Here is a 461,373-nt window from a genome sequence, read left to right as displayed (position 1 = left end):
TCTTGAATATCTGGAAAGACGATCTCGTTGGTTTGGTTGATAAAATTTCTGGTAAAGAGGAGTGTTGTGTACCTTGTGAACCTTGTATTGAAGAAAATGCTCAAAATGAAGAGATCGATGGCAATGATATTTCTCAGGCAATCGCAGTTGATACCAGTCAGCTAGAGGCACAGATGGATGGAGATGGACATATTTCATATTATAAACATCCACAAACAGGTAACCGCTACAATATTGATGAAAGTGGTAACATAGTTAGTGGCTGTTTCACAATAGGAAATACAGGTAAGACAGCTAAATGGACAACAGATCGTCCCATAGATCCTTCAAAACCAACAAAAATTATTATTCATGGCTACCGGGATACAGGTAACGACCGATGGGTTAGGGATATGGCTGATGCTTACCGCCAAAAGAATCCAGGTGATAATGTCGTCAGAATTGACTGGGGAGAAGTTTCCAATGATGGGCTTAATCGAATCCTACCATTAAATTATGGAGGCCCAGCTAAAGCCACTCAAGATGTTGGACTTGGAGTTACCCAAATTCTTAGTGAGATGGGTATTAACTTAGACAAAACGACTCTCATTGGCCATAGTCTTGGCGCTCAAGTTGCTGGTTATGTAGCGGAAAATCTCAAAGACACCTGGGACGGAAGTTTAAAAATTATTGCCCTCGATCCGGCAGGGCCAATGTTTGAAAGAGAACGTATATTGTGGGGGTCTCGTCCATCTGCTGAAAACCGACTCGATCCCAATGATGGGGATATCACGGTGATTCGTACTACCAACTTTTTAGGAGTTGGCAATACTAATAACTTGTTAGGACAGGGGAATCCTGAAGTTGGCGATCGGAATTTTTATTTACCAGATTCGGTTATGTCTCAATATCGGAAACTTAGTCACTCCTTGATTAATATTTTGGGAGGTGCTGGTAATCACCAAGTGGCTTATCGTTTCTGGATCGATCAAGTTAACAATAAAACTGATAACTTGTACAATAGTTTGCCAGATGGCTCTTACGATCTAAGTCCTTGAAATTATCAATCCCTCCTCAGCATTGAGTGCTGTAATGAAGTACATTGGAAAGATCCCCCCTAGCCCCCCTTAAGAAGGGGGGAATAAGAAAGTCCCCCTTTTTAAGGGGGATTTAGGGGGATCGATCTGCACTTCATCAAATCCAAAACTGCTGTATCATGACCCTCACACCCAACAACTTCCACCTGCCATACAACCCAAAACTCACACCCATTGCCAAACAAATGCGGCAAAATCCAACGATCGCAGAACGGCAACTATGGACATTTCTGCGAAACTTCCCCCAACGAGTTTTAAGACAGCGCCCCATTGGAAATTTTATTGTTGATTTTTATTGCGCGTCTTTAAAACTTGTCATTGAAGTTGATGGCGAAAGTCATTACACCGAACAAGGTAAAGCTTACGATGAAGAACGGACTCAAATTCTACAAGGATATGGTTTAACCGTTATCCGATTTACGAATGAACAAGTGTTGACGAACTTTGAAGGAGTCTGCACCCAGTTACTCAGTTTTGTATCCAAATCTCCCCCCTTTCCAAGGGGGGCAGGGGGGGATCTCACCGCTAACAACGAAGCGAGAATTCTTCAATAATGTCTCTAAGAAAATGCTTTGAACAGAGAAGATATTGGTGAGTTTTCTAGCGTTTGATCCCCCCAACCCCCCTTAATAAGGGGGGCTATAAACCCAAGGGTTTTGATGTCGAGTAAATGGAGCGTTAGCTACCAAGTGGAAGTTATCGACAAACCGGACTCGACTCCCCAATCTGTCCCCGAACCGAGTGCTGTGGGAACACTGGCGTTACTCGGTGTTTGGGGATTAAAAGGAATAGGTTCGCGCAAGGGGTGAGAAACCGGGTTTCTGGGTTGGTTTGGGGGGCGATAATGCCACCCATCCCTGGGGCGATCGCCTCTACCATAATCCAGACCTCGGCGATCGCCAATTCTTCATTCAATCGGTAGTATAATGCTATCTTACGAAAAACTCACTTTCCCTCAATAAAGCAAAACATCAGTGACTAACTTTAGTCGGCTAACCCCCGGTGGAGGTCTTGTTGTCCATGAAACAGCAGGAGGCCATACATTAGCCAGGCATGTTGGTATAACTGAAGCAGAGCTGGCTAACCGCTTGGCTACTCAGACGACTCTTCCTAGGGCCTCATCATTCTTTAATCGAGAAATTGCAGAACAAACTATTTCCGATGCGATGGATGCGAACCACACCCAAATTACTCATTGGCTGGCAATGGCAACAGCCCGACTATCAATCTACCATAGAGCTAACCAGGCGATCGGTATTAGTCTAGCTCAAAACGATCCTCATCCGGCCATGGCCCAAAACTTACGCATCATTCTGAGACGAGATTCCACTGTGCCACTAGGATACTATATTTTAACCGCTTACCCAGAACCATGAATATCGATCGCTTTCCTGCACTAGCTCAATTTTGTAGCTGTTACTTTCATCAAGATTGGAATTTAGATACTCCTGATGCATTAGGTGTTATCCACAACTATCTTCAAGATGAACCCATTACCCAAGTACAACAAACTATTGAAGATATAGAACAGTTAGTGACTCAGAACTTTGAAGCCAATCAATTAAAAGAAATTATGGTCTTTGAACTCAGTTGCTACTACGATCCAACCATTTATGGAATTTCCTATGCAGATTGGTTGCTTTGGGTACAAATCTCCTTAAAACAAGGCATTGCCTCGAAGCTGGCTCTTTCTATCTAGAGGGCGATCGCCGGTTTCTGGGTTGGGGGACGATCGCTCTTATTTAACAAATTTATGCTTTATTGTCAACCGTAGTGATGCGGAGTTTGGGTTGCTGTTGATCGGTTTGTCATCCAAGTTGGGTATCTTAAACCCATTGGAACACAGTTGAATCAACGGATATGCCCTTTATGAGTACCGTATTTGTATTTGAGGATAGTCGCAGCCAAAGAGCGGCGATCGTAAAATTACTGCGATCGGTTGGTTTCGATATTCTAGAAGCAGGCGATGGACAGGAAGCTTTAAGCCAAATCCAGCACCATTTACCCGATCTAGTGATTGCTGATATTGTTTCTCCCAACTTGAATGGCTATCAACTCTGCTTGGCTCTGAAACGAGACCCCAAAACTTGCCATATTCCCGTTATTTTTTGCACGGTTAAAAATCATGAGCAGGATCGAGTGCGAGGACTCACTATTGCCGATGGCTATATCGCCAAACCCTTTCAACCTCCGGAGTTAGTAGAAACCCTGATCGGAAAACTCTTGAGTCAGGGCAAATCCTGTTTTCATCCGACTCCAGCCGATGATTGGACAGAAGTAGGTTTAATGTGGTTGCAGGATTTTGAGAATCAGGAATGGGCACTGCAAGCCTTTGAACAAGCTTTAACATGGGAACCCAACCACGATTTAGCCGCCAAACTCAAGGCTTTTGCCCTAGGAGAAGCGGAAAAATCCCGCCCTTGTGAAGCTTGTCGCTTCTACTATGGCGGGAGTCCGGGGGGCAATTTATTGGTTTGTGCTATTCACCCTCATGGCCCTGAATCTGATGGTTGTCGAGATTGGGAATCGAAGTACCACAGTTCGAGTCAAGTGGCTTAGGCGGAACCGGAAATGTTGTCCATTACTCCTAACAGAGCTGGGGCTTTAGCCGCAGGCACGTTGGGAATATAGAAGTTTCCGGAGTAGAGGCGAGAGCGCTCTTGGGCAACCACGGTGAGGACTTGGCGAGTAGTTTCGGCGATCGCCGTGGTTTTGATATCGTAGGTTTGGGTGGCGATTTTAGGATAGAGACCGATACCGATGATGGGGAGCAGGAGGCAAAGGGCGATCGCCACTTCGCGAGGTTTGGCATCCATCCAGCCATCAACAACCACACCCGTTTCTTCACCGTAGAAGATATCGCGCATCATGGAGAGCAGATAAATTGGAGTCAGAATTAAACCGACAGCCGCTAAACCGATGACCACAGCTTTGAAGCCAGAGGAATAAACATCGCTGGTGGTGACTCCTAAGAAAACGCTCAGTTCTCCCACAAATCCACTCATACCCGGCAGAGCTAAGGAAGCCATAGATGCGGCAGTAAAGAGGGCGAAGAGTTTGGGCATGGTTTGAGCTAGTCCGCTCATTTTCGCTAGTGCTAAAGTATGGGTGCGCTCGTAGGTGGCTCCAGCCAGGAAGAACAGAGCAGCCGCAATCAGTCCATGGGAGAGCATTTGCAGCATTGCGCCGTTTAAGCCCAGTTCATTAAAGGAAGCAATACCGATGAGGACAAAGCCCATGTGAGAGATGGAGGAACAAGCGAGGCGGCGTTTGAGATCGCCTTGGGCAAAGGCGTTTAATGCTCCATAGACGATGTTAACGATGCCGAGGATAACGAGGACGGGAGCAAAGTAAGCGTGGGCATGGGGGAGAGCTTCCAGGTTCAGACGGATGATGCCGTAACCGCCCATTTTTAGCAGGACTCCCGCGAGAATCATGGAGACGGGAGCGGAGGCTTGGGAGTGGGCATCGGGAAGCCAAGTGTGGAGGGGGAAGATGGGGAGTTTAACGCCAAAGCCGATGATGAAGGCTGCGTAGGCGAGTAGCTCGAAGGCTCTGGGATAGTGTTTGTTCGCCAGTTCAGTCATGTCAAAGGTTACGGTGTCGCCGTAGAATGCCATGGCGAGGGCTGCAACCAAGATGAAGATAGAAGCTAATGCGGTATAGAGAATAAATTTAGTGGCAGCATAGAGGCGTTTTTGTCCACCCCAGATGGAGATGAGCAGGTAGACGGGGACGAGTTCTAGCTCCCAAGTGAGGAAGAATAGGAGTAAGTCTTGGGCTGCAAATACCGCGATCTGGGCACTGTACATGATCAGCATGAGGCTGAAGAACAGTTTGGGGCGGTGGTTGACGTTCCAGGATGCGGCGATCGCCAAAGTGGTGACTAGGGCACTCAGGGCGATCAGGGGCATGGATAGGCCATCTACAGCTAAAGACCAATTGAGTCCCAGTTGCGGTATCCAGGGATAGGATTCAGTCAGTTGAATCGTGGATTGTTGGAAGTTGTAGTGAGAGCCGAAAGCGTAGAGGGTCATTACTAGGTCTACGAGACCTACGCCGAGAGCATACCAACGGATGATCTTAGTGTGGCGATCGCCAATCAGAGGGATAGCTAGAGCCGCCACAAGGGGAAATAGAATGATTGCACTTAACCAAGGAAATGAATTGCCAAACATGATTGAGAATATATACTCATTACCTACTCCTACATTGTATGTACTTTAGTTAATATTTGTAAACAACGAATTGTTGAGGATTTTCTGGGTATATCCATAGATAAAAATCTATATATAGGGGATGACGCTGACCTAGACCTGGGAGGATTCCTCTACCTCTAGAGGGCTGTATTCCACAGAGAATCAATGTTATGACTATTACAGTTAATATAAGTTAATCTTCTTGTAGAGTTCAATTACACTGAATGAGAAGATTCAGGGAATTGGCCTTATAATTTACTTAAGTGATCGCGGACTTAATCTGAAGTTATCGGCAATCATTTAAATAAATAATCTAAGCCTAGACTAGGTATGGTGCTGTTATCCTGGATCATCTCCCTTGACAAGTCTCTACCCAAGAGCCACTCTCAAGAGCCACGATCGCCATAAGATTTCGTTCGATTTTTAAGCAAAATTACTTTAGTAATTTGTAATTTTATAAACTCAAATCCCCATAGGAGAAGTAAATGCAAATCGCAACGATCAATCAATCCTTTCAAAAGGAAACTCTTAATATCATTTTGGCTTCCACTCGTTTTACCCAAACCTGTGTCAAAGAATTTATCGATCAACAAGACTGCCATACCTATATTTGCCGCAATACTCAAGAGCTGTTACATAGTGTGCGAGAGAGATCGTCAGATTTGTTGATTTTAGACATCCTTTTTCTACAACATCAAACCCAACGATTTTGCTGGCGGCTACAAGATATTTATCCACAATTGAGGATTATAGTATTGGGAAAAACTGAAGCGGAGCTTTCGGGTTGCAATTGGGTGTATGAATATCCTAATGTTTCCAAAGCAAGCCTTTCTATAAATACCTCTAAAGTAAGCCAGTCTCCAATGACTACTGATTCTCAGCCTACACCCTCTGAGTCCCCCGATCTGTCTAAGCAAGACCTCTATTTAGGTTCGGTAGTCGGTGCAGCAGTGTTTGACTTGAGTGGTTTACCCCGTGAATATTTAGTCACAGACGAGGTAGATAATGTCAGTTGGGTACAAACGGTGTTTCAGGCTTTGGGACTGCGATCGCTGTTAATGTCTTCCTTACAGCTCGATGGCTTTCATTACGCCAGCACCTGTGCCAATGGATATCGAGCAGTTATCGTCAAACAAAAAGATCAATACCTAGCTCTATTGCTCAAACCAGACAGCGCCCATTCCGTCACCCAAAACCTGCTCAACTGGGCAAAAACCTTTGATCCAGATGAACTAAAACTTTATCCTCAATTCCGATTAGCTTAGTGGCTGTCCAGACATCCCTCAAATGGGTGGAAGAATATTTAAGCTATCTGATGAATCAATCATAAATCAGGGTTAAGCCAGTACCGATCGAGATTCGCGTTTACTTAACCCGATTTGTTGATTTATATCATGAAATTTATCTGAACAGATTTTAACTTTCTCCTCGATCCTCTTTAGGGGAAGATTCGGGAGAAGAATTATACAAAGCATCTAGCTTTTCACGGGCATCTTCTACAGTAATTGATCGCATCACCAATAAAGGTTCTTTGATCACCATTCCGGTTTCATCCAAAAACTCAGGATGAGGAACCTGATTAGAGGAGATCCGATGGGGATCTACTGGAATATCCTTTAACTTGGGGGGATAGTTGCGAGTGCTTTCAGAACCGAGGATCATCAAGTTGCGGATTAAGTTGCCAACAGCGATAAAGGCTAAGGCGGTGAAAGCAAAGACGTAAATTAGATGTAGCATTATTACAGATCTCCAAATTGAGTTTTAATCAAAAGGGGTATTGATAGGGAGAGGTTAGGGGCTAGGGAACCCATCAGATGATTGATCTAGTATGTCAAGGATAATCTCTATCATAAGCTTAACGTAAGTTACGTTTCTTTACATTCAGAAATTTAAGCTTAACTTAAGATCGATCACCCATCAGGGGGAGATGGGGAGATGGGGAGAAAACGGTTGTATCGATTCCAGAAGGGTAATTTTCTCGTAAAATAGAGGCGAATTGCCCTCAACAGCACCGAAACCCGGTATAATTCAATGGTTATCCCCTTGAGCATCAGCCCCACAGAATTGATCTAGACTCAATTAAGAGTGTCCCTTATTTGCGATCGCACGACCCATGCCTCCAGAAGACTCGAAACAACCCCAACCTATGGACAAAGAAGCGCCTCAAATCCATCTGCCTCGCACCAGTGAATCGGAGACGTTGAAAAAAATCCGCCATACCACCTCCCACATTATGGCCATGGCGGTACAGAAACTCTTTCCTAAAGCTAGAGTGACGATTGGCCCTTGGATTGAAAATGGATATTACTATGATTTTGATTGTCCGGAACCCTTTACGGAACAAGACTTAAAGGCGATCAAAAAAGAGATGATTAAGATCATCAACCGCAAACTCCCCGTACTGCGAGAAGAAGTGAGTCGGGAAGAAGCCAAAAAGCGGATCGAACAACTGCAAGAACCCTATAAACTGGAAATCCTGGACGATATTAAAACAGAGCCAATCACAATCTATCATTTGGGGGATCAATGGTGGGATTTGTGCGCTGGGCCCCATGTAGAGAGTACAGCCGATATTAACCCGAAGGCGATCGCCCTGGAAAGTGTGGCCGGAGCCTATTGGCGCGGAGATGCCAACAAAGCCCAACTTCAGCGCATCTATGGCACAGCTTGGGAAACCCCCGAACAACTAGCTGAATATCAACGACGCAAAGAAGAAGCGCTTAAACGAGACCACCGCAAACTCGGTAAAGAACTGGGATTATTCATTTTCTCCGATCAAGTGGGCCCTGGACTCCCTCTCTGGACCCATAAAGGCGCAACCATTCGCAGTTTACTAGAAGACTTCCTCAAACGAGAGCAACTCAAACGGGGTTATCAACAAGTGGTTACCCCCCACATTGGCCGGGTGGAGTTGTTCAAAACTTCCGGCCATTGGCAAAAATACAAAGATGACCTGTTCCCGATGATGGGAGAATCGGAAGCAGAAGGGTTTGTGCTAAAAGCCATGAACTGCCCCTTCCATATCCAGATCTATAAAAGTGAACTCCATTCCTACCGAGATCTTCCTATTCGGTTGGCAGAATTTGGCACAGTTTACCGCTACGAACAATCGGGAGAACTGGGCGGACTGACGAGGGTGCGGGGATTTACGCAAGATGACTCGCATTTATTTGTGACTCCAGAACAGTTGGATCAGGAATTCTTAAATGTGGTGGATTTAACTCTGAGCGTGTTTAAGACGTTGCGCTTAAGTAATTTCAGAGCCAGATTAAGTTTTCGCGACCCCAGTTTAGATAAATATATTGGTTCCGATGAAGCTTGGGAAAAATCCCAAAATGCTATCCGTCGGGCTGTAGAAACTTTGGGCATGGATCATTTTGAGGGCATCGGGGAAGCTGCCTTTTATGGGCCAAAACTCGACTTTATTTTCCGAGATGCCCTAGACCGGGAATGGCAATTGGGAACGGTGCAAGTAGATTATAATTTGCCAGAGCGCTTCGATCTGACCTATGTTTCTGAGCAAGGAGTTCGCGAACGTCCGGTGATGATTCACCGCGCTCCGTTTGGTTCTTTGGAGCGGTTAGTGGGGATTTTAATTGAGGAATATGCGGGAGATTTTCCCCTGTGGTTAGCTCCGGTGCAGATTCGGTTATTACCGGTGAGCGAAACTCAATTGCCCTTTGCTCAAAAGGTGGCCGAGCAAATGCTGAGTTACAATATCCGCGTGGAAGTGGATCGAAGCGGGGAGCGCTTGGCTAAACAGATTCGCAATGCGGAGAAAGAGAAGGTTCCCATTATGAGTGTGATTGGTGCGAAGGAAATGGAGGCAGAGAGCCTGAATATTCGCACCCGCGCTAAGGGAGAATTGGGAGAAATGCCGGTAAAAGAAGTGACTCAGAGGATGGTGGAGGCGATCGCGGGCAAAGAGGATTTCTAGGAAGCTTGGCACAGTTCAACCAGAGACTTTCTGTAATATCTCTTCCATTTCTGTTAATTCGATCGCCCCGGAAAAGCTCTCTCCCTTACCCTGGGGTTCTCCTGGGGCGAACAGGACGAAAAATGGAGTCCCGGAGAGTCCTAATTGAGTAGCGAGTTCTCCGTCTCCTGCAATGGCTGAGGGGGCGATCGCCAAATCTTGCTGAAATTGTGCTAAATCTAACTCTAAATCTTGGGCTAATTGCTCATACAGTCCATCGTCTAATCGATCCTGTTGGGCAAATAGGGCATCATGATAGGGCCAAAATTTACCCTGTTGACCAGCAGCCCAAGCAGCATAAGCAGCTTTTGCGGCTTGGGGATGAAGTGCAGTCAGGGGAAAGTGTTTATACACCAGTTGTACTTGCTTCTGATGCTTGTCCATGAATTGGGCAACGGTATCATGGGCACGGGCACAAAAGGGACATTGAAAGTCCGAAAATTCGATCAGGAAAACTTGGGGATTTTCTGCACCCATGGTAGGAGAATTGCCGATAAGGGTTTCCGGTTCCCGGTTCAGGGTGTCGAGAAAGGCTAGACGGTTTTGTTGTAGAGATTGTTGTTGCTGCTGTTGATAGGTTTGCACAGATTCGAGAATGACTTCCGGATGGTTGCGGATGATCTCTAGCACTTGTTGTTCGAGTTTAGCGTTAGCCGCTTGTGCAGGTAAAGTTACACCGCAGAGGGTGAGGAAGGAGAGGATCAGGGCGATAATCGCACCTTTGAAGAGGCGATAATGCAACGCATCGCTGGCGCGATCGCCAATTTTGTAGCAGTTAACCATGATTTCCCTTTCGTCAATTCAAGGTAGAGCAGTCATCCGATCTTTTGCCTAATTTTACCCGTCTCGGCAAAACTGTAATGATTTTTAATATAGGGCTGGGTTTGCCCTCTCCCTCAATCCCTCTCCCACGGGAGAGGGACTTTTCCTTCCTTCTCCCATAGCAGAAGAGCTTACTCCCCTTCTCCTGTGGGAGAAGGGGCTGGGGGATGAGGGTATTTTTGTCTATTAAACCGATTTTTATAAAAATTAGATATAAAAATTATTAAAAACTAGATTTTAGAGCTTCATCAGGAATTGGAAGCGATAGAGACCTAATAAACTCAGATAGTGCTTAAAAACGAGGGATTAAACCTGAAGTCATTCCGATCGCCCCTTGGATTTCCCCGGAACTTCGTTAATAATGCGATCAAGACAGAGCCAAGCAAGCCATTAGGAGAGAGCGATCGCTATGAAACTATCAGTCTATGGAAAAGGCGGTATCGGCAAATCCACCACAAGCTGCAACATCTCCGTTGCACTCGCCAGACGGGGTAAAAAAGTCCTACAAATCGGCTGCGACCCCAAACACGACAGTACCTTTACCCTCACCGGATTTCTGATTCCCACCATCATTGATACCTTGCAAGCCAAAGATTACCACTATGAAGACGTTTGGCCTGAAGATGTCATATTCAAAGGCTATGGTGGCGTAGACTGTGTAGAAGCGGGCGGCCCTCCCGCCGGTGCTGGATGTGGCGGTTATGTCGTTGGCGAAACCGTAAAACTACTTAAAGAACTTAACGCCTTTGACGAATACGATATCATTCTCTTCGATGTACTCGGTGATGTCGTCTGCGGTGGCTTTGCTGCCCCCCTCAACTACTCCGACTACTGCATGATTGTCACCGACAACGGCTTTGATGCCCTCTTTGCCGCCAACCGCATCGCCGCTTCCGTGCGCGAAAAAGCCAGAACCCACCCCCTACGGTTAGCCGGACTCATTGGTAACCGCACCTCCAAGCGCGACCTAATCGACAAATACGTTGAATCCGTTCCCATGCCAGTGCTAGAGATTCTCCCCTTAATCGAAGATATCCGCATCTCCCGCGTTAAAGGCAAAACCATCTTTGAAATGGCCGAAACCGACCCCACCCTAGAACCCGTGGCCAACTATTATCTCAACATCGCCGACCAAGTTCTGGCCCGTCCTGAAGGAGTCGTTCCCAAAGATGCCGCAGACCGCGACTTATTCTCCCTGCTCTCTGACTTCTATCTCAATCCTCCCAAGGAAGCAGTGAAGACGGAAGAAGAAGAACTCGCACTGATGATGGTTTAAGCGCTTGCCCCTCATCCCCTAACCCCTTCTCCCGCAGGAGAAGGGGAACAAAGAAGTCCCTCTCCCGTGGGAGAGGGATTTAGGGAGAGGGCAAAATCCCCAGTTCGGCCGGAAAAACAGTATCATGGCTCAACGATACCCTTGCTATTGGATTGACTGCTGTGAGTATGGCTTTTTTCGATAACTTTACCGCTTCCATTCGCCAAAAATGGCTGGACTATTTTCAAGCCAATAAAGCCTGGCTACTTCTGCAAATGGAAGTGAAGTCTAACAAAACGCCGGATGGGGGGCGTAGACCCGCTTCTTCCCTGATTTTAGGGGTGGTGAATGCCCTAGAGCCAAAATTGGGCAATTTGATGGTTCCCTTCTTCAAGCTCAATGCTGATGAAGATGCCTTAGTCGATGTATTGGGGTTAAATTTTGACCCGGAGCGGGAGTTAAACCCCAACGGAGAATCTCCCGCCATTTCTTCTCCCGGACAACCCACGGGCGTGTCTCGTTTGTTACCGGATGGAGAGGACGATCTATAACGTTAACTGATTGAAATCTAGGTTTATATCTTATGACTGTTGCACAACCGGAAACCAGTGCCCTCAATTTTGAGTGTGAAACTGGCAATTATCATACGTTTTGTCCGATTAGCTGTGTGGCTTGGTTATACCAGAAGATTGAAGATAGTTTCTTTCTGGTGATTGGCACGAAAACCTGTGGCTATTTCCTGCAAAATGCCATGGGGGTGATGATTTTCGCTGAACCTCGCTATGCGATGGCGGAGTTGGAGGAAGGCGATATTTCGGCTAAGTTGAACGATTATGAGGAATTGAAGCGGTTGTGCTTGCAGATTAAGCGCGATCGCAACCCTTCTGTTATAGTTTGGATCGGGACTTGTACCACCGAAATCATTAAAATGGACTTAGAAGGTCTCGCGCCGAAACTCGAAGCGGAAATCGGCATTCCCATCGTCGTTGCTCGCGCTAATGGTTTAGACTACGCCTTCACCCAAGGAGAAGATACCGTCCTCGCTGCCATGGCTGCTCGCTGTCCTCAAGGGGTGGAAAAATCGGAAGAGAAAGAAGAGCGCAACGCCATCCAACGCCTACTTACCTTTGGCAAGAAAAAGGAAGATGTGGCTAAAGAAGAATCGGAATATGTAGACCATCCTCCTCTAGTCTTATTCGGTTCTGTTCCTGACCCCATTGTGACCCAATTGACCCTAGAATTAAAGCGCCATGGCATCAAAGTTTCCGGATGGTTACCCGCGAAACGCTATACCGAATTACCGGTTGTAGAAGAAGGCTATTATGTCTCTGGGGTGAACCCCTTTTTATCCCGCACTGCCACCACTTTAATGCGTCGGCGCAAGTGTAAGTTAATTAGCGCACCCTTCCCCATCGGGCCGGATGGGACTAGAGCTTGGATTGAAAAGATTTGTTCCGTCTTTAATATCGAACCCAAAGGATTAGCTGAACGGGAACAGCAAATCTGGGACAGTGTGGAAGATTACGTCCAATTAATTCGCGGCAAATCGGTCTTTTTCATGGGCGATAACCTCTTAGAAATCTCTCAAGCGCGGTTCCTAATTCGCTGCGGTATGATTGTCCATGAAATCGGCATTCCCTACATGGATAAACGCTACCAAGGAGCGGAGTTAGCCCTATTGGAAAAAACCTGTCAAGAGATGGGAGCGCCGTTGCCCAATATTGTCGAAAAACCAGACAATTACAATCAAATTCAACGCATTTACGACCTGAAACCGGATTTAGTGATTACGGGAATGGCCCATGCAAACCCGATGGAAGCACGGGGTATTACGACCAAGTGGTCAGTGGAGTTTACGTTTGCCCAAATCCACGGCTTTACGAATACCCGCGACATCCTAGAATTGGTCACCCGTCCCCTGCGCCGGAATAACAATCTGAAGGATTTGGGTTGGGAGAAGTTAGTAAAGGAAGAAGCCAAGGTTTAGTTGATAACCCAGAAGCCGGGTTTCTTGAAGAAACCCGGCTTCTAGCAGCAATACCCTTGCTATTTTCTCGTAGGTTGGGTTTCGTTCCTCAACCCAACCTACTAATCAAGACTGCCCTCAAAATACAAGGTATCCATGTAGCAATAATCAATTTTATCATTGCTGGAGAGACATTTGGATTCAAAGGTGTAAATATATGCCTAATAAATAGCAATACAAATGTAGGGATTAGAGCGATCGTTATAGCTTGGCAATTACTAGCCTAGTAGCAATTCGGTTAAACCGTAACAATCGCCACTATCTCACCTGCGAGGGAGCGATCGCCTATACTAGAAGCAGCGAATGACGTGCGATTAAGGAAAATTTTTGTAAATATCTTTTCTGTGCTGTACCCTCACCAAGGAAACAACACCATCATCAAGCTTAAATCCTACTCGATAATCTCCCACTCTGACTCGATAATAACTTTCCGCATCTTTAAGTTTTGTCACATGACTAATTTCACTTAAGGCTTCAGCTTCTTCAATCGCTACAATAAGCGATTCAATTCTTTCATACAACTTGGAGTCACGAATTTTCAGCAAATCTTTCTTAAAGGTCTTTCTAAACTCAACGTCCACATCTACCCCTTCAGAATTTTAAATATTTCATCGCGACTGACGACTTCACTGTTCTCTCCTTCCTTAATGGCCTTTTCCATGGCAATATCTTCTAGCGCTTCTACCAGCAGTTCAGAAAACATCTCTCTTTCTTCTTGGATTAATTCCCGAATGGTGGCTTTCAGGAGTTGCTTGAATTCCGGTTTGTCTAAGGTAAGTTCAGTCATTGGTTTGTACAATGGATTACTTCTACTATAGCATTGTATTGTGTGGAAGGGTGTGCAAACTACAATATCGATTCAGAGCGTTCTGCCAGATCGGGTTCCGCTTCAATACAACCAATAAAACCAATTTCACTAAACTTTTGCAAATGGTTATTAGAAGCACTCAAAACTTGTTTGTAGTAAATATCTAGTGCCGATTCCAAGATTTGATCTAGGTTTTGTCGCGTTTCTTGCTGAATAAAAGCAATTTTTTGTTTTTGTTGTTCCGTGAGTTCAGTAGCAATTTCCATGGTATAATTGGGAATTAAGGAGTATAATCTGTCTTTTTCAGGATAGCACTACACTCACTCCGTGACTAGCGATAATGCGACCCATCGCTGACGAGATCGCCTATACTAGAAGCAGTGAATGACGTGAGATCGCCCAAAATTTCACGATCGCACCAGCCGAACTTCAACATTGAGATTTAGATGACTCCATTGGCGATCGCTCGTCAGAACCGGTTATGGTATTAGACCGTGACTTTGCGAAGTTCGACCTGACCGCCCTCAAAAACCTGTACCGTTAGCTGATAGCCTTCCATCAGCGACATTCCAACGAGCGGTTCTGCATCAGCTTCATCTACTGGAATTTTAAGCAGGGTATTATCCCAGACTACAACTGCTTCGTAAATGTCGAACACGCACTCGCTACCGCCTCCAAGCATTGCCCGACCTCGCCTTTTCCATTTCAGGTTCAGTTGAGCGATCGCATCAGGAGGCAATGAAAGCCAACCATTGAAGCCAGTATCTACGATCGCATCTTGCGTGAAGACTTGGCCATCAGCGCGACGAATCGAAAGTGGAATAATGGGGTCAAACTCGGCATTAACCAATCCCGTAATCATCGAGTTCTCCGGGCCCGTCCCCCAAATCGGCGAACGTGGCGAGAACCAATGCGAACGATCCAAATTTGGGCATCCGGACAACGAATTTCCAGGCGATCGCAAGCCGCCGTTTCGCTGCGATCGACTTCAAAATCTCCAGTTTCGATGTCTATCGCTACAATCTTGCCGTAGTTACCTTCCTCAACTTGTTGGCGCACCTGAGACTCATATATCTCATCACCTCGTCGGGCGAACTCTTCTTTACTGTAGCGAGGTTGTGCGATCGTCATCAGCTATGCTTGAGCTTCTACCCTTTAATTTTATCGCCTTCTACGGTTTATGTTCCACAAAATCAATTTTTATGTAGAGGGGAGAGTATCTCTGTAGAGTTTGCGAGGGAGCGATCGCCCAAAGGTTCACGATCGCACCAGCCGAACATCAACATTGAGATTTAGATGACTCCATTGGCGAGCGCGCCAGCGATGCGGAGCATTATCGCCTCTGTCTGAGTTGCAAGGAAGCGATCGCTATGATTCTGCTGTAGAATGAGCAACATTAAGATTCTTGGTTGATTCCAAAGAAACCAACTCCTTACCGCTACTCTCCTGTCTCTTCTGCCAGTCAGCAAAGATAGCATTAAAATCATAGTTGAACGCTTTAGAATGTTCTTCTCGAATTTTGTACAATTCTTCTAAAACTTCATCTTCCCACATAATTCTACTCTGCCATTAACTCATAGGGTGTACAAACTACAGGTAGCTGATATCCAAAATCGCTACAAATTTCCGCCAGTTTTCTCTGAATCTGGGCATTTGCAATGTGTTTACAATTCCAGGTTAGCATATAATCCAATTGGTGAACCGTAGCCACTGCAATATGTATAGCATCATCAGATGCTTTAGCTGGTAAATTACTTCTCGTTAAAAATTGTATCCCTAATTCCCGCGCTGTTTCAGTAATGTTCAGTAATGGAATATCTTGGATAATTTCCAGTCTCTTTTTTACCATTTCACTATCCCCTTGACTCGCTTCATCCCAAACCACTTGGGAAATATAAAGGCTAAAGTTCTCTCGACGTTCTTCCCACCACTTTCGGGTAATTTCCATATTTGCCATAACAATCAGATTATTGCTGGGTCTGACTGTTAGATAACCCACACAACTGGTTTCAATATATACCGTTTGAGTCATATCAATCTAAAGGCATTAGTTCGACTATAGCATTGTATTATGTGGAGAAGGCGCGATCGCCCAAAAATTCACGATCGCACCAGCCGAACTTCAATATTACTTAAGTAAATCTCATTGCTCTCTACTTCCTTAAACTCCATAAAGTATCCTAGTGAATGAATATCTCCCTATACACACTTAAATCATGAAAGGAATCTGGCTCGAAAATCAACACCTGCAACTGCGAACCGATTTACCAACTCCCACCCCTCCAGAGGGAGAAGCCTTAATTAAGGTTTTGCGTGCCGGAATTTGTAATACAGACTTGGAGCTACTCCGAGGATACTATCCCTATACGGGTATTCTTGGCCATGAGTTTGTGGGAGTAGTCACGGAAGGCCCGGAGAATCTAGTCAATAAACGGGTTGTGGGCGAAATTAATGCCAGTTGTGGAGAGTGTCTGTTTTGTCAGCGTGGAGAAGCCACCCATTGCCCAAATCGGACGGTATTAGGCATTGTCAATCGTAATGGTGCTTTTGCGGATTATCTGACCTTACCCATCAAGAATTTACACCCAGTTCCAGATACAGTAGAAACCCATGCAGCACCGTTTACTGAACCGTTGGCCGCCGCGTTGGAAATTCAAGAACAGGTATCCATTACGCCAGAAGATCGAGTTTTGGTGGTCGGTGATGGTAAATTGGGGCAATTGGTGGCTCAAACCTTGGCACTGACCGGATGTAACCTGTTGGTCATTGGTCGTCATCGGCAGAAATTAGAGAATTTAGAAGCCTTGGGGATTACAGTAGGATTTGCGGAGGAGATCCAAGAGGGCACATTCGATCGCACAGTTGAATGTACAGGCAATCCAGAAGGATTTGCGATCGCCGTTCGCGCCCTGCGTCCACGGGGAACCCTAGTCCTCAAAAGCACCTATGCCGGCCAACTCACCCTCGATGCTTCCCTGCTAGTCGTCAACGAAATCACCTTAATTGGCTCGCGCTGCGGCCCCTTTGACAAAGCCTTAGATCTGCTGGCGAACCATCAAATTGATATTAACCGTCTCATTGAGGCTGAATATCCCCTGAGCGAAGGTCTAGAAGGATTTCAATTGGCTCAACAAAAAGGAGTCTTGAAAGTATTACTGAATATGGAACCTCTATCTTGATAAACTCTGGTTTGCCACAGACTTTTTTAACTCTCCCATGAGGAATGCTCATCATCCCTCATTTTTTTGTGTTCCAATATACCAAAAGTAACCCAATAAAGATTTTTTCAAAAGCTTAAACTTATGTAAAATATCTCTGGAGTGATGTAAAGTTGTGCTTTCACAGGTTTTTCACATTCACCTTCTATCATGATTGACATGAGGAACAGAAAACATTGTATAAGATTTGTAGGAGCTGATATGTCTATTACTTTACCGTCTATCATCCAAGAAAAATTAATAACCAGCTTCAAATACTGGGATAATGGCGTTCAGGATGCCATGTCCTACCAAAATGAAATGTATACTTATGCTCGTTCTTACACTGAAGAGAAACGATTACAAGCTTATGGTTATGCCTGTGACATGGCTGAACGCAATATCAGAAGCTGCATAACCTATTCAAAAGACGGATACAAAGTGTGGGTGAATCTCAAGAGCCTAGCCAATCAGCAAGCCGATGGCGATCGCAACCTGAACTTCAGCCCAGCTTTTTCCTAGTCCTCATCTAGGAGGGTTCAAACAGTAATCTGGCAGCTCCTTGAATCCGAACCAAAGGTTGAACCGATCGCGGCAAGGGCGGAAGATAAATCACCGTTTGCTCAGGATCGACATCCAAAGGGTTCTTCGTCTCACTACCATAATTCCAAACCACATAGTTTTGACTCACCTCTAGTTCTCGTAAAGACACACTCAAGCGATTATGCTCGGCTAAAATAGCGGGTTGATTTTGAACCACACCAATAAACTCAGTATGTTGAGGATCTTTTAGTTTTTTCTGGGCTGTAACGACCCGTTTTCTCAGAGTGCGGAGTTCGCCCATAAACTCGGTACGTCCGAGAACATCTTGATATTTAATCCACAATTTGAACACCCAGGCTAACCAATCTGCTAACGCTGTGGGCATTTCTAGAAATCTCAGTAAATGCCCAGTGGGAGCAGTATCGAGGATGATTAAATCTTGCTCTTGACTTTCCAAAAGTTCCATCACTGCTAAGAGAGCCAAAATTTCATCAATCCCAGGGAAGGACAGGGAAACCAGTTTCCGCCAAGCTTCTGGGCCATAGAGCAATTTTAGGTTGTCTTGGTTTGGAGAGTCACCACTAATCATTTCAGCCAGTTCCCAAAGATAGGCTTCGCGAAACTGATTGAGGAGGACTTGAGAATCGATTTCAGCGGCCGTCAGGTTCGGGAGATCGATCGCCTGGGGATCGTGTTTTAAAGGCTGTCCAAAGGCATCTCCCAAGGAATGGGCCGGATCGATAGAAATCACCCGCACTTGTCTTTCGGGATAGGTTTGCGCCATTCCCCAGGCAATCGCCGCCGCCACAGTCGTTTTACCGACTCCACCTTTCCCCCCAATAATAATTAAGCGACGCTCTTGGGCCATAAAGTCGGGTAAACCCGGTGGAATGCGATCGGGCCAGATGACCTGAGCAAAAGTCATTTCCCCATCCTGGATCGCAACGGGCGACATCTGCGCGATCGCCCCATCTAAGGCAGCACTTCCCAAGGGGGGAGTGGCACATTGGCTAATCCCCAACAGGGGTAAACTTCCAGCCACCTGCTGAAATTGCGGTAGAATCTGCTGCTGCTCTGCATAGCGGTCTTGCTCTGCGGGGGATAACTCTGTCGATCCATCCACCAACCGGTTCACCCAAACCCCACCCAAGGGAATCTGTAACCCTTGCAAAGAAGTGACAAACCGTCGAGTTTCCTCCAAACTCATCGCTTCAGCAATACCCACCACGACGCAACGGGTACGTTCTCGATCTTGCAATAAAGCTCTTCCCGTTTGTAGATCGGCTTTCATCTCTTGTAAAAATTCATCTCCCCGATCGCCCTGATAGCGGCCGGTAAAGGCTTGACTAATAGCCCGGTGCTTTTCCTGGAAGAGATCCAGCGCTTCCAGGAACTGATCGAGAAAATCCATTAATCCTAATAAATTCAGTGCATGGCCGCTAGGGGCCATATCCACCACCACCCGGTCTACTTCTTGTTCCCGTAACAAGCGCTGAATCTCTAGAATTCCCATTAATTCATCGAGTCCCGGCCAACTTAAATCCCAGACGGGGGTTAAATCTTCGGCTGAGGCAAAACTGCCCCGTTCCACGAGCAGTTGTAGGACTTCACCGTAGCGCTGTTTAAACTCTTGGAGTAAAGCGGCTGCATCAAGGGCTTGCACTTCTAGATTAGGCAGATCGGGCAGAGACAGGCGATCGCCGGTTACTAAACATTGCAACACATCTCCCAGGGAATGGGCTGGATCAGTGGAGAGCAGTAAAATTTTCTCTTCGGGAAACCGTTGTGCCCAATAGCGGGCGAAACCGCAGGAGAGCGTGGTTTTACCCACTCCCCCTTTACCACTCAAGAGCAATAGTTCTAGGCGATCGTATGAATTCATATCAGTTATTTGCGTCCTAACTCCCTATGGTACAACCAGAAGGGTAATCCAGTTCCACTTTTCAAGATTAAGCGATCCATCCCTTAACTTCGCTATCGAGCAAAGGTTTTTCCAGTTTTACATATTCACTTTTCGCCGCTTGCAAGATATGTTTCATCTGCACAGGTTCATTATCTTCTGCTGCTAAAAATGCAGAATTCAGGGCAATATTGCGGATATTTCCTCCAGAAATACTCAGTTTTCCTAATTTATTCATATCTAGATCTTGAGTCGGCGTTTCTGGGGGAAAAATTCTGCGCCAAATTTCTACCCGTTGTTTAATATCGGGAAAATTAAAGGGAACAATAAACCGGATGCGTCGCATGAAAGCATTATCTAAGGCTCCTTTCAGGTTAGTGGTAAGAATGGCTAAACCTTGATAAGCTTCCATCCGTTGCAACAGATAGCTCACTTCAATATTTGCATGGCGGTCATGGGAGTCTTTGACTTCTGAACGTTTTCCAAACAGAGCATCGGCTTCATCAAATAATAGAATTGTTCCCCCACTTTCGGCGGCATCAAACACGCGGCGCAGGTTTTTTTCCGTTTCCCCAATGTATTTACTGACTACAGAACTAAGATCGATTTTATATAAGTCCAGTTCTAGAGTATTCGCCAGCACTTCGGCGGCTGTGGTTTTCCCCGTGCCACTGGGGCCAGAAAAGAGGGCGCTGATGCCTAAACCTCGTCCACTTTTGCGCCGAAAGCCCCAATTTTCATAGACTTTTGCCCGTTGGCGCAGGTGAGCCGCCATGGTTTGCAACGTTTGCATTTGGGTATCCGGAAGCACGAGATCTTCCCAGGTGGCTTTGACTTCGATCCGTTGGGCTAGATCGTCCATGCGGGGGCGGGCTTGGTGGCGACAGGCGCTCCAAAGTTCAGTAGTAATAATTTCTGGAGGTTGATTGCGGTATTTATTGAGGGTATGAGCGCAGATGGTTTGAATTTGCGTACTGGTGAGGTTGAATTGGGAGATAAGGGTTTGCACTTGGCCGTTAAGTTCGATACCCCAGGAATCGAGGTGAGTTTGCCAATATTGGGATTGTTGGCTGAGGGTGGGTTTGTGGACTTCGAGGTTGAGGATGGAGCGGTTGGGGATGGAGAGGCGATCGCCACTGGTGAGAATCACCGGCGTGCTAATCTCTTGAATGAGCTTGATTAGGGCTAGGTTTTGGTTCAGGGGAGTGGAAAGGTAATCGCAGTTAATCAACAGCGCATACCCTTTGAGAAAGGCTTCCCGATGCCATAACCTCAGCAGTTGATGCACATCATGGGGACTAGAGGGAAGTTGAGCAGGATCGAGATGATGAAGCGTTAAATTCAGGCTAGAAAATGCAGTAGCGGCGATCGCCTGTTTACTCTGACTATCTTCCCCACACAATTGTACCAACGGAAACTCCTTCCCATGAGCCGCACTTACCCAAGTATCCACCAACGTTTGAATCAATTCATGGTCATGTTCCATCAACGATACCGAAATATCCACCGGTTGGATCAACGCTTCGAGTGGCAACGGTTGAGTTCTCACCCCCGCCAAATAATGCAAAATACTCTCATCAATACGCAGGGGACTGAGCGTAAATGAAGGGCCAGATCCCAGTTCAATTAAGCGCCAATAACGTAAGGGAGATTCCGGAGTTAACGCGCTCCAATGGGGACGATCCAAAACTTTCAGCGCTAACCCAAATGTGGGGTAAAACTTCTGAGCTGTTCCTGGTAATTGACTTAACCATTGTAAAAACTGCTCGTCTAACTCTAGCCCCGCACATAAGAGTAAAATATCTCTCTCAAAACTAGACAGATTAAATGTACTGCACAACCGATCCAGGGCAAATTCAGACTCTTCTAGATCGGTGATCGATTCTCCTTGCTCGGTGACGACTTCCCCCGGATCAGATTCTCCACTCATTTTTTCATTAATCCGAGCTTGCAGTTTCACCAACGCTTGGATTAAATTCTGTTGATTGGCATTTTGCCAGGTGGTGTTGAATAAATCAGTCATAGTAAATTTTAATTTATTTTTACAAAAATTATTTTTACAGAGCTACTCATTATTTCTATATTTTATGGTATTCTAGACTCAGTTGCGACCTTTTGAATTCAATGCTAAAAGGAGATTAATGAGCCATGCCAAATTATGCAGATCGAGATAAACAAGGAACCATTTGTAACTATGTCCTGTTATGGAAACGTCCGGATCTAGACTTAAAAACATTTGATGCTTATTGGGGTAATGTTCATGGCCCCGTTTGTGCCCGTCTTCCTGCACTCCATCAATTCTGGCAAATTCGCACCTGGCATAACCTGGGCACGATATGGACTCCCATTGAGGGAGTGAGAACGACATCCACCGCAGAAGAAAATTTTGATGCGATCGCTGAATTAACTTTTACCAGCCCAGACGTATTGCCGACATACTACAAACCAGGATTAGAGTATTTAGGAGGAGATGAAGTTAACTTTACCACCAAACTAATACCTAATATGAATACTCCAATTACTTACTATGATGAAATTGAGAATCCTACTCCAAGTTGGGAAGTAGAGTATGATAAGTTTCACATCATGATTGGCAAAAGTGATGGAGTTAGTCGGGAACAATTGCATGATTGGTTACAAAACACATTTGCCCCTCAGTTAGCTAATAGTGATTGTGTGATTAAGCTACGACTGCATTTGTTTTTTGAACCAGAACAGCAGGGGGCAAATATCCCAGAGCTAAATATTCATTCTGCCCTAGAAATTGGCTTCAAAAACCGTTTGGCCTTAAGAACTTACCTGGCTTCTGATGAGTATAAGAAAGCTACTAAGGGCATGGCTAAGTATGTTAAATCATTTCAACCTTATCCAGAGCGAGCCAGATCGACGGTTGTTTATAATGGCGAAGCCACTTTAGTTGGTCAATGGGGATTAGCTGGGGCAAAAGCGATTGAACAGGTCGGAGCCATTAACCAACTGAGAGAACAGACCAGAAATTTGATGTTAGGAAAAAATTGATTTTTTCTAATTGTAATATCGCTGTTGATTGCTGTACCATTTCTCTATGACGAAGTATATAGAACTGGAGAGCATTGAAAAAGTCTACTCGAGGAACTTAGTACAAAATCAAAGAGAAATGGTACGGTAGCATTCTAGTCAAAGTAGATCAAAAAATATCGTCTATCATCGTACTTAACCTAGATCAATAGTTATTCCAACGTGAGAATCGGGCCAATATATTGTTCATAAGTAGGACTATTGGGATCGAGATCCACATCTAATAAGCTCTCTGCACCGTCAACTTGAATGCGAACAAAATAGTCACCCGGTCGCACATTACTGATGGGAATTATGGGAGTGCGGGTGTTTTCGCGAATGGGGCTACTATTGAAGAGATAGGCGATCGCACTTTCGCTAGAATACTCATTCAGCATCAACACCACGCGCTGCCCTGCACCGATGGTGAGATTAGTACGAATAATGATTTTACCCAAGCGACGGTCTTCTTCCGTTCCTTCCATATCCACCAGTTCATAACCCAGAAAACTCGGACGTACCACAAACGGAAAAACATTAGATTCTACCTTTTGAATGGGTTCCGTGCTAGTGCTACGACGGGGAGAACGGCGACCATTTTGAGCAGGAAGAGAGGGCAGTTGCGGATGAATCACTTGTAGAGATTGCACTCCAGCCCGCAGATGGGTATTGGGAACCAGACGCAGGGGAAGACTTAATTCTGTATCATTGATGATTTGGGGAGTGACTTCTGCTTGATTAATCCGCACTTGAGTGACGGAATTCGAGAGAAAGCGACCGCGAATGCGGAGGGTACTGTTGGCTAAAATGGGCATATATTTACCCGTAGCATTGATCACTTGATCGATCACCGGTTGTTTGGGGAAGGGGCCGCCAATCATGCGGCGATCGCGCACCGGTAGTGCAGATTGGGCTGATACATCACTTTCTATCAGAATCACACTGACTTTATAGACCACAGACAAAGCATGGGGAGTCTGAAAAAAAACCGACCAAATTTTCGAGAGTTCATCCGTAGAAACCGAAACAAATTCTGCCCGAATTTGTTCAACTTGGTCTGCTAAATCTGACCCTTCTAAGTAGTCAAATGTGGGATCGTTAATCGTTTCCCGAATCATCTCCGGTGTAAACACCAATTGATCTTCTAAGGCACGAGCCACACACCCTAAAAGTCGCTGCGGTTCTAATTCCGCATCATTGCCGTAACAGGAAATCACATAAAATAAATCTAGGGCCGCTTGTCTGCGCTTGACCATCTCTCCCCGTCGTTGAAAGTTGGGGGTATCTTGGTTCGTTAACGCAGGATTGCGTTTGATGTGGTAAAGGTATAGATTCACCCCAGTTTCTGGGATACCTCCCCCTGCACCATCCGGGCGCACCGTAGTTACCCTAGAACCATCCACATCTGTTTGTATCGCTTGTTGAATAATGCGCTGCATCGTCGCTGTAGCCGTGGCGATCGCTAAATAATTACCCATTCAATTCACTCACTCGCTTCAGTTCTATTGCCAGTTCTAAGTTCAGAATTACCTCGATCCCGCTCAAGAATAGCGCATGGGGCCTTAGCCGCTATCTTAGCTTAGGATTAGCCTTCCATCTAGGGATTAATTTTTGTACTTTTTTATGGACATTTTTTGCTGAATTATTATCAATTATAAAGATACATTAAAATATGTAAACCTTCAAAAAAATCCTTTAAAAAAACTAGCCATTCAAAACCCATCTATTGTATGGTTGCACTATCGTGGTCAAGAGTTATTTAGGAAAAATATATCCCTATTCTTTGATTTTGATATCCATCTTGGATAAAGTCATCTCTTAACCGGAAATCTCCACAGTAACTTGGTATTCGGAAGGAACCCATTATGGCGAGACTTGATTATTACGCTCCCGGTGTTTACATCGAAGAAGTCAATCGCGGCAGTCGTCCCATTGAAGGGGTTCCGACTGCTGTAGGGGGCTTCGTCGGTTTTACCGAAGACATCCGAGGAGGCGCAGAACCCTTTAAACCCATGTTGGTCACCACTTGGGATCAATATCTACAATATTTTGGCCGACCCAACTCCGATGGGTTTACCGACTTTGGCGCTTATCTGCCCTTAAGTGTCTACGGATGGTTCCTCAATGGTGGTGGCCGTTGCTGGATCGTCAGCATTGGCACGCGCTTACCCGGTTCCCCAGAACCTGAAGCCACAGAAACCGGAACCAGCATCATGAACCGGGGAAATCGACCCAGCCTCAAATTCTCCATCCGTCCGGGTTCCGACCTCACGACTACTGGCCAGAATATCTCTAGTCTTATCCCTATAGATCACTCCGTTCGAGTGCAAATCATGGACGGAGAACCCAAAACTCCCCCAGGAGATAGTCCTTCCGAAGTAACCCTTACCGCTAATACCGGTGAATTTTTCACCGTAGTCATCGCCCAAGGAGATGAAGAGCTAGAACGGTTTGAAAACCTAACCATGAATTCCCAAATTGATTCCTCTGTGGCAACCTACGTGGTGACAGCCTTAGAAGAATCGGAATATATTGCGGCTATAGACCTATCCATTAGCGGTTCGCCCCTAGCCCGCAGACCCAGTAATGGAGTGTATGAAATCAGTCCTCCCCTGGTGATGCCTCCCCCCGATCGCTTCTCTCAACATATTGAAGGGGTAAGAGATGACCGCACCGGAGTTAGGGGACTCTTCGAGATTGACGAAGTAACAATCATGGCTTGTCCCGATCTGATGAAAGTCTATGAAGCGGGACTCATCAATATTGACCAACTCCACGGCATCATGGATGTCATGGTCAGTCTCTGTGAAGGAGCAGCAGATGGCGATATTCCCAATGCTCCCAACCGGATGGTGATCCTCGATCCTCCTCCAGACCGAGTAAAACCCCAAGAAGTCAATCGTTGGCTGCGGGAAGAATTTAACCGTCGTTCCCAGTTTGCTGCTCTGTATTATCCCTGGATTCGGGTTCCCAATCCCAGAAATGCGGGTCGCCCGGTAGCGATTCCTCCGAGTGGCTATATGGCCGGGGTTTGGTCTCGCATTGATGAAACCAGAGGAGTTTATAAAGCACCTGCCAATGAAGTCCCCAGAGGTGTGCTGGGCTTAACCTATGACTGTAATTTCCGGGAACAGGAACTGCTCAACCCCATAGGGATTAACTGTATTCGTCCCTTCCCCAGCCGAGGTATTCGGGTTTGGGGCGCTCGGACTCTGGTTGAGCCGGATAATATCCAATGGCGCTATATTAATGTGCGCCGTTTGATGAGCTACATCGAAAAATCCATTGAGAATGGGATGCAATGGGTGGTGTTTGAACCCAATGATGAGGACTTGTGGCAACGGGTGAAACGCACGATTACCAGCTTCTTAACCGATTTGTGGCGATCGGGTGCTTTGATGGGCGGATCTCCCAACGAAGCCTTCTATGTCAAATGTGATGCCGATATCAATACGCCCCAGAGTATGATGCTCGGTCGATTGTATGTCGAAGTCGGAATTGCTCCGGTGCGACCGGCTGAATTTGTGATCTTCCGCATCAGTCAGTGGACGGCTGAAGGCGAAGGTTGATCCCCCCCAACCCTCCCTTTTGTAAGGGGGGGCATTAGAAGTCCCCCTTTTCAAGGGGGATTTAGGGGGATCGGCAATGTCCCACATAAAGCGCGAAAACTGCTGTAAATTCTTACCCATTACCCATTACCCATTACCGATCAGTAAAAGGACAGTGACACCATGCCTCCCGTTTATACAACTACAGCCAACCGATTTTATTTGAACTTTGAAGGCTTAGAAGAATTAGAAGTCAAAAGTATGGCCGCTCTCACCTATGAAGGTAAAGTAACCGGTGGAGATAAACCCATTCACAGTGGTAAAAAAGGTGGAGCTAGACACACCACGATCGCCGGTTATGAAACCAACCCTTCCATGACCATCGAAGTTTATGTCAATGATGATACCCAAGGCGCAGCGCGGCGATTATTTGACTGGTTCTTAGAAGTGATGCCCAAAGAAGAAGGAGGCGGTGGCAATTGGGCCAATAGTCGTAAATCCGGTTCATTGGTGGTTTACGATCCCAGTAATAAAGAGGTTTTGCGGTGGAATTTAGACCGAGCTTGGATTAAAAAATATTCAGTCTCTGATGTGGATGCCACTTCTGGAGAATTAGTGATGGAAACTTATGAGTTTGTAGCGGAGAGAATTACTAAAGTTGTCGCTATGTCAAACGCAGCCTAGAACCTTAACCTCTGTACCTTTTTCCAGCTCATTATAACGATCTAAAGAGGATATTTAACTATGGAGTATTTAACCCAAGCCCGGTTTTATTTTGAATTGAAAGGCATCACCACTCTACAATTACAAAAAGTTAGTGGTATTTCCATGAGCATTGAACCCGCAGCCGAAGGACAAGCTATTTTTTCGGGTAAAAATGTGGCCGCTGGAACTCAAATTACCCCTTCTCATGTGAGTTATGAGAATATGACCTTAGAATTTGTGACTACAGTAGAAAATGATGCTCTGATTAATTGGTATACTCGTTCTCATCCATCAGCCATGACTGGGGGAACAACGACTGCTGTGGCAGATGCTGGAGATGCTTCTTTAGTGATCTATAAGCAGGATGGAACGGAAGGAGCAAGGTACAATATAATACAAGCTGTGCCCGCAAAATATACGACAACTCAGGCGGGCGCAGACAGCACAGATTTATTCAAGGAAACCATAGAAATTAGCCATACGGGGATTAGAAAAGTCCCAACCCAAGGAACCCGCATAGCAGCAGTGCCCACCGTATAATTCAAGAAGATAATGAAATACAGGGTAGGGGCGGGTTTGAAACCCGCCCCTACCAGTAAATTTAATCTTATTATGCCTATGTTTTCTCGTTTTCCCAATCTGAATCGATCCCAACGCCAACCGAGTAGACAACACTCTAATATCTCTTCTCGATTTTCGAGTCGAGGCAAAGATGCCTTTGCAATTCAACGGGATTTAGGGGAAATTTTGACGGCTTGTCGGTTTTATGTGGAGTTATATTTAGATGGCTCTAAGGATGGGGTAGATGGGTTATTTATGGAGTGTAAAGGATTTAAGGTTGCTCAAGAAGTCGTAGAGTTTACGGAAGTTTTCCCGGAACCTTGGGGCAAAGCCAAGCGGGGAATGCTCTATACTTCTAAACTTCCTGGTGCTAAAACAACCATTGATAATATTAGTCTTAGACGAGGGTTAAGTGGTTCGGAAACCCTCTGGAATTGGTTGAATGCGGTGCAAGAGGGCAATTGGGAACAACAGCGTCGCAATGGCTCGATCGCCGTTTATCGTCAAAATGGTGATATTGGCGCTCTGTTTCAGTTTGAAAATGCTTGGCCGATTAGCTATAGTGTCACGGATAATACGGCTTCGAGTTCTGACCTTGCTTGCGAAGAGTTAGAGATGGCTTGTGAGGTGTTTAAGCGGATTTCGCCGCCGTAGGGAATTAAAAATTAAAAATTAAAAATTAAAAATGATATGTTGCAAACTGAGTTTGATTTTACTTTGCCGAAAGGCTATTTAGACTCCGATGGAAATCTGCACCGTCAGGGACGGATGCGCTTATCTCGCGCTATGGATGAAATTATCCCCATGCGCGATCCAAGGGTGATGGATAATCCGGCTTATGCAACGGTGATTATTTTGGCGCGGGTGATTATTCAATTGGGAACATTACAGGAAATTTCCCCTGCTGTGGTAGAAAATATGTTTGCTGTAGATTTAGGTTATCTTCAGGATTTTTATCGTCAGATTAATGAGTTGGAACCGGTAGAGCATGACTGAAGAAAGGGATGATTTAATCGGGTTTAGCTTTGTGTTACCCAAGGGGTTGGTGGATGAGGAAGGAAGGGTGCATCAAGAAGGAGCGATCCGTTTAGCAACAGGAAAGGATGAGATAATTGGCGATCGCCACCCGAACCTCTCCGACTACCCCAATTATCGCGCTCTCGTCATGCTCTCACGCACGATTTTCCAACTCGGAACACTGCCCTCCATCACTCCAGAAGCCCTAGAAAACCTATTTCTCGTCGATTTAGACTACTTACTCAATCTCTACAACAGCATTAACCCTACGGAGGCAGAATTAGTCCTATCGGGGGAGTAACCGGCTACCCCCTACCCCAGTTGTATCGGGAGGTAGCCTTTATCGCCTTTCATTTTCACTGGTCTAGGGACGAAATTCTCGCCCTAGATCATCAGGAGCGTCAGCAATGGGTGGTGGAAATTGCGGGGATGTTAAATCCTGAGTAGTCTGATGGTGTTGATTTAGGCTAAGACATTATGGAATTGGGCAATTATCCCCTGTGGAAACAAGTGTTGGAGGTAGCGCGAGTCAGTACCCAAGAAGTGGGGGAAGAACTCCTCAAACAGTTTGGCCGGGTTCAGGGAGAGGAAAAGACAGATGGTTCCTTGGTAACTCAGTCCGATCGATGGGCCGATCGCCAGCTACAAGATCAGATTTTAGCCCAGTTTCCCGACCATGGAGTGTTAACGGAGGAAACGGCTAAACAGTTTCCCGATACCCCTTGGTGTTGGATTGTCGATCCCATTGACGGAACCACTAATTTTACTCGCGGGATTCCCCTGTGGGGCATTTCCATCGCCCTACTTTACCAAGGCACTCCTGTATTTGGCTATGTCCATTTTCCTCCCATTCGCCAGTCCTTTTATGGCTTTTGGAATGCTCCCTCGGCACTCAACGGCCATCCAGTCGGTGCTTTTTTGCAGGATCGAGGGATTACCCCCACATCCGATCGCCCCAGTGGAAATCATTTCTTTAATCTTTGCGCTCGCAGTATCTCTATATTGCAGAGCGATCGCGGCCCTTTTCCCTGTAAAATTCGCCTGTTGGGGGTAGCGACCTACAATATGCTCACTGTTGCGGCCGGAATTGCCATCGGTGGGGTAGAAGCGACCCCGAAAATCTGGGATATTGCCGCCGTTTGGGCGATCGCCCATGCTGCGGGTGCAGTCTGGGTTCCTCTCACCACTTCCGCACCCTTTCCCCTGATCGCGGGTGCAGATTATCATCGTTCTCCCTATCCCACCCTAATCGTCAGTCACTCCCAATGGATAGAGATGTTCCAACCCTGGCTAGTGACTCTTACTCAATAGGCAGATTTAAGGCAATTCTCTTATTAAGACTTTAATGCAACAAACTTTAAGTTATTGTTAAGAAGCTTTACGGCGATCGCCATAACGTTCTTGAGTTTTCTGGGCGATCGCATGAATATCCACCGGCGCTTGCTGCTCAACTATCGCTTCTTCCACCACTTGATGGGCATGTTCCCAACAGCGGCCACAACTACTGGAGACTTTCAGGCGATCGCACACCATATCCACAGAACACGCTCCCTGAGCCACCGCCTTGCGAATATCGCGGTCTGTAACGGCATGACAGATACAAACGTACATCCCGGTTCACTGCCTCCACTAAATTTAGAAATCTTCTCTTCACTTAATTCCAAGTTAATGAAAAGTATTCTCAAGTAACAACCCCATTATGCATTGACAGCCCCTAGGAAGTCAAGTAGGATCGGCAAAGACAGCTTGAAATCCAGAGCCGTTCTAAACCTAGACTCTAGAAGCCCTCTAATCAATCAGTTAGGAGAACACGAATGCAGGGTGATCCCAATGTCAAAGCCCAATTGAATGCTGCCCTTAAACTTCAATTGACAGCAATTAACCAGTTTTTTCTCCATGCCAGAATCTGCAAAAACTGGGGACTTCATCAACTCAACGACAAAGTATATAAAGCATCGATTGAAGCGATGAAACAGGCTGATAAGCTGATTGAGCGAGTTTTGTTCCTGGAAGGTTTACCCAACTTGCAAGATTTAGGTAAACTCCTTATTGGTGAAGATGTGCCGGAAGTCTTGCAAAATGATTTAACCATGTATCAAGAGATCCGGGCTAACTTGCAAGAGGCAATTCAACTGTGCGAATCCCTTCAAGATTATATCAGTCGGGATATGCTAGAAGGAATTCTAGAGGAGACAGAAGAATCCATTGATTGGCTAGAATCCCAACAATGGCTAATCCAAAACTCAGGATTAGAAAACTACTTACAATCAATGATGTAACCATGGGCCATCCAGAGGTCAAGTATCAACTATACCAGTTAAACGAGAATTGAAACATGAAAGGGAACGATCGCGTCATTGCCCAACTGCAAAAACTGCTCAGAAGTGAACTTGCAGCTAGGGATCAGTATTTTACCCACTCTCGCATGTATGCTGATTGGGGATTAAACAAGCTCTACGAGCGAATCAACCATGAAATGGAAGAAGAAACCCAACATGCAGATGCCATTATTGGGCGGTTATTATTTTTAGAAACCACCCCCGATTTATCCCAACAGGACGGGTTAAACATTGGCTCCACTGTACCAGAAATGCTCAAAAGCGACCTAGATTTAGAGTATAGGGTTGTTGGAGACCTGAAAGAGGCGATCGCCGTTTGCGAAACCGAGCAAGACTATCAAACCCGTGAAATCCTCAAAGTGATTTTAGCAGACACAGAAGAAGATCACGCCTATTGGTTGGAAAAGCAATTGGGATTAATTGAGAAAATTGGCTTACCCAACTATCTACAATCCCAGATGTAAGCCACCCTCATCATTTTTAGTCGGGGTTTTACAGCCCCCCTTTTTTAACAGGGGGGTTAGGGGGATCGAAATGTATCGCATAGAGTAAGAAAACTGCTGTATTCATCCTCTAAAGATTGCAGTTATCAACCTACCCTTCTTTAAGGTTACTCTTAATCGGCAGTCCAATCATAAAAGCCGTTTCTCCACCGGGCAAACACTCACAGGTTAAACTGCCTCCATGTTGCTCCACAATAATTTGATGGCTAATAGACAACCCCAATCCTTGAGCTTTACGCTCCATTTTAGTCGTAAAAAACGGATTAAAGATCTGCGAGCGTAGCGCTTCTGAAATTTCTCCCCCATTATTTTTAATCACAACTTGTATCCAGTTTTCCTCTGTAACCTTAGTTTCTATCCCAATCGTAGGTTTAAGAGTTCCTGGACTGTCTTCTAGGGCTTCAATTCCATTATTAAATATATTTAAAAAAGCCTGATTTAAATCCCTAGGACAACCCATAATTTTAGGGAGATTCCCATAGTTTTTAATCCAATTAATAGATGAGTTACTTTTATCCACTTCTAGGCGGTATTGAATCAAAGTTAGGGTACTTTCCAGCTCTTGATTAATTGACAACAATTTAACATCCGCTTCATCCAGATGGGAAAACTTTTGCAGGGTTAAAACAATAGAGCGAATGCGATCGGCTCCATGATACATCGATTTCATTAAATCCATTAAGTCAGATTTCAGGAACTCAAAATCTAACTCGTTTACAGGATTATCCTCTCTCTGCCAAGATTCTGGATAATGTTTTTCATAAAAATGAATCGTTCTAATTAAATCATTAATATATTCCTTGGCTGGCTCTAAATTACCATAAATAAAACTAATTGGATTATTAATTTGATGGGCGACTCCAGCAACCAATTCCGCCAAACTCGACATTTTCTCTTTTTGGATTAATTGCACTTGAGTCATCTTTAATTCAGCCAAAGTATCCTCTAACTCTTGATTGCGATCGCGCAAATCACGAGTCAGCCTTTGTAACTCTAATTGATGAGTGATTCGGGCTAAAACTTCTTCCACAGCAAAGGGTTTAGTCACATAATCTACTCCCCCCACTTGAAAAGCCTTAATTTTATCTGTCGGTTCATCTAAAGCACTAATAAAAATCACAGGAATTTGCCGAGTTTTCTCTGACTGCTTCAACTGTTGGCAAACCTGATACCCATTCATTTCTGGCATATTAATATCCAATAAAATCAGATTAGGGAGTTTATTTTCTGTTGCCCGCAATGCCATTTTACCATTCAGGGCTTTGCGGACATTATAATCGCGCTCTTCTAGCATATCCGAGAGCAGACGAAGATTGACGGGTGTATCATCAACAATCAAGATATCAATTGGATCGGATGCAGTTGCCAATAAAGTCATAGTGAGTATTTACCATTTTTAGGGTTTTTATTAAATGAGTAGAACCCGATCTTCTATCGATCCAGTTGCTCGATTAAGTGCAGGATCAGATCGAATCGAAAATCAATTGCCATGATGGTTAGATCGGAAGTCAGTAAAGCTTGCTCATCTGGAATATCTTCTGTTAATTCTAGTATGATTTTATCACTTCCTTGAGCTGCCGCATCATATAAGGATTGAACCCAATCTGGAGGCATTTTCTTTAGGGCAAGTTTCATCTCTTCTAATTCCGGGTCATCATTAGAATATGAAGCCGATGCATCTACTGTTCCAGAGGCTTCTTGCTCATATTCATAAACCACACCTAAATGTTTAGCGACAATCTCTAATAAATCTTGTTCTTGGAAAGGTTTCCGCACAAAATCATGAAATCCAGCATCAATAACATTCTGGCGGGTTTCTTCAAAAGCACTAGCACTAATTGCGATAACAGGAATGATATCGAGTTGAGGGTTTTCTTGCTGTTTCTTTTTAAGGGTTTTCAGAGCTTCATAGCCATCCATTTGTGGCATTTGTAAATCCATAAAAATCAGGTCAGGAGGATTGGATTCCCAGGCAGCAATCCCTTCAAGTCCATTATTGGCAGTAGTAACCCTAAAACCAACGCGCTCTAGGAGTTCTGATAGCAGTAAGCGATTAGCCGAATTATCTTCAATGACGAGAATTTGATAGGTAGGTTGATGAGGCGCTAATGCTACAACCCGCCCTAATTTTTCTACCTGGGATGATTGGTTTTCAAAAGCCACAGGAGTTACAGGAATGATAAAGCTAAATTGAGAGCCTTCACCTAAAGAACTTTCAACCCTAATTTCACCTCCCATTAATTTTACAAATTGTTGGCTGATAGGTAATCCGAGTCCAGTTCCTTCTTCTGAAGCTAGTCCGGTTTGAGTTTGCTCGAAGGCTTGAAAGATTTTAGGTTGTTCTTCCGGGGCAATTCCCGGGCCGGTATCTTCTACTGCAAAGGAGAGACTGAAAGAGTCTGGGTTCTGGACTGGCTCAACCCGTAATATGACTGAACCAGTTTGAGTAAACTTGATGGCATTTCCCAATAAGTTAATGAGGACTTGCCGCAGTTTACTCTCATCGGTATGAATGGTTTGGGGCATATCTGGGGCGATATTAAATTGTAAATTGAGGTTTTTGCCTTCGGCTTTTAACCCCAACATCTCCTGAAGATTGTTGAGCAATTGATATAAGTTAAAATCATTTTCTCGCAGTACGGTACGCCCAGCTTCAATTTTAGACATTTCTAAAATATCATTAATTAGGGCTAACAGGTGTTCTCCAGAGCGATTAATAATTTCGATGTATTGATGACATTTTTGGGGGAGGGCAGGATTGGCAGTCATGAGTTGACTAAAGCCCAAAATGGCATTGAGGGGGGTGCGTAACTCATGACTCATGTTGGCGAGAAATTGACTCTTGGCACGGTTAGCGCTATCGGCGAGTTCTTTGGCTTGGGCGAGTTCTTTGGCTTGTTGTTGGGTTTGCTCGAAGAGTTCAGCTTGCTGGACGGCAATACCCAATTGATTGCTAATTTTGGAGAAGATGGTGATTTCTGGGGTTTGCCATTGTCGGGGAGTAGAGTTTTGGTAGGCAGCGAGTAATCCCCAAAGTTTATTGTGAGCAAAAATGGGGACGATGAGATAGGCTCTGGCTTCCATTTTTCGCAGAAGTTGTAAGTAGCATTCACTAAAGCCTGCGGTTTCGATGTCGGGGACACTACTACAGGCAATTTTTTCATAGAAGCGCCCGCCTTGGGTTTCTTGGAGATAGGTATCTTCGATGAAGGGTTCTGAGGTACTCAGTCGGCATTCTTCGTTATCCGTGGTTTGATGGAGTTCGGGTAGGGTTTCCCATTCGGGGGAGAGTAGGGGTATCCAACCTTGGGTGACGGATTCGGCGACGATTTCGCCGCTCCAGTCGGGATCAAAACGATAGACGACAAGGCGATCGCACTCCAGAGCTAAACGAAGTTCTTCGGTGGTAGACTGGAAAATCACCCTGATATCGAGGGTGCGGCGCATTTGCTCCAGAATGTGGGTGATGCTTTGCTCCCGTTCCACCACCTGTTGCAGAATCGTATTGGCTTGTTCTAAGTCGGTGGTGCGTTCAACAACGCGCTGTTCGAGTTCAGCTTTGGCTTGGGTGAGGGCTTGGGTGGCTTCTTGCCGTTGCAGTTCGGCGGCAGCGCGAGCAGCGAAGACTTGCAGGAGTCCTTCGGTGCGATCGTCTTTGGGTAGGGGTTTGCAGTCTATAATGCAGAGGTTGCCGATGATCTGTTGTTGTTCATCGACTAGGGGTACACCTAAATAACTGACGGCATTTATGGGTTCAAGTAGGGGAGCGTCTGGAAAGAGAGCCTGTAGATTATCGCCATACCAAAAAGGTTGACCGCGATCGATGACCTGTTGGCAGGGGGTTCCAGCTAGGGGATATTCGATGTTGTTTTGCAGTTTACCATCTATGCAAATGGCCAGGGTTTGCAGCTTTCGATCGACTTTTTGGGCGATCGCCACATACTCAACCTGGAGGGCAGCCGCTAAATGATGGACGAGGGCGGGAAAAAATTGCTCTCCAGTAACAGCAGCCGTTCCCGTGACAATGCTGCTTAAAATCTCTTCTGTGCGCTGGCGTTGCACAATTTCTGCTTGCAGCTCTCGATTGATGTTTTCCAGCTCTTCTGGGGTTTTTAGGGCTAGGAATTGGGGCAATAGAACCACCATTTGAGCGGCTGTCCAACAGGAAACTAGGGCAGTAATCGCCCGTTCTATGCCAGAGAGCCAATAGGCGGGATGCCAGAGCGTCCAAATATCGAGCAGATGTCCGATGCCGCAGCAAATGATAAAGGCTCCAAACAGGTAAAATATACCCATGAAGGGCATACGGCGTTTGTGGACGAAGTAAATGAGGAGGGCGGGAATGGAAAAATAGGCGATCGCAATCAACGCATCACTGGTGACATGCAGCCAAATCAGGGGAGTTTGCCACAAATAACACGAACCATGGGGCATATATTGACTGGGAGAGAAAATATTTTGTAAAAAGTTCCACATAGACAGAGTTAATATGAGCGATGAAGCAGAAAAAGCCCCTAATCCACTCATTCTATCGAAAATCATCTATTCTTACTAGAGTTAAATTATCCTATTGTCCTTCCTTCATAATCCTCTAAGTTCCCAATTCTTCAATTCATAATTATCATGTCCCCAACTTCTGAAAAATACCTCATCCTTGGGGCAGGTTTTATCGGACTCGGTATCGCCGCAGCCCTTAAATCCGCCCAAATTCCCTACGATCAAGTTGATGCCAGCGATGATATAGGCGGAAATTGGTATCACGGCGTTTATGAAACTGCCCATATCATCTCCTCTCGCCAAGTCACCGAATTTCCCCATTTCCCTATGCCTAGGGACTATCCAGACTTTCCCAGTGCTGCCCAAATGTTAGCCTATCTGCGTAATTTTGCAGAGCATTTTCACTTGCGGGAAAACATCGAACTCAACCGCAAAGTCACCGCCATTCATCCCATCCAAAATAACCTTTGGCGCGTCATCTTTGACCATCAAGAAGAAAGGATTTACAAAGGAATATTAATCTGCAATGGCCATCACTGGTGTAAGCGCTTTCCAGAATTTCAGGGAGAGTTTGCAGGCACAATTATTCATTCTAAAGATTACAAACATCCTGACCAACTACGGGGTAAACGAGTCCTCGTTATTGGCGGCGGTAACTCCGGTTGCGATATTGCTGCCGAAGCTGCACGAGTCGCAGAAAAATCCTTTCTGAGCTTGCGTGAGTCGGTTTGGTTTATTCCCAAAACCTTTGCCGGAATTCCAGTTGTTAATCTGGTGCAATGGTGGATGCCTGAATGGGTACAGCGAGCCATGGCTCATACCATTATTCGTCTCACATTTGGCCCCCATAAATGCTATGATTTACCCAAACCCAACCATCGCCTATTTACCAAACATCCTACGATTAATAATGAAGTCCCTTACTATATTAAACAAGGAAAAATTATTCCTAAGCCGGGTATTGACCAGTTAGATGATTTTAGGGTGGAATTTGTAGATGGTAGCTCTGAAAAAGTCGATCTGATCATTTGTGCAACTGGCTATCATCTTGCCTATCCTTTTTTACCCGATGAACTGCAACGGATTAAAGGGGCAACGGTTCAATGTTATGCCGGTACTTTTCTAGATGATTATCAAGGTCTTTACTATATTGGCTGGGGACAAGCACGAGGTGGAGTCGGTTCAATTATTGGCCCTTACAGCCAGTTTTTAGTCAACTGTTTGCGCCTACAAGAAGAAATCAAAATTCCCATCGGCTTAGTGTTCAAAAAACTGGGTCAAGAATTACCCAAGACCCATTTATCCGACCCGCAAGCAGTTTTGAGACAACTTAAAGTAGCTCGTTTAACTTTTCCTTTGATTCGCAAATTTGCCCATTATCTGGATTCCCAGTATCCTAAGTTTGAAAATCAAAGTTTGCCTTAAAAAATGAGACTTTCTTACTCATTACTCATTACTCATTTAATTGGTTTCCGGATAAACAATTGCGCCCTGATTATCCGTTCGGTATACCCAACTGCGCCGGGAATTTTTGACAACGACTCGCCATCCTTCTAGCTCTTGTGCCTGACACTCGCTATTCCAAAATTGTAGCCCTAAACAGTGATTAGACCAAATTTGAGGAGTAGCTTCTACGACTTCTAGGGTACGCATGGGTAGTCGTCGGCGACGAGCCAAATCTTTGAAGACAGCTTGCCTGACGGATTCCGGTAATGCTTGAATGCCAGAAGTTTCAGTAGAAGGTTGATTCATTACTTGCCGGATAATGGAGCCATTGCGATTGGTGCGATAGTTCCAAGTTTTACCCAGAGTATCGCTAATTACCGTAATTTGCCAACCGGGAACGGCGATCGCCGTGCAATTATTTCCTCCTAAGCCTAAACAAGTATCGGGCCAATTTTGGGGCATCGCTTGTTGAAACGCCAAAGAATCGATAGGTTGTTGGGAATCTGTCGCCACTGCTTTTAAGACAATTTCCCGTAAAAATAGGGGAAAAGCAATCTCTTCGGGGGTAGCTTCGAGTCGTCTGAGTTGTCCCTGAACATCCGTGCGATAAGCCCAACGACGAGACCCATCAGATAGAATAATGCGCCATCCGGGAATAATTTGCTGACCGCAGAATTCCCCAGGATTAGCCAATCCTAAACAGGTATCTGGCCATTCTTGGCGACTGGCTTGAACAAAGGAAAGGCGATCGGGATGTACGCCTAATTCAATACTCAGATCCCAACGAACGGCATCAACTAAAAATTGAGGAACCGTTTGCACTTCACTAGAATTAATGGGGATATCCTGAGCCAGTACAGGAAAAGAAAATGCTGAGTTAGTTAACAGGGGATCAACTCCTATTAAACTCGCAAATACTATCCCCCATACATCAATTTTGAACTGAGACATAGATCTTAAGCGCTTCACGCTGGTAATTGGTAATCGGCGGTCTCCCCATTCCCTCATATCCCCACAGCCCTTATTAAGGATTAATTGTTAATTGACTTCACGACTCTTAAGCGTTGGGTAATCATGGTAATACCATCCCCGCGAATTAATACGGCTGAAATCCACCTTGGTTCGGGAATAACAGGAGCAGTTCCTAATTTAAATAAACCGCCAGCCGAGAGTAACTCCAAGTCGATAGATTCAGATTCCAGATAATTCTCTACATTGATCGGCTCTTCTAGAAGAGCGCCTAAAAGAACATCATTACCTAAAGGCTCTTGAACGATCGCATCTACACTAAACCTTTGACCAATTAAAACTTCTTCCGGCAGTTGAAAATTAACCGTAGGAGGATTGTCTCCAGAGGTTAAAATAGTGCGTTCTGAAAGGATTTCTTGTTGCACTAACTTTTGATTTTCTAACCGTTGTCGCGATCGAATCTGCGATCGCATATCCATCGATCGCCCCATCATCATTTTTTTACCCTCTATTTGGGTCACCGTTTCCGCGATCCAAGCATTACCCTCTTGCTTCCAAGACTCAACTTCAGTGCTGTAGCGAATCTGACTATAATCCTGCCAAAATCCCGCTAACACTTCTGCCAAACTAGAGCGAGTTAAGCCATCCTCACTTTTAAATTGCCGATCATAAAAGGCTAAAACCCCTTCTAAGTTCTTTTGACTAGCATTCGTGTCGATTTGCTCAATCACTTGTTTTAACTCATTGGGTATGGTTTCAGCCGCTTGTACCCCCACCCCAGTAGTGGCGATGGAGACACTCAACAGCAAGGTAGCCCAAAGGCGACGAACGGGTAGCCTTGCCCATCGTTTCTGGTAACTGGAAATAGAATTTATCATATTCTCGTTCATGGATTGACCTATCTCAAATAATGTCTCAACCGTTGCCCTCATCCCCCAACCCCTTCTCCCACAGGAGAAGGGGGGAAAGTAAGGAGAAGGTAAAACGGTTTATGGGAAAATAACGGATTAGCAGAAACTGCCCGCAAAACCCTATTACTATACTCTAGAGTACCTGATTCACACCCGATAGCTCCCTCATGTCGAACTCACCCTTGAAACTCTTAATTGCCGCTAGTGGAACTGGTGGGCATTTATTTCCCGCTCTGGCTGTTGCTAGACAACTTGAGAACTGCCAGATTGAATGGTTGGGGGTTCCCAACCGACTAGAAACCGAGTTAGTCCCTAGTCAATATCCCCTACATACGATCGCCGTAGAAGGCTTTCAGGGAGGCTTGAGTCTCAAGAGCCTAAGAGTCTTGCAAGGGCTGGTAAGTTCCATTGGAGTCTGTCGTCGGCTATTGAAAACGGGTGGGTTTCAAGGGGTATTTACCACCGGAGGGTATATTGCTGCTCCTGTAATTATTGCCGCGCGATCGCTCAATTTACCAGTTCTCCTCCATGAGTCAAACGCCTTACCCGGTAAAGTCACGCGCCTTTTGGCTCCCTGGTGTACTCAGGTAGCTGTCGGGTTTGAAGCTGCCAAAAATTATCTCAAGGGAGCCAATGTCGTGACGATGGGAACTCCCGTACGTGCTGAATTCCTTCATCCCCAACCCCTCACCCTAGATATTCCCGAAGATGCCCCTTTAATTGTAGTGGTCGGGGGATCTCAAGGAGCAGTTGCCGTGAATAAATTGGTGCGCGAAGCAGTGCAAGACTGGTTAGAGCGGGGTGTCGTTGTGGTTCATTTAACCGGAAATAACGATCCTGAGCGGCAAGAGGTTCAGCATCCGCACTATTTAACCCTGCCTTTTTACGACAATATGGGCGCTTTACTCCATCGAGCGAGTTTAGCCATCAGTCGCGCTGGAGCTGGAACATTAACGGAATTGGCGATCGCCAAAACCCCAGCTATACTTATTCCCTATCCCTATGCTGCCGACGATCATCAAACCTATAACGCCCAGATCTTCGTCCAAGCCGGTGCAGCACAACTCTTTGAGCAAAACCAACTCACGGCTGAAACCTTAAAGCAAACCGTCTCTCAACTGCTCGAAGCCCCAGAAACCCTAGAGAAAATGTCACAAGCCATGGCTTCCCTCGCTGTACCCAACAGTGCCCAGCAGTTAGCCCAACTAATCGTTAGCATGATTCGCCCGTTGACTTAGTTAGTCACTGCCACTAAAAACTGTTCGCGAGCCTCCTGCTTCACCTGTCCATTCATGATCGCAAACTGTAATTGCATAAATGCCCGGAAATCTTCGACATCATACTTGTGGCTGAGGTTAGTGCGTAATTGGTTCTCAGCTTCTACACTGAGATAGCCAACGGTTAGACTTTGGTTTACGATATCTCGAATTAACATAAGACACTTGACTCCTTCGATGGTAGACGACCTGATGACTAGGGGTTTCCTTGGCAAATGCTCAGTCAGCTCCTCGGCTGACTTGACATTAAGGTATTCGCTTTAGGTTTTATTAAGATTTGAACATCATAACCACAAATTTACAAAATTTGCTAGTTTTCCCTAAAGGTTTTGGACTTTTTTTGATTCCACACTTGCATGGGTGTACTTATTCTTGACTGTCAACTACAGCCTGAGAATTCTAGATTCCGCAAACCCACGGAGATTTTAACAAAACTTCATGAAGATAGGTTAAATTCTCTGGCTGCTACTGACCTAATCCCATCCAAACCCAGCCCATAGGCCCGCAAAATTCCAGAGAACAGGCCGACCCAGGCCAGATTGTGTCAAAATAGTCAAACAGTAAAGAATGACCCCGCAGGAGTTTAATTCGTGGAATCTCGCTATAATCCAGTTGAAATCGAGGAAAAATGGCAACAAACCTGGGCGGAACAAGGAGTAGACACCACACTGACCGACCCAGAGAAACCCAAATTCTACGCCCTTTCCATGTTTCCCTACCCTTCAGGAAACCTGCATATGGGTCACGTCAGAAACTATACAATAACTGATGTGATCGCCAGGGTCTATCGGATGCGCGGCTATCGCGTCCTGCACCCCATGGGATGGGATGCCTTTGGACTACCAGCAGAAAATGCGGCCATTGAGCGGGGTATCCATCCGGCCAAATGGACGTACCAAAATATTGCCCAAATGAAGGCAGAACTCAAGCGCTTAGGACTCTCCTACGACTGGAATCGCGAAGTCGCCACCTGTTCCCCTGACTACTACCGATGGACGCAATGGATTTTCTTGCAATTCTTCCAAGCGGGTTTAGCCTATCAGAAAGAAGCAGCCGTCAATTGGGACCCCGTAGACCAAACCGTACTCGCTAACGAACAGGTAGACAGCGAGGGTTATTCCTGGCGCTCCGGAGCCAAAGTCGAGCGCAAACTCTTAAAACAATGGTTTTTCAAGATTACCGACTACGCCGAAGAACTCTTGCAAGACTTAGATAAACTCTCCGGATGGCCGGAGCGGGTGAAACTCATGCAAGCCAACTGGATTGGGAAATCCGTGGGGGCTTATCTAGAATTTCCCATTGTCGGACTCGATGAAAAAATTGCCGTCTTTACCACCCGTCCCGATACCGTGTATGGGGTGACCTATGTAGTCTTAGCACCCGAACACCCCTTAACCCTGAAAGTAACTACCCCAGACCGACAGCAGGCAGTCACTGAGTTTATCACATCCCTTGAGGGGGAAAGTGATATGGAACGCACGGCCGAAGATAAACCTAAACGGGGGATACCCACCGGGGGACGGGCGGTTAATCCGTTTACGGGGGAAGAGATTCCCATCTGGATTGCCGATTATGTGTTGTACGAGTATGGAACCGGTGCAGTGATGGGGGTTCCCGCCCATGATGTGCGCGATTTCCAGTTCGCGACGCGGCAAGAGTTACCGATTAAGATCGTGATTTCACCGACTCAAGGACAAGTGCCGGAAAGCTTGAGGGAAGCCTATACGGAACCCGGTTATATGGTAAATTCGGGGATTTTTAACGGCGCTCCTTCCACCCAAGGCAAACAGGCAATCATTGATTATGCCCAAAGTAAGGGGTATGGGAAGGCACGGGTTCAGTATCGCTTGCGGGATTGGTTGATTTCTCGGCAACGGTATTGGGGGGTTCCCATTCCTGTTATCCATTGTCCCAACTGTGGGGCGGTTCCGGTTCCCGACGAGCAGCTTCCGGTACGGTTGCCGGAGGATGTGGCGTTTACGGGTAAGGGTGCGTCTCCCTTGGCGCAGTTAGAAGATTGGGTGAATGTAGATTGCCCCACTTGCGGCACTGGGGCGAAACGGGAAACGGATACGATGGATACCTTTATTGATTCGTCTTGGTATTTCTTGCGCTATCCGGATGCTCAGAATGATGGAGCAGTGTTTGATACTGAAAAAACCAATGATTGGATGCCGGTGGATCAGTATGTGGGGGGGATTGAACATGCGATTCTCCACTTATTGTACTCTCGGTTTTTTACTAAGGTGCTGCGCGATCGCGGTTTGCTCAATTTCGACGAACCCTTCCAACGGTTGCTCACTCAAGGTATGGTACAGGCGATCGCCTACAAAAATCCCCATACCGGTAAATATATTCGCACCGATGAAATAGCAGATTTGAGCCAACCCACCGATCCCAATACCGGCGATGCTCTGGTCACCTGCTATGAGAAAATGTCCAAATCCAAATACAACGGCATTGCTCCCTTAACCGTCTTGGGTAAATACGGCGCAGACACCGCACGGATGTTTATCCTCTTCAAAGCGCCCCCCGAAAAAGACCTCGAATGGGATGATGCTGATGTTGAAGGACAATTTCGCTTTCTCAACCGAGTTTGGCGCTTAGTCATGGAGTTTGCCCAAGGGAATTCCCAACAGGAAAGCGCCCATACCAAAGCTGAAAAAGATCTCCGTCGCGCCATCCATACCGCCATTAAAGAAATCACCGATGATTTAGAAGGAGAGTATCAGTTTAATACTGCCGTTTCCGAGATGATGAAACTCAGTAACGCCCTCAATGATGCCTCTTGCAAATCCTCCCCGGTTTACGCAGAAGGCATTCAAACCTTATTGCTTCTGCTTGCGCCTTTTGCTCCCCATTTAGCCGAAGAATTATGGCAAAATTTGGGTTATCAGGACTCCATTCACCGTCAATCTTGGCCGGTTTTTGATGAGAGCGCCCTAGTTGTCGATGAGATTACCCTGGTGATTCAAATTATGGGTAAAACACGGGGCACAATTGAAGTCCCTGCCACTGAAGATCAAGCGCTGTTAGAACAATATGCCCGTGATTCCGAAGTTGCCCAACGCTATATTGAGGGTAAGGAAGTGAAGAAGGTGATTGTGGTTCCTAAGCGCAAATTGGTTAATTTTGTGGTGTCTGGTTAAGAGAGATTATGCCCTCATCCCCCAAAAAGTCCCTCTCCCATGGGAGAGGGATTGAGGGAGAGGGCTTTCTAAGGGAGGATAAAATGATGATCATAGCTCCAGAAATTGCCCATTTCAGCCTTGAAGAATATCATCAAATGATCGAGAGCGGTATATTCAAGGAACGCAGGGTAGAATTGATTAATGGACTGATTATAGAAATGTCTCCTCAAGGCACGGAACACGCTTATTTTGAAGAAAATTTAGCGAAAAAATTGGAACGGCTAATCGCAGGACGAGCCTATGTCCGAGAAGCTAAACCGATTACCTTATCGACATCGGAACCAGAACCCGATATTGTGGTCGCAAAGTTGCCGCGATCGCAATATATCGACCATCACCCTTTTTCCCAGGATATCGAGCTAGTTGTTGAAGTATCCAAGGCAACTCGAAGTTACGATATGTCTGTAAAAAAAGAACTCTATGCCCAAGAAAATATCCCAGAATATTGGATTGCGGATATTAACTCTAGAATAGTAATAGTTTATCGCTTTCCTCAAGGAAATGACTATCGAGACAGGCAGGATTTTTCAGTCACAGAAGAAGTCACCCCCTTGGCATTTTCCGATCTTTTAATTCCTGTATCCGATATTTTTGTCACCTGAAAATGATCAAATTTCACAAAGGTAAATTCTTACAGCAGTTTTCGCTGCTATGCGGTACATTTCGATCCCCCCAACCCCCCTTAAAAAAGGGGGCAGTCAAAGTCCCCCTTTTTAAGGGGGATTTAGGGAGATCTTTTCCGACTGTACCTCATTACCGCGCGAAGCGCTGTATTTAAATCGGAAGCTTTACTTGAGGAGTTTATCTGGCTGCATCTCTCTCAACTTCTAGATTTAAATCCGGTCGCTAAACAATATTTCATTGATGAAAAAAATAGATCGGACATTTTAGCCATTGATGCACAAAACCGGTTAGCAATTATCGAACTGAAAAATAGCGGCGGTAAAGCCAGTCTAGATCAGTTAATGCGCTATAAAAAAGCCTTAATGCGCCATCCTCCCGACGGTGAAGAATTTTCCCAAGTGGACTGGAAACAAGAGTTTTCTTTAATTTCAATTGCTGCTGATTTTTCGACTCCCGCTAAAGAGTATGCCGCTCGTCATCTGCCGAATAGTTTACTGTTACACTATGAAATCGATCGCACGAAAGACAACCGTTATTGTTTGATTTTGCGAGACTTGGAGGGAAAAGTCTATCGCAAACAAGATATTGAAGTGGTTGAAGATTCCCTATTTGATTCTTTACCACCCTTTCTTCAAGCCTATTTACTGACACAGCCAGAGATTAAGGATAGAATCCTGGAGATCATTCAGAAGATTCTGGATTATCATCCCAGCATCCAATTTGAGAGTGAGGTAAATCGCTCCTCTCATAGCAAGGATCTGAGCTTTGGCAAGTTTAACAAGCAAGGAAAAATGATAGAAAAGAAAACTTGTGCCCATTTTAGTTATTATTGTGGCCAAAAATATCAAGAAAAAAGATTATCTCTTGTTGTTCACTTGCCAACTATGTGGATTATTCCAAAACGAGCTAATTTGAGAAATAAAAAATTTCAAAGGGGTAGAATACTTGGTGGAGTTAGCATCCAGACGGATGACTTTTATCATGTGAACAAGCTAACTGATTCTAATATGTGGATGAGTGATGTATGCAATATCGAATTAAGATATCCGTTTAACGACGAGCAAATCTATGACACACTTGAAGACTATTATATCAATTATCGCAAACAGATGAAATCTCGTCAGAAGCTTAGACCCCTAACTCATGATGATTTTAAGTCAGTTGATAGTGTAATTGAAATGGCGTTAGAGGATTGGTCAGTGCGATAGCAAATATTGCAAGGAGAAAATACAATGCCTTTTACTGGCTATAAAAACCTGGCAATGGTTATTCAATCTTTTGAGTTAACTTACCAAGAGCATAATTTTATTTTACCTTCTGAATTCACCTTAAACGATTACTTCAAGCAACGGTTTGAAACTGTTTTAAGAGAAGGTATTATTGATAATTCAGAAGCTGCGATTTGCGAAAACTTAATCGCACCAATTTTAACTGAAGTTTGGTTTGCTTATAAACAAAACTGGTTACTGTGGAGCCATCAAAGCCTAATCTATGATGAAGATTTATCCGGAGTCCCAAATTACATATTAGCACATAAATCTCCTCTAGGCAAGATTGTTTTTGAGCAACCTTTTTTTGTAGTGATAGAAGCAAAGAAAGATGATTTTACTGGCGGTTGGGGACAATGTGGAGCGGAAATGGTGGCTTGTCAAAAAATTAATGGGATTCAAGAGCAAACGATTTTTGGCATAGTTTCTAATGGTAAAGTGTGGGAGTTTGGGAGATTGCGCGATCGCGCCTTCACCAAAAACATTAAATCTTACACGATTTACGATTTAGATCAATTATTCAACGCCGTTAATTACGTTTTTGAGCAATGTCAATTACAAGTTAATCCGTAAGCAAAAAATTAATTGTCATTGCGTCGAATCAAGTAACGGACTTCTTCCAGGAGAATATTAAAACGCTCGTCATTTTCTGCTTGACGTTGTTTCATTTCCGCTTGCTGTTTTTCCATTTCCGCTTGACGTTTTTCCATTTCCGCTTGACGTTCTTCCATCTGTTCCATATGGCGTTGATGTTGAGCTGCAACTTGCAAGAGTGCCTGTGAGGTGATTCTCAATCCCTCTACACTATCTTTGACCTCGCTAATGCTTTCCCGTAACTCACGAACACTTGAAGAGAGTTCGTCCAGCATTTCATCTGTCCATCGCACGACTGCCATTTGTTTGCTCCTTTTTGTTTGAGGCTGGTTTCTATTCTAATACAAATGTTGAGATTACTGGGGCGATCGCCCACATGAAATGCTCCAGAAAATAGGGAAAGTACGATGCACTTATCCCCCATTGCTAAAGACATTTTTCAAAGGGACTCCTAACCATCCTTCAAAGTTTTTCACTTGTAAGGATGAAGGGTTGGGTAAGGGACTCAGGTAATAGGATGTAGGCTTAGGTGTAGCTAAGGTAATGCTTAAGGTTTTGAGTCGATCTTCATGGAAGAGAGTTAGGGTAATAGAATCTCCTGGATTATAGTCTTTTAAGCGTTGATTGAGGTCGTCTGCATGGACACGCCAACCCTCTAAGGCTAACAGTTCATCCCCAGCATCAATACCCATGTCATAGGCAGGAGAATGAAGTTCTACATATTTAACAACTGTCATGCCATGCTCAGATTTGACGGTGATGCCTAAGTGGGGAATATCGGGGGATTTAATCTCAGCTTTGAGTTGCAACCCAAAGGGTTTGAGATAGGTGTTTAACTCTAGATCTTGAGTGGTTTCTAGGGCTTTATAGAAAAATTCTTCTAGAGGGATATGGGCAATAGATTCGATGGTAGTTTGCAGTTGCTCTGGAGTATAACCCGTTTCGGTTTTGCCGAATTTTTCCCACATTTGTATCATGACATCATCGAGGGATCGCCGGTTTTCATGGTGGGCACGAATCATGAGATCGAGTATCAGAGATACTAACTCGCCTTTGAGGTAGTAGGAGATTTGATTATTACGACTATTAGCATCGGAGCGATAGAGCTTAATCCAAGCGTCAAAACTCGATTCATGCAAGGGTTGAATCCAGCGCCCAGGGGTATTTTGATAGCGGGTAATTTCTTTGCTTAGTTCATTCAAGAAATGGCGAGCATCATAAATTCCAGCTCGCAGGGGAATCACTAGATCATAATAGGAGGTTGTGCCTTCACAGAACCACAGAGATGAGGTATAATTCTCTTGGGCATAATCATAGGTTTCTAGTTCGATAGGTCGCAACCGTTTAACGTTCCAGAGGTGAAAAAATTCATGGGCGACTAATTGCATGAAAGAGGTGTATTTTTCCCGATCGCGAAAACTGAAGCGGTCAAAAATTAAGGAACAGGAGTCTCTATGTTCCAGTCCACCGCGACTGCGAGCCAGGTGGAGGATGAACAGATAGCGATCGTAGGGGAGTCCGCCAAAGAGTTCTGATTCCACTTTAATGATTTTTTCTATATCATTAATAGCTCTTTCGGCGACTAGATTACTTTGTCCCCAAATGGCTAATTCATGGTTTTTGTTGAGAGTTTGGAAGTGATAAATAGCGTGAGTGCCAATTTCAAAGGGACTATCAACAAGGTGATCGAAATTATTGGCTTGGAATGTGGCAAATTCTCCGGCTACTTTGGGGAGGGCAGTGCTAATATTCCAAGTGGGATCGGGAACGATGATTTTTACTTTGATGGGGGTTTGTTCCATACCCAGAACTTGGAAAAATAGGCAAGTGCCATTAAAGTAGGCATGGGAGATATCTAAATGGCTGGTACGAACGGTGAGTTCATTGGCATAGATGCGATAGGAAACGAGAATTTCTGAAGTATTTTTTGTATTTATTTGCCAATAATTTTTACTTTTTTTGTGATAGATTAAAGCATTTTGTTCTAAATTATGAACTTGAAATTCCTGTAAATTTTTAGCATATTCCCGGATGAGATAAGAGCCAGGACTCCAAACGGGAAATAACAAGTCAAGTTGATCAGCTTGCCAAGCAGAAATGTGTAGACTCACTTCATAGAAGTGATTACTCGGTTGAGGCATAGCGACTTGATAGGCGATCGCCACTTGATCCCGATCGCTGAGGACAGGTTGAGGTATAGAGACTTGAGTCATGATCGTTAAGATGAAATAGAAATAGACATCATAAAGATGAGTTTAACCCATTCCAGCTAAATGCTTGAGTTGCTTTTTGTTAATTAAACAGAGTCGGTTTTCTTCAAGATCGATCGCAATCCATTTTTTTTCTTGCAGCTTTTCCATAATTTTCTGAGTTTCTTGTAAGCCGATATCAGAGACATCCGCCAAATCTTGAAAGTCCGCATTAAAAATGACTACCCCTTGTTGCGTATCCGTGCCATAGTCTTCGGCTAACCGCACCAAGGTATTGGCCAGTTTAACGGCTGGCGGCTGGTTTCGCAGTTGAAAACGGACATTATTTTGCCGCAGACGGCGAACCATTAATTGCAACATGCGATGATGGAGCTGGGAATCATTAAACAGAGCTTGAATAAAACGCTGGGCTGATACACTCACTAAGTTAACCGGACACAGGGCAATCACATCAGTCGATCGCGGAGATTCATCTAAAATCGCCATTTCGCCAAAAAAATTACCCGGGCCGAGAATGGCGATCGTCATATCATTCTTATCAGACAGACGGCGGACTTTGACCCAACCGGATACAATGAAAAAAACCGCATTTCCCCAAGCATCTTCCATTAAAACCGCTCGTTGGGCGGGATATTCATGTTCTTGGGCAATGGATAATAGGCGATCGAGAGTCTCCGGATTGGCGGTATTGAATAAGGGAAATCGTTCACTAAATTCTTCAGTAGTCAACATGAAAGGTGTTGGCATTACGCTTAACAGAAGGGGTTAGAGGTAGACCTAGGGTTGGGGAAGGATCGGACAGAGAAGACTTCGGATGAGCTGAGTTTGACTAGAGCTACTCCGAGAAGTAATCGTTCTATCCTACGTCAATTCTATCGGCTGGTGGGCAGGAGCAAGCGACGGAATCAAGGAGAAGGAGCCGCCCAAATGAAGTAAAAATGTATAGGAATGTTGCAAAACTTCAAATTTGCGCTAGGATAATGCTTGAAGCCACCGTCAAAGGCCGAGGACGACCCATTGAGTGGATCAAACGGCACGAAAGCGGTGCATTTCAAACGGGTTAGGGACTAGGGCAAAGCTATCCTAGCTTTCCCAACTGAGTCTATATCCTGTGATCCACTGATTGAAAAACTCCATGGGCAATAAGCCAACCATTGCGATCGCCCACTTGGGCTGTGAAAAAAACCGAATCGACACCGAACACATGCTCGGTTTGCTTGTTGAAGCAGGCTACGGTGTCGATTCAAACGAAGAGTTAGCCGATTATGTCATTGTTAACACCTGTAGTTTTATCCAACAGTCTCGGCAAGAATCGGTTCAAACCCTCGTCGAACTAGCAGAGGCAGATAAAAAAATCGTGATTACGGGCTGTATGGCCCAACATTATCAACAAGACCTACTCGATGCCCTACCGGAAGCGGTAGCGGTGGTGGGGACAGGAGATTATCACAAAATTGTGGAGGTGATGGAAAAGGTGCAAGAGGGCGATCGCCCGATCGCCGTTTCCTCTAATCCCACCTACATCGCCGATCACCAAACCCCCCGTTATCGGACAACCACAGAAGGCGTTGCCTATCTGAGAATTGCCGAAGGATGCGATTACAAATGCGCGTTTTGCATCATTCCCCACCTGCGCGGGAAGCAGCGATCGCGCCCCATCGAATCCATCGTTGCTGAAGCCCAAAGGTTAGCGGATGAAGGGGTTCAAGAGCTGGTCTTGATTTCCCAAATTACCACCAATTATGGAGCTGACCTCTATGGAGAGCCAGCCTTGGCTCAACTACTTAGGGCCCTTGGACAGGTTGATGTTCCTTGGATTCGGATGCACTATGCCTATCCCACTGGCTTTACCCCAGAGGTGATTGCCGCCATCCAAGAAACCTCCAATATTCTCCCCTATCTCGATTTACCTCTGCAACACTCCCATCCAGATATTCTTCGGGCCATGAATCGCCCTTGGCAAGGTCAGGTCAACGATCAAATCATCGAAAACCTCAAACAAGCGATCCCCAATGGAGTCTTCCGAACCACCTTTATTGTCGGTTTTCCGGGTGAAACCCAAACCCACTTCGATCACTTGTGTGACTTTGTAGAACGCCATCAATTCGATCATGTAGGCGTATTTGCCTTCTCTCCCGAAGAAGAAGCCCCCGCTTCTCGCTTGGCTAACCCGGTTCCGGAACCGCTCAAAGAAGAGCGCCGTAATCAACTCATGGAGCAACAACAACCCATTTCCCTAAGCCGAAATCAGGCAGAAATTGGCAAAACCGTCCAGGTGCTAGTGGAAGGAGTTTTCCCAGACACCCAAGATTTAATCGGTCGCTCTGCCCGATTTGCTCCAGAAGTCGATGGTCTCGTCTATGTCAGACCTCAAGACCATTCGGAACCCCTAGGAAAAATGATTTGGGTCAAAATTACAGATGCGGATGCCTATGACCTCTATGGCGATTGGGTCTAGAGCAATACATCGATGAGTAACCCTCGCCTTCCTGCGTTAACTCACGTTGACATTGGACTTAAAATTTCCATTCATACTAAGGAGTATTAATGACTGTTTCATTTCAAGACCTCGGAATTTCTGAAAATCGTGCCCAATACCTAGAAAGCATCGGGTTTGTTGAACCCACAGAAATTCAAATCAAAGCCATTCCCTATTTACTTCAGAATCAAGATGTGGTTGGCCAAGCGCAAACCGGAACCGGTAAAACCGCAACCTTTGCGCTGCCGATTTTAGAGAACCTCGATCTTGAGGCACACAACCCCCAAGCCCTGGTTCTGACTCCAACAAGAGAATTAGCCGAACAAGTCCGCAAAGCCATTCGTGATTTAACCGGAGATAAACGCATCCGGGTGAGTGCTATCTATGGTGGGCAGTCCATTGAGCGCCAGATCCAACGGCTCAGAAGTGGAGTGCATATCGTGGTCGGAACCCCAGGACGAGTGATTGATTTACTCGACCGCAAGGAATTAACCCTTAAAGACCTCTCTTGGGTGGTCTTAGATGAAGCCGATGAAATGCTGAATATGGGCTTTATCCAAGATGTGGAGAAAATTTTATCCCAAGTGCCCACAGAGAGACAAACGGCTTGTTTCTCTGCTACCATGCCCCCCTCCATTCGCTCCTTAGTGCAACGGTTCCTGAAATCCCCCGTTACGGTGACGGTTGAACAACCCAAAGCTGCACCGGTTCATATTGAGCAAATTGCTTATATGATTCCCCGTGGATGGACGAAACAACGGGCCCTACAACCGATTCTGGAAATGGAAAGCCCAGACTCAGCCATTATCTTTGTCCGTACCCGTCGCCAAGCGGCTGAATTAACCAGTCAGTTGCAATCGGCTGGCTATAGTGTAGATGAGTATCATGGGGATTTGAGTCAATCCCAACGGGAGCGCTTAATGGCTCGCTTCCGCCATCGCCAGGTGCGTTGGGTCGTCGCTACTGATATTGCAGCGCGAGGATTGCATGTGGACGATCTCTCCCATGTGATTAACTATGATTTACCGGATAACTTGGAAAATTATGTCCACCGGATTGGCCGGACAGGACGCGCGGGTAAGGAAGGTACGGCGATTTGTTTGGTACAACCCTTTGAGCGCCGTAAACTGACCCAAATTGAACGCTATGTACGTCAACGGTTAACGGTTAATCCCATTCCCACTCGCGCTCAGATTGAAGCGCGGCATATTGACCGCCTGCAAGATCAGGTGGGTAGTGCCGTGACTGGCGAGAGAATGGCTTCCTTCTTGCCTTTGGTGGCCAAATTGAGTGAAGAAGGCTATGAACCCCATGCGATCGCTGCTGCTGCTCTGCAAATGGCCTACGATAGCACTCGTCCTGCTTGGACGCAAGCCGATTACGATGCCACGGAAGATGATGTTACATACAGCACTCCTAAGCCTAAGCTGATTAAACGGGGTAAAAATGCATCTTCCCTACGGGACAAGCGCGAAGAGAGAGTTGGAGCAAGTGAGAAATCCTAAAACTACGGTGAAGTAGTTACAGTATAATCAGGGAGGTCTTAGTTGAAAATGATTCAGAAACTGCCCTGGCCTTCCCTGGCTATTTTGCTCATTGCCTATACCAGTTTTGCAGCGGCCCTGCCGCCCCTGAATTGGTTAGACGAGCCTCCGTCTTTTTCGGCGGAGGTTCGTCTTTGGATTTTGGCAACCCTGTTAGCCCTCAGTTTTACCGCTTTGCTGACAGCTCCTTTACGACAACTGAAGCAGGGGGTGGTGAAGGGATTTCAAAGCGATTTAGGGTTGTTGTTAGGGGTGGTCACCCTGGGCTTTTTCTCAGTGTTAATTTTATCCCGAATTCATGTGTTTTATCGGGGATTTGTATTGCTCTGTGCTGGTGCGTTAGCTCGCCTAGATTTACAAACCTTGGGGTTTAATGAGTGGCACGCCTTTTTTATTTTAGCCATCACCTCAGCTTTCGGCTTAATCGTGGGTGGGGTGATGGCCTATTTGAGTTGATCTAGAGGATGCGAAAGATAAAGGGATAGCGATAGCTGGTTTCCGGTTGACTCAGACAATGAGCGATCGCCAAAACCGGTAAGATCACACTCATGATTTGCAACAGTGCCAACAGAGGCCAACCAATTAAAACCAGGGTTAATACGCCAAAAATGATTTCGTATAACCAGACATTCAAGTGGAAATTGAGGGACTCTTTCGCATTCTCCTTAACCACTGGATCGTCAGAGATCACGGAAATGGCGATCGGCACTCCTACGGATACCCAAAATAAACTAAAGAAAATAGAGCCTTGACACAAGGCTGAGAGTAACTTGCGCTTATCTGGATCGTACATTATCTTCTCCAGTCAGAACTTCTATACTTATGGTAATCAATGGTATTGAAAATATTCTATACGGATTACCGTCTGCTGATGGAAAGGCGATCGCCACAGAGCCACAGAGAAAGGATAGAGCATACAGGCAACTAAACCCAAATCGTAAACTGTCCCGGTACAGTCCGGAAATTCGCCGCCGTCCACTGAGTTGAATTAACCCCCTCAACAATAGCCAAAAAATCCCCCGTTTGCATATCCTTAATAATCGTTTGATTGCCCACTCCCGGCGAAATTTCCAAATCCTCAAACCGCAAACGATTCGCTAAACCGATGACATCTTCTCCCAAACGAAAATCGACAAACACATCCGCATCTTCCAAGCGAAGGCCTCCCGTAGTGCGAGCATTCGGTGCAGTAGACGCACCAATCACAAAAATATCATTGCCTACACCACCAGCTACCGTATCGCTGCCATTATCACCATAGAGAATATCATCGCCAAAATCGCCCCATAATTGGTCATGTCCTTGGCCTCCTTGGAGGATATCATTTCCCTGGCCCCCATAAATCTGATCTTCATCCCGGTTGCCATTGATCTGATCGTCGCCTCGGTTGCCAAAGATGCGATCGTTATTTTGCCCCCCAAAAATCACATCATTCCCTTGGCCACCAAACACCACATCATCGCCTCGGTTCGCTAAAATCAGGTCTACCCCTTGATGGCCATAGATTTGATCGTTATCATCAACACCATAGAGGCTATCATTACCCTCCAAGCCTAAAATTAGATCGGAAAAGGGCGTTCCACCGAGAAAATCATTGAAAGGGGTTCCCGTAATCGTTGCCATAGAGATCTTTCCTCACCACCAAAAATAAGCGCCAACCGCTCTTGCATGATCGCAATTCTAGGGGCAATTTGTCCAGAAAAACGAAGAAAGTTTAATCTTTCACTTCTCTATTCCCTATTCCCTAACTTTACGTCCAGAAACTCACTCAGGGTTTGATAGACCGATTCATGGGTATATTCGTCCTCTGGATGAGGAGGTTGGCCCGGTTGCTGAAAATAGGGTTTCTCTTGATAGAGTTGACCCCACTTAAAATCCACTTGCTTGACCAATTCATACAGTAACTGTTGATTCTCTAAAATGGAGATAACGATCTCCTCAAGAGCGCGTAATGGTTCGTCTAAATATTGACTCACTTTCGCTTCATCCAGGGTGACCCAAGTTTGTAAAACCGATTGTAAACAGCCGGATGAATCGGGTAAGTGATTGACAATAAAGCGGTTAATTTCAGTCCTAGCTTGGGCGAGTTTAGGAATCGGGGATTCCCCTTTCAAGAAATTTCCCCCTTCTCGACCGATGAGTTCGGCCAAGGAAAACTCGCGTCCAGCACGAGCATCTTGTTCAATTCGATCGTCTTGTTCCGATGGATTAGCAGAAGTCATGGATTAGAGTCCTTAGCTAAAATCAACACCTTGATCGAATAAACCGGTGAGGCGATCGACCTCACTTTGGGCAATATACATGGGATTGCCCGCTAAAATACCGGTCACATTGCGGAAGGGTTTACCGATATGCATTCCGTCTCCATCGATGGAAAACTCGCGAATATCTTTATCATGCATGGAACCCCGCATTTTTAAGACCGTCAGTCCCCGCCGCATTTCTCCATACATTTCCACATATCTGAGTAAAATAATGGAATCCGTAATGGTAGAAATATGGGCTTCAGTGATCGATGTTCCCCCAACCAAGGTTGGTGTCGTCGAGGTAAATAACCCAGCTACTTCTTGTTGTTTAATAAAGGAGGTCAATCCAATAATAAATTCCCGAAATCCTTTTAAGTTAGAGACTCGCTCTAGGGCAGAAAGACTATCAACGGCAACACGATTAGGTTTAAAGTCTTCAATGGTTTCTTTCATCTGAATGAGATGATTGTCTAAACCCGTGGTTTCTGGATAGCGACAGACGACTCTTAAAAGGCCTTCTTGCTCCATTTTTTGGAAGTCTACCCCCCATCCGATCGCGTTGCGATAGAGTTGTTCTCGACTCTCTTCAAAGGCAAATAGCAGACAACGCTCGTTATTTTTAAACCCCCCCACCATAAATTCCGTCACCATTAAGGTTTTACCGGTTCCGGTGGCTCCAGAAACGAGGATAATGGAATCGCGGAAGAACCCACCTCCACACATGCGATCGAGTTCTAAGCTTCCTGAGCTAATGCGAATATTAGATGAGCGTTGTTCGAGTTCGATCGCCGATAGAGGTATAATCGTAATGCCTTGTCTGGGAATGATCGTAAATGGAAATTCCCCATTCTGGTGTTCTGTACCTCGATATTTGAGGATCTCGATGGTGCGGCGACGCTTCTCTTCAGAGAGGACATTGCGTAAAATCACCACATTATCAGCGACGAATTCTTCCACACCATAGCGACTAATTTCACCATATTCTGATGTACGCTCGGCCGTTAGAATAGACGTAACTTCTAACTCTCGCAGGACAGAGGCAATTTTAAACAAGTCATTGCGAACTTGGGCATTATCACTCAAGTGGGAAAAGATCGCCCCCAAAGAGTCCATTGATACTCTTTTTGCATTGTATTTACGGATAGCAAACTCAATCCGGGCTAACAATGCACCGAGATCGTATTCGCCACTGACAATCGGTTTATCTCCGGGTTGGGGAGAAGCATCAACAAAGGCCCATTGACGGTTTTCTTCCCATTGCTGAATTTTCCAACCAAACCCGCACATATTCTTACGGATGGCTTTTGGGGGTTCTTCAAACGTGATAAATATACCATTGTCTCCCCGTTTAATTCCTTCAGTCAGAAATTGGGTTGCAAATACAGTTTTTGCACTCCCTGCTGTGCCGACCACTAAGGTGGCCCGGTGTTTGGGTAGGCCTCCTTGGGAGAGAAAGTCAAATCCGGGAATACCGGTTTCAAGCTTCTCAATTGCGCCTGAGTCTGGATACTTGTCTAGAGTCATCAACAGTGGTTTGATTGCTTAAGGATAGAATAGATCGGAATCTTAAGATTCTTGTCTTTCATTGTCCCTCTTCTCTGGAATCAAATCTAGTCCCAAGAGTAGCTTATCTGCATTGGATAGGTCTCCAATAATCCTCTGAATGGGTTGAGGGAGTTGCTTAATCAGGGTGGGGGTGACTAAGATTCGTTCCGTCTCGGCTAATTCTGGTTCTTCTAAAACGTCAATGATTTTCAGTTCATATTGATCTTCAAGTTCGGCATTACAAATCTCTATAAGATTGGCGATCGCTCGTTGGGATTTAGGCGTATTCCCAGTAATATAGAGTTTGAGTAAATAGTAGTGCATTACGGTTTCAGGTTTTGGTAATTTTTGGTGACGTTTAGTTTACTTAAGCCAATAAAATATTTACGATAGTAAGAGGCTAAGTAGCCCATTAATTCTAAAACCATTAATCGCCCCTCAGAAACATAAGCTTGGGCTTTGATCGGATTACTTTTTTGGGTTTTATCTTTCAAAACTTCAGTATGAATGTCAACTACATCTCTAGGAGAGGCTTTTAAGAAACCAAGTTGTTCCCCCATGTTCCTGAGCTGTTCAGAAATGTTGTGTTCGACTTTATAAGCTCTTTGTTCCATAGATAAGTCCATTAACTCTCCATATTGTTGCACGATTTCTTGAAAAATTTCGGGAGAAGATTCTCGTAATAGGGATAATCCAAACAGTTTAGCGGTGATCTGGGTTTTGGCTGTATCCGCAATGTGCTTAAGTCCGAGAATTTCTTGTTCTTGTAGTCGTTTTAATTGATTTTGTTGTAAAACCTCTAGTTCGCGTTTTTGCTCGATCGCCAATCGTAGGGAGTACACTAACAGCTTACTATCGATTTGATCTTTGACTAGATATCCCTGTGCCCCTAATTGTAGACATTGAACCCGCAGGGTTTCATCCTTACTATCCGTTAATACTACAATCGGAAGGTACGGAAACTGCTGTTGGAAGCTCTGTAAGGTTTCCATGGCTTGACTATCTGGGGCATTGAGAGAGAGTAACAAGGCATCAAAGTGCTTGGCACAGAGTTGAGCGATTGCTTCTTCTAAGTTATGACCATAGTCAATTTGAAACTCTAGATCGGCTGTCGCTGAACTGGGAACCTCATTTAAGAACCGCTCGATTTGAGTGTAATCTTGGGTATCTTTAGTGATAAATAAAACATAATAAACAATCATAACTTAACCTTCCATACCCAAAGGTATGGGTTGGGTAAGATTAAGCGGATGAATTAAAGTATAATTTAGTCGTGTCAAGATTTCCTCCCTGGATACGGCTCATCTCCTATTAATGTAAACAATTTTTTCAAATTATATCAATGAACTTAGCTTATACTAAAATTCAGCTTTTATACAATAGAATGACCATTCTTCATTGAATTCATTGGTGCGATCGCCTTGAAAGACGGTTGTAGCGATCGCTTTCAAACTTGCCCCTACAATACACCGATAACAACTCCCCCAGATCGGAAACTCCCCATCCCCCCACCCAATTCAACCCAATCTACCCAACTATGCCAGTTTGCGGTACAACTAGAAGTATGAGAAATTGATAAATAACTTTACTGAATCTGGAGGATAAATCATGGATTGGCGCGTAGTGGTCGTTTTATTACCCATAGCTGTAGCTGGAGGATGGGCTGTTTTCAATATTGGTGCAGCCGCTTTAAACCAGATTCAAACCTTCTTAAACAATAGAGAAGCTTAGAGTTCCACACCAGGTCAATCCTTTGTGGGTTAAGGGGCTAGAATTTTCTAGCCCCTTATAGACTTGGCCCTGTTATGAGGGACGATTAGGCTATTTTTGAAGATAGCCAGAATAGCTCAAAGTCTTACTAAGTCGGCTGTTCATTCCCCCATTCCCCCATTTCCCTTGACTCTCCACCCCACTGGAGACTTTAAGCTCTAGGGAATGGATTCGAGGGGGAAATATGATGCAACAACAAACGCTACAACTAGAGGGAATGTCATGTGCTGGTTGTGCCCAACGGGTAGAAAGTGCCATTCAAGAAGTATCTGGAGTAACCGAGTGTGCCGTTAATTTTGCCCTTCGAGAAGCAACCGTTAAATACGATCCTCGTGCAGTATCCCTAGAGCGGATTCAAAAAGCAGTCTCCGATGTAGGATATCGAGCCAATATTCCTGCCTCAACTGAAATAGAAGAGGAAGAGTCCGATCCAGAGCTACAAAAGTTAGAGAAAAAACTCTGGCTTGGGGGAGCCGCTTCAGTTCTCTTAGTGGTGGGATCTTTCCCCATGATGACGGGACTTTCGATACCAGGTTGGCCCCATTGGCTCCATAACCCTTGGTTGCAATGGCTGGTCTCAACTCCGGTACTGTTTTGGTGTGGTCGCTCGTTTTTTGTGGGTGCTTGGAAAGCCCTGAAACACAAGAGCGCAGACATGAATAGCTTGGTGGCTTTGGGGACGGGTTCGGCCTATTTTTATTCTTTGTTTCCGACTCTGTTTCCTGGTTTTTTTGTGGGCGCAGGCTTGAGTGCCGATGTGTATTATGAGGCAGCAGTGGTGATTATTACCCTGATTTTGTGGGGGAGAATGCTGGAACATCAAGCCAGATCCAAAACTTCATCGGCAATTCGCGCTCTAATGGGCTTGCAACCGAAAACCGCACGGGTAATTCGAGATGGGGAAGAGCAGGATATTCCCTTAACTCAGGTGCAGGTGGGCGATCGCCTCTTGGTGCGTCCTGGAGAAAAAATTCCCGTCGATGGTAAAGTCGTGAAAGGCTCCTCAACCGTTGATGAATCCATGGTTACCGGGGAAAGTGTGGCAGTCGATAAACAACCGGGTGATGAAGTCATTGGCGCAACGATCAATCAAACCGGGAGTTTTCAGATGGAAGCTATGCGGGTGGGCAAAGATACGGTTTTAGCCCAGATTATCCAGTTGGTGAAAGATGCCCAAAGTTCTAAAGCGCCTATTCAAAAATTAGCCGATCGCGTCACATCCTGGTTTGTACCTGCGGTATTAGTCATCGCCATCATCACCTTTCTCACCTGGATACTGTTGACGGGAAACCTTACCCTAGCCATGGTAACCACCATCAGCGTTTTAGTCATTGCTTGTCCCTGCGCTTTGGGGTTAGCGACTCCCACTTCGGTAATGGTGGGAACTGGAAAAGGGGCGCAACAGGGGATTTTAATCAAAGGAGCGGAAAGTTTGCAACTTGCCCATCAGGTGCAAACCATTGTCTTAGATAAAACCGGAACTCTGACGGAAGGCAAACCCACGGTTACCGACTATATCACCCGGTTGGGAACAGCCCAAGGGAATGAGTTGAAACTGTTAGAGCTTGCAGCCAGTCTAGAAAAATCCTCTGAGCATCCCCTAGGAAAGGCTGTAGTAGACTATAGCAAGCGTCAGGGGGTGAAAAAACCTTTCAGCGATCCAGAGCAGTTTAAGTCCATTCCTGGCTGTGGGGTACAGGGTTATAGTTCTGACCACCTGATCCAGTTGGGAACTCGGCGATGGATGGAGGAGTTGGGGGTTAATCTGGAGGTGAAAACTTCTCAGGATGTGCTATTGAGCGAGTATCAGGATCGGTGGGAGAGTGCGGGAAAAACGGTGATTTGGATGGCAGTAGATGGAGAAGTGGAGGCAATTTTGGCGATCGCCGATGCGCTGAAACCCTCCTCGGAAGCCGTGGTTAAGCGACTCGGGCGCATGGGGTTAGAGGTGGTGATGCTCACGGGAGATAATCAGCATACCGCAGAGGCGATCGCCGCCCAAGTGGGAATTACCCAGATTTTCGCCCAAGTGCGTCCCGAAAACAAAGCCGATAAAGTGAGGGAATTGCAACAGCAAGGTAAATTAGTGGCGATGGTGGGTGATGGGATTAATGATGCCCCAGCTTTAGCGCAAGCGGATGTGGGGATAGCCATTGGTACAGGAACCGATGTGGCGATCGCTGCCAGCGATATCACCTTAATTTCTGGCGACTTACAAGGCATTATTACCGCCATTCAACTCAGTCATGCCACCCTAAATAATATCCGCCAAAACCTATTTTTCGCCTTCGTTTATAACACCGCCTCCATCCCCATTGCTGCTGGTATTTTATATCCGGTTTTTGGTTGGTTACTCAATCCCATGATTGCCGGAGGAGCCATGGCGTTAAGTTCCGTTTCTGTCGTCACCAACGCCTTAAGATTACAAAACTTTAAACCCCATTGATTCCCTTGCTTTATGAGGTAGAGCTGAAAGATCCTCCTAAATCCCCCTTAAAAAGGGGGAATTTTTCTGCCCCCCTTTTTAAGGGGGGTTGGGGGGATCAAAACCTACCACATAAAGCCAGTGCTTAATATTGCTCCCATCCTGATATACTCATGGGTGGGGTTTATGGCGATCGTGACGGTAACATCCGGTCATCCCCCACTTAATCTTACATCCCCTTGGAGAACACTATGGAAGAGGTAGAGACTCGTTTTGAGGTGCGTTTGATTCAACTCGCGGAACAGGTGGATCGGTTAACGAAAGAACAAGCGCATCTCAAAGCGCAGGTTGCAGAGATGCAAGCATCCTGTTTATCCGATACGACACCCACGCCACCGGCTCCCCCTGCTGACGCTCAACCCTCACAGTCAGAGACTCAACCCGATGCACCCTCAGATGACATTCCTTTACAATCTTCTTCTGGACAAGATTATGCCCGATTAAAATATCTTCTAAAATGTGGACGTTGGCAAGAAGCAGACGAAGAAACAGCCTTTCAATTACAAACTGTCACTGGATATACAAGTTGTGAGCATATTACTCAACAAGACATAGAAAGAACTCCTGCTGAAGATTTACAAATTATGGATTACCTTTGGAACAAATACAGCTATGGTAAATTTGGTTTTAGTATTCAAAGTCAAATTTATCGAGACATGGGAGGAACTGAAGAATCTAGAGAAATCGTTTTAAACGACTTTGGTAAGATTCTAGGTTGGTACACAGATGATAGTTGGATTACTGATGCTGATTTAATTGTTGATCTTGAGCAAGCACCCATAGGTCACCTTCCGTATGTACCTGAACTGAATCTAAATGTCTATAAAATCCTCCTGTGTCGTGAAGAATGGTCGGAATTTCCACCCGATCCAGAAATTGAAGCACACCTGGAAAAGGTTGCCGAAAAAGAACGGATCAGATCCTCTAACTTGTACCAAGAAGAACTCGCCAGGGAACTAGAAGAAGAGCGAGCTACTCTCATCGATGCCTTTTTAAAGGACAAATTTACCGAAGTTGATGAAGAACTGTTAGCCATCAAAGAGAAAATGCTCGCCCTTCCCAAAGACGAGTTTGCCAACGCACTGCTAAAACTGGGCCAATGGTCTCGCGAACAACTTCTAGAATACTTACAAACCTGATGAGCAACCGGGTTTGTGGCTAACTTTGTCGCTCTTATCCCAGGTTCTGGTACAAACCCGGTTTTTTTAGCCCCATTCCGGAATGGGGACTGAGGAGACTGTTACTACGCTGGACTAATTTAAGAAATCTTTCTCTACCTCCCAGCGCAACGGGTGAAGACTTGCGTAGATTTCATTACTTTTTGGACAGAGAAATAAAGCCGAGCCTTAAAAATACGGGTGTTTAGGGCGATCGCCTCCTTCCCCTTCCAATGCTTCACCCGTCTTTCAGGTGAACTACCCCATTCTTTATCCATCCTTCATTTTAAACACCACCTAAATTCAGCAACTCTCCTGATGGCACAGTTGAAGAACTGGCATATGCTGAATATAGGGTGAAAACAGAGCCATCCAAAAGTCGTTAGGTTTGCGTGCATCCATCGTTATTACTTGATTAACCTTGAAGACGGCTCTTGGATCGACAACTCAACAGAGAACACAAGGAGCAAACTTCATGAAACTTAATTCTATTCAAACTCTTATCGGTACTGCTGCCACCACCGCTTGTTTACTCAGCATGACCGGAGTTGCCCAAGCCGGAACCTTCGTCAACGGTTGGAACTATGCTCGCGACTACTTTAATGATGGAACCGGAGGATATACCAACGGAGTATCTGTCTACGAAATCTATGGTATGGCAGTTCACCAAGATGGAGACACCATCACGGTTGGGATAAACACAAACCTAGGGCTACAGGGAACATCTCATAGCGGCGCAAAAGATGGGAATATTGGTTGGAGTGACTTCCTCTTCAGTGTAGGTGGCGAGCAGTATGGTATTCACTTCGCCCAAACCAACGACTCCTTCGGACGGGGACTCAACAGCGCAGCCCTTGATGCGGCACAAGGAACCAACGCTCTAGGTCTGTACAAAGATATCACCACCAAAAACGTCACTGCCAATAACGATGGTTGGTCTACAATTAAACAACATTACGACTACACCAAAAACCGCGCTCAGAACGTCGCAGACCGCAATGCTGGTGTTAAATCCTTGGGTGATTTAGAATCTTCTGAAACCTCTTTCTACACGACTAGCCGTGGCGCTCCCACCTCTATCAAGTCTGGAACTAAGGTAGAAAACGACAATTTCCAATTGCTCAATTCAACTCAACTGAGCAGCTTGGGTTTGAACTTCTCCAACGCTTTTGGAGTAGAAAACAATAAACTGGGAACTCAAACCTTTGGTTTTAGCTTCACCAAAACGCCAGAAATGCTTGGTGAGTTCGTCTCTTATTTGTTCGCTGAATGCACCAACGATGGTATCGCTCTGAAAGGAACGTTTGAAGAAGTAGAAGTACCTAGTATTCCGGTTCCCGAACCCACCGCAGTAGCTGGTTTAGCCTTAGTTGGTTTGATGCTGGCTGGTAGCAAACTGCGTCAACACAGTTAATACAGTCAATACAATCAATGGTAATTAAGTAGGGGCGGGTTTGAAACCCGCCCCTACTTCTTGGAAGTGAGGAAAGGGTTATAGATTTTGGGTCTCAATTAAGTTTTGGCAGGATTCCCAAGGGGTTTTAACTGCGCCGATGGATGCGATAACGTCTTGGGATTCGGGTTGGTGACAAACCAGAAAGACGCGATAAAGCGTGCCTCCCATTTCAATAAATTCCCCCATTACGGGAATGCGACTGACTTCGATGAAGGTGGAGAGGGGCTGACTTTGGGGGGAGTCTTTAAGATACAGGGCAATTTGAGTGGTCAGGTGTAAGGATCTCGATTCGTTCGACAGGATGGGGGGAGTTGAGTTAGAGGATGTGGCCATAGCTGGGTTTAAAGATAACAGTCAGAATGGATAATTATTTAGGTAAAGCCTCAATACTTGAGACCCTGTATTCGAGTTTCAGTGAGATAAGTTTACACTTCTTGGGTGTTAAACAACACATTTAACCGAGAAATTTGGGGAAAATCAGGATTAGGGGACTGAACCAGATATAATGGTTAAGAATTATAAACCCCTGATGAATGCTAACGGTTATGCTCTGTGATTCTAAGGCAAAACCGGAGGCCCATCGACTCATTCCCCTAAATCTTGACGGTTATCCTGCCCTTGGAGGTTTTAATGCTGCGACTAGAGCATATCAGCAAAATCTATTCAACTGGCCAAGTGCTAAATGATATTAACTGGGAAGTGAAACCCGGCGATCGCGTGGGTTTGGTGGGGGTGAATGGGGCAGGAAAATCGACCCAGCTCAAGATTATTGCGGGGGAAATTGAGCCGACTTCTGGGGAGGTGATCCGGCCAGGGAATTTACAAATCGCCTATTTGACCCAGGAATTTGATGTTGAACCGGGGGATACGGTGCGGGAAGAGTTCTGGAAGGTGTTCCATAAGGCTAATGCGGTTCATCATGCGATCGCCGAAATTCAGCATCAGATGCAAACCGCTACCCCAGACGAGCTGGAGATCCTCATCCATAAACTGGATAAAGAGCAACGGCACTTTGAGGCGCTAAATGGCTATGGGTTAGACGCGCAGATCGAGAAGATGTTACCGGAAATGGGATTTGCACCGGATGATGGCGATCGCCTGGTCAGTGCCTTTTCTGGAGGCTGGCAAATGCGAATTCAATTGGGAAAAATTCTCCTACAATCGCCCGATCTGCTCCTCCTCGATGAGCCAACCAACCATTTAGATTTAGAAACCATTGAATGGTTAGAAAATTATCTCAAAAACTCGACTCTTCCTATGGTGATTGTCTCCCATGACCGGGAATTTCTCGATCGCCTCTGTACCCAAATTGTGGAAACAGAGCGGGGAGTCTCGACAACTTATCTCGGCAACTATTCCGCCTATCTCCAACAAAAAGCTGAACAAAAAGCCGCTCAACAGAGTGCTTACGAACATCAACAAAAGGAACTGGAAAAACAACAAGCCTATATCGAACGCTTTCGGGCGAGTGCCACCCGCAGTACCCAAGCCAAAAGCCGGGAGAAACAGCTTGATAAAATTGAACGCATCGAAGCCCCGATTAGTGACCTCAAAACCCTACATTTTCGCTTTCCTCCTTCCCCCCGCAGTGGTCGAGATGTGGTGAATATCAAGGATTTAACCTACTTGTATGATGAGAAAATTTTGTTTCTGGGGGCATCCCTAGCCATTGAACGGGGCGATCGCATCGCCATTTTAGGCCCCAATGGTTGCGGAAAATCCACCCTACTGCGATTACTGATGGGGTGGGAAAAACCCATAGAAGGCAGCATCAGCCTAGGTAAACATAACGTGATCCCCGGTTATTTTGAACAAAACCAAGCAGAAGCTTTAGACCTAGATAAAACCGTCATGGATACCATTCATGATGAAGTCCCTGATTGGAAAAATGAGGAAGTGCGAACCCTGTTAGGCCGCTTCCTCTTTAGTGGGGATACGGTTTATAAAAAAGTCGAAGCCCTCAGTGGAGGAGAAAAAGCCCGGTTAGCCCTAGCGAAAATGCTGTTACAACCGGCTAATTTATTAATCTTAGATGAGCCGACCAACCATTTAGATATTCCGGCTAAAGAAATGTTGGAAGAAGCTCTACAACATTATGATGGCACAGCCATTATTGTCTCCCATGACCGTTATTTTATCTCCCAAGTGGCTAATAAAATCGTAGAGATTCGGGACGGTGAGTTTCACATTTACCTGGGCAACTACCATTATTATCTCGATAAAATTGCTGAAGAAAAAGACCAGGAAAAATTAGCGGCCATTGCTAAAGCCAAAGCGGAAAAAACGACTGCTAAACGGGAGAAACAAAAAGCAAAACAAAAGGCGAAAAAGCAAGCTAAAGCGAATTAATAGGAATTCTTGATTATGTGGCAGTTACAGCGCTTTGCGCTAGGCAAAAAGGAAGAGGCAACAGGCAATAGCTTGCCGTATTTAGGTTTAGGAAGTCATGAAAGTCCCCCTTTTCAAAGAGAATTAAAGGGTATCTTGATTGCTGCTTTGTATCTAATTTTGCCATTGCTATCAACTCCGGCCAGCTTTGCCCAAACCCCCACAGATGAGCCGTCTTTCATCCCCTTACGACCCAATCCAGAGCAACTTTGTCCCCAAGAACCGGCCATAGACCGTTTTATTTATCACACCATCGCTCCTGGAGAAACCTTAGCCCAGATTGCCGCAAAATATCAATTAATGCCTGCAACTTTAATGGGTCTGAATCGTTCTTTACGCGACGGGGAACCTCCTGTAGGCACACAAATTGTTATTCCTCCCTATGATGGAGTATTAGTGCGGATTCCTGCGGGTAAAAATTGGCGCGATGTGGCTGAAGCTTACCGAGTTCCGGCCGATGCCCTCTTTGAGGTGAATGGATGTCAACAAAACCCAGAAATGGTGTTTGTTCCAGGGGTAAATTGGTCTCCCGGTCGGCCCTCTAGGGAAGTTCAAACCCAGCTCTCGGCCTATCCCCTTCCGGAGATTTCCCCCTTGCTCAAAGGGTATGGTTGGTATTTAAATCCACAGACCTCTAAGCGAGAATTTAGTAGCGGGGTCGATATCCGTGCCCCTATTGGGACTCCCGTTTCGGCTGTGGGAGATGGTATAGTCGCTTATGCAGGCGATCGCGACTCCTATGGTCAACTGGTGGTGATCAACCATCCTGGGGGACGACAAACCCGTTACGCTCATCTGCAAACCATTGAAGTTACCCCCGGTCAAACCATCCGTCAAGGGGACTTATTGGGAACCGTAGGAGCTACGGGTAATCCCCAGTTTTCCATTCCCCATCTTCATTTTGAGATGCGCTATCAGTCTACCGTGGGTTGGGTTGCTGAAGATCCGGGGTTGTATATTCCCACCTTGGGCCGGAATTTGCGCTACTGATTCTACTCCCTATTACGATTAATAAAAATGATAAATAATCAACCTATTTCTATTTCCTTATTTACCGGAGCCTATGGACTAGATTTGGGTCTAGAGCAGGCCGGTTTTATCACTGTAAGTGTAGTGGAGAAAGATATTCATGCGATCGAGACTATTGCTCGGAATAGACCTTTTCTTGAGCAGAGTGCTATTCCTAGAGAAATAGAACAAGTGACAGCACAAGAATTACTGGAAGAAGGAGGGAAAGCTTTAGGTTTAGGTCGTCCTTTACAACCGGGTGAAGTAGATTTAATCACTGGTGGCCCGCCTTGTCAACCCTTCAGTACCGCCGGAAAAAGAGGTTCTGTTCTAGATCCTCGTGGTAGTTTATTCATGGATTTTATTCGGATTGTTAAAGAAGTACAACCTCGTTTTTTTTTAATGGAAAATGTTAAGGGTTTACTTTCTGCTCCTCTACGCCACCGACCAATTAATCAACGTGGAAAAGGTTATCCTTCTTTAAGAAAGGATGAAATAAAAGGTGCGGCTTTGGAGGTGGTAATATCAGAAATGAAGAACATAGACTATCAGGTAATTTACAATGTCTTAGAAGCAGCAGATTATGGTGTCCCGCAAACCAGAGAGCGTGTCATATTTATGGGTTCCAGAGATTCTGAATCTGTCACCTTTCCTCTGCCAAAATATTCCAAATATGGTAAAAACTTACCTAAATGGCGGACTTTAAAAGACGGTTTAAAAGGGTTGGTAGATTCAGAACCAGAGTTTATACCCTATTCAGAAAATCGCCTCAAGTATTTAAAATTATTGAAAGCTGGGCAAAATTGGAAAAATCTACCAGAAGACTTAAAACAAGAAGCTATGGGAGGTGCTTATCATTCAGGAGGAGGAAAAGTCGGTTTTTATAGAAGATTATCTTGGGATAAGCCTTCTCCCACCATAACAGCCAGTCCAAATCAAAAAGCTACAGATATGTGTCATCCCGTCGAACTTCGTTGTTTAACGGTTCGTGAATCTGCAAAAATTCAAACTTTCCCTGATGACTGGATTTTCTATGGTTCTACTCTTTCTAAATATAAACAGATTGGCAATGCTGTACCTGTTTTACTCTCGAAAGAAATCGGTGTTTATCTTTTTAACTTAATTCAAGGAAATCAAGAAAAAGGTCAACAAATTGCCGAACAACTTTCTCTATTTTCTTGATCTTGTTACCAATAGACATATAGCTACCTATTGAGCCGCAAGTTTCGCAAAAGCACGATCAATTCTTTGTAACATATGTTTTACTCGTCCCTCTAGTATATCATAATTTATGTAAATGATATCCCAAAAATCTTTGCCCGCAAGACGAGAGATTTTGGGATCGTTAAACGTCCATTCTCCTAAATCAAAAGCTGATATGAAAAGTGGATGTTCATGAATCGCTAATTCTTTTTTAGCTCTACTTCGTTGGGAACCCGTCAATGTTCCTTTTAAGGTCTTAATTTGTGCAAACACAATTTTATCTTGTGATAAGATAAGCATATCGATTCCCTTGATTTTAATGCCAAATTGAATTTCAGGAATAATTATAGCGCTTCGCCCTCGTCTAGTTACAAGTTAGAATAGAGAATGTACAACTTTCGAGAAGGTCTACTCGCGATGGCAAGCGCTTATAGTCAAAAAATCCGAATACGGGCCTTGGAGCTGATAGGAAATGGTGTACCAATCAGCCAAGTGAGTCGGGCACTGAAAATTAGCCGCCCAACCCTTTATAGATGGAAAGAAACCAAAGAAAAAACCGGTTCGACAGTTCCTAAAAAAGGCAGACCTCCAGCTCAACCTTGTGGGATTAAAGACTGGGAAAAGTTCAAAGAATTTGTCGATGCTAACCCTGACAAAACTCAAAAAGAATTAGCCAAATTATGGGGTGATGTCAGTCATCATACAATTAGTAGAGGGTTAAAAAAAATGGGTTACACTCGTAAAAAAAAACTTATGGTTATCAGGAAAGATGTGAGGAGGAACGGTCTGAGTTTAGGCGTAAACTAGCTCAATATAGATCAAAAAAGGTAATCTACATGGACGAAAGCGGGATAAATAATAATGAAAGCTATCCTTATGGATGGAGTCAAAAAGGGGAAAGATTATATAGTATGCGACCCGGAAAACGCCAAGATAGATTAAGTATTATCGGCGCTTTATGTGACGGAAAAATCTTGGCTCCGATGGTATATCAAGGATATTGCACAGCCAAGGTGATCGAGACTTGGTTGGAAAAATGTTTATTACCAGAGGTGGAAAAAGGTCAGGTAATTATTATGGATAATGCTCCTTTCCATAACTCCCGTAAAATTAGAGAACTAATTGAAAAAGCGGGATGTGAATTGCTGTTTTTGCCTCCCTACTCTCCTGACTTAAACCCAATTGAACATTGGTGGCAAAAAGTAAAGACAGCAATTAGAAAAGAGTTGCCTCTTCATGACTATAATATTCATAAAGCAGCAGACGCAGCATTCCAGTATTTGTAAATAGACCAGCGCGAAGCGCTATATATAAGGACTAATGTCAGCTATATCTTCCCAAAGACTACCCATTTTTGTACTTAGACTTCTGGTGACTGAGTTACTGGTCATGAGTAATTTTGCTCCACATAACTCAAAAAGATTTTTAGGTTTAGGATGGGATTCCAAGAGGAGGTTTTGGTTTTGAAAATTGGCTTTTAGCCACGCAATAAAATTATCGGTAAATTGGTCAGTTTTGCTAGAAATTAACTGATACTGTTTATCCAATTCTAAAATGTTTCCATTTTGCTGATTCTGTGCAAGTTGATATTCAAAGTAACCCGGTGCTATTGAGGAAATGATTTTTCCATATTGGTAGGGCTTATGTAAATCTTCATCAGTAATATGGATCACCTTAATCAATGAAGCATGATGCAAAATGAGTGATTTCCTTTCTTCAACAGAAAGCGATATTAACGTCTCAGCAGATAATGGACTAAGCATGATTAAACCAGTGGAAGCATTTTAAGTTAAATCCAGACTTTGGGCAATTTTCCACGCTTTGAAGAGCCGACCTTGCATAGCCCAAGAAACGGCTTGTAAGACTTGCAGTTCTGGCTCATCTGGTTTGAGCTGTAGGGCAGTTTCGAGAACTTTTTGCGCTTTTTGAGGTTTCCAGTCATAGAGATAGACTACGGCTAAATAGGCATAGGGATAGGGGCTGTTTGGCTCTAGGGTGGTCAGGGGATTTAAGGCAGCGATCGCCCCCGGCACATCTTGACGCAATACCCGCGATAGCACCAAGCCATACAGCCAATCTACCCGGTTCGGATCTTGCTGTAGTCGATAACTCAGGGTGCGATCGATTTGCAATAAATAATCTTGCGTCGGATCGTATTGATTAATACGGCCGACTTCCTTAAAAATATGCTCTAGGGCAGTTGGCCCCTGGGATAAAGTCGCTGCAAACTGGCGAAATTGAGTCGATAAATCTAACTCTAAAGCGGGTTGGATGGGAGCCTCGAAAGATAACAGGATGCGAATGGGGGGAATAGGGATATCTTGTGCAGGAGTATCTAAGTTTCGATTGGGCAAATATTGCACCTTTAACAAATAACTTCCCGGTTCCATATTTGCAGGGGGTAACATCGAGGTTAACTCGCTCACTTGCACCCCTTGCTCTGGATCGAGGTTTTCCGGAGCGTAGAGGTTTCCCATCCCGAACCCATGATCATGTATCCAGGCAATTTGACCGTCTCTTTCCCGAATCCAAGTAATTAGAACTAATCCCGATTTTAGATCTTTCCAGGGGCCCCGCCATTGGTAGGTGACAGGAACGGGACTTCCGGGAGGAACAGGACTAGAGACAAACAGGTTATAGAGTTGCACTTGAGACAGGGTTTGATCCAGGGGAACCACCTGTACGGGGGGAGTATGCTGATGATAGAGATTCAGTTGCGTGCCATCACTGAGGGGCCAGGATCGATGAAGGTTAAATAAGCGACCGGTTTCAATGAACTGGGTTAACTGTTGTCGTTCGGCACTCGGTGACGATCCTTGTTGACCGGTTTTGGTGATAAACCAATGGAGCGATCGCCCATCTTGTAGAATATGTTCAGGATTGGTTCCCACTTGCCGACCATAGACCTGGCCTCGCAATTGCCCATAGTAGTTCACATTATGCTGATTTAGGGTTGGTGTAGAGGGCAAAACCCCAACATTCGAGCGCAGATAGGGTTCAGTTTTAATAATTTCATCGATGACTTGGGGATGGGGAGCAGGTAACCCCAATTCTGGATAATGCATCCCTCCGGGACTCAACGCTTGAATAAAAAATTGCCCTCCCAAAGGATAGAGGTTTAAGAACATCAATAAACCCGCTAATCCTACGGTTCCCCAACGGATTTTGGGCCCCCATTTGCGACTAAGTTTATCCCACTGATTTAAACCGCAAGCCAGCAGGAGGGAGAGAACCGGAAGAAAGGGGAGAATGTAGCGAGTATCTTTGTTGACATTTAAGGAACAGAGGAAATAAGATCCGACTAGAAAGAGGAGTATCCAAAGGATTTTGGGGTGCTGTTTTAAGTTTAGCCGTTGTTCGGATTTATAGAAGTGAATCCCTAGACCGATCAGACCAACGAGGGGAACCAGTAATAGGGGCCAAGAGACCAACTCTGGCAGGTCTTTCCAGTAATAGAGCCAAGCATCTAGGGTATGGAGGGGGGGGTCACCTTCGGCGATCGCCGCGTCTACGGTGGCTCGTTCTCCAGAGGTCAGTATCAGTAACCAGTTGGTACGCACCCAAGGATAGAGTAGGGTGATGGCGATCGCACCCCCTAAAAGCCATTGGCTGAAGCGTTCCCACTGTCGCTGATAGAGGGTGCTGATTCCAGAAACGGCGATCGGGGTAAGCAAAAAAAACAGTGCTGTTTGTTTCGTTAGCAATGCTAATCCTACGGAAATTCCCATCAGTGCAGCCATTCCCCACTGTTGCAGTCTCGCAGATTTCCGGGAAAACCACCATAAAGTCAGACAAAAAAAGCTCCATGTCACCATCGCTGTTAAGGGATAATCCAGGAGAAAATCCAGGCGATAGCGATAAAGTCCGGGTAGCAATATACACAAGAGAGCCGCCCACAGTCCCAGATACCCGTTGAACAGGAGGCGACCTAAGCCATAAACTGAACCCAGGAGAATAGCGCTATAGAGCAGCATCACCAGGGTTGAGGAATCGGGACTTGCGCCAAAAATCTGCACAAAGGGAACCGTAGTCACATAAACCAGGGGCGGAATTTTGGGAGAAAGGAGCCAAAATTGATGCCACCAGTCGCCAGAAAAAAGTTGGGCAGTTTGCAGGATGCGCTGATATTCTAAGACCCAGTTGAGATAGTCGGCCTGATCCCAAGCCGGAACCCGGCGATCGATCGCCAACCAAAGGCGATCGCCCACTATAATCAGAAACATCATCAATCCCAGCGCTAAAACTGGATCGGTTCCCGTATTCTTCTCAGACCAACGGTGCTGAGTTTTTTCCAATGATTCCTTAGTCATTAGTCACACTATGTTATCACTAATTATTCGGACTTCATTTAAATATACCGAGAAATATCCTCCTGACAATCATCCGCCAGATAAGACAAAGCGCGGAAACGCAACCCCACCAACTGTTCATACAAGGGATTTAACTTACACATCGGAGGAATATGGACAATTTTATGGCCAAACAGCTTAATATCCCGTTCAAATGGGCATTGGGGCGGAATCATTTTACAGAGAAACCTAGCCATATAAGGCGTATTAATATCCAAACCATCTAACCACTGGCGCACCGGATGTAAAACATCTCCTTGAGGAAAAGTAGCTTGCAACTTCTCCATCAATGCTTGGCGTTTTTGTTCCGGCAGAGTTTCTGAAGTAATCAACAAAAACTTCAGTACATCTAACACCTCACTCGAAGGTTCTAGAGCCGCACAATACTCTTGTAAAACTCGATCTTCATCCTCAGAATAAGTTCCATTAGCCAACGCCATAATCACCCCAGTCCGCAGAAAATTCTCCGCCACTGAAGTTTCTCTCCCTAAAATAGCGGCCAATTCTTCGCCCGTAATCGGTTTTAGGGAACCCAAATTAATATTACTCCCCAACTCATCTTTAATTAATTCAGCAATTAATTCTTTTTCCTCTGGATTATATTCACCATCTGCCCAAGCAATAGTCAGTAAACCTCTTAGCCAGGCAGTAATATGATGGTTCAGAGTACGCACTCTTTCGCACAACATGCGAATAATATTTAGTCCCAATTCCGGATATTTTTCGATCGCCTCATAGAGATTTTTTTGGGATAAAACTAAACATTTACATTCTTCTATAGCCGTCACAGAAGCAGAATGGGACTGGGAATCTAAAACCGACATTTCCCCAAAATAATCCCCTGGCTTCAGATGGGCCAGCCTCAGCCCTCCGATATGAACTTCCACTTCTCCGGACACCAGAATATAGAGATAGGAACCAGTCTCATCCTGGCGAAAAATAGTGTGGCCCGCAGGAAATTCGATTTCTCCTAATTGGTGAGCAATTTCCGTTAAAAACTCATTTTTTTTGGCTTCAATATTGCTAAAGATAGGAATATCTTGAATCAGTTCCAGAGACTGCGTAGAAATCATCATAAAATTTGCTGTTGTACCTGGTGATAAAAGAGGTCTTCAGAGGCTCCAAACAGGCGATTAAGTTTACGCACCCGTTGGCAAAGAACATTAATCATTTTTATCGCTACTTTGGGCCGTTCTTTAATAGCTTGATAAACTTGTTCTTGGGTTAAAACCAGACATTGAGAGGGGTCTAGGGTTGTGACGGAAGCTGATCGCGGCCGAGATTCAAAGATGGCCATTTCCCCAAAATACGATCCGGGGCCGAGTTCGGCCAGTTGCACGTCATCAAAATGGACTTTGACGCGACCAGAAAAGAGAATATAGAGTAAGTCGCCGCGATCGCCTTGAGTAAAAATGGTATGGTCTGGGGGAAACTGCACCTCTTCTAAATGAGTGGCTAACTGTTCTAGAAACTCCGTTTGAGCGAGATCTTGGAAGATGACCAGCTCGGTTAAAAATTTGAGTCGGTCAGCTACACTGAGCGTAAGGGTTGTGCGATCGCCTGTATCAGTCACCATAGGCTTTTGAGGAATTGAAACGGCCTGCTTCTAAGCTACCATGTCATTTGGCTTCCGTCAGCAGGAGAGCCAGATAACCCAGAAGAGCGATCTTTGTCTCTTTAAAAATCCGATCCGGTTTAGAATGTCTCTAAAAACTGGTCAATGACAGTGACAGGTTCACTCGCACACTGTGCTTGGTCATAAATGTGGATCAGATCGATACCTGGAAGGCGTTCCAAATCACTTAATTCTGGAAGATCTAACTCTTTTAACTGCACAATGAGTAAGCCTGATTTATAGCGCTTCGCCCTCGTCTAGTTACAAGTTAGAATAGAGAATGTACAACTTTCGAGAAGGTCTACTCGCGATGGCAAGCGCTTATAGTCAAAAAATCCGAATACGGGCCTTGGAGCTGATAGGAAATGGTGTACCAATCAGCCAAGTGAGTCGGGCACTGAAAATTAGCCGCCCAACCCTTTATAGATGGAAAGAAACCAAAGAAAAAACCGGTTCGACAGTTCCTAAAAAAGGCAGACCTCCAGCTCAACCTTGTGGGATTAAAGACTGGGAAAAGTTCAAAGAATTTGTCGATGCTAACCCTGACAAAACTCAAAAAGAATTAGCCAAATTATGGGGTGATGTCAGTCATCATACAATTAGTAGAGGGTTAAAAAAAATGGGTTACACTCGTAAAAAAAAACTTATGGTTATCAGGAAAGATGTGAGGAGGAACGGTCTGAGTTTAGGCGTAAACTAGCTCAATATAGATCAAAACAGGTAATCTACATGGACGAAAGCGGTATAAACAATAATGAAAGCTATCCTTATGGATGGAGTCAAAAAGGGGAAAGATTATATAGTATGCGACCTGGAAAACGCCAAGATAGATTAAGTATTATCGGCGCTTTATGTGACGGAAAAATCTTGGCTCCGATGGTATATCAAGGATATTGCACAGCCAAGGTGATCGAGACTTGGTTGGAAAAATGTTTATTACCAGAGGTAGAAAAAGGTCAGGTAATTATTATGGATAATGCCCCTTTCCATAACTCCCGTAAAATTAGAGAACTAATTGAAAAAGCGGGATGTGAATTGCTGTTTTTGCCTACCTACTCTCCTGACTTAAACCCAATTGAACATTGGTGGCAAAAAGTAAAGACAGCAATTAGAAAAGAGTTGCCTCTTCATGACTATAATATTCATAAAGCAGCAGACGCAGCATTCCAGTATTTGTAAATAGACCAGCGCGAAGCGCTATATCTTGATGCTGCACCAGGAGATCGAAAACATAACTTTGGCGGCTATTTGCGATCGTCAGACGGAATTGGGGACTGACCAGAAAATTGATATTGCGAGCCTCAAGAATTTCTGCAAGTGTGGCGACAATGGAGCAATGACAGGTTAAATTTGCCAGCGAAGAATGGCATCTTGGGAATAGGTCAAAGAATGGGTATCCGAGGAAGAATCTGTAACCGCAGGTTCAATTAAATTAGCAACTAAACGAGAACCCGCTAAATTCGCTCCACTGAGATCCGCACCACTCAAGTTAACCTCAATCACCAAATTGCGCTGAATATTCACTTTGTGACGGTGGAGATAACGACGCAGAACCGCTTTCAGATTATCTTTTTTAACCCGCTCCCCTAACTCCTGAGAGATCCGCTTCCACAGTTTAGCGCCCACATCCTTGATATAATCGGGATCGTAGCCCGCATCCTGGGCAATTTTACTGTAAGATTTGCCTTCCCAAGATTGCCGAAAGACAAGTTCTTGGACTTGAGTTAAAGCTTCATAGTCCAAAATGGTTTCCACCCAAGTCAAGGCTTCATCAACGGTCATTGGGGGATACTAGCAAGCCATTCTGTTAAGTCCTGCTGTTGTTGGAAGTTAGGCATCGCTTCCATTAACCCTTGGAGTTGGGTGAACGACAGATTATAAATTTTCTCTTCCGTCTCTGCTGCGATCTTCCCAAGTTTGTGGCGTAACATCATCAAGACCGCTTCCTGGCGGCCTTCCTGAAGACCTTCTTGGCGACCTTTTTGCAGGATAAATTGATAAAAAGAAGAGTCTTCCAGCAAGTCTTCGCGGAAGAGGTCTTGAATAATTTCCGGGTTGTGAATCAGTCCAGACATAATAGCAGTACAGGCGATGATTTCTTTGCGTTGATTAGGGTCAGGAATTTTGCGCGTGGCCTCTGCTACCTGTTGTAGCAGATCTCGCGGCGCATTGCTACGGGTTAGAGGGGCTAAAGGGAGAAGAGCAGCATCATTGAGGAAAGGAGCAGGATCTTGTTCCCACAAACGGAGGACGCGATATGTGTGAAGGGTATTTTGGACTTGGAAGCGATCGACATACACTTCAGGTGAGTTGGTCTGTTTCAGAAAAATGACCACTTGCTCAATGGTACAGTGATATTTCCGATAAAGCCTTAACCAATAGTCGATCATCCGCTCTGGTAAGGGGGGGTTAGGTTTGGGAACGCGCTCAAATTCCAGATGCAGGATAGTATCGGCTGCTTTGAGTAAGATTAAGGAGTCAGCACGAACCGGTTCAGTAGAGAGTTCAGTTTTAATCACTTGCACATTGCTGGCATTGACTTGGGGAAGCAGCAAACGGACAAAACTGATTGGGTTTTGGGTTGCCAGGAATTTACAGGTGTTGTCAAAAGCCACAATCTACAAGAGACCCAAAAGTGAAGTTCCTCCATCATTCTACCTCACATGGGGGTAGCACCTGACATTTACCTTACTTTTTCATGACTTTTTGCTACTGACACAGTGAGCATAAATAATTATCCTTCTAGAGGAGAGTATATAACCATACAAAAAAGACTTCAATTTCAACATTCTAATGTCCTTCTTGACTCAGGAGGCTTGCTACCTTGAATATCTTGATCAAATTGATTACACCAGGCCCTTTTGCTCTGCCTTCAGGCTTTGGTCTTCGCGTTGTCAGTAGCTGGTTTGTTTCTCACTTTATTTTGACATTTGTAATTGCTTTTTTCGCTATAGTTTCAGGTGATCTAAAAGATCCAGATTTCGGTTATCTAGCTTACAATGGAAGCCTATTTGGAGCCGCGCTGTGTTTTTATGGGTTACTGGGAATAGCTATAGATTATATGCGAGGAAACCGACCTTATTATCCGGGATGGTATTGGTATTTATACCCTTGGATTTCAGCATTTTATGTGGTGATATTATTGCTGATCTTTCTACTATCCCTTTTGGGGGTGAGCTTACCTGAACAAAAAACTAGGAGGCTAACTAGAGATCAGTTACATCAAGCTCTTGAACAATCCTCTCTCCAAGATTTATTAGAGAATTATGGTAATGCATTTGAAGAACTAAAAAAAAGAGAGCAAGCAGGAAAGCTCGATCCGGCTCAAGCAGAGGTGGTCAGAAAGTTGAGAACTTTTGATCGCTCGAAGTATGATAGAAAGATCACCTCGCTGTTGAGTCAAGAAGAATTTGAAAGACTGTTTATCCTGATGTTGATTGTAATGTTGATAGAGGAATAACCATGGGATTTCAACTGTTTAAAATGAATGTACCGCGCAATAGCCCTATTTTAAAATATCTCAGTATTCAGCCGGGCAAGTATATATTGAAATGGGACAACGTTAATGGTGATTTAATATTTTTGTCTCCAAGAGGTACGGAAAAGCTGACGTTGAAAATGTCTCCTGAAGAATTCCAAATCATGCGATTAATGGTTGACAACAACACGGATAAGTACACCTTTGATGAAGAGAGTATAAAAGAATCTGTTAAACGTTTAAAACGTTTTTCATCAAAGGTAGAAGGTTATGTTGTACATCATATAATTCCTCTACACTTATTCAAAACTAGCAAGTTACTCTTGGCAGTACATCCAGACAATAAAAAGGGTCACCCAAGGCATGTTAATTTTTATGAGAATCACCCTGCTAATCTTCTTCATTTACCAGCTACTTTTCATAAGGGCCCTCATATTTGGTATAGTAACTTAGCTGAAGACTGCCTAGAAGGTGAATGGTCTGATATTGTTAAGTTTGGGTTGGAAAACGATAGGTCTCAAATTGTAGAGAGAATACATGACATCATTATTTTCCTGAAAGATAAGATCCGGGAAATGCGAGAAAAGGGATTAGTTTCAATTAATGATATTTAGGGGGAAATGTCCCCAAGTCATGGCTTAAGCTTCTACATCAACAGTATATTCTTTCAGCAATTCTAAGGAAATCACCGCTAAGGTGTTGAGATGGGTAGCGGATAGGACGACAGGTGGTAGATAAAAACCAGCGATCGCACTCAAACCGCTATCCTGATAAATACCAAGTTTTCCTAAAGCCACTCAGGGACAAGCAATGACCGATTATGACTCCCCCTGGAAAGAAGCCATCTCCCTCTATTTTCCAGAATTTATGCGCTTCTTCTTCCCCAACATTGCCACAGACATCAATTGGAGTCGAGGATTTCAATTCCTCGACACCGAACTCCAGAAAATCAAGCGGGAAACCGAAACTGGGCGACGAGAGGCCGATAAACTCGTCCAAGTTTGGCAACATAATGGACAAGAAACCTGGGTTTTACTCCACATCGAAGTTCAATCTCAGCCCCAATCCGAATTTGCCGAACGCATGTATATTTACAACTCTAGGCTCTTCGACACCTATCGTCGGCAAGTCGTCAGTTTAGCTGTCTTAGCCGACGAACGCCCCTCCTGGCGACCCCATCGCTACAAACGAAAACTGTGGGGATGCAAATCGAGCTTAAACTTTCCCATCGTTAAGCTTCTGGACTACAATACGAGTGAATTAGACAGCAACCGAAACCCCTTTGCCGCCATAGTTCAAGCCCATAGAGCAGCTCAAGCGATGGGAAAGAACCCAGAAAATGGCTATCAGAACAAACTCAGGTTAGTCAAAAGTCTCTATGAACGGGGATTATCCCGCAAGGATATAGTAGAGCTATTTCGGCTGATCGACTGGCTGATGGAACTTCCAGAACCAGAAGAGCGGCGATTATGGACAGAACTGGAAACCTTAGAGAAGGAGAAAGTCATGCCTTATATTACCAGTGTTGAACGCTTTGGCATTGAGAAAGGACGTGCTGAGGAACGACAAGAATCTATCCTTCGGATCTTGGAAGTTCGTTTTGTGGAGGTTCCAGACGAGTTAAAAGAGCAAGTGAGGAAAATCGCCAGCTTGGAAGTGCTGGCAGAACTGTTGACTCAAGCTGTAACAGTCGAGTCTTTGCCGTCTTTCCAAACAGTAATTGATGAAGTGGCTACGTCAGTACAAGAGCCAGATCGCCGAGAAGAGTGATGTTTCTGTCTTCAACAATCTGACGATCGATGGTTTTCAATCAACCGCATACTCTTTCAGCAATTCTAAGGGGATCGTGGCTAAGGTATTGAAATGAGTAGCCGATAGAACCACGGGAGGCGCAACCCCAGCTTCGAGGGCTTCTTTCCAACGGGAGGCACATAAACACCAGCGATCGCCACTTTTAAGCCCCGGAAACCCATAGATCGGTACAGGGGTACTGAGGTCATTGCCCTGCTTGCGGGTATAATCCAGAAATTCATCGGTCACTTGGGCACACACCGTATGCAGCCCGAAATCTCCCGGCCCAGTTTCACAATATCCGGTGCGATAATATCCCGTCATGGGGTTAGTGCAACAGGGTTGTAAGGGTTCACCGAATACATTTTTGGCTTCAGATTGGGTTTCAGACATAGGGGATAAGAATCTGTTTTCTACTTATTTTAATCCATAGGAGAGCTGTTGCATTGCCCCCATTCCGCTACAATTTGAAAGATTGTGCCGTCAGAATAGTTGATGAAAATTGCCACTTGGAATGTTAACTCAATTCGTACCCGACTCGATATTGTTGTGAATTGGCTGCGAGAGAACCCGGTTGATGTGTTGGGGTTGCAGGAAACAAAGGTGACTGACGATCGGTTTCCGCGATCGCCCTTTGAAGAGGCAGGATATCACGTTTATATTTCTGGTCAAAAGTCCTATAATAGTGTCGCCCTAATTACGCGATCGCCCCTATCCGATGTCAGTACCGGTTTTACCCCCATTCTAGGTGCGGATCGGGTAGGAGAGTTTGACGAGCAAAAGCGTTTAATTACCGGAGTCTTAGATAATATCCGCATTATCACGGTTTATGTGCCCAACGGCGGCGACTTTGAAAGCGATAAATATTCCTATAAACTAGAGTGGCTCTCACTTCTGCAAGATTATCTCGATATCCTCCTCCAACGCCATCCCCAAGGCTTATGTATTTGTGGCGATTTTAACATTGCTCCAGAAGATAAGGATGTCCATTTTCAAGTCTCTCCCAATAGCCAAAAAACTGGTACTACAGCCAAGGAACGAGAAGCCTTGCAACGAATTCTCAAATTGGGATTAGCCGATGCCTTCCGTAAATTCAACTCAGAAGAAGGTCAATATACTTGGTGGGATTATCGCCAAAACTCCTTTAAGCGTCAGCGAGGGTGGCGGATCGATCATCATTATCTATCAGCTCCATTAGGCGATCGAACTTCAGAATGTATCATTGATATCGAACCGCGAAAATTACCCCAACCCAGCGATCATACCCCTGTAATTGTGGAGTTTTAATCCCTATTTTTTCATGATTAGAGTATTATTAGTAGACGATCAAAGCTTAGTCCGAGAAGGATTATGTAGCCTCCTGCAAACCAAACCCGATCTCGAAGTGATAGGAACGGCTGAAAATGGCAAAATGGGTGTTGAACGAGCCATATCTTTACAACCTGATGTCGTATTAATGGATGTGCGGATGCCTGTTATGGACGGTGTTGCTGCTACAAAAATGCTGCAAGAACAGTGTCCCCAGATCAAAGTTTTGGTCTTAACCACCTTTGACGATGATGAGTATGTCACCCAAGCCGTGCGCTATGGCGCGAAAGGTTATTTATTAAAGGATACGCCTTCAGAAGATTTAGCCGCAGCTATTCGAGCAGTTCATAAAGGCTATACCCATTTGGGGCCAGGATTATTAGAAAAAATGCTCTCTAGTCAACCCGAACCAGAGGCGAATTCAGCGCCACCAGAATTGCAACTTTTAACTCCAAGGGAACAGGAAGTATTAAAACTGATTGGTGCGGGTTATAGCAATCGGGAAATTGCCAAAACTTTGTATATTTCCGAGCGCACGGTGAAAAATCATGTCGCTAATATTTTAAGCCGTTTAAATGTGCGCGATCGCACTCAAGCGGCTATCCTAATCAATACCAAGTTTTCCTAGTAAAAGGCGGTATCCGTTACTTTAACTTCTGATCCCAAACTCCCACATAAATACGGCCATCACTTTCCCGTTCAATTACGCCCCTAAAGTTCTCATGGGAAAACTCATAATATTGGGCTTGACCTTGGCGCACCCGCTCAAATTCATCAATCACATCTACAGGGGCATTGCTACCTAACATGCCATTAACCATAACCCGACTGATAAATCGATCGATGTTTGGGTCAAAAGAGGCTTCAGTTTGGCGAATTTGACGACTACTGGGGTCAAGTAAATAGCCCAATTTAATCGTGCCTAAATCATAACTGATTGCGTCCGTTCCCCAGAGTCCGGAAGTGGTTTGGCTCGGTTCTCCAAGAGCCTCTAGCACTTGAGATTCTGAGGCTCCAGGGGGAAATCCTCTAGGGACAGGAGGGGGCGCGGGTTCTGTAGGTTCAGGTGTAGGAATGGGCACGGGAGCCGGGGTAGGTGTGGGTACAGGCATGGGAGCCGGTGCAGGTACGGGAGCGGGAGTTGGTGCAGGTACGGGAGCGGGAGTCGGCGTAGGTGTAGGCAGGGGAGAGGGTGCGGGTTCAGGAGTTGGAGAGGGGGAGGGGGAAGGCTCAGGGGTTGGGGTTGGGGTTGGTAAGGGTTGGGGACTGGGGGAAGCAATGGGGTCAGAGGGAGAGTTAGCCAATTGTAGAGTAGCGGTTACGCCTCCAATTAAAGCAGCGATCGCCACTAAAACCAGTAGGGGCAGCCAAAGTAAGCGCTGAGGTTCAGTCGTGGTTTGGGGGGGCGCAGTGCCAACCGCAGGTTGGCGGTGTGGGGGGGGAACCAGGGCAATAGTTGCCGCTTGGCTGGTGGATGAAAGGGCGGGAGTTTGAGGCGTTGTCGGAATGGCAATTTGTGAGGTTTGGGGTAATAAATTAAGCCATTCTCCAATAGTTTGGGGTCGGTCTTCAGCATTGAGAGCCATTCCCCGCAGCACCGCTTGGTTAACCGCAGGACTTAGATGGGGTTGTAGGTCTCTGGGGCTGGGCATTTGGTGGCGATCGCGTAAAATAGAAGCCACAGGTATTCTGGCTGTTAGTACCGTATAGAGGGTCGCTGCGAGTCCATAAACATCTGTAGCAGCACTGCGACGCTGCGATCGCATATACTGCTCAATAGGCGCATAACCCTCCGAGACTAAGCTAGTATGGGTTTGAGTTAAATTCTGCTCGTATTCCCTGGCAATCCCAAAATCAATCAGCACCACTTCTTGGGTTCCTTCCCGCAAGAGAATATTTTGGGGCTTAATATCCCGATGTAACAAGCCCTTCTGATGCACCACCTCTAGCGCTGCTCCCATTTGGCGGATATAATGGATAGCTACAGCCTCATTTAACGGGCGATCGGGATACACCAACTCTGCCAATGTCGGCCCTGGAATATAATCCATCACCATATAGGGCATCCCATCTTCCGTAAAAAAATCACTCACCCGCACAATATTCGGATGCACGCACAGGGCCAACCGGCGAGCCTCATCCTGAAACTTCTGCACAAACTCCTGAAAATTCGGCTGTTTGCGGATAGACTGATTCAGAGTTTTAATCACCACAACCTGATGTAAATAATGATGAGTCGCCTTAAACGTTAATCCAAACCCACCTTGACCCAGTTCTTCATCAAGGGTATATTTTCCTTCCTGTAAGGTTTTAACCATATTTCACAATACAATTACCCATTACCAATAACCCAACATTCAGTACATAGCACAGGATATACCAAAGCTTAACCTGAAGATTACCTATTCGTGAACGTAATGTCCTAGACTGACAAGCGAGCTGATATTCACAACACGACCTCAACTTTGGCATGGTTTCTTCATTTCTGCCTACCCCTAATCCTGAAATCCAGTTTCGTCAACTACTCGAAGACCTCTATCAAGGTCGGAGCCTAGTAGACTTTGCTGGTGGGCAAATGATTCCTCTCCATTCTAATGATCTTTGGGTCATCTGTCGGGGAGTGGTCAGTTTAAGTGCAATTCAGACCAATGGAGAAGAATCTTTATTAGGCTTTGCCGTTCCTTCCATGCCCTTCGGCCTACCGTTAACCATGATTGATGGTTATCAAGCCGTGGCCCTCTCCCCTATCAGCTTAATGCGCTTTAGCCTCACTGAGGTAGAAAAATCTCCCCTTCTCTCCAAGAGTTTATGGCATGAATTAAGCCGTCGTCTACGGCAAACCGAATCTATTCTCGCTTTAGTCAGTCATCGGCGCGTCAGAGAACGCTTAGAACAATTATTACTATTATTAGCCCAAGAAATGGGCCAACCCACCGCAGATAACCAAGGCATACGCCTACCCGTTAAATTAACCCATCAGAATTTAGCCAATACCATTGGTACAACACGAGTAACCGTCACTCGGTTAATGAAAGAATTGCGTCAAGATGAATGGCTAACCCTAGACTCCCAGCGTTATATTACTCTAAACAAAGGGTAATCTGGCTCTACTGCTCTCTAGCCGCTCTATCAAAGAGTGGCCTTATCAAACCCTCCCAGAAGGCTGATAATCAAATAACCACTTAAACTGTAAATCTCCTAACCAAGTAGGGGTTAAGCGGTAAATCCAGTTTCGCAAGTGACAACTTAGAGGATTTTCTAATTGACCCAAAGAACCAATTTGGCGCGAAGTAGCAAACACTTGGGTAACTCGTGGGGTACGGCGTTGCTCGAATTCCCGTAAAACTTGGGCAAGTTGGGATAAATCTGCACCCATTTTAATCGAGTACACTAGCTCATAGGCATCTTCAATCGCCATGCATCCCCCTTGACCAAGATTGGGTTGCACCGGATGAGCAGCATCTCCAATTAATGTGACTCGATGATGACCCCAAACTGAAGATAAAGGTGGACGGTCATAAATATGATCTTCATAAATATCGGTTTCTTCAAGAGCCTCAATAATCTCAGGAACCGGCGAGCTATAGTGTTGGAAGATTTGGCGCAACAGAGCTTTGCGGGTTCCTCGTTTACTCCCAGGAGTCTCTAGGGGCACATTATCAAAAGCATAAAAGGAGCATTGACCGTCGCCGATGGTAAAATAGCCGAAGCGATCGCCTATTCCCCAGTATTCCATCCAACTATATTCTCGATTCAACTCAATTCCTTCTGGGTTAAAACATCCCCGCCAACAGCGCATCCCACTATACATAGGCTGCTCCAGCACCGAGTCTGAATTCAAAGAGGCCCGCACTTGAGAATAAAGTCCATCTGCACCCACCAAAACATCGCCCCAAGTTGAAGTCCCATCCTCAAAAGCAACCTCTATTTTTTCATCCTTTTCCCTAAAATTGACAAACTTCTTTGCCGTTTGTACAAGGTCTGATGGTAGCGCATCATATAACAGTTTCTGTAACACAGGACGACTCAGACAAACCCCTAAATCCGAGCAATTAACAAACTCAGGAGCGTTAATATATAACGGCTTTCCCTGATAATTGCTAAATCCTCCCTTCTTGATTTTTCCTCCTTTTTCATAAAGAGATGGAGACAATCCCAATTCGTCATACACAGTCATGGCATTGCGTTGGATAAAAATACCTCCAGCACCGGATATCATCCCTTCCCATGTGCGTTTTTCATAGACTTCTACCTCCAATCCTGCTTGTAAAGCAGCAATGGCACAAGTTAATCCACCAATACCACCACCAATAATAATTACTTTTGGGGTCATGACTGATACCCTATAAATAAAGACTAAAATAATTTTAAGTCAAAACCCAAATCTTCGTCTAAATCCCATGACTCCAATCTCCTTACCTCCCATCTGTGGCTCTGAAGCAGAAATCACCGCCCTTGTCCAAGAGCAAACCCCCATCTATGGCTCTACCCCCTGGAATCTCAACCAGATAAGTGCCGCCTTTGCCTGTGCCCTACATATGCACCAACCCACCATTCCCGCAGGCGAAAATGGTGCATTAATCAGCAATTTACAATATATGTTTGACCACCCCCAAGAAGGAGATAATCATAATGCAGCTCCCTTTGCTTGGTGTTATCAACGGATGGGAGAATTTATCCCCGAATTAGTCAATCAAGGCTGTCATCCGCGCATCATGTTAGATTATTCGGGTAACCTCCTGTGGGGATTACAACAAATGGGGCGTGAGGATATTCTAGAGTCCTTAAAAACCTTGACAAAATCCCCTCATTCTGATTGTGTAGAATGGTTGGGGACAATGTGGAGTCATGCGGTTGTTCCCTCTACACCCATTCCCGATATTAAACTGCATATCTTGGCTTGGCAGCATCAATTTAGGGCGATTTTTGGTACAGATGCCCTCAAACGAGTCAAGGGATTTTCTCCGCCAGAAATGCATCTTCCTAACCATCCCGATACCCTTTATGAGTATATTAAAGCCTTGAAAGAATGTGGCTATCGCTGGTTATTGGTGCAGGAGCATTCAGTAGAGCGATTAGATGGGAGTTCCCTACATCAGGATGATAAATATGTGCCTAACTCTTTAATTGCTCGCAATTCTCAAGGACAAGAAATCTGGATTACTGCTTTAATTAAAACCCAAGGTTCAGATACAAAATTAGTGGCGCAAATGCAACCCTATCATGAAGCAAAAACGCGCTCTAGAAAAGCTTTAGGCAATGGAGAGATCCCCAGTTGTGTCACCCAAATTGCTGATGGCGAGAATGGGGGTGTGATGATGAATGAATATCCCCGCGATTTTATTCCGGTATGGGAGGAAATTAAAGGGAATGGTCAGGAGAAAAAAGGAGTTGTGGGGTTGAATGGTACAGAATATTTAGAGTTGCTCGAACAGGGGGGAGTCAAGCCAGAGAATTATCCCGTTTGTCAGGCAGTACAGCAGCATAAAATATGGCAAAATGTGGGAGATCTTATCACACCAGAGAAGGTGCAAATGGTATTAACAGAACTACGAAAAACCGATCCTCAATTTCATCTCGATGGAGCATCTTGGACGAACGATCTTAGTTGGGTGAAAGGATATGAAAATGTGCTAGAACCAATGCATCAGTTAAGCGCTTTATTTCATGCTAAATATGATGGTTTAGTGGCGCAAGATCCAACCGTAACGCAACAGGAAGATTATCAAGAGTCCCTCCTTTATGTCTTACTGCTAGAAACCAGTTGCTTTCGATATTGGGGACAGGGAACTTGGACAGATTATGCGCGAGTGTTGTACGAGCGGGGGAAAGAAAGGATGAAGAAGGGGGAATAGGGAAAATCGAAATTTCACCCTATTTCCCACTTCACTTTGACCCATTTGTAATGGATAATTAGCTGGTTTCGATAAGTGAGTTTTCTTGGCGTAAATAGGCTTCGATAAAGTCCATAATCTCACCATTCATGACATCGGTAATGGCGGTGGTTTCTACGTTAGTGCGTAGATCTTTGACCATTTGATAGGGATGGAAAACATAGTTTCGGATTTGATTTCCCCAGGCGGCTTCAACAATATCACCTCGAATATCGGCAATTTCTCTAGCTCGTTGTTCTTGGGCAATCACCAGTAGTTTGGCTTTGAGCAGAGCGAGGGCTTTTTCTTTGTTTTGTAATTGCGATCGCTCTTGAGTACAGCGTACCGCTAAACCGGTGGGTAAGTGGGTTATCCGAACGGCTGTTTCTACCTTATTGACGTTTTGGCCACCTTTTCCACCAGAACGAGAGGTGGTTATTTCCAGGTCTTTTTCTGGGATGTCCAGCTTTACCTCTTCATTCAAAATTGGCATCACTTCCACCCCAGCAAAACTGGTTTGCCGTTTGCCATTGGCATTAAAGGGGGAAATTCTCACTAACCGATGGGTTCCTTTTTCCGCTTTCAGATAACCGTAGGCATAGCGCCCATCAATTTCTAGGGTGGCAGATTTGATTCCCGCTTCGTCCCCTTCAGAAATATCAGCTAGATGGACTTTATAGCCCTGGGCATTTCCCCAGCGCTCATACATCCGCAGTAGCATTTCTGCCCAGTCTTGAGCATCGGTTCCCCCTGCTCCCGCATTGATGGTTAGCACTGCTCCACTTTTATCGTAGGTTCCCGATAACAATTGTTGCAGTTCCCATTGATCGAGATCGTGGCTTAAATGGGAAAGATGAGATTGGGCCTCTTGGAGTAGTGATTCATCGACTTCTAACTCTAACAACTCCAAGATGGCCCTCGTCTCTTCTAATGTACCTTGCCACTGCTGAAACTGTTGCAGGGAGGATTTCAGGTCATTTAGCTCTTGCAGGGTTCTACCTGCTTGGGTTTGGTCATCCCAGAAATCGGCTTGAGAAGCGAGTTGTTCTAAATCTTGGATTTTGGCATTGAGGATGGGTAGCTCAAAGATAGTCCTGGGTTTTACCCAGGCGATCGCACAACAAGTCTACTTCACGTTTGAGCGTTAGTGTATCCATAAGGTTTTGATTGAGTCTAAATTCTTTGCCCGTTTATTTATATATCATAAACTGTAACTAGCCCATCTCTAGAATAGGAGAGGTCATGGTACAAACTCCCCCCCAACCCGAAACCGAAACCCTGTTACTGGAGTTACCCAGAACTCTGAAGCTCTATGTCACTCAAGAACAGTTTGAAGCTCTAGCTGCGAGCAATCGAGACTTACAACTGGAAAGAACCGCCCAAGGAGAGTTAATTGTGAATCCACCGACAGGTTGGGAAAGTGGAAAACGGAATAGTAGGATTTCTGGCGAGTTGTATATATGGTGGCGCAATGTGGGTGAAGTAGGAGAGGTTTTTGATTCTTCGACTGCTTTTATCTTATCCAATGGTGCAAATCGCGCCCCGGATGCTTCTTGGGTAAGTCAAGAGCGTTGGGATGCACTGACTGATGAACAAAAGGGAACGTTTGCCAATATTTGCCCGGATTTTGTGGTGGAATTGCGCTCAAGTTCGGATACGCTGAAGTCTCTGCAAGAGAAGATGCAGGAGTATATGGATAATGGGGCAAGACTAGGTTGGTTGATCGATCCTAAAAATCGAACGGTGGCCGTTTATCGCGTGGGTTTAGAAGTCGAAGTTTTATCTAATCCCACTGAGTTATCCGGTGAGGATATTTTACCCAATTTTGTGTTGAATTTGCGCCGATTTTGGGGTGCGATCGGTTAAAATTTAATCAGCCAATTTCTTCGATCCTAGAGGTTAACATGGTACAGACACCCCCCAAACCGGAAACCCTGTTACTGGAGTTACCCAGAAGCCTAAAACTTTCTGTCACTCAAGAACAGTTTGAAGCTCTAGCTGCGAGTAATCGAGACTTACAACTAGAAAGAACCGCCCAAGGAGAGTTAATTGTGAATCCACCGACAGGTTGGGAAAGTGGAAAACGAAATAGTAGGATTACCGGACAATTGGATCGTTGGGACGAAGAACATGAAAACTTGGGACAGGCTTTTGATTCTTCGACTGCTTTTATCTTACCCAATGGTGCAAACCGCGCCCCGGATGCTTCTTGGGTGAGTCAAGAGCGTTGGGATGCACTGACTGATGAACAAAAGGGAACGTTTGCCAATATTTGCCCGGATTTTGTGGTGGAATTGCGCTCAAGTTCGGATACGCTGAAGTCTCTGCAAGAGAAGATGCAGGAGTATATGGATAATGGGGCAAGACTAGGTTGGTTGATCGATCCTAAAAATCGAACGGTGGCCGTTTATCGGGTGGGTTTAGAAGTCGAAGTTTTATCTAATCCGACTGAATTATCCGGTGAGGATATTTTACCCAATTTTGTGTTGAATTTGCGTCGGGTTTGGGGTGCGATCAATTAAAAATAAAAAATGGGTCTGGGTTGTTGATTCAATTAAGATTGATACAATCATGATTGGTCTATTGTAGGGGCGGGTTCACCAATCTTTAGGAGACAAACGATCGATTTTCAAAACCCGCCCCTACCCCATCGATAACTGGACTCGATCTTGACTCATTGTTAAGCTATAGTTCTAAGATATCAGGATTAGCATATTGACGGGTGGTGAATTCTGATAGTAAGGTCTTGATGACCGTCCGATATTGCTCTAGCTCATCCATGATATGATTACCTCCTGCTCTGAGTTGAAAACAAGTAACTGAAATCGACGATTTTCTAAGAGAACTTGACCGATTGACATTGAGTCTTCAAATAGATCGCTAAATACAACATCTCGGATGGCTAAGAAAAGTTTTCTTTCTGGTTCAATTCTAGCCAGTAAGTCTTGGTAAAGGATAAATTGACCTAGAGCATTTTTCAGATCTTGAATATCGGATAATCCCACAAAGCTTTTAACTTCAATAGCGTAAGGAGGGTTGGCTACAGTGTTCTAATATCAATTCGGCGGTTTTTTGCGGTTGCTCTAAATGGGGAGTATGGCCAGACTGCTCGATCCAAATCAGTTTAGAATGGGGGATGGCCTGCTGGAATTTGGCCGCATCAGCAGTACCGAGAATGCGATCGCCTTCTCCCCATAAAATCAGAGTGGAATGAGTCACTTTCTCTACCTTGTCCGCCATATTATTGTAGCCGCCACTGAGGGTAAAACTAACCATGGCTTCTGTCCAATAGGGCATCTTTAAATGCAGTGCCCCACAGAGTCGGGCATCCACAGAAGCCCATTTGCGGTCATAATAAGCTTGCACAGCGACAGATTGCCTCACCCAAGATTGACGTAAAAAATTAGCTGCACCATAGACGAGAGGTTTTAACCATTTTGCGGTGATGGCTTGACCGTTGGCAAATCCGGCACTATCAATTAAGACTAACTGTTCTACGGCTTCGGGATAGCTCAGGCTAAAGTCGATCGCCGTTCCCCCTCCCATGGAAACCCCCACTAAAATTACCGGTTTTTGAATCAGGGTTTGCCAAACCGAGTGTAAATGAGTTTTGATCGCTTCTGGACTAACGGGTAAATCAGGCCGTCGTTCGGTGAAGCCAAACCCAAATAAATCGATCGCCCAAGTCTCTTGATATTGGGCTAATAGAGGAAGTAAGCGCCGAAACTCTAATAGGGAACTATCAAACCCCGGCAATAAGATAATCGGAGTCCCTCCATTGCCCTGATGAACATAGGAAGTGATAATCGGTTCAGGACTTAAGGGAGTGGCGATCGCCTGCTCTTGGATCGCTTGGATCATGCCGATAGAAGTCTCTTCTGTAAAGGTGTTCAGCTCAGAAGCAAAAATAGGATTCATGGACATCATAGCGCTTCGTTCTAGGTAATAGGCAATAGGGTTTGATGTAGGGGCGGGTTTGAAACCCGCCCCTACATCAAATTAGTTGATTAAAGGGAAAGTCCCGAATCGGGGTATAATAACTTAAGCTAACCTAAAATGGCTCTTCCAGAACTGGTTCTGAATTGTTTATCTGATTCCTTATGAGTACCCCGATTACGATTACTGACTCTCAATTTGAATCTGAAGTCCTCAAAGCCTCTAAACCTGTCCTGGTATACTTTTGGGCAGCTTGGTGTGGCCCCTGTCGCTTAGTGAGTCCTTCGATCGATCAAATTGCGAGGGAATATGGCGATCGCCTAAAAGTAGTAAAAATGGAAGTAGACCCCAATCCAGAATCCGTGAAAAAATACGCTGTAGAAGGAGTTCCCGGATTGCGCCTGTTTAAATCCGGAGAACTAACCGCTTCTGGAGAAGGGGCACTCACCAAACCCAAATTAGTCGAACTGATCGAACCCCACCTATAACCCATCTCCCCATTTCCTGTCCCATGATTCGTTTTGCCGATCGCCTCAAATCCTTTGAACATAATGTCTTTGCTGACATGGATCGCGGCAAAGGCAAAGCCAGAGCTGCTGGTTTAGAAGTAATCGATTTATCCTTGGGATCGTCCGATCAACCCACTGCTCCCCACATTATAGAGGTGATCGCCCAAACCCTCCCCGATACCCGCACCCATGGCTATCAGCTCTTTAACAGTACCCTCCCCTTCCGCCAAGCCTGCGCTAAATGGTACACCGATAAATACAATATTCCCGTCGATCCAGAAACTGAAGTCCTCACCCTTATTGGCTCCCAAGAAGGAACCGCTCATCTCCCCCTAGCACTCCTCAATCCTGGCGATATCGCCATTTTGCTCGATCCCGGCTATCCCTCCCACTATGGCGGGGTTTGCTTTGCTGGAGGCGAACTCTACACCCTGCCCTTGCGCCAAGAAAACGGATTTTTACCCGACTTTAGGGATATTCCCCCCTCCGTCTTAGACCAAGCGCGGATGATGGTTCTCAACTATCCCCATAATCCTACCTCCGCCACTGCTCCCCTCTCCTTCTTCAAAGAAGCCGTCGATCTCTGCTTGCGCCACAACATCGCCCTGATTCATGATGCCCCCTATGCCGAATTCGTCTTTGATGGTAAACCCCCGTCCCCTTCCGTGCTGCAAGCTGACCCCGATAAAGCCATCTCCATCGAATTCTTTTCTCTGTCCAAAACCTACAGTATGGGCGGGTTTCGCGTCGGTTATGCCATTGGAAATCCTGAACTGATCGCCGGACTGCGGCAAGTCAAGGCAGTGGTAGACTTTAATCAATATCAAGGCATCTTTAATGGGGCGATCGCCGCCCTCCAAGGCTCCCAAACCCATATCCAGACCACGATTAACCGCTTTCAACAGCGTCGAGATACCTTTATCTATGCCATGGACGACATCGGCTGGGCCATTGCTCCCTCCGCCGCCACCATGTTCCTCTGGGCAAAACTACCGAAAAAATGGGAAAAACACTCAGTTGAATTCTGTACTAAACTCGTGGAAACTACGGGGGTTGCTGCCTCCCCAGGAGCCGGTTTTGGCCCCAATGGTGAGGGTTTCGTCCGTTTTGCCCTCGTTCATGACCCCCACATTCTCCAACAGGCAGCCACTCGGATCGGTGAGTTTCTGCGATCGTAGAAATACGGAGAATACCCTCTAAATTTCCTTTCAAACTTTAAGAAAACTTGTTGCAATCTTCATGGTAACTTCACCACAGGGCAAGGGTTTCAGGCTATGATAGGAACAAGTTGACAGGAAACAACTTTCCTCAACTCAGCCAGCAAAAGCTGTAGGAAAAGAAGAGTTTCGGCAAAGAATAACAATCACCTTGCTCTCGTGAACTCGGTCACATCCCTTCCCCAAATAGCAGCTTAAGATGGTATTCAGTTGAGAGAAGGACAACTTCCCGACAACCTGAACCATTACTCAGACAGCCAACACGCTCAAAAGTTCTAGGAGATTGAGATTATGTTTAACACTATGAAAAAAATTGCTATGGGTGCTTCCGTCGTCGCTGGTGTCAGCATCCTCGGCGCTCCCGCATTCGCTGGTACACTCACTGGAGTTAGCACAACTGGCGATGTTCGCGTATTTGAACAAATTAATGCAACCCAGCTCCAACTCGCAGGCAGCAACAGCAACACTACCGCCCTTGCTGCGCTTTTATCTCAAGGTAACGTTGAGCTAGATGACAATATCGACTCCGGTTGGGCAAACGCTACCCCCTCAACCTTAACCGCTAACTTTAATGATGGTCGTAGCATCATGTTTGGTTCCGTGGGTAAAGGAGACTGGGATGGTGGCTTGGCAGCTGCATGGACAAACAAAGCCTACACGACCTACGCCAACATCTTTAACCAATTTAACCTCACCTCCGGCAGCGCTGTATTAGGTGCTATAAACACCACCTTTGCCTCCAAAAACATCTTCCAACGCCTCAGTGACCCCAACATCGCCTATGTTACAGGAGATAGCGGAGAATTTACCTTCGGATTAGCCGGTCACAACACCCTAGCAAGTGGTCTGAAAATGACAGCACCCGTGCGGTCAAGTTATCCTAGCGGTTTCACAGGTACTTTGGCTTATAACGCAGCTTTGGCTCAATACAATGCTTTTAATTCCATGGTTGCCAGTGAAGTCGTCAAGTACAGCCTTGATGGTGGAGTTAACTGGAATTTTGCCTACAGCTTCGGCGAAAACTCTTACCTCTCTGGAGTGGTTGACAAAGGAGATGGTTTCTCCCACACCCGCAACTTTGAATTTACCGTCGGTACTCGCGAAGTAGCTGATGTTCCCGAACCCTCCACTCTTCTTGGTTTAGCTGCCATCGGTGGTCTGGTTGTTGCTGCCAAGCGCCGCAAAAATGCTTAGGTCAAGTGCTGGTGAAGCTGGTATGCGTTGGGTAAAAGAGTCAGATTTCCTCCGAATTGAACTATAGAACAAGAAAGGGAGCCATATGGCTCCCTTTTTCTGTTCTGTTTCAAAATCAAGCTAGACATTTGAATAGCTCTCTGCTATGATAAGAGATTGTGATGCCTATGCGGATGTGGCGGAATTGGTAGACGCGCTAGATTTAGGTTCTAGTTCAGCAATGAGTGAAGGTTCAAGTCCTTTCATCCGCATTACTAATCTATCCTAATCTATTTGAAATCCTCTTCTACCTGGGCTTCCCTCAAGGAGGGAGATTCCCCTCAACATTAAAGAGATTTCCTCTTTCTACGAGTTCCCCTACTTGAATTAGTTTGGGACTTCCCAAAATTAATCTCATGCTGCTAGAATGGATGACAGGAATAGAAATTGGTGAAATCGTTTGAATATTAAGAACATTTTCCCCAAATCCTAATTCTTTGATGTTTGCCTTGATTGTAGGAAAGTCTCGATGTCAATTTATGTAGGTAACCTTTCTTTCCAGGTTACGCAAGAAGATATACAAGAAGTCTTCAAGGATTATGGAACCGTTAAACAGATTACTCTACCTACAGACCGAGAAACCGGTAGGGCGAGAGGGTTTGGTTTTGTAGAGATGTCTACTGCGGCAGAAGAAGACAGTGCAATTTCTGCACTTCATGGTGCTGAGTGGATGGGGCGTACACTGACGGTGAATAAAGCTCGACCCCGTGAGGATAGAGGTAACAAGAGAAGATTTTAAGATTTAGATTAGGATCTGAATTGGCAAAACAGGCGAGTGAAGTTTAGATTTTCAATGCCTGATTAAAGTCTGTCTAGTTGGAGTGCTGGGATTTAAATAAATTCCAGTCTTCCTGTTTCTGCATCTAAGCACACCGCAGCGCCAACGGGTAAGGCTCCATTTTCGCCATCATGGCCAAAGGGTAGCTCGGAAATGATGGGAATCCCTAAATCTGAAAGGCGATCGCCTAAAACTTCTTTTAGGGTTAAACTCGGTCGTCCTTCCGGGGGTTCACATTGGCTAAACCGACCTAATGCTATGCCTTGCACTTGGCTTAACAGACCGCTCATCCGCCACTGGGTGAGCATCCGATCGACTCGATAGGGCATTTCCGCCACATCTTCCCAGGCTAAAATGACTCCCTTTACAGGGGGTTGTAAGGGTGTGCCCAGCAGATGGGTGGCGACCGTTAAATTCCCTGGCAGTAAAATTCCTTGCTTGCGTCCGCCTCCCCATCCTTGACCTTGTAGAGGGGCTAAGGGTTCTCCTCGTACAGCACTCCATAAGCGCTCCCGCGACCAGAGGGGTTCTTGAGCCAGAGTGGTTAGTAAGGGAGCATGAATACCTCCGCCCACTCCTTGGTAAAATTGGCTCCAAAATAGTCCAGTAATATCAGAAAAGCCGATGAGCCATTTGGGGTGTTGTTGCCAAGGTAAATCCTTAATCCAGGGTTCTAAGAGTCGGCTGGTTCCGTAACCGCCCCGAACGCATAAAATGCCCCGACAGTCGGGATCGTGGAGTGCATCGAGTAACTGAGCGCGGCGATCGCCATCTTTTCCCGCTAGATATCCCCATTGGTCATAAATTCTTTCATCTATCTTGAGCTGATATCCCTGTTGTTGCCAGAGTTCGAGACCGGCTTGAAAACGCTGCTTTTCTTGCAAAGGGCCACTAGGCGCAATAACGGTTAATCGATCTCCGACTTGCAGGGGAGGAGGAAGCGCTAAAGCCAGGGCCATAATTTCAAAGATAGGGGAATTGAGATCTACCCTGTCTAGGATACCTTGGTTTTTGGGCAGTATGAAGGGAAAGCTTAAAGAAAGTAATCCCCCAGTTGTCCCCAACTGGAGGAGTTCATCAGGGTGCATCTACCATTGCTGTATCCTCTCTGATTTCGATGCTATCCGGAAGGAGATCAAACCCCTCATCATATAAGTTGACCCCTTGAGGTATGATGTCTAATGTTTATCTACACCGAGTTATATGACTAGCTCTGATGCTGTACCTTTGAGCGATCGCCGAGAACAGTGGTATACCCAATTCTGGGAGCAAGAGGCAGGGTTTAATTCTGAGCGTCTGGCCTTTTTGGACTGGGGAATTGATCGCTCACCCTATGGGAATCAGATTCTGGAGTATGGCGATCGCCTCAAACAAGTACCTCAGTTAGGCTCTACCCATGATCAGGAGTATCCCCCAGTGGGTGAGCGACCGAACCTCATTGACGAACAAGCTCTAGATTTCCTTCATCCCGATATTAAAAATGCTTGTATTGCGGTCGGGGGATGGCATGAGGGATCATTTAAAACGAGATGGTTAGGTAGAAATGCTCTAGAAAAGGTGCAGTTTTGGAGCGCCACCAAAATTTTTCCCGCGATTAATACCCTAACCCAACTGAGGAGAACTTTAGAGGGATTGAAAATTGGCGATCGCGTCAGCGATGCGGAGCATGATCGCCACCAATACTATCCTTTCCAGGGAATTTTAGAGGATCTGGTCACCTATCAAGCTCAATATGCCAGTTCCAATGCGATCGCCGCTACCTTAAAACGCTTCCAAACCTATGCAGCATTAGAACAGTGGGTGAAAGACCTCACTGGACAGACCGATTTAAACTTCCAAGGACGCTATGGAGAACCCCCCTTTATCCCCACCCCAGAAATCATTGACTCTTATCAAGTCAGACTTTCAGCCGTTGAAGAACCCAACCCTGCGGGAGAAAACCTCATTCCTGCCTATGCTCTGACTCGGATCTTGTCTATGGTAGGTTGGCATTATCATCTCCCTGAAGGGAGCCAAATTCCTGGATTAGATTCGGAAAAACTCCAGTTATTGACTTCTTGTTTAGGTAAAGATACGGCTCGGTTTGTCGATCTGGCGATCGCCACCTTAGCTGTAGAGATCCGAAACCCTATTATCCTCTCTAAAATGGGCTTTGGTTACAGTTCATCCCGCAGACGGACGGAAATGACCTACACCAGTTTTATCCAATTTGAAGATCAAAATCAACTCAAATCCTTAACCTTAACTCTACGAGGGGCAAAAGCTTTAAATAACCCCGATCAAAGGGAGCGAGAAAACCAAGAAGCCAGAGAAATTGATGCTCGCATGACCACAGAAATCACGGAAATTTTGCGCCGATTTATGCTCAATTATCTCTGAATCGGGAAAAACGGGTAAACTATAGCTGTCGATCTCTGTCTCTATTTCTATGTCCCCTGAACTCATGAAAACCACCCTCAAGGGTTACTTCACCCAAATGAGTGCCATGAACCCTGAAGGGTGGGTTGAACTCTTTACCCCCGATGCCAAAATTGCCGATCCTGTCGGCAAACCCCCAGCGATTGCCCATGAAAAAGCGACCGCCTTTTTCCAATTCCTCGCTCAATTTTATGACCGCCTAGACATTACTCCCGAAACTCCTTTTATTTCGGGTACAGGTGCAGCCGTCAAATGGCAGATGAAGGTGGTCGCTAAAACGGGAAAAACCGCCCAAACCGAAGGGATTAGCGTATTTGAATTTAATGAAGCGGGTAAAATAATAGCCTTATCCTCCTATTGGGATGAAACCCAACTCATTGCCCAACTGAAAGGGGGTTAATAGAATTTAAGAATTTCTTTCTTGACTAGGCTTGATTCTTGTGATAATAAACAGAATGTTCCCTCATTCTGAAGTCAAATCATTTATGCTTGGCAACATCAAAAATCAAGCTCAACAAAAAGCGGCCGAAGTTGCTGGTGCAGCCCAGGAAAAAATCGAAAAAGTTATTGATGAATTTAACAAATTCCTACCTCTAGCTGAAGACCTGGGTTTAAGCCTTGAGAGCTTTAATATTGAAGCCGGAATTTTACCGGAAATCAAGGCCACTCTCATTGGCTCAGTCGATAATATCGATAATGCTACTGTTGAGCGCATCATTACCGAAAATGAGAACAATAAACTCTTAGTTGCTGCCCTAAAAGCAGTTTTGATGGCTAAGGGATTTCATGAAAAACTTGAAGGCGTATATATTGCCATTCTCCAAGATTTAGTTATTGATATTAAACTCGGAATTCCTCCTAGTATTTCGTGTAAATTCCAAAAATCGGGTCAAGAGGTAAAAAAAGATAAATAAACGGTCTGCCTAGAATCAGACCCCCAGTTTCTTAAATCCTCATTGAAGGTTTTACCCAACTTTGTGTCCCATCTGCCCAACATTCATGTTTCCAGATGGGTGCATCCTCCTTGAGCGCATCAATGGCATACTGACAAGCAGCAAAGGCTTCTGCCCGGTGGGGACTGCCAACGGCAATAATCACACTCACTTCACCAATTTCCAAATAGCCTAACCGATGGTGAATCACCACTCGATTAACGGTAGGATAGAGTTGTGCAATCCGGTTAGCAATCTGCTTAAAGATTTCTAGAGCCATGGGTTCATAGGCTTGATAATCTAGGGCAATTACCGGTTTACCTTCGGTTTGATTGCGAACCATACCACTCATCAAGGCGATCGCCCCATTGCCAGGATCTTCAGCCAAATGATACACTTCCTCTAAAGAGAGGCGATCGTAAGTAATTTTAAACTGCTCTAACATCACACCATAGCAATCATCGACCCTTTAACTATACTAAACATGAACGCCCCTGCCCTCCTCCAAGGTCATCTCAAAACCGTCCATCATATCGCCCTCAACGTCAAAAATATGGACGCTTCCCGACACTTCTATGGCCAAATTCTAGGCTTAGAAGAACTTACCGGCAATCGCGTGCCTGAAACCCTAATTAACCTCGTTGCTGCTGGAAAAGTTGCCAACTTTCGCACCCCCGATGGCATCATTATAGATCTCTTCTGGGAACCCGAATTATCCCCGCCAGATCCTAATCCCAAAACCCAATTTACCCGCGCCAACCATCTCGCCTTTGACATCGCCCCCGAACATTTCGATCGCGCCCTTTCCGTCCTCGACCATCATCAAGTTCCCATCGATCACGGCCCCGTCACTCGCCCCACAGGACGGGGCATTTACTTCTACGATCCAGATGGTTTCCTCGTCGAAATTCGCTGCGATCCTGATTAATTACCCAATCCAAATTTACTTTTCAAAATGGCAAGAACTTCCACCTTATCTTTACCCAAAATGGGATGCGGAACCTGGGCATGGGGTAATCGGTTACTCTGGCAATATGACCCCAGTATGGATCGAGAATTACAAAATGTCTTTAATCTTTGCGTGGGCAACGGTATTACCCTATTCGATACTGGAGATTCCTACGGAACTGGCAAACTCAATGGACAAAGTGAAAAACTCCTCGGACAATTTGCCCAAGGTTGCATAGCGACCAATAGAGATAGTCTTTGCATCGCCACCAAACTCGCCCCTTATCCTTGGCGCTTAACCCGAAATGCCATGTTTAAAGCAGCAGAAGCATCCGCTCAACGCTTACAACGGCCCATTGATTTAGTGCAAATGCATTGGTCTACTGCTAATTATGCTCCTTGGCAAGAATGGGCGCTTTTAGATGGATTAGGGGATTTATATGAACAGGGAAAAGTTAAAGCAGTGGGTTTATCCAATTATGGGCCGAAACGATTACAGAAAGTAGTCAAGCACTTACAGAAAAGAGGTGTTCCCATTCTGACGCTACAGGTACAATATTCTCTCTTATCTACTGCTCCCATTACCCAACTCAATTTGAAAGCTGTTTGTGATGATTTGGGTATCCAAATGATTGCCTATAGTCCCTTAGCATTAGGGCTATTAACGGGAAAATATACGGAATCTGGTCAATTACCCCAAGGGCTGCGTAAGGGGTTATTTCGGGAATTATTACCCCAAGTGAAACCGGTTGTAGAAGGTTTGCAAGCAATAGGCAAGTTTCGCCAAAAAACACCGTCGCAAGTTGCCTTAAATTGGTGTATGGCTAAAGGAACTATTCCCATTCCTGGAGCTAAAAATATTAGACAAGCCCAAGAAAATATCGGCGCGTTAGGTTGGTCTTTAAATCCTGGGGAAATAGATGAACTCGATCGAGGGGCTGCGGGTTTGAAAAAGGGAATGGTCAAGAATATTTTTCAGACGGGTTAAAGGAGTAATGAATAAACGAGGCAGCGCAACAAAATATTATTGACTTTCCCGATACAATTGCTCGTCTCCAGCAAACCACGTTTTTTGCGTCTGACCAATTAATTCAGTCCCTTTTAAAGCCTTATCAATAAAGTTACAGCGCTTCGCGCTAGGGAATAGGGAATAGGCAAAAGGCAATTTCCCCGTGTCTCCGCGTCCCCCAATCCCCCCCCCCATTCCCCCATTCCCCCAATTACCGTCCAGCAACGCGAGATTGGGACATAGCCAATAGAATCACACTGGGGTCAACCCATTGACCAGCATATTTCAAGCCCCAATGCAAATGGGGGCCGCTGGTGCGTCCGGTCATACCGACTCTAGCAATGCGATCGCCAGCACTCACCATCTGACCTTCCCAAAGAACAATCCCCCCTCCCTGATCCATCAAATAGGGGCGGCCTTGATGGGTTCCCACCCGTCCCTGTACATGGCAATAAATATGCTCCCAATATCCCGACTCAATCACAATTCCCGTACCGCAGCGATTATCTTCCCACACTTCCACCACCTTACCAGTCCACCAATTGCGAATATAACTCCCATAGGGAGCAGCCAAATCTAAACCGTAGTGATACCCTCCAGAGCGGGGCCCAAACCGGGAGGTATACTCGACGAAATTTTCCACCGGAAATGAGGCACTCTCCCAACCGCCCATCGTGGCCATGGGCACTGATTGTATCACCTGGCCTCGATCGATCTCTACACTTTGAACCGGCAACCCGGTTGTATTCAGCCCCAAAGTCAGGCCTAAACCTAAAAACGCTTTCCAGAAACCTAATCCATGTTTATGTGCTACCATGATTCCCCTCTGCGATCGCTCTAGATAGTTTACTTAAAAACTCATGTTTAGACTATTCTCATCGCTGTTGTCCCGATCCGGATACCCCATATTATGGCTTCACAGAGTCTAGATTTTATAAAAAAATCTAAAATCCAGACTGCCATAATTCATTCAATGCGATACCTTAAAGGATTGTTGTACGCAGACTACCTGATTATCAATGGAACCTGATTCATTACCCACAGAGATTATTGTCACCCATCCCCGTCAGAACCTCGGCAAAGTTCAACTGGATTGGACTCCACAACCGGGAAACTATCTCCATGTTGGAGGCAAAACCTATACCGTTCTAGAGCGTCGTCATCGCTATACCCTCAAATCGGGTCAATACCGTTTACAGAAAATTGCCCTCTATGTTCAATCTTCCTCCCCTCCCAGTGAGCAAAGCTTAGTCAATGGACGGTGGATTATTGGTGATAGCAGTTGTCGCTTTAATGCCTTATCTGAATTGATTCGTTGTGCCGTCTATCCAGAAGGCCCCTGTTCTAGCTGTCGATTCTATGAAAAACGAAGTCCTCATACTTAAATAACCTTCAATATAGCCCTAATGATCTTCCGGATCATGATATTTATGCCAATGACGGGCAATATCTACCCGACGACAAATCCAAACCTGCTCTCGTTGTTGCACATAATCTAAAAACCGAGCTAAAGCTGCTGCTCTTCCAGGTCTTCCTGCTAATCGGCAATGCAGACCAATACTGAGCATTTTAGGATGCTCTTCACCTTCTGCGTATAACAAGTCAAAGGCATCTCGCAAATAAGTAAAAAATTGATCCCCACTATTAAACCCTTGGTAGGTGGCAAACCGCATATCATTGGTATCTAGAGTATAAGGAATCACCAGATGGGGCGCACCATACTCCATGATCCAGTAGGGCAAATCATCGGCATAACTATCAGCATCGTACAAAAATCCTCCAGCTTCTATCACCAATTTGCGCGTATGGGGACTCACTCGACCGGTATACCATCCCAAAGGACGAGATCCGGTCACTTGAGTATGAATATCTATGGCTTTCTGGATATGTTCCCGTTCTACTTCCTCGCTGATATGCTGATAGTCAATCCAACGATAACCATGGGAGGCAATTTCCCACTCTGCTTGTTTCATTGCCGCAACAGCTTCCCGGTTGCGCTCTAAGGCCATGGCGACCCCATAGACGGTCACGGGGATGTGGCGCTGGGTAAACAGGCGATGGAGTCGCCAGAATCCTGCTCTGCTGCCATATTCATAGATCGATTCCATGTTCATATTGCGAACTCCATATAATGGAGTTGCGCCAATGGTTTCTGATAGAAATGATTCAGAATGGGAATCTCCATGAAGAATGCAGTTTTCTCCACCTTCTTCATAATTAATGACAAACTGAACGGCAAGTCTGGCTTGGTTGGGCCATTTGGGATCGGGAGGATTTTGGCCATAACCGACAAATTCACGATGGGATTGAGGGAGCATAACCAAAGTCTAAAATATTTTATTCGATTTCTAAGGTTAAGGAAGGCATTAACCGTTGTAAATTTTTCAGAGATTTACCTTGCCAAGGGATACTCTTTGATCCTTTGACGACCATATTAATCTCTTTTTTCTGGCGAATTTTAATCACAAATTTAGAGAGCATACTAATCCCTGAGCTATTGAGGAATTCTAATTCCAGTAAATTTAAGGTGATCGCCGGAGGATTTTGTTTAGCAATAGTTTCCAAAATTTCCACAATTGGGGCATATTCTTCTATGCCGCTCAAACGAAGAGAACCTTGAAAGCTAATGGTGTTTGTTCCCTCATCATAGTCTACTCTGTATTCTTCTGTTTTGATACTGTGAATGGGTTCAGTAGTCATTCATTTATTCTCCTTGATTGTCTATGAATTATCCTTGATTGCTTTCCGTTAACCTCAAACCAGATTCAGGATTCTATGGCATTATATGGGCAGTTGAACCATAGTAGTGACTTTAACGACACCCGGATGGTCGGAAACGTTTTCAAATTTCCATCCTAACTTGGCTAGGTAGTCATTAAGCATGGTTAATAGTCCTAATCCTGAATTCGAGTGAGTCTCTTCTTTGACACTATTTTCCAGTTGTTCAAGGTACAGGGTTTGTGCATCAACTTGCTCTATTTTTCGCAAGAAGTTTTGGAATTTAATCACATCTTTAGGGGGAATACTATTAGAGGTGACAAATATAATTTTGTCCTCCCGAACCTGAAGACGAATACTAATTGGAAATTCTGAAGTTTCGTCATTAAATTTCATAGCATTTTCTAATAATTCATTAGCAATGTAGCTGACCGCACTCTTTACTTCTGCTTGTTGTTGTTCGGTAACATCATCTTTAGCAGGGAAAAAGGTGGTTAGATAGTCAGCCAGAAAGTCTGCTGACAAGCCATTATTTCGCCAACGCTGCTTTAAGGGAACAGAGCTGGGGGAAAATCCAATAATTAAGTATTCTGGACTCTCTGGTAAGTTATCGATATAATCACCAAAAAATTCTGCCATTTTTGAGTTCACCTTTGACCATTTGGATTGCTCTACTGAATCAACTTCTATATATGTATAGTATTTTCACATGAAAGAACAGCTTGAGATAAGCTGGCTTTCCCTAAATGCCTCTTCTGTGCGTGCCAGGGTAGGGGTCAGGGGATGAGGGCCAGATCTAGCTGCTTTAGATTCATGTCCGGTTATGCAAATCAATTGAAAACACTATAGGGTTACGCTCTTTCTCCTTAAATTGGGATAGATGAGATGACACTTGTTCATTGTACTATGGATGTTTATTTTAGGATCGGAGAAGCTAATGAGCAAGGATAACGCGATCTCGTCCTTGATTTTTGGCTTGATACAAAGCCAGATCGGCTGCTTTCATCAATTCGGTAGGGGTTGGCCCGTGGACGGGATAACAAGCTACTCCTAGGGAAATGGTTACAGAGGCTAAGAGTTTTTCTTGATGATGAACCTCAATATTTTTAACTGCTTGACGAATATGTTCCGCCAATCGAGCCGTTTGCTCAAGATTATGATGGGGTAACACTAAAGTTAATTCTTCTCCTCCATAGCGAAAAGCTACTCCTTTTTCTCTAACTTGTTCTTGTAAACATCGGCTAACCATTTGTAAGACTTTATCACCAGCATCATGGCCGAAAGTGTCATTAAATACCTTAAAGTAATCGATATCAATCATCACTAAACCTAAGCTAGAGTGATAATGATCGGCGCGATCGAGTTCTCGATCGAGAACTTCTTGCAAATATTGACGGTTATACAAGTGAGTCAAGGCATCATGAAGACTTTGTTGATGGGTTTGCTCTTCAATAAAATCCCCATGTTCAGTAATAGTCTCTAGAATAATTTCTAAATCTTCTTTATCCCTAGAGACAATTTCTAGAAGACGCTGAAGTTCGGTTTTCGAGCGTTGGAGTTCTTTTTCTATTTGCTTACGCTCTAAAATTTCTACCCGCAGTTTCCGATTAGATTCATGGAGCAGTGCTTCTATGGTATCAGAATGGTCAACGGTATTTTCTAGCAGAATTTCTAAATCATATTTTTCTTGCTTAAGCAGAGTAATTTCTTCCTGTAACCTCTCAATTTCTTTCTGGTATTGATACACAGACTCAGAATGGATATCCATAGCTGTAAATGTTCCGGAATAAAAAAGAGCCGATTTAGAGCAAATTTCAGCAGTCATAGGCTTTAGGATTGAGTCATCAAGAGCTATCGTTTTTTTAAGACTAATAAGGTAATATCGTCGTAGATTTTCTGTTGACCAATATGACGTAATATATCTTCAATCACATCTTGCCGAATTTGTTCGGCGGACTTTCGCCAGCTTTGACTGAGAAGTTCACACAGACGATTTACTCCATAGTGTACCCCATCTGAATTTTCGGCTTCCGTGACACCATCTGTATAAAGAACAACAATATCTCCTGAAGTTAAAAGAATATTTTCTTCAGCAATAAAGGGGGAAATCTCGCTATCTAAACCAATGGGAAACCCTAGATCTACGGTATCTATGCGTTCAATTATGCCTCCGGCACGGACAACAATAATTTCTTCATGCTGACCACTGAGCTTAAGGATACCTTCGTAGTAATCTAGGATCATGAAGGTTAAATGTTTATCTATTTTCATCCGCTCAAGGTTATTATAAATGGTGCGATTGAGGGCATCTAAAAATTTAACGGGATTAGTTTCATGATTGGCGAGGAGGGCGCGGACGGCGGATTGTACCATAATCATGACTACGCCACTTTCTAAGCCATGACCGGTAACATCACCAATCCCAATTTTTATGTGCCCATCTTGTTCGAGAACATCGTAATAATCACCACCGACTTCGGCTGCGGGTTCCATATATCCAGCGATTTCTAAGCCGAGAACTTGGCTTAATTCTTCGGGTTTAGGTAATATCATTTGCTGAAGTTTGCGCGTTACTTCTAATTCTGCTCCCATCCGTAAATTTTCTTCTTGTAGGCGCTGGTTGAGGGCGGTAATGGCTTGATTGGCTTGAGCGAGTTGGGCGGTGCGTTGGGCAACTGTGGCTTCAAGGGTTTTAAATGAGGTTTTGAGTTGGCGACTCATGTGGTTGAAGGTTTCGGCGAGGATGCCGACTTCATCTTGACTGCGAACTTCAACTAGGGTGTCCCTTTCGCCTTGGGCAAGGCGTTCTACGGCTTCTAAGAGGTCAGCAATGGGGGCGGTGAGATGGCGAGCTAGGAGCCATCCGAGGAGTAGGGCGAGGGGAAGACTGGTCAAAAAGGTGATGGAGGCGATCGCCCGCGCTCGTTTTGCGCTCTCCCTGACTGGTGTAGCATCGAGTTCAATGGCTAAGATCCCATCGAGGTGACCAATGGAGTTGACAATGGGGGCATAGCCATAAACGACCAATTCTCCTTTGGCATTGGTGAAAAACTGGCTCTCTACCTTCGGTTCCTGAATGTTCTCTAACCCGTTGGCTAAGAGGGGAGTGACAAGAGTTAAGAGCGTACCTACACTACGGATAGAGGCAGGAGGGGGCGCGTAATCTACAATCACCCTGATTTGTCCTTCTTTAGTTTCCCGCAGGGTATAGATATGCTTAATGGAGTTACTCATGGCTTGAATGTCTTTCAGGCGCTGTTGAGTAATCTGATAATAGGAGCTGATGCGATCGCTAGGCGTAACAATCAGGGCATGAAAATCACTATCAATCTGGGGAACCGATAGGGCAATAATATCGCGCAAACGCTCCTTAATCCCTTGCCGTTGGGCCCTTTGAAATTGGAGATACAAACTGAGTGTCAGTGAACCGGCCACCAGAGTAATTAACAGAGAATAAGTAGCCGTTAACTTAGCACTTAAACTCCAGTTTTGAATCCCCTTATACCATCGACTGATAAAAACCAACGAAATTATCCCTCCTCTATGAAACCCCCCAAGGTTATTTAACCCCAATACTGGCTCGATAGGCATTTCCTTGGGCATCTCGCCCCACTTCATTGGTAATTTTTTCCCAGCCTTGTTCGATTTGTTTCATCGCTTCTTCTGTAGTAATTTCATCCCTAAGATAAGCGGCTAGTACCCGATCTAAAACTTCCTGTTGATAGCGATTATTGTAAGGAATCCGCAAATCCAAGACCACATTGGCACTACTTAAACTTAATCCAATGGCTCCTAGATATTTCTGGGCTGCTTCGACGCTCATTCCCGCATCAATCCACAATTTCTGCCGAGAATATTGGGAAAAACGATAGGGATTAAATCCCGTTGCACCAATGGTCACATCCACATTCGCTTGTGCCGGTTGACTCATATAGGATAAAAAAGCATAGGCTGCATTCTTGCGGCTTTCCTCGCTGGCCGCATTGACTGCACCTGACCATCCCCCAAAAGCAGCATAGGGAGCATGATTAATGCCATTAATGGCATAGGGACAAGTAATCTTATCACAGGGGACTAATTGTCCGGTTTCTCGGTCTAGAATTTCCCGCGAACCGGGAGTAATATCTGCACCGACTTTATCAATCACTTGGGAAATTTCTGGGTTAATCATAATTGTGCCAGTATCTCCCCAATCTAAGGTGAGGGCACAACGCCCCGCAGCAAATAAATCACGAACATCATGAATGGTCAGTTCCGCTTCATTGGGGGGGGCGTATTGAGTGGTTTTTTTATAAATTTCTAAGGCTTTGGCAAAGGCTTCATTTTTGACCAAGGGTTTCATCGTTTCTGGATTGAAAAATACACCTTGACGAGTGCCTTGATTTTGAACCAAGGGGCTGAGAATAGAGCCAAACATCCAATAGGCATGGGAGTTCGGTTTTTTGGCAATGCAGGAGCCATAGTCAGGTTCACCGTTGCCGTTGAGGTCTTTTCCATGGAAGGTTTGAGCGATTGCTAGATAGTCATCCCAGGTTTTCGGGGGGTTGAGTCCTGCTTGTGCGAGGAGGTCGGAGCGATAGTAGACCATTTGAAAATCGCCATCGAGGGGTATGGTGTAGGTTTTGCTGTTATAGGTAGTGCTAAACTCACGGAAAAAGGGGGCGATGTCGTTCCATTCTAGGGGGGGGTCGTTGGCGATGCGCTCATCTAATGCTTCTAAGTATCCGGGAGCGGCAAAATCGACCATCCATTGGGGCGCAAATACGATGAGATCGTATTGTTTTTTCCCTTGGCTTAAGTCGTCCAAAATAGTTTGATAGAGTTGGCCAAAGGGGACGGTAATGATGTTAATCTTAACTCCCGTCAGTTTTTCAAAGTCGGGCGCTCGACGTTTGAGGGGTTCGGAGATGGTGGGGCCAACTTCGGTTAATACGGTAAGGGTTATGCCTTCAAAGTTGGCTACTGGAGTGCTGGAGGGGCTAGGAGTGGGAGTTTCGGTGATGGGAGGAGGCGGAGTATTACAAGCAGATAGGGCTAATGTAAGGCTGAGGGGGAGGATGGATTTTTTGAGGCGATCGAGGGAAATGTGCATAGTTTATAGGAGTTGGATCTTAACCAGTGATTGGAAGTAGTTTACCGAAAAGTGTTGACTGATTTATGAGGTCTAAACGGGTGAATTTTTGACATCCTCACCGGGCTGAAGCCACGGTGATTCCTAAGCCTCACGATTTAGGTTTCTGTTTCTTCGCAGTTGCCTTCACAGATTTGCTCTGCTCTGGTCTTACACTCGCTCCACAGACTGACACCGCAAGTCCTGCGGCCAAGATATTACAACTGGCATTTATATCGCGATCTAAATGTATGCCACACTTAGGACATTCCCATTGCCGAATATTTAACGGCATTTTTTCAACGATATGCCCACAATTGCTACAACGCTTAGAACTAGGAAACCACCTATCTATCTCAATATAGTTTCTGCCATACCATCGGCATTTGTATTCCAATTGTCGGGCGAACTCTCCCCAACTTGCATCAGATATTCCTTGTGCCAGCTTTCTATTTTTGACCATATTCTTAACAGCTAAGTCCTCAACCACTATCGTTTGGTTTTCGCGCACCAGTTGAGTGGTTAGCTTATGTAAATGGTCAGTGCGGGTATCGACTATTTTCTGGTGAACTCTAGCCAGTTTTACTCTGGCTTTGTATCTATTGTGAGAGCCTTTCTGTTTTCTTGATAAGCTTTTTTGAAGTCTCCTTTTCATGTCCGCTTGCGGAAACTTACGGTAATGTTTCTTTAAGGGTTTGGGGTTAGCTACCTTGTTTCCATCACTGGTTGTTAACAGGCTGCTAATTCCTAAGTCAATACCTACTGCTTTATCGTTAGCAGGTAAAGGTTTAATGATGGGGTCATCAAATCTAATGGAAATATGCCAACGTCCTGACGGATGGAGTTTTACGGTTACAGAACTTGGGAGACAACCGGATGGGATCTGACGAGACCAACGAATGGCTAATGGTTCTTTACATTTGGCTAAATAGATTTTACCTTCTTTGAACTTGAATGCTGATTTAGTAAATTCCGCACTACCTCCTTGGTGTTTTTTCTTGAAATTGGGATACTTAGCACGCTTGGCAAAAAAGTTGGTAAATGCGGTTTGTAGGTGTCTTAATCCTTGTTGTAAGGGGACACAACTTACCTCGTTTAAGAAATCTAACTCTTCTTGCTTTTTCCAAGCAGTCAACATTGAAGAGGTTTGAGGGTAAGTTACTCTTTCTTGTCGTTCATACCAAGCCCCCGTTCTTTCATGAAGAGCTTTATTGTAAACCAATCTTACACAACCCAAAGTCCGCCGCAATAGGGACTCTTGCTCTGAAGTTGGGTAAAATCGAAACTTAAATGCTCTTTCCATGGGTGAGTCAAAGGGCTTCTCACATTGTAGAACCTAAGATGTAATTGTGGTAGCCTATGGTTTAGTAAAGCCGCCCTGAAAGGGCGGGGTTTCAGACCCAATTTTTCTGATGACGGGTATCCCGAAGTTAACTTACGATCGCGGTACGCTGATTTTACATCCTCCACCGAGAGGAAAAACTTGGGTAGATTATGCTACTTGGGATGACCGGATTGAAAAGTTTAGAATTTTGGCTATCCATTATCGCCGGTTAATGGAAACGTTATGGTCGGAAGAGGCAGTATTTGAGGATCGGGCAAAGGAATTTTATCCAGTGGAGTTCATTCCGGCTTTAGAAATGACTCCCTATCCCCACCAGGTGGAGGCCCTGCAAGCGTGGCGAGATGCCCAACGTCAGGGGGTGGTGGTGTTGCCGACGGCTGCGGGGAAGACGTATTTGGCACAGTTGGCGATGCAGATTACGCCTAGGACGACGTTGATTGTTGTGCCGACGTTAGATTTGATGCATCAATGGTATGCCCATCTGAAGGCGGCTTTTCCGGATGTGGAGGTGGGTTTGTTGGGGGGAGGATCGCGCGATCGCTCTCCGGTTCTGATTGCCACCTATGATAGTGCCGCAATTCATGCAGAGGCTCTGGGATCTCGCTATGGGTTGTTAATCTGCGATGAGTGTCATCATTTACCGACAGAGTTTAGTCGGGTGATTGCTGAATATGCGATCGCCCCCTATCGGTTGGGGTTAACAGCGACATTAGAGCGAGGGGATGGACGACATCGAGATTTAGCGTTTTTGTTGGGGGAGACGGTGTATCAGAAAACGGCGCAAGAGTTATCGGGTAAGGCTTTGGCTCACCATGAGGTGGTGCAAATTAAGGTGAAGTTGTCCCAGCAGGAGAAGCAGCGATATGAGGCATTAATTGAAGAGCGGAATCAATTTCTGCGATCGTCTAATATTTTCCTCGGTTCAGTGAAAGGCTGGCAACTCTTTGTCCGCGCTAGTTGTCGCTCTCCAGAGGGTCGTAGAGCGATGTTAGCCCATCGGGAAGCGAAGGCGATCGCCCTTTCTACTAACAGTAAACTTCGCGTGCTTCAAGACCTCCTCAGCCAACATTATGCTGAAAAAATTCTCATTTTTACGGCTGATAATGCCACCGTTTATCAGATTTCTGAAACTCTTCTCATTCCCGCCATTACCCACCAAACCCCGATTAAAGAACGCCATGATATTCTGACCCGCTTTCGTCAAGGAGAATATAAAACTTTAGTGGCTTCCCATGTTTTAAATGAGGGGGTTGATGTTCCCGATGCTCGCATTGCCATCATTTTATCCGGAACGGCATCGAAGCGCGAATATATTCAACGGTTAGGGCGAGTTTTGCGGAAAGGTTCCCAAAAGAATAAACAAGCTATTCTCTATGAAGTTATTGCTGAAGATACTGCGGAAGAGCGCACCTCAGAACGTCGTCGGGAAGAACCGCAAAAATCGCTTACTCCCTTGCGTCTCATTTATGGTAAAGGAGAGGCTCAAACCCAGCGAGCAGCAGAGAAATCTTCTTCCTATACTACAGAACCGGAAGAGAAAAAGGGAGACACTTAAAAAGTGAAATCATTTTGAGATTGTAAATCAGCAGTTGTGCGAAATCCTCGTTGAGAATTCCATTGAACGGCTCCATCTCTTTCGGTTAAAAATACGGTGGTATTTGTCGCTCTCAATGCGGATAAAATGTCCTCATCAAGAGCATCAGAAAGGGCGATCGCCACCTTTGGCTGTATTTTTTTGATGATCTCCACTGTCAACTCTCGACCTGATCCAATCAATACTGTCTCGCCACCATCAGAATTACACCAGGTCTGAGTTTGACAAAATTTCCCCGTAAAACCCTTACCTTCTAACATTAACCAACGTTTATTATCTAACTTAAAACTCAAAACCTGCGGATCTAAACTCAAGCCTTCAACGCTCAAAGTTTTCCAGTTTAAACCCTGATTCACCTGTAAAACTTGATAGGTTTTTACCCGCTCCTCAATCTTCTGCTCTGGCTGAGTTCCAGGGTTGTCAATCTGATAAAATCGCCGTATGGGTAAGGTGTCCAAAATTCTTAACCATCCCTCCATAGTGGGTTCTCTTCCTGTCAGCATCACCCCAGCATCCAATTGATTCACTCCTTGAGATTGGAAAAACGGAATTAGGGTATACTGAGCGACTCCAAAATTAGGAGTATTCATCAATACGACTTTACCCCGGTCTTGAATCGTAGCCACTGGGGTACGAGTGGCAAATACGGTCACCTGAGATTTATGTACTTGACTATACCATACAGGAATGACGATGACGGCGATCGCCAAACCCACTGCTATATTCAGTACCCTTTTAGACTTAAGCTCAATTCTCCCCTTCACCCAAAACAAGAGAATTACACCATACAACACCAGCAACTGAAGCGCCGAAATTTTACCAACTGCTACGGAATTTCCGGGTAGCTGAGTAAACCGATCAATGATCGATAAAAATCCGACTGTGGGATAATATAAAACACTAGAAGCCCAACCCCCCAACAAGGGGGAAATGACCGCCACACAAGAGACCACCATACCCCCCAGAGTGAGCAGCACCACGAAGGGCAGAGTTGCTAAATTGACCAAAATACCATAAGGAGGCAATACGCCAAAATGATACAACTGTAGGGGAAATGTCCAAAGAAAAGCACTGACAGGAACAGCGAAAGCAGAGGTGATCGTCGGTGGCACATAATCCCACATTTCCATCAACACGGGAACCGTTACCACTAACCCCAAGGTCGCCAAAAAACTTAACTGAAATCCTACATCTTGAATCCACAATGGGTTAATCAAAAGTAATATCGTTGCCGTCAATAAGAGCGACCCTAAAGTATTCACTCGACGGTCTAATAACGACGCTAAAACTGCCCCAAACCCCATTAACGACGCTCGTAATACCGAAGGTGCAAACCCAGTTAATCCGCTATAGAGAATCAGGGTCATCATGCCCACTCGAAACTGGGTTTGCTTGGAAAATTGGCGAGTTAAAGTTAACACAAACCCCAACAATAACGACACATGAAAACCAGAGGCTGCCAAAACATGGGCGAGTCCCACCTGAATAAAATTATCCCGAATATCAAAGGGTAAATCCACGGCCCGACGGCCCAAAACCATAGAACCAATGACCACACCTTCCGGCACATCCAATCCCTGCACCAGGGAACGCACAATGCGCTGACGCACCCACCACCAGCCCCAGGAACCCTGATTAACGTCAAATTTGACGGTTTTGGCACTCAGCCCCATAAATATGCCCTGGCGGGCTAAATACTGCTGGAAATCAAACCCTCCGGGGATTTTTGAGGGTTGTGGCTCATACAGTCGTCCTGTAAGTTCTATCTGGTAACCTGGATGTAATCCTGTGGCTTGCAGTAGCGGAACAGTAGTGTAGAATTTTCCCTGAACTGGCTGGTCGTCAATCTGACTGGCCTTAAGCGTAAACCGGATACGTTGCGATCGCGTCAACTGAGGTTCATCGAGTACCTTTCCCTGCACCGTCACCGGTTCACCCATCCAGTTACTCAGGTTTATTACTGGAGGTTGGGGAGTGCGAAAATGAAAATAAAAACCAGCTAGAAAACCCAGAATTGCCGCCAGCAGCCACATCCCAGACTTGGGCCCCATGGGCCAATATCGGGGGAGGATAAATGCGGCGATCGCCCCCAAAACCAGTATCCCATAATTTCCCCCAGGAACTGGAACCAGCAGCAACCCCATGATATACGCCAGACATAACAACACACCGCTTGTCCGGGACATGGCTAACTGTTAAGATAGAATAGACACCAAAAAGATTAATCTCTACATTGTATACCCCTTCAGTAGAAATTACTAGGTTTTGAACTCAATCCAACCTTGCCAAAAAACATAAATGGCCAGTAGTGCTAAGAGGAGACGAAAGGAAAAAGTGATGGTGCGATCCTCTAATTTCGGCAAAAATCGGGTACTCACCTGCGCTCCAATGAGTCCCCCAGTTCCGAGTAAAATTCCGGCTAGGGGAACGACATTGTTTTGCAGAGTATGACCGATACAAGCGGAGAGGGCTGTTAATACAATTACACCTAAACTGGTGCGGACGGCATCTTTAATCGTTTCTCTGAGCCATAGAATCTGTAGGGGAACCATGATTACGCCTCCCCCTACCCCTAAAAATCCGGCCATCAATCCGGCGATCGATCCGGTAATGATTCTTGCCACAGTGGGATTCAATTGGGGTTCCTGGAGAGTCGCTTCAGTTTCGGTGATTGTTTTGCGGACTTGGACTAAGTAGAGGTTGAGCAATAAGAGTAATCCGAAGGAGAATAGGAGAAGATAGGAGGGAATGCGATCGGCGAAAATACTGCCAACTTGAGCGGTAATAATGGCGGGGAATCCTAACAGTAGGACTTGGGATAATTTTAAATATCCCATGCGCCAGTTTTGCACTGTTCCTGAACTAGCCGTGATTAAAATCGAGAGGCTACTGGTAGCAACAGATTCGACTGGGGAATAGCCTAATGTGGTTAAGAGGGGAACTAATACCGTTCCGCCACCAATGCCTAAAAAACCGGCTAGAATTCCGGCGAAAAGTCCTCCACTGGCTAATAAAATGATTTGGGTTAGGGTCATAATCAATTAAAAATTAAAAATTAAAAATTAAAAATTTTTATGTCGGCAACAGCCGAAAAAATTAAACGTTAAACATTTTCAGAATGGAAAACCTTGGGGAAGCATCTTTAGGGGAAACAGGCCATGAACCCCTTTTTGGGGCTGGTTCACCACTTGGGTAATCCGAAAAGAAGCGGCTAAACTACAGAGAACATAGGCTTCTTCTGGGGTGAGACCCGCGCAGTATACTAGCACCTGGATCATCTGTTCTAAGGCTTGTTCTAAGGCTTCGTCCAAGGTGGGAGCAAATCCCATGGTAATCAGGTCGGTTGGCGTTTGGGCTAGGGGGACGGGAAGGGGAAAGTTTTGATGGAGAATAACTTGAATTGTGCCATTCATGGAGGTTTCGATCGCCGTGACATTGACTTCCCCATCCCCTTGGGCCCCATGACCATCACCAACCGAGAGGAGGGCCCCAGGCACTTGCACGGGGAGAAAGAGCCGAGATCCAGCTTGTAATTCTCGGTTGTCCATGTTGCCACCAAATGTACCCGGAGGGACGGAAGAATGAGGTTCTGAGGGGGGCGCAACGGCTAAAATGCCAAAAAAGGGCTGAAGGGGGATTTTAATCTCTGGATGACCGGGAAAGTGGGCGATTTGCTGGTCGAGGTCGAGGGGAATAAAGCGCAGTGCGGGATGGGGGAACTTTTGGGGTAAGGCTCCCCAACCCGCACGAATGGCGTTAAAACCAACGGGTAGACTGGGGGTAATGCGCTCTAGACGAATTTCGAGGATGTCCCCTGGTTGGGCGTTTTGGATGTGGATGGGGCCGGTGAGCAGGTGGGGGCCGGGGCCGATTTTGCGCTCAGGGGGCAGATGGTGACAGATGTTGAGCAGTTCTGGAGGAAAGAAGGCTTGGGGGGCGCGATAATGCTCCGCATCGCTGGCGCGATCATGCTCCTGAATCAGGTAAAATCCGGTATAGGTCTCGATCTGGATGCGATCGCCTGACTCGACCGTAAGCGCTGGCGGAATTTGCTCCGAAAAGCCCCCTACATGCACCGTCTCGCAGGTTGCCTTTAAAATATGTTCTTTCATCATTATTTTAAATGAGTATTTTCAATGAGTTCTCAACGATTGCCCCCATCCCCCACTACAGCACATGCTATATCTGTTCAATAATTTCTGACCACAATCTCCTGAATCACCCCCCGTTTCTTGCCCTTACTATTAATCATCCGATTAGCCGATACCCTCTCAATTGTAAACCCATCATACAACCGTTCAAAAAAATCGTCGCTTCGGTCTTCATTTTTAGGATCGGAGTTACTCAACATCATTTTTACCCCATAACTTCGATCTAACCGGCGGAAAAATTGCGCTAATTCTTGTTGCTGCCAATCTCCAAACTCTGATTGAGCATAAGCCGTAAAATTCGCGGTTCGACTCAGGGGACGATAGGGCGGATCGAAATAAATAAATGAATCCTCCGTAATCACCGATTCACAACTCTGAAAATCTCCGCCAATAATTTCTGCCTTTTGCAAGACTTCAGAAACTGCTCGCAAGTTATCTGCATCCAAAATTTTCGGATTTTTATATTTACCCGGAGGCACATTAAACTCCCCTTTACTATTGAGGCGAAATAAACCATTAAAGCAAGTGCGATTGAGAAAAATTAACCAACTCGCCCTTACTATCGAGTCTGGAGAATAGGTTTCATAGTTAAATCCTAATCTTTGGCTATTATAGTTTTCCCGAATCAAGAAATAGAAATCTTTGCGCTCAAAATGGAGCAAACGATGATACTTATTTTCCAGTTTCTCTAATTCCGCAATCAAATCGTCTCGATAGTGCTTCACCACCTGATACACTAACACCAATTCCGGATTCACATCATAGAGAAAAGCGCAAGCAAAATCATAGGTTTGCGCTAAGTCAAAAAATACTGCTCCACCTCCTAAAAACGGCTCAATATATCGCTCGATTTTTCCCTGTTTTAACTCAGGGGGATAGTGTGATTCAAATTGAGAGAGCAGTTGAGATTTTCCCCCCGCCCATTTTAAGAAGGGTTTAGCGCGTTCATGTTTTGATGTCATATTAATCTCCCCTCATCCCCCTACCCCCTTCTCCCACAGGAGAAGGGGGAAAGTCAAGAATACCATGGGAGAAGGCATTTCTAATTTTGTCTATAAAACCAAGGTTAATCCTAACCGATGGAGAAGATTAAATCAACGCCTAATTTACAGTAACTTTTTCTCCTATGAATGCCGATTTTTCGGCAGCGCAAGCGACTTTAAGGGCATATAAGCTGGCTTGGGGACTAACATAAAGTTCTCTACCTTCAGTTAAGTAATCTAACACTTGTTGAGTATCTTGGGCAAAGAGTCCCCTGCGACTACCTACGGGTATTTCTGTTCTTTTGTCAAGTTGAATTAAGGAACCTTTATCCCCTTCAAATATTAGGGTTCCTTGGTGTCCATGGGCTTCTAATTTGCGTTCAGGTTGCCAAAAAATATCCCCTTTACCATAAATAATATCGGCAATTGTACCGCTTTTAAATTGCAGTTGGGCAGTGCAGAAACAGCCCTGGTAATAGTCGGCATCTTCTGGCCAATAGCGATTTTGGGCGTAAACTGTTTCCACAGTGCCTAATGCATCCGTAAAACGGTGGATACAAGAAAGGGAGGCAACTAAGGGAAAGCCAAAAAGATCTTGCTGATAATTCCAGCGTTGGGGTGCGGGATGAATGGGGGCAATTTTGCTATAGCGTAGATAGCTAATTTCTCCGAGTTGGGGTAGGGTTTGTTTGAAGGTTTGATGGAGTCCGCCTAGGATTTCGATATGCTCAATATGGAGGAGTTTGTGTTGGGTTTGGGAGAGTGTCCACAGGCTTTGAGCTTCCTCGAAGTCAAGCGCTAGGGGATATTCAACGACCACATGCTTTTGAGCGGTTAAAGCGGCTTTGGCGATCGCCCCATGGTCTCGATTGATGGTACTAATCATCACCAGATCCAAGGCCTCAAGCTGCACCAATTCTTGCCAAGACTCTAGCACCCGCGCCCCATATTTTTCGGCAAACTCAACCGTTTTATCCGGATTATAACCCACCACCGCCACTAGACGACTGCGGGGGTCACTCTGTAAAGTTTCTGCCCTCAAGCGAGCTGCAAATCCCGTGCCTACGAGACCCACATTCAAAGAATTCTGCAAGGGTTTCTCCCATCAATTCATACTATCCACATAGCCTAAAAAGGCCTTAACGACCTCATTCGGTGGGTTTTTATAGACATAATATAAGGTGCGGGTATAGGGATAACCGGAGAATCCTGGTAATACTCCATCAATAGCTACCGCTCTCACCGTTTGCTGATTGACAATTTGATCGGCTGTAGCGTAACCGATACCATCCTCACCTAATGCTTGTAACATGGGAGTTGTAGCATCTCGGTCTAGGGTCGTAATATTAGGGCCTGTGCCAAAATTCGCCCCTTGTAGTACCAATTCTTGGAAGGCCTGACGGGTTCCACTCACCACTGGTCGATTAATGACGCGAATGGGAAGATTAGATCCCCCAACTTCTGACCAATTGGTAATTTTACCTTGAAAGATATCTTTCACTTGTTGCATAGTTAACCCACCAGATAAGGAATTACTGTTGCTAACGGCGATCGCAATTTGATCGCTAGAGACCGGAAACGCCATCAACCCCTCCTGCATCTCTTGCGACGACAAGGGACGAGACACTGCTGCTAAATCCAACTGTCCCATCAACACCCCTTGAATCCCCTTATCTGAACCATTGGCCTGAGTTGCTACCGTAGTATTGGAAAATTGATCTTCAAACCCCTTTTTCAAAGTTTGATTCAGCGTCACCATACTGGTACTGCCATCAATGCGAACCACCATACCTCCAGCAACCGATGTCGGTTTAGGAAATTGAGCGGTTGCGGCAGTGGGGGGAGTTTGTCCCGCAGTGGGGGGAGTTTGTCCCGCAGAGGTAGGTTCTTGATTGGGTGCGTTAACTATTTCCGCCGGTTGCTCAGGAGAAGGTTGGCGCAAGAAAAACCAATAGCCTCCTCCCGCGCCCAAGATCAAAAACAGGCCAAGAAACAGAAACGCAGATGGATCGTTATTTTGAGCCATAATCTCAGTTAGCTCGGTACTTGAGCTAAGGTAGCAATACTCTCTAAGGCTAACCCCGGACAGGTCCGTTTGACCAGTCCTGTCAACACATTACCGGGGCCAATTTCCATCACTTTTTCAATGCCTTCATCCACCAGTTTTAAGCAGGTTTCTCGCCAGCGTACTGAACCGGTCATTTGCTCTAGTAGACGGGTTTTCAGGGTGTTGGCATCCGTTATCGGAGAAGGATCGACATTGGAGAGAACCGGAACTTCTGCATCAGCAAAAGATACGGTTTCTAGAATGGCTTTAAACTTTTGCGAGGCCTCCTCCATAAAGGGAGAATGGAAGGCTCCAGAAACGGGTAGAGCAATGGCTTTTTTCACTTTAATTTGGGCCATAACCTGCTCAACGGCTTCGGGTTTGCCCGAAATTACTACTTGCATGGCACTATTATCATTGGCTAAAACCACATCTGGCGTTTTTTCTAGCACTTCTTGGAGTTCGTCAGGGTTAAAGCCAATCAAGGCAGCCATTTTGCCCCCGGAAGCATTTTCCATCAGTTCTGCACGGCACTTAACTAATTCTAGTCCTGTAGCAAAATCAAAGACTCCGGCAGCATAAAGGGCGACATATTCACCGAGACTATGACCGGCGACTAGATCGGGGGAATGTCCTTTTTCTCGTAAGAGGTCAATCAGAATCGTTTCGATTACATACAGACAAGGTTGGGTATAAAGGGTGCGGGATAAGATCTCTGGTTCACTTTGACAGAGGTCTAGAACTGACCATCCTAAAATTTGTTCAGCTTGAGCCAACCGATCTTGAGCGATTTGGGTATCGTTAAGGTCGATACCCATACCTGTTTTTTGCGATCCTTGTCCAGGAAATAACCAGGCTGTTTTTGTCATAAGGTTTATTGGGTAATGGGTAATGGGTAATAGGTAATGGGGAATCAAAGCCTATCTCTATTCCCCATTCCCTATTCCCTAGTGTTAGCGTCCCCAGCGAAAGATGGCCGATCCCCAGGTTAATCCTGCGCCAAATCCAGAAGCGGCGATCAGATCGCCGGGTTTAATTTTTCCAGAGCGGACGAATTCATCAAGTACCAGGGGAATGGAGGCAGCAGAGGTATTGCCATAGTTGGCTAAGTTACTCAAGACCTTTTCATCGGGAATATTGAGCCGTTTAGCCACAGCATCAAGAATCCGTTGATTGGCTTGATGGAGGATGAGCCAATCGACTTGATCGGTGCTAATTTGAGCATGAAAGAGGGCTTTTTCAATAACTTCAGGGACTTTTTGCACGGCAAAGCGATAGACTTCTTTGCCGTTCATGCTGATGAATTGATAGGTTCCTTGGCCGACGCTAAGGTTGGGAAGGATTTCCTCATATTGGGGCTGGTAGGCTAGTTGGAGACAGTGGTTTTGAGTGCCATCACTTTTGAGTTCAAAACCGAGAAGGCGATCTTCTGGATTAGCTTCCATGACTACAGCGCCTGCACCATCTCCAAATAAAACACAAGTGGTGCGATCGCTCCAATTGACCCACCGAGAGAGTAAATCTGCTCCAATCACCAATACTTTTTGGTATGCTCCCGTGCGGATATATTGGGCCGCCGTCACCAAAGCAAAGAGGAACCCAGAGCAAGCAGCCGTTAAATCAAAAGCGACGGCTTGATGGGCCCCTAATGCGGCTTGGATTTGACTGGCATTGCCAAATAAATCATCGGGAGTTGAGGTAGCCAGCAGGATTAAATCTAGATCGGCAGGGATAATTCCTGCTTGCTCTATGGCTTTGAGTCCTGCTTGGGTGGCGATCGCCGTTAATGACTCCCCCTCTCCAGCCAAGTAGCGATTTTTAATTCCCGTCCGAGTAGTAATCCACTCATCTGAGGTTTCCACTCGCTCCGATAGTCCCTGATTGGTCAGTTTCGCCCCAGGGGTAGCCGAACCACTACCGGTTATTGCAATGCCCATATGTTTCATATATTTTGTTTATTTGCTTAAGGGAATTCTTCCGGCTTCAATACCCAAGTTATCCCTCACTCTCCTGGTCTCCTGAAACTCCTCCTGAACCGGCCACCGTTTTTTGGTATTGTCCTCGGAGTCGGTCTAAGACCCGATTATCTACAGCCTCTTTGCCTAAACGAATAGCATTAAAAATGGTTGGCGCTTGGGCAGAGCCATGACTAATAATACAGACCCCCGCCACTCCTAAAAGAAGTGCCCCACCATGTTCGGCATGATCTAAACGTTGTTTAATTCGTCGCAGATTGGGCTTTAAAATCGCCGTTCCCACTTGACCATGGAGGCCTTGGGGCAGTTCTTCCCGCACAATCTGTAACATGACGCTCCCTACTGCTTCTGCAAATTTGAGCAACACATTACCGACAAATCCATCACAAACGATCACATCATAGTCACCCGAAAGGACATCCCGACCTTCAGCATTGCCGGTGAAGGGAATTAGGGGATTTTCATCTAATAACTGGTGAGTACGGATGGCTAAGTCATTTCCTTTACAGGATTCTTCACCAATGTTTAATAGTCCCACTTTGGGCTGGTCAATTCCCAAGACATACCGACTATAAACCGTACCCATTAGGGCAAACTGTTCTAAAAATTGGGGGCGACAATCGACATTAGCCCCCACATCTAAAATGAGAACGGATTTATCAGCCATCAGGGTAGGAAATACTGCCCCAATCGCCGGACGGTCAATCCCTGGTAAGCGACCTAAACGCAGCAGAGCTGCTGCCATCGCTGCTCCAGAATGACCTGCCGATACCACGGCATCCGCTCGATTTTCCTTAACTAAATTCATCGCCACACTGATGGAGGCGTTTTTCTTGCGTCTGAGGGCAACCAGAGGCTCCTCATCCATGGAAATCACGCCTTCGGAAGGCACGATTTCCAGTTGGTGGGATTGGGTATGCTTACCCATTGATTCTTCAATCCGATCTGGATCGCCCACCAGCAGGATATGGACATCGAGTTCCTCTTTTGCCCTTAGCGCTCCTGCGACAATTTCATCGGGGGCGAAATCCCCACCCATTGCATCTATTGCGATTCTTGCCGGAGTTGATCCCATTGCTCGCCAGTCATAAAAGCCTTACAAATTCTACCAAATCGTTTCACCCCAGAGATCGTCTTCTGAAGGCGATCGCCAATTTTTCTGGGGTTATTCCTCCGCACCCGCTTCCAGAATCCGTTGAAATAAATACCCCGTACCCCTAGCGGTAAGGATTAATTCCGGATTACTGGGATCTTCTTCTAACTTGGCTCGTAGCCTGGAGATATGGACATCCACGACACGGGTATCCACATGACGTTCTGGGGTATAGCCCCAAACCTCTTGTAAAATCTCCGAACGAGAAAAGGGTTCTCCAGAACGACTCACCAGTAGTTCCAGAAGACTAAACTCCATCCCCGTCAGGCGAATGCGTTCATCTCCTTTATAGACTTGTCTTTTATTAGTATCGATGCGGATATTGCTCACCTGGATTACGCCGGAGCTAGGAATACCAGAGGTACTGGTTTTATCCACCCGACGCAGAACTGAACGAATGCGAGCTTCGAGTTCTTTCGGAGAAAAGGGTTTGACGACATAATCATCGGCTCCCAATTCTAGACCGGTAATGCGATCGGCCACATCTCCCAGGGCAGTTAACATAATGATGGGCACATCCGATTCTTTACGGAGTTCTTGGCAGACTCCATAACCATCGAGCTTGGGCATCATCACATCCAAAACCACCAAATCCGGTAGGATATGGCGAAAGGTTTCTAGGGCTTCTTCTCCGTCACCAGCCGTGACGACATCGTAGCCGATCATCGATAATCGGGTTTCTAGGATGCGTCGGATACTGGCTTCGTCGTCAACAACCAGAATTTTTTCTTTGTCCAAGTGCCGTAACTCTCCTTGACCGCTGAATTCTGCTGCAAAAGTTTACTTAACTACTCTTAACACTACGATATTATGTTATTGGGCGTTTGAGCAATTCTGAATCGATTTTGGGCGAGTTTTGCCAAGGGTTAGGGCGATCTCCCCTTCCCAAAAACCCCTTTAAACCCAAATCGGATCTCCCCTAACACAGCGCAGGAGAGATCCCAAGAGATCGAGATTTTCTTAAAATACTTAGAAGTATTGCCTTAATTTTAACACTTTTATCGCCTCTCGACGCACCCGCTCATATAACGGCAGGGTTCCCACAGGAATCTCTGCATAGAATTCACCATTGATCAACTCTTTCCCGTTTGAATTATCCACCGTTGCGGTTAAAACCACTTGTTTAGTGGTTTGAGAAGGATCGGGTTGTGCCACTGGTTCCATATCCCTCAGTTCTATCGTTTGTGGTTTATAACCCGGTTGCCTGGGTTTTAATTTCACTTCTGCCGATTTTGCATCAAACAAGGGTTGAAGTAAATCAAGATCCGCTTGATCGACAAAAATTCTTGCCTCCAGTGGATCGATTTTGACAACTTTCATAATCTGATCGTGGCGCTCTAACCATTTACCCTTATTTTCTGACAAATTTTCCGCAAAAACAGTCCCCTCATGCTCGGCTTTAAGAGTTTTATTTTTATCCTGTTGAGCTTGCAGATTCTCAATCGTTTGTTGACGCATTCGCACTATCTCCTCTTGAGCTAATTTTTCTGCCTCCGCAGACTCCAATTCCTGACGCACTGTCGCCAAACGCTCTTCTTCCATTCTCAACTCATCTTGAACTTTCTCCAAGGAACGCTCTAGATTTTGATCGATCGCCTCAATTTCTGCTTCTTTAGATAATTTTTGGTTCATCAATTCTTTAATTGTGGATTTAGGAATAACAGCCTCTTGTTGTAACCGTTTCAGTTCCCTTTCTTGATTCGCTCGATAAGTTCTAGAAATAGCACCGCTGTCAATTGCTCCTGAATCTTCAAGTTCCTTGATTTCTTCTTGCTTGCTATTTATCTGATCGTTAAGATAGACAATTTCATTTCTCAAGTCTATGATTTTGCCCTCCATGGCTGAAATTTGATAGTTAATGCGCTCAATTTCTGGAGGAGGAGAACTGCTGGATAATCGATTGACATCTTCCTGGGCATCATCTACTTGACGCTGCATCGCTCTCACCCGTTGCTCTGCCTCACTTTCTTGGGATCTTAAAATCCAAATCTTTTGCTCGGCAGAAGTTAACTTGGCTTGTTCTTCTTGCAGTTGAAATTTTTCGTCTACAATCTCATCTTTCAAATCTTCGTTTTGCACTTCGGCTAAAGTGTCTCCTTTTTTGACTTCATCTTCATGTTCAACCAGGAAATTAACAATTCTTCCTGGTTCTTCCAAATAAACAGAGTGGGTATTTTCTTTTAAAGGGGTGAAGTTTCCTTCTCCCCGCACTGAAACAGGAACTTCCAGTTGAGACAGCCAAAAGCCACCACCCAAAACAGCACAAAGAAAGACAATTCGGCCCCAGTTGATGCCAGATTCTTCGGGAACGGGCATAGATTCTTGGGCGGGCATTTCTCGTGATTTGGGTGCTGATTGGGTTGAGGATTTGATCTGATTAGGGGGAACGGCTTTTAAGGCAGGGGGTTGTTTTTCAGGGATGCTAGTCATGGTAGATACAAAGAATAAAATAACAGCAAAAGGAATTAGTCTCTAGGACAGAAATAGTAAACAGCCCAAATGGCGAGTAAGAACAAGACTGTAATGGGCATTTGAGTCCAACTCCAGGTGAATATTTGCCAAAAGAGAAAGCCAAATACAAACCAGATATAGAGCAAACTAAAAGGAGCGTAAAGGGCTAAAATCCAGAGGTCTTTTTGGGGTTCGCGGATGGGTTTACCGGTGAAAAAGTTGATGTATAATCCAAAGGCACGACCTCTTAAGTTGTTAATGCCGGTGGCAGCAATGGCGAGATAATAGCCGTCAAATTTGGCGACGGGGTTGAGGTTGAGGGCGAGGGTAAATAGGGAGGCTGCCATAAGCAAAAAACTGCTGGTATGTAACCAGATGCCGTCGGTGGAAAAATGCCAGATCCAAAATCCGATCGCCGCTAAAATGATTTGCACTAAGATCCCCGCTCCGACGACGAGTACCCGTTGCCAGCGCGGTAAACAGTAACTATCGCTGGTGTTGGTATAAGCTGCGGGGATCAGCATCATGAATAAGAGACCGATTTCGGGCACGATTCCCTGATAATGTTTGAGGGTGAAGGCATGACCGAATTCATGGAGGGTGACGACAAAGGCGCTAGAGAGAATGAAGGGTAATGTCAGTGATGCTCCGTAGTGTTGGAGCAGTTGTTGCCCTTGATACACAATGATGTCCCGGTTGTAGACTCCGAAGGCAGCCGAAAAACTGAGAAAGCCTAGGAGCAGAACAAAGGCAGGTTGGGAGAAGAGCCAGCGTATTTTGTCGATATGGGCGTTGAGGAAGCGATCGGGGTTGAAAAGGGGAATTCGGAAAAAGAGCAGTTGTAGGGGCGTAAATTTGCCTCTACGGGGCTTGGCGGGTTCGGTTCCCACTAACATGCCGGTAGCTGCCAGCATTTGCAGCAAGCCTTTGAGATGGTGGGGGGGAATGCAAAATTCTTGGATAATGGCTTGGGGCGATCGCACCCCAATCTGTTCGATAATCACTTTATCTTGGTCGCATACTTGCAGAAAAGTGATGTTTTCTGGGTTTCGCAATACCCAATAGTCCTGGTGTTCAATCCATTCTAGACAGGGTTTGAGTTGGGAACCTCCAGAACTAGAAGGTTTAGGCGTTTCCGTGGCTTCGACTTCATCAAAGGTCAAAATTCCCAAACCGATCAGTTTTTCCAGCAGTTGCTCTGCAAAGCTCGGATCTAGGGTATCTTCAAACTCATCTTGACAAGCCTTTTGGATACTTTCTAGGCTAAATTGCCCGGTAAAGTAGCGCAAAGCATAGCCTTCTGCGGGTGAAAATAGGAACTGCTTTCCGGGTGCTTTGAGAATAATTTGGTCGGAGTCTTTGAGTTTACCGAGTTTCCAATATTGTCCCAAGTTGGGACAAATCAGGGTATGAGGTTCTGAAAGCGGGGGGGATGATTCGGAGTTCATCTTCTTGGATAGACGCAATAGATATGAAGAAAGAAGGAGAAAGGGATTCTCCTTCGAGAGGATAGCGGTAGGATTGAGTCGTTCACTCCCTCCTATAGGGTTCTCAGTTTTTTGAGGCGGTTTTTATGCGAAATCTTGAAAACTGTAATATTTCTTTACAATGCCCTCCCCCCCACTCCCTAGGGAGAAGGGGTTGGGGGATGAGGGCCAAGAGGGTTATGATTGCTAAAGTTTTGGTGAACTAGAATCCAATATGCTCAAGAATGATAAGTGGATTGCCGACAGAGCCTTGAAGGGGATGATCGACCCGTTTGAACCTGCGTTAATTCGGGAGATTGAAGGCGATCGCGGATTAGTCAGAAAAGTGTTAAGTTATGGAGCTTCTTCCTACGGTTATGATATCAGATGTGCGACTCGTTCCTGTTAAATGAGCATTATTGCTCAGGGACACAGGGCATTGTGTTAATAAATATTAAGGATGTAACCAATCTTTACATTGTTTATTACACGATGACAACTTAGTATCCATAGAGGTGAGTCTATTAAAGACAACCCCTCTCGCCAAGGTACATGGTTGAAAACACTTCCCCAACTAAGGCGACTGGTCATCAACTTGGTTGAAGCGGGAAGGAATGTTGGTAACTTCAAACCCGATGAAGAACCCCAGCTAGTAGGTTAGCCATGAGTAGGAGACGAACTTCCGTGTAACCCATCGTCACGTAGAAGTAGCCAAATGGGTTGATAGGCTGCGAGACAAAAGTCAACAGAGTAAAAACGATGAAGTAGTGTCGGATTACTTCATTTGTACCCAAAATAACTCTCGGTGGAAAGGAAGGCTCTAAAGCTAACAAAAAATGGATACTAGGAACGAGGTAATCACTTATGTTTCTCTCAACCAAGGTCGAAAGTTGAGCAGTAACCAGCGCAAGGACATAAGTGACAGGATTGAGTCAAAAGCGAAAGCCTCTCTGTAATGGAGATGGATAAGCTGACAGACTCACGAAAACTTGGAAGATAAAGTCACAAGTAGCAGTGTATATGTTATGAACCCAGTCAATCTGAGGTATAAATGGAACGACATCCCCTGGAGACAAATCGAGAGGATGGTGTTCAAGCTGCAAAAGAGAATTTATCAAGCTAAAAGTAGTGGAAACGTCAGATTAGTTCGCCGACTCCAAAAACTGCTAAGTAAGTCCTGGTCAGCTAAGTTGTTGGCAACGAGGAAAGTCACCCAAGATAATAGGGGCAAAAAGACGGCAGGGATAGACGGAATTAAATCTGTTGACCCTCGCAAAAGGCTTGAACTCGCCAATAACATTAAGTTAGATGGAAAGGCTAAATCGGTAAGAAGAATCGAGATTCCCAAACCTGGAAAAACAGAAAAAAGACCACTAGGGATTCCTACTATTGAAGATAGGATAAAACAAACCCTGGTCAAACTCACCCTGGAACCAGAATGGGAAGCGGTCTTTGAACCCAATAGCTATGGATTTAGACCAGGTAGAGGTGTCCATGATGCTATAGAAGCAATTTTTAACACCATCAGGTTCAAACCAAAATATGTGTTGGATGCAGATATAGCCAAATGTTTTGACAAAATAAACCATGATAAGCTGATAGAAAAGATTGATACCTACCCTTCTCTAAGAAGACAGATAAGGTCTTGGCTAAAAGCAGGTTTCATGTCCCAAAAAGAATGGTTCCCTACGGATGAAGGAACCCCTCAAGGAGGAGCGATATCCCCTCTCCTGGCAAACATCGCCTTGCACGGCATGGAAAACAGGATTAAGGAATTCGCAACAACTTTGAAGGGAACAAAAAATCTGAACCTGAAAGAACTCCAATTAGTCAGATATGCAGATGATTTTGTGGTTTTTCACAAGGAATTGGAAGTAATCCAAGAGTGTAAAACAATCATTTCGGAATGGTTAACGGAGATAGGACTAGAACTCAAACCCGAAAAGACGAGTATCACTCACACCTTGGTAGAACACGAAGGTAAAGTAGGATTTGATTTTCTAGGTTTCAATGTCAAACAATATAAACATGGCGTACACTCCAGTGGTAAAAATACCCAGGGAATACCCAAGGGATTTAAAACCATTGTAAAACCCTCTAAAGAAAGCATCAAGAAGGTATATAGAACCCTAGCCAAGGAAATTGAGAAACATAGAGCCGCCAAACAGGAGATTCTAATTAAGAGAGTCAACCCGATAATAAGAGGATGGTGTAACTATTACTCGACGACCTGCGCTAATGAGGCTTTTTCTTTAATACAATACTTACTGTTTTGGAAGTTGAAAAGATGGGGATTCTACAGACATCCCAATAAAACCTCACAATGGATTAATGACAAATATTGGTTCCAAAGAGGGGGTAAAAAATGGACGTTTGGAGTTAAAGACATCTGTGAACTAATCGACCCTAGAGATACAGAGATTAAACGGCATACAAAGGTTAGAGGTAATGCCTCCCCTTTTAATGGAGAAGACACTTACTGGGCATCCAGATTAGGTAGACACCCCCAAATGCCAACAAGAACCTCAACGCTTCTTAAAAAGCAAAAAGGAAAATGTAGTATCTGTGGGTTAACATTTAAGGACGGTGACGTGATGGAAGTTGACCATATCATTCCAAAATCCAGAGAAGGAAAGAATGATTACAAAAACCTCCAACTAATACACGGTCATTGTCACAACAAAAAGACATCACTAGATTTTAGTGCTAATGACAATAGCCAAGTTTTTGAGGAGCCGGATGAGGTGAAAGTCTCATGTCCGGTTTTGAAGACGAGTTAGAAGGGTGACCTTCTAGCTTAGTTTAACTAAGCCCTAAAGAATTTCTCATTTTTAAGCACATTCCTGGCACAGTTGTCGATCCCAAAAACTTTAATCCTGACAACCTCGAATCCGTTCCCCTACACCAGGATGAACAGGGAGACTTTTTTATCATTCCCGCCCATAGCTACGGCTTAGGGGTTGCCCTAGAGCGTCTAGAGGTTCCCCCCAATATCACCGTCATTTGTTTGGGTAAATCCACATATGCGCGATGCTCGATTATCCTCAATACTACCCCCGCAGAAGCCTGTTGGCGCGGTCATCTTACCTTAGAATTATCCAATTCTTCGAGTGCTGACTGTCGGGTTTATGCCAATGAAGGGATTGCCCAATTGTTATTTTTTGAGGGCGAACCCTGTAATGTCACGTATCAGGATCGGTTAGGTAAGTATCAGGATCAAACTCACCAAGTGGTTTTACCGAAAGTGTAAGTTTAAGATTGTGCCTTCATCCCCCTGCTCCCACAGCAGGGGGGCATACCTTGCAGGACAGGATAGAAACATGAATCGAATGCCATACGAACAAGACTTTTATGGTTGGACACAACAGCAAGCTCAATGGTTAAAAAATCAGGAGGAAAAGTTTATCGACTGGCGCAATTTAGCAGAAGCTATTGAAGATATGGGGCGTTTGGAAAAGCGGCAACTAGAGAGTCGATTAGAAGTCTTGATTATGCACTTGCTGAAATGGGAATTTCAGCCTAATTTTCGCTCTCGCAGTTGGCAACTGACCATTAAAGAAAAACGCTTGCGCTTAGAGAAGTTATTATCGGAAAATCCCAGTTTAAGACCCAAACTGGGTGAGATCTTAGAAACCGTCTATCCTTTGGCAATGGTGAGTGCAGAAAAAGAGACGGGTTTATCTATTTTTCCTGACACTTGTCCCTATGAGTTAACTGATATTTTTTGCTCTGATTTTTTACCGAAATAATGAGCGTTATGGACTAGCCTATTTTCCCAATTTCGGGAGTGCGAGCATCTTGCTCACTTTTGACCGCGAGCGAGATGTTTGCACTACTGTTTTATACTCTCTTTGCCTGATTTTAGTCAGGGTTTGACAACGATCGCCAAAATCACAAAGTTCCGACAAATTGGCTTAACCGCTCCATACCTTTTTCGATAGAGGTCATATCTGTGGCATAGGAGAGGCGAATGTGGTCATCTGCACCAAAGGCAACACCGGGAATAGTGGCTACATAGTAGTTTTCTAGGAACCGATCGCAAAAATCAGCCGATTTCAGACCCAGTTGACCAATGCTGACGTAGACATAAAACGCACCTTTGGGTTCAGCGACCGATAGTTTGGGAATGGCTTGAATACGCTCTACAATCACTTTGCGTCGTTCATCAAAGGCTAGGCGCATTTTTTCTACACAGTCCTGGGAAGATTCCAAAGCGGCGATCGCCCCATATTGGGCAAAGGTACATACATTAGAGGTACTATGACCTTGAATGGTGTTGCAGGCCTTAATCAGCTCTACAGGAGCAGCCAGATAGCCCACCCGCCAACCGGTCATGGCATAGGCTTTAGCAAACCCGTTACTAATGATGGTACGCTCAAAAGCTTCTGGACTGGCTGCACCAATACTCAGATGCACTGAACCATCATAGAGAATTTTTTCATAAATTTCGTCGGAGACCACCCACAGGTTATTTTTGACAACCACTTCGGCTAAAGCCTTGATTTCCTCTGGACTGTAAACCATCCCTGTAGGGTTCGAGGGGGAGTTGAGAACAAACAGTTTGGTATTGGGGGTAATGGCGTTTTGCAGTTGTTCTGGGGTAATTTTATAGCCAGTGGCGGCATCCGTTTCAACTAAAACCGATTTTCCTCCCGCTAAAGCCACCATTTCCGGATAGCTAACCCAATAGGGAACCGGGATAATCACTTCATCTCCCGCTTCGATCAAGGCCATCATTAAGTTGTAGAGGGAGTGTTTGCCCCCATTGGTGACAATGATATTTTCGGGTTGGTAGTTAAGAGCGTTATCTTTCTTTAACTTTTCGGCGATCGCCTCTTTCAGTTTTGGCTCTCCTGATGCTGGGCCATATTTAGTTTTTCCGTCACTAAGGGCTTTTTGTGCAGCCGCTTTGATGTGATCCGGGGTATCAAAGTCCGGTTCTCCCGCACTAAAGCTACACACATCTAACCCCGATCCTTTCATTTTCTTAGCTTTAGCCGTGATGGCTAAGGTTAATGAAGGGGTTACTTGTGCCACACGAGATGCTAACTTCATGGTTCCTCCAGATCCTGGTTTGAGGTTAATTAAAGGCGATACTCCTGCCCAGTCGCTTGGCGATCGCCAACTGTCTATTCTGGCAGAGAATTCCGGGTTTCTGGTAGAGGTTCAACTTTTTTTAGCCTTTGAGTTTGTAACATAGCCCTTACATTCGGTAATCGAAGTTACTAATCCTTGTGTGAAGTTAATTTAAATAAAAACTGGAAACGCAATGTTTTTTGAACTGATGTGTGGAAAGTCCCTGAACTGACCCAATTTGCTGCAAACTATTGTTTATTTCTCGACAGGAGTTGTCGTTATGCGTCACTTACATCACTGTTATGAGATTCTAGAAGTGGCCCCTAACGCTAGTTTTGAGGAAATTCACCAAAGCTACAAGGATTTAGTTATGGTCTGGCATCCTGACCGCTTTGTACATCATCCCCGCCTCTATAACAAAGCTCAAGAAAAAATTAAACAGCTTAATGGAGCCTATGAGCAATTAAAGTTAAAACAAAATTTGATGATGCCATCCGTACCTGGGGGCGATCGCCCTTGGAGAAGGGCAACCCCCCCTGAACCGCAGGCTTATCAGTCCTCTGGCTTTTCCCAAGCCACAAAAGAGGATTATAACCGGGTGCTAGATGACTATATTCGTCAGCATAGCCGGGATATGCAAAACTGGTTGGATTAGTGGAGTTCTTTACAGTGCAATGATTTCTGAACTCTGGGTGACGATCGCAACAGAAAACTTAGAACAGCTCAAGGCTTTTTATAGTAGCTTGCTCCAGATCCAAGGACAGGGAGAAATTCCAGGGGTGTACATAGAGTTTGTCGTTGGGGGGTTGCGCTTGGGCTTATTTCAGCCCCGCGATCGCCAGGAATTTCGCTCCTCTACCCCAGGAGGAATAAGTTTGTGTGTAGAAGTTAACGATATTCAGGAGGCGATCGCCCACCTCAATCATTTAGGTTATCCTCCTGCTGGAGAAATTCAAACCGCTTCCCATGGTCAGGAAATTTATATCTACGATCCCGATGGTAATCGGTTGATCCTCCATCAAAATCTGTAATTTTCCTTAAGACATTGATAGCCAACCACTTTTACAATAAATAAAAGCCCTAAATCTATCTCTCTCTCAATTAAAATGGTCAATTCCCCAGCAAGCTCTTACCAAATTCTCAGCGATCGCAGCCAATATAAACCTTGTCGGATTAACGTACCAGACTTAGATCGTGCCATTGCTGCCATTCGATTCAACGAACGCTACTATAGTCTATTTCAGGTATTTACAGACAGCCAACGTGCCGAAACCATCGCCCAACGCCTCAGTAAACGGGGAGATCAAGTCATTATTACTCCCACTCCCAAAGGAAGCGCTGTTTGGATCGAAGAAGCCCAAGGATCTCCCGTTTCCCGTTCCGAAAAAAAATCACAGAAAGCTCAAACCCCTGCCAATCCACCTGAACCTCCCTATAAAATTCTTAGTTCTTCAGAAGCCTATCAACTCGGATATATTAAAGTTCCCGACTTAAACGATAGCCTAGAAGGACTCCAATTTAACAACCAATATTACAGCCTGTTTAAAAGCTTTTCTGATATTCATCAGGCCTCAGAAATCGCCCTACGTCTCACCCAAAAGGGAGATAAAATTATCATTATCCCCAATTCTCCAGACTATACCCTCTGGATTTTAGAACCCGATGCTCAGTGGTTGTCTTCCCGATAGACACTCCCCTAGAAGATCCCAAACCTAACTCTCCTCTAAAATTCCGGGTAACACTTCCCCTACCTGGGCATTTAGCACCTCCATATCCTCTTGATCTTTAACACTAAAACTGGTCTTAAATTGTTCTGGAGCTTGGGGCCAAGTGCTGGGATCGTAGGCAGGAAACTGTCCTGATTTACGCTTATTCACCAACTGGGTGACTCCCAAGGGTTGCCCATCTTTGGACAAGACTGGCATACAGAGCAAACTAGAGGTTCTATAGCCCGTCTTCTTATCCGTTTGTTGGGCAATTTCCGATCCCGGATAATCATACAAATCAAAAGGAATATTTAAGGGTTGTCCTGTGAGGGCAACACGACCAGCAAATCCCTCTCCCATAGGAATACGGATATCAATTAAAGAGCCATCACTTTGAGGCAGTTTCGTCCATAACTGGTTATTGGTTCTATCAATTAACCAAAGGGTAGAGCGGTCAGCATCGGTTAAAGTTTTAGCCGCTTGCATCACATTACGAATGATTTCTTCTTCAGAACTACTACTGCTTTTAATCAGATTCAGAGCATGAGTTAATGGATCAACCATCAGACCCGATTTTTTCAGGGTAGGAATTTCAGTATAGAAGGATTGGAAGCCTTGGAGAATAGGCGTAATTAACTGGGTATACTCTCCCAGGCGATCGGCATCACTACGGTTAAATCCTTTGGGATCGAGACGACCTTCAGTTTGTTTATTAAATAACCGCACCACTCCCACTAATTCCTTCTGCTCACTCATGAGGGGAAAGAGAAATAACTGACTATAACTAGCAATTTTTCCAGCTCCTTGAACCACTAAGGGATCGGCTAAATTTCCCAATTTGTTGGTTCCCTTAAAGTCTTGGGTACTGACTATAGTCTTTGCTAACCCTTGCTCTGTGGAAACCGTAATCAATTTAGGGTTTCTGTCAGCATCGAAAACCACAGACCAGAGTTGATGGCGGTGAGAATCAAGAACAAATAAAGTGGCTTTAGCTACCCCGATCGCCTGTTCGATAGAACGATGTAAGGGTTGAAGAAAATGCCCTAAAGAATGATAAGCAGCCTCCTGATTTGAGATTCGATCCAGCTCCATTTGACTCAGCAAAATTAAGCTTTGTTGGGTCACCTCAATCGGATTAATTTGGGCTTGTTTTTTCAACGTTTCATGGCTTCTAATGAACTGGAGCAATACCGCTACCCGTTCATTAAATAACTGCATGGTTTGTTGATCGTTGCGGTCAAAACTCGCTTTCAAATAATCCGGAACTGCCGGCCAATCGTCTTTATTATATTCCGGATGATTACCCGGTTTGCGCTTATTGACCAATTGGGTAACACCGAGCAATTCCCCTTCCGGACTTTCTATGGGCATACAGAGTAAACTACAAGTCCGATAGCGGGTTTGGGCATCAGTGCGTTTGGCATTTTCCGCATTAGGATCGTTGTAGAGGTCAAAGGGAATATTGAGAGTGTGTTTGGTTTGGGCAACTTCACCGACAAATCCCACCCCAATCGGGCATCGAACTTTACCTTTTCCGGGTAACTCTGTCCATAAATCCCCGGCTTGGGGATCGTATAACCACAGGGTGGAGCGGTCAGCATTCATCAGTTTTTTCGCCGTATTCATCACCCGATGTAACACGGTTTGGGTATCTAGGTTAATCTGATCGAGCGATCGCGTCGCTTCCGTCAGTGCCGCAGTCGCTCGTAATTTTTTAGTCGCTTTATAGGACGATTGGCAGGCTTGCAAAATCTGACGAATGGGAAGCACGCATTTAACCAAGCGCTCTAAGTCTTTGCGGGTAAAGCCTTGCACTTGGCTCGATTGAGGACTGGCCGATTTGGACTGAATTTTATTGAGCAATTGAATAACCGCTACCACATTCTTTTGCTCATCTAAAATGGGAAAAGCTAAAATATTACGAGTGCGATAATTATACTTTTGATCGTATTCTTTCACCAACTTACATCGGGGGTCTTCATAGACATTATTGGGAATATTAATCACCCGTTTCAGTTGGGCTACTCCTCCGGCAATCCCTTCCCCCACTCGAACGTGAATATCCAAAAATTCACCCTGTTCATTTTGAGCGACTAAAGACCATAACTCGGTTTTCTCCTCATTGAGCAAAAAGATAGTGGTGCGCTCGGCCCGGAGCAACTGTCCTACCGTAGAAGTTACATCTCGCAGCACTTCATAGAGGGCTTGGGCTGATTGATGGCCTTCTTCCGGGGTTTGGGCATCAGAGAGAAAATCGACTTGAGAAACGAGTAATTTGCGCTCTAGCTGGGTAAAGGTTTTCAGGAATTCCGTTTCATCTACTTCTAACTCGGTTTCAATGGTTTCGATCGCCTTCTCAACCCATTGAGCATTAAAAATACCGGCATAAATACGGTTATGAATTAATAACCGCCCTTCTTCTCGCATCACTAACCCCATCGTCCGTAACTCTCGCTGTTCCGGACTTTCGTTAGCCAGTATTGCCTTTTCTATCAATACTTTTTTATACAATTTAAGCAGATTTAAGGTGGCCGGTTGCGGCTGTAAGAGGCGATCGCGAATACTGCGTAAATGCTTTAATTCTTCATGGTTTTCCCAATTCTGAATTAATTCCCTTTGCACTAAGTTAGAAATCCATTCTTCTTCGCGACCAATGATAGGCGCATCTTCAGCATCTGCAATCACCTGGCATACCTTAATCGTCAGCAAGGGATGGGCAGAAGTCCAGAAAAACACCGTAGAAATCAGGGTGCGATAATTCCGGGTTTTGGCTTTCATTCCCCTGGCCAAATCGAGACCAGTAGAGTATTTAGAAGAAGGAGTCAGGGGGTGGCTCTCATTGGCGATCATATCGTGCAACCTGAATCTGAACGGATTTAGCTATGCAATCAATCTCAATGATACCCTGATTGTACAAGGCCTTCTTTTGGCGAGAGATTAAACCCATGCAAGAGATTCAAGGAACCACCCGTTTACTGGGAATTATTGGCGATCCGATTAAACATTCGCGATCGCCTATTATGCAAAATGCGGCCCTTTCCCATCTAGGGGCTGATTATGTCTATATCCCCTTTCCAGTCAAACAAGAGCAATTGGGCGTTGTTCTAGAGGGATTTCAAGCCGTTGGGGTGGTTGGCTTTAATGTTACCATTCCCCATAAACAGGCAATTATGCCTTATCTATCCCAGATTTCCCCACTAGCCCAAGCCATGGGTGCAGTGAATACGGTTTGGCGCACCGAGCGGGGATGGGAGGGAACCAATACGGATGTGCTGGGATTTATTGCTCCTTTGAAAGAAGAGCGTCAGAAGTGGTCAGAATCACAAGTGGTCATTTTGGGCAATGGGGGATCAGCCCGAGCCGTTGTTGCGGGTTGTTTGGAGTTAGGGGTTAAGCAGGTGCATGTGGTGGGACGGAATCTGGAGCGCTTGCAAGCCTTTCAAAAGAGTTGGTCTAGTCCTGTGAGCGTCCATCCATGGCATGAGTTACCGGATCTGCTCTCTGAGACGACCTTGTTGGTGAATACCACCCCCATCGGCATGTCTCCTCATGTTAATGATACGCCCATGGAGCAGGAACTGTTGGCTCAGTTGCCCAAGGGAGCGATATTATACGACTTGATTTATAATCCTCGTCCAACTCAGTTGTTGAAATTGGGGCGATCGCTCGATCTCCTCACCATTGATGGCACAGAAATGCTCGTTCAGCAAGGAGCCGCCGCCCTCCAGATCTGGCTCGATGAACCGGTTCCCGTTGGGGTGATGCGTCGGGCGCTCCTGGATGCGCTGTAAGTGGGGGTTGAAAAGAGCAAGGTCTGTCAACAGACTAATCCTTGATTCAGGATTACCTTTGATGGACAACTTTACTTTTGTGTAAGTAATTATTCCCGATCCAATCGGCTACAATCGCTTGAATAACCGGTACACTTACGGTATTACCCAACTGCTTATAAGCTGCACTATCATCTGGATGAATCCTGTAACTGTCTGGGAATCCTTGTAATTTTGCACATTCACGAGGAGTTATACGTCTAGGTCTACCATTGTGGACTATACCTAACTTATGAGCATCAGATGAAGTCAGAGTGATAGAAATACTCTCTGGATCGAGAAATTTAAACACCTCAAAGGACATATTCCCACTCACGGGATTATACTTACCTTCAACTTCTTTTAAATATTTCTTTTGAATAAGGGAATCGATAATCTTGTCCATGTTATCTCGATGGAAAAAAGTCCTGATTTGCTCTAAGGTTAAACTTTTTCCATCTTGGTGAACTCCAAATTTTTTATGCCTTCTGTGGGCTATCAAGGCATTCATAAAGTCTTTTTCATCTTCGCTACATTGACCTTTAATTCCTAAATCCCAGGAATGAAGAGAATTTCCGCCGCGAAAATCAATTAAACGAACTCCATGGAGCTTTTCCCATTGACCCTGAACAGCATTACATAGCTGATGTTCAAATTGTGGCGACAAAAAATATTTTCCTGATACTTTTGTCTCTAAAATATCTTTGACTTTAACTAGATATTTACCTGGATTAAAAAGATTAATTTGATAACACTGTTTCTTAAAAGTATGGGAATCCACCGCACCTCGATCAGAATTAAGTGTGAGTATAGGTTTTGCTCCTAATTGCCCTATAATATAAATACGAATACGATTTTGAGGTGCGCCAAAATTGCTACTATTTAACAATAAATAACTGACTTCATAGCCTAATTTTTCGAGACGATGAATAATGGTTTTAAATGTTCTACCTTTATCGTGACTGGTCAGACCTCTAACATTTTCTAAAAGAAACCCTTTAGGTTGATAAGACTTCAGTAGTCTTTCGATTTCAAAAAATAGTGTTCCCCTAGTATCACCAAACCCTTTTTGCTTGCCAGCATACGAAAAGGGTTGACAGGGAAAACCAGCCAGCAGAAAATCAAAGTTAGGGACAAGATCAATTTTCTGAATATCTCCATAAGGTTCCTGCCCAAAATTGAGTTTATAAGTTTCAATTGCCTTTTGATCTATTTCCGAACTCAGAACACATTCACAGTCCACTCCAAAATCCTTACAGGCTTGCTCAAAACCCAGTCTCATTCCCCCAATACCAGCAAAAATATCAATAAAACGGATCATAGTAAAGTCTCACGCAAAAAATCAACCAACACATCAAACTCTTGATCGGAATAAGCCACTGTACAATCACTATTCTTACAAAGGTTAGAAATAGCGGCGGAGCGCTGAAAATTCCCTGCTCCATCAATAATATAGGCGATTTTATGTCCAACTTCATTGATCGCTGTTTTTCTGGTTACCGCCTGACCAGCTTTACGCTCTATGGTGCTATTTGTCGTGACTTGAAAACTGACTTCAATACCAACCTTTTTGTTTAGATTGCTGACCACTATATCAAAAGGTATTGTCTCCTGGTGATGTCGAGTTTCTATTTCGATTGAACCATTGCTGATAATATTTAACTGATTCCCCAGTTTTTGCTTTAAATATTGAACAACATAATTTTGGGCTAATTGTCCCATAGAATTTGCATTCGCTCCACCTGTGATACGACTAACAACGATATATCTTTGTCGGATATAATTCTGTAATGTAACTTCATCCCCAAGTAAAGAACCAATCAGACAATTATCTAAACCCGCTCGATCTGATACATTAGAAGTGCTGGCATGTAGCAATACCATAATCATATCACGTTTAAGTCCATCTAAAGGTTTATTTTTTTGTAATCCACGACCATCAATATGAAGTTTTGCATTACTCAAACTTTTAACAGGCATTGACTCAAAAAGATACTGATAACTGTTGCCTCGCCACATATAATCCATAACTCGCTTTCCTGTGTAATCAGTTTTGGTAAAAATATTGGTAAAGCTTTTTCCTAGACGTTGCATAGGTTCTCCACCATAGTCAGAAAGAATACATAAATGCTTAAGAAATAAATTGGGAGGAAAATTGGCTGCTTTAATTAAATTAAAAATTTGTGTAGGACTACTTTTATTAAGTTGTAACAGGGCAATAAAATCATCCTGTGTTTCTAGTAATCTGGGTAAAATACTGATGGCTGTATTTTGTTTTTTTAGAGTGTCAGGCCACCAGAGGGTTGCCTGAGATTGTAAGGTCGCGATATCTCTAGTGTAGTTGTCCATGATCGTGAAAAAATAGTGTAATTAAAATACTAGCAAGAATGGCGATCGCCTGCCCCTAGGTTTTCTCTCCTTTTGTTATTTTTGCCCTGTGAAGTTATTTAGACCTATTTGAGGGCGATACACCACTAAGACAGGGAGGGACAGAGAGAGGGTGAATTTTAAGGATTACTTTTGAGTTGACTCGGTAGGGTGAGTTGCCGGGGATGAACCAGTTTACCATCGAAGTTGAGGGCTTTGTCTTGGAAGGTGCGGGCATTGGCGAGATCTTGGCGCAGTTGGGCCCTCTCTAGGGTGTCGGGGGTGTCGTTGATTAGGTGGATGAGCAGACGGGTGGCTAGATCCCGGCCGGAGACTTGGATGCGCTTTTTGGTGGGGTTGAAAAGGATACCGTACCAGAGAGATTCGGGGTGATCGATATGACTGAATCCACCTTGAGTGTCGTAGGTGGAGAGTTGGGTGAAGATGCGGTCTAGGGTGAGATGGTGCTGGTAAATGAGGATACCGATCGCCCGAATGAGGGCGATTTGACCAACAGGACGGAAGAGCATGTGACCCTGGCCGTCGGTGCTTTCAAAGCTGAAGCGGCGCAGGTCGGTACACAAAGCTCCGGTTTCTAGGCTCTGGTAGCTGGGGAGGTTGGCCAGGTGGTCGAAGAGGGTGGAAAAGATGGCGATCGCCTCATCGAGTTCCTCGTCTTCCGGGCGCAGGGGAATCAGTCCTTTTTCCGTGGGTTTCCAGTGGGGGTAGGGATGCTGGAGATAGGCTTGGGCCATGTCTTTGAGGGCGGGAAGAGTAGTCAGAACGGTGGATTTGGTGGAGACAGTGGCGCTGTCAAAGTTGACTCTAGGGTGGCGATCGCTCTCTGCCTTCAGTAGAGGATGATTAACCGCGAGACGACGGGCGACAATAGAGAAGCCGTCATCTTCATTCAGAAGCGCCAGTTGACCGGCACTCAGGCGCACCGCCATCAGGTTGACATGGACAAAAATCGAGCGAATGCGCCCCCTGGCTTGGTCGCGGGTTTCCCCAGCCAGAACGGCGGGCATAATTTCGAGACCGATGGTTTCTTGGGCTAGGTTTTGCAGTTGGCTGGGGGTGATGGGGTAGTGCTGATAGAGGTCTTCGGCGGTGATGCTGGAGCCGGTGGGCTTTCTGTTTTTCTTGTATTTGGGTAGGGAACCGGTGCGGATGAGTTCCATGAGTCCTTGGATACCCATGAGCCGATGTTGGCCATCGAGGGCAAAAAGGGAGATACTGCGATCGAGGTCGAGCAGTCCCAGGGTTTGGTCGCGGTTGAGGGGGGTAAATGGGGCGGCCGACTCCGTAGCCCGATCTTCTCTGTCCCATTCGGGGGCATGGGGTGCATCGACCCAGGGCGGACTGACGACGGCGAGGATGGGGGGGAATTTGTGGTTGCGACGGACAGCTAGATATTGGGCGAGGGGGGCTTGGCGCGACCAGTCAAGGGGGCGCTGTTGTAGGTGTTCGATGGTTTCAGCATCCCGGATGGGGTTGTGGGTTTGGGGGTCGAATTTGTGTTGAAAGAGGGGGAGTTGGTGGGCAAACCGGACATGGTTAGAGAGCCATTCGAGGGTGACGGAGGCGAGGTAGGCTTGGCTTTGTCCCATTTGGGTTTTTTGAACGAGGAGTTGGTGGGGTGGGAGTGGGTCGAGAATGGTCATGGGGGAATTAAAAATTAAAAATTACAAATTAAAAATTAAAAATTGGGGTTAAGGTTGATTATCTCATTGATGTTGGTTGGTTTGCCCTCTTCCCCCTGCCCCCTTCTCCCACGGGAGAAGGGGGTTTTAAGTCCCTCTCCCTGGGGAGAGGGATAGAGGGGCAATAAGTTTTCTAAAACTGACTCAACTTTTTAAAAAGTGTGTCATACTGGGGGAGTCGCGGGGGGAAAGGGTGATGTTGACGGCGTTTGAGTATGTGCTACCAGTGGTTCGGGGGATTCAGGGGGGAGATGAGTATTATACATCGATGTGTCCTCTGCGGTTTTTACCGAAGCTATTCCCGGTGGGGATGGGGGAGAGCGATCCGGTGTTGCGGGTGGGGCGATCGCCTTCTCGGTCTCGGATCAGGAGTTTATGCCGTTATATTTTAGACAATTTAGACAGCTATATTTTACCGGCGCTGATGGTGGCTATTGATGGGGATACGCGGTTTGAACCGGTGAGTGAGGAAGGGGAAGATTGGAAGATGGGGCGCTTGTATGTGCCCATGGATGCCACATTAACTATTAATGATGGGTGGCATCGTCGGATGGCGCTGGAATGGGCATTACAGGAGCATCCAGAGCTGGGATATGAGACGATCGCGGTGTGTTTCTTTTTGGCGATGGGATTGGAGCGATCGCAGCAAATGTTTTACGATCTCAATTGCCATAGCATAGCTCTCGATCCGGGGTTGGGGTGGTTGTATAACCATCGGCAATGGGGCAACCGTTGGGTATTAGAAGTTGTTCGCAATGTGCGAAATTTACGGGAGTTAACTGATTTGGAACGGAGCCGCTTAGGGGCGAAGTCAGGTAAGCTGTTTACCCTGTCGATGGTGTATCCGGCAATACAGCATATGCTCGATCGGGGGGTGACTGTGGCGCAAGCGGTGTTATTTTGGCGGGGGATAGGGGAGGTGATACCAGTTTGGCGATCGGTGTTGACGGGGGAGTTGAGGGCGTGGGAAGTTAGAGGAGATTCTGTTTGTTGTCAGGCGATCGCCTTTTGGGGGTTGGCAGAGGTAGGGGTTACCCTGTTGTCTCTGTATCCGGAGTCCTGGGAAATTTACTTACAGGGTTTGGCGGCGGTGGATTGGTCGGTGGCTAACCCGGTTTGGCAAGATTCGATTATGATTAAGGGACGCTTTCCGGTTTCTACTGCTGCTAGGGTTTGGATGCGGGAGTATTTGATGGGGTTTTTGGAAACATGAGTCAGGTTAGGAGGTTAACCTAACTCATGACATAAAATCAGAATGAAGATTTAGAGCAGTTTAGAACAGTGAAGCAGTATCAAGCCACCCTAGTTCTTGTTTAACTCGATTAACGGCTGGTGTCATATTATTCCTACCCGATAAAATTTTATATCGTTTGTTAGGATCTCTAGAATTTGGGTTGGGTCTAACTAAATTATCTACCCATAAGTTACTACCTATTGACCAATCTAGTTGACAAAGTTCCCGCACTTTGTGAGAATCAAAAGTGTTTTGATGGGAATCATACGTCATATAGAATAATTTCCCTAGAATTTGTAAACCAGCACTTGTACTCAAAATACACTTATTTTGGAATCTGACCACATCTTCCCAAGTTAAGGTATCAACCTCAGTTTCAAAAATATATTTGGTGTCACTACAGTTTTGGAAAAATTCGTTGCAACAGTTCACCAAAGCATTGGATGAAGCCTCAACATCATAATCTTTTAGTTCAGCGTCGGGATTATTACTGAAAGCACAACCAACCAATTGAACAATATAATTAATCTTATAAATTAGCTTATATTCTCTTCGTGTGGCTGCTGTAACTTCAGATTGTTCAGTTTTATTGAAAAACATTGGGACAGCTTCAATCAAATTTTTAGCTATACCAATACGCCCTTCAAATTCCCCATATGATAAAAGTAGCGATTTATCCAAAGGTCTAGTCTGTGCCATATCACGAAAATCAGTTTGACATTGTTTTAGATCGGATTCTAAAATCAAAGTGATAGGAAAATATTGATTTCCAATGATTTGGATTTCTGAACCTCTAGTTAATTCATCTATTGCACGGATTCTATGCTGCCCATCAGTAATATCTAACTTCACATTACCTGGAATCACCACTAAACCCATACCTCGCCCTAGTTCAATAAGCTTAATTTGGGAATCATCAACATTAGCTGTAATTGTGCCTAATACCCATGGCCTATTTTTGTGAACCCTTTCTCGAATATAATTTTTAATTTCTTCAGCATGTTGCTGTACCACGGGGCGGTTTTTTCCCGAATCAGGATTATTCTTAGTAGAAGGTTTAGCTTGTAAAAGATTCGATAGATCATATGCAGGAACATTGATTTGCAACATCTTCCGGCCTCCCTGATGAAAAATCAAGGCAGGATAGCACCTATCTTGGTAGTATTGAGCAAAGTAGGGGCTTAAAACTTGCTCAAGTGCTAATGGCTGTTGAGTGTTTGCGTCACTATGTGTAGACATGCTTAAGAATGTAGTAAAAAGTTGTAATTACCTGATATTTTAATATAGTAACAAAAAAATATAACATTACCAACCTCAAAAATACTTATTTTTCGTCATGACAGCAACTAAGCCTTCACTCTTGCCACCGCGTACCGTCAATGAGTTTATCATTTCCATTGAGAAACTCATTGAGGAAATTCAGGATCTTTACTGTCTCGATGAAATTCCTTGGGTGATAGGATACAGTGGTGGTAAGGATTCAACCGTAATTTTACAGCTTATCTGGAATGCCTTATCCAGACTGCCGATAGAGCGCAGAACTAAAACGGTTCATGTTATCACCACAGATACCCTAGTTGAAAATCCGATTGTTGCTACTTGGGTAAAAGAATCGATCAGAAATATTAGAAAGTCGGCAAAAGAGCAGCAAATGCCGATTGAGCCTCACTTACTCTATCCAAATTTCAAAGATAGTTTCTGGGTTTGTTTGCTTGGGAAAGGATATCCTGCGCCTCGCCCAGGTTTTCGGTGGTGTACGGAAAGAATGAAAATTCAGCCAGTTAACTTCTTTATCCGGGAAGTCATTAGAACTTATGGAGAAACTATTATTGTTTTAGGAGTTCGTAAAGCTGAAAGCTTAGTACGTGCAGTACGGATACAAAAGTATGAAGCTAAAAGACTGCGTGAACGCTTAAGCCCTAATCCCTGCTTACCAAATTCATTAGTATACAGTCCAATTGAAGATTGGCGAACGGATGAAGTTTGGATGTACCTCATGCAATGGGAAAATCCTTGGGGAATCAATAACAAAGACCTCTTTTCCATGTATCGGGGGGCAACTGCTGATAACGAATGTCCCCTAGTCGTCGATACCTCAACCCCTAGTTGTGGCAGTTCTCGCTTTGGGTGCTGGGTTTGTACCTTAGTTGATAAGGATAAATCCATGGAAGCCATGATCCAAAATGATGAAGAAAAGGAATGGTTGCAACCGCTTTTAGATCTTCGCAATGAACTCGATCCAAAAAGCGATCGCGATAAACGAGATTTTCGGCGCATTTATGGAAAAGTAGAACTGTTTGAACGCAAAGTTGAAACCGAGGAAAAACAACCCGCTCATGAAAAAGATCCTTCAACTAAACTAGAACCAATTCCCGGCCCCTATAAAAAAGAATGGCGGGAATACTTACTCAGACGACTGCTCGAAGCACAGGTACAAATTCGCCAAACCGCACCGCCAGAAATGGGAGAAATAACCTTGATTACTCCGGAAGAATTAAGCGAAATTCGCCGCATTTGGCTAGAAGAAAAACATGAATTTGAAGATAGCTTACCCCGAATTTATCAAGAAGTTATGGGAGAAGAATTTATCGATCGCCGTCCAGAAGGCGATCGCACACTCCTTGGTATAGACGAATGGAGCGTTCTCGAAGAAGTCACCGATAAGGATTCCATGGAATTCGAGCTACTCGCCAAACTCCTGAATACCGAGCGCCAATATCAAAACAAAAGCAGTCGCTCCGGCATTTATGAGGCTCTGAGCAAATGCTTTGAAAGCAGTTCTCGCGAACGAGAAAAAGCCATTCAACAGGCCCATTTTAAACATAAAATAAAAACCGCCGCTTTAGCCGGGGACGCGGAAAAAGTTGAAGACTTCATTAAACACCCCGAAAAAACCGATCCCAACCATCCCGACAACCAACCCAAATCCGAACCCCCACCCGCAACCGAACAACTCAGTTTAGGTTGGGGAGAGTTTAAGTTTGGTTCCTCTGCTCAGAAGGGTTAGCCCTCATCCCCCTTCTCCCCCAGGCGCTGCCCTGAGCGAAGTCGAAGGGAGAAGGGAGTAAAAGTCCCTCTCCCTGGGGAGAGGGATACAGGGAGAGGGCAATAATTATTCATTGTTAATTATTCATTGTTAATTGTTAATTGATTTATGATCTTCCTCGAACTCGTATTAGAAAACTTTGGCCCCTATAGTGGTAGACAAGTCCTCAACCTGCGCCCCAACGAGGGTAAACCCATCCTCCTCTTAGGGGGAATGAATGGGGGCGGAAAAACGACCCTCATGGATGCCATTCGCTTAGTCCTCTATGGTCATCGAGCCGAATGTTCCACGCGAGGAAATCTCAGTTATAGTAACTTTCTCAAACAATGCATTAATCGCCATACTCCAGACTCAGAAAAAACCCGATTAGAACTTTTGGTGCAGATTATTTCTGGGGATAGCAGCAAAATTGCCAAAACCGACACCCTAAACCCCGATGACCCAGAATCTCAATTCCATACGCAACTGCGAATTATCCGCTATTGGACAAAGCAAGATAGTAAGGATACCTTGGGAATTTTGAATGGTGAATTTCCAGAAAATACCCTTAGAGATACTTGGGATGATTATATCGAAAACCTGTTACCTTTGGGTATTTCCAATCTGTTTTTATTTGATGGGGAACAGGTGAAAGAATTGGCCGATCTTGATGCTCCCCCTCCCTTAGTAGTGCAAGCGATTCAGTCTTTATTGGGGTTAGAATTAGCCGATCGCCTAGACACCGACTTAGACATCCTCTCCCGTCGTCAGCAAAAGAAAATCGCCGATAAGCAGGAATTGGGCAATTTAGAAGAAATTGACCGCAAACTCAAGGGATATGACGGGGAAAAGGAGCGCATAAGCCAAGAGATCAAAAATACGGAAAAAATGCTCAAACGAGCGATAAGCAAGGCTAAAGAAGCCGAAAATCAGTTTGTTTCCGAGGGGGGAAAAATCGCGGCTGAACGCCATCAGCTTGATTTACAGAAAAAGAGTGAGGAAGGGAAAATTAAGCAGACTCGCGATGTACTGGTGAATTTAGCTGCTACTTCCTTACCCCTGAGTCTGATTGAACCTTTAATCAATCAGGCGATCGCCCAAGGAAAAGCGGAACAGGAGTCCTTAAAAGCGCAAATTTCCCGCGATCGCATTCAAGAGCGCGATCGCCGTTTGCTCGACTATCTGCAAACCCTCGAACTTTCCCACACCCAAACCACCGATATAGAATCCTTCTTACAGCAAGATTACCATCATTTAGAACAGGAAATCTTACCCCCTGAAAAAACTTGGCTGCAAGCCACATCCGCAGAAGTTGAAACCCTAGAAAAACTAATCGCCTACGATATTCCCAGCCAACGAGAAAAAGCCAAAGTTGAATCCGCAGCGCTAGAAAAATTAGAACGGCAACTGATGGATATCGAGCGCAAACTCACCGTTGCTGCTTCGCCTGAAATCTATCAAGACTTAAGGGACAAAAAAGAACAAGCGAACGACAAAAAGACTAAACTCGAAATCGATTTAGAATACAAAAATCGGCAACTGCGAGACCTTGAGCTACGCATTAATGAAGCCAAAAAAGAACTCCAAGACTACAGCGAGAAATTTCTGGAACGGGAAAACGCCACCCACATCGTCAACTCCATTGTTAGGGTTAAAAATATACTGAAAAAATACCGAGAGAAACTGACGCTAAAAAAAATTAACAAGCTCGAAAACCAGGTCACTGAATGCTTCCGCTATCTGCTGCACAAATTTGATCTCGTTCACCGCGTCATTATTAATACTAAGGATTTCAGTCTCTCCCTGTATGATTGTGAAGGGCAACCCCTGCCCAAACACCGCTTATCTGCCGGAGAAAAGCAACTGTTGGCGATCGCCTTTTTATGGGGTCTCGCCAGAGTCTCCGGCCGCCAACTCCCTGTAGCCATTGATACCCCTCTCGGTCGTCTCGACTCCTCCCACCGCCAAAACCTAATCGAGCGCTACTTTCCCAGCGCCTCCCACCAGGTGATCCTCCTCTCTACTGATACAGAAATCGCCCAAACGGAAGTCGAAAATCTACGCAATCAAGAAGCCATTACCCGCGAATACCTGCTCAAATACGACCCCACCACCAGCCAAACCACGATTAAAGAGGGTTATTTTTGGTAATTTGCCCTCATCTCCCAGGGGAGAAGGGGAGTAAAAAAACTCTCCCTGGGCAGAAGGATTTAGGGAGAGGGCACACTAAGCTGCCTAACGGGAATCTCAATGATAAACGTTGTTCCCTGACCCACAACGGACTCACAACGTAACTGCCCGCGATGTTTTTCTACAATAATCCCATAACTAATAGACAACCCCAAACCCGTGCCATTACCCACCTCTTTAGTCGTAAAAAACGCATCAAAAATCTTAGACTGAATCGCTTCCGGAATTCCCGGCCCATTATCACTAATGGCAATAGAAGCCCAATGGGGCTGTTTAATCTCAGTCGTAATCGTAATCTGGTTAGGACATTGGACAACCTCCTCCCAAGAGCGGTGTTTATTCTGTTCCTCAAAAATATCAATTGCATTCACCAAAATATTCATGAATACCTGATTAAGCTGTCCTGGATAGCATTCAATGAGGGGTAATTGTCCATAGTTGCGAATCAGTTCAATCCCTGGATTATTGCCCGTTTTATTGAATCGATTCCCCAAAATCATCAAAGCACCTTCAAGTCCATCATGGATATCGACAACCTTAAAATCCGATTCATCCAACCGGGAAAACATGCGTAAAGATAGAACAATTTGCCGGATGCGATTGGTTCCCACCTGCATAGAATGTAAGAGCTTCGGCAAATCATCTTGAATAAACCAAAACTCTAATTCATCTTCTAGTTCGACGATCTTCTGACTCGGTTGTTTGCATTCCTGTTGGTAAGCATCGAGCAGTTTTAATAAATCATCCACATAATTGACGGCATGGGTAAGATTGCCATGGATAAAATTCACGGGATTATTAATTTCATGGGCAATTCCAGCTACCAATTGACCCAAACTTGACATTTTTTCCGTTTGTACCAATTGAGTTTGGGTGCGTTTGAGTTGCTGTAAAGTGTCTGATAATTCTGCCGTTCTTTCTGCTACCCGTTGCTCTAACTGATGGGTTAAATCTTGCAGCAGCTCATGGGTGCGTTCCCGTTCTTGAATTTCTATTTGTAGTTGTAAATTTTGCTTGTCTAACTCATCTTCGGCTAATTCTTGGCTTTCTTCAGTTAAGACAAACCACCAAGCCCCCATTGCACATAAGACCAAGAGCAAGGAATAGATCTCTAAAAATAGGGTAGAAATTAAGCGGACATCCTCCACCGGAAACTGGGCAGATTTCCAGACTCCAAAAAAGAACACCAAGCCTAAAACCGCTCCACTGGTTCCAGCTAAGAGGAAAAAGCCTCCTAAAAACCGGATCGCCCGTTTGAGAAATTGGGGAGAAAAATGTTCTTGAAGAGTGGATAACCAGCCTGGGGAAGGTAAGGATAATTGATTCTCTGAAGTATGCTTACAAGAGTCATGACAATGGGCTTCTAGAGTACAACACAGAGAACAAATATAACCCTGATAAACGGGACAATAGGCACTATCAGCCGGTTCATAGTGCTGTTCGCAAATGGAGCATTGAATGAGGGAGGGACTAAGGTTGACAAGATCCCGCAGTTCATTTTTACGGGCGATGTAATATTTTCCCTGAGTTATCCAAGCCAAAAGGGGCGATAAAATCAGGGCAATACCCAAAGCCAAAAAGGAGGAATAGGCTTGCAGATAGGGGCCCAAGAGTCCCAGAAAGGCGATAATGGCAATGAGGGAGGCGATCGCCATAGAACCAAAGCCTACAGGATTGATATTGTAGAGATAGGCCCGCTTAAACTCAATATAGGAAGGGCTGAGTTTCAGGGGTTTATTAATGACTAAATCAGCCACTAGCGCCCCGATCCAGGCGATCGCCACATTGGAGTATAGCCCCAAAACTGCCTCCAGAGTCTCAAACACCCCCAACTCCATCAGCAAGAGGGCGATCGTCACATTAAATACCAACCACACGACCCGCCCCGGATGGGAATGGGTGAGACGGGAGAAAAAATTAGACCAAGCCAACGATCCCCCATAGGCATTGGTAACATTAATTTTAACTTGAGAAATAATCACAAACAGGGTAGCCACAGGCAACACCACCCCCGGATCGTCAAACATATCGGCAAACCCACCCAGATACATTTGAATCGGTTGTTTCGCCTCACTTTCCGCCAATCCATGGGCGATCGCCAAAGACGCTAAAAAAGACCCCCCTAACTGTTTCCCTATCCCCAAAATCACCCAACCTGGGCCAGCAAATATAACGGCTAACCACCATTTCCAAGCATTGGCGGCGGTTTTTTCCGGCAAAAACCGCAAATAATCCACCTGTTCCCCCAACTGGGCAATCAGAGAAAAAGATACCGTTGCTGCCGATCCAAACAACAGAGTATTTAAACCCGCACCACTAGCCGAATGACCGGCAAAATTCACCCAATTTTGAAAGGATTGTGGCTCCTTATACAGCACAAAAATATAGGGCGAAATCATTAAAAATAACCAAATCGGCTGCGTCCACAGTTGCAACTGATTAATCAACGTCACCCCATAAAAAACCAAGGGAATAATCACCACCGAACAGACCAAATATCCCCAAGCTAAAGGCAGATCAAAATATAACTCCAAGGCTTGAGCCATAATGGCTGCTTCTAAGGCAAAGAAAATAAATGTAAACGAAGCATAAACCAAAGACGTAATAGTTGAACCGATATAGCCAAACCCCGCGCCCCTGGTCAACAAATCCATATCAATACTGTATTTGGCGGCATAATAGGTAATCGGCACACCTGCCAGAAAAATAATCAAGCCCGAAAATAAAATGGCCCAAAACGCATTAGCAAATCCATAACTGATTAATAAAGAAGCCCCGATCGCCTCCAAGGCTAGAAATGAGATCCCTCCCAAAGCTGTATTTGCCACCAAAAATTCCGACCATTTACGGAATGATTTGGGGGCATAGCGCAAAGAATAATCCTCTAAGGTTTCATTCGCCACCCAAGTATTATAATCTCGTCGCTCCTTAACGATGCCTTTCACTAGATTCTTCATCAACAACGTCATACAACTTGTGCCTCAATCACCAACATTAGAGAGTAACCCTTATTTTTCGATCTATAGTTTGGTACAATTTTCTCTAGGGCGATAGAATATTCTACCCGCTCATCTAAGGGTTTTTCGTCCAGGATAGATGCTTCAATGATAAAAAAGATCTTAAATCTAACCCGATTTCAGTTACAGTGTCTCACGCTACTATAGCGCTACGCCCCGTTCTCGATCCGTTTAAGTTGGTTTCAGTTTGGTGAGACCCTATTCTTCATCCAAGGATTTGGCTAGGGACGATTTTTTTTACCCCCACTTTATGGGCCATCACCATAGGTTTTAATCCCCTTAAATCTCCCTTAAAAAAGGGGACTTTTTGTGTTCACTCTGGGTACAGAGGGTATGGACGACAAGTTGGCTACCGAGGGGACTGAGGTGGATATGATCTCGATAAAGGCTCTCTGGATTCTCATGGGCATTAAAAATGGGTAAAAAGTCAATATAGGGGATTTGTGACTCTTCTGTGAGCGCTAACAGTCGCGCTCTGGCTTGGAGTTCATAGTCTTTGGGGCCCGGTTCTCCGACTTCGCGCTTGAGGGGAGTCATGGCTAGGAGGACTTGGGCTTGATGGTCTTGACTGTAGCTCTGAATGTCCTGAATGGCTTGTAAATTAAAGCCTACCCGATCGCCTTTTTCTCCTCGAACTGCGGCCATTTCTGGGGGCGCTTCATAGGGCAACACAAAGCGAGTAAAGGCTTCCACGATAGCGAGGGGAGGATATTGACTGGGATAAAAACGATCGCGCCCTACGGGAATTGAAGTCGGTGCAGTACCAAACAGATCGTCCGTATTAATCAACAGAATAATCAGCTCTGCCCCAAATGTGCCATATTTGCGTAAGTAGGCAATTTCATTACGCGGACACCAGGAATTTGCCGAAATATTTAGCACTTCTACGGGTTTCCCGCTCTCTTCCTGGCGTTGATTGCCGATCAGGGTTGAGAGAATCTGCTCCTGATCCGTCCACCATCCCCCATTGGCGATAGAATCTCCAAGGAGTAATATTCGTTGGGTTCCCGGTTCTGGTTTGTCGCTAATCTCAGCATTCCGCATGGAATATCGGTTAATGGTAATCCGATTACCAAACCGGCGGGTGGTTTGGGAGGGAGCGAGTAAATAACCAATCTCTGGATCGGCTTTGTAAATTAAGGGTTTCCCCAAACCGAAGAACCCACGCAGAGCAAGTTCAAAGAAAGTAAAAAGACTTAGGGCGATCGCCCCAATCAGTAATAGAATTTTAATCTGACCCATAGATTCGGAGTATCTGCCTGATTTGACCCTTCCTATCCTACTCGATCGCCCAATTGGGTGATGGAAGCTCAAGCCAGGAACCGTTACCCTAGGGCTAGGTCTCACTTATCAAGATTTATATTTGTTCTCATGGAGGCTAATCGCCATGTCTGACTTAAATCGCGGCATCATGAAATTCAAAGGAGCAGATAGCCCGGCGGCGATCGCCATCTCGTCTATCATCGTTTTAGGGGGTATTGCCGTTCTCATCTGGTGGGGTTTACAATCAGCCTACGCCTTGGGCTAATTTAACACAACCATAGAATCAGTATCCCGGAACCCGCCGCGATCGTTCTTGATAAGAGCATAGAGGCGGGTTTAGTTTATAGTTTTTGAAATTCTCTTTATGTCGTACAGCAACTTTAGCCTCAATTCTGTTATCAAACAATTCCACTTAACCCTAAAAGACAAGCAAAATCTATTTACCGACACTTCCGACATTACACCCAGTGAGTATCTGACAACCACGCTCAACTACAATCTTCCCTTAGCCAGTGAAATTAACACCGAAAAATCGCGCTCAGAAATGATTATTGCTCCCATCTTATTAGAAGTGCGGCGATTAGTTGCCGATCGAATTAGCCTATTTTCTGGACGAGAATTTAATGTAGAACCAGAACAAGGCTTGAATGGAGCTTGTGATTTTCTCCTCAGTCTTTCTGAATCTCAATTAATCATTGACGCTCCAGTTTTCATTATTGTTGAAGCCAAAAAAGAAGATATCATTGGTGGATTAGGGCAATGTATCGCCACTCTGGTTGCTGCTCAGAAATTTAATCAACAAGAACAAAAAAATATTGAAACCATTTACGGCGCGGTCACATCAGGAACGGCTTGGCGATTCATTAAACTCGAAGGGAATATCGCTTATGTTGATAGTGTTGAATACTACATTAACCAACGGGAAAAAATTCTTGGTATTTTAGTTAGTATGATTACTTCCTTGCTATCCCAGGAGGAAAGGAAAAATGGGTTACAGTGACTTCAAAATCAGCCAACTCATTAAACAATTTGACTTGAAACTTCATGAAAATCTCAATCTCTTTGCAGAAATACCAGAATTGGAACCGAGTCAAATGCTGACCACTTTTCTGCAAGAAAATATCCCCTTAGCGCTGGGAATCAATACGGAAAAAGCGCGATCGGAGATGATTATCACCCCGATTTTACTGGAATTAAGACGCAGAAAAGACTATCAAATCAGTCTCTTTTCGGGTTCAGACTTTAATGTAGATAGTGCCCAAGGGTTGAATGGAGTCTGTGACTTCTTAATCAGTCTCTCTCCAGAAAATTTGTTTATTACCTCGCCAGTTGTTACTCTAGTGGAAGCCAAAAAAGAAGACATAAAATCTGGTTTGGGTCAATGTTTAGCGGAAATGTTAGCGGCTCAAGTGTTTAATGCACAAGAAGGAAATCAAATTCCCGTGATTTATGGAGTGGTCACATCTGGCAATATCTGGAAATTCCTGAAACTGGAAGAGAAAATGGTTTATATTGATTCAGTCGAATATTATATTAACCAAATCGCTAAAATCCTGGGAATTCTAATCTATGCCGTCAGCTAGGAAAGGAGCGCCTAATGTTTATTCGAGAGTTGTAATTCTTGAATTTTACTTTCTTGGGCGTTAATTTTCTGGTTTAACTCCCGAATGCGTCGGGAGAGCAAGCGAATAATATTAACGGCAATGCCTGGGGTTTCATCAATGGCATCATAGAGTTGTTGCTGAGTTAAAACTAAACAGTCGCAAGTTTCGATCGCCGTCACCGAAGCCGATCGCGGTTCGGCATCAAACAGGGACATTTCCCCAAATGTCGTTCCCTTATCTAAGTAAGCCAAATCCCGATCGCCAATATGCACCCGTACCCGTCCAGACACCACAATATACAGAGAGCGTCCCTCTTGTCCTTGGGTAAAAATCGTTTGTCCAGCCGGAAAAGACAGCTCATCCATAATCGAAGCGAGGCGCACCAAAAAATCATCTCGTAACTCTTTAAAGATGGGCACACCTCGTACAAATAGCAAGCGGTCAACGCTACTTAACATAACTTCTCCGGATCGGGGTTAGGGGGATGGGGGAATGGGAGGATAGGGGAATGGGGAAATAGGAAACTCCGAAGAAACCTCACCGAAGATTGAGGTTGAGGACACCTCGGTATGGGAGAGTCCAAACTCTTCAATTAAAGCTTGAACTTGGGCAGCGACTAGGCGATCGGGATCATTTTTGAGCATAGGCAACAATTGACTCAAGGTTGAAGGGCTTGCTACTTTAAGATAATTCAAGACGGCTTCCCGGACAAATCCCCTAGGATGGCGCAGTCCAGCAAGAATATGTTCGGGGGTGGTACTCCAACGGAAGGCTTGAGCCACATGGAAACAGCAGGCTAAAGGCCAATCTGAGAGAAAATGCCGTAAGTCGAGAAGATGGCGCAGGCGATCGCTCGAACTCAGGGGTTGGTATAGGACTAAATCTTCTAGATAGGTCAGTTTTTCGGCGATCGCATACTGATCGAGAACCGTTAACAGGGCTTTTTTATGGGGAATATCGACAATATTATCTAAAATTTCCAATCCCTTAGCCTGACTGCTCATAGAATTAGACTGGAGATTAAAGTAAGCCGCTTGTACGCTCTGGATGGGATACAAGCACTTCATTAATAAGAAACAGCGCTCAATGGAGTCCGTTTCTAGATCGATGAGCGATCGCAACAATAACTGAGCTTCCCGACCCGAAACCCGATCCTCGGCCAGATCTAAACGTCCTGCATAGAGTTGGCCGATGAACATCAGTTCTTGGTCAATCAATAATTCAATCCCCGATCGCCCCATGACTGCCTGTACTTTTTCAATCCCCAGATCGTCGGGTAATTTAATCAAGATTTTGAGGATATTGCGGCGGGTACTTCCCCAAGAGGTTACCAAGTTTTGGGTTAATACATGCAAGGCTTCTGGGGTTCTAATATCCCCAATGGTCATCCAAGCATACATGCGAACCAGATCGGGTTTATAGATATCGCGGGCTAAATCTAACAACAGAGGAATCGACTCATGGCCTAAACGTACCAGCGCTTTACAAGCCGCTTCGCGGGTAGATTGGTAATACAGACCCCGCAGTAGGGAGGGATAATATTCTTCTAAACGGGTAGCGGCGATCGCCTCTAGCAGGGCACAGCGCACCCGCAGGGAATCATCCTGAAGTAAATTAGGCACATAGAGGCGCAGCGCTTGCATATACACCGCTTCCCCCAGAGCGCGACATCCCATCACCCGTTCCCGTTCCTGCTCGCTCGTGACCATGCGCCGTAGGGTATTGGTGGCTTCTGCTTTTGCTTTGGCATTACCCCGTCGTAACATTAAGGCTGCGGCCGTTGACCGCACCACCGGATCGACGGCCGGTTGCAGATAGCTGCGTAACTGACGAATATCCGGTTCAGCTTCTGTGAGCCAAATGTAGCGCAGGGCTAGAGCTAACACATCCGGCAGTAACGCCGTTTGGGTGAGGGCGCGAATGGCTTCTACATCCTTGGTTTGGGGATGTTCTAGCAGCACTTCTAAGCTTTGCCGTTGCAGAGCGGGAGACAGGGAAGGCAAGAGGGGAACCAGTACCTCATTGATATTTTGGGGGTCAAAGCGGTTGAGCAGTTCAATACAAGAGCGTTTATCTTCCTCCGCTCCCGGCTGTTTTAGGGTTTCGGCCACATTCCGTTGTAGCGATCGCAAATCCACATCCGAGACCCCTAAGCGGCCGCTTTTGGCACTCGATACCAACAGTTGCACATAGCCAGAGCGCAGGAAGAAAATCGCCAATAACCAGCACAGGGAAATGACGATGGTTTGGAATAGAAAGATATCTGACTGTCTAGGTTGCAGTTGAGGAACGATTTGGCTACAAAACCAAATTGTTCCCAACAGCAACAAACCCGTTACCCCAGTTGAGATCGGTTCGGCGATCGCCCGCCAAGCCTGAATGCCATTACGGATGCTTTCTGGAAGCGGTTGAAACAGAGCCGGTCCCAACCCTAACACCACCGTATAGCGCAACAAATCATCAAAAAACTTCAGGGTAATCAAACACCAAAATAGATCCGCCACATGGCCCAAGGAAATCAAACTAATAATTCCCATCAGTCCCGGTAGCAGGGAAGCCGCCACAAATACCCCTAAGCGCTCAATTAAGCGGGAAGAGACAAACCATTGTAGAACCAGTTCAAACAAGCCCAAAACCCCATTAAAGAATCCCAGGAAACTAGCCACTTCCCCCGAATTCAGGTTTTTTTCCAGTTGGTCAAAGAACTGGAACTCGACAAATTGCAAAGAGCCTTGGGCGACAAAAAAGAAGAGAATTAAGGGAATCACATAGCGCCACACCGGGCGACCCAAGCGCCTCTGGGTAAAGTCTGAGGCTTCTTCTTGGGATACCCGGTTAGTGGTGTCTGGGAAAAATTGTTGATAATTTTGGGTGAGGTAAAAGGCGATCGCCCCCCCCACAAACATCAATACACTGGCACAGATCAGGATATTTTCCACCCGCAGGAAGGTCAAGATGACCGGTAGGGAAAATCCACTCACCACATCCGCCATCAAAATCCCACTAGAAATTAAGGGATAGGTTCGTTTAATTTCCCGAATATTAAACAGTTGATTGGCACAAATACTGGTATTCAGTTCATTGAGGATAAAGATTGCTTCACACCACAGACGCAGCAAAAAAATTAAGATGGGTGCGATAATGATTAGATCTAACCCTAAGCGGAGTAAAAATAAGGGAATAGCCATGAGGATGGCCGTCAGCACAATCACCTTACGCAAAGGAATGATGGTTTGTAACCAGTCGTACAAAAACCCTAATCCTGAACCCATCACCGCACTGGCAATATAAATCCAGGGTAAAGATTCTGCCCCAAACCGTTGCAAGAACAAATCGGCGGTACTCGCTTCTGTCCAACTGAGGCCCACACAACTTGCCGTATAAAACGCCAGCATTAAAACGGTGCGTTCACTTTCGTCTGGCCGAAGGTTAAACCATTGGAAAAATCTTTGTCCCCACTTGTTTAAGCTGCGTCCCTGATAGTTGAGTTCCATATCTTGGTAATTTACATGGGTCATACTCTCCCTAGGTTCAAGATTTCTGTCTCTTCTCTAGGGAGAGTATGACTTATGACTCTTTTTTCGGGGAAAGGAGCATCATCATATTGCGCCCTTCCCGTTTCGGTTCTTGCTGCACTTCAGCTTCCTCTTCTAGATCCTTCGCCAAGCGCTTGAGCAAATCTTCTGCTAAATTGCTGTGCTGAATCTCTCTTCCTCGAAAGCTAATCGTTGCTTTAACTTTATCACCTTTCTTGAGGAATTTCTTGGCATGATTGAGGCGAACATTATAATCATGTTCCTCAATTTTATAACGCATTTTCACTTCTTTAACATCGGCTGTGTGCTGCTTTTTCTTGGCTTCGCGGGCTTTCTTTTCTTGCTCAAATTTATATTTTCCGTAATCTTGAATTCGACAGACAGGGGGATCGGCTTTATCGCTGACCAGAACTAAGTCTTGTTCTTTTTCTTGAGCGAGTTGGAGAGCTTCTCCAGGGGACATGATGCCCAGTTGAGTGCCATCACCATCGATGACTCGGACTTTGGGATATTTAATCCGTTCGTTAATTTGGGGAAGATCGCGATTTGATTTTTTGTCAACCACAGGCGTTTTGAATGATAAATAGGGGATAGAACAACAGTCAGATCTGGAATCTGATGATTTCAGAAGAACTCAATTGGGTCTGATTTTAGGAATGTAGACCGTTTGAGTCTCCAATAGCTTGGTTTGAACAATGAGATCTTTGCTCTCTACCCAGAGAATCCCTTTGGGTCGGGTATGGGGGCAAAGTTGAGTGGGTTTCTGCCATTGTAACTGACAGGTTTTGAGTTGCTCTACATTTTTTAACTTGTTTTTGCCTCTAGGGGAGGATTTGGGGAGTTTTGGAGTCTCTGAGAGCAGGAACAGGGAGAGTTGCCCCCAGATTAATCTTAAGAAAGGATTATAGGGAGGCGATCGCCTAGCCAAAGCTCATATTATAGTTGAGTCTATGATGTATAGTGTAAGATTTAAACCTAAACTCAGAACCTGATAGTATCACTCGTAGGCGGATGAGGCAACTATGAAACACACCCTTTCTGTACTGGTAGAAGACGAAGCTGGAGTCTTAAGTCGCATTTCTGGTTTATTTGCTCGTCGCGGCTTTAACATTGAAAGTCTAGCCGTCGGCCCGGCCGAACAACTCGGAGTCTCCCGGATTACTATGGTTGTACCTGGAGATGACAAGATTATTGAACAAATCACCAAACAGCTCTACAAGCAAATTAATGTCCTGAAGGTGCAAGACTTAACAGACAGTCCTTGTGTAGAACGAGAATTAATGTTACTGAAAGTCAATGCTCCGGCTCAAAGTCGCTCAGAAATTATTGAGTTAGCGAACATTTTCCGCTCCCGCGTGGTGGATGTGGCTGAAGATTCCCTCACCCTGGAAGTCGTGGGAGACCCTGGTAAAATGGTGGCCATTGTCCAAGTGCTGCAAAAATTTGGCATTCGGGAAATTGCTCGCACCGGTAAAATCGCCCTCACCCGTGAATCTGGGGTGAATACGGAGTTGCTCAAATCTTTAGAGGCGAAATTAGCTTAAAGCTGAAGCAGCGCGATCGCATTTCTCCCCTACAATAGGAAAATCACCTAAACCCCCCAAAGGAGAATCATTGTGCCTGAAGCTGTTGGTGTTATCCAAACCCTAGGATTTCCTTCCATTCTCGCTGCTGCTGATGCTATGGTGAAAGCAGCACGAGTCACCCTCGTTTACTTCGATCGCGCTGAAAGTGGTAACTTTGTCGTTGCTATTCGGGGAGGAACTTCAGAAGTTGTACCCGCAGTTGAGGCAGGCATTCGGGAAGCGGAAAAAGTCTTTGGGGGTCAAGTGATGATGCACTACATTGTCCCCAATCCCCCCGAAAATGTGCAAGCAGTGCTTCCCATTGACTACACGGAAGTGAGTGAACCTTTTCGCTAGATGGTGAGCGGCAAGAACCCATTCCCTATTCCCCATTCCCCATTTTCTTCATTCAACTGACCCCCTAAACCCCTACAATAAAGTCTTGCATAGAGATGGTTATTGATTAACATTAGGAGCAACAATTATGGGACAGCAAGCTGTTGGATCGATTGAGACCAAGGGTTTTCCAGGGATTTTAGCTGCTGCTGACGCAATGGTAAAAGCAGGACGGATTACCTTAGTCGGCTATATTCGCGTTGGAAGCGCCCGCTTTACGGTCAATATCCGGGGAGATGTTTCTGAGGTCAAAACGGCAATGGACGCAGGAATACATGCCGTAGAGAAGGCTTATGGAGCGACCCTAGAATCCTGGGTGATTATTCCTCGTCCCCATGAGAACGTTGTTGCTGTCCTCCCCATTGATTACAACGATAATGTAGAACCCTATCGTTTAGCGGTTGAAGGGGGAACTCCACGACCCTCATTAATTTAGGTGAGTAAGGGGTAATATCAAGTCTAGTTAAACACCATACAGGGCTTTGCGCCCTCTGTGGGGGAATGGGGGAATGGGGGAGTGATTTCCCCATCGCCCCTTAACCAAGGTTAAGACACGGTTAGGTATAGGCACAACCGGTCTAGAACACCCGTATCTGTAGGGGCGGGTTTCAAACCCGCCCCTACAGAAAGGTCTCACGGTTATTTGAATTGACTATATGACTAGGGAGCCAGACGCTCCCACTCCTGAAATCCCCTTACATTACTCAATCTCTGCTTCTCCACCAACCACCACATTACTGATGCGTAAGGAGGGGCCGCCACAACCGACGGCTAACCCATTCTGTCCCCCTTTGCCACAACCACCGGACTCATCCCAGTAAAAATCATCACCGATCGCCTCAATATCCGCTAAGGTACTGAACACATTGCCGGAAAGGGTCACATCTCGCACCGGTTCAGCCAGTTCTCCATGGCGAATCATCCAAGCTTCTCCGGCACTAAAGGTAAACATTTCCCCATTGGTCATGCCTCCGCGCCAGTTTTTAGCATAAACCCCTTCTTTGATCCCGCTAAAGAGATCCCTGACCGGGGTTTTGCCGCGCTCAATCCAGGTATTGGTCATCCGTACCAAGGGGGGATAATGATAATTCAGGCAACGGGCATTTCCGGTGGGTTCTTCTCCCAGTTTGCCTGCGGTTTCCCGCGAATGGAGACGGCCCACTAAGACCCCATCTTTAATCAGTTGGGTGGTGGTTGCTGGAGTGCCTTCATCATCATAAAAATAACTGCCTCGGTGACCTTGGGGCGCTGCTCCATCGAGAATTTGCAGGGTTTCTGGGCCAAATTTGCGCCCTAGGGTCATCACTTCCAGGATATCGGGGTTTTCATAGGCCATATCGGCTTCGGAAAGGTGGCCGAAGGCTTCATGGACAAATAATCCGGTTAAAATGGGATCGATAACGACGGTGTAGGTGTTGCCTTTAATGGGGGGATGGGATAGGGCGTTAACGGCACGCTGGGCAGCCGATCGCACTTGGTCATCAAGTTGGGTTAAATCTTCATATCCATTGCGCGATCCGGTGGTTTCTCGTCCGGTTTGTACGGTGGAACCTTGGCGAGCAGTGGCGGCAAATCGCATCTCTAAGTCTACCCAAGATTGCTCAATGAGGGTTCCTTCTGAGGTGATCAGGATCATCCGTTGACAGGAGTCCCCATAGCGCACGGAGGTAGTAGCAATTTGGGAATGGGTGCTGTGGAGAATGTCTGCGTAGCGATCGCATAATTCTTTCTTCTGGATGAGGGGAATTTCCCTGGGATGGGTTCCCCCTAGGGGCAAAACCCGGCTATCTTGAATGATGGGAATGGGGGCTAAGATGGTTTCTTCTTGTCCCACTAACCGCGCTGAGGCGATCGCCTCTTCTATCCGTTCCGATAACCCCCCCAGTTGGTTAAAGCTGCTCATTCCCCAACCCCCTTTGTAACAAGCTCGTACTTGTCCCCCTAGGGCAATACCTTCACTGAGAGTTTCCACCTTATCCCCCCGCAGCAAGATATCGGTCGCTTCTGCTTCTTCCAGACGAATCGCTAGAAAATCGACTTGAGAGCGATAGCGCTTGATTAAATCCGAGAGCAGGTTTTGCAGATCTGTATTCATAACACTTAACCTGATTAAGACTATTGAGGCTTGACGATTACTTCTGTAAAGAACTCTTACCTGTTGGCTTCGCTCTCTCGATCTCAATGCTCCAAGAACGAGACCCCTAGTAACTGTATACCATGGATTCCTCTGGTTGTTCTCAATTGATCAGCCAGAAGCTCATGGCGATCCATCCCTCCACCTTTCCATTTTCCCCACAAGGCGATAAAATTAAAGGCTGGCATAAAATAAAGACGAATCAGCAAGGAGAATCCTGATTATGGCCCGGATGTACTATGACGCGGACGCTAACTTAGATTTACTCAACGGTAAAACCGTTGCCATTATTGGCTATGGTTCCCAAGGACATGCCCATGCTCTGAACTTAAAGGATAGTGGAGTAAATGTGATTGTGGGGTTGTATGAGGGGAGTAAGTCAAGAGCTAAAGCAGAAGCTGCCGGGTTAGTGGTTAAACCTGTTGCGGATGCGGCCCAACTAGCAAACCTGATTATGATTTTACTGCCGGATGAGGCGCAAAAGACTATTTATCTTAATGAAATTGCGCCTAATCTGAGTGAAGGTAATACCTTAGCTTTTGCCCATGGTTTTAATATCCACTTTGGTCAAGTGGTTCCCCCAGAGAATGTGGATGTGATTATGGTAGCGCCAAAAGGGCCGGGACATTTGGTAAGGCGAACCTATGAACAAGGGGAAGGGGTTCCCTGTTTGTTTGCGGTGTATCAAGATGCAACGGGACAAGCCCGCGATCGCGCCATGGCCTATGCTAAAGGAGTCGGTGGTACTCGTGCGGGTATCCTGGAAACCACCTTCCGTGAAGAAACTGAAACTGACCTTTTTGGCGAGCAAGTTGTTCTCTGCGGTGGCTTAAGTGCCCTGATTAAGAGTGGCTTTGAAACCCTGGTAGCCGCAGGATATCAACCGGAATTAGCCTATTTTGAATGTCTCCACGAAGTCAAGTTAATTGTAGATTTAGTGGTAGAAGGTGGACTAGCCAAAATGCGTGATAGTATCTCCAATACGGCTGAATATGGGGATTATACTCGCGGCCCTCGCATTGTCACTGACGAAACCCGCGCTGAAATGAAGAAAATCCTCAAAGAAATTCAAAGCGGCCAATTTGCCCGTGAATTTGTGTTAGAAAATCAATCGGGTAAAGCTGGATTTACAGCTATGCGTCGCCAAGAAGCTGAACATCCGATTGAAGAGGTGGGCAAAGATTTGCGAGCTATGTTTAGCTGGCTGAAGAAAGCCTAGTTTTTGACTTCCCGAAGCGATTGGGTTGTAGGGGTGGGTTTCAAACCCACCCCTACAATACACCAAGCCTAGAGAAAGTCCAGCTATTTCAAGAAGCTTTAGCGCCCTGCTTGGGGAAGAATTTGCGTTTAATCCCCACACCCAAAACTGCCACTCCAAGGGCTAACACACCCACCACCGAAGACGCTTCAGGTATGGAAGTTGCGGGGGAACAATCGGCTAAATCGCAAATCCCTAACTCTGATCCTAACTCTGAATAAGTAACATCCCCGACTTGATAACCCTCCTCTAGAATCGATGCAAAAGCTAAGGGATCGACTGTCGGATCGTATTCATCTAGACTGGCACTCAAAAACTCTAGATTGGTGAAGTAATCGGTTTCAGTTTTGGGCACAATGAGATAGTAAAAATCTTCTGTGCCATAGGTACTGGTTAATTCATACTTGATAAACCGCAAATCATTCACATAATCAGGAGCAGGAGGTTCAGAAGCAGTTAGCTCGCCATTCCACCAGTGAAACCAAGGATTGTAGTAGTAACTCCAGTTAGAAAACCACCAGAGAAAGGGTAGCTCTATGGTTTCGCTGCCAGGGTTGGTAGTATTTTGAATTTGCAAATAGCCACTATTTTGTTGAAAGAATTCATGATTTCCAGTGGCAGTATAGTCAGTTTCTTCGATCCAGAAAGAGTAAGGCATGATTGATCTCCTAAGTCGTGATTTTATCAGCTAAAAATTCCACTAATGGTAGGGGTGAATGGCTCTTCGCCTCTACAGGGTTTGGGTTTATATCCTAAAGTGGAATTTTTGGTTTTTGTCCATGGTTTTGACGAGTGTGTAAAGGAATTCGTTGAACGTTGATTACCTAGGTATAGCCCCTAAAATTTAGAGATTAGATGGCGTATTTCCCTTGAGGGTAATGGTTGCACCGGTTACCGGGTTATTCTTGCCGTCGGTAACGGAAGTGTCAATGGTGACGGTTTCGATATAACCGGTGGCGGGATTAAAGTGCAGATCCTGGAGGATAGCGTTGACATCCTGCGCGGTTCCGGTGACGGTGAGAGTGCCGTTGGTAAAGCTGGTTTTGGCGCTGTTGCTGGTATTGCTGGTTAGGGTTCCGGCGTTGGTATCCGAGAGCGCGAGGATGACGGTTAGGGTTTCGTTGGTATCTTCATCGTTGATAGTGATGGTATTGAGTGCAACTGGGGTATCTTCTTGATAGGTTTGGGTGTGGTTGTATTTGGCTAAGAGGAGATCTTGAGAACCAGCGTAGGGTTGCTCATCAATGGAACCATAAACGCGACCAACACTGTAAAAATCGCCTTCAGCATTGGAGACAATGGGGCCTAAACCATCCCAACCGGGGAACCCAAACTGCTGACTCCAGGCCTGATTTCCCTGACTATCAAAACCGGCGACAAAGGCATCAAATGTACCCGCATGAGAGTTACCAGCAAAAGCACCACTGACTTCTCCGGCAACATAGACTTGTCCTCCTGCACCAAAGCTAATGCCATTAATCCAGTCTTGACCGGCAGTTCCGATTTGTTGTGTCCATAATAGGTTGCCTGTTGCATCCATTTTGGCCAGGAAAGCATCGTTACTGCCTTGATGTTCTTGGCCATCTAATGCTGCTTGAACAGAACCCCCTAGATAAATATTGCCTTCACTATCCAAGTTGACGACATTACCGACATCGGAGGCTGATGTGCCCAGTTGACGATTCCATAGGCGATCGCCTTCACTGTTATAACGAGCAACAAAGATATCATAATCACCATTGCTGGTTTCCCCTTCCAAGCTGCCATTGATATTCCCAGTGATAATAATGTTATCGCTGACTGGATCGTAGGCAAGGGAGCGACCGAAGGAGGTGCTTGGCTCTGGTGTAGTGAGTTGGCGCGTCCAGATTTGATTACCTGCTTCATCCCATTTGGTAATCAGTGCATCATAGCCGGGATGGGTGCTGTTACCGTCGAGCAATCCTTCCGTTGCGCCTAGGGTGTAGAGGTTTCCTTTACCATCACTGACAATACCCCAGGCGATATCATTGCTGCTGGTTCCCAGTTGGCGCGACCAGATTAAGTCTCCTTCTGGGCTATATTTAGCAGTGAAGACATCGGTGAGACCCGCATTGGTTTGTCCCTCTAGGGCTTTTTCGGTTTGTCCGGTGACATAAATAAAGCCATCACTGCCAACTGTGACTCCCTGAATACCATCATCACCGGATGTGCCCAAGGTGCGAGTCCAGAGTTTTTCGCCCTCGGCATTATGTTTGGTGAGAACACCATCTCCCAGGTATCCGGTTTCATTGCCCAGATAGGGTTGACCATCGAGTTCTCCGGTTACTGAGCCAACGGAGTAGAGATTTCCATCTGAGTCAATGGCGGTGGAAATACCGCCATCAAAATTAGGCGATCCCCATTGCCGCGCCCATTGCTGGGTAGGTTCAACTTGTATGGTGGGATCGTCATTTTTCGGTAGTCCCGTTAACTGGATGGTTCCGGTTAAAACGAGACCCGACTGGACGATAATCTCCGTGGCAATGGTGACGCTTTCGGAAGAATTAGCGGTGGGTTTAAATTCTAAATCGGCTAAGAGTTGATTCAAGTCGCTGACTGCACCTTCTGCTGTCCAAACGCCGGTTTCCGGGTCGTAAGTGGAGGTGACTGTGCCAGAAGTTGCGGTAGAAAGTTTTCCGGCATCGGTTTCAGAAAGGGTTAATTTAACCGTAGCTTCTCCGTCGGGGTCGGTAACAATAATATTACTCAAATCTAGAGGGGTATCCTCGTGATAAGCCAGATGCAGGGTTTGATTGGGAGGGGTAGAAGTCTTCAGGAGAACGTCAGGTTTAAGGTCGCCAATGACTAAATCATCGAGTCCAATGCGTTCAGTCCCTCCAGGTCGAGTTAAGGTGACTTTGGTAAAGGGAGAATCAATATCCGTGATGCCGTAGAAGAAAGCAGAACCGGAATTTGCTGGCCAAACGGCTTGAGCGGGAATATTTAACTCGCTGGTTGTGCCATCTTCATGATGGAGGATAAGTGTGAAAGGATTTCCTTCAGCGTCGGTTGCTGTGAATCCAAAGGCAGATTGAGGACTGTCAAATTCTAGGGTTAATTGGGTATCATCAGAACTTTGCAAGAATTGGTCGCCAGAGGTGGGGAACATGCCACCATCGGTTGCGGTGGGTACGTCGCGAACGATTGAATAACCGGTGACGGTTGCTTTGGTAGAGCCAAAGTCTAGAACGGTTGGTTTATCGCCTTGATTAAAGGTCTCGAAATCAATGGTTTCAATGTTATCGAGATTGGCTAAAAAGTCGGCTTTGGCAGCATCGGTATTGGGGGTGGACTCTAGGCGAGTGTTATTGTCTCCGTTGTGTAAGTCTTCGCCGAAATATGTCCACGTCCAGTTATAACCGGCTTTGGGAACTTGATTTTTAGACACCCAGAAATCTTTACCGCCAGCATTTTCGGCGGCTAAATTGCCTTCTGTGTAGCCAGTAAGATAGAAGTTGCCACTGCGGTCAATGGCGATATCTTGAGCGGTGTCGTTATTCACTGTTCCCAGGGTTTGGGTTTCTAAATGTTGACCTTCTTTATCAACGAGCATCAGAAAAGCATCTTGACCCCCGGTTACAGTTTCACCATTTAAGGTATTGGTAGTAAATCCAGCCAGATGAATGACATCATTTTGATCGATCGCCAGACGGGAAGCTGAATCTTCAGAAATTGAGCCAAATTGCTGCTTCCAGAGTTCATCGCCTTGGGGATTGAGCTTGGTGATAAAGATATCCTGCAAGCCTTGATTTTCCCCACCTAGGGAACCTTGAGTATTGCCGGTGATGTAGACATTATCTTCGCTATCAATGGCCAGGCTATGACCTTCTTCGTACTGTGCTGTGCCAAGCTGTTTTTGCCATTCTTTAACGCCTTGAGCATTGTATTTAATGATAAAGGCATCTTGACTACCGGCATTTTCGCCACCGATCTCGCCATAGGTATGGCCAATGAGGTAAGTGTTTCCTAAGCTGTCAATAGCAAGATCGATCGCTCCTTCATGGCTGGATGTGGCAAACTGATCGCTCCAGATCGGTTCTCCATTGGCATCATATTTAGCCACCCAAGGATCGTAACCTCCGGCGTTATTTCCTTGGAGATTTCCGCCGGTAAATCCTGACAGATAGATATTTCCGGTTTCGTCTACGGTAATGCTCGTGGCATAATCATCGCTGCTGCTGCCGATTTGTTTTTGCAGCAATTCTTGACCCTCGGCATCTAATTTGAGGATAAAGACATCACTGAGTCCTTGGTTTTCGCTTCCTAAATCGCCAAAAGTGTGTCCGGTAATATAAACTTTTCCAGTTTGATCAACGGTAATGCCACGAGTTTCATCAATGGCGACAGTTCCCAGTTGTTTCTTCCACAAGAGATTACCATCGACATCATATTTGGCAACAAAAGCATCCTCTTGTCCGGCATTCTCACCGTCTAAATTGCCGTCCGTAGTACCAACGATGTAGACGTTACCGAAATCATCGACAGTGACTCCGGAAGTGCGATCGCTTCCTTCGGTTCCCAACTGACGTATCCAAGCATTATCGGGGATAGGTTCAGGAGTACCCGGAATTTCGACAATGCCTTCGAGACTCCAATGATTTGCTATGAGATCGTTCCACTGTCCAAACTCAGTAAACCCTGTGGGAGAACTCGGATCGGGAACACGGAAATTAGTATGAACAAAATCTTCACCTTCTGGAGAGAAGAGTACATTATTTGGTGCGTCAGGAAACCAATTAGTATAAGTTGATGAATCGCCATTCACCCACTGAAATTCACCTTCTTGAGTGCCATAAATTGGACTATCCGTATAACCGAGCCAGCGCATGGTTCCGCCAAACGTATCGAATAACCATTGATTTTCCGAGGCGCTGTTAACAGAAACTAAATTACCACCAGCAGCTTTGGCTTGTTCCTGTGCGCCTAACCAGGTATCGGGTGTGGTCAAGAAATATTGACTCCCCGTCACGGGATTGGTGTAAATTGTGGGTTCCGAAGGTACGGGAGTCGCGGGGAATTTCGCCAGCCAAATGTCTCTGTTTCCGGCATTTTCACCGCCAAAATCACCCAAGGTATAGCCGGTGGTATAGACATTGCCATTAGCGTCAACTTCGATATCGTAGGTTATATCTTCCGCATCGCTGGTTCCGTAGATGGTTGTCCACAGGTTCTTACCTTCGCTGTCAAATTTAGCCAGGAATGGTGTATTTTTGCCTAAACCAGGCTGACCATTGATGGAGCTGTTTGTCCAACCGTTGAGATAGAAGTTACCATCGGGATCTACTTTAATGCCAGTGGTGCGATCGCTGCCTGCACCTCCGAATTGTTGCGTCCAGACGGTATTGCCTTCTTCATCTAATTTGAACAGAAGCGCATCCATTGAACCCTCACTTTCATGTCCTTCTAGCGTCCCCTGGCTTTCTGCGGCAATATAGAGCTTGCCAGAGTCGTCAATATCGACGCTCACATTGCGATATGCGCCGTATGTTCCCGGACTCTCAGCCTTTTCTGTACCCAGTTGTTTTGTCCAGATTTGATTACCGTCAGCGTCGTATTTAGTGACGAAAACATCAGATTCTCCGGCATTCTCGCCACCAAGATTCCCTTCCGTAATGCCGACAGCGTAGATGTTACCAGCACTATCAATCGCTACATCCCGGCCGCGATCGTGTTCGTCAGTTCCATTCTGTTGAATCCAAATTTCATTACCATCGGTGTCGTATTTGGCAATAAAGTAATCCGCTCCTCCCTGATTACTTCCGCCGAAGTTTCCTTGAGTCCAACCGGAGATTACAGGATTGCCATCAGGGTCGAGTTTTAACCCACTAGACCACTCATGGTTGGGAGTGCCAATGTATTTATCCCAAAGTAGGTTGCCTTCGCTATCCCATTTGACAAATTTATGATCGCCTCCTCCTTGAGTTCCAACCCCATCTGCATAACCAATGGCAAAGATATTTCCATTGTCGTCAACGGCAACTTCCGTATAGTAGTCCCATCCGGTTGTACCGAGTTGTTTCGTCCAGAGTTTATTGCCGCTATCATCGTACTTGGTAATAAAGGGATCTGGCCAGAATCTGATGCCACTATGAGCATTAGTATTTCCATCTAGGTCTCCGTGGGTAGAACCAACGACATAGATATTACCAGCAGCATCAGAAGTCAGAGCCGTAGCGCGATCGTCTCCAGGCGTTCCCCATTGACGGACAAATTCTGGTTGAAAAGGTTTGTGATTGTCCTTAATTTTCACTTCACCCGTGCCATGGGTTCCAATCGCATAATTATCGTTAGAAGTAAGCTTAATAATCGCCTTTTCTTCTCCTTCTTGGAACACGCCATCATACAGCGCCAGAATCGGCAGCGTCACCAAAGACTCACCCGCAGGAATCGTAATTTCACCGCTCAACTTGGTAATATCAACGCCATTTCTAGCATCACCCGCAACAGAGTAGTTAACCGTCAATTCCTCCGTCAAATCTCCCACGCGAGTAATCACAATTTGCCCCGCATTGCCATCTTCCCCAGCTTGATCATCGGTGACCATGACATTAACAATGGGTTTCTCTAGGGTAGTGGGGTCAATTTCGATAATGCCAACCGGATTTTGCCAATTTCCTCCTAAGACAGAAGGCAAATTATGAGGCATATCATTCCAACCACCCGGTTCCATGAAATTCGTTTCATAGAAATCTTCACCTTCTGCTGTACGCTGGACATTATCCTTGCCAAAACGATTCGGGGTAAAGGTTAATTGATCGCCATTCACCCATCGATGATTACCTTCTGTATTGCCGTAAATTTCACTATCATTCAAGCCAATCCATTTACGACCCCGACCAAAGGTTTCATACAACCAATTATTCTCGGCTTGGCTATTAATACTAACTAAATTACCTCCCAAAGCCTGCGCTTGTTCCTGAGCGCCTAACCAAGTATCCGGTTGAGACAGAATATATTGATGACCATTTTGAGGATTGACATACACAAACGGGCCATAGCGAGATGTGGTTTTACTATCAGCAATAGTTGCCGTTGCAGTAACCACACCATCTAATTGATATCCCGAAGCTGCTTGTAATTCAATCTCAACAGTTTCTGTCCCTTCCAAAGCATAATCATACAAAGGAACTACAGGAATGGTTGCAGTTTCTCTACCCGCAGGAATCGTCACCGTTCCCGTTAATGTCTGATAATCTTCCCCATTTTTAGCACTCCCGCGCAACGTATAATTCACCGTCAACGGTTCATCCGTATCTCCTGTGCGAGTGACGATAAATTGCGCCGCATTCCCATCTTCCGTCGCTTCTTTATCCAGGGAACTAATCGTTACTTTGGGTTTAGGAACCGCGTTAGGATTCGTGCCATGTAAACGCAACGTCCAATCAGTAAATACATTCCATTGAGAGGGATCTCCTTCCTTATGTATCGAGCTTGGGCTATAGAATTTATCAATTACTTTCAACGTCCAAGTTCCTTCAGAAGATTCCCCCCAATGACGAGCGCTGCTAAACAACCAATAATACTGATTATTTTCTGCACTATTGGGGTCGTACTTAATATTCCACTCCTCATTCCTATGCTGCTCGGCTAAAATGGAGGAAGTGGTTACCTTTTCCCCTTGTGCATTAATGTATTCATGCTCCAACACAATCTCTAAATCGCCATGATAACGATGATTGCCACTAAATTCTACTTCTACCCATTCCAGCGTTAAGTCTTTTTCGGGGTTAGATTCGATGGTAATGCTATCAGTCAGAGGTTCTGTGACTAACTGTTTAGAGCCATTGGTTAGAACTTCTTTAGCATCAGGAATTCTTCTCCCCAGATAAGAGTATTCCTCGATGGTTTCTAGCTCTGCGACGGGTTGCCAAGTCTTCGCCATTGCCACTGCTGCATCAGGATTCACCGCGCCAAAACCATACTGATGATTGACATGATATCCTGCGCCGTTGTTCACCCAACCTTCATGAGTGGGATCGTTTTTATCAGCAGTTTTCGCTAAAATATGCTGCACATCTCGCAGGGTTAAATCGGGATTTGCTTCTAACATTAAAGCCACAACCCCAGAAACAAATGGCGCGGCTGCTGAAGTCCCGCCAAAATTATTGATGTAGTAATCTTTTTCCGGGTTGCCTTCAGGATAAAAGCCTGTAGTGACGATATTTTTTCCGGGAGCGACGCTAGAATAGGCAGAGACTAAAAGAGAAGCACCTGGTTCTGAATAAGTGGCGTGTTTTCCTTCACTGCCAATGGCAGCAACAGCAATAGCATAGGGAGAGTTAGCAAAGCTATTGTAGTTTACATTTCCACCTGCTTGTGCGCCATTTCCAGCCGCAAAAACAGGAATACTACCATCACCCTCTCGCCCTAATAAAGCGCTTTGTTCCATGGCATATTCACCATTGGGTAAAGTATTAAAGAACCCAATCCCCCAACTGTTATTGTAAATATCAATTTCTTGCCGATTATGAGACAAAGCAGCAGCAACTTCTATGTCAGTTGTGCCATCTGCTCCCATGCGTAATCCTGCCCATTCGGCTTCAGGAGCAACCCCACTACCGCCAAACTGATTATCGCCACTTGCCGCAGCTATGCCAGCAACAGCAGTGCCATGTAGGTGATTGGTTACAAAGTCTAAAGACCAATTTTTTAGCACTCCAGATTCTGCCGGATTTTTACTGATAATTTCTAATTTCCACTCTCCTTGGGCGCTGTAATTTTGCAATTCTGGAAGAGAGAGGGAATAGGATTGAAGCTGAAGGTTGGGTAAGGGCACTCTCATCCCTTGAGGACTGACTAAGAATGCTTCTAAATTGCTGACATTGGGATGGCGAATATCGAGGTTAATCGCGAGACTGTTGATGATGCCGTCATTAACAGAACGAAGTTTAAATTCATGTTTAATGGGAGTGCCAATGGGGTTAACAATTGGTTTAGATAGGTTGGTTTCTAGCTCATAATCAACCTGCCGAGAGGGATAGGCATCTTGCTCGTCAAAGTCATAACTTAGATCTGGGTTATAGTTAGGTAATAAGTCAGGATGACCTTGTAGGTTTCTAGTGGGATCATCAATTTCAAAGCCACTGTCAACGACACCAATCACGACACCGCTACCCTGAATATTTTGGTTGTTCCAAACTTCTGGTAATCCCGATTGAGTTAAGTGCCATTGATCGCCATTTTTGACTAAAGGTTCATTGCTGGGAGAATTCCAGTTCACTTGATATTCGACTAAAGGATAGGCAAACTCAATTTTGTACTCTGAGCCAAGTTTTTCGGCGACTTCTTGGGCGGTTAGTTCTTGAGGAAATTCCCAAATATAGGTATGGGGAATATGGCCGGTTTCTCCGAGGTTAGTTGCACCTAATTGACTGGCTAGTTCGGGAGATCCTTCGCCATTTTGCACGCTGACAATCCACTGTTGAACGCCTGCAATTTGGTCGGGTTCATAACTGCCGAGGTTGGTGGCTTTTTCGATGGCAAATTTAACGCGATCACTCAATTCTTCCCCTTTACCTACCGACAACACGGTAAACTGCTCTACGGTAGGCTCAGAAACCTTGCCTGCACTGTCTTGAGCCACAATTTGCAGTTGATAGTGACCGGGTTCTAAGCCTTCTTTCTGGTAGCTAATCTTCTGATAGTCTGAAGTCGTTTTTATCTCTACTTCTTCAGTCACATCAATCCATTCTCCCCCATCTTTTTGTAAGAAGATTTCTACTTTTCCAATCTGATTGATTCCATCGGGATCGGTGATTTTTCCTTGGATAATCACGGGTTCAGTAGGATTGTACAATCGATCAGCGCTGCCTAATTGGGTTTCCGGTTGACCATAATCGAGAATGGCTTGACCTAAAGGTGTGTCTTGCCAAACTTTTTCCGAGTCAATAACATCATCTATATGCTCGGCTTTACCGGTTGCCCCTTTGACTCGGAAAATGAGATCGTTGTAATCCTTATCCGAATTCTTCTCAACATCTAAATCTTCCCAAGCAAAGGTCTGTCCTTCTCCAGTCGCGTCGGCTAATTGTTGAGAACCTAGAGAGAACATGAGGGGTTTATTGGGATTCTCTAAGGCTTGTTCAATGTTACCTTTAGGGGCGAGGACAACGCCGAATTTTTCTCCCGGTGTCATCTGCACTGTTTTGGGGCCAGCATAGTCCCCAGAGTTGCGGTCAATTTCGCCTAATTCGCCGGTAAATTTCGCGCCTTCTGTACGGTCGGAAATGACGATTTGACCTAAATCTGAGTCATCGGTAATGCGCTGCAAGACTTCGGCTCTAAATTCTGCGGAGTTGGGGTCTAAATCTTCTAATCCTTCTAAGCTAAAGATGGCGACTTCACCTTTATATCCGCCTCCATCAAAGAGGAAATCAACGGTAACTTCTCCGGTTTCGCCAACGATAAATTCACCGGGTTTGAGGTTTTCGCCCCTACGGTTATCGGTAATGGCAATATCTTCAATAACTGTCTCAATATTAGTGACATCCTCTAAATCATCAATCTCTGCAACCGCAGTATCATCCCCCGTCACATATTCAACTAACTCCCGTCCTAAATCCGAGTCGCGCCACTCTTTAGCGGTATCAATCACATCATCTAACTGGGCTGCTTTGCCGGTTGCACCTCTGATTTGAAAAATCAGATCGTTATAATCTCCATCGGATTTGCCATCCACACGCAAATCTTCAAAGACAAAGGTATTACCTTCTCCAGTGACATCAGTAATTTGTCCCATATGAAAGCTATCTTCTGGGTTAGCGGTAGCAAGGGAGAAAAGGGGACGCGCAGCACCGCCAATTCCAGGATTATCCACCACTCGTTGTATACTTCCCTTGGGAACAAGCATCATGCCGAATGTGTCCCCAGATCGCATGTTGAAGGTTTTTATACCTTGATATTCGCCGGAATTTTGGTCAGCTTCTCCGAGTTCTCCACTAAAGCGTGCCCCTTCCGTGCGGTCTGAGATGATAATATGACCGAGTTCTGAATTAGAGTTGGATCTTCTAGCCGCTTCTGCAATAAAATCCTCTGTATCCGGGTCATACTTATCCATTCCGTCTAGACTAAAGATCCCCAATTCTCCCTGATACTTCCCACCATCAAAGAGATAGTCAACCTCTATCTCTCCCGTTTCTCCCACCACGAAGTAACCGGAGTCAAACTTCGGTTGTGCAACCTCCTCCTCTGTAATTTCTAAAACCAATAAGTCATCTAATGATGGTTCATCACCTTCTGTATCGGTTGTCAATTCAGCTCTTTCCTCAGTAATTTCTCCATCCCCTTCAACCTCTGCTACAGCCAAGGTAGGATAATTTTCTGGTTTGACATCTGCTTTGATATCTGTTTTTACAGAGTCTACGAGTTCCTGCGTAATTTCCCCATCCAGTTCGGTTTCTGAATCCAAAATTAAGGCCGGATTCTGCTCTGTACTGGTAGGCTCTAAAGATTCCTCCTGAGTCTCTGCGCCTGTTTCTTCTCCTAATGCATAAATAAATGGAACTTCCTCTAAATCTTCATCCGGGATTTCCGGTAAAATATCACTCTCTTCTGGGGTATTTACTGATGAGTTTTCAATGGGCTGGTTATCTAACTCTGATTCCGTATTTTCTACAGGATTTTCTTGGTCATCCCCATCAAAATCTGGCCCATCATCCAGAGAATCAATGATGCCGGAAGGAGTAAGGATGGGTTCCAATATGAACGTTTTATGAGTTTTCGAGGCGGAATTACTGGAAAACACGGGTTTAAAGAGAAAATCAAACCAGCTCATAGCACATCTAGAGGAGTAGGAGAACGATTAGATTTAAAAGTATCACTGTTTTTCTCTCATGAATATCAAGATTAGATAAAGTTCTCCATGATTTTCATGAAGATCATGTAAAGTTTTTATCTCCTATTTTTCGACCTAGATCTCAGAAATTTCAGGTCATTTTTATGCCAAAACCCGAAAATTGTCATAAATCTTAACTTGAGCCGAAAACCGATCCAGGTCATCCACCCCTTTTCCTGTAAAATGATTTCTCTATTCATATCTTCGAGAAGATGACTGTTAGCTGATTGGGTAAACGAATGTCTGAAGTCTCCAAACCGACTGGATCGCTCGTGATTATTGGGGGGGCGCTCCGGTATAATAATCATGAAGTCTGGAAGCGAATTGTGGAATTATCAGGAGGAAAAGGCGCTAGGATTGCTGTTTTTCCGACAGCAAGTCGGAATCCTCAAAAAACAAATTATACTGTAGATGCGTTAAGGGGGCAGGGCGCGGAGGCGATCGCCATTCCCGTAGCGGTAAAAAATCGCGATATCGATTACCGAGAAGCAGTGTATGACCCCCAACTTTTAGCCCAAGTTCGAGAGTGTAATGGGGTATTTTTTACCGGTGGAGATCAATCCTATATTACCCAAGCCTTGTATACAGAATCAGGGGAAAATACCCCCATGCTCAATGTAATTTGGGACATTTATCGTCGTGGTGGAGTCGTTGCCGGAACCAGTGCAGGGGCAGCCATCATGAGTACCACTATGTTTCGCAATCCTCCTGAGATTTTAGATGTGATGAAATTCGGGGTTCACTGGGGAAGAGAAATTAACCGAGGTTTAGGCTTTATTGGCCCGGATTTTTTTGTCGATCAACATTTTTTAGTCCGGGGAAGGTTGGGGCGATCGCTCGTAATCATGCAAACCATTGGTTATAAACTGGGATTTGGCATTGATGAAAATACGGCTCTAGTGGTGCAAAACGATCGAGTAGAAGTCGTTGGCGATCAAGGGGTGTTAGTGATGGATTTATCCGATGCCTATCAAGACCTCAAAATCCCTGAATTTAACCTCGATGGTATTCGACTTAGTTATTTAGGGAAAGGCGATCGCTACCACCTGCAAACCAAGGAAGTAACCTTAAGTGAACTGAAATTAAAAGGTGATAAAATTGACCCAAACGATCCCGATTTTCAGCCCTACATGAGCGGCGATCGCTTCTACCCCGATCTCTTAGCCCATAGCGTTCTCGACGATCTCCTCGCTCATCTCATTGATAGCAAACAACAGGAAGTTACTGCCCTAGCTTTTAACCCCTTATCCTCAGATCGCAAAGCCCGTCTCGGTTTTAAGTTTACATTTTGGAAAGGACAAGATAGCCTAGGATATTACACGGGAGCCTTGGGGGTAACGAGCTACACAGTTTTAAACATCTATGCTGCGGTAAAACCTATACAGATGAAACCCGTTTTATATGACGAACTGAAGTAACCTTAGATGTCAGAAACCATTCTAGAAGTCGGTCGAGTTGCCCAACAAAAAAAGCGTCGCCGCAACCTGTGGATTGAATTGGGATTAGCGATCGCCATTTGCCTAATCTTGATCGTCCTCATGCCGTTTGTTCTTTCACCCTTTCGGTTAAATCTCTTGGGTAGATTTTTAGCCTTAGCCATTATTGCCCTCGGTATTGATGTCATTTGGGGCTTTACCGGCTTGTTGAGTTTGGGTCATGGTGTATTTTTTGCCCTAGGGGGTTACGCGATCGCCATGCATATGAAACTGCAAATTTCCCCCGACTCCAGTATTCAACTGCCCGAATTTATGACCCTCTATGGAGTCACCGAACTTCCCTGGTTTTGGCAACCCTTTGGCCCCTTCCCCATCGCTGCCTTAGCCGTTATCCTGGTTCCCGCTTTATTAGGGGGATTTTTAGGCTATTTAGTCTTCCGAAATCGCATTCGCGGCGTTTACTTTTCCATCCTCACCCAAGCCTCAACCATTGTCTTTTTCAACTTCTTCAATGGACAACAAAAACTGATTAATGGAACCAATGGTCTCACCGACTTTAAAACGCTCCTCGGCTTTACCGTCAACGATCCCAAAACTCAAGTCGGATTTTATATCATTACCGTCCTCTTTTTAGCCCTCACTTATGGCCTCTGTCGCTGGCTGACTAGCGGTCGCTTTGGTCGCCTCCTAATTGCCATTCGAGATGATGAAAGTCGCGTCCGTTTTTCCGGTTATAATCCTACCGGTTACAAAGTTCTGGTATTTGCCATTTCTGCCGGATTAGCCGGATTAGCTGGGGCATTATTTACCCTACAAACCGGGATTATTTCCCCAAAAGCCATGGATATTGCCTTTTCAATTGAAATGGTCATCTGGGTAGCGGTGGGTGGACGATCCAGTTTAGTCGGTGCAATTTTAGGGGCACTTTTAGTTAACTTTGCTCGGAGTGGATTAAGCGAAAAGTTTCCTGAAATTTGGCTATTTTTCCAAGGAGCATTATTTTTAGTTGTGGTGATGGTATTGCCCAATGGGGTTGTGGGATGGTTGAGAACCGATGGCTGGAGTTGGTTACAGGCAAGGCTGGGAACGACAACTCTGGTTACTTATCCCAGTTTAGAAAAAGACCCGGAAGTCCAAAAAGAGCGGGAACAACTTGAAGAAAAATCATGAACGAAGTCATTCTAGAAATTAAAAACTTAACCGTTGATTTTGATGGGTTTAGGGCGCTAAATCAACTTAACTTTAGTATGGAACCAGGGGAACTACGGGTAATTATTGGCCCGAATGGAGCCGGAAAAACAACTTTTTTAGACGTAATTACGGGCAAAACCCAACCCACACAAGGAGAAGTTTTTTTCAAAGGTCGTAATACTCGCCGTTTGGCGGAACATCAAATCGCTCGTTTGGGAATTGGTCGTAAGTTTCAAACGCCACGGGTTTATCTAAATCTTACCCCTAGGGAAAACCTGGAACTGAGCTGTAATCAGAATAAGAATGTATTTTCAACCCTCTTGAGTCGCCCTCCAAAGAGCGATCGCCAGCGAGTAAATCACCTTTTGGAAATTACTGGACTTTCCCTGAAGGGCGATATTCAAGCTGCTCTCCTATCCCATGGAGAAAAACAACGGTTAGAAATTGGCATGTTAGTCGCTCAATCTCCCGATCTTTTATTAGTCGATGAACCCGTTGCTGGATTAACCGATGAAGAAACGGAACAAACCGGAAATTTACTCCTCAGTTTAGCCGAAAGTCATTCCATTATTGTCATCGAGCATGACATGGAATTCGTGCGCCAAATTGCCCGTAAAGTCACCGTTTTACACCAAGGTTCCGTACTCTGTGAAGGTTCCATCGAAGAAGTGCAAAACGATCCACGGGTGATTGAAGTCTACCTGGGAGAATCAGAAGCAGACGACCATGAGTAAATGAATTAGCTATACTGAGAGTAATCGAGAATGAGGAAAGATCATGCAGTTAGAAGACTATTTTGATTTTTTATCCCCAGATGATATTCGGCTTAAAGGCACTAGAGTCGGGATTGAAACCATTTTGTATGAATACATTTATCAGCGCAAAACCGCCGAAGATATTCACAAACTTTACTCCCACTTACCCTTAGAAAACATTTATGCTACAATTCTGTACTTTTTGCATAATCCTGAAGATGTAACTCAATATATGAGCGATTGGTTGAATTATTGTCGAGAATCTGAACGGCAGCAACTTGAGAATCCCCCTGATTATGTGATTCGCCTTCTTGGCCTTAAGGAAAAGCAGAAAACAACAAATATTACACTCTAAATTTAGACAGTTTACCTATTACCCATTACCCATTACCAGCGCGAAGCGCTATAATCATGAACCAAGAAGTATCTTCTCAACCCATTTTAAAAGTATCGCAATTAAATGTTTACTATGGAGAAAGCCATATTCTGCGGAATGTGGACTTGGGGGTAAGACCCGGACAAATGGTCTGTTTAATTGGCCGTAATGGGGTGGGGAAAACGACCTTGCTAAAAACAATTATGGGGGTGTTAAAACCGCGCAGTGGTAATATTGTTTTGCAAGGGGAAAGTATTGTCGGTCTTTCTCCCGATCGCCGTGCTAAACTCGGTATTGGCTATGTCCCCCAAGGTCGGGAAATCATCCCTAGAGTCACCGTGAAAGAGAACCTACTCCTGGGTTTGGAGTCCGGACGCGCAGGCAAAAAGAAGGAGATCCCCCCCTATATTTACGAGCTATTCCCCGTCCTGGAGACCATGTTATGGCGCATGGGAGGGGACTTGAGCGGAGGACAACAGCAACAATTGGCGATCGCCCGCGCTCTCATGGGCCGTCCCCAACTCCTGGTTCTCGATGAACCCACCGAAGGTATTCAACCCTCGATTATCCTGGAAATTGAAGCAGCCGTGCGTAAAATTATTGAAACGACTGGTATATCCGTACTCCTGGTTGAACAGCATCTGCACTTTGTCCGTCAAGCCGACTGGTATTACGCCATGCAAAAAGGGGGTATTGTAGCCTCCGGGCCAACCGCAGAACTGAGTAAAGATGTGATTCAGGAATTCTTAGCCGTCTAGAGAAACGACCACACCAAAATCGCCACCGTTACCGTAAAGGCAATATGATTAATCCAATCATCCGCATTCCAATTTTTAAACATAATCGGTCTTGAATTGCAGTCTATAGCCTACGGCGTTGATTATAACGCTCCGTGGTAAACTGAGGAGATTAAGAGAAAAATAGGGTTTTTCCTATTCCCTATTCCCTATTCCCCATTACCAACGCTACACATGGCCATTGAAATTGAACGGAAATTTCTAATAAACGGAGAAAGCTGGCGAGGGTTAGGCAAAGCGACTCACTACCGGCAAGGCTATATTCGCACTGAAAATCATGCAACTGTGCGCGTCCGAATTGCTGGCGATTGCGGCTACTTAACCCTGAAAACCTTAGCCAGTGGGTCTTCTGGTATTCATCGCCTAGAATATGAATATCCCATTCCCCTAGAGGATGCCCAGGAAATGTTAGAGTATTTGTGCGATCGCCCCCAAATCGATAAAATTCGCCATACCCTAACCTGGGGCGGTATGGTTTGGGAAATCGATGAATTTGCTGGAGACAATCAAGGGTTAATCTTAGCAGAAGTAGAACTCACCGATGCCAATCAAGAAATCGAATTACCGGAATGGGTAGGTCAAGAAGTTTCCGAAGATTACCGGTATTTTAATTCTTATTTAGCCAGTCATCCCTATAGTCAATGGACATAGTTAAACCGTAATTATTCGTTCTTTTAATGTTAACCAGTCTACAGAATCCTTGGGTGAAAAACCTGCGAAAGTTGCACCAAGCTAAAGGGCGCAAACAAGCCCAATTATGTTTATTAGAAGGAACCCATTTGGTGGAAGCCGCTTGTCAAGTGAATGCAGCTTTAGACAGTGTAGCGTATACGCCAGAATGGTTGCAAAAAAATCCCCGGTTAGGGGAAAAACTGCAAGAGTGCTGTCAACGGGTGGAGCAGGTGAGCTATGAGGTTTTGAAGGCGATCGCCACTACGGTGAATCCCGATGGCGTAATTGCTACCCTAAAACGGGAATCCCCCAAACCCCTCTCTCCCCGACTGAACCGACTAGGACTAATCCTAGAAACCCTACAAGATCCGGGGAATTTAGGCACGATTGTTCGCACCAGTGCCGGTGTTGGATTAGAGGCGATCGCCCTCAGCCAAGATAGTGTCGATTTAGACCATCCCAAAGTCCTGCGAGCTTCTGCGGGCGCTTGGTTTCAGGTTCCCATGGCGATGCAACCGAATTTACTGGAGTTTATCACCCAATGTCGCGAACAGCAGATGCAGATTATCGCCACCACTGCGGATGCCACCCAAACCTACTGGGAGATTAATTGGAGACAACCCACTTGGGTATTATTGGGTAATGAAGGGGCGGGGTTGTCCTCAGAACTGCTAGAGTTAGCCGATCGCCAGGTGAGCATCCCCATTGCCGAGGGGGTAGAATCTTTGAATGTGGCGATCGTTGCTGCCCTCATTCTCTACGAAAGTCAAAGACAATGGATGCAACAGGATAGATGATTTCCTCAGATTCCATCTTTTGATAAAGTCAAGAATAAATCCAACTAGCTCAGGGTTAATGGAGGCTCAGGCATTTTGGCAAACCACTGGTGGGAAATTCAAATACTCTGCGATCCAGCCTTAGAAGATCTAATCTTCTGGCGTTTGGATCAATTTGGCTGTCAAGGAACCAGCAGCGAAGCCAAAGGTAACTCTCGGTTAGTACAAGCCTATTTACCCCAAGAACAAGCCCAACTCCTCGATTTAGCTGCCTTATCCATTGGTTTTCGCCAAGATGCGCTCACAGTTTCCCTACCGGTTCCTGGGGTTCACTGGCACTTAATTGAGGAAGAAGATTGGTCAATTACCTGGAAAAAATATTGGCAACCAGAATCCATTGGCGATCGCTTCATTATCTGTCCGGCTTGGTTGTCTCCCCCTGAAGCCCCAGATCGCCATGTTTTATACCTCGATCCGGGACTCGCCTTTGGCACAGGAAGCCATGCGACCACCCAATTGTGCCTAGAATCCCTAGAAATGCGTCTAGGAATAGACCCCCAAGAACAACAAGATATAGTTTTAGCTGATATTGGTTGTGGTTCAGGGATTTTATCCATTGGGGCCCTATTATTGGGCGCTCATGCCGTCTACGCCGTTGATACCGATCCCCAAGCCATTCAGGCGACCCTCTGTAATGGCAAAATCAACCATTTCGGAGGCGATCGCCTAATTACCTCCGAAGGCAGTATCAACGAACTCATCGAAACCCTTTCCCGCCCCGTAGATGGCATTTTGTGCAATATCTTAGCTGAAGTCGTAATTGACCTAATTCCCAAATTTGAGGTCATCTCCAAACCCACGACTTGGGGAGTGATCAGTGGTATCCTCTTAGACCAAGCTAAACCCGTTGCCGATACTTTAGAACAACATGGTTGGATGGTAGCCACCCTTTGGCGGCGAAAAGAATGGTGTTGTTTTAATATCCGCCGAGAATTGGATGATTAATAGGGAATGGGGGAATGGGGAATGGGGGAATGGGGGAATGGGGGAATGGGGAATGGGGGAATGGGGGAATGGGGGAATGGGGGAATGGGGGAATGGGTAATAAGCGAGCAAGATGCTCGCACTCCCTATCTCCCCATCTCCCCATCTCATCCTTGTAAAAATTAAATTTCCGCCACTGCCCGTTCAATCAAACGATGGGCTAGGGTTTGAATTCCGGTATGTTCATAATAATTGGTACTCATATCCAGAAATGCGCCCAAATAGTCTAATTTATCATCACTAAATTCTACAAAACTTTGCAGATGATTAGCGACACTCGTCGGGGTAATACCGCGACTGTTCACAAAATCTCCCATCCAACCCGAAACCGAACGAAAAGACTCCCCAATAAAGCCTAACTTATTGGCTGAATTATCCCCAGGAATCACTGATTTCAACTGCTTGAATTGATCGTTTTCTTCTAAATCACCTGGAGACAGATTACTAATCCAATCCGAAACCACCCCTAAGAAATCTGGCCCCAAAGGAATCAAACCATCAAAACAAACCAAAGCCGCCATCCGCATTAAAGACTCGCCACCATAATCACCCAAAGCACCGACAAAATCCCCAATACTATCACCTGGAATACCATTAATGGAGCAAAACCCAACCAATTCTCCCACTACTTTTAAGGATAAATCAATACTTTGAGCTTTCACCGGTTTAGGAGTCAGGCTGGTTAATAAACCCCCAACCAAAGGAATTTTATCCCCCACCATATTAGCTAAGGTAGCCGCACCGAGAGCGCGACCCGTTCCACTAACCGTTTGATAGATCCAGAGCGCCCGTTGATATCCTTCATTTCTATCATTGAAGAGTTCAATGGCGCGATCGCGGATTGCCTGAATCATCTCCCGATCTTCCTCTCCGGTAACAGTGCGGATGGTATTCTCAAACCCCACCAAGTTATTCCACTCTCCCGGAATCACAAAATCTAGGGCACGCAAAGCGTTAATTGTCATATTATCCGTGGGCAGTTCATCGACTAATTCATAAATTGGTTTACTCATTTTTTTTCCTCAATTACTTCTGAAACTTAAAACAGTTTACTGATTACTCCTGTCAAACCGTGCCCCAACCTGGAGGAGGCAGCGCCACTTGATCGTCGAGTTTAGAATGGGAAACAGCCGACATAGAAGCCGATAACCATAGGAACATTTCCACAAAATTAAGTCCTTTTAACTTTACGGGAGTCCGCACCACAATCTCGCTTAACTGGGCTAAATCCGCATTTTCCACCCCCACCGCAAAAAACGCCACCTGCTTATTCTTTTCCGCTTGTTGAATGCGTTGGGCTGCTTTCTGGATCACCTCTTCCGGTTCCCCTTGGGGCGCTCCATCGGTGATTAAGAATACCCAAGGTCGGTAATACGCAATTCCATTAGCGCGATATTCAGATTTTCGCGCCTCAATTAAATCTAAGCCTGTATTAATTGCACTGCCCATATAGGTCATCCCTGATGCTCTAAGTTTCGGGGTTTCAAATTGATCGGCGGTTACAAAGTCGAGTTCCACCTTAATTTCATTATTAAAACTGACAATGGCTACTTCCACTCGCCGAGCAGCTAAAGTATCTTTATTGAGATCGGTGCGAAAGGTTTCTAAGCCCAGATGCAAAGCGTCAAGAGCTTCTCCTTGCATGGAACCAGAGGTATCAAGCAAGAGGACACAGGGACAACGGGGTTCTGGGTTCTCCGCAAATTCAACGGCTTCATCGAGTCTTAAGGGTTCTGGCATGGTGATTCGGCTAATCTCTACTCCGGTTCTATGCTAATCAAAAGTATATAAGGGAATGGGGAATAGGGAATAGGGAAAACTGCCAATCCCTTAAATGGTCGCATACTCTGTATATTGCCGCATGTTAGGGTCTTGGAAGCCTAGTACAATTTGGTCTTTGGCTACCCCTCGGTTCACCAACTCTTGAGCAATTCTCATTTCAGTCATGTTGTGCTGCACCCAGATCTTGCCGTTGATGATATCGAGGTGCAGCACACAGCCATAGACGCGGCGATCGCCATCCCATCCAATATTCACCACTTGATAATGGTCTTGTTGGGTATCAAAAACGGTGTAGCAATCAATCTCCCCGTTGGCGATGGGGATGGCGGCATACTCGGTTAATATGGACTGAATAATCTGGCGATACTGTTCTAGGATATCCATCGTACAATCACCTCTTTTTCTGGATCGTAAATGATTTGTTTGATCTGATATCTTTCTAAAGATATTTGTGTGAATTCTCGCTGGAAAAATCCTTTATAGGTTCTGGTGGGTATGGCTAAATATAACCTTCTTGTCGGATCGTTAATTTCCAAAGCGAGTTGGTAATTTAAAAACTGTCCTAATGCTCCATGGTAATCGGTTAGGGGGGAATCGCTCAAAAATGTCTTGATTTCAACGGCAATTTTTTCTTCCCCTCGCTCTGCGGCTAACAATTGCTCCGCGCCTAAATCAATTTCAAACTTGGTTCCAGCAACTTCAAGTCGCAAGGGATCATCTGTAATGTTCCACTGCTCCTTTTCTAGGGCAATTCTAACCGCAGAATGATATTTATCTCTAGCTGCCATAAGGTTTTGGGTTCTACAACAAATGACTGCCCGATCGCCAAAGCTTTCAGAGGCTATTGTATGATATTTTGAAGAGTTCGTGAAAATGTACGAAATTGGACTGTGTTGCTATAAAGTTGCTGGATATGGGTTTAGCATTAGGAATTGATTTTGGCACATCGGGAGCTAGGGCGATAATGCTCCGCATCGCTGACGCGATCGCCATTAACCCAGATCGGGATATCCTTGCACAAGCTACCTGCACTTATAATCGCCAAGCTCCTGAAGTTTGGAAAATGAGCCTGTTTTCTTTATTGGCGCAACTACCGTTAGACTGTCGGCAACAGATTAAGCGAATTTTGATTAATGGTACATCGGCAACGGTTTTGTTTTGCGATGAGCAGGGAGAGGCGATCGCCCCCCCACTGATGTACAATGACGACCGAGGAAAAGCTGTAATTCCCCACCTACAAAGGTTTGCACCTGCGGATCATTGGGTTTTGAGCGCCACATCGAGCTTGGCTAAACTCTTTTGGGGATTAGAAAACCTATCCTTGGATCGCCCGATTTATTTCCTCCATCAAGCAGATTGGTTAGCTTCTTTACTTCATCGAGAGTTAGGCATTAGTGATTATCATAATGCTCTTAAACTGGGCTATGATGTCCAGAATCTCTGCTATCCGGATTGGTTTCCAGAACTTCCCCCTACTCTGAAATTACCAAAAATTTATACACCAGGAGAGGCGATCGCCCCCATTTTGCCCGAAATTGCCCAACAATTTTCCATTCCCTCTGATTGTCTCATTTGTGCCGGAACCACCGACAGTATCGCCGCCTTTATCGCCAGTGGGGCATCCATTCCCGGCGATGGGGTAACCTCCCTCGGTTCCACCCTAGTCTTAAAATTGCTCAGTGAAACCCCCGTCAATGATAGCCGTTACGGGATTTATAGCCATCGGTTCGGCGATCGCTGGTTAGTGGGTGGTGCTTCTAATACCGGTGGTGCAGTGCTGCGACATTTTTTTACTGACGTAGAATTAGAGACCCTATCAAGTCAAATTAATCCCCACCAAGAAAGTAGCTTAGATTACTATCCCTTACTGAAAAAAGGCGATCGCTTCCCCATCAACGATCCCAACCTCCCCCCTCGTCTTCATCCCCGTCCAGAAGATCCGGTAGAATTTCTCCATGGACTCCTACAAGGTATCGCCCGCATTGAAGCCCTTGGATATCAACGACTTTCCGAACTCGGAGCCACTCCCCTCCAACGCTTGTATACAGCAGGAGGTGGTGCGAAAAGTAATACTTGGTCACAACTGCGGCAAACCTATTTATCCGTTCCATTTCTCCCTCCCATCAGTCCTCTAGCCGCTTATGGAAGTGCCCGTTTAGCCCAACAATTGCCTTAATTCTCGCGAGAATAAGTATAGTATACAACTCAGTAAAAATATAACGAGTCTTTAAGGGAATGGGAGATCCAAGAAAACTTGATATAATGGGTGGATTATTCAGCCCTAGTGAGTAATAACCGGTTGTCTATGGGGTTTCCGAGATCTAAAAAACTCGACTATAAAACTACCGATCAACGGTCAACTCCCAACCCCTCATTATACATCGATTGACTTACGGTTTTGGTGTGAACTATGAAGAAAAAAAAGAGAGGATCATCGGAAAAAACCGATGAACTCTTCCCATCAGAAAACCTTAACCGGGGCGCATCAACTCAGTCTTCAAAAGCTTGCTGGTCGATTGTAGCGATCGATCGAGATCCAGGAATCTATAAGCTTTTGACAGATCAATTCCATGACTTTGTATTTCAAGGCAAACCCTTAAATTTGCAATGGATAGAGAACAGAGAACAAGCGCAAAATTACCTTGCAGACTCTCCAAATTTAAGCCTGGTTTTCATCGATCTCGATCTAGAAAAAACCAGGGGAGGATTAGAGCTGGTTCAATTCATTCGAGAAGATCTAGGCAACCGATCCTATCGTATTATTCTCTGTGCAAATGAACTAGATCGAGCCTTGGAATTTTCTATTTTGCACAATTATGACATTAATGATTATCAGCATAAAGAAGAATTCAATCAACAAACTTTAGGGATCTGTTTATTAAAAAACTTACGCTCCTTCCAGGAAATCCAAACCCTAGAAGAGCATCGCCAAGAACTCACTTCCCTTTCTACCCAACTCAAACACTTAAATCAAACCCTAGAAGCCCAAGTGCAATCGAGAACGCAAGAGTTGGAAACCAAAACGAAGCAACTCGAACAAGAAATCAGCGATCGCACCCTTGCCGAAACCGATAAACAAGCCTCAGAAGACAAATTTTCCATCGTCTTTCAATGTACCCCCCACCCCATCACCATCACCTCCATGAAAGATGGGCGACATCTGGAAGTCAATGATGCCTTCCTAAAAACCACAGGCTATACTAACGAGGAAGTCATTGGACGCACCGCCGTAGAATTGCAATTATGGACAAAAATGGAACAGAGGGTCAACCTCTTTGAAATGCTGGTTAATCAAGGCTTTATCAGGGATTATGAATTTGAATTTTGTACCAAATCCGGAGAGCGTCGGATTACCTTACTCTCGGCGGAGATTATTAAACTGAGGGGAGAAGATTGTTTACTCTCGGTCACCAACGATATTACCCAACGCAAACAAGCAGAAGAAGCTCTAGCCAAAGCGAAAGAAGCAGCCGAACATGCTAATAAAGCCAAAAGTGAATTTTTGGCCAACATGAGTCATGAGCTACGCACCCCCTTAAATGCCATCCTCGGCTTTACCCAAATTATGAGTCGAGACCCCTCGCTTAAACGAGAACACCAAGAAAATTTAGACATTATTGGGCGATCGGGCGAACATCTCCTAGAGTTAATTAATGATATTTTGGAGATGTCCAAAATAGAAGCGGGTCGAGTGACTCTTAATCCCAGTAACTTCGATCTCTATCGCCTGCTCAAAAGCATTGAAGAAATGCTTCAGCTTAAAGCCACGTCGCGAGGAATACACCTACTCTTTGAATGGGATGCAGATGTTCCCCAATTTATTGCTGGAGATGAAGGAAAACTGCGCCAAGTTTTAATTAATTTACTCGGAAACGCCATTAAATTTACCCAAGATGGGGGGGTGGCCTTGCGAGTCCATAGAAAAACCCCAGGAACTGTGCAAGAAGCGATCGCGATCGAGTTTCAGGTTGAGGATACTGGCCCAGGAATTGCCCCAGAAGAATTGGAACACCTGTTTGAACCCTTTACCCAAACTGAAACCGGACGAAAATCTCAACAGGGAACAGGATTGGGATTACCTATTAGTCGCCAGTTTGTGCAGTTAATGGGGGGAGATATAACCGTCACTTCCCAAGTCGATCGCGGTTCAACCTTTAAATTTTCTATCCAGGCCAAACAGGTAGACCCCAGTGAAATTGAGTCCTCTATTCCTACTCGTAAGGTGAAGGGATTAGCTCCCGGACAAGAGTGTAAGCGAATTTTAGCTGTAGACGATCGCCAAGAAAGTCGGATGCTATTGCTACAACTGTTAGGGAGTTTAGGCTTTGAAGTCGAAGTCGCTTCTAATGGCCAAGAGGCGATCGCCATCTGGAAAAAATGGTATCCCCATTTAATTCTCATGGATATGCAAATGCCCGTCATGGATGGTTACGAAGCCACCCGACAAATTAAAAGCACCACGAAAGGTCGCAGTACCCTCATTTTTGCCCTCACTGCCAGTGCCTTTGAAGAAGAACGCAATCTAGTCCTCAGTGCTGGATGTGATGAATTTTTACGCAAACCCTTCCGAGAAAATGTCCTTTTAGAAAAAATTGCCCAACATTTAGGAATTGAGTATCTGTATCAAGAGAGTGAGCCTTCCCCCTCTCCAGCCGAACAACTTCCAGTACGTCCCTTAGAAGACTATCTTGCAGAAATGAAACCTGAGTGGATTGAGGAACTCTATCAAACTGCCATTAAAGGATTTGACGATGAAATGGTTCTACTCATTGATGAAATCCCCGACTCTTTAAGTCCCCTTTCCCAGCAATTGTCAGAATGGGCCCATAATTTTCGCTTTGACTGTGTGGTGTCGTTAATTGAAAAGGTAAGACCATGACCGCAGAAACAGAATTGGAACTCAGGGGAGGCAATATCTTAATTGTGGACGATCTGCCCGATAACCTGCGTCTGCTCTCCCAAATGCTCACCCAGCAGGGGTATAAAGTGCGAAAAGCCATCAATGGAGAAATGGCGATCGCCTCTTGCACTGCTCAACCTCCCGATTTAATCCTCCTCGATATTAATATGCCCGGCATGAATGGCTATCAAGTCTGTGATGTCCTCAAAGCTTCCCCTCTAACTGCCGAAATTCCCGTTATTTTCTTGAGTGCCTTAGATGAAGCCAACCATAAATTACAGGCCTTTAAATCTGGAGGACTCGACTACATTACTAAACCCTTCCAAGTGGAAGAAGTCCTAGCCAGAGTCCAACACCAACTCATTCTCTGTTGCCAACAGAAACAACTCAAACAAGAACTACAAAAACTCAAACAAGAGGTCAGCCAACAGCAGCAAACACAACAAAACTTAGAACGGCTAGTTACCCTAGATGAACTTACCCAACTCAGTAATCGCCGCCATTTTAATGATTATCTTCAGCAGGAATGGAAACGCTTATTTTCCTTACCTTCTTATTCGAGAGGATATCCCCAAGCCCTATCTTTAATTTTAGCAGATGTTGATTATTTCAAACTTTATAATGATACCTATGGCCACCTACAAGGGGATCAATGTTTACAACAGGTTGCTCAAGCCATGAAACGAGTCGTTACCCACTCTGGCTCTTTAGTTGCCCGTTATGGTGGAGAAGAATTTGCCATTATTTTACCCAATGCTTCCTCCGACTACGCCCTACAAGTAGCGGAACTGATTCGCTTGGAAGTTGAAGCCCTCCAAATTTCCCATAGTCAATCTAAAGTGAGTTCCTATGTTACCGTTAGTTTGGGTGTCGCTTGTCGGTTTCCCGATTCGGATTTATCCCCTGAAGACTTAATTGCTAGTGCAGATCAATCCCTCTATTATGCCAAACAGAAAGGCAGAAACTCTGTCTATCGATAACTCTTTAACGGGAGCCAAACTATTAATGTTTATCTTATTATACTTGTTCTTATGGTGAATAATAACAATACGGATTCAAAAAGTCTTCTAATTGTCGATGATACCCCAGATAATATTCGCTTACTTTCCACGATGTTAGCCGAACAAGGCTATAAAGTGCGTAAAGCCCTCAATGGAGAAATGGCCTTAAATTCTTGTCAAGCCGATCCTCCAGATTTAGTGATTCTGGATATTAAAATGCCTGATTTAGATGGCTATACGGTTTGCGAACGCTTAAAAGATAATCCAGAGACGGCTGAGATTCCAGTTGTTTTTATTAGTGCTTTAGATGATGTCATTGATAAGGTTAAAGCTTTTCAAGTTGGCGGCGTAGATTATATTAGTAAGCCCTTTCAGTGTGAAGAAGTTTTAGCCAGGGTCAAAAATCAATTAACGATTCGGGAATTAACCTTTAAGTTAGAACAAAAAGTTGAAGCCCGCACGGCTGCTTTATTGGGCGCTTTTGAAAGTTTACAAAATACTCAAATTCAGTTGGTTCAAAGTGAAAAAATGGCCACTTTAGGACAACTGGTGGCTGGGATTGCCCATGAAATTAATAATCCCTTGGGATTTATTACAAATAATCTAGAATTTGCCCAAGAAGGAGTCCAAAGTTTAATGGAGCATTTGCAACTCTATCAGCAGGAATATCCCCAACCTACAGAAGCTATTGTTGAACACTCAGAAACCATTGATTTAGAGTATTTGTTAGAGGATTTGCCCAGTCTTCTGAATTCCATTAAAATTGGTAGCGATCGCATCCAAAAGTTAAGTATTTCTTTGCGTAAATTTTCCCGAAAAAATAGTGATAAACCCGTAGAATCCGATCTTCATGATGGACTCGAAAGTACCCTAATGATTCTCAAACATCGTCTGAAAAGTAATAGTAATCGAAGAGAGATTGAAGTCATAAAACACTATCAAGAGCTGCCCCTTATCCTCTGTTATCCCGAACAACTTAATCAAGTGTTTATGAATTTGCTGGCAAACAGTATTGATGCGTTAGATGAACGCTGCGAAAAACAAACAGACTCCTCACAACAGGCTTGTCAGATTACGATTGAAACTGCATTTATCGGCGATCGCTCCCTTATCCAAATTCGCATTATCGATAACGGACTTGGTATCCCTGAAGAGATTAAAGATAAAATTTTTGACTATCAATTCACCACCAAACCCTCCGGAAAAGGCACAGGATTAGGTTTAGCGATCGCCCACCAAATCATTCAACATCATAACGGTCTCCTCGAATGTCACTCCATTTCCCAACAAGGAAGCACCTTTACCATCAGCCTACCCATTAAAAATAACATCGACAACTCATGAATTAAAAATCGAAAGATCCCCAGAATAGACAATAGGGGCAAGTGTTATCACTTACCCCTACCAGGGAGAAGCTCAAAACTAAAAGTTACAGATTCTTCTCACTCAGATCGCGAGCCATATGGTCAAACGGTTGATCCACAAAACGGGTGTCAGCAATACCCGCTTCTGCTACTTGTGCTTTGACAATCTCCTTCATAATTTGAATTCCTCGAACCGTTGGCCCGATGGGAACATCCAGAGAATTATAGGTTTCGCGTAATCCTTGTAGCACTCGCTCATCTAGAACATCTGTATTACCAGAAACTAGAGCATAGCTGGCATAGCGGAGATAATAATCCATATCTCTCAGACAAGCCGCATAGCGACGAGTCGTATAGGCATTACCACCAGGACGGATTAACTCAGGCAGTTCCTCAAATAATTGGGAACCGGCTTGTTTGACAATACTGGCAGCATTACCCGTAATCACATTAGCCGCCTGAATCCGAGCCAGACCACTCTCAAAATAGGATTTGATTTGGTCTAGGGCATTCCGGTCTAGATACTGACCTGTAATATCGTAATTTGAAATTAAGCTTGTGACTGCATCCCGCATTTTTATTACTCTCCCAACACAGCGTATTCGTTATTAAAGGGGATTAATGCATAATATCCAATTTGGAGTTTACTATAAAACGCATCCCCATTTCAGCTTTCATGGCCAGGAAACACTCCGAACCTGCCCAGTTAAGGCCCAGATGCAGAGCTGAGACTCCCAAACCCTGACAATTGTTAAGACATTGCTAAAAAAAACCCCATAGCTCGTGAAATATTTTAGTAATGGTCAATACAAAACTGGCTCACGCCTATCCCTAGGATGGATCAGCTAGAAAATCGGGACGGCGATCGCCAAGGCAGAGGATGGATATAACCAACATCTGGTCAGTCACCGTTCCAGACCTAACTGGTTGTCAACTTTCCTCTTCAGGTAGCGGAAAACGCAGGTCTCAACCTTAAGGAACCTCGCGCTCTGAACCTCAAGACTGACTCAATACCAACTCATAAGGAGTAATTTAAGGAGTAATCCATGTTCCAAAACGCAGCAGAATTCTTGAAATATGTTCAAGATAACAAGATCCAGATGATCGACTTAAAATTTGTCGATATGCCTGGGATCTGGCAGCATTTAACCCTGTATCAAGATCAAATCGACGAAACCAGCTTTACCGATGGTGTCGCCTTCGATGGTTCCAGCATTCGGGGTTGGAAAGCCATTAACGAGTCTGACATGACCATGGTTCTCGATCCGACTACCGCTTGGATTGACCCGTTTATGGCTGAACCGACATTAAGCGTCATCTGTAGCATTAAAGAGCCTCGCACCGGAGAATGGTATAGCCGCGACCCCCGTACCATTGCCCAAAAAGCCGTTGATTATCTCCAAGCCACTGGGATTGGCGATACCGTATATGTTGGGCCAGAAGCAGAATTCTTTGTCTTTGATGATGTCCGCTTCGACCAAACCCAGAGTTCTGGGTACTATTATGTCGATTCCATTGAAGGCCGCTGGAACTCTGGACGGGAAGAACCCGGTGGCAACCTGGCTTACAAACCCCGCTACAAAGAAGGCTATTTCCCCGTTCCGCCTACTGATACCATGCAGGATATGCGGACAGAGATGTTGCTGACTATGATGAAATGTGGGGTTCCCATTGAAAAACATCACCACGAAGTCGCAACTGGAGGTCAAAATGAACTCGGTTTCAAATTTGGGAAATTGATTAAAGCGGCTGACGATTTGATGACCTATAAATATGTGATCAAAAACGTCGCTAAACGCTACGGTAAAACCGTGACCTTTATGCCCAAACCCGTCTTTAATGATAATGGTTCTGGGATGCATACCCACCAGTCCATCTGGAAAGATGGTAAGCCTCTGTTCTGGGGAGATGGTTATGCCAATCTGAGCGAGATGGCTCTCCATTATATTGGCGGTATCCTCAAGCACGCTCCCGCTCTGTTGGCGTTAACGAATCCTTCGACTAATTCCTACAAGCGCTTGGTTCCTGGATTTGAGGCTCCGGTGAACTTGGCTTACTCTCAAGGCAACCGTTCCGCTTCTATCCGCATTCCGCTCACGGGAACCAATCCAAAAGCCAAGCGCTTAGAGTTCCGGTGTCCTGATGCTACTTGTAATCCTTATTTGGCCTTTGCCGCGATGCTCTGTGCTGGGATTGATGGTATTAAAAACAAAATCGATCCCGGTGAACCCTTGGATGTGGATATCTATGACCTCTCCCCTGAAGAGTTGGCGAAGGTTCCTTCGACTCCTGGTTCTTTGCTCGATGCCCTCAAAGCTCTCGAAGCTGATCATGAATTCTTAACGGTTGGGGGTGTGTTTACGGAAGATTTCATTACCAATTGGATTGAGTACAAGCTTGATAATGAGGTCAACCCCATGCGTTTGCGTCCTCATCCCTATGAGTTTGCGCTGTACTACGATGTCTAGAAGAGAAAATGGATTCTCCTCTGAGAGTGTTTTAGTCCATTAAGCGTTATCCTCCCATAGAATAGCCACCTCTCTCTAGGTGGCTATTTTAATGAAAAAAATACTATTTAGAGTTAAACTAATGCAAGTAAAGTGAGTTTCTAACGCCTAACATTAATGGTCAATCCGTTAGCTGAACTGGCCTATCAAGGCTGGCAACAAACCAAGAATCTGTTGAGTTTGACTCATAAGAGTCTGTCCTATCAATTATCTACTTTATTGATCGATCGGGCTGAGACTTCTACTCCTGCGATTGATGCCCAAGTATTAAGCATTATTCAACAACGGTTAAATGCTTTGTTAAAAGTCGATTGGAAAGAGGCAACGTTAGGGGTTTATCCCATGGCGTTGTTATTTGAGGAAGATTGGCCATACTTATTATCGACTTATCCCCTGCTTTGGTTCGATTTACCTGATACTTGGAGGCGGAAGAATCATAAGGAGTATCAAGTCTTTTCGTCCGATCTCGATCGCTCGGCTTATCCTCGATATTATCTGCAAAATTTCCATCATCAGACCGATGGCTACTTGAGCGATCGCTCCGCCGAGTTGTACGATCTACAAGTCGATATCCTCTTCAATGGAGCCGCCGATGCCATGCGCCGCAGGATTTTAGCACCCCTGAAGCAGGCAATCTCTGAATGGCCAAATCCTCCCCAATCAGCTAAAATTCTCGATGTTGCCTGTGGTACAGGACGCACCCTGAAATTTATCCGCCATACCTGTCCTCAAGCCTCTCTATACGGTATCGATTTATCACCCTATTATCTCCGCAAAGCCAATCAATTGCTCTCGAAAATACCTGGAGAACTTCCCCAACTCCTCCAAGGAAATGGTGAAGAGCTGCCCTATATAGATAACTATTTTCATGGAATCACCAGCGTCTTTTTATTCCATGAATTGCCCCCTTCAGCCCGTCAACAGGTGATCAATGAGTGCTTTCGAGTCCTGAAACCGGGCGGAACCTTAGTCATTTGTGACTCGATCCAGAAAGACGATAGCCCGGAAATTACCCCCCTATTAAATTGGTTTTCTCAAACTTTTCATGAACCCTATTATCCACATTACCTCACGGATGATTTAGGCGATCGTCTGCAAAAAGCTGGATTTATAGATGTGAGAATTCAGACCCACTATCTAAGTAAGTATTGGGTGGCACGTAAACCATAAATAATGAAAATAGATGAAAAATTACCATCCATAATTCATTTTTCATGGTACAATAAGCAGCCGAATCTATTCTTGTGTTCATTGTCAGGTGTGTATACTATGATCGAATCTATCATCCGATTTGGATATTCACTGAAAATACTGAAAATACGGAAATACTGGCTCTCCCTATTCTCTCTTGTTCTGGTTATTATTTTGCAAACCTCAGTGCTGGGAATGCCAAGCATTGGAAATCCTCTAGAACCGGCTGATACATCAAGTCCCCAAGCCACCATGAGGAGCTTAATTGATAATGTAAATGCTTCCCATAAGGTGTTGATGGAAGCCTATCAAGAATATCTAGATGATCCAGGACTATTTCAATCTGAATCTGTTCGCCAGAAAGTTAATGAAGCTCAATTTTTTTTCGATCGAGCAACAGAATGTCTAGATTTGAGTCAAGTGGGTGATTCATTTAAAAGTAATACGAAGAAAGAAGCAACATTACAACTCAAAGAAATTTTTGATCGCATTGATATCCCCTATTATAGTAACATTCCTGATCAACAACAAATCTTAGATCTCAAAGAAAAAGACATCGAAATTAACAACTGGATTATCCCAGAAACCCAGATTGAGATCGCTAAAGTCGAAGAAGGAGTTCGAGCAGGCGAATATTTATTTTCCCCCGAAACAGTTGCTCGGACTCCTGAATTTTATCAGAAAGTCAAAACCCTACCCTATAAGCCAGGTGCAACAGAAAATTTTTATAACTTTTATATCTCAACTCCAGGTCAGTTATTACCCCCCAAATGGTTTCTTTTATTCCCCAACGCCTTAAATGCTGTTTACTTCGATCAAACCCTATGGCAATGGTTGGGAATGTTTATTACTTTGATCCTTAACGCTGTCATTATTGTTTCCCTTTTCAAATGGAATCTTAAAAGAACTAAAAACTTCCATCCCATTCATAAAAGTTTTGCTAGGGCAACGCCCGCTCTTATCAGTTTGTTCATTCTGTGGTTTTCCTGTGATTTTATCGATAACCAACTGAATCTCACCGGAAGCGTTCTTTTTGCTACTCTAAGCGCTTTGTATTTTCTGCTGTGGAATATGGGTGGTTTTGTTGCTTTCTTTATCAACCAAGGTATTGGAGAAGTCATCGTAGCTTATCTGGAGCGAAAACAAGAGAAAGTCGAGAGTAATTTGATCCGAGTTTTGGTCGATCTGGTCAGTTTTCTCGCTGGTGGTGCTGTTGTTCTATTTGGGCTTCTAACTTTAGGTGTTAATCTACTTCCCCTAGTGGCTGGATTAGGCGTTGGGGGTTTAGCTATAGCTCTAGGGGCACAATCTACTCTAGAAAATGTCATTGCTGGATTGGCTTTATTTTTTGATAAGCCCATTGTGGCAGGCGAGTACTGTATTTTTGGCGATCAAGAAGGAATTGTTGAATCAATTGGTTTACGGTCTATCCGTCTACAAGGAGTTGATGGCAGCTTAATTTCTATGCCTAATTCGCAATTTTCTCAGTTGTTATTGATCAATAAAAGTCGATCTGAGAAACTTTTATTCAAGCATACAATACATCTTTCCTATGAAACCACATCTGAACAACTCAAATTAGTGCTAGAAAATTTCCGTAAACTCCTGGTTGAACATGAGGATCTTCTTGAAGAAGGTCTTCATGTTCGATGTGTGGGATATAGTGAGTATTCTATTGTTATAGAACTCCAGGCATATATCAATACAGATAATTATGAAAAATTTCTCTTGATTCAGGAAAGATTGTTAATTGGGATAAAAGATATTATTGAGCAAGCTGGAACGGAGTTTGCCCTCGGAGTTTGATTCACAGAATTTAACCCTTGAATAAAAAGCAAAACTCTGAAACCCATCGAGAAGAATGTGAAGAAAATGATTAGGTGCTTTATGATTTTAAACGGTTTTATATTCAGGGACTTATTGAAAGTAAAATACTATGGTCTTGCGCTAGTTTCCCTATTATTTGTCTTGTTTTTGCAGACTGCAATTATAGCACTACCCACCATTAATAATCCTCTAAAACCGCCTGATACTTCCAGTCCTCAAGCAACGATGAAGAGCTTCATCAATAATCTCAATGCTTCCTATGAAGTATTAATGGAAGCTCATGATGAATATCTGAAGGAACCCAATCTTTTTCCATCTGCATCAGTTCAGGAAAAAGCTGATACAGCCCAGATTTTCTTTGATCGAGCTTCAGAGTGTCTCGACCTCAGCCAGATTGGGGATAGCCTAAAAAGTAATGTGAAGACAGAAGTCACCTTATTACTTAAAGAAACTTTAGATCGCATTGATTTTCCCTATTATACTGAGATTCCAGATGAGCAAACGATCTTAGATTTGCAAGAAAAAGAGATAGAATTAAACAAGTGGAATGTTCCCAAAACTAAAATTCAAATTACTAAGGTACAAAAAGGAGAAAGAGCTGGAGAATATCTCTTCTCACCAGAGACAGTTGCTCGTGCTGCTGAATTTTATCAGAAGGTAAAGGGACTCCCCTATAATCCAGATGCGACCGAGGGATTTTATGAATTCTATAGCTCTACCCCTGGTCAATTATTGCCGCCAAAATGGTTTAAATTATTGCCCAAAAGTTTACATGCTGTTTTTTGGGATCAAACCTTATGGCAGTGGTTGGGGATGCTAATTATATTACTAATTACTGGCTTGATTATTCTGTTCATTTTCCAATTGAATCAACGCCAGACCGCAAAACTGAATCTTACCCAAAAATATCTATTTAGAACTATTTCTCCTGCGATTTCTCTAGTAATATTATGGATTGCTGGCGACTTAATAAATTATCAACTCAATATCACGGGATATGTCCTAATGGTCATTCTTAATCTTATATATTTTTCTCGGTGGGCGATGGTCGCCTTAATCTTCTTTTTGTTATCTCAAGCAGTAGGAGAAGTTGTGATTGGTTACTTTGAGAAAAATGAAAATAAAGTAGACACAACTTTGATAAGGACTTTTGCGGATTTAATCAGTTTAGGTATTGGTGGGTTGGTACTTTTGTTTGGGGTTCAAAGACTTGGGGTTAACTTATTTCCTCTATTTGCTGGGTTAGGCGTTGGAGGTTTAGCTATAGCTCTAGGGGCACAATCTACTCTAGAAAATGTGATTGCAGGATTAGCTTTATTTTTTGATCGCCCAGTAGTTGCTGGTGAAGATTGTATATTTGGCGATTATGAAGGCACTGTTCAATCAATTGGTCTACGTTCTATACGTCTCCAAGGGCCTGACGGAAGTTTGATGTCTATGCCTAATTCAGAATTCGCTCAGTTGCAATTAACGAATACAAGCCGAGCAAAAAAAAGTTTGTTTAAGCATAAAATCCATTGTCAGTATCAAACCACATCGGAGCAACTTAAATTAGTCTTAGCTGAGTTCTATAATCTTTTAGTCAATCATGAAAATACTCTTGAAGAAGGGTTGTATGTTCGCTTGGTAGGATATAATCAGTATGCTATAGTTATCGAAATGCAAGCTTATATTGATACAGGTGATAATGAAGAATTTCTCGTGATTCAGGAGAGCTTGTTACTGAGGATAAAAGAAATTATGGAGGAAGTAAAAATCCAGGTCTCCCTTGGGATTTGATCGCAGGAATTAGTATACTAACTCCTAGTTGAATAGAGTCGGTCTCCAGTAGAACCTCTAAACAACTTCAGTGGAGATCAACCAGATGGCGTGGATTGCTGATGAGTAACGATAAATTACTCGATCCTCCTCTGCATGGTAATAATGGGTAAGTATAGGAATCTCTGAGAGCAGAGCCTTTTTGTAAGATCGGTGATGGTAAAATTAGGATGATGAGTGATTCAGTGGTAGAAAATGCAATGACAGAGGAGCTAGAACTGGCTGCTCCCAATTACACCCATGAGATCGAAGGGGTCATCAGCACGATGATTCCTGAAGGTCAGACGGTGCAAGCGGGCCACGATCCCCAGCAAGGGTATTTATGGAAATTCCAATATGGTTCAGTTCAGGTGTATGTACAACTGACGGGCCAAACGGATGAGGATACCTTAACAGTCTGGTCTTATGTTCTCTCTTTACCCGCTAAAGAGGAACCTAAGTTGATGCGTAAGTTGTTAGAAATGAATTGGCTGACCACGTTTGAGGCCCATTTTGCCATTGTCGATAACCGGGTGGTGGTAGTGGCCACGCGCACGGTGGCGGAATTATCCCCTGGGGAAATTGCGCGAGCGATTACGTTGGTAGCGAATATTGCTGACGATCATGATGAAGCTTTGATAGCTGAGTTTGGACAGTAGGGTTGGTTGCGCTTTGGCGGTTTATTCCCTTAATTGAGGAGTCTGGACGATCGCAAATGGCGATCGATCGCTGGCTCTGGAAACAGCATCAGCAGGGCCATCAGCCACCTAGCTTGCGGTTTTATACCTGGAATCCCGTGACGATTTCTTTAGGATATCACCAGAAGCGCTGGCCTGAGTCTTGGCAAGCTTTGCAGTGGCAAGGAAAACCAGTAGAGCAGGTGAGGCGACCTACGGGGGGGCGTGGGGTTCTCCATCAGGGTGATTTAACTTATGCGCTGGTGTGTTCGGGTCGGTTTGCGAATCGGGTAGCCGCCTATGAACAGATTTGTGAGTTTCTGATCCGAGGATGGCGATCGCTCGGTTTTGAATTACACTATGGTTCAGCCGGTCGCGGCTATGCCCAAGTTCCTAACTGTTTTGCCACCGCTACAGGAGCCGATTTAGTCTTAGATTCAGGCTATAAACTCATTGGTAGCGCCCAAGTTTGGCAGGGTTCCACCGTTCTCCAACATGGCTCTATGCGGCTTAATCCCGATCGCCAACTCTGGCATCAAGTCTTTTCTGAATCGATCCCAGAAGCCCCACCCAGTTTAGCCGATCTCAGTCTTGACGATCTCATCAATACCTTTACCCAAGCAGCCGGTCAGACCTTCGAGATGGAGCTTGAGCTACAACCCTTATCAGAACAAGAATGGGCAGAGATTAGAGCGCAACCGAGCCTAAAATAGTCATTGATATCTGTAGGGGCGAACGGCCGCTCGCCCCTACTTGCGTAGGAGATTAAATCGCGCCCGTACCACTGAGTCCCAGGATTACCCCAGCACCAAGGATATGACCTAAGCTGGTGGTCGCCAGTAATTCAGCCATTCCCATGCCACCAAAGAAGGGGCCAGCAGGCAGGCCAGGGCCAACACCTTTTTGTTGAATGGTGAATTTACCAATGGCGATCGCTAGAATATTGCAAGCAATCATAATCAGTCCAATATTAAGAGACCATTCTGAGGTCATGGGTCTTTCGCTCCTTAATCCCGGTAAAAAGTCCTCACTATTATAAGAACCCTGCTGACAAAAATTTATTTTTGTGTCATTCCTTAAAGTTTATTAAAATTTTGATACAAAATTTCCCAAACCCGGAGCCAATATGCGCGTTAAAATCTGCGGCATTACCCAAGCCCAACAAGCCGTGGCGATCGCCGAGTTAGGAGCCACAGCCCTAGGATTCATCTGTGTTTCCAGCTCTCCCCGCTACATCGAACCCCAACAAATCCAACAGATCTCTAACCAACTGCCCCCATCAGTAGACCGCATCGGTGTATTTGTCAACGCCACCCTAGAGCAGATCTACCACACAGCCACTTTAGGCCATCTCACCGGAATTCAACTCCATGGTGACGAAGACCCCTCATTTTGCCAAACCCTGAGCCAACATTTACCCCAAATTGAACTGATCAAAGCCTTTCGAGTCCGCACCCCTGAAACCTTAAATACCATTCATGCCTATCAAAACTCTGTCCATACCCTGCTCTTAGATGCCTATCATCCCCACCAATTCGGCGGAACCGGCCAAACCCTAAATTGGCAAAACTTAATCAGCTTCAGCCCCCCCTTACCCTGGTTTCTCGCCGGAGGATTAACCCCTGATAATATTCAACAAGCCTTAGAGCAGATCTCTCCCCAAGGCATTGATTTATCCAGTGGAGTTGAGCGACAACCGGGGGACAAAGATCTAGAGAAAGTGAGCCGCTTATTTCAAAGACTGGAAAGACTGGGTAGATGCACATCCAATCTCAACCTCTGAGTACCCGCAGAATCAGAGGAAAATCCAGAATCCCTTTAATCTTCTATCTTATTGGGGGGTTCAAATTTATAACCCACACCGCGCACCGTTTTAATAAACTGGTGTAGCCCATCCCCTTCCAGCTTTTTACGAATTTGGCCAATATGCACATCCACAACCCGTTGATCCCCTTGGTGTTCATAGTCCCAGACTTGGCTAATTAACTCTGAACGCCGCAAAACCTTTGTGGGGTTACTGGCCAGCACATGAAGCAAATCAAACTCTAAAGCCGTTAGCAGCACGGACTCCCCTTGTAAAACTACCTCCCGACGTTCGGGATCGATAGACAACTGACCATGGGTAATCAGTTGACGCTCAGGAGTCGTCACCGTGCGCTGACGCTTGAGCAGAGCTTCTACCCGATATTTCAGTTCTTCCACACTAAAAGGCTTAGTGAGGTAATCATCCGCCCCCTTTTCAAAGCCAATAATTTTATCCGATGTATCCGTGCGGCTCGTGAGCATCAACACAAAAACATCCGTTAAGCTTTGCATCTCTTGGCAAAGATTGTAACCTAGTGCATCCGGTAAATTAACATCTAAAATCACTAGATCCGGGCGAAACTGCTTGAACTTTTCCATGCCGGTTTTCCCGTCAGGAGCATCTTCGAGTTCATAGCCATGTTTACCCAAATAGCGAAAGACTAGATTACGAATTGCAGGATCATCATCTACGACAAGAATCTTGGCTGAAGCCATATTAATAACCTTGTTCTATAAACTTGCGAGTTGACAAACAGACCCAAGACTGGCAGTTTCGTCATCAAGTGTATCTGGCCATGGTGGCTCTGTGGTACAGGTTTTCCGTTAGACTAACGGCAGCCTAAGCCTCACGGCGGGTCATTCCTCAGTTAATCAACATGGGGCGATCCGCCGCCGATCAGCTTAGATTCCTTAATTATCGACCGTGATTGCTTGCGTAGCCAACTCTATTAAGAATTATGTTAAAGTGGCACTAATAAAATAGTGCAAAAACTTTAGGCTAACATGGCAAGCACTGCTAATGGGGTCAACTCTTGAGTCGAGAAACCAGGCTTGTGTAACCTGGAAGTCTATGCTCCTACGACTCCTCGATCAGAGCGCTGAATGATTGTGAGGGAATTAAAAAGAAGATGAGTGACAAAAGTCCTTATGAAACCTTGGGGTTAACGGAAGATGCCTCGTTTGACGAAATTCAACAGGCCCGTCAGAGCCTCACGGATCGACACAGTGGCGATCGCCGACAAGTGGAAGCCATTGAGACTGCCTATGATGCCGTTCTCATGGATCGTCTCCGACTACGGCAACAGGGCAAACTAAAAGTTCCCGATCAAATTCGGTTCCCCGAAAAAACAACGGTAACCGAACCCAAGCCTGCTATAGCTCCCCCAAATTCGATGCCCAACTGGTTGCAGTCCTATCTGGATACTCCCAGTCAGGCCGATATTCTTTTGCCTATGGGAGTCTATTTAGTATTAATGACCTGTGTTGCCCTCCTGCGCCCTACCCAGGATAGCCAGTCGCCTCTCCAAGTTACGCTTCTGGCAGGCGTAGTTGCCAGCATCTACTTTCTCAACCGCAAAGAACGAAAATTTGCCCGCTCAGTTTTACTGACAGTGGGTGGACTGATCTCCGGTTTGCTTCTTGGGGGCATCTTAGGGGCAGGTTTAGCCAATGTCAGTCAAGTCAACAGCGATCAGTTTGCTGCTGTCGTTGCCTTCTTTGTTTTGTGGTTAGTCAGTAGTTTCTTGCGTTAACGGCATCATTGAAAATAATATGGCGAAAACAACGAGCCGCGCCCTCTCCAGGGCGGCTTATTATTTTCATGCTTAAAATTCATGCTGTATCAATCGGAGTTAGATCTTGCCTTCCTCTCGTATTTTGATCCAACAAGATCCCAAACGCTATCTAGTCCCCGAAGAACTCACCTCATTACTAGAAATATTAACCGGCCTCTTAGATTAGTTTCAAAAACTGTATTAAACTAAAAAACTACTCCTAATCCGATCCGTAACTGCATGTCTGAACTATTGCAATCTTTCCTAGATTCCGAAAAACCCAAACATAAAACCTTTGAACTTCCCGGTTCCTATCCCCACTACACCCCCGATCGCCCCGGACAAGTCGAACATATTTTCCTAGATTTAGTCCTAGACATTCCCCAGTCTCGATATAGCGGTTCCTGTACCCTCCATCTCAAACCCATTCGTAACGGTATTCAAACCCTCACCCTAGATGCAGTAGATCTAACCATAGAGAGTGTCAAAATCAACCACAAAACCCAAAATTTTGACTACAATGGTCAACAGCTCCACATCCATCTAGACCCCCCCACCCAAATTGAACAAACCCTAGAAATCCAGATTACTTATCGCGTCGAACATCCCCAAAGAGGACTCTATTTCATTCATCCTGATAGTCACTATCGAGACAAACCCACCCAAGTCTGGACTCAGGGAGAAGATGAAGATTCCCGCTACTGGTTCCCCTGTCTAGACTATCCCGGACAACTCTCAACTTCAGAAATTCGCGTCCAAGTCCCTGCTAAATTTACAGCCATTTCCAATGGGGAACTCATCGACACCAAAACCGAAGGCGATACTAAAATTTATCATTGGTTTCAAAAAGAAGTTCATCCCACCTATTTAATCACTCTAGCAGTGGGTGAATTCGTAGAAATCAAAGATCAATGGCAAGATAAACCTGTGACTTATTACGTGGAGAAAAGTCGCAAAGAAGATGCCCAAAGAAGTATGGGAAAAACTCCCCGAATGATCAACTTTTTTAGCAATATCTTTGATTATCCCTATCCCTATCCCAAATATGCCCAAGTTTGTGTGGCTGATTTTATCTTTGGGGGCATGGAAAATACCTCAACAACCCTGTTAACCGATCGCTGTTTACTCGATAAACGCTCCTTACTCGATCATCCCTTCACCGAAAGTTTAGTCGCCCATGAACTCGCTCACCAATGGTTTGGCGACTTAGTAGTGATTAAACATTGGTCTCATGCTTGGATCAAAGAAGGGATGGCTTCCTATTGTGAGGTGCTGTGGACAGAACATGAATATGGCTCAGAAGATGCCGCTTATTATTACCTCAGAGAAGCCCGCAGCTATATACAAGAAGATAAAACTCGTTATCGTCGCCCCATCGTCACCCATGTCTATCGGGAGCCGATTGAACTCTATGACCGCCATCTGTACGAAAAAGGAGCCTGTGTCTATCATATGATGCGGGCAGAATTGGGGGATGATTTATTTTTGAAGGCGATGCAAACCTTTGTTCGCAATCATGCCCATGGTACGGTAGAAACAGTGGATTTATTGCGAGCGATTGAACAAGCGACAGGACGCAATCTCCTGTTTTTATTCGATCAATATGTCTATCGTGGAGGTCATCCCGATTTTAAGGTCAGTTACAGTTGGGATCATGACCATAAGCTGGCGAAGGTGACGGTGGTACAAACCCAAGCTAAGGGGGATGAAAAAGCTTTATTTGATTTGAATATTTCCATAGGCTTTAGCTCTGTTGTGCCTTCAGAAAAAGAGGGTCAAAAGCCAGAAATTCTGCTAACCTCCCATACCGTTAGGATTCATCAACTGGAAGAGAGCTTTTATTTTCCCTTTGAAGAGAAGCCCAGTTTTATTAGTTTTGATATCGATAATTGCTATCTAAAAACGGTGGCTTTAGATTATCCTGTGGCGGAGTTAAAGGCTCAGTTATCTTACGATCCTGACCCCATTTCTCGGATTTATGCTATTAGTGCTTTGGTGAAGAAGGGAACTTTGCCGGTGGTTCAAGCTTTGGCTGAAGCGCTGAAAACGGAACCCTTTTGGGGGGTACGGGTGGAAATTGCTAAGGGTTTGGGCAAAATTCGCCTGGATCAGGTGTTTGAGTCTCTGTTACCGGGTTTGAAAGATTCAGATGCGAGGGTTCGCCAGGCGGTGGTTGAGGCTTTAGGGAGTATGAAAACGAAGGCGAGTTATAAGGTGCTGAAGTCGGTTGTGGTTAATGGCGATCCGTCTTATCAGGTGGAAGCGGCGGCGGCGAAGGCTGTGGGGGCGATCGCCGCTATTAAGGATGAGGATCTGCCTAAACCCCGTAAGGCGATCAAGTTGCTTAAGAAGGTTTTGGAGACTAAAGCGGGTTGGAATGAGGTGGTTCGTGGTGGGGCGATCGCCGGATTAAGTCAAATGAATCGGTCGAAAGCAGCTTTAGAGCTGATTCTAGACTATACCCAAGCCGGTATTTCCCAACCTCTACGGTTAAGCGCCATTCGTGCCTTGGGTACGGTATCCTCCGGTCAAGAGGAAGCTCAGATCGAACAGGTATTAGGGCGGTTAGAGGCTCTATCGGCTGAGTCGTTTTTCCTCACACAGATGGCAGCGATCCAAGCTTTGGGAGGGATGAAAACTTCAAAAGCGATGGAGATTTTGCAAAATATCGCCGCTTCAACCTCAGATGGTCGGGTGCAGCGTCGTGCAGAAGAAGCGGTGCAAAAGGTGCAGAAGGCGATCGGCTCTGATAGCGCTCTGGAAACCCTACGGCAAGAAGTCGAGCAGTTGAAGAAAACCAACCAAACCTTAAAAAGTCGAGTTGAAGCATTAGAAGCTAAAGGATCGTAGCTCTTAATTAGGGTGGCCAATGAACAACAGCAAGCAGGGATAACTTCCAAAATTCCCTGTTTTGCCCTGTTTTTGTCCCGATGATCACTGATCCCCAAGGACTTTAGATTAACTTTATATTTCTTAACTTAATGTTAATTTAAATCACACCCAAACTTCACCCGGAAATGTCATGATGGATACAGAAATAAAAAAACGATTTCAAAACTGCTTCATTCATTTAAAACTCAGAAAAGGAAAAAACGATGAAACTCTCTTATCGTGGTATAGAATACGACCATAAAAATCTCCCAATCGAAGGACAAGAAGAAGATATCATTGCCAAATACCGGGGTCGTACTTATCGGGTCAATCGCTATCCCAGACACCTTCCTGTGCCTCAAGCCCCCATGGATCTGAAATATCGCGGACTTGAGTATAAAACTCATCAATGTGAAGAGCCGACCTATCCGAGTTTACAGCGTCAGTCCCGTCAAGTCCGGTCAGAAAGAGCAGAATTGCCGGTTGAACTGGCCGCGACCCATTGTCAGAATATCCTCAAAAGTTTGGAACACCGTCTGCAAGTGGCTAAAGAAAAAGGCGATCGCACCCTAGTTTCCCAATTGGAACGGGAACGCAATGAACTCTACAATGGCGAGTTTTGCACATTGAGCTTTCAATAACTTGCCCCCATTTTAATCCCCTACAATCCCTTGGTAAAGCAACCAGGGGATTTTCGGTTTTAGAGTATTAATTCACAATGATGAGATTAGCCTAGTCCCCATCCTGACAAACTGTAGGCCAATAAAAGGGTAAATATCGCCCCCAATGCCGTATTGATGATGTTTACCCGCTCATTGGTTAGCCAACTGATTTCGCTCTGTAAAGTGGCTCCGATCAAACTTTCGATGTTTGTGGCTAAAAATGCTGCCACTAGGCAATAGAGGACACCCAGGAGGCTAATCAGACCCACTAACCAACCCACTAAGGCAAGGGCGATCGCCCCCACTATTCCGGCTAGGGTTCCCTCTAGGCTAACTGCACCCTCGGTTCCCCGCGCGACCGGTTGCAAGGTAGTAATCAAAAAGGTGCGTTTTCCATAAGCTTTACCCACCTCAGAAGCGCAAGTATCGGAGAGTTTGGTGCTAAAACTGGCCACATAGGCTAAACCTAACCAGGGAATGAGTTCCTCTGGCCCCCCTTGAACCTGAATCAACAATACTCCCACAGCACAGACTGCACCCACCAAAGCAGACCCCCAAACATTTTCCGGCCCCCTCGCACCAGAGCGTTTTTCGGCAATTCCTTCAGCTTCTTTTTGGGCTAAACCGATGCGAGTGACTCCCGAACCGACGAGGAAATAAAACCCGACCACCGCATAACCGGGCCATCCCAGGGTTCCCCAGACGAGTACCCCCAAAATCCAAGCATGAATCACTCCTGCCAGGGTTAACAATTTTTTCGGTGCTAATGCCACAATGGTTAATAAGACCGTATTTAGAATTACGGCAATCATCCAGGGATTGGAGAAGATGGTTAAATCAGTCATTGAGGATAAGGCTTAGAGTATGGACAGCGTGTTATTTCATCTGGCGTTTCCCGTGCAAAATCTGGAAGAGACCAAAGCCTTTTATGTGGAGGGTTTGGGCTGCCGAATGGGTCGAGAATCGCGCCATGCTCTTATTTTAAGCTTGTATGGCCATCAGTTGGTGGCCCATGTCACGGATGAACCCTTAGCCCCACAAACGGGTATTTATCCCCGTCATTTTGGCTTAGTGTTTCCCCAAAAGCCGGATTGGGATGAGCTGTTGCAGCGATCGCAGGATCGGAATTTACGCTTCTTTCAACCACCTAAACAACGGTTTCCAGGGCAATTAACGGAGCATTTTACCTTTTTCTTAGCCGATCCCTTTGAGAATTATCTAGAATTCAAGCATTACTGCCACCCAGAAGCCATTTTTGGAGCGCGGGAAATGACTGCTGTGGGCGATCGCACTTAATGATCTTCACTGACCATCTGCTGTTCTCAAAACTTCAATCTTAGGAAAATCATACAAATTTTGTAGGGGCGAAGGGCCCTTCGCCCCTACAAGGGTTTAAGAAGGCAACAATTAACCCACTAACGCCTTCACCTTATCCATAATGCCAACGGGGTCAATACCTTGATAGGGAAACTGTTCCCACAGTCCGCCACATCCTTCCTTATGCACACCCAAGTAAGCAAACTTAGGCGTTAATCCCCGCTCCAATAACCAGGAACCAAACCGGCTACCTAAACCGGTTTTGCGGTTAAAGGATTCAACCACCAAGACAAAGGGAGAATTACCGACCTTAGTCATCATCTCTTCATCAATCACATTGAGCGTCGATTTATTAATTAAACCGACATCAATTCCTTCTTGCTTCAACCGCTCAACCGCATCCAGAGCGCGATAGAGACCATCGCCAAAACTGACAATATAACCGGCAGTTCCTTCACGAATGACTTCATCTTTACCAGGGGTAAAGGTATAGCCATTGCTATAGAGTTCTTTACCTTCGCTATCCAGTAAGAAGGGAACTTTGGAGCGAGTCGAGAAAATAAACCGCAGTCCGGGTTGATGGAAAACCGCTTCCACACAAGCCTTCATTTGTCCAGCATCGGCGGGGAAATAAACCCTGGTTTCATAGCCATCATCTAACCCATTATCAGCAAATAGATTATTGATGCCGAAGTGACAAGTATTATCTGCCATATCATCAATTCCCGCATGGGAGAAATGACAGAGGAGGTTGGAATAGTTGAGGCGAGCCATGGTGATTTCGGAGATGCACATCTCCAGGAAGGCGCTAAAGGTAGCAAAAATGCCTTGCTTGCCTTTCTCCATGCCAAAGCCAGCCGCCGCAGAGAGGTTCCCCCGCTCCATGATGCCGCCACTGACAAAGATTTCGGGGTGAGCTTCATGGATTTTGTTTAAGCCACAGGAGCCTTCTAGGTCACTATCGACACAGAGGACATTTTGTTTGCGCTCGTCTTCGCTCATGCGTCCGAGGATGGAAACAACCGCGTCACCGAAGACGTTGCGGTTTGAGCCAAGTTTGTCGCTAGAACCGAGGAAAGTGTAGGTTTGTTTGGGTTGTTCAATCGCCTTGAGGTATTCAACGGCGGCGGTATGACCCCGTTGTTCTAGGTATTGGAGAGCCAGTTTTAAGGAAATGACATCATGACCATGATTTGAGCCTTCGAGTCCTTCAATACCGGGACACATGGGGCGCTTGTTGATGACGGCTACGGGGCCGGGGGTGTTGATGGCTTCGCAGAGACGACTATAGAGGTCATCAATGTCTTCTCCGTTGCCTTCGAGAATTTTTACGCCATGGCCGGCGAGGGTTTGGGCAACGCTAAATCCGGGTAAATACTTGGAAGGATTACCCGCAATGGTGACATCGTTATCATCAATGATCAGTTTGACATTGATGTATTGGGCGACGGCTAACCGGGCGGCTTCTGCGTCGTTTCCTTCTTGTTGGGAACCATCGGAGCCGAGACAGAAGACGGTTTTGCCAGGGTTGGCGAGGGCGACTCCGTTAACGTAGGGCCACATATGACCTAAGCGCCCGGAACTAAATTTTACACCAGGGGTGAGACCGAGTTCGGGGTGTCCGGGGAGATGATGATGGGCTTCGCGATAGTGGAGGAGTTTTTCGGCTGGCATGTCGCCGTTAAGGACGGACATGAGGTACTGAGTGCCGACGCGGTGTCCGGCTTCATCGAAGAAGATGGGGACAAATTTATCGGGCGCTCCTCGAAAGAAGGCATCAAGGATCATGACTTCGGGTACGGTGTCGTAGGGGCCGCCAGTGTGTCCACCGACACCTCTAGCTGCACCAGTGGCGGTGAAGAAGATGAGGGTGTCCCGACAGAGTTGGATGTTGTATTTGAGCGCTTCCCGTTGTTCGTCAGTGAGGGTGGGTTGGCTGGGGTCGAGGGTGAGGGGTTTGTAGCTATTGATATCAATAGCGAAGTTATCGGCAATAATGGTCATAAGGTTTTGTTTAGTTGGATTGATTAAAGGCCAGTCGGCCACTAGAGTACCAGGAAACGGGATAGGGGGATAGGGGGATAGGGGGATGGGGAGATGGGGAGATGGGGGGATGGGGGGATGGGGGGATGGGGAGATTGCTTAGGGGCGCGGGGGGTGACAGAATAGGGGAATAATGTTTAGCGATGTTGTTAGGGTTGAGTTATGAAGTTGGAGTTTAAAGTGCCGTCGATGGTGTGTGAGGGTTGTGTGGATACGGTGAAGAAGGCGATCGCCAAAACTGATAGCGCTGCCCAAGTTGAGGTTGTCCTGGAAACTAAGGCAGTGATGGTGGACACTAGCTCGTCTATGGAGGAGATCCAGCAGGCGATCGCCGGTGTGGGTCATACGGTAGCTTAAGTTATGACTTCTCTTAAGTCGGGATGGTTGTCTAGGGTGATGGGGCGATCGCCGAATTTGTCGATGCGGTTAATGGCGATCGGCATTGTCATTACCCTATTTTTCCTGATTGTTGCCTTATTTACACCGGTTTTCCAGGCTTGGGGATGGTTGCAAGACCCCACAGAAGCGCTGATGAACCCCCCTCAAGCGCCCCCATCTGCCCAATATTGGTTTGGTACAACCCGGTTGGGCTATGATGTGTTTTCTCGGACTCTGTTTGGAGCGCAGGCAGCTTGGAAGGTGGTGATTTTAGCTACGCTCTTGAGTATGCTGGTGGGGGTTCCCTTAGGGTTGGTGAGTGGCTATAAGGGGGGGAAGTTCGATCGCCTGGTCTTATTCGCTATGGATACTCTTTATACTCTACCGGGCCTATTATTGTCGATTACGTTAGCGTTTGTGGTGGGTAGAGGAATTTTCAATGCGGCGATCGCCCTGAGTATTGCCTATGTGCCCCAATATTATCGTGTCGTTCGTAACCACACTATCAGTGTTAAGACGGAACTATATGTCGAAGCGGCACAAGCCATGGGAGCTTCAACTTGGCGTATTCTCACCCGCTATTTATTTCTGAATGTGATTCAAAGTGTGCCCGTCCTATTTACTCTCAATGGAGCTGATGCGATCATGACTCTAGGGGGGTTAGGTTTTCTCGGTTTGGGGTTACCGGAAGAAGTCCCGGAATGGGGACATGATCTGAGATTAGCGCTAGAAGTTCTGCCTACAGGGATTTGGTGGACTGCGTTTTTTCCTGGTATGGCGATGACGTTGATGGTGGTGGGGTTATCTTTGCTCGGTGAAGGGTTGAATGAGTGGGTGAACCCGAAGTTACGCCGTCAGACGTGAGATCAATGAACAATGAACAATTAACAATTATAGCGCTTCGCCCTCGTCTAGTTACAAGTTAGAATAGAGAATGTACAACTTTCGAGAAGGTCTACTCGCGATGGCAAGCGCTTATAGTCAAAAAATCCGAATACGGGCCTTGGAGCTGATATAGCAGTGAAAGGGAGAGTTAGGACATAATATAAAGATGAAGTTAGCGATCGTGAGATGATGCCATCAGCTTATAGTATAGACCTAAGACATAAAGCCGTAGGGGCCTATGATAGAGGAGAGCGTAAGAGCGATGTGTGTAAAACATTTGACATCAGTCGCAACACCTTAGACCTGTGGCTTAAACGTCGGGAGGAAAGGGGGAACGTGGCTCCTGTGACCTACCGTAGAGGGCCAAAACCGAAAATCAATGACCTGAAAGAGTTTGAAGGGTTTGCCAAAGAAAATGGACATCTAACTCAACAAGAAATGGCCCAGAAGTGGTCAAGTCGAGTAAGTAGAGTGCTGATAGGACAAGCACTTAAGAAAATTGAGTTTACGCGAAAAAAAAACATACCTGTACCAAGAGAGGAAGGAAAAAGACAGAGCAGAGTTTATAGAGAAGCTCAAAGGGTATGCCCAAGAGAGATTAGTATATGTGGATGAAGCGGGTATAGATGATACCATAGATTATCCTTACGGTTACTCTCATAAATCCCAAAGATATGTAGCAGAGAAATTAGGACATCGGCAGAAGAGAATTAGTGTGGTTAGTGGGTGGAGACAAGGAGAGATTATCGCCCCAATGATGTTCGAGGGTTACTGCAACAGCCAAGTGATCTGTAAATGGGTAAAAGAGTTCTTAGTACCTGAATTAATACCGGGGCAGATGGTAGTGATAGATAATGCCAGTTTCCATCCTCAAGCAAAAATCAAGGAATTAGTGAGTCAGGCCAGATGTGAGGTGATATTTCTACCCACTTATTCCCCGGATTTGAATAAAATTGAACACTTTTGGGAGCGCTTGAAGAAAGAGGTTGGAAAACTTAAGCACAAGTGTGAGTCTCTTTATGATGCGATCATAGAAGCTTTTAAGATTCTGTCCTAACTATCCCTTTCTTTGCTATACATCCAGTCCCTCACCCACCCCAACCCCAACTCCCTCAGTCAATATTGTGGTGGAAGTGGCTGGAGCGTTTCAAGGCACTAATGGTAATGATATCTTCTCTGGTACAGCCTCTAGTAATGTCATCTTTGGCTTAGATGGCAACGACCAAATCAATGCTGATGCAGGAAATGATACCACTAATGGTAATCGCGGTGATGATACGGTCAATGGCAGCACAGGCAACGATACCTGTAATGGCGGTCAAGGGGATGACCAAGTGAACGGCGGCGATGGCAACGATCGCGGAGATGGCGATCGCGGCAATGATATGGTTAATGGAGATGCTGGAGAAGACCAACTCACCGGCGGTGAAGACAATGACACCCTCGATGGCGGTGCTGATAACGATCGACTCTTCGGCGGTCAAGGTAATGACTTGATCAATGGTGGCGCAGGTAATGATGTGATTAGCGGTGACTTCGGTACAGATACTCTTATCGGTGGTGCAGGTAATGATGTGTTTGTCCTCCGCACCAGCACCGCAGCAGCAACAGCCGCCGCAGCAGATATCATTTTAGATTATCGTCCCGGCGATACCATTGGTCTAACCGGTGGTATTACCCCCAATAACCTCACGCTTACTGTGGAAAATGGCAACACCATTATCCAAGTCACCAATAATGGCGTAACCTCTGTTTTGGGTATAGTCAATGGTGTGGCTCCAGCACAGTTGACCTTCAGCACTGCCAATATTCAGGTCAATATGACTGGGAATGTTTCGGTAACCAGTAGTCTGTTTGTCGGGGGCAGTATTTCCGGTCAAGAGTTTGCAGTTGGTGCAACTGCATTCGCCAGCGTTGACTTTACCAACTCGTTGACCTTGGTCTAGTTTGGGGTTTGGGGATAGGGAATAGGGAACAGGGAGTTCCCCCCATTCCCCCATCTCCCCATCCCCTCAAGCATCAACCGTGCGCCCTTTTTGCGGGAAAATGCCCGCCGGACGGATTTGCAAAAAGGCAATAATGAAAGCAAACACCATCACCTTCGCCATGCTCGTGGTGGCGAAAAAAGTAAAGAAATCAGCAATGGGTTGAATCGGAGTGGCGACTAAGGCCAGAGTGCCCGAACCGATGAGATAATTTAATGTACCAATAAACAGGGCAGCGACTAGACTACCGACTAATTTACCCACACCGCCCACGACAACCACCATAAAGGCATCGACAATATAATTTTGTCCCGTATTCGGCCCCACAGAACCGAGTAAACTAATGGCACATCCGGCAACTCCCGCTAACCCCGAACCCAGGGCAAAGGTGAGTGCGTCTACTTGGTTGGTGGGAATGCCTAAGCAGGCACTCATGGTGCGGTTTTGAGTGACGGAGCGGATGCGTAAGCCCCAGGGCGATCGCTGTAAAAACACATAAATTCCCACCACACAGATCACCGTCAAGCCCATAATAAAGAGCCGAGCGTAGGGGAGTTGGAAGTTGATAATGGGAATACCTCCCCGTAACCAAGAGGGGGCAGTAACATCCACATTTTGCGCTCCAAACCAGGGTTGAGTGACTGTGAGCTTGAAGATATTGCCGAGAATTATCCCTGTGGTAATGGCGATACCCGCAGATAGGGGTAAGAGGATGGCGATCGCCCATTTGCGGATCTGCTCAAAATTGGCACGACGAGAGATGAGCCACCAACCCCCAAAAAATAAGATACAAAATACCCCCAGTCCAGCCACCATTTGCCCACTCACACTGCGGACAAACTGTTGTAAAATTAGGCTCACGCCCCAGGTTGCTAACAGGGTTTCTAGGGGGCGGCCATATAAGAACCGAATTACGCCCCGCTCTAAGATAATTCCCATCACTGCGGCCACTACAAACGCCGCAGGCAAGGCAAAAAAGATATAAACTTCAAAAAATTGATCGCCCATAGCCTTAAAGCCATTTTGCACCACAAACGTGGTATAGGCTCCCAGCATCATCAACTCGCCGTGAGCCATATTAATCACACCCATTAAGCCGAAAATAATCGCTAGACCTAGGGCAGCAATGAGTAAAACTGAGCCAATACTAATCCCGTTAAAAATTCCTTCGAGTAATAGTTGCACTGTTTTCTCCCATCTAATGAATAATTAATAATGAACAATGAACATAGGGTGCGTTACGCTGTCGCTAACACACCCTACGGGATTTGTCTGTTCCGCTAACAATTATTAATTGTTAATTCTAAATCTTGTACTTGCCTCCTTTCGCTTTATCTGACCAGTCACAAGCAAAGCCTTTAGTTTCAGCGACAAACTGGTTCCAAGGAAGGGGAGCAACCGCACTATCGGTCGCATTAACAATTTCAAACAAACCATCATCGCGCACTTCTCCGATGCGTACCCACTTGGATAAATGATGGCTATTATTCATCATTACTGGCCCTTCTGGAGCATCAAAGGTTTGACCATAGGCAGCTTCACGAACTGCATTCAAATCATCCGCCGTTCCCGCAACTTCTACGGCCTGTTTCCAGATATGTACGCCAATATAAGCCGCTTCCATGGGGTCATTGGTGACCCGATCGGCTCCATATTTCGCCTTAAAGTCAGCCACAAATTTCTCATTGGCTGGGTTTTCTACGGTCATGAAATAATTCCAAGCCGCATATTGCCCCTTGAGATATTCCACACCGATCGCCTTAACTTCCTCTTCTGCAATACTCACCGACATCACCGGATACTTATCTGGAGTCAGTCCAGCCCCTTGCATTTGCTTAAAGAAGGCCACATTACTATCCCCATTCAGGGTATTGTAAATTACACCACCATCCGGGAGTGCTTGGCGAATTTTAGTAATAATGGGGGTCACTTCCGTATTCCCCAAGGGTAGATAATCTTCTCCTACCGTGGTTCCTCCTTTAGCGGCCAGTTGCTCTTTAATGATGGTATTAGCGGTACGAGGGAATACATAGTCAGAACCGACTAAGAAGAATTCTGTCCCTTTTTCTGCTAATAACCAATCCACAGAAGGTTCAATTTGTTGGTTCGGCGCAGCACCGGTATAGAAAATATTCTTGGAGCATTCCTGCCCTTCATACTGCACAGGATACCAAAGCATATGGTCTTTTTCTTCAAAGACGGGTAACACTGCCTTGCGACTGGCGGAAGTCCAACAGCCAAAAATAGCTACTACTTGGTCTTGATCGATCAATTTTCGGGCTTTTTCAGCAAAGGTGGGCCAGTCAGACGCACCATCTTCGACAATTGCCTCGATTTGCTTACCTAATACCCCACCCATGCTATTGATATGCTCGATCGCCAGTTGAGTGGATTCGACCACACTTTTTTCACTAATGGCCATGGTTCCACTCAGGGAGTGCAAAATACCGACTTTAATCGTATCCCCCGCAGTTGGGGCAGGACTGTTACTTTCCTCGACTGGGAAAGCCTCATCTGTAGTTTCCTCAGTTGTTTCTGGGGGACTGCCACAAGCTTTGAGTAAAAAACTCGTACCTACGGCCGCAGAACCGTAGACGAGAAACTTACGCCGACCAATACGATGTGCCATACGGTTACACTCCTCTTACCTGAGTTAAGAAAACGTTAAGTAATCTGCCAAAGAATTAATTCTAATCGAATTCGATCGTTTTTGTGTGGTTTAGACTACAAAACTTTTCTGGTTCTTATGAATCCTGTTTTAGCCCAACTCCAGGGTTGTCCCTTTCCGATCGAGCATCAGGGATAAGGTGTCCACATGGAAGCCATGGGTTTTCCAGGTTTCTACCATGGCGATCCCCACATCGGCCGCTCGATCTCCCTGGACTAAAGCGATTAAGGTGGGGCCAGCGCCACTAATGGCTAACCCTAGAGCGCCTGCATCTAGGGCCGCTTCCTTAACCTCATCGTAACCGGGAATTAAACTTTTACGATAGGGTTGGTGAATGCGGTCTTCTAGGGCCCGTTTTAACCATTCTGGGTTACCGGTTTCTAGGGCCCGCACCAATAAACCCACATGACTCATATTAAAAATGGCATCTTGGCGATCATACCCAGTGGGTAAAATCTTGCGTGCGTCTGCGGTGGATAACTCAAAATTGGGAATGGCAACTACAGGAATAAGACTCTCATGCCAGGGAATATCGCAGATCACCCAACCGCTTTCCCCGGTAGTGGCTAGACAACATCCTCCTAAGAGAGCTGGAACCACATTATCGGGGTGTCCCTCTAGGGCGATCGCCAATTCCATCACTTCCGTTTGCTTTAAGGGACTGCCTGCCCAATGATTCGCTGCCACAAATCCGGCGACAATGGCGGTGGCTGAACTGCCTAATCCCCGCGCTAAAGGGACTTCCATATCAATCTCAATCTTTACCCCTGGGGTTTTCTTCCCTAAGTGGTCATAAAACCGCTTAAAGGCTTGATAGACCAAGTTATCAGCCTCGGTTGTCAGGTGCATGACATCAATTCCCTGGATATCGATTTCTAGGGAACCCTGACCCGGAAGGGGGGAGAAGCGAAACTCGTTATACAATGTTAGCGCTGCCCCCATACAATCAAAGCCTGGGCCTAAATTGGCTGTGGTTGCCGGAGTTCTTACGGTCACTGCCTCCACCATAATTTTATGATTACTCCTCTTGAGATCATTAGATAGTCCATCCTCCATTAAAGCAAAGGATTCGGGAATGGGGGGATAGGGAGGGGGAGATGGGGCAGAAAGAGGGTTTTTCGTTTTTGATTTTTAATCCCATGATATTAATGATTAGCCTGAGTATATCGGCCATAATTTGGGTGATTTTACTCTGTTTTTGGGGAGGATTTTGGCGGGCGAATCAACGGTTGGAGGGTTCGGTTCAGGGCGATCCTGAGCAGCAGGGGGGGGAATATCCCCAGGTGGGAATTATTATTCCCGCTCGGAATGAAGCTGAGGCGATCGCCCGAAGTTTGCGATCGCTGGTTAATCAGGAGTATGCTGGGTGCTATTCTATTCTGGTCATCGATGACCACAGCACCGATGATACCGCTATCCAAGCTCAAGCCTTTGATGGGGTGACGGTGATTTCTGCCCAACCTTTACCCTCTGGATGGACGGGGAAACTCTGGGCGATGGCACAGGGGGTAAATTCCTATCAAGCTCAAAGTTCTCTGCCAGATTATTATCTATTCACCGATGCCGATATTGAACATTCTCCAGGGCATTTAAGCCAATTGGTTCGCAAAGCCCAAGGGGAGGATCTAGAGTTAGTCTCAGTGATGGTTAAATTACACTGTGAAAGCATTTGGGAACATCTGCTGATTCCTGCTTTTGTGTTCTTTTTCCAGAAACTCTATCCTTTTGCTTGGGTGAATAATCCTGGTAAATCTACGGCTGCGGCGGCTGGTGGTTGTATTTTAATTACTCCTGAAGCTCTAACCCGGATTGGAGGCTTGCAGAGCTTGCGCGATGCTCTGATTGATGACTGTACCCTGGCTCAAGCCGTTAAGTCTACGGGTTCCGGGCGCATCTGGTTGGGTTTAAGCGAGACAACTTACAGCTTGCGGGCTTATTCTAGTTTAAGGCCGATCTGGGATATGGTGGCTCGGACGGCTTTTACCCAACTGAATTATTCTCCTTGGTTTTTGCTGGGAACGCTGTTGGGGATGGGGCTGGTGTATCTGTTGCCCGTGGTGGGTTGGGTATGGGGTGTGGGGGCTGGTGTGCCGGTTTTAACAGCGATTGGCGGCTTGACTTGGGGCTTGATGGCGATCGCCTATTTCCCCACTGCCAAGCTCTATCACCAATTTCCCTTAACCGGTTTGGCGCTACCGGCGATCGCCTCCTTTTATCTGCTCATGACTCTAGACTCAGCTTTGCGTCATTGGCAAGGACGGGGTGGGGGTTGGAAAGGACGAGTCTATTAAATGGTTTTAGGAATTAAAACGTGATCGCCAAAAAACGGGCAACTCCGAAGCTGGTAAAGGACGACTCATAAAATAGCCCTGAATTGCATCACAATCATAGGAGCGCAAAAACTCCTGCTCCCCTTCCGTTTCCACCCCTTCAGCAATCACCTCGAACTTCAATCGGTGAGCCATTTGGATAATCGCCATTGTAATCGTCGCATTCTTCGGATTGCTATCAATGCCAGACACAAAACACCGGTCAATTTTGAGCGTATCAAAAGGGAAATTCTGGAGATAGCCCAAAGAAGCATAACCTGTGCCAAAATCATCAATCGCAATTTGAATGCCCATGCCTCGGAGTTGGCGAAAGGTATCTAGGGTTTGTTCCACATTTTTAACTAGCAAACTTTCTGTTAACTCCAACTTCAACTCTTCGGGTTTCACCCCAGTTGCTGCTAAAATTTCAATCACTTTATCCGTAAACTTAGGTTTAGTCAAATGACGACCCGAAATATTGACCGACATTTGCCAAGGGGGTAACCCCTGCTGTTGCCATAAAACTTTTTGGCGGCAAGCCGTTTCTAAAGCCCATTCTTCCAAATCAATAATAAAATCTGTCGATTCTGCTAAGGGGATAAACTCAGCCGGAGATATCATCCCTCGTTCTGGAGACTGCCAACGCATTAAAGCTTCTACTCCAATAATTTTCCCAGTTTTTAAACTGATTTGGGGCTGATAATAGAGACAAAATTCTTGATTCTTCAGCGCTTTTCTTAATTCTAGGCGTTGATCTTGTAAATATTGGGTTTGAGCGAGTTCTAATTGATTGACGCGATGGTGGAGAATTTCTAAAATCCCGTAAATTTCAATCGGATCGAGAACTTGAGATAAGCTGCTTTGGGTGACTAATCCTAATAATTCTCCCTCTTCCCCTGTAATCACTAATCGTCTCACCCGCAATTCTTGCATTTTTAGATGGGCTTTGGCAAGGGAATCTTCAGGGGACATGCAAAATAAGGGACTACTCATTACTTGAGCTGCCTGAAGTTGATTTAAGTCTAAATCAATGGACTGAAATTGAACAATATCGCGCTCGGTAATGATGCCTTTAGGAATGAGTTTTCCGGCTTCTTTTTCGGCAATCACCACACAGCTAATTCGATGCTGATTCATTAAGGAAGCCAGATGTAAAATCGAGTCTGATGGAGCAGCAAAAATAATGTTATAACTCATGACTTCCGATATTTTACGGAAGCGTAAAAAATAGCTCAGATTGAGGGCGCGACGGAGACTATTAACGGTGATAATCCCGATGGGATATCCATCAGAGTTGATAATGGGTAAATGGCGGATATGATAGCGACGCATGAGGCTATAGGCGACGAATAAATCCGTAAATTCTGACTCTTTGAGCGTCACCACATGGGTAGTCATCACATCCTTAATGCGTTGATGATTGATGCGATCGCCCGTTACGGCCAATTTGACCAGATCTCGCTCCGTGAGAATACCCACAAGCTGGTTATTCTCAAGTACCAGAACACAACTGGCAGGTTCCTGACTTAACAAGCTGGAGTCATAAATCATACTCACTGGGCAAGTATTTCCATAGGCTTGACTCATTTGCAAGATCGCCTCCGGTAGGGGAGTTTCCGGCCCAGTGACGATCGGTTCTATAATCGCTTTTTGAATATCAATACAGTTATAACTATCGAAGGCAAACATCCCTGTAACCGCTTGCACTTGCTCCTGCTCTAGCATTGCTGTACCACACCAATAATGACTAATTTGCCATAAAGTTTAGTTCGCTCTCCATAGAGATCAATTGCTATCAGCTTACCATCACTACACCTACCCTTACCCTGATAGATTAACCGCTTGTGATCGCCCTGAAAACACTCTTGAATCTGATAAAACACAGAGCGCTTACCCTCCACTGCCACTAAATCTAGAAACGACTCTAAACCCACCAATTCCCCAAACCGATAGCCAAATAACTGGGCTAACTGACGATTGGCATACAAAAATTTTCCCTGCTCCGTAAGAATATATAACCCTAACTGAGTTAAGGAATCTTCTGCGCCCGATGCTTCTTCTGAAGCCATTTCTGGCAGAGGAGGGGGTTCAACTTTTTGATACTCTACATACAGCCGCACATTATCCAACACCACCCCTATTTGTTCGGCTGTTTTCTCCATTAAACTCGCCACTTCTTCCGTAAAATATCCCGGTTGAGGATGCATCAAGGTTAAAATCCCTAAAAGGGTTTGACCGCGAAAAATAGGCACACCTAATGCTGAACGCACCAGATAAGGTTCATTGGGAAGGGTTAACCAGCGATCGTCAGTTTTGGTATCGTTAATTAAGCCAATTGTTCGATTATAATTCACCCAACCCGCTAATCCTTTATCTAAAACTTTGCCAATAATCGCTTGTTTTTCATCCCGAATGGTTGCCCCTCGCGCTAAGACACTGGCAACCACTGCTCCCTTTTGATCTAAGAAAAACAAGCTCCCTGCTTCTGCTTGGGTAAATTGAATGGCAATTTTCAAGGTTTGCTGTAATACCGATCGCAGCATTAATGAACCGGTTGAAGTCCGCATTAAAGTCGTAAAGGTGCGGAGCAGTTCGTTCTGAGCTTCAAAAGCTTGGCGATCCTGTTTCAGATCCCGAATCTCTTGATGCAAACGATGGAGTTGTGCGGTTAAGTTATCATTTGGGCGATCGCTCATTTTTCCTCAGTCCTAAAGTTAAGGCGTTTTTGCTGGCGCTGGAGTTGACAAGGTTTCCGGCGACCTATTAATAAAGGGTAGCGCACCTTGGCCCCCCATAACGGTTGGAAAGCGACCATCCCATTTTTCAATCGCTAGTTTTTGCAACAAAATCGGCGTTAGTTTTTTTCGTTTCAGTCTAAGAGATTTCATGATGGGTAAGGGGATTAAATGGGGAGTTCTGGGATACTTTCTAGAGAAGGTAGAATCCATAATTTAGAATCAACTGTACCTTCTGAGGCTTGATCGGCAGAAAGGCGATCGCAGCGTCGAGCAAAGGGACATTGGTTGCATTCACCGGATGTGACTGCAACTTGAGGAAAATCAACTCCCTGGATATAGTCCCTTAATCCTTGTCTGAGTTGGTGTAACAGTTGATTTAACTCCGTTTGAGTCTGTTGATGTTGCTGATTATTATACTTAAATTTTAGGGAGGTTGCTTGATTGTTTAATGAATTTTTACCTTTAACAAACCAGTAAGTCATCGATATCTGTTCGGGGGTATAATCACTGGTTTCGGCTAAGACAAAGGGATAAAGACGGGTTTGCCAATTTTGTTGGAGGCGATCGCTATTTTGGGGTTGTACATAGGTTTTCCAATCCATAATTTGGGCATCCTGCGATCGGCAAATCAATAAATCATAAATCACGGTCAGCCAATAGCCCTCAAACTCCAGAGTCCTTTGATGTTCGCTCTCCCGAAATCCTTCCCCATCAGCAAATAAGGCGGGAGCAGCAGCCATCAAGCTGTCTAAACTCTCTTTAAACTGGCGATCGCGCTCTAAAATGCCCTCAATGGGTAAGCCTAATTCTCGCTGTTGCATCAACACATGAAACTGGCTTCCCCAGTCCGATTTTTCCTGCTGCTCCACAGAAACTACATAAGGAATTTGTTCTAAAAAGATATACTGAAATTTCCGCCCACAGGCACTCAATATATTTAAATGTCCCTGAGACAGACGCAAGTTCAACTGTTCCATTTTATAACCTCATCTAATTGACATTCTCCCCCATTCCCCCATCTCCCCATCCCCCCATCCCCCCATCCTCTAACACCGAGCCAGCACAAATACACTCTCCTTATTGCCCCGATTAATTCGTAAATCTCGATCCAAATAAGTAATATCTAACCAACCTTTTTGGTTTTCTTCACTAATGGAAAAATCCACCGGCCAAAACTTTGCCCCCCCTTGTATTTTCTCGATCAGTTGTGAGGGATTTTCATAGCCTAAAAACCGTTGCAGTCCCCAAATTCCTCGATTAAAACGCACATTCACTCGGCGCTCATTGACTATGGAAAAACTGGCCCGCACGCTCACCAGTCCGTCTAAATAGGGCAAGCCATCGAGTTCACCAATATTGTAAACTGCCTGTTCATCCGCCCGAATACATTGATAAATCTGGCCCAGCTTATAGAAAGGAATGCGGTCAATATTCAATAACTCCTCACTGGTGGTATACAGCAAGCGCCAGTCCCCACTGAGCAGTTCGGGAACCTCCGTAGGACGAGGGTTGGGGTTGCGCTCTTCCAACTGCACTACAGAGGACAAAATGGCCTGTTTTTGCGTGGCTGAAGCTAGGATACCGCGATTCGTACCGGCGATCGCCTCTAACAAACGGTCTTTACCAATCATAATTTTCCCTAGGTCAAAAACCTCTTTAAGGAGTAACTCTGCTTATGCTAACAACTCTTTTCCCAGAATCCTGATAAACTCAAAAGAGATCAATATTACTCCTTTAATTTTCCCATTCTCTCGGCCATGTCTTCTAAATTTGTACCGATCAAAAACCCTTCCCTACGAGAAACCCCTCGCTCTCAACTGGCTCCCATTCTCCCCTCTCCTCCCACCGAGTCCCTGGTGGACTGGTTGGAACAAACGGGACGCATGTCTGCCCGCGATATCCAAGATCAGGATTTTTTAGATGATGATGTGGATATCTCCGAACTGATGGAAGGAGGAGATGATAGCTATGAGGAGGAGGATGATGCCATCGATGATGATGAGTAGGCCATAACTCATCGATTGAGTTATTTTGTCAGTGTGAGTGTGAGGAATAACCGTGGACGCGAAACTTAGCTTTGGGGGTTTCTCCTTTTCCTGGGGAACCCGCCTATTTTTAATCTTAGCTGTGGCTCTGGGGTTGACGGCTTTGACTCTAGATTTCCAGATGAATCAATTTTCTCAAGGGTGGTTTTGTCTGAGTCTGCCCTTCTTTACGGGTTTAATTGTAACTATCCTGGTGGGTGCTTGGGCTGTGCCTACTTTGAGAAAGATTAAAGCGGGGCAAATTATCCGCGAAGATGGGCCGCAAGATCATTTGAAGAAAGCGGGAACTCCGACTATGGGGGGGATCTTTTTTGTGCCGGTGGCGGTGTTGGTGGCGCTGATGGCTTCGGGTGGCGATCGCAGTGTTCTTGCGGTTTCTCTGGTTATTTTAGGTTATGGGGCGATCGGTTGGATTGATGATTGGCAAATTCTCCGCCGTCGCTCGAATAAGGGCATTTCTCCCCGGATGAAGCTGATTTTGCAAACCCTGTTAGCGGTGAGCTTTACTCTGTGGATGGCTCTGACGCAACCGGGAGATCTGACTACAGTCGCCCTATTTGGAGCCGTTAGCCTGCCTCTCGGTTTGCTCTTTTGGCCCATTGCTGCTTTTGCCTTGGTTTCTGAAAGTAATGCAGTGAACCTGACTGATGGTTTAGATGGGTTAGCGGGGGGAACCTGCGCGATTGCCTTTTTAGCCTTCGGCGTTCTGCTTGCCCCTACTTCTCCCAGTTTAATGATCCTCGCTTGCGCCCTCAGTGGCAGTTGTGTGGGCTTTCTCGCCTATAATCGGAATCCGGCTCAAGTGTTCATGGGAGATACCGGTTCCATGGCTCTTGGGGGCGGTTTAGCGGCGATCGCCCTTATCAGTGGTAACATCTGGAGTTTAATTATCCTCAGTGGTCTGTTCATCATCGAAACCCTCTCGGTTATCCTGCAAGTGAGCTACTATAAAGCCACTAAAGGCCCCGACGGTATCGGTAAGCGCATCCTGAAAATGGCTCCCCTCCACCACCATCTGGAACTCTCTGGATGGTCAGAAATTCAAGTGGTGGGAGTCTTTTATGGTGTTGTTGGTATCCTTGCCATTCTCAGTTATCTTTAGTCTATGCCGTAGGGTGGGTTAGGGAAGCGCGTAACCCACCGAATCAGAACAAAATTGGGCGATCGCACTGTAGAGCCATTTGATTGATATATACTTGAGTATAATTTTTACAGAATAGACAAAACAACACATAAGATGAATATTACTATCAAGCCAGAACAAGAGCAATTTATTCAATCCCAAATTGAACGGGGAATTTTTGCCAATGCAGAACAGGCGATAGAGGTAGCCTTACGCTTGTTAGAAGAACAAAGTAGAGGTTACGAAGAATGGGTAGAAGAAACTCGTGAAAAAATAGATGTAGGAGTGGCACAATTGGAACGAGGTGAAAAGTTTCCGATTGAAGTTGCGTTTGAAAGATTAGATCGAAAGATTACTAAATTACCTGAGAGTCAACAGTGAGTCAAAATTTTATTTCTTCAGAAGCACTAGCTGATCTAGATCAAATCTTCGATTATTTTGCCGCTAGGAGTGTAGAAGCTGGAGAAAAGTTTACTAGTGAATTCAAAAAAAAGTGTCAATATTTAACTCAATTTCCGAATCTTGGACGCAGCTATGCTGAATTCAAACCTAATTTACGGGGAATTCCAGTTATGGGATATATTATTTTTTACCAAGTTTGCGAAGAAGGAGTAGAAATTGTTCGGGTAGTGAGTGCTTATAGAGATTTAGAGTCTGTGTTTTTGGATGAATAAGAAACTCTAGAAATTTTTGTGTTATTCATAACTGCGATCGCAGCTTACCCCGCGATAACTTTATTACGATACCAAATCCTAGGGTAGGGGCGAAGCATTTGGGCGACAATTTATCACCTCAAACCCTAGATTTTTTGTCCAAATGCTTCGCCCCTCCATGCCTTGTCCCTACAAACACGATGTCAGGAACGTTTACGATGATACGGAACGTGAAATAAAATAAAATTATCCTCCACTGAAACCCCATCATGGTTATCCCAGAACTTGAACAACAACTCTTACAGCTTTCGCTCAATGATAAACTGTATATCATCCAACTGCTCGCCCAAAGCCTTACCGTACCTAATCAGAAAACCCCCCCTGACAAACCCAGTAAACTCTCAGAGTTTTTCCGTCAATCTCCTCTAACTGAATTTAGCGAAGAGCTGGACTTTAGCCGCGATCGCAGCTTACCCCGCGATAACTTTACCCCATGACTTACCTTCTTGATACCTGCCTGATTTCTGAAGTTGTTGCCAAACACCCGAATCAAAAGGTTTTAGATTGGCTAGATTCCCAAGTGCCAGAAACACTATATAATTATCTTATGACTAAAGTAGAAGAGGAATGACTTTAACTAACTACGACTTTAATGGTTTTACAATTAATTTATATGTTGATGAACAAGGAGATTGGCTGGCACATTTTCAAGAAATGCCTAATATTTCAGCCTTTGGTGATACTCCTCCAGAAGCTTTGGAGCAATTAAAATTGGCTTGGGAATTGGTTAAAGAAGATTATCAAGAAAAGGGTAAAGATCTGCCGATTAGCGATCGCCCTTCTGCCCACAAAACAGCGATCGCTATTAATCGGCGATCGCACTAAAACGTAGGGTGGGTTAGCGATAGCGTAACCCACCGAGTTTAATAATAGGAATGGTGCGTTACATTTCATTAACGCACCCTACAATATCTGACGATCGCACTTTTAGGTGATGAACCAGAAACTTAAATTGTGATCGCACTTTTCCCAGAAAAAAGCGATCGCAGCCTACCCCGCGATAACTCGGTTAAGGGTAGGGGCGAAGCATTTGGACGACAATTTATCACCTCAAACCCTAGATTTTTTGTCCAAATGCTTCGCCCCTCCATGCTATGGGTGCGTTACTTCGTTAACACACCCTACAAGATTCGGCGATCGCACTGAGGTAATTCTTTATTCCTGCGTCGCACGTATATAAACAGGTGGACCAAACCGATATGTTCCAGATGAATAGTATAGACTTACCCCATAGTCACCCATAGTCCTGGATATACATTGTTCCTTTTCGTTAGCCTCTAAAACTTCTTGTCTTACGTCTGATGGGTCTAATTCGCCGTCGTCGATGGTATACATTAAATCTAATGTAGCCCATGATGGCTCTACATTATATTTAGTAGTTGTGTAAAAGCAAAGCGTTATATTTCTCCCCGTGTCTCTTGGAACAAAGTCGACTCTCTCTTGAGGACCGAGAATCTGCTGTACTAATACGATCGTTTCTTCTGCTAAGGCTTCTTCTGCTAAGGCTGTACCGGCTAATCTAAAACAGATGCCAATAGCAGCCATTAAAACGGCTGGTAGTTTTTTGACAATACTCATAGGACAATACCTCGTTTGTTGAAATTTACGTTGATTGGTGGTTTTTTCTTCCCACACCTTATTATTAGACGTTTCCCAACCCCAATTTGGGACTTTTTCGAGTTACAAAAAATTTTTCTCCCCCAAAAAATCCACCCTCAAACCCTAAAACCCTTCCTCCCCTTACCCTTCAACCGCCGCAAACTCTTCTCAACTTCCCCACGCGCTGGATACAATAACTGCTGACTCAATGCACTTTCATAAGCCTGTATCGCCCCCAACTTATCCCCCAACCCCAACAAAGCTCTCCCTAACCAGTAATCAGCTATAGCCGGGTTAAACGCCCTCAATTTCTGGCATCCCTGACAAGCCACTTTCCACCATCGCTGACTAGCCCGAACATCCCCCATTACCCGATAACTCTCCCCCAACCACACCGCCCCAGGTACGGATTGCAGATAAGCCCCGGCTGGTAACAACTCCCATCCTATTTTCAACGCCTCCACTGCTTCCCGATGTTTCAGCGCCAAAGCTAACACCCGCCCATGACAAAACCAAGCATCAGCTAACTGAGGCTGTAGTTTTATACTCTGCTCCGAAACCCTACACCCTCGTTCAAACTCTTTAAAATATTCCACCAACACCCGCCCCGCAGTCGCCCAAACACTCCAGCGTTGAGGAAATCGTTTCAGCATCTCCTCGACTATATCTCCCAGAGATCCCCCTAAATCCCCCTTAAAAAGGGGGACTTTGATTGAATTCTCCTCCCCCTTTTTAAGGGGGAATTTGATTGAATTCTCCCCCTGTTTTTTAAGGGGGAATTTGATTGAATTCTCCCCCTGTTTTTTAAGGGGGAATTTGATTGAATTCTCCCCCCTTTTTAAGGGGGGCTGGGGGGGATCAAAAGATAAAATCTCACATAACCCCTGATAAATTGCACCATCATCGGCATACAGTTGATAAGCTTTCACCATCATCTGTGCTGCCTGTTGATATTTTCCGGTGTCGAACAAGCACCGCCCATAGTAATACCAACCATAAGGATAATGGGGATGTTCGGCGGTAAATTTGGCTAACACTTCCACCCCTTGCGCCCAATCTCCCCGCAGAATGTGATAATATGCCAGCGATTTGTGAGCCTCAGCGCCATGGGGAATTTGTCGCAGTAAAGCAGTAATCAGACTTTTCGTTTGTTTCCCTTCTTTACCAGAAACCAACCTCATCTGACAACGCTGCTCAATTTGTCGTTGCAGTACCCGAAAATCATTGGGGGCTAGAGCTATAGCCTTGCTCAACAGCCCTCTAAGGTCTGTTTTCAAACTCAGAGATCCCCCTAAATCCCCCTTAAAAAGGGGGACTTTGACTGAATTCTCCCCCCTTCTTAAGGGGGGCTGGGGGGGATCTGAATCTGGCGGCGAAGTTTGAAAACACGCCCTAGCTGCTGAAATATTCCCCACTGCCAGCAGTGCATCATAACTGTAAATCAACGCCACAATATCATCGGGGCTAATTGACAAAACCTGCTTCAAGGCATTTAACACACCCAGAGGATTTTCTAGCTGCTGATGCACCTGTGCCAAAGCCAGCCAGTGAACCACTTTTTCAGGCTCTAAACTCGCCGCTAAATTAAAAGCAGTAATTGCCGTCTCACTCTCACCCTGACAAACAGCAATCAATCCCTGAATATGATGCTGAGTCGCTGCATTTTTGGCATAAGACAAGGCATTTTCATAGACTTCTATAGCCTCTTTTTCTTGCCTCATGATCTGCAATATTTTCCCCAGTTGCAGCCGTACGCCCAGTAAATAAGGTTGTCGCTCAATCACTTGGCGATATTCGGTAACGGCTTTTTGCCAGTTTCCCATCTCGTAAAGCAAGTTAGCCAGTTCTAACCTTTTTTTCCAGCCTTGGGGATATTTCTGGACATACTTGCTTAAAGTTTTCAATTTCTGCTCTTGTCTAGTTGGCTTTTCTTCTAAGAAAAGGTGAACATTCATCTCTAGTTCAGAAGATTCCCCCAACTGTAGCAATGATGGGGCAATGTGTTTAGACATAATTGAGACTGTCGAATTAGGAGGAGCTTAACCCCCTCTCACTCCCCCTTAGTCAGGGGGAGGACTAGAGTTTCCCCCTTTTAGAGAAGAACAAGAGATCTCAGGCGAAAAACAGGATTTTTACCTGAATTATCCACCTATCTTTTCCGCAATTGCTTCCATGAGAGCGCTCATCTCTTCACTGTCTGCTTCCGAAAGTTGACCACTGGTAAGTTGATCGATTGCCCAGTCCATCAGAAAACTAAGACAAATACTAGCTTCTATATTGTCTGGAGGAGTGTTGCAGTAATCCAATAATTTTTGGCTCCTGTCTGCTGGATTTTTCCAGATCTCATCAGCGTCAGATAAAAGTTTATCTGCGCCCGGTTGTCCTATGAGATTATCCCTAAACGGGCCAGCCATTAACTGGGCATCTGGTGTCCGATTTAACGGACTAGGGGTGAGGCTTTCAGCAGAAACTTTAATGGCGACTGACTGATCCTCTCCAGATTTCATAGGGGTTGCAGCAAAGCTGACGACTGCTGTAAATGACCACAGGAGAAGGGTACTGAGTGCGATTTGGATTTTGGGCGATGGATTCATTTTTCGTTAAAGAAGATGTAATTAACGCATACGCTCTAAGCGGTTTTCTCTAACCACTCTTTCATTTAGACGTTTCCCAACCCCATTTTAGGAATTTTTCAAGTTACGGGCAAATTTTCTGGGCAAAAAAGTTTTTTTTACCCATACCTCCTTCATCTCCAGCCCCAAGGACTGACGGAATTGTACCAGTGATGGGGTAAGCTCTCTTGACAAAGCAAGGTGACTGGATAGCTAATGTCTTCATCCTGGCTAATTGTGAGCATCAGTGATTCCCCATTGAAAGAGGGTGACAGGGCATCTAGGGGCGCATCATCTTCCCCAGCAATATATTTGACTAAACGCTGTTGCAGGATTTTGCAGGCTTTTCTAACGCATTTGCGAACATTGTCTTCAGAGCAGGCGAGTTGCTTGGCAATATCTCGATAGGATTTATCTTGACAGTAGTACAATAGAAAAGGCACACGAAGTCTGGCAGGCAAGGATTCAATTTGATGGCGGAGATATAACTGCATCTCTCGCTCTAGAATATTGCATTCTGGAAATTCTCCCTGAGCAGGTAATCCTGGGCAATCTTCAAATTTAATCTCTTCAATTTTTTCAATTATTAGTGCTTCTCGTTTATTTTTTCGATGCATGTCCATGCAGACATTGTAGATAATTCGAGTGAACCAAGCTTTAGGATATTTAATTTTACCTTCGGCTTTTTGCCATTCCCTCCAGGCTTTGAACATTGCCTGACTCATAATATCTTCCAGATCGGTTGAGTTATATCTCATCCATCTAAGACAGCATTGGTAAAGATGCTTTTGATGGATTTGCCATTGCTGCCAAAACGCGGATTTTTTATATTTAGGTGGAGTAACTGATGGAGAAAACGATCGCGTTTTCTGACTTTTAGGATTAGGGTTTGCCATCGATGCACTGGGTTGTATTCGCAATGACGGATTCTAAGGTGATTTCTCTTACTATACTTCCTTAGATTGCCGAGTGCTATAGGTATGGACTTCAACTTGCAGCAAACTCAGTAAATTTCCGTTTATATGGGGCTTTAAAAGCTAAAACGATATCTTGTTAATGAGTAATTTCAGTTGGTATTCACCAATTATTCTTTGAATAAACCCGATCCTCCCTTTCCCTGAGTCAAAGGGAAAAGGGAAGATCGACAAACATTAGAGGATTAAATTGGCTTACGCTTCATCTAACGCAGCAATACCGGGGAGTTCTCTACCTTCGAGCAATTCCAAGCTTGCGCCACCACCGGTAGAAATGTGGCTCATTTGGTCAGCAACGCCGACTTTTTCCACTGCTGCCACGGAATCGCCCCCACCGATAATGGTAGAAGCACCGGTTTTAGTTAAAGCAGCTAAGGAGCGGGCGATCGCCTCTGTACCGACTGCAAACTTATCAAACTCGAACACACCCATGGGCCCGTTCCAGATCACTGTCTTACAATCAGCTAACGCATCCTCAAAAGTTTTCACCGAATCCGGGCCAATATCGAGTCCCATCCAACCATCAGGAATATTATCGACGCTCACGGTTTGGGAATTAGCATCAGCCGCAAAATTATCCGCTACCACCACATCAGTAGGTAACAACAGAGCTACCCCCCGTTCTTTAGCCTTCGCTTCCAAAGATTTCGCCAATTCTAGCTTATCTTCTTCCACCAAAGACTTACCGACATTCATCCCCCGCGCCTTATAGAACGTGAAGATCATGCCCCCACCAATCAGGAGCTTATCGCATTTTTCTAACAGGGTTTCGATCACGCCAATTTTGCTCGATACCTTCGATCCGCCAATAATAGCCGCCAAAGGCCGTTGGGGACTTTCGATCGCCGCTTGCAGATACTGGAGTTCCTTCTCAATCAAAAATCCAGCCACCGAAGGACTCAGATACTTAGTCACCCCTTCCGTAGAAGCATGGGCCCGGTGAGCGGTTCCAAAGGCATCATTGACATAGAGATCGGCAACCGAAGCCAACTTTTGAGCAAACTCTGGATCGTTGGCTTCTTCCTCAGCATAGAAGCGCACATTTTCCAGCAGCAGCACATCCCCATCCTCCATGTTAGCGACCGCAGCGGCCACCTCATCACCAATACAATCATTGGTTTTCTTGACCTCTTTACCCAGCAGTTCAGACAACCTTGCAGCCACCGGAGTCAAGCGCATGGATTCATTCACTTTTCCCTTGGGTCGGCCGAAGTGAGAGGTTAAAATAACCTTAGCACCCTTGCCCGTCAACTCTTGAATCGTAGGCAGAGCAGCACGAATGCGAGTATCATCAGTGATAGACCCATTATCCAGGGGAACATTAAAATCCGCTCGCACTAATACTTTTTTGCCAGAAAGATCAGATGCTGACAAGTTTGCTACCGTTTTCTTGGGCACAGGATAAACCTCCTTCAAAAAAAATCTTCGTTATGTTTTTGATTACGCCATCGTCCACATTGTATAGGAGTCCGTGTCTCGGAGGTAAGACCCATGTTTAAGACTGTTCTCTTTCCCATTAACAAAAGTCAAGAAACCCTAGCCGCCACAGAGGTGGTGATGGATATCGTCAAAACCTATGGCTCTAATCTGATTCTGCTCTCTGTGCTAGAGAACGAGATCACTGAAGAGGATGCGTCCAGAGACCCCATGATCTCCCATGACCAAATTGCTGAACTGCTCGGTAAGGTCAAAAGCGGCTTTGCTAAGAGTGGTATTGAGGCTAAAACCGTCGAACGGGAAGGGAAACCGGCCTTTACCATTTGTGATGTTGCTGATGAAATGGAGGTGAATCTGATTATCATGGGAAGTCGGGGGGTTGGTCTGACGGAAGATGGATCGAAGGATAGTATTACCAATCAGGTGATTAATCTTTCTCCTTGCCCCGTTTTGATTGTCCCTTAATGTTTCTGATACGCTCACTTTAATTATGATTCAATGGTATCCCGGACATATTGCTAAGGCAGAACGTTCTTTAGCTGAACAACTCAAGCGAGTTGATGTGGTCTTAGATGTTCGGGATATTCGTATTCCGCTCACGACGCAACACCCAAAGCTGAAGGAGTGGGTAGGAAGTCGGGAGCGCGTTCTGGTGCTAAACCGGATGGATATGATTGTGCCGGAAATGCAGGATTTATGGTTACAGTGGTTTACGGATCGGGGAGAGCAGCCCTATTTTACCAATGCTAAATTGGGTAAGGGTATTGCCCAAGTGACTCAAGCGGCGATCGCTGCTGGTACAGCGATGAATGAAAGGCGACGCAGCCGGGGAATGCTTCCCCGTCCCGTGCGAGCAGTGGTAGTAGGGTTTCCCAATGTGGGTAAATCTGCCTTAATTAATCGCCTCTTAAATCGTAAAGTTGTCGAGAGTGCAGCCCGTCCGGGGGTGACGCGGCAACTGCGGTGGATTAAGATTTCCTCAGATATTGAGTTATTGGATGCTCCTGGAGTAATTCCCGCGCAGTTAGAGAATCAACTCGATGCGGTGAAGTTAGCGATTTGTGATGATATTGGTGAAGCCAGTTATGATAATCAACGGGTGGCGATCGCCCTGCTGGACTTATTTTACCAACTCAATGCCCATGTCAGTACCTTAGAAAAACTGCGATCGCGCTATGAAGTCGATCCAGAGAACCTCTCTAGCGAAGACTATTTACATAACCTAGCCAAAAGCAAATACCTGGGAGACTTAGAGCGCACTGCCCGCCAACTCCTCAATGATTTTCGCAAAGGCAACTTAGGGTTATTTTCCCTCGAATTACCCCCTACATTCTAACTTCAGGGCCAGCACTCAGTACAATGAAGCTTTAAGTCTTCTCAAGCTCGCCTTAAGAGCAATGTAGGCTTTGCCCCATCTACCGCAGGGAGCCAATTCTCATGGCCGATCGGTTTTCCCATCCCCCCAAAACCATTCCTTTATCCATCTATATCCTTGTACCTGTCGTATTGCCCATCTTGTTTGCGATGACGTTCACCGGATGGCTCTCTTTGCGGCAAAATCATCAATTAGTCAAACAATTATCCCTGCAATGGATGCAGGAAGTGGCTAATCGTTTGGAAACCAGACTCAGCCAAGATCTCGGTTTTCCTCAAGAAATCCTCAACTCCTATGAAACCTTACCCCTAGACGAGGCGATCGCCTTATCCAATCAAAATTGTTTTTGGCCCCTCCTCAATAGTTTTCCCACCCTTCAAGGCATTTCCATCGGATTACAAGCCACTGGAGAACTATTAGCCATCCATCGCACTCAAACCGGTGACCTTATTTGCACTCAAGTTAACCGCGAAACAGACAATCGTTTATTTGCCTATCCCTTGAACGATCGAGGTGATATTCAAGAACCAGTTCAAACCTCTTTTAACTCCTATGATGTTCGCCAAGAATTTTGGTACAAAAATAGCCTCATTGAAGATCGACCAACCCTAAAAATAACACAACTTCCCTCCCGCTCCAATCCCTCAGTTAATCTACAAATCACCCAACCCTTATACAATCAAAAACAACAATTGTCGGGAGTAGGAAAAATTGATTTTAACCTAAACTATTTTGCTGATTATATTCAAAAAAAATCCCTAGAACTCTCCGCAGATATCCTAATTTTAGATGAACAAATAAAGCCTCTGATCTATTCAAAATCAACTCCCCAAAAACAAGAATTAATGGATTCCCATTTACTGCCTGCCCTTCAAAAGCATCTCCCCAGTAAATCCACTGAACCCTTACAAATTATTAGCCACAACCAACAAAACTATTGGAGTTTCAGTTTTGCTTATCCTTTACCAGGTGAAACCCAATGGTGGATTAGTATCATTGTGCCTGAAAAAAAAATCTTTCAAGCCGTAGAAATCAAGTGGCGTAATTACCTTTTGATTAATTTCTGTGCTTTATTAGTAGCGATCTCTTTGGGAAGTTTATTAATCAATAATGTCAGCCGTATTCTCGATCGGTTAAGTGAAAATGTAGAACTGGCAATCCAGGGAATTTTAACGCTTAAAATCCCCAAATCATCCATGGTCGATCCTCTTCAGCGCTTAATTAACAGTGCCCAAAAATTAGTAGATTATGGTTTTTGCATGATGGGGTTAATCACCGAGGAAAATCAACAGCTATTAAACAAAGTAGAATCGGGCACAAATTTATTAATAGAAGCGGTGGAAAAAGCAGATAAAGCCAACTTGAAGCTGCAACAATCACAATCCCTACTAGAAAGTATTATCAATAGTTCTATGGATGGGATTATGGCATTTCAAGCCCTCCGCGATCGGCGAGGTAGAATTATTGACTTTGAGTGGATTGTTAGTAATCAAGTCTGTGTCTACTTCTTCAATCTGAATACCGTTCATTTGGTAGGAAAATCTTGGCTTCAAGAAATCAATAGTCCTAACCTGAGAAGCTTATTCGATCATTATGTTAGTGTCGTCGAAACAGGGCAAACTCTAGAATTAGAATTTCCCTACGATCATGAAAATGAGCGGGCTTGGTTTCATGTCATTGCTGTCAAACTCGGCGATGGATTATCGGTTAACTTTCGAGATATCACCGATCGGAAAAAATCGGTATTTGAATTGCGAAAAATGCTTGATGAAGTCCACAAACTCGCCAATACCGATGGTTTAACTAAAGTAGCTAACCGTCGTCAATTTGATGAATGCCTCTATCAAGAGTGGTTGCGGTTAAAACGCGATCGCCTGCCCCTATCTCTGATTTTATGCGATGTCGATTACTTTAAGCTCTATAATGATACCTATGGACACCAAGCTGGGGATGAGTGTCTGATTCAAGTGGCCAGAGCCATTCAACATTCAGTCCGACGCGCTAGTGATATGGTTGCTCGCTATGGAGGAGAAGAATTTGTTGTCCTGCTTCCGAATACCTCAGAAGAAGGCGCAAAAGTAGTCGCCCAGTTAATTCAGTCTAAAATAGAAGACTTGCAAATTCCCCATAAAACCTCTAAAGTCGCTTCTACGGTTACCATGAGTTTAGGGATCTCTACATTGGTTCCAAGCGCAGAAGTCTCGAAAGAAAGCTTGATTGCTCTAGCGGATGAAGCGTTATACGAAGCCAAAAAGAACGGACGGAACCAATTTGTGGTCAAATCTTAAATGTCGATCCCGTAATGTAACAAGATGTTGCAAGTCTTTTAAAACTATTGAGAAATGGGCCAAAATCTCCTGGGGACTTTACCCTAGTTCATTAAATAATGTTAATCTTTCCCCATTAAACGATGAACAATCAAACCTATCGCCTCCATTGCACCCTCTCCTTTGGAGATATCTATGGACAAATCATTGTCTGGTTAATTGTAATTTTCCTGAGTTTAGCGGCAGCTCTAGCCCTGATGGGCGCGGGTAGTCCGGTTTATGCCTTAGCGACAGTGGGATTAATTCTCGTTCTTTCCCTACCCTTCCTGCTGTTTAGCTTTGTGACCACCTTACTCAACCATATTGAATTTATACCAGTTGAAGAGATAGCTCAAAAACGGCCCTCTCGTACAGGAACTGCCCAAAAGCCTGCCCAAGCTGCTGGCTAATTGATGCCTATTTGATTGCTGTAGGGGCTACTGGCCCCTCCCATGCCTGTTTCTTAACCCAGTTGGAGAAGATCGACTAAACCATGTTAGACCATGATGTAATCATTGTTGGCGGTGGACTGGCCGGCTGTCGTGCGGCCGTGGAAATTGCTCGCATTGATCCGAGCCTTAATGTTGCCGTTGTTGCCAAAACCCACCCAATTCGATCGCACTCGGTGGCCGCTCAAGGGGGGATGGCTGCTACCTTGAAGAATGTGGATTCTGAGGATAGCTGGGAAGCTCATGCCTTTGATACGGTCAAGGGTTCCGACTATTTGGCGGATCAGGATGCGGTAGAAATTTTAGCCCAAGAAGCCCCGGATGTGGTGATCGATTTAGAGCATTTGGGGGTTCTCTTTTCCCGTTTGCCCGATGGCCGCATTGCTCAACGGGCCTTTGGCGGCCATTCCTATCGCCGGACTTGCTACGCTGCGGATAAAACTGGCCATGCGATCCTGCATGAGTTGGTGAATAATCTGCGACGCTATGGGGTGCAGGTGTATCAGGAATGGTATGTGATGCGCTTGATCCTGGAAGAGGGAGAAGCGAAGGGCTTAGTCATGTACCATATGCTCGATGGCCGCTTGAAGGTGGTGCGAGCGAAAGCAGTAATGTTGGCCACTGGGGGCTATGGGCGGGTGTTTAACACCACTTCCAATGATTTTGCCTCTACTGGGGATGGGTTGGCGATGGTGGCTCAAGCGGGTCTACCTCTTCAGGATATGGAGTTTGTCCAGTTCCATCCGACGGGATTATATCCGGTGGGCGTGTTGATTTCTGAGGCAGTACGGGGTGAAGGAGCCTATTTACGCAACAGTGAGGGCGATCGCTTCATGGAAAATTATGCCCCTAGCAAAATGGAGTTAGCCCCCAGGGATATTACCTCTAGAGCCATTACCCTAGAAATTCGTGCCGGTCGCGGTATTCATACCGATGGCAGCGCGGGCGGCCCCTTTGTCCATCTCGATCTGCGCCACATGGGGCGGGAAAAAATTATGAGCCGCATTCCCTTTTGCTGGGAAGAAGCCCATCGCCTGGTGGGTGTGGATGCAGTGGAGGAACCGATGCCGGTGCGTCCCACGGCCCATTATTCGATGGGGGGTATTCCAGTGGATACGGATGGCCGGGTACGCAGTGGGGTAGAAGGGTTTGTAGAAGCCCTATTTGCGGCGGGAGAATGCGCCTGTGTGTCGGTGCATGGGGCGAATCGTTTGGGGAGTAATTCCTTGTTGGAATGCGTGGTCTATGGACGGCGGACGGGGGCGGCGATCGCCCAATATGTGCAGTCTCGTAAGTTACCGGACTTAGAGGAAGCACCCTATCTGCAAGAGGCGAAAGAACAACTGCAAGCCTTGTTAGAGCAACAGGGAGAACAGCGCATAAATCCCCTACGCCAAGCTTTTCAAGATGCCATGAGTCAATATTGTGGGGTATTCCGCGACCAAGAATCCATGGAACAAGGATTAGAAATTACCCAAAACTTGCAACAGCAATATGGCAATATTTATCTGGATGACCGGGGGTCTTTGTGGAATACGGAAATCATTGAGGCTTTGGAACTGAAAAATCTGATGGTGGTAGGACGGATGATCCTCACTTCTGCTCTCAATCGTAAGGAGAGTCGGGGGGCCCATTCCCGCGAAGATTATCCCCAACGGGACGATCCCAATTTTCTCAAGCATTCTCTGGTGTTTTATTCGGCCGCAGGGATTGATATTCAATATCGACCGGTGACTCTGACTCGGTTTGAACCGCAGGAGCGAAAGTATTAATTAGATTATCTGTAGGGGCGGGTTCACCCATATGTTCGTCCTCCCACCCAGATTTTCCTGAACCCGCCCCTTGTATCAGAAGAGAGTCGGCGATCGCTGATGGGGTGGGGCGGGTTTACGGAATTAATTTGTCGGTATCCTAGATTTGGGTATAACCCGCCCCCTACTTGAACTGACTAGGTTCATACATAATCTCAGGTGAGATTATCCGGATCGAGACCCAGTTGTTGCAGGCGTTCTCTTAATTGTTGAATCTTCTGATTTTGTTCCTCAACAACAGTTTCGGCTAGGTTTGCCCTCTCCCGTTCACGCTCGCGATCGGACTCAGCCTGATTTGCTCTCTCTTGCTCGCGCTTGGCTCTCTCTTGTTCGCGTTCGGCTCTCTCTTGTTCGCGTTCGGCTCTCTCTTGTTCGCGTTCGGCTCTCTCCCGTTCGCGTTCGGCTCTCTCCCGTTCGCGCTCGGCCCTTTCTTGCTCTAACAGAGCCACTTCTTCGGGTAACAAGATCAAATTGCCCTCTGAATCGTAAAAACGCAACCAGGGGGCATTTTCTTTCATCAATTCCCCTTGCCAAGTGCCCAACCATAATCCCAAACTTGCACACCATAACCACCCTTGGTCATTCGGGCTAATTTCCTCATACTTGCGGTTAGTACCTAAACGCCATCCCTGTAATGAGTTAGAGTCAAAGGGATTGTAGACAAAATAATCGCTGGTTCTAAAGGTTTGTTCGTATAACTTTTTCTTTTCATTGAGATCCTGTTGGGCGGTTGAGGGCGACATCAATTCAACAATGACATCAGGATAGCGTCCTTTCTCTTCCCACACGATCCAACTGCGGCGTTCTAGGGTTCCATCTACATTTAAGACAACAAAAAAATCCGGCCCGCGAAAGTCTTTGTTTCTGACTTGTGCGCTACTGTAATAGACGAACATATTGCCACTACTATAGTAATCATTGCGTCCTTGATAAGCCTGGTGCAAGGAGGCAATCAAGACATTCATGCCGATGCGATGGCGATTGCTTTCCAAGGGTTCTCCGTCGTCATAAGGTAAATCGGTGGGCGGAAGGGGAATGACTTCTTCTTTAAGGGTTTCGGTTTGAGGTTGTTGTTCATCTATCAATTGAACCGACATTGTTTTTTTCCTCAATACTGAACTTATCGTAGTATAGCACTATGCCTGGAGATCGCCCTTTTCCCCGCCTCGAATTTTTGCTAGGGTATAGGGAAGGCGGCTGAGGACTATACAGCGCTTCACGCGGTAATTGGGTAATGGGAAAACCATAAGAGGTAAGCGCAGATGGCTGTTCCGAATCTGAAACTGATGGAAGCGGTGGAAAATCTGGGCTACCGGGTAACGGTAGGTGATGTTGCCGCTAGTACGGGGTTGAATGTGGAGGAAACGCAACAAGGACTCTTGGCTCTGGCTGCGGATGTGGGGGGACATCTCCAGGTGGCTGAGTCGGGGGATATTGCCTATCAGTTTCCGAAGAATTTTCGCATGATTCTACAGAGTAAGTTTTGGCGCTTGCGTTGGCAAAAGACGATGCAGCAGATTGGGCGAATTTTGTTTTATCTGGTGCGGATTTCTTTTGGGATTTTGCTGGTTTTGTCTTTGGTCTTGATTTTGGTGGCGATCGCCGTCATTGTTATTAGCGTGCAATCTGCCCAAGACGGAGATTCTGATAGTAGCAGCGATCGCGGGCCATCGGTGCGTTTCTTTTGGTTTCCCCTAGATTTAGCCGATTGGTTTTGGTTCTTTTCTCCGGATTATTCGAGTAAGCAGCCTCGCCAATCCTCCGATTCAGAAATGAACTTTTTAGAGGCGATTTTTTCCTTTTTATTTGGAGAGGGTAACCCCAATGCCGATTTAGAACAACGCCGTTGGCGAGCGATCGCCGCAACGATCCGTTCTCGTCATGGCGCTGTGGTGGCTGAACAACTTGCTCCCTATTTGGATGATTTAGGTAAGGGCTATGATTTGGAATATGAGAATTATCTATTACCGGTTTTAGTGCGTTTTAATGGTCGTCCAGAAGTAACCCCAGAAGGGGGCATTGTTTACCAGTTTCCCGATTTACAAATTACCGCAACGGAGGAAGACGAGGACAAAAAACAGGATTCTTATCTCAAAGAGAAGAAATGGCGCTTTAGTTCGGCTAGTTCCAGTCAAATTATGTGGGCAATTGGCTTAGGAGCAGCGAATTTGATTGGCGCATTAGTGTTAGGCAGCTTATTATCCGATGGCACAGTTGCTGCTCAAGTGGGGGGAGTTGTGGCTTTTGTTGAGTCGATTTACGGAATTTTATTAGCCTATGGTGTGGGATTTTTAGCAATCCCCCTGGGTCGCTATTTGTGGATCGGACAGGCGAATCAGAAGATAGAACAACGCAATCAAATGCGCCGCGATCGCCGTTCTCTGCTCCGTCATCCTAACGCAGAAGTGCAGCAGAAACTCGACTATGCCAAAGGTTTGGCTAAAAAAGAGGCGATCGCCCCCGATCATCTCGCCTATACCACCGAAACCGATATCCTGGAGCAAGACATTGACCGACTCGGAGACGGCGATCGGGTATAAAGTTTGAAGATTTATGACAATTTTGGCGATCGTGCATAAAATAGCCTTCATTTTTCTGAGATCCCTATAGAGGCACTTATTAATGAGGTGAATGTTATGAGTCAAGAATTTATTAACCGAGTTGTAGAGTTAACCAATCTTCAGCGCAGTCAATTCGGTTTAGCTCCTTTGGTTCTGAATGCACAGTTAACCCAAGCTGCTCAAGTCCATACTCAAAATATGGCCTTTCAGGACTTTTTTAGTCATACGGGTTTAGATGGTAGTTCTGTTGGCGATCGTATCAACGCTACTGGATATCAAGCCTCTACCTGGGCAGAAAATATCGGTACTGGATATCAAACTCCAGAACAAGTGGTTGATGGTTGGATGAATAGTCCCGGACATCGAGCCAATATTCTCAATGCCAATGTACGAGAAATCGGAGTGGGTTACTTTTTCTTAGCTAATGATACGGGTAATGTTAACTACAATTACTATTGGACGCAAGTTTTTGGGAATCCTCTCAGTGGTGTTGTAACCCCTACCCCTACCCCTACCCCAGTTAATCCCGCTAGTCCCTTTAACCTGGGAACTGATGCCAATGACCAAATCACGGGAACGGCAGGTAATGATACTATTTTAACCCTAGGGGGAGATGATATCGCCACGGGTAATAGTGGTAACGATTATGTCAATGGGAATCTAGGAAATGACCAGGTTGCCGGAGATGCCGGTAATGATTCTGTGCGTGGGGGACAGGGCAATGATTTTGTCACTGGGGGAGAGGGGAATGATTTTGTGTTTGGCGATCGCCAAAACGATCAAGTCTTCGGCGATAATGGCGATGATATCCTCTATGGTGGCCAAAACGAAGATTATCTCGATGGTGGAGCAGGTAACGATATCCTCTATGGAGATCTGGGTTCAGATGTGATGATTGGAGGCGCAGGAAATGATATGTTTGTTCTGCGTACCGGTGCTACCGATTTAATCTTTTACGACGATGCTGAAGATTATATTGGCTTAAGCGCAGGGTTATCATTTAATAGTTTAACCTTCAATTCTGGCAGTGGAGAATCAGCCAACGCCACCCTAATTTACCTCGCTGGAACTACCGATATTTTAGCCATTCTCCCCAATATTGCACCCAATCAACTCGATCCGGGAGATTTTGTTGCCGTCTGATCGAATTGGCTTAAGAGAAACTGGGGTTCTCTAAAAACCTTGGTTTCTCAATTACAGCCGTTGTACTGGGGAAATGGCAGCTTCTGGAGAGTCTACACGATAGAGGAGATCGGGAGAAAAAAAGTGAGCTAAAGTTGGCGATCGCCCAATCGCTTCAAAAAAGATTGTCGAGCAGCTAAAATATCGGGAATCTGCATACACTCTGCTAGTACCGACAAATCGAGATCGGGTAAAAATTGACTCTCTTGGGCGCGATCGTATCCGCTCAAATCCGATCGCAGCAGGTAGAGCGACAGGCGATCGTTTTGCCAAAACCAAACCTCTGGGATACGAAATCTCCGATACTTCTCTAGCTTACAGCAATTTTCGCTGCTATGCGGTACATCTAGATCCCCCTGAATCCCCCTTAAAAAGGGGGACTTTCCTATTCCCCCCTTTTTAAGGGGGGCAAGGGGGGATCTTTTTTTGCTGTACCTCATTACCCCGCAAAACGCTGTATCAATACCACCACTGGTGAAGACGACTTCAATGGCTAAATCCGGATAGGGTTTATCCTCTCCAAAACAATAGGATTCATCGGGACTAAATGAAGCACCTCGTTCTTCGGCTTCGCAGGTGGCATTCCCGACGGGGAAAAAAGGAATCCCCATCTCAAAGAAATAGACTTCTAATAAAATCGCAATTAATTTCTTAATCCGTTCGTGTTGTCGGCTGGTGGTCATAAACTGAATATAGCCATCGACATAACTAACCTTTAAACCAGGGATCTCTTCTACCCAGATTTGCAGGGTTTTGAACTGCTGCCAACTGTGACATCCAGGAAGGATAAGCTGTTGTTCGCCAGTTGTCTCTACAATAGATGACATCATGACCTGTGTCCTGAGATAAACTTTGTTCTCGATCCAATCATAATGTGGATCGCCAAGATATTGCCCTCTCCCTTTTATGCCCGCAGGAAAATCCCTCTCCCACAGGAGAAGCGCCACCCTGAGCGGAGCCGAAGGGGGGTTGGGGGATGAGGGTAACTTTTGAAAATGCTATATTTCCCACAATCATGAATGCACCTTTTTTTCCCCAGGTTTCGGTTATTGTGCCGGTGTATAACGGTGAGGAGGATTTACCGGAGTTGTTGCAGGGATTTCGGCAGCAGACTTATCCGAGCGATCGCCTAGAATACTTAATTGTAGATAACGGTAGCCGCGATCGCACCTGGGAAATCCTCCAAGCTGCTGACTTGCCCAACCTTAAACCCCTCAGTCAAACCCAGATCCAAAGTTCCTATGCAGCGCGAAACCTCGGCATCAAAACCGCTCAGTATGACATTCTTGCCTTTACCGATGCCGACTGTCGCCCCCAACCGCAATGGTTAGAAAACCTGGTTCAACCCTTTGCCAAGCCAGAAATTGGTTTATCTGTCGGCGAAATTATTGCTCTTGCTGGTAACACTCTACTGGAACAACACGCCGATCGCCAAGAAACCCTCTCCCAAAAACATACCCTCGCTAACGCCTTCTGTCCCTATGGACAAACCGCTAATTTAGCCGTGCGTCGCTCTATCTTCGAGCAAGTCGGATTATTCCGTCCCCATTTAACCACGGGAGGAGATGCGGATATCTGCTGGCGTATTTTGCGCGAAACCGACTGGAAACATGAATTTGTCCCCGATGCAACCGTCAAACATCGCCACCGTCGCACCCTCAAAGAACTGCAAAAACAATGGTATCGCTACGGGGAATCTAACCGCTATCTACATCAACTCCATGGGGTAGACTTGATGCGTCCCCTGACTCTCAAAGAAACCCTCTATCGGATGATGCGCTGGATGCTCAAAGAAGTCCCCCTCACCAGCGCCAAAATGCTCTTAGGGAGGGCTGATATTGTAGACTTAGTGAATACTCCTTTGGGGTTGTATATGTTCCAAGCCAGAACCCAAGGGCAAAGGTTCTCTGATCTGCCGGAAAATGCCCGCTATATTGAACCCCTCTCCCCCAACTCGTAAACCATGCGTTCATATACCCTGTTAGCCTGCGCGAAAATTAATTTATATCTGGAGATTGTCGGCGATCGCGCCGATGGCTATCATGAATTGGCTATGATCATGCAAAGTGTGGATTTGTGCGATCGCATTCATATCGAACCCTCCGGTACAGATAGCATTCGCGTCACCTGCAACCATCCTGATGTTCCCTGCGACTCCAGCAACTTAGCCTATCGTGCGGCAGAATTAATGCGCTCCGAGTTTCCCAAATACTTTGCTCGGTATGGGGGGGTAAATCTTCGTATTGATAAACACATTCCTGTGGCTGCTGGGTTAGCCGGAGGATCGAGTAATGCGGCGGCTGTATTGGTGGGGATGGATTTATTATGGAATTTGGGCTTAACCCAGGGAGAATGCGAGGGGTTAGGGGCCCTTTTGGGGTCAGATGTGCCTTTTTGTATCCGAGGGGGAACGGCTTTAGCTACGGGAAGGGGGGAAAAGTTATCTCCTCTGCCGGATCTGGATCAACTCTATGTGGTGTTGGCAAAATATGAAAGTGTAAAAATCTCCACTGCTTGGGCGTATCAAACCTATCGTGCTACCTATGAGCAGTCCTATATTCGCGACCCGGAACATATTGAGTCCTATGGTCAAAAAGTCCATTCTGGGACGATGGTAAGGGCGATCGCCAGTAAGAATCATCCTATCATTACCGAAGAATTGCGGAATGATTTTGAAAAAATTGTTTTACCCGAATATCCCCAACTGGTGACGCTCAAACACCGGTTTATGGAAGCGGGAGCCATGGGTACACTGATGTCTGGCTCCGGGTCTACCGTATTTGCTCTTACGGAGTCTAGATCGGAAGCCGAGCGAATTAAAACTTACATTGAACAAGAATTGCATCATCCCGATCTCAAGTTGTGGGTGGCTCAATTTTCCCCTACAGGCATTAAAGTGAGTGAATAGTAACCATGACTGAAAACCAGAAACCCCCGATTTCCAGCAATGTTACCCCAGTGCGCTGTTTAACCGGCGCTCTCATGAGTGGGGCGATCGCCTCCTTTCTCTATTTCCTCTCCCTATCCATTATCCAGACTTTTGCCAATAAGCCCCTCGCAACCAAGAATGCGATCGCCCTCAACATCGGCGCAGCCGTCCGTACTCTTGTCATGGGAATGGGATTATTAGCGACTGGCGTATTTGCCTTAACTACAGTAGGATTAATAGCCCTAGCCATTCAGCTCACCTTTCGCAAAACCAGTGCCCATTAACTCAATCCTTCTTGCTGTTCTCTGCGGCTCTGTGGTAAACATCCTTACTTCTTATTCCAGTTTTGCCGCAATTTCCTCTAAAGACAACTCTTGAGGTCGAGGAATTTTACAGGTAGAACTGTTGCCATAGGTATACTCAGGATCGTGAATCATCGCCAGGGTTTGATAAATATGGGAACGATTAATCTCATCGGGTAAAGTTAAACCAAACTCTTTCAAACAATCCGCTAATTTGAATTGATAGAAAAAGATTCTTTCCCCTTGCGGTCGCTCAAAAAATCCCCAATTGAGTGCCATTCCTACTGCGGCTCGATAGGGATCATTTTTCAATTCACCCAGATTCTGGGGCAAATCTTCAGGATTAATCTGATTCCCAGGAGTTCCCAGATAGGTATAATTATTGGCTTGCATGGCTGACCAAAAATCCGGTTTATGCCGCCAATCTTGGATAATTTCAATATTTACCTGAATGTTCGGATCGCCCTGATAATAGTTCCAAATTGCACTCATGGTATGGTGAGAATCGACCATATAAAATTGATTGCCTGGCCCTAAAACAACCGGTACTTTTTCATCCTTTACATAATCTTCAACACTGGCATATTCAGTAGATTCTCCAAGCTCAATTACCTTTAAAGAAGCGACTTGATATTGCACTTGATACTCACCTACAACGGGTTGTGTGGGATGTAAATCAGCGATCGCAATCTGGCATTCTAGAGGGCTTCTCAGTTGAGGGGGACGGGAGGGACAAGGAGAAATTTTAGCATCTGCGGAAGGAGGGATCAGAAGGGATAAACCGATTACGGTTAGGGTAAGGCACAAAAGCCAAATCTTTTTCACAGTCAAACTCGCCAAGTTATGGACATTTTTACAGGGTAACGGTGATGCTCCCATCCGTCAAATTACAGCGCTTTGCGCTGTGATGGGGGGATAGGGGAGATAGGGAGATAGGGGGAAAATAAAAGAAACTCATGGCTTAAATTTCGCTGGCTCCCTCTGCATTTTCCTCTACATTTAAGGTGTCTTGATAGGGTATTTCTTCCCAAAGAACACGATAAACTTGTAGGGGATCTTTTTTGCCTTTGACTTGTACAAGAGGTAAACACTCTACAGGGATTTTCTTGGACTTGAGTTGGGCTAGAGTGCTGGCAGAAATGAGGATTTCATTGGCTTTCGCTTCACTACAAATGCGACTAGCTACATTCATCGTATCACCAATATGGGCATATTGAATGAGCCGTTCTGTACCAATATTTCCAGAAGCGACTCGTCCTGTATTTAAGCCGATGTGAATATGAATGGGATGATGATTACGGCGTTGACGCTGGATATTCAGCCGTCTGACTGCCCATTGCATGGCAATCGCCGCTTTAACGGCTCGTTCTGCATCATCCTCTCGTTGGTAAGGTGATCCCCAAACCGCCACTAAGGCATCTCCAATATACTTTTCTAGGGTTCCTTCGTAGGGAAATACAATTTCTTCCACCATCATGCCGAAATATTCATTGAGCATTTCAATGACTGCGCGGGGAGACATGAGGGAAGACATCTGAGTAAACTGACTGACATCGGAAAATAAGGCGGTAACTTCTGTATCGACAATTTTATTGAGGTTGCCTTCTTCCCGCAGTTTACGGCTGACAGCTTTGGGGAAAAACCGCTCTAGTTTGTCCCGCAAGACGGCTTCAGATTCCATTTTTTGATACAGTTGACTATGATCGATGGCGATCGCCGCCTGATTCGTCAAAGCTGTTAAAAATTCTACATCCTCATCGGAATAAACATTGGCTAAGGACAAATTATCCACATATAACACCCCAATTACTGTATCGCGGGGTTTGAGAGGGGCACAAATGGAAGCATGAATACATTGACTAATAACCGAATCCGAATCACTAAACCGACGATCGATTTGGGCATCTGCTGTCATAATGGTTTGTTGCTTTTCACGGACAAAATCAGTAATTTTTTTACTATAAAACTGATAATCTGCGTGAATACCAGGTCGAGAATTAACCGCTTTAACTTGCAGTTTTTGAGTTTGGGGATTAATCAATAAAATTGCCGCTCGATCGATCTGCATTAAATCTAACAGAATTTCTAAGATTTTCTTGAGTAATTTATCTAATCTTTCTGGATAAGAAAGCTGTTTACCCACTTCTAACAAAACTTTAAGCTTATCTTCTTTGCGCTTTTGTTGATCTTGCTCTCGCAATTTCAGTAAGGATAAAGATCGTTCATTATCCGATAATAATTCAGGCATTCCCCCAGGGTTTTGATTGACCGAGAATTCTTTAATAATGGTGCGATTTTCTCCTGGTTCTAAACCTGTTTCTTCTTCCACCACTTCCAGTTGCTCTCGATATTGAAATCCCACTTTTCCGCAACGAATAATATCCTTATCTTTGAGCCATTTTTTTTCAATTCTACTTTCATTAATAAAGGTATGATTACTACTCTGGAGATCGCAAATCTCTACACCACTAGGTGTCCAGTTAATTTCTGCATGATGGCGAGAAATACTAGCATGACTAATCACGATCGTATTATCGAGCGATCGCCCTAGGGTATTGGTTCCCCAACGTAATTCATAGAGTTTTTCATCCTGACTATGGGGAGCGTAGATTAAGTACGGCATAGTGTTCTTAAGCGGGATGATAAGGGGTGGAGTAAAACCATTGAATTAATTTCAATTAAAGTTGCAGGGAAATTTATTCCCAAGTATATGCGATCTAAATAGCTTTGGCAAATAGGGTATACTGACGTATGGGTTGGCTATATCGTTGACTGATGTTCAAGGATGAATTGCCCTCATACATCAGAGCATGAATTACCGATTTATAGCCTAATTTTTGGGCAATTTGATGACATTGAAAAATCAGCAAACTTCCGAGTCCCGCATAGTCTCTTTGGGGTAATATAGCCACTGTCTTAAGAATGAGGGTATCTATGGGTAGCTTCCGTTGTCTTAAGCAAAAATCCGGAAGAGCAAATAAAAAACCAACAATTTTTTTTCTCTGTTCAGCTAATAATACTAATTCTGGGTTAATATAGGCACGGACAGGGTTATATTGGGCCATGAATTCGGACTCAGAAAGGGGGGTATATAAGAAATTTTGCTTAAATGCAACCCTAGACACTTGATAAATTTGATGCAATTCTTGCTCCCAATTTTCTAAATTAAGGGGGCGAATCTTGATATCGAGTTTTTTCAGGCGATCGCCCACTCGCTCTAAGCGGCGATCGCCCTGATTTAAATCGGTGACTAGGGCAGAATAATAGCAAGCTAAGGGCGTAAATCCAGCTTGTAAAATCTGTTCCACATAGTTATTAGGATTATCGGGTTCCAGAAAGAAAGGGGGATGCTCTCCTCGCTCTGTAATCCAGCGATAAGTGCGCCAGGTATTGCCATCCATGGGCGCAACAGCTAAGGTACAATTTTGTTGGGCTAAAATCTCTAGGCTATGACTCCATAAAGCTTGAGCGCTTCGATCGTCTTGAGCAGAATAATGACCGATTAATCCCAAGGTTTCTTGGTTGTATGTTGGCGCATTTTTCCACCAGAGTGAACAGCGAGCCACTAATATTTGATCCTGCAAAACTGCCAGATGGAGATCGGGTTGATGTTGGCTAAAAAGGCTTGAACTTAAAGCAGTAATTCCATCGAGACTGGCTAAGGTTTCTAGCTCAGAGGCTTTCTGGATTAAACGATATTCGTACATAGAAAAATACCTATTACCTATTACCCATTACCAAAATGCTTAAACTAATCGCCGATCCCAAGGCAACGATCGCTGATCGCCCGATCCACATCCAAGTTTCATCCAGATCTCGGTAATTGGCTTGTAGGGTAGCAAAGGCAATGGCAATCAATCCCAGGGTAACGAATCCTTCTCCAGCGTAGGCGATCGCCTCACCTGCCCACCCTTCAATCCAGAGAAAGGGTACAAAAATTAACCCCCAGCCCTTCACGACAGAACGCCCGATAAACGCTCCATTGGGCAATTGAAGATGAGTTTCGGGTGTGGCAATATCAATGATGGCTAGATGAGCCGCAAATGCCAGGGTATAGGGATAAAAATACAGGGGTTCACCCATGATTTTACCCACCAATAACCATAAAATTCCTGTCGAGCCAATACTCAATACAGCACGCATATCATGGCGACGTTCCCGGTATTGTGCAGTCCAGGGACAGAGCAAACAATAGGCTAGAAACAAAATAACCGGGGGAATAAACCAGCGCCAATCGGCTAATATCCAGGTTAAATATCCAAACCAAGCACTCCCTAAAACGGCGCTATCATTGAGGGTGGTTCGATGTCGCCAACTCAGGGTTAAGATCCCCACAATCAGGGTGAGCATGAGTCGAAAACTGAGATCGGGGATATTCATTGGCAGAAATAATTGTAACATGATCAATCCGCCGACAGGAATAAATAGATTATCCAACCCTTCCCAGGCGATCGCCTCTAATACCATCACCTGCAAGCCTAAAATTACGCCAATTAATAAGCTCTCAGCGCGTCCTGTATTCGTGAGCAATAGTAAGGGAATATGGGTGCTTAAAAAAGCGACGGTGAAAAAGGCGATCGAACCTTCCGCGCTTTTACGTCCTTCTGAGGTACTATAGGTGTGTAATCCATAGCTAACCCCAATGAGGGCTGCGACTGCATCTCCGAGGGTAAGCAGGAGCATTGGAATCAGATAGTAGACGAGATTACCTTGGGACAAGGTAAAAACGATGGCAACCGATAAGGGAAAATAGACTTCCCCCCAGGAGCTACGACCCACTCCATCAGTGACACTACCCAACTGTTGATGAAAGTAAGGGATAAACTTAATACTGCATAAAAAGGCGATCGCCCCCATAGCCAAACCGATCACCGGCAACGGAGAATCAAATAACCAGGGAAAGCTCAAGGTAACCAACCCCATCCCCACATGAAGCAATTTACGCACCCATTCCGGATGGGGAGATCTCCAACGCTGATAACTTCGCAACAGCATCATCAATCCCCCCAGAATGGATAAGACTAAAAGTACGCTAACCCAAGCTGGAAACATGGCTCATTCACAGCTTTTTACAAAAAATACCGATTTTTCTGCAAAATCCCTAATTTTAGATCCTGAACTGACAAAAATTTGGCTTCAAATAAGGCTAACATATCTTTTGCTTGAGGATTACCACGGGATTCACCTCTCATCCCCATGGCAATAATTAAACCACAATAGCCTTGAGTTTTACGACACTGAGCTTCCCAATTTTCTCGGTTTTTCTGGTGTGCAGAAGTGATTTCAAATTCATCAAATAAGTATAAATCTCCATCTCCAGTTTGGAGAATCCCCAGATCTAATGTAGTTTCTGTATAGGGATCTTCTCCTAAATTAAATCCAATGCCATACAAGCCATCAAACAGTTCTAAATCCTGAATTAAAATCTTGGCATTCTGTTTACTGGTTTGAATAATAACTATAGGTAATCCTTGTCCCACACCTCGAATTTCTTCTGGTGCAGCAGGATGAAACTCAATTTTTTTATGAATAATTTCCCAAGTTTCCCAAGACAGAATATCCAGACGACAGAGGGCATTTTCCGGAATCAAATCATCTTGTACTAGGGGGAAATTGACCTCTTTATCTTCTTCATTCGCTTCTGAAGATTTCATCATGGCATCGAGTTCTAGGGCAACTTCGGGCAGGGTTTCCACTTTAACCAATAAGGAAGATTTTTGATCTTCATCGGTTTTGGGGGGAGAAATGCGATAGCGTTGCTCGACAGATGTAAAATTCTCTAGATCCAGGGAATTCCGAGTGGATTTGAAGAATCGATGTAAGGCTTCTAGGGCAACCATTATGGCTACCGGTTCTCGATCATATAAGGTAGTGCGTAAGCCTTCGAGGGGATGAATTACGCCAAAAGAGGGTTCAATTTCTGACCAAGAGAGCAGATCTAGAATACATTCTTCTTCAGCTAAATCGGCGAAGGGAGACTCGTCTTTTAGGTCGAAGGTGACAAAAAAACAGTCTTGATGAAACAGAGCTGTTTCTATGTCTTCCATGGTGTTATGGTCAATTACTGCTTGACGAAATTGTTTGAGAGAGTCGAGGGAACGGTAGAGCAAAATTCCGTATTCTTCACCGAGCATTCCCAGGATCGACACATAAAAGTTTTCAATGTCCCATTGATTCAGTTGTACAGAGAGAATTTGATGTTCGGCTAGGGTTTGCCAGGGTTGAATTTGCCAAATTTTTTTGGCGCTTTTGGATAGCGAAGTTAGATATTCTGGAGCGATTTGGGGGGGATGTTGGGCCACTTCTTGGGCCATCTGTTCAAAGAGATGATCGATGAGGGGGAGTTGGGGCCGATATTCAATGACAATATCGAGGTTTTGCAATACGCCTCGGAGATAAAATTGGATTTCGCGATCGCAGACTACAATTTTTTGGGGCCGGCTGGGTTGACTAGGAGCTGAGGGTGCTTCCATTGCTTTGATCAATGCTCGGACAATTGCCTCTGGGCCAACTTGAGAATTTACCATTTCCATTGATCTGACTGCCCCTTCTGAGCCATCCACCCATAAAATGCATTCAGGAGGAGACCCACTCGGGCCCGATCCTGGCCGTAGTGAAATCGGTAGAGCGCGGCGTTCTCCTTCCCAAATACTCTCTCCTGGTTGAGGTAGCTGTTGAAGACGGCGACAGGTGGAGGGGGTTAGGGTGATCATAGGGTTGTGTCTAGGAATGGCCAATAAATATCTAGGGTTGATATCAACTCTAGATCCTGATTTTAATGGCGATCGTGTGGCTCCTGACAATTCTCCCAGTTTTGCCCCTTGCCCAGATGGTTCCTAGATACTACCCTATTATGCTGATAACCGTCTCTTGATAGGGGATTTTGGCTCTCACCCATCCCTTGGTCTAGGGGACTAATCTAGGGAAATGACATCTACATCAACGGTATTTTGGGGTTCAGTTCCTTCCCCCGAAGAGGCAGCAGTGGAGGATGCTTTGGCTTTCACTCGGTCTAAAATCAGTTGGGAGACCTCGGAGAGCAAAATGACCATAACGGCTACATCGTCAATTTGACCGGCGATCGGAAATACATCGGGGGAGATGTCTAGGGGACTGAAAATATAAACCAATGTCCCTAGAATAATCCACCAGCGATATTGGGGATTCCGAATCATGTTTCGATACCAGGTATACAGGGATTGAATGGGATTACTCATAAGATCTCTTTCTCTCATTGACTCTATTGTGGCAAACTCTTATCCTAAATGCGGGTAAGGATTTCCTCACCTGCTTCAATGGCCCATAAAAACCCAATCATCAACTCCGAAGACCCTAAAATGTAAGACAATCGAAGAACACTCAATCCATTACCCAGCGTTTAGGCACAGAGAATCAGGCAACCATGACGATCGCAGAAATTTTAGAGAAAGGGGGGTTAACCATTGGCCCATTACTGTTCTTATCCGTACTTGCCCTTAGCACGATTATTGAACGGTTATGGTTTTGGTGGACAGTCTTAACCAAGGAAAAAGAGCTGATTGGACAAATCCTCGAAGCGGCAAGGGAAGACTGGAGAACGGCCCCGGAAATTGCCCGACGCGCCAGCGATCAACCCGCAGGCAGGTTCCTCTATGCTCCTTTACGTCTAAGAAATGCCGATCCGGAGGCGTTTCGGTTGGCTTTAGAAGCAGCCGCCGATGATGAATTGGCGGCTATGCGCCGGGGGGATAAAATCCTAGAGGCGGTGATTTCCCTTTCCCCCATGTTGGGACTCTTGGGAACAGTATTGGGATTGATTAATTCCCTCGGCTCCATTAGTATTGCCGATTTAGCCACATCTTCTACTCGTGGGGTAACTTTGGGCATCAGCGAAGCCTTAATTAGTACCGCCGTGGGTTTGGTGATTGCGATTACTTCTGTGGCCTTTTATCGCTTATTTCAAGGCTTTATTTTTACGCAGGTTAAGTTATTTCGCCGCGCTGGAAGTGAATTGGAGCTATTGTATCGTCAATATTGGTCAGATCAGGAAAGCGATTATTTGGAAAAAACGCCCCGCACTTTGGGTAAAGGTTCTGTGAAAGCCGATGGTTCTGATGCTCCTTAAGGACATGAAGGGGCGATCGCTCCCCTTTATGAGAACTTAGAAAGGCATCAAAGATTCATTGAATGATAAGGAGTTTATGCCCCTTGCAAAATGCCCAACAAACTCTTGAGCAAGGGGTCTAAATCATCAGGAACCTTAAATAAATTCAGATCCTGAGTCACTTGTTTTAGATCCCGATCCAATTGACCAAAACGCCACACATCCCCCATCGTCACCGCTCCATACAATACAGCTTGTTCCTCAATATGCGACAGGGCAATTAATTCCACAGCTAATTGAGTAAATCCTCTGGTCAGGTCATCATTTTTCGCTTCAACCACCAGTAAATTATGAGTCGATCGCAACAGATAATCAAAACTGCCCTTGAGCCAATTATTAACAGTTAAAGGATATTCAATCCGCATCTGACAATGGCAATAGCGGATCGTTTCTAGCAAGACTGGGGAAACTAGGGTTTCTCGTCTTGCCGTCTCATTACTCAAGCTAATAAAGGGTAAAGTCTCTTCAATGCGTTGCTTGAGTTCTGGTACACGGTCTAGGGGTTGAGTGGTTTGGGGTAGAGAGAGACGCGATTTAACCAGAGTATAGTCAAACTCGGCTAAAATATCATCGGCTTCATAGGGCAACTCAAAATAAGACCGAAAGGTGTAGGATTGCCCTTCCTGGAGAATTTTCAGTTTAGCCATAGCAACACTGACTCCTGCCAATACAATATCCCATCATCCTAGGGTCGGCAGGAGAAGAAGTGGTATCATTCAACTTCTACAAGCATATCCTGCCCACCCTACTCGATGCTTTAATCGATTATCTAGACTTGAGATTATTTGTGACAATTACACCCCTCATGACCACAACCTGAACCATCAGGATGACCATTGGCGCAAGCTTCACAGCAATAAACCTGGCCGTTTTTCTTTACTCCAGTCGCTTCGTCAACCATACAGCTACAAGACTCACAAGCACATTTGATTTGGGTTACAGTTGCCATACTCTTGTCTCCTTGACTTACATCTGAACAGATATTCATAGGTTATCATAAAATAATTGAACAGTTGTTCAGATATTGTTAAATTTAAATAAGTAGCACAAGAACGGTGTATTCACTCACCCATTAATTCTTACTTCCCCTATGTCACAACCTCCCCTCTCCCAGCCCATAGACTCTCCCCACTGCTCCCCCCACTGTCCCCCCGAAGACTTAGACACCGAACACCGCAAAGATCTAGAATCCCATCTTCTACATCCTCGGAGAGCCACAAAAATGGCAGAATTCTTTAGTATCCTCGGAGACCCCAATCGCTTAAGAATCCTATCCCTATTAGCCACAGAGGAATTGTGCGTGTGTGATTTAGCCAGCACCCTCGAACTCACCGAATCCGCCGTTTCCCATCAACTGCGAACCCTCCGCGCTCACCGGCTTGTCCGTTACCAAAAACGAGGCCGAAAAGTCTATTATTATCTAGACGATCGCCATATCCTCGATCTCTATCAGACTGTTGCCGAACACCTAGACGAAAGCGAATAAACCTGAAAACCGAGAAGCAACCACACTATGAAAATTAACTGGGATAATCCAACAGAAGAGGTACGGATCGAAGTTATCCCCCTCATTGATGTTATTTTCTGCATTTTGACCTTTTTTATCCTAGCGGCGGTGGGGTTGACGCGCCAGCAAGCGATTACGGTAGATTTGCCCCGTGCTGCTACAGGAACCACCCAAATGCAGGATATGCTCATCATCAGTGTGGATACTGTAGGGCAAACCTATATCGAACAGGAATTAGTGCCTAGGGATCAATTGCGGCAACGGCTACTCGCTTATCAGATTCAAGCTCCCCAGGGCTTAATGGTGCTGTATGCCTCGAAAACCGCCCTTTATGAAGATGTTGTCCAAATCTTGGATTTAATGCGCTCTGTGGGGGGCGATCGCGTCGCTTTGGCAACCCTGCCTACAGGGGTGAGTGCCCCAGAAGTTCAACCCCCCGCAGCACCGAATCTGGATTTAGGAATTCCCGGTTTAACGCCCTTACCCACTCCAGTTCCAGCGCCTGAACCCACAGCCACTGTACCCCCAGCACCAGCGACTCCAGAGGCTCAGGAGTAATCATTGGGGAAGCTGCCCCCAGTGTTGAAGGAATGGGAGCAGTTTTTGCGGTTACAAAAGATTCAGGAAGAACCTCGCTACAGCGTCTATCATGCCTCGTTTAGCGACTTTCTCAACGAGCAAGCCAAAGATTCAGGAGTTGACCTAGAAGAGATTAACCGCCGTATGGGTGACAATTTAGCCGATGGAGCGCCCCTATGACCACAAAATTAGGAGATTGGATTCAGCAACAGTTACCAGAAGACCGCCTGCACCTGCTCCGACATCAACCCAGTTATTTTGCCAAGGGGGGACAGGTACAGCGGTTGGTAGCTTGGCTCACAGATTTTGGCTTTTTGGAGCAAAAGTTAGAGGCTGTGGGGATAAACCCGTTAATTGATGATTATGATTTGGCGTTACCCTTGGTGTCGGAAACGGAACAACAGACGTTAAAGCTGATTCAAGGGGCGTTGCGGCTATCGGCACATATTTTAGATCGGGATAAGACAAAACTGGCGGAGCAAATGCTGGGGCGGTTATTGTCGTTTTCTCAGCCTGAAATTGTCGCGTTACTGGAACAGGCAAAACAATGGCGCGGAAACACCTGGTTTCGTCCCCTCACCGCTAACCTTACCCCTCCCGGCGGGCCACTGATTCGCACCCTCACCGGGCATAATGACTCGGTAAATGCAGTCGCCCTCTCCGCCGATGGCAAAATCGCCGTTTCTGGTTCACGGTTCTCACGGTTCTATCCCCTGAAAGTTTGGGACATGGCACAGGGAAGGGAATTGCACACCCCGCCCGGGCATAATGGCTGGGTACTAGCAGTCGCCCTCAGCGCCGATGGCAAAATCGCCGTTTTTGGTTCAGAGGATAGTACCCTGAAAGTGTGGGACTTGGCACAGGGAAGGGAATTGCACACCCTCACCGGGCCTAGTCACTACTCGGTAAATGCAGTCGCCCTCACCCCCGATGGCAAAATTGCCGTTTCTGGTTTAGGGGATAGTACCCTGAAAGTGTGGGACTTGGCACGGGGACAGGAATTGCACACCCTCACCGGGCATAATGGCCCGGTACTAGCAGTCGCCCTCACCGCCGATGGCAAAATTGCCGTTTCTGGTTCAGCGGATGAAACCCTGAAACTGTGGGACTTGGCACAGGGAAGGGAATTGCACACCCTCAGAGGGCATAATGGCCCGGTACTAGCAGTCGCCCTCACCCCCGATGGCAAAATTGCCGTTTCTGGTTTAGGGGATAGTACCCTGAAAGTTTGGGACTTGGCACGGGGACAGGAATTGCACACCCTCAGAGGGCATAATGGCCCGGTACTAGCAGTCGCCATCACCGCCGATGGCAAAATCGCCGTTTCTGGTTCAGAGGATAGTACCCTGAAAGTTTGGGACATGGCACAGGGAAGGGAATTGCACACCCTCAGAGGGCATAATGACTGGGTAGGAGCAGTCGCCATCACCGCCGATGGCAAAATTGCCGTTTCTGGTTCAGCGGATGAAACCCTGAAACTGTGGGACTTGGCACAGGGAAGGGAATTGCACACCCCGCCCGGGCATAATAACTCGGTAAATGCAGTCGCCCTCAGCGCCGATGGCAAAATTGCCGTTTCTGGTTCAGGGGATAGAACCCTGAAACTGTGGGACTTGGCACGGGGACAGGAATTGCACACCCTCACCGGGCATAATCTCTCGGTATTAGCAGTAGCCATCACCCCCGATGGCAAAATCGCCGTTTCTGGTTCAGCGGATGAAACCCTGAAACTGTGGGACTTGGTAGGGGGACTGGAATTGCACACCCTCAGAGGGTATGATAACTTAGTAAATGCAGTCGCCATCACCGCCGATGGCAAAATCGCCGTTTCTGGTTCAGGAGATATATTCAGTTCAGGGGATAGTACCCTGAAAGTTTGGGAAATGGCACAGGGAAGGGAATTGCACACCCTCACCGGGCATAATCACTCGGTAAATGCAGTCGCCCTCACCGCCGATGGCAAAATTGCCGTTTCTGGTTCAATGGATAACACCCTGAAAGTGTGGGACATGGCACAGGGAAGGGAATTGCACACCCTCACCGGGCATAATCACTCGGTAAATGCAGTCGCCCTCACCGCCGATGGCAAATTCGCCGTTTCTGGTTCAGTGGATAGTACCCTGAAAGTGTGGGAAATGGCACGGGGACAGGAATTGCACACCCTCACCGGGCATGATAACTCGGTAAGAGCAGTCGCCATCACCGCCGATGGCAAATTCGCCGTTTCTGGTTCAGAGGATAACACCCTGAAAGTGTGGGATTTATTAACGGGAAATGAGGTGGCGACGTTTAGTGGCGAGTTTGGGTTTCTGGGTTGTGCTGTTGCTGCTGATGGGGTGACGGTGGTGGCGGGGGATGCTGGGGGGCGGGTGCATTTTCTGCGGTTGGAGGGGGTGTGAGGGAGTGTGGGGGAGCAGGGGGGCAGGGGGGGTTCTGGCGGAAACTTGCGATAAAATCATAACTGTCCCACTTAACCCCCTGTCCAAATCACTCCTTTTTCAATTTATGATGACACTTACAGAACTACTCCCAGCCATTAAACAACTTTCACCCCTTGACAAAATTAAACTGATTCGTTTGTTGGCTGAAGAAATGGAATCACGAGAAAAAATTGCCCCTTTAGAACCCGGTAAAGCCTATAATTTACCAACTCCTTACAATAGTTTTGGTGCGGGGGCGATTCTGATGCAGGTCATAGAGTCCAGTGATGAGGCTTAATGACCATGGGATTTCGTTACTCTACCACTGATTCATCTCAAAATGAATTTGATAGCCTGCCGCGAATCCCCATGATTATTCGGCGAGAGGGTCATACGGTTGAAGCCATTGGATTAGTTGATAGTGGTGCAACGGTAAACGTTATGCCATTAGATATGGGACAACAATTAGGGGCTGTCTGGGAAGACAACAAGGCAATCATTCAACTGACTGGTAATTTAGGAAAGCAACCCGCGATACCTTTTTCGGCAGTGGTTCAAATTGGCGATATTCCACCGATTCAGTTAGTGTTTGCTTGGACAAAAAACCTCGATACATCTCTGATTCTAGGACAGACAAACTTTTTTATGGAATTTGATGTGTGTTTTTACCGTTCCCGGATGGAATTTGAGGTTAAACCTAAGTCTCTGTAAACGGTAGGGCGTGCATAATTCATGTCTGAAACCGGAAGGTAAACTATGACTAAACAAGTTCCCGAACCCAATGCGGAGTTACTATCCGTTGATGATATTCATCAAGATGTGATGACCCTAACAACGGTTTTAGAACAAAGCCATGCTGAACGCAAAGCCTATCAGATTTTATCCCGAGCTGTAATTGTTAATTGTTAATTGTTAATTGTTGTACATCTTGGCGACAGGTTTCCAGATAGCCAAGCTCTGCATCCCTTACTTCTGCAATGCGGTGCATACCTTGTGGCTTAAACTGGATGTTGTGAGTGTCTGGACTAGAGGCGATCGCCACCGGTTCTAAAGCCATTTGATAAGGATGGAGAGTGCGATCGTAGCTATCAATCACCGTCATCGCTAAGTGATTCGGAGCCACCTGTCCATAGAAACAATCAAAGGAGGAATGGGGGAGATACAAGGCTCCTAAAAGCTTGTGCTGACGGGCTTCAAACACCATATAGCCCTGGCCGAGCTGATCGGGTTGAGGAGATTCTCCATAAAAATAAACCCCATCTGGGAAATGGGCAACACTTTCAGACTCGGCAGAGGCTTGGCCAGAGTTGGAAACCCTTTGGGCTAGGGAGGGAGAACCATTGAAGGAGACCATCAGAGCCACCATCAGAGGCGTTAGCAAGGTTGAAGAGTGAGCTAACGTTGAGGTTAAGCGTTGCATCTGAGATGAGAAAAATTGAAACACCCTAGTCTCCTCCTTTAAGAATAGATATCAATCAGTGGGATCGGTTGACTTCCTCAGAAGCACCCATAAGGTTTCTTTGAGTTCAAGCTGGGTGCTTCTGAGGGTTTTGGCAAAATACCACAGACCATTAGCTGGCTAAATACTCGCGCACCAGACCCCGATGGCGGCGCAAGTAGGTTAAAGCTTGTCTTTCCAGTTGACGGACGCGCTCGCGACTTAAACTCATGCGTTGACCGACTTGAGAAAGGGATAACTCATGGCCATCGGTGAGTCCAAACCTTAAGTTCAATACCTCTCGTTGTTGAGGGGTAAGGTCGGCGATCAGATGGTGCAGATCTTGGCGTAGCAGTTCTTGAGTGGCATAGTGTTCTGGAGAAATTCCGTCATCTTCCAAGAGTTCTTGGAGTTCCGTATCTTGGTTATCCCCCACCCGTAGGTCTAGGGAAACTGGTTGACGGGAGAGGGTGAGGTATTCACGGATTTGAGCCGGTTTGAGATCTAAAGCCTCAGCAATTTCCGTGGGAGTAGCACTGCGGCCGAGTTGTTGGGAGAGTTCCCGTTGAATTTTCTTGATTTTGTTGAGTTTCTCCGTAATGTGGATCGGTAGGCGAATGGTTCGACCTTGTTGGGCGATCGCCCGCGTAATGGCTTGGCGAATCCACCAATAGGCATAGGTCGAGAATTTATAACCCCTCATGGGGTCAAATTTCTCCACTCCTCGCTCTAGACCGAGGGTTCCTTCTTGGATTAAATCCAGAAACTCCATATTTCGTTTCTGGTATTTTTTGGCGATCGCTACCACCAGACGCAAATTAGCTTCAATCATTTTTTGTTTAGCTCGTTGACCTTGCTTAACAATCCGATCCAACTCTTGAGGATCTAACTGCACGAGATCTGCCCATTCTTGGTCACTGATCGAGCGATCGAGTTGGGCTTCTTGTTTCTCCTTAACTTCAATCAACTGCATCATATGCTGAACCTGTTTACCCAAGACAATCTCTTGCTCATGGCTTAACAGGGGAATACGACCGATTTCATGCAGGTATGTCCGTACCATATCTGCTGTATAGGTGGGAGCCTTGGTTTGCGTCTTAGTCTGTGTCTTGGTCATGGTTTTAGGCATAGGATTAGCGGGGTTAATGCTGAAAACTTGAGAGCCAAAAACCGTCTACTCTATGTCGTAGACGCTTCCCGGACATCTATATTGGGGGTATCTATTCCTAGGGTTCCCGATCCGTTGCCAAAACTTGACAACTCGGACTGGAGTAATCAGTTCATCCACCTTTTAGCTCCTGGTTCCGTTGGGACATTCCCTAACTTGAACTTCTCTTTCAAAGATGGGGTGAATTTCCGGCTGTTATCTAACTTGCTTTGTTTCTAAGATAAGTTAAACTTCTACTTCAATACCTCCTCCTTTCAGGTGAATTTGAAGTTTTATTTTCTTACGCCAATTAGACTAAGTTGTTTTACTTATTTGACTTACAGAAACTCATTTTTCTTTTCCATCTCTAGGATCGAATATTTTCCAGGATCTGTCAGTTCGGTTCATCATCGAGATTGCCGAACCTTTGCCGATGGGTTGGAATGACGAATTTTTTCCCTTTGAGTTCCTCAAACCCCAATGGGAAAGCTCTCAAGCCTTCCTAGACTTCATTTGTAGTATAGCGTAACTTGTCGATTAAATCAACCCCCCATCTCCCCATCTCCCCCTTTCCAAAGAAGGCAACTGAACCCGGAAGGTTGTACCGACTCCCACCTGACTCGAAACCTCAATGGTTCCTTGATGACATTCCACAGCTTGCTTAACAATATACAAGCCGATCCCTGTACCCTTAATTCTGCCCACATTAGTAGCTCGTTCAAAGGGACTATAGAGGTTTTCTAGATCTTCGGCGGGAATTCCAATCCCCCGATCCCTGACTTCTAAGAGAACCCCATCTGGTTGAGTCGTTAGAGTCAAGCGAACCTCTCCTCCTTCTGGAGAATATTTAATGGCATTAGAGAGTAAGTTATTTAAAATATGCTGAAGGATATCTTCATCAAGATATTGACACAAGCTTTGGCGATCGTAGTCAAACTTCAACTCACATTTATTATCGGCAATAATCTCAAAAAAATCCAATCGCTCTTGGCAAAATTTAACGATATCAATCGCCACAGGATTTAAGGGCAATTTCCCGGACTCTACCTGATCGATAGTCAGCATTTCCTCCAGTTGTAGAGTCATATTTCTAATGGCGATTTGCATTCGGTCGAACTGCTTACTCTTTTGAGATAAATTCAACTCATCGCCATATTGCCGCAGAATTTCTAGGGATACCAAAATATGAGTTAAAGGGGCACGCAAATCATGAGAAATCATCGAGACAAAACGAGATTTTAGCTCATTCAGCTTTTTCTGCTCATTCCACAAGCATTTCATGCTTTGGTCTTTTTGGTGTTTGGCTAGAGACAGGGCAATCGTCGATTTAATATCCTCTAGCTTTGCAGGTTTATTCAGGTATCCATAGGCCAAGGTTTCCGTGGCATCTTCCAAGGTTTTGGTGTCACTAAAAGCCGTTAAATAAATAATGGGAATATCATAGTCCTGAAGGGCGCGGGCAGCTTCAATTCCACTCATACTCCCTTGAAGCTTAATATCCATTAAGATCAAGTTTGGAGGATTATTTATTACCTGATTAATCGCTGCTTCTCCCGTCTTGACAATTCCAGAAACTTCATACCCCAATTCTTTGATATTATCAGCTAAGTTATGAGCAACTATTAATTCATCTTCGACAATTAAAATTTTTTTAACTAAATCAATCATGGTTTAATAACTCGATCAAGAACATTGTTTGAACCTTAAGTGAAAACCGGTTCCGTTCTCGGTTTCCACTTGAAGATCGGCATCTAACTGATCCGCTAGAATAGACACTAAACGCATTCCTAGGGAAGGGGGCTGTTGCCAACTTATTCCAGAAGATAAGCCTACTCCATTATCAATAATCTTTAAATCCAGTTGTCCATGGTCAATTTCACGGAATTTAATCCAAACGGTTCCCTCTCGATCGCCTGGAAAGGCATGTTTTAAAGCATTGGTGACTAATTCGTTGATGATTAAACCGGTAGGAATGGCGGTTTCGATGTTGAGTTGTACGGGATCGGCTTCAATCTCTAACTGAATTGGATTGGATTGCGTCCGATAGGAAGCAGAAATACTCATAACCAAGCTATGGATATATTCAGCAAAATCGATACGAGAGAGACTCTTGGAGCAATAGAGCTTCTCATGAATTAAAGCCATGGTTTTGAGGCGCTTCTGGCTATCGAGTAACAGCGCATTGAGGCTCGGATCGCTGACTTGCCGAGATTGCATATCCAGTAAACTATAGATGATGTTGAGATTATTTTTGACTCGGTGATGGATTTCCCGTAACAAAACTTCCTTTTCGGCTAAGGAAGCTTTGAGTTGTGCTTCCGCGAATTTGCGATCGCTCACATCAAAGATCGCACCATCGAGATAAAGCAGCTCCTCCTGCTCATTCCAGACTCCTTGACCTTTCTCATAAACCCAGCGAATCGTCCCATCACGGGCGATCATACGGTACTCTAGCTCAAAGGGAGATTGTTGGGCTAGAGCTAATTCCACCTGCTCCTGTACCCTAGGTAAATCTTCGGGATGAAGCAAGTCTGCTATCCCTGGTACAATCCGAGACATCATTTCATCTGCGCTATAACCGATGATCTCTTTAACGGCATCACTCATAAATTCCACTGTCCAATCTTCATTGGGTAAACAGCGATAAATCATCCCTGGAATGTGAGAAACCAAGGTACGGTAGCGCCTTTCGTTGTCTTTGAGAGCAAGTTCTACCTGTTTCCGAGTGGTAATATCTTGAATCAATCCAAAGAGTTTAATCACCTCTCCCCGGTCGTTAAAAATGGGTTGTCCTTGGGCCCAAACCGTGCGGATTTCACCGGATGCGCGAGTAATTCGTAATTCAACATCGTATTCTTGCCCCTCGGAAATGGCTTGCTCAACCAGGTATTGAAATTGGCTCCGATCGTCGGGATGATATTGTCGCATATGTTGGGCATAGGTTGGGGGTTGATCCCAGGTGGGATCTTGGCCAAAAATGCGAAAGACTTCATCTGACCAAAAAATTTCTTGGGTGAGCAGATCAAATTCCCAACTGCCTAACCCAGCGACTTTCTGAGAAGCTGCGAGCAATTGTTGGCTTTTTTCTAGGGCAGCTTCGGCTTTTTGGCGATCGCGCAGATCGCGGGCGATCGCACAGCTATACTCTAATCCTCGATACTGAAAGAAATTGAGATTAATTTCTACAGGAATTTCTATACCCGATTGGCTCTGATAGATAGAATCAACTCGCATGAATCCAGCAGATTTGACCTGATTCCAAAACTTTGTCCAAATGTAAGTGCCACTAGAGCGATCGATTTCCCTAATATTCATCTGCAACAATCGATTGCGGGAATATTCCAAGGTCTGACAAGCGCGATCGTTGACGTAAATCAGTTGACCTCGATCGTCAAGGAGCAAGACAGAATCCATCACCCGATTAAGGGTAAATTGGATTAACTTTAGAGTTTCGTCCGCCTGTTTTTCCTTAGTGATATTCTCGACAATGACGATCCCATGGGTGGGACGGATTGGCGAAGATTTCACCAAAGAATCAGGGGTGGAAATCACTGAAGCAATCAACTTTACCCACAAAAATTCTTGGCTCTTATGAATACAGCGTTGTTTAACTTGAAAAGAGGGAATTTCCCCTTTCATTAATCGATTCAGCAATGTGTGACTCAACTGGCGATCGTCAGGGTGGAGTAAATCAACTAAGGTTAGGGATTTCAAGTCTACGGTAGAGTAGCCTAACATGCGGCACAAAGAGAGATTAAACCGTTCTAAACCATACTCAGGATTGAGGATAGCAATCCCTAAAGGACTATCTTCAAAAATGTGACGAAATCGCACTTCACTTTGGCGCAGGGCATTTTCAATCTGGTGTCGTTCAAGAATTTCCGCTTGGAGTTGATCGTTAACTTTTTGTAGTTCTTGGGTACGCTGTTCTATGGATAATTCCATCTGTTCATGGAGATATTCTAGTCTTAGTTCTACCTGTTGTCGCTTTAAGGTATTGGCCAGTAATTCACTAGCCCATTTGAGTTGGCTAATCTGATCTTTTTCCCAAGTTTTAGGCTGTCGAACTGTGGAAAATCCCAGATATCCCCTTAAATAATTGCTCTCGATCAGGGGAAGGAGTAACAATGATTGAGTTTGCATAGCAGAGGCGATCGCATGTTCAGCTTTGGCTTCTGGGGGAAAATCCTGTAAAGAATGAATGGGGATGACTTGTTCTTGCTGGAGATGTTTCATCCACCAAGGGGTAAATTCTACGGGAATTTGATGCCAGAGGGGGGGTAAGGGGCTAATATCAGGATGATGCCATTGATAGCAGAGTTGGGCTATCTGGCGATCGCTCACTAAGTCAAACAAGTAAGCGCGATCGCACTGATAATGTTGAGCTAAACGACCGATCCCTGCTTCTAGGGCCTGATCGAGTTCCCTAGAGTCTAAACGCATAAATTGAGTACAGAGGCTACTGATTAAATGCTCAAACTCGATACGCTCTTTAAGCTTCAATTCTTGTTCTTTTTGGTCAGTAATATCGCGGCTATAGACTACAATACCTTGAACACTCGGATGATAGAGTAAATTTGCGCCGGTAGATTGAAGATAGCGCCAGGAGCCATTTTTATGACGAAAGCGGTATTCTACCCGATGGGAAATGTAGGGTTGGTGGGCAAGTTCAGCAAAGGCCGCCATTACGGAGGCTCGATCTTCGGGATGAACAAAATCAAAGCCGAGTTTACCGATTAATTCTTGGGGCGCATATCCTAAAATTCGCTCCACTGCCGGATTAATATCGAGAATCCGATCTTGAGAATCTTCAATACAGATTATATCAGCACTTTCTTGTCCTAATACTTGCCAACAATCGGTTGTTTTGAGCTTTTTTTGTTGGTGATAAAGGCTTAAGCAATGGCTTTGAAATTCAGCTCCTTTTTCCAGTAAGGGAGGCCAATTTTCGGGATGCAAATCCCGTTGAAGAAACTGAGAGAGACTCTGATGATGCCAGTAAGATAGGGTAGATAAGGGAATTTGGGTGGCGATCGCCTCTTGTACCCATTCTCCAATGCCAGGGGACAACTGTCCCTCTTGAAGATACTCCTGAAGGAAAATAGTATAATTGTCTATCCAATCCTCTGGCGCTCCCGACATTCTTGATTTGCTATCTCCAGCCTAATTGATGGGTTATTCTCCCATCGATCCCGTTTTTCTATTGTGCTATATAACTGGCAATTTTGCTGTAGGGATCAAAACCCCAGATCGCTCATCGCAGCTTCTTCTGCTGCAAAAATATCTTCATCAGCGATATCTTCCCAAGCAGTTTCACCGACTTCAGTATAGAATTTTTGATCGTAGGGGCGAGTCTGTACCACTACTGGCATAGGTACGGCATGACCTAAAACCAAAGCTTGTTGTTTAGAATCGAGTTTAGAGAGAACCGATCGCAAATTTCCGGCTCCAGAAACTCCAGTAAAAATTGCTTCAATATCCTTATCATCATTCAGTAAAGCAGTCACACGGGTTCCCATTTGGGACATCACTTCTTTATCGATGCCAGAGGGACGCTGATCGACGACTAAAAGCGTGACAAAATACTTCCGCATTTCTCTGGCGATCGTACCAAAAATAGTTTGACTACTGATACTTGGATCGAGAAAACGGTGAGCCTCTTCGATAGTAATTACCAGGGGAAGGGGGCGATCGCCTGATTTTTTTGTCTGTAAAAAATGTTCAGCCTTTTTCACATAGGATTGGTGAATGCGGCGGGTAATCATATTGGTCGCTAACATATAGGAGAGTAAATTAGCTTGGGAACCAAACTCAATCACCACATGCTTACCCGCAGCTAAGGTATCTAGAATTTGCCCAAAAGGATTTTGGCGCGTCACTCCCCTTAAATATTTCAGTTGCGTCAAACGATTGAGTTTTCGTTGCAGTGCTGTAACCGACGACTTGCTACCATTATTATCGAGACAAAAATCTTGGATCTGTTCATTACTCATATTGAGCAGTTCTAAGATCCAATTTTTGCCCAACTGATTTTTTAGCAACAGAGCGCTATCTAAACTCGCCTCCGATAGATTTAACTCCTGCTGCACCAGAGCTAGATCTTCAACCTCAATTTGTTCAAAACTTAAATATAATTCTTGGGCATCCCGAATGCCTCGCCGTTGGGCAGATTCTGGATCGAGGGTATACACTTGCACTTGGGAAGGGAACAGTTGTCTTAACCCTTTAGCTGTATTCGCCGTTTTTCCTTCACAAACCGCTTCCCAACCATATTCAGAATGCATATCAAAAATGAGATTCACGCCCACTCGCTGTTTAATAATCCCAGAGAGCAGTAAACGAGCTAAAAAGGATTTACCGGTTCCAGATTTGCCGAAAATTCCGTTACTTCGTTCCACAAATCGGTCTAAATCAATGCAAATCGGAACCTCCATATCCACGGGTTGACCGATGGAAAAATTATGACGATGGGGATCATCTTCCCAACCAAACACCGTGCGAAAGTCTAATTCTTGCGCTTCATAGACTTGGCTAAAGTGACTGGGAATGGTTTTAACGGGTTTGAGGGTAAAATCAACGGCGGTTTGGGCTGAAAATGAGGCTAAATTGGATTGAGCTTCTGAACGAGAGGGTGGAATTTCCTGCTCTTGCGGGGTAATCATCAGCATGGGAGTCACTTCTAGGGTTCCGTAGGTGCTACTGCCTGCTAACACTTCTTGTAAAAAGAAGTTATTGGGATCGGGGGGATTGGCTAGAATGCGCGGGGTTGCCGTTCCTAATGTTACATCAGTTAACAGGCAAAAAAACCGCGATCGCCTGCCCTGAATCACCAAAAATTTTCCCACTCGCATTTCTTCCACAGAGACATCAGGATGCAAGCGGACTTCTAATCCTTTAGAGAGGGAACCTTGAACAACGGAACCTAGAGGAGTCATGATCGATTAAAAATTAAAAGTTAGAACTTAAAAATTATGATTCTTCAGTATATCACTGAGTTCATATAGAGATATTCTGTCGGGAGGTTTTATGAGTATAATTTACTTAAGGTATGATCAGCCGTTACCGATCTGCTCATCTTCCTCCATCCTTTATCATGACTCTATTCGATACTATGCAATCGATTCTTGCCCAACTCCCTTTGCAAGCGCGTCAATGGACAGAGGGGTTATCTTGGCAACAGAGAAGATATGTATTATCCCTATGTCATCTGCTGTTGTCTGCCCCGTCAGATTTGCAAGCTGAATTTTTGGATGAATATACGGCCGATGGTATTGTGGCTAAATTAGTCCAAGATCAGAGAACAAAGGAAAAGGTGGAATATTATTTACAGTTGTTTCAGATTTCTACGGTTTTGGATGAACAACAATTAAGACTTTATATCCGCCAGTTTTATATTCATTCTGCCCATGATTTGCGATGTAAGCCCCAAAAGTTTTTAGAATCTGTGCTACAACTGGTGGTTAATCCAGAAGAAAAAAATAATGTTTTTACTTATACCCTTGGCTTTGAGCTGTTGTTAATGATGTTTGGTATGAGTTGGTTACAGCATGAACGGCTTTATCTCATGCAAATTAACCAAGAGTTTTTTCTCAATAGTTATATTAAGCCGATTCAACATACCCATAAAATTAATCATATTATTAACCCGAAAGATGAGCGCTTGTTTTTTGCTAAACGGAGCTTTTTTGTCCAAAAGCCCCAAGTTTCAGATAAGAAAGCTAGAGAATTGGTTATGGCAACATTTACCACAGACACAGTAACTAACTTGGGATTTTCTGTGATTCGCCATGAAAATGCTTTTGTTTTTGACTATGATTATATTGTCAGTGAAGAAGATGAAGAAAGTCCCTTAATCTAGGAAAAATCAGGGCATTTTCTGTTCCCTGTTTTGAATCAAAAAAAACGCCTTTGGTAAAAAATCCAAAGGCGTAATAGTTTAATTCAATCTTTCCTTCCCAACACAGCAAATTGCTAGGTGAGTATTGCCTAAACTTACATCGGATGGAAAAGTAAGTCAGGGTAAAAACGGTTAAACTCAATTAAAATGCCAGCCGTGACTGTTAGTAATAACATAATCAAAACTGGAGCGGTGGACAGATACTTAAGTAAACCTTCCATGTGAAGACTCCAAAACAAAACACAGACTTGAACAGGATATTAACGGGGCGAAACCGTAATTTCGCTATCTTTAGCGAACATTTCTCCGCTCATCATGTCTTTGGCTGCGACCAGGGGCCAAGCAAAGCCGGTGAGCATCATTTTGATCGCTAGAGGTACATCGATAACCACTTCTTTTTCTTCCGCGTTTTTCTCACCCCGGATAGCGATTAGGTAAGCACGACCTACCCAACCAATCCAACCGGCAATGTACAGGAAGAGTAAGCTGGGGATGATGAAATCTCCAGCATGACTCAGACGACCATCAACCACTAGGTGGGGGAGGCCATCTTCGCCACAGAGGGCTTCAGAATACCGTTCAAATCGTTTGGCCCCAGATTGGGGATCATCGGTGGTGGCGCGAGCTGCTTTAGCCCGTTGCAGAAAAGCGGGTGATTCACTACAGGGAACCAAGTTGGCTAAATCAGCAGAAGCGGGGGGAACAAAGCCCAGCCACAAACAACACATCAAAACCAGAACAAGCAATCGTCGCATGGAAGTGTTTCCTTTTGTTACGAAGTGCAAATTTTATGTTACAAAGAAACCGAAGGCTCTTATGAAAGCCAATCATACTGGACTTAAGAGACTCAGTAAAGATTAAGCTTAAAAAAGTCTCTAAAATCGGCTTTTCTGACCTGTCCACAAGGGAGTGGTGTTCAGAAAAGATTTTTCCCTTACAACAAGGTAGCAGGCAATGGTAACGGTTCTAGCAATTGAAACAAGTTGTGACGAAACTTCTGTGGCAATTGTAAAAAATTGTAACGTTCTGAGTAATTTTGTCGCTTCACAAATGGCCGAGCATGGTCAATATGGGGGGGTTGTACCGGAAGTGGCCTCTCGCTGTCATCTGGAAATGGTGAATGGGGCGATCGCCACTGCCCTAGAAGAAGCGAATCTCTCTTGGTCAGAGATTGATGCGATCGCCGCTACCTGTGCCCCTGGTTTAGTGGGAGCCTTACTGGTGGGCATGACGGCGGCGAAAACCCTGGCTCTCTTGCACGATAAACCCTTTATTGGCGTTCACCACCTGGAAGGCCATATCTATGCTTCCTATCTCACCAATCCCGACTTAAAACCCCCTTTCTTGTGTCTGCTGGTCTCTGGAGGTCATACGAGCCTGATCCAGGTTCACCAATGCGGCAACTATACAACTCTGGGGAGAACTCGCGATGATGCGGCTGGGGAAGCCTTTGATAAGGTGGCTCGTTTGCTGGGACTGGGCTATCCGGGAGGCCCCATGATTGACCAATTGGCTCAAACGGGTAATCCTCAAGCTTTTTCCCTACCCGAAGGGCGCATTTCCTTACCGAAAGGGGGATATCATCCCTATGACTGTAGTTTCAGTGGCTTAAAAACGGCGGTGATGCGACTGGTGAATCAATTGAAGGCTTCTGACCCGGATTTACCCATCGCTGACCTAGCGGCGAGTTTTCAAGACACGGTGGCTAAGTCCTTAACTAAACGGGCTATCCGAGCGGCTCTTGACCACAATTTATCGGCGATCGCCATTGGAGGAGGAGTAGCGGCGAATCGGGGACTACGGCAACACCTGAAAGTGGCGGGAGAGGAGCATCATCTAGAGGTGCTATTTCCACCCATGAAATACTGTACGGATAATGCGGCAATGATTGCTTGTGCGGCAGCCGCTCATTGGGAAAAAGGCGATCGCTCTTCTTTAACCCTAGGGGTACAATCGCGGATGGATTTATCTAAACTGGAGATGCTTTATCGCGCTTCGTCCTAGGGAATAGGTAATCTCCCCATCCCCCCATCCCTTAACTCGCCAGGCGATCGCCTATTTCCTGAGATTGAATCAGGCGATCGATCTGCTCGGCTACCCGATTGGTTGCTTCCAACATCGAGAAATGGCCGCAACTAGGAACTTCCAACACATTGTCATATCCAGAGCGAAACAACGGATGAAAACTGGCCAAATGTCTCACATAGCGAGGCTCCATCACCTTATCCTCAGCCCCCGCAATAAAATAAACCGGCTGTTGCAGATGGGCCACCAATTGGGGTAAGCGGTGAACCTGCTCCTCCGTAGTCGAATCCAATAAAGACCCTAATGCCGCCTCATACTGGGCGCTGACAAAATCAATTAACCGTTGTTTGCCCCAAACTCTCGATAGGGGTTGATAGACCTGAGAGCGAGTAAAGAGCCAATCGAGCAAAGGTATATCCACCAACCACCGAGGCCGCCGTTTGACCAACTGAGCGCCAGCAGAACGAAAGCGCTCGAACTCTTCTTTTAAGTAAATGCCGCCCCCAGAATTGAGGCCAATCACCCCTTCAATGCGATCGCCCAATTGAGCAGCCGCCCATAGGGACACACTGCCCCCCAGGGAATGGCCCACCAGCCAAGCTTTCTCAATTTGTAATTGATCGAGGAGAATACCCAAATCCTTAGCATAATCGCTGGGAGTATATCCCAAAACTAGCCCACCTTCATGATCTGGTAAACCCGATCTGGCATGGGACTCACCAAAGCCACGCAAATCATAGGCTAAACATTGATAGTGCGATCGCAGTTGTTCAAGCAAAGGCCGCCAATAGGCCCGGCTCAACAACCAACCATGAACAAACACCAACGTCGGATTAGCCGTTTTTGGTTCAGTTAATTCGTATGTATGGGAAACGCCCAGGATATCGATTTTTGCCATCCTTCTATCCTATCCTGAACCGTGTCTTAGTCCGATCCCATGAGAAATTTCGATCGCGATTGAGGGCTAATTGAGATCCCCCAATAACCTCTGCTTCACACTTTCGGCAATCTTCTGACCCAAATATTCGGGAATCAAGCTCTCATTGGGCCCAAGCAAGTAGAGAATCAAGCGAGTGCGTCCCCTCCAAACCAACAGATTGGCATTCACCACCAATAAATCTTCTTGCCAAATGGCATACATCACCTTGTAGAACAAGCCGGGTTGATTATCTGCTTCAATGAGCAAGGCGGGTAAATGGAACACTGGATCGACATAAAACTCTGTATCAACTTGCTCTAAACCCGCATCCAGGTTAAACTCGACTGCCAGCATTTCCTCCACCTCAAAGTGGCCGGCTAATGCTTCCTGAATCGCTCGACAGACATTTTCGGCGGTTTTCTCCATCAGGGTTTTGCCTCCCCTAGAAACCACTAGCTTAATAAATACCAGCATGGGCGGATGGATTTGACCATAGAGACTCAGACTATGAATCGTTAATCCATAGGCAGCCAGAACCCCAAAGATATCACTCAATAGGAAGGATTGATTGCGATAAGCAAAGTGGAGAGCGCTTTTCGAGCCTTCAGCCCGAACTTCGATGATCGCTTTCTGGGTTTTGTAGAGTTGATAGGCCAGCTTCAGGTTTTGTAATTGGATGTCAGAACTGACAAACTGTTCATAGAATTGGGGAAACGCCCGGTTAAAGCGTTTGAGCAGTTCTAAGGTAGAGGATTTTAAACCCTGAGCCATAATAGAAGGAAAAGATTGTGGGAGATATACTAAGCTAATATTGTTTATTTAACTTTGACTACTTCAATTACACCTGCATGGGTTTTTGGAAAAGCTTGTTTAGCAGCTCGGATGCTCCGATAACACCAAGTCCAGTGAAAGCACTGGAAGACTTTGCCAGTTTGGATCTTAAGAGCGATTCGGGCAAAATCTCACGTATTGTGTTTAGCACCAATCGGGACATTGACCTATACGAACTCGAAGAGCTATGTGATGCGGTAGGTTGGTCTCGCCGTCCTTTACGGAAAGTCAAAAAAGCGATCGAACATAGCTTCCTCGTGATTTCGATGTGGGATTTACGAGGTAATCATCGTCGGTTGATTGGCTTTGCCAGGGCAACCTCAGACCATGCTTTTAATGCGACGCTCTGGGATGTGGTGGTTCATCCAGCATTCCAGGGGAAGGGTTTGGGCAAAGCCCTGATGAAACATACGATTAAGAAACTTCGTAGTGAAGATATTAGCAACATTACCTTGTTTGCCGATCCCCATGTGGTTGAATTTTACCGCAGTCTGGGTTTTCTCCAAGATCCAGAAGGGATTAAGGGGATGTTTTGGTATCCTAACTAGGAGAGATCGAGATTGATTGACTGCTGGCGATCAGGATTCATCTTCCGTGAATGAAAGGGCGATCTTCCGTTATTCCTCTTTGGGTGTGTCGCTGAGATTTTTACCTATCTGTAAGGTCTATCGCCTTGAATGACTCATCTTTTGTTGAGATTGTCTCTAGCCAAAGTTGACTTGAATAGGTTATACTGTAATGAGATTCATCCGGGATGTAGCGCAGCTTGGTAGCGCGCCTGCTTTGGGAGCAGGATGTCGCAGGTTCAAATCCTGTCATCCCGATTTTGTTGGCTATCAGCAATAGCAAGGTTCTCTCCTGAAACTTTCTCCTTGCGAGGAAGTAGAGATCTTTACAGATACCAGAATTCATCATTTCTTGCCCTCCTCACCCGACAATGATTGCCTGGTGTGAGAGCAAGAACGATCTGTAAACTACCTGTATACTTCTCCTATTCCCTTGCGGTTAAGAATCTAATTCTAACAATTCAGCGATCGCCTGTTGCTCCTCTGGTGGCACAGGGGGCGGCACGGCACGGGTATCGGTAATTAACCAATCCAAAGCAGCCGATCGCACATCAATGGATGCACCGGTTTTATCGACACAATAGCGTCCAAACACCAGTTTATCGACCAATCGCACATCTGCACCTAGGCGGGAATACTCGAAAATCACACTATTTTCTACGGTTGCCCCGCTACAAATATGACAATTTGGCCCAATCATCGCCGGCCCCACAATCTTAGCCCCATCTTCAATTTTGGTCATCCCGCCAATATAAACCGGCCCTGTAATATCTACCTTATCCCAATTAATAGATACATTCAGACCCGTATAAATATTAGGGGCAACTTCCTGTCCTGGAATCGACACATTCTTAATTTCTCCGAGTAGCACCCCACGCACCGCTCGCCAATAGTCGGGAACTTTGCCAATATCCACCCATTGGAAATCCATGGAAATGCCATAAAAAGGCGCACCCATTTCCACCAACTTGGGAAACAGTTCGCCCCCAATATCATACTCTTGACCGGAGGGAATATAATTTAGCACTTCTGGCTCAAAGATATAAATCCCGGTATTAATATCCGTACTAATGGCTTCTTCAACGGGGGGTTTTTCTTGGAAGGCTTTCACCCGTCCGTCTTCATCAGTGACAATTACCCCATAGCTTGATACTTGCTCTTTGGGGACAGATTTCATAATTACCGTGGCGATCGCTCCTTTTTCCTTATGCCACTTCACGGCCTTCGTTAAATCCAAATCAATCAGGGCATCCCCACACAAAACCACAAAGGTATCATCAAAAAACGGATTATAATCTTGAATGCGGCGCATTCCTCCCGCCGAGCCTAAAGCATCGCCGACTAAGGTTCCATCGGGTTCAATTCGTCCTTCAAAAGAATAACCAATTTGCACCCCAAACCGTTGTCCGTCCCGAAAATAACTTTCGATTTCATTGGCCAGGTGGCTCACATTGACCATCACCTGGTCAAAACCATGCTGGCGCAATAGTTCTAGGAGAAACTCCATTACCGGTTTTTGTAGGATGGGAATCATCGGCTTGGGAATGGTATAAGTAATGGGCCGGACACGAGTTCCCTTACCAGCCGCCAGAATCATGGCTTTCATAATTGTCTATTCCTCAACCACAGGTCTTTCTTCACTACGGGTGTTCCAATACGCTAATCAGACTAGACCGATCAGGTTCTGGAGTTCGATAACAACCTGATCCATATGTGTATAGGTTATCAGTGATTTTACTCCTTAATCTCTGAATCTGTCGATTTTTGGGCAAAAAATCCTTAAGCCGGACTTAGTTCGCCCAGGACGCGGATTTTTAGGTCTTGATAGAATTCTTCTTGCTTTAATTCGACTTTAGATTGGGCTGAGAGCAAGAGCAGACCCCAGAATGTGCCCACGCGATCGCATTGGGGATGGGAAACCAGCAGTTGTTCGAGTTCCAGCCATTCCGGTTGCTCCTCCTCAGTGGTTCCATATTGACTGAGAAACTTCTCCAATTTTTCTGCCACCTCTGATAAATTCTCTTCATGGGCTAATTGGCGGATAGCCTTGGCCGTTTGGGCGCGGGAGAGGGCGCGACGACGGGGCGATCGCCCTGATCGATCTGCCAGGGTTTGACTCATGGTTTGCAGCTGATCGATCAGCTCTTGTAGAGTAACGCGCCGTTGTTTCACCGGTCGCGCAATGGCTCGGCGACGCAGTTGGTTTTCTAAGCGAAAGGGGACACGAGGACGAGAACCATCCGCCGGATCTTCGTAGTTCTCCATTTCATCAGCGAAGTCTTCTGGGGAAAGCTCATTACTCTCTTCTTCTAGACTTTCGGCTTTTAAGAGAACCAGCATGGAGGCATAAAGAAACACTTGACCGGACTCCGATAAGTCCGCCCGATTAACCGCAGACTCTTCCCCACTCAGGGCAGCGCGGGCGCTCAATTGCTCTAAAACGCGATCGATCACATCAATGACTTGTACATCCCAAGGATCGATTTCTCCCCGTTGGGCCATTTCGATCAGTAATGAAATACCGATATCCTGGGGGGAAGAGGTTGACTGCCAGGGTTGGGATTGACTCAATTCTAGGGGAGACAAAGACGCAGAAGATGAATCCATCAAGCATTAACTCCAGATCGCGCTAGACTTCTGTTCTACCATAGCGAATTGGCGATCGCACGGGTAAAGCGATCTCCACCCACCCCGTTTCTTCCCCCTCACCAAGGGGATCGCGAAGTGATGCGTACCCTCGACTTAGAATCCCTCAACTCAACGATCGCTTAACCAAAACTGAGGTTACTTTAGGGGTAAGGTAATTGTAAAGACGGAGCCGCTCGCCAACTCCGTTTCCCTGGTGCGAACAGTCAGGGAATGGCAACTCAGTTTACCCCCATGTTTTTCTTCTACAATTTGCCGACTAATCGATAGCCCTAAACCCGTCCCCTGTCCAGAGGCTTTAGTGGTATAAAGATGATCGAAGATTTTATCCTGAATCTCTTCGGGAATCCCCTTACCATTATCCTCAATACTAATTATCACTTCCGTTTGCGAAGGGGACAATTGGGTTTTAATTCTAATTTGGTTGGGATTAGCTTCAATCTCTTGGAAGGTGCGACCCTGATTGGACTCATCTAAAGCATCAATGGCATTAGCCAGCAAATTCATAAACACCTGGTTCAGTTGACCCGGATAGCAGGGAATTTCTGCTACTTCTCCATACTCTTTAATAATGGCGATCGCTGGCCGTTCATCCGTGGCTTTTAAGCGATGTTTGAGAATCATCAGAGTGCTATCAATGCCCTCATGAATATTACTGATTACCTTACTCGTCGTATCCGATCGCGAAAAGGTTCTCAAGGATTGACTAATATTGCGAATCCGATCCGTCCCTTCATGCATTGAGGCAATTAAATCTGGCAAATCTGTCAATAAATAATCTAATTCAATCTCTTCATAATGATCTTGAATTTCTGCAACCGGTTCGGGATAATGATTTTGATATAAACTCAAATGTTCAATAATATCTTCAATATACTCCTGAGCATGACTTAAATTCCCCAAAATAAAACCCACCGGATTATTAATTTCATGGGCAACTCCCGCCACCAATTGACCCAAGGTAGACATTTTTTCACTCTGCACTAACTGCACCTGGGCATCTTGTAAATCTTTAATTGCCTTTTGTAGTTCGGCAGTTCTGGCTTTGACTCTTTCTTCTAATTCCTCAGTTAAGGCTTGTAATGCTGCTTCGGCTCGATCTTTTTCCTCAATTTCTTGTTTGAGCATTTGATTTTGTTCAGCCAATTCTTTCGCCATTGATCTCAACCTTAAATGTAGCCTAACCCTAGCTAATACCTCTTCTTGCGAAAAAGGCTTAGTAATATAGTCAACTGCCCCTAATTCTAAACCCTTAACCTTGTCTACCGTATCGGATAAAGCAGTCATGAAAATTACGGGAATAGGTTCTGTATCTGGATTCACCTTTAATTGTCTACAGGCTTCAAATCCATCAATTCCCGGCATCATTACATCTAATAAGATTAAATCGGGAGGGGCATAATTGACTTTTTCTAAAGCACTTTCTCCGTCTCTAGCTACCCTAACCTCAAATCCAGATTCATCGAGAAAATCCGATAAAACAGCTAAATTATTGGGATTGTCATCCACAATTAAAATAATATTGGATTCCGGATCGTTATAACTCATGGTTTTCTCCTCTGAGGCTCTGATAATGAGTTTCAATTAATTCGAGTAGTTCTTTTTCTTTAAAACTTTTAGCTAGGCGAATCACTTGATCGCAGAAGGGGCTGAGATCGGGATCGGCTTCAGCAATTAAAGTCACTTTCTTTTGGATTTTCTTTAGATTCCCTTCCAGGGCCAAGCGATATAATTCGGCTAGTTTATCTCGATCGGGGATTGACAGCTCATCTGAGGCATCTGGGGCAATGGGAACAGCCAGAGTTTCGGGATTTATTTCTGTTGATGAGGATTCGGTAATCCATTCGATCTTTAACCAAGTTTGAATCTGCTCCAGAAGTCCATGGGTATCTAGAGGTTTGGGTAAAAAGGCATTCGCACCTACTTCTAGAGCGCGATGGCGATCGGCTTCAAAGACACGGCCAGAGGATACAATGATGGGTAAATTTTGCCAATCTTGGTGCGATCGCACTGCTTTAATTAACTCAATTCCATCCATAATCGGCATTTCTAAATCGGTAATCATCAAATTAGGGTCAAACATGGGCAGTCGTTCAAGAGCCTCTTGACCATTATTAGCTTGAGTGATACTAAATCCCATTGGCTCTAGAAGATTACTAATAATAGATGGATTTTCCCAATGATTATCAACGACCATAATCTTCGCATTTTCAAGTCCTTCAAAGCCGACAATTTTTTTCGGAGAAAGGGTATTGCTCTCTTCTTTATATGCTAACACTTCAGGTAACTCTAAATCGAAAAAAAATAAACTTCCTTTGCCGAGTTCACTTTCCACCTGGATCTTACTGCCCATCATAGCGACAATTTTTTCACTAATGGCTAATCCTAGTCCTGTCCCGGCAGCTTGTTTAGAGACATCTCCTACTTGTTCAAAGGGCAAAAAAATAGCCTCTAATTTTTCCGAAGCAATGCCAATTCCACTATCTTGAATTTGGAAGCGAATTTTATGGATAGTCTGTTCTTCTTGCTGGATTTTCTCTAAACTCTTGATCTCAAAGGACACTTTTCCGACATCCGTAAACTTAATGGCGTTCCCTAATAAATTAATTAAAACTTGACGAATTCGTTTTTCATCTCCATGGATGCTATTCGGTAAATTTGGATCGGGTAAATAGTTAAAGCCAATTCCTTTTTGATCGGCGCGAATCCGACAAATTTCTGCCACTCCTTCTAGGAATGTTCTAAAATTAAGATCGGATGAATGAATTTCTAGTTTTCTGGCTTCAATTTTAGAGAGATCGAGAATATCATTAATTAGGGTCAGTAAGTGAGTGGCGCATTGATGAATAATTTCAATTCCATCTTGTTCTTTTGCGGGAATATTTTGGGAACGTTTTAAGATTTGGGTATATCCGAGAATGCCATTAAGAGGCGTTCGTAATTCATGACTCATGTTCGCCAGAAACTCACTTTTAGCAGAATTGGCAGCGTCGGCAGCTTCTTTGGCTTCTTTTAATTCAAATGTTCGCAATTGGACTCGGATTTCTAGTTCTTCGTAGGACTGACGAAATCGAGCCGACATTTGGTTAAACGACCGAGATAAAATTTCCAATTCATGGATTTTTGGCAAGCGTGATTGATGGATGTTTAAGGTTTGATCTAGGTTGCCTGCGGAAATTGATTCCAAGGCTTTAATTAAGTTTAGAATAGGTTCGGAAATCCAACGGGCAGTCATTAATCCTAGGCTTGCCGCTACCATTAATGCCACAAAACAGAGCAAAATGGTATTGCGGATGTTTTCATAAATTACTCCCATAAAGTCTGAATCGGGGATAATAACGACAATGAGCCAATCGAGGCCCTGATTGTTTTCGATGGGAGTGACTTGTACAAATTGCCGTTGATGTTTAAATAAAAAACTGAGTTGACTGGAGGATTGAATCTCGTCAATATTTCCCAATTCATTTTGGATCTGTTTTGTGGTTAAGCGAATAAGAGCATTAGGGCTATTTTCTGCCGTTTTGGGGAAGGATGTTTGGGGTTGAGGATTGGCGGATTTTTCGGGTAAGGAGCTGGCAATTAAATAGCCTTGACTATCCATAATAAAGGTTTGACCCGATCGCCCAATCTGTAGTCCTTGTAAAAAATCCTTGATTTGAGACAGGCTGAGACTGGTTTTGAGAACTCCAGATATTTCCTGTTCTTCATTGTACCAAATTTGACTTACATTTAAAATTAATTCTGAATCTCGATCCGGAGGGAATTTTTTCTGCTGTGTCCAGGCTAAACCTTGATTTGCGATCGCACTTTGATACCATTCTTCTTGGTGAGGATCGCCAGAGTTCCAGGAAATTGCTGGTTTTGCAGGATTCCCTTGGTTGTCTAGGGGATAAATATTTAAAGCATTTAAGTTATTTTTATTGCTGATAATCCACTGAAAGGAGGGAGAAGAAAAATCGCGGTTAACGGCGCGAAAATAACCACTGGGGGTCAAAAGTCCAATTTGGGCAATATGGGGAAAGAGTTGAATTTGTTGCCATAAGTGAGTGCGAAGGGCAGAATCATGATTCAGGTCTAATTCGCCACTGGCGATCGCCTGGGCATTAATCTGATTAACTAACAGAGGAGTCTGTAGATAGGTGTCCAGATGCTGCTCAATGCGAGCGGTGAGTTCATTTCGCAGTTGAGTCGTTACCTGTTCAACCGCAGTTTGACCATTACGCAGAGAAAACCAACCGGTTAAGCCCACTGCGGCAAAAATCTGAATCAGAAAAGGAACAATCAGAACCCAACCAAGCGGTACTTGTTTAGATTCTGGAAACAAAGGGTTTTTTACTTTCCCTGCCATGAGCGGGTTTGAAGGGGAGAAAACAAAAGGATGGGTTAATAATATACGAACTAGCTAACCGTCAAGATTACCATAAGGTAAAAAGGGGAGAATAGAGTGTTCGAGGTGAACAGTCTGCCATCAAGATCCCCTTTCTTACATCCTAACCCCATGACTCTGACTAGGAGTTAACCTGATTCCTTGCTTTCCAAGCCAATTCCAATAATTTATGCCAGCGCTTTTGTAATTGCTTGGGAGTGCAGCCGATGGTGGTAGCAATTTGCGCTTCATCAACTCCCGCTTGCTTGAGTTGGAACAGTTGTTGTTGCTCAGGAGCCAATTGATGAAAGAACTCTTGCCATTGGGAAGGGGACAACCCTAGATTTTGATCGAGATCCGCACCCAGCCATTGGTGAACCAAATGCCAGTTATGAATGCGGGAGAATTTTTCCACATGATACTTAAACCGTTGTTGTAAATAATCCCGTTGGCGAGGGGTTAAACTTAGGGTTTCATCAATTTCGGTGGCGGAGAAATCTTGCAGCTTGAGGTTGAGGTAATCGATACAATCAAATTGTTCCTGAGATTGAAGATACTCGGTTAATTCGCGAATGACGCGATCGCGCAGTACCGACTCGGAAGGATCGATCGCACCAGCGACCATTTTCTCACGAATTTGATGCAAGGCAGGATCGCGGCTGTACAGTTGCGCCTCTTCCGTCTTACCCGATTCTACTGCCATTTCCATATCCACGGAAATTTCTTGGGGTTGACGGCGAGAAAATCCTTGCGCTCTAAGAACAATCAATCTTTGGGAAATACCACCGGGTAAACTAATGCGTCGTTTAGCGTATTGTTCCGTAAAAGCCATATATTCAGCCAATTCTAAGCGGGTGCGAGGGCTATAGTTTTCCGCCACTTCATTTTCCCGACGGAAGGCTTTGAGGGTTTCCACATAAAAACCTTGCATGAAGTCTTCAATTAAACCATAGCGCGCCCTAAACCCTAAGCGAGCGCTAGTTTTAGCCACATGGCGATAGACCATGACACTCAGATTGCTGTGTAGTTCACTCCGACCTTGACGGGAGCCAAGTTTGTAATATTGTAAGCATTTTTCAATCCGGTTATGGGCTAATGTCCGTTGCCAAGATTCAATGATTCCCGATTTTTGAATACGATCGCTCTTTTGACAAATGCGATCGACTTCCCGTGCCATCCGTTCAGCCACCCCCCGAATAGAGCGACAATTAATCTGCATCGCACTGCCAAGTTCGCCACTCATTAACTCTACTAGAGCCTCTACATCCATGACCTTTGCAGAAGACTCCGGAATTTCGGCGCTCACCGTTGCACAAGAGTTAAGAGCTGTGAAAGAGGAATTAGAGTTAGGGGAATCGAGGTTAGAGAGGGTAGCAGAAGGGCTGGACTTAGTATTCATGAGTTCAATCTCCTTTAGGTTAAATGCACTCGGCGTAATGACATCGTTTTGGGTTGAATCCCTGGCGCTGTCTATACTCTGACTGTAGGTGTCCCTCAGAAAATAAAGGGGTGCTGCTGTGGCACTCTTTGATCAGGTAGATCAACCCCACAACAAGAGCGCAGGGGAAGACTTGGCGATCGCACCTTGATGGGCGATCGTCCAAACCTTTGTCAACGCTAGACTTTAAGCCATTTTTAATTCCCTAATTGGGGGTCAGAGCAGCAAACCCCCTAGAGAAGTCATGAGTAGACAATTGCAGGAGTGGCTAAAAAAACTGGTGTGGGGTAGATGCCTTTTTTGAGTTCCCTGACTCCTAATCTCTAGAAAGATCATCTACCCTACGTTAGAAGATCCTCTAGACTTGCCTTGCTTCGGACACCCAATCCGATGCTGCTTCCCATCCCAGACCTTCACGCACTACTTTTGGTTCCATCTGAGTTAAATCCAAAACGGTAGAAACTTCAGACTGGACGGGTAAACCATCATCGATAATGATATCCACCAGTTTATCGAGGCGGTCAAAGAGTTCTGCGGTAGAAGTATATTCAGGAGCGCTGGGAGTGGCGGACATTTCCTCATCTCCCACCAAATGCGCGGAGGTGGAGATAATGGGATTTTCTAACGCCTCCAACAGACCTAAGCAAATGGGATTATCGGGTACTCGAATTCCAGTCGTTCGCCGTTTGGGAGACATCACCAACCGGGGAACCTCCTTGGTTGCAGGCAGTAAAAAGGTATAAGGGCCAGGAATTAAACGCTTCATAATTCGATAAGCTACATCACTGACAGTGGCATAGCTGGCTACATTAGAGAGGGAGGAACAGAGGAAGGTTAAGGGTTTATCATTAGAGAGTTGTTTAATCCGTCTGACGCGCTCGATGCCTGATTTAGCATTAAGATCGCAACCGATCGCATACACAGTATCGGTGGGATATAACATCACCGCTCCATCTTGAAGAGCATCTTTGATCTCTTGGAGGATTCGCTGTTGCGGTGTTTTTGGATGTAGGGTATACAGGATGGCCATAGGTTGGGGGTAGCTGACAGTGAGCGTAAAAATTGGACATTTATCAACATTTTGAGACAAAAGGTCTGTCTAGTTTTACAATATTATCAATCGACCTTTGTTAGTCGGGTTGCCGTCAGAGGATGAAACCACTGGTCAAAGAACCAGCCCTTAAGGTGCTACGTGCGTGGAACAGGCTCCATAGACAGTGAGAAGTTAGAAGCCTCACAAGACAATTGAGAAATTGCTTCTCAATACATATACACCAGCAGTTTGCTGGGGTGAGCCTGTGGAGCGCTAGAGAAACGCAATGCTACGGCAAAGCGGGTGCTGTGAAGCAGGAAGTAAACAGCCATCTGTTGAAGAAACAGGAGTTGGCAGCTTTTGTCCAACTTTGTATAAGTTTTACAGAACGGTAGATGAATGAATAAAATCGGGTATCTCGATTGTCCCACTGGTTTAGCGGGTGATATGTGTTTGGGTGCTTTGGTAGATGCTGGAGTTCCTCTAGAATACCTGCAAGAGAGCTTGAAATCCTTACAAATAGAGGATGAGTACCAGTTACGCCAGGAAAAAGTGACCCATCACGGCCAAGCAGGCATTAAAGTTCATGTCGATCTCAAGCATTCCCCTGATCATCACCATCGAGATCATCACCACGGCAGCCGTCATTTACCGGAAATTGTGGAGATGATTAAGAATGCTCAACTGCCCCCACGGGTGGAAGAGCGCAGTTTAGCCATTTTCCACCGGTTGGCGTTGGCGGAAGCGGCGGTTCATGGCATTGAACCGGAGCGGGTACATTTCCATGAGGTGGGGGCAACGGATGCTCTGGTGGATATTGTCGGGACTTGTTTGGGGTTGGAGTGGCTAGGAATCGATCGCCTGTTTTGTTCGGCTCTACCCACGGGAGGGGGTACAGTCAAGGCAGCCCATGGGATTTTACCGGTTCCCGCCCCGGCTGTGCTGAAGTTGTGGCAAATGGCACAGGTTCCCGTTTACAGTAATGGGATTGAGCGGGAGTTGGTGACTCCCACGGGGGCGGCGATCGCCACTACTCTAGCTACAGGTTTCGGTTCCGTTCCCTCCATGCGCTTAGAACAGGTCGGTTTAGGAGCCGGTTCAGCCCAGTTACCCCTACCCAATTTAGTGCGCTTGTGGGTAGGTTCTCCAGCAGAACCGCAGGGTTTAGAACAGGTAGCGGTATTAGAGACTCAAATTGATGACCTCAGTCCCCAGGCGATCGCCTACTGTTTAGATCAACTCTTAGCTGCCGGAGCCTTAGATGTATTTACCCAACCCATCACCATGAAAAAATCTCGCCTCGGTATACTCTTAACCGTCATTTGTCCCCCCGCTCAAATCACCGCCTGTGAAACCCTATTATTCCAGGAAACCACCACATTAGGCATTCGCCGCACCCTCCAAGACCGTTCCATTTTGCGTCGAGAACTTCGCACCCTCGAAACCCCCTATGGCTCCGTTCAGATTAAACTCGCTTGGCAAGGCGATCAACTCTCCAATCTACAACCCGAATATGAAGACTGCGCCCGACTCGCCCGCCAACAGCATCTCCCCTGGCGACAAGTTTATCAAACCGCCCTCGAATTAGCCCGATCCACTTTTAAGCATTAGGATTTACCCTTAATCTTCCTCCAGGAAATCTTCATGAATTTCATGGACAAAATCAACGGGTTGATCTTTGTGAAGTTGAGAAAAAACTTTATATTTATCTAAGTTCGATAAGGACTGACTGCCTAAGCTTTTTTGGTCAATCCGAACCAAATTATATTGCACATTATCCGCATAAATAGCAAAGGCGATATTCAGAACTTCCATGAAATTAATCAGCCACTTACATTCATTTTCAGGATAGTCTTTGTAGTATTGGATTAAATCTGCAATTCTCGCTTCCAGGTGAACTCTGGTCGGTTTACTGATTAAAATCAGTTTTAACATCATAGTAACCAAAGTTAACGGATTATTTTGAGCCACCCACAGCACAAATAAAGTTGAGGGAGTCTTACGATCTTCAGTGGTCAAATACTCTACCACTCGGTTGCAAGTTCTCAGCAATAAAGCTTTATTAACCCGCAGATCGTTATAGTTAGTGTAAAGGTTATTTAACTGAACTGATAATTTTTTTTCGATTAAATGGATAAAGGCAGTATCATCTACAGAAAAAACGAGGTAACGCTGGAGAGCCTGCTTAAATTCCTGGTAACTGATATCCTGAGTTTGTTGCAAGAAGATATGGGCTAAATTGACATAATTATAGGGCCCTCGTCTGAGGAGAATTGTTTTAATTAAGTGTAAGACTTCATCTCCTAAGCGTGTGGGATTTTTCGGAGGTTCACTGTCCTGGTGATGGGTGAGCTGAGACCGGGTAGTGTACATGGCTAAGTCAAATTTGAACTTTTCTTTGAGTTCGTGAGAGCGCACTTTGGCTGCTTGGCGTTGTTCAGCCGAATTGTTGAGGTTAATATATTGGGGAACCAATAGATAGGAGGTATAGCGATCGCTCCAATTGTCTGAGTCTAAGTCAAATTTAGCACAAAATAGCTTTATTTCTTGATAATCAGGACTTTTAACAAAGTTGCTCGTCCAATTTTTTAGGCGCTTGATCGCTATAGAATGGCTATTACGACCAATGGTTTCTCCTTCAAAACTATTCACTAACTCCCGGACTGCCTTATGATTTCTGCCCGCTTCCCAGTTATTAATTAAAATATAACAACAGCGTTTTAAGGTATGAGAAAAATTCTCTTCTTGATTGGCAAAAACTAGATTAAATAAAGCTTGATTGACTGCTGGATCGTCGATCTCAGTGTGATCGATAAATAGCTGCCGAAACTTTTCTACCACCTGATCGGGACTCTCCGTTTTGACAATGGCTAAAAAATAACGATATATGGTCTCTTGATATTGACCAATATTTTTCCTCAGTTCTGTTGTCTTGAAACCAGAGGGGGGATAATTTTCATCCATTAAACTAGGTCCCATGGTAGTTGCCCCTTTTTAGATGGTTCTGCACCCCAAGCCCTATAGCGCAGCGTATTGGATTGAAGCTTTGCCATACTTAAACTACACTCAAAACTTTTAGTTGCCTCGTCCATACGATCAAATCGTATCTGGAATAAGAGACATTTTCTTTATTCCTTTACCAATCAGGTTAACCTATTTCCGGTTGAACTGGGTATGATTGGAATTTCTTTAGAGGGTTACTTCTTAACGCCAAATACTAGAAAAAGCAGGTCTGTGAAAAAACACAGGGCCTACTTTTTAGGGTCTTTTTTGATGGGGGCAGAGGGACTTGAACCCTCACGACTTTTAAGGTCAACGGATTTTCATTCTCCCACAGCTTTCGCTGTTGCCTTGAGACATGGCTCGCTGGTTTTGAGAATCGGACCCTCCCTTTACCCTCGACTCAATACGTTAGGGTAGCTCCCGTCGGGCCTCTGCACCTTCCTTTGATACTCAATTGGGGATTATAATCCTCAATTTTTTTCTCCGGCTTGGCTCAGGATTGCCATGTCTGTTACCAGATTTAGGTTTCCCTGAGTTTGAGAGCTTACACTTAGCAAATTTCTTTACTAAGGCTCAGTTTTCTAAGTCCGTAGCGTCTACCATTCCGCCATGCCCCCCAACTTAAATGTGAGTGTGGGATGGTGAATCGAAGATGTCACACAATATATAATTACATCATGAATCTGAGGTTTTGGCAAGTCTCTACATCAAATTGGGGTAAAAACCTGGGTCAGGGGAGAGGAACTCAGGGGTCTAAAAGTGGTATGATCTCTCTGGATCGCTCACTTATTAAGTATAGCTAGATGGACATAATCACGTTACTGCTCTACGGAATTTTGGGGGGAACCTATCTCCTAGTCTTACCGGCTCTGATCTACTTCTACCTCGATCGCCGTTGGTATGTAGCCAGTTCCATCGAACGGTTATTGATGTATTTCATGGTCTTTTGGTGCTTCCCAGGAATGCTCTTATTGGCTCCCCTAATTAATCTGAGACCGAAACCCCGACAAATCTCGTAAACCCCATCGATTAAAGGTAACCAGAACGTGCGACGAATTGATGTGATGATCTATTGCGTGGTGTTTTTGGCCACAGGGGGTTTAGTCTATGGGCTGTTTCAACTGGCTGGGTTAGATAGCCTGGATGCTGGCCGCTGGAGCCAAGCAATCCTTATGGGTGGGGTATTGGTTTGGGTGTCTACCTATTTATTTCGGGTGGGAACCCAGAACATGACTTACAATCAGCAACGTCGCGACTATGAAGAGGCTCTGCTACAAAAACGGTGGGAATCCCTAACTCCAGAGGAGAGAGCCAAACTGGAAGCCGAGGTAGCCTCAGAATCCGATCCTTCTATCTCCCCTGATTGACGAAATATTACTGTTATGACCCATGCGATTACTGAGTGTTTTCAGCGATTGCGATCGCAAAACACTCCAGCGTTAATTCCTTTTATTACTGCCGGAGATCCAGATTTGGAAACCACGGCTCAAGCCTTACAAGTTCTGGATCGCCAAGGGGCAGATATCATTGAACTCGGAGTTCCCTATTCCGATCCTTTGGCCGATGGCCCGGTGATTCAAGCGGCTGCTACCCGCGCTCTACAACGGGGAACTCGTCTAGAGTCGGTCTTAGAACTCCTCAGTCAAGTCAGCCCCCAGTTGCAAGCTCCAGTGATTTTATTTACCTATTACAATCCCATTCTCCATCGGGGAATAGAGCGATTTTTAGATGAAATTGGTCAAGTGGGAGTAGCGGGCTTGGTGGTTCCCGATTTGCCCCTAGAAGAGGCAGAATGTATCTTAGCACCGGCGGCGGCACGGGGGATTGAGGTGGTGTTATTGGTTGCGCCAACGAGTTCACCAGAGCGAATTGAGGCGATCGCCCAAAAGTCCCAAGGATTTATCTATTTGGTCAGCGTCACCGGAGTTACCGGAGTGCGTACCGAAGTAGCCACCAGAGTGCCAGGTTTAATTCAACAAATTCGCCAATTCACCGATAAACCCATTGGCGTTGGCTTTGGCATATCCCAGCCCGAACATGCCCGGCAGGTTGTGGAGTGGGGAGCCGATGCCGTCATTGTCGGCAGTGCGATCGTTCGTCGGTTAGCCGATCAGGGGATCGACTCTGTAGGCCCCTTTTGCCACAGCTTAAAACAGGCCATGGTTGAATCCATCAACACCTAACCCATAATCTTCCCTGGTGGAGCCACCGGCTCCACCGAGTAATGTTTATAGCATTACCGTATTGGCATCCCGAATTCCAGGAACCTTAAGAATCTCCTCTAGAATCCCCTCCGGTAGGGGATCGTCAATCGTCAGCACCATCACAGCATCACCGCGCACAATCTGGCGACCCACTTGCATACTGGCAATATTGACATTAAAACTACCCAACAGAGAACCAATCTTACCAATAATCCCCGGCATATCCCGGTGACGGGTAAACAACATATGTTGATTGGGGGGCACATTAATGGGGAATCCATCCACCGTGGTAATCCGAATTTCCCCATCACCGAGCAATGTACCCGTGACCTCATGTTCCTCTGAAGATCCCTTCGCTTGTAACAGCAGAGAACCTTTATAATCTCGGATACTGGCATCGCGGGTTTCAATCACGCGAATGCCGCGCTCTTGAGCTTCAATAGAGGCATTCACATAATTAACGCGCTCCCGCAGGGCACGGGAAAGTAAGCCCTTGAGGGCAGCAATTACAATCGGTTGGCTTTGATTATTAGCCAGTTCCCCTTGCAGGCGAATATTGAGACTTTCCACGCGGCCGCCCACCAGTTGGCTGACCAAATTACCTAGAGTTTCTGCTAATTGCAGATAGGGGCGCAACTGTTCCAAGGCATCCGGATGGAGTCCGGGAATATTCACTGCCGAGCGTGCAGGCAATCCTAGCAGTACATCCCGGATTTGCTCGGCCACATCCACCGCTACATTCACCTGGGCTTCCGTGGTTGATGCTCCTAAATGGGGGGTTAAAATCACCTCTTTTCCTAGCTCAGTTAGGGGAGATTCACCTAGGGGTTCATTGGCATACACATCTAGAGCTGCTCCGGCAATTTGACCGTTTTTGAGGGCTTCAGCAAGGGCGGCTTCATCAATAATCCCCCCTCTGGCGCAGTTAATAATCCGGGCTGTGGGTTTCATTTTGGCCAAAGACTGAGCATTGATTAAATTGGCCGTTTCTGGGGTTTTGGGAATGTGGAGGGTAATATAGTCAGATTCTTGCATGAGAACATCCATATCTACCAGCCGACAGCCCAGTTGGTCTGCCCGTTCTGCGGAAATGAAGGGATCGAAGGCAATCAATTTCATCCCCAAGGCTTTGGCTGTTCCTGCTACATGGGAGCCAATTTTGCCTAAGCCGACAATTCCCAGGGTTTTTTTATAGACTTCTGTGCCCACAAATTTTTTACGCTCCCACTGGCCATTTTTGACGGACTGGTTAGCATCAGGAATATGGCGGGACAGGGATAGCATTAAGGCTAGGGCATGTTCGGCAGCAGCAATGGTGTTGCCTTCTGGGGAATTAACAACAATTACCCCTTTACGGGTGGCAGTGGGGACATCGACATTATCGACTCCAACCCCAGCGCGACCAATAATTTTCAGTTGTACGCCCGCTTCAATGATTTCTTTGGTGATACGGGTTCCGGAGCGAATCATGAGAGCGTCGTATTCGGGAACGACTTTCACCAGTTCCTCTACGGGCAGGCCGGTTTTTACATCAACCTGGGCAACTTGAGATAGGATATCTATTCCAGCTTGATCGATGGGGTCGCAAACGAGAACTTTAGGCATGATCGGGGGAGAACGTGATGAACAAGTTGTTGAGTGAGATGGACAGGGGGTTTAGGATAGAGAAAGTATAGGTCAAGTGCGATCGCCGATGCAAAGAACACCCGACCTATTCACCGATGACCCGCGATCGGGACAACAGTAGGTTATTGTAACCCTAAAATCGGCCCGGTCATAATCAAAGAAACAATTATGACTGAGATGGGCTTTTAGGGAGATGGATAATAAAGGTGGTTTCTTGTGCTAAAGAGGCACACTTCAGGCTCCCCCCATGTTTTTCGACAATAATTTGATAGCTAATGGCCATGCCCATCCCCGTTCCTTTACCCACTGGTTTTGTGGTAAAGAAGGGGTCAAAAATGCGGGGTTTAATCTCTGGGGGAATGCCAATACCATTATCCCTAATCTCAATTTGGGCTTGCCCTGAATCTTCAAGCCATTGGGTTTTGATGGTGAGGGTATAGGGAAATTTAGGATCTTCTTTTTCTGCTTGATATCTTTCTTGAAGAGCATCAATCCCATTCATCATAATTTGCATGAAGGCTTGATTAAGTTCTCCAGCAAAACAGTCGAGTTTGGGCAGTTTTCCATAGTGGCGCTCAGCTTTAATTTCTAGTCCATTAACTTCAGTCGTTCTCGGAGAATTTTGGAGTTTGAGGCGATTATTTAAAATAGTCAGTACGCTTTCAAGTTCATCATGAATGTCTACTTTTTTGAGTTTTGCTTCATCTAAGTGGGCAAAGCGACGTAAGGAGTTCACTATTTTAGTAATTCTATCGGTTCCACTTTTCATGGAAAGGATAACATTGGGTAAGTCCGTTAGGGTAAAGTCAAGCTCTAGATCGGTAATCAGTTGGGTTACAGAAGGAGGAGGAGTGGGGTAGGATTGCTGATAGGCATAATAGACATGCATGATATCTTGAATGTAGTTTTCCAGATGCTCGATATTGCCAGCAATAAAGCTGACTGGATTGTTGATTTCATGAGAAATTCCGGCTACCAGTTGTCCTAAGCTTGACATTTTTTCGCTTTGGATCAGTTGAATTTGGGTGGTTTTGAGCTGGTGGAGCGCTTGGGCAAGATCTTGGGCTTGTTGTTGGAGTTGCAGTTCGCTTTGTTTGCGTTGGATCAGGAGACTGATTTGGCTGGCGATCGCTTGAACCAGAGCGACGAGATTTAATTGGCAAGCTGTATTTTTATTTCGGTAAAAAACTAAGACTGCCATGACATTTTGATTAACGATAATAGGAAGACCAAAGGCAGATTTAAATCCAATTTCAAGGGCTTGGGATTGTCTGATACATAATTTTTCAGGATTTTGGTTAAGATCTTGAATCCATTCTAAGGTTTGAGTTTTCCAGATTTTTCCGGGTAGCCCTTCCCCTGGCTGAAAGTGTAGAGTTTGACTGAATTCACAAAAGGATTGAAAATGAGGGTCATTGGCAAAAGGATTAGCAAGATAAGATAAGGTTTGCCGATCTTCCTGGGGTAGCCAAGCTTCTCCATAAGTCCAAAGAATACGATCGCAAATGATTTTTATGATTTGGGCGATCGCCTCTTGCCAAGTCGAGGTATGAGTTAAATACTGAGTTACTTCTAATAAGAGCCGTGTTTCTCGCTCTGCTTCTTGCAGTTGATGATTTTTCTGGACTAAAGTTTGATTTTGTTGCTGAAGCTGGAGGTTAAGTTCAGTTAATTTTAAGTGGTGGGCAACCCGTGCTAAGACTTCTTCGGCTTGAAAGGGTTTAGTAATATAATCTACGGCTCCTACTTGAAAACCCTTGACTTTATCGGCTCCTTCATTTAATGCGGTTAAGAAAATTACCGGTATATTTTTCGTTTCGGGATTACGTTTTAATTGCACGCATAGCTCATAGCCGTCCATTTCTGGCATCATGATATCTAAGAGAATCAGATCGGGCAGAAACCGAGTCAGACTCGCAAGGGCAAATTTAGCATTAGGGGCGAATCTTACATCATATCCTTCATTTTTGAGTAGACCTTTGAGCAGACGTAGATTTTCGGGAACATCATCTACCACTAAGATTTTGCTGGCTTCGTTACTGAAAACTGCGATCTCTTCAGGGGTTGTCCTATTGCTATCTGCCATTACTGTAACCCATTGATTTGAGAACTGATGCTTACTGAGAAGCACTGAGGACTGTCTCTCTATCTTAAATGAGTGGAGAGAATATGGGAAAGGGAGGAAATCAAGGGAAACAGAGGTTTGTTCGTTGGGTCGAGTATTTTACGGTACAATTAACGCGATCTATAGGGATTTGTCGTCTTATGGGCGATCGCTCTTTGTTTCTTCACCCTTAGTTGATTGTATGGTTGTGTCATCCCCTTCTACACCTTGGATTATTTCTCCTCCTCAGCGCTTTGATGCTCCTTTGCGTCTGTTTTGTTTTCCTCCCGCAGGAGCTGGTGCTTTTTTATTTCGTTCTTGGTTAACTTACAGTTCCCCCGAAATTGACATTTTTGCTATTCAATTACCCGGTCGAGAACACCGTTTAAAAGAATCTTGTTTTACTCAATTAGAGCCATTAATTAAAGCGCTTACACAAGCCGTTATTCCCACTTTGGAGCAAGGAAAATTTATTTTTTTTGGTCATAGTATGGGCGCTTTAATAGCGTTTGAACTCACCCGCGAATTGCGCCGCCAAGGTGGTGTTTTGCCGGAACATTTGTTTATTTGTGGTCGCCGTGCCCCCCAAATTCCGATTGATAATCCCCTTTATCACCAACCAGATTCTATCTTGATTGAAGCTTTGCGTCAATATGGAGGAACACCGGAAGCGGTGCTGCAAAATTCGGATTTAATGGAGTTATTTTTACCTATTTTTCGGTCAGATTTGATCGTCAATGAGAAATATCAGTATCAATCAGAAAAGCCTTTAGAATTGCCGGTTACGATGTTTGGAGCCATAGACGATCCGGTGGCTACTCCTGAGCAGTTTGAGCAATGGAATCAACAGACTTCTGCTCGGTTTGATTTACAGCTCTTTGAAGGAGGACATATGTTTTTTAAGGACGATCCTAAGCTGATCTTAAAGCCTATTTTTGAGGAATTCAATTGTCATTTATAAGTCACTCTCTTGCAAGGTATCACTGAGCTTAACCCAATTTTCTAGGCTGAGATCTTCAGCACGAGCTTGGGGATTGATGTTGAGTTGCTCTAGAATGATGCTGAGGCGATCGCTCTCAATTATCCCTTTGAGATTATTGTGCAACATTTTCCGTTTGGAGGAAAAGCCCAGAGTGACAATTTGTTCTAAATGACGGGGGTTAAGAGCGGGTTTTTCTAGACTTCTGGGAGTTAAGCGAATCACGGCTGATTCAACTTTGGGAGGGGGATAAAAGGCTTTTGCGGGGACAGGGCAGATCAGTTCGCAATCGGCTAAATATTGAACGCGAACCGATAGCGCACCAAAGGCTTTGGTACTGGGTTTAGCGACGAGGCGATCGGCGACTTCTTTTTGCACTAATAAAACAATACTATCATAATTTTTCGGCACAGGTGAAGCAATTTTTCCCAAGAGTTTTTCTAAAATGGGGCCCGTAATATTGTAGGGAATATTAGCCACCACTTTATTGAGATTTTGAAATAAGGAATAAGCAGAAAGCAAATCTTCGAGGTTTAAGGATAATATATCTCCTTGTAAAAGGAGAAAGTTTTGCTTTTCTCCAAATTTTTTGGCTAATTTTTGACACAGATCTCGGTCAATCTCTACGGAAACGACAGCCTCTGCACGGGTAATTAATTGACGAGTTAACACTCCCATTCCTGGGCCAATTTCTAAGACTTTATCCCTGGCTTGTAAATCGGAAGCTGCAATAATTTTATTCAGAATCGATTCACTGTTGAGCCAATGTTGGGCAAATCGTTTGCGGGGTTTAAAATTCATGTTGTATCAAGTCCGGTTAAACCATTCAAAAAGCCTCCCCTTGACATCTAAGGTAGTATCTATCCATGGGGAGGCCAGGTTACTTATAACCTACTGCAAATAACCCATTTCTACTAATTTATTCCAGACTTTATCCACACTTTCAGATAATTCTTCAAGATCGGTGCGGCATTCAATTTCGGGATTTTCTGGGGGTTCATAGGGATCGGAAATACCGGTGAATTGTTTAATTTCTCCGGCTCTGGCGCGTTTGTATAATCCTTTGACATCCCGTTCTTCACAAACGGCTAAAGGAGCATTCACAAACACTTCTACAAAATCGCCAATTCTCTGGCGCACTTCTTCTCGAATAGCTCGATAGGGAGAGATGGCAGAGACTAAAACAATGACCCCATTTCGGGTTAATAAATGGGAGACAAATCCAATGCGGCGGATATTTTCATCTCGGTCTTCTTTGCTAAAGCCTAATCCTTTGGTGAGGTTGGTACGGACAATATCCCCATCTAGGACTTCTAATTTAACCTCAGCAGCGCGTAGTTTTTTTTCTAGGGCTTGGGTAATGGTGGTTTTACCAGCGCCACTGAGACCGGTAAACCAGATTGTAACTCCACGGTGATTCATACTAACAGCAGGTTTTAGGATTTAGATCTACTGTACTATTTTCCAGTCAACTTGCGAAAGTCAGGAGTTAGTATTGAGTCTTGAGTAATGAGCAAGGAATGGACAAGGAGCAAGGGGCTTAAGCCCCTTGTCTTCAACGGTTAGCGGCCGTAGGAGTGGGTTAAGTGTCGCAGGCGATCGCCTAATTCATCGCTCAACATCCCCGGATCTTCATAGCGCCAGCGCCAGTTTCCAGCGCTAACACTGGGATCGTTCATCCGTCCTTGATTGTCTAAACTGAATAAATCTTGTAAAGGCAGAATTGCCCAAACTGCTACAGAAGCTAAGGCTGTGCGAATCAATAGCCAAGAAATCTCGGTAATTTCTTCCGGGGAAGCATAACCCAAATATTGGGCTAAATGCTGTTTTTCTTTTTCACTCGCATTTTGCCACCAGCCCACTGATGTATCATTATCATGAGTTCCCGTGTAGACGATCGCATTTTGGGGATAATTATGGGGCAAATAAGCATTATCGGCTCCCCCCCCAAAGGCAAACAAAAGAATTTTCATTCCCGGAAAGTTAAAATGATCGCGCAATTCTTCCACTTCTGGCGTAATAATGCCCAAATCTTCGGCTAAAACGGGTAGATTTCCCAAGGCTTCGCCCAAGGTTTGGAAAAATTCAAATCCCGGAGCCTTCACCCATTGCCCATTCATGGCTGTTTCTTCTCCGGCTGGCACTTGCCAATAGGCTTCAAAGCCCCGGAAATGGTCAATTCTCACTACATCCACATATTGCAGCGTCGCTCGGAAGCGTTCAATCCACCAAGCATAATTGGTTTCTTGTAATTTATCCCAATCGTAAACTGGATTTCCCCACAATTGCCCGGTAGCACTAAAATAATCGGGGGGCACGCCCGCCATCCAAGCCGGTTCTAAAGTTTCTGGATCTAACTTGAAAATTTCGGGATTTGCCCAAACATCGGCGCTATTGTGGCAGACATAAATGGAGACATCGCCGATCATTTGAATGCCTTTTTCGTTAGTGTACTGGCGCAGATTTTGCCACTGTTCAAAAAACTTGAATTGCAGGAATTGATGGTATAGGATGGAATCAGCAAGGGTTTCTTTTTTATGGGCTAGGCTCTGGGGGTCGCGACGAGCGATCGCCGATTCCCAATGATTCCAAGCTTGTCCTCCATTTTCCTCCATCAGGGACATAAACAAAACATAGTCATCTAACCAACTGGCTTGTTGCTGACAAAATTCAGTAAAGGTGGGATTTTCTTCTGTTTCTAACTGATCTTTAAAAGTTTCATAAGCTTGTTTGAGGAAGCTATACTTATGGGGAATCACGCGATCGAAATTAACCCGATTGCCTGAAATATCTTCTCCACTTATAGGGGTTAATTCTTCAGAATTTAATAATCCTTCTGCGGCTAATTGCTCTAAGCTAATCATCAAGGGATTACCCGCAAAAGCGCTGTAATTCATGGTGTAAGGAGAATGTTCATAACCGGTTGGCCCCAAAGGCAAAATTTGCCATATTTTTTGCCCACTGCGAGCGAGGAAATCCACAAATCGATAAGCATTCTCTCCTAAATCACCAATTCCAAAGGAACTGGGCAAGGAGGTCGGGTGTAATAAGATGCCACTTGCGCGTTCAAAAGCCATAGTGATTAGAAACTCTACAAGAGATACGGACGATCGATCCTCTCCATAGAATAAGGCAAAAAGTGCCCTACGATCGCTGGGACAAACTTGTTGCTTTTTTATTCATCTGCTCATTTTCCCAGGCTACCCCTATTTTTTTGCTTCAGGTATTAAAATGAAAAGTCAAGAACATTGGACAATAGAAGAAATGCGCCACTCCATGCTCAAAGACGATCCCCTTTGGTTTAAAGATGCCATTATTTATGAAGTCCCTGTCCGCGCCTTTGCCGATAGTAATGGAGACGGTATTGGTGATTTTTGTGGGCTGAAGGACAAGCTCGATTATATCCAAGAATTAGGGGTCACGGCTCTGTGGATACTCCCCTTTTTCCCTTCTCCCCTCAGAGATGATGGCTATGATATTGCTGATTACAATAGCGTCAATCCCATTTATGGAAATCTAGAGGACTTCAAAGAGTTCTTACGGGAGAGCCATAAACGAGGAATTCGGGTGATTATCGAATTAATTGTGAATCATACCTCTGACCAGCATCCCTGGTTTCAGCGAGCCAGAAGAGCCAGTCCAGGGTCACCAGAGCGAGAGTTTTATGTATGGAATGATAACCCGAATAAGTATCAAGGCGCTCGGATTATTTTCCAAGATTTTGAACATTCTAACTGGTCTTGGGATTCTGTGGCGAATGCCTATTATTGGCATCGGTTTTATTCCCATCAACCGGACTTGAATTATGAAAATCCGGCGGTGCAACAAGCGATTTTAGAAGTGGTAGATTTTTGGTTAGAGATGGGAGTGGATGGTCTGCGCTTAGATGCGGTTCCCTATCTGTATGAGGAGGAGGGAACCAATTGCGAAAATTTGCCCCAAACCCATACCTTTTTGCAAGCTCTGCGAAGCCATATGGATGCTAAGTTTCCTAACCGGATGTTATTAGCGGAAGCGAACCAATGGCCAGAGGATGCAGCGGCCTATTTTGGCCAAGGGGATGAATGCCACATGAATTTCCATTTTCCCCTGATGCCGCGTCTGTTTATGGCGTTGAAGATGGAGGATAGTTTCCCGATTATCGATATTTTGCAACAAACGCCCCAGATTCCGAATAATTGCCAATGGGCGCTGTTTTTGCGAAATCATGATGAACTGACGTTAGAAATGGTTTCCGATGAAGACCGGGATTATATGTATCGGGTTTATGCCCAAGACCCGCAAGCGCGGATTAATTTGGGGATTCGTCGCCGTTTGAGTCCTTTGATGGATAACGATCGCCGCCGGATAGAATTGCTCAATAGTCTACTCTTTTCTCTACCGGGAACTCCCGTCCTCTATTATGGGGATGAAATCGGTATGGGGGATAATATCTATTTAGGCGATCGCAACGGAGTCCGTACCCCTATGCAATGGAGCGCAGACCGCAATGCCGGATTTAGCCGCACCAACCCCCAACGGCTCTATGCTCCCCCCATTCTCGACCCCGAATATCACTATGAAGCCATCAACGTCGAAGCTCAACGCAGCAATACCAATGCCCTCTGGTGGTCGATGAAACGGCTGATTGCCACCCGCAAACGGTTCCAAGCCTTCGGTCGCGGCAGCTTTGAATTCCTCTATCCCGACAACCGCAAAGTATTAGCGTTTACCCGCACCTATGCGGGAGAACATATCCTGATTCTGGCCAACCTCTCCCGGTTCGTGCAAACTGTAGAGCTAGACCTGACTCCCTTCCAAGGGATGAAACCCGTAGAAATCTTTGGCCGTACCGAATTTCCAACCATTCAGGATGTGCCCTATTTTCTCAGCCTCAGTCCCTACGCCTTCTACTGGTTCACCCTACAGGTAGAAGAGAACATCATCCCCACTCCCGTCCCCGTTACCCAACTGCCGACTCTAGAAGTGCCCACCGGCCCCTGGCCGAGCGCCTTCTATCAAAACGATCCCAAAACCCGCTTTGAACTGCATCTGCCCCATTATCTGATTACCCGCTCCTGGTTTACCGGTAAATCCCGCACCATTCAATCTACCCAAATCATTGATGTAATTCCCATTCCTTATCAAAACCGGGAAGTTCAGATTCTGCTGATTCAGGTGAACTATACCGAAGGTGCAGCCGAAACCTATGCCTTTTCTATTGGCTATGAAGCCATAAGCGATGATGAAAACCCTATCTATGGGGAGCAGATCGTTGCCAAAATTAACATGCAGGAATTTGGCGAAACCGGTATTTTGTATGAAGCCACTGCCGATCCAGGCTTCCTCCAATTTATGTTAGAGGCGATCGCCAACGGTTGGGAATATCAAGGCATTGAAGGTAAAATGGTTCCCGATCTGTTCAAAACTCCAGAACAATTAGAGCAAGGGATTCAATCCTTCGATCCCCATATGTTGCGAGGCGAACACAAACATACTTCTATCATCTATAGCAATGCCCAAACCGAAGCCGATCAGCATCATCTGGTTCTGAAACTCTTCCGACAAATTGAAGAAGGAGTTAATGCCGATCTGGAAATTGGGGAATTTCTCACCCGCAGAATTAGCTCAGAGCTAGAACCAAATCCCAAAACTTTCTCCCTGCGATCGGGACAAATTACCCCCTTTTATGGTTCTCTAGAATATCGTCGCCCCGGTAAATCCTCCATGACCATCGGGGTACTGCGGGACTTCATCCCCGACATCCGAGACGGTTGGTCATACACCCTAGATAATCTCAGGGGTTATTTCGAGCAAGTCATGGCTACTCCCACGGCGATCGCCGATCTACCCTTACCCACCCTCAAAGACTTCACCCTAGATGTAACCTCCAAAGCTGGTGACTTAGACAGCAACGATCCCATTGCTGACATGCCTGAAATCGTTTATTCCCTAATCGGTTCTTATCTCGGCTCGGCCGAACGTCTGGGTCAATATATGGCTGAATTTCATCTCGCCTTAGCCTCCGATCGCGAAAATCCCCACTTTGCCCCAGAACCCTTTTCTTCCTTCTATCAACGGTCAATTTACCAATACATGCGGAATCTGAGCGGCAAAACCTTCTTGTTCTTGCAAAAGCGCCTCAACCGACTCCCGGAAGACTTGCAACCGGTTGCCATGGCCTTAATTAATCGCAAAGAACAGGTCTTAGAACGCTTTGGCTCTGTCCTTGACTTAAAAATTACCGCCCTGAGAACCCGTTGCCATGGGGATTACCACTTAGAACAAGTTCTCTATACCGGTAAAGATTTTGTTATTACTAACTTTGAAGGAGAAACCAACCGCCCCTTAAGCGAACGACGCATGAAGCGATCGCCCCTGCGGGATGTGGCTGGAATGCTCCAATCTTTCCACTATGCCGCCAGCGTCGCCCTGCAACAAGAAGTTGATAATGGCATGATTGACCCCGAAAACTTGTCTGAAATGGAACAATGGTCAGATTTTTGGTGCAGTTGGGTAAACCTCGTCTTTGTCAAAGCCTATCTGCAAACCGCCAGTCAAGGTAACTTCCTCCCCCATGCTCCCAGAGAAATGCAAGTCTTACTCGACGCTTACATCCTGGAAAAATCGGTCTACGCCATTTCCTACGAACTCACCCATCGTCCCACTTGGGTGAAAATTCCCCTCTCTAGAACCTTGAAACTCTTGCAAGTTTCCGATATGTCCTATCTGATTCCTCTCCTACAGTCCCGTTCCGAGGAAACCCCCACGGAAGAATAGTCAATTTGTTCGGGGGGGCGGGTTCACTTATTGATGGGTTGGTGTCCTAGATATGGCTAAAACCCGCCCCCACAATAATGTTTAGATGCAGGCAATTTGTAGCAATTTGTAGGGTGGGCAATGCCCACCTGACCTGCAAATATCGAATTCTTAAATGTCTGGATCTTGTTATCATATTACGGTGCGCTGTAATAACCGGGAATTTCGCTTAACCCGGTTAGAATGCCGTCAAGTCTTTCTCTATATCCTCAAAAAAGCCATCCTCAAATATCACTTTAGGCTTTATAGTTTATGCATTATGTCCAATCATATCCACTATTTGATTGAGCCACAAAATCCTGGGGATATTCCCAAAATTATGCATTACCTCAATTGGTATTCTGCCATGTGTTTTAATCGGATGTTGAAGCGCTGCGGTCATTTTTGGGAGAAACGCTACCATAAGACGCAATTTCTTACCTCTGATAGCCGACGCGCTCTGAATACGATTCGGTATATTCATGCTAATCCCAAAGCGGCGAATATGCAACCGGGATTTTTCTATGATTTTAGTAATATCAAATCTATTTATTTACACTACAGATCTCTGTAGGGGCGGGTTATACCCAAATCTTGTAGACTGACGACTATTTTTGTAAACCCGCCCTCCCCCACCATGTCTCTACTTTGGGAGAAGATTTGGAAGAGTGCAGCCGTAAATATCGCCAGTTTTGTCATCAGTATCAGCCGAAGGAAAAACAAACTAAACCTTTTTACTGGGGCAATAAACTTTTACCGAAGTTGACGCGCAAAAACAAGTCTAATTCCAGCAAAAAACAGAAGAAGAAACAGCCGAGTCAGCGAGAGCAAGAGGCGAGGGAGGAATATGAAAAGTGGCGACAAAATAATCCGGAGGTGGTGGCAGTGGCGGAAAAGTTTATGTTAGCCAATTGTTATAACCGTGCCCATGTCGCCAACTTTTTAGACAATTATTACTGATGAATGGGGCGGGTAATAGGATTCGTGTGTCTAAATTCAGAAAATAGGTCTAATTTCTGTATTCTAGATTACTTTTTATCGATCGTTTAGAGGCAACCAGCCGTTCATTGTTCATTGCTTCGGCTCCTCGCCACATTGAACATTGATTCATGGCAGGTAATGAAATCCGCAAACGTAGGAATACCGTAGCGATGAGATTGATAAGAAATAATTATGAATGCTCGGAAACGCTTATGTGCTAGAGTCTAGAGAAGAGAAAAGAAGTACATCCCAGCCCGGGGCAAACACTCAAACCCCACCTAACAACCCACCGCCCCCCACAACCCCCCGGCAAGTGACCTTGTGGTGCATTTGTAGTAAAAGTGTAATCGCTGTAGTTTAACCATGAACCGTTTTTACGCCAGCCGACCGTATCGCCCAATTTCTCATAAGTATCATAATCATATTCTCCCAGCTTTCCTCCCCAGTCAAGCCAAATCTGCTTTTGCACGCTAAAGCCAAATTTACCCTGACTATATTTCACCCATAATCTGTCAATGGTTCTCAAGTCAGTACGCGGAAAACTTTGCAAATCTTCCTCACGAAACCACTCCTCTTTTTCCCGTTTCACCGCTTCCAGCATTCTGCGGGTGGTTTCCTGATTCGCATCCTTCCATCTCTGCTCCTGCAACAGTCTCTGCAAGCGAGTATAATCCACCCCTCGCTCTGACTTTAAATCATCCCCCGGTTGAGGCGCAGGAGCAGGGGGTGGCGTAGCCGTCGGCTTCCCGTGCTGCCGACTCTCCCACCATCCCTGAATTTCCTGCGCTCTCTCTGTCGGCTCCATCGATAGTGCAGCCCGGATTAACCCTAACCACGGCTCCCCGATTCCTGTCGGCTGCCAATCTTTCTCAACCAATAACCTCTGAAGGGCTGAAGGCGGTAGCTTACCCGTCACCATTTCATGCAAAATCATCCCCATTTCAAAAATATCACTGAAACTCCCGATGGCTCCTGCGCCCATCACCTCTGGAGCTGTATAGGCTTCCGTAAACATGCGGGTGGTGCTGCGACTGCCCGCCCTTGTCGCTAAAGCTTGTTTCGCTGCCCCAAAATCAACTATTTTGACCTTCCCCTCTGGGTCTATCATCAGATTATCCGGCTTGAGATCCAAATGATAAATCCCTTGCCTATGGGCAGCCCCTAATCCCGCTACCCCTTGCGCCATCATATTTTCTATCTCTTGCGCTGACAGAGATTTCTTCTCTTCCAGATATTTCTTCAGGGTTTTCCCCGCAACCAACTCCATCACTAGATAGGCAGTCTCTCTTTCTTCAAACCAATCTTCTACTCTGACAACCTGGGGATGGTTGATTTTTGCCAGCAGTTTCCCTTCCTTGAGAAATCTTGCTTTTCCTTTTTTAAAGTCTTCTACCTGGGGGCGAGGTATGGTGATACTGCCCCTAGCATCTCGGAAGGCTTTCTCTTGGGGGAAGTATTCTTTGATAGCGACCAATTTCTCTAGCTGGCTGTGACTCCCTCGATAGGTAATCCCAAATCCTCCTTGTCCTAGGGCGTAGTCAATTTGATATCTCCCTCCCTGCAATCTCGTGCCGGGTAGTAGGCAATTTCGCAGCAGAGTAGGCAGATGCACTCTGCACTGAGGGCAGATTTCTGTAGATAGGGGGATGCCGTCGGTATGGCAAGAAAGACAGCGCATGGCTAGGAGGCGATATTTCTTTTAGGATTATAGCGTTTCCTCCGGCTCGGTGGAAAAATCCAACACCTGCACAATCCTAAAATAGCTTTTCATTTGGGGTGCAAAAGAAACCGGGTTTCTCAGGATTTTCCTGGTGGGATGCCAGATTGGGCAAGAAACCCGGTTTCTACCTCGGCCAATCCTGTATTAATATCTTAATGATGCAGTCAAGGGCCATAAACCAATGAAAATCGGATCTCAATACTTGGGAAATAACCAGTGTGCATTTCGAGTTTGGGCCCCTCAACGCCAAGAAGTTGCTCTACACCTGGTCTACCCCCAAGACCGACTCATACCTCTCTCAGCAGATGAACAGGGATATTGGTCAGCAACTGTCGATGATGTGCAACCTGGAAGTCTCTACTTCTATCAACTCGACAACACCCTAGACCGTCCTGACCCCGCGTCCTCTCTACAACCGAACGGGGTTCATGATGCATCCCAAGTGGTCGATCATCAGGCTTTTGTCTGGCAAGATGGGGATTGGAAAGGTCTGCCCTTAGACCAATATGTGATTTACGAGCTGCATGTGGGCACATTTACCCCAGAAGGAACCTTTGCAGCCATTATTGACCGACTCCCTGATTTACTTGATTTAGGCATTAATGCCATTGAAATCATGCCCGTTGCTTCCTTTCCCGGCACTCGCAACTGGGGCTATGATGGGGTCTATCTCTATGGGGTGCAAGCGTCCTATGGGGGGCCGGATGGTCTGAAAACTTTGGTCAATGCTTGCCATAAAGCCGGAATTGCTGTCATTCTTGATGTGGTTTATAACCATTTTGGCCCGGAGGGTAACTATCTTTGGAGTTATGGCCCCTATTTTACGGGTAAATATCGCACCCCTTGGGGGGATGCGGTTAATTATGATGATGCCCATAGCGACCCTGTACGCAATTTCTTTATCGAAAATGCCCTCTATTGGCTAGAGGAGTATCATATTGATGCCCTGCGTTTAGATGCGGTTCATGCCATTTATGATTTTAGCGCCCAGCCTTTTCTGCAACAGTTAGGCGCAGCAGTAGCAGAACTGGATCGACGGTTGGGATATACCCATTATTTGATTGCTGAAAGTGATTTAAATGATGTGCGCGTTCTTCAGTCTAGGGAGACGGGAGGATGGGGTCATCATAGTCAATGGTGTGATGATTTTCACCATGCTCTGCATAGTTTGTTAACGGGGGAAACTGCGGGATATTATCAGGATTTTGGTCAGGTGAGCCACTTGGCGAAGGCTTATCGGGAGGGTTATGTGTATTCTGGCGAGTATTCGGTTCATCGTCAGCGCTGTCATGGAAATTCCTCTGAAGCTTTCTCTGGGGAGTGTTTTGTGGTCTGTATCCAAAATCATGACCAAGTGGGAAATCGATTAGCGGGCGATCGCCTCTCTACCTTAGTCGGCTTCGATCGGTTAAAATTAGCGGCAGCAGCCGTTTTGCTTTCTCCCTTTGTTCCCATGCTCTTTATGGGCGAAGAATATGGAGAAACCGCTCCCTTCCAGTATTTTGTCAGCCATGGCGACCCCAATTTAGTTGAAGGGGTGCGTCAGGGAAGAGCTGAAGAATTTAAGTCCTTTGGTTGGCAAAAAGAAGTGCCTGACCCGCAAAGTGTGGCCGTATTTGAGGAATCTACTTTAAACTGGGAATTAGGGAAACAAGGAAATCATCACGTTTTGCGATCGCTCTACAAAACCCTCATACAACTCCGCAAAACCCACCCCGCTTTAGCATCCCTGAAAAAAGAGCATACCCAAATCATTCAACCCCCGGATACTTCCGTAATTATCCTCCATCGTCAGGTTAGCGCTTCCCCTCTCTATGCTTGTCTAAACTTCAACCTCGATCCGGTTACTTTTACCCCCTCCATTCCCCCTGGAATTTGGACAAATATTCTTGATTCTGCCGACCCACAATGGAGCGTTTCCGGACAAACTCACCCTCAACAACTCAACCCAGGTACACCCATCACCCTATCGGGTTGGGGATTTGTCTTATATAGTCAATCCTAGCCTTCAACTCTATCAAGGCTGTACCTAATGTTAGGATTGACGCTATAATCAATCCTAACAGTTTTTCCAATTTACTTTTACGACTCTATGAAAATTCCCACCGCAACTTATCGACTCCAATTTACTCCCCAATTTACCTTTGAAATGGCCCAGTCCATTCTTTCCTACTTATCAGAATTAAGGATCTCCGATATTTATGCTTCCCCCATCTTAAAAGCGCAAAGGGGTAGCACCCATGGTTATGATGTTGTCGATCCCAATCAAATCAATCCCGAACTCGGTGGTGAAGAAGAATTTGAAAAACTCATTGAAAGCGTCCAAAAATATCAACTCGGTTGGATACAAGATATTGTCCCCAACCATATGGCCTTTAGTAGCCAAAATCCCCTATTAGTGGATGTGTTAGAAAATGGCCCTAACTCCCAGTACAAAGACTACTTTGATATTGATTGGGAACATCCCTACGAAGGCATTCGCCACCGAGTTCTAGCCCCATTTTTAGGTAAATTCTATGGTGATTGCTTAGAAAGTGGAGAGCTTAAACTTCAGTACAATCAAAATGGATTTACGATTAATTATTGGGATTGGAGATTTCCTATTCAAATTGAATCTTATGGTAAAATACTAGATTATAATTCCGAAGATCTACGAAATAAACTGGGGAGAACAAATCCAGATTTTGTTAAATTTTTAGGTGTCTTATATGCCATTAATGCCATTCAATATATTACCCCTGGTTCCGGCCATCGAGAGCGGTACGAACAGATCAGCTTTATTAAAAGTATGATTTGGGAATTGTGGAATGATAATCTGGAAATCAAAGCCTTTATCGAAAAAAATATTGAAGTTTTTAATGGAGAGGTTGGTAAACCCGAAAGTTTTGATCTTTTGGATGACTTACTCGACGATCAATTTTTCAGACTCGCTTTTTGGAAGGTGGGCAATGAAGAACTGAATTACCGGCGCTTTTTTACCGTCAATGATTTGATTTGCGTGCGGGTGGAAGATCGAGATATTTTCGATGAAAGTCATAAGCTTATCCTAAAGTTAATCGAAGAAAACAAAATTACTGGATTAAGAATCGATCATATTGATGGTTTATACGATCCAAAACAATATCTTATTCGGCTCCGGAATCAAGCAGAAAATGCCTATATTGTCGTTGAGAAGATTCTGGAACCCCATGAAAAATTAAGAGTAAATTGGCCCATTGAGGGCACGACCGGTTATGATTTTCTCAATTACGTTAATGGCATATTTTGCTACCAAGAATCTGAAGGAGAATTTGAGCGGTGCTATAGCCAATTTATTGGCGATGTTTTGAAGTGCGATAAGTTAGTTGACGAAAATAAGCGCAAGATTCTAGAGAAACATCTAGCTGGAGATGTTGATAACCTGGCCCATTTGCTCAAACGGATTGCTGACCAGTATCGCTATTCCAGTGATTTTACCATCTATGGCTTGAAAGCGGCTTTGGTGGAAGTGATGGCGGCCTTCTCGGTTTATCGAACCTATATTAGTGGTGAAGTCAGTGGGGAGGAAGTTAATTATGAAGTGAGCAAACTCGACCAAGAATGTATTGCCCAAGTGATTGCCAAAACTCAAGAAAATATTCCCAGCTTTTTGAATGAGCTAATTAATGAAATTAGTTTTATTCAAAAATTCTTGTTGCTGCAATTTGATGAACATTTGACCTCAGAGGATAAGAAGCAGTGGCTGCATTTTGTCATGCGTCAGCAACAGTTTACGGGGCCGCTCATGGCCAAGTCGGTAGAAGATACGGTTTTATATATCTATAATCGCTTGGTGTCCTTGAATGAGGTTGGTTCTGCACCCGGTCACTTTGGCTTTTCTCTAGAAGATTTTCATGGATTTAATCAAGAGCGGTGTTCAGATTGGCCCCATGCGATGAATGGTACTTCAACCCATGATACGAAACGGGGGGAAGATATGCGAGCTAGAATTAATGTGCTGTCGGAAATTCCGGAGGAATGGAATGAGTATCTACAAGCCTGGAAAAAGATGAATGGGGGTTATAAGGATATGGTACGGGAGGTAGAAGTCCCGACTGCAAATGATGAATACTTTCTCTATCAGACTCTCTTGGGGATTTATCCTTTTGATGACCAAGATAAGGGGGAGTTTGTGCAACGGATTAAGGATTATTTGATTAAGGCCATTCGGGAAGCGAAGGTGAATACGGCTTGGTTGCGTCCGGATACGGCCTATGAGGAAGGATTTCTGAAGTTTGTGGATAGTTTACTTAAGGAGACGAAGCAAAATAAGTTTTTGCCCTCTTTCCGTAAATTCCAGCAAAAAATTCAACATTATGGTGTTTTTAATTCTCTCTCCCAAACCTTACTAAAAATTACGGTTCCGGGTGTGCCTGATTTTTATCAGGGAACGGAGTTGTGGGATTTAACATTGGTCGATCCGGATAATCGGCGGCCGGTAGACTTTAAGAAGCGATTAAAGTTACTTAATGAGATCAAGGCGCAATGGAAAAAGAATAAGTCGGCTTTATTTGCCGATTTGCTCAAGCACCCGGAAGATGGAAAAATTAAGCTGTTTACGATTGTTCAGGCTCTGAAAGCTCGTCAAGAATATCAAGATTTGTTTCAACGGGGAGATTACCAGAAATTGCCGGTGAATGGGAGTCTCAAATATCATATTGTCACGTTTATGAGGACTTGGAACGAGCAAAGCGCGATTGTGATTGCACCTCGGTTTTTAACGAAGTTAATTAAGGAAGAGGAGTATCCTCTGGGTGAACAAGTTTGGCATGAAACCCGGATTTCTTTACCGACGGGGCCTTCTGCGGTGTGGAAAGATGCCCTGACTGGACAAGAGATCCAAGGAGAAAATACTCTGTGGATACGAGATATTCTGAATGTGTTTCCAGTGGCTTTACTCATTAAAGAAACTTCAAATTAATTAGGAAAGTTGGGACATTAGGCCATTTGGCCTAATGACTATGCCAGATTTGTTCTCGATAAAAGGCAAAGGCATCAAACATAGCCCCGACTAGGCTACAGGTTACCCCAAGAACGAGTAATCCTTCTAGGGGTTCTCCATTACCAAAAATGGCTAAGAAATGCCAAATGAGACTTTCTCCGGTTTGGGAGAGGGTGGTTAATCCGGGAATTTGAGTCCCTAAATCTAGGCCGAGCATTACCCCTCCAATAACCATCCAAGGGGCAACAAAACTTAAGATAACGGCTAAACAGAGAGAACGGATAAAAATCAGTAAAAGGTTCATATGAGTTAAGTCCAGCAAACCTCATGTTAAGGAGGACAACTGGGTGTCATCCGTTTCTAAGATAGGCTGAATTTTCCCATTTCGACCAAGAGTACAAAAAACTTAAATTTTGCTTTTTAAATCTTTTTGAAGATATATAGATTTAAAAATCTTTACAAATAGTTTTACTGACAAATTGTTACTCAAAGACATGGGGGGCGTTTAGGATTTGCATCGAGTCCGGAACAGGGTACGGAATTTGTAGTGGAAATTCCGGTGAGGTAAGGGGTTATCCCTGCGTCTGGCCATCTCCCCATCCCACGCCCCGTGGTACAATGATTCCGATTAAGGGATTAACAAGGATATAACTACTGTTTCTGTGCCTGAACTTACCGATCTCGAACAACTGTCTACTGCGCTCTCGTCGCCGAATGGGAAAACCCAACTGAAAACCATTGAGACTCTCAGCACTTTAGGGAGTTCGGGGGAACAGGTGCTGATGGATTTTTTAGAAAAGGGCGATCGCCGTCATCCCACTTGGGTACAAGGAACGGCATTCCTCAAGCTCAAAAAGTCTGAGTCTGCTGCTGTGCAAGAGTTTCTCAGTCGTGAGTTTCCCCAAGGGATAGTTCCCTTAAACACCGATCGCGATGTTGATTACAGTCCTCTACAAACGCTGTTAATCGAGCAGAAGTTTTTAGAGGGCGATCGCCTCACCCTATTAAAAATGTGTGAACTCGCTGGAGAAAGTGCCATGACTCGTAAGTGGCTGTATTTCTCTGAAGTCAACCAATTTCCCCGCACGGATTTACGCACCCTTAATACCCTGTGGCTCGTGTATTCCGAGGGTAAATTTGGCTTCTCCGTACAACGGGAGATCTGGTTATCCTTGGGCAAAGACTGGGATAAACTTTGGCCCAAAATTCAGTGGCGCACGGGTAAAACTTGGACAAGGTATCCCGGTGAATTTATCTGGGATTTGACCGCTCCCAAGGGCCATTTACCCTTAACCAACCAACTGCGAGGGGTTCGGGTGATGGATTCCCTGCTCTCCCATCCTGCTTGGACAGAGTGATATCCTATGTTGTGCTTTTCTGGCCAGAGGGAGATCGCAATGGTCTTTGACCAGGGTTTAGCTCTAATTATTGAGCCATACTCAAACTCATTAGCACCTCCTTCGCAGTCAGGATGCCATGGAATTGACCCTCAGCATTGGTAACGGCGATCGCCATTTCAGAATCCGAGAGCGAAAAAGCAGCCTCTAAACAATGGGAATCTTCAAGTCTCGGAAAATCATTAACCATCAGATCGGCTAAATTTTGATTGCCATTATTGAGGGCATATTCTAGATGGTGTTTTTGCAACAACCCTACAGGAACTCGATCTTCATTCACCACATAGAGTTGATTTACGCCTTGTTGTTTCATCTGTTCTAGAACAATCTCAATGGTATGTTGATGTCCATTCAATGGGCTAGTTTTCCGCGCCACTGTGCCAATTTTCAATACTTGAGCGCGATTGACATCTTGGGTAAAGTCCCTCACATAATCATCAATAGGGTGTAAAACCAAATCTTCAGGTGTTCCCACTTGCACCACTGCTCCATCTTTCATGATCGCCACGCGATCGCCAATTTTCAGCGCCTCTTGAATATCATGACTAATAAATACGATTGTTTTCTGTAATTCTGCCTGCAAGCGAATCAACTCATCTTGCATTTCTCGGCGAATCAAGGGATCGAGAGCGCTAAAAGCTTCATCCATTAATAAAATTTCCGCATCCGTCGCTAACGCTCGCGCTAACCCCACCCGTTGTTGCATTCCCCCACTCAAAGATGAGGGAAAATAATTGCGCCAGTCAGCTAATCCCACCCGCTCTAAAATCTCTATAGCTTTCTCGCGCCGTTTCTTAAGATCCATCCCTTGCACCTTCAACCCATAAGCCACATTTTCAACTACTGTCTTATGGGGAAACAAGCCAAACTTCTGAAACACCATGGCAATTTTAGTGCGGCGAATTTCCTGAATTCGCTTTTCACTGGTATGCACTACTTCCTCGCCATCAATATAGATATTGCCACTGGTGGGTTCAATCAAGCGATTAATGCAACGAACCAGGGTTGATTTCCCCGATCCTGATAATCCCATGATCACAAACAATTCCCCACGATGAATGTTCAGGGAAACATCGGCGATCGCCAGCACATTACCCATCTCCTTCAAGATCATCTCACGGGTTGCTCCCTCTCGAAACCTTTGCAGGGCTTTTGAGGGGTGCTTTCCGTAGATTTTGATTAAATTGTCCAGGCAAATTTTGGTTTCACTCATGATGATTCCAGGCATAATATCAACAGCAGTTCATGGAGAATCAAGCGCTGCTGTATACACTATAAACGACAACCCTGTTGTTCTCGGCTGAATGACTCTTGATGTGAATTCAACTTTAACTCTTTTTATAAGACCCTATGATAGTCATCAGTCCTCATGGTGTAAAATTTAGTTGAGGGGATTGTTATTGTCATCGACTAAAATTACTTTAGGATGGTGTAATAATGCCTCTTCCTCTGTCATTTGAGCATAAGCAATAATAATGACTTCATCACCTACTGAGTTCATCCGAGCGGCTGGGCCGTTCAGACAAATTGTCCGACTCCCCCACGCACCAGGAATGGCGTAAGTTTCTAGACGAGAACCATTGTTAAGATTGACAACTTGCACTTTTTCATAGGCCAGAATATGCGCTTTTTTGAGGAGTTCTTCATCAACGGTAATAGAACCCTCGTAGTAGAGTTCGGCTTCTGTGACTTTGACTCGGTGAAGTTTGCTTTTAAACATGGTAATCAACATGAGGTTATGACTCCCTAGGATTCAGAATGAGATAATACAGCACTTGGTGCTGTTATGAGGGACATCAATGGCTGTTACTGCATTAAAATTGCCGCGACCAGGTTTTGGGCCAGCGTTCAATCACAACTTTGGTTTGAGTAAAAAACTCTATGGCATGACGACCTTGACCGTGTAAATCGCCAAAAAAGCTTTCTTTCCAACCACTGAAGGGGAAAAAGGCCATGGGAGCAGCTACACCGATGTTAATGCCGATATTTCCGGCTTGGACTTCATAGCGGAATTTACGGGCGGCTGCACCACTGCTGGTAAATAAACAGGCCATGTTACCCCAGGGGCTTTGGTTGATGAGGGCGATCGCCTCCTCTAAGCTGTCCACATGCATTAAACCAAGAACCGGGCCGAAAATCTCTGTGGTGGCGATCGCACTCTCTGGCTCTACAGCATCTAAAATCGTTGGCTTCACAAAGTAACCATTTTCGTAACCGGGAATTCTCGGATTTCTGCCATCTACCAGCAGTTGAGCGCCTTCCTGAGTACCGCGATCGATGATTCCGTGAATTCTCTGTTGACTACTGTGGGTAATCACTGGCCCCATCTGAATGCCCTCATCCAGACCAAACCCCACCTTGCGCTTCGTGGCAGTAGTGGCGATTGCCTCCCGAAAATCATCTCGCACCGAACCAACCGTCAGGGCGATTGAAGCCGCCAAACAGCGCTGTCCCGCACAGCCAAACGCACTATCAGCCACAATTCTCGTCGTCATCTCCAAATCCGCATCCGGCAGCACAATAATCGGATTTTTCGCTCCCCCCTGACACTGCACCCGCTTCCCCTGCTCTGCTGCTCGACGATAGATATATCGAGCCACCGGACTCGAACCCACAAAACTAATCGCCCGAATCAGGGGATGATCTAAAATTGCGTCTACCGTCTCCTTCGCTCCATGCACCAAATTCACTACCCCTTTGGGTAATCCCGTTTCCTCTAACAGATGAAACACCTTTTCCATCGTTAGGGGCACTTTCTCCGAAGGCTTGACAATATAAGTATTGCCACAAGCCAGAGCATAGGGCATAAACCAAAAGGGAATCATCGCCGGAAAATTAAACGGCGCAATCACTGCCGCAACTCCCACCGGTTGGCGGATCATGATTTCATCAATCCCTTGGGCAATATCTTCCAGGTTATACCCCTGGATCAGAGTCGGAATGCCACAAGCGACTTCCACATTCTCAATCGCTCGCTGTAACTCCCCTTCGGACTCCTTCAAGGTTTTACCGCACTCAATCGTAATCGTCTGAGCGAGACTCTCAACGTCTCGCTCTAGCAACCCTTTGAGCTTAAACAAATACTGAATTCTTTCTTGCGGGGGAACCCTGCGCCAATCCTGTTGCGCTGCACTCGCTGCTGTGGCTGCAAGATCGACCTCAGTTGCTGGAGAAACCGGAACCTGCCCTAATAATTCTGTCGTCGCTGGGTTCATCACTGGCATCGATTCCGTTGCTCCAGAAACCCGCCACTCTCCATTGATATAGTTGTGCAGAGTCCCAGTCCCCATACTCATCCCTCCCCTTCTTACGGTTTAGCTTCCCATTCTTCGACTCAATTATAGAATTTTACGCAAAAGCTCTAGAAAAATTATAATTTGACTCCTGATAAACCGTTACATTTCTTCAATGTATGTGAAAATAAGGAGCTATTTTCGGAATCTAGGGGGTCAACTTCACACAATCTTTAAATTTGTGCCCTCTAATTTAAAGTTTCCGTGAATTCTACGAAAAACCCTAGGCGATCTTTCGGGGGATTGTCTACGATGGGAATTGTCAACGAGGAAAGGAAATTGCGATCGCTCTCCGAGGCGATTCTGTAAAATCCCCTTCCGTATTGAACGCTTCTACGATCTTTTACTCAAACTACTGTTATTTAATTTCAGGAGAATTCTAATGAATTATCTAAATTTATCCCCCCAACGCCTATTCTCTGCTACTACATTAACCGCAATCACCCTAGGTTTATCTGGGTTAACTGGTGGTAGTGCCCAAGCACAAGTAAATTTTGGCTCGACTTGGGATGTTCCTGGTAAACCTGAATATCAAGTTTGTGTAGACTTAGGTGCAGCCAGTTGCGACCTTCAGGATCTTCTAGATGCAACTGTTGGCCCTGGCCTTATTGATGTTGTGGCCGATCAAACTGGCAAAGAATGGTTTACTCCTCTCGACGATGAGATCACTAGCTCTTTGATGTTTGAAGTTGCTGGTTTCTCCAATAAAAATGCCTTCGGGATCTACAACGGAAAAGGCGACATGATGCAACTGTTCGGTGGTCCAAGTAGCGCTCCAGATTCAAAAACTGTTAGCTTGGGTGCAGACTTTAGTGATGGGTTTGGCTTCTACTTGACGAACAGTAAAGGTACATTCTACTCCCAAAGTGCTAAAAACCCAGGGGGCGATCAACAAGCCGTAGTGTATAAGGGTATTAAGGATAATGAATTCATCATTGCCTTTGAAGACCTGGCGTTAGACAACTCAGATGCCGATTACAATGATTTCGTCGTGACGGTTGGAGCCGTTGATGTTCCCGAACCTTCTATGCTGTTGGGATTGGGTGTTTTAGGTGCGAGTTTCTGGTCAACTCGTCGTCGCTCTCGCTCTTAATTCTTAGAGTTTTCCCAGACATAAATAGACAGAAATAGACATAATGTAGGGGCGAGCGGCCGTTCGCCCCTACAGCTTTTTTAATACAGATATGGAAGATGCCAATCATGAAAAACGTAGGTTTCTTTTTGGGGGTTAGCTGTACCCTATTAACCTTGCTCTTGACCCTAGACAGTAAGCCAAGTGTAGCCCAGACTTGTAACTATTTCGCAGGTAGAGTAGTTGGGGGACAAAGTATTAATATCGATCTGTGTTCCATTTCTCCAGCAAGTCCTCAAAGTGTGGACTTTGTATATTTCTTGGGCAATGAGAAAGTCGTTAGTCAAGCCAATTGTGTGCAAGGCTCTTGGATCTCATTTCCAGAGAGACAAATTAACCGTCCTCAGTCAGAAGCAACCCAGAGAATGCTAGAGATTGTTTGCCGTTATCGCAGCCAGGAAACCAATATTCCTAGAGGTCGTCAAGCGGTAGTTTTTGATCCTCCCTCAAATGTGAGAATTGTTCCCAATGGAGAAATTTTGTGTTCAGTAAACAGCCGTAGGAGAATCAATACTTATGGCTCTGATGATGGTTCCTGGTATTATACGGATGCTTGTGGAACGATGGGAGTCATTCACCATAGCCAAATTGCTACGCCAGATGAGCGTTAAAGATGAGGTCAAATATCCCTCTTTTGTCATTCTGGTAAAAAAGGGCTTGATGCCATTGCGATCGCTGCCCTGCGATCGCCTCCCCTTGACATCCAAGACTGTACCGACTGAAGTTTAGAAAATTTGCGATCGCATATACGCCACCGGTAAACTCACCAATTTCTTCGGTAAAGGCACATAAGCACGCTGATTAAATACATTATAATCATTGCGTTCAATCGCCCCTAAAATCTGTTGATAGAGCATCAATGCCGACCAAACCGGCCATCGAGCATCCCGAATTAAATAGCGTACTCCCCCCTCCGCTTGTTTATAAAACTTCCGCGCTCGTTGAATTTGGAAGCGCATAAACTCACGCCAACGGTCATCAATCACCCCATTGAGTAAATCCTCTTCCGTATAGTCAAATAGGGCTAACTCTTCCAAAGGCAAATAAATTCTGCCGCGCCCAATATCTTCCCCCACATCCCGGAGAATATTGGTTAACTGATTAGCAATACCCAGAGCTACAGCCTCTTCGATGGGCACATAGGGCTGATTATGCCAAGGCGCAACGGAACCCGACTCATCCACCCCCATTACGCAAGTAGACATTAACCCCACGGTTCCCGCAACTCGGTAACAGTATAAATACAAATCATCAAAGGTTTGATACCGATTTTGGCATAAATCCATCCGTTGCCCGGCAATCATATCGCGGAAGGGCTGAATGTCTAGGGAAAACCGTTCCAGGGTATCGACGAGGGCTACTTCCTCATCAGTCAGAGCATGGCCCTTAAACACTTCTTCTAGGCGCTCTTCCCAATCATCAAGGGTGGCTGGGGTGGTAATTTGACTTTCCTTGCCATCGACTAATTCATCGGTATGGCGACACCAAGCATAAATGGCCCAGATGGCGCTGCGCTTGGCTTCTGGCATCAACAGAGTTCCTAAATAGAAGGTTTTGGCATAGGTTGCCGTAATTTGACGACAGAGTTCATAGGATTCTTCTAGGGAGACAAGCGGTCTCATGCGAGCAGGCTTCGGTAATTGCAGCATGGGTTACAGAGAGATTCGGCGGTGGGGGACTTAGAGTGCGGACTCAGATTTAGCCGGGGACTTTATTGGAGTTTCTCCTAATTCCTGACTTCTGACAATAGCTTGGGCGGTTAATTTACCCGATAAGACCGCTCCTTCCATGCTGGCTAGGTAGCGCTGCATGGTGTAATCTCCGGTGAGATAGAAGTTGGGAATAGGAGTTTCTTGGGAGGGGCGGTAATTTTGCCGTCCGGGGGTGGCTTTGTAGACGGAGCGGGGAGTTTTGACGACATGGGATTTGAGTAGTTTGGTCGGGTTGTCGCCAGTAAAGTGCTGGGGAAAGAGGTTTTTGAGTTCGGCTAAGGTGGCTGCGATGATTTCTTCATCGGATTTGGAAATCCAGTCTTTAGCCGGTGCAAGCACCAATTCCAGCATGGAGCGGTCGGGGTTAGCGTAAGCTTTGCAGGTGTTGCTCATGTCCGCATAAACGCTCAGGAGGGGAGAGCGGGAGAAGAGGAGATGGTCGATGTCGGTGAGTTTGCGGTCAAACCACAGATGGAGGTTGATCACGGGAACCCCTTCTAAGCCTTGCAGTTGCTGGAAGTAGGGCATCCCTTGCCAGGGTTGGGGCAGGATGGTTTTCAGGGGGTCTACGGGCATGGCGGAGACGTAGATATCGGCGGTGAGGACTTCATCGGGTTGGCCATCAAGTCCTCGGAGTAAGAAACCGCCTACGCTGTAGTCGTCTTTGAGGAGGAATTGTTTGACGGGGGCGTTAAGTCGCACTTGGCCGCCGCGATCGCCGATATAATCGACTAAAGGCTGGCAGAGTCGTTCTGTCGGAGAACCATCGAGGAAGGCCATTTTCGAGCCGTTTTTCTCCTGGAGAAATCGATTCAGAGCAGTGAGGATAATGGTGGCGGAAATTTCATCGGGGTTAATGAAGTTCAAGGCTTTAGACATGGCGATGAAAACTTCAGTTTCGATGCGAGGGGGGACGTTTTGTTTTTTGAGCCACTCGCTAAAGGAATATCGATCCATTTCTTCAACGTAGCTCTGTCCCTTGAGGATGGCTGGAATTAGGCCGATGCCAAATTGGATTTTTTCTGCCCAGGTGAGCATGTCGTTATTGCGGAGAATGGCAATTAGACCGTTGATGGGGGCAGGCAAGTCCGGAAAGTCAAACCGGGAGTAGGTTCCGGGCTTTTCGGGCTGGTTGAAGATCATCGTATGCTGTTTCCATTGCAGCCGGTCTTCGATATCCAATTCTTTGAATAATTGCAGCATGTTGGGATAGGCCCCAAAAAAAATGTGCAATCCGGTTTCGTACCAGTCTCCGTCTTCGTCTTTCCAGGCTGCCACTTTTCCCCCTAGGACATCCCGACGCTCTAGGATAATGGGGGTGTGACCCGCATCGGTGAGGTATTTGGCGCAGGAGAGTCCTGCTAATCCAGCTCCAGCGATCGCAACTCGCATTTAGTTTCTTTTTCGCTCTGTAACATTTCTTATTATTCTACACCAGTCTGCCCAGAGTGCTTACTTTTTTGATCGAAGATCGCAAAGAATATTGAAGGATAACGATAAGGGAGCAAAGGGAGTCGGCTAAAAGTGCTAACTCTCAACCCCTCCCTTCCTCCAGGTTTCGTTTAACCCCAGGTTCACTTTTTAGGTCAGTGACCGCCTAAACCCTACTATGGTAGAAGACCGGAAAGATTGCTGCCTTGGGCTATGGTGATTTGACTAAGGATATAAAACTTCTGGGGGAATGACTTCAGGATCGAGAGTGGTGCTGCTCCAAATCACTCGGATTGTTGGATTTCCGTCTTGGTTAATCCATTCAATTTTGATCCGGTACTTTTCTCCTTTCTCTAGACGAATTTTAGGGACAGGATTTTCTAAATCTTGAGAATCAAATGCTAATCGATCGTCAATCCATATTTTACCCGCATCTTGGTTTTTTTTCAAATACAGATAAAATTGATGATTTTCGCTAAACTTGGCTTGCACTTCTCCTTCCCACACCATTTTAAAATTATCGGGTGCAACCCCAGAGATCGGGGAAGGGTTATAGGGTTCGATATCAATTTTGGGAAAAGTAAACTCGCCCAGAGCTGATTTACCCTGAATATCTTGATAGAGAGTTCCTGTTAATCCGGTTCCAGAGAATCCTATGGTTTCGACGGGTTGATCTAGCTTCAATTGACCGGTTGCTTGTTGAATTTTGTCCCATCCCAAGCTTTCATAAACCGGTAGCCCTCCTGGTTGTGAGCCAACCCAAAACCGACGACCATCGGCAAATTCTGTTAAGGCAAATCCTTGAAAATCTTGATGATTGGAAGCCTGATAAACAGAATCCGGATAATTATCTAAGGTGCGCTGGTCTAACAGGGGGCCAATAAATAAGCCATCTTGGGTATAAACGGCGGCTGGTGTATAGTCTTGATCGACAACAATGATTGTATTATCTGGGCCAGAGCGGACATGCATGGGATAATAGAGTTTGCCGCTATCTTTTTCTCGATGATCGAAGACTTTACGAGAAATTAAGCCTAAAAGTTCTTGGTTTTCATTCCATTTGATCAGGCGATTGACACGATTTTGGCTCGTGGGCCAACGTCCTCCTAAGCTTTCATGAATGGTGAGATGGGATTGACTGACGAGATAGATATTGCCGTCTTGGTCTCGCTCTAGCTCTCTGGCCCAGTAGGCATTATTCACGGATTCAGGAATGGGGGGGCCGGGTTCGATGTTTTGTAGGTTGTAAAAGGGGATTTTTGGGTCAGTTCCGAGCCATTCGGCTACCGGGACTTTATACCAAGCAAATTGGGGATCGGAGCTGCCAAAGTTTTGGGTGGGTAAATAATAGTTAAATTGGTCATCCCAAGCACCCTCACCGGCGAAATTCCAGCGAAATTCCTGGGGATAGAAGAGGAATTCTTCGGGTTCCATGAGGCCATTTTGATTGCGATCGCCCCAAGCAAAGCTCCTCGGTGCTTGACCTAAGTCCTGAAACCCTTGGGCCCGCACTGCTTCCACCCATGGAGCGGGAAAACCGTCTTCTCCAGACCCCCTCCACAGGTCACTATTGGGGTCGTGAATGACGGTTGTGGTTAAGGAAACGGGCCATAATTTCCCTTGCTGGCGATCGACTCTTAAAATAGCCGGTCTTTTTGTGGCAAATAAATATAACTCATCTTGCCAATAAACGGGTTGCCAACGGGAACCAATCGCCCGATTTTCCACAAAGAGTTTATCCCCCGGTTCTGCAAAAGAATAAACCTCTAACACTTCCCAGGTTCCTTGGTTTACATTTAGCCGGAGTTTGACCACTTCTGGAGCATGACCGGTTAACCAAATAATGCTGGGGTCTTTGGGGTCAACTGTGGGCACTAAATAATAGCTTAATCCTCCAAACCAGGCATTTAAAACCGAGCCATCCGCGCTGCGAATATGGGAGGTTTGCCGAGGATATATTCCCGGTTCTGTCGTATAAAATCCACCATTTTGATCTGCTGTTACATCCGCCAGATCCCCGAATAATTCCTGTTGATATACCCCAAAGGGTCGCCGCTCTGAGCCATACTCTTGCACCTTGCGAAACTCCTGGTCATAGCGCCAAACCTGAGACCCTTGGCTGGTTTCATTCAGATAGAGATCCCCGCTAGTATGATCGAGGTCGAGGGCGACAACTCCCTGTAACCCGGTAATTCGGGTTTCCTGAATGCCTTGGACGGGATCGATAAAAATTACTTGACCTTGAGTATGAACCAGGACAGCTCCTTGGCGATCGCCGCTTACTGCTGTAATGGCATTTACCCCCTCCAACCCCTTAACCGTCGATAAAACCATGCTCGGATTCTCCGGATCGAGCCATCGGATTTCCCCTAAATCGGGCAAAACTACGACTAAATTATCACCTTCAATATCAACATCACTAACCTGAATTCCGCCCTCTGTAATTTGCCAGTCTCCTGCTGGTTTTCCCCTATCTGCCGTCACTACCCTGATCCAATGGGTTTCCGTATTTCCTCCCCCCTCATCCTTAAGCAAATACACCTTACCCCCTGCGGCCGCCAACCGTTTCAGACGGCCGCCCTGATAATACTGCTCTTTCGTCCAAATTTGCTCTTTACCATCCGGGGAATGCTTCACCACCATTGGCGGCACTTCGGTCACCCTTGCGCCAAAGTAAACCCCAGAATCATCTACCGCCACGGTTCCCACTCCCGTATGTTCTCCTGGCCATAAATGATACGATTCTGAGGGCGGATTGACTCCAATATGGGTCACATAGCGGGAGGTAAACCCCGGATGGGTGACCCGTTTCCAAGTATACTCGCCGGCCGGAGCAGGATTTCCTTCTCCATCTAAGCCATCCCAAGTCACCTGATGAGTTCCTGCTTCATAGGGTTCACCCCTCAGCACTTCCCGCACTAAAAAACCTTCGGTATTAAAAATACCTAAAGAAACCCGTCTTTTTTCCGTGAGGGTAAATTCTAGGGTGCGTCCAGAGAGGATATTAGCCGCTTGAGTGACGGAGGATTGAGTTGTTTGTGAGGTTTGACACCCAGAAATAAAGGTTCCTGTGGTTAAGGCTAAAATGAGTAAGGGAAGATATAGGGCTTTGCGCTGCGAACTATTATGATAGCAGGGAAAAAATAAGGGAGGCATGGCTAGTTTTTTGCTAATTTATAACGATCATTGCTGTTAAGACCGCAGTTGTTTCCAGAGTTGACGAATTAAACCAATGGTTAATCCGGGCATTTCTAATTGGGGGGTGAGTCCTACATTGTCTAGGGTCATAAACCGTTTAATATATTCAGGATTAAGACTTGCGAGACGTTGACCGATTTCTGGGCCGGTAAATTGGGATTTTTTCCCCCAAAGGATGGCGGTAGGGGTGGTTAAACGGGGTATATATTGGGCTAAATCAAAGCATAAATCGCCCCGAACGAAGGAGAGGGCGGCATATTCGGCGTTTTGTTGTGTGGCTGATTCGAGATAGGCTTCAATGATTTCTGAGTAGATGCGACTGCTTTGGGCAAATTGGCGAGCTTGCAGAAAGGAGGCAATTCCGGCTTCGGTGGCGATCGCACTGCTATAAATGAGTTTATCCACAAGGGGAAATTTAATCAATTGGGCAAATAAACTGCCGCTATAATCTTCACCAAAATCCGATAATCCGGCGGGAGTAGTTAAAATTAAAGACTGGAATAATTGGGGATGGTCGATGGCTACTCGAATTACTAAGGCTGCGGTTAAAGAAGAGGCAATTACGGTGCAGGGTTGGTCGCTGGTGAGTTCTAAGAATTCCCGAATTGTGGTGAGATAATCTTCAATGGTATAGTTGCGCTCTGGATGGTCGGAACGACCCCAGCCGATTAAGTCGGGAGCGAGGGTATAATATTCGGCTGCAAATGCGGGATAAACTTGAGACCACTCATAGGCGGATGATCCTCCCCCAAAGCCATGTAAAAAGACTAATTTGGGTTGTAGTTTTACCTGAGAACCCCAAAGGGACTCACTGGGGTGGTAGTAGACCATACGGCCTAAGCTGGTCACCACGGAGTTTTGTTCAAAACCGGGAGGGATAATCATGTATGCTTTGTTGTGTTATCGGTGATTACGCTCCCATTTTAATCAATTTTAGGCGATCGCCATTCTTGTTGGTTTTTTCATTCACAATCCAGATACTTGCTGTAATAGATTCATTAATCCTAGGGTTTTAAGTTCTGATAATTGTTGAGTGTCTCGAACTAATAAGGCTCCAGCAAAGCCTAGGGAATTAACAGCAATGGAGTGCCAAGATTCCTGGGAGCGGGGAATAATCATCATCCATCGACGGGTGATGAGTAAATTATAGGCTCCGGTTTGTTGAGTTCCTGGGTTGTCTTGTTTTAAGCGTCCGACATGACGCAGGAGCTGATGGTAGTGGTTGAGGCTCACCTGGGCGGCGTTTTCTGGGCTGTTTACGATCTGAGGGTCAAAAAAGGTAATGGCATGGAGAAAGGGCAGTTTATGGCTCTGATAGGGGCTGCTCTGGGGTGATTTGGGGTCGAATACTGTCTCGATGGGGATGGCAATGCTTTGGGGAATGAGGGGGAGGGGAACCAGTTGGAGATGTTTGTGGGGTTGACTGGCTCCGGCAAGGGTTCCACCATTGTAAAATCCGAGTCCGTCAATTTCCGCGAGGGTAAACCACAAGGCTTGAAAGTCAGCAAGGGTGAGCCAATTTTCTTGGGGTTCAAAGTCACGGGTGACGATGAGGAGATGGCGATCGACGACGTTATATTTGTTGAGCAGACAGTGGTGGGTGGGGGAGATGTCGCTGACGAAGAGGTGGCGATCGCAGGGTAGAAAGGGATTAACCGGTTGGCTCGATTCTGAAGCTGCTTGTTGTTTGCGTTTTTGGGCTTCTTTACGGGCTAGGTTGGTAATCATTCTAACGAGAAAAGGGATACCCTGGTCTTCGATGATTTCGTAGTCGGTAGGAATGGGATGTAGGGCCCCGCAATTTAAGGCATACTGGGTTTGTTCGCTAATGCGATCGCTTAATGTGCCAGGGGTGAATAGAGGGAAATTCGCTTGCATCCGGAGTTGAGGGCCCTTAGTGTTTTCCTGGGCCTATGATAAGGCTTTTGGAGTTAGATTTAAATGGGGAGAGGTTCGGGTTCGCTGATGCAGAGGCGATCGCACGGGATCTCGGTGACTAACTTCACTTCTTCTGTTTCCTCCCCTTGATAAATTTCCAGATGAGCGGATGGAGGCGCTTCAAATAAGAGATATTCTTGGGGGAATACTACCCGTTCAAAATACCAATTAGGAATGTTAGCAATTCGGGCAATCTGAATCGATTCACCATTATTTCTATAGCTACAGACGAGGCGCTGAGAATTGGTTTTAGACAAGGCATCAAGAATTTGGCTCATGTTAAGAGGAGATTAATCAAGTTTTAACTAAACGGTTGGTTTCTCTGACCCTGGGTTCAGAGTAGGGGCACATTGAAAACAATGACTAGCCCAATTTTATTATAGCGAGTTTTTTACAATCCGGTTAGTCATGGAAAAACTACATAATAAAGATGCGAATTTAGATGATTTTCAGGGAATTTTCCTTGAGGAATTAGATAGACGGAGAAAAGGTGAGATTCGGATTTTAATCTTGAATCTTAGGATTGCCAATCGCTAATTACTGGTTGTGGCAGTTGCGATCGCCCCCTTTTGCCCATATGCTAATAAGTCTAGAGCGAATCTCACACACTTGGGTCAATCGAGTTTAATCAATCATATGGGACAAAAACGTAACTTAACTGCAATTATCACAGGGGCATCCTCTGGAGTTGGCTTATACGCAACTAAAGCTTTGGCTCAACGAGAGAACTGGCATGTGATCATGGCTTGCCGCAATCTGGAGAAGGCAGAAGCGGCTGCTAGGGAACTAGACATTCCCAAGGATGCCTATACGGTTATGCACTTAGATCTGGCAAGTCTAGAGAGCGTGCGTAACTTTGTCAACACTTTCCACCAGAGCAAACGCGCTCTAGATGTGCTGTTGTGTAATGCGGCGGTGTATCTACCGTTACTCAAAGAACCCCAGCGATCGGTAGATGGCTATGAGATCAGTGTAGCAACCAACCACCTCGGTCATTTTCTCCTGTGCAACCTACTCATGGATGATCTGATTCAGTCTAAATTCTCCAATCGCCGCCTGATTATCCTGGGAACAGTTACGGCAAACACCAAAGAATTAGGCGGTAAAATTCCCATTCCTGCACCTCCGGATTTAGGAGATATGAAAGGATTGGAGCAAGGATTTAAAGCACCAATTGCTATGATTGATGGCAAAAAATTTAAGTCGGGTAAAGCTTACAAAGATAGCAAACTTTGTAATATGCTGATCGTCCGCGAACTCCATCGCCGGTATTATAAATCGACTGGAATTGTGTTTAATTCCCTCTATCCTGGATGTGTGGCAGATACGCCTTTATTCCGCAACCATTATCCCCTCTTCCAGACGATTTTCCCTCTCTTCCAAAAAAATATTACCGGTGGCTATGTTTCCCAAGAATTAGCTGGGGAACGGGTTGCTGATGTGATGGCAGAGCCAGAATATCAAGAGTCTGGAGTCCATTGGAGTTGGGGAAACCGGCAAAAAGAGGGGCGCAAAGCTTTCGCCCAAGAGCTTTCAGCCGAAGGCAGTGATATGGAAAAAGCACAACGTCTATGGGAGTTGAGCGAAAAGTTAGTCGGACTCTCTTAATCTGATATCCTCATTCTCTATCCCTTCTCCGCCTAGGAGAAGGGGAAAATTTATGGAAAGAATTATACTATGGCAACGTTTTTAAGAGATTTAAGTTATCAATATCAGTGGCTATATGATGCTATTTCGCGGGTATCTGCCCTAGCAGTGGGGGGAGAATACCGGTTTCGTCGTCTGGCTCTCAAAGGTTTAAAGATCAATTCAGATACGGAAATTTTAGATCTCTGTTGTGGGAGCGGTCAAGCGACAGAGGTTTTAGTGACGTATTCGGAGAAGGTGACGGGGTTAGATGCATCTCCCCTTTCTCTGGAACGAGCGCAACGGAATGTTCCGCAAGCGAAGTTTGTGGAAGGGTTTGCGGAAAATATGCCTTTGGATGATGGGAGTTTTGATCTGGTGCATACGAGCGCTGCATTGCATGAAATGTCCCCAGAGCAGCTTAAGCAGATTTTGCGGGAAGTGTATCGAGTGTTGAAACCGGGGGGAGTTTTGGCGATCGCCGATTTTCATCCTCCTACTAACCCGATCTTTATCCCCGGATTATATCTGTTCCTGTTCTTGTTTGAAACCGAAACTGCCTGGCAGTTATTACAAACCGACTTAAGGCAAACCTTAAAGGAGATCGGGTTTCAGGTGGAACCTCCCACCCTCTACGGAGGGGGAAGTCTGCAAGTTTTGCAAGCTTATAAACCTTACTAACTGTTACAATCGATGCTATCCTAACTGCACATGAAACCATGGCTCCTATTCCTGAGTCGATCGTTGAAATTAAGCTAGATCCAGCCTTACCTATCCATTCTCTACTCCAAGGATTGAAAGTTTGGCAAGATTTGGGGATTTTAACCGAGGATTCTGTCTATCTCTGTTTAAAAGTTGATACCCATCATCCCCATTTCTTAGAAGGATTAGAAATTGGCTTAAATTTGGGATTAATCAACGATCTATGGGTAAAACAGATTGCCCGTAATCATCTCTGTTCTGCCATTCCAGAACTCCAGGTGATCCTGCCACCCATTGCAGAGTCAAGCCCGATACAATCAGAGCCAGTTTTAAAAACTGCGCCCAGTCTTCCCCAGCCTAAACTCATCCCTAAATCCAATTGGATCAGTCAAAGGTTAGACTCTTTAAAAGCAGAATTAAGCGTGCGCTGGTTATTATTCTTAGGCTTATTTCTCGTCGTTCTCTCCTCTGGAGTATTTGCCGCCAGTCAATGGGAAAATTTCCCCGCCCTTGTCCAATATGGGGTACTGTTAGGATATACCTCATTATTTTGGTTGATTAGTCGTTTAGTCAGTCAGAAAGAAAACTTAAACTTAACCTCACAAGCCCTAAAATTAGTCACATTACTCTTAATTCCAGTCAATTTTTGGGCGATGGATGATTTTGGATTATGGAGTCATCCATTTAATGCAGTAGTAAGTATGGGATCGGCGATCTATTTAACCGTCATTGCCCGCTCTTTATGGCAGACTCAAATTAGGGTTTCGCTCCCTTTCCTGATTTACATTTCTGTTAGCTATCTCCATTGGGGTTGGGGAATACCAAATTTTCCTATTTTTTCTGTCTATTTAGCGACAATTAGCAGTTTAGGATTCTACATCTATCAGTTTCAAGATCCGGAGGGTTCGCTCAACAAAACGCTGCAACTCAACCGCCTAAGCTTTTATGCTATAGGAATTTTACTCTTTCGTGCTATTTTTGTCCAAGGAGTTATTTTACCCCATTTAGGATTAGCGATCGCCCTGTGCGGAACCTTCATCATTTGGCTCTCATTCACTCATCGTTCATCACCCCATAAACCGCTCAATCGTCTGGGTTTAAGTCTGCTGTTTTTTGCTTGGTTTGTATCAATTTGGGTTAGGCTTCCTTGGCAAGGCGTAATCATTAGTTTAATCGCCATCCAAATCTACAAAAACTTTATTGATCGCTGGCAAAAACGGCGGGATTTGGCGAGCTTGTGGCTGATGGTTGCTCAACTTTCTATTCTATTGTGGAGCTTTATTCCTCAAATCACCCAAGCCCAGATTATAAACACAACAATACAAATTACTCAAGCCCAAGATTTTCCGATCGCTCTCGTCAGTCTGATCGGACTGCCTTACTTAATTTGGCTTATAAATATGGGCGATCGCTTCTATCGCAAAGAACAAGCAAAACTTGCCCATTTTTCCGAGTTTGTTGCTCTAGGATTGGGGATTAGTTTACTGATCTTAAGTTTTCCCAATTCTATTTTACGGATTTTCTGTTTAACTAACCTAATTTTTCTGGTCATTTGGGTGACTAAACGGCGATACGATCTGCAAATTTTGCACTCTTTTTACTTGCTGGTTTATCTCAATCACTTAACCGGATTAGCCCTAATTCTGAGCATTATCTATTATGTCGGATTTGACTTAAGCTTAAACACTTGGGCGCTGATTTTGCTGGCAATTACGGTGCTGGAATGGTGGTTTTCTGAGCTGCGTTTTTCTCCAGAACCGAATCAGTATGAAAAAATCTGGCAAGAAAGTGCCTGGTTAATGGGATTAGGATTAGGGGCGATCGCCTATTTCTTCCTCTTTGCCACTCTAAAACCGTATAACTTTACTCTCGCTCATTTCATTTGGATCGTAGTTCCCGCAACCCTTACCCTGATTAGCTATTCGCCCCACTCCCACAAGTTTGATCTTACGCCTAAATTAAGTATAATGATGCTCTTTTTAGCTCAAACTCTGCTGTTAGAAACTCCAGGATGGCGAGTGTTTGGGTTGGTAGTTACCACCTTAATCATGGTTTTTAATACCCATAAACTGCCCCATATTATCACCGCTACCCTTACCATTGGTTGTGCCTTAAGTACCCTAGGATTAGGATTATCAGATCGGGTTCTGGGAATGCCTCCCTTGCCCAATACCCTGTGGTTGATGCTGGGAGAGATCGCCGTTTCTGGGTTATGGGGAATCCGTCATTATACGCTACATAAAAGTAGCCCTCATTACACTAAAGCCTTAGATATTTGGGCGATCGCCCTTTGTGGTATAGTTCTCACCCTCCAAGGCACTTGGATGAGTCAAGATTTACTCAGCCCCAATTATCTCTCCATCAGTACCAGTATGCTCCTCAGTGGGGCAACTGCCTATCGCAGTTGGTATCCGAAACCGCAACCCACCGCCATTACATGGAGTACCTCTGCCATCATGGTAGCTACCCTAACCACGATGAACATTTTTTCACTGAGGTGTCTAAGTTTACTGGTTTCTACCTTAATCTCCATCGGTCATAGTCGCTATCATCCTAAACTCTACCTGACTGCCATAACTGTCGGCTTAGGATTAGTCACCGAGCGTGTCATCCTCTCCGACTGGGTTGATATTCCCTTAACCGCTTGGTGGATCGTTGGTGCAGTCAATGTTTTAGGATTATGGATAGGAGCCAAAACCCTGCACTTGGGTAGAGCGCAATGGCAGCGACAGTTAACCCGACTCTATCGTAAAACTTTCCAGGGATGGGCGATCGCCCTCTGTCTCTTTTGCTTAACCCTCCTCACCCTCCATGGTGTCCTCGTTTACACCAACTATCTCAGCCCCCACAACAGCGTTTTTATCAGCTTAATTCTCCTCTTTATTGCCCTTCTTTATAGTCAGAAAAAACGGTCGCGTCGTCCCGTAGGGGCGGGTTTATCCAGATTTTGGGAAAATAGCCAAAAAACCAGTGAACCCGCCCCCACTATCAGCAACTGGAAATTATTCGCCATCGGATGGACAATTGAACTATTAGCCATCGAAACTCTAGCAAGTTTTGAATCACCTATTATTAACCTTGCTGTAGTTAACCTGATTTTGGGCTTATGCGCTCAATTATTCGGCGACTGGTGGAGTTCAAAACAGCCCAGCCTATCCCAAAATCTAGGTGCAGCTTGGCATATTATCCCCCTAGTTTACGGAATTTTAGGGGCCCTATTCCGTTGGGGCACAATTTCCAGTTGGACAGGAATTACCACCCTAGCCCTAGCCATCATTATCCTCGGTATCGGCAAGCGATCGCCCCAATTTAAACCCCTCATTTATCTTGCCCTCGCTGGAATCACCGCCTGTGCCTATGAACTTCTCTTTTATCAACTCTCCTTACAACCCCCAGGAGCAACTGGCGATGGCCTCATTCTCATGGCCACCCTAGGAAGTAGCATCCTCTATGCCTATCGTCTATTAGGAAAATTTTTACGCCCCTATTTCCAACTTACCCCTAGAGAATTTCGCTCGATTTGTCATCTCCATTGGTTCGCCTCTAGCCTACTCCTCATTGGGGCAACCTTTAACCCCATTCAAAACGGAATGACCCTAGGATTTGCCACCGGTACAGCTTTAACTCTCTACGCCATCAGTCAAGGTCGTAGAGCAAACTCTCCCGTGCCTAGAGCAAACTCTCCCGTGGGAGAGGGGGTTGGGGGAGAGGGCACACCTCACCAGGGAGAGGTCACACCCCAAGAATTCTGGGTCTATCTCGGATTTTTAGAAGCTGTCGGAATGCGAATATACTGGCTCAATACCCCCATCGCCCAACTCTTAGGCGGGCCCTTAGTGGCTTGGAAAGGAGCCATCGCCACCCTGTTTGCCTACTTTCTCTACTTCCTCCCCTGGGAAACCTGGGGATGGTCAAAACGCCCTTGGCAACTCGCCGGGATTATCATTCCCCTCTATGCCATGCTGGAGAATCCCGCTATTTTGAATCAAGCCAGTCTCGTCGTGATTGCCGCTTATTATATCGGATTGGCGATCGCCACCAAACAAATCCGCTTTACCTACCTTACCTTAGCCGTCCTCAACTGGATGATTTGGCGATGGTTCCTCGATTTTCCCATCACCGAAATCTTCTGGTATACCCTCACCCTCAGCCTTTCCCTCCTCTACATCATCCAAGTTGACCCATTCCTAAACTCTCCCCTAAACCGCAAACTTCGCCACAATCTCCGCACCCTAATTTCTGTCATCATCAGCTTAATTTCCTTCACTACCCAACAATGGATTGGCACACTTACCGGAACCTTCAGTTTACTCACCATTTTTGCCGGACTCTCCCTCAAAACCCGCGCCTTTCTCTATGTCGGCACTACCACTTTTTTACTCAATATTTTCTATCAGTTAGGTCTCCTCATTTTTGACCATCCCTTCTCCAAATGGTTAGTCGCCCTAGGAGCCGGTATTTCCCTCATCTGGATTGCCGCCACATTTGAAACTCGGCGCGAACAAATCCAAGCCTGGTTCCAAGAATTACAACAATGGGAATGATGGATATCAGGGTATGATCTACTTTTGATGAATCGGAATTTGAATCGTAAATTGGCTACCCCCATCAGGCAATGGGGTATAACTCAGTTGTCCTTGATGTTGCTCCACAATAATTTGATAACAAATAGAAAGCCCCAAACCACTGCCTTTACCTACCGATTTAGTTGTGAAAAATGGATTGAAAATTTGCATTTTTATCTCATCTGCAATGCCGACTCCATTATCCTTAAAACAAATTTGTACTTGTTCATCTTCCGTGATTTGAGTCCTAATTTCTAAAGTAGGAATAAAGTCATCCGAAGCTAAACCATCAAAGGTTTGATCTTCTAGGGCATCAATCGCATTTTCAATCAGATGAAGAAAAACTTGATGGATTTGTCCAGAATAGCAGGTGACTTTAGGCAACTCACCATAGTTTTTAAGCACTTGAATAGTTGGTCGATTAGGGGTCTGGTGTAATCGATGTTGAACAATTAATAGGGTACTCTCAAGTCCTTCATGTAAGTCTACAGATTTAATCGCTGCTTCATCCAGTCTGGAAAATGTCCGCAGTCCTAAAACAATCCCATGAATTCTTTCTACACCACTTTCCATGGAAGTCATCATCGTCTTGAGATCTTCAATCACAAAATCTAAATCAATTCCTTCTGTAAAAACCTTAATATTTTCTGTCGGTTCAGGATAATTTTTCTGATATATTTTTATTGTATCGACTAAATTATTTAAATAATCCTTGACATAATGAAGATTCCCGTAAATAAAGCTAATGGGATTATTGATTTCATGGGCAATACCCGCAACCAGTTGTCCCAAGCTGGCCATTTTTTCACTTTGAACCAGTTGTAATTGAGTTTTCTGAATTTTAGTTAAAGCCGCTTCTAAACGCTCAGTTTGTTGTTTCAGCTCTGTTTCTCTTTCTTCTAGGGAAGCCTGAATTTTTTTGCGATCGCAGATTTCTTGCTCTAAAATCACATTTTGTTGGGCCAGCATTTTTTGTGCTTGTCGCAATTGTAACTGATTTTGTACCCGTACCAGCACTTCTTCAATTTGAAAAGGTTTGGTAATATAATCTGAGCCACCGACGCGGAACGCTTTCACCTTATCAATCACATCATCTAAAGCGCTCAAAAAAATGACGGGTATTTCTTGGGTTATTTCATGTTCCTTGAGTTGGCTACAGACTTGATAACCATTGAGGTCAGGCATATTAATATCGAGTAAAATTAAATCTGGTGGTTTAGCTTGAGCCGCTTTCAGTCCCATGGCTCCATTAATCACACTTCTGACCTTGTATCCTTGCTTACTTAACAAACTCGACAGCAAGCGAAGATTGTTGGGCATATCATCAATCAATAAAATATTAGCGAGTTCTAGATGATCGGTAGAGTGATTCATGAGCGGGAAAGCAAGTTAAGCAGCATTATAAAGTTTAACAATTAGAGATATTAGCGAGTAATAAACTGGCGACTTTCTTGGAGAATACACTCTTCTGTTATCTCACAAATCGCTTCAAACTGGAAATTATCGACCCAAGTGACTAACTGTTGTCTCAATTTTAATTGAGAAGTCGGGAGTTGGTCGATTAAGGGCACAATCAGATCCGGATCGGCTTCAGTTGCTCCTTTCTGTAAGGCTGCAATCCATTCTATCGGCTGTTGAGCCATAGCATCTGCTAGGGAGAAGTTAGGGGGTTGAGTCGAGGAGTTGGGATCGACATCACCTTCTGCTTCTGATTCATAAGTATATTCTAATTCTAAATACTGGGCAATTTTCTCTAAAATCAGGGCTTCAGGAAAGGGTTTATGCACTAAATCATTACATCCACTGTCCAACATTTGTTGGCGCTCTTCTTCAAAGGTACTGGCAGTGGTGACAATGATGGGCACAGGGGAGAGAGCCTGTTGTTGTTCTCGCTGACGGATAGTGGCGACTAGACCATAACCGTCTAGGATAGGCATCCGAATATCGGTTAAAATCAAATCTACTGATTGTTGTTCCCACAGCGCAAGGGCTTCTTCTCCTTGAGTGGCTTCTTGCACTTCAAAGCCCAAAGGAGTGAGCAAGCAACGGAGAATTTCCCGATTTTCCCATTTATCATCGACGACTAAAATGCGATAGGTTTGGTCTGTGGAGGCAATCCCTTGGACTCTACGCTCAACACTAGGTATCGGTTCTGTTGTCTGTGGATTAGAGATTAGGGGAAGATTAAAGCTAAAGACTGTTCCTAAATTGAGCTGACTCGATACGGTGAGGCTTCCTCCGAGAAGATTGACTAATTGGCGGCTAATGGTTAATCCTAATCCAGTTCCTTCCTGGGATTGTTTGCCACTTTGGGTTTGTTCAAAGGGTTGAAAAAGTTGGTCTAGCTCTTCGCTGGCGATCCCCATACCGGTGTCGGAGATGGTAAATTGTAGAGTATCCGCTCGATCGGCAAGGGCGATGGTTAAGGAAACTGCACCTCGATCGGTAAATTTTATGGCATTACTGAGTAAGTTCAGTAGGATTTGGCGCAGTTTCTGTTCATCGGTGTAGAGTTGATCGGGGACATTTTCTTGAATTGCGATGTCTAGATTCAGGCTTTTCTTTTTGGCTTTGAATAGTAAGATACTTTCTAAATGATGGATGAATGTGGGTAAGTTAAAGGTGTGGGGTAAAAGCTCCAGTTTTCCGGCTTCGATTTTGGATAAGTCTAAAATGTCATTAATGAGACCGAGTAGATGTTGGCTGCTGCTGTAGATGGTTTGCAGTTGTTCTTGATGTTTGCCGGGTAAATTTTGCTCTTTAACCATGATTTGGGTAAAGCCGAGAATGGCATGGAGGGGGGTACGCAATTCATGGCTCATTTTGGCGAGGAATATGCTTTTGGCTTGGTTGGATTTTTCGGCGGCTTCTTTGGCTTGGAGAAGTTGACTGGTATGAGTTTGCACTCTTTCCATGAGGGCGTTGAGGGTTTTACCCAAGGTGGCGATTTCGTCTTGGGTGTGAATGGGTATTCGCAGTTGCCAGTTTTCTTGTTCGGTGGCAGTAGCGGCTAAATGGGTGAGTTTTTCTAGGGGGCTGAGAATGGCTTGGGTGGTGCGTAGGGCAATCCAACCGGCGATCGCCACGGCTAATAGGCTACTGGTAATAATAATGCCTTTTTCTAGACCTTGGGCATTTTCGAGTTCTACTTCGGCTTGCCGAGCTTGTTGTTGAGCCATAGTCAGCATTCGATCGAGGGTAGTGGCTAAGTCTTCTAATTCTTGTTGTTGGGAGAGAATCAGGGATCTGAGTTGATTTTTCTGTTCTTCTAAGGAAATATGAGGTTGATTAATAATCTGTTGGATGCGATCGCTATATTGGGCTAAGGTTTGGGTATATTCGTCTAAAAATGGCCCAAAGGTTTCTACTGGAGCGGCTAACCAGGCTGGATTACCGGTGATAAAGGTTTGTAGGTTTTGATGGATGGTGTCGATCTGCCCTAGGTTGTCGTTGAGGCGGTTTTGGTAGAGTTGTAGGGCTTGGCGATCGCCGACTATAGTGGTGAGTAAAAGAGCGAGTCGTTGCGATCGCTCAATTTCCACCTGAAAATGAACCAAGAGTTGCGCCTGAATATTTGCATCCGCCAATTTTACAATTCCCTGTCCTTGATAATAATCCGCCACCACCAACCCAATTAAAGAACCGGCTAATCCCGTACTAATAGCTAACACATAGCCCGATCCAATCTTGTCTCGGATACGCCCTAACCTAATACGCTTCCACTGCTGTTTGATCTGACGAGTTATATTACCCACTGCGATCATCAATTTACCTGTTGAGAGAGCTGCTCGCTAATTAACTGATGGACTCGATCGAATTGGAAATCATGAACCCATTCAGTTAGACACTCACGCATCTGTGAGTTAGGAATAAAAATTTCATTAATTAACTTGAGGAGTAATTCTTCTTCAGCCGCTAAAGTTGCTTGTTGAAGTTTGATCCAGTCTGAAGATTGAACATAACTGAGATCTTCTGGTTCAAAGAATTTAGATTTGATCTCCAAACCTGTGTTGATCGGTTTCAGATGGTCGGGTATGGTATACTCGATAAGTCCTGAAGGGACAGTGGAGACTAAAGAAACATCGAGTTTGACGGGTAGAGTAAACCGGAACTTACTTCCTTCTCCCACCTCCGATTCTACGGTTAGCGTGCCTCCCATCAGTTCGACCACTTGTTGACTAATGGGCAAACCCAAACCCGTTCCTTCTTGAAAACCGCGATCGCTCGAACTTTGTACAAAGGGTTCAAATAATTGATTCAACTCACTCGGAGCAATTCCAATTCCCGTATCCTGAACTTCACAGATTAAGGTGGCCTCCTCCAAGGTTCTATCACGGGAGAAATCTACCCGTACATTAATCCCCCCTTGGGGAGTAAATTTAAGCGCATTCCCTAATAAATTAATAAACACTTGCCGTAATTTTCCCGAATCAGCTTCAATAAAAGGGGGAACCTTAGCTGACACATCAAAGGATAAACTCAACCCTTGATGCTCTGCTTTGAGTTTAAACATCTGATAGAGGGTACTGAGCATATCGTACAAATTGAAGCGAGTCCGATGGAGTTCCATTTTTCCGGCTTCTATTTTTGACCAATTCAACAAATCGTTAATCAGGTCTAATAAATGTTCCCCACTGTTATGAATCACTTTCAGATAGCCAAAATGCTCTTTAATTTGAGCTGGACTCAGAGATGAAGGATTGGCGCTCAAATGGCGGATCATCACCTGTGTAAACCCTAGAATCGCGTTGAGGGGAGTACGCAATTCATGGCTCATTTTTGCCAAAAAATTACTTTTGGCCTGATTGGCCATTTCGGCGACTTCCTTAGCCCTAGAGAGGGCTTCCATCACTTCTTTGCGCTCAGTAATATCACGAGCAATCCAAATTACGGCATCTCCCATACCAGAGGCATCCGTAATTGGGGCAATCGTGGCAGAAAACCACAGGGTTTGATCCTCAATAGTGAGTTGATATTCCGTTTGTAAGGGGGTTTGAGTATTCAGGCTCTCCCAGATCCAATTGATAAAAGTAGCTGATTGCTCCGGTTCAAAAATATCTTGTACACTTTTACCAATCAGGTCAGAAGGCATTTGGTAAAGGGGTTTGGGGGTGGTGGGAGCAATATTGAGAATGTAGCCTTGGGCATCAAAGACGAGAATAACATCAGTGATCGCACTAAATAGGGTTTTAAATTCTGTAGTGACTTGTTTTTGATGGAGAATACGGCCAAAGTCGAGGGCCCGATAGGAGAGTTGTTTTACCCAGTAGGGATCTTGGAAGGAAGAATAATGGGTAAAAAACACGAAAACCCCCAAGGTGGCAGACCTTCTAGGAATTAGGTTAGGCGTTAAGGTTTCTTGAGCGGGGATGGGAATCGGCAGGCCAAAGGCAGCTCCTAGACCGACTTTGTGGGCCAGGGTTCCCCTAGAAAAAATATCGTTGTCTTGGGAGAGGTTCCCAAACCATTGGGGTTGGTTACTATGCCAGACTCGTCCAGGGATATCTTCGTCGGGTAGGAGGATGAGGCCTTCAGTGTAGTTGCGGAAATCTTGTAGGGTACTGAGATGATCGGGGGAGAGGGTTTGGGTATTTTTGTACCAGATGGGACTGCATTGGAGGGCACTTTTATCAGCAGTGGGAATCCAGGCCTCGGCATAAGTCCAGCCGGTAAGTTGACAAATTTGTTCGAGGATCAGGTGGAGGGTACTGGAAAAGTCAGTAGTAGTATTTAAGGTCTGTTCTAGGGCGAGAAGCAGGTTGGGAGAGACCTCTGGGGACTGAGGGTTGTCTGGGGGGGGGGCGGGGGTTTTCGGGGGTTGGCGAAGCTGACGGTGTAAGCTGTAGGCGTTTTTGATCCCTAAAGCGGTGGTTAAGAGGAGAAAAATCCAGATTAACTGGATGACTGGAGGGATGGGGAGTCCACTTCTTAAGTATACCCATGCGCTTAGTCCGATGGCGATCGCACTTGAGAGACATAACGGGGTGACTAAAAGAATGGGGAAGAAGGGAGATCTGGACATGCTTCTAGGGAATCAGAGAATTCATGCTAGGGATGAGGGGTGTAGATGCCGCTTGGGATGGTCACGGTTATAGCTTATCGTAGAAGTCTACCATTGGGGATTAGATTGCAGCAGGGCAGTCGCTTCTCTGATATTGAGGGGTTTGGCAAACCAATAGCCTTGGCCAAAATCACAGTTGAGTTGTCTGAGGATTTCCAGTTGTTTTGGGGTTTCTATCCCTTCGGCAACCACTTTCATGTTCAGGGTTTGGCCAATTTGGATGATGGGGGGAATCAGGCCAAGATCTGAGGGGTCTTGACTGAGGGTGTTGATAAAGGAGCGATCGATTTTCAGGATATCGATGGGTAGGGTATGGAGGTAGGACAGGGAGGAGTAGCCTGTACCAAAGTCGTCTAGGGAAATATGAATGTCTCGATCTCGGATTTCATGGAGGAGGGTGCGGGCGTGCATGGGGTTTTCAATCAAGGCACTCTCGGTAATCTCCATGGTGAGGCACTGGGGCAAAATCTGGGTTTTCGTGACGGTTTCGGCCACTTTTTCCATCAGGTTCATTTGGGAAAATTGGCGGACGGAGAGATTGATGCTGATTTTAAGGCTATCGTTTTTTAGGGTTTGTTGCCAGATTTTGAGTTGATGACAGGCTTGCTGAAAGACCCAATAGCCAATGTCGTTGATTAGTCCGGTTTCTTCGCAGATGGGGATAAATTCTCCAGGGCTGATTAATCCTTTTTGGGGATGTTGCCAGCGCACGAGGGCTTCAAATCCAATGATTTTACCGGTTTGCAGGTTAATGATGGGTTGGTAGTGAATGAGAAATTCTTGATGTTCTATGGCTTTGCGAAGTTCGGTTTCTAGGGTGAGCCGTTTGAGGGCGAGTTGGTGCATGGTGGGGTCAAAGACATGGTATTGTCCTTTACCCATGGCTTTGGCTTTGTACATGGCGGTGTCCGCATCCCGGAGGACATATTCGGGTTTGTGGTAGTCCGGATGGCTGAGGACGATGCCGATGCTGGCGTTGATAAAGACTTCGTGGTGTTCGAGTTGGAAGGAGTAGGAGAGGCTCTTGAGGATGGTTTCTGCTAGTTTTTTCACCTCTTCTAGGCTGCCGCTCGATTCGATGAGAATGGTAAATTCGTCTCCTCCTAGGCGAGCGAGGAGCATGTTGGGGTCTAGAAGGCTATTGATTCGTTGGGCGATCGCCTGGAGCAATTGATCGCCGACGAGGTGGCCGAGGGAGTCGTTGATCACTTTGAAGCGATCGCAGTCTAAAAATAAGACCGCGAATGGGCGATCTGGACTCATTTTGAGTCCTTGAATCGCCGATTCGAGTCGTTCCATAAATAGGGCCCGGTTTGGCAGTCCCGTTAAGGAATCATGGAGAGCCATATCCAACAGTTTCTGTTGAATTCGCTTGCGTTCCATAATTTCCTGGGTTAAGACTTGATTGGTCTCTTGCAGTTCTTGGGTTCGTTCTTGAACTCGTACTTCGAGTTGTAAATTTAAGTCTTTCAGTTCATTTTGGGTTGCCTTGAGTTTCAATTGATGTTTAACTCTCGCTAAAACTTCTTCAATTTGAAAGGGCTTACTAATATAGTCACATCCTCCCACTCGAAAAGCTTTAACCTTATCAAAAACTTCATTTAATGCACTTATAAATATAATCGGTATTTCTTGAGTTTCATCAATTATTTTAAGTTCCTGACAGACTTGATACCCATTCATTTGGGGCATATTAATATCGAGTAAGATCAAATCAGGTGGTTTTGCTTGAGCTGCTTTAATCGCTGTTCTACCATTCATAACGCTACGCACTTTATAACCCTGTTGACTGAGTAAATCAGAGAGCAGACGTAAATTTTCTGGAGTGTCATCAACCAGTAAGATATTGTACTTGTTGGAATCTTCTGAGTTTGAAAAAATCATGAATTTACCAATCACTTTTCTTCATTCGTTTTCCTTGTTTCTGGTTTTAATATAACACTAAATTTAAATTTTGAGTAATTAATTCAAATTCAAATTTATCAACCAAATCATTCAAATATATAGCTAGATTTTTTTGATCGTTGGGAATTTGTTCAATCAATTCTAAAATCATTTCAGCATCGGCTTCTATAGCGGCTTGGTAAAGATTTTCTAACCAAGGTTGGGGCATCAATTCCCATTTGATGGAAACCTGAGCAGCCGATTCTAGACAATCAGAGTTTGAGACAGATAATGGGGAAGTACGATCAACATAATCACAGACATAGGCCACACCTAGATGTTGGGTCATTTTTTCAAATAATTCTTGATCTTGAAACGGTTTACTGAGAAAATCATCACATCCTACAGCCAAGACTTGTTCCCGTTCTTCAGCAAAAGCACTAGCCGTTAGGGCAATAATCCGGGTCGATTGTCCTTGGGGAAGGGATTTAATATACTGAGTTGCTTGTAGTCCATCCATTACAGGCATCCGAATATCCATCCAGATTAGATGGGGATTCCAGGTTTCCCAAATCGAAACGGCCTCTTGTCCATTGTTGGCTAGTTGCACCTCAAAACCCACGCTATTTAATAAAGACTCTAAGAGTAGGCGATTATCTAAGGAGTCATCTACTACTAAAATACGGTAGGTCGGTTGATTGGGGGCTAAATGGATTACTCGACTGGAAGTTCTGAGACTATGGGGTTGATATAAGACTTCTTGGAAGGGTAAATCAAAGGTAAATTGAGTACCAACACCCACTTGAGAGTGAACCTCAAGGTCTCCTCCCATCAATTGCACAAACTGACGACTAATCGGTAACCCCAATCCTGTTCCTTGTTGAGATCGTCGGCCAACTGCGGTTTGCACAAAGGGTTCAAATAGGCTATCTAGGTCTTCTTCTGCAATTCCGGGGCCGGTATCGCTTACTTCAAAGGTGAGCTTCAGGCGGGAGTTTTCTGGCAAGGGAACTGCTGAAACTGATAATTTCACTCCTCCCTGTTGGGTAAACTTAATGGCATTGCCTAAAAGATTGAGCAGGACTTGACGCAGCTTACTTTCATCACCCTCTACATATTCTGGCACTTGAGGAGAGCGAACTAAGGCCAGAGTTAACCCTTTACTTTCCGCTTTGATTTGTAGCATTTCTTTGAGGGTATCTAACAACGTCCATAAATTAAATTCACTCTCGTTGAGGGTGATTTTGCCTGCTTCAATTTTTGACATTTCTAGAATATCATTAATTAAGGATAATAAATGCTCTCCACTGCGATTAATAATCCGCAATTGCTGGCGATGAATAGAGTCCAAGTTTGGACTGCGGTCAATCAATTGAGTAAATCCCAAGATGGCATTTAAGGGAGTTCTTAACTCGTGGCTCATATTCGCCAAAAAATTGCTTTTGGCTTGGTTGGCAGATTCGGCGGTTTCTTTTGCCTGGATTAAGGCAATTTCTGCTTGTTTGCGATCAGTAATATCCGCTATCATAGAAGCATAACCGATGACATTGTTTTGGCGATCCATGAGGACAGTATTATACCATTCGCAGACAATCTTTTCCCCTGAGCGCCTGACATTATCACAAATAGCATAGGTGGTATCTTCTTCGGTTTCCAAGACTTGCATTAAGTTATAAGCTTGAGTTTTTTTAGGGTCAGTAAATAAAATATCAAAGCTATGGGGAGAGGATAAAATATCTAAGCGACGGTAGCCAAAAATACGCTCGGCGGCTTTATTCCATTCTACAATTTGCCAATCAACCGACCATTCAATCACTCCTAAAGGGGTTTGATCGACTAAAAATTCTAAGCGTTGCTGAGATTCTCGGAGCTTTTCTTCAGATTCTTTTCGTTCTGTAATATCGGTGTATGAGCCAATAATTCTAATTTCTTCCCCTTGACGATCGTACAAGATCTGACCCCGATCTAAAATCCATTTATAGCTTCCATCTTTACAGCGCATCCGATATTCAGTGGTAAATAGGGGGTTGTCCTCCTTGGGCTGATAATGAAGATTGGTAAACATGACTTGTTCAAAATCATCTGGATGTAAACGAGTCATCCATTCGCTAGGATGATCGCTAATCTCTGATTCAGAAAAGCCCAACATTTCTTTCCAGCGTGCGGAATAAAAGATGGTATTTTTTTCTAAATCCCAATCATAGATGCCATCATTGTTACTTTTGAGAGCGAGTTGCCAGCGTTTTTCACTCTTTTTCAAAGCTTCTTCTGCGCTAATGCGCTCTGTTATGTCAGATTGGAGCATCACATAATGAGTTAATTTTCCCATGGGATCTCGTAAGGGATATAGGGATAAATGGCTCCAAAATATTTGGTTATTTTTACGATAACTTGGGCAAGTAAATTGAAAACTTTTTCCTTGAGATATTTGTTTTTTTATTGTATTATATTCTGTTTTCTGCAATCTGTTTTCATACAGAAACAAAAGGGATTTTTGCAGGACTTCTTCGGATAAATATCCACTGATTTTTTCAAAGGCAGGATTGACATAAATAATGGGCATATTCTGCTTTTGAGCATCACTAATTAAGATGCCATTATCAGAAACTTCTACGGATCGTTGCAGGAGTCTGAGCTTTTCTTCGTTTTGTTGTCTTTCCGTGATGTTGCGAGAGACTAAAATCACTTTTTTTTCTGACATTGGAGATAGGGTGGCAGAAAATACTAAAGTTTCTTGATCTAGGGTTAAGCAATATTCAAAGTCGAGACTTTTTTTGTCATTCACAACTTTTTGTAAGTGTTGAATCAGTTCTGAACGATAGTCTCCATAAATGATCTGATTAATGGTTTCTCCAATGAGATCGGCGTTTTCTTGATAATATAGGGCTGGACAAGTGGGAGAAACTTTAATGACGTCTGCGTCACAATCCATGACTAGGACAATTTCAGTCATGGCGGCAAAAACCGATCGCAGTTCCGCTTCAGAACTATGTAACTTTTGTTCTAATAGCTTGCGATCGCTAATATCTTGGATCGTACTGAGAAAGTAAGCGGGACTTCCAGATAAATCACGCACTAAAGATATCGTAATATTTACCCAATTCTGAACCCCCGATTGGCTACAATAGTTATTTTCAATACTAATAAAGGGTAATGTACCACTTAACAGTCGATCTAAATAACGTCGAGTCACAGCTTCATAGTTATGATTCTCTGAACTCTGGAGGTTTTGAGGAACCATGAGTTCAAAAAAAGAGTGATGAATTAGGTCTGAACTGCCATACCCCACTAAATCACAAAATTTCTGATTGACTTCAATAAAGTTTCCCTGTAGGTCAATATGAGCCATCCCAATGACGGCTTGGCTAAAGGTTTGATCGAAAGCCGTCTGGGAAGATGAAGAGACTAAGGAAGGGAGATCGGGTAATCTGGGTTCAGCTCGTTTACTCAGATTTTGTAATAGAGTTGACAGACAAGCAAGACCGATTAATTTACGACTTGGGGTAACTAAAGGCAGATGGGTAAGTTGGTGCTGCTGGAAGTATTCAATTAGGGTTGAGAGATAATCTTGAGTGCTGAAAGTTTCCCCGTCAGAAATTTCTAGAGTTATGCTTTCCGGTTGCATCAGTTCCTCAACGGTCATCTTTTCAATGCTCTCTGGGAAAGCTAGGTAAGGTAGAAAACGAGACAGATGCAACAAGCCGACTAAGCGCTGGTCTTTGACGACTAAGGCTAAGGAGGGCGGAACTGGCACAGATTGACACTGCTGATAGAGTTGCCAACGGGCAATTGCCTCTAACAATAGCATCTGAGGCTCTAGGGTGAGAGGGTGAAAATCAATCCACTCATCCTCTGTAAGAGTCGCTATTTGGGAATTAGACGGGTGCATAATAGCCAGAGAGTCGAGGGCTTACGCCATATTTACTATTCAAAATGAATCCTGTAGAATTGGCATTTTTGTCAATTGGGTGCTTGTTTTCTGTTATATCAAATTTAAATCGGTTTTCCTATCTGAGTTAATTTCCGTAAACTACAGGACTCTACATTTCTAAAAAGCACCTTGTCTTGAAGCCAGCTAGGCCAGGGCGATCGCCTGTTCATTCAGGGATTCCAATTATAGGTAAAATAGATTTCATCATCATCGATCATGTTCATGTCGGTAACAGCCGAAATGTGACATGCCCTCTCCCTATATCCCTCTCTTACGGGAGAGGGACTTTCCCCCTGCTTCGGATGGAGAAGGGTTTGGGGGATGAGGGGGAAACTGTTGGCAACTCATTCAGAAACAGTATAGATAAATGACCAATCGTTTGGCTCAATCCAAAAGTCTCTATCTCCGCAAACACGCTGAAAATCCCATCGACTGGTGGCCCTGGTGTGATGAAGCATTACAAACAGCGAAGGAGGAAAATAAACCGATTTTTCTGTCGATTGGCTATTCAAGCTGTCATTGGTGTACTGTGATGGAAGGGGAAGCCTTTAGTAATGCAGAAATTGCTGCCTATATGAATGCTCATTTTCTGCCGATTAAAGTAGATCGAGAAGAACGCCCCGATGTGGATAGCATTTATATGCAAGCCTTGCAAATGATGACGGGGCAAGGGGGATGGCCGTTAAATATTGTCCTGACTCCTGGCGATCGCATTCCCTTTTATGGCGGCACTTATTTTCCCGTAGAACCGCGCTATGGTCGGCCCGGATTTTTACAAGTCTTGCAAGCGCTGCGGATATTTTATGACCAGGAACGGGAAAAATTAGCCAGTCGCAAACAGGCGATCGCCGAAGCCCTACACCAAGCAGCCACCATTCCCAGCACCGGAGAATTAGGCGAAGATCTCTTGCACAAAGGACTCTCCACCAGCCTCAGTATCATCAGAGCGCGGGATATGGGCCCTAATTTTCCCATGATGCCCTACGCCGAAACTGCCCTCAGAGCCACCCGTTTTGCTGGGATGACTCCCCCCCAAGATAGCCTAGAAATCTGCGCTCAGAGGGGCTATGACCTAGTGCTGGGGGGCATTTTCGACCATGTAGCCGGAGGCTTCCACCGCTACACCGTTGATGGCACTTGGACAGTTCCCCACTTTGAAAAGATGCTCTATGACAATGGTCAGATCCTCGAATATCTGGCTCACCTGTGGGATGCGGGCATACAGGATGCAGCCATTGAGAGGGCGATCTGCTCCACCGTCACCTGGTTAAAACGAGAAATGACCGACCCCCAAGGCTATTTTTGGGCCGCCCAAGATGCCGATAACTTCACCTCCTCCACCGCTTTAGAACCCGAAGAAGGAGACTTTTACATCTGGGAATATAGCACATTAGAAAACCAGTTAACTCCAGAAGAACTTGCCGAACTTCAGCAACAATTTGACATTAGCAAAACCGGAAACTTTGAAGGCAAAATCGTCCTACAGCGCACCCAAAAAGGCTCCTTTGCAACCCCCCTAGAAAACGCCCTTAATAAACTCTTTGCCCTGCGCTATGGCAGTGAAATTAACACCTTAGAAACCTTTCCCCCTGCCCGCAATAACCAGGAAGCCAAAACCCAAACTTGGCCCGGACGTATTCCCCCCGTAACCGATACCAAAATGATCCTATCCTGGAACAGTTTAATCTTATCCGGGTTAGCCGCAGCCGCCAAAGTTTGGCAACGTCCCGATTATCTAGATTTAGCCATTCAAGGAGCCAATTTTCTCCTCAACAATCAATGGGTTGATGGTCGTTGTCATCGCCTTAACTATGATGGAGTTCCCGATGTTTTAGCCCAAGCCGAAGATTATGCCCTATTCATTAAAGCTATCTTAGACATTCAGCAAGCCAGTCTATGGTGTCATCCAAGCGTAGAAATTCCCGATTTACAAGCCAAAGTTATCGAGATTCAAGCCGAATTTGACGACTTACTCTGGAGTGTGGAATTGGGCGGCTATTATAATAGCATTAAAAGGGATGATTTAATTATCCAGGAACGGAGTTATACAGATAATGCCACCCCCGCCGCTAACGGCATTGCCATTGCCAATTTACTGCGCCTATTCCTATTAACTGAAAACCTGGATTATTTCGATCGCGCCGAACAAGGCTTACTCGCCTTCAGCACCCTTTTAGACAAATCTCCCCAAGCTTGTCCCAGTTTATTTTCCGCCCTAGACTGGTATCGCAATTGTACCTTAGTGCGGATTAGGGAAGAGCAACTAGAGCAGCTCAGGAGGTTATATTTACCAACCGTAATGATCCAAAAAGTACAGTCATTACCCGAAGGGGCGATCGCCTTTGTTTGTCAAGGACTCTCCTGTAAAAAAACCGCAACCTCCCTAGAGGAATTACACAGTCAGTTAAGGCAATGTCAAACCCGATCTTAATAGGGAAAGTAGAGTGGGCACTGCCCACCCTACCCATTGACTAAAAATCTATTAATTATTTAAAACTCTCTATGACTAATTTTCGTAATCCTGTCGTCTTAATTCATGGTATTTTTCGCAAAGCCTATGTGTTTAATCGCATGGCAAAATACCTCAAAGAGCGCGGATGGGATGTACATCGATTTGACATAGTTCCCAATACCTCAATAGTCGGATTAGATCGACTTGCTCAACAAATTAAAACCTATGTCGATCAAACCTTTGCCCCAGATCAACCCATTGATTTAATCGGCTTGAGTATGGGGGGCTTAATCAGTCGATACTATGTGCAGCGTTTGGGAGGACTGGATAAAATTCAACGGTTTATTACCATTGCTTCCCCCCATCATGGAACATACATGGCTTACTTACTCCCCTTTATTGGCTCTGTACAAATGCGTCCAGGTAGTGATTTTTTAGCCGATTTAAATCAAGATGTACAGCAATTAGAGCAAGTCAACTTTAGTTCTCTCTGGACTCCCTACGATTTTGTCATTGTGCCAGCACAAAGCTCTATAATGCCCGTAGGCAAAAATATTAAACTCTCTGTCTTTCCCCATGCAATGATGGTACGCAGCAACAGCACCTTAGTTACCGTAGAAAAAGCGCTCACCGATCGACTTTAGGATACTCTTGTAACGATGCTTGCCAAAGATTTATATCATGAACTGGTAAAAACCGCCCTGAAAAATGAGGGTTGGATGATTACTCACGATCCCTATCACATTGACTTGGGATTTGTGGACTTTTACAGCGCTTCGCGCTGTAGTGGGGGAATGGGGGAATGGGGGAGTGGGGGGAGTGAACAACAGACTCAATTTAGCTTTGGGCTATTCTGGCTATCGTTAAAAACCGCTATTTATGTACCGCATAGCAGAGGAAATTGCTATATATTGATTTAGGAGCAGAGGGATTAATTGCAGCAGAGCGCAATCATGATAAAATTGCTATAGAAGTTAAGACTTTTCTCGCTCCCTCAGCAATTTCTGAGTTTCATACAGCGATCGGGCAATTTATCAATTATCAAATTGCTTTGGAGGAAGAAGAGGCTGATAGAAGGTTGTATTTGGCCGTTCCTTTAGATATCTACAAGCGGTTTTTCAAATATCCGTTTATTCAAACCGTGATTCAGAAAAACTCCATTCCCTTATGGCACTGAAGATGCCATAGCTGAACAATTGGTTGAAAAAGGGGTTCCCACAAAGGAAATTGTTCTCGCTTATCATGCCCCCCATGTGCGCCAATATACTGATTTCGCAGTCAATTAAATAAACATGAAAATTTTATTGGTAGAAGACGATCATCGCATTGCCGAAGCCTTAGCAGAAGCCCTAACAGATCGCCACTATACGGTTGATATTGCCGAAGATGGGGAACTCGGTTGGGCTTTTGTAGAATCAGTGCCCTATAATCTCATTCTTTTAGATGTGATGCTCCCCAAACTTGATGGAATTCAATTATGTCAGCGACTGCGACAAAAGGGCTATATTATTCCCGTGCTAATGCTCACCGCTAGAGATACTAGCACGGATAAAGTGATGGGTTTAGATGCGGGTGCAGATGATTATGTGGTTAAACCCTTTGATTTACCAGAATTGATGGCGCGAGTGAGGGCACTTTTGCGCCGCAATCATGATATTTTACCGCCGATCCTGGAATGGGGAGAACTGCAACTTGACCCCAATACTTGTAAGGTGGAATATGCAGGGCAACTGCTGCAACTTACGCCTAAAGAGTATAGTTTATTAGAATTATTTCTTCGCAGCCATGGCCGGTGTTTAAGTCGGAGTATTATTTTAGATCAGGTGTGGTGTTTTGAAGAACAACCAGGGGAAGAAACGGTAAAAGTTCATTTACGCTCCTTGCGGCAAAAATTAAAGGCTGTGGGAGCGCCTGCTAATTATATTGAAACGGTTTATGGCTTGGGATACCGACTCAATCAAAATATCTAAGCGTCCGTTTAATCGTTTGCGCTGGCGGTTGTTGCTCTCTTATTTAGGGGTGATGATAGCAATTTTGGGCAGTTCAACTCTGGCGGTTTATGAGTTTTTTGCCAATAGTTTATATGCCCAGTTAGATCGTCAATTGTTGACGTTGGCGGATGCTGGGGTGCATGGTTTAGAGGCGGTTAAGGAGGGATATGAGGATGATGAGGATGATGAGGATCATCATGATTATGAGGCGATCGCCCCTCGGTTAGATAATGATGGAGATCTCGATATTCCCTGGCAAAACTTTCGCCAACCCGCTCAAGGGATTGAATGGTTTGATGAACGGGGTAACCTCTTGGCTAGACAAGGGCGAATTTTTCCCTCTGCTCCCCTGGTTACCCGTACTTCTAATGAGGGTTCTGGACATACAGTTAACGGTGGAATTCGTACCCTGACTTGGGTTGCCCATGAGCAGGATGAGGAAGATCTCGACATTGAAGGCTATGTGCGCGTCAGTCAATCTACAAAAGCGGTGGAGGAGGTGCTGGCAAAATTGCGCTGGGGGATGCTCTTAGGAGGGGCGATCGCCGCCAGCTTAACCGCAGTCGGAGGCATCTGGTTAACCGATCGCTCCCTCAAACCCATTGAAGCCAGCTTTAACCAACTCAAACAGTTTACCGCCGATGCCTCCCATGAATTGCGATCGCCCCTAACTGCCATCAAAACCTCCGTCGATGTCATGCTCTCCCATCCAGAGCGCATCCATCCTGCCGATGTCAAAAAAATGGATGCGATCGCCAGCGCTCTCAAGCAAATGACACGGCTAGTCGAAGATCTGCTCATCCTAGCTCGCACCGATAACAGCAGCCATCCCAGTGAATGGGTAGCCCTGCCCCTTGATGAACTCTTAGAAGACTTGATCGAATTATGGCTACCCCAAGCTGAAGCCAAAGACATTATCCTCCGAGCCGATGCGCTCGCGCCAGCGATGCGGAGCATTATCGCCCCAGTAACCGTACAAGGAGATCCCTTTTTATTACAGCGCCTATTTGCCAATCTCCTCGAAAACGCCTTAAACTACACCCCCCCAGGCGGAAAAGTCACCCTTTCCCTAGAGCAACAAGAAGACTGGATCGCTGTCTCCATCCAGGATACCGGCATCGGTATTGCCCCCGAACACTTGCCCCTCGTCTTCGATCGCCTCTGGAGAGCTGACAAAGCCCGCACCCGTCGCGCAGGCGGTTCCGGCTTAGGTTTGGCGATCGCCAAAAGCATCGCCGAACAACATCAAGGACAAATTCTAGTCACCAGTCAATTAAATGTAGGCAGTTGTTTCCAAGTCCTTCTGCCCATTCATTTCTGACGCTTTCCGAGTTTTTTACCTTTCATCCCTAAAGTGAACAATACAGCAGTTTTCACTCTTTCGAGGGACATTTTGATCCCCCCAACCCCCCTTTTTTAAGGGGGGCAGTAAAAGTCCCCCTTAAAAAAGGGGGGGCAGTAAAAGTCCCTTTTTAACGGGGGCAGTAAAAGTCCCCCTTTTTTAAGGGGGATTTAGGGGGATCTTTAAAGCCTATGCTTCACCCCTTGAGGCAACTGCTAATAAGTCAGATTTGAGAGAATGAACCCCCATGGATCAGCGCACCTTTCGCAAAATTCATCGTCAAGTTGCCCCCATCTTATTCTTACCCCTCATGATTTCCGCCTTAAGCGGCATCGGTTACCGCTTAGGAAAAAGCTGGTTTGGCATGTCTGGAGAAGCTGCCGATATTTTCATGATCTTCCATCAAGGAGAATATCTCGGCGATGCACTCAAACCCATCTATGTTTTGCTTCTAGGCATCGGTTTAATCGGCATGATTATCACCGGCGTAACCATGAGCCGATTTTGGCAACCTTCCAACCCCAAAGCCTCCAGTTCCTTACCCGCCTTTCGCCAAATTCACCGCAAATTTGCCCCCATCATCTTTCTGCCCTTAACCCTCAGTGCATTTACCGGCATCTTCTATCGCATAGGCAAAAGTTGGTTTGGCATGTCTTCCGAGCAAGCCGAAATTTTTATGGAAATTCACCAAGGCGAATATTTTGGCGACTTCGGTAAACCCATTTATGTCCTTTTAGTCGGCTTAGGATTAATCGCCATGTTAGGGACAGGCATTAAGATGACCGGCATTTTTCGCCAACGTCGCCCCCAAGAGTAGCTCAAATTTACCCCTTTTTATCTCCTGGCTAAAATTTACCCCTTTTTCCTCTATACCGTTTTACGATCCACCTACGCTAAAATCGGAACATCCGCCTTTAGATCACGGTTGCATACAAGAAATAGGGTTCATTCATAGAGGTTAGCTGCCATGGCGCAGGATAGGAGAGCCAGATCGAGAACATCAATTGATTCCTCATCCAAGAATATCTTAAGGAAACGTCTTAATGATAGTCAATGGACTCGATTTATCAGCGAACTTTTAGGAAATAGTGGACATTTTCTAATTGTTAAAATCTTAACTGATATTATCTTGGATGGCTGGTTAGAGTTTATTCATGACCCGACGGAATATATCCTAATTGCCGTCATGATGGTTCAAACTTGGTATTTATCGCGACCCAAAGCCCATCGGTTTTGGGGCAATATTTTAGGCGTTTCCATTTACACTATCATTGATATACCCGCAGATGGATTAGGGTTTTTCCGAGATTATCTTCATATCATTTTTTGGTTTTTTTCCTTAATCATTGCTACCCTACAACACCTGCGGTTTCAGGGGAATAAAAATCGACAAAATTGGATTATTCCCTTAGAAAGTTTAGCCCGCAGTGGCATGATTGTTGCCTTCTATGTTGCTGTAGAAGTTAAGTCCTATGAACTCCCACTCTATTTTGAGTTAACCTCTAATTTTTGGGAAGAAAGATCTCATATTTTCTTGGTCGTTAGTATGCTATTGGTGGGGATACTATTAGGCTTGCAATCTTTACAAATTACCAAACAACGAGAAGAACTACAAGAGACCGCCAAACTCTTAGGGAATATGGCAGAATGGGGCATGGGCGCTCATGTGGTGGAAACTGCCCTGAGCAATCCAGAGGCTTTAGCTTTTCAAAAGTGCGATCGCACCATTATCTTTATGGATATTCGCGGCTTTACCCATTGGTGCGAAACCACCTCACCCGATTTAGTCGCCTCCGTTCTCAATCAATATTATACCCAAGTTGAACCCGCCGCCTCTCGCTATCAACCCCTAAGAATCACCTTTACTGCCGATGAAGTCATGGCCATTTATGCCACCCCAGAACAAGGCATCGCCGCCGCTCAAGCCATGCAAAAAGCCGCCTTAAACATCCTCACTCCCTATAACATTGGTGCAGGATGTGCCGTCCATTGTGGTCAAGTCACTGAAGGCTTATTTGGCAGTAAAGATGTACGCACCTATACGGTCATCGGAGATGTGGTCAATACAGCCAAACGCTTAGAAAGTGCTACCCCAGCCGGAGAAATCACCCTTTCTGATGCCGTCTATCATGCCATGAGTCAAGATTTAAAAGTTCAACCCTGTGAACCCATCAGCGCTAAAGGCAAATCCGAGAAATTAATCGCTTGGCGATTAGGATAGAGGATGGGGAATAATCCATTACCCATTACCGCAATTCTTCCGCTTTCCTTTGAGCTGCTTGGCTATTCTCCTGATAGCGCACCGTTCGGTCTTGAGCAATCTGATATCGGTTATCTGAGGCCGCAACTTGGGCCATTAAATCACTCGCTTGTTGCCATTTATCCGCTAGAGCTAACCATTCCGCCTCAGTTTGCGCCGTCTGTCCCTCATTCGCCGTAGCCTCAGCCAGACGGACTGCTTCCGCAAAGGGGTCAGTGGTAGGCATTTCAGCAGTGCTAGAAGTTGTGGAAGGCTGGGTTTCAGCTACGGGTAAATCCTCCGCATTAGAATCCTTGGGTGTAGTCCACCAAGACATCACCCCTAATCCCGCCAAAACCAGCACACTACTGAAAATCGCACCGCCAATAATCCCTCTCCGGAATTGGCGCTGTTCCCTTGTTAACTGAGAGGGGGTATAGTTCGGTAGAGGAGTCTTACGCTTGCGAGAAGGATTAGCCTGACGATTATTTAACCATTGCTGTAATAACCCAGGTTTCTTGAGTAAGATTAACTCTGACCAGAGCAATTGACCTTCTGGATCTTGTTGAATTTCTTCTAACCACAACAGTTGTTGCTCCCGCACAATACGACTATTAATATTCACGCGCCGAATATGGCGAGGGGCAATTTCCTCTAGAATATAGGTTACCTTCTCTACCACTGGGGTTTGTTCCAACTGACTCTCTTTTTCCGCTTCACACAACAGTTGCAGAATTCCCCGATCTAAAACTGCCCTGGTACGAATCCCTGAGTTGGCTAATTTTTCATTCAAGACCTGAATAATGGCAGCAACACTACCCTGGCGAGCTTGTTGGAAAATATCATCCATGGGATCGACCCTCTGTCCTTTTGGCGTGAACCCTGGCGGAGCATCAAAGAGATTGTTCTTCATTGTGGTTGGTGTGGACTTGTTTTCAAGAGACCAAGAATAGGCAAGACAGAAAATGCTTCACTCCTGACTTGCCGTAAATCATACTTCAATCTGGCTGCCAACGTCATGAGTATCTGAGCCAACTGGTAGTTTTAGAGGCGATCGCCTAACTGCCGATTATAGCTTGCGGCGGCGGCGATCGCCCATGAACCATGACCCATGGCCACAATTGCGTATAATCTGTAAGGAAATCTTAGGATAGCCACCGACTTCTGAGTGCTACTTAAAATGAGAACAACTTAAGTTAAGATTTCCATGATCGCCAACCCTTTTGTTATTGTTGTCTCTCCTAACTTGATCGTAGAGAGAGCCAACCGCCCACTTTAGAAAACTACCTTAGCAATGCCCCGGATATTAGTCATTGATGACGATCCCGCCATCTCAGAATTAGTTGCTGTCAACCTGGAAATGGCTGGTTATGATGTCAGCCAAGCACCCGATGGCATTAAAGGCCAAGCCCTAGCTATTCAGTTGCTTCCAGATATGATTGTCCTAGACTTGATGCTGCCCAAAGTTGATGGCTTTACGGTCTGTCAACGGCTGCGTCGAGACGATCGCACCGCCGATATTCCTATCCTCATGTTAACGGCCCTCAGCCAAACCCAAGACAAAGTAGAAGGATTTAACGCTGGTGCTGATGATTATCTCACCAAACCCTTTGAAATTGAGGAAATGTTAGCACGGGTGCGGGCCCTGCTACGACGCACCGATCGCATCCCCCAAGCCGCTAAACACAGCGAAATTCTCAACTATGGCCCCCTAACGCTCATTCCAGAGCGCTTTGAGGTCATTTGGTTTGACTCTACTGTGAAACTCACCCATTTGGAGTTTGAATTACTTCACTGTCTCCTTCAGCGCCATGGCCAAACCGTTTCTCCGAGCGAAATTCTCAAGGAGGTTTGGGGATACGATCCCGATGATGATATTGAAACCATTCGGGTTCATGTTCGCCATCTAAGAACCAAATTAGAACCCGATCCTCGCCATCCACGCTATATCAAAACCGTTTATGGAGCGGGTTATTGTCTGGAGTTGCCTTCAACTAAATCAGAGGCCTCTTAACCTTCGATCGACTTCTTGTAGGGTGTGTGAGCGAAAGCATAACGCACCTTACGACTAGATGGGGTGGAGATGGTTTCACAAGAGAGATCGCTTGGTTTTCTAGATTTGGGTATAACCCACCCCTACAGATTATTTTTACTCAAATCTATACGAAAATATTTACTCAATAATGGGTTCCGATTACGATAGAGATAATCGACCTTGGGGTTCAGGAATGGAGCGCCCCAGTTCTTTTGCTGTTTCTATCCATTCTTGAATCACAATTTCGGCATTTTGCACCGCTTCCTGATAAGTCGCTCCATCGGCTGCACATCCAGGCAGTTCAGGAACTTCTGCAATGAAGGCGCGATCGACTTCACTCCAATAGAGAATAATTTCATAACGAATCACCATTTTGATCTCCCAATTGATATTTCAAAAATATATTCCGCACTTGTTTGACTTGGTAAGCCTTGGCTTTTCCTTGCTTGGATTGTAGATTAATGATTTCCTCCACACCGACTTTTGAGAAAATGTGATGACTCCCTCGCACTCGTTCTTCAAAACCTAAGCTCTTGAGAAGTTCACAGAGTGGATTGAAGGGAATATTGGTGTCAGAATTCCCCAGCAAGATTTTCATTAGTAGCTTATCTCGCTGACTCATTTAAGTTTTCCTCATCTTCCTGAATATTGTTGAGATTGCTTCATTCCGCTCATTCGCAATGACTGGGTTTGATATCACTTATGACTTTTTCTGGAGAGCTTGCATTTCTTCTTGCACGCTCATGCCAATTTGAAGAGCTTGACCAAACAAATCACCATATTGACTCGCTTCCTCGCTCATCTGCAAAATCTTTAGATGATGGGATACTAGAATATTTTTGAATCCTTCCAATCATTCCTTTCTTTAAGTTTCAAGCTTGTAAAATTTCGTTCATCTCTATCTGTAAATTGAGAAAATCTGATGAAGCCATGATTCTTACTCTCCTTATCTTCCATGACAGTCATAATCGCGTATATTGTGTCATTGGCAACTTTTAGTTTACCTTCGATTATACCCAAATCGCCCAAAATACCCCAAAGCGCAATACTATAATATCCATGGTTAATCCTTCGCTCATAAGGCCAGATGCTCCATGACCCGATTATCACCAGATGAACGTAACGCCCTGTATACCGTAGAATCGGAACGGGTAGGGATTCATAAATCCATTTTGGCAGGATTATATGAGGTGCAGCAAAAACCCCAACTTAAGGATGGAGAAACGGGATTGGGGATTTCCCCAGCTAACCGTATTGCTTTAGCATCCGTTGATGAGTTTGAAGGTCAGGTCATCTATGCCGCTAATACCATACGAGTGATTACGGATACCCTGATCGGTCAAGGATGGCAGGGGGACGACCTCTGGGATACTACCCTGGGCTATTACAGTAAAAAATTTATTGAGCGGGTAGCACAAGGCTATTCTCCGCCACCAGAGGAAGTCAAAGCAGCCCGTTTAGAGCCTTGTAATGGCAAAAAACTCTATGAAATCTATGTCAAAGATTTACAAACGGACTATAGCCTAGAAAATCTGCCCTCGAATCTCTCCTATCTGGATATTGCCCTCTTATCCCTGGTCGAGCGCATCCCCCAATATTATCAAGGCCTGTCCCATCAACGGGATGGTCTGCTAGAAGTGTTTCGGATCTGGCGTAACTTTGATACCCGTGAACAGGCGATCGCCGCCCTCACCAATACCGCCCCCTCCACAGCCCCCAACTGGGAAGAAACCCACATCGATCCCCCCCTACTCGACTTTCTCTCTAGGTTATCTCCCAATTATCTCGGCTATCCCCATCAACGGGAAGCGCTGATCCGCCTCACCCAACTCTGGCGTAACCTCGACTCTAGGGAAGAAGCCATCGCCTCCCTGGAACGAGACACCTCCCCCGAACCCGCCCTCTTTTATCTCGACCCCGCCCTCATTGCCTTTGCCCAACGGATGCCCCAATACTACACCGGTCGTGGATACCAGCGCCAAGCCCTCACCGAAGCCTTCCGCATCTGGCACAAACTCCCCTCCCGCACGGCAGCGTTGGCGGACTTAGGCTTAGAGGTCAAAACGCTCAAAACCAGCAGCACAGACCCCAATTTACTCGCCAATACGGCCTCCCAACTGGATCGAGAATTGCTGAATTTTGTTAAGCGTGTTCCCTTTACATACAGCGAAGAAGAACACCAGCGCAATGCCCTAATTCGCATGGTACAACTGTGGCGAGGACTGGACTCGCGGGAAATTGCCATTTATACTCTCTTTGAAGACTTGAAGCGGATGAATAATACTCACCGCAATAGTCCCGATGCTCCTCGCCAACCCGGGCCTGTCGTTTTACCTCCCCGTCCCAACCGTTGGACTCCGAATAATATTCAACTCCATGCCTCGATTATTCCGGGGGGATATTTTACCTGGGCTGAAGCAACCCATGGCGGGACGCGCTTGCCTCCCAACCAAGCCACTGTTAATGCTATGGTAAGGATTGCTGTTTTAGCACAGCAAGCCCGCGATCGCATCGGTCGTCCTTTCTATATCACCAGTTGGTATCGTCCCCCCGATATCAATCAGCGCGTAGGGGGAGTTTCCAATAGTCGGCATATTGTGGGAGATGCCATTGACTTCTATTGTGATGGCCTCACCGGAAATCAAATTTATTGGTTCCTCGATCCCTGGTGGCCTGGTGGTTTAGGCCGATATCAAAAGTATCCCTATATTGCCCATATTGACGCTCGTAGCTATCGAGCGCGATGGATTCACTAAGATTTGAGACCAGATGCAATCTCCAAATCTCAATCGCCCATTAAAAAAACACGCTGAAAAAGAACCAACGCCTACAATAGAACAAAGCTCCTAGTCGGTGACCCTATGCAGCATCGTATCCTTGTTGTTCCACCTACCCTAGCCCAAGCGTCTCCTGGCGCTAAACCGGATGCCCCTTCTGCGGGTATGTTTCCGACAATCTTTATGGGTTTGTCGGCCGTCCTATTCATTGCTTTGGTCGGAGGTGGGATCTACGCTAAACTTGAAATCGATAAAGCCAATAAAAAAGTCAAGTTTGAGGATTTTAAGAATAAAGAACTCCAGAAAAAACTCAAACTTGCCCTGAGTACCATTACTAAAATGGAGACTAACCCGGACTTGGTTCACTCACGGGAATTTAACCTCGACTATCTGCGAATGCGGATGGATGAGGAAGTCTTTCATTTCGCTATTGTCAATCAAATTAAAGTTAAAGTTAAAGAACAAATTACTATTGCCCTACGTCCTACCCAAGCTAAGGAAGGGAAAATTGGCGATACCTCTACATCTCCCCGTAAAGTCAGTGAAGTCTTTGATGTCACCTATGAAACCGGGGAAGGCTCAACCACCCAAAAGCGGGTCTTGTTCCGGATTCAAATTAATATGACTCGTTTGCCAACTCAAGCGACCTCAAAAACCATTCAGGATATTATCGATTGTATTGAAACCTATCTGAGTCCCCATCCAGACCCCAATTGGCAACCGGCTATTCAGGGAAGGTTAGCTAATTTACATTGGGATCAAAAGGCAAAACCTACCCCCTTACTGGTGTTAGAGCAACTCAATGAGGGTAGCAATGTAACCTTTAAGACAAAAACTCATGCCCCAACGCCCCCTCCTCCTGCGGGTAAAACGGCTCGTGCTAGTGGGAGCAGCAGTAGCCGCACCAAAGGCAAAACCTCTGGGAGTCGTACCAGTGGTAAAACAAGCAGCAGCCGAAGTTCAGGTAGTCGTTCTAGCTCTCAATCTCGGCGATCGCAGTAAAGTGAGTACCCACTGTTAAACTTACACCATCCGTGTGTTTCTTAGAAGCGCACGGATTTTCAGTAGGTGGGTTTTGAACGGGCCCTGAGGGACTCGAACCCCCGACTTACTGATTAGAAATCAGTTGTTCTATCCGACTGAACTAAGAGCCCACAGTCTGGATACATAACTTCTCCCATTATAGGTCAAACTCCCCTAAAGGGGTAGTCTCTCACAGAATCAGTTGCTGGATTTATGAAAATTACGTTAAATTTAATTAAGATTCCTGGAGAAGGAAAATTTTCGTTCCCCAGACCGACTAGGCGATCGCCCAAAAATAAGCACCTTAGTCATCATATCTGTTTTGTATTCATATAAGAGAGAGCTTCTTGATTATGAAATTATCTTGGAAAGTCATACTTCTGTGGACATTGCCCGCCCTAGTCATTGGATTCTTTGTTTGGCAAGGAGCCTTTGCCCCCAATGTGGTTGATAGCGGTCGTAATGCCGCTACCACCCGCATGACCTATGGCCGCTTCATCGAATACCTAGAAGCGGGTCGAGTCAATCAGGTTGACCTCTACGAAGGCGGCCGCACTGCCATTGTAGAAGCCGTCGATCCCGAACTCGATAACCTGGTGCAACACTTGCGGGTAGACCTTCCGGGCAACTCCCCAGAAGTGATTTCCCAAATTCGTCAAGCGGATGTTAACCTCGATATCCATCCCCCTCGCAGCGATGGAGCCGTTTGGGGACTACTGGGTAATTTAGTCTTCCCCCTGTTGTTAATTGCTGGATTATTTTTCCTCTTCCGCCGTTCTGGGAATGTACCGGGGGGCCCGGGACAAGCGATGAATTTCGCTAAATCTAAAGCTAGATTTCAAATGGAAGCCAAAACCGGCGTGATGTTTGATGATGTGGCCGGTATTGAAGAAGCTAAAGAAGAATTACAAGAAGTCGTCACGTTTCTGAAAAAACCGGAACGGTTTACGGCCGTCGGCGCTCGCATTCCTAAAGGGGTGTTGTTGGTGGGCCCTCCTGGAACCGGTAAAACCTTACTGGCTAAGGCGATCGCCGGAGAAGCAGGTGTTCCCTTCTTTAGTATCTCTGGTTCCGAGTTTGTAGAAATGTTCGTCGGAGTCGGCGCTTCACGGGTGCGCGACTTGTTCAAGAAAGCCAAAGATAATGCCCCCTGTATTATCTTTATTGATGAAATTGATGCCGTTGGCCGCCAACGGGGGGCCGGTATTGGCGGTGGAAACGATGAGCGCGAACAAACCCTAAACCAGTTATTGACCGAAATGGATGGGTTTGAAGGCAATACGGGAATTATTATTATTGCTGCCACCAACCGCCCTGATGTGCTGGATCAAGCTCTGCTACGTCCCGGTCGCTTTGACCGTCAGGTAACGGTGGATGCTCCCGATGTCAAGGGACGCTTAGAAATTCTCGATGTCCATGCTCGCAATAAAAAACTCGCCCCAGAAGTTTCTCTCAAGGCGATCGCCCGGCGTACCCCTGGTTTTACGGGTGCAGATCTAGCCAACTTGCTCAATGAAGCGGCTATTCTCACCGCCAGACGGCGCAAAGAAGCGATCACTATGTTGGAAATTGATGATGCGGTAGACCGAGTAGTGGCCGGAATGGAAGGGACTCCCCTGATCGATGGCAAGAGCAAGCGCTTAATTGCCTATCATGAAGTCGGTCATGCGATCGTCGGAACCCTAATTAAAGACCACGACCCCGTACAGAAGGTTACCCTCATTCCTAGGGGGCAGGCTCAAGGGCTAACCTGGTTTACTCCTAGTGAAGAACAAAGTCTGATTTCTCGTGCCCAACTCACCGCTCGGATCTCTGGGGCCCTGGGTGGAAGAGCTGCCGAAGCTGTGATTTTTGGCGATGCAGAAGTGACAACGGGTGCAGGAGGAGACTTACAACAAGTGACGGGAATGGCCCGACAAATGGTTACCCGCTTTGGCATGTCCGATCTGGGCCCCTTATCCTTGGAAGGTCAAACCAATGAAGTGTTCTTAGGTCGGGATCTGATGTCTCGTTCTGAATACTCAGAAGAAATTGCCTCTCGCATTGATGCCCAAGTCCGCACTATTGTGGAACATTGCTATGACAAAGCGCTGCAAATCATCCGCGACAATCGTAGTGTGATTGACCGCTTGGTAGACCTGCTGATTGAAAAGGAAACCATTGATGGGGAAGAATTCCGCCAAATCGTGGCTGAATATACTGCTGTTCCAGAGAAGGAAAGTTACATTCCCCAAATCTAAATTCTAGGATTGGTGTATTCACTAAATCTGTAGGGGCGAAAAATATTTCGCCCCTACATTTTTTTACAGGCATAATTCAGCCCTATAAGTCGGCATCTTTGTACCATTCTTCCAGTTGTTGGTGTTGCGTGCGCCGGGAGGGACGGCGATATTTTTTGGTATTCAGTTTAGGCTCATAGCTATTATCCCCTTTGCGCTTGAGGGTGGATTCGGGATCGGCTTGGCGATCGCGCTGATCTTGGCGGGCGATCGCCTCTTCCAAAAACATCAGATAATGTTCGTAGCGCTCCCACTCTCCCCGAATCGCACAATGAGGTTCTTCTCGATGCCAACAGTCACTAAATTGACAAGATTCTTCCCTGAGCAGTTGGCGGACTTCTGGAAAATAATCGCCTAATTCTTCTGGGGGATAGTCTACATCCGGTTGATTAAATCCGGGTGTATCCGCTAATAGCCCGCCATTAGGTAACTTAAATAACTCCACATGGCGGGTCGTGTGTCGTCCCTTCTGGAGTTTTCCTGATACTTCCCCCACCCGTAGATGAGCATTGGGAATCAGAGCATTAATTAAACTGGATTTGCCTACTCCAGAGGGCCCGGCCACCACAGTGACTTGTTGGGCTAACTGCTCGGCGAGTTCGGCTAATCCTTGGCCACTCACTATACTAATGAATAGGGGTACATAACCCCACTGTCCTAACCGGTGATGCCATTCTGCTTGCCACTGAGGAGAAACCAAGTCACTTTTGTTTAAACAGAGACATAACTTGAGTTGGGTTGATTCTCCTTTGACTAAAAAGCGGCTCAGTTGGTAGGAGTCAAGGGCCGGTTGATCGACGGAAAATACGAGTAAAATTTGATCGGCATTGGCTACGGGAGGGCGAGAGAGTTCTGTGGTTCTGGGATAAACTTCGGCGATCGCCCCCTGTAAACCTAACTCATCTGGATCTTCTACTCGCACGCGATCGCCCACCATCACCCGTTGACCAATTTTCTTCAACCGCGATCGGCGAGTACACAACAAAGGCGTTCTCAAGCTTTCCCCATCAAGCTGAACTTGATAAAAATTTGCTTGAACAGCTAATACCGTACCCACCCAAACCTGATTCATTGTGGAGAGGGAGTTTCCTGATCGGGACGACGAACTTGCAGCTTAAAAAATGGTTCATCTTCACCCTGAATACACTCTTTTAGTCCTTCAATAGGATAACCCGCCATTTTCAGGCTATCGGGAACCTGCTCAATGGGTTCACCCCCATCTAACCACACCTCCAATAGGGAACCCGGAGCCATTTTTTCCAGATGTAGCTTTGTGCGGACGAAATTGAGGGGACAAGGTGTCCCCCGTAAATCCAGTTGAGCGTCAGGAGTCTTCTTATCCTTCTGGGGACTCATTTATTAAAGATCCCTCCGAAAAATCCACCCCCCTTATCTTGGCGATCGCCCCGTAAGCGCTCCAACTCCTTCAAATGTTCCTTCTCATCCGCACTTAACTGTTTAGGATTAGGAATTTCCACCGCCACCGTAATCAAATGATCCCCCCGGCTGACCGGATTTCCCAAACGAGGAACCCCTCGATTTTCCAGAGTTAACACCGTATTCGGTTGCGTACCGGCCGGAATGGTTAACTCTTCCGTACCATCGACAGTTTTCACCTGCACGCGAGCGCCAAGAATCGCTTGTAAATAACTTACCTTAATTTCCGACAATACATTAATCCCATCGCGCCGGAAATCCGCATCCTCATTTACAAACAAATACACATACAAATCCCCAGGAGGGCCACCCTGCTGTCCCGAATCTCCCTCATTAGAAACTCGTAGCCGAGTACCATTATCGACCCCAGCCGGGACATTAATCTTCAATTTCTTAGTAACCTGCTTATTCCCACTCCCTCCACAATCATTACACTTATCCTGAATCACCTGTCCTTGACCATTACAAGCTGGACAAACAGACACCTGAGTGAAACTACCAAAAGGCGTGCGAGTGGCTCGACGGATTTGCCCTGAACCGCCACAGGTTTGACAAATTACCGGTTTCGTTCCGGGTTTGGCTCCCGAGCCATTACAGGTTTTACAAGTTTCTAGATGATTAATCCGAATCTCTTTTTCACCACCAAAAATGGCTTCTTTGAAGTCTAACTTCAAGTCTAATCGTAAATCATCACCTCGGACTGGGCCCCGTCGTCTTGCTCCTTGGGTTCCCATGCCGCTACCACCGGCAAAGCCACTGAAGAAGCTCTCAAAGATATCTGCAAAACCACCCATATCGCCAAAGTCCCCAAAGCCAGGGCCTCCAGCTCCACCACTGACTCCCGCTTCACCAAAGCGGTCATATCGAGCTTTCATCTCTGGCTCAGAGAGGACTTCATAGGCTCGGTTAATTTCTTTGAACTTATCTTCAGCTCCGGGATCTTTATTAACATCCGGGTGATATTTTCGCGCCAACCTGCGGTAGGCTCGCTTGATCTCTTCTTTGTCTGCTTCGCGGGAAACACCGAGAATTTGATAATAGTCGGCCATAGGGCGCTCTGTCTTTCGGGGATCTCTCAACAAGTGGGCATATAAACTCCACATTATTATAGCGGTCTCTTGGGGTATGGAGACAGCTTAGTTTGACGTGGAACTCGACTAGGGGGACAAACAATTGCAGGCTTTACTCAATTTCTTCATAATCAGCCGAAACGGTTTCTTCCTCTTCATCAAAGCTAAAATCTTCTTCCTCTGGAGCCGATTCTACCGGACTTTGAACGGTTGCTGCTGAATCAATCACCGTTTCTCCTTGATTAAAGTCTTCGGTAGCACCTGAACCTGCATATACAGACGATCCGATGGTAAATAAGATTTGTTGCAGGCCATTCATTTGTTCTTTGACGGCTTCTACTGAGCTATCGGGAGCATTCAAGCTGGCTCGCAGTTGCCCAATTCGGCCTTGAGCTTCCCCTTGCAAATCTTCGGGAATGACATCTCGATTATTTTCTAAGGTGGAATAGTAGCTCTGGAATAGACCCTCGGCTTGGTTTTTTAGTTCGGCTAATTGGCGACGCACTCGGTCAGATTCGGCGTAGACTTCAGCTTCCTGCCGCATTTTTTCGACTTCCGATTGACTTAAACCGCCGGTATTGGTAATTTCGATGCTTTGTTCCCGTCCGGTTCCTTTGTCTCTTGCTGATACTTTGAGGATACCATTGGCATCAATTTCAAAGGAGACTTCAATTTGAGGTACGCCTCTGGGGGCGGCAGGAATGCCGTTGAGCTGGAATTTTCCTAGACTTTTATTGTCGGCCACCATAGCCCTTTCTCCTTGTAGGACATGGATTTCGACAGAGGTTTGCCCATCGGTGGCTGTGGAAAAGATTTGGGTTTTGCTGGTGGGAATGGTGGTATTGCGCTCAATGATTTTGGTGAACACTTCACCGAGGGTTTCGATGCCCAGGGATAGGGGGGTGACATCAAGGAGCAGTAGGTCTTTAATTTCGCCACCCATCACGCCGCCTTGGATGGCAGCACCGAGGGCTACGGCTTCGTCTGGGTTGACGGAGCGGTCGGGTTTTTTGCCGTCAAAGTATTGAGAAAGGGCTTCTTGCACGGAGGGGATACGAGTGGAACCCCCGACTAAGATAATGCGATCGATATCGTCTTTACTTTTACCACCGTCTTTGAGAGCTTGCTCAACCGGTTCTAGGGTTCCTTGAATCATGTCTTGGGCTAACTCTTCAAATTGAGAACGGGTTAGCTCCATTTCTAGATGTTTGGGGCCGGTTTCGTCGGCGGTGATAAAGGGTAGGTTGATGGAGGTGGACTGTAGGGTTGAGAGTTCTATTTTGGCTTTTTCTGCCGCTTCTCGCAGCCGTTGCAGGGCCATTTTGTCTACAGATAGATCGATGCCTTCTTGATCTTTGAATTCTTCGATCATCCAGGTGACGATGCAGTTATCGAAGTCATCGCCTCCCAGATGGTTATTGCCGGAGGTGGCGACGACTTCAAAGATGCCATCACCGAGTTGGAGGATTGAGACATCGAAGGTTCCACCACCCAAGTCAAAGACGAGGATTAGTTGTTCTTGGTCTTGTTTGTCAAGACCATAGGATAGGGCGGCAGCCGTGGGTTCGTTGATAATGCGTTGGACTTCTAAACCGGCGATGTTGCCTGCATCTTTGGTGGCTTGCCGTTGAGCGTCGGTAAAGTAGGCGGGAACGGTGATGACGGCCTGGGTAACGGGTTCTCCCAGGTAGTTTTCGGCATCCTGTTTCAGTTTTTGCAGGATCATGGCAGAAATTTCTTGGGGGGTATAGTTCCGTCCCCGCACTTGCACATCAACGGTGTTATCCCGACCCTGGATACATTTGTAGGGGACGCGGGAGCGTTCCATTTCTGTGTCTTCCCAGCGTCTACCAATAAACCGTTTGATGCTATAGATGGTGTTTTCGGCATTGGTGACGGCTTGCCGTTTGGCCAGTTGACCGATGAGGCGATCGCCCGCTTTGCCAAATCCGACCATACTGGGGGTGGTTCTACCCCCTTCTGCATTGGAGATCACGACCGGTTGACCTCCCTCTAATACCGATACACAACTATTGGTTGTGCCTAAATCAATCCCAATAACTTTTCCCATGTTAAGCTGCCAGATGTTGAGGTTAATAACCGGTAATGGGTGGTGAGTCAGGGATCGCGGATCAAATTATGAATTCTCGATCTCTACTCGGTTAGATATGCCTGACTTTACCGATTACCGTTGATTCTAGATCGGGGTTTTAGCTATCACTGCTATCACGGTTTTCTGCTTCCGGCTCCTGACTGGGTGTGCTGGTGTCCTCAGTTGGGGGTTCTGGTTCTTCTTCTGGAGCAGTGGCGACCTTAACCATGGCATGGCGTAATACCCGCTCGTTGATCAGGTAGCCTCGTACCAGTTCTTCGGTTACTGTGCCTTCAGGATATTCTGATGTGGCCTCTTTCATCACCGCTTCATGAAGATTGGGGTCAAATTCTTTCCCCTCTGCTCGCATGGGGGAAACGCCAATGCGTTTGAGACAGTCTACTAATTGTTTGTAGACGCTTTGATAACTTTTGTGAATATTCATTTCCCCCTCATTTTGGGGTTTGATTTGCGATCGCGCCCGCTCAAAGTTATCCACTACGGGCAGCATTTCTTGTATTGTCTTACACTTAATTTGATCTTCTAAGTCCGCTTTTTCTTTTTGTGTCCGTTTGCGGAAGTTATCAAAGTCTGCTCCTAAACGTTGGTATTGAGCTTTAACTTCCTCGTAACTCTGTTTTAAGGTGGCTAATTCTGATTCCTTACTGGCTAGGACTTCGGCTAAAAAAGCAGCTTGTGCAAAGTCCACTTCATGGACAGCCGGATCTACAGCCTCTGAAGGACTCTCTGAAGAGGGTTCTGTTGCTTCAAAAGCCCTATTTTCCTCCCCTGGAGTCTGTTCTGTTCCCTGTTCCGTTTCTAAACTGGCGGTTTCTGGAGGGGTTGCAGAAACACTAGCTGGATTTTCTGCTGTATTCAAGGGGTCTTCGGGGGTCTGATTCTGAGAATTTTCGACTTGCTTTGACTCATCCATCATGGGCGCTAACCTAATCTAACTCGCTACATCTACAATTATCATGCCGCCGGTAAAGGGTCTGAATCTTGACCCATCGCCGTAGCTCTAATTTTTTAGCTTATCCTGTCTTTTGACGGTTTGACGGGAGGATTGAATAAAATTTTGGCTTAAGTTTTGTTCCAGAAGTCGGTCTTAATCTGGTCGGTTCCTTTCACCATTAGGTAACATGCATAATAGTAGCATGAAAGGATTAGCTGCAAGCTCCCTTGGTGTTACTCCTCAGAAATCCCTAGTTTCTTCCGAGGATATCTAAATTAATTCATATTAGAGGAGATCTCCACCCCCTATGACAAAATCCCCCATGCAACGACGACAGCAGTCTAAAGCCTTGATTGCTGTTGCCAATAATCTCTCTCCCTTTGGCAATAAACTGGTGCAGTCTGGTTTTATTGAGAAGGATGATATGGAAAAGGCTCTGGTGGAAAGCCGCAAAAGTAAGCGATCGCTTACAGATGTTGTGGAGCAACTCACCGGTAAACAACTTTCCCCCGACTTGGTTCGCCAGTACAAAAAGCAACAACTTTTTGAACTCAAAATTCTATACGGTGTTGATTCCCTCGATCCAGAAATTAATGACATTGATACCAATCAAGTCAATGAACTGATTGATACCTTGATTCCGTTAGATCTCTGTCGCCGTTATCAGTTGGTTCCCCTATCTAAAAATAATGCTAATCCTCCAGCGGTATTAGTGGCTTTGGTCGATCCCGATAACTTGGCTGCTCAAGATGATCTCAATCGAGTCTTGCGTCCCCAGGGATTGACCATGAACCGGATGGTGATCACTCCAGAAGATTTCCAAGCGATCATTTCTAAATATCTGGATGAACAGGTTAAAAAAGCACCCGATCCGAAAAAGGTGGATGCGAAACAACTGGAGATTGATATTAGCCAGTTTGGAGATTTCGATCTCGAAGATGCTGGGAATGATGAAGTCTCCGATGCTGACCTGAATAAAGCCCTGGGAGATGCCGAAAGTGCCCCCGTGATTAAGGCGGTTAACCAGATTCTTGCTAAAGCTTTATCGGAAGGTGTCTCTGATATTCATGTGGAACCCCAAGAGGAAAACTTGCGGGTGCGCTTCCGTAAGGATGGGGTACTGCAAGAACCCTTTCCGCCCTTTCCGAAAAAGATTGTGCCTGCTATTACCTCCCGATTCAAAATTATTTCCGATCTCGATATTGCGGAACGACGCAAGCCTCAAGATGGTCGGATTCGCCGGGTCTTCCAAGGTCGTAAAGTAGACTTCCGGGTGAATACTCTGCCCGCTCGTTATGGTGAAAAAATTGTCCTGCGGATTTTGGATAATGCCTCAACGCAGTTGGGCTTGGATAAATTGATTACCGATTCAGAAACTCTGGAAATGGTGCGAGAGATGGCTTCTCGTCCCTTTGGACTGATTCTGGTGACGGGGCCAACGGGGTCGGGGAAATCAACTACCTTGTATTCGATTTTAGCCGAACGCAACGATCCGGGTATCAATATTTCTACGGCTGAAGACCCGATTGAATATGCTCTGCCCGGAATTAACCAGGTGCAGGTGATTCGGGAAAAAGGTATGGACTTTTCCGCGATTCTGCGGGCGTTCTTGCGGCAAGACCCGGATGTGATTCTGGTGGGGGAAACGCGGGATAAGGAAACGGCAAAAACCGCAATTGAAGCGGCGCTCACGGGACACTTGGTATTGACAACCTTGCATACCAATGATGCGTCGGGTGCGATCGCCCGGTTAGATGAAATGGGGGTAGAACCCTTTATGGTCTCTGGGGCCCTCCTCGGAGTAGTCGCTCAACGGCTAATGCGAAGAGTATGTAGCGAATGTCGCATTCCCTATACCCCCACTCCAGAGGAACTCTCTCGCTTTGGCTTATCGGCTTCTAAAGAAGGGAATTTAACGCTCTATAAAGCCAATACCATTCCCTCCGATGAACGGGGGGCATTAAAAGAAAAAGGAGAACTCTGTGCCAAATGTAATGGGGTAGGATATAAAGGACGCTGTGGGGTTTATGAACTGCTGCGGGTGACGGAAAATCTACAAATTCTGATTAACCAAGGCGCACCCACGGAACGAATTAAAGAAGCAGCCGTGGAAGAAGGCATGGTTACTCTGTTAGCCTATAGCTTAAACCTGGTTCGAGAAGGATCGACTACTCTGGAAGAAGTCGAGCGGGTAACCTTTACTGATACTGGTTTAGAGGCAGAACTCAAAGCCAAACGAAAAGTTGGGTTAACCTGTCGTGTTTGTGGAGCCGGACTTCAGCAAGAATGGATTGATTGTCCCTATTGCATGACCCCACGATTTAGTGATTAATATGACCTAATTTATAGCCAGATGGTTCTGGCTTAGATGTTAACTCTCACCAAACATTTAGGAGAAGCACCCATGAGTTACATGATCGAAGATGTGATGGAATCCTTGGTTGAACAAGGGGGATCGGATATGCATATTCAAGCGGGCGCACCGATCTATTTTCGCATTAGTGGTAAATTAACCCCCCAACCTCAGTTTGGGGAAATGCTTGATGGTGCAGATTGTCAGCGCCTGATCTTTTCGATGCTCAACAATAATCAGCGTAAAGATTTGGAACAAAACTGGGAGTTAGACTGTGCCTATGGGGTCAAAGGACTTTCTCGCTTCCGGGTGAATGTGTATCGGGAACGGGGCTGTTATGCGGCTTGCTTGCGGGCACTGGCTTCTAAAATTCCTAACTTTGAGAAATTGGGAGTTCCGGATATTATGCGGGAAATGTCAGAACGACCCCGTGGCATGGTGTTGGTGACGGGACAGACGGGATCGGGTAAAACGACAACGATGGCGGCGATTCTGGATTTGATTAACCGCACCCGTGGTGAACATATTCTGACGGTAGAAGACCCCATTGAATATGTTTTCCCTAATATTAAGAGTTTGTTTCATCAACGGCAAAAGGGAGAAGATACTAAGAGTTTCTCTAATGCTCTGAAAGCGGCTTTGCGGGAAGATCCTGATATTATTCTAGTGGGAGAAATGCGGGACTTGGAAACGATTGGTCTAGCGGTATCGGCGGCAGAAACGGGTCACTTGGTCTTTGGAACTATGCACACGAATAATGCGGCGGGTACAATTGACCGGTTATTGGATGTGTTCCCTCCTATTCAACAGCCCCAAATTCGAGCGCAAATGTCTGGCTCTATGGTGGGTGTTTGTTCCCAAAACTTAGTGCCAAAAATTGGGGGCGGACGCTGTGCAGCTCAGGAGATTATGGTGAATACTCCGGCTATTGCTAACTTGATTCGGGAAGGGAAAACGACTCAAATTTACTCAGCTATTCAAACCGGTGGAAAAATGGGAATGCAAACGATGGAAATGGCCCTGGCAAAATTGGTTAATGATGGTAAGGTTTCCTATGAAGATGCGATCGGTAAATGTAATAAGGTCGATGAACTGATGCGTTTGGTTCAACCTGCCAAACAAAAACTTTAAACTGAATCTATTCACCCACCTCAATCATTTGATGAAGTAATGAACCATGCCTAACTTTGTTGCTGATGTTCGAGATTCCATGGGAAAGGCCAAGCGAGAAACGGTCAAAGCGGACTCCCTTGGTGCAGCTCGTGCTGAGTTAATTAGTCGAGGTTTGCAAGTCGGCGAAGTGAAAAAAGCCCCCCTGTTTGGGATTGACTTTGCTAACCTTGACATGGATGAGTTAAACGAAAATTTTGCGGCGGCAACTGCGAGTGTCACCGTTAAAGATAAAGCTATCTTTTCCCGCCAATTTTCTGCCATGGTTAATGCTGGGGTGGGAATGGTGCGCTGTCTAGGAGTTTTAACGGAACAATGTGAAAATCCTAAACTGAAAAGGGCACTTAAACAAATTTCTGCTGAAGTGCAAGAGGGATCGAGTTTATCCGAAGCCATGGGCAAACACCCAGATTGTTATGATGAGCTGTATGTAGCCATGGTTTCTGCTGGGGAAGTTGGGGGGGTACTCGATGATGTCCTCAACCGTCTAGCTAAGTTACTGGAAGATTCGGCTAGGCTGCAAAACCAGATGAAGTCAGCTATGTCTTATCCAACTACGGTGGGGACTCTGGCGGTGATTATTTTCCTTGCCTTAACGATTTTTCTGATTCCTACTTTTGCCAATATCTTTGCTGATATTGGGGTAGAGCTACCTGCCTTTACGCAAATGATGTTGATGATTAGTGGCTTTTTGGTTGATGCTAAAAAATCGGTAACTTTGTTTGTGGTTTTGATTGTTTCCAAGGTTGTCTATGATAACTGGTACAAAACTCCTCAAGGTAAAAAAATTATGGATAAGCAGTTCCTGAAATTGCCTTTGTTTGGGGATTTGATTAAAAAAACGGCGACGGCTCGCTTTTGCCGCACATTTGGGACTCTATCCCGTGCAGGTGTTCCTATTCTTACTTCTTTGGAAATTGTCCGGGATACTGCCGGAAATCAGACGATTGCGGATGCGGTAGAAGCTTCCCGCCAAGAAATTCAAGGGGGGGGGATGATTAGCACGGCTCTCGATCGATTTAAGGTGTTTCCTGCCCTGGCGATTCAAATGATTAGTATTGGGGAAGAAACGGGGCAAATTGACCAGATGCTGATGAAGGTGGCTGACTTCTATGAAGATGAAGTGGAACAAGCGGTTAAAGGGTTAACCAGTATGCTCGAACCGGTGATGATTGTGGTCATCGGGGGTATGGTGGGTTCGATTTTGCTGGCGATGTATTTACCTATGTTTAAGGTGTTTGAAACGATGTAACCTCTGGAAGCGTAACGGGGAAGTGACCCTATGGTAGGGTGGATTCTCCGTTGTGCTGTCTCTTGATAACGGTATCAATTAAGGATGATGACGATCAAAAAATCCCATTATGAAGCTCTATTAGCAGAATATAGTAATCTGAAGTCTGCGATCGCCCTATTGCGCCAATATCGCCCCTATGTGGAATTTCTGCCCAGTCTCCGACGACCGGAAGAGAGCTTGATTTCTATTCCATTACCTATTGTGGATTTAAAGCCCAGGGAAATCATCTCGGAAGGCATTCATCAGCCTCCCATTGGATTAACGCAGCTCCTCTGCGATCTGGGTTTTTTGATGTGCGATCCGGAGTGGAAAATTAAAACGGGAGTAGAAATTTTTGTATTTATTCATCGGCCAGGAGAAGATTTTTCCGATCTCTTAGGACGCTGGAGACAAACTCAAATTTGGTTAGATGGAGATTATCAGTGGGTGATGCCTCTGCATTATTCCCATATTATTAGTGAAGGTTCAGACCGAATTTTTCCGATCTTTGTTCTCTTTCCAGAAACACCGGAACGAATTAAACGGGGATTACAAGGCGCTGGTTTACCGTTTTTAATCCAAACTCCTTCCCTGTTACTGGAAGAAGATTTCCAAGATATGGAACTGGAAAATTTAGATGCTCAATCTTATGATATCTAGCCTAGTGATTCCTGCTGCTGATTATTCGATGATTTTCAGCAAAATAGGAAAATAATCTTCTCCTGGAAAAATCGTTGTGATGTTAAGGGGGATTTTTGGGGGTAAATTCCGTTGTGTTAAGAGCAAATGATTGCAACTTTGGAGCAGCATTAAATTTAATCCTCCATCATCTCCGGTTCCCCTAAAATCGGTTCTTAAGCCGATAATGGGGATTTTTTTGGCGTAAGCGTAACCCATTTCAAAACAGGTTCCAGAATCTGCGTCTGCACCATCTAAGATGACTAAGACTAGATGAGCATGATTGAGTCCATATAAACATTTTTCAAATATGTCTTGAGTTTTAGTCAGGTCTTTTGCTTCTTCTTGGGGTAAAAAAACACGGTGACCAGCAGATTGTAATCGTTGTGCTAACCTAGCATTAAATTCTTGCTCGGCTTGTGTAAATAAGGGAGCTGCTAGGTAAATCCAAGAGGGTTGATTAAGCATGGATTCTGAATTTAGGGAATTATCCGGTTATAGTAGTTTATCATTTATGAAGTTGATGGGATATTATGGGGGTAGGAGACTGAATTAAGGTACGCACAAACCAGTAAATGGCTATTGTCGTCACTGCATATTCATAGATAAAGTAATCAACCATTTGAGATCCTAAAAATAGAATTAAAGGGATACAGTTAAGTAAGGTTTTATGGTCTGTAATCGCTATTCGCGACAAAATGGCTAATGTCAATAAAGATAATACAATACCAACAATGCCTAGTTCAACCCAGATACTTAAGAATAGGTTGTGGGTATTAAAGCGAGAGTGACCATAGATTTGATGACAAAAGACTTCTTGAAATACGCCAACTCCTACTCCAGAAATGGGATGTTCTAAGGCGATTTCTGTTGCTTTTTGCCATAAAATGAATCGATCATCTATGGAGGTGTGGGGGACTGCTGGGGGGTGAAGGGTGGCTAAGTTGATGGAGGAAGTCTGGGCGATCGCCGCTTGGGGGGTTCTGAGTTGCGCCCAGAGTTGGGGAAGAAGGCGCTCGGAGGAGGGTTGAATGAGGAGTAAACAAATGATTAGAAACAGGAAAAGGTTGGTTGCTAATCGAACAGAAATAAAGTTTTTGATCCTGACTAAAACTAAGCCGATCGCAAAGACTAGCCAACCATTCCGACTGCCGGATAAGGCGATGAGGATAATAAAGGGATAAACCCAATATTGTCGAGGAAGATAGGAGCGATCGCGATTCCACAATAAGGTGATGATACCACTGATGGCCATCAGCACGCCAAAGGGATTGGGGCCTTGCACGATGGAGCGGATGCGGGGATAGGAGTCTGGATAGCTGAAGAGGTTAATTAGCTCATTGTTGGGGAAGGCTTGTTCTAGAAATCCTCCCATCCCGATCAGAGTCAGGATAGACAACACTATTTTATCGGCATTTGAAGTCTGGGGTATTGCCCTCAGCAGAGCGACAAAAGCGCATAAAGCGATCGCATAGATTGAGTATTTTAAGGTATGGTGAAGGGCGATCGCTCTCCAATCACTCAAAATTGCAGCAATCCATACCCAACTGTAAAACAAAATAAGTACGATCCACAGGTTGGGATGACCGCGCAATTCTTGCATGAGAGCCGGCCAATTGTAGAAAATGGCAACTAATCCAAAACCGGCAATGAGGATAAAATGGATACTCATTTCTACTCCGGGAACTTGAATCCGTGATAGCAGAGATGATACCAACAGAAGCAGCAGTAAGGCTTGATTGAGGTTAGCGCAAGAGGACTTCATGAACGAAAATATTGCTCAGAAAGTAAGCGATTGAGTTGATTTACAAATTGGTTGATACTGTACGTTTGTATCACATAATTCCGGAGAGCTTCGGGTTCATAGAATCGAGGATTGGGGTATTTTCCTTGTAAAATTTGATCAAGAGTATTAGCAATCTCGTCTACATCTTCAGGATCGACTAAACTGCCCCATTCTCCTCCCGCTAAGGGATCGATCGCCCCATCCTGATTTCCCCCCAATACGGGTTTTCCGCAAGCCATCGCTTCTAAATAGACAATGCCAAATCCTTCCCCTTGACTGGGAAGAGCAAAGACATCGCAGAGATTATAATGGTCACAGAGTTCTTCATCGGCAATTAAACCGGTGAGAGTGACGGATGAACTCAGATTTAGAGTCTCAATTTTAGCTTCAATCCAGGGCAGATCGTCTCCTTTGCCAACCAACACATAATGAATATTGGGAATGTTTTGGCGCAGTAAGACTAGAGCATCTAAGAGGATGCCATACCCTTTATATCGAGCGGAACGTCCGAGACGACTGACGGTTAAGATAATGGGTTGTTCTGGAGAGAGTCCATAGCGTTTGAGTAAATACTGAGGTTTGGGTTTAATCTGAAACCGTCTATGATCGAAAGTATTGGGTAAGACAACGACTTGTGCTGGTGTTAATGTTTGCTCTAGCAGTAGCCGCGATCGCGTATAGTGACTAACTGCGACTACGCGATCGGCATGATACAAGGCTTGCTGTAATCGAGGGTCCGAAATATCCCACACCTCAGTTCCATGAGCGACTATCCAATAAGGAATACCCAACCAGCGCTTAATCCAATGGAACGCTACACTATAGTTAACATGGGTGCAAATCATGAGCTGGGGAGGCTTTTGTAAACTCAATTTCACTAATGTAACAGCCAAAAGTAGGCTTTGCATCCAGCGAGGAAAGCGGCCAAAGCACCAAAATCGGGTTTGAGCAAGAAAACTATGGGATGAGGCAATTTCTCGGTCATATTTAAGTAAGACATCATATTGACTTTCAGGATAGAGTTGTTGTAAAGCCTGAAGGAGAAAGGCAGAATAGACCTGAATTCCGCCTTTAAAGCCAAACATATTCGGAAAAACCAGTATAAATTGAGAGTTCATAAGTTTTGAAGAGAGCGATCGCAGGAGAAAGATTTCCCCTATAGGGTTCTCCGTTGAAATTTGGCTTTTTTATGCAAATGCTCGGAAATTGTTACATTAATTTACATCACCGATCGCCTACAATAGGGGCATATTCGCCCATTCAGTAAGGATAAAATACCATGTCAGTTATCGCCGTCATCGATTACGATATGGGTAACTTGCACTCGGTTTGTAAGGGACTAGAAAAAGCCGGTGCAACTCCCAAAGTAACCGACTTGGCTACAGAAATCCACCAAGCAGATGCTGTGGTTTTGCCAGGAGTAGGGGCCTTTGATCCAGCAGTAGAGCATATTCGATCGCGCTACCTGGAAGATCCGATTAAAGAGGCGATCGCCAGTGGTAAACCCTTTCTAGGGATTTGTTTGGGATTACAAATCTTGTTTGACTATAGCGAAGAAGGACAACAACCCGGTTTGGGAATTCTTCCTGGAGCTGTTCGTCGCTTTCACTGGGAGCCAGGAATCACCATTCCTCACATGGGATGGAATCACCTAGAGTTTACCCAACCGGATATCCCCCTATGGCAGCACTTATCGAGCAACTCTTGGATGTATTTTGTCCATTCCTACTATGTCGATCCCCAAGATCAAGTGGTATGTGCAGCCACAGTTACCCATGGGAGTCAAAGGGTAACAGCGGCGATCGCCCGAAACAACCTCATGGCTGTTCAATTCCATCCCGAAAAATCCGACCGCGCTGGACTACAAATCCTCTCTAACTTTGTCGAGCATGTCCGCTCTCAAAGCACCATTTGTGTTTAATTCCAGTGATTTTCAAGATTAGGAACTCACCTCCTGTATCCTAGTCTTGAATCCTCCCCTCTCGCCTGTTGATTTTACAGCCAAACTATTGTGTTACCTCTGGTCGTTAAGGAAAATAGCCTTTTTACCTTTAAATTCTGGTTCAATGACCAGATTCAAGAGGGAATGAACTACCAACAGGAAATGTTTTGTCGGTTATACACCCTCGCGCCTCAATGCCGGGCCCAACTCTATCAGTTTGGCTGTAAGCTCACTCAAAATGGAACCCCTGTCGTCATTAGCATTACAGACCAGCATTGCAGTTTATGGGTGAGCCTACGAGATCCCATTGTCAAAGCTGTTCTCATTGATGGACTCCCTTTAGATCTGCCCAATACCTTGCCAGAGAAGGACTTTCCCGATCCCTTGCCCCCATCTTAGCGCCAAGGAGAATCAATTTTGCTGTTAAAACGTTAATTTTGTCAATTAACTTAACCTAATTCCCCCCCCCATTTTGGCCAAAAGTGAGTTAACTTAACAGAAAATAGATGGTAATTGAGTCCCCTAGGGCAATTCAATTGCTCCCTAACTGTGAGGTTCTACCTCAGTAGAGTCATACTACAAAAACCACTACATTTTCGTGTTTTTGTAGTATGACAAAGCCAACCCTAATTTTTGCTCCCCTCCATGCAACTGCCTGGCAAAAACCAGTGCTGAGACTCCTAAATCCAGCCTTGAGCTGGGAGTTCTTGAATCTCCCAAGCGGCTGGCTTGGGATCATCTGGGGAGCATCTCTAGACCCCTATTGGGTAAACCCCCTCTTAATCAGTATGGGGTGTTATACCCTCCAATAGAGTTGGGACTAGAGAAAAGCATCTAATTTTCTAAAATCTGACACACAGATCCCTCAAGTGTTGTTAAACTTGAAAGGTTTGTTGGTAGATAAAGGTGAAGAAAACCTCACCAACACAAATTCTCAACTTGATTTCTTAAGATACTTAAAAGGAGCATGAGGAACGCGGCATGACCCAGGCTAAAAACCTACTCCCAACCCTCGAACCCCCCGAACTTGAAGAGGAACTGTACGCAATAGAGGAGGAAGAACTGGATGATTATCTAGATACCACTCCGGATGAGGACGACGGTAAGTCTGGCAAAGTTCGCTCGATACGTCGAAAGACCCCAGTCAAGAAAAAGCATTATACAGAAGATTCTATTCGTCTGTATTTACAAGAAATTGGTCGAATTCGACTGTTAAGGGCTGACGAAGAAATTGAACTAGCCCGTAAAATTGCTGATTTATTAGAATTAGAGCGTCTGAGAGACGACTTAGAAGAAGGGCTAGAGCGAGAGCCAAGTGATGCGGAATGGGCTGAATCGGTGGGAATGCCTTTACCCCAGTTTCGGTATCGTTTGCATCTGGGACGACGGGCCAAGGACAAAATGGTACAGTCCAACTTACGTTTGGTGGTTTCGATCGCCAAAAAATACATGAATCGCGGTCTATCCTTCCAAGATTTGATCCAGGAAGGAAGCTTAGGCTTAATCCGAGCTGCGGAAAAATTCGATCATGAGAAAGGCTATAAGTTCTCAACTTATGCCACTTGGTGGATTCGTCAAGCCATTACGCGGGCGATCGCCGATCAATCTCGAACCATTCGCCTTCCGGTTCACCTCTACGAAACCATTTCTCGGATTAAAAAGACCACTAAGTTGCTCTCCCAAGAAATGGGACGCAAACCCACCGAGGAAGAAATCGCAGAACGCATGGAAATGACCATCGAAAAACTGCGGTTTATTGCCAAATCTGCTCAACTGCCGATCTCTCTAGAAACCCCCATTGGTAAGGAAGAAGACTCCCGTTTAGGAGACTTTATCGAATCCGATGGCGAAACCCCAGAAGACCAAGTTTCTAAGAGTTTGCTGCGGGAAGACTTAGAAGGAGTCCTAGGAACTCTCAGTCCTCGCGAACGGGATGTTTTGCGTCTGCGCTATGGGTTAGATGATGGACGGATGAAAACCCTAGAGGAAATTGGGCAAATCTTTAATGTGACGCGGGAGCGGATAAGGCAAATTGAGGCTAAAGCCTTGCGTAAATTGCGCCACCCCAACCGCAATAGCATTTTACGGGAGTATATCGGCTAGATTCCCCGATTGATATTTACTTTGAAAGACGGCAGATTGATCTTCATCTGCCGTCTTTTGCCTACAGTCCAAAAATACCGAGAAATCCATCACTAGAAACCAATTGAATCCCTAGAGCAACCGCAAAGCCAACCATAGCTAAACGGCCATTCCAGATTTCTGCTTGGGGGGTGAAGCCAACCTTCCAAGCGTTGCGGTTGGGTACAGTTTCCTGATCTTCCATGGATTACAGTCCTCATTTATGCAAAATTTGTTCGTGTAAATAAATATTAACAAAATGAGAGACGGTTAGTTGTAATTTTGATTACTGTTCAAAACTTCTTATGGTTTTGATCCCTAATGGGGAAAATAGCTAATCCTGTTTGGGCAGAAAAGAGATGGATATGTTCAGGCATCAGGGAAAACCAAAGGGTTTCGCCGTTTTGAACAGAGCGAGGTTGAGCCAATCTGAGATTAAGCCGGGTCGATGCTTCTGGGAAACTTCCGGAAACTAGGGTTTCATGGCCGAGTTGCTCCACGGTTTGTATCTGAATGGGTAAATTTTTAGGAGCGGGGTTACTTTCTTGAAGGTGTTCGGGGCGAATCCCTAAGATTAAAGCGGTTTCGCCTAATTTCTCTAAGGGGTGTTTCCAGGCTTCGGGTAAGGTTAAGCGAAATTGGGGATGGAGCAATAATAGGGGGGCAGATAACTCGACCGGAATAAAGTTCATCGATGGAGAACCGATGAATTGGGCGACGAACTGATTGGTGGGTCGATGGTAGAGGTCTAAGGGGGGGGCTACCTGTTGCAGTTCCCCTTGATTCATGACAGCGATGCGATCGCCCATGGTCATTGCTTCGACCTGATCGTGGGTGACATAAATGGTGGTTACTCCGACTTGACGTTGAAGTTGGACAATCTGCGATCGCGTTTGCGTCCGTAATTGAGCATCTAGATTGGATAATGGCTCATCCATGAGGAAAACTTGGGGATTGCGGGCGATCGCCCGTCCCAGAGCCACCCGTTGCTTCTGTCCCCCAGACAACTGCTTGGGTAAGCGCTCCAAGAGGGTCTCAATTTCCAATAACCGCGCCACCTGTTGCACTTGTGCTTGAATTTGGCGCTCTTCTGGGGAAAGATAGCGCAAACCGGGAGGAAGCGATCGCGTTAGCGCCACTCCTCCCCGCTTCATCCAGTGTTCCATCGAGGGGGCTGAATTAGTCCGTCTCAACCCAAAGGCGATGTTCTCATAAACCGTCATATGGGGATACAGGGCATAATTTTGGAACACCATGGCCGTATTCCGAGCTTTTGGCGGTAAGGTATTGACTTGGCGATCGCCAATCCAAACCTGTCCCCCCGTCAAACTCTCCAAACCCGAAATAATCCGCAACAGGGTACTCTTCCCGCATCCCGACGGCCCCACCAGCACCAAAAACTCCCCATCCTCCACCGTCAAATTAATATTCCGCAAAACCGGAGCTTTCTGGTTCTGAGCATTTTTACCCTCAATCTCAGATGGAGCTGATGAAACAGCCCGATCAAAGTGCTTATAAACATTTTCTAAAACTACTGTTGCCACGTTATCTCACAAAATCAAAAATTAAAAAAATCACCTTAATTTACTTACCTTAATTTACTAGGTTTTGAGTGAAAATTTCATCTAATTTCAGCAGCCACTGATAACAAGGCTCATCAATCGGAGCCAGATCTCTCCGTTGCTGTGCTAAAGATTCTACATAGGCTTTGAGCCAAGCAGTAGCCAATTCCTCTTCTAGGGCAGTCGCAACCATCAACACACCCTTAAACTGTTCTTCAATCCACTGCTCTAACCTTAACACCTGAATGGATACCCCATAGATCTGTTCAAGTTCCTCACATCTTGAGTTCAACTCCTCCAGCCGTTCAGGTTCAACACTGGTAACAAATCCAGCTTTTCTAACCGTAGAAATCACTTCCAGTTTCTCTGATAATTCTTCAATCTCATCTCTTAGATAGGATTTACCATATTTAGCATCCCAAGCTTCTATCACTTCTCCATCTTCCAAAAGCTCAATATCCCCAACATTACCCTGTTTTTTGTTTGCCGATCGCATTTGTGACAGTGGTTTTAAAGAGCTATTCGGAAAACCATCATATTCTTGCACAGCTTGCATCAAACTATGCATGGCAATTTCCATTAACCGAGCGGCATAATCCGAGCGGCTAATATGTTCCGTGATTAAATCAAAAACCATTTTCTGATTAATAACTGTTGAGTCTAAAAACAGGTTAAGATTATCTACTATTTTTATAGACAATTGCCTAAAATTATCTGCTTGGTTGAGTAACTGAGATAACAAGTATTTTAATCCTAACGCAGGATCAAGGTCTTCTTCCTCTATCGCCTCAACAATACTGATCCATTCAGAACGCGCACCCCTTATCTTCGCCTTATAAACTCTCGAATATGGATAATTTTCAGCTAGACTTCGAGTCATCATAAAACCATCAGCATTAAGTCTGAGTAATTCATATTTTCTCAGTACAGGTGTAATATAGCGTTTATCAAGAGAACGCATGGAAATCCCATCACGCCACGAAAAATCCCTGGTGCTTTTACTCCCTTTATGTAATCTAATATTTTGTTTGGGTTCAATCGATTTAACACAGAGCTGTAGTATAGTCAGTCCCACTAAAGCTCTACCCACCTCACTGGTGACTGATTGCAGTAGTCGCTCCAATAGATTCTGATGTTCTTGTCTTAATTGTGAAAAATCAAGATTGGAACAGCGATCTCTACAAATTAAAATTTGTCTTTCTAAGTAATCCTTCGACAATTCTTCTGATATTTTTTGATATCGTAACTGTGCAGATTGACTCATTCCTCCTTCATCAAAGATTTGCACGCTTCCATCTGGGAGAACCAGCTCGCTTTTATTGGTGTAAACTCTTAAATATAATTCACTCATAGCTAAATTATAAATTTTTGTGAAGTTGAACACTCTTGGGATTTAGGGTGGGAAAAGCATAAGGGATTAAATAATAATTGACAGGGATTTGGGGATTAGTATTGTAACTTCTCACTTCATAACCTATCGATTTTAGAGATTTTAAGTAATCTAAGATATCTTCTGGATTGACATTCCAATAGTTAGCCAAGTCTTTCGTACTCAGTTGAGTTCCCGTACCAATACATTGGGTTACCCATTGAATTACATGCCAAAACACATCCACCTTAATCTGAGGACAGAAACTGATCATTCCACTGATACGAGGCTTATACTGATAATAGCCAGAGAGTTGGACTAAATCGGCTTGACCCGTCGCTTCAATAACCTTTTCTTCAAAAGCTTTCCAAAGAGAAGTAAACAGCCTTTTATTAAGTTGCTTACCAGACAATCTAACTGATTTTGTACTTAAAACCCAATCCCGATCGTCCGAACAGGGACAAATATCAATCCAAAACTTATCTCTGTCATCCACCTCATTATGAATGCTGGCGGTAATTTTCCAATCAGAGGAATTTAAGTCATAATTCAGATAAATGGGAAAACTTTGATCCACTTTTTCTTCTGTCCATGAGAAAGTAGCCATAGATAGAAACCTTACGAACTGCTTTTTGCCGTGATAACTAGAAGGATCGACCACTGCAATTTTTCCTTCCTCTAATAGTTCTGAAATAGCTGATTTAGCTTTTTGAGCGTAAACCTTGGTTAATTCTCTTTTGCGTTTTCTAAAGGTTAAAGGTTGATTAGAGTTCAAATAAGCCATTTGAAAAGGTAATTTATTACCCAAGGCTTGATGTAAAATACTCAGAGCCAGAATTCTCGCTAATTGAGGTGGAACTGAATTACCAATTTGCTCAACTGCAACTTGTCTACTCCCGATTATTTGATAGTCATCAGGAATAGTTTGTAGACGTTTTAATTCAGCGATAGAAAATTTTCGGTTTTCCCAACTAAAAGGGCCTGTATACTGGCCTCCTTTCGCCTTAATGGTTCGGACGGGGCGATCGGGATCAGCTTTATAAAGGAAGTCTGAAAATTTCGATCGCCAACTAAAGATTGGATGGGGATATCCCATTTCTTTCGTATAAAAACTGTAATTCAGTCCGGGAGGAATATCTTCTAGTAAATGACCAAACTTTCCACCTAAACTTAATGATCTATCTGAAAGATCAGCCCCTTGAACTGCCTCATATGCCGAGTAATAAGGTCGATTATTCAAAGAGTCAAACCCGTGAGTCGGATAAGGAAATAAATAGTCTCCCTTTTGTAGTCCGACAATAAATAAACGCTCTCGATGTTGGGCAACTCCATAATCAGCCGCATCTAAAATACGAAAATAAATCTTATAGCCAACCTCTCGAAAAGCATCTTGAATCACGTTCCATGCTTGTCCTTGATTTGCTCCTATAATTCCTGATACATTCTCAAACAAAAATCCTTTAGGTTGAAGCAGTTTTAAAAGGCGGACATATTCTTCAAATAGCCGCCCTCTACGATCAGTTGTACCGGTGACTCCAGAAGCTCTCCGTCCAGCAGCAGAAAATGTTTGGCAAGGTGGCCCACCGATGATAAAGTCCACCTTCAGATCGCGGTTTGGAACAAAAGTTCTGATATCTGTACAAATGGGTTTAGTGCCTTCTAACCATTGTCCAGGTTGAGAATTTTTTTCGAGGGTTTGAATGTATTTAGGTTCTAGCTCAACCATATGAATAATATCAAATCCAGCATCATGAAAGCCAATATCTAGACCGCCACCGCCAGAAAATAGGCTCAAGGTTTTAACTAGGGGGATGTTTTGGGCTTGTAAATATTGACGCAAGGACTGACCAAAGCGATCGCCCCAGTTTTTCTCTGGGTTGATACTCAAAGTGGCTAAGATCTGTTCAAACCAATTGTTAGGATCAGATTTGGAATTGGGGATTTCCAGAGGTAGAGATAATTGTTGCATATTTGCTGACATTGACCTACTTCGATCGCGGTCTCTCCAAGAGATAAAGATCCTTCAAAGTTTCCTGAGACTGTAACTTAAACAACCGATCGCCGGTTCCATCCTTACCCATCTCTTCCACCTGATCCACCTCTAACCGCCAAAACCGTTGACTGCTGCTCACTGCTTGTACTTTTCCGCCCGCAGGCGCTAATACCATACCCACCAGGCGATCGCGCCAGCGATGCGGAGCATTATCGCCTCGTTCGGTAAATTGCAGCGCCTGCGTACCAATATCTCCCCGGTTTCCTTGGCGAATGACCTCCACAGGAACCCGTTTTCCGAATCCCATCTCGGACACCAACAGGATTTTATCCTGGGGACGAGCCACCACACAACCGACTAACTGCTCCTGTTTTCTTAACCTCAAAGCTTGATAACCCTGGGCAGTGCGGCCTAAAACCGGCACTTGTTCCGAATTCATATCTAGGCGTAAGATCCGGCCTCCCGATGTTCCTAACAATAATTGTGACCTCGGCCCCGCTAAATACACATACTTGAGGCGATCGCCCTCCTTCAACTTCAGCGCCGTTAACCCACTGGCTCGCAAATTGGCAAACTCCACCAAAGGCAACCGTTTAATCCGTCCCTCCTCCGTCACCAACACCAAATCTTGATCCTCAGCATACTCCGTCAGCACAAACTGAGCCACCACATCCGGCGGTTGTCCCGTACCCCCATAGGGCAATAAACTACTGAGGGGCATTCCCTGGGAATTGCTACTGGTAGGAACTTGACCCACCTTCACCCCATAGCCTTTCCCATCTACTGTTAATAGCAATAAATCCGCATCGGCTCCCGCTCGATAACAGCTTAGAGCCGAAGCCATCCCCTCCCCTGCATCAGCGCTCATCTCAGGAACTCGGCGAATATATCCCCCATAGCTAATCTCCAGATAACTCATTTCCAAAGAGACGGATAACTCTTGTATAATTTGTTGTTCAGGAGCGGAAGTTTGGCCCTTCTGGGAATGTTTCGATCGCCTCGATGAAGGCTCTGATTGCCCTGAGTTCGGCTGGCTTCTAGTACGAGCCAACTGCTCGATCCTCTGATTTGGCTCTTCAATGCGCGTGCGTCGGGGGTTATCATAGCGACGCTTCAGGCTACGGAGTTCTTTTTTCAAAGACTTGAGGAGTTCTGACCTTTCATTGAGCAATTGCTCCAATTCTTGTATCCGTTGAGTGAGTTGGTCAAACTCCGTTTGTAAATTTTGTCGCTCTAATCCCGTTAACCGACGCATGGGCATAGCTAACAGAGCATCCGCTTGAGTCGGTTGTAAGTTTAACTGGGCTTGTAGTTGAGCTTTTGCCGTTGTCCCATCGGCAGCATTTCTGAGAATGGTGATCGCCCGATCCAAAGAAGCCAGCGCTAATAATAACCCTTCCAAAATATGGCAACGTTTGCGCGTTTGTTCCAACTCATGATTATATTGGCGCGTTAGGGTTTGTTCCCGGAAACTAAGGAACTCTTGCAGCACTTGGCGTAAACTCAACTGCTGGGGACTTCCATTCACCAGAGCCAAGAAAATCGCCCCAAAATTGGTTTGCAAAGGCGTTTGATGATAGAGATGGGCTAAGATTTCACTCGGTTGGGCATCCGTTTTCAGCTCCAATACCACCCGCATTCCAGAGCGATCGCTTTCATCCCGAATATCCGAAATTCCCTCTAACTTGCCATGATTGACCAAATCGGCTACTTTCTCAATCCATCCCGCCTTATTCACCTGATAAGGTAACTCCGTCACGATAATACAATCGCGGATGCGCTTGCGTTTCCCCGGTTGTATTTTCTCTATAGTTGCCACTCCGCGCATGGGAATACTGCCTTTTCCCGTCCGATAGGCACTCTCAATTCCTTCTCGATCTACAATTACCCCACCCGTGGGAAAATCCGGTGCAGGTATTTTTTGTATCAACTTCTCATCTGAGAGTTCTGGATTATCAATTAAAGCAATTAACCCATCCACCACTTCCCCCAAATTATGGGGCGGAATATTAGTCGCCATCCCTACGGCTATGCCAGAACAACCATTGAGCAGTAAAATCGGCAATTGGGCCGGTAGCACCACGGGTTCGACTTGTGAGTTATCAAAGTTGGGAATAAAATCGACTGTAGACTCGCTAATTTCCGCCAATAAACTCTCATGACTAATGGGAGAAAGGCGCGTTTCTGTATAGCGCATGGCTGCTGGGGGATCGTTATCGACTGAGCCGAAATTACCATGACCCGCGAGTAGGGGATAGCGACAGGAAAAATCCTGTACCATCCGCACGAGTGCTTCATAAACTGCCTGATCCCCATGGGGATGATATTTACCCAACACATCCCCAACCACCCGCGCACATTTACGATAGGGGCGATCGGGTGTTAATCCTAATTCATGCATGGCGTATAAAATCCGCCGATGTACTGGCTTTAACCCATCGCGAACATCCGGGAGGGCACGGCCAACAATTACACTCATAGCATATTCAAGATAAGACCTCTCCATTTCGGTATGTAAGGCGGTGGGAATAATTTGTTCGCTCTGGAAAAGTCGCAGTTGTTTAGCCATGGGTTAGATGAAGGTAATGGTGAACTCAGGGTTGAGAATGCGGTATCAGGTAAGTTTTTAGGGTACACCTGACTGAGCCAAAATGGCCGGAGATCGCCCCATTGATTCGGGTTTACTCTCTTTCTCTTGTAAAATAGGAGAGAAAACCTGAATACCAAAAGTAACCAATGTGGGGGCCAAATGAATCTAAGTGAGATCGTGCAGGTGAGCAGGGTCAGCATCAGCTCTGGGTTCGGTGGGACAGGGCAATTAGGGGGAGATGAATAGCTCAATTGATTCCTCATTGCCTCTCTATCTATGCAAGAGTAGGAGTTGTCTCATACACTCATACAGGTGTATCTAGACAGGTGTATCTAGCCAAGCATAAGGCAACTGGGAACCTGAGCTTTTATGTATTCTGGACTTGAAAATTAAGAGAAAGTATCATGACAACTGTTCTAATCGTAGAAGATGATCCCATTAATGCACGGGTTTTCTCGAAAATTCTCACCAAACGTGGGGGGCTAAATGTTAAGCATACCGAAAATGTCGAGGAAGTGATGGAGATTGTCAGGAACAAGGGAGCAGATATTATTCTGATGGATGTGTCCTTAGCCAACAGTATGTATCAGGGGAAACCGGTTGATGGGATTAAAATTACTCAAATGATTAAAGGGGATGATACTACATCAGGAATTCCGATTATTCTAGTGACTGCCCATGCGATGCAGGGAGATCGCGAAAATTTCCTTCAACAGAGTGGAGCGGATGGCTATATCTCGAAACCGGTGATCGATCATCAGGAGTTTGTGGATAAAATCAAATCCCTATTGCCCCAGGCTTAGAACCATGTTATCTGTTAATGGGGAAGCCTCTAGAGGGCGATTTTTGCGTCATTTCCAAAAGAGAACTCTGCTCCTGAGTGGGGTGATGAGCCTGGTTTTGGCCGTGATGGTGGGGGTGTTTCCAGCAATTTCTCAGCCTCCACCTGTACCGGCTACAGAATTACGTGGGGTATGGTTGACCAATGTCGATAGTGATGTTCTGTTTTCGAGCGATCGCCTCACAGATGCTCTAGAACAACTCGATCGGCTCCATTTTAATACGGTTTATCCGACAGTGTGGAATGAGGGCTATACCCTCTATCCCAGTCAAGTGGGAAAGCAAGTCACGGGACGTTCGGTACTGAATATCCCTGGTTTGCAGAAGAGAGATATGCTCAAAGAGGCGATCGAGCAAGGCCATAAACGGGGGATGAGCGTGCTACCCTGGTTAGAATTTGGATTTATGGCCCCAGCCGAGTCTGAGTTGGTTAAGCGTCATCCAGAGTGGATTACTAACCGTACCGATGGTTCTCAAGTGGTGATGGAGGGAATTCATCCAAGAGTTTGGTTAAATCCCTTTCATCCCCAAGTTCAGCAGTTTATGGTGGATTTGGTGACTGAGTTAGTGACGAACTATGATGTTGATGGTATTCAGTTGGACGATCATTTTGGCTTGCCCGTAGAGTTGGGCTATGATGCCTATACTCGGCAGCTTTATCAGTCGGAACACAAGGGTAAACTCCCGCCAAAAAATCCAGAAGATCTAGATTGGATACGTTGGAGAGCCGATCGCATCACTACAGTTATGGCGCGAATTTTTGCTGCCGTCAAAGGTAAACGCCCTGATGCTATTCTTTCTTTGTCTCCTAATCCCCAACATTTTGCCTATACCCGCTACCTTCAGGATTGGTTTGGCTGGGAAAGACAAGGGTTTGTGGAAGAGTTATTAATTCAAATCTATCGAGATGACCTTGACCGGTTTCAAGTAGAACTCAACCGGCCAGAAGTACAAATTGCCTTAGATCATATTCCGGTAGGAATTGGGGTGTTAACGGGATTAAAAAATCGTTCAGTCCCAATGAGCCAAATTGAAAAACAGGTGACTGAAGTTAGAAAAGGTCAGTTTGCTGGGGTATCCTTCTTTTTCTATGAAACCCTCTGGAATTTGAGCGCAGAGTCGCCAGAAAAACGCCAAGCGGACTGGGAAAAAATCTTTCCTCAGTCGGCTGCGCGTCCGAGTATTCTACACTGCTGGCGATAATTAACAATTAATAATTAATAACTGTTATCAACGTTGCGGGTGCAATTCTGACTCAGAGAGTTGTGCAAGGGTCTCTTGTATTCTAGGGGTTGCCAAAAACATTTTGGTGTCGGCTAACAAACGTTGACCCCAAAGGTTGGCTTCGAGAAACTCCAGATCCGCATAAGTGGGATCGAGTTCGAGCGCTGCCGATCCCATTCTCAGTCCTTGTTCGCGATCGCCTTTTACATACAAAGCGACCGCCAAAGCTAACTGGGGTTCAGCCGCTTCTGGTGCAATGCTCACGGCTTTACGCCAAGAGGCGATCGCCCGATCCAGTTGACCTTGCTCATACTCAATCAAGCCAATATTATTAACCCCTGGCCAAAACTCCTCATCTTGGCTAATAGCCTTCTGATATTGGGCGATCGCCTCACTCCAGCGATTGAGCTTATAGTAAGTATTGCCCAAATCAAACAGGGCCGCGACTTGATTCGGTTCTATCTTTAAACCTTCCTGGAGATAATAGGCCGCCTTTTGATAGTCCTCTTTTTGGAAATGGGCCGAACCTAACGTAAATAAAACCAACTCATTCTTGGGTTCAAGCGATCGGGCCTTCTCCAAAGACTCGATCCCCTGCTCCACACGATCCGTCTGTAAATACAAACGACCCAGCAAAAACCAAGCCCGAATATCATCGGGTAAAAGTTGAACCGCCAACTGAGCGCGAGGAAGAGCTGGTTGATATTGTTGGAACTGGGCTAGTTGTTCCGCTTGTCGAGCCAACTTAATCCCTTCTTCCTCCAACTCATCCCCCTCTAGCTGCAAAGTATGGGGAAGGATCGCCTGACCCCAGGCGGGTTGCAGACCGCTCCACCCACTCCACAAGCACACCAACAAAGCAATATAAATCGGTTTTGGCACAACAGAAGCCTCAAACAACATAACTCACAGACCACTTTTAACAATTTTAACTAAGATTCAGGGTTTACCCAACTTCGTGGTTGAGATCCCTTTACTCTTTACGAGCATTTGTGAACCCATCTAGAATAAAAACAACTTTCTTTCCTCTAGGATTGAGTGGTGCTTGGATGCTGTCTTCCTTTAATCTGCTCGATTCCGATCGCAATGGGTGCTATCTCATGGAGCGTTATCTCCGGCAAATCTACCACCAACAAGCCACGGGTGAGTTAATTGTTACCGCTCAAGATCAAACTTGGCACTTATTCTTTTATCTGGGCCATTTGCTCTATGCGACTGGAGGAGTGCATCGTAGCCGTCGCTGGTATCGATATATTAAGCTGTTTGCCGTTGATTGGAGTGCGATCGAATTGAAAAAACCCACAGGCATGTGGGAATACTATCTGCTGCGTTACGCTCTACAGCAACACCAAATCAATCTGAGTCAAGCTCAATCGGTGATTGCTTATAGTGCCATTGAAATCTTATTTGCCCTGCTCTCCCAACCCTCAGATGATTTGTCCAGTCGCTGGAAACACAGCAAGCGCTTATCAGGCAATACGGCTACTCCGCGATCGTCTCTAGCCTTGAAAATTCCTCCCCTCATTGAAAGAACTCAAAACTTATCGAAACAATGGGAGAAGATGGAGTTAACATCCCTGTCTCCGGATTTAGCCCCCAGATTACACGCGGAGCTGCCTAAACGACTCAATGCAGAAACTTCAACTAGATTAATTGAGTTATTTAATGGCGAAAATCCCATTTGGGATATTGCCTTAGAAATGAAGCAATCCTTGTATAGCTTATCTCGTAGTATTCGGCATTTTTGGAAACAAGGGATCATTGAGTTCCAATCCTTACCCGATCTCAATCCCCCGGTTTCTTGGACAACGCCTCGGATGGATCAAACTCTGAATGGGGAATCGGATACCCAAACCTCTGGCCCTTTAATTGCTTGTATTGATGATAGTCCCCTAGTCGGCCATGCCTTAAGCCATATTTTGATTCCAGCCGGTTATCAATTGCTCAAAATTCATGACCCAATTGCTGGTATTGCCCAATTGGCTAAACACAAACCGGATCTGATTTTGTTAGATGTGGTGATGCCGACGGTGACCGGCTATAATTTGTGCAGTTTTTTGCGGCAAACCTCTTTGTTTAGTGATACTCCTATTATTATTTTGACCAGTCGGGATCATATTATCGATCGCACTAAGGCTAAGTTGGCAGGGGCAACGGATTTCTTGACGAAACCGGCGAAACCGGATCAATTGCTGAAGTTAATTGAAAAACATATTCACCCTATTTCTCCTGTAAATGAATCATGAATAAACCAGCGAAGTGGTGGGTTGGGCTGGTTTTGGGGTTTGGCATTTTAACTATTGCTACATCGGCCGTTTTTGTACGCTTGTGTATTGAGGCGGCGGGAATCACTGGGGCGGGATTTAGCCTGGTTTTGGCGGCTTTGCGCCTGGCGATCGCTTCGTTTCTCTGTGTTCCCCTCTGGAAAGGGGTTCAGCAGAGTCGAGCCTCAGTTCAAGCCTGGAAATGGGCGATCGCGGCTGGATTTTGTTTAGCTATCCATTTTTCCCTCTGGATTACCTCTTTATCCTATACCTCCATCGCTGCTGCCACCACTTTAGTCACCACTAACCCCCTCTGGGTAGCCTTAATTCTTTGGGTTTGGCAAGGCAAACGACCTACTCAAGTGACGGTTTTGGGCATTTTGATTGCCTTAAGTGGGGGCATCCTGATTGCCTTTGGAGGAGACAGCACAACCACAAGCCCTTCTCTTTCTCTTCTGGGCAATGCCTTAGCCTTAATGGGGGCTTGGTCTGCTAGTTTTTATCTCATTTTGGGGCAACAAGCCCAACAGGAAGGGTTGAGTTTGGGTCATTATATTGCTACAGTTTATACTCTTTCCGCCCTGTGCTTACTTCCCATCCCCGTCCTCTTGGGCATTCCCTATACGGATTATCCCCTTGATGTGTATCTGTATATTGCTCTGATGGCTACCCTTCCCCAACTCATGGGTCATACCTCCTTGAATTGGGCGGTGCGTTGGATTTCACCGACTATGGTTGCTCTAGCTATCCTCTGTGAACCTGTAGGGGCAACTTGGCTCGGTTATCTCATCTTTGCTGAAGTTCCCCCCCCATTAGTTTTTGGGGGAGCAGTCATTTTGTTACTGGGTGTTGCGTTAGCTATTTGGGGAGAGGGGAAAACGACCCCTAATCATTGAGCCAAGACTATTGGCCAAACTCAAGGCGAGCTTGTTCGACTAAATCACCGGTAATGATTTCTAAGTCTGACTCGCGGGCAAGCTGTTCGATGCGTCCTCTGGCTTGCGATCGCACAAAATAGGGAATCTTCTTTAGTTTAACCTGAGCCTCAGTTGTCCACTGCAATTCATTCATCTGCTATACCTTTGCCTTCAGCATCTTCCATATCTTCCATTTTAAACCCTGGCGTACCGGTTCAGTCCAACCAAGGTTGATGAACTGAAGGGCGATAGATGGGGCGTTTGGGTTGGACAGGAGTCACCGGTGTGGAGCGAGGGATTTGTTGCCAGGCTCGATCTTGAATTTGGGGTTGGCGGGATTCTCCTTGCCAAACTTTGAGGGTTTTATCGGCACTTGCACTGACGATAATTTGACTATCGGCACTCCAAGCGACTCCATTAACGGAATTTTGATGACCTTCTAGGGTGGTTAATAGGGTAGCGGTTTCTACTTGCCAAATTTTCAGGGTGCGATCGTCGCTACCACTGACCAAAAATTGACCATCTCGACTAAACGCCAGCGATCGCACATAATCCTGATGTCCCTCAAAAATCTGCATGGTTTTCCCGGTCTCCAAGTCCCACAGTTTCACCAAATTATCCCAACCCCCACTGGCTAACCATTGTCCATCGGGACTAAAAGCCAAAGCATTGACAATATTTAACCGGGAAGCCAAATCTCCCAAAGTGGCAAATTCTACTTCTCTCCCTAAATGCCAAAGCTTAATACTATTGTCATCGCTGCCACTGGCAATAATCCGCCCATCGGGGCTAAAACTCACGGCTCGCACGGAGGCTAAATGGCCAATTAGGGTATAGATGGCTTCTCCGTAGCCAGCATTCTTGGGGTCAAGTTGCCAAACCTTTACTGTGCGGTCTTTACTGGCACTGGCTAATAGAGTTCCTTGGGGATTCCAGGCGATCGCATTAATCGCCTCTCCATAGCTGCGATCGTCCCCTGTATGGCTCTCTCCCAACTGCGGCCCCCATTCTCCCTGTTGCAAATCCCACACATAAATAACCCGATCGTCTCCCCCACTGGCTAAAAATCGACCATTGGGGCTAAATGCCAGAGTGTTCACGTATAAAGCATGACGTTTTAGAGTTCCCTCATGTTGACCCGTCACCCCATCCCAAAAGCGAATCGCTCGGTCTTCCGATCCACTGGCAATGACCCTAGAATTCGGATGTATCGCTACTGCCCGCACCCATTGCGTATGACCACTGAGCGTATGTACACAGTGCCATTGAGTTGATGAAGAAGTTGAAGCTAACTTAGAGGCTAACGGAGAAACAACCGGTTGTATGGTTGTCGTTGTCTTGGCGGAATTCGCTGAAACATCTAGAGTTGGTAAACCTTGTAAATCCCGTAGCACTTCTTGGGCAGAATGATAGCGATGGTTAATCCCATCAGCAATGAGGCGATCGATAATATCTGCCAGGGGTTGACTAATTGGATTATCCGCCAAACACTGCCGCCAAATCCAGGTATCCTCATGAATATCAAATAACTCAAAGGGGGATTTGCCCGTGAGCATATGCAGACAAGTAACTCCCAAACTATAGAGATCGCTAGAAAAAACCGCCCGTCCCCTTCCCTGTTCTGGAGCTAAATATTCCGGTGTCCCAATTGTCGTTCCTGTTTTCAGTAAAGCCGTTGATGTAGCATATTTCGCCGCCCCAAAATCCACTAAAACCAGTTGCCCATTTTCGCGCAAAATAATATTTTCGGGTTTAATATCCCGATGAATCACATGATGGTGATGGATAAAATCTAAAACCGGCAGCAAATTATAGAGTAACTCGCGGATTTGGTTCTCATTAAATCTCCCCGCTTGCTCTAAAACTTGGCTTAAATTTTCCCCATCAATGAATTCCTGTACCAGATATTGGCGAGAATCTTGAGTAAAGTGGGCGTATAGGGCGGGAATTTGGGCATGTTGCCCTAGATCGTCTAACCTGACTGCTTCTTGTTCAAATAACTGGGTTGCTTTTTGGACATTATTGGTTCCCTGGGCTTGGGGAAAAAATTGCTTGATCACACAATAGGGTTGGGAAGGTTTATCTTGATCGATACCCAGAAATGTGCGTCCAAAACCCCCTTGACCAATGCATCTGAGTGCTTTATAACGGTCTTTGAGCAACAGGGCACTGTGGCAGCTTTGACAGAAGGCATTGCCGTCAGGATTTTTGGGTTGCTTGCAGTCCGGGTTGAGGCAATATCTCATATCAATTAAAAATTAAAAATTAAAAATTAAAAATTTTCATGTCGGCGACAGCCGAAAAAAATTAAAATGGGTATCGGTTGGTCGCCAGTTGGCTCTAGCAAAGCTAGTACCGGCTCATGCAGGGTTTATGCAATTGTCGCAAACATTTAGAAACCTGATATTATAGCATGGGTTGGGCAGGTACATTACTCTATCTTATTATTGTTTATAGCGCTTTAGTATGTACGTTAGCAGGTAGATGATTAGCGGTTTCCCATTTTTAATTTTTAATTTTTAATTGAGTCGGCGTATGTATGATTTGGTGATTAAAGGGGGGCGTTTTCCGGAGGGCGATCGCCTGGATCTAGCCATTTCCGGCAGTCAAATTGCTGCTATTGCCCCAGAAATCAATGCTCCCAGTCAAGAGGAACTCTGGGTAGAGGGTAAGTTAATCAGCCCTCCGTTTGTGGAGTCCCACATTCACCTAGATTCAGCTCTGACTGCGGGCGATCCTCGGTGGAATCAGAGCGGAACCCTGTTTGAAGGGATTGCCATTTGGGGCGATCGCAAGCAATCCTTAAGCTACGAGGAAGTGCAACACAGAGCCTTAAAAGCACTCAAGCAACAAGCCGCACAAGGAGTCCTTTGGGTACGCACCCATGCTGATGTCAGCGAACCCAACTTAATCGCCTTAAAAGCCTTATTAGATCTCAGAGCGCAGGTGAAAGACTGGCTAACCCTGCAAGTGGTGGCTTTTCCCCAAGATGGTATTTATGGGCAACCCCACAATGAACAGCTTTTAGAAACCGCCCTGCAACTCGGAGCAGATGCGGTTGGAGGTATTCCCCACTACGAATTAACCCGTGAAGATGGGGTAAAATCCGTTCACCGCATCTTTGAACTGGCGCAACAGTATGACAAATTAATCGATATTCACTGTGATGAAATCGACGACGATCAATCCCGATTTCTAGAAGTCGTCGCTGCTTGTGCGATTCGTAGCGGACTCGGTTCACGAGTGACAGCCAGTCATACAACGGCGTTCGGCTCCTATAATAATGCCTATGCCTTTAAGTTAATGGGCTTACTCAAACGAGCAAAGATTAACTTTATTGCCAATCCTTTAATCAACATTACTCTACAAGGCCGCACCGATACCTATCCCAAACGGCGCGGGGTTACCCGTGTTAAAGAATTATGGCAAAATGGCTTAAATGTGTCTCTCGGCCATGACTGTATTCAAGACCCTTGGTATAGTTTGGGAACGGGAAATATGTTAGAAGTTGCACATATGGCGGTTCATGTTTGTCAGATGACGGGGCTGGCAGAAATTAAGGCTTGTTACGATATGGTGACGACAGGAGGGGCAAAAACTTTAAATGTCTCTGATTTGTACGGTCTAGAAGTGGGGAAACCCGCCAATCTTATTATTCTCGATGCTGAGAGTCCCTATGATGCTATTCGCCGACGAGCAACGGTGGAGGTGGTGATTTCTCAGGGGAAAATTCGGGTGAAAACGGATGCACCCCAAGTCCATTGGCAGGTTTAAGCGGTACTGGTATTTGTCTAGTACATAGCAGGAGATTATTTTATGGAAGGAATAAACTACTCAGAGATCGTTCAAACTGTGTTGCAAAAACATACAGTAAATCACTTATCTGATGGGACTGAAAAACAACTCATTTTCGATGTTCAGCGCGATTTAACTGAGGTAGGGATTGGCAACGAATTAGCAGAATTAGGCATCCCGAAGACCGATGTTGTGTTAGGGTTTCGATCGCCTTATCTCCGACAGTTTACGGGTTTTGGGATCGGTTAATTCCGGAACTCAGGGTATGATACGCTAAACGGAGATGGTACTGCTCTGGCGATCGCTCCCTTGAATGGATAATTCCAATTTTTCCCTCTCTTCCCCTACACCTACCCCAGAAACCTTAAACCGACACTTGTCAAGGGTGGGGCGACTTCCTGAGCAACGATGGCAGATTTTCGATCCCGATCCGCAGCTCGAAGCATTTGCTCAACAGGTGAATTTATCGCCTTTAATTGCCCAAGTTTTGCACAATCGAGGGATTCAAACCCTCTCAGAAGCCCAGGGATATCTGCATCCAGATCGGCTCAAACTCCCCCATCCCCTGGCAGAATTCCCCGATTTACAAAAAAGTGTTACGTTGCTGCAAGAGGCGATCGGCAAAGGGGAAAAAATAGCTATTTGTGGAGATTATGATGCTGATGGTATGACGAGTACCGCCCTCTTATTACGCAGCTTAAAGCATTTGGGCGCTCAAGTCGATTACGCCATTCCCAGTCGCATGAGTGAAGGCTATGGAATTAATCGCCGGATTGTGGAAGAATTTCATCAAGAAGGGGTCGAAATTATCTTAACGGTGGATAATGGGATTTCTGCCTATGACCCTATTGCGCGGGCGGTGGAATTAGGCTTAAGGGTGATTATTACCGATCACCATGAATTGCCCAGCCAATTGCCCCCAGCGACTGCTATTTTAAATCCCAAACTGTTACCCAAAACTTCACCTTACGCTTCTGTGGCCGGAGTTGGGGTAGCCTATATTCTGGCTATTACTCTAGCACAAGAGTTGGGACAAGCAAAAGCCATTTATCCCCTCTGTTTAGAATTATTTACATTAGGGACGATCGCCGATCTCGCTCCCTTAACCGGAGTCAATCGGCGCTGGTTAAAGCGGGGACTGAGCCGTTTACCCCATTCGGAACTGGCAGGAGTACAAGCCTTAATTCAAGTCTCTGGAGTCAATGATAGCCAGAAATCCCTCAAGCCGGAGGATATTGGCTTTCGCTTAGGGCCGAGGATTAATGCGATCGGTCGTTTATCCAATCCGCAAATTGTCATCGATTTATTAACCACAGATGAACCCGGAATTGCCCTAGAACAAGCGATGAAATGCGAGCAAATTAATCGCCGTCGTCAAGAACTTTGTGAGCAAATTACTCAAGAAGCTATTGATAGAATTGAACGAGAGAAAATTTCCCTTTATGATGACCGCGTATTGGTCTTAGTTCACCCCGGTTGGCATCATGGAGTCATTGGAATTGTCGCTTCCCGTTTAGTGGAGCGATATGGCGTTCCCGTCTTTCTGGGAACCTATGAAGACGAGGATCGCATCCGGGGTTCAGCGCGAGGAATTCCTGAGTTTCATGTCTTTGAAGCGCTACAATATTGTGATGCTCTGTTAGGGAAATATGGGGGACATAAAGCGGCGGGTGGATTTTCTTTACCGAGCCAAAATTTAGAAGCTTTTCAAGAACAACTGAGCGACTTTGCCCATCGCTGCTTACAACCGCAATGGCTGAAACCCTTGATTCGTATTGACGGATTAGCCGATTTTAGTCAATTGGATCTGGACTTATATCGGGAAATCGATCGCTTGCATCCCTGTGGTATCGAAAATGATTTGCCCATTTTTTGGACTCCAGATGTGCGGATTTTAGAGCAAAAAATCGTCGGCAAAGGCCATATTAAGCTGACGTTAACCCAGGAAAAATCTAAACGAATTTTGAGGGCGATCGCCTGGCGCTGGCAAGATTATTTTCCTTTGCCCTCAAGATTAGATATCGCCTATAGTTTGCGGGAAAATACTTGGAACGGTAATACCACTCTTGAGCTAGAGTTAATCGGAGTAAGACTTTAAGGGGGAATAGGGAATAGGCAACCTCAACTATCAGCACTTTTGGCTTTCATGCGCCATTGCTTGCGCCAATGGTTAATTAACATGGTTAACCCAGTAATTAACATCCAGAGTAAACCTAAGCCATTGAGCAAAACATAAAAGGATTCAAAGGATTTACCGAAATATTCTCCTTCATGGATCGCCATCAGGATATGCACTTGATCGCGGGTGAGTCCAAACCAATCTTTGGCTAACCGGTAGGAAACTCCGGTAAAGACGGTGGTAAACAGGGGAAGCAGGACAATGGGAGCGAGGGTTTTATGTAGAGTACGAATGGTGAGTTTAGCCATGATTAGCCTCCATAGACTCAAACGGTGATAGGACGTAGCGCTAGTTAAAAAAAAGCCCGATGCGATCGGGCTTTAGTGCGTAAGGAGTGAACGATATACTAGAGGTCGCCACCTCGTAAAAATAAAACAAAGATAACGGCTGGGCCAGCTACCACTACTAATGTTAGCATTAGTAGCTGTGCAATGAGTACCCAATCGATACTGGCAATACCTGTGAACAAATTTGTGACAAAATCCATGGCTCCTCCACTCTCAACCCTAGGAGTTGATGCAATTATATAGACAGAATGCAACTTCTGATTTTACATGGGGATCGACCCCAAGCTTTAAGGAAGTTAACAAAACTCAATAAAGTTTAGCCCAATTCCCCAGTCCAGCTTACGGAGTAGCTTTATGGCAACTTGGCGTTGTATTAAACAGTGTGGTGCGTGCTGCCATCTCGATCCAGACGAACGACCGGATCTCGACCAATACCTATCCCCTAGTGAGTTAGAACTCTACTATAGTTTGGTGGGCCCTGATGGTTGGTGCATCCACTTTGACCATTTAAGCAAAGAATGTACGATTTATCTAGACCGTCCCCAATTCTGTCGGGTGCAACCGGATGTTTATGAGCGGATGTTTGGAATTACAGCCCAGGAGTTGAATGATTTTGCCATCGAGTGCTGCGAAGAGCAAATTGAGGGGGTTTATGGCGATCGCTCCCTGGAGTTGCTCCGATTTCGGCACGAAGTTGGCTTAGACACAGAAGAAATCTAAGCATTTAGGGCGATCGCGAAGTCAGGGAGTTTTGATTTTCCTGGGATGGATGATTTGTCAACTGGACTAAACTAGAGCCACAATGTTTACAGAATTTAGCATCTGAATCATGAAAGAACAAACCACAATTGTGACATTCCACGCGCACTTTTTGAGCATCTTTGACAAAGTGCTTTACTAAATCGCCCACTTGCCAAGGAATTAATCCGACTCCGGTTAAAATCATGGCTAAAGTGATCCAGCGTCCGGCTTCGGAAAGGGGGGTAATATCTCCAAACCCGACGGTAGTCATGGTGACAATGCAGAAGTAAAGAGCGTCGAAAAAATGGCGGAAGGCTTGGGGATTGATGGCATGTTCAATCTGGTAAATTAAGCCAGAATAGACAAAAATAATGGAAAATAGAGTGAATAGAATATGAGCCACAATGAGGTTATCTTCTGAGTTTATAATTCCCAAAAAAGTTTTCGGCTGCATATAGCGTAATAAATGGAGAATTCTAAACCAAATCAGGTTTTCTGAAATGCCGATTTCGATGCCAAATAGCCCAATAATGAAGGGCATAAAGATCAATAGATCGATGAGGGAATAAAGACTAAATAAATAATTGATTTTTTGTGGGGCACACCATAACCGCAGGAGGTATTCCACAATAAAGCTCATCAAAATCCAGGTGTTGATGCGATCGAGAATTTGATGGATATTGGGGGAAATATCATAGGTTTGGATCACAAAAATGGCGGCAGAGATCAGCACTAGGCTAATCAGACTGAGGTTAACTATTTTTCCATAGAGGGTCTCAATACCTAACCCTTGAATTAGGGCTTGACGCAGGGAAAAGGGTTGAGAGGTTAAGGAGGTGGGAGACATGGAGTTTTAGCATTTTGCTCTAGCAGTATTAACCCAGTCTAGGTAGGATGGATCATGGCCACCCTACCACTTCGATATCAACCCACGGAGGTTAGGGTGCGATCGCTCCCTTCGAGATCGGGATCTAATTCAGCCGTTACATTGGTAACCACTGTCTCTACCTCGTAGTCGAGTTCTGGGGTTTCAGTGACTCCACTATTGACGAGAGCTGAAGCTTTGCTTTTGAGCATCATTCCCGCAATACCGAGTCCACCAATACCGGCTAAACCCGCTACTAGAGCTAAGGGCTTGTTTTTCGCCAAGTCAGTAATATGGCTATGGGAAGCCTGGTTTTCACCGATCCCTTCACCAACAGACTTGCTTAGGAAACAGCCTTGAGCGGAAGCCCCCATCAGAAAAGTGCTGGCGATCGCCAAACCCATGACACCACCGACAAAGTAAGAAATTTTGCTCATCTATAAAAGGGTTAAATTAGGGTTTACATAAATTCAGATTAGGGTTTTACCCTAGGGGTTATTATGAATGATGTCCCATGTTACTGCAATGTACTGTTATTTGAGTAACACTTGGTTATGACGAGAAAGCGATCGGAGATCGATACCCCTTGCCACGATCGGGTTGATCGTAACGTAAATTAGCACTAATCAGTTTAAGTTTGATGGCAGGAGAGTTTGAGGACTAATTTAACTGGCGATCGCCATAGCGCAATAAATAACCAGTCTCCTTAATTTTTTGATTGGAGACCCAAACATTATAGGGTCTAGGGTCGGGTAAACTGGCATCCCAAGTCACGGCAGGATATTGATTTAAACTCAATAGGCGATCGAGAAAGTCTTGGCGAGTTAAATGGGCATCATCGACTAAATTATAAATGCCCTGCAACCCTCGATCGCAACTATGGGCAATCGCCCCAACAATATCCTCTAGATGAATCCAATTGGTGGCTTCTTGTCCGGTTCCAGGACGTGCCGTTCCTGCCATGCTACGATAAATTTTAATTAATTCCCGATTCGGGCCGTAAATTCCCCCCAAGCGAACAATACAGACCTTACGCTCAGGAGTATTGGCATTTAAAAGCACCTGCTCCGTTTGGGCTAAAATTTTACCATTCTCAGAGACAGGCGCAATGGGGGTGTTTTCATCAGCACTGTTCCCTTGGCGATCGCCATACACTTGATAACTGCTGGTATAAATAACCTGGCGGACTTCGGGTGCATTCTCTAGGGCACAAACTAGGCTTTGAGCCGTTCCCAAATAGGTATCTCGATAACCCTCTGGGCTGCGATTAGTGCGTTTTGCCCCTACACTGAGAAGAATAATCTCCTGGTCTTGGATTGCATTCTGGAGTTCTGGGGTATTACTCCCCTCTAGAACAATAACCTGATGAGCGATCGCCTCTAAATCCCTAACCCGCTCCGGTGTCGTTGTCGTCACCGTCACCTGATGCCCTCGCTCGAGCCAATATCGACTACAGGCACTTCCCACATAACCACATCCAATAATTGCAATTTTCATCCCTAAATTTCCACCCGGGGACTCTTGAATAAACTTCACAATTTGTTGTATAGGATTTACCAATGATCGGTAAAACCCGATTAAGTTTTACTCTACCACTAAAAAAAGCTTCTCTAATTTTATGGAACTTACCCTTTTTGATCTCGTCAGTCCTTGAACTGGGGATAATGATTCTTAGCAGCCCACGGTCAATATGAACATAAAGCTTCTCTGCTCCTGCTCTAGTCAGGCGATCGCATTGCTGTTCTAAAATTGCCCATTAGAGTTTAGCCTATCGGGTGAAGACTTTACCCATAATGCTATGCCAGGGTAGAGAAACCCACCCAACTGTTTGCCCAAAGGAGATCTATTCACCCTATGAACTTCAAACTTTTTCCTTCCTCCCTGAGATTCCTGGCACTTATACTCACTCCCATTCTAATACCTCCAGGGGCGATCGCTCTAGAATTTCCTCCCACAAGTGGCGTTGGCGCTCCTACAGGAGGAAGTGCGGGTGGTGGAGTTAGGGGAGCTTCCGCTTGCGTCACCCCCCAAAATGAACTCTCCTTGATGGCTTTAAAACCCCCTCAACCTGCCAATTATGTAGGTCAAACCGCTAGTAATACCCCGACCATGTTCTTTTATGTGCCTAAAACCAAAGCACAATCGGCGGAGTTTATTTTAGTTGATGGGGATGGGAAAGATGTCTATATCAAGGAGGATATACAACTCTCCCAAGATGGTGGGATCGTCAGTGTAACCATGAATCTACCCGAAACGATGGGAAATTCAAGCGAATATACCTGGCTATTTAGTCTGGTTTGTAATCCCAGTGACCGAGGAGGTGATGAATCCATTCAAGGGCAGATTCGTCATGTTACCTTAGATCCAAATGTAATGGCAGCTTTGCAAGCCGCCCAAGCTGAAGAAGACTTACTCAAACAAGCAGAGCTGCTGGCCGAGGCTAAAGTTTGGTACGATAGTCTAGCGATCGCCGCTCAATTACGAGAATTAGATACTGAACCTTGGGAAAGTCTCTTGAAATCCGTAGGTTTGGATAAACTAACCCAAACCCCCATGCTTTCCTTAGAAAGCATCACCGGAAATCCTTAGCATTGTTCAGTATTGTAGGGTGCGTACTTCACAGACCGTATAACGGAAGACTACTGTAACCCTAGGTTCTATGTGGCAAACAATTAAAGATTGGTTATGGCAACAGCGAGGAGTCTGGATCGCGACTCCTTCAGTAACCTTACTGGTTATTGTGTTGCGGTTAATGGGCGCATTACAAGGGGGAGAATGGGCCCTATTTGATTTGTATATGCGCTGGCGGCCCCTAGAACCTCGCGATCGCCGGATTGTGATTGTGGGTATTAATGAAGCCGATCTGCAAGAAATTGGTCAGGCGATTATTCCCGATCAGATTTATGCCGATCTCCTCCAGAAGTTAATTGCTATGGAACCTAGGGCGATTGGTTTGGATATTTACCGGGATTTACCAGTTGAACCCGGACATCAGAGCCTAGTGGAAGTTTTTGAGAATACTAACTATTTGATCGGTATTCAAAAGGCTGTAGGAGATAACCAACGCGATCGCGTCGATCCCCCTCCTGCCTTAAAAGCCAAAAATCAGGTAGGAGCCAATGATTTATTGCCCGATGCTGATAGTAAAGTGCGTCGGGCATTAGTCTCTTTAGATACTCCAGAAGGGGAAACCATTTATGGTCTCCCTCTTTATCTCGCCCTACTGTATCTGCAACCGGAAGGCATTGGGCCTGAAGTCCTAGGTGAAAAAACTTGGCGGTTAGGAAAAACTGTTTTTGCCCCTCTTCCACCCAATATAGGAGCCTATTTGGGTGAAGCAGAAGGTGGATATCAATTAATGCTCAATTATCACGGGCCCAATAAATCCTTTGAGACAGTTTCCCTGATGGATGTCTTGCAAGATCGAGTCCCCGAAGATTGGGCTAAAGATCGGATTGTTTTAATTGGGGCAGTGGGAGAATCCTTTCAAGACCTCTTTCCCACACCCTATACCCGGACTCCCTCAGAACGCATGGCAGGGGTGGAAATTCACGCCAATATTACCAGTTTAATCCTCAGTTCTGCCCTAGACGGCCGACCCCTACTTAAAAGCTGGCATGAGATAGGAGAAAACCTCTGGATTCTCTTCTGGGCTTGGGTTGGAGCCATTTTAACCTGGAGATTACGCCATAGTGTAGGGTTGAATCCCTCTACAATTCGTAAGGCGATCGCCCCTATTGCTACCCTTCCCCTATTAATCCTGACAACCTATGGAGCCTTTTTAATCGGATGGTGGTTACCTGTGGTTCCCCCCCTCCTCAGCTTAGTTGGATCTTTAGTGGTCATTACAGGCTATATTGCCCGCAGTGCCGGAGATATTCGCAAAACCTTTGGCCGCTATCTGAGCCAGGAAATCGTCGCTACCCTATTAGAGCATCCCGAAGGCTTAAAATTAGGCGGTGAACGACGCAAAATTACCATCCTCACCTCCGATTTACGGGGCTTTACCGCTCTCTCTGAACGCCTTTCTCCAGAAGAAGTGATTAAAATCCTCAACTTTTATCTCGGCCATATGGCCAATGTAATTACTGAATATCAGGGAACCATCGATGAGTTTATGGGGGATGGAATTTTAGTCTTATTTGGCGCTCCCATTCCCCGTGAAGATGATGCTCAAAGGGCGATCGCCTGTGCTATAGCCATGCAACTCGCCATGAAACAAGTGAATGTGCAGATGAAGGAATGGGGTCTCTCTTCCCTAGAAATGGGAGTTGGCATCAATACTGGCGAAGTTGTTGTCGGTAATATTGGTTCCGAGAAGCGCACAAAATATGGTGTAGTTGGCTCTCAAGTCAATTTGACCTATCGTATTGAGTCTTACACGACTGCCGGCCAAATTTTAGTCTCTGAATCAACTCTCATAGAAGCCGGCCCAGAGGTCAAAATTAATAGCGAAAAACAAGTCACCCCCAAAGGCGTAAAAACTCCAATTACTATCTATGATATTGGCGGAATTGCCGGCCAGTACCAGCTTTATCTCCCCAAAGAAGAAGAGCATTTCTTTCCCTTACCCCAAGCCATTCCTCTTAAGTATGCTGTCCTAGAGGGCAAAAATATTAGCGATCGGGTCAATCACGGTGAGTTAATTGCCTTATCAGAAAAAGGGGCAACCATTCTGATTAATCCAGAGTATGCCGATCAAATCCCCTCCGGATTAACTAACTTAAAAATTAATTTCTTTAAGGATGAGCAACCGGAAAATAGAGAAGATATTTATGCCAAAGTGCTAGATAATCATCAGTCTAAAGATCGGTTTTCTATCCGCTTTACCTCTAAACCGCCTCCTGTAGAAGCCAAGTTACAGACTTTATATCAGGAGATCCTCAGTCATAGACAGCTCTAAAAGTGTCACACCCTCTAGAAACAATTTGCGGATACCCTTCGACTGGAGGGGTACTGGAGAACAGAACACCTCTCTTGTACACTGCTTACATTAAGTCTACTCACGAATAACCATTATGAATAAATCACTCCTCTCCCGTTTAGCTGCTATTGCCACCACCACTGTGGTTGGGATGACTACATGGGTATCTATTGCTCGCGCCTTCTTCGATCATACTGAAGTCAAACAGGATAATTTTATTGCGATCGCCGCTCCACGAGGAACAAACGCCCATCAACTCCTCATTTTGGAACAAAAATCCAATACCCGCCAATGCTGGAGTGAAAGCGGCCAAAGCCCCACCATTGTTAATCCCCTTCTACTTAATTTTGACTTTACCGGTATTTGTGGTCGCAGTACCGATAGTAATGGCTTTTCTATTCGCGTTGATAATCAAGATCTCGCTCTCGAGTACAGCCTACGAATTGTTAATCGCAATAATGATTTAGTCTTAGTTGGCTCATCCAATACCCCAGGAGGCCCAGAAATAGAAATTGGTCGCACCTATGGCACAACCTCCGATTTTGCCAAAATTTATCTCAATCCTGGTTGGCGCTTTGCCAAACGCTCCTATGAAGGTCAAACCCTCGGCCATGTTTATCTACTTAACGATCAACAACTGAGTGCATTGATTGGTACATCCCCCAACCCAGTCGATCCCAACCCAGTTGATCCCAATCCTCCTGCACCCACCACTCCCAGTTTCAAAGATATTGCCAATGACATTTATGCCACGGAAATCAATCAAGCAGTCAATATCGGCTTTATTTCTGGTTTTGCTGAAGACAGCACCTTCCGTCCCCAAAACCCCCTCACACGCGAACAATTAGTCTCCATGGTTTTAGAATCTCTCAAAACCATTCCGGGCACTAAGGTTAACATCCCCACAACTACCACCACATCTCCCTATCCTGATGTTGTTTCCTCTCGATGGAGTGCAGCCAAAATCAAATGGGCAAAAGACAACAATATTGTCAGTGGATACACAGATGGTACATTTAAGCCCGCCCAATCTGTCACCCGTGCAGAATTAATGGCTGTCCAACGTCGTGCAGCCGAATTTGCCCGTAAAACCAGTGGTTTGAATCCCCAACTTGAAGCCAAACAAAATCCCCAATCCTTTAGCGATGTTAACAATCATTGGGCTTCCGATCTCATTACCCAGATGTCTACCTATTGCTCTGTCGCTTCCCCATTGAATGAATCTGGGACTCGGTTTGTTCCCAATGATAACGCTCGTCGTAATTACGCCGCAGCCGCCACATTACGGATGCTCAACTGTGTGAAATCGGATATTACCACCGCTTCCGCTCAATAGACTTCAATCAGTTTTGGGTAAAAACCTTATAGAGAGGAGGGAACTCGATCCTTCCTCTTTTTTGTATCTGTTCCAGCCACTTATATCGTGCTTTTGGACAATTTAACTAAGCATTTAGACTCATTTTACTAAGCGAGAGCCAGATCGCTTGTCGAAGCTATATTTTTGCTGATTGGCTGTAACCCTTGATTTCATTGAGTTTCCAGTGAATTCCCAAAAAAGTTTGAAAAAAGGGTTGACAAAGAAGGGAAGGATTGGCTATATTCGTATTTGTGCTTGAGAGGACGGCAGCGAATCGCTGACTCCCCCTCGAAGCCACCGAACCTAGAAAATTCTATAGTTTGAAAGCCTAAACTAAATGAGTTAGACCCTCGTTAGTGAATGAAACTGAAGCGACCTCCTTAAGGGGGAAAGCTAAAGTTAATGAAGATGATAAGGGAAAGAAGCGAAAGTTTCAATCCCAAAAGCCAAAAAAACTCGAAAGTGTTAACACGGAGAGTTTGATCCTGGCTCAGGATGAACGCTGGCGGTCTGCTTAACACATGCAAGTCGAACGAACTCTTCGGAGTGAGTGGCGGACGGGTGAGTAACGCGTGAGAATCTGCCTCTGGGTCGGGGACAACCACTGGAAACGGTGGCTAATACCGGATGAGCCGAAAGGTAAAAGATTTATTGCCCAGAGATGAGCTCGCGTCTGATTAGCTAGTTGGTAGAGTAAAAGCCTACCAAGGCGACGATCAGTAGCTGGTCTGAGAGGATGAGCAGCCACACTGGGACTGAGACACGGCCCAGACTCCTACGGGAGGCAGCAGTGGGGAATTTTCCGCAATGGGCGAAAGCCTGACGGAGCAAGACCGCGTGGGGGAGGAAGGTTTTTGGATCGTAAACCCCTTTTGTCAAGGAAGAAGTTCTGACGGTACTTGACGAATAAGCCTCGGCTAACTCCGTGCCAGCAGCCGCGGTAATACGGAGGAGGCAAGCGTTATCCGGAATGATTGGGCGTAAAGCGTCTGTAGGTGGCGAACTAAGTCTGTTGTTAAAGCTCACAGCTCAACTGTGGAAAGGCAATGGAAACTGGTTAGCTAGAGGCTGGTAGGGGTAAAGGGAATTCCCGGTGTAGCGGTGAAATGCGTAGATATCGGGAAGAACACCGGTGGCGAAAGCGCTTTACTGGGCCAGACCTGACACTGAAGGACGAAAGCTAGGGGAGCGAAAGGGATTAGATACCCCTGTAGTCCTAGCCGTAAACGATGGAGACTAGGTGTAGCACGTATCGACCCGTGCTGTATCGTAGCCAACGCGTTAAGTCTCCCGCCTGGGGAGTACGCACGCAAGTGTGAAACTCAAAGGAATTGACGGGGGCCCGCACAAGCGGTGGAGTATGTGGTTTAATTCGATGCAACGCGAAGAACCTTACCAGGGCTTGACATGTCGCGAATTTCTCTGAAAGGAGAAAGTGCCTTCGGGAGCGCGAACACAGGTGGTGCATGGCTGTCGTCAGCTCGTGTCGTGAGATGTTGGGTTAAGTCCCGCAACGAGCGCAACCCTCGTCTTTAGTTGCCAATATTAAGTTAGGAACTCTAGAGAGACTGCCGGTGACAAACCGGAGGAAGGTGGGGATGACGTCAAGTCAGCATGCCCCTTACGCCCTGGGCGACACACGTACTACAATGGTCGGGACAAAGGGCAGCCAGCCTGCGAAGGTGAGCTAATCCCAGAAACCCGGTCTCAGTTCAGATTGCTCTCTGCAACTCGAGAGCATGAAGGAGGAATCGCTAGTAATCGCCGGTCAGCATACGGCGGTGAATCCGTTCCCGGGCCTTGTACACACCGCCCGTCACACCATGGAAGTTGGCCACGCCCGAAGTCGTTACCCTAACCTTTCGAGGAGGGGGACGCCGAAGGCAGGGCTGATGACTGGGGTGAAGTCGTAACAAGGTAGCCGTACCGGAAGGTGTGGCTGGATCACCTCCTTTAAAGGGAGACCTAATCCAAGCAAAGATAATGCTGGGAAGAATCCCAAGGTCGGTCGAGGTCAGCTCAAAAAGATTTAGAAATTAGGCTTTCAAACAGGTTGGGTTCGGTCAAGGGCTATTAGCTCAGGTGGTTAGAGCGCACCCCTGATAAGGGTGAGGTCCCTGGTTCAAGTCCAGGATGGCCCAGATTAAGAAAAAAGAGAGAGAAGGGACCCTAGCCCCTCAAGTTGCGAGAGCAACCGAGTCGGCTGGAGAGTAACTCCAGTAAAAAGAACCTTGAAAACTGCATAACTGAAAAGAAAATTCCAAGGGAGATAAATAGGCTGTAGCTTATTTATCTCAGGCAGAAACCGTAAAAAGCAGAAAAACTGACTTTTCGTAAAAAGAGAGTTAAAAAACTGGTCAAGTTACAAAGAGCTAACGGTGGATCCCTTGGCACACAGAGGCGAAGAAGGACGTGGTGACCGACGAAACGCTCCGGGGAGCTGGAAGCAAGCATTGATCCGGAGGTATCCGAATGGGGCAACCCAAAAACTCCTAGCTGAATCCATAGGCTAGAGAGAGCGAACCTGGCGAACTGAAACATCTTAGTAGCCAGAGGAAGAGAAAGCAAAAGCGATTCCCTAAGTAGCGGCGAGCGAAAGGGGAGAAGCCTAAACCAACCTCAAATTGGGGTTGGGGTAGTGGGACAGTCGCACGGGAGGGAGCGGATTAGACGAAGCAGTTGAAAGCTGCACCAGAGGAGGTGAAAGTCCTGTAGTCAAAAATCTCAACCCCCCGACTGTATCCCGAGTAGCTTGGGTTAAGTGAAATCCCGAGTGAATCAGCCACGACCACGTGGTAAGGCTAAATACTCCTGTGTGACCGATAGTGAACCAGTACCGCGAGGGAAAGGTGAAAAGAACCCCGGGAGGGGAGTGAAATAGAACCTGAAACCGTTAGCTTACAAGCAATGGAAGCTCGATTAAACGAGTGACCGTGTGCCTGTTGAAGAATGAGCCGGCGACTTATAGGTAATGGCAGGTTAAGGCGTAAATAGCTGAAGCCAAAGCGAAAGCGAGTCTGAATAGGGCGTTGAAGTCATTATTTATAGACCCGAACCCGGGTGATCTAACCATGTCCAGGATGAAGCTTGGGTAACACCAAGTGGAGGTCCGAACCGACCGATGTTGAAAAATCGGCGGATGAGGTGTGGTTAGGGGTGAAATGCCAATCGAACCCGGAGCTAGCTGGTTCTCCCCGAAATCTGTTGAGGCAGAGCGGTTGGTGTTCCAGACGGGGGGTAAAGCACTGATTCGGTGCGGGCTGCGAGAGCGGTACCAAATCGAGTCAAACTCAGAATACCCGTTGAAAAACCAACCAGTCAGACGGTGGGGGATAAGCTTCATCGTCAAGAGGGAAACAGCCCAGACCACCAGCTAAGGTCCCCAAATAACCACTAAGTGATAAAGGAGGTGGGAGTGCTAAGACAACCAGGAGGTTTGCCTAGAAGCAGCCATCCTTGAAAGAGTGCGTAATAGCTCACTGGTCAAGCGCTCCTGCGCCGAAAATGAACGGGGCTAAGTGGTTTACCGAAGCTGTGGACTTACTGAAAAGTAAGTGGTAGGGGAGCGTTCTGTATTGGGAGAAGCACTAGCGGCAAGCAGGTGTGGACAGTACAGAAGTGAGAATGTCGGCTTGAGTAGCGAAAATATGGGTGAGAATCCCATACCCCGAAACCCTAAGGGTTCCTCCGGCAGGCTCGTCCGCGGAGGGTTAGTCAGGACCTAAGGCGAGGCTGAAAAGCGTAGTCGATGGACAACGGGTCAATAATCCCGTACTCAATACAGGGGGGTGCAGAGGGACGGAGAAGGTCTGATCTAGCCGGAAGATGGTTACCGGTCTAAGCGTTCGAGGCGCTGAGGAAGGGAGAAAACCTTCCAAGCTAAGACGTGATAGGGAGCAGCTACGGCAGCGAAGTAGAATCGGATCCAGCTTCCTAGAAAAGCTCTAAACACCAATGTCTTGTATTGACCTGTACCCGAAACCGACACAGGTAGGGAGGTAGAGAATACCAAGGGGCGCGAGATAACTCTCTCTAAGGAACTCGGCAAAATGGCCCCGTAACTTCGGGAGAAGGGGTGCCACCAGAAATGGTGGTCGCAGTGAAGAGGCCCAGGCGACTGTTTACCAAAAACACAGGTCTCCGCCAAGTCGAAAGACGCAGTATGGGGGCTGACGCCTGCCCAGTGCCGGAAGGTTAAGGAAGTGGGTTAGCCAAAAGCGAAGCTCGCGACTGAAGCCCCGGTGAACGGCGGCCGTAACTATAACGGTCCTAAGGTAGCGAAATTCCTTGTCGGGTAAGTTCCGACCCGCACGAAAGGCGTAACGATCTGGGCGCTGTCTCGGAGAGAGGCTCGGCGAAATAGGAGTGTCTGTGAAGATACGGACTGCCTGCACCTGGACAGAAAGACCCTATGAAGCTTTACTATAGCCTGGAATTGGGTTCGGGCTTCGCTTGCGCAGGATAGGTGGGAGGCGTTGAGGGTTCCCTTGTGGGGGAATCAGAGCCAACGGTGAGATACCACTCTGGCGAGGCTAGAATTCTAACCTGAAGCCGTGACCCGGCACAGGGACCGTTTCAGGTGGGTAGTTTGACTGGGGCGGTCGCCTCCTAAAAAGTAACGGAGGCGCGCAAAGGTTCCCTCAGGCTGGACGGAAATCAGCCGATTGAGTGTAAAGGCAAAAGGGAGCTTGACTGCAAGAGAGACAACTCAAGCAGGGTGGAAACACGGCCTTAGTGATCCGACGGCGCTGAGTGGAAGGGCCGTCGCTCAACGGATAAAAGTTACTCTAGGGATAACAGGCTGATCTCCCCCAAGAGTTCACATCGACGGGGAGGTTTGGCACCTCGATGTCGGCTCATCGCAACCTGGGGCGGAAGTGGGTCCCAAGGGTTGGGCTGTTCGCCCATTAAAGCGGTACGTGAGCTGGGTTCAGAACGTCGTGAGACAGTTCGGTCCATATCCGGTGTAGGCGTAAGAGCATTGAGAGGAGCCTTCCTTAGTACGAGAGGACCGGGAAGGACGCACCGCTGGTGTACCTGTTATCGTGCCAACGGTAAACGCAGGGTAGCCAAGTGCGGAGCGGATAACCGCTGAAAGCATCTAAGTGGGAAGCCCACCTCAAGATGAGTGCTCTCACTAGGTTAACTAGGTAAGGTCACGGAAAGACGATCCGTTAAACAGGTGTTAGGTGGAAGCCCAGCGATGGGTGGAGCCGAGACATACTGATAGACCGAGGGCTTGACCTGTATTTAATTCTCAAGGTAGAGCCGGAATTTTCTTCACCGTTATGCAGTCTTCAGGGTTCTTTCCCCGACTGTCTTTCCTGGTGCTGTGAGCGCTGTGGCACCACTCCGACTCCATCCCGAACTCGGTAGTTAAACACAGCAGCGGCGACGATACTTTGGGGGTAACCCCAGGGCAAAATAGCTCAGTGCCAGGTTATTCTTCCTCAAAACCCCTTTTTACACAAAGGGGTTTTGTTGTTTTAAACGCTCAAGTTAAGTTGGTTTTTAATGAGTTGATCGTTTGCGATACATCAGTTCTAGTTGGCCACCATATTCTTGGATCAAGGCAATTTGTCGGCGATATAAGCCTCGGAATAGGTTAGTGAATAGCAGGGTAACGATCGCCACGACTAAGCCAACAGCAGTGGAAATTAAGGCTTCACTAATTCCTGCGGTTACGCCAAGATTGTCCATACCACCGAGGTCTCCAATACGCAGGGAAGAAAAAGCATGAATCAGGCCGAGAATGGTTCCCAATAAGCCCAGAAGAGGGGCAACCGTAATCACGGTTTCAAACAGAGTATTAAATCGCTTCAGGATGGGGATTTCTGCTTGTCCAGCACTTTCAAGAGCTAATCGAAATTCTTCTGGGGTAGGTTGATCGAGTTCTAGGGCAGCCAAAAAAATTCTGGCCAGAGGTAAATCTCGATTTTGATCTAATTTAATCAAAGTTGTTTTCACATCCTGACGATAGATCCGTAACACTTCTTGTGCCAATTGTTTTTGGCGGCGAGTAACCTGCCACCAAAACAGAAGACGTTCTAAGATCAAAGTAGTTGCTAGGAGAGAAAACCCTAACAACGGCACAATGACAATTCCACCAAAGGAAGATAGGTTATCGATCACGTTTAGCGAAGAAATGAGAAGCTAATTACCGGGAAAACGATCGATTTGAGCATAGCCACTAAAGAGTAGGTTTTTGCCTTGGGTTTCTAGGCGATTAATCCGCAAAGTGACTCCATCTAGGTTAAATCGATCTAGATCAACCATATCATTCAAGATGTCAGCCAGCACTTGGGTAAAAGATTGGGCACGATCGCACAGTTGTGGAGGAATGTTATCCGATTCAAATTGAGCATCACTAAATAGGATACGTCGGCGGCGTTCGACCCCTAACGTGGCTCTCATAGCGATGGGAATTAAATCCGAACTGCCCACATCTGTTTTAGCAAAGAGTCGAATTTGGTTGTTTGGGAGCAACTCAACCGAAACCTCCTTAAACGAAACCGGATGGCCTCCAGATAACTCCATCAAAGCCGGTTGATTCAGATTCTCCAAGCGTTTAGTCACCAATTTTGCCTGAAAAGATTGGTTAATGCCAGACTCAGACAGAGTAATTTGGGCAACGGCTTGAGTGGGTTGCTTCAGGCGCAATTTACCTGCCAGGAGAGCGCTAAAATCGAGGGCTACAGCGTCCGTCTGAAAAGACATCTCCTCCATTGGAAAATCATTACGAATGAGCAAACCGCGCCCGTGCATTTGTAAACCATCGATCGCCCCTTGTAGAAGTTTGCTGGATGGATAACAGCGAATAGACACCTCAATTGATTCACTACGGGTAAACAGATGACGAAGAGACTGGCTCGCCACGGTATTGAGGAGCTTCTCTCCCATATCTGTATTTCCAGGACTGCCAAAGAAACCGGTGACACCAGTAAACATGCTGTTTTTGAGTTAGATACAAGTTCTACACTCGATTAATGTAACAAACTGTAAAGAAACCGACAACCGGCTGACCTCTCGCTAGAGACCAATCTAGCTCTGAGGGCGGGTTTGGGCATCTGGGAATAGGACAAAGGGGTACTCTAGCGTCTTAAAGCCTGCGATCGAGGATAAAATCGTCAAGACTCAGGGCTTATTGGGGGGGGAATTCATCAAAAAATGTAAAAATCTTTATTAAGAATCAATTCAACACCTTGAGAATATTTTAAGGTTGAGGCAACCTAGTAGAAGAGAGGTAAGCCAGAATTGAGCAATTCATGGATTAGTTAAGTCCCATTCTAAGCATCTTCCGAGGGTATAACCATGCATACTTTAAATCACGATCTAGATACTAAACTTATAGAAGCGGATGGCCGATACCTAAATACACAAGAACTGTATTCCTTAGAGCAGTATTTTCAAAGCTATCAAATTCGGCTCAAGACCTATCAGCTTCTCAGTGAAAATAGTGAAAAACTGATTGTGAATACCCTCCGCAAATTTGCCCAAGCCTATCCAGAGTTGATCAAAAATCATGGCGCTCGATGCAAATACGATATGGGGTCTGTAATTCGTTACATTGCCTTGTCAATTCTGCGGAATGACGAGTTATTCTTCAAGGAACAAATGATGTTTTGGCTGGATACGATTTTAGTGGCGTATAAACGCAGTAGTCATTGTACGAGAGTTTACGACTATTTGCATAAAGAAGTCGATGACTTATTACCATCTGACTGTAGTAGCTTAGTCCATCCTTATATCAAAATTATCACCTTGATGTTGAACTCTCATGTTTAAGTAAACCCATCCTGTTGTGGAGGAAAATGAACCCATGAACTGCCCCCCTAAACCCATAACTGTGAGCCGCACTTCATCGCTTGAAGAACGGCAACAGGCACTTACCGCGCTGTATTACCAAGTATTAGAGCGTCAGCCCTATCAGTATGAACGCAAGGTTTTGCAGAAAGCTGAAGATCAGTTTTTACATGATAAAATTGGAGTGCGCCGGTTTCTAAAAGAGCTAGGTCATTCGTCAGTATATCTAGAGTCTTTTTATCACCGTTACTCCAATGTGAAGTTCTTAGAAATCTGCTTAAAACACTTTCTCGGTCGTGCGCCAAAGGATAAAGAAGAAATCCAGCACTATTCACAGATTTTAACGACGAAAGGTGTCGATCAGCTCATTACTGCCATTCTGGATTCAGAAGAATATCGAAAAGTTTTCGGTTGTTTTACGGTTCCTTATGCGCGATCGCAGAAATATTATCAATCTCCCCAATCTTACCTAGAGACCCAGTGGTTAAATGCCGAACATATTGGGCAACGGGGAACCGCTATTCCCACTCGCTATTGGCATGACTTGGGTTTGGTGTGTGATGCTGGAGTTTGTCATCCAGAAGCTGATGAAGTTCTCAATCCTCCCATTTCCAATGAAGTTGAACTAGCAGTTCAGAAGTTAGTCAAGTTAATTGAATCTGAACAAGGGCAAAAAGCTTTAGCCTCTGTTTCCCCTCAAAAGCTGGAGAAATTACGGGCAGTGATTGGTTAATGATTCTCAATTGTTCTGCCTCTATAACTCAAACCTGCTTGGGCAGGTTTTTTTCTGTGTAGATAAATAATTCGATCGCTATCCTAAATTTGTTATCACAGAGGAGATCCTTTCATTTTTGAGTATGCCCTCATGCCTAAACGCGCAACCCAGTGGATCTCCAGCCTGATCTTATCTTCACTTATATTCACTCTGATTTTAGTCACCAGTGATTTAAGCTGGAGTCTATCCCCTAAGATCAAAGCATCTTCAGATCGACAAGAGTTAATCAAAGTGGTTAACCATCTAGAGCAGATGTGGAAAGAAGAATTTAGCAACTACTTTCAATCCCCTGCTAGAGATACCCAAGGGCTGCAAGCACCAGAAATTGTCCAGTTTCTAGCTCAGAAGGAGAAAGAAACGGGAAAAACGCCAGCCCTTCTGTATATCCATCCGATGCCGGAAAAGCTAGAGTTGCTGTTGATTGCGGCTCAGGGTAATCTGACGTATCGTCAGATTCCAGAAGCTTCTAGGAGTAATCTGGTGAAGATAGCGGATGAATTTCGCTCTACAGTGACGAATCCGCGATATCTTCGCACGAGGCGATATGAATCCTCAGCGCAACAACTCTATGAGTGGATTATTCGCCCCATAGAAGCCGAGTTGGAGAGGGAAGGGATCGATACTTTACTGTTATGTACGGGGAAGGGATTAAGATCGGTTCCGTTTGCCGCCTTATTGGATGGGGAGCAATTTTTAGTGGAAAAATATAGCTTGGCGATGATCCCGGCGTTTAACTTAATGACGGTGGGAACAGATAACCCTGAAAAGACGCAAATTTTGGCCATGGGAGCTTCGGAATTTAAGGATTTAGCGCCGCTACCGGCAGTGGCTCTAGAATTAGAATTACTCCGTGAGGGGATGGTGCAGGGAGAAAATGCCTGGGAAAGTCGAGCTTTTTTGAATGAGGAATTTACGTTAGAGAATTTAAAAGCTCAATTGCAAGCCCAGGATTTTGATATTGTTCATTTAGCTACCCATGCAGAATTTCAGCCGGGACAGCCGAATCAATCCTATATTCAATTTTGGGATACTCAGCTTACCCTGGATCGGATGCGTCAACTGCCCTTGGATGATCCGCCTTTGGATTTACTGGTGTTGAGTGCTTGTCGGACGGCTATTGGCGATCCTGAAGCGGAATTAGGGTTTGCGGGATTAGCTTTTGAAAGTGGGGTACAGTCTGCTCTAGCGAGTCTTTGGTATGTGAGTGATGGGGGAACGTTGGCGCTGATGAGTGAATTTTATCAGCAGTTACCTAGGGTTTCGATGAAAGCGGAAGCGTTGCGCCAAGCGCAACTGGCTCTGTTGCGAGGAGAGGTGAGTTTGGGCGATCGCCAATTGCGAGGAAGTCGGGGAGCGGTACAACTCCCTTCAGAGTTAGAGAATTTGGCTATTGATAATCTAGCAGCTCCATTTTATTGGTCGGCGTTTACGCTAATTGGTTCTCCTTGGTAGACAGAGGGTAAGGTTGATCGGCCAGAATAGGAAGAGATTACAATTTAAGTGGAGAATATGCTGATGATATTTAGATCTCAACGGAAACGGTGGGTTGCGTTGGCTCTGGCAACCGTGCTGCTTGTATCGGGTTGTGCGGGTAGTACGGGATCGTCTTCTTCGAGTAATCCTCAAGGGAATACGACGACTCAAACTCAACCCCAGAAGACTTCAGGGGGGACGAGCCAACGGAATCCGGCTCCAGCAGTGAGTCAGGAGGCACTTCCAGGTTCTAGTTTTAACCGCTTTTTTCCCAAGTCTGGGGATGGGTATGAGGTGGTTGCGGCTCAGGAGAAAAAGGGGTTTTCTGAGTATAAGCTGAAGCAGGGAGGAACAGATAGGGCGGTTTTGTCGATTTCCGATACGATGAGTTTACCTGCGGCTCGGAAAAAGTATGAAAATAGTAGTCAGAGGATTGGGGGATTTCCTGCGGCAAGCCAGGGGAGCAATATTACGGGGGTTTTGGTGGCGGATCGGTTTCAAGTAAAAGTCCAATCCCGCGATCAGTCTTTTACGGAGAGCGATCGCCAGGTTTGGCTGCAAAAGTTTGATTTGCAAGGGTTATCCAGACTGAAATAATGGGGGATTTAGGGGCGGATTGCACCGCCTCTGGAATCTCCTATCTATCCTTGAACAGGAATGAAAATGATGAATTTGGCGGCACTGGAACAGACGGTAGCATCAATGTTGAATCCTCAAGTGGCTGCTCCCGGTGCGGGGGAGGTGGTTGAGGGGCTGTTGGCTTGGGAAAAGCTGGCGAAAAAGCAGAAAGCGCCCTATGGCTTCGAGCAACTCACAGGGGCTTGGCGCTTGTGTTGGATTACGGGGGAAAAACAGGGGCGATCGCTCAATTTAACCCAAATGAAGTTAGCACAACTCCTGCTGCGATGGATTCCGATTCAGTTGGTTTATCGTCCTTTACCCCATTTCGACGGACTCGATCCAGATCGATTTGAAGCAGGAGAAGTCGAAAATCGGATTCAAATCGGCTTGTTTACCCTAGTCGTTTTCGGCCCTGCTAAACATTTAAAGTCTAATTCTATTCTAGCATTTGACTTTACCACTATGCAAGTCAAATTTTTCGATAAAATCCTCTTTTCTACCCTAATTCGCAACGGCGAAAACCGCAATGCTCGATTCTATGGTGCGCCTATCCGCGAGCTGGCTTTTTTCAACTATTTTTTAGTTCAACAGAACCTGATTGCTGCTCGCGGGCGCGGGGGTGGGTTAGCCCTTTGGGGGCGAATTCAGGAATAAGGACTAGGAGAATTCTAGAGGAAAAACTCTCCTTTAGCGATGGGGATGACTGAACCTCCCACTTCAACAGAAATCTTTTCTTGAGTCCGTTTTGCTCTCAGGCGTAACAGGGAGGGGCGATTGATTTCATAGCCTTGTTCTACCCGCACATTAATCTCCTCAGTTCCTAAATAATTATGTTCGACTAAATAGCCTGCAAAACAGCCATTAGCGCTCCCGGTTGCTGGATCTTCAGGAACCCCTAAATAGTCGGCAAACATGCGAGCGCTAAAAGTGTTTTCGGGATGTTTGGTTTCTGGAGAAAACACAAAAATCATTTTTACCGGTTTATCTTCTATAAACTCGTAATAGAGAGACGGTTGAATTCGACATTGTTTGAGGGTGGCTTGCGTTTTCAGGGGAACAATCACAAAGGGAGTACCAGTAGAAACTGTTTGGATGGGAAAGCGATCGTCAATATCTTGAGGTTCTAGACTTAAAATAGGGGCAATTTCTTCCCTAGAATAAGTTTCGGTAAATTCTGGAGGATTTTGCGTCATCCATAAAACCTCTGAACCCTGATTCTCAGCTTGCCAATGGACAGGAATTTGTCCAACTTTGAGGTTTAAGGTGACTTGATTAATGGCTGAATCAAGAATCACTTGCTGGATAATATAGGCAGTTCCTAGGGTAGGGTGTCCTGCAAAGGGGAGTTCTTGGGCTGGAGTAAAGATGCGGACTGGGTAGCCGCCATTTTCCGGGCGATCGCCTAAAATAAATGTAGTTTCTGAAAAGTTGATTTCCTTGGCGATAGTTTGCATGGTTTCCGTCGTCAAATCTCCCCCGTTGAGGATGACAGCTAATTGATTACCGCTATAGGGTTTCACGGCAAAGACATCAACAATATAAAAGGGAACAGAAGCCATGGAAAGTTAGATGAGTATGGGATGGTATTTTAGTTTATCAAAAATTTAACGTCTAAAACCACAAAGCTATGAATCGAACTTCAGTCTATTGGAAAAGAAGCCTACAAGTCCTTCTCGGCATTGTTCTTGCTGTCATTATTGGGCTAGTCAGTGGGCGTTTCTGGAGTGCTTCAGCCTTTGAAGTGCGTCTGTTACACACCAACGATCATCATGCCCATTTAGAACCGGTGGAAATGGGAGAAAACGGGACATTAGGGGGAATTTCTAGGCGCAAAACTTTGATCGATCAACTCAGAGAAGAAAGCGCGATCGCCAATCAACCTGTATTAGTCTTAGATGCGGGGGATGTATTTCAGGGGACACTCTATTTTAACACCTATCAAGGGCAAGCTGACAGTAAATTTTATAATGCTTTAAACTATGATGCCATGACCCTGGGCAATCATGAATTCGATCGGGGACAAGAGGTGTTAGCAAAATTTATTCAAGGGAGTAATTTTCCCCTAGTTTCAGCGAATCTCAAAATTGCTTCTGACTCTCCTCTGTCTGGGTTAGTCAAACCCTGGACTATTCTGGAAAAAAACAGGCAAAAAATTGGGATTTTGGGACTGACTACTCCAGAAACTATGAGTATGGCAGAAGTTGGGGAAGGAGTGGAATTTTTAGATCCAGTTCTAGCGGCAAAACAAGCCGTGACTGAGTTAACCCAGCAAGGAATTAATAAAATTATTGCCCTTACCCATTTGGGAATTACCGAAGATCTGGAATTAGCCCAGAAAGTGGATGGGATTGATGTGATTATTGGCGGTCATTCTCATACGAGAGTGGGAGATATGTCAGAGGCAAGTTATCCCTATCCTATCGTCGAAAAAACACCGAATGGTCAACCGATTTTAGTTGTCACTGCTTGGGAATGGGGAAAATATTTAGGGGATTTAGATATTACGTTTAATCGCCAGGGAAATCTCCAAAACTGGCAGGGAAATCTTCATCCTGTGAATGCAGAAATTACGAATAATTCTCAATTTGAGGGCATTTTAGCAACTTTAGCTCAACCGATTGACCAAATGAAGGCTAAAGTGATTGGGAAAACTCTGGTTAAACTGAATGGAGATCGCCCGGATATTCGCCAAGAACAAACTAATTTAGGAACTCTTTTAGGAGAGGCATTACTAGCAAAAACAGCCCTTAATAATACTGAAATTGCGATTACTAATGGGGGCGGAATTCGGGGGAGTATTGCAGCCGGAGAAATTACCATCGGTGATGTTTTAGAAGCCTTTCCATTTTCCAATACGGTGATTGAAGTAGATTTAACGGGAAAACAGATTAAAGAGCTGTTGGAATATGGGGTGAGTCAAGTGGATAAGCTCGATGGTTGTTTTCCTCAAGTGGCAGGACTGAAAGTAGATTGGCAAGCGGATTTACCCGTTGGCTCGCGGATGATTAGTATCGAAACTCGACAAGCAGATGGCTCTTATGTTCCCCTGAATTTAGAGCAAACCTATCGGGTAGTCACCTCTAGTTTTCTATTCAAAGGAGGAGATGGATATAGCCTATTTTCTGAAGGCAAAAATATGATGGATACGGGATATTTAATTTCTGATACTCTGATAGAATATATCCGCAATCGCGATGTCATTTAGCTCGAATTTCAAGTTTGAAGTTTCAAAACCTAATAGAGATTTCGATAGATTTCAAGATTGAATCCTTGGCCCACTCGTGTAGTCAAGTATGGAGTTTCAAAACCTAATAGAGATTTCGCCAAAAGTAAGACAAAACATTCCCCCTTTTTTCCGTGGGAAAAGGGAGCAGGGGGAAGAGAGTAAACATCACCTATGACAACTTCATCGCCAACTCCGCCAACTTTTTCCCCAAAGTTTTTACCGATTCCTGCTGCCGTTCATCCTTCAATTTTCCCTCACCATCAAACTGTTCAAAGGCATTGGGAATCGTCTTTTGATCGGGTAAAACTATCACACCAATATTCTCCAAAATTGCCCGTAAATGCACCAATCCCCTTAAACCCCCTAAACCTCCAGGGGAAATACTCATAATGGCTGCCACCTTACCTTGAAAACAACTGAGCGCCAAAGGGGGTTCATCCGGTTCAGAACGGGACACCCAATCAATGGTATTTTTCAATAAACCGGTAATCGAGCTATTGTATTCTGGAGAGGCAATTAACAACCCGTGATGGGACTTAAATAACTGCTTCAAAGCTACAACCGACTCAGGGAAGCCTTCTTTTTCTTCTAAGTCTTGGTCATAAATCGGCATCGGGTAGTCCCGCAAATCAATAAACGTCACTTCTGCGCCCGCTTGGGTGGCTCCTTGAGCTGCAATTTTCACCAGTTTTTTATGGAAAGATTCCTGGCGAGCGCTACCGGCAAAGGCGAGAATTTTAGTTGAATTAGCCATGATTCATTCAGTAAAAAATAAGGGGTTAACAGTTGCGCTCATTCCTCTACCCCTTCTTCCGCAGGAGAGGGATATAGGGAGAGGCAGATAAGCAGAGGGCATTAACAGAAACTACGCCAAATCAAACAGCAGGAACTCGGAGGATTCTTGGGCTTGTAAATTCAAGGTTTGGGTATGGGCGATCGCCGCCCCATCTCCAGTTGCCAATACTGTACCATTAATTGACAGTTTCCCGCGAATCATTTGTATCCATCCATAACGCTCTGGGGCAAAATCATAAGATAACTTTACTCCTGGATCTAACACTGATGCAAACAATTTTGCATCTTGATGAATCACCACGGAACCCTCCTCTCCATCCGGAGAAACCAACAATCGCAGTTGATTTTGTTTCGATTCTGGACTAAAATATTGTTGTTGATAACCTGGAGTTAACCCCTTTTCATTCGGTAAAATCCAAATCTGCAAGAAATGGGCATCATCCTGTTTAGAGTGATTATACTCGCTATGGGTAACCCCCATTCCTGCGCTCATAATCTGGATCTCTCCCGGATGAATCACCGAGCCATTGCCCATGCTGTCTTGATGCTCTAAAGCACCATCAATCACATAGGAAATGATTTCCATATCTCGGTGGGGATGGGTTCCAAAGCCAGAACCTCCCTTAATTCGGTCTTCATTAATGACCAAAAGATGGCGAAATCCCTGATACTTTGGATCGTAATAATTGGCAAAGGAAAAAGTATGATTAGAATTCAACCATCCATGGTTAGCATAGCCTCGTTCTGAGGATTGACGAACTGTGATTTGGGGGGTTTGTAGGGGTGTATGAACCATAATCTAACCTGTGAACTCAACCATCAATTCTGAGTGTAATCCAGCTCAACTGAGCCTGTAAAGACGGCACTTCAAAGTGCCCTAGTACCCAAAAAGTAACGATGTACAGTCCCCTTGAGTCTTCAACCCGCCTAACCTGTGCCGTAGAAACCACGATCAAAGTGATTGGGGGACGGTGGAAAGTCTTGATTTTGCGCGAGCTGTTCTCTGGAGTAAAACGCTTTGGAGAGCTACAACGAGCTATTTCTGGAGTGACGCAGAAAATGCTCACTCAACAATTGCGAGAAATGGAAGAAGATGGCCTAATTGAGCGCGTGGTTTATGCTCAAGTACCGCCAAAAGTTGAGTATTCTTTAACGCCCACAGGAGAGAGTTTAAAACCGGTTTTAACAGCGATGCATGATTGGGCTATTCAGTATATGGACAATTAACAATGAACAATTAACAATTAACAATGCAGACAGAACTTCTACAATCGGGTTTCTTCTAAGACTTCCAGAACTAACTTAGGCAATAACTTATCCTTAAACCAGATAATGGGAATGGGACAATCTTGTATTTTAACCCCAGCTTTTTCCAGATTTAAGCGGTCAGAGATTGCTAAAATTAACGCTTTATCATCAATATAGTTGACTTGATAAAATTTTTTCTGTAAATAACTCGGTCGCCAATACCCTACAATTTCCAATAAAACCGATCGCCCATCGGGATGAACAAAGCGAAAATCGGGAATCATCACACTACCAGGGATGGGGATTAAATCCACTTCTCGCTCTAAAGACCAATCGGTTTTCTGCTTTTCCCAGCGATCGGCAAAGGCAGATTCAATCATACTATCATAAGGTTTTCCGGGGGGATAATGACTGACTAACTGACATTGGGAATCTAAAGAAAATTTACCCTGTTTGGGTGCGCCGGTGTAGAAATCGCGGGTTTGTAAATTCGCTTCGATGCTCCATTTGGTAACATGCAGGAGAGCGGGAATTAACTTAGCTAAAGCGAGTCCATAGCGCGTACTGACCTGGAGTAAACTGGAGGGCCCATCAATAGTAATGGTAAATCCATGGTCAGCATCGCCTTCAATGTAAGACATGAGTTGAAACAGTTTTAAGTAGCGAAATAAGAGCTTATATTCTCCGGGAACATTGCGATGGGCATTAATTTTAATATGGGTGGCACGATAAAAGACTCCTTGCACTTGGGAGAGGTTATAGCGATGCAAAAGTGACTCCGGTTCTGGGGGATCGAATTGGGTTAAGATGCGATTTTCGATTAAGTCAGCATAGAGTCCTTGACGCAGTTCATCCGTCACGACTTCGCGCTTGAGTTCTTGGCTCAAACTGTGGGCAACTTGGGTTAAAGTTTGTTCTGTCCAGTCGAGTCCCGGCCGACCTTGGGCTGCTGCGGCAAAGATGCGCTCTCTGAGTAGGGGAGGGTCGAGGGGGCTGATAATTTCAAAGGTGGAAAAGCTATTTTTGAGTAAATGAGCAAGTCCGCGCTTGATGCGAAAATCGGGGCTTTCCCCTTCAAACTCTTGTAAGCTGCGATCGAGATCTTTTTGTGGTTTTCCAATATGATCTTCAAAACAGGCGATTAAATCGGTAGCTATGCCTATCCAATAGCGGTCTAGTTTGAGTCTTTTGGGAATAATAGTTTCGCCGCTATAGCGATAAATGAGTAATTCGCTCGGTAGCATGATCAATTAAAAATTAAAAATTAAAAATTAAACATCCTATTCCCTATTCCCTCGTCCAAGAATCCAATTCACGCCATCGGCTAAATCTGTGGCGATATAATCGGGTCGAGTATGGTGCTGATAGTCTCCAGAGAGTACCTGGGAACCATAGCCGGTTTGGACTAAAATTCCTTGACATCCGGCATTATGGGCCATGTCTACATCGGTGGCTTTATCGCCGACGACAAAACTAGAACTGAGGTCTAAATCATGTTCCCAAGCGGCTGCAACTAACATGCCGGTATTGGGTTTGCGCCAGGTACTCCATCGGGCGAATTCCGGGTCAATTCCGCCTTCTGGGGGGCTGAGATAGGGACAAACATAGAGGGCATCTAAGACGGCTCCAGCTTGGGTTTCTAGGAGGCTACAGAGGCGCTGATGGAGGGCATCTATATGATCCATTCCATAGTACGATCGCGCCGGCCCCGATTGATTGGTCACCAGACAACAGAATAGGTTTTGGTCATTTAACCGGCGCACAGCTTGAGCGACACCGGGTATCAGGTTGAGATCTTCTACTCGATGGATGTAGCCAACTTCTTGGTTTAGGACTCCATCGCGGTCTAGAAATACTGCGGGTTTGCTCATGGGAATGGGGGGATGGGGGAATGGGGGAATGGGGGAATGAATTAACCTTACCAAGACGTACCAATCATCGTAAACGCTGCCCAATAATAGGGGTGAGTCCCGACTGTCCAACGCTCGGAGATCGCCCCCTAGCGTTTCCAGAAGGTAAAATAGATACAGCACACCAGGAGCCAGACATGACACTCAACGAACTCTTGCCAGCCATTCATCAACTCAACCCGACCGACAAGCAAAAATTATTCCAGATTCTCGATCGCGAACTGCACCCAACCCCCCCCACAACAGCCCCAGAACTTCAACCCGAAAACTTTCAAAACGAGGGCCAGTGGCTCATCGCCGTCTTTGAGCGACACTTCAGCGAGATCGAACCGGGGGAAATTCCCATAGAGCCACGGGAACCTATCCGAGTTGACGAAACCCTGTTTAACGAACCATGAAAATCATTCTCGATACCAACGTCATTTCAGAACTCATTCAGCCAATGGGTTCCAGTATGATCCGCGAATGGTTAGTCAGCCAAAACGGTGCATCACTGTACACAACGAGCATTACCCAAGCCGAGATTCTTTATGGTATTCAAATACTCCCAGAAGGACAGCGACGACAGAAATTACTCCATGGAGCATCGATCGTCTTTGAACATTACTTGCTAGAGCGAATTTTAGCATTCGATCGAAAAGCTGCTGAACTTTATTCCCAAATAGGAGCTAACCGCAAACAACTCGGTCGCCCCATCTCACAATTTGATGCACAAATTGCCGCCATTTGCCGAGTTCACCAGGCAACATTAGCAACCCGCAACATCCGCGACTTTTTGGATTGTGGAATTGATTGGGTTAATCCGTGGGAAGCAAAGCGATGAATTTCCCCTCTATTCTTCCCTATTCCCTAGCGCGAAGTACCTCTGCCCTCTCCCTTCGGCTTTCCCCAGGGCAGGGTCTGCGGGAGCGTCGCTCTGAGCGAAGTCGAAGAGGGCTGGGAGATGAGGGCAAACGATAGAGAGCTAACTGCCTAAGATTTTCTCCAGTACCATTTGGGGGGTAATATCTGCCATTTTGCCCGTAGGGGAGGAAATACCGATATATTTATCACTGGCAGGGAGTAATTTTTGCGGGTCTGTGGGGCCAAAGAGGGCAATGGTAAAGGTTTTCACGGCTACAGATAAGTGCATGGGGGCACTATCGGTACAGAGCATGAGATTGGCATTGGCAATCATGGCAGCTAGTTTACCAATATCGGGGGGTGAGGTGACTTTTAAGCTGGGACTTCCTTGGATGAGTTGGCTCACCAGGGCTTCATCTTCGGGGCCTTTCAGCACAACCAGGGGTAAATTGGGTTGTTGCTGGCTGAGGGTTTGGAGAATTGCTTGCCATTTGGCGACAGGATAGATTTTATCAATGCCTTTGGTTTGGGCTAGTTGGCTCGACCCTCCATGAATTAAAACATAACCTCCTTCGCCGATGCCGAGTTTTTGTTGCTCTTGTTCAGCCCATTCAATGTCTTTTTTGGGGACGCTGAGGGAGAGTTCTGGACAGGGGCCGGTGATGTTGAGACCTTGGAGCAGGTCATAGTACATATGGGCGGCGTATTGCTCGGTTTTGAGGGGAATGGGGTTAGAGAGGAAAATAGACCCAGGGCCTTGATAGCTGATGCGGTTGGGAATACCGGTGAGCCAGAGGAGCAGGCCTACGGCCCAGCGTTGACCGAGAGAGATGGCGACTTCGTATTCGCGATCGCGTAAAATACCCAATAAATTCCCCCAGTCTGCGGGGGAGTTGCGGTCTTTGAAGTCAAAGGCAAAGATATTATTGATGGACTGACTGACGCGGTAAGCTCCCTTCGAGCGAGGTTCGACGATGACATCGATTTCAGCTTTGGGATAGGATTGTTTCAGGCGATCGAGCGTCGGGAAAAACAAGATTTGATCGCCAATGCCACCAGGAACAAGGGCTACTACTTTCATGACCTTCTGTAGAATGTATGAACGATTGCATTGTATAGCGGTTTCTGGTGGTATTGGGTAATCAATAGTGAATAATGAATAATTGATAACTCCTGTGACGGGGCCCCACTCCCCCACGCCCCCATTCCCCCATCAAACATTAACTGCCAATCCCCCAATGTCACCCTGGCACACCCACGCACCCCAATAATACGGATGGGCTAGGGGGCACTCTTCATCTGCGTAATTTCTCCCTATTCTCTGTAAAATTTCCTGTAAAATTTCCTGCCCCAACTGCGACTGGCGCAACTCCCCCGCCGTCACCCTGCGGACATCAGACTGAGCCGTAGCCAGGGCTGCGTTCCTTCCCAAACCTTGGTCGAGGGCGTGGAAAAAGCGTTCCATTAGATACGCCGTAGCCCTGGCAGGAACCGACCACAGGCTCATAACCAGGGTTTTTGACCCAGCGACCACAAACGCCCGGCGTAAGCCAAATACGCCCTCCCCAGAGGCCACCTCACCCAGTCCCGTTTCGCAGGCCATCAGGAGGCTCAGTTCATTGCCCCACAGGTCTAAGGACGCGAAATCCAGAGCAAACAGAATCCCCTTCATCCCCTCTGGGAGCGGCTTACCCTGGTTCCAGGCATTCGCTCCCGCTAGGGCAACCCCCGCCCGATGCATGGCATCCTCCGCATCTTCCCCATCTAGGCGGCTGGGGGGATGGTCGTTGAGGTAGGCTTGGATTTTGGGGGTGAGAGCGCGGAGCTGTTGGCTAATTTGGGGACTATCAGCCTCGAAGTATTGGGCGAATTCTTCGACCACTTCCAATAGGCGCGGGTTCATTAAGTTGGGATGTTTCTCAAAGAGTTGGGTTTCTTGTCCTGCATCAGCTACGAGTAATTTTTGAACCAACTGAATATAAGGCTTTCGTCCCGTGCGGGCGAAGCCGTGGGTGGCAATAACCAGGATACGAGGACAGGGGCTATGGGTGAGACGAGTAGACACCGCCTCCTTATCCAGATAGGGTTGCGTCTTCAGCCGTTCAGCCGCTTGGCGACCAAAAATATCCGTTCCCACCGCACGGTTAAACCCGGAAAGCGTCGCCAGGGTTTCCACTCCCAACTTGCCCTGAGCCATTCCGGTTCCCTGAGCCATTCCCGCGCCCTGAGCCATTCCCGTTCCCTGAGCGGAGTCGAAGGGAACCCCATCCCAGTTGTAGTCAGGGTCAGCTAGAATCGTTGCCGGACAGACATTCAGCTTACGCTTCGGTAGCTGGCGCGGCAGCAGGTCGCGTCCTGAACTCAGATAACTCATACTATATCTATTGCCTAGATAAGACCTATCTCCCCTCGCCCGTGGGAGAGGGGCTGGGGGTGAGGGCATCGGCAAAATCTGGAACGGCAGCACATTCAGTTCACCATCCGGAGCCAGGAACCAGTGGGAAGCCTCAGCCAACGCCTCAGTTAACGGTTGACAGAGAACCTGATAGACTTGCTCTTCCGTCTGCAACTGTTCCCTTGCTTTCTGCTCCCGCTCCTTTTTCTTCTGCTCCAAAAACTCTGGTGTAGGACGCGCCAGGTTATCCCCTGGGCCAGTGAAATAGCTGCGAAACTGGGTAATCAACTCGTCGAGAGCCTCCGCTTCTCCCAAATCAATTAACCGCACCTGCTCCGGTTGATGAGCCATCACCGTAAACGCCAGATAGCGCTCCTCCTGCCATTTCTTGCCTTTTTCTGCACCGAAATCATAGCGTTGGAAGCGGACAAACTCCACCAGTGCCGAGCCTTCTGGCAGTTGCTCGGCCACCACTTGCCGGTCGATGGTTTGTAGATTCAGTTGCAGTTCCGGGATTTCCTGCGCCAGTTGTCTTTCCAGGCTTTCCGCTTGCGCTTGCAGGCCTTTGAGGCGCTGGCGATAACTGTCTCGCTGTTGTCGGTAAACCTCTGGGTCAATCTGGAAAGCGGGTGGGGTATACGTCGCTTCCCGCAGTTGCTCCAGAGCCTCTTGCCACTGACGGAACAGAGCAGCCACCCTTTCTCCATAGTGCCCCCCATGGATAGCCGCACTCTGAGCTGTCAGAGCAGCCATCGTCAGGGACTTGCGGCGCAACAGGGCATCGAGGGCAGCCCCCACCGCTTCCTGGCTCTGGGCGAGATGCTGGGAAATGAGACTCAGGAATAAATCATAGGTTGCCCGGTTGGATTGCAGATAGTCCCGGCGCTCCCGGTCAGAATGGGTGCTGAAGATATAGCGCAGTCGGTTTTGTTCGCACTCTAGAGCGGCTTGGAATTGCTGCAACGCTTCTGGGTATCTGCCTTGAGACTCGTACAACCCTGCCAGGTTGTTCAGGTGGGTGGCAAGGGAGGGATGGTTTTTGGGCAGGGCGATGCGGACTATCTCAAGAGCTTCTTGGTACAGGGGTTCCGCTTCTGGGTATCTGCCTTGAGACTCGTACAACCCTGCCAGGTTGTTCAGGTCGGTGGCAAGGGAGGGATGGTTTTTGGGCAGGGCGATGCGGTCTATCTCAAGAGCTTCTTGGTACAGGGGTTCCGCTTCTGGGTATCTGCCTTGAGACTCGTACAACGCTGCCAGGTTGTTCAGGTGGGTGGCAAGGGAGGGATGGTTTTTGGGCAGGGCGATGCGGTCTATCTCAAGAGCTTCTTGGTACAGGGGTTCCGCTTCTGGGTATCTGCCTTGAGCCTTGTACAACCCTGCCAGGTTGTTCAGGTGGGTGGCAAGGGAGGGATGGTTTTTGGGCAGGGCGATGCGGACTATCTCAAGAGCTTCTTGGTACAGGGGTTCCGCTTCTGGGTATCTGCCTTGAGACTCGTACAACCCTGCCAGGTTGTTCAGGTCGGTGGCAAGGGAGGGATGGTTTTTGGGCAGGGCGATGCGGTCTATCTCAAGAGCTTCTTGGTACAGGGGTTCCGCTTCTGGGTATCTGCCTTGAGACTCGTACAACGCTGCCAGGTTGTTCAGGTGGGTGGCAAGGGAGGGATGGTTTTTGGGCAGGGCGATGCGGTCTATCTCAAGAGCTTCTTGGTACAGGGGTTCCGCTTCTGGGTATCTGCCTTGAGCCTTGTACAACCCTGCCAGGTTGTTCAGGTGGGTGGCAAGGGAGGGATGGTTTTTGGGCAGGGCGATGCGGTCTATCTCAAGAGCTTCTTGGTACAGGGGTTCCGCTTCTGGGTATCTGCCTTGAGACCGGTACAACCCTGCCAGGTTGTTCAGGTGGGTGGCAAGGGAGGGATGGTTTTTGGGCAGGGCGATGCGGTCTATCTCAAGAGCTTCTTGGTACAGGGGTTCCGCTTCTGGGTATCTGCCTTGAGACTCGTACAACCCTGCCAGGTTGTTCAGGTGGGTGGCAAGGTCGGGATGGTTTTTGGGCAGGGCGATGCGGACTATCTCAAGAGCCTCTTGGTACAGGGGTTCCGCTTCTGGGTATCTGCCTTGAGACTCGTACAACGCTGCCAGGTTGTTCAGGTGGGTGGCAAGGTCGGGATGGTTTTTGGGCAGGGCGATGCGGACTATCTCAAGAGCCTCTTGGTACAGGGGTTCCGCTTCTGGGTATCTGCCTTGAGACCGGTACAACAGAGCCAGGTTGTTCAGGCTGGTAGCTGTGTTTTCATGCCCATTTCCCCACCGCTCCCGCGCTAGTTCTACCGCTCTCTCTGCTAGGGGAAGGGCTGCTGCATATTGTCCCTGTTGGTACAGTTGTACGATTTGCTGGTTTAGTGATTTCCACCTTAAGGGCTGGATGATCTTTTTAAACCACTGTTGGACAGGCTTGATGAATTTGCACATTCGTTGTTCATCCATGGTTCAATTAACAATTAACAATTAACAATTAACAATTTTCAGGTCGGCGACAGCAGCAGATGTTGAAGTCCCTCTCCCGTGAGAGAGGGATTTAGGGAGAGGGATTTTCCGCAAAGCGGACATGAAAGGGAGAGGGCTAATACACCTCATATTCCGTATACAATAACCGTCCTTTCGTCGCCTTGCCCACATAATCCAACACCTGCTCTAACTGCGTCGGTTGCAACACCAACGCCTCCTGGCGGCTTTGCTCCAACCACTCAAACCCAGGACTCCCTGGAGTCAGCAGCGCCAACCACTGCTCCTTACCCACCTCCGTTGCGGCAAATGTTGGATGGGGTGCTTTCTCTTGGGGAAACTGATGCACCCCATCCTTAAGCAGACTTTGCGGCGCATACTCCGACGGACACAAACACACCACCGTCCCATTCGGTTCCTGCTCCAATAGGGTTAGATGAGTCGATTCTGCTACCGTCATCTCCAACTTTAACTCGCTGCCCTTCTTCACCCGCTCCACATAACGCTGAGAAGAGGAATGACGTGCCCCCAAGTGACTCACCTCGGCCTGTGCAGGTACTTCAAGAAACCCCATTTGCTGCGTCGGTTGCGCCTTCTGCCTAAGCATCTCCCATAACCAGGGTTCATACTTCGTTTGCTCCAACCATTCGCGCACCTTCAGCCAAAGCTTTTTACCATTCTCTTGATACGGATACCTCGCCTTTTTCAGAGCCTTGGTAACGTTTTTCCCCCAATGATTTTTCCGCGCAGCTTCAGTATCGATCGAAGATAAAAACAATTCATCCCACTGCTTCGTTAAGTTATCTTTACATAACCGCGTCTTAAAGACAGCAGCCGCAGTCGGAGAAAGGTTCAGGTTCGTCGCCACACTCTCCAGAAACTCCATTTCATAGCGTTCTGGAATCTTGATAGAATTCACTACCTTTACATTAAGTTCTTCCATAACGTTCACCTCTATCTTGTCGGTTTCCATAGCCTTATTATAGAGATTGTGCCGAGCAAAAACAGGGATTTCTTCAGAACGGAGACATTTTGAGACATTTTGAGACAATTGGAGATATCCAGAGACAAAATACGACAATTGAGACAATTAAAGATGTTCAAAGACAAGCTAAGACAATTGATAAAAACGCGCCTTTTTCTTTAAAAACAAGTAGACAAAAGTAGACATAACTATTAAATCAATCTGATATCTTAAAGGTGTCGAGTTTAGGAGACTCCAGTTATGGAGAAAACGGCACTATTACCCTCCCCAAAGCGCTGTAATGGCAAGATTAACTTGATCCCATGCGCCAATCATCCTCACTTTCCTGAGTTTTTTGGGGAGTTGGTTCAAGATCCTGAAGTCATGCGGCATATCGGGAAACCGATTAAAGATCAACGTCTCCTTGAGGAGAAAGTACAAGAACATTGTAATAATCCCCACGCATTCGTTGTTACTGAAGAAAATCCTCTTGAGCCAAAAGGTATTGTTGCGGTACGCCAATCTAAGGAGGAAGGTTATCTTTCGATTGAGTGTTCTTGCTGTAACCAAATTCGGGAGCAAAGGCTAGGAGATATCTTCCAAATTAGCTATCGAATCCACCCCCAATCCCAAGGCAAAGGCATTTGTACCCAAGCCACTTCTCAGCTTATAGAGTGGGCTTTTCGGGAGTGGAATTTACCCAGTTTAGCAGCGTTAATTCAGCTCGAAAATTATGCCTCAATCAAGGTAGCCCGGAAACTGGGTTTGCAGTTGGTGGGGACATTCCTGTATAGCGGCAATTTATGGGAATACCATAAAATCACGCAAGCCCAGTATCTTGCTGCTCGCGGTTTTTAATTCAACAAAAAACCTTAAGCCGAAATTTCGACTTAAGGTCACACACTAATTTTCAACACTATTATGTTATCACTCAAACTCAATGGCTTTGATGCCATCAGCGAAAGCCTGTATCGAAAGGGTTGGGTCTCCCTTGCCAATGTCCCCCAAAACACCTGGCAAACCGTGGCAAAACAGATTACTGACTCCTCACCCATGACCCAAGAAAACGGTCAAACGGTCTATGATGTCAAAGCCAATTCCAGCAAGCAAAAGCAGTCAGACTCCCAAAGCCAGAACCCCCTCCGTCCCCATACCGATGGGAGTGATTTACTGGTTCCTCCGAACTATTTGGCTTTGCATGGTGTCCACCCTGACCGGTTTGGCGGTGGCTATACGACTTTTGCCGATGGTGAAGATTTGCTCTTGTCTCTCACGGAGAGTGACCAACAAAAGATGCTCGAAAATCAGTATTCTTTTGTCTCTAAAGACGGCAAACAAAAACAGGTGAGTCGCATCCTCTCCCTGAATCAGAGTAAACCGCTATTTCGCTTTTCTTACAACACCCTGATTTATGGGACTCCCTCCCCAGAGATGACCCAAACTTCGCCTTTGGCTACCGATCCTTGGTTGCTGTACATCTGCAATAAAATTGTCGCTTGGTTCGAGCAAAATTGCGAGTCTATCCGCATTCCTCAAAACGGTTTATTGATTATCAATAACCATCGAATGCTCCATTCGCGCACTGCCTACTCTGATGCCAAGCGCCATCTCCAACGGCTGTGGTTAATCTAAACTCCCCAGTCCCAATTCTGTCTAGTTTATCCCATTGTTTACGAGGTTAAAATCATGTCTCAATCCTTAATTGCTTTCGTTTCCGGTGTCGCTCAATCCGTAGTTGAGAACACTTACGATGAAGAATATCGAATCGAAGTCAAAGAACACCCCAATGAAAGCCCTACCGTCCATGCGTGGCACACTGCTGGTCGTTTAGTTGGTGGTACGATCAAAGCTCTGTTCACCGGTTCTTAATCTCTCATAACGACTGTCCCTCATCCCCCTACCCCTCCTTCGGCTTCGCTCAGGACGGCGCTTCTCCCGCAGGAGAAGGGGGAAAACCAAAAATCCCTGGGAGAGGGATTTTCCTGCGTGGTTATGGGTGAACCCGCCCAAGTGGTCTACACTAATTCATTATTCATTGCTCATGATTATGGTTGTTGCCTCTCAACTGTCTCTCGAAGCCTTTCTCAACCTCCCAGAAACCCAACCCGCACAAGAATATAGTAATGGCCAAATCTCTTCTAAACCCATGCCTAAAGGACGACATAGCCGGTTGCAAACGGGTTTAGCTACTGCCCTCAATCAGGTGGCAGAACCGGAAAAGATTGCCCTAGCATTTACCGAACTGCGCTGTACATTTGCTGGTCGTTCTCTGGTTCCCGATATTAGCGTCTTTTCCTGGCAATGCATCCCCTTAAACCCAGAAGGAGAAGTTACCGATACCTTTACTGCTGCCCCCAATTGGGTGATTGAAATTCTCTCCCCTGAGCAAAGTTCTACGCAAGTGATTGAAAAGATTCTCTTTTGTCTGAATCATGGTACAGAGTTAGGCTGGTTAATTGACCCAGAGGTACGTTCTGTGATGAGCTTCGAGCCTCAACAACAACCCCAAGTTCACCAAGGGGAAGCCATTCTCCCCACCTTGAGCATTTTACCGGGGTTTCGCCTCTCCTGCGATGGTTTGTTTGGTTATTTAACCTTGTTATAATTGATTATGGTAAAACCCGCCCCTACCAACCCCATTTTTAATTTTTAATGTTGAATTGAAATGACTCGGCAACCTCACGATCAATTTGCCAAAGCCTACCTCAAAGAACTGCTCGAACCCCTAGGAACCGTGGAAATTAGCCGGGAAATTCCAGGCGAAACCCTACAAATTGACCTCTTTTTCCAACCCTCCCCCGAACCTCCCAGCAACCCTTCACCTTTGGGTTTACTGGCTCAACTTGCCTCTACTCCTTGCCTGTGGGAACCTTTCCGCAACTGTCCGAGTAAACGAGAAATTAGTAGCTGTCTGCTCAAAATCTTGTACATCCATGGGGAATTCTACCGTCAGGCAAAGCGAGATGCACAACCTATCGAGACCGAAACCTTACCCACCCTGTGGATTTTAACCCCCACCATATCCAAAAGAGTTATAGAACTGTGTGGCGCTGGCTCAGATGCAGAAAACTGGTGTACCGGAGTTTACCGGTTTGCCGAGATTTTGCACACCGGAATTATCGCCATTAACCAACTTCCGGAAACCCCAGAAACCCTCTGGTTAAGACTTTTGGGAAAAGGGGGAACCCAAAAAAGAGCGATTCAACAAGTGCTAGAGTTGCCAGAAAATGATCCGCAACGGCGTAATATCCTAGAGCTAATTGGAGTATGGCGAATTAACGTACAAGCTAAAATAGACCTCAATCCAGAAGATCAGGAGTTAGTTATGGAGTTATCACCAGCTTACTTAAAATGGCGAGAAGATACGATTCAAGAAGGTGTTCAGCAAGGTGTTCAGCAGGCTAAACGGATGACAATTGAAACGTTGTTGAGGACTCGGTTTGGTTCTTTGGATGAGGAGTTAGTGGGCATTATAGATGGCTTGATGGAATTGTCTCTAGAAGAGTTGATTCCTATTTGTATGCAAACGTCTCGTGAGGAATTGTTAGCCCAATTTAGTCTAGAGAATTAGAGTAATAAGGTTCAAAGAAGCTGGGTTTCTTGAAGAAACCCGGCTTCTCGCTTGTGTACGATCAATGGTAAACTGCTGAGATACTCCAGAAGGGGGGCGGGTTTCCGCTTCGCGGACATGAACAGGGAATTGGTTGGTGGGTATTCTAGTTCATGGTAAAACCCGCCCCTACAAATTCATTGAAAATTACTAATTGTTAATTGCTAACGACTATGCATGTATTGATTCCAGCAGCAGGGATGGGTAAGCGGATGGGGAGCGATCGCAATAAAATGCTGTTGAAAGTATTAGGCGATCCTTTGCTGGCTTGGACGCTCAGAGCAGCAGAAGCGGCTGAAAGGGTTGAGTGGATTGGCATTATGGGACAACCGACGGATTTTCCAGCCTTTGAAGAGATTATCGGCAGCTTAGGCTTGCAAAAACCCGTCCATTTGATCGTGGGGGGTTCGACGCGCCAAGAATCGGTTTACAACGGCTTACAGGGGCTGCCAGAGGGCGCTAAAGGGGTTTTGATCCATGATGGGGCGAGGTGTTTGGTGACTCCGGAACTCTTTGACCGATGTGCGATCGCCCTCCAAGAGTGCCAAGGATTAATTGCGGCTGTGCCGGTTAAAGATACCATTAAGGTCGTCAATAGCGAACATTGGATCGAAAGTACCCCTAACCGCGCCAATCTTTGGGCTGCCCAAACTCCCCAAGGGTTTGCCGTAGATGTGATTAAAGAATGCCATGAAAAGGGACGCGCTCATGGCTGGGAAGTCACCGATGATGCAGCCTTATTTGAGCAATGCCAATTACCGGTAAAAATTGTACTGGGAGAAGAAACCAATATTAAGGTAACTACTCCCAGTGATTTGGCGATCGCCGAGCGCATTCTGCAACAGCGATCTGAATCTATCGCTTAATCTAGCTCGTCCATCAAGGCTTTGACCTGATCGATGCCCTCGCGATCGCCCGCCACCTGATAGAGTTGTAGGGCGCTTTGTAAAACAGCAAGGGCTTCCTGTTTGCGATCGCGCTCTTTCAGAGCCAACGCCAACTTATAATAGCCTTGGGGATCTTGGGGAGCCAGTTGCACCACTTGACGATAGGTGGCGATCGCCAATAGGATATCATTGCGCCTCATCAGAATATCCCCCATAGCTCGATGGGCATCTACCAAATTGCGATCCAAAGAAACCGCCCGTTGATAGGCTTGATAGGCTTCTGGCCAATTTTCAAAGCTCTCTTGAATTTTACCAATGGTCATATAAATGGCTGGATTGCGGGAATCCAATTGAGCCGCCTTTTCCAAAGCTTCACGGCCTAAATCCAGATTACCGCGAGCCAACCAGGCACTAGCTAACTTAATCTGAATACTCCCAGAACGAGGATTGAGTTGTTCAGCTTGTCGTAGGTGTTGAATCGCTGGATCGAGTTGCCCTTCTTTGAGTAACATGGCTCCCAGTAACTCATGGGCTTGAAAATTGCGAGGATCAGCCCTCAGTACCTGTTCATAGGTTTGTTTAGCAGCCGCAAAATTATTTTGTCGCCATTGCACTACACCCAAACCCAGATAAGCATCTAAATTATTCCGATCGAGCTGAATGGCTTGTTGATAAGCTATTTGGGCAGAGGCATTATCGCCAATCTTGGCTAAACTATGGCCGAGGGCATAGTAAAAGTCTCCATTTTCGCGATCGTAAATTACTGCCTGACGATAGGCTTGGGCAGATTCGGCAAAATTCCCTTGCATGGCTTGCAAATAGCCAATACCGGAATAGAGGCGAGCATTTTGGGGATCTAATCTCAGGGCTTGTTGATAAACTTGAATGGCCCTAGGATAATCTCTCGCTTCCACAAACTGATTCCCCTGCTCCAAGAGAGCATCAAGTTGGGCATCATTGGGCGATCGCTGGGCAATCCATTCTACCCCTTCAGAAGCTTGAGCGGTTGAGGGCGCAACCCCCTGGAAACCTCCCCAAACCAATAGAGTAGCTAAGAATAAGCTGGATTTATGCATGTTTGGTAATCAACAGATCTTGTGTGAGGGATTTGTAAACAAAATTTACTCTTTCTTTAGAATTCCAGCAAGGGGGATGGGGAGATGGGGAGATGGGGGGATGGGGGGATCAATTATTCCCGATTCTCAAGACCCTAACTTAAAGGCTTCGACAAATAAGCTATACATTAAACCAATTTTCAAGCCATTAATTACATCTCGCCAGAGATTATCTTGACTCCAAAGCTTAGAGCCATAAATGAGGCGATTAAGAGTTTCCACGCCAATCACCAAAATGGCGGCTACCACAATATCCTCTTGTGCCTTTTGACCGGCGAGGGTAGACAGGGCTGTACCGAGGAAAAAACCGAATAAAAAACTAATGGTCAGTAAGGACAAGCGCCGCCAAGGATTGCGTAATACCCTAGCGATCTCCTGACTCAAAACGCTGAAGAGTTCATTTAGACGAGTATTCTGCGTAACCCTATCCTCCGGATGAAACTCAATGCTAAAATTAAGAGTAACCCATTCACTCCATTTTTACCAAACCGTGACTATCTCTGTAGAATTTATTGAAGGAACGTCAGAAGAAATTAGCGGTATTAGTTTGCGAAAACGCCCCAATTCTGACACTAAAATCGTGGTTTTGAGTTTCAGGGAGCCTAAGTTTCCGATCGATCTAAAGGGGGATCGAGGGGTAATAAGCCGCTCTGTTGGATCAGTTTGGGCCAAATGAGGATAAAGTAGCTCATCCACAGGAGTATGGGTAGGGAGAAGAGCAGGGAAAACCACCAGCGATGAAGGATAATCCAACTGAGGGCGATCGCCATAACTCCAGTTAAAAGGATAGACCAGGGTTGACACCACCAGGGCTTATAGTGCCAAACACTCACGGGTTTTGGGGGTAGGGGTTCAGACATGGGTGAAAATTGGGTGTAATTCAGAATTTGATTGTAACGGAAATATTTCTCAGAGAGAGAGGGAACCATGGCTAAATCGAAATCAACAGCTCATACCCTGGCAATTGATATTGGGGGCAGTGGCATTAAGGCGATGGTATTGGATCGACAAGGGCATCCTCTGGGCGATCGCCTCCGGGTAGAGACTCCCCAACCCCCTACACCAGAGGCAGTCTTAGCGGCGATCGCCCCTTTAGCCGAACAAGCCGGAGCTTTCGATCGGGTTTCCGTTGGCTTTCCCGGAGTCGTCCGCCACGGTATCGTTTATACCGCCGTCAATCTCCATCCCGATTGGGTCGAATTTGATCTCGCCTCCACCCTCTCTGAATCCTTGGGTAAACCGGTAAGAGTCGCCAATGATGCCGATATTCAGGGCTTTGGAGCCATTTGTGGTGAAGGCGTAGAACTGGTGATCACCCTGGGAACCGGCTTTGGAACTGCCTTATTTGTGGATGGTAAACTGGTTCCCAACCTAGAAGGGGGTCATCATCCCTTCCGTAAAGAACAAACCTATGAGCAACAATTGGGACGCGCCGCCCTAGAGAAAGTAGGGTCAAAAAAATGGAATAAACGCTTGCAAAAGGCGATCGTCCAACTCCAACATCTGTTTAACACCGATCATCTCTATCTAGGGGGAGGAGAAGCAAAAAAAGTGGACTTTGAACTGCCCAAAAATGTCAGTATTGTTCCTAACATTAAGGGTCTTTTAGGTGGCATTGCCCTTTGGAAGTAAATAATAGCAATTAAAATTGTAGGGTACGTTACGCTGTCGCTAACGCGCCCTACTGGATTGACTACCGCCAAAACCCAAGAACCCATTAAAAGGCTGTCATAGGGGTGGGAACAGTTCTGCAACTTATGCCTTAAACATTAACTATTAAGCCCATTATGTCTACCTCCCATCGTCAAGCCAACGAATATATCCGAGAACTCCTAGATGAGAACCCTCTTACGGAACTCTCAGAGAAACTCCAACCTAACCCTAAACCTTTACCGCGCAAGTTTCGTGGCGCGTTTCGTCTCAGTCGTCAGCGAGTGGAACAGCATTGGAAGCAACTGGATACTTCCCCAGAAACCCAAGCGAATTTGTTAGATGGGCAAACCCTCTCTCAATTGCCAGCCTATCAGTATAATATTGAAAACTTTATCGGTACAGTGAAACTACCCGTCGGTATTGCTGGCCCCCTACGGGTGAATGGACTGTTTGCCCAAGAGGATTATTATGTGCCTTTAGCGACGACTGAAGCGGCCCTAGTTGCCTCCTATTCGCGGGGATGTCAACTGATTTCAGAAGTCGGAGGATGTCAAGTTTTATTGCTCAATGAAGCTGTAAATCGCACTCCTGGGTTTGCCTTTCGCAATTTGCAAGAGGTGGGTTTATTTTTGGCTTGGGTGGTGGGGCAACAGGAAACTTTTAAGCAAGAAGCAGAAAAGACGACGCGCTACGGAAAGTTAATTGATACCCGGATTACAGTAGAGGGCAACCATGTTTATCTGGATTTTCAGTTTACGACTGGGGATGCGGCGGGTCAAAATATGGTGACTTTAGCGACGGATGCGATATGTCAGTACATGCTCCGTCAGAGTCCTGTAACTCCGCAATATTGGTTTATTGAGGCGAATCTATCGGGGGATAAGAAGGCCAGCGCCCAATCGTTTTCTGGAGTGCGAGGAAAAAAAGTGACCGCAGAAGTAACCGTACCCGCTAACTGGGTTGCCCAACGGTTGCATACGACTCCAGAACAAATGGTGAACTATTGGCGGATGTCGGCTTTGGGGGGAACGATGAGCGGGACGATAGGCATTCAAGGTCATTATGCCAATGGGTTGGCGGCGTTGTATATTGCTTGCGGTCAGGATGCGGCTTGTGTGGCTGAGTCTGCGGTGGGGGTGACGCGGTTTGAGTTAACGCCAGAGGGAGATTTATATGGGGCGGTAACGTTGCCGAATTTGATTGTGGGTACGGTAGGGGGAGGTACGGGGTTACCGAGTCAGCAGGCTTGTTTGCAGATTTTGGGGTTAGCGGGTGCGGGTAAGGCAAGGGCGTTTGCTGAACTGTGCGCGGGGTTGGCGTTGGCGGGGGAGTTGTCAATTATTGGGGCGTTGTCTGCGGGGGAGTTTGTGCAAGCTCATGCTCGGTTGGCGCGGGAGCGGTAAGAGGGATGAAAAATCTGCTTTCTGAGAACTGCGCTTTACCCTAGGTAATGGGTAATTCGACGATCAATTCTGTTCCCTGATGGAGGTTAGAGTGACAATAGAGTTTACCTTGATGTTGTTCGGTAATAATTTGATAGCTGATATAGAGACCGAGACCATTATGGTTTTTACCTAACTTCGTGGTGAAAAAGGGCTGAAAAATTTGCTCTTGTATGGCTTCTGATATCCCGATGCCATTATCGGTGATGGCAAGCCTCACTCCTCGCTCTTGAAGGGATAATGTGGCAATCTTTAAGGTTTTGTTTGGCACTGCATGTTCTTCTAAAGCATCGATCGCATTATTGAGGATATGCATGATCGCCTGGTTCAGTTGTCGAGGATAGCAGGAGATGGGGGGAAGGTTACTATATTCACGGATAACGGTAATCTGGGGGCGATCGCCATCATTGGTGAGTCGATGTCCCAATAGTAATAAATTATGCTCAATTGCTTCCTGTAGATCGACTTTTTTATAATCTGATTCATCCAAGCGGGAAAATTTACGCAGGGAGTTAACAATGGTTTGAATGCGATCGATGCCCACTTGAGCCGATTTAAGGAGTTGTTGAAGATCTTGACTCAAAAACTCTAAATCGATATTTTCCAGTAAATTTTGTAAAGTTTTCGGTGGATGCGGATAGTGGTTTTGGTAAGCTTGAACTAAGGACAGTAATTCTTGTGAATACTCTCCCAAATGATGGAGATTTCCCTGAATAAATGCCGTTGGATTATTAATCTCATGGGCAACCCCCGCAACCAACTGTCCCAAAGCTGACATTTTAGCACTCTGGATTAATTGAGCTTGGGTCTGTTGAAGATGCCTTAATTTTAACCTCAATTCCATCTGAGAGATGACCTGTCGCCCTAACGCTTTCAAGGCCTTCAATTGTTCGTCACTCAGATGGCGAGGAACTCGATCTATGGTACAAAGTGTGCCGATAGCATATCCATCGGGGGTGACTAGAGGAGTGCCCGCATAAAAGCGAATATTGGGTTCTGAGGTGACTAAGGGATTGGTCGCAAACCGCTCATCCTCTAGAGTATTGGGAACCACTAAAAGTCGATCGGGTTGGTTAATAGCATGGGCACAAAATGCCATCTCTCTGGGCGTTTCTGTGGCATCTACGCCTACTTTTGATTTAAACCACTGCCGATTTTGATCGACCAAACTCACGAGAGCAATGGGAGTTTCACAAATATATGCAGCCAGTTGGGTAAGATCGTCAAAAGCTTCTTCTGCGGCAGTGTCTAAGATTTCGTACTTCTCTAGGGCCTGCAAGCGCTCAGTTTCATGGCTAGGAATGGGTGGAATCTTCATTTAAGAGTGGGTTTTGATGCTAAATTAGGCTAAGTGCGAAGGGGGATAGAAAAAACTCCATTTTACCAAAGAGCGGTGATGAGAGTCTTTACAAAATATAGTTCTGCCAGAAAAAACTATCGAGAGTGCGATCGCGCTCCTCAGTTTCCTAGAGAAAAAAGTATACCTCTAACATGGCTTCCCCCAAGGACAACCGGATGATTTATGTGCCAGAATATTAAAATCGATCCTAGTTAAAGCCAAAGAGAGGAGAATCCTAACATGACTGTTTCTGATACCGATCGCGGTCAAAATTTAACTAAAAAACCCTTGCCCCCCCCTAGTCACGGACAGATTTCTCAACCCTTTCAACCGGGAAATTTAATCAAGAAAATTGTGCAGCACGCCCACAGCAATAAAGCCTCTGATATTCATATTCGAGTGGGGCAGGTGACTCGATTTCGAGTCCGGGGCAAGATGATGAAATTAAAAGAACAAAACGCCGTAACTCCAGAACTATTTGAACAATATCTAGCAGATATTCTCACCCCGGAACAACGGCAAAAATTTGCCCAAGATAAAGAATTAGATACCGCCGTATTTTATGAAGGATTGGTGCGCTGTCGGGTCAATTGTTTTGAGTCTCTGACTGGGGGAGCAATGGTGTTGCGGTTGATTAGTTTGGAGATTCCCACCATCGAGCAATTGGGTTTACCCGAAGTGCTACAGGATCTCATTTGTAGTCAACAAGGTCTAATTTTAATCACGGGGCCAACGGGGTCAGGAAAATCAACGACATTGGCGGCCATGATTGATTTTCTTAATAAGACTGAACATAAGCATATTGTCACCATTGAAGACCCGATTGAATATGTGTATCCGTCCTATAAGTGTCTGCTCAGTCAACGGGAAGTGGGTTTACATACCCATGATTTTCACCAGGCTTTGCGGGCCGTTTTGCGGGAAGACCCGGATGTGATTTTAATTGGAGAAATGCGCGATCGCGTTACAATCAGTACGGCTCTGCAAGCAGCTCAAACGGGTCATTTAGTGCTAGGAACTCTCCATACTCGGAATGCGATTAATGCCATTAACCGGCTGTTAAACCTCTATAATGCAGAGGAACAGCACGCGGTTCGTATTCAAGTCGCCGATTCTCTGGTGGGTGTCGTCGCCCAATTATTACTGCCGACTACGGATGGTCGCAGAACAGCGGCCCATGAAATCTTGGTGAATACTCCCGCTATGCAAGATTACTTATTAAAAGGGGCTGAAGAGCAAGCCTTCCAATTAATGCAAGCGGGTCAGATGGATGGCATGTGTGTCATGAATCAATCTCTGTATAAACTGATTTTAGACGGCCGAATTACGATTGAGGAAGCCCAAAAGAGTTCTGCCGATCCGGGTGAGTTGGATCGGTTAATGAGGACGGGTGGTTATGATACCCACCAATCTCCAAGGGATTGGCAGTAGTTGGAAAAGTTTCAGTTCTGGCATTGGATGAATGCAGTAAAATTATTCTCAGTAAGCTGTACAAGAGTAGCTACTCGATCTATGCAATCAGGAGGAGATGCTTGTTATGTCACAGGAAGAAGTGATGCGGTTTTTAAAAGATGTGAATCAAGATCATGATTTACGGACTTCTTTGGAAGAAGCGGCTGACCCCCAGGCATTTATTCAGATGGTACACCAGTTGGGATACCAGTTTGAAGCAGGGGAACTGGAAGAGGTGGCCCATGAACAAAGTCAGGGAATTATCACTCGCAGACCGACGGGAGTGTGGCATTGGTTACGCACGGTCAATTGGATCGATCGCTCGCAAACGACCCATTCTTTGTAAAGGGGGAGTCGGGGGAGTGGTCTGTGTAGAATCGAAGCAAAGATGGGATAAGATAACCTATCTAAACTCAAAAACTCTCGCCAGAGTGCTAAACTCAACTCATTCTTGAGTCAAGACTTGAGTGAACAGCACAACATTATCCAGGGTGTCATCATGATTATTGGGAAGCTTTGAGTAACTCTTCCCCATAGCTGAATCCAAACTCATTCACTCCATTCTTTGTGAACCATGATAGCAACCCTGAATTCCACAACCCCTCAATTAGAAGAACTGAAAGCGCGGGTCACTGAGATCTACGATATTAATGCGGCTGTTTCTGTCCTCTCTTGGGATCAAGCGACGTATATGCCCTCTGGTGGGGCCGGGGCGAGGGGAAGACAAATGGCCCTATTGCGGCAAATGGCCCATCAAAAGCTGGTTGATCCTCGGTTGGGACAGTTGTTGGCGGATTTAGAAACTGGGCAAAAAAACGGGGATTATCATTCCCCAGAAGCGAGTTTAATTCGCATCACTCGTCGGAATTATCAGAGAGCCATTCAAGTGCCTGGGGATTTTGTGGCCCAGTTTTCGGCCCATCGCAGTCGCTGTTATGAAGCTTGGGCGAAAGCGAAGGAAGAGGACAATTTTGCTCTGGTGCAACCGGAGTTAGAAAAAACCCTGGATTTTACTCGCGAGTATGCTGGTTTTTTTTCTGGGTATGACCATATTGCCGATCCATTAATTGAAGAGGTGGATTATGGGATGACGACGGCAACTTTGCGACCGTTGTTTGCCCAGTTGCGCCAGAAGTTAGTACCGTTGGTCGAGGCTATATCTTCTTGTCCCCAACCGGATGTTTCCTGTTTACAGCAAGGGTTCGACCGCCAAAAACAGTTGCAATTTACCCTGAATCTGTTGCGGCAAGTGGGGTATGATTTTCGTCGCGGTCGTCAGGATGAAAGCTTGCATCCGTTTACCACCAGTTTTTCCATTGGTGATGTGCGAATTACGACTCGTGTTCGAGAAAATAATCTCACGGAGGCTCTGTTTAGTACAATCCATGAAATGGGTCATGCTTTCTATGAGCAGGGATTAGATCCGAGTTTAGAAGGTACGCCTTTAGCAGAAGGGACATCGGCGGGAGTCCATGAGAGTCAGTCGCGGCTGTGGGAAAATTTGGTGGGGCGATCGCCAGAATTTTGGCAGTATTTTTATCCCCAATTACAGGGGATTTTCCCGGAGCAACTCAAAGATGTTGCTTTAGATCAATTTTACCGAGCCATTAACCGGGTGGAGCGATCGCTCATTCGCACGGATGCCGATGAAGTGACCTATAATCTCCATGTGATGATTCGCTTTGACCTGGAGTTAGAATTACTCGAAGGCTCCTTAGAAGTGCGAGATCTGCCCGAAGCTTGGAATGCTCGCTATCAGTCCGATCTCGGAGTCTGTCCAGAGAGCGATCGCCAGGGTGTGCTTCAGGATGTTCATTGGTATACCTCCACCCTTGGAGCCATGTTCCAATGCTACACATTAGGCAACATCATGAGCGCCCAAATTTATCAAGCGGCTCTTCAGGATCTTCCCCACATCAAAGACAACATTGCCCAAGGTGATTTTGCCCCCTTGCATCAGTGGTTGATCGAGCATATTTATCAATTTGGCAGTGTCTATACCCCCCTAGAGTTAATGCAAAAAGTCACCGGTAGCGATCTGACCATTACTCCGTTTGTGGATTATATTGAGCAGAAATATCGGCAATTGTATGATTTCTAAGGAGTTGACTAGAAACCGGGTTTCTGGCTAATCTTTGTGTTGGTCTCTTAAACTTGGGTAGAAACCCGGTTTTTTTCCCGATAACAACATCATAGAGGAGATCCATGATGCATGATTTTACCGTGATTGGCGGAGGAATAGTGGGTTTAGCTACAGCTCTAGCACTGCAAAATCGTTTTGCCAATGCCCAAATAGCCGTGTTAGAAAAAGAGCCTCAATTAGCCTGCCATCAAACGGGAAATAATAGTGGTGTGATTCATTCCGGGATTTATTATAAACCCGGAAGCTTGAAAGCGCGATTGAGTCGTGCTGGAGCAAAATCTATGGTTGAGTTTTGCCAACAGCATGATATTCCCCATGATGTGTGTGGTAAAGTGATTGTCGCCACGGCAGAAGAGCAACAGCCCGAATTGGAAAAACTCTATCAGCGCGGGTTAGAAAATGGGTTAGATGTGGCGAAAATAACGGCTGAAGAAGTGCAGGAAATTGAGCCTCATGTAAGCTGTTTAGCGGGAATTCGGGTCAAAACTACCGGCATTGTTGACTATCGCCAAGTCTGTGAAAAATATGCCCAGTTAATTACCCAATCTGGGGGCGAGATTCGCCTGAATACTAAGGTGGAAAACTGGCGCGAGAGGGTGGAAACTATTATTTTAGAAACTTCCCAAGGGGAGATTGAAGCTAAATTTGTGATTAACTGTGGGGGATTATTTAGCGATCGCCTCACCGAAATGAGTGGGGTGCAGCCCCAAGCCAAAATCATTCCCTTTCGCGGTGAATATTACGAATTAAAGCCGGAAAAACGGTATTTGGTCAAAAACCTCATTTATCCGGTTCCCAACCCAGAATTCCCCTTTTTAGGCGTTCACTTTACCCGCATGATCGATGGCTCTGTCCATGCGGGGCCCAATGCAGTGTTAAGTTTGAAACGGGAAGGCTACCGAAAAACAGATGTGGATCTGGCGGATGTGGCCGAAATGCTCAGTTATCCTGGACTGTGGAAACTGGCGGCTAAACATGGGAAAGAAGGGATTAAAGAGATTATCCGCTCCTTTAGTAAGGCGGCTTTTGTCCATAGTCTGCAACAATTAATTCCCGAAGTGCAAGCAGAAGATGTGATTCCCACCCATGCGGGGGTTCGCGCTCAAGCGTTGAAACCGGATGGCGCTCTAGTGGATGATTTTTTGATTCTCCAGGATAAGCGGAAAATGCATATTTGTAATGCACCTTCTCCTGCGGCAACGGCTTCTTTGGAAATTGGTCAGGAAATTGCCGCACAAGTGCCTGAACTGCGGGGACTTGTCACGAATCCCTGAGTATCGATCCACAGATTAAGGACTATCAGACATATTTCTTAACATTAAATGGAGTGACTACAATCCCTAAGTGATACAAATTGTAGAGTTTCAATCTGTGAATTCTCCATTGTATCTAAAATTTAAATAAAGACAATCTGTAAAAGTCTTTTGCCGGAAAGACAAGTCTCCAATCAGGCAAAAGGCTTTTTTATCGCATGATACATTTGAGGAAGAAACGGCATGGGCATTGCTACTGTTAACCCAGCAACCGGAGAAACTTGTAAAACGTTTTCGGCACTCACAGATGCTGAACTAGAGAAGAAATTAGCTTTAGCACAACAAGCCTTTTTAGACTATCGTCAGACTTCCTTTGACCAAAGAGCCACTTGGTTAAAGCAAACGGCAGATATTGTGGAAGCAGGGGCGGAGAAATTTGGTAAAATTATTACCTTAGAAATGGGGAAACCCATTAAACAAGCGATCGCCGAAGTGAAAAAATGTGCTTTAGTTTGTCGCTACTATGCCGATAATGCTGAAAGCTTCCTCAGTCCAACTTATACCGAAACCGATGCTAGTGAAAGCTTTGTCACCTACGATCCCTTGGGGGCGATTCTGGCAGTGATGCCTTGGAATTTCCCCTTCTGGCAAGTCTTCCGCTTCGCTGCTCCAGCACTAATGGCGGGTAATGTGGGACTGCTTAAACATGCCTCTAATGTGCCCCAATGTGCGATCGCCCTGGAAGAAATTTTTACCCAAGGCGGTTTCCCCCCTGGAGCCTTCCAAACCCTGCTCGTGGGTGCAGATAAGGTAGCCCAAATTGTCGCGGATGACCGGGTAAAAGCGGCTACTTTAACCGGATCGGAACCCGCAGGCGCTAGTTTAGCCTCTATTGCGGGCAAACACATTAAGAAAACGGTTCTCGAACTGGGTGGAACCGACCCCTTTATTGTGCTGGAGAGCGCCGATCTCGATGCTGCGGTGGCTGCTGCGGTAACGGCGAGACTGCAAAATAACGGCCAGTCCTGCATTGCCGCAAAACGGTTTATTGTGGTGGAGGCGATCGCCGATCGCTTCCAAAATGCCCTGGTAGAAAAATACCATCAACTCAGTATTGGCGACCCCATGGACGAGGACAACGACATCGGCCCCCTAGCCACTCCCAGTATCCTTAAAGAAGTTGATGAACTGGTACAAGCCTGTGTTAGTCAGGGTGCAGAAGTGCTTATTGGTGGCAAACCTTTAGGCGATCGCCCCGGAAACTACTACCCGCCCACCATTTTAGCCAACATTCCCCCCGGAACTCCCGCCGATACCGAAGAATTTTTCGGCCCTGTAGCCTTGCTATTCCGGGTCAAAGACATCGATGAAGCCATTGCCGTAGCTAATTCGACCTCTTTAGGACTAGGGGCTAGTGCTTGGACAAGCAACGAGCAAGAGCGCGATCGCCTAATTCGTGACCTAGAAGCAGGAGCCGTTTTTATCAATGGCATGGTCAAATCTGACCCCCGTCTTCCCTTCGGTGGCATCAAGCGATCGGGCTACGGCCGAGAACTGAGCGTCGAAGGCATCCGCGAATTTGTCAACCTCAAAACGGTTTGGATCAAATAATTGAGTAATGGGTAATGAGTAATGGGTAATAGGTAATAGGTAATAGGTAATGGGTAATAGGTAATAGGTAATGGGTAATAGGCGATCGCCCCATTCCCCCATTCCCCCATTCCCCCATCCCCCCTATCCCCCTATCCCCCTATCCCCCATTCCCCCATTCCCCCATTCCCCCATTCCCCCATCCCCCCATTCCCCCATTCCCCCATTCCCCCATTCCCCCATCCCCCCATCCCCCTATCCCCCTATCCCCCTATCCCCTTTCCCATGAATACCGCAGAATTACTGGTTCGTTGTTTAGAAAATGAAGGCGTTGAATATATCTTTGGACTCCCTGGAGAAGAAAACATGGCAGTGCTAAAAGCACTCACCCACTCCTCCATCCAATTTGTTACCACCCGCCACGAACAAGGTGCAGCCTTCATGGCCGATGTTTATGGTCGTCTTACCGGTAAAGCCGGGGTGTGTTTATCCACCCTCGGCCCCGGAGCCACCAACCTCATGACTGGGGTTGCCGATGCCAACCTCGATGGCGCTCCCCTAGTCGCCATTACCGGCCAAGTGGGTACAGACCGGATGCATATTGAATCCCATCAATATCTCGATTTGGTTTCCATGTTTAGTGCGGTTACCAAATGGAATACCCAAATTGTACGTCCGAGCAATACTAGGGAAATTGTCCGCCGGGCTTTCAAAATTGCCCAAACCGAAAAACCCGGTGCAGTTCATATTGATTTACCCGAAAATATTGCCGCTATGCCCGTAGAAGGTGACCCCTTGCAACGGGATAAAAAAGATAAATTTTTTGCCGCTTATCATAGTCTTAATGAAGCGGCTTTAGTGATTTCTAAAGCCAAATTTCCGGTGATTTTAGTAGGGAATGGAGCCATTCGAGCTAATGCCAGTGAAGCCTTAACAGAATTTGCTACCCATTTGAATATTCCTGTGGCTAATACTTTTATGGGTAAAGGCGTAATTCCTTACGATCATCCCTTGTCTCTGTGGACAACCGGATTAAAACAACGGGATTTTATTAGTTGTGCCTTCGATCGCACGGATTTAGTGATTGCCATTGGCTATGATTTGATTGAATATTCCCCGAAAAAATGGAATCCTGATAACAAAATTCCCATCATTCATATTGGTGCAAACCCCGCCGAAGTTGATAGCAGCTATATTCCTCAAGTGGAAGTGGTGGGCGATATTTCTGATTCGCTGTTGGAAATTTTGCGGCGCTGTGAGCGATCGGAAAAAGCCGATCCCTATATTCAGCAATTGCGCTCAGATATTCGCGAAGATTACGAACAATATGCTAACGATCCAGGGTTCCCGGTAAAACCGCAAAAAATTATCTATGATTTGCGGCAAGTGATGGGACCGGATGATATTGCGATTTCCGATGTGGGCGCTCATAAAATGTGGATGGCTCGCCATTATCATTGCGATCGCCCCAACACCTGTATTATTTCTAACGGGTTTGCTGCCATGGGCATTGCCATTCCAGGGGCGATCGCCGCTAAATTGGTGTATCCCGATCGCAAAATCGTTGCTGTCACCGGTGATGGCGGCTTCATGATGAACTGTCAGGAACTCGAAACCGCTCTGCGAGTAGGAACGCCCTTTGTCACCATCATCTTTAACGATGGCGGTTACGGCTTAATCGAATGGAAGCAAGAAGACCAATATGGGGAATCTGCCTTCATTAAATTTACCAACCCCGACTTCGTTAAATTTGCTGAAAGCATGGGAGTAAAAGGATATCGAGTCGAGTCATCAGAAGACTTACTCCCCATCCTCAAAGAAGCCCTAGAACAAGATGTTCCTGCCATTATTGACTGTCCTGTAGACTATCGAGAAAATGCCCGCTTTAGCAAAAAAGCCGATGGCTTAAGTTGTATCACTTAAGCAGTTTATCGATACTATAGTCAATTCGGTTAACAGTGAGACATACAGCAGTTTTCGCTGTTATGTGGGACATTGCGATCCCCCTAAATCCCCCTTAAAAAGGGGGACTTTCTTATTCCCCCCTTCTTAAGGGGGGCTAGGGGGGATCTTTCCAATGTACTTCATTACAGCACTCAATGCTGTAATTGTAGGGGCGTTCATGTCGCGAAACGAAACGGCTGTTCGCCCCTACAGATACGCTTTTTAACGATAGCTAAAATGGCTCAAAGCGCTACCCAATCTGTTATTTTTTCCCCCATTAACCGACAATCTACACTAAAGTGATATATTAAAATTTGTTAACTTTGACTGTTCCCTAACTCGCCGTGGCTTTTCTCAAACCTCTATATCGTCGTTATCCCTCACTCTACCAACTGTCTACTCTCTGGGCAGATAGTATGACCATTTTATGGGGAGAATGGCTCGATTTGCGGGTCAGACTTGTACCCGTCGCGGCTTCTGGCTTAGTCTCTCCCCTCATCTATATTCTCGCCTTTGGTTTCGGACTCGGTTCAACCCTCGATAGGGCAATGACTCCCCCAGTAGGCGATACCTATTTAGAGTTTATTTTACCGGGAATGGTCGCCCTTTCTTCGATGACCATTAGTTTTGCCGGAACCGTATTTTCCATTTGTGGGGAACGTCTGTATACGAAAAACTTTGAGGAAATGTTGCTTATGCCCGTTCACCCCTTAGCCTTATATTTGGGGAAAATGCTGGCGGGAGTGGTGCGCGGCTTAATGACTTCGGGTTCAGTAATTTTAGTTGCTGTCTTGTTTACAGGCAAGGCTTGGAGTTTCTTGAATCCGTTATTTTTACTCTTGATTATCCTCAATTGTGCTGTTTTTGCCGGCTTAGGGGTGTTAGTCGGTTTGCAGGTGAAATCGTTAGAAACCGTGGGACTTTATAATAATTTTCTGATTATTCCCATGTCATTCTTAGGGGGTACATTTTTTGATCCCTCTACCCTTCCCAGTATACTCAAAGGGATTGTCTATTTATTGCCGTTAACCTATACTACCTTGGGCTTGCGATCTGCGGCTTATAATATGGCTCAGTTTCCCTGGTATTGTATCCCAGCGTTGCTGATTATGGCGATCGCCCTTTCCCTAGTTGGCGCTCGTGAATTCACCAGTCAACAAGACTAATCAATTAAAAATTAAAAATTAAAAATTAAAAATTACAGCACTTTACGCGGTAATGAGGTACAGCCGAAAAAGATCCCCCCAACCCCCCTTAAAAAGGGGGGGAATCAGAAAGTCCCCCTTTTTAAGGGGGATTTAGGGGGATCAAAATGTACCCCATAGCAGCGAAAACTGCTGTAAGAACCTAAGCCACACTGACAAAGTAGTTCTCTTGTAGAGTGTTAATCATTACATTTTCCAGGATGGCTAAAACTTGGTTATTGGTTGAAATGATAGTGTTTTGACCATTTTGGGATAGAGTGAGCTGACTATAGCTTAAACCATTGGATAAGCCGAGGCGATCGCCCACTCCAAAATCCATAATCCAGTCCACACCTTCCCCCATCGCCAACACAAAGATATCATTCCCCACTCCCCCCCACAAGATATCATTCCCTTGACCTCCCCACAACTTATCATCTCCAGCATTTCCCAGGAGCGAATCGTCACCTAAATTACCTTGAATGCAATCATCACCCAAATCTCCCAACAACGTATCATTCCCCTCATTCCCCAGCAACCCATCATTATCCTGTCCACCATGAACAAAATCATCCCCTAAACCACCATCAATATAATCTGTTCCTTGATTACCCAATATCAAATCATCCCCATCATTACCCTCTACAACATCATTTCCCCTATCGCCAAATAACACATCATTTCCCTCACCTCCGCGCACCCCATCATTATCTTGTCCCCCATGAATCCAATCATTCCCCAAACCCCCATCAATCCAATCCTTACCTTGATTCCCAATTAACCAATCATCCCCACTTTCCCCATAAATATTATCATCACCTTGCAGGGCAATCACCCAATCCTCAGCCTCTCTAGCTAAGAACATTTCACCCTGATTATTTCCGAACAAAACATCCGCAAAACTCGTTCCTTCCCGCGTCATTTCTGTCAGATTCAGCGTCGAAAAAACCGGAGGAGCATTCAAGAACGAACAGCTTAAAGAAACCGGAGAATTAGAAGGAGGAACCACCGGCACTTGCGGGTTAGATGAAGACGGAGGAACCACAGGAGACGGAGGCATTACCGGAGATGGGGATGGAGACGGAGACGGCACAACCGCCACATCATTATCCGTAATCGTCCCCACCCCTTGAGCATCGCGAATACTCCCATTACTCCCATTCGTTAGCTCAACCGTAAACGTTTCATCCTTTTCCTCTAAGCTGTCGTCAGAGATATCAATAGTGATTTCTTGACTCGTTTCTCCGGCTGCAAACCTTAAGCTACCCTTAGCGCTCGTGTAATCATTTCCGGCTATAGCTGTACCATCTGCTGTGGCATAATCAACGGTAACTTCTTCGGTGCTAATTCCATCAAGAGAAACGGTAAACGTTAGAGTTCCTGCACTTTCATTTACCGTTACATCATTAATCGATAAAATCGGTTGAGCATCATTATCAACAATATTCAGACTTGTGCTGCTTTGAGTGCCAATAATGGCGTTACTCTGAGCAGTCAGCTCAAACAATATTGTCTCATCTGTACCCGGTTCATCAACCGTATCATCAAGAATCGGAACCGCAACCGTTTTACTATTGTCCCCCTCATTAAACGTAACCATCAACGGAAAACCACTATCAGTATAATCTGCGCCTTCCGTTGCCGTTCCCCCCGTAATACTCACCTCTACCTTAGAAGTGCCAACCGTCGTATTTCGGGTAAGCGTAATCAGATTCGTTGTACCATCCCCTTCACTGGCAGCGTAACTCGCTTCAGCAAATTGGATTTCTGGAGTAGCAACAACCAATTCATGACTACTGCTATCATTTCCCCCATTCCCCGCACTATCCGTCGCGGTGACAGCCACCTCATAAGTGCCCGCACTCAGAGCCGGACTTATGGTATTATCACTCAGCGTCCAAGTGCCATTCCCATTATTCGTTCCCGTGTAACTATTGCCATTAACCGTAACCTGAATCGCAGCACCATTATCATCCACCGTTCCCGTTAGAGCCGGAGTTGTATCGAATGTAGACAGAGCATTAACCGTAATCGTCGGTGCAGTCGTATCAATCCTTATCGCCAAAGCACTGGAGGCTGAACCCCCATTCCCAGCGCTATCGGTTGCCACAGCAGTCAGGTTATAATTGCCATCAGCTAGAGTCGTTCCCGTATAGTCAAAACTCCAGCTACCAGAACCATCGGCTGTCGTTGTGCCGATAGAACCACCATTAATCAATACCTCTATCTTGCTATGAGCTTCTGCGGTTCCAGTAAACACCAAGGTATTGTCCCTCGTCACCCCATCGCTACTGCTCGTCCCCGTATCTGTGGTGATGCCACTGGTTGTTGGCGCACTTGGAGCCGTATTATCAATGGTGTAGACTTCATCCGTTGCCGGTTCTGCCGTGGGTAGAGCATTTACGGACAAGTCGGTAATATTTTGTCCTGCTGCAACATCTAAACCTACGGTTCCATTAAGATTGGCTAAATCCCCTCCCGACACCGTGATATCGTAAACTGAGCCACTCACGGCATTAACTCCGGTAATCGTCGCCGTTGTTCCCGTTATGGAAAAGTCGGTGGCATCGACATTCTGTACATCTTCATTAAACGTGGCGCGGAAAACCAAAGTATCGGCATTGGTTGGGGTAGTGCTAGGAGTCTGGCGAGTAATGCTGGTTAACGTCGGTGGTGTCGGGTCATTATTAAAGGTAACGGTATTATCGGTGCTGGTGCTGGCACTGCTGGTATTTCCGGCAATATCGGTGGCAACTCCTGCGGCAAGACTAGCGATGACGGTTCCCGAAGCCGTCATCCCGCTAACGGCAATATTATAAGTTGTGCCGCTACCTGTCACTGCATCGGTAGTTGCTCCTGCTGTACCAGCGAGATTAACCTCTCCTGAGACAAAATCAGCTACAACTTCGCTGAAAGTAGCAGTATAGCTGATGGGTGAATTGCTAGTTGGGTCAGCTTGTGCCGCCCCTTGCTCAACCGTTACGGTAGGTGCAGTGGTGTCGATGGTGATGCCAAGAGCAGTTGAGGCAGTGCTGGTATTACCAGCAGTATCTGTAGCTGTAGCCGTGATATTGTGATTGCCTTCTGTTAAGCTACTGGCAGTGATGCTCCAATTTCCTGCACCATCGGCGGTAGTTGTTCCCACTGTGCCATTAATACTGCTGGTAAGAGTAACAGTGCTGTTGGCTTCAGCAGTGCCGGTGAAGGTGGGGGTGGTGTTGCTGGTGATGTTGTCGGTGTTTGAACTTCCGGTGTCAGAAGCAGCGCTCATGTCGGGAGTCCCTGGAGCGGCAGGCGCTGTGGTGTCGATGACTAGAGCTTTATTATCGGCGAGGGACTGCCCCGCAGGAATAGTGAGGGTAACGGTATTGTTGGTAACATCTTTCAGGGTTGCGCCACCAGCGAGGGTTAAGCTGGTTACGTTTAAGTCAGTGCTGTTTTGTCCTGCACCTACGGTGTAGGTGGCTGATACACTGTTGGCGTTGGTAAAGGGAGCAATACTGACTGTGCCGCCACTGTCGAGATTTAGGGTAAGGTTGCCACCAGCGAGGGTGACGTTTTCGGAGAAGTTGACGGTAACATTGATAGTGCCTCCGACTCCGAATATGCCGTCGGTGGTGCTGGAGGTAATGGAGGTGACTGTGGGGAGGCTGTCGAAGGTTTGCGCTCCGGAAGCAGTTAGGATTCCGGTTTTCCTGGCAAAGGTGAAGGTGATGTTGCTCAGGTTGGGTGTAGCGATATTGATAGTGTTGCCCGCAGTGGCTCCCGTGGCGATGTCGGCGACGAGGAAGAGTGTACCGGTGTTGCCACTGTTGATGGTTTGGGAAAGCCCAGTAAAGGCGAGGGTGCTACCGGAGGGAACAACGGCTTGAGTACCCAGGGAGGTGTCTCCCGCGTCGAAGGTGGTGTCTGTGGAGTAGAAGAGTTCAAAGCTGTTGGGGACAATATCGCTGGCAACATAAGTGCCACCAGTGGTGAAGGTTGCGCCGGTTAACTGGGCGTTGGCGGTGGTAACGGCTAAGTTGAGTTGATAGAGGGGATGGTTGGTTGTGCCTGATGCGACGCTGGCAGCAGCGAGTGTTCCAGAGGAGAGGTTTACAGCAGAGACTGTGCCACCAGGGGAACCGATATCATTGCCACTGTTTCCACCAGCATTAGCGCTGAGATAGCCTATACCTGTCGGAGTGGAGCCGCCCGTGGTGCTGGTTGCCCAGTTGGAGCCGACGGTATTATTGGCAGTGAGGTCAGTAAGATAAATGGATGCGCCTACAGGGTCGGGAAAGCCTGCGCTACCATAGTCAACGGTTTCAATGGCGTTAGCATGAGTGGTATGGTCACCAATGTAGCTGGCAAAGCTGCTCCACAAACTAACCTTATCACCAATGTTGTTGAGTGGTAGATTACCCCAACCGGTAACTCCAATGAGGTTGATGCCATTTCCCCAGGCGGCTTCAAAGTCCGAGGCATTGAGGTCATCGTCGTTGAAAAGGATGGCGCTTCCTCCAGCAGCGATAGTGCCACTAGCAATGTTAGCGGCAGCATGAGCCACACCATTATTATCATCGAGGACGTAGCCGGATAAATCGACGGTGCTGCTGCCGGAGTTATAGACTTCTATCCATTCCCAGTCATGTTCTGCACTGTTGGGGTCGTACATGATTTCGGAGATAATCAGAGGGAATCCGAGTTGATAGGCAGAGAGTTGGGAGCCATGTAGTAGAAAAAGTTGGTTATTTTTGGCTCCTGCACCATAGAAGTTGCCGCTTAATGCACTAGCACTATTATTGAGGAGTTGGGTAGTTCCTGCACCTAGGGTGTAGGTTTCTGTCGGAGTTGCTGAAGTGACTGTGGTTGGGGTATCCATGTCCCAAACATGGAGTTCATGGGTGGTGAGGGCAATTAAGGTGGTGCGACCATTGTATTTGTGGGCGATCGCCTGATACACTAAGTCTGTACCCGGTACAGTAATATCTGTACCTCCAAACTTAACCGCCGTTGCGCTCCCCGTATCCGCATCAAACGCCCAAATTTTATCGCTGGCTCCACTCGCTCCCCCATCACTGGCGTAAATATAATCGCTACCACTGCCATGGTCAAAATAGCTAACCCCACGAAACCGTCCCCCAGTCCCCACATCTTCCGCCCATTGCTGCGTTAGGCTAAAGTTAGTCGGATTATGGGTTACCGACCATTTGATGATTTGGTCGCGATTAACATCATCATTCCCATAGATAAATGTGCCATCAGTGGTAATAGACTCGGTTTTCTCTGTTGTGGCTTGATACCCGGTGAGATTGCTCGACCAGTCATTATCGATACGGCGAATCCCTTGGGCATCATCTCCGGTAAAGAAGATATAGCTGCCCAATTCTAGGGCGCTTTTCGCTCCATCTAGACCATTGTTATAATTGTGGACTACTATGCCATTGGATGCCTGATATTCCACCGGCCCGCCATCAATGGTTCCTGCTAGGGGGTTTCCCGCAGTTGAAAAGTTATTGTTGAGATAGTGGTTATTATTTCCCAAAGGGCTATTTACTGTCCATTGAGCGGTGGTATTGTTGATGAAACTCATGGTTAGTTAGGTTTGAGAGGGCTAATGGTAGGATGACACTGAGTAGGGTGGGCAGTTCCCACCCTACTTATCTACCTATCTATCAATGTTATTTCGCTTTGCGTAAGGCTGTGACGGTGGAGATGAAGTATTGGGCGACTTGCTCGATTTCTGCTTGGGTATTGAATCGGCCGATACCGAATCTTACGGAAGCATAGGCGAGTTTTTCGGCTCGGCCTAAGGCTAAGAGAACATGGGAGGGAGCAATTTTGGTGGAGGTACAAGCGGAACCGGAGGATAGGGCAACCATAGGTTGCAATCCTAACAGTAGGGCGGAGCCGTCTACCCCTTCTACACTGATATTGAGGTTACCGGGTAATCTTTGGGTGGGATGGCCATTGAGGTGAATGCCGTCTAGGGAACTTAGGGCGCGCCAAAGTGCTTCTCTCAGTTGGGTTAGGCGTTTGGCTTCCCTATCTTGTTCTGCCCTGCCTAAACGCACAGCTTCCGCAAAACCTACGATTTGAGGTGTATAAAGAGTTCCCGATCGCAGTCCTCGTTCATGGCCGCCTCCGTGGATCTGAGAAGCTAATTTGACTCTGGGGTTGCGTCTTCTAACGTATAAGGCTCCAATCCCTTTGGGGCCATACAGTTTATGGGCAGTCAGGGACATTAAGTCGATGTTCATATCCTGGACATTGAGGGGAATTTTACCGAGAGCTTGGGCTGCATCGGTGTGAAAAAGCACTTGGCGATCGCGGCAAATTTGGCCGATTTTGGCTAGAGGTTGAATCACCCCAATCTCATTATTGGCCGCCATCACAGAAACTAAGATGGTATCCTCCCGAATGGCTGCTTTTAGCTCTTCTAAATCGATTAACCCTTGAGCATCAACTCCCAAATAGGTGATTTCAAAGCCTAAAGATTTTAAATACTCACAGGGATCTAAAACGGCATTATGTTCTGTAGTAACAGTAATTAGATGGCGACCTTTGTTAAAGTAAGCCTCGGCTACACCCTTGATGGCTAGATTGTTGGCTTCAGTGGCTCCACTGGTGAAGATCATCTCTTCTGGAGTAGCACCAATGGCTTGGGCTAAAACTTCCCGACTGTGGCTAACGGCCGCTTCCGCTTCCCAACCATAGGCATGGGTAATACTAGCAGGATTACCAAAGCGCTCCGTGAAATAGGGTAGCATCGCTGCTAAAACCCGTTCATCCACTGGTGTAGTGGCATGACAGTCAAGATAAATTGGTCGCTCAGACATATTCTTGAAGATTACAGTAGAATCAGGGCACAAATATCGCCCATATCCTCAAGCCTAAAACAAGAATATGAATTCTGAAACCTTAGTGCAACTGTTACAAAAAAGCTTTCATGTCACCCTAGGAGCAACCGCTTCTTTTGCTGAAGTTCTGCAAGATGAGCAGAAACGCCAAGAAAGCTGGCGCAAACTCACCGAAAATTTAGCTGAACTGACTCAAGAATGGTCAGAAAAGGGCAAAATTACGGAAGAGGAGGCGCGAAATTTTGTTGATAATTTGATGAAGGAAAAAACTAATCCACCCGATTCTGATGCCGATTCTGAGTCTGCTGACTTCAGTCAAGAACCAGAAACATTCACGGATTCAGATCCTCAAGCGGAAATTGAAGAGTTGACGGAACAACTGGCCACTTTACGCTCTGAGTTAGAAAAGTTACGCCAAGAAGAAAATTAGAGTTTTCAACGAACAGGGGATCGATCGTCGATCCCCTGTCTGGCTTTGAAATCTAGTCATTATCCCATTCTTCGCGTCCTAAGAGGTCTCCAATCCGGTCTCTAAGCAAAAAATTACCGTTTTCTAATTCACACTCTACATAACCCCATTCACGGGCGGGAATATATTTACAAAGAACATAAATCGGTTGTTGACGACTAATCACTCCGTCTTGTACGAGGCTGCGGGCCTCGTCTTGAATCATATTTAAGGAGTAACGAATAGATTGAAGCATTTTCACCCTCTTGATGTTTGGAATGATTGTGTATGAGAACGGTAGGAGATAGGCGTTCGATCGCCCTCCATTAGATTTTAACTTAAGTTCTGTATTCCTGAATACTGAACTTTTTCTATCTTTGCGCTATACCGCCTCTAATTATATTAAGATATCTTGCAAAAGTCATCAACCCATCCCACTTTTCTGGTAAACCAGTTCAGTTGCCAGTTGAATGGCGGCTTTCATGCTGGTAGCATGGGCGAGTCCTTTGCCTGCAATATCAAAGGCAGTGCCATGATCGGGTGATGTACGCACAAAGGGTAAACCAATAGAGGTATTGACTGCTCGATCGAAAGCCATCATTTTGACAGGAATTAATCCTTGGTCATGGTAAAGTGCGATGTAGGCATCATGGGTTTGAGCAGCTATGGGGGAACCATGCCAGGCTTGAGCGGGTTTAACCCATAAGGTGTCTGGTGGTACGGGGCCATCTAAAATGAGATGGGGATAGAGCTGGCGAGACGCTTCTAGCCAGGGAACGATCCAGTCGATCTCTTCTGTACCGAGTTGCCCCTGTTCGCCGCTATGAGGATTGAGTCCGGCGATCGCAATCCGAGGTTGGGCTAGTGCAAACTGGTCGCGCAAAACATTAACTAACAATTGTAGCTTCTGGCTTAGGAGAGTTGGTGTTAAGATTTCTGGAACTTTTGCCAGGGGAATGTGAGTGGTTGCTAACAAGGCGATCAATTGCCACTGGGTATGGGGCGATCGCCCCACAAAAAGCATCCCAAATTGCTCTGTACCCGATTTTTCTGCTAAAAGTTCCGTTTGTCCTGGATAATGGTATCCAGCCGCACTCCAAGCTGATTTGGCGATCGGGGCGGTAACAATTCCCTGGAAGTTACCCGCTAAGGTTTGGGAAATCGCCTCTTGTAGATAAGCAAAACTCGCCCATCCACTCGCCCCATTCCCCACTCCTAATCTAAGTTCCTTGGATACCTCATCCGGTAGGGGAATATCCAGAATTGAGAGGTCATCCGGATCGGCTAAAGGTTGTCCTTGGGAGACTAAACGGCGGTAAGTTTCCTGTAAAATGAATGCAGATCCCACCACCGTCATCTGAATTTGCTCCTGAAGGTGGCGATCGGCCAGAGCTTTGAGAATCACTTCCGGGCCAATTCCCATCGGATCGCCGAGTGTAATTGCTAAATGGTTCAACCTATTACCCATTACCTATTACCTATGACCCCATGGGTCAAAACTGTTCTACAATCAACCTAGGCGCTTAGTCCCAGAGGTCTGGAGTCTAAGCCTGTATCTGTCCATCAATTCACCTTAAAGGATATTACTTAAACCATGGGCGCTGAAATCTTTAATGCTGCATTCCTATCTTCCAGTTTAATTATGGTGGGCCTAGGTTTAGGCTTCCTGCTGCTGAAAATTCAGAATAGTGTCGAAGGCTAATCTGAAGAAGCTTAACTCAAGTTCACAGCGAGCGGCTGTAACGCTCTCATCCTTGGCGGGGAAGCATCCCCGCCTTCTTCATCTCCATTAGATCTGGAGGATAAGCCCCCCAATCTCCCCCCCCCATCCAGAAAAATTATGAATGAATGTCAAGATTCTTGAAGTTTTCTGATAGACTCTTATAAAAAGTTACGTTTTGTAAATTATAATCAATGACTTTATTAATCGTTGGAGCCACAGGCACACTGGGAAGGCAGATCGTCTTCCGGGCCTTAGAAGAAGGCCATTCAGTTCGCTGTCTAGTCCGTTATCCCCAAAAAGCGGGATTTCTCAAAGAACGGGGAGCCGAACTTGTTCCAGGGCATTTATGTAAACCTGAAAGTATCAAAAAAGCACTCGAAGGAGTCACAGCCGTTATTGATGCAGCCGCATCCCGTCCTACTGACTCCCTGAGCATGAAAGAAGTAGATTGGGATGCCAAAGTTTCTCTCATTCAAGCGGTGAAAGAAGCAGGTATTGAACGCTACATCTTTTTCTCAATTCTGGATGCTGACCAATATCCCCAAGTACCTTTGATGCAAATCAAGCATTGTACAGAACTTTTCTTAAAACAAGCGGATCTTCAATATACGATTTTCCAATTAGCAGGCTTCATGCAGGGACTAATTCCCCAGTATGCTATCCCCATCCTGGATCAACAGGGGGTTTGGGTGATGGGAAAATCCTCACCCATTGCCTATATGGATACCCAGGATATCGCCAAATTTGCTGTTCGGGCCCTGAGTGTACCAGAAACTGAAGGGCGCACGTTTCCCCTCGTGGGGACAAAAGCTTGGAGTGGGGATGAAATAATTGCTCTGTGCGAAAGACTCTCTGGAAGACAAGCGAGAGTTTCCCGAATGCCGATCGGGTTGTTGCGAGCGGTACGCGGAATGGCGCAATTTTTCCAATGGACATGGAATATTAGCGATCGCCTCGCCTTTGCTGAAGTTCAAGCCAGTGGCAAACCCCTGATCGCCCCCATGGATGAAGTCTATAATGTGTTTGGCCTTGACCCCAAAGACACCACCACCTTAGACTCCTATATGCAGGAATACTTTAGCCGTATTCTGAAGAAACTGAAAGAAGTCGAATACGAGCGCGAAAAAATGAAGCAAAAAAGCAAAAAACGCAAAAGCCCGTTTAAATCTCGTTCCTAAAAAAACCTAGATGGGTGAACAAGATTTAACCCCTTTGAATTACAATCTTTAGACCAATCCTTTAGACAACCTTCTCAATACTGGTATTAGCGTGCCCGAAGCTGGGATTATTTACAACGACATTAAACCAACCGCCTGCCGAGTCGCAGAAGAACTAGAACAGCAACTGATCCAACGGGGATGGAGTGTGAAACTGGCGACAGGTGCAGGGGGAATCTTGGGATATTCCCATCCCGATCGTCCCACATGCCATACGGCGATCGATCATCTGGTTCCCCCTAACTTTAATTCACAGATGAAAATGGCGATCGTCTTGGGTGGGGATGGTACGGTTCTTTCTGCGGCTCGACAAGTGGCTCCTTGTGGCATTCCTATGTTAACGGTCAATACTGGCCACATGGGATTTCTGACGGAAACTTATATTAATCATCTCTCAGAAGCGATCGATCGGGTAGAGAATGACAATTACACCATAGAAGACCGCACCATGTTAACCGTGCGTGTCTATAACGATCATGCTCAGAATTCTCCCAAGACTACGGATAATTCCCAACGTCCGAGTATGTGGGAAGCCCTATGCTTAAACGAAATGGTGCTGCACCGAGAACCCCTCACCAGTATGTGCCATTTTGAAATCCAAATTGGTCACCATGCCGCAGTGGATATGGCCGCTGATGGAGTGATTGTATCAACTCCAACTGGATCTACTGCCTATTCCCTGAGTGCAGGAGGAGCGGTGGTAACCCCTGGAGTGCCTGTGCTTCAACTGATGCCCATTTGTCCCCATTCCTTGGCCTCACGCGCTCTGGTTTTTAATGATAGCGATCGAGTAACTATTTATCCTGTCTATCCGAATCGGTTAGTGATGGTGGTTGATGGCAATGGAGGCTGTTATGTCTCTCCTGAAGATGAGGTGGTGATTGAAAAATCCCCCTATTCGGCTCGGTTTATTCGCCTACAGTCTCCGGAGTTTTTCCGCATTCTGCGGGAAAAATTGGGCTGGGGATTGCCCCATATTGCTAAACCGACTTCCGTCGAGTTGCCTTAAGGTTGCCTGACTGGGGGCGATCGCCTATAATAATGACTTAGAACTCTAAAAATTTAGGTGACTAGCTCAACGGTAGAGCAGGAGACTCTTAATCTCTTGGTTCAGGGTTCGAGTCCCTGGTCACCTATTCTAATAAAACGCACTTTTCACCCTGAACCAAAAGTAGGGGCAATTCATAAATCACCCCTACTGGATTAGGGTTTAATCTAACCTAATTCATGTCGGCGACAGCCGAAACTCTGAGAAAGGAGAACCTACACCAGAGCAAAGGACTGACTAAAGTCAACACTCGCAAAAGCGGTTGCACCGACGGCAAAGGCTTGACCCCCTATAGTGCCACCGACAAAGACACTGCTCATGACGGAAACATTACCGGTAACGTTAACCTGAATATCGGCAGTGCTAAAGGTGAGCTGTTCGGGAGTTACACCATTAACGATACCGAGAACGGAGGTTACGCCATTATTGTTCACTTCGATAATGGTACTGCCGCTTGCTGTGGTGAAGGTGAGGTTATTGGGAGTGATGCCACCGGTTAAGCCGATGGTGTCGCCTTGGCGGTAGTCTAAAATCAGGTCGGCTTCGCCTGTGTTAGCGGCTGCGGTTCCGGTGCGAAGAACAAAGACATCATTACCTGCACCACCGATGAGGATATCTCTACCGAAGTCACCACTGATGACATCATCGCCATCGCCACCGTTGATCAGGTCATTGCCTTGACCGCCAAAGATGTTATCGTTGTCTGCGCCACCGTCCATGAAGTCTCTGTCTTCGCCGCCGGTGAGTTGGTCTTGGCCAGCGTCTCCATTTACGATATCATTACCGCGATCTCCGGAAACCCTATCATTGCCGCGATCGCCGGAAACCGCATCATTACCATCGCCACCACTGACGGCATCATTCTCTTGTCCGCCATGGCAGGTATCATTTCCTTCATCACCGTTAACCGTATCCTCACCTTGGTTCCCATTGGCAAAATCATCACCTGCGCCAGCATCAATTTGGTCATTACCAGCTAAACCAAAGATGGTATCGGCTTCGGCTGTACCTACGACCACATCATTACCGATGCTGACATTAAACTCAGTCGCGACTTGAACAGAAATATTAGTCGTAGTCGTTGTAGAAGAAGAACTCGGAGGGGCAACGGGGTCAGTAAATGTACCCGAACCAGGAGCGGACTGTTGGGGGTTGGGGAAAGCAGCCAAAATTTCTGCACTGGTTAAATTAGCGACTTTTTCAACAACCCCTGCTCCTCCCGAATTGTTTTCAAAGGAGAAGAAGTCTTGAACCACCAAATCTTTCGCCGGGTCAACCTGGCCATTATTATCCAGATCCACGACTAAATCTGTACCATTGCGTAAGACCTTCGTTCCCGTTGCCGGTGGTGCATTTTCACCTTGGGGAGGTAAGGACAGAGTAACCCCTTCCACCTCAATGACATCACCGCTACCGCCACTATCTTTGATGGTGGTTCCGACAGCATTGGTTGCATTGAGTTTATAAGTATCGCTACCTCCGCCAGCTTGCAGATTTAATCCTGCCACTGCACCGCCAGTAATCACATCATCGAACTGAGAACCGATCGCCCCTTCAAACCCAGCCATGCTATTCTGGAATTGACCTACAACTGTGATACCAGTCTGTAAGTTAATCTCTACACCGACCGAGGCTTCCACATAGGACACGAAGTCAAAGCCATTACCGCCGACCAAGCTATCATTCCCTTCTCCACAACTGAGGGTATCGTTGCCATCCCCCCCATCAAGGGTATCGTCACCGGCTCCTCCATTGAGTTCATCGCCATTTTCGCTACCGGTCATCTTGTCATTACCCTTAGACCCGGTAAAGCCTTCAATGCCTTCGAGTTGATTATTCAGTTGCACTCCTCCAACCAGGCTTCCGGTAACGGTGGTAGAACCGGTAGCAGAGAGATTAATTTCTAATCCCACATTAACGGATACATCCAGCTCTACATTGATAAAGCTGACCAGATCAAATCCAGCACCCCCATTAATTTTAGATGTGCCTTTACCGCAAATTAAGACATCATCATCAGCTCCACCATCTAGCACATCACCGCCAATGAGGGTATCTTTACCATTACCGCCAACGAGACTATCTGGCCCTTCTCCACCCACGAGGCAATCATTGCCGTTACCACCAACGAGGGTATCGTCGCCATCTCCACCGACGAGGGTATCTTTACCGTTGTCACCCACTAGAGAGTCATTGCCATCGCCTCCCACGCAGGAGTCTTCACCATCACCCCCCACACAGGTGTCATTACCTGCATCACCTATGAGGGTGTCATCCTGATTTCCGCCGATGAGGGAGTCATCGCCTTCACCGCCTTCGAGAGTATTTTTACCATTGCCACCGTCGAGGGTGTCGTTACCTTCATCGCCCATACAGGAGTCATCCCCATCACCACCGAGTAAGGAGTCATCGCCTTTACCGCCGATGAGGGTATCGTTATCTTTGCCACCATCGAGGGTGTCTTTGTCATCGCCACCATCTAAGGTGTCTTTGCCATCGCCACCGACACAGGAATCATCGCCTGCACCTCCAGCGCAGGAGTCGTTACCGTCTCCACCGAGGCAGGTATCATCGCCTTCTCCACCATCCATTTCGTCGTCACCGTCAGCACCGGATAGGCCGGAAATTTTGGAGAGTTTGCCGGAGCCGCCTCCAGAACCAGAGCCGCCTCCAGATTTTTTAGATTTTCCCGATCCACCAATGAGGACATCACTGCCTTTGCCGCCACTGAGTTTATCGCTGCCTCCGCCTCCAATGAGGATTTGACCTTTGTCTAAACCGCCCGATACGCTGCCTTCTCCTTTGCTATCGACGGAAATAATCGCTTTGCCGAGAACGGTGGCGGAGATGTCGAGGGCAAATTCGGCAATTTGAACATCGCTGAGTTCTGAGACAGCTAGACCAAAGTGAGCTTGCAGTTCGGCTTTGTATTTGACTTTGACAAAGGTGAGAGCTTCAACGGATAGGGTGGATTCAGTGGTAATGAATGCCATGTTGTGATTCTCCTGATTCTTTAGATGTTGGTTAGGAGCCGGGATGTTTAGAGTCCACAGCGTTTGAGTCGCGATCCAAGGTAGGGCCATAAGCGTCCTCGTCTTCCCCATGTGGGAAGATGGCCCTGGGGAGCGCCAAGATTAAAGGTGAGATCAGCGTAGGCTAACCAGGATTGATCGGGCGATCTCCAACCGACGCGATCGCCGAATTCTTGATAATTTTTGTCTAAAGAGCGCCAAATCCGGTTTTGCACACTAAACCCAAAGTGACCGTTACTGTATTGCACCCATAGGTGGTCAATTGTTCGCAAGTCTCGACCGGGCAAGTATTTCACCTCTTCTTCGGTGAGGCTGCCTTGGGAGGTGCGGTCGCTAATTTCGAGCAAAATCTGCTCGGTTTGGCGATCGGCTTCTTGCCAGTTTCCGGCTGCTAGGAGTTCTTCTAACCGGCTGTAGTCCATGCCTACCGCCGAACTCCATTGACGCTCGGTATCGTTGATCGGGGTGGGGGTTTGCCAAGGGGGAGAAATGAGGGCAATTCCTAATAGATCGAACCAGTGCTGAATGGACTGGGGCCGGTCTTCGGGTTCCAGGGCCATGCCTGCTAAGATGGCGGTGTTGGTGCGATCGCTAATTACCGGATTAAGTTGTTTCGGTGGAATCAGTGGATCGGGTTGGTTGCGAGCCACGCGGCGATCGCGGTTGGTTGCCGACTCTGGCACTTCTTCCGTTAACAGGGCATAGAGGGTAGCGGCTAACCCATAGACATCGGTGTAAGGGCCTCGAAACGATCGCCAATCATACTGTTCTATGGGGGCAAATCCTCGACTCACATAAGCGGTATGACCTTGGACTAAATTGGGCATAAATTTGCGAGCCATGCCAAAGTCGATCAGTGTGGTTGAGGCTTCACCCTTGCGTCGCAGGATATTAAGCGGTTTGATATCCCGATGCAAGAACCCTTGATGATGGATGGTATTCAGAGCATCTCCAATTTGTTGGATATAGTGGAGCGCTTCTGCTTCGGGTAAGGCTCCTTCCCTATCCACTAGAGTACCGAGATTGGTTCCTTCGATATACTCCAGGACAATGCACCAAAGGTGGTCTTCTTGAATCAACTCTTCAACCCGGACAATATGGGGATGGGAGCATTTGGCGATCCACAAGGCTTCATTGAGAAAGTCTTGTTGACATTTCTCGAAGTCTTTTTGATGGCGGATCTTTTCGTTTAAGGTTTTAATCACTACAGGTTCGCCGGTTTGGGTTTGAGCGAGATAGGTGATCCCAAATCCACCTTCGCCTAGTTTTTCGGCGATCGTATGACCATTTTGGAGTTGATGTCCCGGTTGCCACACCATATTTTTTTGTTGTTCCAGACCAACACAGAAGTTTAATTTTGGGTTTATTCTAGTCGATCGATCTGGGTCATCTAGGGTGGTTAACAAGAGCATAAATTACACCGATTGCAACTTGAGAAATTCAGCACGTAGTGGACGAGATCTGCGATAGATCCCATCTGATGGCAAGAATTTAAGGAGTTAGGGGATTTTAGGCGATCGCACTCCCTCAAACTCTGCAAACTTTGGGCGACGGTTCCTCTTCGGAATTTATAATCATATCCATAGAATTCTACCTAGCTTGTCCTGTTCTACTGGACAGCACTTTATCTTCTGTCCACCCATTTCTACATCTTCCCTTTTTTCGATTACGGATTTTTAACTTAAAAATTTTTTTAAGTTAAATTGATATCAATTGGCTAATTTTCATACTGCGGATCGGCAGGTTGTACCAATTTATTCAAGTGATTTTTATTTGATTAAATAAATTCTCGACAAATTTCAATTTTTTATCACTCTTAAGCCAATCCCACATTCATTTCTACAAATGCTACTTGGTTATTAGATATCAAACGGAAGTCTATACCGTATATAGAGGCGATCGATCTCCCTGTACTGATTTGATCGATTCTGGCTTCAACATGGCCCGTTCTGACCACCCTAACATCATTCACAGCAATTCCAGCTAAACCAATCCTATCCATTTCTTGATAGCCAACAATCAAAGGAATACTTCTAGAATCAGTTGCTAGAGAAGCGCGTAAAATATAAACATCAGCACCTGCATCTCCAGACAAAATCCCGCCACCAATATCGCCACTGAGAGTATCATTTCCATCCCCCCCAGAAATCATATCACGGTCTTGTCCGCCCCAAATAAAATCATTCCCTGCACCGCCAATGAGCGAATCATCTCCCATTCCACCTAAAATCAAATCATCTCCCACTCTACCCTCAATAGTATCGTTCCCCACTCCCCCAAAAAAGTAATCATTCCCTAACTCTCCATAGAGAATATCATTGCCTAAATCTCCATAAAGAAAATCATCCCCATCATTACCATTAATCCAATCATCATTTTGTCCTCCATAGCAAAGATCATTACCCTCCCCACCAATAATCGAATCATTGCCCGTATTGCCACTCAGTAAATCTCGTCCCCCTGCACCCATTAAACAATCATTTCCCTCTAAACCAAACAGGTAATCATTCCCCTCTTTCCCTAAAATTTCATCATTGTCTATCGTTCCAATAAGAATAGTATCTTGGTTATCTGCGGCAATAATCGCTACCATAGTTACACCTCCTTGTCTTACAGAGACTCCCAGTCAAAACTGTTGCATTCTGGTCTATAGTAAGCCATGGCCTGCAAAAATAGGGAAATTGACTATTGATCGTGTCAATTTCCCTAACATAGAGAGAAGACATGGTGCAGGAATGGGTTTCAAACCCACCCCTACTGATTTTAGGTTAATCCCACATCCACTTGAGCAAAGCTCAATTGCTGGATATTGAAGTTGAAATTAACCACCACACCTAACGTCAGACTGGTACTCAGTTGAGTCATCACCGTATCATTACCCACCATACTCAATCCCACATCAGTGCGGGCAATACCTGCTAAACCAACCACATCAACACCCACTTGGTAATCCAAGATCGAAGTAATATGACCAGCAATACTACCTCGGAACAGGAATGTATCAATCCCTGCTCCCCCAATGGCTTGGTTGGTTCCCATATCGCCACTAATCAGGTCATCACCAGCACCACCATTGATGACATCATCACCTTGACCGCCCCAGGAACTGTCATTTCCAGCACCTCCATCTACATTGTCATTGCCTTGACCACCCAAGCAGTTATCATTTCCGGTGTCGCCATTAACGATATCATCACCCAGGTCTCCAGAAACTTTGTCATCTCCGTCACCTCCGCTTACAGAGTCATTATTCTGACCTCCATTACAAGTATCATTTCCGGTTCCACCCTTGACCTCATCATCACCCGTGTTGCCATTAGCCGTATCATCTCCAGCTAAAGCATCAATGCGGTCATTTCCGCCCAAACCGGCGAAAAACTCAGCCAAAGCACTACCCGTGAGAATATCATTGACAGCAGTGCCAATCACGATAGAAATATCAACATTGGGAGGAGTTGGGGTAGAATTCGATGGAGGAGTAGAAGAGCTAGGCGCTTGAGGCTCCGAACTGCCTGAACCTGTACTCGTACTCGGAGAACCAGAAGTCGGGGGAGCAACTGGGGGCGGCGCTAACTGTTGCACAATGTCCTCTTGTTTCAGATTACCCACCGTTGCAAATGCCCCTGCCCCTGCACCTCCATTTGCACCAAAGTAATCTTCAATCACCAAATCTTCAGCATCAATTTGGCCATTACTATTGGCATCAATCACCAATTTTGTGCCATCCTTGAGAACTTTAGTGGTATCCGTTGCCCCATCTAAAGATAACTTCAGGTCTTCTAACTCTAGATCATTCTTACCATCAACATCCTTGATCTTAGAACCTTTGATGTTTTTGCTGCTCAGTTTATACTTGTCATTGCCTTTGCCCAAGTTCAAATTTAAGCCTGCAACCGCACCACCAGTAATCACATCATCTTGGTTAGACCCCACAAATCCCTTCATATTCTTGAAGGTATTCTTAGCCGTTCCAAAGATAGCGATTTCCGTAGACAGATTAATATCGACACTCAATTGAGCTTTGGCAAAAGAGGCAAAGTTAAAGCCTTCGCCCCCATCAAGGACATCATTACCTGCACCACATTCAAGGATATCATCTCCTTTTCCACCCTTGAGGATGTCATTACCTTCACCCCCTTCGAGGATGTTATTGCTATCATCTCCTTCAATTTCATCATCGCCTTTAGAACCAATGGCTCCTTCAAATCCTTCAATTTTATTCTTGAAGAATCCATTGAGGGTAATTTCCGTGGAGATGGAAATGGAAATCTTGATTTTCAGGCCAACGCTGACGGAAGCAAAGGAGACAATATCAACTCCCGCACCCCCGATGAGGGTAGAATCACCGCTACCGCCGCCGTCTAGGGCATCATCCCCATCGCCGCCATCGCAGTAAACGCCACCTTTAATTTTGTCATTGCCCGCACCGCCAAGGAGCGTATCTTGGCCGCCGCCACCGCCGTCTATATCGTCATCATCTTCACCGCCATCGATGTCGTCTGTGCCATCTTCTCCATTGATTTTATCTTTACCTTTACCCCCTTTGATCTTGTCGTTGCCTTTGCCACCTTTTATATCATCATCATCATCTTCACCGTCGCACTCATCATCATCATCACCCCCTTCAATTTTGTCTTTACCTTTACCCCCTTTAATCTTGTCTTTACCGCCACCCCCTTTTACCTCATCCTCATCATCGCCCCCTTCACACTCATCATCATCGTCACCGCCATCAATTTTGTCTTTGCCTTTATCGCCTTTAATCTTGTCCTTGCCTTTTCCGCCTTTCACATCATCATCGTCATCGCCCCCTTCACACTCATCATCTCCATCACCGCAATCAATTTTGTCTTTGCCTTTATCGCCTTTAACTTTGTCGTTGCCAACGCCCCCTTCAATCTCATCGTCATCTTCACCGCCTTCAAGGGAGTCTTCATTGTCACCGCCTTGCAGTGTATCTTTGCCTTGACCTCCGATACAGGTATCATTGCCTGTGTCGCCTTGAATCCAGTCATCGGCATCGCCGACGAGGGAATCTTTGCCGCGCTCGCCATCGAGGTAATCGCTGCCATTGCCGCCAATTAGGGTATCTTTACCGTTGCCACCAATTAGGGTATCATTGCCTTCACCCCCTTTGAGCATGTCTTTGCCGTTTTCGCCAAAGAGGGAGTCGTTACCGTTTTCTCCTTCTAAGGAGTCATCACCATTACCCCCAAAGAGAATGTCTTCATTGTCTCCTCCGAGAAGGGTATCGTTTTCGTTTCCGCCTTCGAGGGAGTCATTATCCCCGTCTCCTTTGAGAAAGTCTTTGTCATTTCCGCCTAAAAGAGTGTCTTTATTGTTGCCACCCAAGAGGGAGTCTTCTCCGTTTCCTCCATCAATGAAGTCTTCGCCGTCTTCCCCTTCTCCGGTGTCGTTGCCGTCACCACCGAGGAGGCGATCGTTGTTTGATCCCCCTTTGAGTAGGTCATTTCCGGCTAGTCCGTCTAGGGTATCTTTTCCTCCTAAGCCGGTAATTTGGTCGTTATCATTGGTTCCTGAAAGGAGGATATCGTTGTTATTGGGGGCGGTAATATTTGCCATTGGGCTAATGCTCCTAAAGTGCTAATGTTGTGAGTGATTTCAACTCAATTCATCTGAGGCTTTGTTTTCTGGAACGTGATGAGTGAAAAGTTATCCTAATCCCTAAACATGGGGTGGTTTGTGGTAGTGATGCACCGAGTCTCAACGGCAGAAAAATGGAGTTTAGAGCTTCTCTATGAATAAACGAGTTGGGATAAGTCTGGGGGTTAATTGCACGCCAACCAGGATTTAAGGGTTCCTGAATGTATTTCAGGTTAATTATGCCCAAATTTTCTCGTTAAATCTGCCCAAATTTAATTAAGTTTTATCACATTTTTTTGAGGTATTAACTTTAGCTTGAAAAGTCGTATTTTTATTTAGATGTAGCGATCGCCATAATTTGAGACTTTTTTCAGTTGCTTCTTTACTTTGATACTTTTCTATTGTGGTTCAAGGTAAAAGCGGCAAGGAACAACGATCAACCCTTGCCGAATCAATCCAAAATAACAGGATAGAAAATTAACTTAGGGTTCTACTTTTAGGGTTCGTCGATTTTCAGGGGGACTTTTTCCAGTTCGGGTAACTTGACCAATTCTTGCTCCATTTCTTCCTGCTCAATCTTGACCGGTAACATTAAGGGTTCTGATTTTTCCTCGATTAATGCACGGGCTACGGGTAAAATTTGTTCTAAGTCGTCTTGAGGTCTGGGGATAATGTAGATGGCATTGAGTTCTCCAATGCGTTGAGCCTCATAAACTCCAGATTCAATAGCCATGGCTACATCCGCCACTGAACCCCGGATAATGGCTGTACAAAGTCCAGAACCGATGGTTTCAAAGGACATTAATTCTACATTGGCGGATTTGAGCATGGCATCGGCTGCACCTACCATGGGGGGAAAGCCGATGGTTTCGAGTAATCCAATGGCTTGACGGCTATAGCGCTTTTCTTGGTTATAAGCCGTTACTTCCATAAACTGGGGATTAATGGGAAAGATCACTTCCAGGTTGGGTAAGGGTCTGGGAATGACGCTACTACTGACGAGTTGATCGGGGCCAAATTCACGGGCAGTTTGGGAGCCATATTCTACGGCTAATCGAATATCAGCAATTCTACCTCTGGCGATCGCCGTACAATATCCATTACCAATTTTTTCAATGCCCACCAACACGACTTCTGCCGCCTTAATCATGGCATCGGCTACCGCAATGACGGCAGGAAAGCTCCGGGTTGATACTAAACCTAATGCACTTCCATTGAGAGTATTCAATCTACTCATGCTTTTGACTTGAGAGGGATATTCGTCACCTGCACTCCTCTACTATTAGTATAAATGCCCGATGGGTGAACCCGATCGCATTTATTGATCGTTATCCTCAGAAATGGGAGAATCCTGGATACCCACATCCAATTGTTGCCGATGGGGAAACAAGGTAGACATTAAGCGTTGCAGGTGCTGATGTCCATAAACTGGGGGGTTAACTGCTTCCGAACCCAGATTATCTGTTGAAGTATCCATGGAATTAGAGCTAGGAGTCTCTAAATTAGGGTTTATACGGCTCGTGGGTGGATTAGCAATTAAGTTACGAGCGATCGCCGAATGAATCGAAGATTGAGTCGCTGAAGGATTAGATTTAGGGGGAGCTACTGTAATTTGAGATGCGTCCTCTTCCGGCGTAACCTCTGGTACAGGCTCAACTTCCGCTACCGATTCCACCGGTTTAGGAGCCACCTTCAGCTCTCTGTTTTGCGAACGTCCGCAATTGCCCAACAGCGAACCCGGAGCCACCACCTGTTCTGACTCCACCGAACAATTAAAGACCGTTGACACGGGGCCCACACAAGCCCTTGCACCAATGGTTCCCGAACCCACCACCAACACACCCGCACCCAAGATCGCCCCTTCTTCAACTCTTAAGGTTCCCCCATCAGCATGAAGTACCACTCCCATCCCAATACAAGCCCCAGCCGCGATCGCAATCCGACTCTGGGGATTAGCAATCAACACCACCCCCGGAGCCACCACCGCGCTAGGATCAATGCTCACCTCCCCATCAATACAAGACTTTTGGTTATGAAGAGGTTGCCAAGGCATTACCGCCATAATAATATTGAACCTCGCCGTTGCAGCACATTATTCAATCGAACCTCAGTCCGATACCTACTTCTTGGAGGAGGAAAACCTCCCCCATTTTTTCCATCTGCACATTCCCTTGAGGGAATGGCATCAGAAGTTCAAGGGCGCTGAATCACCGACTCTGCCATCCGCCGTTTCGCATTGGGATCGATACCCAACATCCGCACATATTCCCCCTGATGTTCAGCTAGGCAAGCTTCCAAAGCCGCGAACACTTCCGATTCACGGTTTGATTCAATGGGCGTAC

Annotated in this window: 409 protein-coding genes, 5 tRNA genes, 3 rRNA genes and 6 pseudogenes (2 of these 423 only partly in view); 221 read left to right on the top strand and 202 right to left on the bottom strand. The window is 45.7% G+C overall.

What is annotated here, in order from left to right:
- Positions 1-1,037, top strand: partial view of a S8 family serine peptidase gene (locus AC3FZD_RS18535; protein WP_488737435.1) — the 3' portion only. The gene continues 10,915 nt to the left of window position 1, outside the view; only the last 1,037 of its 11,952 coding nucleotides appear in the window; its start codon lies off the left edge, out of view; the stop codon is at positions 1,035-1,037.
- A 158-nt stretch (positions 1,038-1,195) separates the two neighbouring features.
- Complete coding sequence (locus AC3FZD_RS18530; RefSeq protein WP_488737434.1) at positions 1,196-1,630, top strand: endonuclease domain-containing protein; 435 nt, start codon at positions 1,196-1,198, stop codon at positions 1,628-1,630.
- A gap of 142 nt (positions 1,631-1,772) precedes the next feature.
- On the opposite strand, the gene AC3FZD_RS18525 is transcribed toward AC3FZD_RS18530, so the two are convergent.
- Positions 1,773-1,991 carry a hypothetical protein gene (locus tag AC3FZD_RS18525; protein ID WP_488737433.1) on the bottom strand — a complete coding sequence of 73 codons (219 nt, stop codon included), beginning with the start codon at positions 1,989-1,991 and terminating at the stop codon, positions 1,773-1,775.
- A 59-nt stretch (positions 1,992-2,050) separates the two neighbouring features.
- Between AC3FZD_RS18525 and AC3FZD_RS18520 the strand changes: the two genes are divergently transcribed.
- The 3 genes from AC3FZD_RS18520 to AC3FZD_RS18510 all read left to right on the top strand — a co-directional run bounded on the left by AC3FZD_RS18520 (position 2,051) and on the right by AC3FZD_RS18510 (position 3,635).
- A complete protein-coding gene (locus AC3FZD_RS18520) occupies positions 2,051-2,452 on the top strand; it encodes an RNase A-like domain-containing protein (protein ID WP_488737432.1) in 402 nt (133 codons plus the stop codon).
- Entirely contained in the window at positions 2,449-2,775 is a 327-nt protein-coding gene (locus AC3FZD_RS18515) for a contact-dependent growth inhibition system immunity protein (protein ID WP_488737431.1), read from the top strand. The genes AC3FZD_RS18520 and AC3FZD_RS18515 overlap by 4 nt, the downstream gene beginning before the upstream one ends.
- 170 nt (positions 2,776-2,945) lie before the next feature.
- Complete coding sequence (locus AC3FZD_RS18510) at positions 2,946-3,635, top strand: response regulator (RefSeq protein ID WP_488737430.1); 690 nt, start codon at positions 2,946-2,948, stop codon at positions 3,633-3,635.
- Here AC3FZD_RS18510 and AC3FZD_RS18505 read toward each other — a convergent pair.
- Positions 3,632-5,254 (bottom strand): NAD(P)H-quinone oxidoreductase subunit 4, encoded by a 1,623-nt coding sequence (locus tag AC3FZD_RS18505; RefSeq protein ID WP_488737429.1) that lies wholly within the window; start codon positions 5,252-5,254, stop codon positions 3,632-3,634. The two genes, AC3FZD_RS18510 and AC3FZD_RS18505, sit on opposite strands and share 4 nt — an antisense overlap.
- 506 nt (positions 5,255-5,760) lie before the next feature.
- Between AC3FZD_RS18505 and AC3FZD_RS18500 the strand changes: the two genes are divergently transcribed.
- Entirely contained in the window at positions 5,761-6,540 is a 780-nt protein-coding gene (locus AC3FZD_RS18500) for a hypothetical protein (protein ID WP_488737428.1), read from the top strand.
- A gap of 151 nt (positions 6,541-6,691) precedes the next feature.
- On the opposite strand, the gene AC3FZD_RS18495 is transcribed toward AC3FZD_RS18500, so the two are convergent.
- Positions 6,692-7,012 carry a DUF2973 domain-containing protein gene (locus AC3FZD_RS18495; protein ID WP_488737427.1) on the bottom strand — a complete coding sequence of 107 codons (321 nt, stop codon included), beginning with the start codon at positions 7,010-7,012 and terminating at the stop codon, positions 6,692-6,694.
- A gap of 376 nt (positions 7,013-7,388) precedes the next feature.
- Between AC3FZD_RS18495 and thrS the strand changes: the two genes are divergently transcribed.
- Positions 7,389-9,212 carry a threonine--tRNA ligase gene (gene thrS / locus AC3FZD_RS18490; protein WP_488737426.1) on the top strand — a complete coding sequence of 608 codons (1,824 nt, stop codon included), beginning with the start codon at positions 7,389-7,391 and terminating at the stop codon, positions 9,210-9,212.
- Positions 9,213-9,227: 15 nt separating this feature from the next.
- Here thrS and AC3FZD_RS18485 read toward each other — a convergent pair whose 3' ends face one another.
- Positions 9,228-10,034: a DsbA family protein gene (locus AC3FZD_RS18485; protein ID WP_488737425.1), complete on the bottom strand. Its 807-nt coding sequence runs from the start codon at positions 10,032-10,034 to the stop codon at positions 9,228-9,230.
- Between the two features lie 448 nt (positions 10,035-10,482).
- Here AC3FZD_RS18485 and bchL point away from each other — a divergent pair, with 448 nt between their 5' ends.
- The 3 genes from bchL to AC3FZD_RS18470 all read left to right on the top strand — a co-directional run bounded on the left by bchL (position 10,483) and on the right by AC3FZD_RS18470 (position 13,315).
- Positions 10,483-11,349, top strand: coding sequence for a ferredoxin:protochlorophyllide reductase (ATP-dependent) iron-sulfur ATP-binding protein (gene bchL, locus AC3FZD_RS18480; protein ID WP_488737424.1), 867 nt, complete (start codon positions 10,483-10,485; stop codon positions 11,347-11,349).
- A gap of 167 nt (positions 11,350-11,516) precedes the next feature.
- Positions 11,517-11,879 (top strand): DUF5331 domain-containing protein, encoded by a 363-nt coding sequence (locus AC3FZD_RS18475; RefSeq protein ID WP_488740387.1) that lies wholly within the window; start codon positions 11,517-11,519, stop codon positions 11,877-11,879.
- A 32-nt stretch (positions 11,880-11,911) separates the two neighbouring features.
- Positions 11,912-13,315, top strand: a complete 1,404-nt coding sequence (locus AC3FZD_RS18470) for a ferredoxin:protochlorophyllide reductase (ATP-dependent) subunit N (protein ID WP_488737423.1) — start codon at positions 11,912-11,914, stop codon at positions 13,313-13,315.
- A gap of 353 nt (positions 13,316-13,668) precedes the next feature.
- On the opposite strand, the gene AC3FZD_RS18465 is transcribed toward AC3FZD_RS18470, so the two are convergent.
- From AC3FZD_RS18465 to AC3FZD_RS18435, 7 genes are all read right to left on the bottom strand, one after another.
- Entirely contained in the window at positions 13,669-13,935 is a 267-nt protein-coding gene (locus AC3FZD_RS18465) for a type II toxin-antitoxin system RelE family toxin (RefSeq protein ID WP_488737422.1), read from the bottom strand.
- A gap of 2 nt (positions 13,936-13,937) precedes the next feature.
- Positions 13,938-14,141 (bottom strand): hypothetical protein, encoded by a 204-nt coding sequence (locus tag AC3FZD_RS18460; protein WP_488737421.1) that lies wholly within the window; start codon positions 14,139-14,141, stop codon positions 13,938-13,940.
- A 59-nt stretch (positions 14,142-14,200) separates the two neighbouring features.
- Complete coding sequence (locus tag AC3FZD_RS18455; protein ID WP_488737420.1) at positions 14,201-14,428, bottom strand: hypothetical protein; 228 nt, start codon at positions 14,426-14,428, stop codon at positions 14,201-14,203.
- A gap of 221 nt (positions 14,429-14,649) precedes the next feature.
- On the bottom strand, positions 14,650-15,024 hold the full coding sequence (locus tag AC3FZD_RS18450; RefSeq protein WP_488737419.1) for a clan AA aspartic protease: 375 nt from the start codon (positions 15,022-15,024) through the stop codon (positions 14,650-14,652).
- On the bottom strand, positions 15,021-15,293 hold the full coding sequence (locus AC3FZD_RS18445; RefSeq protein WP_488737418.1) for a hypothetical protein: 273 nt from the start codon (positions 15,291-15,293) through the stop codon (positions 15,021-15,023). Before AC3FZD_RS18445 ends, AC3FZD_RS18450 begins: the two co-directional genes overlap by 4 nt.
- Before the next feature lie 237 nt (positions 15,294-15,530).
- Positions 15,531-15,716 carry a hypothetical protein gene (locus tag AC3FZD_RS18440; RefSeq protein ID WP_347178898.1) on the bottom strand — a complete coding sequence of 62 codons (186 nt, stop codon included), beginning with the start codon at positions 15,714-15,716 and terminating at the stop codon, positions 15,531-15,533.
- A 4-nt stretch (positions 15,717-15,720) separates the two neighbouring features.
- Complete coding sequence (locus AC3FZD_RS18435) at positions 15,721-16,194, bottom strand: type II toxin-antitoxin system VapC family toxin (RefSeq protein ID WP_488737417.1); 474 nt, start codon at positions 16,192-16,194, stop codon at positions 15,721-15,723.
- 184 nt (positions 16,195-16,378) lie between these two features.
- Here AC3FZD_RS18435 and AC3FZD_RS18430 point away from each other — a divergent pair, with 184 nt between their 5' ends.
- Together AC3FZD_RS18430 and AC3FZD_RS18425 are read left to right on the top strand one after the other, a co-directional pair.
- Entirely contained in the window at positions 16,379-17,341 is a 963-nt protein-coding gene (locus AC3FZD_RS18430) for an MDR/zinc-dependent alcohol dehydrogenase-like family protein (protein WP_488737416.1), read from the top strand.
- Between the two features lie 240 nt (positions 17,342-17,581).
- Positions 17,582-17,881 carry a hypothetical protein gene (locus AC3FZD_RS18425; RefSeq protein WP_488737415.1) on the top strand — a complete coding sequence of 100 codons (300 nt, stop codon included), beginning with the start codon at positions 17,582-17,584 and terminating at the stop codon, positions 17,879-17,881.
- A gap of 7 nt (positions 17,882-17,888) precedes the next feature.
- Here AC3FZD_RS18425 and AC3FZD_RS18420 read toward each other — a convergent pair whose 3' ends face one another.
- Both AC3FZD_RS18420 and AC3FZD_RS18415 read right to left on the bottom strand, forming a co-directional pair.
- Positions 17,889-19,784 (bottom strand): ArsA family ATPase, encoded by a 1,896-nt coding sequence (locus tag AC3FZD_RS18420; RefSeq protein WP_488737414.1) that lies wholly within the window; start codon positions 19,782-19,784, stop codon positions 17,889-17,891.
- Positions 19,785-19,851: 67 nt separating this feature from the next.
- Positions 19,852-21,825, bottom strand: coding sequence for an ATP-binding protein (locus tag AC3FZD_RS18415; protein WP_488737413.1), 1,974 nt, complete (start codon positions 21,823-21,825; stop codon positions 19,852-19,854).
- 125 nt (positions 21,826-21,950) lie between these two features.
- Between AC3FZD_RS18415 and AC3FZD_RS18410 the strand changes: the two genes are divergently transcribed.
- Complete coding sequence (locus AC3FZD_RS18410; RefSeq protein ID WP_488737412.1) at positions 21,951-22,820, top strand: EthD domain-containing protein; 870 nt, start codon at positions 21,951-21,953, stop codon at positions 22,818-22,820.
- Positions 22,821-23,011: 191 nt separating this feature from the next.
- Here AC3FZD_RS18410 and AC3FZD_RS18405 read toward each other — a convergent pair whose 3' ends face one another.
- On the bottom strand, positions 23,012-24,316 hold the full coding sequence (locus AC3FZD_RS18405) for a Pvc16 family protein (RefSeq protein WP_488737411.1): 1,305 nt from the start codon (positions 24,314-24,316) through the stop codon (positions 23,012-23,014).
- Between the two features lie 387 nt (positions 24,317-24,703).
- Here AC3FZD_RS18405 and AC3FZD_RS18400 point away from each other — a divergent pair, with 387 nt between their 5' ends.
- From AC3FZD_RS18400 to AC3FZD_RS18365, 8 genes are all read left to right on the top strand, one after another.
- Positions 24,704-26,407, top strand: coding sequence for a phage tail sheath family protein (locus AC3FZD_RS18400; protein WP_488737410.1), 1,704 nt, complete (start codon positions 24,704-24,706; stop codon positions 26,405-26,407).
- Positions 26,408-26,569: 162 nt separating this feature from the next.
- Entirely contained in the window at positions 26,570-27,070 is a 501-nt protein-coding gene (locus AC3FZD_RS18395; protein WP_488737409.1) for a phage tail protein, read from the top strand.
- Positions 27,071-27,130: 60 nt separating this feature from the next.
- Entirely contained in the window at positions 27,131-27,631 is a 501-nt protein-coding gene (locus AC3FZD_RS18390; RefSeq protein ID WP_488737408.1) for a phage tail protein, read from the top strand.
- Between the two features lie 72 nt (positions 27,632-27,703).
- The gene (locus AC3FZD_RS18385; protein WP_488737407.1) at positions 27,704-28,306 is read left to right on the top strand and encodes a phage tail protein; all 603 of its coding nucleotides are present in this window, start codon (positions 27,704-27,706) and stop codon (positions 28,304-28,306) included.
- Positions 28,307-28,342: 36 nt separating this feature from the next.
- A complete protein-coding gene (locus AC3FZD_RS18380; RefSeq protein ID WP_488737406.1) occupies positions 28,343-28,648 on the top strand; it encodes a hypothetical protein in 306 nt (101 codons plus the stop codon).
- Positions 28,641-28,970, top strand: a complete 330-nt coding sequence (locus AC3FZD_RS18375; RefSeq protein WP_488737405.1) for a hypothetical protein — start codon at positions 28,641-28,643, stop codon at positions 28,968-28,970. The genes AC3FZD_RS18380 and AC3FZD_RS18375 overlap by 8 nt, the downstream gene beginning before the upstream one ends.
- A complete protein-coding gene (locus AC3FZD_RS18370) occupies positions 28,958-29,116 on the top strand; it encodes a DUF6760 family protein (protein WP_488740386.1) in 159 nt (52 codons plus the stop codon). Before AC3FZD_RS18375 ends, AC3FZD_RS18370 begins: the two co-directional genes overlap by 13 nt.
- 30 nt (positions 29,117-29,146) lie before the next feature.
- A complete protein-coding gene (locus AC3FZD_RS18365) occupies positions 29,147-29,980 on the top strand; it encodes an inositol monophosphatase family protein (protein ID WP_488737404.1) in 834 nt (277 codons plus the stop codon).
- 57 nt (positions 29,981-30,037) lie between these two features.
- Here AC3FZD_RS18365 and AC3FZD_RS18360 read toward each other — a convergent pair whose 3' ends face one another.
- The gene (locus AC3FZD_RS18360) at positions 30,038-30,280 is read right to left on the bottom strand and encodes a (2Fe-2S)-binding protein (RefSeq protein ID WP_488737403.1); all 243 of its coding nucleotides are present in this window, start codon (positions 30,278-30,280) and stop codon (positions 30,038-30,040) included.
- Between the two features lie 203 nt (positions 30,281-30,483).
- On the opposite strand from AC3FZD_RS18360, the gene bfr (AC3FZD_RS18355) reads away from it, so the two are divergent.
- Together bfr (AC3FZD_RS18355) and bfr (AC3FZD_RS18350) are read left to right on the top strand one after the other, a co-directional pair.
- On the top strand, positions 30,484-30,948 hold the full coding sequence (gene bfr / locus AC3FZD_RS18355) for a bacterioferritin (RefSeq protein WP_488737402.1): 465 nt from the start codon (positions 30,484-30,486) through the stop codon (positions 30,946-30,948).
- 56 nt (positions 30,949-31,004) lie between these two features.
- Positions 31,005-31,472 carry a bacterioferritin gene (gene bfr, locus AC3FZD_RS18350; protein WP_488737401.1) on the top strand — a complete coding sequence of 156 codons (468 nt, stop codon included), beginning with the start codon at positions 31,005-31,007 and terminating at the stop codon, positions 31,470-31,472.
- A 130-nt stretch (positions 31,473-31,602) separates the two neighbouring features.
- Here bfr (AC3FZD_RS18350) and AC3FZD_RS18345 read toward each other — a convergent pair whose 3' ends face one another.
- Both AC3FZD_RS18345 and AC3FZD_RS18340 read right to left on the bottom strand, forming a co-directional pair.
- Complete coding sequence (locus AC3FZD_RS18345; RefSeq protein ID WP_488737400.1) at positions 31,603-32,889, bottom strand: hybrid sensor histidine kinase/response regulator; 1,287 nt, start codon at positions 32,887-32,889, stop codon at positions 31,603-31,605.
- Between the two features lie 53 nt (positions 32,890-32,942).
- On the bottom strand, positions 32,943-35,987 hold the full coding sequence (locus tag AC3FZD_RS18340) for a GAF domain-containing protein (protein WP_488737399.1): 3,045 nt from the start codon (positions 35,985-35,987) through the stop codon (positions 32,943-32,945).
- A gap of 147 nt (positions 35,988-36,134) precedes the next feature.
- Here AC3FZD_RS18340 and AC3FZD_RS18335 point away from each other — a divergent pair, with 147 nt between their 5' ends.
- On the top strand, positions 36,135-37,433 hold the full coding sequence (locus AC3FZD_RS18335; RefSeq protein WP_488737398.1) for a flavin-containing monooxygenase: 1,299 nt from the start codon (positions 36,135-36,137) through the stop codon (positions 37,431-37,433).
- A gap of 36 nt (positions 37,434-37,469) precedes the next feature.
- Here the strand turns inward: AC3FZD_RS18335 and AC3FZD_RS18330 are convergent, their stop codons facing one another.
- Together AC3FZD_RS18330 and AC3FZD_RS18325 are read right to left on the bottom strand one after the other, a co-directional pair.
- The gene (locus AC3FZD_RS18330) at positions 37,470-38,405 is read right to left on the bottom strand and encodes a DUF8738 domain-containing protein (RefSeq protein ID WP_488737397.1); all 936 of its coding nucleotides are present in this window, start codon (positions 38,403-38,405) and stop codon (positions 37,470-37,472) included.
- An 80-nt stretch (positions 38,406-38,485) separates the two neighbouring features.
- Positions 38,486-39,301, bottom strand: a complete 816-nt coding sequence (locus tag AC3FZD_RS18325; protein ID WP_488737396.1) for a DUF8623 domain-containing protein — start codon at positions 39,299-39,301, stop codon at positions 38,486-38,488.
- Between the two features lie 200 nt (positions 39,302-39,501).
- Between AC3FZD_RS18325 and murG the strand changes: the two genes are divergently transcribed.
- Positions 39,502-40,572, top strand: a complete 1,071-nt coding sequence (murG, locus tag AC3FZD_RS18320) for an undecaprenyldiphospho-muramoylpentapeptide beta-N-acetylglucosaminyltransferase (RefSeq protein ID WP_488737395.1) — start codon at positions 39,502-39,504, stop codon at positions 40,570-40,572.
- On the opposite strand, the gene AC3FZD_RS18315 is transcribed toward murG, so the two are convergent.
- On the bottom strand, positions 40,569-40,769 hold the full coding sequence (locus tag AC3FZD_RS18315) for a hypothetical protein (protein ID WP_488737394.1): 201 nt from the start codon (positions 40,767-40,769) through the stop codon (positions 40,569-40,571). The two genes, murG and AC3FZD_RS18315, sit on opposite strands and share 4 nt — an antisense overlap.
- 432 nt (positions 40,770-41,201) lie before the next feature.
- Here AC3FZD_RS18315 and leuS point away from each other — a divergent pair, with 432 nt between their 5' ends.
- The 4 genes from leuS to AC3FZD_RS18295 all read left to right on the top strand — a co-directional run bounded on the left by leuS (position 41,202) and on the right by AC3FZD_RS18295 (position 46,267).
- Positions 41,202-43,760, top strand: a complete 2,559-nt coding sequence (gene leuS, locus AC3FZD_RS18310; RefSeq protein ID WP_488737393.1) for a leucine--tRNA ligase — start codon at positions 41,202-41,204, stop codon at positions 43,758-43,760.
- Positions 43,761-43,843: 83 nt separating this feature from the next.
- Positions 43,844-44,404 carry a Uma2 family endonuclease gene (locus tag AC3FZD_RS18305; RefSeq protein WP_488737392.1) on the top strand — a complete coding sequence of 187 codons (561 nt, stop codon included), beginning with the start codon at positions 43,844-43,846 and terminating at the stop codon, positions 44,402-44,404.
- A 363-nt stretch (positions 44,405-44,767) separates the two neighbouring features.
- Complete coding sequence (locus AC3FZD_RS18300; RefSeq protein ID WP_488737391.1) at positions 44,768-45,634, top strand: hypothetical protein; 867 nt, start codon at positions 44,768-44,770, stop codon at positions 45,632-45,634.
- 24 nt (positions 45,635-45,658) lie between these two features.
- The gene (locus tag AC3FZD_RS18295) at positions 45,659-46,267 is read left to right on the top strand and encodes a hypothetical protein (RefSeq protein WP_488737390.1); all 609 of its coding nucleotides are present in this window, start codon (positions 45,659-45,661) and stop codon (positions 46,265-46,267) included.
- A gap of 8 nt (positions 46,268-46,275) precedes the next feature.
- Here the strand turns inward: AC3FZD_RS18295 and AC3FZD_RS18290 are convergent, their stop codons facing one another.
- The 3 genes from AC3FZD_RS18290 to AC3FZD_RS18280 form a co-directional block, all read right to left on the bottom strand.
- Positions 46,276-46,590 carry a hypothetical protein gene (locus tag AC3FZD_RS18290; protein WP_488737389.1) on the bottom strand — a complete coding sequence of 105 codons (315 nt, stop codon included), beginning with the start codon at positions 46,588-46,590 and terminating at the stop codon, positions 46,276-46,278.
- 111 nt (positions 46,591-46,701) lie between these two features.
- Positions 46,702-48,501 carry a M61 family metallopeptidase gene (locus tag AC3FZD_RS18285; protein WP_488737388.1) on the bottom strand — a complete coding sequence of 600 codons (1,800 nt, stop codon included), beginning with the start codon at positions 48,499-48,501 and terminating at the stop codon, positions 46,702-46,704.
- A 42-nt stretch (positions 48,502-48,543) separates the two neighbouring features.
- Positions 48,544-49,227: a Crp/Fnr family transcriptional regulator gene (locus AC3FZD_RS18280; protein WP_488740385.1), complete on the bottom strand. Its 684-nt coding sequence runs from the start codon at positions 49,225-49,227 to the stop codon at positions 48,544-48,546.
- 406 nt (positions 49,228-49,633) lie between these two features.
- Between AC3FZD_RS18280 and rimO the strand changes: the two genes are divergently transcribed.
- From rimO to AC3FZD_RS18265, 3 genes are all read left to right on the top strand, one after another.
- Positions 49,634-50,956: a 30S ribosomal protein S12 methylthiotransferase RimO gene (gene rimO, locus AC3FZD_RS18275; RefSeq protein ID WP_488737387.1), complete on the top strand. Its 1,323-nt coding sequence runs from the start codon at positions 49,634-49,636 to the stop codon at positions 50,954-50,956.
- An 89-nt stretch (positions 50,957-51,045) separates the two neighbouring features.
- Positions 51,046-52,482, top strand: a complete 1,437-nt coding sequence (locus tag AC3FZD_RS18270; RefSeq protein WP_488737386.1) for a DEAD/DEAH box helicase — start codon at positions 51,046-51,048, stop codon at positions 52,480-52,482.
- A gap of 48 nt (positions 52,483-52,530) precedes the next feature.
- Positions 52,531-52,977: a hypothetical protein gene (locus AC3FZD_RS18265; RefSeq protein ID WP_488737385.1), complete on the top strand. Its 447-nt coding sequence runs from the start codon at positions 52,531-52,533 to the stop codon at positions 52,975-52,977.
- A 1-nt stretch (position 52,978) separates the two neighbouring features.
- Here the strand turns inward: AC3FZD_RS18265 and AC3FZD_RS18260 are convergent, their stop codons facing one another.
- From AC3FZD_RS18260 to AC3FZD_RS18235, 6 genes are all read right to left on the bottom strand, one after another.
- Complete coding sequence (locus AC3FZD_RS18260) at positions 52,979-53,314, bottom strand: DUF4870 domain-containing protein (protein WP_488737384.1); 336 nt, start codon at positions 53,312-53,314, stop codon at positions 52,979-52,981.
- 131 nt (positions 53,315-53,445) lie between these two features.
- Complete coding sequence (locus AC3FZD_RS18255; RefSeq protein ID WP_488737383.1) at positions 53,446-54,144, bottom strand: calcium-binding protein; 699 nt, start codon at positions 54,142-54,144, stop codon at positions 53,446-53,448.
- Positions 54,145-54,251: 107 nt separating this feature from the next.
- Positions 54,252-54,743: a hypothetical protein gene (locus AC3FZD_RS18250; RefSeq protein WP_488737382.1), complete on the bottom strand. Its 492-nt coding sequence runs from the start codon at positions 54,741-54,743 to the stop codon at positions 54,252-54,254.
- Between the two features lie 12 nt (positions 54,744-54,755).
- Positions 54,756-56,291 (bottom strand): circadian clock protein KaiC, encoded by a 1,536-nt coding sequence (gene kaiC, locus AC3FZD_RS18245; protein WP_488737381.1) that lies wholly within the window; start codon positions 56,289-56,291, stop codon positions 54,756-54,758.
- A 42-nt stretch (positions 56,292-56,333) separates the two neighbouring features.
- Positions 56,334-56,636, bottom strand: coding sequence for a circadian clock protein KaiB (gene kaiB, locus AC3FZD_RS18240; RefSeq protein ID WP_488737380.1), 303 nt, complete (start codon positions 56,634-56,636; stop codon positions 56,334-56,336).
- Positions 56,636-57,514 (bottom strand): response regulator, encoded by an 879-nt coding sequence (locus AC3FZD_RS18235; protein ID WP_488737379.1) that lies wholly within the window; start codon positions 57,512-57,514, stop codon positions 56,636-56,638. The genes kaiB and AC3FZD_RS18235 overlap by 1 nt, the downstream gene beginning before the upstream one ends.
- Before the next feature lie 406 nt (positions 57,515-57,920).
- Between AC3FZD_RS18235 and AC3FZD_RS18230 the strand changes: the two genes are divergently transcribed.
- The 3 genes from AC3FZD_RS18230 (at position 57,921) to AC3FZD_RS18220 (ending at position 61,706) form a co-directional block, all read left to right on the top strand.
- Positions 57,921-58,043, top strand: coding sequence for a photosystem II protein Y (locus AC3FZD_RS18230; protein ID WP_488737378.1), 123 nt, complete (start codon positions 57,921-57,923; stop codon positions 58,041-58,043).
- Between the two features lie 226 nt (positions 58,044-58,269).
- Positions 58,270-60,528, top strand: a complete 2,259-nt coding sequence (locus AC3FZD_RS18225) for a heavy metal translocating P-type ATPase (RefSeq protein WP_488740384.1) — start codon at positions 58,270-58,272, stop codon at positions 60,526-60,528.
- Positions 60,529-60,758: 230 nt separating this feature from the next.
- Positions 60,759-61,706: a GUN4 domain-containing protein gene (locus AC3FZD_RS18220; protein ID WP_488737377.1), complete on the top strand. Its 948-nt coding sequence runs from the start codon at positions 60,759-60,761 to the stop codon at positions 61,704-61,706.
- A gap of 134 nt (positions 61,707-61,840) precedes the next feature.
- Here AC3FZD_RS18220 and AC3FZD_RS18215 read toward each other — a convergent pair whose 3' ends face one another.
- Positions 61,841-62,002, bottom strand: coding sequence for a hypothetical protein (locus AC3FZD_RS18215; RefSeq protein WP_488737376.1), 162 nt, complete (start codon positions 62,000-62,002; stop codon positions 61,841-61,843).
- Positions 62,003-62,199: 197 nt separating this feature from the next.
- On the opposite strand from AC3FZD_RS18215, the gene AC3FZD_RS18210 reads away from it, so the two are divergent.
- Positions 62,200-63,138 carry an XDD3 family exosortase-dependent surface protein gene (locus tag AC3FZD_RS18210; protein ID WP_488737375.1) on the top strand — a complete coding sequence of 313 codons (939 nt, stop codon included), beginning with the start codon at positions 62,200-62,202 and terminating at the stop codon, positions 63,136-63,138.
- Positions 63,139-63,216: 78 nt separating this feature from the next.
- Here the strand turns inward: AC3FZD_RS18210 and AC3FZD_RS18205 are convergent, their stop codons facing one another.
- The gene (locus AC3FZD_RS18205; RefSeq protein WP_488737374.1) at positions 63,217-63,513 is read right to left on the bottom strand and encodes a hypothetical protein; all 297 of its coding nucleotides are present in this window, start codon (positions 63,511-63,513) and stop codon (positions 63,217-63,219) included.
- Positions 63,514-63,810: 297 nt separating this feature from the next.
- On the opposite strand from AC3FZD_RS18205, the gene AC3FZD_RS18200 reads away from it, so the two are divergent.
- From AC3FZD_RS18200 to AC3FZD_RS18190, 3 genes are read left to right on the top strand one after another with little or no spacing between them, the layout of a single operon-like run.
- Positions 63,811-65,529, top strand: a complete 1,719-nt coding sequence (locus AC3FZD_RS18200; protein ID WP_488740383.1) for an ABC-F family ATP-binding cassette domain-containing protein — start codon at positions 63,811-63,813, stop codon at positions 65,527-65,529.
- 15 nt (positions 65,530-65,544) lie between these two features.
- Entirely contained in the window at positions 65,545-66,558 is a 1,014-nt protein-coding gene (locus tag AC3FZD_RS18195) for a peptidoglycan DD-metalloendopeptidase family protein (RefSeq protein ID WP_488737373.1), read from the top strand.
- A 27-nt stretch (positions 66,559-66,585) separates the two neighbouring features.
- A complete protein-coding gene (locus AC3FZD_RS18190; protein WP_488737372.1) occupies positions 66,586-67,758 on the top strand; it encodes a DNA cytosine methyltransferase in 1,173 nt (390 codons plus the stop codon).
- 27 nt (positions 67,759-67,785) lie between these two features.
- Here AC3FZD_RS18190 and AC3FZD_RS18185 read toward each other — a convergent pair whose 3' ends face one another.
- On the bottom strand, positions 67,786-68,079 hold the full coding sequence (locus AC3FZD_RS18185; protein WP_488737371.1) for a hypothetical protein: 294 nt from the start codon (positions 68,077-68,079) through the stop codon (positions 67,786-67,788).
- Positions 68,080-68,196: 117 nt separating this feature from the next.
- On the opposite strand from AC3FZD_RS18185, the gene AC3FZD_RS18180 reads away from it, so the two are divergent.
- Both AC3FZD_RS18180 and AC3FZD_RS18175 read left to right on the top strand, forming a co-directional pair.
- Positions 68,197-68,586 (top strand): IS630 transposase-related protein, encoded by a 390-nt coding sequence (locus AC3FZD_RS18180; protein WP_488737367.1) that lies wholly within the window; start codon positions 68,197-68,199, stop codon positions 68,584-68,586.
- 11 nt (positions 68,587-68,597) lie between these two features.
- Positions 68,598-69,065 (top strand): annotated as a pseudogene (locus AC3FZD_RS18175) (IS630 family transposase); the annotation flags it as partial.
- An 18-nt stretch (positions 69,066-69,083) separates the two neighbouring features.
- On the opposite strand, the gene AC3FZD_RS18170 reads toward AC3FZD_RS18175, so the two are convergent.
- The 5 genes and pseudogenes from AC3FZD_RS18170 to AC3FZD_RS18150 all read right to left on the bottom strand — a co-directional run bounded on the left by AC3FZD_RS18170 (position 69,084) and on the right by AC3FZD_RS18150 (position 73,704).
- Positions 69,084-69,542, bottom strand: coding sequence for a hypothetical protein (locus AC3FZD_RS18170; protein WP_488737370.1), 459 nt, complete (start codon positions 69,540-69,542; stop codon positions 69,084-69,086).
- Between the two features lie 21 nt (positions 69,543-69,563).
- Positions 69,564-72,089, bottom strand: a complete 2,526-nt coding sequence (locus AC3FZD_RS18165) for a glycosyltransferase family 39 protein (RefSeq protein ID WP_488737369.1) — start codon at positions 72,087-72,089, stop codon at positions 69,564-69,566.
- 38 nt (positions 72,090-72,127) lie between these two features.
- Positions 72,128-72,817 (bottom strand): Mo-dependent nitrogenase C-terminal domain-containing protein, encoded by a 690-nt coding sequence (locus AC3FZD_RS18160; RefSeq protein ID WP_488740382.1) that lies wholly within the window; start codon positions 72,815-72,817, stop codon positions 72,128-72,130.
- Between the two features lie 39 nt (positions 72,818-72,856).
- Positions 72,857-73,201, bottom strand: a pseudogene (locus tag AC3FZD_RS18155) (cyclic nucleotide-binding domain-containing protein); the annotation flags it as partial.
- Positions 73,201-73,704 (bottom strand): cyclic nucleotide-binding domain-containing protein, encoded by a 504-nt coding sequence (locus AC3FZD_RS18150; RefSeq protein WP_488737368.1) that lies wholly within the window; start codon positions 73,702-73,704, stop codon positions 73,201-73,203. The gene AC3FZD_RS18150 and the pseudogene AC3FZD_RS18155, both read right to left, overlap by 1 nt.
- A 349-nt stretch (positions 73,705-74,053) precedes the next feature.
- On the opposite strand from AC3FZD_RS18150, the gene AC3FZD_RS18145 reads away from it, so the two are divergent.
- Together AC3FZD_RS18145 and AC3FZD_RS18140 are read left to right on the top strand one after the other, a co-directional pair.
- The gene (locus tag AC3FZD_RS18145; protein WP_488737367.1) at positions 74,054-74,443 is read left to right on the top strand and encodes an IS630 transposase-related protein; all 390 of its coding nucleotides are present in this window, start codon (positions 74,054-74,056) and stop codon (positions 74,441-74,443) included.
- A gap of 11 nt (positions 74,444-74,454) precedes the next feature.
- Positions 74,455-74,922 (top strand): annotated as a pseudogene (locus tag AC3FZD_RS18140) (IS630 family transposase); the annotation flags it as partial.
- 165 nt (positions 74,923-75,087) lie between these two features.
- Here the strand turns inward: AC3FZD_RS18140 and AC3FZD_RS18135 are convergent.
- Both AC3FZD_RS18135 and AC3FZD_RS18130 read right to left on the bottom strand, forming a co-directional pair.
- Entirely contained in the window at positions 75,088-75,525 is a 438-nt protein-coding gene (locus tag AC3FZD_RS18135; RefSeq protein ID WP_488737366.1) for a pentapeptide repeat-containing protein, read from the bottom strand.
- Positions 75,522-76,358: an Rpn family recombination-promoting nuclease/putative transposase gene (locus tag AC3FZD_RS18130; protein ID WP_283760908.1), complete on the bottom strand. Its 837-nt coding sequence runs from the start codon at positions 76,356-76,358 to the stop codon at positions 75,522-75,524. The genes AC3FZD_RS18135 and AC3FZD_RS18130 overlap by 4 nt, the downstream gene beginning before the upstream one ends.
- A 209-nt stretch (positions 76,359-76,567) precedes the next feature.
- Between AC3FZD_RS18130 and AC3FZD_RS18125 the strand changes: the two genes are divergently transcribed.
- Entirely contained in the window at positions 76,568-77,203 is a 636-nt protein-coding gene (locus AC3FZD_RS18125; protein ID WP_488737365.1) for a hypothetical protein, read from the top strand.
- Positions 77,204-77,205: 2 nt separating this feature from the next.
- Positions 77,206-77,835, top strand: coding sequence for an AHH domain-containing protein (locus AC3FZD_RS18120; protein ID WP_488737364.1), 630 nt, complete (start codon positions 77,206-77,208; stop codon positions 77,833-77,835).
- 24 nt (positions 77,836-77,859) lie between these two features.
- Here the strand turns inward: AC3FZD_RS18120 and AC3FZD_RS18115 are convergent, their stop codons facing one another.
- The gene (locus tag AC3FZD_RS18115) at positions 77,860-78,018 is read right to left on the bottom strand and encodes a hypothetical protein (protein WP_283760911.1); all 159 of its coding nucleotides are present in this window, start codon (positions 78,016-78,018) and stop codon (positions 77,860-77,862) included.
- 13 nt (positions 78,019-78,031) lie between these two features.
- Between AC3FZD_RS18115 and AC3FZD_RS18110 the strand changes: the two genes are divergently transcribed.
- Positions 78,032-78,991: an RpnC/YadD family protein gene (locus tag AC3FZD_RS18110; RefSeq protein WP_488737363.1), complete on the top strand. Its 960-nt coding sequence runs from the start codon at positions 78,032-78,034 to the stop codon at positions 78,989-78,991.
- 36 nt (positions 78,992-79,027) lie between these two features.
- On the opposite strand, the gene AC3FZD_RS18105 is transcribed toward AC3FZD_RS18110, so the two are convergent.
- Positions 79,028-79,405 carry a DUF2237 family protein gene (locus tag AC3FZD_RS18105; protein WP_488737362.1) on the bottom strand — a complete coding sequence of 126 codons (378 nt, stop codon included), beginning with the start codon at positions 79,403-79,405 and terminating at the stop codon, positions 79,028-79,030.
- Between the two features lie 102 nt (positions 79,406-79,507).
- Between AC3FZD_RS18105 and xth the strand changes: the two genes are divergently transcribed.
- The gene (xth, locus tag AC3FZD_RS18100) at positions 79,508-80,299 is read left to right on the top strand and encodes an exodeoxyribonuclease III (RefSeq protein WP_488737361.1); all 792 of its coding nucleotides are present in this window, start codon (positions 79,508-79,510) and stop codon (positions 80,297-80,299) included.
- Positions 80,300-80,312: 13 nt separating this feature from the next.
- Positions 80,313-80,948 (top strand): response regulator, encoded by a 636-nt coding sequence (locus tag AC3FZD_RS18095; protein ID WP_488737360.1) that lies wholly within the window; start codon positions 80,313-80,315, stop codon positions 80,946-80,948.
- A gap of 16 nt (positions 80,949-80,964) precedes the next feature.
- Here AC3FZD_RS18095 and AC3FZD_RS18090 read toward each other — a convergent pair whose 3' ends face one another.
- A complete protein-coding gene (locus AC3FZD_RS18090) occupies positions 80,965-82,638 on the bottom strand; it encodes a serine/threonine protein kinase (RefSeq protein ID WP_488737359.1) in 1,674 nt (557 codons plus the stop codon).
- Between the two features lie 152 nt (positions 82,639-82,790).
- Here AC3FZD_RS18090 and AC3FZD_RS18085 point away from each other — a divergent pair, with 152 nt between their 5' ends.
- Positions 82,791-83,420 carry a Crp/Fnr family transcriptional regulator gene (locus tag AC3FZD_RS18085; RefSeq protein WP_488737358.1) on the top strand — a complete coding sequence of 210 codons (630 nt, stop codon included), beginning with the start codon at positions 82,791-82,793 and terminating at the stop codon, positions 83,418-83,420.
- 45 nt (positions 83,421-83,465) lie between these two features.
- Here the strand turns inward: AC3FZD_RS18085 and AC3FZD_RS18080 are convergent, their stop codons facing one another.
- Complete coding sequence (locus AC3FZD_RS18080; protein WP_488737357.1) at positions 83,466-84,653, bottom strand: FAD-dependent oxidoreductase; 1,188 nt, start codon at positions 84,651-84,653, stop codon at positions 83,466-83,468.
- Between the two features lie 67 nt (positions 84,654-84,720).
- On the opposite strand from AC3FZD_RS18080, the gene AC3FZD_RS18075 reads away from it, so the two are divergent.
- Positions 84,721-86,175, top strand: a complete 1,455-nt coding sequence (locus AC3FZD_RS18075; RefSeq protein ID WP_488737356.1) for a glycosyl hydrolase family 57 — start codon at positions 84,721-84,723, stop codon at positions 86,173-86,175.
- A 58-nt stretch (positions 86,176-86,233) separates the two neighbouring features.
- On the opposite strand, the gene prfB is transcribed toward AC3FZD_RS18075, so the two are convergent.
- Positions 86,234-87,350 (bottom strand): peptide chain release factor 2 gene (gene prfB, locus AC3FZD_RS18070; protein WP_488737355.1). Its coding sequence is split into 2 segments (ribosomal slippage): positions 86,234-87,277 and positions 87,279-87,350, totalling 1,116 coding nucleotides; the frame shifts between segments, so codons are not numbered across the junction.
- A gap of 85 nt (positions 87,351-87,435) precedes the next feature.
- Between prfB and AC3FZD_RS18065 the strand changes: the two genes are divergently transcribed.
- Both AC3FZD_RS18065 and AC3FZD_RS18060 read left to right on the top strand, forming a co-directional pair.
- Entirely contained in the window at positions 87,436-88,059 is a 624-nt protein-coding gene (locus AC3FZD_RS18065; RefSeq protein WP_488737354.1) for a Uma2 family endonuclease, read from the top strand.
- 38 nt (positions 88,060-88,097) lie between these two features.
- Positions 88,098-88,715, top strand: a complete 618-nt coding sequence (locus tag AC3FZD_RS18060; protein WP_488737353.1) for a Uma2 family endonuclease — start codon at positions 88,098-88,100, stop codon at positions 88,713-88,715.
- 246 nt (positions 88,716-88,961) lie between these two features.
- Here the strand turns inward: AC3FZD_RS18060 and AC3FZD_RS18055 are convergent, their stop codons facing one another.
- Together AC3FZD_RS18055 and AC3FZD_RS18050 are read right to left on the bottom strand one after the other, a co-directional pair.
- Positions 88,962-89,198, bottom strand: a complete 237-nt coding sequence (locus AC3FZD_RS18055) for an element excision factor XisH family protein (protein ID WP_488737352.1) — start codon at positions 89,196-89,198, stop codon at positions 88,962-88,964.
- A 13-nt stretch (positions 89,199-89,211) separates the two neighbouring features.
- Positions 89,212-90,120 carry an alpha/beta fold hydrolase gene (locus tag AC3FZD_RS18050; RefSeq protein WP_488737351.1) on the bottom strand — a complete coding sequence of 303 codons (909 nt, stop codon included), beginning with the start codon at positions 90,118-90,120 and terminating at the stop codon, positions 89,212-89,214.
- 173 nt (positions 90,121-90,293) lie between these two features.
- Here AC3FZD_RS18050 and AC3FZD_RS18045 point away from each other — a divergent pair, with 173 nt between their 5' ends.
- The 5 genes from AC3FZD_RS18045 to rbp all read left to right on the top strand — a co-directional run bounded on the left by AC3FZD_RS18045 (position 90,294) and on the right by rbp (position 93,827).
- Positions 90,294-90,617, top strand: coding sequence for a thioredoxin family protein (locus tag AC3FZD_RS18045; protein WP_488737350.1), 324 nt, complete (start codon positions 90,294-90,296; stop codon positions 90,615-90,617).
- Between the two features lie 26 nt (positions 90,618-90,643).
- Entirely contained in the window at positions 90,644-91,816 is a 1,173-nt protein-coding gene (locus tag AC3FZD_RS18040; RefSeq protein ID WP_488740381.1) for an LL-diaminopimelate aminotransferase, read from the top strand.
- 330 nt (positions 91,817-92,146) lie between these two features.
- The gene (locus AC3FZD_RS18035) at positions 92,147-93,049 is read left to right on the top strand and encodes an NF038130 family PEP-CTERM protein (protein ID WP_488737349.1); all 903 of its coding nucleotides are present in this window, start codon (positions 92,147-92,149) and stop codon (positions 93,047-93,049) included.
- A 169-nt stretch (positions 93,050-93,218) separates the two neighbouring features.
- Positions 93,219-93,300, top strand: a tRNA-Leu gene (locus AC3FZD_RS18030).
- A 257-nt stretch (positions 93,301-93,557) separates the two neighbouring features.
- Positions 93,558-93,827 (top strand): RNA-binding regulator, encoded by a 270-nt coding sequence (gene rbp, locus AC3FZD_RS18025; RefSeq protein WP_488737348.1) that lies wholly within the window; start codon positions 93,558-93,560, stop codon positions 93,825-93,827.
- 92 nt (positions 93,828-93,919) lie between these two features.
- Here the strand turns inward: rbp and AC3FZD_RS18020 are convergent, their stop codons facing one another.
- A complete protein-coding gene (locus tag AC3FZD_RS18020; protein WP_488740380.1) occupies positions 93,920-94,825 on the bottom strand; it encodes a S66 peptidase family protein in 906 nt (301 codons plus the stop codon).
- 244 nt (positions 94,826-95,069) lie between these two features.
- On the opposite strand from AC3FZD_RS18020, the gene AC3FZD_RS18015 reads away from it, so the two are divergent.
- The 3 genes from AC3FZD_RS18015 (at position 95,070) to AC3FZD_RS18005 (ending at position 97,198) form a co-directional block, all read left to right on the top strand.
- A complete protein-coding gene (locus AC3FZD_RS18015) occupies positions 95,070-96,245 on the top strand; it encodes a hypothetical protein (protein ID WP_488737347.1) in 1,176 nt (391 codons plus the stop codon).
- Between the two features lie 49 nt (positions 96,246-96,294).
- The gene (locus tag AC3FZD_RS18010) at positions 96,295-96,684 is read left to right on the top strand and encodes a nuclear transport factor 2 family protein (protein ID WP_488737346.1); all 390 of its coding nucleotides are present in this window, start codon (positions 96,295-96,297) and stop codon (positions 96,682-96,684) included.
- An 85-nt stretch (positions 96,685-96,769) separates the two neighbouring features.
- A complete protein-coding gene (locus tag AC3FZD_RS18005; RefSeq protein WP_488737345.1) occupies positions 96,770-97,198 on the top strand; it encodes a hypothetical protein in 429 nt (142 codons plus the stop codon).
- A 31-nt stretch (positions 97,199-97,229) separates the two neighbouring features.
- On the opposite strand, the gene AC3FZD_RS18000 is transcribed toward AC3FZD_RS18005, so the two are convergent.
- Positions 97,230-97,661 (bottom strand): molybdenum cofactor biosynthesis protein MoaE, encoded by a 432-nt coding sequence (locus AC3FZD_RS18000; protein ID WP_488737344.1) that lies wholly within the window; start codon positions 97,659-97,661, stop codon positions 97,230-97,232.
- A gap of 39 nt (positions 97,662-97,700) precedes the next feature.
- On the opposite strand from AC3FZD_RS18000, the gene AC3FZD_RS17995 reads away from it, so the two are divergent.
- Together AC3FZD_RS17995 and AC3FZD_RS17990 are read left to right on the top strand one after the other, a co-directional pair.
- On the top strand, positions 97,701-98,144 hold the full coding sequence (locus AC3FZD_RS17995; RefSeq protein WP_488737343.1) for a VOC family protein: 444 nt from the start codon (positions 97,701-97,703) through the stop codon (positions 98,142-98,144).
- A gap of 27 nt (positions 98,145-98,171) precedes the next feature.
- Positions 98,172-99,152 carry an aldo/keto reductase gene (locus AC3FZD_RS17990; protein WP_488737342.1) on the top strand — a complete coding sequence of 327 codons (981 nt, stop codon included), beginning with the start codon at positions 98,172-98,174 and terminating at the stop codon, positions 99,150-99,152.
- Positions 99,153-99,384: 232 nt separating this feature from the next.
- Here AC3FZD_RS17990 and AC3FZD_RS17985 read toward each other — a convergent pair whose 3' ends face one another.
- Positions 99,385-99,855: a M23 family metallopeptidase gene (locus AC3FZD_RS17985; protein ID WP_488740379.1), complete on the bottom strand. Its 471-nt coding sequence runs from the start codon at positions 99,853-99,855 to the stop codon at positions 99,385-99,387.
- Between the two features lie 337 nt (positions 99,856-100,192).
- Between AC3FZD_RS17985 and AC3FZD_RS17980 the strand changes: the two genes are divergently transcribed.
- The gene (locus AC3FZD_RS17980; protein WP_488737341.1) at positions 100,193-100,558 is read left to right on the top strand and encodes a DUF6464 family protein; all 366 of its coding nucleotides are present in this window, start codon (positions 100,193-100,195) and stop codon (positions 100,556-100,558) included.
- 18 nt (positions 100,559-100,576) lie between these two features.
- On the opposite strand, the gene puuE is transcribed toward AC3FZD_RS17980, so the two are convergent.
- From puuE to AC3FZD_RS17945, 7 genes are all read right to left on the bottom strand, one after another.
- The gene (gene puuE / locus AC3FZD_RS17975; RefSeq protein ID WP_488737340.1) at positions 100,577-101,491 is read right to left on the bottom strand and encodes an allantoinase PuuE; all 915 of its coding nucleotides are present in this window, start codon (positions 101,489-101,491) and stop codon (positions 100,577-100,579) included.
- A gap of 19 nt (positions 101,492-101,510) precedes the next feature.
- The gene (locus AC3FZD_RS17970) at positions 101,511-101,873 is read right to left on the bottom strand and encodes a slr1659 superfamily regulator (protein ID WP_488737339.1); all 363 of its coding nucleotides are present in this window, start codon (positions 101,871-101,873) and stop codon (positions 101,511-101,513) included.
- A gap of 81 nt (positions 101,874-101,954) precedes the next feature.
- The gene (locus AC3FZD_RS17965) at positions 101,955-102,530 is read right to left on the bottom strand and encodes a slr1658 family protein (protein WP_488737338.1); all 576 of its coding nucleotides are present in this window, start codon (positions 102,528-102,530) and stop codon (positions 101,955-101,957) included.
- 295 nt (positions 102,531-102,825) lie between these two features.
- Positions 102,826-103,716 (bottom strand): GGDEF domain-containing protein, encoded by an 891-nt coding sequence (locus AC3FZD_RS17960; protein ID WP_488737337.1) that lies wholly within the window; start codon positions 103,714-103,716, stop codon positions 102,826-102,828.
- A 26-nt stretch (positions 103,717-103,742) separates the two neighbouring features.
- Entirely contained in the window at positions 103,743-105,416 is a 1,674-nt protein-coding gene (locus AC3FZD_RS17955) for a SpoIIE family protein phosphatase (protein WP_488737336.1), read from the bottom strand.
- A gap of 34 nt (positions 105,417-105,450) precedes the next feature.
- Positions 105,451-106,983 carry an ABC transporter substrate-binding protein gene (locus AC3FZD_RS17950; RefSeq protein ID WP_488737335.1) on the bottom strand — a complete coding sequence of 511 codons (1,533 nt, stop codon included), beginning with the start codon at positions 106,981-106,983 and terminating at the stop codon, positions 105,451-105,453.
- Positions 106,984-107,113: 130 nt separating this feature from the next.
- Positions 107,114-108,304 (bottom strand): RNA-guided endonuclease InsQ/TnpB family protein, encoded by a 1,191-nt coding sequence (locus AC3FZD_RS17945; protein ID WP_488737334.1) that lies wholly within the window; start codon positions 108,302-108,304, stop codon positions 107,114-107,116.
- A 109-nt stretch (positions 108,305-108,413) separates the two neighbouring features.
- Between AC3FZD_RS17945 and AC3FZD_RS17940 the strand changes: the two genes are divergently transcribed.
- Positions 108,414-109,901, top strand: coding sequence for a DEAD/DEAH box helicase (locus tag AC3FZD_RS17940; protein ID WP_488737333.1), 1,488 nt, complete (start codon positions 108,414-108,416; stop codon positions 109,899-109,901).
- On the opposite strand, the gene AC3FZD_RS17935 is transcribed toward AC3FZD_RS17940, so the two are convergent.
- The 12 genes from AC3FZD_RS17935 to AC3FZD_RS17880 all read right to left on the bottom strand — a co-directional run bounded on the left by AC3FZD_RS17935 (position 109,898) and on the right by AC3FZD_RS17880 (position 124,149).
- Positions 109,898-112,126, bottom strand: coding sequence for a ComEC/Rec2 family competence protein (locus tag AC3FZD_RS17935; RefSeq protein WP_488737332.1), 2,229 nt, complete (start codon positions 112,124-112,126; stop codon positions 109,898-109,900). The genes AC3FZD_RS17940 and AC3FZD_RS17935 overlap by 4 nt on opposite strands.
- Before the next feature lie 72 nt (positions 112,127-112,198).
- Positions 112,199-112,975 carry a sulfite exporter TauE/SafE family protein gene (locus AC3FZD_RS17930; RefSeq protein WP_488737331.1) on the bottom strand — a complete coding sequence of 259 codons (777 nt, stop codon included), beginning with the start codon at positions 112,973-112,975 and terminating at the stop codon, positions 112,199-112,201.
- 78 nt (positions 112,976-113,053) lie between these two features.
- Positions 113,054-114,052, bottom strand: a complete 999-nt coding sequence (locus tag AC3FZD_RS17925; protein WP_488740378.1) for an acetamidase/formamidase family protein — start codon at positions 114,050-114,052, stop codon at positions 113,054-113,056.
- 77 nt (positions 114,053-114,129) lie between these two features.
- Positions 114,130-115,053, bottom strand: a complete 924-nt coding sequence (locus AC3FZD_RS17920; RefSeq protein WP_488737330.1) for a DNA adenine methylase — start codon at positions 115,051-115,053, stop codon at positions 114,130-114,132.
- Positions 115,054-115,192: 139 nt separating this feature from the next.
- Complete coding sequence (locus tag AC3FZD_RS17915) at positions 115,193-116,167, bottom strand: Gfo/Idh/MocA family protein (protein ID WP_488737329.1); 975 nt, start codon at positions 116,165-116,167, stop codon at positions 115,193-115,195.
- A 12-nt stretch (positions 116,168-116,179) separates the two neighbouring features.
- The gene (locus AC3FZD_RS17910) at positions 116,180-117,100 is read right to left on the bottom strand and encodes a phosphate ABC transporter substrate-binding protein (RefSeq protein WP_488737328.1); all 921 of its coding nucleotides are present in this window, start codon (positions 117,098-117,100) and stop codon (positions 116,180-116,182) included.
- An 8-nt stretch (positions 117,101-117,108) separates the two neighbouring features.
- Positions 117,109-117,990 (bottom strand): ACP S-malonyltransferase, encoded by an 882-nt coding sequence (gene fabD / locus AC3FZD_RS17905; protein WP_488737327.1) that lies wholly within the window; start codon positions 117,988-117,990, stop codon positions 117,109-117,111.
- 84 nt (positions 117,991-118,074) lie between these two features.
- Positions 118,075-119,067: a beta-ketoacyl-ACP synthase III gene (locus tag AC3FZD_RS17900; RefSeq protein WP_488737326.1), complete on the bottom strand. Its 993-nt coding sequence runs from the start codon at positions 119,065-119,067 to the stop codon at positions 118,075-118,077.
- Positions 119,068-119,116: 49 nt separating this feature from the next.
- Positions 119,117-120,172, bottom strand: a complete 1,056-nt coding sequence (gene plsX, locus AC3FZD_RS17895) for a phosphate acyltransferase PlsX (protein WP_488737325.1) — start codon at positions 120,170-120,172, stop codon at positions 119,117-119,119.
- A gap of 90 nt (positions 120,173-120,262) precedes the next feature.
- Positions 120,263-120,988, bottom strand: coding sequence for a response regulator transcription factor RpaB (gene rpaB, locus AC3FZD_RS17890; protein ID WP_271937641.1), 726 nt, complete (start codon positions 120,986-120,988; stop codon positions 120,263-120,265).
- 231 nt (positions 120,989-121,219) lie between these two features.
- Complete coding sequence (locus AC3FZD_RS17885; protein WP_488737324.1) at positions 121,220-122,680, bottom strand: HlyD family secretion protein; 1,461 nt, start codon at positions 122,678-122,680, stop codon at positions 121,220-121,222.
- 35 nt (positions 122,681-122,715) lie between these two features.
- The gene (locus AC3FZD_RS17880; RefSeq protein ID WP_488737323.1) at positions 122,716-124,149 is read right to left on the bottom strand and encodes a M50 family metallopeptidase; all 1,434 of its coding nucleotides are present in this window, start codon (positions 124,147-124,149) and stop codon (positions 122,716-122,718) included.
- Positions 124,150-124,402: 253 nt separating this feature from the next.
- Here AC3FZD_RS17880 and AC3FZD_RS17875 point away from each other — a divergent pair, with 253 nt between their 5' ends.
- The 4 genes and pseudogenes from AC3FZD_RS17875 (at position 124,403) to AC3FZD_RS17860 (ending at position 127,916) form a co-directional block, all read left to right on the top strand.
- Complete coding sequence (locus AC3FZD_RS17875) at positions 124,403-124,576, top strand: hypothetical protein (protein WP_488737322.1); 174 nt, start codon at positions 124,403-124,405, stop codon at positions 124,574-124,576.
- A 616-nt stretch (positions 124,577-125,192) separates the two neighbouring features.
- The gene (gene ltrA / locus AC3FZD_RS17870) at positions 125,193-126,947 is read left to right on the top strand and encodes a group II intron reverse transcriptase/maturase (RefSeq protein WP_488737321.1); all 1,755 of its coding nucleotides are present in this window, start codon (positions 125,193-125,195) and stop codon (positions 126,945-126,947) included.
- A 26-nt stretch (positions 126,948-126,973) separates the two neighbouring features.
- Positions 126,974-127,417 (top strand): annotated as a pseudogene (dcd, locus tag AC3FZD_RS17865) (dCTP deaminase); the annotation flags it as partial.
- A gap of 70 nt (positions 127,418-127,487) precedes the next feature.
- The gene (locus AC3FZD_RS17860) at positions 127,488-127,916 is read left to right on the top strand and encodes a DUF29 domain-containing protein (RefSeq protein WP_488737320.1); all 429 of its coding nucleotides are present in this window, start codon (positions 127,488-127,490) and stop codon (positions 127,914-127,916) included.
- Between the two features lie 142 nt (positions 127,917-128,058).
- On the opposite strand, the gene AC3FZD_RS17855 is transcribed toward AC3FZD_RS17860, so the two are convergent.
- Positions 128,059-129,222 (bottom strand): pyridoxal phosphate-dependent aminotransferase, encoded by a 1,164-nt coding sequence (locus AC3FZD_RS17855; protein ID WP_488737319.1) that lies wholly within the window; start codon positions 129,220-129,222, stop codon positions 128,059-128,061.
- Here AC3FZD_RS17855 and AC3FZD_RS17850 point away from each other — a divergent pair.
- The 4 genes from AC3FZD_RS17850 (at position 129,221) to AC3FZD_RS17835 (ending at position 130,931) form a co-directional block, all read left to right on the top strand.
- A complete protein-coding gene (locus AC3FZD_RS17850; protein ID WP_488737318.1) occupies positions 129,221-129,367 on the top strand; it encodes a hypothetical protein in 147 nt (48 codons plus the stop codon). The two genes, AC3FZD_RS17855 and AC3FZD_RS17850, sit on opposite strands and share 2 nt — an antisense overlap.
- Positions 129,368-129,523: 156 nt before the next feature.
- Positions 129,524-129,898, top strand: coding sequence for a J domain-containing protein (locus AC3FZD_RS17845; protein WP_488737317.1), 375 nt, complete (start codon positions 129,524-129,526; stop codon positions 129,896-129,898).
- Positions 129,899-129,917: 19 nt separating this feature from the next.
- Complete coding sequence (locus AC3FZD_RS17840; RefSeq protein WP_488737316.1) at positions 129,918-130,274, top strand: VOC family protein; 357 nt, start codon at positions 129,918-129,920, stop codon at positions 130,272-130,274.
- 75 nt (positions 130,275-130,349) lie between these two features.
- Positions 130,350-130,931 carry a hypothetical protein gene (locus AC3FZD_RS17835; protein WP_488737315.1) on the top strand — a complete coding sequence of 194 codons (582 nt, stop codon included), beginning with the start codon at positions 130,350-130,352 and terminating at the stop codon, positions 130,929-130,931.
- Positions 130,932-130,955: 24 nt separating this feature from the next.
- Here AC3FZD_RS17835 and AC3FZD_RS17830 read toward each other — a convergent pair whose 3' ends face one another.
- Entirely contained in the window at positions 130,956-133,727 is a 2,772-nt protein-coding gene (locus AC3FZD_RS17830; RefSeq protein ID WP_488737314.1) for a GAF domain-containing protein, read from the bottom strand.
- A gap of 167 nt (positions 133,728-133,894) precedes the next feature.
- Here AC3FZD_RS17830 and AC3FZD_RS17825 point away from each other — a divergent pair, with 167 nt between their 5' ends.
- Positions 133,895-134,740, top strand: a complete 846-nt coding sequence (locus AC3FZD_RS17825; protein ID WP_488737313.1) for a shikimate dehydrogenase — start codon at positions 133,895-133,897, stop codon at positions 134,738-134,740.
- A gap of 52 nt (positions 134,741-134,792) precedes the next feature.
- Here the strand turns inward: AC3FZD_RS17825 and AC3FZD_RS17820 are convergent, their stop codons facing one another.
- The 3 genes from AC3FZD_RS17820 to AC3FZD_RS17810 all read right to left on the bottom strand — a co-directional run bounded on the left by AC3FZD_RS17820 (position 134,793) and on the right by AC3FZD_RS17810 (position 138,789).
- On the bottom strand, positions 134,793-136,079 hold the full coding sequence (locus tag AC3FZD_RS17820) for a DNA cytosine methyltransferase (protein ID WP_488737312.1): 1,287 nt from the start codon (positions 136,077-136,079) through the stop codon (positions 134,793-134,795).
- Positions 136,076-137,107, bottom strand: a complete 1,032-nt coding sequence (locus tag AC3FZD_RS17815) for a restriction endonuclease (protein ID WP_488737311.1) — start codon at positions 137,105-137,107, stop codon at positions 136,076-136,078. The genes AC3FZD_RS17820 and AC3FZD_RS17815 overlap by 4 nt, the downstream gene beginning before the upstream one ends.
- 158 nt (positions 137,108-137,265) lie before the next feature.
- Positions 137,266-138,789, bottom strand: a complete 1,524-nt coding sequence (locus tag AC3FZD_RS17810) for a DGQHR domain-containing protein (RefSeq protein ID WP_488737310.1) — start codon at positions 138,787-138,789, stop codon at positions 137,266-137,268.
- A gap of 235 nt (positions 138,790-139,024) precedes the next feature.
- Here AC3FZD_RS17810 and AC3FZD_RS17805 point away from each other — a divergent pair, with 235 nt between their 5' ends.
- Complete coding sequence (locus AC3FZD_RS17805; RefSeq protein ID WP_488737309.1) at positions 139,025-140,041, top strand: DNA sulfur modification protein DndB; 1,017 nt, start codon at positions 139,025-139,027, stop codon at positions 140,039-140,041.
- 60 nt (positions 140,042-140,101) lie between these two features.
- Here AC3FZD_RS17805 and AC3FZD_RS17800 read toward each other — a convergent pair whose 3' ends face one another.
- Positions 140,102-141,301, bottom strand: coding sequence for a DNA sulfur modification protein DndB (locus AC3FZD_RS17800; RefSeq protein WP_488737308.1), 1,200 nt, complete (start codon positions 141,299-141,301; stop codon positions 140,102-140,104).
- 97 nt (positions 141,302-141,398) lie between these two features.
- On the opposite strand from AC3FZD_RS17800, the gene dndC reads away from it, so the two are divergent.
- Positions 141,399-143,069 (top strand): DNA phosphorothioation system sulfurtransferase DndC, encoded by a 1,671-nt coding sequence (dndC, locus tag AC3FZD_RS17795; RefSeq protein ID WP_488737307.1) that lies wholly within the window; start codon positions 141,399-141,401, stop codon positions 143,067-143,069.
- Positions 143,070-143,216: 147 nt separating this feature from the next.
- Positions 143,217-145,238 (top strand): DNA sulfur modification protein DndD, encoded by a 2,022-nt coding sequence (dndD, locus tag AC3FZD_RS17790; protein WP_488737306.1) that lies wholly within the window; start codon positions 143,217-143,219, stop codon positions 145,236-145,238.
- Positions 145,239-145,297: 59 nt separating this feature from the next.
- On the opposite strand, the gene AC3FZD_RS17785 is transcribed toward dndD, so the two are convergent.
- Both AC3FZD_RS17785 and AC3FZD_RS17780 read right to left on the bottom strand, forming a co-directional pair.
- Positions 145,298-148,246: an ATP-binding protein gene (locus tag AC3FZD_RS17785; protein WP_488737305.1), complete on the bottom strand. Its 2,949-nt coding sequence runs from the start codon at positions 148,244-148,246 to the stop codon at positions 145,298-145,300.
- Between the two features lie 327 nt (positions 148,247-148,573).
- Complete coding sequence (locus AC3FZD_RS17780) at positions 148,574-149,536, bottom strand: SGNH/GDSL hydrolase family protein (protein ID WP_488737304.1); 963 nt, start codon at positions 149,534-149,536, stop codon at positions 148,574-148,576.
- 145 nt (positions 149,537-149,681) lie between these two features.
- On the opposite strand from AC3FZD_RS17780, the gene AC3FZD_RS17775 reads away from it, so the two are divergent.
- From AC3FZD_RS17775 to AC3FZD_RS17765, 3 genes are all read left to right on the top strand, one after another.
- On the top strand, positions 149,682-149,822 hold the full coding sequence (locus AC3FZD_RS17775; protein WP_488737303.1) for a hypothetical protein: 141 nt from the start codon (positions 149,682-149,684) through the stop codon (positions 149,820-149,822).
- A gap of 99 nt (positions 149,823-149,921) precedes the next feature.
- The gene (locus AC3FZD_RS17770; protein ID WP_488737302.1) at positions 149,922-150,557 is read left to right on the top strand and encodes a hypothetical protein; all 636 of its coding nucleotides are present in this window, start codon (positions 149,922-149,924) and stop codon (positions 150,555-150,557) included.
- The gene (locus AC3FZD_RS17765) at positions 150,544-151,140 is read left to right on the top strand and encodes a hypothetical protein (protein ID WP_488737301.1); all 597 of its coding nucleotides are present in this window, start codon (positions 150,544-150,546) and stop codon (positions 151,138-151,140) included. Before AC3FZD_RS17770 ends, AC3FZD_RS17765 begins: the two co-directional genes overlap by 14 nt.
- 11 nt (positions 151,141-151,151) lie before the next feature.
- On the opposite strand, the gene AC3FZD_RS17760 is transcribed toward AC3FZD_RS17765, so the two are convergent.
- The 4 genes from AC3FZD_RS17760 to AC3FZD_RS17745 are packed head-to-tail and all read right to left on the bottom strand — an operon-like array spanning position 151,152 to position 155,625.
- Complete coding sequence (locus tag AC3FZD_RS17760) at positions 151,152-151,619, bottom strand: Crp/Fnr family transcriptional regulator (RefSeq protein WP_283756217.1); 468 nt, start codon at positions 151,617-151,619, stop codon at positions 151,152-151,154.
- A gap of 18 nt (positions 151,620-151,637) precedes the next feature.
- Positions 151,638-154,679 (bottom strand): HEAT repeat domain-containing protein, encoded by a 3,042-nt coding sequence (locus tag AC3FZD_RS17755; protein WP_488737300.1) that lies wholly within the window; start codon positions 154,677-154,679, stop codon positions 151,638-151,640.
- A gap of 49 nt (positions 154,680-154,728) precedes the next feature.
- Positions 154,729-155,289, bottom strand: coding sequence for a translation initiation factor IF-3 (gene infC / locus AC3FZD_RS17750; protein WP_488740377.1), 561 nt, complete (start codon positions 155,287-155,289; stop codon positions 154,729-154,731).
- Between the two features lie 42 nt (positions 155,290-155,331).
- Positions 155,332-155,625 (bottom strand): hypothetical protein, encoded by a 294-nt coding sequence (locus AC3FZD_RS17745; RefSeq protein WP_488737299.1) that lies wholly within the window; start codon positions 155,623-155,625, stop codon positions 155,332-155,334.
- A gap of 94 nt (positions 155,626-155,719) precedes the next feature.
- Here AC3FZD_RS17745 and ilvN point away from each other — a divergent pair, with 94 nt between their 5' ends.
- The 3 genes from ilvN (at position 155,720) to AC3FZD_RS17730 (ending at position 157,094) form a co-directional block, all read left to right on the top strand.
- Positions 155,720-156,241: an acetolactate synthase small subunit gene (gene ilvN / locus AC3FZD_RS17740; protein ID WP_488737298.1), complete on the top strand. Its 522-nt coding sequence runs from the start codon at positions 155,720-155,722 to the stop codon at positions 156,239-156,241.
- Positions 156,242-156,313: 72 nt separating this feature from the next.
- Positions 156,314-156,619 carry a BMC domain-containing protein gene (locus tag AC3FZD_RS17735; RefSeq protein WP_283756213.1) on the top strand — a complete coding sequence of 102 codons (306 nt, stop codon included), beginning with the start codon at positions 156,314-156,316 and terminating at the stop codon, positions 156,617-156,619.
- Positions 156,620-156,743: 124 nt separating this feature from the next.
- Entirely contained in the window at positions 156,744-157,094 is a 351-nt protein-coding gene (locus AC3FZD_RS17730) for a carbon dioxide-concentrating mechanism protein CcmK (protein ID WP_488740376.1), read from the top strand.
- Between the two features lie 264 nt (positions 157,095-157,358).
- Here the strand turns inward: AC3FZD_RS17730 and AC3FZD_RS17725 are convergent, their stop codons facing one another.
- Positions 157,359-158,753, bottom strand: a complete 1,395-nt coding sequence (locus AC3FZD_RS17725) for a TldD/PmbA family protein (RefSeq protein WP_488737297.1) — start codon at positions 158,751-158,753, stop codon at positions 157,359-157,361.
- Positions 158,754-159,015: 262 nt separating this feature from the next.
- Between AC3FZD_RS17725 and ilvC the strand changes: the two genes are divergently transcribed.
- Entirely contained in the window at positions 159,016-160,011 is a 996-nt protein-coding gene (gene ilvC / locus AC3FZD_RS17720; RefSeq protein WP_488737296.1) for a ketol-acid reductoisomerase, read from the top strand.
- An 88-nt stretch (positions 160,012-160,099) separates the two neighbouring features.
- On the opposite strand, the gene AC3FZD_RS17715 is transcribed toward ilvC, so the two are convergent.
- Both AC3FZD_RS17715 and AC3FZD_RS17710 read right to left on the bottom strand, forming a co-directional pair.
- Positions 160,100-160,708, bottom strand: coding sequence for a hypothetical protein (locus AC3FZD_RS17715; protein WP_488737295.1), 609 nt, complete (start codon positions 160,706-160,708; stop codon positions 160,100-160,102).
- A 186-nt stretch (positions 160,709-160,894) separates the two neighbouring features.
- On the bottom strand, positions 160,895-171,844 hold the full coding sequence (locus tag AC3FZD_RS17710; protein WP_488737294.1) for an SBBP repeat-containing protein: 10,950 nt from the start codon (positions 171,842-171,844) through the stop codon (positions 160,895-160,897).
- 299 nt (positions 171,845-172,143) lie between these two features.
- Here AC3FZD_RS17710 and AC3FZD_RS17705 point away from each other — a divergent pair, with 299 nt between their 5' ends.
- The 8 genes from AC3FZD_RS17705 to prmA all read left to right on the top strand — a co-directional run bounded on the left by AC3FZD_RS17705 (position 172,144) and on the right by prmA (position 178,912).
- Positions 172,144-173,322: a cyanophycinase gene (locus AC3FZD_RS17705; protein ID WP_488737293.1), complete on the top strand. Its 1,179-nt coding sequence runs from the start codon at positions 172,144-172,146 to the stop codon at positions 173,320-173,322.
- A gap of 6 nt (positions 173,323-173,328) precedes the next feature.
- Entirely contained in the window at positions 173,329-174,510 is a 1,182-nt protein-coding gene (gene urtC, locus AC3FZD_RS17700) for an urea ABC transporter permease subunit UrtC (RefSeq protein WP_488737292.1), read from the top strand.
- Complete coding sequence (gene urtD, locus AC3FZD_RS17695) at positions 174,507-175,265, top strand: urea ABC transporter ATP-binding protein UrtD (RefSeq protein WP_488737291.1); 759 nt, start codon at positions 174,507-174,509, stop codon at positions 175,263-175,265. The genes urtC and urtD overlap by 4 nt, the downstream gene beginning before the upstream one ends.
- Positions 175,266-175,308: 43 nt before the next feature.
- Positions 175,309-175,641 carry a DUF433 domain-containing protein gene (locus AC3FZD_RS17690; protein ID WP_488737290.1) on the top strand — a complete coding sequence of 111 codons (333 nt, stop codon included), beginning with the start codon at positions 175,309-175,311 and terminating at the stop codon, positions 175,639-175,641.
- 56 nt (positions 175,642-175,697) lie between these two features.
- On the top strand, positions 175,698-176,420 hold the full coding sequence (gene urtE / locus AC3FZD_RS17685; protein ID WP_488737289.1) for an urea ABC transporter ATP-binding subunit UrtE: 723 nt from the start codon (positions 175,698-175,700) through the stop codon (positions 176,418-176,420).
- 213 nt (positions 176,421-176,633) lie between these two features.
- Entirely contained in the window at positions 176,634-177,110 is a 477-nt protein-coding gene (locus AC3FZD_RS17680) for a CYTH domain-containing protein (protein ID WP_488737288.1), read from the top strand.
- A gap of 26 nt (positions 177,111-177,136) precedes the next feature.
- Positions 177,137-177,928 carry a TrmH family RNA methyltransferase gene (locus AC3FZD_RS17675; protein WP_488737287.1) on the top strand — a complete coding sequence of 264 codons (792 nt, stop codon included), beginning with the start codon at positions 177,137-177,139 and terminating at the stop codon, positions 177,926-177,928.
- Positions 177,929-178,003: 75 nt separating this feature from the next.
- Positions 178,004-178,912 carry a 50S ribosomal protein L11 methyltransferase gene (gene prmA / locus AC3FZD_RS17670; protein WP_488737286.1) on the top strand — a complete coding sequence of 303 codons (909 nt, stop codon included), beginning with the start codon at positions 178,004-178,006 and terminating at the stop codon, positions 178,910-178,912.
- A gap of 161 nt (positions 178,913-179,073) precedes the next feature.
- On the opposite strand, the gene AC3FZD_RS17665 is transcribed toward prmA, so the two are convergent.
- From AC3FZD_RS17665 to AC3FZD_RS17650, 4 genes are all read right to left on the bottom strand, one after another.
- Positions 179,074-179,964, bottom strand: a complete 891-nt coding sequence (locus AC3FZD_RS17665) for a hypothetical protein (protein ID WP_488737285.1) — start codon at positions 179,962-179,964, stop codon at positions 179,074-179,076.
- A 52-nt stretch (positions 179,965-180,016) separates the two neighbouring features.
- Entirely contained in the window at positions 180,017-180,691 is a 675-nt protein-coding gene (locus AC3FZD_RS17660; RefSeq protein ID WP_488737284.1) for a vWA domain-containing protein, read from the bottom strand.
- Between the two features lie 90 nt (positions 180,692-180,781).
- The gene (locus tag AC3FZD_RS17655; RefSeq protein WP_488737283.1) at positions 180,782-181,117 is read right to left on the bottom strand and encodes a XisI protein; all 336 of its coding nucleotides are present in this window, start codon (positions 181,115-181,117) and stop codon (positions 180,782-180,784) included.
- On the bottom strand, positions 181,105-181,521 hold the full coding sequence (locus tag AC3FZD_RS17650) for a XisH family protein (RefSeq protein ID WP_488737282.1): 417 nt from the start codon (positions 181,519-181,521) through the stop codon (positions 181,105-181,107). The genes AC3FZD_RS17655 and AC3FZD_RS17650 overlap by 13 nt, the downstream gene beginning before the upstream one ends.
- A 125-nt stretch (positions 181,522-181,646) precedes the next feature.
- Here AC3FZD_RS17650 and AC3FZD_RS17645 point away from each other — a divergent pair, with 125 nt between their 5' ends.
- The 4 genes from AC3FZD_RS17645 (at position 181,647) to AC3FZD_RS17630 (ending at position 187,978) form a co-directional block, all read left to right on the top strand.
- Entirely contained in the window at positions 181,647-182,909 is a 1,263-nt protein-coding gene (locus AC3FZD_RS17645; RefSeq protein ID WP_488737281.1) for an FGGY-family carbohydrate kinase, read from the top strand.
- Between the two features lie 234 nt (positions 182,910-183,143).
- Entirely contained in the window at positions 183,144-185,612 is a 2,469-nt protein-coding gene (locus AC3FZD_RS17640; protein ID WP_488737280.1) for a hybrid sensor histidine kinase/response regulator, read from the top strand.
- A complete protein-coding gene (locus AC3FZD_RS17635; RefSeq protein WP_488737279.1) occupies positions 185,609-186,613 on the top strand; it encodes a diguanylate cyclase domain-containing protein in 1,005 nt (334 codons plus the stop codon). Before AC3FZD_RS17640 ends, AC3FZD_RS17635 begins: the two co-directional genes overlap by 4 nt.
- 51 nt (positions 186,614-186,664) lie before the next feature.
- Positions 186,665-187,978: a hybrid sensor histidine kinase/response regulator gene (locus AC3FZD_RS17630; protein ID WP_488737278.1), complete on the top strand. Its 1,314-nt coding sequence runs from the start codon at positions 186,665-186,667 to the stop codon at positions 187,976-187,978.
- Positions 187,979-188,063: 85 nt separating this feature from the next.
- On the opposite strand, the gene apcB is transcribed toward AC3FZD_RS17630, so the two are convergent.
- A complete protein-coding gene (gene apcB / locus AC3FZD_RS17625) occupies positions 188,064-188,573 on the bottom strand; it encodes an allophycocyanin subunit beta (RefSeq protein WP_488737277.1) in 510 nt (169 codons plus the stop codon).
- 471 nt (positions 188,574-189,044) lie between these two features.
- Here apcB and glnA point away from each other — a divergent pair, with 471 nt between their 5' ends.
- The 6 genes from glnA to AC3FZD_RS17595 all read left to right on the top strand — a co-directional run bounded on the left by glnA (position 189,045) and on the right by AC3FZD_RS17595 (position 196,710).
- Positions 189,045-190,466, top strand: coding sequence for a type I glutamate--ammonia ligase (glnA, locus tag AC3FZD_RS17620; protein ID WP_488737276.1), 1,422 nt, complete (start codon positions 189,045-189,047; stop codon positions 190,464-190,466).
- 156 nt (positions 190,467-190,622) lie between these two features.
- Positions 190,623-191,675, top strand: a complete 1,053-nt coding sequence (locus AC3FZD_RS17615) for a class I SAM-dependent methyltransferase (RefSeq protein WP_488737275.1) — start codon at positions 190,623-190,625, stop codon at positions 191,673-191,675.
- Between the two features lie 216 nt (positions 191,676-191,891).
- Positions 191,892-193,502, top strand: a complete 1,611-nt coding sequence (locus AC3FZD_RS17610; RefSeq protein ID WP_488737274.1) for a mechanosensitive ion channel family protein — start codon at positions 191,892-191,894, stop codon at positions 193,500-193,502.
- Between the two features lie 66 nt (positions 193,503-193,568).
- On the top strand, positions 193,569-195,302 hold the full coding sequence (locus AC3FZD_RS17605; protein ID WP_488740375.1) for a mechanosensitive ion channel family protein: 1,734 nt from the start codon (positions 193,569-193,571) through the stop codon (positions 195,300-195,302).
- Between the two features lie 212 nt (positions 195,303-195,514).
- Positions 195,515-195,979 carry a YbjN domain-containing protein gene (locus AC3FZD_RS17600; RefSeq protein ID WP_488740374.1) on the top strand — a complete coding sequence of 155 codons (465 nt, stop codon included), beginning with the start codon at positions 195,515-195,517 and terminating at the stop codon, positions 195,977-195,979.
- 56 nt (positions 195,980-196,035) lie between these two features.
- A complete protein-coding gene (locus AC3FZD_RS17595) occupies positions 196,036-196,710 on the top strand; it encodes a lipoate--protein ligase family protein (RefSeq protein ID WP_488740373.1) in 675 nt (224 codons plus the stop codon).
- A 52-nt stretch (positions 196,711-196,762) separates the two neighbouring features.
- On the opposite strand, the gene psaK is transcribed toward AC3FZD_RS17595, so the two are convergent.
- Positions 196,763-196,990 (bottom strand): photosystem I reaction center subunit PsaK, encoded by a 228-nt coding sequence (gene psaK / locus AC3FZD_RS17590; protein ID WP_283753965.1) that lies wholly within the window; start codon positions 196,988-196,990, stop codon positions 196,763-196,765.
- A gap of 133 nt (positions 196,991-197,123) precedes the next feature.
- Here psaK and AC3FZD_RS17585 point away from each other — a divergent pair, with 133 nt between their 5' ends.
- Positions 197,124-197,780, top strand: a complete 657-nt coding sequence (locus AC3FZD_RS17585) for a phosphoribosylanthranilate isomerase (RefSeq protein ID WP_488737273.1) — start codon at positions 197,124-197,126, stop codon at positions 197,778-197,780.
- 35 nt (positions 197,781-197,815) lie between these two features.
- Here the strand turns inward: AC3FZD_RS17585 and AC3FZD_RS17580 are convergent, their stop codons facing one another.
- A complete protein-coding gene (locus AC3FZD_RS17580; RefSeq protein WP_488737272.1) occupies positions 197,816-198,517 on the bottom strand; it encodes a response regulator transcription factor in 702 nt (233 codons plus the stop codon).
- 413 nt (positions 198,518-198,930) lie between these two features.
- Here AC3FZD_RS17580 and AC3FZD_RS17575 point away from each other — a divergent pair, with 413 nt between their 5' ends.
- The 3 genes from AC3FZD_RS17575 (at position 198,931) to pirA (ending at position 203,087) form a co-directional block, all read left to right on the top strand.
- Positions 198,931-199,554: a CPP1-like family protein gene (locus AC3FZD_RS17575; RefSeq protein WP_488737271.1), complete on the top strand. Its 624-nt coding sequence runs from the start codon at positions 198,931-198,933 to the stop codon at positions 199,552-199,554.
- Between the two features lie 261 nt (positions 199,555-199,815).
- Entirely contained in the window at positions 199,816-202,425 is a 2,610-nt protein-coding gene (locus tag AC3FZD_RS17570) for a M1 family aminopeptidase (RefSeq protein WP_488737270.1), read from the top strand.
- 245 nt (positions 202,426-202,670) lie between these two features.
- The gene (pirA, locus tag AC3FZD_RS17565; protein ID WP_488737269.1) at positions 202,671-203,087 is read left to right on the top strand and encodes an arginine synthesis PII-interacting regulator PirA; all 417 of its coding nucleotides are present in this window, start codon (positions 202,671-202,673) and stop codon (positions 203,085-203,087) included.
- Positions 203,088-203,173: 86 nt separating this feature from the next.
- Here pirA and AC3FZD_RS17560 read toward each other — a convergent pair whose 3' ends face one another.
- A complete protein-coding gene (locus AC3FZD_RS17560) occupies positions 203,174-203,953 on the bottom strand; it encodes a TIGR00297 family protein (RefSeq protein ID WP_488737268.1) in 780 nt (259 codons plus the stop codon).
- 19 nt (positions 203,954-203,972) lie between these two features.
- On the opposite strand from AC3FZD_RS17560, the gene AC3FZD_RS17555 reads away from it, so the two are divergent.
- Positions 203,973-204,404, top strand: coding sequence for a VOC family protein (locus AC3FZD_RS17555; protein WP_488737267.1), 432 nt, complete (start codon positions 203,973-203,975; stop codon positions 204,402-204,404).
- Between the two features lie 111 nt (positions 204,405-204,515).
- On the opposite strand, the gene AC3FZD_RS17550 is transcribed toward AC3FZD_RS17555, so the two are convergent.
- Positions 204,516-206,429: a transketolase C-terminal domain-containing protein gene (locus AC3FZD_RS17550; protein ID WP_488737266.1), complete on the bottom strand. Its 1,914-nt coding sequence runs from the start codon at positions 206,427-206,429 to the stop codon at positions 204,516-204,518.
- A 201-nt stretch (positions 206,430-206,630) separates the two neighbouring features.
- Here AC3FZD_RS17550 and AC3FZD_RS17545 point away from each other — a divergent pair, with 201 nt between their 5' ends.
- From AC3FZD_RS17545 to AC3FZD_RS17525, 5 genes are all read left to right on the top strand, one after another.
- Positions 206,631-206,825, top strand: a complete 195-nt coding sequence (locus AC3FZD_RS17545; RefSeq protein ID WP_488737265.1) for a heavy-metal-associated domain-containing protein — start codon at positions 206,631-206,633, stop codon at positions 206,823-206,825.
- Positions 206,826-206,828: 3 nt separating this feature from the next.
- Positions 206,829-207,710, top strand: a complete 882-nt coding sequence (locus AC3FZD_RS17540) for an ABC transporter permease (RefSeq protein WP_488737264.1) — start codon at positions 206,829-206,831, stop codon at positions 207,708-207,710.
- Positions 207,711-207,917: 207 nt separating this feature from the next.
- Positions 207,918-208,346 (top strand): IS630 transposase-related protein, encoded by a 429-nt coding sequence (locus AC3FZD_RS17535; RefSeq protein WP_488737263.1) that lies wholly within the window; start codon positions 207,918-207,920, stop codon positions 208,344-208,346.
- Positions 208,231-208,788: an IS630 family transposase gene (locus AC3FZD_RS17530; RefSeq protein ID WP_488737262.1), complete on the top strand. Its 558-nt coding sequence runs from the start codon at positions 208,231-208,233 to the stop codon at positions 208,786-208,788. Before AC3FZD_RS17535 ends, AC3FZD_RS17530 begins: the two co-directional genes overlap by 116 nt.
- Before the next feature lie 67 nt (positions 208,789-208,855).
- Positions 208,856-209,677: a calcium-binding protein gene (locus AC3FZD_RS17525; protein ID WP_488737261.1), complete on the top strand. Its 822-nt coding sequence runs from the start codon at positions 208,856-208,858 to the stop codon at positions 209,675-209,677.
- A gap of 66 nt (positions 209,678-209,743) precedes the next feature.
- Here the strand turns inward: AC3FZD_RS17525 and AC3FZD_RS17520 are convergent, their stop codons facing one another.
- The 3 genes from AC3FZD_RS17520 to thrB form a co-directional block, all read right to left on the bottom strand.
- On the bottom strand, positions 209,744-210,901 hold the full coding sequence (locus AC3FZD_RS17520) for an ABC transporter permease subunit (RefSeq protein ID WP_488737260.1): 1,158 nt from the start codon (positions 210,899-210,901) through the stop codon (positions 209,744-209,746).
- A 118-nt stretch (positions 210,902-211,019) separates the two neighbouring features.
- Positions 211,020-212,345, bottom strand: coding sequence for an urea ABC transporter substrate-binding protein (gene urtA / locus AC3FZD_RS17515; RefSeq protein WP_488737259.1), 1,326 nt, complete (start codon positions 212,343-212,345; stop codon positions 211,020-211,022).
- Positions 212,346-212,474: 129 nt separating this feature from the next.
- Positions 212,475-213,392, bottom strand: coding sequence for a homoserine kinase (gene thrB, locus AC3FZD_RS17510; RefSeq protein WP_488737258.1), 918 nt, complete (start codon positions 213,390-213,392; stop codon positions 212,475-212,477).
- Between the two features lie 131 nt (positions 213,393-213,523).
- On the opposite strand from thrB, the gene AC3FZD_RS17505 reads away from it, so the two are divergent.
- Positions 213,524-214,675, top strand: a complete 1,152-nt coding sequence (locus AC3FZD_RS17505) for a glycosyltransferase (protein ID WP_488737257.1) — start codon at positions 213,524-213,526, stop codon at positions 214,673-214,675.
- 6 nt (positions 214,676-214,681) lie between these two features.
- Here the strand turns inward: AC3FZD_RS17505 and AC3FZD_RS17500 are convergent, their stop codons facing one another.
- The 5 genes and pseudogenes from AC3FZD_RS17500 to AC3FZD_RS17480 form a co-directional block, all read right to left on the bottom strand.
- Positions 214,682-216,418, bottom strand: coding sequence for an EAL domain-containing protein (locus tag AC3FZD_RS17500; protein WP_488737256.1), 1,737 nt, complete (start codon positions 216,416-216,418; stop codon positions 214,682-214,684).
- Positions 216,412-217,389 carry a GAF domain-containing protein gene (locus AC3FZD_RS17495; RefSeq protein ID WP_488737255.1) on the bottom strand — a complete coding sequence of 326 codons (978 nt, stop codon included), beginning with the start codon at positions 217,387-217,389 and terminating at the stop codon, positions 216,412-216,414. Before AC3FZD_RS17495 ends, AC3FZD_RS17500 begins: the two co-directional genes overlap by 7 nt.
- An 18-nt stretch (positions 217,390-217,407) precedes the next feature.
- Positions 217,408-217,569 (bottom strand): annotated as a pseudogene (locus AC3FZD_RS17490) (prohibitin family protein); the annotation flags it as partial.
- A gap of 26 nt (positions 217,570-217,595) precedes the next feature.
- Positions 217,596-218,408: a PD-(D/E)XK nuclease family protein gene (locus AC3FZD_RS17485; RefSeq protein ID WP_488737254.1), complete on the bottom strand. Its 813-nt coding sequence runs from the start codon at positions 218,406-218,408 to the stop codon at positions 217,596-217,598.
- Between the two features lie 69 nt (positions 218,409-218,477).
- On the bottom strand, positions 218,478-219,062 hold the full coding sequence (locus tag AC3FZD_RS17480; protein WP_488737253.1) for a PAP/fibrillin family protein: 585 nt from the start codon (positions 219,060-219,062) through the stop codon (positions 218,478-218,480).
- 126 nt (positions 219,063-219,188) lie between these two features.
- On the opposite strand from AC3FZD_RS17480, the gene AC3FZD_RS17475 reads away from it, so the two are divergent.
- From AC3FZD_RS17475 to AC3FZD_RS17450, 6 genes are all read left to right on the top strand, one after another.
- On the top strand, positions 219,189-219,437 hold the full coding sequence (locus AC3FZD_RS17475; RefSeq protein WP_488737252.1) for a DUF3134 domain-containing protein: 249 nt from the start codon (positions 219,189-219,191) through the stop codon (positions 219,435-219,437).
- Positions 219,438-219,489: 52 nt separating this feature from the next.
- A complete protein-coding gene (gene mraY / locus AC3FZD_RS17470; RefSeq protein ID WP_488737251.1) occupies positions 219,490-220,578 on the top strand; it encodes a phospho-N-acetylmuramoyl-pentapeptide-transferase in 1,089 nt (362 codons plus the stop codon).
- Positions 220,579-220,713: 135 nt separating this feature from the next.
- Positions 220,714-220,980 (top strand): ribbon-helix-helix domain-containing protein, encoded by a 267-nt coding sequence (locus tag AC3FZD_RS17465; RefSeq protein ID WP_488737250.1) that lies wholly within the window; start codon positions 220,714-220,716, stop codon positions 220,978-220,980.
- The gene (locus AC3FZD_RS17460) at positions 220,977-221,273 is read left to right on the top strand and encodes a type II toxin-antitoxin system RelE/ParE family toxin (protein ID WP_488737249.1); all 297 of its coding nucleotides are present in this window, start codon (positions 220,977-220,979) and stop codon (positions 221,271-221,273) included. The genes AC3FZD_RS17465 and AC3FZD_RS17460 overlap by 4 nt, the downstream gene beginning before the upstream one ends.
- Before the next feature lie 248 nt (positions 221,274-221,521).
- The gene (locus tag AC3FZD_RS17455) at positions 221,522-221,749 is read left to right on the top strand and encodes a hypothetical protein (protein WP_488737248.1); all 228 of its coding nucleotides are present in this window, start codon (positions 221,522-221,524) and stop codon (positions 221,747-221,749) included.
- Positions 221,750-221,879: 130 nt separating this feature from the next.
- The gene (locus tag AC3FZD_RS17450) at positions 221,880-222,137 is read left to right on the top strand and encodes a type II toxin-antitoxin system HicB family antitoxin (RefSeq protein ID WP_488737247.1); all 258 of its coding nucleotides are present in this window, start codon (positions 221,880-221,882) and stop codon (positions 222,135-222,137) included.
- Positions 222,138-222,467: 330 nt separating this feature from the next.
- Here AC3FZD_RS17450 and AC3FZD_RS17445 read toward each other — a convergent pair whose 3' ends face one another.
- From AC3FZD_RS17445 to AC3FZD_RS17425, 5 genes are all read right to left on the bottom strand, one after another.
- On the bottom strand, positions 222,468-222,890 hold the full coding sequence (locus AC3FZD_RS17445; RefSeq protein ID WP_488737246.1) for a hypothetical protein: 423 nt from the start codon (positions 222,888-222,890) through the stop codon (positions 222,468-222,470).
- Between the two features lie 137 nt (positions 222,891-223,027).
- Positions 223,028-224,923: a tetratricopeptide repeat protein gene (locus AC3FZD_RS17440; RefSeq protein WP_488737245.1), complete on the bottom strand. Its 1,896-nt coding sequence runs from the start codon at positions 224,921-224,923 to the stop codon at positions 223,028-223,030.
- A 129-nt stretch (positions 224,924-225,052) separates the two neighbouring features.
- Positions 225,053-225,505 (bottom strand): hypothetical protein, encoded by a 453-nt coding sequence (locus AC3FZD_RS17435; protein ID WP_488737244.1) that lies wholly within the window; start codon positions 225,503-225,505, stop codon positions 225,053-225,055.
- Between the two features lie 152 nt (positions 225,506-225,657).
- Positions 225,658-226,419, bottom strand: coding sequence for an RNA polymerase sigma factor (locus tag AC3FZD_RS17430; RefSeq protein ID WP_488737243.1), 762 nt, complete (start codon positions 226,417-226,419; stop codon positions 225,658-225,660).
- A gap of 273 nt (positions 226,420-226,692) precedes the next feature.
- The gene (locus AC3FZD_RS17425) at positions 226,693-227,895 is read right to left on the bottom strand and encodes a phosphoglycerate kinase (RefSeq protein WP_488737242.1); all 1,203 of its coding nucleotides are present in this window, start codon (positions 227,893-227,895) and stop codon (positions 226,693-226,695) included.
- Positions 227,896-227,988: 93 nt separating this feature from the next.
- On the opposite strand from AC3FZD_RS17425, the gene AC3FZD_RS17420 reads away from it, so the two are divergent.
- The 5 genes from AC3FZD_RS17420 (at position 227,989) to AC3FZD_RS17400 (ending at position 233,836) form a co-directional block, all read left to right on the top strand.
- The gene (locus AC3FZD_RS17420; protein WP_488737241.1) at positions 227,989-228,399 is read left to right on the top strand and encodes a universal stress protein; all 411 of its coding nucleotides are present in this window, start codon (positions 227,989-227,991) and stop codon (positions 228,397-228,399) included.
- A gap of 25 nt (positions 228,400-228,424) precedes the next feature.
- Positions 228,425-229,270, top strand: coding sequence for a ribosome biogenesis GTPase YlqF (gene ylqF / locus AC3FZD_RS17415; protein ID WP_488737240.1), 846 nt, complete (start codon positions 228,425-228,427; stop codon positions 229,268-229,270).
- Positions 229,271-229,371: 101 nt separating this feature from the next.
- Entirely contained in the window at positions 229,372-231,597 is a 2,226-nt protein-coding gene (locus AC3FZD_RS17410; RefSeq protein WP_488737239.1) for a diguanylate cyclase domain-containing protein, read from the top strand.
- Between the two features lie 122 nt (positions 231,598-231,719).
- Positions 231,720-232,025, top strand: a complete 306-nt coding sequence (locus tag AC3FZD_RS17405; protein WP_488737238.1) for a hypothetical protein — start codon at positions 231,720-231,722, stop codon at positions 232,023-232,025.
- Between the two features lie 83 nt (positions 232,026-232,108).
- Positions 232,109-233,836, top strand: coding sequence for a succinate dehydrogenase/fumarate reductase flavoprotein subunit (locus AC3FZD_RS17400; RefSeq protein ID WP_488737237.1), 1,728 nt, complete (start codon positions 232,109-232,111; stop codon positions 233,834-233,836).
- A gap of 194 nt (positions 233,837-234,030) precedes the next feature.
- On the opposite strand, the gene AC3FZD_RS17395 is transcribed toward AC3FZD_RS17400, so the two are convergent.
- A complete protein-coding gene (locus tag AC3FZD_RS17395; protein ID WP_488737236.1) occupies positions 234,031-234,972 on the bottom strand; it encodes a Uma2 family endonuclease in 942 nt (313 codons plus the stop codon).
- A 165-nt stretch (positions 234,973-235,137) separates the two neighbouring features.
- Here AC3FZD_RS17395 and AC3FZD_RS17390 point away from each other — a divergent pair, with 165 nt between their 5' ends.
- Both AC3FZD_RS17390 and AC3FZD_RS17385 read left to right on the top strand, forming a co-directional pair.
- A complete protein-coding gene (locus AC3FZD_RS17390; protein WP_488737235.1) occupies positions 235,138-236,415 on the top strand; it encodes a hypothetical protein in 1,278 nt (425 codons plus the stop codon).
- A gap of 96 nt (positions 236,416-236,511) precedes the next feature.
- Positions 236,512-237,579, top strand: coding sequence for a CAP domain-containing protein (locus AC3FZD_RS17385; RefSeq protein ID WP_488737234.1), 1,068 nt, complete (start codon positions 236,512-236,514; stop codon positions 237,577-237,579).
- Positions 237,580-237,707: 128 nt separating this feature from the next.
- On the opposite strand, the gene AC3FZD_RS17380 is transcribed toward AC3FZD_RS17385, so the two are convergent.
- A complete protein-coding gene (locus AC3FZD_RS17380; RefSeq protein WP_488737233.1) occupies positions 237,708-238,448 on the bottom strand; it encodes a Uma2 family endonuclease in 741 nt (246 codons plus the stop codon).
- 185 nt (positions 238,449-238,633) lie between these two features.
- Here AC3FZD_RS17380 and AC3FZD_RS17375 point away from each other — a divergent pair, with 185 nt between their 5' ends.
- Genes AC3FZD_RS17375 through AC3FZD_RS17365 form a run of 3 tightly spaced genes read left to right on the top strand, consistent with a single transcriptional unit; the run spans position 238,634 to position 240,831 of the window.
- Positions 238,634-239,578: a glycosyltransferase family 2 protein gene (locus tag AC3FZD_RS17375; RefSeq protein ID WP_488737232.1), complete on the top strand. Its 945-nt coding sequence runs from the start codon at positions 238,634-238,636 to the stop codon at positions 239,576-239,578.
- A gap of 3 nt (positions 239,579-239,581) precedes the next feature.
- On the top strand, positions 239,582-240,526 hold the full coding sequence (gene ispE / locus AC3FZD_RS17370; protein ID WP_488737231.1) for a 4-(cytidine 5'-diphospho)-2-C-methyl-D-erythritol kinase: 945 nt from the start codon (positions 239,582-239,584) through the stop codon (positions 240,524-240,526).
- A gap of 5 nt (positions 240,527-240,531) precedes the next feature.
- Positions 240,532-240,831, top strand: a complete 300-nt coding sequence (locus AC3FZD_RS17365; protein ID WP_488737230.1) for a DUF3082 domain-containing protein — start codon at positions 240,532-240,534, stop codon at positions 240,829-240,831.
- A gap of 51 nt (positions 240,832-240,882) precedes the next feature.
- Here AC3FZD_RS17365 and AC3FZD_RS17360 read toward each other — a convergent pair whose 3' ends face one another.
- The 6 genes from AC3FZD_RS17360 to AC3FZD_RS17335 form a co-directional block, all read right to left on the bottom strand.
- A complete protein-coding gene (locus tag AC3FZD_RS17360) occupies positions 240,883-241,728 on the bottom strand; it encodes a ParB/Srx family N-terminal domain-containing protein (RefSeq protein ID WP_488737229.1) in 846 nt (281 codons plus the stop codon).
- 82 nt (positions 241,729-241,810) lie between these two features.
- Positions 241,811-243,472 (bottom strand): adenylate/guanylate cyclase domain-containing protein, encoded by a 1,662-nt coding sequence (locus AC3FZD_RS17355; protein WP_488737228.1) that lies wholly within the window; start codon positions 243,470-243,472, stop codon positions 241,811-241,813.
- 94 nt (positions 243,473-243,566) lie between these two features.
- Positions 243,567-244,556, bottom strand: a complete 990-nt coding sequence (locus AC3FZD_RS17350) for a GNAT family N-acetyltransferase (RefSeq protein WP_488737227.1) — start codon at positions 244,554-244,556, stop codon at positions 243,567-243,569.
- A 13-nt stretch (positions 244,557-244,569) separates the two neighbouring features.
- Positions 244,570-245,901: a diacylglycerol/polyprenol kinase family protein gene (locus AC3FZD_RS17345; RefSeq protein WP_488737226.1), complete on the bottom strand. Its 1,332-nt coding sequence runs from the start codon at positions 245,899-245,901 to the stop codon at positions 244,570-244,572.
- Positions 245,902-245,918: 17 nt separating this feature from the next.
- A complete protein-coding gene (locus tag AC3FZD_RS17340) occupies positions 245,919-247,562 on the bottom strand; it encodes a DUF6930 domain-containing protein (RefSeq protein ID WP_488737225.1) in 1,644 nt (547 codons plus the stop codon).
- 201 nt (positions 247,563-247,763) lie between these two features.
- On the bottom strand, positions 247,764-248,066 hold the full coding sequence (locus AC3FZD_RS17335; protein WP_488737224.1) for a YkvA family protein: 303 nt from the start codon (positions 248,064-248,066) through the stop codon (positions 247,764-247,766).
- Between the two features lie 185 nt (positions 248,067-248,251).
- On the opposite strand from AC3FZD_RS17335, the gene AC3FZD_RS17330 reads away from it, so the two are divergent.
- On the top strand, positions 248,252-248,953 hold the full coding sequence (locus tag AC3FZD_RS17330) for a MotA/TolQ/ExbB proton channel family protein (RefSeq protein ID WP_488737223.1): 702 nt from the start codon (positions 248,252-248,254) through the stop codon (positions 248,951-248,953).
- Between the two features lie 74 nt (positions 248,954-249,027).
- Here the strand turns inward: AC3FZD_RS17330 and AC3FZD_RS17325 are convergent, their stop codons facing one another.
- Positions 249,028-249,639, bottom strand: coding sequence for a hypothetical protein (locus tag AC3FZD_RS17325; protein ID WP_488737222.1), 612 nt, complete (start codon positions 249,637-249,639; stop codon positions 249,028-249,030).
- A 134-nt stretch (positions 249,640-249,773) separates the two neighbouring features.
- Positions 249,774-249,941 (bottom strand): metallothionein, encoded by a 168-nt coding sequence (locus AC3FZD_RS17320; protein WP_488737221.1) that lies wholly within the window; start codon positions 249,939-249,941, stop codon positions 249,774-249,776.
- 141 nt (positions 249,942-250,082) lie between these two features.
- Between AC3FZD_RS17320 and AC3FZD_RS17315 the strand changes: the two genes are divergently transcribed.
- From AC3FZD_RS17315 to AC3FZD_RS17285, 7 genes are all read left to right on the top strand, one after another.
- On the top strand, positions 250,083-250,478 hold the full coding sequence (locus AC3FZD_RS17315; RefSeq protein WP_488737220.1) for an ArsR/SmtB family transcription factor: 396 nt from the start codon (positions 250,083-250,085) through the stop codon (positions 250,476-250,478).
- Positions 250,479-250,505: 27 nt separating this feature from the next.
- Positions 250,506-251,057: an ExbD/TolR family protein gene (locus AC3FZD_RS17310; RefSeq protein ID WP_488737219.1), complete on the top strand. Its 552-nt coding sequence runs from the start codon at positions 250,506-250,508 to the stop codon at positions 251,055-251,057.
- Positions 251,058-251,078: 21 nt separating this feature from the next.
- The gene (locus tag AC3FZD_RS17305; protein ID WP_488737218.1) at positions 251,079-251,258 is read left to right on the top strand and encodes a hypothetical protein; all 180 of its coding nucleotides are present in this window, start codon (positions 251,079-251,081) and stop codon (positions 251,256-251,258) included.
- The gene (locus tag AC3FZD_RS17300) at positions 251,255-253,477 is read left to right on the top strand and encodes a hypothetical protein (RefSeq protein ID WP_488737217.1); all 2,223 of its coding nucleotides are present in this window, start codon (positions 251,255-251,257) and stop codon (positions 253,475-253,477) included. The genes AC3FZD_RS17305 and AC3FZD_RS17300 overlap by 4 nt, the downstream gene beginning before the upstream one ends.
- Positions 253,478-253,583: 106 nt before the next feature.
- Complete coding sequence (locus tag AC3FZD_RS17295) at positions 253,584-253,796, top strand: hypothetical protein (RefSeq protein WP_006621148.1); 213 nt, start codon at positions 253,584-253,586, stop codon at positions 253,794-253,796.
- A 5-nt stretch (positions 253,797-253,801) separates the two neighbouring features.
- The gene (locus AC3FZD_RS17290) at positions 253,802-254,209 is read left to right on the top strand and encodes a hypothetical protein (protein ID WP_488737216.1); all 408 of its coding nucleotides are present in this window, start codon (positions 253,802-253,804) and stop codon (positions 254,207-254,209) included.
- A gap of 45 nt (positions 254,210-254,254) precedes the next feature.
- A complete protein-coding gene (locus AC3FZD_RS17285) occupies positions 254,255-254,407 on the top strand; it encodes a hypothetical protein (protein ID WP_488737215.1) in 153 nt (50 codons plus the stop codon).
- Here the strand turns inward: AC3FZD_RS17285 and AC3FZD_RS17280 are convergent.
- The 5 genes from AC3FZD_RS17280 to AC3FZD_RS17260 form a co-directional block, all read right to left on the bottom strand.
- On the bottom strand, positions 254,397-254,918 hold the full coding sequence (locus AC3FZD_RS17280; RefSeq protein ID WP_488737214.1) for a hypothetical protein: 522 nt from the start codon (positions 254,916-254,918) through the stop codon (positions 254,397-254,399). The two genes, AC3FZD_RS17285 and AC3FZD_RS17280, sit on opposite strands and share 11 nt — an antisense overlap.
- A 151-nt stretch (positions 254,919-255,069) precedes the next feature.
- Positions 255,070-256,053 carry an RNA polymerase sigma factor, RpoD/SigA family gene (locus tag AC3FZD_RS17275; RefSeq protein WP_488737213.1) on the bottom strand — a complete coding sequence of 328 codons (984 nt, stop codon included), beginning with the start codon at positions 256,051-256,053 and terminating at the stop codon, positions 255,070-255,072.
- A gap of 567 nt (positions 256,054-256,620) precedes the next feature.
- On the bottom strand, positions 256,621-257,751 hold the full coding sequence (locus AC3FZD_RS17270) for a hybrid sensor histidine kinase/response regulator (RefSeq protein ID WP_488737212.1): 1,131 nt from the start codon (positions 257,749-257,751) through the stop codon (positions 256,621-256,623).
- A gap of 15 nt (positions 257,752-257,766) precedes the next feature.
- Complete coding sequence (locus AC3FZD_RS17265; protein WP_488737211.1) at positions 257,767-261,225, bottom strand: PAS domain-containing protein; 3,459 nt, start codon at positions 261,223-261,225, stop codon at positions 257,767-257,769.
- Between the two features lie 95 nt (positions 261,226-261,320).
- Complete coding sequence (locus tag AC3FZD_RS17260) at positions 261,321-263,018, bottom strand: helicase HerA domain-containing protein (protein ID WP_488737210.1); 1,698 nt, start codon at positions 263,016-263,018, stop codon at positions 261,321-261,323.
- A gap of 158 nt (positions 263,019-263,176) precedes the next feature.
- Here AC3FZD_RS17260 and AC3FZD_RS17255 point away from each other — a divergent pair, with 158 nt between their 5' ends.
- Positions 263,177-263,941 (top strand): cobyrinic acid a,c-diamide synthase, encoded by a 765-nt coding sequence (locus tag AC3FZD_RS17255; protein ID WP_488737209.1) that lies wholly within the window; start codon positions 263,177-263,179, stop codon positions 263,939-263,941.
- Positions 263,942-264,075: 134 nt separating this feature from the next.
- Here the strand turns inward: AC3FZD_RS17255 and psaJ are convergent, their stop codons facing one another.
- The gene (psaJ, locus tag AC3FZD_RS17250; RefSeq protein ID WP_271936499.1) at positions 264,076-264,201 is read right to left on the bottom strand and encodes a photosystem I reaction center subunit IX; all 126 of its coding nucleotides are present in this window, start codon (positions 264,199-264,201) and stop codon (positions 264,076-264,078) included.
- Positions 264,202-264,240: 39 nt separating this feature from the next.
- Positions 264,241-264,735 carry a Photosystem I reaction center subunit III gene (locus AC3FZD_RS17245; RefSeq protein ID WP_283755712.1) on the bottom strand — a complete coding sequence of 165 codons (495 nt, stop codon included), beginning with the start codon at positions 264,733-264,735 and terminating at the stop codon, positions 264,241-264,243.
- Between the two features lie 199 nt (positions 264,736-264,934).
- Between AC3FZD_RS17245 and tsaD the strand changes: the two genes are divergently transcribed.
- Positions 264,935-265,984 (top strand): tRNA (adenosine(37)-N6)-threonylcarbamoyltransferase complex transferase subunit TsaD, encoded by a 1,050-nt coding sequence (tsaD, locus tag AC3FZD_RS17240; protein ID WP_488737208.1) that lies wholly within the window; start codon positions 264,935-264,937, stop codon positions 265,982-265,984.
- A 31-nt stretch (positions 265,985-266,015) separates the two neighbouring features.
- Here tsaD and AC3FZD_RS17235 read toward each other — a convergent pair whose 3' ends face one another.
- Together AC3FZD_RS17235 and AC3FZD_RS17230 are read right to left on the bottom strand one after the other, a co-directional pair.
- Positions 266,016-266,903 (bottom strand): alpha/beta fold hydrolase, encoded by an 888-nt coding sequence (locus tag AC3FZD_RS17235; protein ID WP_488737207.1) that lies wholly within the window; start codon positions 266,901-266,903, stop codon positions 266,016-266,018.
- A gap of 66 nt (positions 266,904-266,969) precedes the next feature.
- Positions 266,970-267,695 carry an ACT domain-containing protein gene (locus tag AC3FZD_RS17230; RefSeq protein WP_488737206.1) on the bottom strand — a complete coding sequence of 242 codons (726 nt, stop codon included), beginning with the start codon at positions 267,693-267,695 and terminating at the stop codon, positions 266,970-266,972.
- A gap of 134 nt (positions 267,696-267,829) precedes the next feature.
- Here AC3FZD_RS17230 and AC3FZD_RS17225 point away from each other — a divergent pair, with 134 nt between their 5' ends.
- Both AC3FZD_RS17225 and AC3FZD_RS17220 read left to right on the top strand, forming a co-directional pair.
- Positions 267,830-268,303, top strand: a complete 474-nt coding sequence (locus AC3FZD_RS17225; protein ID WP_488737205.1) for a GNAT family N-acetyltransferase — start codon at positions 267,830-267,832, stop codon at positions 268,301-268,303.
- Positions 268,304-268,505: 202 nt separating this feature from the next.
- Positions 268,506-268,579 (top strand) — tRNA-Pro (locus AC3FZD_RS17220).
- Between the two features lie 181 nt (positions 268,580-268,760).
- On the opposite strand, the gene AC3FZD_RS17215 is transcribed toward AC3FZD_RS17220, so the two are convergent.
- The 6 genes from AC3FZD_RS17215 to AC3FZD_RS17190 all read right to left on the bottom strand — a co-directional run bounded on the left by AC3FZD_RS17215 (position 268,761) and on the right by AC3FZD_RS17190 (position 277,801).
- Positions 268,761-269,927, bottom strand: a complete 1,167-nt coding sequence (locus AC3FZD_RS17215) for a nucleotidyltransferase family protein (RefSeq protein WP_488737204.1) — start codon at positions 269,925-269,927, stop codon at positions 268,761-268,763.
- A gap of 173 nt (positions 269,928-270,100) precedes the next feature.
- Entirely contained in the window at positions 270,101-270,928 is an 828-nt protein-coding gene (locus tag AC3FZD_RS17210) for a segregation/condensation protein A (protein ID WP_488737203.1), read from the bottom strand.
- 177 nt (positions 270,929-271,105) lie between these two features.
- Positions 271,106-272,515, bottom strand: coding sequence for a hybrid sensor histidine kinase/response regulator (locus tag AC3FZD_RS17205; protein ID WP_488737202.1), 1,410 nt, complete (start codon positions 272,513-272,515; stop codon positions 271,106-271,108).
- Positions 272,505-275,291 (bottom strand): hybrid sensor histidine kinase/response regulator, encoded by a 2,787-nt coding sequence (locus tag AC3FZD_RS17200; protein WP_488737201.1) that lies wholly within the window; start codon positions 275,289-275,291, stop codon positions 272,505-272,507. The genes AC3FZD_RS17205 and AC3FZD_RS17200 overlap by 11 nt, the downstream gene beginning before the upstream one ends.
- Positions 275,292-275,475: 184 nt before the next feature.
- Positions 275,476-276,732, bottom strand: a complete 1,257-nt coding sequence (locus tag AC3FZD_RS17195) for a HetZ-related protein (protein WP_488737200.1) — start codon at positions 276,730-276,732, stop codon at positions 275,476-275,478.
- A gap of 397 nt (positions 276,733-277,129) precedes the next feature.
- Complete coding sequence (locus AC3FZD_RS17190) at positions 277,130-277,801, bottom strand: L-threonylcarbamoyladenylate synthase (protein WP_488737199.1); 672 nt, start codon at positions 277,799-277,801, stop codon at positions 277,130-277,132.
- Between the two features lie 402 nt (positions 277,802-278,203).
- Here AC3FZD_RS17190 and larC point away from each other — a divergent pair, with 402 nt between their 5' ends.
- Positions 278,204-279,415: a nickel pincer cofactor biosynthesis protein LarC gene (gene larC, locus AC3FZD_RS17185; RefSeq protein ID WP_488737198.1), complete on the top strand. Its 1,212-nt coding sequence runs from the start codon at positions 278,204-278,206 to the stop codon at positions 279,413-279,415.
- 9 nt (positions 279,416-279,424) lie between these two features.
- On the opposite strand, the gene AC3FZD_RS17180 is transcribed toward larC, so the two are convergent.
- The gene (locus AC3FZD_RS17180; protein ID WP_488737197.1) at positions 279,425-280,783 is read right to left on the bottom strand and encodes a hypothetical protein; all 1,359 of its coding nucleotides are present in this window, start codon (positions 280,781-280,783) and stop codon (positions 279,425-279,427) included.
- Positions 280,784-281,610: 827 nt separating this feature from the next.
- On the opposite strand from AC3FZD_RS17180, the gene ndhL reads away from it, so the two are divergent.
- Genes ndhL through trpA form a run of 3 tightly spaced genes read left to right on the top strand, consistent with a single transcriptional unit; the run spans position 281,611 to position 282,990 of the window.
- Positions 281,611-281,826, top strand: coding sequence for an NAD(P)H-quinone oxidoreductase subunit L (ndhL, locus tag AC3FZD_RS17175; protein ID WP_488737196.1), 216 nt, complete (start codon positions 281,611-281,613; stop codon positions 281,824-281,826).
- 27 nt (positions 281,827-281,853) lie between these two features.
- Positions 281,854-282,174 carry a DUF3007 family protein gene (locus tag AC3FZD_RS17170; RefSeq protein WP_488737195.1) on the top strand — a complete coding sequence of 107 codons (321 nt, stop codon included), beginning with the start codon at positions 281,854-281,856 and terminating at the stop codon, positions 282,172-282,174.
- 15 nt (positions 282,175-282,189) lie between these two features.
- The gene (trpA, locus tag AC3FZD_RS17165; RefSeq protein ID WP_488737194.1) at positions 282,190-282,990 is read left to right on the top strand and encodes a tryptophan synthase subunit alpha; all 801 of its coding nucleotides are present in this window, start codon (positions 282,190-282,192) and stop codon (positions 282,988-282,990) included.
- Between the two features lie 45 nt (positions 282,991-283,035).
- Here trpA and serA read toward each other — a convergent pair whose 3' ends face one another.
- Both serA and AC3FZD_RS17155 read right to left on the bottom strand, forming a co-directional pair.
- On the bottom strand, positions 283,036-284,616 hold the full coding sequence (gene serA / locus AC3FZD_RS17160) for a phosphoglycerate dehydrogenase (protein WP_488737193.1): 1,581 nt from the start codon (positions 284,614-284,616) through the stop codon (positions 283,036-283,038).
- 187 nt (positions 284,617-284,803) lie between these two features.
- Entirely contained in the window at positions 284,804-286,723 is a 1,920-nt protein-coding gene (locus AC3FZD_RS17155; protein WP_488737192.1) for a response regulator, read from the bottom strand.
- A gap of 220 nt (positions 286,724-286,943) precedes the next feature.
- Here AC3FZD_RS17155 and AC3FZD_RS17150 point away from each other — a divergent pair, with 220 nt between their 5' ends.
- Positions 286,944-287,702 (top strand): thioesterase II family protein, encoded by a 759-nt coding sequence (locus AC3FZD_RS17150; RefSeq protein ID WP_488737191.1) that lies wholly within the window; start codon positions 286,944-286,946, stop codon positions 287,700-287,702.
- On the opposite strand, the gene rsmA is transcribed toward AC3FZD_RS17150, so the two are convergent.
- From rsmA to malQ, 3 genes are all read right to left on the bottom strand, one after another.
- Complete coding sequence (gene rsmA, locus AC3FZD_RS17145) at positions 287,697-288,521, bottom strand: 16S rRNA (adenine(1518)-N(6)/adenine(1519)-N(6))-dimethyltransferase RsmA (RefSeq protein ID WP_488737190.1); 825 nt, start codon at positions 288,519-288,521, stop codon at positions 287,697-287,699. The two genes, AC3FZD_RS17150 and rsmA, sit on opposite strands and share 6 nt — an antisense overlap.
- Positions 288,522-288,611: 90 nt before the next feature.
- Positions 288,612-289,142, bottom strand: a complete 531-nt coding sequence (cysC, locus tag AC3FZD_RS17140) for an adenylyl-sulfate kinase (RefSeq protein WP_488737189.1) — start codon at positions 289,140-289,142, stop codon at positions 288,612-288,614.
- A gap of 140 nt (positions 289,143-289,282) precedes the next feature.
- Positions 289,283-290,797 carry a 4-alpha-glucanotransferase gene (gene malQ, locus AC3FZD_RS17135; RefSeq protein ID WP_488737188.1) on the bottom strand — a complete coding sequence of 505 codons (1,515 nt, stop codon included), beginning with the start codon at positions 290,795-290,797 and terminating at the stop codon, positions 289,283-289,285.
- A 187-nt stretch (positions 290,798-290,984) separates the two neighbouring features.
- Between malQ and treS the strand changes: the two genes are divergently transcribed.
- From treS to AC3FZD_RS17120, 3 genes are all read left to right on the top strand, one after another.
- The gene (gene treS / locus AC3FZD_RS17130; protein WP_488740372.1) at positions 290,985-294,479 is read left to right on the top strand and encodes a maltose alpha-D-glucosyltransferase; all 3,495 of its coding nucleotides are present in this window, start codon (positions 290,985-290,987) and stop codon (positions 294,477-294,479) included.
- A 154-nt stretch (positions 294,480-294,633) separates the two neighbouring features.
- A complete protein-coding gene (locus tag AC3FZD_RS17125) occupies positions 294,634-295,071 on the top strand; it encodes a transposase (RefSeq protein ID WP_488737187.1) in 438 nt (145 codons plus the stop codon).
- An 86-nt stretch (positions 295,072-295,157) separates the two neighbouring features.
- Positions 295,158-295,457: a hypothetical protein gene (locus tag AC3FZD_RS17120; RefSeq protein ID WP_488737186.1), complete on the top strand. Its 300-nt coding sequence runs from the start codon at positions 295,158-295,160 to the stop codon at positions 295,455-295,457.
- Positions 295,458-295,695: 238 nt separating this feature from the next.
- On the opposite strand, the gene AC3FZD_RS17115 is transcribed toward AC3FZD_RS17120, so the two are convergent.
- Positions 295,696-297,090: a protein kinase domain-containing protein gene (locus AC3FZD_RS17115; protein WP_488737185.1), complete on the bottom strand. Its 1,395-nt coding sequence runs from the start codon at positions 297,088-297,090 to the stop codon at positions 295,696-295,698.
- Positions 297,091-297,379: 289 nt separating this feature from the next.
- Between AC3FZD_RS17115 and treZ the strand changes: the two genes are divergently transcribed.
- Positions 297,380-299,203 (top strand): malto-oligosyltrehalose trehalohydrolase, encoded by a 1,824-nt coding sequence (gene treZ / locus AC3FZD_RS17110; RefSeq protein WP_488737184.1) that lies wholly within the window; start codon positions 297,380-297,382, stop codon positions 299,201-299,203.
- An 87-nt stretch (positions 299,204-299,290) separates the two neighbouring features.
- Positions 299,291-302,137, top strand: coding sequence for a malto-oligosyltrehalose synthase (gene treY / locus AC3FZD_RS17105; RefSeq protein ID WP_488737183.1), 2,847 nt, complete (start codon positions 299,291-299,293; stop codon positions 302,135-302,137).
- A gap of 31 nt (positions 302,138-302,168) precedes the next feature.
- On the opposite strand, the gene AC3FZD_RS17100 is transcribed toward treY, so the two are convergent.
- Entirely contained in the window at positions 302,169-302,462 is a 294-nt protein-coding gene (locus AC3FZD_RS17100; RefSeq protein ID WP_488737182.1) for a hypothetical protein, read from the bottom strand.
- Between the two features lie 358 nt (positions 302,463-302,820).
- Between AC3FZD_RS17100 and AC3FZD_RS17095 the strand changes: the two genes are divergently transcribed.
- A complete protein-coding gene (locus AC3FZD_RS17095; protein WP_488737181.1) occupies positions 302,821-303,516 on the top strand; it encodes a GUN4 N-terminal ARM-like repeat domain-containing protein in 696 nt (231 codons plus the stop codon).
- 67 nt (positions 303,517-303,583) lie between these two features.
- Here the strand turns inward: AC3FZD_RS17095 and AC3FZD_RS17090 are convergent, their stop codons facing one another.
- From AC3FZD_RS17090 to AC3FZD_RS17080, 3 genes are all read right to left on the bottom strand, one after another.
- Entirely contained in the window at positions 303,584-304,768 is a 1,185-nt protein-coding gene (locus AC3FZD_RS17090; RefSeq protein WP_488737180.1) for a quaternary amine ABC transporter ATP-binding protein, read from the bottom strand.
- Positions 304,769-304,936: 168 nt separating this feature from the next.
- On the bottom strand, positions 304,937-305,287 hold the full coding sequence (gene panD / locus AC3FZD_RS17085; RefSeq protein WP_488737179.1) for an aspartate 1-decarboxylase: 351 nt from the start codon (positions 305,285-305,287) through the stop codon (positions 304,937-304,939).
- A gap of 82 nt (positions 305,288-305,369) precedes the next feature.
- A complete protein-coding gene (locus tag AC3FZD_RS17080; RefSeq protein ID WP_488740371.1) occupies positions 305,370-306,845 on the bottom strand; it encodes a CoA-acylating methylmalonate-semialdehyde dehydrogenase in 1,476 nt (491 codons plus the stop codon).
- Positions 306,846-307,230: 385 nt separating this feature from the next.
- Between AC3FZD_RS17080 and AC3FZD_RS17075 the strand changes: the two genes are divergently transcribed.
- From AC3FZD_RS17075 to AC3FZD_RS17065, 3 genes are all read left to right on the top strand, one after another.
- A complete protein-coding gene (locus AC3FZD_RS17075) occupies positions 307,231-307,941 on the top strand; it encodes a DUF4114 domain-containing protein (RefSeq protein ID WP_488737178.1) in 711 nt (236 codons plus the stop codon).
- Between the two features lie 107 nt (positions 307,942-308,048).
- Positions 308,049-308,591 (top strand): hypothetical protein, encoded by a 543-nt coding sequence (locus AC3FZD_RS17070; protein ID WP_488737177.1) that lies wholly within the window; start codon positions 308,049-308,051, stop codon positions 308,589-308,591.
- Positions 308,581-308,709: a hypothetical protein gene (locus AC3FZD_RS17065; protein WP_488737176.1), complete on the top strand. Its 129-nt coding sequence runs from the start codon at positions 308,581-308,583 to the stop codon at positions 308,707-308,709. The genes AC3FZD_RS17070 and AC3FZD_RS17065 overlap by 11 nt, the downstream gene beginning before the upstream one ends.
- Here AC3FZD_RS17065 and crtB read toward each other — a convergent pair.
- The 6 genes from crtB to AC3FZD_RS17035 all read right to left on the bottom strand — a co-directional run bounded on the left by crtB (position 308,706) and on the right by AC3FZD_RS17035 (position 316,537).
- Positions 308,706-309,629, bottom strand: coding sequence for a 15-cis-phytoene synthase CrtB (gene crtB / locus AC3FZD_RS17060; protein ID WP_488737175.1), 924 nt, complete (start codon positions 309,627-309,629; stop codon positions 308,706-308,708). The two genes, AC3FZD_RS17065 and crtB, sit on opposite strands and share 4 nt — an antisense overlap.
- A gap of 30 nt (positions 309,630-309,659) precedes the next feature.
- Positions 309,660-311,084, bottom strand: a complete 1,425-nt coding sequence (pds, locus tag AC3FZD_RS17055; protein WP_488737174.1) for a 15-cis-phytoene desaturase — start codon at positions 311,082-311,084, stop codon at positions 309,660-309,662.
- A 264-nt stretch (positions 311,085-311,348) separates the two neighbouring features.
- Entirely contained in the window at positions 311,349-314,279 is a 2,931-nt protein-coding gene (locus AC3FZD_RS17050) for a PA14 domain-containing protein (RefSeq protein WP_488737173.1), read from the bottom strand.
- A 36-nt stretch (positions 314,280-314,315) separates the two neighbouring features.
- On the bottom strand, positions 314,316-315,206 hold the full coding sequence (locus tag AC3FZD_RS17045; RefSeq protein ID WP_488737172.1) for an alpha/beta fold hydrolase: 891 nt from the start codon (positions 315,204-315,206) through the stop codon (positions 314,316-314,318).
- 81 nt (positions 315,207-315,287) lie between these two features.
- On the bottom strand, positions 315,288-316,199 hold the full coding sequence (locus AC3FZD_RS17040; RefSeq protein WP_488737171.1) for an ATP adenylyltransferase family protein: 912 nt from the start codon (positions 316,197-316,199) through the stop codon (positions 315,288-315,290).
- A 59-nt stretch (positions 316,200-316,258) separates the two neighbouring features.
- Positions 316,259-316,537 carry a DUF1830 domain-containing protein gene (locus AC3FZD_RS17035; protein WP_488737170.1) on the bottom strand — a complete coding sequence of 93 codons (279 nt, stop codon included), beginning with the start codon at positions 316,535-316,537 and terminating at the stop codon, positions 316,259-316,261.
- Positions 316,538-316,895: 358 nt separating this feature from the next.
- Here AC3FZD_RS17035 and AC3FZD_RS17030 point away from each other — a divergent pair, with 358 nt between their 5' ends.
- The 3 genes from AC3FZD_RS17030 to AC3FZD_RS17020 all read left to right on the top strand — a co-directional run bounded on the left by AC3FZD_RS17030 (position 316,896) and on the right by AC3FZD_RS17020 (position 323,131).
- Positions 316,896-317,867 (top strand): protochlorophyllide reductase, encoded by a 972-nt coding sequence (locus AC3FZD_RS17030; protein ID WP_488737169.1) that lies wholly within the window; start codon positions 316,896-316,898, stop codon positions 317,865-317,867.
- 69 nt (positions 317,868-317,936) lie between these two features.
- On the top strand, positions 317,937-318,566 hold the full coding sequence (locus AC3FZD_RS17025) for a class I SAM-dependent methyltransferase (protein ID WP_488737168.1): 630 nt from the start codon (positions 317,937-317,939) through the stop codon (positions 318,564-318,566).
- Positions 318,567-318,604: 38 nt separating this feature from the next.
- Entirely contained in the window at positions 318,605-323,131 is a 4,527-nt protein-coding gene (locus AC3FZD_RS17020; RefSeq protein WP_488737167.1) for a hypothetical protein, read from the top strand.
- 18 nt (positions 323,132-323,149) lie between these two features.
- Here AC3FZD_RS17020 and AC3FZD_RS17015 read toward each other — a convergent pair whose 3' ends face one another.
- The 5 genes from AC3FZD_RS17015 to AC3FZD_RS16995 form a co-directional block, all read right to left on the bottom strand.
- Positions 323,150-324,526 (bottom strand): hybrid sensor histidine kinase/response regulator, encoded by a 1,377-nt coding sequence (locus tag AC3FZD_RS17015; RefSeq protein ID WP_488737166.1) that lies wholly within the window; start codon positions 324,524-324,526, stop codon positions 323,150-323,152.
- A gap of 50 nt (positions 324,527-324,576) precedes the next feature.
- On the bottom strand, positions 324,577-326,916 hold the full coding sequence (locus AC3FZD_RS17010) for an ATP-binding protein (RefSeq protein ID WP_488740370.1): 2,340 nt from the start codon (positions 326,914-326,916) through the stop codon (positions 324,577-324,579).
- The gene (locus AC3FZD_RS17005; RefSeq protein WP_488737165.1) at positions 326,916-329,174 is read right to left on the bottom strand and encodes a GAF domain-containing sensor histidine kinase; all 2,259 of its coding nucleotides are present in this window, start codon (positions 329,172-329,174) and stop codon (positions 326,916-326,918) included. The genes AC3FZD_RS17010 and AC3FZD_RS17005 overlap by 1 nt, the downstream gene beginning before the upstream one ends.
- A gap of 87 nt (positions 329,175-329,261) precedes the next feature.
- On the bottom strand, positions 329,262-331,097 hold the full coding sequence (locus AC3FZD_RS17000; RefSeq protein WP_488737164.1) for a two-component system response regulator: 1,836 nt from the start codon (positions 331,095-331,097) through the stop codon (positions 329,262-329,264).
- A gap of 46 nt (positions 331,098-331,143) precedes the next feature.
- Entirely contained in the window at positions 331,144-334,905 is a 3,762-nt protein-coding gene (locus AC3FZD_RS16995; protein WP_488737163.1) for a PAS domain S-box protein, read from the bottom strand.
- A 490-nt stretch (positions 334,906-335,395) separates the two neighbouring features.
- Between AC3FZD_RS16995 and AC3FZD_RS16990 the strand changes: the two genes are divergently transcribed.
- From AC3FZD_RS16990 to AC3FZD_RS16950, 9 genes and pseudogenes are all read left to right on the top strand, one after another.
- Entirely contained in the window at positions 335,396-337,459 is a 2,064-nt protein-coding gene (locus tag AC3FZD_RS16990) for a thioredoxin domain-containing protein (protein ID WP_488737162.1), read from the top strand.
- 71 nt (positions 337,460-337,530) lie between these two features.
- Positions 337,531-338,124 (top strand): lipase family alpha/beta hydrolase, encoded by a 594-nt coding sequence (locus tag AC3FZD_RS16985; RefSeq protein ID WP_488737161.1) that lies wholly within the window; start codon positions 337,531-337,533, stop codon positions 338,122-338,124.
- Between the two features lie 15 nt (positions 338,125-338,139).
- Complete coding sequence (locus AC3FZD_RS16980) at positions 338,140-338,400, top strand: element excision factor XisH family protein (protein ID WP_488737160.1); 261 nt, start codon at positions 338,140-338,142, stop codon at positions 338,398-338,400.
- Positions 338,385-338,657: pseudogene (locus AC3FZD_RS16975) on the top strand (element excision factor XisH family protein); the annotation flags it as partial. The gene AC3FZD_RS16980 and the pseudogene AC3FZD_RS16975, both read left to right, overlap by 16 nt.
- 19 nt (positions 338,658-338,676) lie before the next feature.
- Positions 338,677-338,766 (top strand): element excision factor XisI family protein, encoded by a 90-nt coding sequence (locus tag AC3FZD_RS16970; protein ID WP_488737159.1) that lies wholly within the window; start codon positions 338,677-338,679, stop codon positions 338,764-338,766.
- 6 nt (positions 338,767-338,772) lie between these two features.
- Positions 338,773-339,450, top strand: a complete 678-nt coding sequence (locus AC3FZD_RS16965) for a response regulator transcription factor (RefSeq protein ID WP_488737158.1) — start codon at positions 338,773-338,775, stop codon at positions 339,448-339,450.
- Entirely contained in the window at positions 339,416-340,792 is a 1,377-nt protein-coding gene (locus tag AC3FZD_RS16960; protein ID WP_488737157.1) for a sensor histidine kinase, read from the top strand. Before AC3FZD_RS16965 ends, AC3FZD_RS16960 begins: the two co-directional genes overlap by 35 nt.
- Positions 340,793-341,060: 268 nt before the next feature.
- The gene (locus tag AC3FZD_RS16955; protein ID WP_488737156.1) at positions 341,061-341,630 is read left to right on the top strand and encodes a PepSY domain-containing protein; all 570 of its coding nucleotides are present in this window, start codon (positions 341,061-341,063) and stop codon (positions 341,628-341,630) included.
- A 150-nt stretch (positions 341,631-341,780) separates the two neighbouring features.
- Positions 341,781-343,034: an adenylate/guanylate cyclase domain-containing protein gene (locus AC3FZD_RS16950; RefSeq protein WP_488737155.1), complete on the top strand. Its 1,254-nt coding sequence runs from the start codon at positions 341,781-341,783 to the stop codon at positions 343,032-343,034.
- A gap of 25 nt (positions 343,035-343,059) precedes the next feature.
- Here the strand turns inward: AC3FZD_RS16950 and AC3FZD_RS16945 are convergent, their stop codons facing one another.
- Entirely contained in the window at positions 343,060-343,965 is a 906-nt protein-coding gene (locus AC3FZD_RS16945) for a hypothetical protein (protein ID WP_488737154.1), read from the bottom strand.
- Positions 343,966-344,346: 381 nt separating this feature from the next.
- On the opposite strand from AC3FZD_RS16945, the gene AC3FZD_RS16940 reads away from it, so the two are divergent.
- Positions 344,347-345,066: a response regulator transcription factor gene (locus tag AC3FZD_RS16940; protein ID WP_488737153.1), complete on the top strand. Its 720-nt coding sequence runs from the start codon at positions 344,347-344,349 to the stop codon at positions 345,064-345,066.
- Between the two features lie 180 nt (positions 345,067-345,246).
- Here the strand turns inward: AC3FZD_RS16940 and AC3FZD_RS16935 are convergent, their stop codons facing one another.
- A complete protein-coding gene (locus AC3FZD_RS16935; protein WP_488737152.1) occupies positions 345,247-345,459 on the bottom strand; it encodes a type II toxin-antitoxin system HicB family antitoxin in 213 nt (70 codons plus the stop codon).
- Positions 345,443-345,709, bottom strand: coding sequence for a type II toxin-antitoxin system HicA family toxin (locus AC3FZD_RS16930; RefSeq protein WP_347179285.1), 267 nt, complete (start codon positions 345,707-345,709; stop codon positions 345,443-345,445). The genes AC3FZD_RS16935 and AC3FZD_RS16930 overlap by 17 nt, the downstream gene beginning before the upstream one ends.
- Positions 345,710-346,181: 472 nt before the next feature.
- Here AC3FZD_RS16930 and AC3FZD_RS16925 point away from each other — a divergent pair, with 472 nt between their 5' ends.
- Together AC3FZD_RS16925 and AC3FZD_RS16920 are read left to right on the top strand one after the other, a co-directional pair.
- Entirely contained in the window at positions 346,182-347,843 is a 1,662-nt protein-coding gene (locus AC3FZD_RS16925; protein WP_488737151.1) for a D-Ala-D-Ala carboxypeptidase family metallohydrolase, read from the top strand.
- A 105-nt stretch (positions 347,844-347,948) separates the two neighbouring features.
- The gene (locus AC3FZD_RS16920) at positions 347,949-348,866 is read left to right on the top strand and encodes a hypothetical protein (RefSeq protein WP_488737150.1); all 918 of its coding nucleotides are present in this window, start codon (positions 347,949-347,951) and stop codon (positions 348,864-348,866) included.
- A gap of 78 nt (positions 348,867-348,944) precedes the next feature.
- On the opposite strand, the gene AC3FZD_RS16915 is transcribed toward AC3FZD_RS16920, so the two are convergent.
- Positions 348,945-349,018, bottom strand: a tRNA-Arg gene (locus AC3FZD_RS16915).
- Positions 349,019-349,240: 222 nt separating this feature from the next.
- Between AC3FZD_RS16915 and ftsH2 the strand changes: the two genes are divergently transcribed.
- A complete protein-coding gene (ftsH2, locus tag AC3FZD_RS16910; protein ID WP_488737149.1) occupies positions 349,241-351,127 on the top strand; it encodes an ATP-dependent zinc metalloprotease FtsH2 in 1,887 nt (628 codons plus the stop codon).
- An 82-nt stretch (positions 351,128-351,209) separates the two neighbouring features.
- Here the strand turns inward: ftsH2 and rsgA are convergent, their stop codons facing one another.
- The 5 genes from rsgA to grpE form a co-directional block, all read right to left on the bottom strand.
- A complete protein-coding gene (gene rsgA / locus AC3FZD_RS16905; RefSeq protein ID WP_488737148.1) occupies positions 351,210-352,238 on the bottom strand; it encodes a small ribosomal subunit biogenesis GTPase RsgA in 1,029 nt (342 codons plus the stop codon).
- Positions 352,235-352,522: a sulfurtransferase TusA family protein gene (locus AC3FZD_RS16900; protein ID WP_488737147.1), complete on the bottom strand. Its 288-nt coding sequence runs from the start codon at positions 352,520-352,522 to the stop codon at positions 352,235-352,237. Before AC3FZD_RS16900 ends, rsgA begins: the two co-directional genes overlap by 4 nt.
- Positions 352,519-353,652 carry a molecular chaperone DnaJ gene (gene dnaJ, locus AC3FZD_RS16895; protein ID WP_488737146.1) on the bottom strand — a complete coding sequence of 378 codons (1,134 nt, stop codon included), beginning with the start codon at positions 353,650-353,652 and terminating at the stop codon, positions 352,519-352,521. The genes AC3FZD_RS16900 and dnaJ overlap by 4 nt, the downstream gene beginning before the upstream one ends.
- 133 nt (positions 353,653-353,785) lie before the next feature.
- Entirely contained in the window at positions 353,786-355,744 is a 1,959-nt protein-coding gene (dnaK, locus tag AC3FZD_RS16890; protein ID WP_488737145.1) for a molecular chaperone DnaK, read from the bottom strand.
- A 139-nt stretch (positions 355,745-355,883) separates the two neighbouring features.
- The gene (gene grpE, locus AC3FZD_RS16885; protein ID WP_488737144.1) at positions 355,884-356,702 is read right to left on the bottom strand and encodes a nucleotide exchange factor GrpE; all 819 of its coding nucleotides are present in this window, start codon (positions 356,700-356,702) and stop codon (positions 355,884-355,886) included.
- A 325-nt stretch (positions 356,703-357,027) separates the two neighbouring features.
- Between grpE and AC3FZD_RS16880 the strand changes: the two genes are divergently transcribed.
- The 4 genes from AC3FZD_RS16880 (at position 357,028) to AC3FZD_RS16865 (ending at position 362,176) form a co-directional block, all read left to right on the top strand.
- Positions 357,028-359,052 carry a GspE/PulE family protein gene (locus tag AC3FZD_RS16880; RefSeq protein WP_488737143.1) on the top strand — a complete coding sequence of 675 codons (2,025 nt, stop codon included), beginning with the start codon at positions 357,028-357,030 and terminating at the stop codon, positions 359,050-359,052.
- A 72-nt stretch (positions 359,053-359,124) separates the two neighbouring features.
- Complete coding sequence (locus AC3FZD_RS16875; RefSeq protein WP_488737142.1) at positions 359,125-360,204, top strand: type IV pilus twitching motility protein PilT; 1,080 nt, start codon at positions 359,125-359,127, stop codon at positions 360,202-360,204.
- Positions 360,205-360,250: 46 nt separating this feature from the next.
- The gene (locus AC3FZD_RS16870) at positions 360,251-361,495 is read left to right on the top strand and encodes a type II secretion system F family protein (RefSeq protein WP_488737141.1); all 1,245 of its coding nucleotides are present in this window, start codon (positions 360,251-360,253) and stop codon (positions 361,493-361,495) included.
- Positions 361,496-361,582: 87 nt separating this feature from the next.
- On the top strand, positions 361,583-362,176 hold the full coding sequence (locus AC3FZD_RS16865) for a hypothetical protein (RefSeq protein ID WP_488740369.1): 594 nt from the start codon (positions 361,583-361,585) through the stop codon (positions 362,174-362,176).
- A 21-nt stretch (positions 362,177-362,197) separates the two neighbouring features.
- On the opposite strand, the gene AC3FZD_RS16860 is transcribed toward AC3FZD_RS16865, so the two are convergent.
- Genes AC3FZD_RS16860 through AC3FZD_RS16850 form a run of 3 tightly spaced genes read right to left on the bottom strand, consistent with a single transcriptional unit; the run spans position 362,198 to position 365,098 of the window.
- Positions 362,198-362,662 carry a nucleoside 2-deoxyribosyltransferase gene (locus AC3FZD_RS16860; RefSeq protein ID WP_488737140.1) on the bottom strand — a complete coding sequence of 155 codons (465 nt, stop codon included), beginning with the start codon at positions 362,660-362,662 and terminating at the stop codon, positions 362,198-362,200.
- Positions 362,663-362,702: 40 nt separating this feature from the next.
- Entirely contained in the window at positions 362,703-363,959 is a 1,257-nt protein-coding gene (locus AC3FZD_RS16855) for an O-antigen ligase family protein (RefSeq protein WP_488737139.1), read from the bottom strand.
- Positions 363,956-365,098 carry a glycosyltransferase gene (locus AC3FZD_RS16850; protein WP_488737138.1) on the bottom strand — a complete coding sequence of 381 codons (1,143 nt, stop codon included), beginning with the start codon at positions 365,096-365,098 and terminating at the stop codon, positions 363,956-363,958. The genes AC3FZD_RS16855 and AC3FZD_RS16850 overlap by 4 nt, the downstream gene beginning before the upstream one ends.
- Positions 365,099-365,259: 161 nt before the next feature.
- Here AC3FZD_RS16850 and hisH point away from each other — a divergent pair, with 161 nt between their 5' ends.
- From hisH to rpoD, 3 genes are all read left to right on the top strand, one after another.
- Complete coding sequence (gene hisH / locus AC3FZD_RS16845; RefSeq protein WP_488737137.1) at positions 365,260-365,901, top strand: imidazole glycerol phosphate synthase subunit HisH; 642 nt, start codon at positions 365,260-365,262, stop codon at positions 365,899-365,901.
- A 165-nt stretch (positions 365,902-366,066) separates the two neighbouring features.
- Entirely contained in the window at positions 366,067-366,321 is a 255-nt protein-coding gene (locus tag AC3FZD_RS16840; RefSeq protein ID WP_488737136.1) for a hypothetical protein, read from the top strand.
- Between the two features lie 582 nt (positions 366,322-366,903).
- Positions 366,904-368,025 carry an RNA polymerase sigma factor RpoD gene (gene rpoD / locus AC3FZD_RS16835; RefSeq protein WP_488737135.1) on the top strand — a complete coding sequence of 374 codons (1,122 nt, stop codon included), beginning with the start codon at positions 366,904-366,906 and terminating at the stop codon, positions 368,023-368,025.
- Between the two features lie 61 nt (positions 368,026-368,086).
- Here the strand turns inward: rpoD and AC3FZD_RS16830 are convergent, their stop codons facing one another.
- The 5 genes from AC3FZD_RS16830 to AC3FZD_RS16810 all read right to left on the bottom strand — a co-directional run bounded on the left by AC3FZD_RS16830 (position 368,087) and on the right by AC3FZD_RS16810 (position 375,536).
- Positions 368,087-368,248 (bottom strand): chlorophyll a/b-binding protein, encoded by a 162-nt coding sequence (locus AC3FZD_RS16830; protein ID WP_488737134.1) that lies wholly within the window; start codon positions 368,246-368,248, stop codon positions 368,087-368,089.
- Positions 368,249-368,336: 88 nt separating this feature from the next.
- A complete protein-coding gene (locus AC3FZD_RS16825) occupies positions 368,337-369,587 on the bottom strand; it encodes an ABC transporter ATP-binding protein (protein WP_488737133.1) in 1,251 nt (416 codons plus the stop codon).
- 49 nt (positions 369,588-369,636) lie between these two features.
- Positions 369,637-370,956, bottom strand: a complete 1,320-nt coding sequence (locus AC3FZD_RS16820) for a hypothetical protein (protein ID WP_488737132.1) — start codon at positions 370,954-370,956, stop codon at positions 369,637-369,639.
- 7 nt (positions 370,957-370,963) lie between these two features.
- Positions 370,964-372,955 carry a DNA cytosine methyltransferase gene (locus AC3FZD_RS16815; protein ID WP_488737131.1) on the bottom strand — a complete coding sequence of 664 codons (1,992 nt, stop codon included), beginning with the start codon at positions 372,953-372,955 and terminating at the stop codon, positions 370,964-370,966.
- 4 nt (positions 372,956-372,959) lie between these two features.
- The gene (locus tag AC3FZD_RS16810; RefSeq protein ID WP_488737130.1) at positions 372,960-375,536 is read right to left on the bottom strand and encodes a DNA gyrase/topoisomerase IV subunit A; all 2,577 of its coding nucleotides are present in this window, start codon (positions 375,534-375,536) and stop codon (positions 372,960-372,962) included.
- 425 nt (positions 375,537-375,961) lie between these two features.
- On the opposite strand from AC3FZD_RS16810, the gene AC3FZD_RS16805 reads away from it, so the two are divergent.
- Together AC3FZD_RS16805 and AC3FZD_RS16800 are read left to right on the top strand one after the other, a co-directional pair.
- A complete protein-coding gene (locus tag AC3FZD_RS16805; protein WP_488737129.1) occupies positions 375,962-376,360 on the top strand; it encodes a response regulator in 399 nt (132 codons plus the stop codon).
- 4 nt (positions 376,361-376,364) lie between these two features.
- Positions 376,365-377,600 (top strand): glycoside hydrolase family 10-like protein, encoded by a 1,236-nt coding sequence (locus AC3FZD_RS16800; protein WP_488737128.1) that lies wholly within the window; start codon positions 376,365-376,367, stop codon positions 377,598-377,600.
- A 27-nt stretch (positions 377,601-377,627) separates the two neighbouring features.
- On the opposite strand, the gene AC3FZD_RS16795 is transcribed toward AC3FZD_RS16800, so the two are convergent.
- Positions 377,628-378,503, bottom strand: coding sequence for a tetratricopeptide repeat protein (locus tag AC3FZD_RS16795; protein WP_488737127.1), 876 nt, complete (start codon positions 378,501-378,503; stop codon positions 377,628-377,630).
- Positions 378,504-378,670: 167 nt separating this feature from the next.
- Here AC3FZD_RS16795 and AC3FZD_RS16790 point away from each other — a divergent pair, with 167 nt between their 5' ends.
- Complete coding sequence (locus AC3FZD_RS16790; protein WP_488737126.1) at positions 378,671-379,867, top strand: response regulator; 1,197 nt, start codon at positions 378,671-378,673, stop codon at positions 379,865-379,867.
- Positions 379,864-380,781 carry a DMT family transporter gene (locus AC3FZD_RS16785; protein WP_488737125.1) on the top strand — a complete coding sequence of 306 codons (918 nt, stop codon included), beginning with the start codon at positions 379,864-379,866 and terminating at the stop codon, positions 380,779-380,781. Before AC3FZD_RS16790 ends, AC3FZD_RS16785 begins: the two co-directional genes overlap by 4 nt.
- 7 nt (positions 380,782-380,788) lie before the next feature.
- On the opposite strand, the gene AC3FZD_RS16780 is transcribed toward AC3FZD_RS16785, so the two are convergent.
- Complete coding sequence (locus AC3FZD_RS16780) at positions 380,789-380,956, bottom strand: PCP reductase family protein (RefSeq protein WP_488737124.1); 168 nt, start codon at positions 380,954-380,956, stop codon at positions 380,789-380,791.
- Between the two features lie 61 nt (positions 380,957-381,017).
- A complete protein-coding gene (locus AC3FZD_RS16775; protein ID WP_488737123.1) occupies positions 381,018-383,048 on the bottom strand; it encodes a protein kinase domain-containing protein in 2,031 nt (676 codons plus the stop codon).
- A gap of 289 nt (positions 383,049-383,337) precedes the next feature.
- Here AC3FZD_RS16775 and codA point away from each other — a divergent pair, with 289 nt between their 5' ends.
- From codA to recJ, 3 genes are all read left to right on the top strand, one after another.
- Positions 383,338-384,576: a cytosine deaminase gene (codA, locus tag AC3FZD_RS16770; RefSeq protein ID WP_488740368.1), complete on the top strand. Its 1,239-nt coding sequence runs from the start codon at positions 383,338-383,340 to the stop codon at positions 384,574-384,576.
- Positions 384,577-384,618: 42 nt separating this feature from the next.
- Positions 384,619-384,846 (top strand): element excision factor XisI family protein, encoded by a 228-nt coding sequence (locus tag AC3FZD_RS16765; RefSeq protein ID WP_488737122.1) that lies wholly within the window; start codon positions 384,619-384,621, stop codon positions 384,844-384,846.
- 64 nt (positions 384,847-384,910) lie between these two features.
- Entirely contained in the window at positions 384,911-386,695 is a 1,785-nt protein-coding gene (recJ, locus tag AC3FZD_RS16760; RefSeq protein WP_488737121.1) for a single-stranded-DNA-specific exonuclease RecJ, read from the top strand.
- A gap of 23 nt (positions 386,696-386,718) precedes the next feature.
- Here the strand turns inward: recJ and AC3FZD_RS16755 are convergent, their stop codons facing one another.
- Both AC3FZD_RS16755 and psb30 read right to left on the bottom strand, forming a co-directional pair.
- Positions 386,719-387,024, bottom strand: coding sequence for a PepSY domain-containing protein (locus AC3FZD_RS16755; protein ID WP_488737120.1), 306 nt, complete (start codon positions 387,022-387,024; stop codon positions 386,719-386,721).
- A gap of 98 nt (positions 387,025-387,122) precedes the next feature.
- The gene (gene psb30, locus AC3FZD_RS16750; RefSeq protein WP_488737119.1) at positions 387,123-387,263 is read right to left on the bottom strand and encodes a photosystem II reaction center protein Ycf12/Psb30; all 141 of its coding nucleotides are present in this window, start codon (positions 387,261-387,263) and stop codon (positions 387,123-387,125) included.
- 154 nt (positions 387,264-387,417) lie between these two features.
- Between psb30 and AC3FZD_RS16745 the strand changes: the two genes are divergently transcribed.
- On the top strand, positions 387,418-387,783 hold the full coding sequence (locus tag AC3FZD_RS16745; RefSeq protein WP_488737118.1) for a YkgJ family cysteine cluster protein: 366 nt from the start codon (positions 387,418-387,420) through the stop codon (positions 387,781-387,783).
- 4 nt (positions 387,784-387,787) lie between these two features.
- Here AC3FZD_RS16745 and AC3FZD_RS16740 read toward each other — a convergent pair whose 3' ends face one another.
- The 3 genes from AC3FZD_RS16740 to AC3FZD_RS16730 form a co-directional block, all read right to left on the bottom strand.
- Positions 387,788-388,651: an ion transporter gene (locus AC3FZD_RS16740; protein ID WP_488737117.1), complete on the bottom strand. Its 864-nt coding sequence runs from the start codon at positions 388,649-388,651 to the stop codon at positions 387,788-387,790.
- A gap of 77 nt (positions 388,652-388,728) precedes the next feature.
- Positions 388,729-389,106 (bottom strand): hypothetical protein, encoded by a 378-nt coding sequence (locus tag AC3FZD_RS16735; RefSeq protein ID WP_488737116.1) that lies wholly within the window; start codon positions 389,104-389,106, stop codon positions 388,729-388,731.
- Positions 389,107-389,329: 223 nt separating this feature from the next.
- Positions 389,330-390,166 carry an SDR family oxidoreductase gene (locus tag AC3FZD_RS16730; protein WP_488737115.1) on the bottom strand — a complete coding sequence of 279 codons (837 nt, stop codon included), beginning with the start codon at positions 390,164-390,166 and terminating at the stop codon, positions 389,330-389,332.
- Positions 390,167-390,523: 357 nt separating this feature from the next.
- Between AC3FZD_RS16730 and AC3FZD_RS16725 the strand changes: the two genes are divergently transcribed.
- The 7 genes from AC3FZD_RS16725 to rrf all read left to right on the top strand — a co-directional run bounded on the left by AC3FZD_RS16725 (position 390,524) and on the right by rrf (position 400,391).
- On the top strand, positions 390,524-391,258 hold the full coding sequence (locus AC3FZD_RS16725) for a DUF928 domain-containing protein (protein WP_488737114.1): 735 nt from the start codon (positions 390,524-390,526) through the stop codon (positions 391,256-391,258).
- A 70-nt stretch (positions 391,259-391,328) separates the two neighbouring features.
- Entirely contained in the window at positions 391,329-393,572 is a 2,244-nt protein-coding gene (locus tag AC3FZD_RS16720; RefSeq protein ID WP_488737113.1) for a CHASE2 domain-containing protein, read from the top strand.
- Between the two features lie 115 nt (positions 393,573-393,687).
- The gene (locus tag AC3FZD_RS16715) at positions 393,688-394,929 is read left to right on the top strand and encodes a DUF3747 domain-containing protein (RefSeq protein WP_488737112.1); all 1,242 of its coding nucleotides are present in this window, start codon (positions 393,688-393,690) and stop codon (positions 394,927-394,929) included.
- A 488-nt stretch (positions 394,930-395,417) separates the two neighbouring features.
- Positions 395,418-396,905: ribosomal RNA gene (locus AC3FZD_RS16710) — 16S ribosomal RNA — on the top strand.
- A 112-nt stretch (positions 396,906-397,017) separates the two neighbouring features.
- Positions 397,018-397,091: transfer RNA gene (locus AC3FZD_RS16705), tRNA-Ile, on the top strand.
- Between the two features lie 214 nt (positions 397,092-397,305).
- Positions 397,306-400,197 (top strand): 23S ribosomal RNA (locus tag AC3FZD_RS16700).
- A gap of 76 nt (positions 400,198-400,273) precedes the next feature.
- Positions 400,274-400,391, top strand: a 5S ribosomal RNA gene (rrf, locus tag AC3FZD_RS16695).
- The 16S, 23S and 5S rRNA genes sit together here with 1 tRNA gene alongside, the layout of an rRNA operon.
- 70 nt (positions 400,392-400,461) lie before the next feature.
- On the opposite strand, the gene AC3FZD_RS16690 is transcribed toward rrf, so the two are convergent.
- Both AC3FZD_RS16690 and AC3FZD_RS16685 read right to left on the bottom strand, forming a co-directional pair.
- Complete coding sequence (locus AC3FZD_RS16690; RefSeq protein WP_488740367.1) at positions 400,462-401,079, bottom strand: MotA/TolQ/ExbB proton channel family protein; 618 nt, start codon at positions 401,077-401,079, stop codon at positions 400,462-400,464.
- Between the two features lie 24 nt (positions 401,080-401,103).
- Complete coding sequence (locus AC3FZD_RS16685) at positions 401,104-401,898, bottom strand: LmeA family phospholipid-binding protein (protein ID WP_488737111.1); 795 nt, start codon at positions 401,896-401,898, stop codon at positions 401,104-401,106.
- A gap of 363 nt (positions 401,899-402,261) precedes the next feature.
- Here AC3FZD_RS16685 and AC3FZD_RS16680 point away from each other — a divergent pair, with 363 nt between their 5' ends.
- The 5 genes from AC3FZD_RS16680 to AC3FZD_RS16660 all read left to right on the top strand — a co-directional run bounded on the left by AC3FZD_RS16680 (position 402,262) and on the right by AC3FZD_RS16660 (position 406,276).
- A complete protein-coding gene (locus AC3FZD_RS16680; RefSeq protein WP_488737110.1) occupies positions 402,262-402,735 on the top strand; it encodes a globin family protein in 474 nt (157 codons plus the stop codon).
- 61 nt (positions 402,736-402,796) lie between these two features.
- Complete coding sequence (locus tag AC3FZD_RS16675) at positions 402,797-403,486, top strand: phycobilisome rod-core linker polypeptide (RefSeq protein WP_488737109.1); 690 nt, start codon at positions 402,797-402,799, stop codon at positions 403,484-403,486.
- Positions 403,487-403,618: 132 nt separating this feature from the next.
- Complete coding sequence (locus AC3FZD_RS16670) at positions 403,619-404,980, top strand: CHAT domain-containing protein (protein ID WP_488737108.1); 1,362 nt, start codon at positions 403,619-403,621, stop codon at positions 404,978-404,980.
- Positions 404,981-405,043: 63 nt separating this feature from the next.
- Positions 405,044-405,598: a hypothetical protein gene (locus tag AC3FZD_RS16665; protein ID WP_488737107.1), complete on the top strand. Its 555-nt coding sequence runs from the start codon at positions 405,044-405,046 to the stop codon at positions 405,596-405,598.
- 60 nt (positions 405,599-405,658) lie between these two features.
- Positions 405,659-406,276 carry a hypothetical protein gene (locus AC3FZD_RS16660; RefSeq protein ID WP_488737106.1) on the top strand — a complete coding sequence of 206 codons (618 nt, stop codon included), beginning with the start codon at positions 405,659-405,661 and terminating at the stop codon, positions 406,274-406,276.
- 14 nt (positions 406,277-406,290) lie between these two features.
- On the opposite strand, the gene AC3FZD_RS16655 is transcribed toward AC3FZD_RS16660, so the two are convergent.
- Complete coding sequence (locus tag AC3FZD_RS16655; RefSeq protein WP_488737105.1) at positions 406,291-407,181, bottom strand: PhzF family phenazine biosynthesis protein; 891 nt, start codon at positions 407,179-407,181, stop codon at positions 406,291-406,293.
- 68 nt (positions 407,182-407,249) lie between these two features.
- Between AC3FZD_RS16655 and AC3FZD_RS16650 the strand changes: the two genes are divergently transcribed.
- On the top strand, positions 407,250-408,827 hold the full coding sequence (locus AC3FZD_RS16650; protein ID WP_488737104.1) for a bifunctional metallophosphatase/5'-nucleotidase: 1,578 nt from the start codon (positions 407,250-407,252) through the stop codon (positions 408,825-408,827).
- Between the two features lie 190 nt (positions 408,828-409,017).
- Here the strand turns inward: AC3FZD_RS16650 and AC3FZD_RS16645 are convergent, their stop codons facing one another.
- Positions 409,018-409,602: an NADPH-dependent FMN reductase gene (locus AC3FZD_RS16645; RefSeq protein WP_488737103.1), complete on the bottom strand. Its 585-nt coding sequence runs from the start codon at positions 409,600-409,602 to the stop codon at positions 409,018-409,020.
- 111 nt (positions 409,603-409,713) lie between these two features.
- Complete coding sequence (locus AC3FZD_RS16640; protein WP_488737102.1) at positions 409,714-410,439, bottom strand: pirin family protein; 726 nt, start codon at positions 410,437-410,439, stop codon at positions 409,714-409,716.
- A gap of 101 nt (positions 410,440-410,540) precedes the next feature.
- Between AC3FZD_RS16640 and AC3FZD_RS16635 the strand changes: the two genes are divergently transcribed.
- The gene (locus AC3FZD_RS16635) at positions 410,541-410,870 is read left to right on the top strand and encodes a winged helix-turn-helix transcriptional regulator (protein WP_488737101.1); all 330 of its coding nucleotides are present in this window, start codon (positions 410,541-410,543) and stop codon (positions 410,868-410,870) included.
- A gap of 38 nt (positions 410,871-410,908) precedes the next feature.
- Here AC3FZD_RS16635 and AC3FZD_RS16630 read toward each other — a convergent pair whose 3' ends face one another.
- Both AC3FZD_RS16630 and AC3FZD_RS16625 read right to left on the bottom strand, forming a co-directional pair.
- Positions 410,909-412,135 (bottom strand): DUF790 family protein, encoded by a 1,227-nt coding sequence (locus AC3FZD_RS16630; protein WP_488737100.1) that lies wholly within the window; start codon positions 412,133-412,135, stop codon positions 410,909-410,911.
- Positions 412,136-412,171: 36 nt separating this feature from the next.
- Positions 412,172-412,762, bottom strand: a complete 591-nt coding sequence (locus AC3FZD_RS16625) for a D-glycero-alpha-D-manno-heptose-1,7-bisphosphate 7-phosphatase (protein WP_488737099.1) — start codon at positions 412,760-412,762, stop codon at positions 412,172-412,174.
- 176 nt (positions 412,763-412,938) lie between these two features.
- On the opposite strand from AC3FZD_RS16625, the gene AC3FZD_RS16620 reads away from it, so the two are divergent.
- Positions 412,939-413,199 (top strand): hypothetical protein, encoded by a 261-nt coding sequence (locus AC3FZD_RS16620; protein WP_488737098.1) that lies wholly within the window; start codon positions 412,939-412,941, stop codon positions 413,197-413,199.
- Positions 413,196-413,624 (top strand): type II toxin-antitoxin system VapC family toxin, encoded by a 429-nt coding sequence (locus tag AC3FZD_RS16615; protein ID WP_488737097.1) that lies wholly within the window; start codon positions 413,196-413,198, stop codon positions 413,622-413,624. Before AC3FZD_RS16620 ends, AC3FZD_RS16615 begins: the two co-directional genes overlap by 4 nt.
- A 141-nt stretch (positions 413,625-413,765) precedes the next feature.
- Here AC3FZD_RS16615 and AC3FZD_RS16610 read toward each other — a convergent pair whose 3' ends face one another.
- From AC3FZD_RS16610 to AC3FZD_RS16600, 3 genes are all read right to left on the bottom strand, one after another.
- Positions 413,766-414,725, bottom strand: coding sequence for a glycosyltransferase family 9 protein (locus AC3FZD_RS16610; RefSeq protein WP_488737096.1), 960 nt, complete (start codon positions 414,723-414,725; stop codon positions 413,766-413,768).
- A 132-nt stretch (positions 414,726-414,857) separates the two neighbouring features.
- A complete protein-coding gene (locus AC3FZD_RS16605) occupies positions 414,858-418,523 on the bottom strand; it encodes a CHAT domain-containing tetratricopeptide repeat protein (RefSeq protein WP_488737095.1) in 3,666 nt (1,221 codons plus the stop codon).
- A gap of 136 nt (positions 418,524-418,659) precedes the next feature.
- A complete protein-coding gene (locus tag AC3FZD_RS16600; RefSeq protein WP_488737094.1) occupies positions 418,660-419,514 on the bottom strand; it encodes a DUF4384 domain-containing protein in 855 nt (284 codons plus the stop codon).
- A gap of 252 nt (positions 419,515-419,766) precedes the next feature.
- Here AC3FZD_RS16600 and AC3FZD_RS16595 point away from each other — a divergent pair, with 252 nt between their 5' ends.
- The 6 genes from AC3FZD_RS16595 (at position 419,767) to ispD (ending at position 423,981) form a co-directional block, all read left to right on the top strand.
- Complete coding sequence (locus AC3FZD_RS16595) at positions 419,767-420,363, top strand: GNAT family N-acetyltransferase (protein WP_488737093.1); 597 nt, start codon at positions 419,767-419,769, stop codon at positions 420,361-420,363.
- 63 nt (positions 420,364-420,426) lie between these two features.
- Complete coding sequence (locus tag AC3FZD_RS16590) at positions 420,427-421,137, top strand: TauD/TfdA family dioxygenase (protein ID WP_488737092.1); 711 nt, start codon at positions 420,427-420,429, stop codon at positions 421,135-421,137.
- A 54-nt stretch (positions 421,138-421,191) separates the two neighbouring features.
- Positions 421,192-421,374, top strand: coding sequence for a hypothetical protein (locus AC3FZD_RS16585; RefSeq protein WP_488737091.1), 183 nt, complete (start codon positions 421,192-421,194; stop codon positions 421,372-421,374).
- Between the two features lie 178 nt (positions 421,375-421,552).
- Positions 421,553-422,110, top strand: a complete 558-nt coding sequence (locus tag AC3FZD_RS16580) for a Uma2 family endonuclease (RefSeq protein WP_488737090.1) — start codon at positions 421,553-421,555, stop codon at positions 422,108-422,110.
- A 60-nt stretch (positions 422,111-422,170) separates the two neighbouring features.
- Positions 422,171-423,076 carry a hypothetical protein gene (locus tag AC3FZD_RS16575; protein ID WP_488737089.1) on the top strand — a complete coding sequence of 302 codons (906 nt, stop codon included), beginning with the start codon at positions 422,171-422,173 and terminating at the stop codon, positions 423,074-423,076.
- Between the two features lie 212 nt (positions 423,077-423,288).
- Positions 423,289-423,981 (top strand): 2-C-methyl-D-erythritol 4-phosphate cytidylyltransferase, encoded by a 693-nt coding sequence (gene ispD / locus AC3FZD_RS16570; RefSeq protein ID WP_488737088.1) that lies wholly within the window; start codon positions 423,289-423,291, stop codon positions 423,979-423,981.
- Here the strand turns inward: ispD and AC3FZD_RS16565 are convergent.
- From AC3FZD_RS16565 to AC3FZD_RS16555, 3 genes are all read right to left on the bottom strand, one after another.
- Positions 423,978-425,078 carry a tetratricopeptide repeat protein gene (locus AC3FZD_RS16565; protein ID WP_488737087.1) on the bottom strand — a complete coding sequence of 367 codons (1,101 nt, stop codon included), beginning with the start codon at positions 425,076-425,078 and terminating at the stop codon, positions 423,978-423,980. The two genes, ispD and AC3FZD_RS16565, sit on opposite strands and share 4 nt — an antisense overlap.
- Before the next feature lie 126 nt (positions 425,079-425,204).
- Complete coding sequence (locus tag AC3FZD_RS16560; protein WP_488737086.1) at positions 425,205-425,501, bottom strand: DUF565 domain-containing protein; 297 nt, start codon at positions 425,499-425,501, stop codon at positions 425,205-425,207.
- Positions 425,502-425,719: 218 nt separating this feature from the next.
- Positions 425,720-426,046 (bottom strand): DUF6737 family protein, encoded by a 327-nt coding sequence (locus tag AC3FZD_RS16555; RefSeq protein ID WP_488737085.1) that lies wholly within the window; start codon positions 426,044-426,046, stop codon positions 425,720-425,722.
- Between AC3FZD_RS16555 and AC3FZD_RS16550 the strand changes: the two genes are divergently transcribed.
- Positions 426,045-426,749, top strand: a complete 705-nt coding sequence (locus AC3FZD_RS16550; RefSeq protein WP_488737084.1) for an ROK family protein — start codon at positions 426,045-426,047, stop codon at positions 426,747-426,749. The genes AC3FZD_RS16555 and AC3FZD_RS16550 overlap by 2 nt on opposite strands.
- A gap of 155 nt (positions 426,750-426,904) precedes the next feature.
- Positions 426,905-428,173: a hydroxymethylglutaryl-CoA reductase gene (locus tag AC3FZD_RS16545; RefSeq protein ID WP_488737083.1), complete on the top strand. Its 1,269-nt coding sequence runs from the start codon at positions 426,905-426,907 to the stop codon at positions 428,171-428,173.
- Positions 428,174-428,213: 40 nt separating this feature from the next.
- Here the strand turns inward: AC3FZD_RS16545 and AC3FZD_RS16540 are convergent, their stop codons facing one another.
- The gene (locus tag AC3FZD_RS16540; protein WP_488737082.1) at positions 428,214-429,530 is read right to left on the bottom strand and encodes a sensor histidine kinase; all 1,317 of its coding nucleotides are present in this window, start codon (positions 429,528-429,530) and stop codon (positions 428,214-428,216) included.
- A 261-nt stretch (positions 429,531-429,791) separates the two neighbouring features.
- Between AC3FZD_RS16540 and AC3FZD_RS16535 the strand changes: the two genes are divergently transcribed.
- The 7 genes from AC3FZD_RS16535 (at position 429,792) to AC3FZD_RS16505 (ending at position 439,099) form a co-directional block, all read left to right on the top strand.
- Positions 429,792-430,982: a type IV pilus twitching motility protein PilT gene (locus AC3FZD_RS16535; protein ID WP_488737081.1), complete on the top strand. Its 1,191-nt coding sequence runs from the start codon at positions 429,792-429,794 to the stop codon at positions 430,980-430,982.
- A 106-nt stretch (positions 430,983-431,088) separates the two neighbouring features.
- On the top strand, positions 431,089-431,349 hold the full coding sequence (locus tag AC3FZD_RS16530) for a Nif11-like leader peptide family natural product precursor (RefSeq protein WP_488737080.1): 261 nt from the start codon (positions 431,089-431,091) through the stop codon (positions 431,347-431,349).
- Between the two features lie 231 nt (positions 431,350-431,580).
- A complete protein-coding gene (locus tag AC3FZD_RS16525; RefSeq protein WP_488740366.1) occupies positions 431,581-433,104 on the top strand; it encodes a carboxypeptidase M32 in 1,524 nt (507 codons plus the stop codon).
- A gap of 107 nt (positions 433,105-433,211) precedes the next feature.
- Positions 433,212-434,420, top strand: a complete 1,209-nt coding sequence (lhgO, locus tag AC3FZD_RS16520) for an L-2-hydroxyglutarate oxidase (protein ID WP_488740365.1) — start codon at positions 433,212-433,214, stop codon at positions 434,418-434,420.
- Positions 434,421-434,642: 222 nt separating this feature from the next.
- Positions 434,643-436,010 (top strand): NAD-dependent succinate-semialdehyde dehydrogenase, encoded by a 1,368-nt coding sequence (locus AC3FZD_RS16515; RefSeq protein WP_488737079.1) that lies wholly within the window; start codon positions 434,643-434,645, stop codon positions 436,008-436,010.
- 264 nt (positions 436,011-436,274) lie between these two features.
- Positions 436,275-437,912: an acetolactate synthase large subunit gene (locus AC3FZD_RS16510; RefSeq protein ID WP_488737078.1), complete on the top strand. Its 1,638-nt coding sequence runs from the start codon at positions 436,275-436,277 to the stop codon at positions 437,910-437,912.
- A 437-nt stretch (positions 437,913-438,349) separates the two neighbouring features.
- The gene (locus AC3FZD_RS16505; protein WP_488737077.1) at positions 438,350-439,099 is read left to right on the top strand and encodes an ABC transporter permease; all 750 of its coding nucleotides are present in this window, start codon (positions 438,350-438,352) and stop codon (positions 439,097-439,099) included.
- A 181-nt stretch (positions 439,100-439,280) separates the two neighbouring features.
- On the opposite strand, the gene AC3FZD_RS16500 is transcribed toward AC3FZD_RS16505, so the two are convergent.
- Together AC3FZD_RS16500 and AC3FZD_RS16495 are read right to left on the bottom strand one after the other, a co-directional pair.
- Positions 439,281-444,692 carry a beta strand repeat-containing protein gene (locus AC3FZD_RS16500; protein ID WP_488737076.1) on the bottom strand — a complete coding sequence of 1,804 codons (5,412 nt, stop codon included), beginning with the start codon at positions 444,690-444,692 and terminating at the stop codon, positions 439,281-439,283.
- 88 nt (positions 444,693-444,780) lie between these two features.
- A complete protein-coding gene (locus AC3FZD_RS16495; protein ID WP_488737075.1) occupies positions 444,781-445,938 on the bottom strand; it encodes a cysteine desulfurase family protein in 1,158 nt (385 codons plus the stop codon).
- 67 nt (positions 445,939-446,005) lie between these two features.
- Between AC3FZD_RS16495 and AC3FZD_RS16490 the strand changes: the two genes are divergently transcribed.
- On the top strand, positions 446,006-446,389 hold the full coding sequence (locus AC3FZD_RS16490; protein ID WP_488737074.1) for a hypothetical protein: 384 nt from the start codon (positions 446,006-446,008) through the stop codon (positions 446,387-446,389).
- Between the two features lie 52 nt (positions 446,390-446,441).
- Here the strand turns inward: AC3FZD_RS16490 and AC3FZD_RS16485 are convergent, their stop codons facing one another.
- Complete coding sequence (locus AC3FZD_RS16485; RefSeq protein WP_283753658.1) at positions 446,442-446,663, bottom strand: DUF4327 family protein; 222 nt, start codon at positions 446,661-446,663, stop codon at positions 446,442-446,444.
- Between the two features lie 168 nt (positions 446,664-446,831).
- Entirely contained in the window at positions 446,832-447,875 is a 1,044-nt protein-coding gene (gene pdxA / locus AC3FZD_RS16480) for a 4-hydroxythreonine-4-phosphate dehydrogenase PdxA (RefSeq protein ID WP_488737073.1), read from the bottom strand.
- Between the two features lie 126 nt (positions 447,876-448,001).
- On the opposite strand from pdxA, the gene petM reads away from it, so the two are divergent.
- The 4 genes from petM to AC3FZD_RS16460 all read left to right on the top strand — a co-directional run bounded on the left by petM (position 448,002) and on the right by AC3FZD_RS16460 (position 450,483).
- A complete protein-coding gene (gene petM / locus AC3FZD_RS16475) occupies positions 448,002-448,109 on the top strand; it encodes a cytochrome b6-f complex subunit PetM (RefSeq protein ID WP_283753656.1) in 108 nt (35 codons plus the stop codon).
- Between the two features lie 212 nt (positions 448,110-448,321).
- Positions 448,322-449,308: an SDR family oxidoreductase gene (locus tag AC3FZD_RS16470; RefSeq protein ID WP_488737072.1), complete on the top strand. Its 987-nt coding sequence runs from the start codon at positions 448,322-448,324 to the stop codon at positions 449,306-449,308.
- Between the two features lie 91 nt (positions 449,309-449,399).
- Positions 449,400-450,356, top strand: coding sequence for an NAD(+) kinase (locus AC3FZD_RS16465; RefSeq protein ID WP_488737071.1), 957 nt, complete (start codon positions 449,400-449,402; stop codon positions 450,354-450,356).
- 55 nt (positions 450,357-450,411) lie between these two features.
- A tRNA-Lys gene (locus AC3FZD_RS16460) sits at positions 450,412-450,483 on the top strand.
- 127 nt (positions 450,484-450,610) lie between these two features.
- Here AC3FZD_RS16460 and AC3FZD_RS16455 read toward each other — a convergent pair.
- The 7 genes from AC3FZD_RS16455 to ccmM form a co-directional block, all read right to left on the bottom strand.
- Positions 450,611-453,388 carry a hypothetical protein gene (locus AC3FZD_RS16455; protein ID WP_488737070.1) on the bottom strand — a complete coding sequence of 926 codons (2,778 nt, stop codon included), beginning with the start codon at positions 453,386-453,388 and terminating at the stop codon, positions 450,611-450,613.
- Positions 453,389-453,435: 47 nt separating this feature from the next.
- Positions 453,436-454,839: a GUN4 domain-containing protein gene (locus AC3FZD_RS16450; protein WP_488737069.1), complete on the bottom strand. Its 1,404-nt coding sequence runs from the start codon at positions 454,837-454,839 to the stop codon at positions 453,436-453,438.
- Between the two features lie 404 nt (positions 454,840-455,243).
- Entirely contained in the window at positions 455,244-456,020 is a 777-nt protein-coding gene (locus AC3FZD_RS16445; RefSeq protein WP_488737068.1) for a calcium-binding protein, read from the bottom strand.
- A 170-nt stretch (positions 456,021-456,190) separates the two neighbouring features.
- Positions 456,191-459,010: a hypothetical protein gene (locus tag AC3FZD_RS16440; RefSeq protein WP_488737067.1), complete on the bottom strand. Its 2,820-nt coding sequence runs from the start codon at positions 459,008-459,010 to the stop codon at positions 456,191-456,193.
- Positions 459,011-459,527: 517 nt separating this feature from the next.
- Positions 459,528-460,268, bottom strand: coding sequence for a beta-carboxysome assembly protein CcmO (ccmO, locus tag AC3FZD_RS16435; protein WP_488737066.1), 741 nt, complete (start codon positions 460,266-460,268; stop codon positions 459,528-459,530).
- A gap of 81 nt (positions 460,269-460,349) precedes the next feature.
- Positions 460,350-461,084 carry a beta-carboxysome scaffolding protein CcmN gene (ccmN, locus tag AC3FZD_RS16430; protein ID WP_488737065.1) on the bottom strand — a complete coding sequence of 245 codons (735 nt, stop codon included), beginning with the start codon at positions 461,082-461,084 and terminating at the stop codon, positions 460,350-460,352.
- Positions 461,085-461,224: 140 nt separating this feature from the next.
- Positions 461,225-461,373 carry the 3' portion of a beta-carboxysome scaffolding protein CcmM gene (gene ccmM, locus AC3FZD_RS16425; protein WP_488737064.1) on the bottom strand. Its footprint extends 1,489 nt past the window's final position, so 149 of the gene's 1,638 nt are visible here — the last part of the coding sequence; its start codon lies off the right edge, out of view — the gene reads right to left on this strand; it ends in the stop codon at positions 461,225-461,227.

The organism is Roseofilum sp. KMC-1, assembly GCF_057802075.1.
This window is presented reverse-complemented; position numbering and strand designations above follow the sequence as displayed.

What these genes read in the sequence shown, in the direction of transcription:
- dnaK (WP_488737145.1), bottom strand. Translation starts at nt 355,744, where the DNA reads ATGGGAAAAGTTATTGGGATTGATTTAGGCACAACCAATAGTTGTGTA.
- AC3FZD_RS16565 (WP_488737087.1), bottom strand. Translation starts at nt 425,078, where the DNA reads ATGCATAAATCCAGCTTATTCTTAGCTACTCTATTGGTTTGGGGAGGT.
- AC3FZD_RS18180 (WP_488737367.1), top strand. Translation starts at nt 68,197, where the DNA reads ATGGCAAGCGCTTATAGTCAAAAAATCCGAATACGGGCCTTGGAGCTG.
- AC3FZD_RS17395 (WP_488737236.1), bottom strand. Translation starts at nt 234,972, where the DNA reads ATGTCGGTTCAATTGATAGATGAACAACAACCTCAAACCGAAACCCTT.
- AC3FZD_RS16555 (WP_488737085.1), bottom strand. Translation starts at nt 426,046, where the DNA reads ATGGTTCCCTCTCTCTCTGAGAAATATTTCCGTTACAATCAAATTCTG.
- psb30 (WP_488737119.1), bottom strand. Translation starts at nt 387,263, where the DNA reads ATGGATTTTGTCACAAATTTGTTCACAGGTATTGCCAGTATCGATTGG.
- AC3FZD_RS17760 (WP_283756217.1), bottom strand. Translation starts at nt 151,619, where the DNA reads ATGTTAAGTAGCGTTGACCGCTTGCTATTTGTACGAGGTGTGCCCATC.
- AC3FZD_RS17710 (WP_488737294.1), bottom strand. Translation starts at nt 171,844, where the DNA reads ATGAGCTGGTTTGATTTTCTCTTTAAACCCGTGTTTTCCAGTAATTCC.
- AC3FZD_RS18305 (WP_488737392.1), top strand. Translation starts at nt 43,844, where the DNA reads ATGATGATCATAGCTCCAGAAATTGCCCATTTCAGCCTTGAAGAATAT.
- AC3FZD_RS18095 (WP_488737360.1), top strand. Translation starts at nt 80,313, where the DNA reads ATGATTAGAGTATTATTAGTAGACGATCAAAGCTTAGTCCGAGAAGGA.
- thrB (WP_488737258.1), bottom strand. Translation starts at nt 213,392, where the DNA reads ATGGTGGAGGCAGTGACCGTAAGAACTCCGGCAACCACAGCCAATTTA.
- AC3FZD_RS16940 (WP_488737153.1), top strand. Translation starts at nt 344,347, where the DNA reads ATGCCCCGGATATTAGTCATTGATGACGATCCCGCCATCTCAGAATTA.
- AC3FZD_RS17230 (WP_488737206.1), bottom strand. Translation starts at nt 267,695, where the DNA reads ATGGCTCAGGGTTTAAAATCCTCTACCTTAGAACTGCTCAAACGCTTT.
- AC3FZD_RS17495 (WP_488737255.1), bottom strand. Translation starts at nt 217,389, where the DNA reads ATGAGCGATCGCCCAAATGATAACTTAACCGCACAACTCCATCGTTTG.
- AC3FZD_RS18065 (WP_488737354.1), top strand. Translation starts at nt 87,436, where the DNA reads ATGGTACAAACTCCCCCCCAACCCGAAACCGAAACCCTGTTACTGGAG.
- AC3FZD_RS18200 (WP_488740383.1), top strand. Translation starts at nt 63,811, where the DNA reads ATGCTGCGACTAGAGCATATCAGCAAAATCTATTCAACTGGCCAAGTG.
- AC3FZD_RS18485 (WP_488737425.1), bottom strand. Translation starts at nt 10,034, where the DNA reads ATGGTTAACTGCTACAAAATTGGCGATCGCGCCAGCGATGCGTTGCAT.
- AC3FZD_RS16960 (WP_488737157.1), top strand. Translation starts at nt 339,416, where the DNA reads ATGGCTTGGGATACCGACTCAATCAAAATATCTAAGCGTCCGTTTAAT.
- AC3FZD_RS18375 (WP_488737405.1), top strand. Translation starts at nt 28,641, where the DNA reads ATGACTGAAGAAAGGGATGATTTAATCGGGTTTAGCTTTGTGTTACCC.
- AC3FZD_RS17965 (WP_488737338.1), bottom strand. Translation starts at nt 102,530, where the DNA reads ATGGCAGAATTTTTTGGTGATTATATCGATAACTTACCAGAGAGTCCA.
- xth (WP_488737361.1), top strand. Translation starts at nt 79,508, where the DNA reads ATGAAAATTGCCACTTGGAATGTTAACTCAATTCGTACCCGACTCGAT.
- recJ (WP_488737121.1), top strand. Translation starts at nt 384,911, where the DNA reads ATGGATAATTCCAATTTTTCCCTCTCTTCCCCTACACCTACCCCAGAA.
- AC3FZD_RS16625 (WP_488737099.1), bottom strand. Translation starts at nt 412,762, where the DNA reads ATGAGCAAACCCGCAGTATTTCTAGACCGCGATGGAGTCCTAAACCAA.
- ispE (WP_488737231.1), top strand. Translation starts at nt 239,582, where the DNA reads ATGCGTTCATATACCCTGTTAGCCTGCGCGAAAATTAATTTATATCTG.
- AC3FZD_RS18515 (WP_488737431.1), top strand. Translation starts at nt 2,449, where the DNA reads ATGAATATCGATCGCTTTCCTGCACTAGCTCAATTTTGTAGCTGTTAC.
- AC3FZD_RS17615 (WP_488737275.1), top strand. Translation starts at nt 190,623, where the DNA reads ATGGTCAATCCGTTAGCTGAACTGGCCTATCAAGGCTGGCAACAAACC.
- treZ (WP_488737184.1), top strand. Translation starts at nt 297,380, where the DNA reads ATGAAAATCGGATCTCAATACTTGGGAAATAACCAGTGTGCATTTCGA.
- AC3FZD_RS16950 (WP_488737155.1), top strand. Translation starts at nt 341,781, where the DNA reads ATGGCGCAGGATAGGAGAGCCAGATCGAGAACATCAATTGATTCCTCA.
- AC3FZD_RS16485 (WP_283753658.1), bottom strand. Translation starts at nt 446,663, where the DNA reads ATGCTTCAATCTATTCGTTACTCCTTAAATATGATTCAAGACGAGGCC.
- AC3FZD_RS17310 (WP_488737219.1), top strand. Translation starts at nt 250,506, where the DNA reads ATGAAAATTAACTGGGATAATCCAACAGAAGAGGTACGGATCGAAGTT.
- AC3FZD_RS16620 (WP_488737098.1), top strand. Translation starts at nt 412,939, where the DNA reads ATGACACTCAACGAACTCTTGCCAGCCATTCATCAACTCAACCCGACC.
- lhgO (WP_488740365.1), top strand. Translation starts at nt 433,212, where the DNA reads ATGCATGATTTTACCGTGATTGGCGGAGGAATAGTGGGTTTAGCTACA.
- AC3FZD_RS16665 (WP_488737107.1), top strand. Translation starts at nt 405,044, where the DNA reads ATGATATTTAGATCTCAACGGAAACGGTGGGTTGCGTTGGCTCTGGCA.
- AC3FZD_RS18325 (WP_488737396.1), bottom strand. Translation starts at nt 39,301, where the DNA reads ATGATAAATTCTATTTCCAGTTACCAGAAACGATGGGCAAGGCTACCC.
- AC3FZD_RS17605 (WP_488740375.1), top strand. Translation starts at nt 193,569, where the DNA reads ATGATTAGGTGCTTTATGATTTTAAACGGTTTTATATTCAGGGACTTA.
- AC3FZD_RS17665 (WP_488737285.1), bottom strand. Translation starts at nt 179,964, where the DNA reads ATGAGTAAACCAATTTATGAATTAGTCGATGAACTGCCCACGGATAAT.
- AC3FZD_RS18105 (WP_488737362.1), bottom strand. Translation starts at nt 79,405, where the DNA reads ATGTCTGAAACCCAATCTGAAGCCAAAAATGTATTCGGTGAACCCTTA.
- urtE (WP_488737289.1), top strand. Translation starts at nt 175,698, where the DNA reads ATGAACCAAGAAGTATCTTCTCAACCCATTTTAAAAGTATCGCAATTA.
- AC3FZD_RS17015 (WP_488737166.1), bottom strand. Translation starts at nt 324,526, where the DNA reads ATGAATCACTCTACCGATCATCTAGAACTCGCTAATATTTTATTGATT.
- AC3FZD_RS18000 (WP_488737344.1), bottom strand. Translation starts at nt 97,661, where the DNA reads ATGTTAGAGCAGTTTAAAATTACTTACGATCGCCTCTCTTTAGAGGAA.
- AC3FZD_RS16840 (WP_488737136.1), top strand. Translation starts at nt 366,067, where the DNA reads ATGAACTACCAACAGGAAATGTTTTGTCGGTTATACACCCTCGCGCCT.
- AC3FZD_RS17585 (WP_488737273.1), top strand. Translation starts at nt 197,124, where the DNA reads ATGCGCGTTAAAATCTGCGGCATTACCCAAGCCCAACAAGCCGTGGCG.
- murG (WP_488737395.1), top strand. Translation starts at nt 39,502, where the DNA reads ATGTCGAACTCACCCTTGAAACTCTTAATTGCCGCTAGTGGAACTGGT.
- AC3FZD_RS16875 (WP_488737142.1), top strand. Translation starts at nt 359,125, where the DNA reads ATGAGTTACATGATCGAAGATGTGATGGAATCCTTGGTTGAACAAGGG.
- bchL (WP_488737424.1), top strand. Translation starts at nt 10,483, where the DNA reads ATGAAACTATCAGTCTATGGAAAAGGCGGTATCGGCAAATCCACCACA.
- thrS (WP_488737426.1), top strand. Translation starts at nt 7,389, where the DNA reads ATGCCTCCAGAAGACTCGAAACAACCCCAACCTATGGACAAAGAAGCG.
- AC3FZD_RS16510 (WP_488737078.1), top strand. Translation starts at nt 436,275, where the DNA reads ATGAATACCGCAGAATTACTGGTTCGTTGTTTAGAAAATGAAGGCGTT.
- AC3FZD_RS18235 (WP_488737379.1), bottom strand. Translation starts at nt 57,514, where the DNA reads ATGATTGTTTATTATGTTTTATTTATCACTAAAGATACCCAAGATTAC.
- AC3FZD_RS18260 (WP_488737384.1), bottom strand. Translation starts at nt 53,314, where the DNA reads ATGTACGATCCAGATAAGCGCAAGTTACTCTCAGCCTTGTGTCAAGGC.
- rsgA (WP_488737148.1), bottom strand. Translation starts at nt 352,238, where the DNA reads ATGAATCAGGTTTGGGTGGGTACGGTATTAGCTGTTCAAGCAAATTTT.
- AC3FZD_RS18360 (WP_488737403.1), bottom strand. Translation starts at nt 30,280, where the DNA reads ATGTACGTTTGTATCTGTCATGCCGTTACAGACCGCGATATTCGCAAG.
- AC3FZD_RS16610 (WP_488737096.1), bottom strand. Translation starts at nt 414,725, where the DNA reads ATGAAAGTAGTAGCCCTTGTTCCTGGTGGCATTGGCGATCAAATCTTG.
- AC3FZD_RS17355 (WP_488737228.1), bottom strand. Translation starts at nt 243,472, where the DNA reads ATGCCGTACTTAATCTACGCTCCCCATAGTCAGGATGAAAAACTCTAT.
- AC3FZD_RS18405 (WP_488737411.1), bottom strand. Translation starts at nt 24,316, where the DNA reads ATGGGTAATTATTTAGCGATCGCCACGGCTACAGCGACGATGCAGCGC.
- AC3FZD_RS16670 (WP_488737108.1), top strand. Translation starts at nt 403,619, where the DNA reads ATGCCTAAACGCGCAACCCAGTGGATCTCCAGCCTGATCTTATCTTCA.
- AC3FZD_RS16965 (WP_488737158.1), top strand. Translation starts at nt 338,773, where the DNA reads ATGAAAATTTTATTGGTAGAAGACGATCATCGCATTGCCGAAGCCTTA.
- AC3FZD_RS17315 (WP_488737220.1), top strand. Translation starts at nt 250,083, where the DNA reads ATGTCACAACCTCCCCTCTCCCAGCCCATAGACTCTCCCCACTGCTCC.
- AC3FZD_RS17255 (WP_488737209.1), top strand. Translation starts at nt 263,177, where the DNA reads ATGACTCTATTCGATACTATGCAATCGATTCTTGCCCAACTCCCTTTG.
- AC3FZD_RS17780 (WP_488737304.1), bottom strand. Translation starts at nt 149,536, where the DNA reads ATGGGTCAGATTAAAATTCTATTACTGATTGGGGCGATCGCCCTAAGT.
- AC3FZD_RS18470 (WP_488737423.1), top strand. Translation starts at nt 11,912, where the DNA reads ATGACTGTTGCACAACCGGAAACCAGTGCCCTCAATTTTGAGTGTGAA.
- AC3FZD_RS17630 (WP_488737278.1), top strand. Translation starts at nt 186,665, where the DNA reads ATGGTGAATAATAACAATACGGATTCAAAAAGTCTTCTAATTGTCGAT.
- AC3FZD_RS17155 (WP_488737192.1), bottom strand. Translation starts at nt 286,723, where the DNA reads ATGGCAGATAGCAATAGGACAACCCCTGAAGAGATCGCAGTTTTCAGT.
- AC3FZD_RS18135 (WP_488737366.1), bottom strand. Translation starts at nt 75,525, where the DNA reads ATGACCGTTGATGAAGCCTTGACTTGGGTGGAAACCATTTTGGACTAT.
- AC3FZD_RS17770 (WP_488737302.1), top strand. Translation starts at nt 149,922, where the DNA reads ATGTCGTACAGCAACTTTAGCCTCAATTCTGTTATCAAACAATTCCAC.
- AC3FZD_RS17475 (WP_488737252.1), top strand. Translation starts at nt 219,189, where the DNA reads ATGTCTTCTAAATTTGTACCGATCAAAAACCCTTCCCTACGAGAAACC.
- codA (WP_488740368.1), top strand. Translation starts at nt 383,338, where the DNA reads ATGTATGATTTGGTGATTAAAGGGGGGCGTTTTCCGGAGGGCGATCGC.
- AC3FZD_RS18415 (WP_488737413.1), bottom strand. Translation starts at nt 21,825, where the DNA reads ATGACTGATTTATTCAACACCACCTGGCAAAATGCCAATCAACAGAAT.
- ccmN (WP_488737065.1), bottom strand. Translation starts at nt 461,084, where the DNA reads ATGCCTTGGCAACCTCTTCATAACCAAAAGTCTTGTATTGATGGGGAG.
- AC3FZD_RS17050 (WP_488737173.1), bottom strand. Translation starts at nt 314,279, where the DNA reads ATGCCTCCCTTATTTTTTCCCTGCTATCATAATAGTTCGCAGCGCAAA.
- AC3FZD_RS17380 (WP_488737233.1), bottom strand. Translation starts at nt 238,448, where the DNA reads ATGATGTCATCTATTGTAGAGACAACTGGCGAACAACAGCTTATCCTT.
- AC3FZD_RS18410 (WP_488737412.1), top strand. Translation starts at nt 21,951, where the DNA reads ATGCCAAATTATGCAGATCGAGATAAACAAGGAACCATTTGTAACTAT.
- AC3FZD_RS18395 (WP_488737409.1), top strand. Translation starts at nt 26,570, where the DNA reads ATGCCTCCCGTTTATACAACTACAGCCAACCGATTTTATTTGAACTTT.
- AC3FZD_RS17550 (WP_488737266.1), bottom strand. Translation starts at nt 206,429, where the DNA reads ATGACCATTATTGCCGATAACTTCGCTATTGATATCAATAGCTACAAA.
- AC3FZD_RS17485 (WP_488737254.1), bottom strand. Translation starts at nt 218,408, where the DNA reads ATGGAACAGTTGAACTTGCGTCTGTCTCAGGGACATTTAAATATATTG.
- AC3FZD_RS17635 (WP_488737279.1), top strand. Translation starts at nt 185,609, where the DNA reads ATGACCGCAGAAACAGAATTGGAACTCAGGGGAGGCAATATCTTAATT.
- AC3FZD_RS18160 (WP_488740382.1), bottom strand. Translation starts at nt 72,817, where the DNA reads ATGTTGTGCGAAAGAGTGCGTACTCTGAACCATCATATTACTGCCTGG.
- AC3FZD_RS16900 (WP_488737147.1), bottom strand. Translation starts at nt 352,522, where the DNA reads ATGAGTCCCCAGAAGGATAAGAAGACTCCTGACGCTCAACTGGATTTA.
- AC3FZD_RS17285 (WP_488737215.1), top strand. Translation starts at nt 254,255, where the DNA reads ATGACTAAACAAGTTCCCGAACCCAATGCGGAGTTACTATCCGTTGAT.
- AC3FZD_RS16725 (WP_488737114.1), top strand. Translation starts at nt 390,524, where the DNA reads ATGAACTTCAAACTTTTTCCTTCCTCCCTGAGATTCCTGGCACTTATA.
- AC3FZD_RS16455 (WP_488737070.1), bottom strand. Translation starts at nt 453,388, where the DNA reads ATGGCATTCATTACCACTGAATCCACCCTATCCGTTGAAGCTCTCACC.
- AC3FZD_RS16820 (WP_488737132.1), bottom strand. Translation starts at nt 370,956, where the DNA reads ATGAGTGAATTATATTTAAGAGTTTACACCAATAAAAGCGAGCTGGTT.
- AC3FZD_RS18220 (WP_488737377.1), top strand. Translation starts at nt 60,759, where the DNA reads ATGGAAGAGGTAGAGACTCGTTTTGAGGTGCGTTTGATTCAACTCGCG.
- AC3FZD_RS17245 (WP_283755712.1), bottom strand. Translation starts at nt 264,735, where the DNA reads ATGCGACGATTGCTTGTTCTGGTTTTGATGTGTTGTTTGTGGCTGGGC.
- AC3FZD_RS17195 (WP_488737200.1), bottom strand. Translation starts at nt 276,732, where the DNA reads ATGAATACTAAGTCCAGCCCTTCTGCTACCCTCTCTAACCTCGATTCC.
- AC3FZD_RS16745 (WP_488737118.1), top strand. Translation starts at nt 387,418, where the DNA reads ATGGCAACTTGGCGTTGTATTAAACAGTGTGGTGCGTGCTGCCATCTC.
- AC3FZD_RS18445 (WP_488737418.1), bottom strand. Translation starts at nt 15,293, where the DNA reads ATGACGATCGCACAACCTCGCTACAGTAAAGAAGAGTTCGCCCGACGA.
- apcB (WP_488737277.1), bottom strand. Translation starts at nt 188,573, where the DNA reads ATGCGGGATGCAGTCACAAGCTTAATTTCAAATTACGATATTACAGGT.
- AC3FZD_RS17560 (WP_488737268.1), bottom strand. Translation starts at nt 203,953, where the DNA reads ATGACTGATTTAACCATCTTCTCCAATCCCTGGATGATTGCCGTAATT.
- AC3FZD_RS18500 (WP_488737428.1), top strand. Translation starts at nt 5,761, where the DNA reads ATGCAAATCGCAACGATCAATCAATCCTTTCAAAAGGAAACTCTTAAT.
- AC3FZD_RS18145 (WP_488737367.1), top strand. Translation starts at nt 74,054, where the DNA reads ATGGCAAGCGCTTATAGTCAAAAAATCCGAATACGGGCCTTGGAGCTG.
- AC3FZD_RS18430 (WP_488737416.1), top strand. Translation starts at nt 16,379, where the DNA reads ATGAAAGGAATCTGGCTCGAAAATCAACACCTGCAACTGCGAACCGAT.
- treY (WP_488737183.1), top strand. Translation starts at nt 299,291, where the DNA reads ATGAAAATTCCCACCGCAACTTATCGACTCCAATTTACTCCCCAATTT.
- AC3FZD_RS18150 (WP_488737368.1), bottom strand. Translation starts at nt 73,704, where the DNA reads ATGGTGACTGATACAGGCGATCGCACAACCCTTACGCTCAGTGTAGCT.
- AC3FZD_RS18170 (WP_488737370.1), bottom strand. Translation starts at nt 69,542, where the DNA reads ATGCTTAGTCCATTATCTGCTGAGACGTTAATATCGCTTTCTGTTGAA.
- AC3FZD_RS17715 (WP_488737295.1), bottom strand. Translation starts at nt 160,708, where the DNA reads ATGCCTTACTCTTTCTGGATCGAAGAAACTGACTATACTGCCACTGGA.
- AC3FZD_RS16515 (WP_488737079.1), top strand. Translation starts at nt 434,643, where the DNA reads ATGGGCATTGCTACTGTTAACCCAGCAACCGGAGAAACTTGTAAAACG.
- AC3FZD_RS17945 (WP_488737334.1), bottom strand. Translation starts at nt 108,304, where the DNA reads ATGGAAAGAGCATTTAAGTTTCGATTTTACCCAACTTCAGAGCAAGAG.
- AC3FZD_RS17920 (WP_488737330.1), bottom strand. Translation starts at nt 115,053, where the DNA reads ATGACATCAAAACATGAACGCGCTAAACCCTTCTTAAAATGGGCGGGG.
- AC3FZD_RS17575 (WP_488737271.1), top strand. Translation starts at nt 198,931, where the DNA reads ATGAGTGACAAAAGTCCTTATGAAACCTTGGGGTTAACGGAAGATGCC.
- AC3FZD_RS17800 (WP_488737308.1), bottom strand. Translation starts at nt 141,301, where the DNA reads ATGTCTACACATAGTGACGCAAACACTCAACAGCCATTAGCACTTGAG.
- kaiC (WP_488737381.1), bottom strand. Translation starts at nt 56,291, where the DNA reads ATGACTCTAGACAAGTATCCAGACTCAGGCGCAATTGAGAAGCTTGAA.
- AC3FZD_RS17420 (WP_488737241.1), top strand. Translation starts at nt 227,989, where the DNA reads ATGTTTAAGACTGTTCTCTTTCCCATTAACAAAAGTCAAGAAACCCTA.
- AC3FZD_RS17645 (WP_488737281.1), top strand. Translation starts at nt 181,647, where the DNA reads ATGGGTTTAGCATTAGGAATTGATTTTGGCACATCGGGAGCTAGGGCG.
- larC (WP_488737198.1), top strand. Translation starts at nt 278,204, where the DNA reads ATGAATAAAATCGGGTATCTCGATTGTCCCACTGGTTTAGCGGGTGAT.
- AC3FZD_RS17030 (WP_488737169.1), top strand. Translation starts at nt 316,896, where the DNA reads ATGGGACAAAAACGTAACTTAACTGCAATTATCACAGGGGCATCCTCT.
- AC3FZD_RS16880 (WP_488737143.1), top strand. Translation starts at nt 357,028, where the DNA reads ATGACAAAATCCCCCATGCAACGACGACAGCAGTCTAAAGCCTTGATT.
- AC3FZD_RS18330 (WP_488737397.1), bottom strand. Translation starts at nt 38,405, where the DNA reads ATGTCTCAGTTCAAAATTGATGTATGGGGGATAGTATTTGCGAGTTTA.
- pdxA (WP_488737073.1), bottom strand. Translation starts at nt 447,875, where the DNA reads ATGGGTAATAGGTTGAACCATTTAGCAATTACACTCGGCGATCCGATG.
- AC3FZD_RS17180 (WP_488737197.1), bottom strand. Translation starts at nt 280,783, where the DNA reads ATGGGACCTAGTTTAATGGATGAAAATTATCCCCCCTCTGGTTTCAAG.
- pds (WP_488737174.1), bottom strand. Translation starts at nt 311,084, where the DNA reads ATGCGAGTTGCGATCGCTGGAGCTGGATTAGCAGGACTCTCCTGCGCC.
- glnA (WP_488737276.1), top strand. Translation starts at nt 189,045, where the DNA reads ATGTTCCAAAACGCAGCAGAATTCTTGAAATATGTTCAAGATAACAAG.
- AC3FZD_RS17940 (WP_488737333.1), top strand. Translation starts at nt 108,414, where the DNA reads ATGACGGGTATCCCGAAGTTAACTTACGATCGCGGTACGCTGATTTTA.
- AC3FZD_RS18400 (WP_488737410.1), top strand. Translation starts at nt 24,704, where the DNA reads ATGGCGAGACTTGATTATTACGCTCCCGGTGTTTACATCGAAGAAGTC.
- AC3FZD_RS18020 (WP_488740380.1), bottom strand. Translation starts at nt 94,825, where the DNA reads ATGGCCCTGGCTTTAGCGCTTCCTCCTCCCCTGCAAGTCGGAGATCGA.
- AC3FZD_RS16640 (WP_488737102.1), bottom strand. Translation starts at nt 410,439, where the DNA reads ATGGTTCATACACCCCTACAAACCCCCCAAATCACAGTTCGTCAATCC.
- ilvN (WP_488737298.1), top strand. Translation starts at nt 155,720, where the DNA reads ATGAAACACACCCTTTCTGTACTGGTAGAAGACGAAGCTGGAGTCTTA.
- pirA (WP_488737269.1), top strand. Translation starts at nt 202,671, where the DNA reads ATGAAACTCTCTTATCGTGGTATAGAATACGACCATAAAAATCTCCCA.
- AC3FZD_RS17555 (WP_488737267.1), top strand. Translation starts at nt 203,973, where the DNA reads ATGGACAGCGTGTTATTTCATCTGGCGTTTCCCGTGCAAAATCTGGAA.
- AC3FZD_RS17950 (WP_488737335.1), bottom strand. Translation starts at nt 106,983, where the DNA reads ATGCACATTTCCCTCGATCGCCTCAAAAAATCCATCCTCCCCCTCAGC.
- AC3FZD_RS18035 (WP_488737349.1), top strand. Translation starts at nt 92,147, where the DNA reads ATGTTTAACACTATGAAAAAAATTGCTATGGGTGCTTCCGTCGTCGCT.
- bfr (WP_488737401.1), top strand. Translation starts at nt 31,005, where the DNA reads ATGAAAGGGAACGATCGCGTCATTGCCCAACTGCAAAAACTGCTCAGA.
- AC3FZD_RS16495 (WP_488737075.1), bottom strand. Translation starts at nt 445,938, where the DNA reads ATGTCTGAGCGACCAATTTATCTTGACTGTCATGCCACTACACCAGTG.
- AC3FZD_RS17820 (WP_488737312.1), bottom strand. Translation starts at nt 136,079, where the DNA reads ATGATCCGTTTTATTGATATTTTTGCTGGTATTGGGGGAATGAGACTG.
- AC3FZD_RS16755 (WP_488737120.1), bottom strand. Translation starts at nt 387,024, where the DNA reads ATGGCTAAACTCACCATTCGTACTCTACATAAAACCCTCGCTCCCATT.
- AC3FZD_RS18090 (WP_488737359.1), bottom strand. Translation starts at nt 82,638, where the DNA reads ATGGTTAAAACCTTACAGGAAGGAAAATATACCCTTGATGAAGAACTG.
- AC3FZD_RS17995 (WP_488737343.1), top strand. Translation starts at nt 97,701, where the DNA reads ATGAACGCCCCTGCCCTCCTCCAAGGTCATCTCAAAACCGTCCATCAT.
- AC3FZD_RS17785 (WP_488737305.1), bottom strand. Translation starts at nt 148,246, where the DNA reads ATGACGTTGTTGATGAAGAATCTAGTGAAAGGCATCGTTAAGGAGCGA.
- AC3FZD_RS17100 (WP_488737182.1), bottom strand. Translation starts at nt 302,462, where the DNA reads ATGAACCTTTTACTGATTTTTATCCGTTCTCTCTGTTTAGCCGTTATC.
- AC3FZD_RS17010 (WP_488740370.1), bottom strand. Translation starts at nt 326,916, where the DNA reads ATGATCGCAGTGGGTAATATAACTCGTCAGATCAAACAGCAGTGGAAG.
- ylqF (WP_488737240.1), top strand. Translation starts at nt 228,425, where the DNA reads ATGATTCAATGGTATCCCGGACATATTGCTAAGGCAGAACGTTCTTTA.
- kaiB (WP_488737380.1), bottom strand. Translation starts at nt 56,636, where the DNA reads ATGCACTACTATTTACTCAAACTCTATATTACTGGGAATACGCCTAAA.
- AC3FZD_RS16955 (WP_488737156.1), top strand. Translation starts at nt 341,061, where the DNA reads ATGGATCAGCGCACCTTTCGCAAAATTCATCGTCAAGTTGCCCCCATC.
- malQ (WP_488737188.1), bottom strand. Translation starts at nt 290,797, where the DNA reads ATGGCTTTTGAACGCGCAAGTGGCATCTTATTACACCCGACCTCCTTG.
- AC3FZD_RS17690 (WP_488737290.1), top strand. Translation starts at nt 175,309, where the DNA reads ATGCAGTTAGAAGACTATTTTGATTTTTTATCCCCAGATGATATTCGG.
- AC3FZD_RS16505 (WP_488737077.1), top strand. Translation starts at nt 438,350, where the DNA reads ATGACCATTTTATGGGGAGAATGGCTCGATTTGCGGGTCAGACTTGTA.
- AC3FZD_RS17825 (WP_488737313.1), top strand. Translation starts at nt 133,895, where the DNA reads ATGCAAGAGATTCAAGGAACCACCCGTTTACTGGGAATTATTGGCGAT.
- AC3FZD_RS16985 (WP_488737161.1), top strand. Translation starts at nt 337,531, where the DNA reads ATGACTAATTTTCGTAATCCTGTCGTCTTAATTCATGGTATTTTTCGC.
- AC3FZD_RS17365 (WP_488737230.1), top strand. Translation starts at nt 240,532, where the DNA reads ATGACTGAAAACCAGAAACCCCCGATTTCCAGCAATGTTACCCCAGTG.
- AC3FZD_RS17125 (WP_488737187.1), top strand. Translation starts at nt 294,634, where the DNA reads ATGTCTGGATCTTGTTATCATATTACGGTGCGCTGTAATAACCGGGAA.
- crtB (WP_488737175.1), bottom strand. Translation starts at nt 309,629, where the DNA reads ATGCTGCAATTACCGAAGCCTGCTCGCATGAGACCGCTTGTCTCCCTA.
- AC3FZD_RS16655 (WP_488737105.1), bottom strand. Translation starts at nt 407,181, where the DNA reads ATGGCTTCTGTTCCCTTTTATATTGTTGATGTCTTTGCCGTGAAACCC.
- AC3FZD_RS17830 (WP_488737314.1), bottom strand. Translation starts at nt 133,727, where the DNA reads ATGAAAGCCAAAACCCGGAATTATCGCACCCTGATTTCTACGGTGTTT.
- petM (WP_283753656.1), top strand. Translation starts at nt 448,002, where the DNA reads ATGGGCGCTGAAATCTTTAATGCTGCATTCCTATCTTCCAGTTTAATT.
- AC3FZD_RS17065 (WP_488737176.1), top strand. Translation starts at nt 308,581, where the DNA reads ATGAGCGTTAAAGATGAGGTCAAATATCCCTCTTTTGTCATTCTGGTA.
- ispD (WP_488737088.1), top strand. Translation starts at nt 423,289, where the DNA reads ATGCATGTATTGATTCCAGCAGCAGGGATGGGTAAGCGGATGGGGAGC.
- AC3FZD_RS18390 (WP_488737408.1), top strand. Translation starts at nt 27,131, where the DNA reads ATGGAGTATTTAACCCAAGCCCGGTTTTATTTTGAATTGAAAGGCATC.
- AC3FZD_RS17005 (WP_488737165.1), bottom strand. Translation starts at nt 329,174, where the DNA reads ATGTCCAGATCTCCCTTCTTCCCCATTCTTTTAGTCACCCCGTTATGT.
- AC3FZD_RS16600 (WP_488737094.1), bottom strand. Translation starts at nt 419,514, where the DNA reads ATGGAAACCGACAAGATAGAGGTGAACGTTATGGAAGAACTTAATGTA.
- AC3FZD_RS16680 (WP_488737110.1), top strand. Translation starts at nt 402,262, where the DNA reads ATGCATACTTTAAATCACGATCTAGATACTAAACTTATAGAAGCGGAT.
- AC3FZD_RS17075 (WP_488737178.1), top strand. Translation starts at nt 307,231, where the DNA reads ATGAATTATCTAAATTTATCCCCCCAACGCCTATTCTCTGCTACTACA.
- puuE (WP_488737340.1), bottom strand. Translation starts at nt 101,491, where the DNA reads ATGCTCCCTCAATCCCATCGTGAATTTGTCGGTTATGGCCAAAATCCT.
- ilvC (WP_488737296.1), top strand. Translation starts at nt 159,016, where the DNA reads ATGGCCCGGATGTACTATGACGCGGACGCTAACTTAGATTTACTCAAC.
- AC3FZD_RS18335 (WP_488737398.1), top strand. Translation starts at nt 36,135, where the DNA reads ATGTCCCCAACTTCTGAAAAATACCTCATCCTTGGGGCAGGTTTTATC.
- AC3FZD_RS17375 (WP_488737232.1), top strand. Translation starts at nt 238,634, where the DNA reads ATGAATGCACCTTTTTTTCCCCAGGTTTCGGTTATTGTGCCGGTGTAT.
- AC3FZD_RS17545 (WP_488737265.1), top strand. Translation starts at nt 206,631, where the DNA reads ATGAAGTTGGAGTTTAAAGTGCCGTCGATGGTGTGTGAGGGTTGTGTG.
- AC3FZD_RS18190 (WP_488737372.1), top strand. Translation starts at nt 66,586, where the DNA reads ATGATAAATAATCAACCTATTTCTATTTCCTTATTTACCGGAGCCTAT.
- AC3FZD_RS16530 (WP_488737080.1), top strand. Translation starts at nt 431,089, where the DNA reads ATGTCACAGGAAGAAGTGATGCGGTTTTTAAAAGATGTGAATCAAGAT.
- AC3FZD_RS17775 (WP_488737303.1), top strand. Translation starts at nt 149,682, where the DNA reads ATGTCTGACTTAAATCGCGGCATCATGAAATTCAAAGGAGCAGATAGC.
- AC3FZD_RS18225 (WP_488740384.1), top strand. Translation starts at nt 58,270, where the DNA reads ATGCAACAACAAACGCTACAACTAGAGGGAATGTCATGTGCTGGTTGT.
- AC3FZD_RS17885 (WP_488737324.1), bottom strand. Translation starts at nt 122,680, where the DNA reads ATGACTAGCATCCCTGAAAAACAACCCCCTGCCTTAAAAGCCGTTCCC.
- psaJ (WP_271936499.1), bottom strand. Translation starts at nt 264,201, where the DNA reads ATGGAAGGTTTACTTAAGTATCTGTCCACCGCTCCAGTTTTGATTATG.
- AC3FZD_RS17025 (WP_488737168.1), top strand. Translation starts at nt 317,937, where the DNA reads ATGGCAACGTTTTTAAGAGATTTAAGTTATCAATATCAGTGGCTATAT.
- bfr (WP_488737402.1), top strand. Translation starts at nt 30,484, where the DNA reads ATGCAGGGTGATCCCAATGTCAAAGCCCAATTGAATGCTGCCCTTAAA.
- AC3FZD_RS17680 (WP_488737288.1), top strand. Translation starts at nt 176,634, where the DNA reads ATGGCCATTGAAATTGAACGGAAATTTCTAATAAACGGAGAAAGCTGG.
- AC3FZD_RS18010 (WP_488737346.1), top strand. Translation starts at nt 96,295, where the DNA reads ATGTCCCCTGAACTCATGAAAACCACCCTCAAGGGTTACTTCACCCAA.
- AC3FZD_RS18165 (WP_488737369.1), bottom strand. Translation starts at nt 72,089, where the DNA reads ATGACTAAGGAATCATTGGAAAAAACTCAGCACCGTTGGTCTGAGAAG.
- AC3FZD_RS17205 (WP_488737202.1), bottom strand. Translation starts at nt 272,515, where the DNA reads ATGAGTTATAACGATCCGGAATCCAATATTATTTTAATTGTGGATGAC.
- psaK (WP_283753965.1), bottom strand. Translation starts at nt 196,990, where the DNA reads ATGACCTCAGAATGGTCTCTTAATATTGGACTGATTATGATTGCTTGC.
- AC3FZD_RS18315 (WP_488737394.1), bottom strand. Translation starts at nt 40,769, where the DNA reads ATGTTAATTCGAGATATCGTAAACCAAAGTCTAACCGTTGGCTATCTC.
- AC3FZD_RS17925 (WP_488740378.1), bottom strand. Translation starts at nt 114,052, where the DNA reads ATGAAAGAACATATTTTAAAGGCAACCTGCGAGACGGTGCATGTAGGG.
- AC3FZD_RS17360 (WP_488737229.1), bottom strand. Translation starts at nt 241,728, where the DNA reads ATGGGAGCATCACCGTTACCCTGTAAAAATGTCCATAACTTGGCGAGT.
- AC3FZD_RS17535 (WP_488737263.1), top strand. Translation starts at nt 207,918, where the DNA reads ATGATGCCATCAGCTTATAGTATAGACCTAAGACATAAAGCCGTAGGG.
- dndC (WP_488737307.1), top strand. Translation starts at nt 141,399, where the DNA reads ATGACAGCAACTAAGCCTTCACTCTTGCCACCGCGTACCGTCAATGAG.
- AC3FZD_RS18015 (WP_488737347.1), top strand. Translation starts at nt 95,070, where the DNA reads ATGACTAGCTCTGATGCTGTACCTTTGAGCGATCGCCGAGAACAGTGG.
- AC3FZD_RS17880 (WP_488737323.1), bottom strand. Translation starts at nt 124,149, where the DNA reads ATGAACTCCGAATCATCCCCCCCGCTTTCAGAACCTCATACCCTGATT.
- AC3FZD_RS18195 (WP_488737373.1), top strand. Translation starts at nt 65,545, where the DNA reads ATGTGGCAGTTACAGCGCTTTGCGCTAGGCAAAAAGGAAGAGGCAACA.
- AC3FZD_RS18505 (WP_488737429.1), bottom strand. Translation starts at nt 5,254, where the DNA reads ATGTTTGGCAATTCATTTCCTTGGTTAAGTGCAATCATTCTATTTCCC.
- AC3FZD_RS17410 (WP_488737239.1), top strand. Translation starts at nt 229,372, where the DNA reads ATGGCCGATCGGTTTTCCCATCCCCCCAAAACCATTCCTTTATCCATC.
- AC3FZD_RS17070 (WP_488737177.1), top strand. Translation starts at nt 308,049, where the DNA reads ATGAAAAACGTAGGTTTCTTTTTGGGGGTTAGCTGTACCCTATTAACC.
- AC3FZD_RS17595 (WP_488740373.1), top strand. Translation starts at nt 196,036, where the DNA reads ATGGCGATCGATCGCTGGCTCTGGAAACAGCATCAGCAGGGCCATCAG.
- AC3FZD_RS18210 (WP_488737375.1), top strand. Translation starts at nt 62,200, where the DNA reads ATGAAACTTAATTCTATTCAAACTCTTATCGGTACTGCTGCCACCACC.
- AC3FZD_RS17320 (WP_488737221.1), bottom strand. Translation starts at nt 249,941, where the DNA reads ATGGCAACTGTAACCCAAATCAAATGTGCTTGTGAGTCTTGTAGCTGT.
- AC3FZD_RS16500 (WP_488737076.1), bottom strand. Translation starts at nt 444,692, where the DNA reads ATGAGTTTCATCAACAATACCACCGCTCAATGGACAGTAAATAGCCCT.
- ndhL (WP_488737196.1), top strand. Translation starts at nt 281,611, where the DNA reads ATGGACATAATCACGTTACTGCTCTACGGAATTTTGGGGGGAACCTAT.
- AC3FZD_RS17275 (WP_488737213.1), bottom strand. Translation starts at nt 256,053, where the DNA reads ATGACCAAGACACAGACTAAGACGCAAACCAAGGCTCCCACCTATACA.
- AC3FZD_RS16855 (WP_488737139.1), bottom strand. Translation starts at nt 363,959, where the DNA reads ATGAAGTCCTCTTGCGCTAACCTCAATCAAGCCTTACTGCTGCTTCTG.
- plsX (WP_488737325.1), bottom strand. Translation starts at nt 120,172, where the DNA reads ATGGGATCAACTCCGGCAAGAATCGCAATAGATGCAATGGGTGGGGAT.
- AC3FZD_RS16995 (WP_488737163.1), bottom strand. Translation starts at nt 334,905, where the DNA reads ATGCTATTGTTAGAGGCAATTGCCCGTTGGCAACTCTATCAGCAGTGT.
- dndD (WP_488737306.1), top strand. Translation starts at nt 143,217, where the DNA reads ATGATCTTCCTCGAACTCGTATTAGAAAACTTTGGCCCCTATAGTGGT.
- AC3FZD_RS17845 (WP_488737317.1), top strand. Translation starts at nt 129,524, where the DNA reads ATGCGTCACTTACATCACTGTTATGAGATTCTAGAAGTGGCCCCTAAC.
- AC3FZD_RS17300 (WP_488737217.1), top strand. Translation starts at nt 251,255, where the DNA reads ATGACCACAAAATTAGGAGATTGGATTCAGCAACAGTTACCAGAAGAC.
- AC3FZD_RS17350 (WP_488737227.1), bottom strand. Translation starts at nt 244,556, where the DNA reads ATGTACGAATATCGTTTAATCCAGAAAGCCTCTGAGCTAGAAACCTTA.
- AC3FZD_RS17850 (WP_488737318.1), top strand. Translation starts at nt 129,221, where the DNA reads ATGGTTCCTCCAGATCCTGGTTTGAGGTTAATTAAAGGCGATACTCCT.
- AC3FZD_RS16945 (WP_488737154.1), bottom strand. Translation starts at nt 343,965, where the DNA reads ATGAAGAACAATCTCTTTGATGCTCCGCCAGGGTTCACGCCAAAAGGA.
- AC3FZD_RS16470 (WP_488737072.1), top strand. Translation starts at nt 448,322, where the DNA reads ATGACTTTATTAATCGTTGGAGCCACAGGCACACTGGGAAGGCAGATC.
- AC3FZD_RS17755 (WP_488737300.1), bottom strand. Translation starts at nt 154,679, where the DNA reads ATGACCCATGTAAATTACCAAGATATGGAACTCAACTATCAGGGACGC.
- AC3FZD_RS18075 (WP_488737356.1), top strand. Translation starts at nt 84,721, where the DNA reads ATGACTCCAATCTCCTTACCTCCCATCTGTGGCTCTGAAGCAGAAATC.
- AC3FZD_RS18110 (WP_488737363.1), top strand. Translation starts at nt 78,032, where the DNA reads ATGACCGATTATGACTCCCCCTGGAAAGAAGCCATCTCCCTCTATTTT.
- AC3FZD_RS17805 (WP_488737309.1), top strand. Translation starts at nt 139,025, where the DNA reads ATGTTGACGGCGTTTGAGTATGTGCTACCAGTGGTTCGGGGGATTCAG.
- AC3FZD_RS16545 (WP_488737083.1), top strand. Translation starts at nt 426,905, where the DNA reads ATGTCTACCTCCCATCGTCAAGCCAACGAATATATCCGAGAACTCCTA.
- AC3FZD_RS17455 (WP_488737248.1), top strand. Translation starts at nt 221,522, where the DNA reads ATGGTTATCCCAGAACTTGAACAACAACTCTTACAGCTTTCGCTCAAT.
- dnaJ (WP_488737146.1), bottom strand. Translation starts at nt 353,652, where the DNA reads ATGGCCGACTATTATCAAATTCTCGGTGTTTCCCGCGAAGCAGACAAA.
- AC3FZD_RS17985 (WP_488740379.1), bottom strand. Translation starts at nt 99,855, where the DNA reads ATGGCCACGATGGGCGGTTGGGAGAGTGCCTCATTTCCGGTGGAAAAT.
- AC3FZD_RS18475 (WP_488740387.1), top strand. Translation starts at nt 11,517, where the DNA reads ATGGCTTTTTTCGATAACTTTACCGCTTCCATTCGCCAAAAATGGCTG.
- AC3FZD_RS18290 (WP_488737389.1), bottom strand. Translation starts at nt 46,590, where the DNA reads ATGGCAGTCGTGCGATGGACAGATGAAATGCTGGACGAACTCTCTTCA.
- hisH (WP_488737137.1), top strand. Translation starts at nt 365,260, where the DNA reads ATGTCAGTTATCGCCGTCATCGATTACGATATGGGTAACTTGCACTCG.
- AC3FZD_RS17930 (WP_488737331.1), bottom strand. Translation starts at nt 112,975, where the DNA reads ATGACCCTAACCCAAATCATTTTATTAGCCAGTGGAGGACTTTTCGCC.
- AC3FZD_RS17480 (WP_488737253.1), bottom strand. Translation starts at nt 219,062, where the DNA reads ATGATTGGTAAAGACCGTTTGTTAGAGGCGATCGCCGGTACGAATCGC.
- AC3FZD_RS16450 (WP_488737069.1), bottom strand. Translation starts at nt 454,839, where the DNA reads ATGCTCTTGTTAACCACCCTAGATGACCCAGATCGATCGACTAGAATA.
- AC3FZD_RS16780 (WP_488737124.1), bottom strand. Translation starts at nt 380,956, where the DNA reads ATGAATGAATTGCAGTGGACAACTGAGGCTCAGGTTAAACTAAAGAAG.
- AC3FZD_RS18385 (WP_488737407.1), top strand. Translation starts at nt 27,704, where the DNA reads ATGCCTATGTTTTCTCGTTTTCCCAATCTGAATCGATCCCAACGCCAA.
- AC3FZD_RS17295 (WP_006621148.1), top strand. Translation starts at nt 253,584, where the DNA reads ATGATGACACTTACAGAACTACTCCCAGCCATTAAACAACTTTCACCC.
- AC3FZD_RS18420 (WP_488737414.1), bottom strand. Translation starts at nt 19,784, where the DNA reads ATGAATTCATACGATCGCCTAGAACTATTGCTCTTGAGTGGTAAAGGG.
- AC3FZD_RS17840 (WP_488737316.1), top strand. Translation starts at nt 129,918, where the DNA reads ATGATTTCTGAACTCTGGGTGACGATCGCAACAGAAAACTTAGAACAG.
- panD (WP_488737179.1), bottom strand. Translation starts at nt 305,287, where the DNA reads ATGTTGATTACCATGTTTAAAAGCAAACTTCACCGAGTCAAAGTCACA.
- AC3FZD_RS17000 (WP_488737164.1), bottom strand. Translation starts at nt 331,097, where the DNA reads ATGATTTTTTCAAACTCAGAAGATTCCAACAAGTACAATATCTTACTG.
- AC3FZD_RS17405 (WP_488737238.1), top strand. Translation starts at nt 231,720, where the DNA reads ATGAACAATCAAACCTATCGCCTCCATTGCACCCTCTCCTTTGGAGAT.
- urtD (WP_488737291.1), top strand. Translation starts at nt 174,507, where the DNA reads ATGAACGAAGTCATTCTAGAAATTAAAAACTTAACCGTTGATTTTGAT.
- AC3FZD_RS16595 (WP_488737093.1), top strand. Translation starts at nt 419,767, where the DNA reads ATGGAGAAAACGGCACTATTACCCTCCCCAAAGCGCTGTAATGGCAAG.
- AC3FZD_RS16445 (WP_488737068.1), bottom strand. Translation starts at nt 456,020, where the DNA reads ATGGTAGCGATTATTGCCGCAGATAACCAAGATACTATTCTTATTGGA.
- AC3FZD_RS18530 (WP_488737434.1), top strand. Translation starts at nt 1,196, where the DNA reads ATGACCCTCACACCCAACAACTTCCACCTGCCATACAACCCAAAACTC.
- AC3FZD_RS17330 (WP_488737223.1), top strand. Translation starts at nt 248,252, where the DNA reads ATGACGATCGCAGAAATTTTAGAGAAAGGGGGGTTAACCATTGGCCCA.
- AC3FZD_RS17705 (WP_488737293.1), top strand. Translation starts at nt 172,144, where the DNA reads ATGTCTGAAGTCTCCAAACCGACTGGATCGCTCGTGATTATTGGGGGG.
- AC3FZD_RS18060 (WP_488737353.1), top strand. Translation starts at nt 88,098, where the DNA reads ATGGTACAGACACCCCCCAAACCGGAAACCCTGTTACTGGAGTTACCC.
- AC3FZD_RS18255 (WP_488737383.1), bottom strand. Translation starts at nt 54,144, where the DNA reads ATGGCAACGATTACGGGAACCCCTTTCAATGATTTTCTCGGTGGAACG.
- AC3FZD_RS17810 (WP_488737310.1), bottom strand. Translation starts at nt 138,789, where the DNA reads ATGACCATTCTCGACCCACTCCCACCCCACCAACTCCTCGTTCAAAAA.
- AC3FZD_RS16685 (WP_488737111.1), bottom strand. Translation starts at nt 401,898, where the DNA reads ATGTTTACTGGTGTCACCGGTTTCTTTGGCAGTCCTGGAAATACAGAT.
- ltrA (WP_488737321.1), top strand. Translation starts at nt 125,193, where the DNA reads ATGAACCCAGTCAATCTGAGGTATAAATGGAACGACATCCCCTGGAGA.
- AC3FZD_RS17325 (WP_488737222.1), bottom strand. Translation starts at nt 249,639, where the DNA reads ATGGCTAAACTGAAAATTCTCCAGGAAGGGCAATCCTACACCTTTCGG.
- AC3FZD_RS17960 (WP_488737337.1), bottom strand. Translation starts at nt 103,716, where the DNA reads ATGACTGCTGAAATTTGCTCTAAATCGGCTCTTTTTTATTCCGGAACA.
- AC3FZD_RS18265 (WP_488737385.1), top strand. Translation starts at nt 52,531, where the DNA reads ATGATTCAGAAACTGCCCTGGCCTTCCCTGGCTATTTTGCTCATTGCC.
- AC3FZD_RS16860 (WP_488737140.1), bottom strand. Translation starts at nt 362,662, where the DNA reads ATGCTTAATCAACCCTCTTGGATTTACCTAGCAGCTCCCTTATTTACA.
- AC3FZD_RS16990 (WP_488737162.1), top strand. Translation starts at nt 335,396, where the DNA reads ATGACCAATCGTTTGGCTCAATCCAAAAGTCTCTATCTCCGCAAACAC.
- AC3FZD_RS18050 (WP_488737351.1), bottom strand. Translation starts at nt 90,120, where the DNA reads ATGATGTCCATGAATCCTATTTTTGCTTCTGAGCTGAACACCTTTACA.
- AC3FZD_RS17600 (WP_488740374.1), top strand. Translation starts at nt 195,515, where the DNA reads ATGAGTGATTCAGTGGTAGAAAATGCAATGACAGAGGAGCTAGAACTG.
- AC3FZD_RS17430 (WP_488737243.1), bottom strand. Translation starts at nt 226,419, where the DNA reads ATGGCAAACCCTAATCCTAAAAGTCAGAAAACGCGATCGTTTTCTCCA.
- AC3FZD_RS17765 (WP_488737301.1), top strand. Translation starts at nt 150,544, where the DNA reads ATGGGTTACAGTGACTTCAAAATCAGCCAACTCATTAAACAATTTGAC.
- cysC (WP_488737189.1), bottom strand. Translation starts at nt 289,142, where the DNA reads ATGAATCACCGTGGAGTTACAATCTGGTTTACCGGTCTCAGTGGCGCT.
- AC3FZD_RS18230 (WP_488737378.1), top strand. Translation starts at nt 57,921, where the DNA reads ATGGATTGGCGCGTAGTGGTCGTTTTATTACCCATAGCTGTAGCTGGA.
- ccmO (WP_488737066.1), bottom strand. Translation starts at nt 460,268, where the DNA reads ATGAGTAGATTGAATACTCTCAATGGAAGTGCATTAGGTTTAGTATCA.
- urtC (WP_488737292.1), top strand. Translation starts at nt 173,329, where the DNA reads ATGTCAGAAACCATTCTAGAAGTCGGTCGAGTTGCCCAACAAAAAAAG.
- AC3FZD_RS17655 (WP_488737283.1), bottom strand. Translation starts at nt 181,117, where the DNA reads ATGGATATCCTAGAACAGTATCGCCAGATTATTCAGTCCATATTAACC.
- fabD (WP_488737327.1), bottom strand. Translation starts at nt 117,990, where the DNA reads ATGACAAAAACAGCCTGGTTATTTCCTGGACAAGGATCGCAAAAAACA.
- AC3FZD_RS16550 (WP_488737084.1), top strand. Translation starts at nt 426,045, where the DNA reads ATGGCTAAATCGAAATCAACAGCTCATACCCTGGCAATTGATATTGGG.
- AC3FZD_RS18045 (WP_488737350.1), top strand. Translation starts at nt 90,294, where the DNA reads ATGAGTACCCCGATTACGATTACTGACTCTCAATTTGAATCTGAAGTC.
- rbp (WP_488737348.1), top strand. Translation starts at nt 93,558, where the DNA reads ATGTCAATTTATGTAGGTAACCTTTCTTTCCAGGTTACGCAAGAAGAT.
- AC3FZD_RS17860 (WP_488737320.1), top strand. Translation starts at nt 127,488, where the DNA reads ATGAATCGAATGCCATACGAACAAGACTTTTATGGTTGGACACAACAG.
- AC3FZD_RS18080 (WP_488737357.1), bottom strand. Translation starts at nt 84,653, where the DNA reads ATGACCCCAAAAGTAATTATTATTGGTGGTGGTATTGGTGGATTAACT.
- AC3FZD_RS16785 (WP_488737125.1), top strand. Translation starts at nt 379,864, where the DNA reads ATGAATAAACCAGCGAAGTGGTGGGTTGGGCTGGTTTTGGGGTTTGGC.
- AC3FZD_RS18510 (WP_488737430.1), top strand. Translation starts at nt 2,946, where the DNA reads ATGAGTACCGTATTTGTATTTGAGGATAGTCGCAGCCAAAGAGCGGCG.
- AC3FZD_RS17020 (WP_488737167.1), top strand. Translation starts at nt 318,605, where the DNA reads ATGGCTCCTATTCCTGAGTCGATCGTTGAAATTAAGCTAGATCCAGCC.
- AC3FZD_RS16815 (WP_488737131.1), bottom strand. Translation starts at nt 372,955, where the DNA reads ATGTCAGCAAATATGCAACAATTATCTCTACCTCTGGAAATCCCCAAT.
- AC3FZD_RS17935 (WP_488737332.1), bottom strand. Translation starts at nt 112,126, where the DNA reads ATGTCCCGGACAAGCGGTGTGTTGTTATGTCTGGCGTATATCATGGGG.
- AC3FZD_RS16590 (WP_488737092.1), top strand. Translation starts at nt 420,427, where the DNA reads ATGTTATCACTCAAACTCAATGGCTTTGATGCCATCAGCGAAAGCCTG.
- AC3FZD_RS17980 (WP_488737341.1), top strand. Translation starts at nt 100,193, where the DNA reads ATGGAACCTGATTCATTACCCACAGAGATTATTGTCACCCATCCCCGT.
- AC3FZD_RS17675 (WP_488737287.1), top strand. Translation starts at nt 177,137, where the DNA reads ATGTTAACCAGTCTACAGAATCCTTGGGTGAAAAACCTGCGAAAGTTG.
- AC3FZD_RS16865 (WP_488740369.1), top strand. Translation starts at nt 361,583, where the DNA reads ATGACGATCAAAAAATCCCATTATGAAGCTCTATTAGCAGAATATAGT.
- AC3FZD_RS18005 (WP_488737345.1), top strand. Translation starts at nt 96,770, where the DNA reads ATGCTTGGCAACATCAAAAATCAAGCTCAACAAAAAGCGGCCGAAGTT.
- AC3FZD_RS16490 (WP_488737074.1), top strand. Translation starts at nt 446,006, where the DNA reads ATGAATTCTGAAACCTTAGTGCAACTGTTACAAAAAAGCTTTCATGTC.
- AC3FZD_RS16925 (WP_488737151.1), top strand. Translation starts at nt 346,182, where the DNA reads ATGACCCGATTATCACCAGATGAACGTAACGCCCTGTATACCGTAGAA.
- AC3FZD_RS16650 (WP_488737104.1), top strand. Translation starts at nt 407,250, where the DNA reads ATGAATCGAACTTCAGTCTATTGGAAAAGAAGCCTACAAGTCCTTCTC.
- AC3FZD_RS16540 (WP_488737082.1), bottom strand. Translation starts at nt 429,530, where the DNA reads ATGAAGATTCCACCCATTCCTAGCCATGAAACTGAGCGCTTGCAGGCC.
- AC3FZD_RS16870 (WP_488737141.1), top strand. Translation starts at nt 360,251, where the DNA reads ATGCCTAACTTTGTTGCTGATGTTCGAGATTCCATGGGAAAGGCCAAG.
- AC3FZD_RS16720 (WP_488737113.1), top strand. Translation starts at nt 391,329, where the DNA reads ATGTGGCAAACAATTAAAGATTGGTTATGGCAACAGCGAGGAGTCTGG.
- AC3FZD_RS18250 (WP_488737382.1), bottom strand. Translation starts at nt 54,743, where the DNA reads ATGACTTCTGCTAATCCATCGGAACAAGACGATCGAATTGAACAAGAT.
- AC3FZD_RS17570 (WP_488737270.1), top strand. Translation starts at nt 199,816, where the DNA reads ATGTCTGAACTATTGCAATCTTTCCTAGATTCCGAAAAACCCAAACAT.
- AC3FZD_RS16635 (WP_488737101.1), top strand. Translation starts at nt 410,541, where the DNA reads ATGTACAGTCCCCTTGAGTCTTCAACCCGCCTAACCTGTGCCGTAGAA.
- trpA (WP_488737194.1), top strand. Translation starts at nt 282,190, where the DNA reads ATGACCCATGCGATTACTGAGTGTTTTCAGCGATTGCGATCGCAAAAC.
- AC3FZD_RS17440 (WP_488737245.1), bottom strand. Translation starts at nt 224,923, where the DNA reads ATGTCTAAACACATTGCCCCATCATTGCTACAGTTGGGGGAATCTTCT.
- AC3FZD_RS18380 (WP_488737406.1), top strand. Translation starts at nt 28,343, where the DNA reads ATGTTGCAAACTGAGTTTGATTTTACTTTGCCGAAAGGCTATTTAGAC.
- AC3FZD_RS16740 (WP_488737117.1), bottom strand. Translation starts at nt 388,651, where the DNA reads ATGTCTCCCACCTCCTTAACCTCTCAACCCTTTTCCCTGCGTCAAGCC.
- AC3FZD_RS17910 (WP_488737328.1), bottom strand. Translation starts at nt 117,100, where the DNA reads ATGGCTCAAAATAACGATCCATCTGCGTTTCTGTTTCTTGGCCTGTTT.
- AC3FZD_RS17875 (WP_488737322.1), top strand. Translation starts at nt 124,403, where the DNA reads ATGCTCAAGAATGATAAGTGGATTGCCGACAGAGCCTTGAAGGGGATG.
- AC3FZD_RS17215 (WP_488737204.1), bottom strand. Translation starts at nt 269,927, where the DNA reads ATGAAAGCCATGATTCTGGCGGCTGGTAAGGGAACTCGTGTCCGGCCC.
- ftsH2 (WP_488737149.1), top strand. Translation starts at nt 349,241, where the DNA reads ATGAAATTATCTTGGAAAGTCATACTTCTGTGGACATTGCCCGCCCTA.
- AC3FZD_RS18340 (WP_488737399.1), bottom strand. Translation starts at nt 35,987, where the DNA reads ATGTGGAACTTTTTACAAAATATTTTCTCTCCCAGTCAATATATGCCC.
- AC3FZD_RS17040 (WP_488737171.1), bottom strand. Translation starts at nt 316,199, where the DNA reads ATGCAAGCGAATTTCCCTCTATTCACCCCTGGCACATTAAGCGATCGC.
- AC3FZD_RS16810 (WP_488737130.1), bottom strand. Translation starts at nt 375,536, where the DNA reads ATGGCTAAACAACTGCGACTTTTCCAGAGCGAACAAATTATTCCCACC.
- AC3FZD_RS18300 (WP_488737391.1), top strand. Translation starts at nt 44,768, where the DNA reads ATGCGCTATAAAAAAGCCTTAATGCGCCATCCTCCCGACGGTGAAGAA.
- AC3FZD_RS16775 (WP_488737123.1), bottom strand. Translation starts at nt 383,048, where the DNA reads ATGAGATATTGCCTCAACCCGGACTGCAAGCAACCCAAAAATCCTGAC.
- AC3FZD_RS17505 (WP_488737257.1), top strand. Translation starts at nt 213,524, where the DNA reads ATGATATTAATGATTAGCCTGAGTATATCGGCCATAATTTGGGTGATT.
- AC3FZD_RS17445 (WP_488737246.1), bottom strand. Translation starts at nt 222,890, where the DNA reads ATGAGTATTGTCAAAAAACTACCAGCCGTTTTAATGGCTGCTATTGGC.
- AC3FZD_RS17580 (WP_488737272.1), bottom strand. Translation starts at nt 198,517, where the DNA reads ATGGCTTCAGCCAAGATTCTTGTCGTAGATGATGATCCTGCAATTCGT.
- AC3FZD_RS17345 (WP_488737226.1), bottom strand. Translation starts at nt 245,901, where the DNA reads ATGTTTCCAGCTTGGGTTAGCGTACTTTTAGTCTTATCCATTCTGGGG.
- rpoD (WP_488737135.1), top strand. Translation starts at nt 366,904, where the DNA reads ATGACCCAGGCTAAAAACCTACTCCCAACCCTCGAACCCCCCGAACTT.
- AC3FZD_RS17855 (WP_488737319.1), bottom strand. Translation starts at nt 129,222, where the DNA reads ATGAAGTTAGCATCTCGTGTGGCACAAGTAACCCCTTCATTAACCTTA.
- AC3FZD_RS16920 (WP_488737150.1), top strand. Translation starts at nt 347,949, where the DNA reads ATGCAGCATCGTATCCTTGTTGTTCCACCTACCCTAGCCCAAGCGTCT.
- grpE (WP_488737144.1), bottom strand. Translation starts at nt 356,702, where the DNA reads ATGATGGATGAGTCAAAGCAAGTCGAAAATTCTCAGAATCAGACCCCC.
- AC3FZD_RS17035 (WP_488737170.1), bottom strand. Translation starts at nt 316,537, where the DNA reads ATGAGCCAAATTCTTGATGCCTTGTCTAAAACCAATTCTCAGCGCCTC.
- AC3FZD_RS16440 (WP_488737067.1), bottom strand. Translation starts at nt 459,010, where the DNA reads ATGGCAAATATTACCGCCCCCAATAACAACGATATCCTCCTTTCAGGA.
- AC3FZD_RS18185 (WP_488737371.1), bottom strand. Translation starts at nt 68,079, where the DNA reads ATGCTTATCTTATCACAAGATAAAATTGTGTTTGCACAAATTAAGACC.
- AC3FZD_RS17090 (WP_488737180.1), bottom strand. Translation starts at nt 304,768, where the DNA reads ATGAGTGAAACCAAAATTTGCCTGGACAATTTAATCAAAATCTACGGA.
- AC3FZD_RS16535 (WP_488737081.1), top strand. Translation starts at nt 429,792, where the DNA reads ATGACTGTTTCTGATACCGATCGCGGTCAAAATTTAACTAAAAAACCC.
- AC3FZD_RS17260 (WP_488737210.1), bottom strand. Translation starts at nt 263,018, where the DNA reads ATGACTCCTCTAGGTTCCGTTGTTCAAGGTTCCCTCTCTAAAGGATTA.
- AC3FZD_RS17465 (WP_488737250.1), top strand. Translation starts at nt 220,714, where the DNA reads ATGAATATTACTATCAAGCCAGAACAAGAGCAATTTATTCAATCCCAA.
- AC3FZD_RS17725 (WP_488737297.1), bottom strand. Translation starts at nt 158,753, where the DNA reads ATGAATACAGATCTGCAAAACCTGCTCTCGGATTTAATCAAGCGCTAT.
- AC3FZD_RS17080 (WP_488740371.1), bottom strand. Translation starts at nt 306,845, where the DNA reads ATGGGGACTGGGACTCTGCACAACTATATCAATGGAGAGTGGCGGGTT.
- AC3FZD_RS16575 (WP_488737089.1), top strand. Translation starts at nt 422,171, where the DNA reads ATGACTCGGCAACCTCACGATCAATTTGCCAAAGCCTACCTCAAAGAA.
- AC3FZD_RS17900 (WP_488737326.1), bottom strand. Translation starts at nt 119,067, where the DNA reads ATGAAACATATGGGCATTGCAATAACCGGTAGTGGTTCGGCTACCCCT.
- AC3FZD_RS16715 (WP_488737112.1), top strand. Translation starts at nt 393,688, where the DNA reads ATGAATAAATCACTCCTCTCCCGTTTAGCTGCTATTGCCACCACCACT.
- AC3FZD_RS17290 (WP_488737216.1), top strand. Translation starts at nt 253,802, where the DNA reads ATGGGATTTCGTTACTCTACCACTGATTCATCTCAAAATGAATTTGAT.
- AC3FZD_RS18450 (WP_488737419.1), bottom strand. Translation starts at nt 15,024, where the DNA reads ATGATTACGGGATTGGTTAATGCCGAGTTTGACCCCATTATTCCACTT.
- AC3FZD_RS17640 (WP_488737280.1), top strand. Translation starts at nt 183,144, where the DNA reads ATGAAGAAAAAAAAGAGAGGATCATCGGAAAAAACCGATGAACTCTTC.
- AC3FZD_RS16735 (WP_488737116.1), bottom strand. Translation starts at nt 389,106, where the DNA reads ATGAGCAAAATTTCTTACTTTGTCGGTGGTGTCATGGGTTTGGCGATC.
- AC3FZD_RS17280 (WP_488737214.1), bottom strand. Translation starts at nt 254,918, where the DNA reads ATGCAACGCTTAACCTCAACGTTAGCTCACTCTTCAACCTTGCTAACG.
- AC3FZD_RS17270 (WP_488737212.1), bottom strand. Translation starts at nt 257,751, where the DNA reads ATGATTGATTTAGTTAAAAAAATTTTAATTGTCGAAGATGAATTAATA.
- AC3FZD_RS17385 (WP_488737234.1), top strand. Translation starts at nt 236,512, where the DNA reads ATGAGTCAAGAATTTATTAACCGAGTTGTAGAGTTAACCAATCTTCAG.
- AC3FZD_RS17540 (WP_488737264.1), top strand. Translation starts at nt 206,829, where the DNA reads ATGACTTCTCTTAAGTCGGGATGGTTGTCTAGGGTGATGGGGCGATCG.
- AC3FZD_RS18495 (WP_488737427.1), bottom strand. Translation starts at nt 7,012, where the DNA reads ATGCTACATCTAATTTACGTCTTTGCTTTCACCGCCTTAGCCTTTATC.
- AC3FZD_RS17835 (WP_488737315.1), top strand. Translation starts at nt 130,350, where the DNA reads ATGGTCAATTCCCCAGCAAGCTCTTACCAAATTCTCAGCGATCGCAGC.
- AC3FZD_RS18085 (WP_488737358.1), top strand. Translation starts at nt 82,791, where the DNA reads ATGGTTTCTTCATTTCTGCCTACCCCTAATCCTGAAATCCAGTTTCGT.
- AC3FZD_RS18460 (WP_488737421.1), bottom strand. Translation starts at nt 14,141, where the DNA reads ATGACTGAACTTACCTTAGACAAACCGGAATTCAAGCAACTCCTGAAA.
- AC3FZD_RS16645 (WP_488737103.1), bottom strand. Translation starts at nt 409,602, where the DNA reads ATGGCTAATTCAACTAAAATTCTCGCCTTTGCCGGTAGCGCTCGCCAG.
- urtA (WP_488737259.1), bottom strand. Translation starts at nt 212,345, where the DNA reads ATGGCACATCGTATTGGTCGGCGTAAGTTTCTCGTCTACGGTTCTGCG.
- AC3FZD_RS16790 (WP_488737126.1), top strand. Translation starts at nt 378,671, where the DNA reads ATGCTGTCTTCCTTTAATCTGCTCGATTCCGATCGCAATGGGTGCTAT.
- AC3FZD_RS16805 (WP_488737129.1), top strand. Translation starts at nt 375,962, where the DNA reads ATGACAACTGTTCTAATCGTAGAAGATGATCCCATTAATGCACGGGTT.
- AC3FZD_RS17660 (WP_488737284.1), bottom strand. Translation starts at nt 180,691, where the DNA reads ATGCCAGAACCCTTAAGACTCGATGAAGCCGTTGAATTTGCGGAGAAC.
- AC3FZD_RS16730 (WP_488737115.1), bottom strand. Translation starts at nt 390,166, where the DNA reads ATGAAAATTGCAATTATTGGATGTGGTTATGTGGGAAGTGCCTGTAGT.
- AC3FZD_RS16605 (WP_488737095.1), bottom strand. Translation starts at nt 418,523, where the DNA reads ATGGATGAACAACGAATGTGCAAATTCATCAAGCCTGTCCAACAGTGG.
- AC3FZD_RS18295 (WP_488737390.1), top strand. Translation starts at nt 45,659, where the DNA reads ATGCCTTTTACTGGCTATAAAAACCTGGCAATGGTTATTCAATCTTTT.
- rimO (WP_488737387.1), top strand. Translation starts at nt 49,634, where the DNA reads ATGGGCAATAAGCCAACCATTGCGATCGCCCACTTGGGCTGTGAAAAA.
- AC3FZD_RS18120 (WP_488737364.1), top strand. Translation starts at nt 77,206, where the DNA reads ATGGGATTTCAACTGTTTAAAATGAATGTACCGCGCAATAGCCCTATT.
- AC3FZD_RS16660 (WP_488737106.1), top strand. Translation starts at nt 405,659, where the DNA reads ATGAAAATGATGAATTTGGCGGCACTGGAACAGACGGTAGCATCAATG.
- AC3FZD_RS17500 (WP_488737256.1), bottom strand. Translation starts at nt 216,418, where the DNA reads ATGCTAGAGCAGGAGCAAGTGCAAGCGGTTACAGGGATGTTTGCCTTC.
- AC3FZD_RS17650 (WP_488737282.1), bottom strand. Translation starts at nt 181,521, where the DNA reads ATGGCAGCTAGAGATAAATATCATTCTGCGGTTAGAATTGCCCTAGAA.
- AC3FZD_RS18365 (WP_488737404.1), top strand. Translation starts at nt 29,147, where the DNA reads ATGGAATTGGGCAATTATCCCCTGTGGAAACAAGTGTTGGAGGTAGCG.
- AC3FZD_RS17400 (WP_488737237.1), top strand. Translation starts at nt 232,109, where the DNA reads ATGTTAGACCATGATGTAATCATTGTTGGCGGTGGACTGGCCGGCTGT.
- serA (WP_488737193.1), bottom strand. Translation starts at nt 284,616, where the DNA reads ATGCCTAAAGTTCTCGTTTGCGACCCCATCGATCAAGCTGGAATAGAT.
- AC3FZD_RS16830 (WP_488737134.1), bottom strand. Translation starts at nt 368,248, where the DNA reads ATGGAAGATCAGGAAACTGTACCCAACCGCAACGCTTGGAAGGTTGGC.
- AC3FZD_RS18435 (WP_488737417.1), bottom strand. Translation starts at nt 16,194, where the DNA reads ATGACTCAAACGGTATATATTGAAACCAGTTGTGTGGGTTATCTAACA.
- AC3FZD_RS16585 (WP_488737091.1), top strand. Translation starts at nt 421,192, where the DNA reads ATGTCTCAATCCTTAATTGCTTTCGTTTCCGGTGTCGCTCAATCCGTA.
- AC3FZD_RS18425 (WP_488737415.1), top strand. Translation starts at nt 17,582, where the DNA reads ATGTCTATTACTTTACCGTCTATCATCCAAGAAAAATTAATAACCAGC.
- AC3FZD_RS17390 (WP_488737235.1), top strand. Translation starts at nt 235,138, where the DNA reads ATGGCTGTTCCGAATCTGAAACTGATGGAAGCGGTGGAAAATCTGGGC.
- AC3FZD_RS18270 (WP_488737386.1), top strand. Translation starts at nt 51,046, where the DNA reads ATGACTGTTTCATTTCAAGACCTCGGAATTTCTGAAAATCGTGCCCAA.
- AC3FZD_RS17435 (WP_488737244.1), bottom strand. Translation starts at nt 225,505, where the DNA reads ATGAATCCATCGCCCAAAATCCAAATCGCACTCAGTACCCTTCTCCTG.
- AC3FZD_RS18205 (WP_488737374.1), bottom strand. Translation starts at nt 63,513, where the DNA reads ATGGCCACATCCTCTAACTCAACTCCCCCCATCCTGTCGAACGAATCG.
- AC3FZD_RS16850 (WP_488737138.1), bottom strand. Translation starts at nt 365,098, where the DNA reads ATGAACTCTCAATTTATACTGGTTTTTCCGAATATGTTTGGCTTTAAA.
- AC3FZD_RS17045 (WP_488737172.1), bottom strand. Translation starts at nt 315,206, where the DNA reads ATGATTATCCCTCCCGGTTTTGAACAAAACTCCGTGGTGACCAGCTTA.
- AC3FZD_RS16800 (WP_488737128.1), top strand. Translation starts at nt 376,365, where the DNA reads ATGTTATCTGTTAATGGGGAAGCCTCTAGAGGGCGATTTTTGCGTCAT.
- AC3FZD_RS16630 (WP_488737100.1), bottom strand. Translation starts at nt 412,135, where the DNA reads ATGCTACCGAGCGAATTACTCATTTATCGCTATAGCGGCGAAACTATT.
- tsaD (WP_488737208.1), top strand. Translation starts at nt 264,935, where the DNA reads ATGGTAACGGTTCTAGCAATTGAAACAAGTTGTGACGAAACTTCTGTG.
- AC3FZD_RS17815 (WP_488737311.1), bottom strand. Translation starts at nt 137,107, where the DNA reads ATGGACAACTACACTAGAGATATCGCGACCTTACAATCTCAGGCAACC.
- AC3FZD_RS17970 (WP_488737339.1), bottom strand. Translation starts at nt 101,873, where the DNA reads ATGACTACTGAACCCATTCACAGTATCAAAACAGAAGAATACAGAGTA.
- AC3FZD_RS17190 (WP_488737199.1), bottom strand. Translation starts at nt 277,801, where the DNA reads ATGGCCATCCTGTATACCCTACATCCAAAAACACCGCAACAGCGAATC.
- AC3FZD_RS18285 (WP_488737388.1), bottom strand. Translation starts at nt 48,501, where the DNA reads ATGACTCAAGTCTCTATACCTCAACCTGTCCTCAGCGATCGGGATCAA.
- AC3FZD_RS18455 (WP_488737420.1), bottom strand. Translation starts at nt 14,428, where the DNA reads ATGGAAATTGCTACTGAACTCACGGAACAACAAAAACAAAAAATTGCT.
- AC3FZD_RS17340 (WP_488737225.1), bottom strand. Translation starts at nt 247,562, where the DNA reads ATGATCACCCTAACCCCCTCCACCTGTCGCCGTCTTCAACAGCTACCT.
- AC3FZD_RS17610 (WP_488737274.1), top strand. Translation starts at nt 191,892, where the DNA reads ATGCCAAGCATTGGAAATCCTCTAGAACCGGCTGATACATCAAGTCCC.
- treS (WP_488740372.1), top strand. Translation starts at nt 290,985, where the DNA reads ATGCGCCACTCCATGCTCAAAGACGATCCCCTTTGGTTTAAAGATGCC.
- AC3FZD_RS16765 (WP_488737122.1), top strand. Translation starts at nt 384,619, where the DNA reads ATGGAAGGAATAAACTACTCAGAGATCGTTCAAACTGTGTTGCAAAAA.
- AC3FZD_RS17990 (WP_488737342.1), top strand. Translation starts at nt 98,172, where the DNA reads ATGGCAAGAACTTCCACCTTATCTTTACCCAAAATGGGATGCGGAACC.
- AC3FZD_RS16980 (WP_488737160.1), top strand. Translation starts at nt 338,140, where the DNA reads ATGCTTGCCAAAGATTTATATCATGAACTGGTAAAAACCGCCCTGAAA.
- AC3FZD_RS17235 (WP_488737207.1), bottom strand. Translation starts at nt 266,903, where the DNA reads ATGGCAAAAATCGATATCCTGGGCGTTTCCCATACATACGAATTAACT.
- AC3FZD_RS17210 (WP_488737203.1), bottom strand. Translation starts at nt 270,928, where the DNA reads ATGGATTCATCTTCTGCGTCTTTGTCTCCCCTAGAATTGAGTCAATCC.
- AC3FZD_RS17335 (WP_488737224.1), bottom strand. Translation starts at nt 248,066, where the DNA reads ATGAGTAATCCCATTCAATCCCTGTATACCTGGTATCGAAACATGATT.
- rsmA (WP_488737190.1), bottom strand. Translation starts at nt 288,521, where the DNA reads ATGAATTTTAAACCCCGCAAACGATTTGCCCAACATTGGCTCAACAGT.
- AC3FZD_RS17450 (WP_488737247.1), top strand. Translation starts at nt 221,880, where the DNA reads ATGACTTTAACTAACTACGACTTTAATGGTTTTACAATTAATTTATAT.
- AC3FZD_RS16930 (WP_347179285.1), bottom strand. Translation starts at nt 345,709, where the DNA reads ATGAGTCAGCGAGATAAGCTACTAATGAAAATCTTGCTGGGGAATTCT.
- AC3FZD_RS16935 (WP_488737152.1), bottom strand. Translation starts at nt 345,459, where the DNA reads ATGGTGATTCGTTATGAAATTATTCTCTATTGGAGTGAAGTCGATCGC.
- AC3FZD_RS16580 (WP_488737090.1), top strand. Translation starts at nt 421,553, where the DNA reads ATGGTTGTTGCCTCTCAACTGTCTCTCGAAGCCTTTCTCAACCTCCCA.
- AC3FZD_RS18215 (WP_488737376.1), bottom strand. Translation starts at nt 62,002, where the DNA reads ATGGATAAAGAATGGGGTAGTTCACCTGAAAGACGGGTGAAGCATTGG.
- AC3FZD_RS17265 (WP_488737211.1), bottom strand. Translation starts at nt 261,225, where the DNA reads ATGTCGGGAGCGCCAGAGGATTGGATAGACAATTATACTATTTTCCTT.
- AC3FZD_RS16615 (WP_488737097.1), top strand. Translation starts at nt 413,196, where the DNA reads ATGAAAATCATTCTCGATACCAACGTCATTTCAGAACTCATTCAGCCA.
- AC3FZD_RS17150 (WP_488737191.1), top strand. Translation starts at nt 286,944, where the DNA reads ATGGTTGTGTCATCCCCTTCTACACCTTGGATTATTTCTCCTCCTCAG.
- AC3FZD_RS18440 (WP_347178898.1), bottom strand. Translation starts at nt 15,716, where the DNA reads ATGTGGGAAGATGAAGTTTTAGAAGAATTGTACAAAATTCGAGAAGAA.
- AC3FZD_RS18345 (WP_488737400.1), bottom strand. Translation starts at nt 32,889, where the DNA reads ATGACTTTATTGGCAACTGCATCCGATCCAATTGATATCTTGATTGTT.